This is a genomic window from Xenophilus arseniciresistens (assembly GCF_028023875.1).
GTDB classification, from domain to species: Bacteria; Pseudomonadota; Gammaproteobacteria; order Burkholderiales; family Burkholderiaceae_C; genus Xenophilus; species Xenophilus arseniciresistens.
In genome coordinates this window covers 165,989-615,264 of sequence record NZ_JAQIPB010000002.1, presented here as the reverse complement: position 1 = coordinate 615,264, position 449,276 = coordinate 165,989, and the positions used below count along the sequence as shown (strand labels likewise).

General features: G+C 68.6%; 425 protein-coding genes, 2 tRNA genes, 1 other RNA gene, 1 pseudogene and 2 riboswitches (2 of these 431 running past the window's edge). Of the genes and pseudogenes, 231 read left to right on the top strand and 198 right to left on the bottom strand.

The window, feature by feature from the left end:
* Window positions 1–1,298, top strand: partial view of a phosphate regulon sensor histidine kinase PhoR gene (phoR, locus tag PGB34_RS07475; RefSeq protein WP_271427433.1) — the 3' portion only. 43 nt of this gene lie to the left of the window's left edge; 1,298 of the gene's 1,341 nt are visible here — the last part of the coding sequence; the start codon falls outside the window, past its left edge; its stop codon occupies window positions 1,296–1,298.
* Here phoR and PGB34_RS07470 read toward each other — a convergent pair.
* From PGB34_RS07470 to PGB34_RS07460, 3 genes are all read right to left on the bottom strand, one after another.
* Window positions 1,237–2,649, bottom strand: coding sequence for an MATE family efflux transporter (locus tag PGB34_RS07470; protein ID WP_271427432.1), 1,413 nt, complete (start codon window positions 2,647–2,649; stop codon window positions 1,237–1,239). The two genes, phoR and PGB34_RS07470, sit on opposite strands and share 62 nt — an antisense overlap.
* Before the next feature lie 10 nt (window positions 2,650–2,659).
* A complete protein-coding gene (locus PGB34_RS07465; RefSeq protein WP_271427431.1) occupies window positions 2,660–4,435 on the bottom strand; it encodes a hypothetical protein in 1,776 nt (591 codons plus the stop codon).
* Between the two features lie 99 nt (window positions 4,436–4,534).
* Window positions 4,535–4,795, bottom strand: a complete 261-nt coding sequence (locus PGB34_RS07460; protein ID WP_271427430.1) for a type B 50S ribosomal protein L31 — start codon at window positions 4,793–4,795, stop codon at window positions 4,535–4,537.
* A 122-nt stretch (window positions 4,796–4,917) separates the two neighbouring features.
* Here PGB34_RS07460 and PGB34_RS07455 point away from each other — a divergent pair, with 122 nt between their 5' ends.
* On the top strand, window positions 4,918–5,997 hold the full coding sequence (locus PGB34_RS07455) for an oxidoreductase (protein WP_271427429.1): 1,080 nt from the start codon (window positions 4,918–4,920) through the stop codon (window positions 5,995–5,997).
* Between the two features lie 7 nt (window positions 5,998–6,004).
* On the opposite strand, the gene rho is transcribed toward PGB34_RS07455, so the two are convergent.
* Both rho and trxA read right to left on the bottom strand, forming a co-directional pair.
* Window positions 6,005–7,270: a transcription termination factor Rho gene (rho, locus tag PGB34_RS07450; protein ID WP_271427428.1), complete on the bottom strand. Its 1,266-nt coding sequence runs from the start codon at window positions 7,268–7,270 to the stop codon at window positions 6,005–6,007.
* 202 nt (window positions 7,271–7,472) lie between these two features.
* Window positions 7,473–7,805, bottom strand: coding sequence for a thioredoxin TrxA (gene trxA / locus PGB34_RS07445; RefSeq protein ID WP_271427427.1), 333 nt, complete (start codon window positions 7,803–7,805; stop codon window positions 7,473–7,475).
* A gap of 190 nt (window positions 7,806–7,995) precedes the next feature.
* Between trxA and PGB34_RS07440 the strand changes: the two genes are divergently transcribed.
* Complete coding sequence (locus tag PGB34_RS07440; RefSeq protein WP_271427426.1) at window positions 7,996–9,231, top strand: TIGR03862 family flavoprotein; 1,236 nt, start codon at window positions 7,996–7,998, stop codon at window positions 9,229–9,231.
* Window positions 9,232–9,281: 50 nt separating this feature from the next.
* Here PGB34_RS07440 and ffs read toward each other — a convergent pair.
* An RNA gene (gene ffs, locus PGB34_RS07435) (signal recognition particle sRNA small type) lies at window positions 9,282–9,378 on the bottom strand.
* A 101-nt stretch (window positions 9,379–9,479) separates the two neighbouring features.
* Here ffs and dnaX point away from each other — a divergent pair.
* From dnaX to PGB34_RS07400, 7 genes are all read left to right on the top strand, one after another.
* A complete protein-coding gene (gene dnaX / locus PGB34_RS07430) occupies window positions 9,480–11,384 on the top strand; it encodes a DNA polymerase III subunit gamma/tau (RefSeq protein ID WP_271427425.1) in 1,905 nt (634 codons plus the stop codon).
* An 83-nt stretch (window positions 11,385–11,467) separates the two neighbouring features.
* Window positions 11,468–11,800 (top strand): YbaB/EbfC family nucleoid-associated protein, encoded by a 333-nt coding sequence (locus PGB34_RS07425; protein ID WP_271427424.1) that lies wholly within the window; start codon window positions 11,468–11,470, stop codon window positions 11,798–11,800.
* A gap of 82 nt (window positions 11,801–11,882) precedes the next feature.
* Window positions 11,883–12,464 (top strand): recombination mediator RecR, encoded by a 582-nt coding sequence (gene recR / locus PGB34_RS07420; RefSeq protein ID WP_271427423.1) that lies wholly within the window; start codon window positions 11,883–11,885, stop codon window positions 12,462–12,464.
* A gap of 90 nt (window positions 12,465–12,554) precedes the next feature.
* Entirely contained in the window at window positions 12,555–12,956 is a 402-nt protein-coding gene (locus PGB34_RS07415; RefSeq protein WP_271427422.1) for an MAPEG family protein, read from the top strand.
* Window positions 12,957–13,050: 94 nt separating this feature from the next.
* On the top strand, window positions 13,051–14,097 hold the full coding sequence (locus PGB34_RS07410) for an ABC transporter substrate-binding protein (protein ID WP_271427421.1): 1,047 nt from the start codon (window positions 13,051–13,053) through the stop codon (window positions 14,095–14,097).
* 13 nt (window positions 14,098–14,110) lie between these two features.
* Window positions 14,111–14,959: an ABC transporter ATP-binding protein gene (locus PGB34_RS07405; protein WP_271427420.1), complete on the top strand. Its 849-nt coding sequence runs from the start codon at window positions 14,111–14,113 to the stop codon at window positions 14,957–14,959.
* Window positions 14,956–15,789 (top strand): ABC transporter permease, encoded by an 834-nt coding sequence (locus PGB34_RS07400; protein WP_271427419.1) that lies wholly within the window; start codon window positions 14,956–14,958, stop codon window positions 15,787–15,789. Before PGB34_RS07405 ends, PGB34_RS07400 begins: the two co-directional genes overlap by 4 nt.
* A gap of 12 nt (window positions 15,790–15,801) precedes the next feature.
* Here PGB34_RS07400 and PGB34_RS07395 read toward each other — a convergent pair whose 3' ends face one another.
* From PGB34_RS07395 to gloB, 3 genes are all read right to left on the bottom strand, one after another.
* A complete protein-coding gene (locus PGB34_RS07395) occupies window positions 15,802–17,610 on the bottom strand; it encodes a monovalent cation:proton antiporter-2 (CPA2) family protein (RefSeq protein WP_271427418.1) in 1,809 nt (602 codons plus the stop codon).
* Between the two features lie 66 nt (window positions 17,611–17,676).
* Window positions 17,677–19,263: a transglycosylase SLT domain-containing protein gene (locus PGB34_RS07390; protein WP_271427417.1), complete on the bottom strand. Its 1,587-nt coding sequence runs from the start codon at window positions 19,261–19,263 to the stop codon at window positions 17,677–17,679.
* Window positions 19,260–20,060 carry a hydroxyacylglutathione hydrolase gene (gene gloB / locus PGB34_RS07385; RefSeq protein ID WP_271427416.1) on the bottom strand — a complete coding sequence of 267 codons (801 nt, stop codon included), beginning with the start codon at window positions 20,058–20,060 and terminating at the stop codon, window positions 19,260–19,262. The genes PGB34_RS07390 and gloB overlap by 4 nt, the downstream gene beginning before the upstream one ends.
* Here gloB and PGB34_RS07380 point away from each other — a divergent pair.
* A complete protein-coding gene (locus PGB34_RS07380; RefSeq protein WP_271427415.1) occupies window positions 20,059–20,883 on the top strand; it encodes a class I SAM-dependent methyltransferase in 825 nt (274 codons plus the stop codon). The two genes, gloB and PGB34_RS07380, sit on opposite strands and share 2 nt — an antisense overlap.
* Window positions 20,880–21,329 carry a ribonuclease HI gene (gene rnhA / locus PGB34_RS07375; protein WP_271427414.1) on the top strand — a complete coding sequence of 150 codons (450 nt, stop codon included), beginning with the start codon at window positions 20,880–20,882 and terminating at the stop codon, window positions 21,327–21,329. Before PGB34_RS07380 ends, rnhA begins: the two co-directional genes overlap by 4 nt.
* 118 nt (window positions 21,330–21,447) lie before the next feature.
* Here rnhA and moeA read toward each other — a convergent pair whose 3' ends face one another.
* Together moeA and moaA are read right to left on the bottom strand one after the other, a co-directional pair.
* Window positions 21,448–22,755, bottom strand: coding sequence for a molybdopterin molybdotransferase MoeA (gene moeA / locus PGB34_RS07370; RefSeq protein ID WP_333909021.1), 1,308 nt, complete (start codon window positions 22,753–22,755; stop codon window positions 21,448–21,450).
* Between the two features lie 101 nt (window positions 22,756–22,856).
* Window positions 22,857–23,984 carry a GTP 3',8-cyclase MoaA gene (gene moaA, locus PGB34_RS07365; RefSeq protein ID WP_271427412.1) on the bottom strand — a complete coding sequence of 376 codons (1,128 nt, stop codon included), beginning with the start codon at window positions 23,982–23,984 and terminating at the stop codon, window positions 22,857–22,859.
* 450 nt (window positions 23,985–24,434) lie between these two features.
* Here moaA and PGB34_RS07360 point away from each other — a divergent pair, with 450 nt between their 5' ends.
* From PGB34_RS07360 to PGB34_RS07350, 3 genes are all read left to right on the top strand, one after another.
* On the top strand, window positions 24,435–25,067 hold the full coding sequence (locus PGB34_RS07360; RefSeq protein ID WP_271427411.1) for a superoxide dismutase: 633 nt from the start codon (window positions 24,435–24,437) through the stop codon (window positions 25,065–25,067).
* Window positions 25,068–25,100: 33 nt separating this feature from the next.
* A complete protein-coding gene (locus PGB34_RS07355) occupies window positions 25,101–26,024 on the top strand; it encodes a ZIP family metal transporter (protein ID WP_271427410.1) in 924 nt (307 codons plus the stop codon).
* Between the two features lie 159 nt (window positions 26,025–26,183).
* Window positions 26,184–26,819 (top strand): DUF937 domain-containing protein, encoded by a 636-nt coding sequence (locus PGB34_RS07350; protein WP_271427409.1) that lies wholly within the window; start codon window positions 26,184–26,186, stop codon window positions 26,817–26,819.
* 92 nt (window positions 26,820–26,911) lie between these two features.
* On the opposite strand, the gene PGB34_RS07345 is transcribed toward PGB34_RS07350, so the two are convergent.
* Window positions 26,912–28,345 carry an aldehyde dehydrogenase family protein gene (locus PGB34_RS07345; protein ID WP_271427408.1) on the bottom strand — a complete coding sequence of 478 codons (1,434 nt, stop codon included), beginning with the start codon at window positions 28,343–28,345 and terminating at the stop codon, window positions 26,912–26,914.
* Between the two features lie 199 nt (window positions 28,346–28,544).
* On the opposite strand from PGB34_RS07345, the gene PGB34_RS07340 reads away from it, so the two are divergent.
* Window positions 28,545–28,778, top strand: a complete 234-nt coding sequence (locus PGB34_RS07340; RefSeq protein ID WP_271427407.1) for a hypothetical protein — start codon at window positions 28,545–28,547, stop codon at window positions 28,776–28,778.
* Window positions 28,779–28,932: 154 nt separating this feature from the next.
* A complete protein-coding gene (locus tag PGB34_RS07335) occupies window positions 28,933–29,571 on the top strand; it encodes a hypothetical protein (protein WP_271427406.1) in 639 nt (212 codons plus the stop codon).
* A 50-nt stretch (window positions 29,572–29,621) separates the two neighbouring features.
* Here PGB34_RS07335 and PGB34_RS07330 read toward each other — a convergent pair whose 3' ends face one another.
* Window positions 29,622–31,688, bottom strand: a complete 2,067-nt coding sequence (locus PGB34_RS07330) for a sodium-translocating pyrophosphatase (protein WP_271427405.1) — start codon at window positions 31,686–31,688, stop codon at window positions 29,622–29,624.
* Window positions 31,689–31,954: 266 nt separating this feature from the next.
* On the opposite strand from PGB34_RS07330, the gene ppa reads away from it, so the two are divergent.
* Window positions 31,955–32,482, top strand: a complete 528-nt coding sequence (gene ppa / locus PGB34_RS07325) for an inorganic diphosphatase (RefSeq protein ID WP_271427404.1) — start codon at window positions 31,955–31,957, stop codon at window positions 32,480–32,482.
* 143 nt (window positions 32,483–32,625) lie between these two features.
* Here the strand turns inward: ppa and PGB34_RS07320 are convergent, their stop codons facing one another.
* Window positions 32,626–33,822, bottom strand: coding sequence for an amino acid aminotransferase (locus PGB34_RS07320; protein WP_271427403.1), 1,197 nt, complete (start codon window positions 33,820–33,822; stop codon window positions 32,626–32,628).
* A gap of 164 nt (window positions 33,823–33,986) precedes the next feature.
* On the opposite strand from PGB34_RS07320, the gene uvrB reads away from it, so the two are divergent.
* From uvrB to PGB34_RS07255, 13 genes are all read left to right on the top strand, one after another.
* A complete protein-coding gene (gene uvrB, locus PGB34_RS07315; protein ID WP_408647845.1) occupies window positions 33,987–36,074 on the top strand; it encodes an excinuclease ABC subunit UvrB in 2,088 nt (695 codons plus the stop codon).
* 230 nt (window positions 36,075–36,304) lie between these two features.
* A complete protein-coding gene (iscR, locus tag PGB34_RS07310; protein WP_225783497.1) occupies window positions 36,305–36,841 on the top strand; it encodes a Fe-S cluster assembly transcriptional regulator IscR in 537 nt (178 codons plus the stop codon).
* Between the two features lie 112 nt (window positions 36,842–36,953).
* The gene (locus PGB34_RS07305; RefSeq protein WP_271427401.1) at window positions 36,954–38,174 is read left to right on the top strand and encodes an IscS subfamily cysteine desulfurase; all 1,221 of its coding nucleotides are present in this window, start codon (window positions 36,954–36,956) and stop codon (window positions 38,172–38,174) included.
* Window positions 38,175–38,222: 48 nt separating this feature from the next.
* Window positions 38,223–38,636 carry a Fe-S cluster assembly scaffold IscU gene (iscU, locus tag PGB34_RS07300; RefSeq protein ID WP_271427400.1) on the top strand — a complete coding sequence of 138 codons (414 nt, stop codon included), beginning with the start codon at window positions 38,223–38,225 and terminating at the stop codon, window positions 38,634–38,636.
* 25 nt (window positions 38,637–38,661) lie between these two features.
* Window positions 38,662–38,985: an iron-sulfur cluster assembly protein IscA gene (gene iscA, locus PGB34_RS07295; protein WP_271427399.1), complete on the top strand. Its 324-nt coding sequence runs from the start codon at window positions 38,662–38,664 to the stop codon at window positions 38,983–38,985.
* Window positions 38,986–39,114: 129 nt separating this feature from the next.
* Entirely contained in the window at window positions 39,115–39,633 is a 519-nt protein-coding gene (gene hscB / locus PGB34_RS07290; RefSeq protein ID WP_271427398.1) for a Fe-S protein assembly co-chaperone HscB, read from the top strand.
* Between the two features lie 18 nt (window positions 39,634–39,651).
* Window positions 39,652–41,511 carry a Fe-S protein assembly chaperone HscA gene (gene hscA / locus PGB34_RS07285; protein WP_271427397.1) on the top strand — a complete coding sequence of 620 codons (1,860 nt, stop codon included), beginning with the start codon at window positions 39,652–39,654 and terminating at the stop codon, window positions 41,509–41,511.
* A gap of 16 nt (window positions 41,512–41,527) precedes the next feature.
* Window positions 41,528–41,866 carry an ISC system 2Fe-2S type ferredoxin gene (fdx, locus tag PGB34_RS07280; protein WP_271427396.1) on the top strand — a complete coding sequence of 113 codons (339 nt, stop codon included), beginning with the start codon at window positions 41,528–41,530 and terminating at the stop codon, window positions 41,864–41,866.
* Between the two features lie 45 nt (window positions 41,867–41,911).
* Complete coding sequence (gene dnaQ, locus PGB34_RS07275) at window positions 41,912–42,619, top strand: DNA polymerase III subunit epsilon (RefSeq protein WP_271427395.1); 708 nt, start codon at window positions 41,912–41,914, stop codon at window positions 42,617–42,619.
* Between the two features lie 76 nt (window positions 42,620–42,695).
* Window positions 42,696–42,770: transfer RNA gene (locus PGB34_RS07270), tRNA-Val, on the top strand.
* A gap of 100 nt (window positions 42,771–42,870) precedes the next feature.
* The gene (locus tag PGB34_RS07265) at window positions 42,871–43,977 is read left to right on the top strand and encodes an NAD(P)/FAD-dependent oxidoreductase (RefSeq protein WP_271427394.1); all 1,107 of its coding nucleotides are present in this window, start codon (window positions 42,871–42,873) and stop codon (window positions 43,975–43,977) included.
* 115 nt (window positions 43,978–44,092) lie between these two features.
* Window positions 44,093–44,404: a glycine zipper domain-containing protein gene (locus PGB34_RS07260; protein WP_271427393.1), complete on the top strand. Its 312-nt coding sequence runs from the start codon at window positions 44,093–44,095 to the stop codon at window positions 44,402–44,404.
* 69 nt (window positions 44,405–44,473) lie between these two features.
* Window positions 44,474–45,154, top strand: a complete 681-nt coding sequence (locus PGB34_RS07255; protein WP_271427392.1) for a phage holin family protein — start codon at window positions 44,474–44,476, stop codon at window positions 45,152–45,154.
* Between the two features lie 85 nt (window positions 45,155–45,239).
* Here the strand turns inward: PGB34_RS07255 and PGB34_RS07250 are convergent, their stop codons facing one another.
* Complete coding sequence (locus tag PGB34_RS07250; protein WP_271427391.1) at window positions 45,240–46,319, bottom strand: quinone-dependent dihydroorotate dehydrogenase; 1,080 nt, start codon at window positions 46,317–46,319, stop codon at window positions 45,240–45,242.
* 44 nt (window positions 46,320–46,363) lie between these two features.
* On the opposite strand from PGB34_RS07250, the gene rpiA reads away from it, so the two are divergent.
* Entirely contained in the window at window positions 46,364–47,053 is a 690-nt protein-coding gene (rpiA, locus tag PGB34_RS07245; RefSeq protein ID WP_271427390.1) for a ribose-5-phosphate isomerase RpiA, read from the top strand.
* A 14-nt stretch (window positions 47,054–47,067) separates the two neighbouring features.
* Here rpiA and PGB34_RS07240 read toward each other — a convergent pair whose 3' ends face one another.
* The 5 genes from PGB34_RS07240 to PGB34_RS07220 all read right to left on the bottom strand — a co-directional run bounded on the left by PGB34_RS07240 (window position 47,068) and on the right by PGB34_RS07220 (window position 54,037).
* Complete coding sequence (locus PGB34_RS07240; protein WP_271427389.1) at window positions 47,068–47,736, bottom strand: DUF4124 domain-containing protein; 669 nt, start codon at window positions 47,734–47,736, stop codon at window positions 47,068–47,070.
* 124 nt (window positions 47,737–47,860) lie between these two features.
* Window positions 47,861–49,918, bottom strand: a complete 2,058-nt coding sequence (locus PGB34_RS07235; RefSeq protein WP_271427388.1) for a M3 family metallopeptidase — start codon at window positions 49,916–49,918, stop codon at window positions 47,861–47,863.
* 36 nt (window positions 49,919–49,954) lie between these two features.
* Window positions 49,955–50,806 (bottom strand): bifunctional methylenetetrahydrofolate dehydrogenase/methenyltetrahydrofolate cyclohydrolase, encoded by an 852-nt coding sequence (locus PGB34_RS07230; RefSeq protein WP_271427387.1) that lies wholly within the window; start codon window positions 50,804–50,806, stop codon window positions 49,955–49,957.
* Window positions 50,807–50,897: 91 nt separating this feature from the next.
* Window positions 50,898–51,539: a response regulator transcription factor gene (locus PGB34_RS07225; RefSeq protein WP_271427386.1), complete on the bottom strand. Its 642-nt coding sequence runs from the start codon at window positions 51,537–51,539 to the stop codon at window positions 50,898–50,900.
* On the bottom strand, window positions 51,536–54,037 hold the full coding sequence (locus tag PGB34_RS07220; protein WP_271427385.1) for a PAS domain-containing sensor histidine kinase: 2,502 nt from the start codon (window positions 54,035–54,037) through the stop codon (window positions 51,536–51,538). Before PGB34_RS07220 ends, PGB34_RS07225 begins: the two co-directional genes overlap by 4 nt.
* Window positions 54,038–54,268: 231 nt before the next feature.
* On the opposite strand from PGB34_RS07220, the gene aceE reads away from it, so the two are divergent.
* Genes aceE through lpdA (PGB34_RS07205) form a run of 3 tightly spaced genes read left to right on the top strand, consistent with a single transcriptional unit; the run spans window position 54,269 to window position 60,538 of the window.
* Window positions 54,269–56,986 carry a pyruvate dehydrogenase (acetyl-transferring), homodimeric type gene (gene aceE / locus PGB34_RS07215; RefSeq protein WP_271427384.1) on the top strand — a complete coding sequence of 906 codons (2,718 nt, stop codon included), beginning with the start codon at window positions 54,269–54,271 and terminating at the stop codon, window positions 56,984–56,986.
* 39 nt (window positions 56,987–57,025) lie between these two features.
* The gene (gene aceF, locus PGB34_RS07210) at window positions 57,026–58,684 is read left to right on the top strand and encodes a dihydrolipoyllysine-residue acetyltransferase (RefSeq protein WP_271427383.1); all 1,659 of its coding nucleotides are present in this window, start codon (window positions 57,026–57,028) and stop codon (window positions 58,682–58,684) included.
* A 12-nt stretch (window positions 58,685–58,696) separates the two neighbouring features.
* Complete coding sequence (lpdA, locus tag PGB34_RS07205; protein ID WP_271427382.1) at window positions 58,697–60,538, top strand: dihydrolipoyl dehydrogenase; 1,842 nt, start codon at window positions 58,697–58,699, stop codon at window positions 60,536–60,538.
* Between the two features lie 79 nt (window positions 60,539–60,617).
* Here lpdA (PGB34_RS07205) and PGB34_RS07200 read toward each other — a convergent pair whose 3' ends face one another.
* Window positions 60,618–61,160, bottom strand: coding sequence for a C40 family peptidase (locus tag PGB34_RS07200; RefSeq protein WP_271427381.1), 543 nt, complete (start codon window positions 61,158–61,160; stop codon window positions 60,618–60,620).
* Between the two features lie 262 nt (window positions 61,161–61,422).
* On the opposite strand from PGB34_RS07200, the gene PGB34_RS07195 reads away from it, so the two are divergent.
* The 8 genes from PGB34_RS07195 (at window position 61,423) to PGB34_RS07160 (ending at window position 73,227) form a co-directional block, all read left to right on the top strand.
* Window positions 61,423–62,493, top strand: a complete 1,071-nt coding sequence (locus PGB34_RS07195) for a PQQ-dependent sugar dehydrogenase (RefSeq protein WP_271427681.1) — start codon at window positions 61,423–61,425, stop codon at window positions 62,491–62,493.
* Between the two features lie 99 nt (window positions 62,494–62,592).
* A complete protein-coding gene (locus PGB34_RS07190) occupies window positions 62,593–63,192 on the top strand; it encodes an isochorismatase family protein (RefSeq protein WP_271427380.1) in 600 nt (199 codons plus the stop codon).
* 182 nt (window positions 63,193–63,374) lie between these two features.
* Window positions 63,375–65,288, top strand: a complete 1,914-nt coding sequence (locus tag PGB34_RS07185; protein ID WP_271427379.1) for a propionate--CoA ligase — start codon at window positions 63,375–63,377, stop codon at window positions 65,286–65,288.
* Window positions 65,289–65,577: 289 nt separating this feature from the next.
* The gene (locus PGB34_RS07180) at window positions 65,578–68,451 is read left to right on the top strand and encodes a 2-oxoglutarate dehydrogenase E1 component (RefSeq protein WP_271427378.1); all 2,874 of its coding nucleotides are present in this window, start codon (window positions 65,578–65,580) and stop codon (window positions 68,449–68,451) included.
* Between the two features lie 97 nt (window positions 68,452–68,548).
* Window positions 68,549–69,808: a 2-oxoglutarate dehydrogenase complex dihydrolipoyllysine-residue succinyltransferase gene (gene odhB, locus PGB34_RS07175; protein ID WP_271427377.1), complete on the top strand. Its 1,260-nt coding sequence runs from the start codon at window positions 68,549–68,551 to the stop codon at window positions 69,806–69,808.
* A gap of 144 nt (window positions 69,809–69,952) precedes the next feature.
* Window positions 69,953–71,380 carry a dihydrolipoyl dehydrogenase gene (lpdA, locus tag PGB34_RS07170; RefSeq protein ID WP_271427376.1) on the top strand — a complete coding sequence of 476 codons (1,428 nt, stop codon included), beginning with the start codon at window positions 69,953–69,955 and terminating at the stop codon, window positions 71,378–71,380.
* Between the two features lie 96 nt (window positions 71,381–71,476).
* Window positions 71,477–72,577 (top strand): cell division protein ZapE, encoded by a 1,101-nt coding sequence (gene zapE, locus PGB34_RS07165; RefSeq protein WP_271427375.1) that lies wholly within the window; start codon window positions 71,477–71,479, stop codon window positions 72,575–72,577.
* Complete coding sequence (locus PGB34_RS07160; protein ID WP_271427374.1) at window positions 72,574–73,227, top strand: hypothetical protein; 654 nt, start codon at window positions 72,574–72,576, stop codon at window positions 73,225–73,227. Before zapE ends, PGB34_RS07160 begins: the two co-directional genes overlap by 4 nt.
* 13 nt (window positions 73,228–73,240) lie before the next feature.
* On the opposite strand, the gene PGB34_RS07155 is transcribed toward PGB34_RS07160, so the two are convergent.
* On the bottom strand, window positions 73,241–74,023 hold the full coding sequence (locus PGB34_RS07155; RefSeq protein WP_271427373.1) for a PP2C family protein-serine/threonine phosphatase: 783 nt from the start codon (window positions 74,021–74,023) through the stop codon (window positions 73,241–73,243).
* A gap of 146 nt (window positions 74,024–74,169) precedes the next feature.
* Between PGB34_RS07155 and PGB34_RS07150 the strand changes: the two genes are divergently transcribed.
* A complete protein-coding gene (locus tag PGB34_RS07150; protein ID WP_271427372.1) occupies window positions 74,170–74,373 on the top strand; it encodes a DUF465 domain-containing protein in 204 nt (67 codons plus the stop codon).
* Window positions 74,374–74,444: 71 nt separating this feature from the next.
* On the top strand, window positions 74,445–76,490 hold the full coding sequence (locus PGB34_RS07145; RefSeq protein ID WP_271427371.1) for an ATP-dependent DNA helicase: 2,046 nt from the start codon (window positions 74,445–74,447) through the stop codon (window positions 76,488–76,490).
* A gap of 95 nt (window positions 76,491–76,585) precedes the next feature.
* Here PGB34_RS07145 and PGB34_RS07140 read toward each other — a convergent pair whose 3' ends face one another.
* Complete coding sequence (locus PGB34_RS07140) at window positions 76,586–77,395, bottom strand: outer membrane protein assembly factor BamD (protein WP_271427370.1); 810 nt, start codon at window positions 77,393–77,395, stop codon at window positions 76,586–76,588.
* Window positions 77,396–77,445: 50 nt separating this feature from the next.
* Here PGB34_RS07140 and PGB34_RS07135 point away from each other — a divergent pair, with 50 nt between their 5' ends.
* From PGB34_RS07135 to PGB34_RS07035, 21 genes are all read left to right on the top strand, one after another.
* The gene (locus PGB34_RS07135) at window positions 77,446–78,471 is read left to right on the top strand and encodes an RluA family pseudouridine synthase (RefSeq protein WP_408647844.1); all 1,026 of its coding nucleotides are present in this window, start codon (window positions 77,446–77,448) and stop codon (window positions 78,469–78,471) included.
* Between the two features lie 142 nt (window positions 78,472–78,613).
* The gene (gene scpB / locus PGB34_RS07130; RefSeq protein ID WP_271427369.1) at window positions 78,614–79,408 is read left to right on the top strand and encodes an SMC-Scp complex subunit ScpB; all 795 of its coding nucleotides are present in this window, start codon (window positions 78,614–78,616) and stop codon (window positions 79,406–79,408) included.
* Window positions 79,405–81,123: a pseudouridine synthase gene (locus PGB34_RS07125; protein WP_271427368.1), complete on the top strand. Its 1,719-nt coding sequence runs from the start codon at window positions 79,405–79,407 to the stop codon at window positions 81,121–81,123. Before scpB ends, PGB34_RS07125 begins: the two co-directional genes overlap by 4 nt.
* Before the next feature lie 306 nt (window positions 81,124–81,429).
* A complete protein-coding gene (gene ndk, locus PGB34_RS07120; RefSeq protein ID WP_271427367.1) occupies window positions 81,430–81,855 on the top strand; it encodes a nucleoside-diphosphate kinase in 426 nt (141 codons plus the stop codon).
* A gap of 67 nt (window positions 81,856–81,922) precedes the next feature.
* Window positions 81,923–83,059 (top strand): 23S rRNA (adenine(2503)-C(2))-methyltransferase RlmN, encoded by a 1,137-nt coding sequence (gene rlmN, locus PGB34_RS07115; RefSeq protein WP_271427366.1) that lies wholly within the window; start codon window positions 81,923–81,925, stop codon window positions 83,057–83,059.
* Between the two features lie 18 nt (window positions 83,060–83,077).
* On the top strand, window positions 83,078–83,992 hold the full coding sequence (gene pilW, locus PGB34_RS07110; protein WP_271427365.1) for a type IV pilus biogenesis/stability protein PilW: 915 nt from the start codon (window positions 83,078–83,080) through the stop codon (window positions 83,990–83,992).
* Window positions 83,985–84,941 (top strand): helix-turn-helix domain-containing protein, encoded by a 957-nt coding sequence (locus PGB34_RS07105; RefSeq protein ID WP_271427364.1) that lies wholly within the window; start codon window positions 83,985–83,987, stop codon window positions 84,939–84,941. Before pilW ends, PGB34_RS07105 begins: the two co-directional genes overlap by 8 nt.
* A gap of 28 nt (window positions 84,942–84,969) precedes the next feature.
* Window positions 84,970–86,229, top strand: coding sequence for a flavodoxin-dependent (E)-4-hydroxy-3-methylbut-2-enyl-diphosphate synthase (gene ispG, locus PGB34_RS07100; RefSeq protein WP_271427363.1), 1,260 nt, complete (start codon window positions 84,970–84,972; stop codon window positions 86,227–86,229).
* A gap of 56 nt (window positions 86,230–86,285) precedes the next feature.
* A complete protein-coding gene (hisS, locus tag PGB34_RS07095; protein WP_271427362.1) occupies window positions 86,286–87,608 on the top strand; it encodes a histidine--tRNA ligase in 1,323 nt (440 codons plus the stop codon).
* Between the two features lie 24 nt (window positions 87,609–87,632).
* Window positions 87,633–88,304: a YfgM family protein gene (locus PGB34_RS07090; protein WP_271427361.1), complete on the top strand. Its 672-nt coding sequence runs from the start codon at window positions 87,633–87,635 to the stop codon at window positions 88,302–88,304.
* A 21-nt stretch (window positions 88,305–88,325) separates the two neighbouring features.
* Window positions 88,326–89,468 (top strand): outer membrane protein assembly factor BamB, encoded by a 1,143-nt coding sequence (gene bamB, locus PGB34_RS07085; protein WP_271427360.1) that lies wholly within the window; start codon window positions 88,326–88,328, stop codon window positions 89,466–89,468.
* A gap of 138 nt (window positions 89,469–89,606) precedes the next feature.
* Entirely contained in the window at window positions 89,607–90,965 is a 1,359-nt protein-coding gene (gene der / locus PGB34_RS07080) for a ribosome biogenesis GTPase Der (protein ID WP_271427359.1), read from the top strand.
* Window positions 90,966–91,101: 136 nt separating this feature from the next.
* Window positions 91,102–91,347 (top strand): RNA chaperone Hfq, encoded by a 246-nt coding sequence (gene hfq, locus PGB34_RS07075; RefSeq protein WP_370630168.1) that lies wholly within the window; start codon window positions 91,102–91,104, stop codon window positions 91,345–91,347.
* A 57-nt stretch (window positions 91,348–91,404) separates the two neighbouring features.
* On the top strand, window positions 91,405–92,580 hold the full coding sequence (hflX, locus tag PGB34_RS07070) for a GTPase HflX (protein ID WP_271427358.1): 1,176 nt from the start codon (window positions 91,405–91,407) through the stop codon (window positions 92,578–92,580).
* A gap of 166 nt (window positions 92,581–92,746) precedes the next feature.
* Window positions 92,747–94,093, top strand: a complete 1,347-nt coding sequence (hflK, locus tag PGB34_RS07065; protein ID WP_271427357.1) for an FtsH protease activity modulator HflK — start codon at window positions 92,747–92,749, stop codon at window positions 94,091–94,093.
* A gap of 23 nt (window positions 94,094–94,116) precedes the next feature.
* Window positions 94,117–95,016, top strand: coding sequence for a protease modulator HflC (gene hflC / locus PGB34_RS07060; RefSeq protein WP_271427356.1), 900 nt, complete (start codon window positions 94,117–94,119; stop codon window positions 95,014–95,016).
* A gap of 36 nt (window positions 95,017–95,052) precedes the next feature.
* A complete protein-coding gene (locus tag PGB34_RS07055; RefSeq protein WP_271427355.1) occupies window positions 95,053–95,241 on the top strand; it encodes a DUF2065 domain-containing protein in 189 nt (62 codons plus the stop codon).
* A gap of 121 nt (window positions 95,242–95,362) precedes the next feature.
* Entirely contained in the window at window positions 95,363–96,511 is a 1,149-nt protein-coding gene (locus PGB34_RS07050) for an ATP phosphoribosyltransferase regulatory subunit (RefSeq protein ID WP_271427354.1), read from the top strand.
* 41 nt (window positions 96,512–96,552) lie between these two features.
* Window positions 96,553–97,884: an adenylosuccinate synthase gene (locus PGB34_RS07045; protein WP_271427353.1), complete on the top strand. Its 1,332-nt coding sequence runs from the start codon at window positions 96,553–96,555 to the stop codon at window positions 97,882–97,884.
* 44 nt (window positions 97,885–97,928) lie between these two features.
* The gene (locus PGB34_RS07040) at window positions 97,929–98,453 is read left to right on the top strand and encodes a phosphoribosyltransferase (protein WP_271427352.1); all 525 of its coding nucleotides are present in this window, start codon (window positions 97,929–97,931) and stop codon (window positions 98,451–98,453) included.
* A 106-nt stretch (window positions 98,454–98,559) separates the two neighbouring features.
* Entirely contained in the window at window positions 98,560–99,756 is a 1,197-nt protein-coding gene (locus PGB34_RS07035) for a PLP-dependent transferase (protein ID WP_271427351.1), read from the top strand.
* Window positions 99,757–99,781: 25 nt separating this feature from the next.
* On the opposite strand, the gene PGB34_RS07030 is transcribed toward PGB34_RS07035, so the two are convergent.
* The 9 genes from PGB34_RS07030 to PGB34_RS06990 form a co-directional block, all read right to left on the bottom strand.
* Window positions 99,782–100,651, bottom strand: coding sequence for an EamA family transporter (locus PGB34_RS07030; RefSeq protein WP_271427350.1), 870 nt, complete (start codon window positions 100,649–100,651; stop codon window positions 99,782–99,784).
* Window positions 100,648–101,382, bottom strand: a complete 735-nt coding sequence (locus PGB34_RS07025; protein WP_271427349.1) for a phosphonate utilization associated transcriptional regulator — start codon at window positions 101,380–101,382, stop codon at window positions 100,648–100,650. Before PGB34_RS07025 ends, PGB34_RS07030 begins: the two co-directional genes overlap by 4 nt.
* Window positions 101,383–101,506: 124 nt before the next feature.
* On the bottom strand, window positions 101,507–101,833 hold the full coding sequence (locus PGB34_RS07020) for a hypothetical protein (protein ID WP_271427348.1): 327 nt from the start codon (window positions 101,831–101,833) through the stop codon (window positions 101,507–101,509).
* A gap of 133 nt (window positions 101,834–101,966) precedes the next feature.
* Entirely contained in the window at window positions 101,967–103,784 is a 1,818-nt protein-coding gene (locus tag PGB34_RS07015) for an AMP-dependent synthetase/ligase (protein ID WP_271427347.1), read from the bottom strand.
* A complete protein-coding gene (locus tag PGB34_RS07010; protein WP_271427346.1) occupies window positions 103,781–104,596 on the bottom strand; it encodes an ABC transporter ATP-binding protein in 816 nt (271 codons plus the stop codon). Before PGB34_RS07010 ends, PGB34_RS07015 begins: the two co-directional genes overlap by 4 nt.
* 4 nt (window positions 104,597–104,600) lie before the next feature.
* The gene (locus PGB34_RS07005) at window positions 104,601–105,794 is read right to left on the bottom strand and encodes an ABC transporter substrate-binding protein (protein WP_271427345.1); all 1,194 of its coding nucleotides are present in this window, start codon (window positions 105,792–105,794) and stop codon (window positions 104,601–104,603) included.
* Window positions 105,795–105,804: 10 nt separating this feature from the next.
* The gene (locus PGB34_RS07000) at window positions 105,805–106,842 is read right to left on the bottom strand and encodes a branched-chain amino acid ABC transporter permease (protein WP_271427344.1); all 1,038 of its coding nucleotides are present in this window, start codon (window positions 106,840–106,842) and stop codon (window positions 105,805–105,807) included.
* 112 nt (window positions 106,843–106,954) lie between these two features.
* Window positions 106,955–107,833 carry a branched-chain amino acid ABC transporter permease gene (locus PGB34_RS06995; protein ID WP_271427343.1) on the bottom strand — a complete coding sequence of 293 codons (879 nt, stop codon included), beginning with the start codon at window positions 107,831–107,833 and terminating at the stop codon, window positions 106,955–106,957.
* Window positions 107,834–107,858: 25 nt separating this feature from the next.
* Window positions 107,859–108,770, bottom strand: coding sequence for an ABC transporter ATP-binding protein (locus PGB34_RS06990; RefSeq protein ID WP_271427342.1), 912 nt, complete (start codon window positions 108,768–108,770; stop codon window positions 107,859–107,861).
* Between the two features lie 152 nt (window positions 108,771–108,922).
* Here PGB34_RS06990 and PGB34_RS06985 point away from each other — a divergent pair, with 152 nt between their 5' ends.
* The 4 genes from PGB34_RS06985 (at window position 108,923) to arfB (ending at window position 112,141) form a co-directional block, all read left to right on the top strand.
* The gene (locus tag PGB34_RS06985) at window positions 108,923–109,681 is read left to right on the top strand and encodes a TetR/AcrR family transcriptional regulator (RefSeq protein ID WP_271427341.1); all 759 of its coding nucleotides are present in this window, start codon (window positions 108,923–108,925) and stop codon (window positions 109,679–109,681) included.
* Window positions 109,678–110,475 (top strand): enoyl-CoA hydratase/isomerase family protein, encoded by a 798-nt coding sequence (locus PGB34_RS06980; protein ID WP_271427340.1) that lies wholly within the window; start codon window positions 109,678–109,680, stop codon window positions 110,473–110,475. Before PGB34_RS06985 ends, PGB34_RS06980 begins: the two co-directional genes overlap by 4 nt.
* Before the next feature lie 64 nt (window positions 110,476–110,539).
* Entirely contained in the window at window positions 110,540–111,727 is a 1,188-nt protein-coding gene (locus tag PGB34_RS06975; protein ID WP_271427339.1) for an acetyl-CoA C-acyltransferase family protein, read from the top strand.
* Window positions 111,728–111,733: 6 nt separating this feature from the next.
* A complete protein-coding gene (arfB, locus tag PGB34_RS06970; protein WP_271427338.1) occupies window positions 111,734–112,141 on the top strand; it encodes an alternative ribosome rescue aminoacyl-tRNA hydrolase ArfB in 408 nt (135 codons plus the stop codon).
* Here the strand turns inward: arfB and PGB34_RS06965 are convergent.
* Genes PGB34_RS06965 through PGB34_RS06955 form a run of 3 tightly spaced genes read right to left on the bottom strand, consistent with a single transcriptional unit; the run spans window position 112,138 to window position 114,652 of the window.
* Window positions 112,138–112,941 (bottom strand): IclR family transcriptional regulator, encoded by an 804-nt coding sequence (locus tag PGB34_RS06965; RefSeq protein WP_271427337.1) that lies wholly within the window; start codon window positions 112,939–112,941, stop codon window positions 112,138–112,140. The two genes, arfB and PGB34_RS06965, sit on opposite strands and share 4 nt — an antisense overlap.
* Before the next feature lie 29 nt (window positions 112,942–112,970).
* The gene (locus PGB34_RS06960; RefSeq protein ID WP_271427336.1) at window positions 112,971–113,423 is read right to left on the bottom strand and encodes a MaoC family dehydratase; all 453 of its coding nucleotides are present in this window, start codon (window positions 113,421–113,423) and stop codon (window positions 112,971–112,973) included.
* Complete coding sequence (locus tag PGB34_RS06955; protein ID WP_271427335.1) at window positions 113,420–114,652, bottom strand: CaiB/BaiF CoA transferase family protein; 1,233 nt, start codon at window positions 114,650–114,652, stop codon at window positions 113,420–113,422. Before PGB34_RS06955 ends, PGB34_RS06960 begins: the two co-directional genes overlap by 4 nt.
* 159 nt (window positions 114,653–114,811) lie before the next feature.
* On the opposite strand from PGB34_RS06955, the gene PGB34_RS06950 reads away from it, so the two are divergent.
* Genes PGB34_RS06950 through PGB34_RS06925 form a run of 6 tightly spaced genes read left to right on the top strand, consistent with a single transcriptional unit; the run spans window position 114,812 to window position 120,763 of the window.
* The gene (locus PGB34_RS06950) at window positions 114,812–115,822 is read left to right on the top strand and encodes a C4-dicarboxylate TRAP transporter substrate-binding protein (protein WP_271427334.1); all 1,011 of its coding nucleotides are present in this window, start codon (window positions 114,812–114,814) and stop codon (window positions 115,820–115,822) included.
* Window positions 115,823–115,844: 22 nt separating this feature from the next.
* Complete coding sequence (locus PGB34_RS06945) at window positions 115,845–116,369, top strand: TRAP transporter small permease (protein ID WP_271427333.1); 525 nt, start codon at window positions 115,845–115,847, stop codon at window positions 116,367–116,369.
* Window positions 116,366–117,682, top strand: a complete 1,317-nt coding sequence (locus tag PGB34_RS06940) for a TRAP transporter large permease (protein ID WP_271427332.1) — start codon at window positions 116,366–116,368, stop codon at window positions 117,680–117,682. The genes PGB34_RS06945 and PGB34_RS06940 overlap by 4 nt, the downstream gene beginning before the upstream one ends.
* A 38-nt stretch (window positions 117,683–117,720) precedes the next feature.
* Entirely contained in the window at window positions 117,721–118,842 is a 1,122-nt protein-coding gene (locus PGB34_RS06935) for a type 2 periplasmic-binding domain-containing protein (RefSeq protein ID WP_271427331.1), read from the top strand.
* On the top strand, window positions 118,842–119,984 hold the full coding sequence (locus PGB34_RS06930) for a CaiB/BaiF CoA transferase family protein (protein ID WP_271427330.1): 1,143 nt from the start codon (window positions 118,842–118,844) through the stop codon (window positions 119,982–119,984). The genes PGB34_RS06935 and PGB34_RS06930 overlap by 1 nt, the downstream gene beginning before the upstream one ends.
* A gap of 50 nt (window positions 119,985–120,034) precedes the next feature.
* A complete protein-coding gene (locus PGB34_RS06925; protein ID WP_271427329.1) occupies window positions 120,035–120,763 on the top strand; it encodes an SDR family oxidoreductase in 729 nt (242 codons plus the stop codon).
* Between the two features lie 7 nt (window positions 120,764–120,770).
* On the opposite strand, the gene chrA is transcribed toward PGB34_RS06925, so the two are convergent.
* Both chrA and PGB34_RS06915 read right to left on the bottom strand, forming a co-directional pair.
* Entirely contained in the window at window positions 120,771–122,000 is a 1,230-nt protein-coding gene (gene chrA, locus PGB34_RS06920) for a chromate efflux transporter (protein ID WP_271427328.1), read from the bottom strand.
* A 52-nt stretch (window positions 122,001–122,052) separates the two neighbouring features.
* Window positions 122,053–123,795 carry a SulP family inorganic anion transporter gene (locus PGB34_RS06915; RefSeq protein WP_271427327.1) on the bottom strand — a complete coding sequence of 581 codons (1,743 nt, stop codon included), beginning with the start codon at window positions 123,793–123,795 and terminating at the stop codon, window positions 122,053–122,055.
* Between the two features lie 226 nt (window positions 123,796–124,021).
* Between PGB34_RS06915 and PGB34_RS06910 the strand changes: the two genes are divergently transcribed.
* On the top strand, window positions 124,022–124,510 hold the full coding sequence (locus PGB34_RS06910) for a YciE/YciF ferroxidase family protein (RefSeq protein ID WP_271427326.1): 489 nt from the start codon (window positions 124,022–124,024) through the stop codon (window positions 124,508–124,510).
* Between the two features lie 13 nt (window positions 124,511–124,523).
* Here the strand turns inward: PGB34_RS06910 and PGB34_RS06905 are convergent, their stop codons facing one another.
* From PGB34_RS06905 to PGB34_RS06890, 4 genes are all read right to left on the bottom strand, one after another.
* A complete protein-coding gene (locus tag PGB34_RS06905) occupies window positions 124,524–125,006 on the bottom strand; it encodes a DUF421 domain-containing protein (protein WP_271427325.1) in 483 nt (160 codons plus the stop codon).
* 112 nt (window positions 125,007–125,118) lie between these two features.
* The gene (locus PGB34_RS06900) at window positions 125,119–125,688 is read right to left on the bottom strand and encodes a putative toxin-antitoxin system toxin component, PIN family (protein WP_271427324.1); all 570 of its coding nucleotides are present in this window, start codon (window positions 125,686–125,688) and stop codon (window positions 125,119–125,121) included.
* Window positions 125,681–125,932 (bottom strand): type II toxin-antitoxin system Phd/YefM family antitoxin, encoded by a 252-nt coding sequence (locus tag PGB34_RS06895; RefSeq protein WP_271427323.1) that lies wholly within the window; start codon window positions 125,930–125,932, stop codon window positions 125,681–125,683. The genes PGB34_RS06900 and PGB34_RS06895 overlap by 8 nt, the downstream gene beginning before the upstream one ends.
* A gap of 49 nt (window positions 125,933–125,981) precedes the next feature.
* Window positions 125,982–126,848, bottom strand: coding sequence for an AraC family transcriptional regulator (locus tag PGB34_RS06890; protein WP_271427322.1), 867 nt, complete (start codon window positions 126,846–126,848; stop codon window positions 125,982–125,984).
* 142 nt (window positions 126,849–126,990) lie between these two features.
* Here PGB34_RS06890 and PGB34_RS06885 point away from each other — a divergent pair, with 142 nt between their 5' ends.
* Window positions 126,991–128,256 (top strand): MFS transporter, encoded by a 1,266-nt coding sequence (locus PGB34_RS06885; RefSeq protein WP_271427321.1) that lies wholly within the window; start codon window positions 126,991–126,993, stop codon window positions 128,254–128,256.
* A 68-nt stretch (window positions 128,257–128,324) separates the two neighbouring features.
* Window positions 128,325–128,813, top strand: coding sequence for an EVE domain-containing protein (locus PGB34_RS06880; RefSeq protein ID WP_271427320.1), 489 nt, complete (start codon window positions 128,325–128,327; stop codon window positions 128,811–128,813).
* On the opposite strand, the gene arsC is transcribed toward PGB34_RS06880, so the two are convergent.
* Window positions 128,814–129,188, bottom strand: coding sequence for an arsenate reductase (glutaredoxin) (arsC, locus tag PGB34_RS06875; RefSeq protein WP_271427319.1), 375 nt, complete (start codon window positions 129,186–129,188; stop codon window positions 128,814–128,816).
* A 48-nt stretch (window positions 129,189–129,236) separates the two neighbouring features.
* Between arsC and PGB34_RS06870 the strand changes: the two genes are divergently transcribed.
* Window positions 129,237–130,070, top strand: a complete 834-nt coding sequence (locus PGB34_RS06870) for an SAM-dependent methyltransferase (RefSeq protein ID WP_271427318.1) — start codon at window positions 129,237–129,239, stop codon at window positions 130,068–130,070.
* A gap of 15 nt (window positions 130,071–130,085) precedes the next feature.
* Here the strand turns inward: PGB34_RS06870 and PGB34_RS06865 are convergent, their stop codons facing one another.
* The 13 genes from PGB34_RS06865 to PGB34_RS06805 all read right to left on the bottom strand — a co-directional run bounded on the left by PGB34_RS06865 (window position 130,086) and on the right by PGB34_RS06805 (window position 143,436).
* Window positions 130,086–130,775 carry a glutathione S-transferase family protein gene (locus PGB34_RS06865; protein WP_271427317.1) on the bottom strand — a complete coding sequence of 230 codons (690 nt, stop codon included), beginning with the start codon at window positions 130,773–130,775 and terminating at the stop codon, window positions 130,086–130,088.
* A gap of 72 nt (window positions 130,776–130,847) precedes the next feature.
* A complete protein-coding gene (locus PGB34_RS06860) occupies window positions 130,848–131,351 on the bottom strand; it encodes a 6,7-dimethyl-8-ribityllumazine synthase (protein WP_271427316.1) in 504 nt (167 codons plus the stop codon).
* A 103-nt stretch (window positions 131,352–131,454) separates the two neighbouring features.
* Window positions 131,455–131,614: riboswitch (FMN riboswitch) on the bottom strand.
* 59 nt (window positions 131,615–131,673) lie between these two features.
* Complete coding sequence (locus PGB34_RS06855) at window positions 131,674–132,606, bottom strand: DMT family transporter (protein ID WP_271427315.1); 933 nt, start codon at window positions 132,604–132,606, stop codon at window positions 131,674–131,676.
* An 88-nt stretch (window positions 132,607–132,694) separates the two neighbouring features.
* A complete protein-coding gene (locus tag PGB34_RS06850; protein WP_271427314.1) occupies window positions 132,695–133,582 on the bottom strand; it encodes a sugar phosphate isomerase/epimerase family protein in 888 nt (295 codons plus the stop codon).
* A gap of 14 nt (window positions 133,583–133,596) precedes the next feature.
* Window positions 133,597–134,781: a dihydrodipicolinate synthase family protein gene (locus PGB34_RS06845; protein ID WP_271427313.1), complete on the bottom strand. Its 1,185-nt coding sequence runs from the start codon at window positions 134,779–134,781 to the stop codon at window positions 133,597–133,599.
* Window positions 134,782–134,792: 11 nt separating this feature from the next.
* Window positions 134,793–135,968, bottom strand: coding sequence for a Gfo/Idh/MocA family protein (locus tag PGB34_RS06840; protein WP_271427312.1), 1,176 nt, complete (start codon window positions 135,966–135,968; stop codon window positions 134,793–134,795).
* Between the two features lie 51 nt (window positions 135,969–136,019).
* Window positions 136,020–136,988, bottom strand: a complete 969-nt coding sequence (locus PGB34_RS06835) for a tripartite tricarboxylate transporter substrate binding protein (protein WP_271427311.1) — start codon at window positions 136,986–136,988, stop codon at window positions 136,020–136,022.
* Between the two features lie 236 nt (window positions 136,989–137,224).
* Complete coding sequence (locus PGB34_RS06830; protein ID WP_271427310.1) at window positions 137,225–138,649, bottom strand: enolase C-terminal domain-like protein; 1,425 nt, start codon at window positions 138,647–138,649, stop codon at window positions 137,225–137,227.
* A 19-nt stretch (window positions 138,650–138,668) separates the two neighbouring features.
* The gene (locus tag PGB34_RS06825; RefSeq protein WP_271427309.1) at window positions 138,669–139,502 is read right to left on the bottom strand and encodes a sugar phosphate isomerase/epimerase family protein; all 834 of its coding nucleotides are present in this window, start codon (window positions 139,500–139,502) and stop codon (window positions 138,669–138,671) included.
* Entirely contained in the window at window positions 139,499–141,040 is a 1,542-nt protein-coding gene (locus PGB34_RS06820) for a tripartite tricarboxylate transporter permease (protein ID WP_271427308.1), read from the bottom strand. The genes PGB34_RS06825 and PGB34_RS06820 overlap by 4 nt, the downstream gene beginning before the upstream one ends.
* A gap of 59 nt (window positions 141,041–141,099) precedes the next feature.
* Complete coding sequence (locus PGB34_RS06815; RefSeq protein ID WP_271427307.1) at window positions 141,100–141,663, bottom strand: tripartite tricarboxylate transporter TctB family protein; 564 nt, start codon at window positions 141,661–141,663, stop codon at window positions 141,100–141,102.
* Between the two features lie 28 nt (window positions 141,664–141,691).
* The gene (locus tag PGB34_RS06810; protein WP_271427306.1) at window positions 141,692–142,708 is read right to left on the bottom strand and encodes a Bug family tripartite tricarboxylate transporter substrate binding protein; all 1,017 of its coding nucleotides are present in this window, start codon (window positions 142,706–142,708) and stop codon (window positions 141,692–141,694) included.
* An 80-nt stretch (window positions 142,709–142,788) separates the two neighbouring features.
* Window positions 142,789–143,436: a TetR/AcrR family transcriptional regulator gene (locus PGB34_RS06805; RefSeq protein ID WP_271427305.1), complete on the bottom strand. Its 648-nt coding sequence runs from the start codon at window positions 143,434–143,436 to the stop codon at window positions 142,789–142,791.
* An 89-nt stretch (window positions 143,437–143,525) separates the two neighbouring features.
* On the opposite strand from PGB34_RS06805, the gene PGB34_RS06800 reads away from it, so the two are divergent.
* Complete coding sequence (locus PGB34_RS06800) at window positions 143,526–145,238, top strand: thiamine pyrophosphate-binding protein (RefSeq protein WP_271427304.1); 1,713 nt, start codon at window positions 143,526–143,528, stop codon at window positions 145,236–145,238.
* Between the two features lie 78 nt (window positions 145,239–145,316).
* Here PGB34_RS06800 and PGB34_RS06795 read toward each other — a convergent pair whose 3' ends face one another.
* Window positions 145,317–145,694 (bottom strand): SWIB/MDM2 domain-containing protein, encoded by a 378-nt coding sequence (locus PGB34_RS06795; protein WP_271427303.1) that lies wholly within the window; start codon window positions 145,692–145,694, stop codon window positions 145,317–145,319.
* Window positions 145,695–145,921: 227 nt separating this feature from the next.
* Window positions 145,922–146,881, bottom strand: coding sequence for a DMT family transporter (locus PGB34_RS06790; RefSeq protein WP_271427302.1), 960 nt, complete (start codon window positions 146,879–146,881; stop codon window positions 145,922–145,924).
* 51 nt (window positions 146,882–146,932) lie between these two features.
* On the opposite strand from PGB34_RS06790, the gene PGB34_RS06785 reads away from it, so the two are divergent.
* The 11 genes from PGB34_RS06785 (at window position 146,933) to PGB34_RS06735 (ending at window position 157,342) form a co-directional block, all read left to right on the top strand.
* Entirely contained in the window at window positions 146,933–147,400 is a 468-nt protein-coding gene (locus PGB34_RS06785; RefSeq protein ID WP_271427301.1) for a gamma-glutamylcyclotransferase family protein, read from the top strand.
* Between the two features lie 235 nt (window positions 147,401–147,635).
* Complete coding sequence (gene aceA / locus PGB34_RS06780; RefSeq protein ID WP_271427300.1) at window positions 147,636–148,967, top strand: isocitrate lyase; 1,332 nt, start codon at window positions 147,636–147,638, stop codon at window positions 148,965–148,967.
* A gap of 274 nt (window positions 148,968–149,241) precedes the next feature.
* Complete coding sequence (gene thrS, locus PGB34_RS06775) at window positions 149,242–151,149, top strand: threonine--tRNA ligase (RefSeq protein ID WP_271427299.1); 1,908 nt, start codon at window positions 149,242–149,244, stop codon at window positions 151,147–151,149.
* 105 nt (window positions 151,150–151,254) lie between these two features.
* The gene (gene infC, locus PGB34_RS06770; protein WP_271427679.1) at window positions 151,255–151,851 is read left to right on the top strand and encodes a translation initiation factor IF-3; all 597 of its coding nucleotides are present in this window, start codon (window positions 151,255–151,257) and stop codon (window positions 151,849–151,851) included.
* Between the two features lie 146 nt (window positions 151,852–151,997).
* Complete coding sequence (gene rpmI, locus PGB34_RS06765; protein ID WP_058642377.1) at window positions 151,998–152,201, top strand: 50S ribosomal protein L35; 204 nt, start codon at window positions 151,998–152,000, stop codon at window positions 152,199–152,201.
* Window positions 152,202–152,230: 29 nt separating this feature from the next.
* Window positions 152,231–152,590 (top strand): 50S ribosomal protein L20, encoded by a 360-nt coding sequence (rplT, locus tag PGB34_RS06760; RefSeq protein WP_271427298.1) that lies wholly within the window; start codon window positions 152,231–152,233, stop codon window positions 152,588–152,590.
* 114 nt (window positions 152,591–152,704) lie between these two features.
* Window positions 152,705–153,775 (top strand): phenylalanine--tRNA ligase subunit alpha, encoded by a 1,071-nt coding sequence (pheS, locus tag PGB34_RS06755; RefSeq protein WP_271427297.1) that lies wholly within the window; start codon window positions 152,705–152,707, stop codon window positions 153,773–153,775.
* Window positions 153,776–153,804: 29 nt separating this feature from the next.
* Entirely contained in the window at window positions 153,805–156,228 is a 2,424-nt protein-coding gene (gene pheT, locus PGB34_RS06750; RefSeq protein WP_271427296.1) for a phenylalanine--tRNA ligase subunit beta, read from the top strand.
* Window positions 156,229–156,269: 41 nt separating this feature from the next.
* Window positions 156,270–156,662 (top strand): integration host factor subunit alpha, encoded by a 393-nt coding sequence (locus tag PGB34_RS06745; RefSeq protein WP_271427295.1) that lies wholly within the window; start codon window positions 156,270–156,272, stop codon window positions 156,660–156,662.
* A 34-nt stretch (window positions 156,663–156,696) separates the two neighbouring features.
* Window positions 156,697–157,242 carry a MerR family transcriptional regulator gene (locus PGB34_RS06740; protein WP_271427294.1) on the top strand — a complete coding sequence of 182 codons (546 nt, stop codon included), beginning with the start codon at window positions 156,697–156,699 and terminating at the stop codon, window positions 157,240–157,242.
* A gap of 23 nt (window positions 157,243–157,265) precedes the next feature.
* A tRNA-Pro gene (locus tag PGB34_RS06735) sits at window positions 157,266–157,342 on the top strand.
* 17 nt (window positions 157,343–157,359) lie between these two features.
* On the opposite strand, the gene PGB34_RS06730 is transcribed toward PGB34_RS06735, so the two are convergent.
* Both PGB34_RS06730 and PGB34_RS06725 read right to left on the bottom strand, forming a co-directional pair.
* Entirely contained in the window at window positions 157,360–159,705 is a 2,346-nt protein-coding gene (locus PGB34_RS06730; protein ID WP_271427293.1) for a molybdopterin-dependent oxidoreductase, read from the bottom strand.
* 92 nt (window positions 159,706–159,797) lie between these two features.
* Window positions 159,798–160,562 carry an IclR family transcriptional regulator gene (locus tag PGB34_RS06725; protein ID WP_271427292.1) on the bottom strand — a complete coding sequence of 255 codons (765 nt, stop codon included), beginning with the start codon at window positions 160,560–160,562 and terminating at the stop codon, window positions 159,798–159,800.
* Between the two features lie 94 nt (window positions 160,563–160,656).
* Here PGB34_RS06725 and PGB34_RS06720 point away from each other — a divergent pair, with 94 nt between their 5' ends.
* From PGB34_RS06720 to PGB34_RS06685, 8 genes are all read left to right on the top strand, one after another.
* Entirely contained in the window at window positions 160,657–161,823 is a 1,167-nt protein-coding gene (locus PGB34_RS06720) for a CaiB/BaiF CoA transferase family protein (protein WP_271427291.1), read from the top strand.
* Window positions 161,823–162,419, top strand: coding sequence for a cysteine dioxygenase family protein (locus PGB34_RS06715; protein ID WP_271427678.1), 597 nt, complete (start codon window positions 161,823–161,825; stop codon window positions 162,417–162,419). Before PGB34_RS06720 ends, PGB34_RS06715 begins: the two co-directional genes overlap by 1 nt.
* Window positions 162,416–163,177 (top strand): enoyl-CoA hydratase/isomerase family protein, encoded by a 762-nt coding sequence (locus PGB34_RS06710; protein WP_271427290.1) that lies wholly within the window; start codon window positions 162,416–162,418, stop codon window positions 163,175–163,177. The genes PGB34_RS06715 and PGB34_RS06710 overlap by 4 nt, the downstream gene beginning before the upstream one ends.
* A 60-nt stretch (window positions 163,178–163,237) precedes the next feature.
* Entirely contained in the window at window positions 163,238–165,352 is a 2,115-nt protein-coding gene (locus tag PGB34_RS06705; RefSeq protein WP_271427289.1) for an acetate--CoA ligase family protein, read from the top strand.
* A gap of 43 nt (window positions 165,353–165,395) precedes the next feature.
* A complete protein-coding gene (locus tag PGB34_RS06700) occupies window positions 165,396–166,133 on the top strand; it encodes an enoyl-CoA hydratase/isomerase family protein (protein ID WP_271427288.1) in 738 nt (245 codons plus the stop codon).
* Between the two features lie 73 nt (window positions 166,134–166,206).
* Window positions 166,207–167,190, top strand: coding sequence for a Bug family tripartite tricarboxylate transporter substrate binding protein (locus PGB34_RS06695; protein ID WP_271427287.1), 984 nt, complete (start codon window positions 166,207–166,209; stop codon window positions 167,188–167,190).
* A 52-nt stretch (window positions 167,191–167,242) separates the two neighbouring features.
* Window positions 167,243–168,223, top strand: coding sequence for a Bug family tripartite tricarboxylate transporter substrate binding protein (locus PGB34_RS06690; RefSeq protein ID WP_271427286.1), 981 nt, complete (start codon window positions 167,243–167,245; stop codon window positions 168,221–168,223).
* Between the two features lie 61 nt (window positions 168,224–168,284).
* Entirely contained in the window at window positions 168,285–169,328 is a 1,044-nt protein-coding gene (locus tag PGB34_RS06685) for a YeiH family protein (RefSeq protein ID WP_271427285.1), read from the top strand.
* Between the two features lie 54 nt (window positions 169,329–169,382).
* Here the strand turns inward: PGB34_RS06685 and PGB34_RS06680 are convergent, their stop codons facing one another.
* Complete coding sequence (locus PGB34_RS06680) at window positions 169,383–170,033, bottom strand: GntR family transcriptional regulator (protein ID WP_271427284.1); 651 nt, start codon at window positions 170,031–170,033, stop codon at window positions 169,383–169,385.
* Window positions 170,034–170,164: 131 nt separating this feature from the next.
* On the opposite strand from PGB34_RS06680, the gene PGB34_RS06675 reads away from it, so the two are divergent.
* From PGB34_RS06675 to PGB34_RS06650, 6 genes are read left to right on the top strand one after another with little or no spacing between them, the layout of a single operon-like run.
* Window positions 170,165–170,710 carry a TRAP transporter small permease gene (locus PGB34_RS06675; protein WP_271427283.1) on the top strand — a complete coding sequence of 182 codons (546 nt, stop codon included), beginning with the start codon at window positions 170,165–170,167 and terminating at the stop codon, window positions 170,708–170,710.
* Window positions 170,711–170,726: 16 nt separating this feature from the next.
* The gene (locus PGB34_RS06670) at window positions 170,727–172,016 is read left to right on the top strand and encodes a TRAP transporter large permease (protein WP_271427282.1); all 1,290 of its coding nucleotides are present in this window, start codon (window positions 170,727–170,729) and stop codon (window positions 172,014–172,016) included.
* A gap of 41 nt (window positions 172,017–172,057) precedes the next feature.
* The gene (locus PGB34_RS06665; RefSeq protein ID WP_271427281.1) at window positions 172,058–173,086 is read left to right on the top strand and encodes a TRAP transporter substrate-binding protein; all 1,029 of its coding nucleotides are present in this window, start codon (window positions 172,058–172,060) and stop codon (window positions 173,084–173,086) included.
* Window positions 173,086–174,054 carry a C-terminal binding protein gene (locus tag PGB34_RS06660; protein ID WP_271427677.1) on the top strand — a complete coding sequence of 323 codons (969 nt, stop codon included), beginning with the start codon at window positions 173,086–173,088 and terminating at the stop codon, window positions 174,052–174,054. The genes PGB34_RS06665 and PGB34_RS06660 overlap by 1 nt, the downstream gene beginning before the upstream one ends.
* 39 nt (window positions 174,055–174,093) lie before the next feature.
* Window positions 174,094–174,741, top strand: a complete 648-nt coding sequence (locus tag PGB34_RS06655; protein ID WP_271427280.1) for an RraA family protein — start codon at window positions 174,094–174,096, stop codon at window positions 174,739–174,741.
* 26 nt (window positions 174,742–174,767) lie between these two features.
* A complete protein-coding gene (locus PGB34_RS06650) occupies window positions 174,768–175,688 on the top strand; it encodes a sugar kinase (RefSeq protein WP_271427279.1) in 921 nt (306 codons plus the stop codon).
* A 296-nt stretch (window positions 175,689–175,984) separates the two neighbouring features.
* On the opposite strand, the gene PGB34_RS06640 is transcribed toward PGB34_RS06650, so the two are convergent.
* The 7 genes from PGB34_RS06640 to PGB34_RS06610 all read right to left on the bottom strand — a co-directional run bounded on the left by PGB34_RS06640 (window position 175,985) and on the right by PGB34_RS06610 (window position 182,415).
* Entirely contained in the window at window positions 175,985–176,938 is a 954-nt protein-coding gene (locus tag PGB34_RS06640; RefSeq protein WP_271427278.1) for a 2-hydroxyacid dehydrogenase, read from the bottom strand.
* 4 nt (window positions 176,939–176,942) lie between these two features.
* Window positions 176,943–177,929: a tripartite tricarboxylate transporter substrate binding protein gene (locus PGB34_RS06635; RefSeq protein WP_271427277.1), complete on the bottom strand. Its 987-nt coding sequence runs from the start codon at window positions 177,927–177,929 to the stop codon at window positions 176,943–176,945.
* 63 nt (window positions 177,930–177,992) lie between these two features.
* Window positions 177,993–178,574, bottom strand: a complete 582-nt coding sequence (locus PGB34_RS06630; RefSeq protein WP_271427276.1) for an amino acid synthesis family protein — start codon at window positions 178,572–178,574, stop codon at window positions 177,993–177,995.
* A gap of 59 nt (window positions 178,575–178,633) precedes the next feature.
* Window positions 178,634–179,584 (bottom strand): Bug family tripartite tricarboxylate transporter substrate binding protein, encoded by a 951-nt coding sequence (locus PGB34_RS06625; RefSeq protein WP_271427275.1) that lies wholly within the window; start codon window positions 179,582–179,584, stop codon window positions 178,634–178,636.
* A gap of 55 nt (window positions 179,585–179,639) precedes the next feature.
* Window positions 179,640–180,584, bottom strand: coding sequence for an NAD(P)-dependent oxidoreductase (locus tag PGB34_RS06620; RefSeq protein WP_271427274.1), 945 nt, complete (start codon window positions 180,582–180,584; stop codon window positions 179,640–179,642).
* 91 nt (window positions 180,585–180,675) lie between these two features.
* Window positions 180,676–181,383, bottom strand: coding sequence for an RraA family protein (locus PGB34_RS06615; protein ID WP_271427273.1), 708 nt, complete (start codon window positions 181,381–181,383; stop codon window positions 180,676–180,678).
* Window positions 181,384–181,503: 120 nt separating this feature from the next.
* Window positions 181,504–182,415: a LysR family transcriptional regulator gene (locus tag PGB34_RS06610; protein ID WP_271427272.1), complete on the bottom strand. Its 912-nt coding sequence runs from the start codon at window positions 182,413–182,415 to the stop codon at window positions 181,504–181,506.
* A gap of 109 nt (window positions 182,416–182,524) precedes the next feature.
* Between PGB34_RS06610 and PGB34_RS06605 the strand changes: the two genes are divergently transcribed.
* The gene (locus PGB34_RS06605) at window positions 182,525–182,731 is read left to right on the top strand and encodes a hypothetical protein (protein ID WP_271427271.1); all 207 of its coding nucleotides are present in this window, start codon (window positions 182,525–182,527) and stop codon (window positions 182,729–182,731) included.
* Window positions 182,732–182,744: 13 nt separating this feature from the next.
* Here PGB34_RS06605 and PGB34_RS06600 read toward each other — a convergent pair whose 3' ends face one another.
* The 8 genes from PGB34_RS06600 to PGB34_RS06565 are packed head-to-tail and all read right to left on the bottom strand — an operon-like array spanning window position 182,745 to window position 191,119.
* Complete coding sequence (locus tag PGB34_RS06600; protein WP_271427270.1) at window positions 182,745–183,908, bottom strand: acyl-CoA dehydrogenase family protein; 1,164 nt, start codon at window positions 183,906–183,908, stop codon at window positions 182,745–182,747.
* 10 nt (window positions 183,909–183,918) lie between these two features.
* On the bottom strand, window positions 183,919–185,118 hold the full coding sequence (locus tag PGB34_RS06595; protein ID WP_271427269.1) for an acyl-CoA dehydrogenase family protein: 1,200 nt from the start codon (window positions 185,116–185,118) through the stop codon (window positions 183,919–183,921).
* 12 nt (window positions 185,119–185,130) lie between these two features.
* Window positions 185,131–186,312, bottom strand: coding sequence for an acetyl-CoA C-acyltransferase (locus tag PGB34_RS06590; protein WP_271427268.1), 1,182 nt, complete (start codon window positions 186,310–186,312; stop codon window positions 185,131–185,133).
* The gene (locus PGB34_RS06585) at window positions 186,305–187,312 is read right to left on the bottom strand and encodes an NAD(P)H-dependent flavin oxidoreductase (RefSeq protein WP_271427267.1); all 1,008 of its coding nucleotides are present in this window, start codon (window positions 187,310–187,312) and stop codon (window positions 186,305–186,307) included. The genes PGB34_RS06590 and PGB34_RS06585 overlap by 8 nt, the downstream gene beginning before the upstream one ends.
* A complete protein-coding gene (locus PGB34_RS06580; RefSeq protein ID WP_271427675.1) occupies window positions 187,309–188,052 on the bottom strand; it encodes an enoyl-CoA hydratase/isomerase family protein in 744 nt (247 codons plus the stop codon). Before PGB34_RS06580 ends, PGB34_RS06585 begins: the two co-directional genes overlap by 4 nt.
* A 34-nt stretch (window positions 188,053–188,086) precedes the next feature.
* The gene (locus PGB34_RS06575; protein ID WP_271427266.1) at window positions 188,087–189,328 is read right to left on the bottom strand and encodes a CaiB/BaiF CoA transferase family protein; all 1,242 of its coding nucleotides are present in this window, start codon (window positions 189,326–189,328) and stop codon (window positions 188,087–188,089) included.
* A complete protein-coding gene (locus PGB34_RS06570) occupies window positions 189,325–190,293 on the bottom strand; it encodes a Bug family tripartite tricarboxylate transporter substrate binding protein (RefSeq protein ID WP_271427265.1) in 969 nt (322 codons plus the stop codon). The genes PGB34_RS06575 and PGB34_RS06570 overlap by 4 nt, the downstream gene beginning before the upstream one ends.
* 37 nt (window positions 190,294–190,330) lie before the next feature.
* A complete protein-coding gene (locus tag PGB34_RS06565; RefSeq protein ID WP_271427264.1) occupies window positions 190,331–191,119 on the bottom strand; it encodes a TetR/AcrR family transcriptional regulator in 789 nt (262 codons plus the stop codon).
* A 104-nt stretch (window positions 191,120–191,223) separates the two neighbouring features.
* On the opposite strand from PGB34_RS06565, the gene PGB34_RS06560 reads away from it, so the two are divergent.
* Window positions 191,224–192,915, top strand: coding sequence for an acyl-CoA dehydrogenase family protein (locus PGB34_RS06560; RefSeq protein WP_271427263.1), 1,692 nt, complete (start codon window positions 191,224–191,226; stop codon window positions 192,913–192,915).
* A gap of 259 nt (window positions 192,916–193,174) precedes the next feature.
* On the opposite strand, the gene PGB34_RS06555 is transcribed toward PGB34_RS06560, so the two are convergent.
* Complete coding sequence (locus PGB34_RS06555) at window positions 193,175–193,624, bottom strand: hypothetical protein (protein WP_271427262.1); 450 nt, start codon at window positions 193,622–193,624, stop codon at window positions 193,175–193,177.
* Window positions 193,621–194,001, bottom strand: coding sequence for a hypothetical protein (locus PGB34_RS06550; protein ID WP_271427261.1), 381 nt, complete (start codon window positions 193,999–194,001; stop codon window positions 193,621–193,623). Before PGB34_RS06550 ends, PGB34_RS06555 begins: the two co-directional genes overlap by 4 nt.
* Before the next feature lie 230 nt (window positions 194,002–194,231).
* Between PGB34_RS06550 and PGB34_RS06545 the strand changes: the two genes are divergently transcribed.
* The 12 genes from PGB34_RS06545 to PGB34_RS06490 all read left to right on the top strand — a co-directional run bounded on the left by PGB34_RS06545 (window position 194,232) and on the right by PGB34_RS06490 (window position 207,690).
* The gene (locus tag PGB34_RS06545) at window positions 194,232–195,449 is read left to right on the top strand and encodes an acyl-CoA dehydrogenase family protein (RefSeq protein ID WP_271427260.1); all 1,218 of its coding nucleotides are present in this window, start codon (window positions 194,232–194,234) and stop codon (window positions 195,447–195,449) included.
* A 13-nt stretch (window positions 195,450–195,462) separates the two neighbouring features.
* Entirely contained in the window at window positions 195,463–196,527 is a 1,065-nt protein-coding gene (locus PGB34_RS06540; RefSeq protein ID WP_271427259.1) for a phosphotransferase family protein, read from the top strand.
* A gap of 48 nt (window positions 196,528–196,575) precedes the next feature.
* Window positions 196,576–197,928 (top strand): hypothetical protein, encoded by a 1,353-nt coding sequence (locus PGB34_RS06535; RefSeq protein WP_271427258.1) that lies wholly within the window; start codon window positions 196,576–196,578, stop codon window positions 197,926–197,928.
* Window positions 197,925–198,722: a glucose 1-dehydrogenase gene (locus tag PGB34_RS06530; protein ID WP_271427257.1), complete on the top strand. Its 798-nt coding sequence runs from the start codon at window positions 197,925–197,927 to the stop codon at window positions 198,720–198,722. The genes PGB34_RS06535 and PGB34_RS06530 overlap by 4 nt, the downstream gene beginning before the upstream one ends.
* Before the next feature lie 13 nt (window positions 198,723–198,735).
* A complete protein-coding gene (locus PGB34_RS06525; RefSeq protein ID WP_271427256.1) occupies window positions 198,736–199,749 on the top strand; it encodes an NADPH:quinone oxidoreductase family protein in 1,014 nt (337 codons plus the stop codon).
* Window positions 199,746–200,579 (top strand): SDR family oxidoreductase, encoded by an 834-nt coding sequence (locus PGB34_RS06520; RefSeq protein WP_271427255.1) that lies wholly within the window; start codon window positions 199,746–199,748, stop codon window positions 200,577–200,579. Before PGB34_RS06525 ends, PGB34_RS06520 begins: the two co-directional genes overlap by 4 nt.
* Before the next feature lie 158 nt (window positions 200,580–200,737).
* Window positions 200,738–201,676, top strand: coding sequence for a DMT family transporter (locus PGB34_RS06515; RefSeq protein WP_271427254.1), 939 nt, complete (start codon window positions 200,738–200,740; stop codon window positions 201,674–201,676).
* A gap of 203 nt (window positions 201,677–201,879) precedes the next feature.
* Window positions 201,880–202,419: a TRAP transporter small permease gene (locus tag PGB34_RS06510; protein ID WP_271427253.1), complete on the top strand. Its 540-nt coding sequence runs from the start codon at window positions 201,880–201,882 to the stop codon at window positions 202,417–202,419.
* Window positions 202,420–202,498: 79 nt separating this feature from the next.
* Window positions 202,499–203,806, top strand: a complete 1,308-nt coding sequence (locus PGB34_RS06505; protein WP_271427252.1) for a TRAP transporter large permease — start codon at window positions 202,499–202,501, stop codon at window positions 203,804–203,806.
* A 34-nt stretch (window positions 203,807–203,840) separates the two neighbouring features.
* Window positions 203,841–205,439: an AMP-binding protein gene (locus PGB34_RS06500; protein ID WP_271427251.1), complete on the top strand. Its 1,599-nt coding sequence runs from the start codon at window positions 203,841–203,843 to the stop codon at window positions 205,437–205,439.
* A gap of 40 nt (window positions 205,440–205,479) precedes the next feature.
* Window positions 205,480–206,685 (top strand): acyl-CoA dehydrogenase family protein, encoded by a 1,206-nt coding sequence (locus tag PGB34_RS06495; protein WP_271427250.1) that lies wholly within the window; start codon window positions 205,480–205,482, stop codon window positions 206,683–206,685.
* A 168-nt stretch (window positions 206,686–206,853) separates the two neighbouring features.
* Window positions 206,854–207,690, top strand: coding sequence for a helix-turn-helix transcriptional regulator (locus tag PGB34_RS06490; protein ID WP_271427249.1), 837 nt, complete (start codon window positions 206,854–206,856; stop codon window positions 207,688–207,690).
* Window positions 207,691–207,863: 173 nt separating this feature from the next.
* Here the strand turns inward: PGB34_RS06490 and PGB34_RS06485 are convergent, their stop codons facing one another.
* From PGB34_RS06485 to PGB34_RS06475, 3 genes are all read right to left on the bottom strand, one after another.
* Window positions 207,864–209,138, bottom strand: coding sequence for a branched-chain amino acid ABC transporter substrate-binding protein (locus PGB34_RS06485; RefSeq protein WP_408647842.1), 1,275 nt, complete (start codon window positions 209,136–209,138; stop codon window positions 207,864–207,866).
* A gap of 123 nt (window positions 209,139–209,261) precedes the next feature.
* Window positions 209,262–210,800, bottom strand: coding sequence for a class I adenylate-forming enzyme family protein (locus tag PGB34_RS06480; RefSeq protein ID WP_271427248.1), 1,539 nt, complete (start codon window positions 210,798–210,800; stop codon window positions 209,262–209,264).
* Window positions 210,797–212,590 (bottom strand): acyclic terpene utilization AtuA family protein, encoded by a 1,794-nt coding sequence (locus tag PGB34_RS06475; protein WP_271427247.1) that lies wholly within the window; start codon window positions 212,588–212,590, stop codon window positions 210,797–210,799. The genes PGB34_RS06480 and PGB34_RS06475 overlap by 4 nt, the downstream gene beginning before the upstream one ends.
* A gap of 210 nt (window positions 212,591–212,800) precedes the next feature.
* On the opposite strand from PGB34_RS06475, the gene PGB34_RS06470 reads away from it, so the two are divergent.
* The 11 genes from PGB34_RS06470 (at window position 212,801) to PGB34_RS06420 (ending at window position 226,350) form a co-directional block, all read left to right on the top strand.
* The gene (locus PGB34_RS06470) at window positions 212,801–213,517 is read left to right on the top strand and encodes a hypothetical protein (RefSeq protein ID WP_271427246.1); all 717 of its coding nucleotides are present in this window, start codon (window positions 212,801–212,803) and stop codon (window positions 213,515–213,517) included.
* A gap of 59 nt (window positions 213,518–213,576) precedes the next feature.
* On the top strand, window positions 213,577–214,746 hold the full coding sequence (locus PGB34_RS06465; protein WP_271427245.1) for an acyl-CoA dehydrogenase family protein: 1,170 nt from the start codon (window positions 213,577–213,579) through the stop codon (window positions 214,744–214,746).
* Between the two features lie 134 nt (window positions 214,747–214,880).
* Window positions 214,881–215,693: a TIGR03084 family metal-binding protein gene (locus PGB34_RS06460; protein WP_271427244.1), complete on the top strand. Its 813-nt coding sequence runs from the start codon at window positions 214,881–214,883 to the stop codon at window positions 215,691–215,693.
* A complete protein-coding gene (locus PGB34_RS06455) occupies window positions 215,690–216,607 on the top strand; it encodes a DUF2156 domain-containing protein (protein ID WP_271427243.1) in 918 nt (305 codons plus the stop codon). Before PGB34_RS06460 ends, PGB34_RS06455 begins: the two co-directional genes overlap by 4 nt.
* A 107-nt stretch (window positions 216,608–216,714) precedes the next feature.
* Window positions 216,715–218,334 carry an acyl-CoA carboxylase subunit beta gene (locus tag PGB34_RS06450; RefSeq protein ID WP_271427242.1) on the top strand — a complete coding sequence of 540 codons (1,620 nt, stop codon included), beginning with the start codon at window positions 216,715–216,717 and terminating at the stop codon, window positions 218,332–218,334.
* 38 nt (window positions 218,335–218,372) lie between these two features.
* Window positions 218,373–219,530, top strand: a complete 1,158-nt coding sequence (locus PGB34_RS06445; RefSeq protein WP_271427241.1) for an acyl-CoA dehydrogenase family protein — start codon at window positions 218,373–218,375, stop codon at window positions 219,528–219,530.
* 26 nt (window positions 219,531–219,556) lie between these two features.
* The gene (locus PGB34_RS06440; protein ID WP_271427240.1) at window positions 219,557–221,542 is read left to right on the top strand and encodes an acetyl-CoA carboxylase biotin carboxylase subunit; all 1,986 of its coding nucleotides are present in this window, start codon (window positions 219,557–219,559) and stop codon (window positions 221,540–221,542) included.
* Window positions 221,539–222,324, top strand: coding sequence for an enoyl-CoA hydratase/isomerase family protein (locus PGB34_RS06435; protein ID WP_271427239.1), 786 nt, complete (start codon window positions 221,539–221,541; stop codon window positions 222,322–222,324). The genes PGB34_RS06440 and PGB34_RS06435 overlap by 4 nt, the downstream gene beginning before the upstream one ends.
* A gap of 4 nt (window positions 222,325–222,328) precedes the next feature.
* Window positions 222,329–222,970, top strand: a complete 642-nt coding sequence (locus tag PGB34_RS06430; protein ID WP_271427238.1) for a methyltransferase domain-containing protein — start codon at window positions 222,329–222,331, stop codon at window positions 222,968–222,970.
* Between the two features lie 56 nt (window positions 222,971–223,026).
* The gene (locus tag PGB34_RS06425) at window positions 223,027–224,634 is read left to right on the top strand and encodes an acyl-CoA synthetase (protein WP_271427237.1); all 1,608 of its coding nucleotides are present in this window, start codon (window positions 223,027–223,029) and stop codon (window positions 224,632–224,634) included.
* Between the two features lie 30 nt (window positions 224,635–224,664).
* Window positions 224,665–226,350, top strand: a complete 1,686-nt coding sequence (locus tag PGB34_RS06420; RefSeq protein WP_271427236.1) for a class I adenylate-forming enzyme family protein — start codon at window positions 224,665–224,667, stop codon at window positions 226,348–226,350.
* A gap of 27 nt (window positions 226,351–226,377) precedes the next feature.
* Here the strand turns inward: PGB34_RS06420 and PGB34_RS06415 are convergent, their stop codons facing one another.
* The 5 genes from PGB34_RS06415 to PGB34_RS06395 all read right to left on the bottom strand — a co-directional run bounded on the left by PGB34_RS06415 (window position 226,378) and on the right by PGB34_RS06395 (window position 231,419).
* Window positions 226,378–227,172: an IclR family transcriptional regulator gene (locus PGB34_RS06415; protein ID WP_271427235.1), complete on the bottom strand. Its 795-nt coding sequence runs from the start codon at window positions 227,170–227,172 to the stop codon at window positions 226,378–226,380.
* An 83-nt stretch (window positions 227,173–227,255) separates the two neighbouring features.
* Window positions 227,256–228,233, bottom strand: a complete 978-nt coding sequence (locus PGB34_RS06410; protein WP_271427234.1) for a PDR/VanB family oxidoreductase — start codon at window positions 228,231–228,233, stop codon at window positions 227,256–227,258.
* 18 nt (window positions 228,234–228,251) lie between these two features.
* Window positions 228,252–229,040: an SDR family NAD(P)-dependent oxidoreductase gene (locus tag PGB34_RS06405; RefSeq protein WP_271427233.1), complete on the bottom strand. Its 789-nt coding sequence runs from the start codon at window positions 229,038–229,040 to the stop codon at window positions 228,252–228,254.
* Window positions 229,041–229,054: 14 nt separating this feature from the next.
* Window positions 229,055–230,044 carry a Bug family tripartite tricarboxylate transporter substrate binding protein gene (locus tag PGB34_RS06400; RefSeq protein WP_271427232.1) on the bottom strand — a complete coding sequence of 330 codons (990 nt, stop codon included), beginning with the start codon at window positions 230,042–230,044 and terminating at the stop codon, window positions 229,055–229,057.
* A 100-nt stretch (window positions 230,045–230,144) separates the two neighbouring features.
* Complete coding sequence (locus tag PGB34_RS06395; RefSeq protein WP_271427231.1) at window positions 230,145–231,419, bottom strand: aromatic ring-hydroxylating dioxygenase subunit alpha; 1,275 nt, start codon at window positions 231,417–231,419, stop codon at window positions 230,145–230,147.
* 215 nt (window positions 231,420–231,634) lie between these two features.
* Between PGB34_RS06395 and PGB34_RS06390 the strand changes: the two genes are divergently transcribed.
* Both PGB34_RS06390 and PGB34_RS06385 read left to right on the top strand, forming a co-directional pair.
* Window positions 231,635–233,044 carry a PQQ-dependent sugar dehydrogenase gene (locus PGB34_RS06390; RefSeq protein ID WP_271427230.1) on the top strand — a complete coding sequence of 470 codons (1,410 nt, stop codon included), beginning with the start codon at window positions 231,635–231,637 and terminating at the stop codon, window positions 233,042–233,044.
* Window positions 233,041–233,541, top strand: a complete 501-nt coding sequence (locus tag PGB34_RS06385; RefSeq protein ID WP_333909020.1) for a GFA family protein — start codon at window positions 233,041–233,043, stop codon at window positions 233,539–233,541. Before PGB34_RS06390 ends, PGB34_RS06385 begins: the two co-directional genes overlap by 4 nt.
* A 39-nt stretch (window positions 233,542–233,580) precedes the next feature.
* Here the strand turns inward: PGB34_RS06385 and PGB34_RS06380 are convergent, their stop codons facing one another.
* From PGB34_RS06380 to PGB34_RS06355, 6 genes are all read right to left on the bottom strand, one after another.
* Window positions 233,581–234,588, bottom strand: coding sequence for a transketolase family protein (locus tag PGB34_RS06380; RefSeq protein ID WP_271427229.1), 1,008 nt, complete (start codon window positions 234,586–234,588; stop codon window positions 233,581–233,583).
* Window positions 234,585–235,439: a transketolase gene (locus PGB34_RS06375; RefSeq protein WP_271427228.1), complete on the bottom strand. Its 855-nt coding sequence runs from the start codon at window positions 235,437–235,439 to the stop codon at window positions 234,585–234,587. The genes PGB34_RS06380 and PGB34_RS06375 overlap by 4 nt, the downstream gene beginning before the upstream one ends.
* A gap of 30 nt (window positions 235,440–235,469) precedes the next feature.
* Complete coding sequence (locus PGB34_RS06370; RefSeq protein WP_271427227.1) at window positions 235,470–236,729, bottom strand: TRAP transporter large permease; 1,260 nt, start codon at window positions 236,727–236,729, stop codon at window positions 235,470–235,472.
* Between the two features lie 15 nt (window positions 236,730–236,744).
* Complete coding sequence (locus PGB34_RS06365) at window positions 236,745–237,281, bottom strand: TRAP transporter small permease (RefSeq protein WP_271427226.1); 537 nt, start codon at window positions 237,279–237,281, stop codon at window positions 236,745–236,747.
* Window positions 237,278–238,264, bottom strand: a complete 987-nt coding sequence (locus tag PGB34_RS06360; RefSeq protein WP_271427225.1) for a TRAP transporter substrate-binding protein — start codon at window positions 238,262–238,264, stop codon at window positions 237,278–237,280. Before PGB34_RS06360 ends, PGB34_RS06365 begins: the two co-directional genes overlap by 4 nt.
* 75 nt (window positions 238,265–238,339) lie before the next feature.
* Window positions 238,340–239,089 (bottom strand): SDR family NAD(P)-dependent oxidoreductase, encoded by a 750-nt coding sequence (locus PGB34_RS06355; RefSeq protein ID WP_271427672.1) that lies wholly within the window; start codon window positions 239,087–239,089, stop codon window positions 238,340–238,342.
* A 117-nt stretch (window positions 239,090–239,206) separates the two neighbouring features.
* Here PGB34_RS06355 and PGB34_RS06350 point away from each other — a divergent pair, with 117 nt between their 5' ends.
* On the top strand, window positions 239,207–240,100 hold the full coding sequence (locus PGB34_RS06350) for a LysR substrate-binding domain-containing protein (protein ID WP_271427224.1): 894 nt from the start codon (window positions 239,207–239,209) through the stop codon (window positions 240,098–240,100).
* Here PGB34_RS06350 and PGB34_RS06345 read toward each other — a convergent pair.
* The 4 genes from PGB34_RS06345 to PGB34_RS06330 are packed head-to-tail and all read right to left on the bottom strand — an operon-like array spanning window position 240,057 to window position 245,396.
* Window positions 240,057–241,877: a carboxylesterase/lipase family protein gene (locus PGB34_RS06345; RefSeq protein WP_271427223.1), complete on the bottom strand. Its 1,821-nt coding sequence runs from the start codon at window positions 241,875–241,877 to the stop codon at window positions 240,057–240,059. The genes PGB34_RS06350 and PGB34_RS06345 overlap by 44 nt on opposite strands.
* The gene (locus PGB34_RS06340) at window positions 241,874–242,851 is read right to left on the bottom strand and encodes a Bug family tripartite tricarboxylate transporter substrate binding protein (protein ID WP_271427222.1); all 978 of its coding nucleotides are present in this window, start codon (window positions 242,849–242,851) and stop codon (window positions 241,874–241,876) included. Before PGB34_RS06340 ends, PGB34_RS06345 begins: the two co-directional genes overlap by 4 nt.
* A gap of 32 nt (window positions 242,852–242,883) precedes the next feature.
* Window positions 242,884–244,155: a DUF1254 domain-containing protein gene (locus PGB34_RS06335; RefSeq protein ID WP_271427221.1), complete on the bottom strand. Its 1,272-nt coding sequence runs from the start codon at window positions 244,153–244,155 to the stop codon at window positions 242,884–242,886.
* Between the two features lie 26 nt (window positions 244,156–244,181).
* Window positions 244,182–245,396: a CaiB/BaiF CoA transferase family protein gene (locus PGB34_RS06330; protein ID WP_271427220.1), complete on the bottom strand. Its 1,215-nt coding sequence runs from the start codon at window positions 245,394–245,396 to the stop codon at window positions 244,182–244,184.
* 89 nt (window positions 245,397–245,485) lie between these two features.
* On the opposite strand from PGB34_RS06330, the gene PGB34_RS06325 reads away from it, so the two are divergent.
* Window positions 245,486–246,457 (top strand): LysR substrate-binding domain-containing protein, encoded by a 972-nt coding sequence (locus PGB34_RS06325; RefSeq protein ID WP_271427219.1) that lies wholly within the window; start codon window positions 245,486–245,488, stop codon window positions 246,455–246,457.
* Window positions 246,458–246,503: 46 nt separating this feature from the next.
* Here the strand turns inward: PGB34_RS06325 and dctP are convergent, their stop codons facing one another.
* From dctP to PGB34_RS06285, 8 genes are all read right to left on the bottom strand, one after another.
* Window positions 246,504–247,679: a TRAP transporter substrate-binding protein DctP gene (gene dctP / locus PGB34_RS06320; RefSeq protein ID WP_271427218.1), complete on the bottom strand. Its 1,176-nt coding sequence runs from the start codon at window positions 247,677–247,679 to the stop codon at window positions 246,504–246,506.
* 55 nt (window positions 247,680–247,734) lie between these two features.
* Window positions 247,735–248,559: a crotonase/enoyl-CoA hydratase family protein gene (locus PGB34_RS06315; RefSeq protein WP_271427217.1), complete on the bottom strand. Its 825-nt coding sequence runs from the start codon at window positions 248,557–248,559 to the stop codon at window positions 247,735–247,737.
* Window positions 248,556–249,362: an enoyl-CoA hydratase-related protein gene (locus PGB34_RS06310; RefSeq protein ID WP_271427216.1), complete on the bottom strand. Its 807-nt coding sequence runs from the start codon at window positions 249,360–249,362 to the stop codon at window positions 248,556–248,558. Before PGB34_RS06310 ends, PGB34_RS06315 begins: the two co-directional genes overlap by 4 nt.
* A gap of 111 nt (window positions 249,363–249,473) precedes the next feature.
* A complete protein-coding gene (locus tag PGB34_RS06305; protein WP_271427215.1) occupies window positions 249,474–250,223 on the bottom strand; it encodes an enoyl-CoA hydratase/isomerase family protein in 750 nt (249 codons plus the stop codon).
* A 100-nt stretch (window positions 250,224–250,323) separates the two neighbouring features.
* Window positions 250,324–251,520, bottom strand: a complete 1,197-nt coding sequence (locus PGB34_RS06300; protein WP_271427214.1) for a CaiB/BaiF CoA transferase family protein — start codon at window positions 251,518–251,520, stop codon at window positions 250,324–250,326.
* A 29-nt stretch (window positions 251,521–251,549) separates the two neighbouring features.
* Complete coding sequence (locus PGB34_RS06295; protein ID WP_271427213.1) at window positions 251,550–252,611, bottom strand: ABC transporter ATP-binding protein; 1,062 nt, start codon at window positions 252,609–252,611, stop codon at window positions 251,550–251,552.
* A 37-nt stretch (window positions 252,612–252,648) separates the two neighbouring features.
* A complete protein-coding gene (locus PGB34_RS06290) occupies window positions 252,649–254,361 on the bottom strand; it encodes an ABC transporter permease (RefSeq protein ID WP_271427212.1) in 1,713 nt (570 codons plus the stop codon).
* Window positions 254,362–254,368: 7 nt separating this feature from the next.
* Window positions 254,369–255,412 (bottom strand): ABC transporter substrate-binding protein, encoded by a 1,044-nt coding sequence (locus PGB34_RS06285; RefSeq protein ID WP_271427211.1) that lies wholly within the window; start codon window positions 255,410–255,412, stop codon window positions 254,369–254,371.
* Window positions 255,413–255,573: 161 nt separating this feature from the next.
* On the opposite strand from PGB34_RS06285, the gene PGB34_RS06280 reads away from it, so the two are divergent.
* From PGB34_RS06280 to PGB34_RS06270, 3 genes are all read left to right on the top strand, one after another.
* Window positions 255,574–256,344, top strand: coding sequence for a GntR family transcriptional regulator (locus tag PGB34_RS06280; RefSeq protein WP_271427210.1), 771 nt, complete (start codon window positions 255,574–255,576; stop codon window positions 256,342–256,344).
* 13 nt (window positions 256,345–256,357) lie between these two features.
* Window positions 256,358–257,353, top strand: a complete 996-nt coding sequence (locus tag PGB34_RS06275) for a quinone oxidoreductase family protein (protein ID WP_271427209.1) — start codon at window positions 256,358–256,360, stop codon at window positions 257,351–257,353.
* A gap of 73 nt (window positions 257,354–257,426) precedes the next feature.
* Window positions 257,427–258,233, top strand: coding sequence for a glutathione S-transferase family protein (locus PGB34_RS06270; protein WP_271427208.1), 807 nt, complete (start codon window positions 257,427–257,429; stop codon window positions 258,231–258,233).
* Here the strand turns inward: PGB34_RS06270 and PGB34_RS06265 are convergent.
* The 10 genes from PGB34_RS06265 to PGB34_RS06220 form a co-directional block, all read right to left on the bottom strand.
* Window positions 258,224–258,928: a histidine phosphatase family protein gene (locus PGB34_RS06265; protein ID WP_271427207.1), complete on the bottom strand. Its 705-nt coding sequence runs from the start codon at window positions 258,926–258,928 to the stop codon at window positions 258,224–258,226. The two genes, PGB34_RS06270 and PGB34_RS06265, sit on opposite strands and share 10 nt — an antisense overlap.
* A gap of 24 nt (window positions 258,929–258,952) precedes the next feature.
* Window positions 258,953–259,720, bottom strand: coding sequence for a crotonase/enoyl-CoA hydratase family protein (locus PGB34_RS06260; protein ID WP_271427206.1), 768 nt, complete (start codon window positions 259,718–259,720; stop codon window positions 258,953–258,955).
* A 22-nt stretch (window positions 259,721–259,742) separates the two neighbouring features.
* Window positions 259,743–260,657 carry an FAS1-like dehydratase domain-containing protein gene (locus PGB34_RS06255; RefSeq protein WP_271427205.1) on the bottom strand — a complete coding sequence of 305 codons (915 nt, stop codon included), beginning with the start codon at window positions 260,655–260,657 and terminating at the stop codon, window positions 259,743–259,745.
* 37 nt (window positions 260,658–260,694) lie between these two features.
* A complete protein-coding gene (locus PGB34_RS06250; protein WP_271427204.1) occupies window positions 260,695–261,879 on the bottom strand; it encodes an acetyl-CoA C-acyltransferase in 1,185 nt (394 codons plus the stop codon).
* 54 nt (window positions 261,880–261,933) lie between these two features.
* Window positions 261,934–264,048, bottom strand: coding sequence for a 3-hydroxyacyl-CoA dehydrogenase NAD-binding domain-containing protein (locus PGB34_RS06245; protein ID WP_271427203.1), 2,115 nt, complete (start codon window positions 264,046–264,048; stop codon window positions 261,934–261,936).
* A 180-nt stretch (window positions 264,049–264,228) separates the two neighbouring features.
* Window positions 264,229–265,017 carry a 2-keto-4-pentenoate hydratase gene (locus PGB34_RS06240; protein WP_271427202.1) on the bottom strand — a complete coding sequence of 263 codons (789 nt, stop codon included), beginning with the start codon at window positions 265,015–265,017 and terminating at the stop codon, window positions 264,229–264,231.
* Window positions 265,018–265,070: 53 nt separating this feature from the next.
* Window positions 265,071–266,075 carry a glycine betaine/L-proline ABC transporter substrate-binding protein ProX gene (proX, locus tag PGB34_RS06235; protein ID WP_271427201.1) on the bottom strand — a complete coding sequence of 335 codons (1,005 nt, stop codon included), beginning with the start codon at window positions 266,073–266,075 and terminating at the stop codon, window positions 265,071–265,073.
* Between the two features lie 53 nt (window positions 266,076–266,128).
* A complete protein-coding gene (gene proW / locus PGB34_RS06230; protein WP_271427200.1) occupies window positions 266,129–267,376 on the bottom strand; it encodes a glycine betaine/L-proline ABC transporter permease ProW in 1,248 nt (415 codons plus the stop codon).
* 20 nt (window positions 267,377–267,396) lie between these two features.
* A complete protein-coding gene (proV, locus tag PGB34_RS06225; RefSeq protein WP_271427199.1) occupies window positions 267,397–268,596 on the bottom strand; it encodes a glycine betaine/L-proline ABC transporter ATP-binding protein ProV in 1,200 nt (399 codons plus the stop codon).
* Window positions 268,597–269,032: 436 nt separating this feature from the next.
* Window positions 269,033–269,656, bottom strand: coding sequence for a TIGR00645 family protein (locus PGB34_RS06220; protein ID WP_271427198.1), 624 nt, complete (start codon window positions 269,654–269,656; stop codon window positions 269,033–269,035).
* Between the two features lie 265 nt (window positions 269,657–269,921).
* Between PGB34_RS06220 and acs the strand changes: the two genes are divergently transcribed.
* The 3 genes from acs to PGB34_RS06205 all read left to right on the top strand — a co-directional run bounded on the left by acs (window position 269,922) and on the right by PGB34_RS06205 (window position 272,939).
* Complete coding sequence (gene acs, locus PGB34_RS06215) at window positions 269,922–271,916, top strand: acetate--CoA ligase (RefSeq protein WP_271427197.1); 1,995 nt, start codon at window positions 269,922–269,924, stop codon at window positions 271,914–271,916.
* A gap of 121 nt (window positions 271,917–272,037) precedes the next feature.
* Window positions 272,038–272,577, top strand: coding sequence for a LapA family protein (locus PGB34_RS06210; protein WP_271427196.1), 540 nt, complete (start codon window positions 272,038–272,040; stop codon window positions 272,575–272,577).
* Between the two features lie 104 nt (window positions 272,578–272,681).
* Window positions 272,682–272,939, top strand: coding sequence for a TIGR04438 family Trp-rich protein (locus PGB34_RS06205; RefSeq protein WP_271427195.1), 258 nt, complete (start codon window positions 272,682–272,684; stop codon window positions 272,937–272,939).
* Between the two features lie 88 nt (window positions 272,940–273,027).
* On the opposite strand, the gene PGB34_RS06200 is transcribed toward PGB34_RS06205, so the two are convergent.
* Window positions 273,028–274,017 (bottom strand): Bug family tripartite tricarboxylate transporter substrate binding protein, encoded by a 990-nt coding sequence (locus PGB34_RS06200; RefSeq protein WP_271427194.1) that lies wholly within the window; start codon window positions 274,015–274,017, stop codon window positions 273,028–273,030.
* A 192-nt stretch (window positions 274,018–274,209) separates the two neighbouring features.
* On the opposite strand from PGB34_RS06200, the gene clpB reads away from it, so the two are divergent.
* From clpB to PGB34_RS06185, 3 genes are all read left to right on the top strand, one after another.
* The gene (gene clpB, locus PGB34_RS06195; protein ID WP_271427193.1) at window positions 274,210–276,852 is read left to right on the top strand and encodes an ATP-dependent chaperone ClpB; all 2,643 of its coding nucleotides are present in this window, start codon (window positions 274,210–274,212) and stop codon (window positions 276,850–276,852) included.
* A gap of 5 nt (window positions 276,853–276,857) precedes the next feature.
* A complete protein-coding gene (locus tag PGB34_RS06190) occupies window positions 276,858–277,220 on the top strand; it encodes a hypothetical protein (RefSeq protein ID WP_271427192.1) in 363 nt (120 codons plus the stop codon).
* Between the two features lie 179 nt (window positions 277,221–277,399).
* The gene (locus PGB34_RS06185; RefSeq protein ID WP_271427191.1) at window positions 277,400–277,603 is read left to right on the top strand and encodes a hypothetical protein; all 204 of its coding nucleotides are present in this window, start codon (window positions 277,400–277,402) and stop codon (window positions 277,601–277,603) included.
* Between the two features lie 118 nt (window positions 277,604–277,721).
* Here PGB34_RS06185 and PGB34_RS06180 read toward each other — a convergent pair whose 3' ends face one another.
* Window positions 277,722–278,375 (bottom strand): arylesterase, encoded by a 654-nt coding sequence (locus PGB34_RS06180; RefSeq protein ID WP_408647840.1) that lies wholly within the window; start codon window positions 278,373–278,375, stop codon window positions 277,722–277,724.
* A 40-nt stretch (window positions 278,376–278,415) separates the two neighbouring features.
* Here PGB34_RS06180 and PGB34_RS06175 point away from each other — a divergent pair, with 40 nt between their 5' ends.
* The 3 genes from PGB34_RS06175 (at window position 278,416) to PGB34_RS06165 (ending at window position 280,396) form a co-directional block, all read left to right on the top strand.
* On the top strand, window positions 278,416–279,132 hold the full coding sequence (locus tag PGB34_RS06175; protein WP_271427189.1) for an ABC transporter ATP-binding protein: 717 nt from the start codon (window positions 278,416–278,418) through the stop codon (window positions 279,130–279,132).
* Between the two features lie 140 nt (window positions 279,133–279,272).
* On the top strand, window positions 279,273–280,040 hold the full coding sequence (gene rlmB, locus PGB34_RS06170; protein WP_271427188.1) for a 23S rRNA (guanosine(2251)-2'-O)-methyltransferase RlmB: 768 nt from the start codon (window positions 279,273–279,275) through the stop codon (window positions 280,038–280,040).
* 29 nt (window positions 280,041–280,069) lie between these two features.
* Complete coding sequence (locus PGB34_RS06165; protein ID WP_271427187.1) at window positions 280,070–280,396, top strand: hypothetical protein; 327 nt, start codon at window positions 280,070–280,072, stop codon at window positions 280,394–280,396.
* A 138-nt stretch (window positions 280,397–280,534) separates the two neighbouring features.
* Here PGB34_RS06165 and PGB34_RS06160 read toward each other — a convergent pair whose 3' ends face one another.
* The 4 genes from PGB34_RS06160 to PGB34_RS06145 all read right to left on the bottom strand — a co-directional run bounded on the left by PGB34_RS06160 (window position 280,535) and on the right by PGB34_RS06145 (window position 283,088).
* A complete protein-coding gene (locus tag PGB34_RS06160) occupies window positions 280,535–280,705 on the bottom strand; it encodes a hypothetical protein (protein WP_271427186.1) in 171 nt (56 codons plus the stop codon).
* Window positions 280,706–280,826: 121 nt separating this feature from the next.
* The gene (locus PGB34_RS06155) at window positions 280,827–281,798 is read right to left on the bottom strand and encodes an aldo/keto reductase (protein WP_271427185.1); all 972 of its coding nucleotides are present in this window, start codon (window positions 281,796–281,798) and stop codon (window positions 280,827–280,829) included.
* A 94-nt stretch (window positions 281,799–281,892) separates the two neighbouring features.
* Complete coding sequence (locus tag PGB34_RS06150) at window positions 281,893–282,492, bottom strand: chromate transporter (RefSeq protein ID WP_271427184.1); 600 nt, start codon at window positions 282,490–282,492, stop codon at window positions 281,893–281,895.
* Window positions 282,489–283,088 carry a chromate transporter gene (locus tag PGB34_RS06145; protein ID WP_271427183.1) on the bottom strand — a complete coding sequence of 200 codons (600 nt, stop codon included), beginning with the start codon at window positions 283,086–283,088 and terminating at the stop codon, window positions 282,489–282,491. The genes PGB34_RS06150 and PGB34_RS06145 overlap by 4 nt, the downstream gene beginning before the upstream one ends.
* Window positions 283,089–283,216: 128 nt before the next feature.
* Here PGB34_RS06145 and PGB34_RS06140 point away from each other — a divergent pair, with 128 nt between their 5' ends.
* The 5 genes from PGB34_RS06140 (at window position 283,217) to PGB34_RS06120 (ending at window position 288,641) form a co-directional block, all read left to right on the top strand.
* A complete protein-coding gene (locus PGB34_RS06140) occupies window positions 283,217–283,777 on the top strand; it encodes a CHRD domain-containing protein (RefSeq protein WP_271427182.1) in 561 nt (186 codons plus the stop codon).
* Window positions 283,778–284,995, top strand: coding sequence for a patatin-like phospholipase family protein (locus PGB34_RS06135; RefSeq protein ID WP_271427181.1), 1,218 nt, complete (start codon window positions 283,778–283,780; stop codon window positions 284,993–284,995).
* Window positions 284,996–285,021: 26 nt separating this feature from the next.
* A complete protein-coding gene (locus PGB34_RS06130) occupies window positions 285,022–285,699 on the top strand; it encodes a response regulator (protein WP_271427180.1) in 678 nt (225 codons plus the stop codon).
* A gap of 12 nt (window positions 285,700–285,711) precedes the next feature.
* On the top strand, window positions 285,712–287,037 hold the full coding sequence (locus PGB34_RS06125; RefSeq protein WP_271427179.1) for an ATP-binding protein: 1,326 nt from the start codon (window positions 285,712–285,714) through the stop codon (window positions 287,035–287,037).
* A gap of 89 nt (window positions 287,038–287,126) precedes the next feature.
* Complete coding sequence (locus tag PGB34_RS06120) at window positions 287,127–288,641, top strand: DegQ family serine endoprotease (protein ID WP_271427178.1); 1,515 nt, start codon at window positions 287,127–287,129, stop codon at window positions 288,639–288,641.
* 13 nt (window positions 288,642–288,654) lie between these two features.
* Here the strand turns inward: PGB34_RS06120 and PGB34_RS06115 are convergent, their stop codons facing one another.
* Entirely contained in the window at window positions 288,655–289,605 is a 951-nt protein-coding gene (locus PGB34_RS06115; protein WP_271427177.1) for a bifunctional helix-turn-helix transcriptional regulator/GNAT family N-acetyltransferase, read from the bottom strand.
* Between the two features lie 212 nt (window positions 289,606–289,817).
* Here PGB34_RS06115 and PGB34_RS06110 point away from each other — a divergent pair, with 212 nt between their 5' ends.
* Together PGB34_RS06110 and PGB34_RS06105 are read left to right on the top strand one after the other, a co-directional pair.
* The gene (locus PGB34_RS06110; RefSeq protein WP_271427176.1) at window positions 289,818–292,241 is read left to right on the top strand and encodes a YgiQ family radical SAM protein; all 2,424 of its coding nucleotides are present in this window, start codon (window positions 289,818–289,820) and stop codon (window positions 292,239–292,241) included.
* Window positions 292,242–292,355: 114 nt separating this feature from the next.
* Complete coding sequence (locus PGB34_RS06105; RefSeq protein WP_271427175.1) at window positions 292,356–293,405, top strand: SDR family oxidoreductase; 1,050 nt, start codon at window positions 292,356–292,358, stop codon at window positions 293,403–293,405.
* A gap of 5 nt (window positions 293,406–293,410) precedes the next feature.
* Here the strand turns inward: PGB34_RS06105 and PGB34_RS06100 are convergent, their stop codons facing one another.
* Together PGB34_RS06100 and PGB34_RS06095 are read right to left on the bottom strand one after the other, a co-directional pair.
* The gene (locus tag PGB34_RS06100) at window positions 293,411–293,533 is read right to left on the bottom strand and encodes a hypothetical protein (protein ID WP_271427174.1); all 123 of its coding nucleotides are present in this window, start codon (window positions 293,531–293,533) and stop codon (window positions 293,411–293,413) included.
* Entirely contained in the window at window positions 293,530–294,786 is a 1,257-nt protein-coding gene (locus PGB34_RS06095) for an MFS transporter (RefSeq protein WP_271427173.1), read from the bottom strand. The genes PGB34_RS06100 and PGB34_RS06095 overlap by 4 nt, the downstream gene beginning before the upstream one ends.
* A gap of 137 nt (window positions 294,787–294,923) precedes the next feature.
* Between PGB34_RS06095 and PGB34_RS06090 the strand changes: the two genes are divergently transcribed.
* The gene (locus PGB34_RS06090) at window positions 294,924–295,841 is read left to right on the top strand and encodes a LysR family transcriptional regulator (protein WP_271427172.1); all 918 of its coding nucleotides are present in this window, start codon (window positions 294,924–294,926) and stop codon (window positions 295,839–295,841) included.
* Here the strand turns inward: PGB34_RS06090 and PGB34_RS06085 are convergent.
* From PGB34_RS06085 to PGB34_RS06075, 3 genes are all read right to left on the bottom strand, one after another.
* On the bottom strand, window positions 295,745–296,095 hold the full coding sequence (locus tag PGB34_RS06085) for a DUF2917 domain-containing protein (protein ID WP_271427171.1): 351 nt from the start codon (window positions 296,093–296,095) through the stop codon (window positions 295,745–295,747). The two genes, PGB34_RS06090 and PGB34_RS06085, sit on opposite strands and share 97 nt — an antisense overlap.
* A 146-nt stretch (window positions 296,096–296,241) precedes the next feature.
* Complete coding sequence (locus PGB34_RS06080) at window positions 296,242–296,958, bottom strand: SOS response-associated peptidase (protein WP_271427170.1); 717 nt, start codon at window positions 296,956–296,958, stop codon at window positions 296,242–296,244.
* A gap of 12 nt (window positions 296,959–296,970) precedes the next feature.
* The gene (locus PGB34_RS06075) at window positions 296,971–297,867 is read right to left on the bottom strand and encodes a transglutaminase family protein (RefSeq protein WP_271427169.1); all 897 of its coding nucleotides are present in this window, start codon (window positions 297,865–297,867) and stop codon (window positions 296,971–296,973) included.
* A 237-nt stretch (window positions 297,868–298,104) separates the two neighbouring features.
* Here PGB34_RS06075 and PGB34_RS06070 point away from each other — a divergent pair, with 237 nt between their 5' ends.
* The gene (locus PGB34_RS06070) at window positions 298,105–299,274 is read left to right on the top strand and encodes a GGDEF domain-containing protein (protein ID WP_271427168.1); all 1,170 of its coding nucleotides are present in this window, start codon (window positions 298,105–298,107) and stop codon (window positions 299,272–299,274) included.
* Window positions 299,275–299,303: 29 nt separating this feature from the next.
* Here the strand turns inward: PGB34_RS06070 and mnmC are convergent, their stop codons facing one another.
* From mnmC to PGB34_RS06055, 3 genes are all read right to left on the bottom strand, one after another.
* Entirely contained in the window at window positions 299,304–301,181 is a 1,878-nt protein-coding gene (gene mnmC, locus PGB34_RS06065; protein ID WP_271427167.1) for an FAD-dependent 5-carboxymethylaminomethyl-2-thiouridine(34) oxidoreductase MnmC, read from the bottom strand.
* Window positions 301,182–301,275: 94 nt separating this feature from the next.
* Window positions 301,276–303,141, bottom strand: a complete 1,866-nt coding sequence (locus PGB34_RS06060) for an ATP-binding response regulator (protein WP_271427166.1) — start codon at window positions 303,139–303,141, stop codon at window positions 301,276–301,278.
* A 143-nt stretch (window positions 303,142–303,284) separates the two neighbouring features.
* On the bottom strand, window positions 303,285–303,557 hold the full coding sequence (locus PGB34_RS06055) for an oxidative damage protection protein (RefSeq protein WP_271427165.1): 273 nt from the start codon (window positions 303,555–303,557) through the stop codon (window positions 303,285–303,287).
* A 172-nt stretch (window positions 303,558–303,729) separates the two neighbouring features.
* Here PGB34_RS06055 and PGB34_RS06050 point away from each other — a divergent pair, with 172 nt between their 5' ends.
* From PGB34_RS06050 to PGB34_RS06000, 11 genes are all read left to right on the top strand, one after another.
* The gene (locus tag PGB34_RS06050) at window positions 303,730–304,770 is read left to right on the top strand and encodes a sulfate ABC transporter substrate-binding protein (RefSeq protein ID WP_271427164.1); all 1,041 of its coding nucleotides are present in this window, start codon (window positions 303,730–303,732) and stop codon (window positions 304,768–304,770) included.
* Between the two features lie 55 nt (window positions 304,771–304,825).
* Window positions 304,826–305,410, top strand: coding sequence for an NADPH-dependent FMN reductase (gene ssuE, locus PGB34_RS06045; RefSeq protein WP_271427163.1), 585 nt, complete (start codon window positions 304,826–304,828; stop codon window positions 305,408–305,410).
* A gap of 101 nt (window positions 305,411–305,511) precedes the next feature.
* Window positions 305,512–305,700: a hypothetical protein gene (locus tag PGB34_RS06040; protein WP_271427162.1), complete on the top strand. Its 189-nt coding sequence runs from the start codon at window positions 305,512–305,514 to the stop codon at window positions 305,698–305,700.
* On the top strand, window positions 305,697–306,668 hold the full coding sequence (locus PGB34_RS06035) for a sulfonate ABC transporter substrate-binding protein (protein ID WP_271427161.1): 972 nt from the start codon (window positions 305,697–305,699) through the stop codon (window positions 306,666–306,668). The genes PGB34_RS06040 and PGB34_RS06035 overlap by 4 nt, the downstream gene beginning before the upstream one ends.
* Before the next feature lie 19 nt (window positions 306,669–306,687).
* The gene (locus PGB34_RS06030; protein ID WP_271427160.1) at window positions 306,688–306,819 is read left to right on the top strand and encodes a hypothetical protein; all 132 of its coding nucleotides are present in this window, start codon (window positions 306,688–306,690) and stop codon (window positions 306,817–306,819) included.
* Between the two features lie 9 nt (window positions 306,820–306,828).
* Entirely contained in the window at window positions 306,829–308,004 is a 1,176-nt protein-coding gene (gene ssuD / locus PGB34_RS06025) for an FMNH2-dependent alkanesulfonate monooxygenase (RefSeq protein ID WP_271427159.1), read from the top strand.
* 8 nt (window positions 308,005–308,012) lie between these two features.
* Window positions 308,013–308,846, top strand: coding sequence for an aliphatic sulfonate ABC transporter permease SsuC (gene ssuC / locus PGB34_RS06020; RefSeq protein WP_271427158.1), 834 nt, complete (start codon window positions 308,013–308,015; stop codon window positions 308,844–308,846).
* 13 nt (window positions 308,847–308,859) lie between these two features.
* Window positions 308,860–309,834: an aliphatic sulfonate ABC transporter substrate-binding protein gene (locus PGB34_RS06015; protein WP_271427157.1), complete on the top strand. Its 975-nt coding sequence runs from the start codon at window positions 308,860–308,862 to the stop codon at window positions 309,832–309,834.
* Between the two features lie 5 nt (window positions 309,835–309,839).
* Window positions 309,840–310,673: an ATP-binding cassette domain-containing protein gene (locus PGB34_RS06010; RefSeq protein WP_271427156.1), complete on the top strand. Its 834-nt coding sequence runs from the start codon at window positions 309,840–309,842 to the stop codon at window positions 310,671–310,673.
* Between the two features lie 41 nt (window positions 310,674–310,714).
* Window positions 310,715–312,022, top strand: a complete 1,308-nt coding sequence (locus PGB34_RS06005) for an O-acetylhomoserine aminocarboxypropyltransferase/cysteine synthase family protein (RefSeq protein WP_271427155.1) — start codon at window positions 310,715–310,717, stop codon at window positions 312,020–312,022.
* Between the two features lie 47 nt (window positions 312,023–312,069).
* The gene (locus PGB34_RS06000; RefSeq protein WP_038216298.1) at window positions 312,070–312,285 is read left to right on the top strand and encodes a TOBE domain-containing protein; all 216 of its coding nucleotides are present in this window, start codon (window positions 312,070–312,072) and stop codon (window positions 312,283–312,285) included.
* 72 nt (window positions 312,286–312,357) lie between these two features.
* On the opposite strand, the gene PGB34_RS05995 is transcribed toward PGB34_RS06000, so the two are convergent.
* From PGB34_RS05995 to PGB34_RS05985, 3 genes are read right to left on the bottom strand one after another with little or no spacing between them, the layout of a single operon-like run.
* Window positions 312,358–313,707 (bottom strand): ATP-binding protein, encoded by a 1,350-nt coding sequence (locus PGB34_RS05995; RefSeq protein ID WP_271427154.1) that lies wholly within the window; start codon window positions 313,705–313,707, stop codon window positions 312,358–312,360.
* Window positions 313,704–314,378, bottom strand: a complete 675-nt coding sequence (locus PGB34_RS05990) for a winged helix-turn-helix domain-containing protein (RefSeq protein ID WP_271427153.1) — start codon at window positions 314,376–314,378, stop codon at window positions 313,704–313,706. Before PGB34_RS05990 ends, PGB34_RS05995 begins: the two co-directional genes overlap by 4 nt.
* Before the next feature lie 33 nt (window positions 314,379–314,411).
* Complete coding sequence (locus tag PGB34_RS05985) at window positions 314,412–314,957, bottom strand: hypothetical protein (RefSeq protein ID WP_271427152.1); 546 nt, start codon at window positions 314,955–314,957, stop codon at window positions 314,412–314,414.
* A 197-nt stretch (window positions 314,958–315,154) separates the two neighbouring features.
* Window positions 315,155–315,323, top strand: a riboswitch (yybP-ykoY riboswitch).
* Between the two features lie 18 nt (window positions 315,324–315,341).
* Between PGB34_RS05985 and PGB34_RS05980 the strand changes: the two genes are divergently transcribed.
* Window positions 315,342–315,914, top strand: a complete 573-nt coding sequence (locus PGB34_RS05980; protein WP_271427151.1) for a TMEM165/GDT1 family protein — start codon at window positions 315,342–315,344, stop codon at window positions 315,912–315,914.
* A 9-nt stretch (window positions 315,915–315,923) separates the two neighbouring features.
* Here the strand turns inward: PGB34_RS05980 and PGB34_RS05975 are convergent, their stop codons facing one another.
* The 5 genes from PGB34_RS05975 to PGB34_RS05955 all read right to left on the bottom strand — a co-directional run bounded on the left by PGB34_RS05975 (window position 315,924) and on the right by PGB34_RS05955 (window position 319,911).
* The gene (locus PGB34_RS05975; protein WP_271427150.1) at window positions 315,924–317,621 is read right to left on the bottom strand and encodes a putative bifunctional diguanylate cyclase/phosphodiesterase; all 1,698 of its coding nucleotides are present in this window, start codon (window positions 317,619–317,621) and stop codon (window positions 315,924–315,926) included.
* A 140-nt stretch (window positions 317,622–317,761) separates the two neighbouring features.
* A complete protein-coding gene (map, locus tag PGB34_RS05970) occupies window positions 317,762–318,553 on the bottom strand; it encodes a type I methionyl aminopeptidase (protein ID WP_271427149.1) in 792 nt (263 codons plus the stop codon).
* Between the two features lie 3 nt (window positions 318,554–318,556).
* Window positions 318,557–318,832 (bottom strand): ParD-like family protein, encoded by a 276-nt coding sequence (locus tag PGB34_RS05965; protein WP_271427148.1) that lies wholly within the window; start codon window positions 318,830–318,832, stop codon window positions 318,557–318,559.
* 64 nt (window positions 318,833–318,896) lie between these two features.
* The gene (locus tag PGB34_RS05960) at window positions 318,897–319,250 is read right to left on the bottom strand and encodes an antibiotic biosynthesis monooxygenase family protein (RefSeq protein ID WP_271427147.1); all 354 of its coding nucleotides are present in this window, start codon (window positions 319,248–319,250) and stop codon (window positions 318,897–318,899) included.
* A 28-nt stretch (window positions 319,251–319,278) separates the two neighbouring features.
* Window positions 319,279–319,911, bottom strand: a complete 633-nt coding sequence (locus PGB34_RS05955; protein WP_271427146.1) for an FMN-binding negative transcriptional regulator — start codon at window positions 319,909–319,911, stop codon at window positions 319,279–319,281.
* A gap of 86 nt (window positions 319,912–319,997) precedes the next feature.
* On the opposite strand from PGB34_RS05955, the gene pdxR reads away from it, so the two are divergent.
* From pdxR to PGB34_RS05930, 5 genes are all read left to right on the top strand, one after another.
* Window positions 319,998–321,548: a MocR-like pyridoxine biosynthesis transcription factor PdxR gene (gene pdxR / locus PGB34_RS05950; protein WP_408647838.1), complete on the top strand. Its 1,551-nt coding sequence runs from the start codon at window positions 319,998–320,000 to the stop codon at window positions 321,546–321,548.
* Window positions 321,549–321,737: 189 nt separating this feature from the next.
* The gene (locus tag PGB34_RS05945) at window positions 321,738–322,625 is read left to right on the top strand and encodes a sulfurtransferase (protein WP_271427670.1); all 888 of its coding nucleotides are present in this window, start codon (window positions 321,738–321,740) and stop codon (window positions 322,623–322,625) included.
* A 74-nt stretch (window positions 322,626–322,699) separates the two neighbouring features.
* On the top strand, window positions 322,700–323,890 hold the full coding sequence (locus PGB34_RS05940) for a YeeE/YedE thiosulfate transporter family protein (RefSeq protein ID WP_271427145.1): 1,191 nt from the start codon (window positions 322,700–322,702) through the stop codon (window positions 323,888–323,890).
* Window positions 323,891–323,996: 106 nt separating this feature from the next.
* Window positions 323,997–324,923, top strand: a complete 927-nt coding sequence (gene epsC, locus PGB34_RS05935) for a serine O-acetyltransferase EpsC (protein WP_271427144.1) — start codon at window positions 323,997–323,999, stop codon at window positions 324,921–324,923.
* A 57-nt stretch (window positions 324,924–324,980) separates the two neighbouring features.
* A complete protein-coding gene (locus PGB34_RS05930; RefSeq protein ID WP_271427143.1) occupies window positions 324,981–325,184 on the top strand; it encodes a hypothetical protein in 204 nt (67 codons plus the stop codon).
* 7 nt (window positions 325,185–325,191) lie between these two features.
* Here PGB34_RS05930 and PGB34_RS05925 read toward each other — a convergent pair whose 3' ends face one another.
* Together PGB34_RS05925 and PGB34_RS05920 are read right to left on the bottom strand one after the other, a co-directional pair.
* On the bottom strand, window positions 325,192–325,800 hold the full coding sequence (locus PGB34_RS05925) for a DUF938 domain-containing protein (protein WP_271427142.1): 609 nt from the start codon (window positions 325,798–325,800) through the stop codon (window positions 325,192–325,194).
* Window positions 325,797–326,558, bottom strand: a complete 762-nt coding sequence (locus PGB34_RS05920) for a tRNA-uridine aminocarboxypropyltransferase (protein WP_271427141.1) — start codon at window positions 326,556–326,558, stop codon at window positions 325,797–325,799. The genes PGB34_RS05925 and PGB34_RS05920 overlap by 4 nt, the downstream gene beginning before the upstream one ends.
* Window positions 326,559–326,709: 151 nt before the next feature.
* On the opposite strand from PGB34_RS05920, the gene PGB34_RS05915 reads away from it, so the two are divergent.
* Window positions 326,710–327,270, top strand: coding sequence for an NADPH-dependent FMN reductase (locus PGB34_RS05915; protein WP_271427140.1), 561 nt, complete (start codon window positions 326,710–326,712; stop codon window positions 327,268–327,270).
* 9 nt (window positions 327,271–327,279) lie between these two features.
* On the opposite strand, the gene PGB34_RS05910 is transcribed toward PGB34_RS05915, so the two are convergent.
* Window positions 327,280–329,025, bottom strand: coding sequence for a hypothetical protein (locus PGB34_RS05910; RefSeq protein WP_271427139.1), 1,746 nt, complete (start codon window positions 329,023–329,025; stop codon window positions 327,280–327,282).
* 100 nt (window positions 329,026–329,125) lie between these two features.
* Between PGB34_RS05910 and PGB34_RS05905 the strand changes: the two genes are divergently transcribed.
* Window positions 329,126–330,454 carry an NAD(P)/FAD-dependent oxidoreductase gene (locus PGB34_RS05905; protein ID WP_271427138.1) on the top strand — a complete coding sequence of 443 codons (1,329 nt, stop codon included), beginning with the start codon at window positions 329,126–329,128 and terminating at the stop codon, window positions 330,452–330,454.
* A gap of 165 nt (window positions 330,455–330,619) precedes the next feature.
* Here the strand turns inward: PGB34_RS05905 and PGB34_RS05900 are convergent, their stop codons facing one another.
* A complete protein-coding gene (locus PGB34_RS05900; RefSeq protein ID WP_271427137.1) occupies window positions 330,620–331,267 on the bottom strand; it encodes an FMN-dependent NADH-azoreductase in 648 nt (215 codons plus the stop codon).
* Between the two features lie 154 nt (window positions 331,268–331,421).
* Here PGB34_RS05900 and PGB34_RS05895 point away from each other — a divergent pair, with 154 nt between their 5' ends.
* From PGB34_RS05895 to PGB34_RS05855, 9 genes are all read left to right on the top strand, one after another.
* The gene (locus PGB34_RS05895; protein ID WP_271427136.1) at window positions 331,422–332,342 is read left to right on the top strand and encodes a LysR family transcriptional regulator; all 921 of its coding nucleotides are present in this window, start codon (window positions 331,422–331,424) and stop codon (window positions 332,340–332,342) included.
* Window positions 332,343–332,448: 106 nt separating this feature from the next.
* A complete protein-coding gene (locus PGB34_RS05890; RefSeq protein WP_271427135.1) occupies window positions 332,449–333,090 on the top strand; it encodes a peroxiredoxin in 642 nt (213 codons plus the stop codon).
* A gap of 17 nt (window positions 333,091–333,107) precedes the next feature.
* On the top strand, window positions 333,108–333,695 hold the full coding sequence (locus PGB34_RS05885) for an RBBP9/YdeN family alpha/beta hydrolase (protein WP_271427134.1): 588 nt from the start codon (window positions 333,108–333,110) through the stop codon (window positions 333,693–333,695).
* Window positions 333,692–334,696, top strand: a complete 1,005-nt coding sequence (locus tag PGB34_RS05880) for a sulfate ABC transporter substrate-binding protein (RefSeq protein ID WP_271427133.1) — start codon at window positions 333,692–333,694, stop codon at window positions 334,694–334,696. Before PGB34_RS05885 ends, PGB34_RS05880 begins: the two co-directional genes overlap by 4 nt.
* Window positions 334,697–334,700: 4 nt before the next feature.
* A complete protein-coding gene (gene cysT / locus PGB34_RS05875) occupies window positions 334,701–335,588 on the top strand; it encodes a sulfate ABC transporter permease subunit CysT (RefSeq protein ID WP_271427132.1) in 888 nt (295 codons plus the stop codon).
* Complete coding sequence (gene cysW / locus PGB34_RS05870) at window positions 335,585–336,505, top strand: sulfate ABC transporter permease subunit CysW (RefSeq protein ID WP_271427131.1); 921 nt, start codon at window positions 335,585–335,587, stop codon at window positions 336,503–336,505. Before cysT ends, cysW begins: the two co-directional genes overlap by 4 nt.
* A gap of 16 nt (window positions 336,506–336,521) precedes the next feature.
* Window positions 336,522–337,625 (top strand): sulfate/molybdate ABC transporter ATP-binding protein, encoded by a 1,104-nt coding sequence (locus PGB34_RS05865; protein WP_271427130.1) that lies wholly within the window; start codon window positions 336,522–336,524, stop codon window positions 337,623–337,625.
* The gene (locus PGB34_RS05860; RefSeq protein WP_271427129.1) at window positions 337,622–338,146 is read left to right on the top strand and encodes a disulfide bond formation protein B; all 525 of its coding nucleotides are present in this window, start codon (window positions 337,622–337,624) and stop codon (window positions 338,144–338,146) included. The genes PGB34_RS05865 and PGB34_RS05860 overlap by 4 nt, the downstream gene beginning before the upstream one ends.
* A 119-nt stretch (window positions 338,147–338,265) precedes the next feature.
* Window positions 338,266–339,483 (top strand): MFS transporter, encoded by a 1,218-nt coding sequence (locus PGB34_RS05855; protein WP_271427128.1) that lies wholly within the window; start codon window positions 338,266–338,268, stop codon window positions 339,481–339,483.
* Between the two features lie 18 nt (window positions 339,484–339,501).
* On the opposite strand, the gene bla is transcribed toward PGB34_RS05855, so the two are convergent.
* On the bottom strand, window positions 339,502–340,386 hold the full coding sequence (bla, locus tag PGB34_RS05850; protein ID WP_271427127.1) for a class A beta-lactamase: 885 nt from the start codon (window positions 340,384–340,386) through the stop codon (window positions 339,502–339,504).
* A gap of 120 nt (window positions 340,387–340,506) precedes the next feature.
* Here bla and PGB34_RS05845 point away from each other — a divergent pair, with 120 nt between their 5' ends.
* Window positions 340,507–341,403, top strand: a complete 897-nt coding sequence (locus tag PGB34_RS05845; RefSeq protein WP_271427126.1) for a LysR family transcriptional regulator — start codon at window positions 340,507–340,509, stop codon at window positions 341,401–341,403.
* Here the strand turns inward: PGB34_RS05845 and PGB34_RS05840 are convergent.
* The 4 genes from PGB34_RS05840 to PGB34_RS05825 form a co-directional block, all read right to left on the bottom strand.
* Complete coding sequence (locus PGB34_RS05840) at window positions 341,373–342,065, bottom strand: P-loop NTPase family protein (RefSeq protein WP_271427125.1); 693 nt, start codon at window positions 342,063–342,065, stop codon at window positions 341,373–341,375. The genes PGB34_RS05845 and PGB34_RS05840 overlap by 31 nt on opposite strands.
* A gap of 77 nt (window positions 342,066–342,142) precedes the next feature.
* A complete protein-coding gene (locus PGB34_RS05835; RefSeq protein ID WP_271427124.1) occupies window positions 342,143–343,468 on the bottom strand; it encodes a type II toxin-antitoxin system HipA family toxin in 1,326 nt (441 codons plus the stop codon).
* A gap of 23 nt (window positions 343,469–343,491) precedes the next feature.
* Window positions 343,492–343,818, bottom strand: a complete 327-nt coding sequence (locus tag PGB34_RS05830; protein WP_271427123.1) for a helix-turn-helix domain-containing protein — start codon at window positions 343,816–343,818, stop codon at window positions 343,492–343,494.
* 68 nt (window positions 343,819–343,886) lie between these two features.
* Entirely contained in the window at window positions 343,887–344,648 is a 762-nt protein-coding gene (locus PGB34_RS05825) for a hypothetical protein (protein WP_271427122.1), read from the bottom strand.
* Between the two features lie 97 nt (window positions 344,649–344,745).
* Between PGB34_RS05825 and smc the strand changes: the two genes are divergently transcribed.
* The 5 genes from smc (at window position 344,746) to def (ending at window position 352,767) form a co-directional block, all read left to right on the top strand.
* On the top strand, window positions 344,746–348,261 hold the full coding sequence (gene smc / locus PGB34_RS05820) for a chromosome segregation protein SMC (RefSeq protein WP_271427121.1): 3,516 nt from the start codon (window positions 344,746–344,748) through the stop codon (window positions 348,259–348,261).
* Between the two features lie 35 nt (window positions 348,262–348,296).
* The gene (locus PGB34_RS05815) at window positions 348,297–349,397 is read left to right on the top strand and encodes a cell division protein ZipA C-terminal FtsZ-binding domain-containing protein (protein WP_271427120.1); all 1,101 of its coding nucleotides are present in this window, start codon (window positions 348,297–348,299) and stop codon (window positions 349,395–349,397) included.
* A gap of 23 nt (window positions 349,398–349,420) precedes the next feature.
* Entirely contained in the window at window positions 349,421–351,568 is a 2,148-nt protein-coding gene (gene ligA, locus PGB34_RS05810; protein WP_271427119.1) for an NAD-dependent DNA ligase LigA, read from the top strand.
* Window positions 351,569–351,702: 134 nt separating this feature from the next.
* On the top strand, window positions 351,703–352,167 hold the full coding sequence (locus PGB34_RS05805) for a hypothetical protein (protein ID WP_271427118.1): 465 nt from the start codon (window positions 351,703–351,705) through the stop codon (window positions 352,165–352,167).
* Window positions 352,168–352,227: 60 nt separating this feature from the next.
* Window positions 352,228–352,767, top strand: a complete 540-nt coding sequence (gene def / locus PGB34_RS05800) for a peptide deformylase (RefSeq protein ID WP_271427117.1) — start codon at window positions 352,228–352,230, stop codon at window positions 352,765–352,767.
* A gap of 22 nt (window positions 352,768–352,789) precedes the next feature.
* Here the strand turns inward: def and PGB34_RS05795 are convergent, their stop codons facing one another.
* From PGB34_RS05795 to map (PGB34_RS05785), 3 genes are all read right to left on the bottom strand, one after another.
* Window positions 352,790–353,185 carry a DoxX family protein gene (locus PGB34_RS05795; RefSeq protein WP_271427116.1) on the bottom strand — a complete coding sequence of 132 codons (396 nt, stop codon included), beginning with the start codon at window positions 353,183–353,185 and terminating at the stop codon, window positions 352,790–352,792.
* 100 nt (window positions 353,186–353,285) lie between these two features.
* Window positions 353,286–355,913, bottom strand: a complete 2,628-nt coding sequence (locus PGB34_RS05790) for a [protein-PII] uridylyltransferase (RefSeq protein WP_408647837.1) — start codon at window positions 355,911–355,913, stop codon at window positions 353,286–353,288.
* Between the two features lie 5 nt (window positions 355,914–355,918).
* Window positions 355,919–356,743, bottom strand: coding sequence for a type I methionyl aminopeptidase (map, locus tag PGB34_RS05785; protein WP_271427115.1), 825 nt, complete (start codon window positions 356,741–356,743; stop codon window positions 355,919–355,921).
* A 183-nt stretch (window positions 356,744–356,926) separates the two neighbouring features.
* Between map (PGB34_RS05785) and purL the strand changes: the two genes are divergently transcribed.
* From purL to rnk, 3 genes are all read left to right on the top strand, one after another.
* Window positions 356,927–360,988 (top strand): phosphoribosylformylglycinamidine synthase, encoded by a 4,062-nt coding sequence (gene purL / locus PGB34_RS05780; protein ID WP_271427114.1) that lies wholly within the window; start codon window positions 356,927–356,929, stop codon window positions 360,986–360,988.
* Window positions 360,989–361,138: 150 nt separating this feature from the next.
* Window positions 361,139–361,936 (top strand): 4,5-DOPA-extradiol-dioxygenase, encoded by a 798-nt coding sequence (gene ygiD / locus PGB34_RS05775; protein WP_271427668.1) that lies wholly within the window; start codon window positions 361,139–361,141, stop codon window positions 361,934–361,936.
* A 377-nt stretch (window positions 361,937–362,313) separates the two neighbouring features.
* Complete coding sequence (rnk, locus tag PGB34_RS05770) at window positions 362,314–362,760, top strand: nucleoside diphosphate kinase regulator (protein ID WP_271427113.1); 447 nt, start codon at window positions 362,314–362,316, stop codon at window positions 362,758–362,760.
* A 28-nt stretch (window positions 362,761–362,788) separates the two neighbouring features.
* Here rnk and PGB34_RS23070 read toward each other — a convergent pair whose 3' ends face one another.
* The 5 genes from PGB34_RS23070 to PGB34_RS05745 form a co-directional block, all read right to left on the bottom strand.
* A complete protein-coding gene (locus PGB34_RS23070; RefSeq protein ID WP_333909018.1) occupies window positions 362,789–363,460 on the bottom strand; it encodes a peptidoglycan DD-metalloendopeptidase family protein in 672 nt (223 codons plus the stop codon).
* A 103-nt stretch (window positions 363,461–363,563) separates the two neighbouring features.
* Complete coding sequence (locus PGB34_RS05760) at window positions 363,564–365,354, bottom strand: ABC transporter ATP-binding protein (protein ID WP_271427112.1); 1,791 nt, start codon at window positions 365,352–365,354, stop codon at window positions 363,564–363,566.
* Between the two features lie 30 nt (window positions 365,355–365,384).
* Window positions 365,385–365,861 carry a CreA family protein gene (locus PGB34_RS05755; protein WP_271427111.1) on the bottom strand — a complete coding sequence of 159 codons (477 nt, stop codon included), beginning with the start codon at window positions 365,859–365,861 and terminating at the stop codon, window positions 365,385–365,387.
* Between the two features lie 16 nt (window positions 365,862–365,877).
* On the bottom strand, window positions 365,878–366,426 hold the full coding sequence (locus PGB34_RS05750) for an NUDIX hydrolase (protein ID WP_271427110.1): 549 nt from the start codon (window positions 366,424–366,426) through the stop codon (window positions 365,878–365,880).
* 26 nt (window positions 366,427–366,452) lie between these two features.
* Entirely contained in the window at window positions 366,453–367,154 is a 702-nt protein-coding gene (locus PGB34_RS05745) for a fumarylacetoacetate hydrolase family protein (RefSeq protein ID WP_271427109.1), read from the bottom strand.
* Window positions 367,155–367,296: 142 nt separating this feature from the next.
* Here PGB34_RS05745 and maiA point away from each other — a divergent pair, with 142 nt between their 5' ends.
* Both maiA and pgeF read left to right on the top strand, forming a co-directional pair.
* Window positions 367,297–367,938: a maleylacetoacetate isomerase gene (gene maiA, locus PGB34_RS05740; protein ID WP_271427667.1), complete on the top strand. Its 642-nt coding sequence runs from the start codon at window positions 367,297–367,299 to the stop codon at window positions 367,936–367,938.
* Complete coding sequence (pgeF, locus tag PGB34_RS05735) at window positions 367,925–368,740, top strand: peptidoglycan editing factor PgeF (protein ID WP_271427108.1); 816 nt, start codon at window positions 367,925–367,927, stop codon at window positions 368,738–368,740. Before maiA ends, pgeF begins: the two co-directional genes overlap by 14 nt.
* Here the strand turns inward: pgeF and PGB34_RS05730 are convergent.
* Window positions 368,669–368,980, bottom strand: a complete 312-nt coding sequence (locus tag PGB34_RS05730; RefSeq protein ID WP_408647836.1) for a hypothetical protein — start codon at window positions 368,978–368,980, stop codon at window positions 368,669–368,671. The genes pgeF and PGB34_RS05730 overlap by 72 nt on opposite strands.
* A gap of 113 nt (window positions 368,981–369,093) precedes the next feature.
* Here PGB34_RS05730 and phaC point away from each other — a divergent pair, with 113 nt between their 5' ends.
* Window positions 369,094–370,824: a class I poly(R)-hydroxyalkanoic acid synthase gene (gene phaC, locus PGB34_RS05725; protein ID WP_271427107.1), complete on the top strand. Its 1,731-nt coding sequence runs from the start codon at window positions 369,094–369,096 to the stop codon at window positions 370,822–370,824.
* A gap of 69 nt (window positions 370,825–370,893) precedes the next feature.
* The gene (locus PGB34_RS05720) at window positions 370,894–372,072 is read left to right on the top strand and encodes an acetyl-CoA C-acetyltransferase (protein WP_271427106.1); all 1,179 of its coding nucleotides are present in this window, start codon (window positions 370,894–370,896) and stop codon (window positions 372,070–372,072) included.
* Between the two features lie 83 nt (window positions 372,073–372,155).
* Here the strand turns inward: PGB34_RS05720 and PGB34_RS05715 are convergent, their stop codons facing one another.
* The gene (locus PGB34_RS05715) at window positions 372,156–372,716 is read right to left on the bottom strand and encodes a nucleoside 2-deoxyribosyltransferase (RefSeq protein WP_271427105.1); all 561 of its coding nucleotides are present in this window, start codon (window positions 372,714–372,716) and stop codon (window positions 372,156–372,158) included.
* A 278-nt stretch (window positions 372,717–372,994) separates the two neighbouring features.
* On the opposite strand from PGB34_RS05715, the gene phbB reads away from it, so the two are divergent.
* Complete coding sequence (phbB, locus tag PGB34_RS05710; RefSeq protein WP_271427104.1) at window positions 372,995–373,732, top strand: acetoacetyl-CoA reductase; 738 nt, start codon at window positions 372,995–372,997, stop codon at window positions 373,730–373,732.
* 158 nt (window positions 373,733–373,890) lie between these two features.
* Window positions 373,891–375,615: a YbaL family putative K(+) efflux transporter gene (gene ybaL / locus PGB34_RS05705; protein WP_271427103.1), complete on the top strand. Its 1,725-nt coding sequence runs from the start codon at window positions 373,891–373,893 to the stop codon at window positions 375,613–375,615.
* Window positions 375,616–375,651: 36 nt separating this feature from the next.
* Here the strand turns inward: ybaL and PGB34_RS05700 are convergent, their stop codons facing one another.
* Entirely contained in the window at window positions 375,652–376,062 is a 411-nt protein-coding gene (locus tag PGB34_RS05700; RefSeq protein WP_271427102.1) for a hypothetical protein, read from the bottom strand.
* Window positions 376,063–376,362: 300 nt separating this feature from the next.
* Between PGB34_RS05700 and PGB34_RS05695 the strand changes: the two genes are divergently transcribed.
* From PGB34_RS05695 to dusA, 3 genes are read left to right on the top strand one after another with little or no spacing between them, the layout of a single operon-like run.
* Window positions 376,363–376,602, top strand: coding sequence for a hypothetical protein (locus PGB34_RS05695; protein WP_271427101.1), 240 nt, complete (start codon window positions 376,363–376,365; stop codon window positions 376,600–376,602).
* Window positions 376,603–376,651: 49 nt separating this feature from the next.
* Complete coding sequence (locus tag PGB34_RS05690) at window positions 376,652–377,230, top strand: hypothetical protein (RefSeq protein ID WP_271427100.1); 579 nt, start codon at window positions 376,652–376,654, stop codon at window positions 377,228–377,230.
* Window positions 377,231–377,275: 45 nt separating this feature from the next.
* On the top strand, window positions 377,276–378,310 hold the full coding sequence (dusA, locus tag PGB34_RS05685; RefSeq protein ID WP_271427099.1) for a tRNA dihydrouridine(20/20a) synthase DusA: 1,035 nt from the start codon (window positions 377,276–377,278) through the stop codon (window positions 378,308–378,310).
* A gap of 2 nt (window positions 378,311–378,312) precedes the next feature.
* Here the strand turns inward: dusA and PGB34_RS05680 are convergent, their stop codons facing one another.
* Window positions 378,313–380,178 carry a DUF1963 domain-containing protein gene (locus tag PGB34_RS05680; RefSeq protein WP_271427098.1) on the bottom strand — a complete coding sequence of 622 codons (1,866 nt, stop codon included), beginning with the start codon at window positions 380,176–380,178 and terminating at the stop codon, window positions 378,313–378,315.
* A gap of 148 nt (window positions 380,179–380,326) precedes the next feature.
* Here PGB34_RS05680 and bioB point away from each other — a divergent pair, with 148 nt between their 5' ends.
* Window positions 380,327–381,379 carry a biotin synthase BioB gene (gene bioB / locus PGB34_RS05675; RefSeq protein ID WP_271427097.1) on the top strand — a complete coding sequence of 351 codons (1,053 nt, stop codon included), beginning with the start codon at window positions 380,327–380,329 and terminating at the stop codon, window positions 381,377–381,379.
* Window positions 381,376–381,876, top strand: coding sequence for a VOC family protein (locus PGB34_RS05670; protein WP_271427096.1), 501 nt, complete (start codon window positions 381,376–381,378; stop codon window positions 381,874–381,876). Before bioB ends, PGB34_RS05670 begins: the two co-directional genes overlap by 4 nt.
* A gap of 6 nt (window positions 381,877–381,882) precedes the next feature.
* Here PGB34_RS05670 and PGB34_RS05665 read toward each other — a convergent pair whose 3' ends face one another.
* The 5 genes from PGB34_RS05665 to PGB34_RS05645 all read right to left on the bottom strand — a co-directional run bounded on the left by PGB34_RS05665 (window position 381,883) and on the right by PGB34_RS05645 (window position 387,317).
* Window positions 381,883–382,518 carry a LysE family translocator gene (locus PGB34_RS05665; RefSeq protein WP_271427095.1) on the bottom strand — a complete coding sequence of 212 codons (636 nt, stop codon included), beginning with the start codon at window positions 382,516–382,518 and terminating at the stop codon, window positions 381,883–381,885.
* A gap of 31 nt (window positions 382,519–382,549) precedes the next feature.
* Complete coding sequence (locus PGB34_RS05660) at window positions 382,550–383,194, bottom strand: RnfABCDGE type electron transport complex subunit B (protein ID WP_408647834.1); 645 nt, start codon at window positions 383,192–383,194, stop codon at window positions 382,550–382,552.
* Window positions 383,195–383,240: 46 nt separating this feature from the next.
* Window positions 383,241–384,653 (bottom strand): polyhydroxyalkanoate depolymerase, encoded by a 1,413-nt coding sequence (locus PGB34_RS05655; protein ID WP_271427094.1) that lies wholly within the window; start codon window positions 384,651–384,653, stop codon window positions 383,241–383,243.
* 182 nt (window positions 384,654–384,835) lie between these two features.
* Window positions 384,836–385,822, bottom strand: a complete 987-nt coding sequence (locus PGB34_RS05650) for a Bug family tripartite tricarboxylate transporter substrate binding protein (RefSeq protein WP_271427093.1) — start codon at window positions 385,820–385,822, stop codon at window positions 384,836–384,838.
* Between the two features lie 70 nt (window positions 385,823–385,892).
* On the bottom strand, window positions 385,893–387,317 hold the full coding sequence (locus PGB34_RS05645; RefSeq protein WP_271427092.1) for a M20 family metallopeptidase: 1,425 nt from the start codon (window positions 387,315–387,317) through the stop codon (window positions 385,893–385,895).
* 114 nt (window positions 387,318–387,431) lie between these two features.
* Here PGB34_RS05645 and PGB34_RS05640 point away from each other — a divergent pair, with 114 nt between their 5' ends.
* Window positions 387,432–388,385 (top strand): LysR family transcriptional regulator, encoded by a 954-nt coding sequence (locus tag PGB34_RS05640; protein WP_271427091.1) that lies wholly within the window; start codon window positions 387,432–387,434, stop codon window positions 388,383–388,385.
* On the opposite strand, the gene PGB34_RS05635 is transcribed toward PGB34_RS05640, so the two are convergent.
* Both PGB34_RS05635 and PGB34_RS05630 read right to left on the bottom strand, forming a co-directional pair.
* Window positions 388,374–389,651, bottom strand: a complete 1,278-nt coding sequence (locus PGB34_RS05635; RefSeq protein WP_271427090.1) for a GNAT family N-acetyltransferase — start codon at window positions 389,649–389,651, stop codon at window positions 388,374–388,376. The genes PGB34_RS05640 and PGB34_RS05635 overlap by 12 nt on opposite strands.
* Window positions 389,648–390,592 carry a DMT family transporter gene (locus PGB34_RS05630; RefSeq protein ID WP_271427089.1) on the bottom strand — a complete coding sequence of 315 codons (945 nt, stop codon included), beginning with the start codon at window positions 390,590–390,592 and terminating at the stop codon, window positions 389,648–389,650. The genes PGB34_RS05635 and PGB34_RS05630 overlap by 4 nt, the downstream gene beginning before the upstream one ends.
* A gap of 101 nt (window positions 390,593–390,693) precedes the next feature.
* Between PGB34_RS05630 and PGB34_RS05625 the strand changes: the two genes are divergently transcribed.
* From PGB34_RS05625 to PGB34_RS05600, 6 genes are all read left to right on the top strand, one after another.
* Window positions 390,694–392,391, top strand: a complete 1,698-nt coding sequence (locus tag PGB34_RS05625; RefSeq protein WP_271427088.1) for an NAD+ synthase — start codon at window positions 390,694–390,696, stop codon at window positions 392,389–392,391.
* Entirely contained in the window at window positions 392,388–392,726 is a 339-nt protein-coding gene (locus PGB34_RS05620; protein WP_271427087.1) for a P-II family nitrogen regulator, read from the top strand. Before PGB34_RS05625 ends, PGB34_RS05620 begins: the two co-directional genes overlap by 4 nt.
* Before the next feature lie 229 nt (window positions 392,727–392,955).
* Entirely contained in the window at window positions 392,956–393,780 is an 825-nt protein-coding gene (pssA, locus tag PGB34_RS05615; protein ID WP_271427086.1) for a CDP-diacylglycerol--serine O-phosphatidyltransferase, read from the top strand.
* A gap of 194 nt (window positions 393,781–393,974) precedes the next feature.
* A complete protein-coding gene (gene leuA / locus PGB34_RS05610; protein ID WP_271427085.1) occupies window positions 393,975–395,696 on the top strand; it encodes a 2-isopropylmalate synthase in 1,722 nt (573 codons plus the stop codon).
* Between the two features lie 76 nt (window positions 395,697–395,772).
* Window positions 395,773–397,311 carry a 2-isopropylmalate synthase gene (locus PGB34_RS05605; RefSeq protein ID WP_271427084.1) on the top strand — a complete coding sequence of 513 codons (1,539 nt, stop codon included), beginning with the start codon at window positions 395,773–395,775 and terminating at the stop codon, window positions 397,309–397,311.
* A gap of 115 nt (window positions 397,312–397,426) precedes the next feature.
* Window positions 397,427–398,617, top strand: a complete 1,191-nt coding sequence (locus tag PGB34_RS05600; protein ID WP_271427083.1) for a serine hydrolase — start codon at window positions 397,427–397,429, stop codon at window positions 398,615–398,617.
* 85 nt (window positions 398,618–398,702) lie between these two features.
* On the opposite strand, the gene PGB34_RS05595 is transcribed toward PGB34_RS05600, so the two are convergent.
* The 3 genes from PGB34_RS05595 to aat are packed head-to-tail and all read right to left on the bottom strand — an operon-like array spanning window position 398,703 to window position 401,162.
* Complete coding sequence (locus PGB34_RS05595) at window positions 398,703–399,515, bottom strand: IclR family transcriptional regulator (protein ID WP_271427082.1); 813 nt, start codon at window positions 399,513–399,515, stop codon at window positions 398,703–398,705.
* Between the two features lie 56 nt (window positions 399,516–399,571).
* Entirely contained in the window at window positions 399,572–400,306 is a 735-nt protein-coding gene (locus PGB34_RS05590; RefSeq protein WP_271427081.1) for an arginyltransferase, read from the bottom strand.
* 55 nt (window positions 400,307–400,361) lie between these two features.
* Complete coding sequence (gene aat, locus PGB34_RS05585; RefSeq protein ID WP_271427080.1) at window positions 400,362–401,162, bottom strand: leucyl/phenylalanyl-tRNA--protein transferase; 801 nt, start codon at window positions 401,160–401,162, stop codon at window positions 400,362–400,364.
* Between the two features lie 205 nt (window positions 401,163–401,367).
* Between aat and PGB34_RS05580 the strand changes: the two genes are divergently transcribed.
* On the top strand, window positions 401,368–401,595 hold the full coding sequence (locus PGB34_RS05580; RefSeq protein ID WP_271427079.1) for a hypothetical protein: 228 nt from the start codon (window positions 401,368–401,370) through the stop codon (window positions 401,593–401,595).
* Between the two features lie 56 nt (window positions 401,596–401,651).
* Window positions 401,652–402,734: a PA0069 family radical SAM protein gene (locus tag PGB34_RS05575; RefSeq protein ID WP_271427078.1), complete on the top strand. Its 1,083-nt coding sequence runs from the start codon at window positions 401,652–401,654 to the stop codon at window positions 402,732–402,734.
* A gap of 368 nt (window positions 402,735–403,102) precedes the next feature.
* On the opposite strand, the gene PGB34_RS05570 is transcribed toward PGB34_RS05575, so the two are convergent.
* The 18 genes and pseudogenes from PGB34_RS05570 to PGB34_RS05485 form a co-directional block, all read right to left on the bottom strand.
* Window positions 403,103–403,336 carry a DUF2274 domain-containing protein gene (locus tag PGB34_RS05570; protein ID WP_017407699.1) on the bottom strand — a complete coding sequence of 78 codons (234 nt, stop codon included), beginning with the start codon at window positions 403,334–403,336 and terminating at the stop codon, window positions 403,103–403,105.
* Window positions 403,333–404,595 (bottom strand): TrbI/VirB10 family protein, encoded by a 1,263-nt coding sequence (locus PGB34_RS05565; RefSeq protein ID WP_271427077.1) that lies wholly within the window; start codon window positions 404,593–404,595, stop codon window positions 403,333–403,335. Before PGB34_RS05565 ends, PGB34_RS05570 begins: the two co-directional genes overlap by 4 nt.
* Before the next feature lie 2 nt (window positions 404,596–404,597).
* A complete protein-coding gene (trbG, locus tag PGB34_RS05560) occupies window positions 404,598–405,590 on the bottom strand; it encodes a P-type conjugative transfer protein TrbG (RefSeq protein WP_271427076.1) in 993 nt (330 codons plus the stop codon).
* Window positions 405,587–406,291 carry a conjugal transfer protein TrbF gene (trbF, locus tag PGB34_RS05555; protein ID WP_035884621.1) on the bottom strand — a complete coding sequence of 235 codons (705 nt, stop codon included), beginning with the start codon at window positions 406,289–406,291 and terminating at the stop codon, window positions 405,587–405,589. The genes trbG and trbF overlap by 4 nt, the downstream gene beginning before the upstream one ends.
* Before the next feature lie 18 nt (window positions 406,292–406,309).
* Window positions 406,310–407,653 (bottom strand): P-type conjugative transfer protein TrbL, encoded by a 1,344-nt coding sequence (gene trbL / locus PGB34_RS05550; RefSeq protein ID WP_271427075.1) that lies wholly within the window; start codon window positions 407,651–407,653, stop codon window positions 406,310–406,312.
* 12 nt (window positions 407,654–407,665) lie between these two features.
* Window positions 407,666–408,394: a P-type conjugative transfer protein TrbJ gene (gene trbJ / locus PGB34_RS05545; protein ID WP_271427074.1), complete on the bottom strand. Its 729-nt coding sequence runs from the start codon at window positions 408,392–408,394 to the stop codon at window positions 407,666–407,668.
* Window positions 408,391–410,829: a conjugal transfer protein TrbE gene (gene trbE, locus PGB34_RS05540; protein WP_271427073.1), complete on the bottom strand. Its 2,439-nt coding sequence runs from the start codon at window positions 410,827–410,829 to the stop codon at window positions 408,391–408,393. Before trbE ends, trbJ begins: the two co-directional genes overlap by 4 nt.
* Window positions 410,830–410,838: 9 nt before the next feature.
* Entirely contained in the window at window positions 410,839–411,111 is a 273-nt protein-coding gene (locus PGB34_RS05535) for a VirB3 family type IV secretion system protein (protein ID WP_271427072.1), read from the bottom strand.
* Entirely contained in the window at window positions 411,108–411,491 is a 384-nt protein-coding gene (locus tag PGB34_RS05530; RefSeq protein WP_035884625.1) for a TrbC/VirB2 family protein, read from the bottom strand. The genes PGB34_RS05535 and PGB34_RS05530 overlap by 4 nt, the downstream gene beginning before the upstream one ends.
* A pseudogene (gene trbB, locus PGB34_RS05525) lies at window positions 411,488–412,526 on the bottom strand (P-type conjugative transfer ATPase TrbB). Before trbB ends, PGB34_RS05530 begins: the two are co-directional and overlap by 4 nt.
* Window positions 412,523–412,969: a CopG family transcriptional regulator gene (locus PGB34_RS05520; protein ID WP_017407929.1), complete on the bottom strand. Its 447-nt coding sequence runs from the start codon at window positions 412,967–412,969 to the stop codon at window positions 412,523–412,525. Before PGB34_RS05520 ends, trbB begins: the two are co-directional and overlap by 4 nt.
* Window positions 412,966–414,972, bottom strand: coding sequence for a conjugal transfer protein TraG (locus tag PGB34_RS05515; protein ID WP_271427071.1), 2,007 nt, complete (start codon window positions 414,970–414,972; stop codon window positions 412,966–412,968). Before PGB34_RS05515 ends, PGB34_RS05520 begins: the two co-directional genes overlap by 4 nt.
* 217 nt (window positions 414,973–415,189) lie before the next feature.
* A complete protein-coding gene (locus PGB34_RS05510) occupies window positions 415,190–415,417 on the bottom strand; it encodes an EexN family lipoprotein (protein ID WP_271427070.1) in 228 nt (75 codons plus the stop codon).
* Window positions 415,418–415,442: 25 nt separating this feature from the next.
* On the bottom strand, window positions 415,443–416,357 hold the full coding sequence (locus tag PGB34_RS05505) for a LysR family transcriptional regulator (protein ID WP_271427069.1): 915 nt from the start codon (window positions 416,355–416,357) through the stop codon (window positions 415,443–415,445).
* Window positions 416,358–416,374: 17 nt separating this feature from the next.
* The gene (locus PGB34_RS05500; RefSeq protein ID WP_271427068.1) at window positions 416,375–417,319 is read right to left on the bottom strand and encodes an electron transfer flavoprotein subunit alpha/FixB family protein; all 945 of its coding nucleotides are present in this window, start codon (window positions 417,317–417,319) and stop codon (window positions 416,375–416,377) included.
* Window position 417,320: 1 nt separating this feature from the next.
* The gene (locus PGB34_RS05495; RefSeq protein WP_035884627.1) at window positions 417,321–418,070 is read right to left on the bottom strand and encodes an electron transfer flavoprotein subunit beta/FixA family protein; all 750 of its coding nucleotides are present in this window, start codon (window positions 418,068–418,070) and stop codon (window positions 417,321–417,323) included.
* 24 nt (window positions 418,071–418,094) lie between these two features.
* Complete coding sequence (locus tag PGB34_RS05490) at window positions 418,095–419,876, bottom strand: acyl-CoA dehydrogenase (protein ID WP_016452523.1); 1,782 nt, start codon at window positions 419,874–419,876, stop codon at window positions 418,095–418,097.
* A gap of 157 nt (window positions 419,877–420,033) precedes the next feature.
* The gene (locus PGB34_RS05485; RefSeq protein WP_016452524.1) at window positions 420,034–420,735 is read right to left on the bottom strand and encodes a nitroreductase; all 702 of its coding nucleotides are present in this window, start codon (window positions 420,733–420,735) and stop codon (window positions 420,034–420,036) included.
* Between the two features lie 294 nt (window positions 420,736–421,029).
* Here PGB34_RS05485 and PGB34_RS05480 point away from each other — a divergent pair, with 294 nt between their 5' ends.
* Entirely contained in the window at window positions 421,030–422,058 is a 1,029-nt protein-coding gene (locus PGB34_RS05480) for an AraC family transcriptional regulator (RefSeq protein ID WP_016452525.1), read from the top strand.
* Window positions 422,059–422,080: 22 nt separating this feature from the next.
* Here PGB34_RS05480 and PGB34_RS05475 read toward each other — a convergent pair whose 3' ends face one another.
* Entirely contained in the window at window positions 422,081–422,851 is a 771-nt protein-coding gene (locus tag PGB34_RS05475) for an SDR family NAD(P)-dependent oxidoreductase (protein WP_271427067.1), read from the bottom strand.
* Between the two features lie 286 nt (window positions 422,852–423,137).
* Here PGB34_RS05475 and PGB34_RS05470 point away from each other — a divergent pair, with 286 nt between their 5' ends.
* The 15 genes from PGB34_RS05470 to PGB34_RS05400 all read left to right on the top strand — a co-directional run bounded on the left by PGB34_RS05470 (window position 423,138) and on the right by PGB34_RS05400 (window position 437,477).
* Complete coding sequence (locus PGB34_RS05470; RefSeq protein ID WP_271427066.1) at window positions 423,138–424,169, top strand: helix-turn-helix domain-containing protein; 1,032 nt, start codon at window positions 423,138–423,140, stop codon at window positions 424,167–424,169.
* A gap of 147 nt (window positions 424,170–424,316) precedes the next feature.
* Entirely contained in the window at window positions 424,317–425,462 is a 1,146-nt protein-coding gene (locus PGB34_RS05465; RefSeq protein ID WP_016452528.1) for an acyl-CoA dehydrogenase family protein, read from the top strand.
* Window positions 425,459–426,526, top strand: coding sequence for a CaiB/BaiF CoA transferase family protein (locus PGB34_RS05460; RefSeq protein ID WP_271427065.1), 1,068 nt, complete (start codon window positions 425,459–425,461; stop codon window positions 426,524–426,526). Before PGB34_RS05465 ends, PGB34_RS05460 begins: the two co-directional genes overlap by 4 nt.
* An 11-nt stretch (window positions 426,527–426,537) precedes the next feature.
* Window positions 426,538–428,205 (top strand): long-chain-fatty-acid--CoA ligase, encoded by a 1,668-nt coding sequence (locus PGB34_RS05455; RefSeq protein WP_271427064.1) that lies wholly within the window; start codon window positions 426,538–426,540, stop codon window positions 428,203–428,205.
* A gap of 27 nt (window positions 428,206–428,232) precedes the next feature.
* The gene (locus PGB34_RS05450; RefSeq protein ID WP_271427063.1) at window positions 428,233–429,414 is read left to right on the top strand and encodes a thiolase family protein; all 1,182 of its coding nucleotides are present in this window, start codon (window positions 428,233–428,235) and stop codon (window positions 429,412–429,414) included.
* Window positions 429,415–429,425: 11 nt separating this feature from the next.
* A complete protein-coding gene (locus PGB34_RS05445) occupies window positions 429,426–430,211 on the top strand; it encodes an enoyl-CoA hydratase-related protein (RefSeq protein ID WP_271427062.1) in 786 nt (261 codons plus the stop codon).
* A 29-nt stretch (window positions 430,212–430,240) separates the two neighbouring features.
* Complete coding sequence (locus PGB34_RS05440; protein WP_271427061.1) at window positions 430,241–431,023, top strand: SDR family NAD(P)-dependent oxidoreductase; 783 nt, start codon at window positions 430,241–430,243, stop codon at window positions 431,021–431,023.
* 147 nt (window positions 431,024–431,170) lie between these two features.
* Window positions 431,171–431,893: a glutathione binding-like protein gene (locus PGB34_RS05435; RefSeq protein ID WP_271427060.1), complete on the top strand. Its 723-nt coding sequence runs from the start codon at window positions 431,171–431,173 to the stop codon at window positions 431,891–431,893.
* Window positions 431,894–431,938: 45 nt separating this feature from the next.
* The gene (locus PGB34_RS05430) at window positions 431,939–432,547 is read left to right on the top strand and encodes a 2-hydroxychromene-2-carboxylate isomerase (RefSeq protein ID WP_271427059.1); all 609 of its coding nucleotides are present in this window, start codon (window positions 431,939–431,941) and stop codon (window positions 432,545–432,547) included.
* A 60-nt stretch (window positions 432,548–432,607) separates the two neighbouring features.
* On the top strand, window positions 432,608–433,798 hold the full coding sequence (locus PGB34_RS05425; RefSeq protein WP_271427058.1) for an ABC transporter substrate-binding protein: 1,191 nt from the start codon (window positions 432,608–432,610) through the stop codon (window positions 433,796–433,798).
* Window positions 433,799–433,814: 16 nt separating this feature from the next.
* Window positions 433,815–434,582 carry an ABC transporter ATP-binding protein gene (locus PGB34_RS05420; protein ID WP_271427057.1) on the top strand — a complete coding sequence of 256 codons (768 nt, stop codon included), beginning with the start codon at window positions 433,815–433,817 and terminating at the stop codon, window positions 434,580–434,582.
* Window positions 434,579–435,295 (top strand): ABC transporter ATP-binding protein, encoded by a 717-nt coding sequence (locus PGB34_RS05415; RefSeq protein ID WP_026062538.1) that lies wholly within the window; start codon window positions 434,579–434,581, stop codon window positions 435,293–435,295. Before PGB34_RS05420 ends, PGB34_RS05415 begins: the two co-directional genes overlap by 4 nt.
* Before the next feature lie 20 nt (window positions 435,296–435,315).
* Window positions 435,316–436,188, top strand: a complete 873-nt coding sequence (locus PGB34_RS05410) for a branched-chain amino acid ABC transporter permease (RefSeq protein ID WP_016452539.1) — start codon at window positions 435,316–435,318, stop codon at window positions 436,186–436,188.
* 11 nt (window positions 436,189–436,199) lie between these two features.
* A complete protein-coding gene (locus tag PGB34_RS05405; protein ID WP_271427056.1) occupies window positions 436,200–437,195 on the top strand; it encodes a branched-chain amino acid ABC transporter permease in 996 nt (331 codons plus the stop codon).
* 9 nt (window positions 437,196–437,204) lie between these two features.
* Window positions 437,205–437,477, top strand: coding sequence for a thiolase family protein (locus PGB34_RS05400; protein ID WP_271427055.1), 273 nt, complete (start codon window positions 437,205–437,207; stop codon window positions 437,475–437,477).
* Window positions 437,478–437,503: 26 nt separating this feature from the next.
* On the opposite strand, the gene PGB34_RS05395 is transcribed toward PGB34_RS05400, so the two are convergent.
* The 9 genes from PGB34_RS05395 to PGB34_RS05355 form a co-directional block, all read right to left on the bottom strand.
* On the bottom strand, window positions 437,504–439,486 hold the full coding sequence (locus PGB34_RS05395; protein WP_271427054.1) for a relaxase/mobilization nuclease domain-containing protein: 1,983 nt from the start codon (window positions 439,484–439,486) through the stop codon (window positions 437,504–437,506).
* Window positions 439,487–439,988: 502 nt separating this feature from the next.
* On the bottom strand, window positions 439,989–440,588 hold the full coding sequence (locus PGB34_RS05390; RefSeq protein WP_035884629.1) for a S26 family signal peptidase: 600 nt from the start codon (window positions 440,586–440,588) through the stop codon (window positions 439,989–439,991).
* Window positions 440,585–441,109, bottom strand: a complete 525-nt coding sequence (locus PGB34_RS05385) for a DUF2840 domain-containing protein (RefSeq protein ID WP_026063021.1) — start codon at window positions 441,107–441,109, stop codon at window positions 440,585–440,587. The genes PGB34_RS05390 and PGB34_RS05385 overlap by 4 nt, the downstream gene beginning before the upstream one ends.
* Window positions 441,106–441,369 (bottom strand): chromosome partitioning protein ParB, encoded by a 264-nt coding sequence (locus tag PGB34_RS05380; RefSeq protein WP_271427053.1) that lies wholly within the window; start codon window positions 441,367–441,369, stop codon window positions 441,106–441,108. The genes PGB34_RS05385 and PGB34_RS05380 overlap by 4 nt, the downstream gene beginning before the upstream one ends.
* Window positions 441,366–442,004 carry a ParA family partition ATPase gene (gene parA / locus PGB34_RS05375; protein ID WP_035884630.1) on the bottom strand — a complete coding sequence of 213 codons (639 nt, stop codon included), beginning with the start codon at window positions 442,002–442,004 and terminating at the stop codon, window positions 441,366–441,368. Before parA ends, PGB34_RS05380 begins: the two co-directional genes overlap by 4 nt.
* Before the next feature lie 265 nt (window positions 442,005–442,269).
* The gene (locus tag PGB34_RS05370) at window positions 442,270–443,130 is read right to left on the bottom strand and encodes a replication initiator protein A (RefSeq protein WP_271427052.1); all 861 of its coding nucleotides are present in this window, start codon (window positions 443,128–443,130) and stop codon (window positions 442,270–442,272) included.
* 26 nt (window positions 443,131–443,156) lie between these two features.
* A complete protein-coding gene (locus tag PGB34_RS05365) occupies window positions 443,157–443,447 on the bottom strand; it encodes a helix-turn-helix transcriptional regulator (protein ID WP_026063033.1) in 291 nt (96 codons plus the stop codon).
* 83 nt (window positions 443,448–443,530) lie between these two features.
* On the bottom strand, window positions 443,531–444,280 hold the full coding sequence (locus tag PGB34_RS05360) for a DUF2285 domain-containing protein (RefSeq protein WP_271427051.1): 750 nt from the start codon (window positions 444,278–444,280) through the stop codon (window positions 443,531–443,533).
* 341 nt (window positions 444,281–444,621) lie between these two features.
* Complete coding sequence (locus PGB34_RS05355; protein WP_271427050.1) at window positions 444,622–444,969, bottom strand: DUF2958 domain-containing protein; 348 nt, start codon at window positions 444,967–444,969, stop codon at window positions 444,622–444,624.
* A gap of 223 nt (window positions 444,970–445,192) precedes the next feature.
* On the opposite strand from PGB34_RS05355, the gene PGB34_RS05350 reads away from it, so the two are divergent.
* Window positions 445,193–445,486, top strand: a complete 294-nt coding sequence (locus PGB34_RS05350; protein ID WP_016452551.1) for a helix-turn-helix domain-containing protein — start codon at window positions 445,193–445,195, stop codon at window positions 445,484–445,486.
* Between the two features lie 373 nt (window positions 445,487–445,859).
* Here PGB34_RS05350 and PGB34_RS05345 read toward each other — a convergent pair whose 3' ends face one another.
* A complete protein-coding gene (locus PGB34_RS05345; protein WP_271427049.1) occupies window positions 445,860–446,174 on the bottom strand; it encodes a DUF736 domain-containing protein in 315 nt (104 codons plus the stop codon).
* 811 nt (window positions 446,175–446,985) lie between these two features.
* On the opposite strand from PGB34_RS05345, the gene PGB34_RS05340 reads away from it, so the two are divergent.
* Window positions 446,986–447,504 carry a GNAT family N-acetyltransferase gene (locus tag PGB34_RS05340; protein WP_271427048.1) on the top strand — a complete coding sequence of 173 codons (519 nt, stop codon included), beginning with the start codon at window positions 446,986–446,988 and terminating at the stop codon, window positions 447,502–447,504.
* A gap of 129 nt (window positions 447,505–447,633) precedes the next feature.
* Here PGB34_RS05340 and PGB34_RS05335 read toward each other — a convergent pair whose 3' ends face one another.
* Together PGB34_RS05335 and PGB34_RS05330 are read right to left on the bottom strand one after the other, a co-directional pair.
* The gene (locus PGB34_RS05335) at window positions 447,634–447,843 is read right to left on the bottom strand and encodes a hypothetical protein (protein WP_017407760.1); all 210 of its coding nucleotides are present in this window, start codon (window positions 447,841–447,843) and stop codon (window positions 447,634–447,636) included.
* A 62-nt stretch (window positions 447,844–447,905) separates the two neighbouring features.
* On the bottom strand, window positions 447,906–449,276 hold the 3' portion of the coding sequence (locus PGB34_RS05330; protein WP_035884633.1) for a ParB/RepB/Spo0J family partition protein. 681 nt of this gene lie beyond the right edge of the window; 1,371 of the gene's 2,052 nt are visible here — the last part of the coding sequence; its start codon lies beyond the right edge, outside the window; it ends in the stop codon at window positions 447,906–447,908.

Sequence of the window (449,276 nt, the reverse complement as noted above, 5' to 3'; positions counted from 1 at the left end):
GGGCCGTGGTGGCCGGCCTTCTGAGCCAGTGGCGGCAGCTGTGGCTGGGCGCATGGGTGGGTGCCCTGCTGTGGCTGCTGGGCGATGCCTGGCGGGCGCAGCAACTGGTGAACGCCCTGCGCGATGACGTGGCGGGACTGGGCGTGCGCCGCATGGGCGTGTGGGGCGAGATTGCCGAGCGCGTGCGCAAGCTGCTGCGCGTGCGCGAGCAGCAGACCCAGCAGGCCGAAGACCGGCTCAAGGAATTCCTTGCGGCGATCCAGGCCTCGCCCAACGGCGTGATCCTCATCGACGACCAGGGCCGCATCGAATGGTGCAACCAGACGGCGGCCGGCCATCTGAACATCGATGCCGAGCGCGATCTGCTGGCGCATCTGTCCAACCTGGTTCGCGACCCCGCCTTCGTGGCCTACCTGGCTTCGTGGAACTACAGCCGCGACGTGGTGATCGACGGCCCCGTGGTGCAGGTGGGCGGGCAGGGGCGTCCGCAGCGGCTGTCGGTGCAGGTCCACCCCTATGCGGGCAACCGGCGCATGCTGCTCACGCGCGACGTGACGGCGCTGGAGCAGGCCGATGCCATGCGGCGCGATTTCGTGGCCAACGTTTCGCACGAGATCCGCACGCCGCTGACCGTGCTCACGGGCTTTGTGGAAACGCTGCAGAGCCTGCCGCTGGAGGCCGACGAGCGTGCGCGCTACCTGGGGCTGATGGGCCAGCAGGCACAGCGCATGGGCACGCTGGTGCAGGATCTGCTGACGCTGTCGCGCCTGGAAGGCAGCGCACCGCCGCCGGGCCACCAGTGGACGCGCGTGAGGGCGCTGCTGGCCCATTGCGAGGACGAGGCCCGTGGCCTGTCGAGCCGCCTGAGCACGCAGGGTCATCGCCTGTCCTTCTCGCTGGAGGCCGACAGCGAACTGTCCGGCGCGGCCACCGAGCTGCAAAGCGCCATGTCCAACCTGGTGAGCAATGCCGTGCGCTACACGCCGCCCGGCGGCGAAGTGACGGTGACCTGGCGCCTGCTGTCCGACGGGCGCGGCGAGTTCGCGGTGCGCGACACCGGCCCCGGCATCGCGGCCGACCACATTCCGCGACTGACGGAGCGCTTCTACCGGGTCGACCGCAGCCGCTCGCGCGAGACTGGCGGCACGGGGCTGGGCCTGGCCATCGTCAAGCACATCGCGCAGCGCCACGGCGCGCAACTGCGCATCGAAAGCACGCTGGGGCAGGGCTCTCGCTTCATGCTGGTGTTTCCGGTGGCCCGACTGCGGCCGGCGCGGCCGCAGCTGGTGGCCGCCTGACGGTCTTCCACAGCAGGGCCAGAAAGAGCAGGGCCGTGAGGCCCAGGGCCACGCTGCTCATGAGCCAGAAGGCCAGCGGCGATTGCATGGCGCCCCAGGGCCCGAGGCCGCGATAGGCCAGCCAGTAGCTGCCCGTCAGCCCCAGGCCCCACAGCAGGCTGCAGTAGATGATCAGCGGCAGCACCGTCACGCGCCAGCAGCGCAGCACGAAGACGCACAGGGTCTGCACGGCATCGGCCAGGTGATAGGCCGCAGTCGCGAGCAGCAGGGGCGCGGCCAGCTGCGCCACCGAAGCCTGCGAGGAGTACAAGGACGCCAGCACATGGCGCCCCAGGGCCATCGCCACCGCCACGGCCAGCGCGCACAGCACGGTCATTTCCAGGCCCAGCCGGCAGGCGTGGCGCGCCCGCGCGTGCTGGCCCCCACCCAGCCAGAAGCTCACGCGCGCGCTCGTTGCCAGGCCCAGGGCCAGGGGGGCCATGTAGGCCACTGCCGTGAGGTTTGATGCGATCTGGTGCGCCGCCGAGGCCGTGGTGCCCAGGCGGGCGATGAAAAGCGCCATCAGCGTGAACGAGCTGACTTCCACCAGCACCGCCAGCCCGCCCGGAATGCCCAGCCGCGCGAACTGCCGCAACTGGCGGCCGTCGGGCGCCTCCAGGCGCTGCCACAGCGCGTAGGGCGCGTACAGCGATTGCGTGCGCAGCATCACCAGCGCCACGGCCAGCATGGTCCAGTTGACGATCAGGGTGGCGATGCCGCAGCCCACCACGCCCAGAGCCGGCAGGCCGGCGCCGCCGAAGGTCAGCCAGATCGACAGCGGCAGCTTCAGCGCCAGCGAAGCGGTCTGCAGCCAGGTCACCAGGCGCGGGTGGCCCAGGCTCTGGTTGAGCGTGCTGTAGAGCCGGAACAGCAGGGCCGGCGGCAGCGCCCAGGCCAGCACGGCGAGGTAGCGCGTCACCTCGGCCTGCATGGCCTGCGGCACGTCGGTCCAACGCAGCAAAGGTCCGGGAAAGAGCAGCACGGCCATGCCGATGCACACTGCGCCCGCGCACAGGTAGAGCGACTGACGCACCGAGCGCCCGACCTCGGCGCTGCGGCCGGCGCCATGAAGCTCGGCCCACACGGGCAGCAGCGCCTGCAGCCCGCCCATGAGTGCCACGTAGACGCTGATGAAGATGGCCGCGCCGACCGACAGCGCCGCGAGCGCCTCTTCGGCATAGCGGCCGGCCACCAGCGTGTCGGTCACGCCGAAAGCCATGACGGCCATCTGGCCCACGAACACGGTGCCGGCGTGGCGGGCGATCAGGCTGCGTTCGCCGGGGTGCGCCCCGCCATGGGTGCTGCTGCTCATCGGCGCCGCTTCACGGGCCGATCACGGGTTCGATCACGGGCACTTCCGGCAGCGGCGCTTCGGGGCGGCGCTGGTAGAGCAGCAGGTCGTCGCTGGCGTTGGAGGTGCGCCGGAACGTGCCGATCAGGCGCCAGTCGTGCAGGTCCACGATCAATTGCAGCAGATGCACCGCTTCGGGCTTGACCACCAGCCAGGGGCATTCGGTGTGCGAATTGATGGGCTGCAGCGTGTAGTTGCCGTGGTAGCTCAGCGCGGCCAGCTGCGGCCGGTCCACGCCAAGCTCGGCCACGCAACGGGGCGCGGGGCCCGTGTGCTGCTGGATGGCCCGCACCTGCGGCGCGTAGCTCAGCGCGTGGTCCAGCGCGGGCAGCCACAGCGTCATCAGCAGCAGCCAGCACAGCGTGACGCCGCCTGCGGGCAGCACCAGCGTCTTCCAGAGCGCGGCGCGGTGGCGGCCCGTGCGCCAGCGCACCAGCCAGCACCAGGCCAGCGTCGCGGCCACGGCGATCAGGAAGATGGGCAGCGAGAACTGCGCCACATAGCCGGGCGTCAGCCGCGCCACGCTGGAGGCCATCTTGACCGGCACGCCGGTCTGCATGGCGATCCAGTACAGCCAGATCAGCAGGGCCGAGCCGCTGAAGAACAGCAGCGTGAACCAGTCCACCAGCGCAGACACGCTGCGCCTGAAGGTGGGCAGCGCAAAGGCCGCCAGCGTGGCCAGCGCCGGCAGGGCCAGCAGCAGCACGCGGTCGGAGGCTGCGCCCAGCATGGCCGCGATGCCGATCACGCCGGCGAAGAGCAGCGGCAGGGCCACATGTCGGGCCAGCCATTGCTGGCGCCAGCGCCACAGGGTCCACAGCGCCAGCGGCCAGGTGGGCCAGGTGAACCAGATGAACAGGCGCAGCAGGCTGCCGGCCTGCGCGCCGGCACTGGCCGGGCCTTCGCCGGGCCACACGATGCGCCAGTGGAACTGCTGCAGGCCGAAGGCGAGGCCGGCGCCCAGGATCAGCGGTGCCGCCATCGCGGCCAGGGCGGCTGCGTCGTAGCCATGGCCGGCGTCCTCGCCGGGGCTGGCCCGGCCAGGCTGAATGCGTTCGCGCAGGCTCAGCAGCAGGCTGCCCAGGCCCAGCACCAGCGCCAGCCAGGGCGCACCGCCAAGCGACATTCCCAGGCCGCCCAGCAGCAGGGCCAGCGTCGGCCCCAGGCGCCGGTACGGCGCCGCCGCCACGCCATAGAACATCAGCGCGCCGAAGAACAGCTGGGCCAGCGCGGGCGTGGTTTCATGGCCCAGCTGGGCCAGGCCCAGGCTGGCCAGAAGGGCCAGCAGGCCGCCGTCGGCGATGGCGCGGGCGTAGTCCTTGGGCTGGGCCTCGCCACCGAAGGCGAAGGCCACGGGCTGTGCGCCCGGGGTGCGCGCGAGGTAGTAGACCGCATACCAGGTGGCACTGAAGGTGCCCCACAGCATCAGCGCATACACCACGCGCACCGCCAGGTCCGGCCGCCACCAGGGCGCCAGCTGGATCGCCCACGCGCCGATCCAGTAGGGCAGCAGCGCCGGAATCTCCGGCTTGTGGCCCAGCAGCATCGGCTCCAGCCAGCGCGTCAGGTCCCACGGATGGCCGACCAGCGCCAGCATGTAGCCGAAGGAGGAGACATCGGCGCTCTTCCACGGGCCACGTCCCAGCAGACCGGGCATCAGATAGGCGACGCACAGCAGCAGCAGCGCCAGCCTCGGCAGGCGGCGCACGGCGCTTTGGGCGACGATGGCTGGCGTAGGGTTGTTCAAGCAATAAGCCGCAGTGGCGGACCGGATGATGCCGGCTGCAGATGAATGAAAAAGGGCAGCGCGGTTGCCCGGGCTGCCCTGACTCGGCGGTGCGCCGGCTTACTTCGCCAGTGCGGACTTGCCGAACTTGTTGCGGAAACGCTCCACGCGGCCGCCCATGTTGTCCACCGACTTCTGCGTGCCGGTGTAGAAGGGGTGCGATTCGCTCGAGGTGTCCAGCTTGTACAGCGGGTATTCCTTGCCTTCGAAGGTCTCGGTTTCCTTCGTGTTCACGCACGAACGGGTCACGAACTTGAAGCCGTTGGACAGGTCCACGAACAGAACTTCGCGGTAGTTGGGGTGAATGCCTTCTTTGGCCATGGTGCGGTTTCCTTGTGGTCGTTGCGAGAGCCACACCCCGCACTTTTGCCGGGCGCACTTTTCGCGAAGCCAGCGATTATCGCATACTGCCCCTTCATCAAGTCAATCCGCCGAGTCCGCCCATGCCCGAGCAAGCCTTCCCCACGATCCGCGCAGGCCTGGTGGGCTATGGCCTGGCGGGGCAGAACTTTCATGCGCCGGTGCTGTCGGCCGTGCCCGGCCTGCAACTGGCCGCCGTGGCCAGTTCGCAGCCGCACAAGGTGCTGGCCGACTGGCCCCAGGCCCAGGTCGTCCCCAGTCTGGAGGACTTGCTGGCACCCGCTTTGGCACTGGACCTGATCGTGATCGCCACGCCCAACGCGCAGCATCATCCGATGGCGCGTGCGGCGCTGCTGGCCGACCGGCATGTGGTGGTGGACAAGCCCTTCACCCTCGATGCCAACCAGGCCCGCGAGCTGGCGCAACTGGCAGCGGCCCGCGGCCGGGTGCTGAGCGTCTACCAGAACCGGCGCTGGGACGCCGACTTTCTGACACTGCGCGACCTGCTGGCCCAAGGCGCCGTCGGGCGGCCCGTGTACCTCGAGTCGCATTTCGACCGCTTCAGGCCCCAGGTGCGCGAGCGCTGGCGCGAACAGGCCGTGCCGGGCGCCGGGCTGTGGGTGGACCTGGGTGCGCATCTGCTCGATCAGGCGCTGCAGCTCTTCGGCGCGCCCGACAGCCTGCAGCTCGACTGCGCGACCCTGCGCGAAGGTGCGCAGGTCGAGGATCATTTCCACGCGCTGCTGCGCTACGAACACGGGCCTCATGCGCCCTTGCGCGTGGTGCTGCATGCCTCCACCCTGGCTGCGCATGCCGCGCCGCGCTTCCTGCTGCACGGCACTCGCGGCAGCTATGTGAAGCACGGCGTCGATCCGCAGGAGGATGCCTTGCGCGCGGGTCTGCGCCCGGGCGGCGCGGATTGGGGCGTGGACGGCACGCCGGGTGAATGGGTGCAGGCCGATGCGCAGGGTGCGCTGCACACGCAGCCCGTGCCCAACCAGCGCGGCGACTACACGCGCTACTACGCTGCCGTGCGCGACGCCATCCGGGGCCAGCGCGAAGCGCCGGTCACGCCCGCCGAGGCTGTGGCGTTGATGGAACTGCTGGATCTGGGGCGGCGAAGCGCCGAGGAGGGCAGGGCCCTGGAGGTTGGCTCAATCTGACGCTTGTTCAGCCGCCGCGACGCATCATGTCGAAGAACTCGACGTTCGTCTTGGTGGCCTTCATGCTCTTGAGCACCATCTCCATGGACTCGATCTCGTCCATGTTGTACATGAACTGACGCAGGATGCGGGTCTTCTGCAACACCTCGGGGGCCAGCAGCAGTTCCTCGCGGCGCGTGCCACTGCGGTTGAGCTGGATCGAGGGGAACACGCGCTTTTCGTACAGGCGGCGGTCCAGATGGATTTCGCTGTTGCCCGTGCCCTTGAACTCTTCGAAGATCACTTCGTCCATGCGGCTGCCGGTGTCGATCAGCGCCGTGCCGATGATGGTCAGCGAGCCGCCTTCCTCCACGTTGCGCGCCGCACCCAGGAAGCGCTTGGGGCGTTGCAGCGCGTTGGCGTCCACACCGCCCGTGAGCACCTTGCCCGACGAGGGCACGACGTTGTTGTAGGCGCGGGCCAGGCGCGTGATGGAGTCCAGCAGGATCACCACGTCCTTCTTCAGCTCGACCAGGCGCTTGGCGCGCTCGATCACCATCTCGGCCACATGCACGTGGCGCGCTGCGGGTTCGTCGAAGGTGGAGGCGATCACTTCGGCCTTCACCGAGCGCTGCATTTCGGTCACTTCTTCGGGGCGCTCGTCCACCAGCAGCACCATCATGTGCGTGTCCGGGTAGTTGGCGCTGATGGCGTGGGCGATGTGCTGCATCATCACCGTCTTGCCGCTCTTGGGCGGCGCGACCAGCAGCGCGCGCTGGCCCTTGCCGATGGGCGCGATGATGTCGATCACGCGACCGGTGATGTTCTCGTCGCCTTTGAAGTTGTCGCGCTCGAGCTTCATCTGCTCTTTCGGGAACAGCGGCGTGAGGTTCTCGAACATCACCTTGTGCTTGTTCGCCTCGGGCGCGCCGTCATTGACCTTGTCGAGCTTGGTCAGCGCGAAGTAGCGCTCGCCGTCCTTGGGGATGCGCACCTCGCCCTCGATCATGTCGCCGGTGTGCAGGTTGAAGCGGCGCACCTGGCTGGGGCTGATGTAGATGTCGTCCGTGCTGGCGGTGAAGCTGGTGTCGGGACTGCGCAGAAAGCCGAAGCCGTCGGGCAGGATTTCCAGCACGCCGTCTGCAAACACCTGCTCGCCTGCCTTCGCCCGCTTCTTGATGATGGCGAACATCAACTCCTGCTTGCGCATGCGGCTGGCGTTGTCGATTTCGAGGGCTTCGGCCTGCTTGAGCAGTTCCGACACGTGCAGTGCCTTGAGTTCGTTCAGGTGCATGGAATGATCCCAGGGTGGGATTCGTCGAGGGCGGCAGGGAGGGGGAGGTCTGAGGCGCTGCGAGAGACGTGCAGCGCAAACCGGGACATTCGAACCGGCCTCTGTGTTGGAGCCCGGTGAATTTGCGCCCGATTATGACAGGAAAAGAAAACGGCCGACGCATTGCGCGCCGGCCGTGTACGGGCTGTGCAGGGGCTGGCGATCAGGCCAGTTGCTGCTCCAGGAATGCCGTCAGCTGGGCCTTGCTCATCGCGCCCACCTTGGTGGCGGCGAGTTGGCCGTTCTTGAACAGCATCAGCGTGGGGATGCCGCGAATGCCGAACTTGGCGGGGATGTCGCGGTTCTCGTCCACGTTCATCTTGGCGATCTGCAGCTTGCCTTCGTAGGTGCTGGAGACGTCATCAAGAATGGGGGCAATCATCTTGCAGGGACCACACCATTCAGCCCAGTAGTCCACCAGCACCGGCTTGTCGGACTGCAGGACGTCGGCTTCGAAGGAGGCATCGGTGATGTGTTTGATCAGTTCGCTGGCCATGGTGTTTCTTCCTTAGCGTGTAGAGGCTTGCAGAGGGTGCCGCTACAGTGCGGGGCATTGTGACAGAAACCAAGAGTTTGCATGGTCGCCAAGGGGGCTATGGCCGCGATAGCCAAAGTCCCTGGACCTCGGGAAAAGACCGGCCTCGCGCCGACGCATGGATGGCACGGACGAGCGCAGGAGTGTGGGCATGAAGCGGGTGGCCGTCATCGGCGGCGGCCCGGCAGGCCTGATGGCCGCGCAGCAAATGGCTGAGGCAGGCCTCGCGGTCGACTTGTTCGACGCGATGCCTTCGGTCGGGCGCAAGTTCCTGCTCGCGGGCCGCGGCGGACTGAACCTCACGCATTCGGAGCCCTTCGAGGCCTTCGCGGGGCGCTTCGGCGCACGCCAGCCTCAGATCGAGCCCCTGCTGCGCAGCTTCGACGCCCAGGCCCTTCGCGACTGGGCCCATGCGCTCGGCGTGCAGACCTTCATAGGCAGTTCGGGCCGCGTCTTCCCCACCGACATGAAGGCGGCGCCGCTGCTGCGGGCCTGGCTGCAGAGGCTGCGCGCGGCCAGCGTGCAATTCCACATGCGGCATCGATGGGCGGCATGGCGCGGCGCTGCGGCCGGCACCGCATTGCAGTTCGATACGCCCGATGGCCCGCTGGCGCATGCAGCCGACGCCGTGGTGCTGGCCCTGGGCGGCGCGAGCTGGCCGCGGCTGGGATCCGACGGGCTCTGGGCGGCGGACCTGCAGGCGCGGGGCATCGACCTTGCGCCGCTGCAGCCGGCCAATTGCGGCTTCGACGTGGCCGCCTGGACGCCCTTTTTTGCCGAGCGCTTCGCAGGCCAGCCCTTCAAATCGGTGGCCGTGCAGGTGCTCGATGAAGCGGGCGGGCGCATCACGCGCAAGGGCGAATTCGTGGCCACGGCCACGGGCGTGGAAGGCAGCGTGGTGTATGCGGTGTCGGCCCTGCTGCGCGAGCGGATCCGCACGCATGGGCGCGCCACGCTCTGGGTGGATCTGCTGCCCGATCGCAGCGCGCAGCAGGTGCTGGCGGCCGTGCAGCATCCGCGCGGCTCGCGTTCGCTGGGCAGCCATCTCAAAGGCCGGCTGGGTCTGGACGGCATCAAGTCCGCGCTGCTGCACGAGCTGCTGCCGCGCGAGCACTGGCAGGATGCGCCCCGCGTGGCACAGGCCATCAAGGCCGCGCCCATCGAACTGGTGGCGCCGCGGCCGGTGGCCGAAGCGATCAGCACCGCAGGCGGCGTGCGTTTCGAGGCACTCGATGCCGCGCTCATGTTGAGGGCGGTGCCGGGCGTCTTCGTGGCCGGTGAAATGCTGGACTGGGAGGCGCCCACCGGGGGCTACCTGCTCACGGCGTGCATGGCCAGCGGCGTGGTGGCGGCACAGGGCGTGCGTCGCTGGCTCGCGGGCCATTGACGCGCGGCCAACGAAAAAGCGCCCGAAGGCGCTTGGACGCAAGAGAAGAGGTTGACGAGCCTTACCCCCGGCACTGGCTACGCAGTTAGGGCTGCTTGGTTCCCCACCTGACCCGGTTGGCCACTTCACCATGCGGGGAGGCCCGTCAGCCGCGATTGTAGTCGCGCCGCACAAGCCCCTGCACCGCGGGCGGTCTGTGCCCGGGCGGGCCGCAGGGCGCGCATCCGGCGCCTCTTAGAATCCGGGCGATGTCCTACCTTGTCCTGGCCCGCAAATACCGTCCGCGCAGCTTCAGCGAGATGGTCGGCCAGGAGCATGTCGTGCAGGCTTTGTCGAACGCGCTCACGCAGCAGCGCCTGCACCACGCCTACCTGTTCACGGGCACGCGCGGCGTGGGCAAGACCACGGTCTCGCGCATCCTGGCCAAGTCATTGAACTGCCAGGGCACCGATGGGCAGGGCGGCATCACGGCCACGCCCTGCGGCGTGTGCCAGGCCTGCGCCGACATCGATGCCGGCCGCTTCGTCGACTACACCGAGCTGGACGCCGCCTCCAACCGCGGCGTGGACGAGGTGCAGGGACTGCTGGAGCAGGCCGTCTACAAGCCGGTGCAGGGGCGCTTCAAGGTCTTCATGATCGACGAAGTGCACATGCTCACGAACACGGCTTTCAACGCCATGCTCAAGACGCTGGAGGAGCCGCCCGAGTACCTCAAGTTCGTGCTGGCGACCACCGACCCGCAGAAGGTGCCGGTGACGGTGCTCTCGCGCTGCCTGCAGTTCAACCTGCGGCCTATGGCGCCCGAGACCGTGCTGGAGCACCTGACCCGCGTGCTGGGCGCGGAGCAGGTGCCCGCCGAGCCCGGCGCGCTGCGCCTGCTGGCGCGGGCCGCCCGCGGCTCCATGCGTGATGCGCTTTCACTGACCGACCAGGCCATCGCCTATGGCAACGGTTCGCTGGCCGAAGGCGGCGTGCGCCAGATGCTGGGCAGTGCCGATCGGGGCCACGTGCATGCGCTGATCGATGCGCTGGCGCGTGGCGACGGGCAGACCGTGGTCGAGACCAGCGAGGCGCTGCGGCGCGACGGCCTGTCGGCCGCTTCCACGCTCGAAGAGATGACCGCGGTGCTGCAGGGCATGGCCGTGCTGCAGGCCGTGCCGGCGCGCGCGCAGGCCGCCCGCCAGGACGAGGCCAACCCCGATGCGGCCGAGCTGGCGCGCCTGGCTGCGGCCATGGCGCCTGACGAAACGCAGCTTCTGTACAGCCTGTGCCTGCATGGGCGCGCCGAGCTGGGCCTGGCCCCGGACGAATACGCGGCCTTGACGATGGTGTTGCTGCGCTTGCTGGCCTTCAAGCCCAGCGATGCGGTTGCGCCCGCCGGGGAAAAAAAAAGCCCGCTGACAGCGCAGGCGCCCACGCAACCGCCGGCGCCTGAGCCCGCCCCGCGCGCTGCGCCGCCCAGGGCAGAAGCAGCGCAGTCCGTTCAACAAGCGCCTGCGCCGGCACCGGAGGCGCCGGTGCCTTTGGCCGAAGCCGCTGCCGCCGTTCGGCCTGAAGAGCCGGCGCCGCCCGCTTCGGCGATGCCGCCGCGCGGCCAGCACCTGCCCGTGGTCGATGCGCCGCGCCGCGCCCTTGCGCCGGCGCCGATGCGCGCACCGCGTGAAGAAGCCGATCCGCCGCTCGCCTCGCTGCCGCTGCGTGTGCAGCCACCGGCCGGCGCGCGTGGCCAGCCCAGCAGTGAAAGCCGGCTCGAGCCCATCGCGCCCAGCGAGGAGGGCGACTTCTGGTTCAGCACCGTGACGGCCCTGGTGGCGGCCGAAGCCGTTTCGGCGCTCACGCGCGAGCTGGCCCTGCAGTCGCAACTGGTGGGCCGCGATGTGGACCAGTGGGTGCTGCGCGTGGAGCGCGAATCGCTCAACCAGGGTGCCAGCCGAGAAAAGCTGCAGAATGCCCTGGCCGGCGCCGGGCATGGCTCGGTGCGGCTGGTCATCGAGATCGGCGCGGTCACCGACAGCCCCGCGCGTCGCAACCGGCTGGCTGCGCAGGCGCGCCAGCTGGCGGCCGAGGAGAGCATCCGCAACGACCCCGACGTGCAGCTGCTGATGCAGCAATGGGGCGCGCGCATCGTGCCCGGCAGCCTCAAGCCTGCCTGATCCGTCCCGATCGAGGCGGGCCGGCGCGGCATCCATTCAAACGACATTCTTCGACCCATTTCTTTCTCCAAAGGACAAGCACCATGTTCAACAAAGGACAACTCGCCGGCCTCATGAAGCAGGCCCAGGCCATGCAGGACAACCTCAAGAAGGCGCAGGAAGAACTGGCCAACATCGAGGTCGAAGGCGAGTCCGGCGCGGGCCTGGTCAAGGTCGTGATGACCTGCAAGCACGACGTCAGGCGCGTGACCATCGACCCCAGCCTGCTGGCCGACGACAAGGACATGCTGGAAGACCTGGTGGCTGCTGCCTTCAACGCCGCCGTGCGCAAGGCCGAGGAAACCAGCGAGCAGAAGATGGGCAAGATCACGGCGGGCATGCCCGGCATGCCCGCGGGCATGAAGCTGCCCTTCTGAAGCAGACGTTTGGCGTTGAGCGTCGGGCGTTTGGCGAGAACGCCGGACGCCAAACGCTCAACGCCCAATCCTGACCCCCTAGATGTCATCGCTCGACACCCTCGTGGAAAGCCTGCGCCGCCTGCCTGGCGTGGGCGCCAAGTCGGCTTCGCGCATGGCCTTTCACCTGCTGCAGCACGACCGCGAGGGCGCGCAACTGCTGGCGCGGGCCCTGCAGGCGGCGGCGCAGCAGATCCGCCATTGCGAACGCTGCAACACCTTCACCGAGTCGCCGCTGTGCAGCCTGTGCGCAGACCCGCGGCGCGATGCCGGCAAGCTGTGCGTGGTCGAGACGCCGGCCGACCAGGCGGCGCTGGAACGCACGGGTGCCTTCAGAGGCTACTACTTCGTGCTGATGGGCAAGCTCAGCCCGCTGGACGGCATCGGCCCGCGCGAGATCGGCATGCACCAGCTCATGGCGCGGGCGCTGGATGGGCAGGTCAGCGAAGTGATCCTGGCCACCAACTTCACGGCCGAGGGGGAGGCCACGGCCCATGTGATCGGCGAGGTGCTGCGCGCGCGCGGCCTCACGGTCACAAGGCTGGCGCGTGGCGTGCCCGCGGGCAGCGAACTCGAATATGTGGACCTGGGCACCATCGCCCATGCGCTGGTGGACCGGCGCTGACTCGCCCTGGCGGGCCGGCTTTCCGCGCCACCGCCGCCTCCACCACTTCTTCCTCCTCCTCCTCCTCGAAGCACCAAGGACACCCGCATCATGAGCTTTACGCATCTGAGCCTGGCCCACTGGTGCCTCATCGCGGCCGCCGTGCTGCCCTTCGTGGCCGCCTGGATCGCCAAGGCCGGCGCCTTCCGGCCCAGGGACAACCTGGCGCCGCGCGAATGGGCCGTGCGCCAGGGCGGCTGGCGTGCGCGCGGCCTGGCTGCGCAGGCCAACAGCTTCGAAGGGCTGCCACTGTTCTTCGCGGCCGTGCTGGCGGCGCAGCAGCTGGGGGCCGACATGGCGCGCGTCGATGCGCTGGCGCTGGCCTATGTGCTGCTGCGCGTGGTCTACATCGCGCTGTACCTGCGCGGCCTGGGCACTGCGCGCAGCCTGGTCTGGGTGCTGGCGCTTGCCGTCAATCTCGCGATCTTCTTCGTTGCGCCCGTGGCGCGTTGAGCGGGCGGTGAAAACCCGCGTGGGGATGTTCCTGATTCAGGCGCTTCGGGGCGGCCCCTAAGCTCAGTCGCAGTTCTGCTTCTTGCACGCTGCCATGCCCGCTTCGCTCACCCGCCGCTCCTTCCACGTTCTGGCCGCAGCCTCCGGCGTGGCCCTGGTGGCGGTGCCGGCCCTGCGGGCCCAGCCCAAGCTCGAAAAGCCCAGGCTCAGCATCGCCGTGGGCGGCAAAGCGGCCTTCTACTACCTTCCACTGACCATCGCGGAACAGCTGGGCTACTTCCGCGACGAAGGCCTGAGCGTGGAGATCGCCGATTTCGCGGGCGGCGCGCGGGCGCTCCAGGCGGTGGTGGGCGGCTCGGCCGATGTGTGCTCGGGCGCCTTTGAACACACCATCAACCTGCAGGCCAAGAGCCAGCTCTTCCAGTCCTTCGTGCTGCAGGGGCGCGCGCCGCAGATCGCCATGGGGGTGTCGACGCGCAACCTGCCCCAGTACCAGGGCGTGGCCGATCTGCGCGGAAAGAGGATCGGGGTGTCGGCTCCGGGCTCGTCCACCAACATGGTGGCCAACCTCGTGCTTTCGCGCGCCGGGCTCAAGGCTGCCGACGTGAGCTACGTGGGCGTGGGCGTGGCCGCCGGCGCGCTCACGGCGCTGCGCTCGGGCCAGATCGATGCGATCAGCAACACCGACCCCGTGATGACCATGCTCGAGCAAAAGGGCGACGTGAAGATCATCAGCGACACGCGCACGCTCAAGGGCACGCAGGAGGTGTTTGGCGGCCCGATGCCTGCGGCCTGCCTCTATGCGCCGGCCGAGTTCGTGCAGAAGAACCCCAACACCTGCCAGGCGCTGGCCCATGCCATCGTGCATGCGCTCAAATGGCTGCAGACGGCCGGACCGGGCGACATCATCAAGGCCGTGCCCGAAGCCTATCTGCTGGGCGATAGGGCGCTGTACCTGGCGTCCTTCGACAAGGTGCGCGAGTCGATCTCGCCCGATGGCCTGGTGCCGGCCGAAGGCCCGAAGACCGCCTTGAACGCCATCGCCAGCTTCGACACGCAGGTCAAGCCCGAGCGCATCGACCTCGACAAGCTCTACACCAACGACTTCGCCCGCAGGGCCAAGGACCGCTTCAAAGCCTGAGGCAGGCTCTGAGATGTCTCCGCCAGCTCTGGAACTGCGCAACATCCGCTGCACCTTCCGTGCGCGCGTGGGCGGCGAGCCCTACACGGCGGTGGACCGCACGAGCCTGCGGGTTGCGGCCGGCGAGTTCGTGTCGGTGGTGGGCCCCACCGGCTGTGGCAAGTCCACGCTGTTGAATGTGGCGGCAGGCCTGCTGGCGCCCTCCGAAGGGCAGGTCGAGGTTTTCGGGCAGGTGCTGTCAAGTATCAACACGCGCGCGGGCTACATGTTCCAGGCCGACGCGCTGCTGCCCTGGCGCACGGCCGAGCAGAACGTGATGCTGGGGCTGCAGTACCGCGCTCTGCCACAGGCGCAGGCACGCGAACAGGCGCGGCACTGGCTGGCCCGCGTGGGCCTGGCAGGCTTCGGCGACCGCTACCCGCACCAGCTTTCGGGCGGCATGCGCAAGCGCACGGCGCTGGCCCAGACGCTGGTGATGGACCCCGACATCATCCTGATGGACGAGCCCTTCAGCGCGCTGGACGTGCAGACCCGCCAGCTGATGGAGAACGAAGTGCTGGCGCTGTGGGCCGGGCCGAGGCAGGAGGGCCTGCCCGCCGGACGCGGCGGACGCAAGGCGGTGCTCTTCATCACGCATGACCTGGACGAAGCCATCGCGATGAGCGACCGCGTGGTGGTGCTGTCGGCCGGGCCGGGCACGCGCCCGATGGGCGAATTCGTGATCGACCTGCCGCGCCCGCGCGACGTGGCACAGGTGCGCGCGCAGCCGCGCTTCATGGCGCTGCATGCGCAGATCTGGGCCGTGCTGCGCGACGAGGTGCTCAAGGGCTATGCCCAGCAGCTGCAGCGGGGCGCGGCATGAAGCTGCGGCCCCATCCAGGCAATGCGCGCATCTGGCAGGTGCTGCTGTTGCTGGCGCTGCTGGTGCTCTGGCACGTGGCCGCGCGCGACACCAAGGTGGCCTTCTTCCTTGGAGAACCGATCAAGGTCGCGGGCCGCGTCTGGAGCTGGTTCCTGCCCTGGAGCCTGCCGCCCGGCGCGCTGTTCCCCGAAGGGCTGCCCGGCAACGCCGACATCTACCGCCACCTGGGCACCACGCTGCTGGAAACCGGGCTCGCCTTTGCCATCGGCACCGTGCTGGGCCTGGCCTGCGGCCTCTGGCTGGCGCTGGCGCCCACGGCAAGCCTGATCCTCGACCCCTACATCAAGGCGGCCAACGCCATGCCGCGCGTGATCCTCGCGCCCATCTTCGCGCTCTGGTTCGGCCTGGGTATCTGGAGCAAGGTGGCGCTGGCCGTCACGCTGGTGTTCTTCATCGTCTTCTTCAACGTCTACCAGGGCGTGCGCGAAGTCAGCCCCGTGCTGCTGGCCAATGCGCGCATGCTCGGCGCCACGCAACGGCAGCTGCTGCGCACGGTGTACCTGCCCAGTGCCACGAGCTGGGTCTTCTCCAGCCTGCACACCTCGGTGGGGCTGGCCTTCGTGGGGGCCGTGGTGGGCGAGTACCTGGGCTCCGCCCGCGGCGTGGGCTACCTGATCCTGCAGGCCGAGGGCACCTTCGACGTCAACACCGTCTTCGCGGGCATTGCCGTGCTCACGGCCTTCGCGCTGACGCTGGACGCGCTGGTGGGCGCCGCGGAACGACGGTTGATGAAGTGGCAGCCGCGAAGCGCCCAGGCCGAGCGGCTGTAGCGCGCGTGCTTTTCAGTTGGGCTGGCTTTGGGCCTGGGCGGCCTGCCCGGGCTGCGCGAACTCCGGATCCTGCTCGGCGTTGCGGTTGCTCAGGATCAGCGAGCGGCCGGCGAACAGGCCGCCCGTGCTCTCCAGGTCGAAGCGCTCGGCATCGCGGCGGCGCACGGCCTCGATCACCTCGTCGGCTTCGGTCTCGGTCGCGCCCACGGCCATCACGGCCTGATGGCTCATCTGCATGGCCGATTCGAAAGTCTCGCGGGTCTGGAAGTCCACGCCGGCCTTGAGCAGCTCATGCGCGTGCTCGCGGTCCCATGCGCGCACGAGCAGTTGGGCCTGCGGGAACTCGGCCTTCACCACTTCGGCGATGCGCGTCGCGGCGGCCTTGTCGTCGATGCACACCAGGATCGCGCGCGCCGACGCCGCACCGGCCGCGTGCAGCACGTCGGCCCGCGTGCCGTCGCCGTAGTAGACGGTGAAGCCGAAGGAGTCGGCGTCGCGGATCATCTGCGTGCTGTTGTCGATGATCGAGATGCTGGCGCCACGCGCCAGCACGCCCTGGCTGGCCACCTGGCCGAAGCGGCCGAAGCCGATCACCAGCACCTTGCCGCACAGGCCATGGGCCTCCTGCACGCCTTCCAGGGAAATGGGCTCGGGCGGGGACATGCGCTTGTGGGCGATCACGACCAGCGGCGTCAGGGCCATCGAGAGCACCACGATGGCCGTCATGTTGGCATTGACCGTGGGGTCGATCACGCCTTCGGCCAGCGCAGCCGCAAAGAGCACGAACGCGAATTCGCCGCCCTGGGCCATGAGCACCGCGCGGTCCAGTGCGTCGGCATGGCTGCTGCGGGCCAGCCGCGCCACGCCGTAGATGCACAGCGCCTTGACGAGCATCATGGCCAGCACGCCGGCCACGATCAGCGGCCAGTTGCGGCCCACCACGGCCAGGTCCAGCGACATGCCCACGCCCAAAAAGAACAGGCCCAGCAGCAGCCCGCGGAAGGGCTCGATGTCGGCTTCGAGCTGGTGCCTGAAGGTGGATTCGGACAGCAGTACGCCGGCCAGGAAGGCGCCCATGGCCATCGACAGCCCGCCCAGCTGCATCAGCAGGGCCGCGCCCAGCACCACCAGCAGCGCCGCGGCGGTCATCACTTCACGCGCCTTGGCATTGGCCAGAATGCGGAACAGCGGGTTCAGCAGCCAGCGGCCCGCCGCCACCAGGGCCAGCAGCGCCCCCAGGGCAACGGCGACGCTGGTCCAGCGCGAGGCCGCCGTCGCGGCGTCGCCTGCGCTGGTCGGCGCCATGAAGGCCACGATGGCCAGCAGCGGCACGATGAGCAGGTCTTCGAACAGCAGCACGGCCACGATCTTCTGGCCGCGCGGCGCCGCGATGTCGCCGCGCTCGCCCAGCAGCTGCATGACGATGGCGGTGGAGGTGAGCACGAAGCCCATGGCGCTGACGAAGGAAACGGGCGCCGGGAAGCCGAAGGCCATGCCCACGCCCGTGAGCAGCAGTCCGCAGACCACCACCTGCAGGCTGCCCAGGCCGAAGATGTCGCGCCGCAGGCTCCACAGGTGGGAAGGGCGCATCTCCAGGCCGATGATGAACAGGAACATCACCACCCCGAGCTCGGCGGTGTGCAGGATGGTCTGCGGGTCGCTGAACAGCCCCAGGCCGAAGGGGCCGATGGCCAGGCCCGCGGCCAGATAGCCCAGCACCGAGCCCAGCCCGATGCGCTTGAACAGGGGCACGGCCACCACGGCGGCCCCCAGCAGGGTGACGACCTTGATCAGTTCACCTGCGCTGCCTTCTGCGGCCATCTGAAAACTCCCTTCGGGTCTGGATCGTTGTGGTGTTGCCGCAGTGGCCGTGGCTGCAAGCGGTGCTCAGCGTTTTTTCTTGCTGGAGGCGCCGCCGCGTTTGACGGGGGTCGCCGCCGCAGGCCGCTTGCTCGTGGCGGCCGCGCGTGCCGAGCTCAGGTTGGCGCCGCCGCCGCGCTTGGCCGTGACCACCGGCCGCTTGGCGCTGCCGCGCGCGCCCGACCCCACGCTGGCGCCGGACGATGCGCGCACGGGGCGGTAGAGCACCACCTGCAGGCCGCGCTTGAACACGTGCGAGGTGCTCACGTCGTTCCACTGCGCCACGTTGGCGGGGCTCACGCCATAGCGGCGCGCGATGGCGCTCACGCTGTCGTTGCGGCCGGCGCGCACCACGGTGCGGCGCGTCACCACCTCGGGCACGAAGCTCAGGTGGCCGGTGTCGGCCACCACGGCGGCCACGTCTTCCTGCACGCGCGCGCTGCGCGGCACGATGAGCGTGGAGCCGGCCTTGATCATCATGCGTGGCGGGATGTTGTTGAGCGCACGCAAGTCGCTTTCGCTCATGCCCGAGCGCTGGGCCGCGTCGGCCACCGTCATGGTGCTGGGCACCGTCCAGGCGGTCCAGCTGGCGTACTGGCCCTGGGTGTAGGCCTCGAAGTTGCGCTGGAAGACGGCCGCGTTGTCCCAGGGCAGAAGGATCTCGGTGCCGCCCGCGGCCAGCAGCACGGGCTTGTGCGCCGCGGGGTTCAGGGCCCGGAAGTCCTCCACGCGCACGTCGGCCAGCTTGGCGGCCAGTTCCACGTCGATGTCGCGCGTCAGCGGCACGGTCTGGAAGTAGGGGTGGTTGGCGATCAGCGGCAGGTCCACGCCGAAGCGGGCCGGATCGGCCACGATGTTCTTCACGGCCTGCAGCTTGGGCACGTAGTAGCGCGTCTCGTCGGGCATGCGCAGGTCGGTGTAGCCCGTGGGCAGCCCGGCCGCCTTGTTGCGCGCGATGGCGCGGACCACGCTGCCTTCGCCCCAGTTGTAGGAGGCCAGCGCCAGGTGCCAGTCGCCGAACATGCCGTACAGCCGCTGCAGGTAGTCCAGCGCGGCGCGCGTGGACGCGATCACGTCGCGGCGGTCGTCGCGGAAGATGTTCTGCTTGAGGTCGTAGTCGGTTCCCGTCGCGGGCATGAACTGCCACATGCCCGCGGCGCGCGCACTGGAGACGGCCTGCGGGTTGAACGCGCTTTCGATGTAGGGCAGCAGCGCCAGCTCGGTGGGCATGTTGCGGCGCTCGAGTTCTTCGACGATGTGGAAGATGTAGCGGTTCGACCGCGAGACCATGCGCTCGATGTAGTCGGGCCGCGTCGAATACCACTGCTCGCGGTCGCGCACGAGGTCGCTGTCCAGGTCGGGCATGCGGAAGCCGCGGCGGATGCGGTCCCACATGTCGACCGGCGGGGCCGTCATCACCACGCTGCGGCCACTGGCGCCGGTGCGGCCGGCGGTGATGGGAGAGAGCGTGCCGTTGGGGTAGACCGGGGCTGCCGCGGTGGCGCTGGCGCTGCCACCGCTCGTGGCACTGGCGCCGCCTTCGGCGCCTGGGCCGGTCGCGCAACCGGCCAGCAGGAGTGAGCCGGCCATCAAGGCCGCAAGCAAAAGCTTCATCGAAAGTCGTTCTTCCATTGGCGCAGCGCGGCAAACACGGCCACCTCGTCCGCATCGGCGGGCAGGCTGGCGTGCGCCTGCACGGCGCGGGTGACGGAGGCTTCGCGACTGCGAAGGAAGGGGTTGACCTGGCGTTCGGTCAGCAACTGTGCCGGCAGCGTGGGCTGGCCGGCGGCGCGCTGCTGTTCGCACCAGGTGGTGTACTCGGCGAGCCTGGCGTTGGCTGGCTCGACGGCGAGGGCGAAACGCAGATTGGACAGCGTGTATTCGTGGGCACAGCATACGCGCGTGGCGTCTGGCAGCGCCGCCAGTGCGTCCAGCGAGGCCAGCATCTGCGCCGGCGTGCCTTCGAAAAGGCGGCCACAGCCCGCAGAGAAAAGCGTGTCGCCGCAAAAGAGCAGCGGCACCGCCTCGCCGCCGGCCTGCTGCGCCTGATCGGCCGGCAGGCAGTAGGCGATGTGGCCGGCGGTGTGGCCGGGCACATCGAGCACGTCGAATGCCAGGCCGGCCACGCGCACGCGCTGGCCGCCGCTGCAGGGCACGAAGGGCTCGGGGATGGCTTCGGTGGCCGGGCCGTACACGGTGGCGCCCGTGGCGTCGCGCAGCTGCGCCACCCCGCCGGTGTGATCGCCGTGATGGTGCGTGACTAGAATCGCCGACAGTGTCAGGTCGGGCCGAAGCGCGAGCCAATCGAACACCGGCCGGGCATCGCCCGGATCGACCACGACCACGTGCGTTCCGACCTGCAGCGTCCAGATGTAGTTGTCGGCAAAAGCGGGCAACGGAACGAGGGTCATGAGCCGCGAAATTATAGGTTTGGGTCCCTGGCTGGACACTCCGCCGGGCCGTTATCTGCTGGCATGGGAGCGGGCCCAGTACGACGAGGCGGTGGCAGATGTGTTTGGCTACCACGCCTTGCAACTGGGCCTGGCCGAGCTTTCCACGCTGGCCGCCAACCGCATGCCCCACCGCTGGCTGGCGCTGGCGCAGCCCCAGCCTCGCTTCTCCACGGCCTCGCAGGCCCAGCTGATCACCGACTTCGAGGCCTTGCCCTTTTCCGAAGGCAGCCTGGATTTGGTGACCTTGCCGCACACGCTGGAGCTCAGCGCCGACCCGCACGGCGCGCTGCGCGAGGTGGAGCGGGTGCTGGTGCCCGAAGGCCGGGTGGTGCTCAGCGGTTTCAACCCGGTCAGCCTCTGGGGGCTGCGCCAGCGCCGCGCGCGCATCTATGCGCGCATGGGCGTGGGCGACAGTTACCTGCCCGCGGCCTGCGAAGCCATCCATTACTGGCGCATGCGCGACTGGCTGCGGCTGCTGGGCTTCGAGGTGGAGTCCAGCCGCTTCGGCCTGTACCGTCCCGGCGTGCGCAGCGAAGCCTGGCTGGAGCGCTTTCGCTGGCTGGACGGGCTGGGCGAGCGCTCCTGGCCCATCTTCGGGGCGGCCTACTTCATCGTGGCCGTCAAGCGGGTGCGCGGCATGCATCTGCTGACGGCAGACTGGAAACGCAGCCGCGCGCGTGCCGGCGCGCCCGTGGCCGTGACCAGCAAGGTTCACCGGCGCGGCGCGCGGGCTGCGCCGGCCCCTCATTCATTGACCAAGAAGAAAGAACAGCGGTTTTGAACGAAGTTGTGATCTACACCGACGGCGCCTGCAAGGGCAACCCCGGCCCGGGCGGCTGGGGGGTCTGGCTCAAGTCGGGCAGCCATGAGAAGGAACTGTTCGGCGGCGAGGCCGACACCACCAACAACCGCATGGAACTGACGGCCGTCATCGAGGGCCTGGCGGCGCTCAAGCGCCCCTGCAAGGTGCTGCTGTACCTGGACAGCCAGTACGTGCGCCAGGGCATCACCGAATGGATCCGCGGCTGGAAGGCCAAGGGCTGGGTCACTGCATCCAAGCAGCCGGTGAAGAACGCCGACCTCTGGCGCCGGCTGGATGCGCTGGTCAGCCAGGGCGGGCATCAGATCGAGTGGCGCTGGGTCAAGGGCCATTCAGGCGACGTGGGCAACGAGAAGGCCGACGCGCTGGCCAACCAGGGTGTGCTCAAGGCGCTGGGCCGGCTCTGATACGGTTCTGCCTTCAAACGCATAGCTTCGTTGGGGTGCCTTGCCGTGCGTCAGCACTGTCGGCGGCACCCCGCCTCGCTCTGCGCTTGAATGCAAAACCGTATGAACGACCGGCTGCTCAGATCAGCGAATCGAGCAGCAGCACATCCACTTCATCGCCGGCTTCCACGGGGCCTGCGTCATGCGGCAGCAGCACCAGGGCATTGGCCGCCTGCATGCCGCTGAGCAGGCCCGAGCCCTGTTCAGCCGCCACCTGCACCTCGGGCAGGCGGCCCGGGTGGGCATGCAGCCAGGCGCGCGGGTATTCGGTGCGGCCGGGGCGCTTGCGGATGGGGTTGAGGCTGCGCGCCCGCAGCACGGGCGGCTGCAGCTCGGCTGGCGCGCTGCAGCCCATGAGCTGCAGCAGGGTGGGGCGCACGAAGACCAGAAAGCTCACCATTGCCGCCACCGGGTTGCCGGGCAGGCCGAACAGCAGGGCCTGCCGCGCGGCAGCCTCCGGGGCGGGTGCGGGCAGCAGGCCCACGGCCAGCGGCCGGCCGGGGCGCATGGCCACGCGCCAGAAGTCGATCTGGCCCATGCGCTGCAGCACGCTGCGCAGGTGATCGGCATCGCCCTGGCTCACGCCGCCGCTGGTGATGATCACGTCGGCCTGGCCTGCGGCCTGACGCAGCGAGGCTTCGAGCACATTGGGCTGGTCGGCCAACTGGCCCAGGTCCAGCACTTCGCAGCCCAGGCGCGCCAGCAGCGCGCGCAGCGTGTAGCGGTTGCTGTCGTAGATGGCGCCCGGGCGCGGCGGCTGGCCGGGCTCCAGCAGCTCGTCGCCGGTTGAAAAGAGCACCACGCGCAGCGCGGGCAGGACTTCGACGCTGGCCAGGCCGAGGCTGGCCAGCAGCCCGACGGCGGCCGGGCCCAGGCGCGTGCCCGCGGGCAGGGCACATTGGCCGACGGCCAGGTCTTCACCGGCAAGGCGGCGGTGCGCGCCAGGGCGCAGGCCCGCATCGGCGGGCAGGCGCAGCGTGTCGCCTTCGCGGCTGCACAGCTCCTGCGGCGCCACGGTGTCGGCGCCGGCGGGCATCACGGCGCCGGTCATGATGCGCAGGGCCTGGCCGGCCTGCAGCGTGCCCGTCCAGGGCCGGCCGGCCAGCGCAGTGCCCACCACCTGCCATTGCCAGCCGCGGCCATCCGTGGGCGTGTCTTGCAGCACCTGTCCATCGAAGGCATAGCCGTCCATGGCGGCGTTGTCGTGCGGTGGCACGTCCAGGGGCGAGATCAGGTCTTGCGCCAGCACGCGGCCCAGGGCCTCGTGCAGCGCCAGGGTCTGGGGCCGCGCACGGCCAGTCAGTGCCAGTGGAGCGGCCAGCGCCTGCAGCCGCGCCTGGACCTGCGCCACGGCGAGGTCGGCGGCCGCAGCTGCAGGGGGGGTCAAGGGTGGGCGATCAGGGGAAGTCATCGTCAGCAATCACAAAGGCGGGCGGCTGCGCCGGCCTCATCGCAAAAAAGCCGCAGCCAAATGGTCATCAGCGGCGCTCAGCCGCCGATGTAGCTCATCTCCACGCGCCGCGGCGCGCCCGCAGAGGCGCGATCCGGCTCCAGCCGGGCCCGCATTTCGGAATAGTGGTCGTCGCGCCCCTGCCAGATGGCGGCGATGGCGGCGCCAAGGCGCGCATCGTCCGCGCCGCCGCGCAGCAGGCCCTTGAGGTCGTGGCCCTGGTGCGCGAACAGGCACAGGTAAAGCTGGCCTTCGGTGGACAGCCGGGCGCGGCTGCAGTCGTGGCAGAAGGCGCGCGTGACGCTGCTGATGACGCCGACCTCGCCGCGGCCGTCGGCGTAGCCCCAGCGCTGCGCGGTCTCGCTGGCGGTGTGGGCTTCCAGCGGGCGCAGCGCGAAGGCCTGGTCGATGCGCGCCACGACCTCTGCGGAAGGCATCACTTCGTCCATGCGCCAGCCGTTGGTGGCGCCCACGTCCATGTACTCGATGAAGCGCAGCACGACCTGGCCGCCATGGTGCTCGCGGAAGTGCCGGGCCATGGGCAGGATCTGGTCCTCGTTGGTGCCGCGCTTGACCACCATGTTGACCTTGACCGGCCCCAGCCCGGCGGCCAGCGCGGCGTCGATGCCGGCCAGCACCTGCGCCACGGGAAAGTCCACGTCGTTCATGCGCCGGAAGACGGCGTCGTCCAGCCCGTCCAGGCTCACGGTCACGCGCTGCAGGCCCGCGGCCTTGAGCGCTGCGGCCTTGCGCGCGAGCAGCGAGCCGTTGGTGGTCAGCGCCAGCTCCAGCGGGGCGCCCTCGGGCGTGCGCAGCGCAGCCAGTTGCTCGATCAGCGCTTCGATGTTCTTGCGCAGCAGCGGCTCGCCGCCGGTGAGCCGGATCTTGCGCACACCCAACTGCGCGAACACGCCGGCCAGCCGCGTGATCTCCTCGAAGCTCAGCAGTGCGCTGTGCGGCAGGTAGGGGTAGTCCTTGTCGAACACCTCCTTGGGCATGCAGTAGCTGCAACGGAAGTTGCAGCGGTCCGTCACGCTGATGCGCAGATCGGTCAGCGGACGCTGGCGCTGGTCCAGCGCTTGCGCCCCGGCCCAGGCGCCGTCGGCCACCGGCACCGGCAAGGCGGCGGCGCGGTGGTCGATCAGCGGAATCACGCGGGTGGCCATGGTGGGCGGCGGTGCAGGTGCCCCGGCGGGGCGGGTGCGCGTCGTGCGAAGAGGAGGGGGCGCCAGTTTACGGAGATGGACTTGTCCGCGGGGCACCAGGGCCTTGGAAAAACAAAAGCCGGACTCGACAGATTTTGTTGAGAATGAATATCATTAGCCATCGCCTGATTACGCAGCCGTGCACGCAAAGGGCCCAGCTTTCCATCGATGGAGATGCATGTGCCTGCATTGACTGCCTCCGGTGCGCCCCTTGCGCGCCTTCCTGATCCCGATCCCGGCCCTGGCCAGACCCGCTGCGTCCTGCCGGACTGGCAGCGCCAGCATGAGCCGCATCCGCGCACCGACGAGCGTGTGTGCCAGGGGCCTCAGCCTGCGGTGGACATCTCCTGCGGCCTGCGCCACTGAGCGCGCGTGCCTTCTTCCGCTTCACCACCCACCGAGAAATCGACCATGCCACACACCTTGCCCCCATTGCCGTACGCCGTCGACGCCCTGGAGCCGCACATCGACACGCAGACGATGGAGATCCATCACAGCAAGCACCATCAGACCTATGTCAACAACCTCAACGCAGCGCTGCAGGGCACGCCCCATGCGGAAATGCCCGTCGAAGCGTTGATCGTTGGCGTGCAGGAGCTGCCCGAGGCGCTGTGCGCCGCGGTGCGCAACAACGGCGGCGGCCACGCCAACCACTCGCTGTTCTGGACCGTGATGGCACCGCCCGCAGACGGCGGTGGCGGTGCGCCCGAGGGCGCGCTGCGTGAGGCGATCGACCGCGAACTCGGCGGCTTCGAGGCCTTCAAGGAAGCCTTCACCAAGGCGGCGCTGAGCCGCTTCGGCAGCGGCTGGGCCTGGCTGGTGGTGGGCGCAGACGGTCGCCTGGCCGTGGAAAGCAGCGCCAACCAGGACAGCCCGCTGATGCGCGGCGTGGGCTCGGGCGGCACGCCGATCCTCGGACTGGATGTGTGGGAGCACGCCTACTACCTGCGCTACCAGAATCGCCGCCCCGAGTACATCGCGGCCTTCTATAACGTGATTCGCTGGGCCGAGGTGGCCCGGCGCTACGCCGCCGCACGCGGCTGATCAGGCACGCGCCGCCATCTCGCAGGAGTTCGCATGAGTGGTCACCCCGTCTCCCCCGCCATCAGCCGCCGCAGTGGCTGGCACTGGCGCCGCGTGCTGGGAATGGCGCTGGTGGCCTTTGGCGCGTTGCTGCTGCTGAGCCAGGCCTGGCAGTTCGTGCGCAGCAGCCCGGTGGTCTGGCAGGCCTTGCTGGGGGGCTCGGCGGCGGCGCTGGCCACGGCGCTGGGTGCGCTGCCTGTGCTGTTCTCGCAGCGCTTGTCGGAGCGCGTGCAGGACACGCTGTTCGGCTTCGGCGCGGGCGTGATGCTCGCGGCCTGCGCCTTCTCGCTGATCATGCCCGGGCTGGAGGCCGCGAAATCGCAGATGCTGTGGGGCGGTGGCGCCTGGGCTGCGGGCGGGGTGGTGGGCTGTGCCATCCTGCTGGGCGCGGCCGTGCTGATGCTGATGGACAAGGCGCTGCCGCACGAGCACTTCATCAAGGGCCGCGAGGGCCAGGACGCGCTGGCCGGGCGCAAGCTGCGCCGCACCTGGCTCTTCGTCTTTGCGATTGCGCTGCACAACCTGCCTGAAGGCCTGGCCATCGGCGTGGGCTATGCGGGCACCGACAGCGTTGGCGCCAATGCGTTGGCCACGGGCATCGCCATCCAGGACGTGCCCGAGGGGCTGGTGGTGGCCGTGGCATTGCTGGCCGCCGGCTACAGGCGCGGCGTCGCTGTGGCGCTGGGCATGGCCTCGGGCCTGGTCGAGCCGCTGGGCGCGGTGATCGGTGCGGGCATCGTGGAGCAATCCGCGGCCATGCTGCCCTGGGGGCTGGGCTTTGCGGCCGGCGCCATGCTGTTCGTGATCAGCCACGAGATCATCCCGGAGTCGCATCGCAAGGGCCACGAAGCCTTCGCCACGGGCGGCCTGATGGTGGGCTTCGTGCTCATGATGCTGCTGGACACGGCGCTCGGCTGACGCGGCCACGGCGCCGCAGCCCCGGCGCAAAACCGGGTGGGCTGCGCCAAAAGTCATCGCTGCCAGCCCGGCTTGCCGGCGCCGCGCAGCCGTGCAACACGGGCTCGATAAGATCAGGTGCCGGGCCATCGGCCCTTCTTCTGACGCCAAGGACCGACCATGAACGCCTCCACCTCCCTCGTCGACGACCTCTTCTCGCAGTTGCAGGGCGCGCCCCTGCAGCAGATCGCAGGCCAGCTCGGCACCGACACCCAGCAGGCCAGCGCGGCCGTCGGGGCTGCGCTGCCCATGCTGCTGGGCGCGTTGGGGCGCAATGCCCAGCAGCCGCAAGGCGCGGCGGACCTGTTCGGCGCACTGCAGCGCGACCATGCGGGCGGCGGCATGGACCTGGGCGGGCTGCTGGGCTCATTGCTCGGCGGTGGCGCGGGTGCGGGCGGCGCCGCTTCGCAGCCGGATGCCGGCGGCATCTTGGGGCACATCTTCGGTGGCGCGCAATCGCGTGCCGAGAGCGGACTGGGCCAGGCCACCGGCCTGGGCGGTGCGCAGGTGAGCCAGTTGCTGCGGATCCTGGCGCCCATCGTCATGTCCTTCCTGGCCCAGCGCACGCAGCAGGGCGGCGGCATGGACGCAGGCGGCCTGGGCAGTATGCTGGGCCAGGAATCCAGCCGCATTCAGGACCAGGGCGGCGCCGCGGGCGGGCTGCTGGGCGCAGTGCTGGACCAGAACGGTGATGGCAAGCTCGACCTGGGTGATCTGCTCAAGGCAGGCGGCAGCCTGCTGGGCGGCCGACGCTGACTGCGCGCGGCTGGCCTCGCCGCCGCCGTCTTGAAGACAAACGGCGCCCGCATGGGGCGCCGTTTTCATTGGGGGCGCAGGCCCTCGCTGGCTCAGCCGTGCCGGATGGCCACGGTCTTGAGCGTGGTGAAGCCGTACAGCGCCTCGAAGCCCTTTTCGCGGCCGTAGCCCGAAGACTTCACGCCGCCGAAGGGCAGCTCCACGCCGCCGCCCGCGCCGTAGTTGTTGATGAAGACCTGGCCGCTGTGCACGCGCTTGGCCATGCGGAACTGGCGCGCGCCGTCGCGCGTCCAGACGCCGGCCACCAAGCCGAACTGGGTGGCGTTGGCCAAGGCCACCGCTTCGTCCTCGTCCGAGAAAGCCATGGCGGCGAGCACCGGGCCGAACACTTCTTCCTGGGCCAGCCGGTGGTCCACCGGCACGTCGCGCAGCAGCGTGGGCGCCTGGTAGAAGCCGGTATCGGGCGCTTCCTCCACGACCTGGCCCTGGGCCACCATCGGAATATTCGCCGCATGCGCGTCTGAGAGGAAATCCCACACCCGTTGTTGCTGGCTCTGCCGGATCAGCGGGCCGACGTCCAGGTCCATCGCAGCGGGGCCCACGCGCAGCACCTCGAAGGCCTTGCCCAGGCGCTCCAGCAAGGGTTCGTAGATCTCGCGCTGGATCAGCACGCGCGAGCCGGCCGAGCAGGTCTGGCCGGCGTTCTGCACGATGGCATTGATCACCACGGGCACCGCCGCGTCCAGGTCGGCGTCGGCAAAGATGATCTGCGGGCTCTTGCCGCCCAGCTCCAGCGTGACGGGGCAGTGCCGCTCGGCCGCCACCTGCTGGATGATCGTGCCCACCTTGGGGCTGCCCGTGAAGCTGATGTGGTCGATGCCGGGATGGCGGGCCAGCGCATCGCCGACCTCGTGGCCATAGCCCGTCACGATGTTCAGGGCGCCCGCCGGGAAGCCGACTTCGGCTGCCAGCTGCGCGACCCGCAGCAGCGACAGGCAGGCATCTTCAGCCGGCTTGACCACGCACACGTTGCCGGCCGCCAGGGCGCCGCCGACGCTGCGGCCGAAGATCTGCATCGGGTAGTTCCACGGGATCACGTGGCCCGTGACACCGTGGGGCTCGCGCCAGGTGAAGACGCTGTAGCCGTCCTGGTAGGGAATGGTTTCGCCGTGGAGCTTGTCGCAGGCGCCGGCGTAGAACTCGAAATAGCGCACCAGGGCCAGTGCATCCGCCCGGGCCTGCTTGGTGGGCTTGCCGCAGTCGCGCTGTTCCAGCGCCGTCAGTTCGTCGGCATGCTCGGCGATCTTCTGTGCCAGCTTGTAGAGCAGGCGGCTGCGCTCGGCGGCGCTGGTCTTGTGCCAGACACCTTCGAAGCAATCCCGCGCGGCGCGCACGGCGGCATCGATGTCGCTGGCCTGGCTGCGCTGGATTTCGGTGAAAGCCTGTCCGTCGGACGGGTCAAGAACGGGAAGCACCCGGCCGGAAGCCGAAGGCACTTGCGCATTGGCAATGAAGTTGAGCTGCATGGCGCGGATTGTGCGTGAGGCGCAAAAGGCATGCAGGAGCTGCCTGTCGCCAAGTTTTTGTGACCAAAGATGGCCGATCAAAAGCCTGCATGACCGCAATGCCGCAAAAAAGTCCGAAAATCGCCCCCTATGCTCTGCATGAAAGCTATTTCTTCCCGTTTGTATCCCATCTGTGGCGCTTGTGCGCAAGGAGATCACCATGGCCAGCGCTGATGTCAAAACCACGGTGAGCGAAGGCGGACTGCGCTACAAGTCCAAGACGCCCGGCTCGCCCTTCAAGGCTTCGTCTTCCTTCAGCGGCGCGACCATGTCCTGCTTCCTGTGCGGCAAGCACCGGCCCCGCTCCTTGATGCAGACCAAGCGTGTGCTGGGGAAGGCGCAACCTGTGTGTGCCCCCTCGTGCAAGGAGCTTGAGGCGTCGCTGAAGGGCTGAGGGCAGGCCCCTCCGGTCCGTCTGCGCAGGCATCAAGCGCCTGCAGCTGATGGGAAAGTGCTGTAATGTCGCGTGTGTGACATCGCTGCGCGGCCCCATGGCGCGTATGAGAACCTAGGACCGCCTACCGCACTTGGGGGAGGCTGGTATACAGTTGGAAAAGATCGCCCGCACAAAGGGCGATTCTGTTGCAAGGTATATCGTGAACCTAACGCGTCTGGTCGTCATGCAGGTCATCTCCCGCTCGGGAGACGCGGCCCATCACGTCGAGTTCACCCTCGACGATGCCTTCGCGGAACGACTGAACCAGCTGCGCTCGCTGGTTCCGCCGCTGAACAACCTCAACCGCCACCGGGATCTGGTCATCGACAAGGTGCGGGTGCGCCTGCCTTCCGCGGTGTGGCGGTGTGACGGCGTGGGCGAGACCTCGACGGTGGTGGACGGCTCATCGATCGTCATCGCGACCGAAGGCTTCTTCAATTGCGGCGCCAAGAAGCGGGCCACGCGCGAGAAGCTGGTGACGTACACCTTCCCGATCCAGCGGCTCATCGAGTTGCACCAGACCCGGCCGAGCGGCGAGACCTTCTTCCTGCGCAACGGCATCTTCACCAACGACGAGCCGCCAGAATCCAACGCGCGCCGGTGGTCGGCGATGCTGCACACGGCAGACCCGGGGCGCGGCTTCGAGACGTCAACCGACTTCGACACGATGCCGGGCGCGCCGCTGATGCCCGGCGAGGCGGCCCGCACGACCCCGGACCGCCAGCGTCCGGCGTTGCCCACCTTCAACTGAAGGCGGGCCAGGTCGGCCCGCCAGCCGCGCCGCCCAGGCGCGGCTGCTGCTCAGCGGTGGAACTGCACCACCAGCGGCACGATCAGCAGCGCCACGATGTTGATGATCTTGATCAGCGGATTGACCGCGGGGCCGGCCGTGTCCTTGTAGGGGTCGCCCACCGTGTCGCCCGTCACGGCGGCCTTGTGCGTCTCGCTGCCCTTGCCGCCGAAGTGGCCGTCCTCGATGTACTTCTTGGCGTTGTCCCACGCGCCGCCGCCGGTGCACATGGAAATGGCCACGAACAGCCCGGTGACGATGGTGCCCATGAGCAGGCCGCCCAGTGCACGCGGCCCCAGCACGAAGCCCACCACGATGGGGACCAGCACCGGCAGCAGCGAGGGAATCATCATTTCCTTGATGGCGGCGCCGGTGAGCATGCTCACGGCCTTGCCGTACTCGGGCTTCCCGCTGCCGTCCATGATGCCCTTGATCTCGCGGAACTGGCGCCGCACTTCCTCCACCACCGCGCCGGCCGCGCGGCCCACGGCCTCCATGGCCATGGCACCGAAGAGGTAGGGGATCAGCCCGCCGATGAACAGGCCGACGATCACCATCGGATCGCTGAGGTCGAAACGCACGGGGCTGCCGTAGCTTTCGAGCTTGTGGGTGTAGTCGGCAAACAGCACCAGTGCCGCCAGGCCGGCAGAGCCGATCGCGTAGCCCTTGGTCACGGCCTTGGTGGTGTTGCCCACGGCGTCGAGCGGGTCCGTGATGTCGCGCACGGCGGCCGGCAGTTCGCTCATCTCGGCGATCCCGCCGGCGTTGTCGGTGATGGGGCCGTAGGCGTCCAGCGCGACCACGATGCCGGCCATCGACAGCATCGAGGTGGCCGCGATGGCCACGCCGTAGAGGCCGGCCAGCGAGTACGAGGCCACGATGGCGATGCACACGAAGATCACCGGCCAGGCCGTGGAGCGCATCGAGACGCCCAGGCCGGCAATGATGTTGGTGCCGTGACCCGTGGTGGAAGCCTTGGCCACATGCTGCACGGGCTTGTACTGGGTGCCGGTGTAGTACTCGGTGATCCACACGAGGGCCGCGGTGAGGGCCAGGCCCACGAAGCAGGCGCCGAAGAGGCGCAACTGAGCGCCGCCCGACGCCAGGGCGTCGTTGGGGATCAGCCAGGCCGTGACGAACCAGAAGGCGATGAGAGACAGCACGCCCGCGACGGCCAGTCCCTTGTAGAGCGCGGGCATCACGTTGGTCATGCCTGGCGAGGCCTTGACGAAGAAGCAGCCGATGATGGACGCCACGATGGACACGGCCCCGAGCACCAGCGGATAGAGCACCGCATTGACCGGTGCGGCCGTGACCATCAGCGCGCCCAGCACCATGGTGGCGATGAGCGTCACGGCATAGGTCTCGAACAGGTCTGCGGCCATGCCCGCGCAGTCGCCCACGTTGTCGCCCACGTTGTCGGCAATCACGGCGGGGTTGCGCGGGTCGTCTTCGGGAATGCCGGCCTCCACCTTGCCCACCAGGTCTGCACCCACGTCGGCGCCCTTGGTGAAGATGCCGCCGCCCAGGCGCGCAAAGATCGAGATCAGTGAAGAGCCGAAGGCGAAGCCGATCAGCGGATTGAGCTGCGCGGCCAGCGCGGCCGGCTGGCCCGCGGGCGTGCTGCCGACCAGGAAGGCGTAGAAGCCCGCCACGCCCAGCAGGCCCAGGCCCACCACCAGCATGCCCGTGATGGCGCCACCCCTGAAGGCCACCTGCAGCGCCGGGCCGATGCCCTGGGTGGCGGCCTGTGCAGTGCGCACGTTGGCTCGCACCGAGACATTCATGCCGATGAAGCCGCAGGCGCCCGAGAGCACCGCGCCCACCACGAAGCCGACGGCCGTGCGCAGATCCAGGAACAGGCCGATGAGCACGGCCAGCACCAGGCCCACGATGCCGATGGTGCGGTACTGCTTGGACAGATAGGCTGAGGCGCCAGCCTGAATGGCCGCAGCGATCTCCTGCATGCGCGCATTGCCGGCGTCCTTCGAAAGGATCCAGCTGCGCGCCCAGATGCCATACGCCACGGCCAGCAGGCCGCATGCGAAGGCCAGGAGTAGGGGGATGTTTCCTGTCATGCCGAGTGTCTCCAGGTGTTGTGATGGAGACGCCAGCATCGGCCAGGTGATTGCGCGCTGCGCCGCAAACCCCGCAACGCGAAAGGCCAGATGCTGCCGTCGCGTTGCTTCCTCGGCGGCCCTGAAGCACAGGACTGTCGATTGGCCAACGCGACCAATTTACAGGCAAGTCATGCGTGCTGTCAGCCAGCTGCGGGCCGTCGCTCGCTAAACTCCGGGTTTATCCCCATCCGGGGCCACCCGCCCATTCCAACCAAAGACAACACATGTCCTTCGACAAAGTCCCTCCCGGAAAGAAAGCCCCCGAAGAATTCAACGTGGTCATCGAGATCCCGATGAACGCCGACCCGATCAAGTACGAGGTGGACAAGGAGACCGGCGCGATCTTCGTGGATCGTTTCATGACCACGGCGATGTATTACCCGACCAACTACGGCTACGTGCCGCAGACCCTGTCGGGCGACGGCGATCCGGTCGATGTGCTGGTGATCACCCCCTATCCGCTGCTGCCGGGCGTGGTTGTCACCTGCCGCGCACTGGGCATCCTGAAGATGGAAGACGAAGCCGGCGTGGACGGCAAGGTGCTGGCCGTGCCCACCGACAAGATCCTGCCCATCTACAGCCACTGGAAGAGCGTGGACGACATGAACCAGATGCGCCTGAAGGCCATCAGCCACTTCTTCGAGCACTACAAGGATCTCGAGAAGGGCAAGTGGGTCAAGGTGCTGGGCTGGGAAGGCATCGAAGCCGCGCACAAGGAAGTGGCCGACGGCATCGCGGCGTACAAGAAGTAAGCACAGGAGGCGGGCGCCCCCCGCTTCAATGAAGCCCGCCCGGCACACACGCGCCCGGCGGGTTTTTTGTTGGCGCTGCCTGTCAAAGAGAAAGCCCGGCACACTGGGGTGGCCGGGCTTGTCGCTGCATCAGCGCCTGGGCGTCAGATCACCTTGGCGATGCTCTGGCAGACGTGCTCGATGTTCTTGCTGTTGAGCGCAGCCACGCACATGCGGCCGGTGTCGGTGCCGTAGACGCCGAACTCGTTGCGCAGGCGCACCATCTGCTCCTTGGACAGGCCCGAGTAGCTGAACATGCCGATTTGCGTGGTGATGAAGCTCATGTCCTGCGTCACGCCTGCGGCCTTGAGCCCGTCCACCAGCTTCTGGCGCATGGCCTTGATGCGCACGCGCATCTCGGCCAGCTCCTTCTCCCACAGCGCGCGCAGCTCGGGGTTGTTCAGCACCGCCGCCACCACCGCGCCGCCGTGGATCGGCGGGTTGCTGTAGTTGGTGCGGATCATGATCTTGAGTTGCGACAGCACGCGCGCGGCCTCGTCCTTGTTCTCGCACAGCACCGAGAGCGCACCCACGCGCTCGCCGTACAGGCTGAAGCTCTTGGAGAAGGAGGTCGAGACGAAGAAGGTCAGGCCGGCGGCCACGAACTTCCCGATCACGGCGCCGTCTTCCTGGATGCCGTTGCCAAAGCCCTGGTAGGCCATGTCCAGGAAGGGCGTGAGCCGGGCTTCCTTGACGGCGGCGATCACCTGGTCCCACTGCGCGGGCGTGATGTCGTAGCCGGTGGGGTTGTGGCAGCAGGCATGCAGCACGACGATGGTGCCCGCCGGCGCGGCCTTGAGCGCAGCCAGCATGCCCTCGAAGTTCACGCCGCGCTTGGCTGCGTCGTAGTAAGGGTGGGTTTCGACGGTGAAGCCGGCCTGGGTGAACAGGGCGCGGTGGTTTTCCCAGCTCGGGTCGCTGATCAGCACCTTGGCGCCGGGCGACAGCTTCTTCAGGAAGTCGGCGCCGATCTTCAGCCCGCCGGTGCCACCCAGGCCCTGGACGGTGGCCACGCGGCCGGACTGCACCGGTTCGCTGTCGGCGCCGAAGACCAGCGACTTGACGGCCGCGTCATAGGCGGCGATGCCGTCGATGGGCAGGTAGCCCCGCGCGCTGGGCGCGGCCATCATGGCGCCTTCGGCCTTCTTCACGCACTCCAGCAGCGGCAGCTTGCCGTTGTCGTCGTAGTACACGCCCACCCCCAGGTTGACCTTGTTGGGGTTGGTGTCGGCGGCAAATTGTTCGTTGAGACCCAGGATCGGGTCGCGCGGCGCCATTTCGACGGCGGTGAACAGAGACATTTGGAAAGCGTCCTTCGGTGGTGATCGCCCGGTCAATGCACGCCGGGGCTTGGGGCTACCGCGTGGCTGCGTTAGGCTGGCGGATTGGCTTGAATTTTAAGGCGATGCATCGCACCTGCCCGGTGCACATTGCCCGCCACGCACCGCTTCAGGACCCTTCCGCCGTGAACGAACCCGCCGTTTCCCCCGTCGACGCCCCGCGCGAAGGCACATTTGTGAGTTTTCCGGACTCGCCTTTCCAGCTCTTCCAGCCTTACCCGCCAGCCGGTGACCAGCCTGCAGCCATCGCGAAGCTGGTGGAGGGCGTGAACGACGGTGAAGTGTTCCAGACGCTTCTGGGCGTGACCGGTTCGGGCAAAACCTACACGATGGCCAACGTGATCGCGCGGCTGGGCAAGCCGGCGATCGTTTTCGCGCCCAACAAGACCCTGGCAGCGCAGCTGTACAGCGAGTTCCGGGAGTTCTTCCCGAAGAACGCGGTCGAGTATTTCGTCAGCTACTACGACTACTACCAGCCCGAGGCCTACGTGCCGCAGCGCGATCTGTTCATCGAGAAGGACAGCTCGATCAACGAGCACATCGAGCAGATGCGCCTGTCGGCCACCAAGAGCGTGCTGGAGCGGCGTGATGTGGTGATCGTGGCCACGGTGAGCGCCATCTACGGCATCGGCACGCCGGAGGACTACATGCAGATGCGGCTGATCATGCGCGTGGGCGACGAGATCGGCCAGCGCGACCTGATCGGGCGGCTGATCCGCATGCAGTACACGCGCAACGAGCAGGATTTCGCGCGCGGCACCTTCCGCGTGCGCGGCGACACCATCGACGTGTTCCCGGCCGAGCACAGCGAGCTGGCCATCCGCATCGAGCTTTTCGACGACGAGATCGAGACGCTCTCGCTCTTCGATCCGCTCACGGGCCGCATCCGCCAGAAGGTGCCGCGCTTCACCGTCTACCCCTCCAGCCACTACGTGACGCCGCGCGAGAAGACCCTGCGCGCGGTCGACACCATCAAGGAGGAACTGGCGGGCCGGCTCAAGGAGTTGGTGGGCGGCGGCAAGCTGGTGGAGGCGCAGCGGCTGGAGCAGCGCACGCGCTTCGACCTGGAGATGCTGGCCGAAATCGGCCACTGCAAGGGCATTGAGAACTACACGCGGCACCTGTCGGGCGCCGCGCCGGGCGAGCCCCCGCCCACGCTGACCGACTACCTGCCCAAGGACGCGATCATGTTCCTGGACGAAAGCCACCAGATGATCGGCCAGCTGGGCGCCATGTACAACGGCGACCGCGCGCGCAAGACCACGCTGGTGGAGTACGGTTTCCGGCTGCCTTCGGCCATGGACAACCGGCCGCTCAAGTTCGAGGAATTCGAGCAGCGCATGCGCCAGTGCATCTTCGTTTCTGCCACGCCCGCAGCCTACGAGCAGGAGCATGCCGGGCAGGTGGTGGAGCAACTGGTGCGCCCCACCGGCCTGATCGACCCCGAGGTGGAGGTGCGGCCCGCCACGCATCAGGTGGACGACGTGCTGCAGGAGATCCGCATCCGGGTCGAGAAGAACGAGCGCGTGCTCATCACCACGCTGACCAAGCGCATGGCCGAGCAACTGACCGAGTACCTGGGCGACAACGGCGTCAAGGTGCGCTACCTGCACAGCGACGTGGACACGGTGGAGCGCGTGGAGATCCTGCGCGACCTGCGTCTGGGCACCTTCGACGTGCTGGTGGGCATCAACCTGCTGCGCGAAGGCCTGGACATTCCCGAGGTGTCGCTGGTGGCGATCCTGGATGCCGACAAGGAAGGCTTCCTGCGCGCCGAGCGCAGCCTGATCCAGACCATCGGCCGCGCGGCGCGAAACCTCCATGGCAAGGCCATCCTCTATGCCGACAACATCACGGCCTCGATGCGCAAGGCCATGGACGAGACCGAGCGGCGGCGCGCCAAGCAGATTGCGTTCAACGAGGCCAACGGCATCACGCCGCGCAGCATCGTCAAGCAGGTGCGCGAGCTCATCGACGGCGTTTACAGCGAAAAAAGCGGCAAGGAAGGGGCCGAGCGCGAGATGGCGCGCGCCAAGGTCGAGGACATGTCCGAAAAGGACATCTCCAGGGAAATCAAGCGGCTCGAAAAGCAGATGCTGGAGCACGCCCGCAACCTCGAGTTCGAGAAGGCGGCGCGCGTGCGCGACCAGTTGGCCCTGCTGCGCGAACAGGCCTTCGGCGCTGGTGGCGGCGACAACATCGCGGCTCTTTAGGCGCTGGAGCTTGGAGCGCAGCGCTTCTAGCGCGAAAACAGGGCTGACTCGGGTTAACCCGAGCGAACTGCGTGGCTTCTGCTATACTTGAGCGAAATACTCGACAAATAGAAGCGCCCGCGATGAAGGGCGGCATGCGGACCGGATTCGGCGCGTGTCGTAGGCGCTCATCGTGGCATCCGCGATGCGGATGCCGTCCTCACGATCAGCCCGAGCCAAAGGAGCAAGCGATGCGTCTCACCACCAAAGGCCGTTTTGCAGTGACCGCCATGATCGACCTGGCACTGCGCCAGAACACGGGTCCGGTCACGCTGGCAGCCATCAGCCAGCGCCAGCAGATCTCGCTGTCCTACTTGGAACAGCTCTTCGGCAAGCTGCGCCGCCACGAGCTGGTGGAATCCACGCGCGGCCCCGGCGGCGGCTACTCGCTGGGCCGCAAGGCGGCCGACATCACCGTGGCCGACATCATCGTGTCGGTGGACGAGCCCATCGACGCCACGCAGTGCGGCGGCAAGGAAAACTGTCTAGGCGAGCAGGGTCGTTGCATGACCCATGAGCTGTGGGCTTCGCTGAATCAGAAAATGGTGGAGTTCCTGGACTCCGTCACGCTGCAGAAGCTGGTGGACGACCAGATCGCCAAGGGTGTGCAGGTCGAGAACAAGCCCGCCGTCAAGCGTGCCATCTCGAGCCAACCCGTGGTCAAACCCATCCGTGTGAATGCGCCGAACTCGGTGTTCGCGCTTGGCAATGCCTTTGCCAAGTCCTGACGCTGCACTCGCGCACTCCTCGCCACATTTCTGAGCAAGCCGGCGCTGCGGCGCCAGCCTGATTGAACGACCCCACGTCAGCTAGAACGCCAGCCAAGAAGAAGTCACAGCCATGGACGCGACGCCTCATTTCCCCATCTATCTCGACTACGGCGCCACCACGCCGGTGGACCCGCGCGTGGTCGATGCCATGATCCCCTGGCTGCGCGAGCATTTCGGCAACCCGGCATCGCGCAGCCATGCGTGGGGTTGGGAGGCGGAAGAGGCCGTGGAGAAGGCCCGCACGCAGGTGGCTGACCTGGTGGGTGCGGACCCGCGCGAGATCGTGTGGACTTCTGGCGCCACCGAATCGAACAACCTCGCCATCAAGGGCGCGGCCCATTTCTACAAGGGCAAGGGCAAGCACCTGATCACCGTGAAGACCGAGCACAAGGCCGTGCTCGACACCACGCGTGAACTGGAGCGCCAGGGCTTCGAGGTGACCTACCTCGATGTGAAGGAAGACGGCCTGCTGGACCTCGAGGCCTTCAAGGCCGCGATCCGTCCCGACACCATCCTGGCCAGCGTGATGTTCGTGAACAACGAGATCGGCGTGATCCAGGACGTGGCGGCGCTGGGCGCGATCTGCCGCGAAAAGGGCGTGATCTTCCATGTGGACGCAGCGCAGGCAACCGGCAAGGTGGAGATCGACCTGGCTCAGTTGCCCATCGACCTGATGAGCCTGGCCTCGCACAAGACCTATGGCCCCAAGGGCATCGGCGCGCTGTATGTGCGCCGCAAGCCGCGCGTGCGCCTGGAAGCGCAGATGCACGGCGGTGGCCATGAGCGCGGCATGCGCTCGGGCACACTGCCCACGCACCAGATCGTGGGCATGGGCGAGGCCTTCCGCATTGCCAAGGATGAGATGGCGCAAGACCTGGCCAAGGCTCGCGCCCTGCAGAAGCGCCTGCTTGACGGCCTGAAGGACATCGAACAGGTGTTCATCAACGGCGACCTGGAGCGCCGCGTGCCGCACAACCTGAACATCAGCTTCAACTTCGTCGAAGGCGAATCGCTGATCATGGGCATCAAGGGCCTGGCCGTGTCTTCGGGTTCGGCCTGCACCTCGGCCAGCCTGGAGCCCAGCTATGTGCTGCGCGCGCTGGGCCGCAGCGATGAGCTGGCCCACAGCAGCCTGCGCATGACCATCGGCCGTTTCACGACCGAGGAAGAGATCGACTACGCCGTGGCCTCCATCAAGCACAACGTGGTGAAGCTGCGCGAGCTCAGCCCGCTCTGGGAGATGTACCAGGACGGTGTGGACCTGAGCACCATCCAGTGGGCCGCGCACTGACGCGCGCCTTTTGTTGAATCTTTTTGGCAAATAAGAGAGAGGTTCCCCATGGCTTACTCCTCCAAGGTCATCGACCACTACGAAAACCCGCGCAACGTTGGCTCCTTCGACAAGGGCGACGAGACGGTGGGCACCGGCATGGTCGGCGCACCGGCCTGCGGTGACGTCATGAAGCTGCAGATCAAGGTCAACCCTGAAACCGGCGTGATCGAAGACGCGCGCTTCAAGACCTACGGCTGCGGCTCGGCCATCGCGTCGTCTTCCCTGGTGACCGAATGGGTCAAGGGCAAGACGCTGGACGAGGCGGCTGCGTTGAAGAACGCGCAGATCGCCGAAGAGCTGGCGCTGCCGCCGGTCAAGATCCACTGCTCCATCCTGGCCGAAGACGCCATCAAGGCTGCGGTCAGCGACTACAAGGCCAAGCACGGCGCCAAGGCCGACGCCGAGGCTTCCGTCCACTGATCTTCATCTGCTGCTGTCCACTGCCATGTCCGTCACCCTGACCGAAGCCGCTGCCCGCCACGTGAACCGCTACCTCGCCAAGCGGGGAAAGGGCGTGGGCGTGCGGCTGGGCGTGAAGACGACGGGCTGCTCGGGCCTGGCCTACAAGCTCGAGTACGTGGACGAGCTGGCGCCCGAGGACGTGGTGTTCGAGGATCATGGCGTGAAGGTCATGATCGACCCCAAGAGCCTGGCCTACCTGGACGGCACGCAACTGGACTTCGTGCGTGAAGGCTTGAACGAGGGCTTTCGCTTTAACAACCCGAACGAGCGCGACCGGTGCGGCTGCGGCGAAAGCTTCCGCATCTGATGCTGGCAGCGCGCCGCTGAGCCCGACTGTCCGCCGCGAAGCCGCCGCCACGGGCGGCTTTTTTCCGTGCGCAGCCGGCCATGCTGGCCCGCGATCTTTGCGCCCCGTGTTTGTTCGCCTTGAGCCGCCATGAACCTGCAGGACACCGACTTCGAACTCTTCGCGCTGCCAGCGACCTTTGCGCAGGACCGCGCGCAGATCGACGCGCGCTGGAAGCAGTTGCAGCGCGAAGTGCATCCGGATCGCTTTGCCTCGCAGGGCGCGGCGGCGCAGCGCGTGGCCATGCAGTGGTCGGTGCGGATCAATGAGGCCTATCAGCGGCTGAAGGACCCGCTCAAGCGCGCGGCCTACCTGTGCGAAATCAATGGTTCGCCCGTCCAGGCCGAGAACAACACGGCGATGCCGCCCGAGTTCCTGATGCAGCAGATGGAGTGGCGCGAGACGCTGGATGATGCCGGGGACCTGGCTGCACTCGACGCGCTGCAGGCCCAGGTGGATGCGACTCGCACCCGCGCGTTGTCTTCGCTGGACTGGCTGATCGACGAGAAGGGCGACTACCCCGCCGCCGTTGCGCAGGTCAGAGCCCTGATGTTCATCGAGCGCTTTGTGCAGGAGCTCGGCCAGCGTGCCGACCGCTTGGGACAATAGACGCCGGACTCTTTTCTCATGGCACTTCTTCAGATTTCCGAACCGGGCCTTGCGCCCGATCCGCACCAGCGCCGCATTGCCGTTGGAATCGATCTTGGCACCACGCACTCACTGGTGGCCGCCGTGCGCAACGGCGTGGCAGAGTGTCTGCCCGACGAGGACGGACAGGTGCTGCTGCCTTCGGTGGTGCGCTACCTGGATGCGCAGCGGCGCCAGATCGGTGCCGCTGCCAAGGCCGCGCGCGTGCAGGACCCGGTCAACACCATCACCTCCGTCAAGCGCCTGATGGGCCGCGGCCTGGCCGACATCGGCCATGCGGCTTCGCTGCCTTATGCGTTGGTGGACGAGGGTGGGATGGTGCGCGTGCAGACCGCCGCAGGCCCCAAATCACCCGTGGAGGTGAGCGCAGAGATCCTGGCCACCTTGCGCTACCGGGCCGAGGACACCTTCGACACCGACGAGCTGCATGGCGCCGTCATCACCGTGCCGGCCTACTTCGACGAGGGGCAGCGTCAGGCCACCAAGGACGCGGCACAACTGGCGGGCCTGAACGTGCTGCGCCTGATCAGCGAACCGACTGCGGCCGCCATCGCCTACGGACTGGACCGCGCGGCCGAAGGCGTCTACGCCGTCTACGACCTGGGTGGCGGAACCTTCGATGTGTCGATCCTGCGGCTGACCCAAGGCGTGTTCGAGGTGATCGCCACGGGAGGTGACTCTGCGCTGGGCGGCGACGACTACGACCACGCGCTGCTCGACCATGTGCTGGCGCAGACGGGCCTGAAGGCGGCCGATGCGGCTGACCGTGCCGCACTGCTGACGGCGGCGCGCACGGCCAAGGAGGCGCTGACCGATGCGCCGCAGACCCGCTTCGCTGCCGAGCTGTCGGCGGGCCCGTGCGAACTGGAACTCACGCGTGAGGACTTCGAAGCGGCCACGCGGGCCCTGACGGAACGCACGCTGGTCAGCGTGCGCAAGGTGCTGCGCGATGCGGCGCTCAAGGCCGAAGACCTGCAGGGCATCGTGCTGGTGGGCGGTGCCACGCGCATGCCTCAGATCCGCGCCGCGGTGCAGGCCTGCTTCGGTCGGCCGCCTCTTGTCGACCTGAACCCCGATGAAGTGGTGGCGCTGGGCGCCGCCATCCAGGCCAACCAGCTCGCCGGCAACGACAGCCATGGCGATCTGCTGCTGCTCGACGTGATCCCGCTGTCGCTGGGCATCGAAACGATGGGCGGGCTGGTGGAGCGCATCGTGCCGCGCAACACCACGCTGCCCACCGCCATGGCGCAGGACTTCACCACCTACCAGGATGGGCAGACCGCGCTGGCCCTGCATGTGGTGCAGGGCGAGCGCGACCTCGTGGCCGACTGCCGCAGCCTCGCGCGTTTCACCTTGCGCGGCATTCCGCCCATGGCGGCGGGTGCAGCTCGCATCCGCGTGAGCTTCACGGTCGATGCCGACGGGCTGCTGTCGGTCAGCGCCAGGGAGCAGACCAGCGGCGTGGAAGCCAGCGTGGCCGTGAAGCCTTCATACGGCCTGTCGGACGACCAGATCGCCACCATGCTGAAAGACAGTTTTGCCACCGCGCAGCAGGACATGGCCTCGCGCGCGCTCATCGAGGCGCGCGTGGATGCCGAGCGCATGCTGCTGGCCACACGCAGCGCGCTCGCGGCTGACGGCGACCTGCTCGACGCGCAGCAGCGCGCACAGATCGACGACCTGCTGGCCGCGCTGGAAGCGGCGCGCGGTGCTGAGGACGCCGCCGTCGTGGAGGCCGCCACCAAGGCATTGGCCGACGGCACCGAAGCCTTCGCGGCGCAGCGCATGAACGCCGGCATCGCCAGGGCGCTGGCAGGGCGAAAGCTCGAATCCATCTAAGCAGAACAACGACACGATGCCCATCATCAAGATCCTTCCCCACGCGGAATACTGCCCGCAAGGCGCCGAGATCAGCGCGCCCGCCGGCACGTCCATCTGCGAGGCCTTGCTCGACAACAAGATCAACATCGAGCACGCCTGTGACATGAGCTGCGCCTGCACCACCTGCCATGTGATCGTGCGCGAGGGCTACCAGTCCCTGAACGACGCCGAAGAGGAAGAAGAGGATCTGCTGGACCGCGCCTGGGGCCTGGAGCCGCAGTCGCGCCTGTCCTGCCAGGCCATCCTGGCGCAGAAGGACGTGACGGTGGAGATCCCCAAGTACTCGCTCAACCACGCCAAGGAAAATCACTGAGGCGGGCACACCCATGCCCACCCCATTGAAGTTCAAGGAGCATTGATGTCGCGCCAGATCGTTCTCGACACTGAAACCACAGGCCTGTCCGCCGACAACGGCGACCGCATCATCGAGCTGGGCTGCGTGGAGCTGCTCAACCGCAAGCTCACCGGCAATGACCTGCACCTGTACTTCAACCCCGACCGCGAAAGCCATGAAGACGCGCTGAAGGTGCACGGCCTGACCACCGAGTTCCTCAGCGACAAGCCGCGCTTCGAGGTGTTGGCGCAAGACATCGTGGCCTACCTGAGCGGGGCCGAGCTGATCATCCACAACGCGCCATTCGACGTGGGCTTCCTCAACAAGGAGTTCGAGCGCGTGGGCCTGCCTCCGCTGCGCACCCATGTGGCGGATGTGATCGACACGCTGGTGATGGCCAAGCAGATCTATCCGGGCAAGCGCAATTCGCTCGACGGGCTGTGCGACCGCTTCGGTGTGGACCGTTCCAATCGAACCTTCCACGGCGCCAAGCTCGACGCCCAGCTGCTGGCCGATGTCTACATCAACCTCACGCGCGGCCAGGACGCGCTGCTGATCGAGGTGACCAGCGACGAGCCTGCGCAGGGCGTGGTGCTGGATGAGGTGGACCTGCGCAGCTTCACGCTGCCGGTGCTCCGTGCCTCAGAGGACGAACTGGCTGCGCACGACAAGGTGCTGGCCGAGCTCGACAAGTCCAGCGGCGGCAAAACGATCTTTCGCGCGCAGGCCTGAAAAGCTGTGGCATAATCTAAGTCTTCGCTGAGCACTGCCAGCGAAACAGGAAGACGTAGCACCCAGCGGCTTCTTCGGGCGATTAGCTCAGGGGTAGAGCACTGCATTCACACTGCAGGGGTCAGTGGTTCGATCCCACTATCGCCCACCACTCATTCCAGACAAACGGCACCTTCGGGTGCCGTTTGTGTTTGTGCGCCGCCATTTCTGTTTGTGCGCGAGGCGGCCGATGGTGCGGCTAAGCTCGCGGCATGGAAACAATCGACAGTGTGGTCATTGGTGCAGGTGTCGTTGGCCTGGCAGTGGGGCGCGCGCTGGCCTTGCAGGGGCGCGAGGTGCTGGTGCTCGAAAGTGAAGGTGCAATTGGCACGGGCACGAGTTCGCGCAACAGCGAAGTCATCCACGCCGGCATCTATTACCCGCAAGGCTCGCTCAAGGCCAGGCTGTGCGTGCAGGGGCGCGAGCAGCTCTATGCCTACGCACAGGCGCGCGGCGTGCCGCACCGGCGCTGCGGAAAGCTGATCGTCGCGACCAGCGAGGCACAGGTCGCGGCGCTGCACGACATCCAGGCCAAGGCGGCAGCCAATGGCGTGCACGATCTGGCCCTGATCGATGCGGCGCAGGCCGCGGCCATGGAGCCGGCCCTGCACTGCGTGGCTGCGCAGCATTCGCCCAGCACCGGCATCATCGACAGCCATGCGCTGATGCTGAGCCTGCAGGGCGACCTGGAGGATGCAGGTGGCCTGGTGGCGCTGCGCTCCGGCGTCGAGTCCGCGCAGGTGCATGCGCAGGGCATCGTGCTGCGAACGACGGACGGGGGCCGGTGGTTGTGCCGCACGGTGGTCAATGCTGCGGGCTTGCGGGCGCCTGCGCTGGCGCGGCGTTTCGACGGGTTGGCTGCGGCGCATGTGCCGCCGAACCACTGGGCCAAGGGCAACTACTTCGTGCTCGCAGGGCGCGCGCCTTTCAGCCGCCTGATCTATCCCGTGCCGGAAGCCGCCGGCCTGGGCGTGCATCTGACTCTGGACCTGGGCGGACAGGCCAAGTTCGGTCCTGATGTGCAGTGGGTCGAATCGCCCGACGACCTGCAGGTGGACCCGGCACGCGGCGAAGCGTTCTATGCTGAGGTGCGCCGCTACTGGCCTGCGCTGGCCGATGGTGCGCTGATGCCGGGCTACGCCGGCATGCGGCCCAAGGTGAGCGGGCCCGGCGAGGCTGCGCGGGACTTCCTGATCCAGGGCCCCGGGACGCACGGCGTCGCCGGTCTGGTCAATCTCTTCGGCATCGAATCGCCGGGCCTGACCAGCAGCCTGGCCATCGCGGATCATGTGGCGGACTTACTCCATCGTGAAAGCTAGGGCTTCGGCCTGGAAGAGAGCGCAGGGGGTAACATGGTTCGGCACGCCGTCTGCTGGCGTGGTCATCGTCGGCATGTGGCCGATGTCTGGAATTCATTGAGGGGAAGGATCTTCCATGTCCGCATCCAACAATCTCGAAGCGCGCGCCAACGCAGTGGTCGAAGATCTGGCGCAAGACGTCAAGAATGTGCTGTCCGACGCCGAACTGTCGTCCAAGGAAGAGGTTCGGAAGCTCAAGCAGCGTGTGGACTCCAAGTTGACCGTTGTGCGCGCGCTGGCAGCCGAAAAGAGCCGGGTGGCAGCCAAGAAGGCGAAAGACGCCGCACACACCGCCAATGTCTACGCGCATGACGAACCCTGGCAGATCGCCGGTGCCGCGCTGGCCGTGGGCGTTCTGGTGGGCTTGGTGCTGGGCAGCCGTCGCTGAGCACCGGATGATCAAGCGTTTGCAGGCGGGGCCGCTCAAGGCCGGCCGGGTCGCGCCGGAGTTGATGGCATGAGGCAGCTTCTGGCATTGCTGGGGATCGACCGCCGCATCGCGCATCTGCGCGCCGTGATCGGCGAAGGCGCGATGGCCGCCGAGGACCGCGCGCAGCTGCTGCGCATGGCCTGGGACGAAGAGAAGCTGCGCCTGCGTCGATTGCTGCTGCTGCTGCTGGCGGTGCTGGGCCTGACCTTCATGATGACCGCGCTGCTGTCGGTTGCGATCATCGTCCACTTTTGGGACAGCCCTTCGCGCTCGACGGCCGCCTGGCTGGTGGCGCTGGCCTGGCTGCTGTTCTGGGGGGCTGCGCTGTGGGCGCTGCTCGCCACGATCCGGGAAACGCCGCCCACGGTTGCCGTGGCGCGCGATGAGCTGGCGCGCGACATCGACTGGTTGGGCCAGCGTTTCGGCGACGACGAAGACGCGCCGCCGAAGGTGCGTCCGGCCACGCGTCAGGAGCTGCTGGACCGCATCGAGGGCCAGCGTCGCCGGCTTGCGCTGCAGGAGCGCATGGAAGCCATGGCAGAAGAAGTGCCGCCGCCTGAAAGCCCGTCGAACAAGGCGGTGCGCCTGGCGCGTGAGCACCCCGTCGTGGCAGGTGCCGCTGCCGCGGTGGTGATCGCGGCCGTGGGGCCGCGGCGCGTGCTGCGTGTCGCTGGCTGGGTGCTGCCCATCCTCTGGAAGCTGCGCTGAACGCCGGGTGCGCGGCGGCGCATCCCCGAAGAAAAAACGGCCCTGAGCGTCACCGCCAGGGCCGTTGTGTTTGGGGCAGGCGCTTTCAGTGCGCGCCCGCCAGCGCCCTGGCCGCCTGCTGCACCAGCGCCGGCCCGCGGTAGATCAGGCCGGTGTAGATCTGCACCACGTCCGCGCCCGCCTGCCGCTTGGCCTGCGCGTCGGCGGCGCTCAGGATGCCGCCCACGCCGATGATGGGGAACTGTGGGCCCAGGGCCGCGCGCAGTTGCGCGATCACCCGGTTGCTGGCCTCGCGCGCAGGCGCGCCGGAAAGGCCGCCCGCCTCCTGGGCATGCGGCAGGCCGGCGACCGCCTCGCGCGACAGCGTGGTGTTGGTCGCGATCACGCCGTCCATGCCCTGGCGCAGCAAGGTGGCGGCGATCAGCGCCACCTGGGTTTCGTCCAGGTCCGGCGCAATCTTCAGGAACATGGGCACCTGCCGGCCATGGGTCTGGGCCAGCTGGGTCTGCTCCTGCTTGAGTGCCGACAGCAGCGCATCCAGCGCCTCGTCGCTTTGCAGGCTGCGCAGGTTGGCCGTGTTGGGGCTGGAGATGTTCACGGCCACGTAGTCGGCATGCGCGTACACGCCGCGCAGGCCCAGCACATAGTCGTCCACCGCGCGTTCGATGGGCGTGCTGGCGTTCTTGCCGATGTTCAGGCCCAGCAGCATGGGCGCCTGCTGGCGCGCGGCAGCCTGCTGCCTGAAGCGCGCGCCCTGTACGTTGGCCAGGAACGCATCCAGCCCTTCGTTGTTGAAGCCCAGCCGGTTGATCAGCGCCTCGGCACTGGGCAGGCGGAAGATGCGCGGCTTGGGGTTGCCCGGCTGTGCCTTGGGCGTCACGGTGCCCACTTCCACGAAGCCGAAGCCCATGGCGGCGAAGGCGTCGATGCAGCGCGCGTTCTTGTCGAGCCCGGCCGCCAGGCCCACGCGGTTGGGAAAGTGCAGGCCGGCCAGCGTCACGGGATCATGGACGCGCGCAGAGGTGTAGAAGCAGGCCAGCGGCGTGTTCTGCGTGCGTGCGAGCTGATCCAGCGTCAGTTCGTGCGCAGCCTCGGCGTCCATGCTGAACAGCAGGGGGCGGGCCAGACCGTAAAGGCCGGAGAGTCCGGAGGAGAGGAGGGGCATCGGATAATTCGCGGCTTCTTCAGTCGAACCCAGGATTCTCCCCGATGAGCAGCGCCCCCATGACCCAGGATGAACTCAAGACCCTTGTGGGGCGCGCTGCGCTCGCGCATGTGGTTCGCGGCGAAATTGTGGGCGTGGGCACGGGCTCCACGGTCAACAAGTTCATCGACGCACTGGCCACCATCAAGGACCAGATCCGTGGCGCGGTCTCCAGCTCCGTGGCCTCCACCGAGCGGCTGCAGGCGCTGGGCATCGAGGTCTTCGACAGCAATGCCGTGGGCGAGCTGTCGGTCTACATCGACGGCGCGGACGAGATCGATGGGCGCGGCCACATGATCAAGGGCGGCGGCGCGGCCCTCACGCGCGAAAAGATCGTGGCAGCCCAGTCGCGGCGCTTCGTGTGCATTGCCGACGCCTCCAAGCAGGTGCAGGCCCTGGGCGCCTTCCCTGTGCCGGTGGAGGTGATCCCGATGGCGGCCCAGCGCATCACGCGCCAGTTTGCGGCCCAGGGCGGCCAGGCGGTGCTTCGGTTGAAGGACGGTGCGCCTCTGGTCACCGACAACGGCCAGCACATCCTCGACGTGCGCGGCCTGAAGATCACCGATCCGCTGGCTTTCGAGTCCGAAGTGAACCAGTGGCCGGGCGTGGTGACGGTGGGCGTGTTTGCACACCAGAAGGCACAGGTCTGCCTGCTGGCCACGCCACAGGGCGTGCAAACGCTCCAGTACGACTGAAGCTTTCTGCCGCCCTAGAAACGGATGCCCGCCGGGTTCTGCGGCGTGGGCGTGCCGGCGGGGGGCGGCAGTGCGGGGGCGGCGGGCGCCGGTCTGGCGGCCGACGCGGGTGGCGATGATGCGGCCGGCGCCGCGGGGCTGGCGGCCACCATCGGCTGTGCGGGCGGCGGGCGGTAACCGGGCGGCAGCTGGTTGCTGCTCGGGTAGCCTGCTGCATCCAGGTAGCGCGACCACTCTGTTTCGGAGAATCCCTTGAGCTGCTGGCTGCCCAGCGTCAGCAGCGGCAGAGAGCTCTGCCCGCTGAGCTGCTCCAGCGCGGCAGCATCCTGTGCGCTGCCGATGGTGCGCTCATTGAACGGAATGCCGCGGGTCTGCAAAAGCGTGCGCCCGTTGGCGCAGGGTTCGCAATTCGCCTGGGTGTACAGCGTCACCGGGTAGCGCTGGGCCGTCTGGCGCAGCGCGTAGGGCAGGCCGGCACTGGTGGCGCCTTCATTGCCGGCCGTTGCGGGCCCCTGGGCACCTGCAGGGCTTGGGCCCGCATTGGCATTGGCACTGGCCGGTGGTCGGTCTGAATAAGTGACCCGGCCGTTCGCATCCACCGAGCGATAGAGGGGCTGGGCGCTCGCGCTGCCGGCAAGCAGCAGCCCCAGCAAGGCCAGTCGGGAAATGGAGTGAGTGCGCATGGGCCGGGCGTTGAAAGGCGTGAGCCGCGAGCGTAACGCAGTTGCGTCAGGACGCGTCCAGGGGGCAGGCCACACGGGCGCGCACGGCCCGGCCAACCGTGCATTCCTGCGCTCCCGCGCGCGTTCAGGCCGCCAGCGGCTCGGCCATGCCCTGGTGCCGCAAGAGCGCGTCCAGCTGGGGCTCCCGGCCACGGAAAGCCTTGAAGCTCTCCATGGCCGTGCGGCTGCCACCAGCCTCCAGGATGGCCTGCCTGTAGCGGCGGCCCGTCTCCACGCTGGGCGTACCGTCCGCGCCCATGCTTTCCTCGAAGGCCGCATAGGCATCGGCGCTCAGCACTTCCGCCCACTTGTAGCTGTAGTAGCCGGCCGCATAGCCGCCCGAGAAGATGTGGGTGAAGGTGTTGGGCGTGCGGCTGAAGGGCGGCGAAGGCAGCACCGCCACTTCGTCGCGCACCTGGTTCAGCAGTGCCATCACGGCACCGGGGGCCGCCGCGGCGGCGTCGAATTGCGTGTGCAGGAGCATGTCGAACAGCGCGAACTCGATCTGGCGCAGCGTCTGCATGCCGCTCTGGAAATTCTTGGCCGCGATCATCTTGTCGTAGAGCGGGCGCGGCAGCGGCTCGCCCGTTTCCACATGCGCCGTCATGTGCCGCAGCACGTTCCATTCCCAGCAGAAGTTCTCCATGAACTGGCTGGGCAGTTCCACGGCGTCCCATTCCACGCCGCTGATGCCCGAGACGTCGCGCTCGTTCACCTGCGTGAGCATGTGATGCAGCCCATGGCCGAATTCGTGGAAGAGCGTGATCACGTCGTCATGCGTGAGCAGCGGCGGTGCACCGTCCACGCCTTCGGCGAAGTTGCACACCAGTTGCGCCACGGGGGTTTGCAGGCCGTGCGTGTCGGGGCGCATCCAGCGTGCGCGCACGTCGTCCATCCAGGCGCCGCCGCGCTTGCCCACGCGCGCCGATGGATCCAGGTAGAACTGGCCCACCTTCTGACCCTGGCGTTCGATGCGGTAGAACTCCACCGTCGGGTGCCACACGGGCGCGCTGTCGCGGCGGATGCTGACTTCGAACAGGGTTTCGACGATCTTGAACAGGCCGGCCAGCACCTTGGGCGCCGGAAAGTACTGCTTGAGCTCCTGCTCGCTGAAGGCATAGCGCGCCTCCTTGAGCTTCTCGCCGATGTAGCTCCAGTCCCAGGGTTGCGGATCGGTCAGGCCCAATTCCTTGGCGGCGAACTCGCGCAGCTCGCTCACATCGCGCTGGCCGTAGGGGCGGGCACGCGCGGCCAGATCACGCAGGAAGCCCACCACCTGTTCAGGCGATTCGGCCATCTTGGGCACCACCGACAGGGCGCCGAAGCTGGGGTAGCCCAGCAGCTTTGCTTCTTCCTCGCGCAGGGCGAGGATTTCGGTGATCAGCGCCGTGTTGTCGAAGGCCGCGTCGCCCAACTCGCTGGCGCGCGTGACGTAGGCGCGATACAGGCGTTCGCGCAATGCGCTGCTCTTGGCGAACTGCATCACCGGCAGGTAGCAGGGCATCTTGAGCGTGAGCCTGTAGCCCGGCTTGCCCTCGGCCTGCGCCCCTGCGCGAGCGGCGGCAATCACGTCTTCGGGCAGGCCGTCCAGTTCTTCCCGTTCGGCATACCAGGCGAAGGCGTCGGTGGCATCCAGCGCGTGTTCGCTGAACTTCTGGCTCAGCTCGGCCTGGCGCTCTTGAATCTCGGCATAGCGCTTCTTCGCGTCGCCCTGCAACTCGGCGCCGCCCAGCACGAAGTTGCGCACGGCATTCTTGTGGGCCTGTGCCTGCTCGGGATTCAGGGTGGCTGGGTCGATCGCCTTGTACTTGGCGTAGAGCCGCTGGTCGGAGCCCACGCGCGTCCAGAACTCTGTCACGCGTGGCATGCAGGCGTTATACGCAGCGCGCAACGCTGGTGTATCCGCGACCGCATTGAGATGGGCGACGGCTCCCCAAGCGCGCGTGAAGCGCTCGCCGCCGACGTCTAAAACGCGGGAAATTTCGAGCCAATCCGCCGGAAATTCGGGCGCAACCACCGTTTCGAGGTTCGCCTCGCCTTCCGCAACGAGTTGATCGACTGCTGGCGCGATGTGCTCCGGGCGGATCCGATCAAACAGGGGCAGATCGGAGAAGTCGAGGAGGGGATTGGAGGTGGTAGTCATAGCAATTTGAGCGGTGCGAACTGCGGCGAATTCAACTCACTTGGCGCTTCGTTCCGCCGCTTCAAGGGTGTTGACCAGCAGCATGGCACGGGTCATGGGGCCCACGCCGCCGGGCACGGGCGTGATCCAGCTGGCGACCTCGCGCACGCCTTCGAAGTCCACGTCGCCGCACAGCTTGCCTTCGGCATTGCGGTTCATGCCCACGTCCAGCACCACGGCGCCGGGCTTGACCATGTCGGCCGTCAGCAGGTTCTGCTTGCCGACCGCGGCCACGATCACGTCGGCCTGGCGCGTGATGGCGCCCAGGTCGGCCGTGGCGCTGTGGCAGATGCTGACGGTGGCGCTGCGGCCCAGCAGCATCATCGCCATGGGCTTGCCCACGATGTTGCTGCGCCCGATGACCACGGCATGCTTGCCGCGCAGCTCGTAGCCGATCGAATCGAGCATGCGCAGGCAGCCATGCGGCGTGCAGGGCCAGAAGCCCGGGCGGCCGACCATCAGCGCGCCGGCGCTGGCGACGTGAAAACCGTCCACGTCCTTGGCCGGCGAAATGGCCTCGATCACCTTCTGGCTGTCCATGTGCCTGGGCAGTGGCAGCTGAACCAGGATGCCATGCACGGACGGGTCTTCATTGAGCGCGTGGATGCGCGCGAGCAGTTCGGCTTCGCCCAGGCTGGCCGGATGGCGTTCGAGATTGGCGACCAGGCCGGTCTCGCTGCTGTCGTTGACCTTGTGCTTCACATACACCTGGCTGGCCGGATCGTCGCCCACCAGCACGATGGCCAGCGTGGGCTGGATGCCGCGCGCCTTGAGTGCTGCGGTGCGGCCGGAAACATCGGCGCGGATCTGGCGTGCGAGGGCGTTGCCGTCGATCAGTTGTGCGGTCATGACAAGGGGCTTTCTGCGTTGGGGCGGAGTCAAAATGAAGACGCCCGCTCACGTCAGGTGGAGCGGGCGTCCGGAAGGGGAAGGGGCGCGATCAGGGCGCGGCGGGCGCGGCCTTGGCCGGGGTCTGCCCCAGGGCGATCTTGAGCAGATCGGCCACCGTGTTGGCGTTGAGCTTTTCCATGATGTTGGCGCGGTGCGCCTCCACCGTCTTGATGCTGATGCCCAGGTCGTCGGCGATCTGCTTGTTCAGGCGCCCGGCGACGATGCGCTCGAGCACCTGGCTTTCGCGGCCCGTGAGCTTGGACAGCAGCGCGTCGCGGCTGGCCGACTGCTGGTGCTGGGCGAAGGCCGAGCGCGCATGTTCGAGCATGCGCTCGACCAGGGACACCAGCTCGTCTTCATTGAAGGGCTTCTGGATGAAATCCATCGCGCCTTTCTTCATCGAGTCGACGGCCATCGGCACGTCGCCGTGGCCGGTGATGACCACGATGGGCAGCGGCGATTTGCGCTCGATGAGCTTGTCCTGCAGCTCGAGGCCCGTCATGCCGCCCATGCGGATGTCCACGATCAGGCAGGCGACCTCGCGAGGGTCGTAGCGGGAAAGAAAGGATTCAGCGGAGTCGAAGCAGCGAACCCGGTAGTCCTTGCCTTCAAGCAGCCACTGGAGGGAATCGCGAACCGCCTCGTCGTCATCGACGACATAAACCGTACCCTTTTTCGGGATCAAACTCATGCAGATACCTTTGCCTCGCCAGTCACTACGGGGTTCATAGCGTCGGGTACCGGGATCCAGAAGCTGAAACGGCATCCAACCACGTCGTTTCCATTGTAGAGGTTCTCCGCGTGCATCCGGCCGCGGTGAGACTCGACGATGGAGCGGCACAGATTGAGCCCGATGCCCATGCCTTCGCGCTTGGTCGAGAAGAAGGCTTCGAACAGGCGCTCCAGCACTTCGGGGGCCAGTCCGGCGCCGGTGTCCTGCACCGAGAACTCCACAGCGGGCTGGCCTTCCATGATCTTGGGCAGCACGCGCAGTTCAACGCTGCGCTGCGAGGCCGGCCGTTCCGCCGCGTCGATCGATTCGGCCGCGTTCTTCATCAGGTTGACCATCACCTGCTCGATCAGGATCGGGTCCACCATCAGCGTGGGCAGCCGTGCCGCCACGTAGTGGTTCAGCCGCACGTTGCGCCGCCGCAGTTCGATGCCGGCCAGCTCCACCGCTTCGCTGACCATGGTGGACACGTCTGAAGGCGTGCGGTTGGGCTCGCTGCGTTTCACAAAACTCTTGATGCGCTGGATGATCTGGCCGGCGCGCTGTGCCTGCCTGGCCGTCTTCTCGAGCGCGCCCAGCAACTGCTCCTCGTCGATCTGCTGGTTGCGGATGCGCGAGGCCATCCCGTTGCAGTAGTTGCTGATGGCCGTCAGCGGCTGGTTCAGCTCATGGGCCACGCTGGAGGCCATTTCGCCCATGGTGATCAGCCGGCTGGCGGACTGGGCCTTGTCGGCCTGGGCGGCGGCCTGTTCCTCGGCATCGCGGCGCGGCGTGATGTCGGTGGCGATCACCAGCTGCGCCAGCCGGCCGTCCACCCAGGTCAGGTAGCGCGAGCGCACTTCCAGCCACTTGCCCAGATCGTTCACGAAGATCTCGTTGTTGGCCGGCTGGGCGGCGGTGAGCGTGTCCACCGGCAGGCCGGCCAGCGGGTCCACGTCGTCGAAGTCCGCCTCGGGCGAGGGCGCGGCGGGCACGCCGGCTTGCGCCACCATGTGCAGATGGCCCACCGTGTCGGAGCCGAACCACGAGCGGTACATCTTGTTGGCGAACAGCAGTTCCTCGCTGCCCAGCGGCGCGACCGACACTGACGCATCGAGCGCTTCCAGCACCGTGGTGAAACGCTCGTAGGACGCCGACAGCTGCTCACGGATGCGCGTGGGCTCGGTGATGTCGGTCATCGAAGTCATCCAGCCCGTCTGCTGGCCGCGCGCGTCGATCAGTGGCGAGACATACAGCCGCGCATTGAACACGCTGCCGCTCTTGCGCTTGACGCGCACCTGGAAGCCGCCGGGCAGGGAGCGGCCATGGATCTCTTCTTCCAGCCGCTCGTTCATCAGTTCTTGGTCGCTTTCCAGCCAGTAGGGGAAGGGCGGCTTCTGGCCCACCAGTTCCTCCTCGCTCCAGCCGGTCATGGCGCAGAAGGCCGCGTTGACGTAGGTGATGCGTCCATCCAGGTCCAGCACCCGCATGCCCGTGAGCATGGAGTTCTCCATCGCGCGGCGGAAGTTGGTCTCGGCCACCAGCGCCTGCTGGGCCTGCAGCCGGCGGCGCGTGTGGCGCCAGGTGCCAATCAGCATCCAGCTGGTGAGCACCGACAGCGCCACCACCAGCCAGAACAGGCCGTTGCCGACCAAACCCTGCGAGGTGCGATACGCCTGCGCGCGCAGCACCAGCCCGTTGCCCACGGGCGAGACGGGCACCTCGAACTCGCGCGTGTGGCCCGTCCATGCGCGCAGGCCGCCTTCGGCCTCGCGGCCGGTCAGCGCGCTGCCGGCGATCACGCCGCGCTTGTCGTCCAGCAGCGAGACGGCATAGCGGAAGTTGACCTCGGGCGGCACGCCGTAGCGCATGAGCCCGTCGACCGAAAACTCGCCCAGCACCACGCCTGCGAACAACCCCTGGTCATAGAGCGGGATGTGCAGCTGCAGCATGTTCGGCGGCTCTGCGCCGGCAGCGGGCTGGGAGAACACGGGCTGGCGCAGTTCGCGCGCCAGGGCGTAGTGGGTTTCGATGTCGCCGGGGCGCAGCACTTCGCCGACCGCATGCTGCTGGGCCGGATGCACGCTGGGTGCGGCGTAGCTGGCGCGGATGGCGCGACGATCGTCGATCCAGCTGATGACCTGCAGCTCGGGGTTCTGGCTGACCATCGACTCGGCGCGGCTGGTGAATTCGGCGGCGTCGATCTCGCGGTTGCCCGCATCGCGCGCCAGGCGCATCAGTTGCTCCTGGCGCTCGAGCAGCCGCAGGCGCAGGCGCTGCTGGGCGTATTCCACGTCGCGCCGCACCGATTCCAGCTCGCGCTCCTGTTCCTCCAGCCGCAGATAGCCGAATGCGGCCACGATGGCGGCCAGAAACAGCAGCACCGCAGCCAGCGGAACCATCATGGCCACCCGGTCCTGGCGGCCCGGCGTCTGCCGGCGCCACCAGCGGCGCCACCACTTCAGCGGCGAGCTTTCCATGACCCGGGCGTCAATACAGCATTCATGCGCAGCAGTGTAGGCGGCGCGCTCTAGGTGGCGAGGGGTGCTGGCCTTGATCTGCCTGCAATCAGCTCACGTCAGTTCATCAATGTTTCATATTAAGAAACATGAAGGCATAATTTGGAATAACCAACTTTATGTGAGACACTTTCGCGACGGCTGACCTGGCCGCACTAAATTACGCCCACAAGCCATTCAGGAGACCACAGGATGTCGGCAAATCCCGAGAGCCACTTCAACGCGACTGCCCAGGATGCGGACGCTCAAGAAACCAAGGAGTGGAGGGATGCGCTCTCCGCCGTCATCCAGAGTGCGGGCCCTGAGCGCGCGCACTTCCTGCTCGAAGAGATGCTTGAGCATGCGCGCCAGAACAGCGTGGACATGCCTTTCTCGGCCAACACGGGTTACGTGAACACGATCGAGCCCGAGCTGGAAGCCCGCAGCCCCGGCAACCTCGAGATCGAACAGCGCCTGCGCGCCTACATGCGCTGGAATGCGATGGCCATGGTGGTCAAGGCCAATCGTCATCACCCGCCCGAAGGCGGCGATCTGGGCGGCCACATCGGCTCCTTCGCCTCGCTGGCTTCCATGTTCGGCGCCGGCTTCAACCATTTCTGGCATGCAGAGACCGAGCAGCGCGGCGGCGACCTGCTGTACATCCAGGGCCACGTCTCGCCCGGCATCTATGCCCGCGCCTACCTGGAAGGCCGCCTGACCGAAGAGCAGTTGCTGAACTTCCGCCAGGAAGTGGACGGCAAGGGACTCTCCAGCTATCCGCACCCCAAGCTGATGCCCGAGTTCTGGCAGTTCCCCACGGTGTCCATGGGCCTGGGCCCGCTGATGGCGATCTACCAGGCGCGCTTCCTGAAGTACCTGCACGCCCGCGGCATCGCCGACACCAGCAACCGCAAGGTCTGGGTGTTCTGCGGCGACGGTGAAATGGACGAGGTGGAATCGCTGGGTGCCATCGGTCTGGCCGCGCGCGAGAACCTCGACAACCTGATCTTCGTCATCAACTGCAACCTGCAGCGCCTGGACGGCCCGGTGCGCGGCAACGGCAAGATCATCCAGGAGCTGGAAGGCGAGTTCCGCGGCTCGGGCTGGAACGTCATCAAGCTGATCTGGGGCAAGGGCTGGGACGCGCTGCTGGCCAAGGACCACGACGGCGCGCTGCGCGACCTGATGATGAAGACCAACGACGGCGACTATCAGGCCATGAAGGCCAACGATGGTGCCTACGTGCGCAAGAACTTCTTCGGCCGCGACCCGCGCACGGCCAAGATGGTCGAGCACATGAGCGACGACGAGATCTGGGCGCTGCAGCGTGGCGGCCATGACTCGCAGAAGGTCTATGCCGCCTTCCATGCCGCCCAGAACCACCAGGGCCAGCCCACCGTGCTGCTGGTCAAGACCGTCAAGGGCTTCGGCATGGGCAAGATCGGTGAAGGCAAGAACACCGTTCACCAGACCAAGAAGCTCAGCGACGAGGACATCAAGGCCTTCCGCGACCGCTTCAACATCCCGGTGCCCGACAGCCAGATCGCCGATCTGCCTTTCTACAAGCCGGCCGACGACACGCCGGAGATGAAGTACCTGCACGAGCGCCGCAAGGCACTGGGCGGCTACCTGCCGCACCGCCGCACCAAGGCCGACGAAAGCTTCACGGTGCCGGCCCTGGAAACCTTCAAGGCCGTGCTGGAGCCCACGGCCGAAGGCCGCGAGATCTCGACCACGCAAGCCTACGTGCGCTTCCTCACGCAACTGCTGCGTGACCAGGCGCTGGGCCCGCGCGTTGTGCCCATCCTGGTCGACGAAGCCCGCACCTTCGGCATGGAAGGCCTGTTCCGCCAGGTCGGCATCTACAACCCCCATGGTCAGCAGTACACCCCGGTCGACAAGGACCAGGTCATGTACTACAAGGAGGACAAGGCCGGCCAGATCCTGCAGGAAGGCATCAACGAGGCCGGCGGCATGTCCAGCTGGATCGCGGCTGCCACCTCGTACTCGACGAACAACCGCATCATGGTGCCGTTCTACGTGTACTACTCGATGTTCGGCTTCCAGCGCATCGGCGACCTGGCCTGGGCCGCGGGCGACATGCAGGCGCGCGGCTTCCTGCTGGGCGGCACCTCTGGCCGCACCACGCTCAATGGCGAAGGCCTGCAGCACGAAGACGGCCACAGCCACATCCTGGCCAACACCATCCCCAACTGCGTGAGCTACGACCCGACCTTCGCGCACGAAGTGGCGGTGATCATGCACGAGGGCCTCAAGCGCATGGTGGAGCGCCAGGAAAACGTCTTCTACTACCTGACGCTGCTCAACGAGAACTACGCCATGCCCGGCCTGCAGCCCGGCACCGAAGAGCAGATCATCAAGGGCATGTACCTGTGCAAGCAGGCGCCCACGCTGCAGCAGGCCAACGTGCCCACCGTGCAGCTGCTGGGCAGCGGCACCATCCTGCGTGAATCCTTCTTCGCCCAGGAACTGCTGGAAAAGGACTGGGGCGTGGCCGCGGCCGTGTGGAGCTGCCCGAGCTTCAACGAGCTCACCCGCGACGGCCAGGACGCCGAGCGCTGGAACCTGCTGCACCCGACGGAGGCGCCGCGCGTGCCCTTCGTGGCCCAGCAACTGGCCGCCAGCACCGGCCCGGTGGTGGCATCGACCGACTACATGAAGGCCTACACGGAACAGATCCGTCCCTTCATTCCCAAGGGCCGTACCTACAAGACCCTGGGCACCGACGGCTTCGGCCGCAGCGACTTCCGCAGCAAGCTGCGTGCGCACTTCGAGGTCAACCGCCACTACATCGTGGTCTCGGCTCTCAAGGCGCTGGCCGAGGACGGCGTGCTGCCGGTCCAGAAGGTGAGCGAAGCCATCAAGAAGTACGGCATCGACGCCGACAAGATCAACCCGCTGTACGCGTAAGCACAAGCACACAACGCCTGCGGGCGGGAGACACAGAACATGGCAGCAGTGGAAGTCAAGGTTCCTGACATCGGCGATTTCGATTCGGTCGCGGTGATCGAGGTGCTGGTGAAGGTGGGCGACACGGTCAAGGCCGAGCAGTCGCTGATCACGGTGGAGTCGGACAAGGCCTCGATGGAAATTCCGTCGTCGGCCGCCGGCGTGGTCAAGGAAATCAAGGTCGCGGTGGGCGACAAGGTCAGCGAAGGTTCGCTGGTGCTGATGCTGGAAGCCGAGGGCGCAGGCGCCCCCGCGCCGGCACCCGCCGCTGCAGCGCCTGCGCCGGCCGCCGCAGCGCCCGCGCCCGGCCCCGCCGCAGCACCTGCTCCGGCCGCCGCGCCCGCGGGCCCGGTCGAAGTCAAGGTGCCGGATATCGGCGACTTCAAGGACGTGGCCGTGATCGAGGTGCTGGTCAAACCCGGCGACGCGATCAAGGTGGAACAGTCCCTGATCACGGTCGAGTCGGACAAGGCCTCGATGGAAATCCCGTCCTCGGCGGCCGGCACGCTCAAGGAGCTGAAGGTCAAGGTGGGCGACACCGTGAACATCGGCGACCTGATCGCCGTGCTGGAAGGCGCCGCTGGCGCCGCGGCGCCCGCACATGCGGCCGCAGCCCCGGCGCCCGCAGCCGCGCCTGCTTCGGCGCCGGCCAGCGCGAGCGCGCCCGCAGCTTCGGCAGCCCCTGCGCCCGCAGTGGCCCACGAGCCGACCAAGGCCCCCAGCGGACAGCTGCCGCATGCCTCGCCTTCGGTGCGCAAGTTCGCGCGCGAACTGGGCGTGCCGCTGGAGGAAGTGAAGGGCTCCGGTCCCAAGGGCCGGATCACCCAGGACGACGTGCAGGCCTTCACCAAGTCGGTGATGAGCGGCGCCGTGCAGACCAAGGCGCAGGCGGCCAAGGCGCCCGCCGGTGGTGGCGGTGGCGCAGGCCTGGACCTGCTGCCCTGGCCCAAGGTCGACTTCAGCAAGTTCGGCGCCGTCGAGCGCAAGGACCTGTCGCGCATCAAGAAGATCTCGGGGGCGAACCTGCATCGCAACTGGGTCATGATCCCGCACGTCACGAACAACGACGAAGCGGACATCACCGAACTGGAAGCCTTCCGCGTCGCCACCAACAAGGAGAACGAGAAGTCCGGTGTGAAGGTCACGATGCTGGCCTTCGTGATCAAGGCGGTGGTGGCGGCGCTCAGGAAGTTCCCCGAGTTCAACACCAGCCTGGACGGCGACACGCTGGTCTACAAGCAGTACTTCAACATCGGCTTCGCGGCAGACACGCCCAACGGTCTGGTCGTGCCCGTGCTCAAGGATGCCGACAAGAAGGGCATCATCCAGATCAGCCAGGAAATGGGCGATCTGGCCAAGAAGGCGCGCGACGGCAAGCTGGGTGCGGCCGACATGCAGGGCGGCTGCTTCTCGATCAGCTCGCTGGGCGGCATCGGTGGTACCCACTTCACGCCCATCATCAACGCGCCTGAAGTCGCCATCCTGGGCCTGTCCAAGGGCCAGATGAAGCCGGTGTGGGACGGCAAGCAGTTCGTGCCGCGCCTGGTGCTGCCGCTGTCGCTGTCTTATGACCACCGCGTGATCGACGGCGCGGCCGCGGCCCGCTTCAACGCCTACCTGGGCCAACTGCTGACGGATTACCGTCGCATCGTGCTGTAAGGAGAGAGCAGCATGAGCGAACAACAGATCAAGGTTCCGGACATTGGCGACTTCGACGAAGTCGCGGTGATCGAGGTGCTGGTCAAGGTGGGTGACACCATCAAGGTCGAGCAGTCGCTGATCACGGTCGAATCGGACAAGGCCTCGATGGAGATCCCCTCCAGCCATGCCGGCGTCGTCAAGTCGGTGGCCGTGAAGGTGGGCGACAAGGTCAGCGAAGGCTCCGTGGTGGTGGTGGTCGAGGCCAGCGGCGAAGCGGCTGCACCCGCACCCGCACCTGCTCCGGCAGCACCGGCGCCCGCGTCCTCGCCGGCCCCTGCGCCCGCTGCGGCCGCGCCGGCACCCGTTGCCGCTGCGCGCGCACCGGCTCCCGCAGGCACCTACAGCGGCAAGGTCGATATTGAATGCGACACGCTGGTGCTGGGCGCCGGCCCCGGCGGCTATTCGGCTGCCTTCCGATCGGCCGACCTGGGCATGAAGACCGTGCTGGTGGAGCGCTACGCCACCTTGGGCGGCGTGTGCCTGAACGTGGGCTGCATTCCTTCGAAGGCGCTGCTGCACGTTGCGGCCGTGATGGACGAGGTCAAGCACTTCGCCGATCTGGGCGTGGACTACGGCGCTCCGAAGGTGGATCGCGCCAAGCTGCTTGCGCACAAGAACAAGGTGGTGGGCAAGCTGACGGGCGGCCTCACGGCCATGGCCAAGATGCGCAAGGTGACCACCGTGCGCGGCCTGGGCACCTTCCTGGACGCCTACCACCTCGAGGTGGATGAAACCACCGGCAGCGGCTCCGAAGTCACGGGCAGCAAGAAGGTCATCAAGTTCCGCAACGCCATCATCGCGGCCGGCTCGCAGGCCGTGCACCTGCCCTTCATGCCCAAGGGCGACCCGCGCGTGGTCGATTCCACGGGCGCGCTCGAGCTGGGCTCGGACCCCAAGCGCATGCTCATCCTGGGCGGCGGCATCATCGGCCTGGAAATGGGCACGGTGTACTCCACGCTGGGCGCGCGCCTGGATGTGGTGGAGATGCTCGATGGCCTGATGCAGGGCGCTGACCGCGACCTCGTGAAGGTCTGGCAGAAGATGAACGCGCCGCGCTTCGACAACATCATGACCTCAACCAAGACCGTGGGCGCGGAAGCGACCAAGGACGGCATCAAGGTCATGTTCGAAGGCGCCAACGCGCCCAAGGAAGCGCAGGTTTACGACCTGGTGCTGCAGGCCGTGGGCCGCAGCCCCAATGGCAAGAAGATCGGCGCCGAGAAGGCAGGCGTCACGGTCAGCGACCGCGGCTTCATCCCGGTCGACATCCAGATGCGCACCAACGTGCCCAACATCTTTGCCATCGGCGACATCGTCGGCCAGCCCATGCTCGCCCACAAGGCGGTGCACGAGGCCCATGTGGCGGCAGAAGTCATTGCCGGCGAGCAGCAGGGCAACAAGGAGCTGGCCGCAGCCGCCTTCAACGCGCGCGTGATCCCGAGCGTGGCCTACACCGACCCCGAAGTGGCCTGGGTGGGCCTGACGGAGGACCAAGCCAAGGCCGAGGGCATCAAGGTCAAGAAGGGCCATTTCCCCTGGACTGCCTCGGGCCGCGCCATCGCCAACACACGCGACGAAGGCTTCACCAAGCTGCTGTTCGACGCGCAAACGCATCGCATCCTGGGTGGCGGCATTGTCGGCGCGCATGCGGGCGACATGATTGGCGAGATCGCACTGGCCATTGAAATGGGTGCCGACGAGATCGACATCGGCAAGACCATCCACCCGCACCCCACGCTGGGCGAAAGCATCGGCATGGCGGCTGAAGTGGCCCACGGCACCTGCACCGACCTGCCGCCGCAGCGCAAGTAGAAAACAAGAAACCCGCCAACGGCGGGTTTCTTTTTTGCAGTGCCCAGCAGGGGGCGATTCAGACGAGACGGCGTGCCGGTTACTCGCCGGCCGGCGCCTCGGCCACGCGGCGGGCGCCGTTGAAGCGCTTTTGCCAGTAGCTGACGTTCATGTTTTCCACCCGCACTTCGGCGCCGGAGCGCGGCGAATGGATGAACTTGCCATCGCCCACGTAGATGCCCACATGGCTGAAGGCGCGGCGCATGGTGTTGAAGAACACCAGATCGCCGGGCTTGAGTTCGCTGCGATCGATCTTCTGCGTGGCCGCAGCCTGCTCTTCGGCGCGGCGCGGCAGCAGCAGGCCCATGGATTTGTCATACATGGCCCGCACGAAGCCGCTGCAGTCAAAACCGGTTTCGACGCTGTTGCCGCCACGCTTGTAGGGCACACCCAGGAAGCCCATGGTGCTGATGACGAGGTCGGAAGTGCGGTCCACCACGGCATGGCTGGCGTGCTCGATGCGGTCCATCAGCCCGCCGCGTTCGGCAGACGCGGAATCTGCCGGGCCCCGCTCCTGATGGGGTGCCGCATACGCGGCGCTAGCAAACATGAGGACCAGGACGGCGAGGGCAGTTTGACGCATGGGGGCGTAGGATATTCAGCACAACCAAATGTGTCAATCGAAAAGCCAGTCTCAAGACCGGTGCTAAGCGATTGAAATTATTCACTTTTGTTTCACATCGTCTGCAAACAGAGGTTCTAAGACAGGCCCGTGTCATTGCCCGAAGTCATAGAGGGACATGCTTGCATGCCAGGTGGCGAGTCGATGACAGTGCCGCATGGCATTGCAAACCAAGCAAAAGTCGCGCCCAGGGCGTGCCGGTCTGGCCTGGATGGTGGGTTTCATGCTGGGCTCGGCCGCAGGCGGCGCGCAGGCCCAGGCTGTCGCGCAGGTGGTGGCCTCCGGTCTGGAGAATCCCTGGGCGGTGGCTTTTCTGCCCGACGGCCGCTTTCTGGTAACCGAGAAAGCCGGCCGCATGCGCGTGGTGGCCGCCACTGGCGAGTTGGGCCAGCCGCTGCAGGGCGTGCCGCCGGTGGCTGCGGGCGGGCAGGGCGGGCTGCTGGATGTGATCACCGACTCCCAGTTCGCGCGCAACCGCACCCTCTATTTCTGCTTTGCCGAGCCGGGTGAGGGTGGCACCAACAGCACCGCGCTGGCACGGGCCATCTTGTCCGCGGACCGCAGCCGCCTGGAAGGGCTGAAGGTCATCTTCAGCCAGAAGCCCAAGGTCGACAGCCGGCATCACTTCGGCTGCCGCATCGTGGAGGCCGGCGACGGCACCTTGTTCATGACGCTGGGCGACCGCAACAGCCGCCGCGAAGAGGCGCAGAAGCTGGACAGCCACATCGGCAAGGTGGTGCGCGTGGCCAAGGACGGCAGCGTGCCTGCCGACAACCCCTTCGTGAATCGTGCCGGCGCGCTGCCGGAGATCTGGAGCTACGGCCATCGCAACGGCCAGGGGGCCACGCTGGGCCCGGACGGCCGGCTCTGGATGCACGAGCATGGCGCGCAGGGCGGCGACGAGATCAACGTGCCCGAGGCCGGGCGCAACCACGGCTGGCCCGTGATCTCCTACGGCCGCAACTACAGCGGCACCCGGATCGGCGAAGGCACGGCCAAGGCCGGCATGGAGCAGCCGCTGAAGTACTGGGACCCGTCAATCGCCCCCTCGGGCATGGCCTTCCTGACCAGCGACCGCTATGGCGCGGGCTGGAAGGGCAACCTTTTTGTCGGTTCGCTCAAGTTCGGCTATCTCAATCGCATGGAGCTGCAGGGCGGCAAGGTGGTGGCCGAGCACCGCTTGCTGGAAGAAGGGCGCGCGCGAATCCGCGACGTGCGCCAGGGCCCCGACGGGCTGCTCTACGTGCTGACGGATGCGCAGAACGGGCAACTGATCCGGCTCCAGCCCCGCTGAGCGCGAGGGTCGGCTTCTGAGATCATCGGGTGTTCGGAGCGTGAACACGTTCCGAGGCGCCGCGCCTTCGCGTGGACGTTCTGACCCGGATGACCCTTCATGCTTCTAGACGCTTCCCAATCCCAGCTGGTGCTGGTTGACTACCAGGCCCGCCTCATGCCGGCCATCTTCGAGGGCGAGCAGGTGCTGCAGAACGCCGTGCGGCTGGCCAAGATGGCTGCGCTGGTAGGCGTACCCACCTTCGGCACGGAGCAGAACCCTTCCAAGCTGGGCGAGAACGCGCCCGCACTGCGCGCGCTGTGCCAACGCACCTTGCCCAAGATGCATTTCAGCGCCGTGGAAGAGGGCCTGGGTGAATGGCTGCGTCCGCCTGCGCCGCCGGTGCGCGGCAATGCCCGCAGCCTGCCCAAGCACCTGCAGAAGCCGCAGGCGCAAGAGGAGCGCGCCAGCATCGTCATTGCAGGCTGCGAGGCCCATGTGTGCCTGCTGCAGACGGCGCTGGACCTGCTGGAGGACGAGTTCGAGGTCTGGGTGGTGACCGATGCCTGCAGTTCTCGCACCGAGCGCAGCCGTGATGCCGCTTTCGACCGGCTGGCCGGCGCGGGCGCCGAACTGGTGACCACCGAGATGGTCGGCTTCGAGTGGCTGCGCAGCGCAGAGCATGAGGCATTCCGGGACTGGCAGGCGCTGATCCGCTGAATGCGCCTGCCCGCGCCATCGCTGCGTGCGCACGGTGCATGGCGTCCGCGCACGGCTGCTGGCGAGGCTGTCAGACTCCCGCAAGCGCGACTTCCATAATGAGGTGCCACACAAGAACGAAGGCGCGGTGGCACGGACGCTGAGGACTGGCGGCCCGTGACAGCGCCCATGGAGACACACACATGGCCAGCTACGCGGATTTCCATCGCCGTTCCATTGACGCGCCCGAGGCCTTCTGGGCCGAGCAGGCCGATCTGATTGACTGGCACAAGCCGCCCGAGCAGATCCTGGATGCCTGCCAGCCGCCCTTTGCGCGCTGGTTCGTGGGCGGGCAGACCAACCTGTGCCACAACGCTGTGGACCGCCACCTGGCGGCGCGGGCAGACCAGGCGGCGCTGATCGCCGTTTCGACCGAGACGGGCAGCGAGCGGGTGTGGAGCTTTGCGCAGCTGCATGCCCAGGTGCAGGCCGCGGCGGCCAGCCTCATGGCCCTGGGTGTGGGCCGCGGCGACCGTGTGCTGATCTACATGCCGATGATCGGCGAGGCCATCATCGCGATGCTGGCCTGCGCGCGCATTGGCGCGATCCACTGCGTGGTCTTCGGCGGCTTCGCCAGCGGTGCGCTGGCATCGCGCATCGAAGACGCGCAGCCCAAGGTGGTGGTCAGTGCCGATGCGGGTTCGCGCGGCGGCAAGGTGATCGCCTATCAGCCCCTGCTCGATGAGGCCATCCGGCTGTCTGCGCACAAGCCCTCGGCCGTGCTGTGGGTGGAGCGCGGCCTGGCGCCGCTGGTCTGCCAGGCCAGGCGAGACCACCGCTGGGCCGAGCTGATGGTCCGGCATGCCGATGCCCGGGTGCCCTGCGTCTGGCTGGAGGCCACCGACACCAGCTACATCATCTACACCAGCGGCACCACGGGCAGGCCCAAGGGTGTGCAGCGCGACGTGGGCGGCTACGCGGTGGCGCTGGCCGCCAGCATGAAGCACATCTTTGATGGTCGTGCCGGCGAGACCTACTTTTCGACCAGCGACATCGGCTGGGTGGTGGGGCACAGCTACATCGTCTACGGCCCGCTGATCGCAGGCATGGCCACCATCGCCTACGAAGGTCTGCCCACGCAGGGGATGGACGGCCAGCCCGACGGCGCCATCTGGTGGCAGCTGGTGCACAAGTACCGCGTGACGGTGATGTTCAGCGCACCGACGGCCGTGCGCGTGCTCAAGAAGCAGGATGCAGCGCTGCTCAGGAAGCACGACCTGTCCAGCCTGCGGGCGCTGTTCCTGGCCGGCGAGCCGCTGGACGAGCCCACCGCGCGCTGGATCGGCGAGGGCCTGGGCGTGCCCGTGATCGACAACTACTGGCAGACCGAGTCGGGCTGGCCCATCCTCACGCTGGCGCGCGGCGTGGATGCTGCGCAGGCCCCGCGGCTGGGCAGCCCCGGCGTGCCCATGTACGGCTACCAGGTCAAGATCGTCCACGAGAGCACGGGCGAGGAACTCGCTGCGCCGAACGAGAAAGGCGTGGTGGTGATCGAGGGGCCTACACCGCCGGGCTTCATGCAGACCGTGTGGGGCGACGACGAACGCTTCGTCAACACCTACTGGAAGAGCATTCCCGGAAAGCTCGTGTATTCGACCTTCGACTGGGGCATTCGCGACGCCGACGGCTACTACTACATCCTGGGGCGTACCGACGACGTAATCAACGTGGCGGGCCATCGGCTGGGCACGCGCGAGATCGAGGAATGCGTGGCTGGCCATGCGAACGTGGCCGAGGTGGCGGTGGTGGGCGTGGCCGACGCGCTCAAGGGCCAGGTGGCGGTGGCCTTCGTGGTGCCGCGCAGCGGCCTGGCTGCCAGCGACGAGCAGGCGGCCCGCCTGCTGGAGGGCGAGATCATGGCCGCCGTGGCCGGGCAACTCGGTGCGCTGGCGCGTCCGGCGCGCGTGCACGTGGTGACGGCTCTGCCCAAGACGCGCAGCGGCAAGCTGCTGCGCCGTGCGATCCAGGCCGTGTGCGAGCAGCGCGACCCCGGCGATCTGAGCACGCTGGACGATCCCGCCTCGCTGCAGCAGATCCGAGCGCGGGTGGGCCGCTGAGCCGACGAGAACGCCGCTGCGCTGAAACAGCTCGAGACCTCTGAGGGCATGACCGGGATTGCAGCGCCGCGGTGCATGCGAATAATGGCCTCTCCTCGCCACCTCCTGCAGGCCAGTCCTTCGGGCCGGCCACTGGATGCGTCAACCGTCATCGAATTGACGTGGCACAATGCGAAGGTACTCAGGCCCTTCCCAGCCACAGTCGCATCCGCCAACCGGTTCAGCCGTGTCGCGGAAGGTTATCCAAACCAGCTAATGCTTTCCAAAGGAAAGCGGAGGTCAGCGGAATATGAGCGATTCGTCGCCGTCCATCTACAGCGCCTATCTCGGCAACACCTACCTCTTCGGCGGCAACGCCCCCTACGTCGAGGAGATGTACGAGAACTACCTTGCCAACCCCGGCAGCGTGCCTGACAACTGGCGCGCCTACTTCGATGCCCTGCAGCACGTGCCGGCCACCGATGGCAGCAACACCAAGGACGTTCCGCACCTTCCCGTCGTCAACGCTTTCGCCGAGCGCGCCAAGCAGGGCCAGACCCGCGTCGTGGTCGCCAGCGGCGCCGATTCGGAACTGGGCCGCAAGCGCACCGCCGTTCAGCAGCTGATCGCCGCCTACCGCAACGTCGGCGCACGCTGGGCCGATCTGGACCCGCTCAAGCGCACCGAGCGTCCGGCCATCCCCGAACTCGAGCCTTCGTTCTACGGCTTTGCCGACGCAGACCTGGAGACGGTGTTCAACACGAGCAACACCTTCTTCGGCAAGGACACCATGTCCCTGCGCGACCTGCTCAACGCGCTGCGCGAAACCTACTGCGGCACCATCGGCGCCGAGTACATGTACATCACCGACCAGACGCAAAAGCGCTGGTGGCAACAGAAGCTGGAGAGCGCGCGCACCAACCCGCAGCTCAACGGCGAGCAGAAAAAGCATGTGCTGGGTCGCCTGACGGCGGCTGAAGGCCTGGAGCGCTTCCTCCACACCAAGTACGTCGGCCAGAAGCGCTTCTCGCTCGAAGGCGGCGAAAGCTTCATCGTGGCCATGGACGAACTGATCCAGCGCGCCGGCGAGAAGGGCGTGCAGGAAATCGTGATCGGCATGGCCCACCGCGGCCGCCTGAACGTGCTGGTCAACACCCTGGGCAAGATGCCCAAGGACCTGTTCGCCGAGTTCGACCACACCGCACCGGAAGACCTGCCCAGCGGTGACGTGAAGTACCACCAGGGCTTCAGCTCCGACGTGTCCACGCGCGGTGGTCCGGTCCACCTGACGCTGGCTTTCAACCCCTCGCACCTGGAAATCGTGAACCCGGTGGTCGAAGGCTCCGTGCGTGCCCGCATGGACCGCCGCGGCGACAAGCAGGGCGACCAGGTGCTGCCCGTGCTGGTGCACGGCGACGCCGCCTTCGCCGGCCAGGGCGTGGTGATGGAAACGCTGGCACTGGCCGAAACCCGTGGCTACTACACGGGTGGCACGGTGCACATCGTCATCAACAACCAGATCGGCTTCACCACCAGCGATCCGCGCGACAGCCGCTCCACGCTGTATTGCACCGACGTGGTCAAGATGATCGACGCGCCCGTGCTGCACGTGAACGGCGACGATCCCGAGGCTGTGGTGCTGTGCATGCAGCTGGCCCTGGAATACCGCCAGGAGTTCAACAAGGACGTGGTGGTGGACATCGTCTGCTTCCGCAAGCTGGGCCACAACGAGCAGGACACGCCGGCCCTGACCCAGCCGCTGATGTACAAGAAGATCTCCAAGCACCCCGGCACGCGCAAGCTGTACGCCGACAAGCTGGCCGCCCAGGGCTTGGGCGAGACGCTGGGTGACGACATGGTCAAGGCGCAGCGCGCCGCTTTCGACGAAGGTCGCAACACCATCGATCCGGTGCTGACCAACTTCAAGAGCAAGTACGCGGTCGACTGGAGCCCCTTCCTGAACAAGAAGTGGACCGACGCTGCCGACACCGCCATCCCGCTGACCGAGTGGAAGCGCCTGGCCGAGAAGATCACCACCGTGCCCGAGGGCTTCACGGTGCATCCGCTGGTCAAGAAGGTGCTGGACGACCGCGCCGCCATGGGCCGCGGCGAGGTCAACGTCGATTGGGGCATGGGTGAACACATGGCCTTCGCATCGCTGGTGGCGTCGGGCTACCCGGTGCGCCTGTCGGGCGAAGACTGCGGCCGTGGCACCTTCACCCACCGCCATGCCGTGCTGCATGACCAGAACCGCGAGAAGTTCGACGAAGGCACCTACGTGCCGCTGCAGAACATCGCCGACACGCAGGCCCCCTTCGTCGTGATCGACTCGATCCTGTCCGAAGAAGCCGTGCTGGCCTACGAATACGGCTACGCGTCCAACGACCCGAACACGCTGGTGATCTGGGAAGCCCAGTTCGGCGACTTCGTGAACGGCGCACAGGTCGTGATCGACCAGTTCATCGCTTCGGGCGAAGTGAAGTGGGGCCGCGTCAACGGCATCACGATGATGCTGCCGCACGGCTACGAAGGCCAGGGTCCGGAGCACAGCTCGGCGCGCCTGGAGCGCTTCATGCAGCTGGCGGCCGACGCCAACATGCAGATCGTGCAGCCCACCACGGCCAGCCAGATCTTCCACGTGCTGCGTCGCCAGCAGGTGCGCAACCTGCGCAAGCCGCTGATCATCATGACGCCCAAGTCGCTGCTGCGGAACAAGGACGCGACTTCGCCGCTCGCCGAGTTCACGAAGGGTGGCTTCCAGACCGTCATCCCGGACGCAAAGGAACTCAAGGCAGACAAGGTCAAGCGCCTGATCGCCTGCTCGGGCAAGGTCTACTACGACCTGGCCAAGAAGCGCGAGGAGAAGGGCGCCGACGACGTGGCGATCATCCGCGTCGAGCAGCTCTACCCCTTCCCGCACAAGGCCTTCTCCGCCGAGCTCAAGAAGTACCCGAACCTGGTGGACGTGGTGTGGTGCCAGGACGAGCCGCAGAACCAGGGCGCCTGGTTCTTCGTGCAGCACCAAATCCACGAGAACATGCAGGAAGGCCAGAAGCTGGGTTACTCCGGCCGCGCCGCTTCGGCCTCGCCGGCCGTGGGGTACTCCCACCTGCACCAGGAGCAGCAGAAGGCGCTGGTCGACGCGGCCTTTGCCAAGCTCAAGGGCTTCGTGCTGACCAAGTAACGCGGCTTCGTGCCGGGCGCCGGGCCTTGGATGGCCCCGCGCCCGGTCGCCGCTTCCAACGAATAACGCTCAACGCAAAACGTTCACCGAGAACAACATGTCCATCGTAGAAGTCAAGGTTCCCCAGTTGTCTGAATCCGTGGCCGAAGCCACGATGCTTCAGTGGAAGAAGAAGGCCGGCGAAGCCGTCGCCGCCGACGAGATCCTGATCGAGATCGAGACCGACAAGGTCGTGCTGGAAGTGCCCGCGCCCGCCGCTGGCGTGCTGGCCGAGATCGTGCAGGGCGACGGCGCCACCGTGGTGGCCGACCAGCTGATCGCCAAGATCGACACCGAAGGCAAGGCTGGCGCCGCCGCACCCGCTGCCGCCCCCGCCGCGGCGCCTGCTGCCGCTGCAGCAGCACCTGCCGCCACCGCCACCAGCAAGGGCGACGTGGCCATGCCCGCCGCCGCCAAGCTGCTGGCCGACAACAACCTGACCGTGAACGACGTGGCCGGCACGGGCAAGGACGGGCGCGTGACCAAGGGCGACGTGCTGTCGGCCGTGGCCCGTGGTGCTGGAGCACCCGCGGCCACCCCCGCCGTGCAGATCCCCACCGGCGTGCCCAAGACGGCCCTGCCGCAAGTGGCAGCCCCTGCCAAGCAGGACCTGGGCGAGCGCCCCGAAGAGCGCGTGCCCATGAGCCGCCTGCGCGCCCGCATCGCCGAGCGCCTGCTGCAGTCGCAGTCCACCAACGCCATCCTGACCACCTTCAACGAGGTGAACATGGCACCGGTGATGGACCTGCGCAAGAAGTTCCAGGACGCCTTCACCAAGGAGCACGGCACCAAGCTGGGCTTCATGAGCTTCTTCGTCAAGGCTGCGGTGCACGCCCTGAAGAAGTACCCGGTGCTCAACGCCTCGGTCGACGGCAACGACATCGTCTACCACGGCTACTTCGACATCGGCATCGCCGTCGGTTCGCCGCGCGGCCTGGTGGTGCCGATCCTGCGCAATGCCGACCAGATGAGCTTCGCCGACATCGAGAAGAAGATCGCCGAGTTCGGCAAGAAGGCGCAGGAAGGCAAGCTCGGCATCGAAGAGATGACCGGCGGCACCTTCTCCATCTCCAACGGCGGCACCTTCGGATCGATGCTGTCCACGCCCATCATCAACCCGCCGCAGTCGGCCATCCTGGGCGTGCATGCCACCAAGGACCGCGCCGTGGTCGAGAACGGCCAGATCGTGGTGCGCCCGATGAACTACCTGGCCATGAGCTACGACCACCGCATCATCGACGGCCGCGAAGCCGTGCTGGGCCTGGTGGCGATGAAGGAAGCGCTGGAAGATCCCTCGCGCCTGCTCTTTGACATCTGAAGCGGCGCACCAGCCTACTGCGCGCCCTGATCTTGCGCCTGCGCTCCTCGCCGTACGTCAGTACGGCTGCGGTGCTCGACACAACCTCAGGACGCTCGCTACGGCTGCTGCACCACTTCACCCCCCCATTCGTGAAGGCCATCCATGAGTAAAAATTTTGACGTCGTCGTCATCGGCGGCGGCCCCGGCGGCTACATCGCCGCCATCCGCGCGGCCCAGCTGGGCTTCAATACCGCTTGCATCGACGAGTGGAAGAACGACAAGGGCGGCCCGGCGCCCGGCGGCACCTGCACCAACGTGGGTTGCATCCCCTCCAAGGCGCTGCTGCAGTCGTCCGAGCATTTCGAGCATGCGAACAAGCACTTCGCCGAGCACGGCATCAGCGCCAGCGACGTGAAGATCGACGTGGCCAAGATGATCGGCCGCAAGGACACCGTCGTGAAGCAGAACAACGACGGCATCCTGTACCTGTTCAAGAAGAACAAGGTCAGCTTCTTCCACGGCCGCGGCTCCTTCGCCAAGGCGGCCGACGGCGCCTACGAGATCAAGGTCGCCGGCAAGGAAGAAGAAACCATCACCGGCAAGCACATCATCGTCGCCACGGGCTCCAACGCCCGCGCGCTGCCCGGCGTGGCCTTCGACGAAGAGACCGTGCTGAGCAACGACGGCGCGCTGCGCGTGGGCGCCGTGCCCAAGAAGCTCGCGCTCATCGGCTCGGGCGTGATCGGCCTGGAAATGGGTTCGGTCTGGCGTCGTCTGGGCTCGGACGTCACCATCCTCGAAGGTCTGCCGACCTTCCTGGGTGCCGTGGACGAGCAGATCGCCAAGGAAGCCAAGAAGGCTTTCGACAAGCAGGGCCTGAAGGTCGAGCTGGGCGTGAAGGTCGGCGAGGTCAAGACCTCGAAGAAGGGCGTGTCGATTGCCTACACCAACGCCAAGGGCGAAGCCCAGACGCTGGATGCCGACAAGCTGATCGTGTCCATCGGCCGCGTGCCCAACACCATCGGCCTGAACGCCGAAGCCGTGGGCCTGAAGCTGGACGAGCGCGGCGCCATCGTGGTCGACGACGAGTGCCGCACCAGCCTGCCCAACGTGTGGGCCGTGGGCGACGTGGTGCGCGGCCCCATGCTCGCGCACAAGGCCGAGGAAGAGGGCGTGGCCGTGGCCGAGCGCATTGCCGGCCAGCACGGACACGTGAACTTCAACACCATCCCGTGGGTGATCTACACCAGCCCCGAGATCGCGTGGGTGGGCCGCACCGAGCAGCAGCTCAAGGCCGACGGCGTCGCCTACAAGGCCGGCACCTTCCCCTTCCTGGCCAACGGCCGCGCGCGTGCGCTGGGCGACACGACGGGCATGGTGAAGTTCCTGGCCGACGCCAAGACCGACGAGATCCTGGGCGTTCACATCGTGGGCCCCATGGCCAGCGAGCTGATCTCCGAAGCCGTGGTGGCGATGGAGTTCAAGGCCAGCGCCGAAGACATCGCGCGCATCTGCCATGCGCACCCCTCGCTGTCTGAAGCGACCAAGGAAGCCGCACTGGCCGTGGACAAGCGCACGCTGAACTTCTGATGCGTGGTTGATCGCTGATACTGCGGGCCGCCCCTGCTCCTTGCGGAGCGCGGGCGGCCTTCCCATTTCTGCCCGACCTTCCTGAGCAGCACCCCCTTGCAGACCGTCAAACAAGCCTACGAGGCCGAACTGAAGACCCGCGGTTTTCAGGCCGATCCGGCCCAACTGCGTGCCGTCGAGGCGCTGGACCGATGCGCGCGCGACTGGGCGCACTACAAGTCCCAGCGTTCCAACGCCTTCAAGAAACTGATCAACCGGCCCGAGATCCCGCGCGGCGTCTACATGTACGGCGGGGTGGGGCGCGGCAAGAGTTTCATCATGGACTGCTTCTACAACGCGGTCCCGGTCAACCGCAAGACGCGCCTGCACTTCCACGAGTTCATGCGCGAGGTGCACCGCGAGCTGCATGAGCTGCAGGGCACGGTGAACCCGCTGGACGAGCTGGGCAAGCGCATCGCCAAGCGCTTCAGGCTGATCTGCTTCGACGAGTTCCATGTGGCGGACATCACCGACGCGATGATCCTGCACCGCTTGTTGGTGGCGCTGTTCGAGAACGGCGTGGGCTTCGTCACCACCTCGAATTTCAAGCCCGACGATCTCTATCCGGGCGGGCTGCACCGGGACCGGATCAAGCCCGCCATCGAGTTGCTCAACGCCAAGATGGACGTGATGAGCGTGGACAACGGCACCGACTACCGGCGCCGCACGCTCGAGCAGGTGCCGCTGTACCTCACGCCCAACGATTCGGCGGCCGAGAAGCAGTTGCGCAAGACCTTCGAACAGCTGGCCGAGAAGGGCGACGACAACCCGGTGCTGCACATCGAGAAGCGCGAGATCCGTGCGCGCCGGCGCGCGGGCGGCGTGGTGTGGTTCGACTTCAAGACGCTGTGCGGCGGCCCGCGCTCGATGAACGACTACCTGGAGATCGCGAGCCAGTTCCACACCGTGCTGGTGTCGGACGTGCCGCACATGCCCGTGAACATGGCTTCCGAGGCGCGCCGATTCACCTGGCTGGTGGACGTGTTCTATGACCGGCGCGTGAAGCTGATCCTGTCGGCGGCCGTGCCGCCCGAGGCGTTGTACACCGAAGGCCCGCTGTCGCACGAGTTCCCGCGCACCGTTTCGCGCCTGACGGAGATGCAGTCGGCCGAGTTCCTGGCGCTGGAGCGCCGTGTTGTGGACACCCGACTCACATGAAGCTCAATAGGCCCCTTTCCCGCGTTCTCACTTCCTGGCTGTTGCTGGCCACGGGCACGGCCGCGCTCGCCCAGGGCCTGAGCGATGCGCAGATCGATGCCGAGCGCGAGCGCATCGGCGCGCAGCGCCGCGTGATCGACGCGCGCCACGCGCAGGAGCGCGCGGCCTGCTACCAGCGCTTCGCCGTCGAGGATTGCCTGCGCGAGAGCCGCCGCCGCCTGCGCGACGATACCGACGATCTGCGGCGCCAGGAGACCATGCTCAACGACATGCAGCGCAAGCGCCGCGGTGCCGAGCAACTGGAGCGGCTGGAGGCCAAGCAGGCCGCACCCGCTGCGCCCGACGCCCAGCAGCGCCAGAGTGCCGCCGAGGGCCAGCGCGCACGCGAGGAGCGTGCCGCCGAAAACGCCCGCAGTCGCGCCGGCAAGGCGGCCGAGGCCGCGCAGAACCGCGCCGACTTCGAGTCCCGTCAGCAAGAGCGTGCCGACCATGCGGCGTCGGTCGAGCAGCGCCGCGCGCAGGAGCCCGAAGCCAGGGAGCGCTTCAAGCGCAAGCAGGCCGATGCGCTCAAGCGCCGCGAGGAGCGTGCGCGCCTGAATGCCGAGAAAGAGAAGGCGCCGGCAGCGCCCTTGCCGGCACCCGTGCGCTGAAGCGCGGCCTCGGTCAGGCCGCGTCTTCGGCTTCGAGCGGCAGCGGCTCGAGCTTCAGGATCACCAGCGACAGGTTGTCGCCCGCGCCACGCGCGCGCTGGCGGGCTTCGTCGATCAGCAGTTGCGCGGCCGCGCGCGGCGACTGTTCGGCGATCACGGCGCCCAGCTCCTCGGGCGTGAAGTAGTGCCAGAGACCGTCGCTGCAGGCCAGCAGCGCATCGCCGGGGCGCATGGGCTCGAAGCGGTGTGAGTCGAGGGGCGGCGGCGTGGAGCGCATGCCCAGGCAGCCCACCAGGATGTTGGCCTGCGGATGGGCCAGCGCCTCCTGTTCGCTGATCTCCCCGCGCGCCACCAGGGCCTCCACGTAGGAGTGGTCGCGCGTGCGCCGCACCAGGCGGCCCTTGCGGAAGTGGTAGATGCGCGAATCGCCCGCGTGCGCCCAGGCGCCGGCGCCCTGGGGCTCCAGCAGGAAGGCGGCCACGGTGCTGTGCGGCTCCTGTTCGGCAGACACCGCCGTCAGCTTGATGACGGTGTGCGCGTCCTCGATCAGGCGCTCCAGCAGCGCGGCGGGTTCCTCGTGGCCGGGCGCATAGCGTGCAAACAGCTGCTGCGCGGTCATCAGCACCTGGTCGGAGGCCTTGCGCCCGCCGCTGCGCCCGCCCATGCCATCGGCCACGATGCCCAGCACGCAGCCTTGAATGCGCGGATGGGGCAGCAGCAGGACCTGGTCCTGCTGATAGGGGCGGTCACCCTGGTGGAGCGCGGTGGCGCCGGTGAGTCGAAAGCCTTTGGGCATAGGGTGAGGGGCGAAGCCCGGGGAGCGAGGCTGGAGGATGGACGCCGGCACGACAGTTTCTCAAAGAGAGTCTGGCGCAAGCGCGGCGCTATTATGTGGCGCCGGCTCATGCCGCCTGATGTCACGGCATCGGGCTTTTTTCTGTCTTGGACACCCATCTTCACTCCCTGTCGCGCCGGCTCATCGAGTTGCGCATCGAGCACGCCGACCTGGATGCCAGTGTCGATCGCGTGGCCGAGTCCGCCATGCCCGACGAGTTGCTGCTGCGCCGCCTGAAGAAGCGGCGACTGGCCCTGCGCGACGAGATTGCGCGGCTGGAGCGGCTGCTCGAACCCTCCGAGCCGGCCTGAATGGGCGCTGCGCATCCATCCATGAGAGCACCTGCCGTGCACGGCACTGGCCTTCAAAGAGCCCCGCGCTGATGTCCCTGCAAGCCGAAGTCGAGGCCGCTTTCGGCGCCGAGGGTCTGCTCTCGCGCGCGGCGCCGCAGTTCCGCGAGCGCGAGGGCCAGACCCGCATGGCGCTGGCCGTGGCGCAGACCATCGAGCAGGGCGGCGCCCTGGTCGTGGAGGCCGGCACGGGCGTAGGCAAGACCTTTTCCTACCTGGTGCCGGCGCTGCTCAGCGGCGAACGCGTGCTTGTTTCCACCGCCACCAAGGCCCTGCAGGACCAGCTCTTCGGCCGCGACCTGCCGCGCCTGGTGGAGGCCCTGGGCCTGCCCCTGCGCACCGCGCTGCTCAAGGGTCGCGGCAGCTACCTGTGCCTGCACCGGCTGGGTTTGGCCCGCCACGACGCCGGCCACGAGCCCATGGCCGCGCGTGCCCTGGCCAAGGTCGAGCGCTGGTCGCACAGCACGCGCTCTGGCGACCTGGCCGAGCTGCCGGGGCTGGACGAGCGCTCGCCGCTCATCCCGCTGATCACCTCCACGCGCGAGAACTGCCTGGGCGCGCAGTGCCCGCAGTTCAAAGCCTGCCATGTGAACCTGGCGCGGCGCGAGGCGCTGGCCGCCGACGTGGTGGTGATCAACCACCACCTCTTCTTCGCCGATCTGGCCGTGCGCGAGACCGGCATGGCCGAGCTGCTGCCCACAGTGCGCGTGGTGATCTTCGACGAGGCGCATCAGCTCAACGAAACCGGCGTGCAGTTCCTGGGCCTGCAACTGGGCACGGGCCAGGTGCTGGACCTGGCCCACGACCTGCTGGCCGCGGGCCTGCAGCAGGCGCGCGGGCTGGCCGACTGGCAGCAGGCGGCGGCCGACCTGGATCGCGCCGCGCGCGAGCTGCGGCTTTGCGTGGGCAAGCAATGGCCCGGCACCAAGTTGCGCTGGGCCGGTTCGGCGCCCGAGGGCGTGGCCCCAGCCCAATGGCAAAGTGGCCTGGACGCGCTGCAGCAGGCGGCTGAAACCGCCATGGCGGCGCTGGCCATGTGCAGCGAAATCGCACCCGACTTCGTGCGCCTGCACGAGCGGGCCCAGCGGCTGGCCGAGCGTGCGCAGCGCATGGCTGCGGCCTGCGCCCACGATGCCGTGCGCTGGGTCGACGTGGGCACGCAGCTGCGGCTGGTCGAATCGCCGCTGGACATCGCCGAGGCGATGCGCACGCGGGTCTTGCGCACGCGACAACAGGTGGATGCGCAGGACGATGAACCGGGCAGTGCGCCTGCCACGCACGACCCCGAGCGCCCGCGCGCGTGGGTCTTCACCTCGGCCACGCTGGGCGCCGAGCCGGCCTTGCGGTGGTTCACCGAACCCTGTGGCCTGCAGGACGCCACCGTGTTGCGCGTGGCCAGCCCTTTCGACTACGCGCAGCAGGCCGCGCTGTATGTGCCGCAACCCTTTGCGCGGCCCAATGAAGCCAGTCATGGCGCTGAAGTCGCTGCGCTGGCCGCGAAGGGCGCCTTGCGGCTGGGCGGGCGCACGCTGGTGCTGACCACCACGCTGCGCGCGCTGCGCACCATTGCCGATGCGGTGCGCCAGCGGCTGCAGGCGGCGCAGGGGCCCATTGACGTCCTGGTCCAGGGCGAACTGCCCAAGCGCATGCTCATGGAACGCTTTCGCGCCGCGGTCGAACCCGGCCAGCGCGGCTGCGTGCTGGTCGCGTCGGCGTCGTTCTGGGAAGGCTTCGACGCGCCCGGCGAGGCCCTGCAACTGGTGGTGATCGACAAGCTGCCCTTTCCCCCGCCTGGCGACCCGCTGGTCGAAGCGCGCACCCAGCGTCTGGAGGCCCAGGGCCGCAGCGGCTTCGCCGACTTCTCCATTCCCGAGGCCGCCGTGGCGCTCAAGCAGGGCGCGGGCCGCCTGATCCGCCGCGAAAGCGACCGCGGCCTGCTGGTGGTGTGTGATACGCGGCTGGTGCAGATGGGCTATGGCCGGCGTCTTCTTGCGGCCCTGCCGCCGATGCGAAGGCTGGAGACGGCGGACGATTTCGACGAGGCGCTCGCTTCGCTGGCCAGCGACGGCGCGGCCTGAGGCGCCTTCAGTCGCAGAAAGCACAACGGCCACCCGAAGGTGGCCGCTGCGTGCCTGGTGGCTGGCGTTGGGCAAAGGCCGCGCTCAGCGCCCCATCACCACAGCTTCCACCACGGCTCATCCTTGGCGCGGAAGCCTTCGCTGAGGTAGGTGCTCTGCGGATAGTTGGTGGTCAGCACGCGGCGGGTGTCGTCACGCAGGTCGGTCATGCCCAGCGCGTCGTAGGAGCGCACCATGATGTAAAGCGCTTCCTCGAGTGCAGGCACTTCGCGGTACTCGGCCAGCGCGATCTGCGCGCGGTTGATGGCGGCCAGGTAGGCGCCGCGCGTGTAGTAATAGCGCGCCACATGAACTTCGTACTGGGCCAGCGAGTTCACGATGTAGTTCATGCGCTGGCGCGCATCGTTGGCATAGCGCGAATCGGGAAAGCGCGTGACCAGTTCCTTGAAGGACTCGAAGGATTCCTTGGCCGCCTTCTGGTCGCGCTCGGAGAGGTCCTGGCGCGTGAGCCAGGCGAACATGCCCAGGTCGTCGTTGAAGTTGATCACGCCCTTGAGGTAGATCGCGTAGTCCATCGCCGGGCTGGCCGGATGCAGCTTCATGAAGCGATCCAGCGTGGCGATGGCCTGGGGCTTGTCGCCCGCGCGGTACTGCGCGTAGGCCTTGTCGATCTGGGCCTGCTGGGCCAGCGGCGTGCCGGCGGCACGGCCTTCGAGCTTCTCGAACAGCGGCACGGCCTTGTCGTAGGCACCGCCATCGGCCTCTTCCTTGGCCTCCGAATAGAGGCGGTTGGGGCTCCAGTTCGCGGTGCGGTCCTCTTCGGTGCTGGAGCAGCCCACCAGCAGTGCACCGGCCAAGGCCAGGGCGACCCAGGCGGGAGCGTTCGATAATCCGGCACGATACATCTGAGGCAGCTTTCTTGAAACAGGACCGTGGAATTATAGGGAGGCCGTCTGTGGCGGCCGGCCCCGCCAGCGAAGGGGATTTGGCCGAATCGCTGCCAGCGCAGAGCCCGGCCGATGAGCCCGAAGCCGAGCCTGAAGAAGGCGCCTGCGAGAGCCGCCCATTCCGCATCGACACCGCACTGCACGGCCTGCGCCTGGACCGCGCGCTGGCGCTGCTGGTGCCCGAGTTCTCGCGCAGCTACCTGCAGCAACTGGTGGATGAAGGCGCAGTGCAGTTGCAGGGCCGCGCCGTGCGCAAGCCCTCCACGCCGGTGCGCGTGGGCGAGCAGGGCGTGGTGCAGCTGCGTCCCACGCCGCAGAGCCAGGCCTTCAAGCCCGAGCCCATGGCGCTGGACGTGGTGCATGAGGATGCGGACCTGTGCGTGATCCACAAGCCCGCAGGGCTGGTCGTGCATCCGGCCCCGGGCAACTGGCAGGGCACCCTGCTCAATGGCCTGCTGGCGCGCGACGCGCAGGCCGCGCAACTGCCGCGCGCGGGCATCGTGCACCGGCTGGACCGCGACACCAGCGGCCTGATGGTGGTGGCACGCAGCCGCCGCGCCATGGAGGCACTGGTGCGCATGATCGCCGCGCGCGAGGTCACTCGGCAGTACGTGGCCCTCGCGCACCGGGCCTGGCAGGGCAGTGGCCGCCAGGTGGATGCGGCCATCGGCCGCGACCCGCGCAACCGCCTGCGCATGGCGGTGGTCGATCTGGCCCACCAGTCGGGCAAGCCGGCGCGCACCTTCATCGAGCCGCTGGGCAGCCATGGCGAGGCCTGCCTGGTGCGCTGCACGCTGGAGACGGGGCGCACGCACCAGATCCGCGTGCACATGGCGCACATCGGCCATCCGCTGGTGGGCGATGCCACCTACGGCGGCGCGCCTGCGCAGGGCCTGGCGCGGCAGGGCCTGCATGCCTTCAGGCTGGCCTTCGTCCATCCGTTCACGCAGCAGCCGCTGGACCTGCGTGCCGCCGTGCCCGCCGACCTTGCGAGCGCCTGCGCGGCCTGGGGGTTGGACTACAATCGCGCCTGACGGTTTTCCCTCTCCATGGCCGGTGCATCCACCCCCGGCCCGCTGCAACGCCAGGCCGTGTGCGGCCCACCGTCCAGACCCTTCCCCTTTCGTTCTTCTTGAACGTGCGCCCGAGGGCGCCACTTCCCGGACACCGCGAACCATGAATACGGCGGATGCCAAGCGCATTCTCGAAACCGCCTTGATCTGTTCGGCGCAGCCGCTGCCCGTGCGCGACATGCGCACGCTGTTCGACGACGCGCTGGGTGCAGACACGATCAAGGAACTGCTCATGCAGATGCAGCACGAGTGGGCGCAGCGCGGGCTGGAGCTGGTGCAGGTGGCCACGGGCTGGCGCTTCCAGAGCCGGCCCGAGATGCGCGAGCACCTGGACCGGCTGCATCCCGAGAAGCCGCCGCGCTACACCCGGGCGACGCTGGAGACGCTGGCCATCATTGCCTACCGCCAGCCGGTCACCCGCGGCGACATGGAAGACATCCGCGGCGTGACCATCAATTCCATGATCCTCAAGCAACTGGAGGATCGCAACTGGGTGGAGGTCATCGGTCACCGCGAAACCGTGGGCCGGCCCGCGCTGTACGCCACCACAAAGCAGTTCCTCGACGACCTGGGCCTGGCCTCGCTGGACCAGTTGCCCATGATCGAGGCGCCCCAGCAGGCCCAGGCCATGGCCGATGTGCTGGCGGGCGCGCAGCAGGGCCTGCTCATCGACGAGCAGCCGGCCCCCGAGGTCGTGGCTGCCGACGCGGACGCGCCGCCGGCCGAGACGGTCGCTGCCGCCGGCCCCGACGAGCCCGCCACGCAGGCCGCTGCTGACGAAGGCACGGCCGGGCCGCTGCCTGACGCAGGTGCCGATGACCTGCCATCTTCTTCCCTTGATTCCGACGCGCCGCCGCAGGCTGCGTCCTCACCGAACGCTTCCGGACAGACACCATGAGTTCCGTCAACCCAGAATCCCAGGGCCCCGAGTCCGACAGCGCCGAGGCATCGCAGGCGCCCGCCGCGCCCAAGCGCAAGCCCCGGGCGCCGCGCGCCAAGGCGGCCGACGCGGTGCAGGTGCCAGATCCGGCATCGGCCCCGGCTGCCGCGGCCGGCGACGACGCGCCTGCACCCCCCAAGCGCAAGCCGCGTCAGGCCCGAAAGCCGGTTGCGGTTGAGCAGGCCGAATCTTCGGCCCCTGTCGAGCCCGCCACTGTCGAGCCCGCCTCCATCGAGGCCGAGGCGCCTGAGGCGGTCGTCGCGCCCGAGCCCGCTTCGGCGCCCACTGCCGTGCAGGCCGACGAAGACATGCGCAGTCAGGCGCATGCCGGCGATGACGAGGAGGGCGACGACGAGGAGGATGACGAGGACGACGACGAGTTCGACCGTGAACGCCGTGCCGCCGAACGTGCGGCCCGCAATGCGCCGCCGCCTGCGCCAATCCAGTTCTCGGACGTGGTCTCGGGCCAGTTCGATGCCGACGAGGGCGATGCGGAGGTGGCGCCGCCGAAGCGCGTGCTGCTGCCGCAGGCCGATGCGCCCAAGCTGCACAAGGTGCTGGCCCAGGCCGGCCTGGGTTCGCGCCTGGAGATGGAACGCCTGATCCTGGAGGGCCGCATCTCCGTCAACAACGAGCCGGCCCACATCGGCCAGCGCATCCAGTACGGCGACCAGATCAAGTTCAACGGCAAGCCCATCCGCTACCGCATCGCGCCGCCGCCGCCGCGCGTGATCGCCTACCACAAGCCCGTGGGCGAAGTGGTCACCCACGACGACCCGCAGAACCGGCCCACCGTGTTCCGCAAGCTGCCGCGCCTGTACCAGGGCAAGTGGCAGTCCGTGGGGCGGCTCGATCTGAACACCGAAGGGCTGCTGCTGTTCTCCAGCTCCGGTGAACTGGCCAACCGACTCATGCACCCCCGCTTCGGCCTGGAGCGCGAATACGCGGTGCGGGTGCTGGGCGCGCTGAACAACGAGGAAAAGCAGCGCCTGCTCGACGGCGTGCAACTGGCCGACGGCCGGGCCCAGTTCGGCACCATCGAGGATGGCGGCGGCGAGGGCTCGAACCAGTGGTACCGCGTGACCATCTCCGAAGGCCGCAACCGCGAGGTGCGCCGCCTGTTCGAATCGGTGGGCCATGCGGTCAGTCGCCTGATCCGCATCCGCTATGGCGCCATGCTGCTGCCGCGCGGCCTCAAGCGCGGCGCCTGGATGGAACTGGACGAGCGCGACATCCGCGCCCTGACCCAGGCCGCCGGCGCCGACATGCCGGCCAGCCCGCGCCAGAACGAAGTCGGCGGGCGCGGCAAGAAGCCGCGCCGCGGCGACGGCCGCAGCCAGCGCGGCGGTGCACGCCCGCCCGAGCCCGGCTTCGCGCGCGGCCCCAAGGGCCGTGGCGGCGACGCCGGCGCGGCACGCAACGGCAACAAGAAGGGCCGCAACGGACCCGGCGGCAACCCCGGTGCCCGTGATGGCGGCGGTGGTGGCGGTGGCAACAACCAGCCCGATCCGATGAAGACCTCGCTGGGCTACATCGGCGCCGACAGCTTCACGCGCCAGCGCAAGGAATCGCGCCGCGGCGGCGGGGGCGGCTTTGCCGGCCCGTCGGGCGGCGGTGGTGGCTCGGGCGGCGGCGCAGGCCGCGGCGGCAACCGGCGCGGTCGCTCGCGCTGATTCGCGCCACACGCCGGGCGCCGGCCTCGCCGGCGGCGTCCTGCCCTCAGGGGCCGGCCCTCGGCCACCTGACGCGCAAAGCGAGCGCCAAGTGGCCGATTTCCTTGCGGTTTTTGGGTCCGCGCGCCCGAGGGGCGTGAAAGGCCCGGGTTAAAATTCACGGCTTTCTCCGCGCGCCCCAGCTCGCCTGAGTGCGCGTGGCGCCCACCCTTTGGGCGCCGCCCGCGCATCGTGCGGACGAATGTCGCTTCCCAACGTTTTTCATCACGCTTCCCAGCGAAGCAACCTGCCCAGAAAGCAAACATCATGGCCATCGAACGTACCCTGTCCATCATCAAGCCCGACGCCGTCGCCAAGAACGTCATCGGCAAGATCGTTTCCCGCTTCGAAGCCGCCGGCCTGAAGATCGCCGCTGCCAAGCTGGTGCACCTGTCGCGTGCCGAAGCCGAGCAGTTCTACGCCGTCCACAAGGAGCGTCCCTTCTTCAAGGACCTGGTGGACTTCATGATCTCGGGCCCCGTGTTCGTGCAAGTGCTCGAAGGCGAGAACGCCATCGCCAAGAACCGTGACCTGATGGGCGCCACCGACCCCAAGAAGGCGGCCGCCGGCACCATCCGCGCCGACTTCGCCGACAGCATCGATGCCAACGCCGTGCACGGCTCCGACGCCCCTGAGACGGCAGCCGTCGAAGTGGCCTTCTTCTTCCCCGCCGCGAACGTCTATTCGCGCTGAGCACCTGCCGGCGCCACGGCCCCGCGGCCGTGACGCTGGCGGCTCAGAAAACCTCCAGCTGCTCGCCATGACCGCCATCAATCTCCTCGATTTCGACCTCGAAGGGCTGGCCGCGTTCTGCGAGCAGCTTGGCGAGAAGCGCTTTCGCGCCACGCAGCTGTTCCGCTGGATCCACCAGCGCGGCGCGAGCGACTTCGAACAGATGACGGACCTGGCCAAGTCGCTGCGCGGCAAGCTGGCCGGCGTGGCGCAGGTCCAGGGCCTGCCCGTCATCGCCCAACACATGTCCGCCGACGGCACCATCAAGTGGCTGTTCGGCGTCGGCGACGGCAATGCCGTCGAGGCCGTGTTCATTCCCGAGGATGACAGAGGCACCCTGTGCGTGTCGTCCCAGGCGGGCTGCGCCGTGGGCTGCCGCTTCTGCTCCACGGGCCACCAGGGCTTCAGCCGCAACCTCAGCACCGGCGAGATCGTGGCCCAGCTCTGGTTCGCCGAGCACTTCCTGCGCAAGCATCTGGGGCGCGAGGACCGTGTCATCTCCAACGTGGTGATGATGGGCATGGGCGAGCCGCTGCAGAACTACTCGGCCCTGGTGCCGGCGCTGCGGACCATGCTGGACGACAACGCCTACGGCCTCTCGCGCCGCCGGGTCACGGTCTCCACCTCGGGCGTGGTGCCCATGATGGACCGCCTGGCGCAGGACTGCCCCGTGGCGCTGGCCGTGTCGCTGCATGCGCCCAACGATGCGCTGCGCGACGACCTGGTCCCGCTCAACCGCAAGTACCCCATTGAGGAATTGCTGGCCGCCTGCAAGCGCTACCTCGCCCATGCGCCACGCGACTTCATCACCTTCGAGTACTGCATGCTCGACGGCGTCAACGACAGCGACGCGCACGCGCAGCAGCTGATCGAGCAGGTGCGCCGTCAGGACGTGTCCTGCAAGTTCAACCTCATCCCCTTCAACCCGTTTCCGGCCTCGGGCCTGCTGCGCTCGCCCGCTGCGCGCGTGCAGGCCTTTGCGCGTGTGCTGGCCGATTCGGGCATCGTCACCACGGTGCGCAAGACCCGTGGCGACGACATCGATGCCGCCTGTGGCCAACTGGCCGGCGACGTGAAGGACCGCACCCGTGCGGCCGACCGCATGGCGCAACGCCGCACGGTGATGATGCAGCGGGCCGACGCGTCGGCCAATCAGCCCGCCTGAACTTCTGGACGCAAGCCGATGAACCTCCACGCCTTCGTTGCCGCACCGCCCCAGGACCTGACCTGCGCCCCTGCCCACGCAGACACCCGTGCAGGCGCCCGCGCCGCACGCGGCCAAGGGCGGCGGCGATGGGGCCTGCTCCTCGTCGCGGCCAGCGCCCTGCTGGGGGCCTGCACGACAACCAAGACGGTCACCACCTCGCTGCCCGACGTGAACAACGCAGGGCTGCCCGCGGCCACCTCGGCGAACGACCCCGAGCAGGCCCGGCACCGTGCCCGCATCCGGCTGCAGCTGGCCGCTGGCTACTTCGAGCAGGGGCAGACGCAGATCGCGCTGGAAGAGGCCAACCAGGCCATTGCCGCCGATCCGAACATGGTGGACGCATACAGCCTGCGCGGGCTGATCTACATGCGCCTGGACGATGCGGGCCGCGCCGAAGACAGCTTCCGCCGCGCCATCGTGATCAACCCGCGCGACGGCAACGTGCGCCACAACTACGCCTGGCTGATGTGCCAGCAGCAGCGCTATGCCGATGCGCAGCAGCAGTTCGCGGCGGCGCTGGCCGCGCCGGGCTACACCGAGTCGGCCAAGACGCTGATGACCAAGGGCATCTGCCAGCTGCAGGCCGGCCAGCGGGCCGAGGCCGAGCGCACCTTGCTGCAGGCCTACGAGATCGACGCCGGCAATCCCGTCATCGGCTACAACCTGGCGGCGCTGCTGTTCCAGCGCGGCGACTATGCGCGCGCGCAGTTCTACATCCGGCGCGTGAACAACGGCCCGGTGTCCAACGCCGAGTCGCTGTGGCTGGGCCTGCGCACCGAGCGGCGCCTGGGCAACAGTGAAGCGACGAACGATCTGGCCGGCCAGTTGCGGCGCCGCTACCCGCAGTCCCGCGAGGCGCGCGCCTTTGAAAGAGGTCAGTTTGATGATTGAGCGTGCGAGCGAGTTCGGCGCCTCGGCGGCGATGCCGCTGGTCTCCCCTGAAACCCCCGAGCAGGCCACCGCGGGCCAGATGCTGCGCCAGGCGCGCGAGGCCCATGGGCTGCACATCGACGTGGTGGCCGCGGCCCTGAAGGTGCCCACGCAGAAGCTGGCCGCGCTGGAGGCCGATGACATCGATGCCCTGCCGGACCCGGTCTTCGCGCGGGCACTCGCAGCCAGCGTCTGCCGGGCCCTGCGGGTGGACCCGGCGCCCGTGCTCGAAAAGCTGCCGGGCGCGCCCCGTGCGGTGCTGGCTGAATCCGACCGCCGCATGAGCGGCCACATCCGCAGCCAGGCGGTGCGCAGCAGCAGTGCGCGGGCCAGCGTCACGGGCCGCCCTTCGCGGCCGCTGCTGGCGGTGGTGGGGCTGCTGCTGGTGGGGGCGCTGGTGCTGTTCCTGCTGCCCCAGTCGGCCACGCAGCAGATCTCCGAGGCCTGGAGCCGCATGACTGGCGCCACTTCGGAGCCCGCAGCCGGAGCCGCGCGCGACGGTGATGGCATGGTGGTCGAGGCGCCGCAGACCGCCGCGCCTGCCATGCCGCTGACGGCTTCCACCGCCTTGACGCAGCCTGCACCCGCAGCCACAGCAACCCCCGCGACGCCTGCGCCCGCCACGGCGCCAGCGTCTGCCACCCCACCCGCCGCCGCAGCCGGTGCCGACGTGCTGGCCTTCGTGGCCCGTGGCGAATCCTGGATTCGTGTGGCCGGCGCCGGCAATCGCACGGTGCTGGAGCGCACGCTCAAGAGCGGCGAGAGCGCCACCGTGCCGCAGGCCGATCTGCCGCTGTCGGTGACGGTGGGCCGCGCCTCGGTGGTGGACGTGCAGGTGCAGGGCAAGCCCTTCGACCTCGCGCCGATCACGCGTTCCGGCGGCGTCGCGCGTTTCGAGGTCAAGCCTTGAGCCTCGGCACCCAGGAGGGCCCTTCCCGATGAGCGAACTCCATCCCATCGCCCCGGCGGCGCCGCTGCCGCGCCGCTCGCGCCAGGCCCGCGTGGTCTGGGGGCCGCGCGTGGTCACCGTGGGCGGCGACGCGCCGGTGCGCGTGCAGTCGATGACCAACACCGACACGGTGGACGCCATCGGCACCGCGATCCAGGTCAAAGAGCTGGCCAATGCCGGCTCGGAGATGGTGCGCATCACCGTCAACACGCCCGAGGCCGCCGCGCAGGTGCCCTACATCCGCGAGCAGCTGGACCGCATGGGCGTGGACGTGCCGCTGGTGGGCGACTTCCACTACAACGGCCACCGCCTGCTGACCGAGTACCCGGACTGCGCCCAGGCGCTGTCCAAGTACCGCATCAACCCCGGCAACGTGGGCAAGGGCGACAAGAAGGACAGGCAGTTCGGCCAGATGATCGAGGCCGCCATGCGCTGGAACAAGGTGGTGCGCATCGGCGTGAACTGGGGCAGCCTGGACCAGGAACTGCTGGCCAGCCTGATGGACGTCAACAGCCGCCGCGCGCAGCCCTGGAACGCCAAGAGCGTGATGTACGAGGCGCTGGTGAGCTCGGCCATCGACTCGGCGAAGCTGGCCGAATCGATGGGCATGGACGGCGACCAGATCATCCTGAGCTGCAAGGTCAGCGGCGTGCAGGACCTGATCTCGGTCTACCGCGAACTGGCGCGCCGCTGCGACTACGCGCTGCACCTGGGCCTGACCGAGGCCGGCATGGGCACCAAGGGCACGGTGGCCTCGGCCACGGCGCTGTCCATCCTCTTGCAGGAAGGCATTGGCGACACCATCCGCGTGTCGCTCACGCCGCAACCCGGCGAGGCGCGCACGCAGGAGGTGGTGATCGCCTCCGAGATCCTGCAGGCGCTGGGCCTGCGCGTGTTCGTGCCCAGCGTCACGGCCTGCCCGGGCTGCGGACGCACGACCAGCACCACCTTCCAGGAACTGGCCAAGCAGATCGACGACTACCTGCGCATGCAGATGCCCGTGTGGCGCCACAAGTACCCTGGCGTGGAGGCGATGAAGGTGGCCGTGATGGGCTGCATCGTCAACGGCCCTGGCGAGAGCAAGCATGCCGACATCGGCATCAGCCTGCCCGGCACCGGGGAAGCGCCAGCCGCGCCGGTCTTCATCGACGGCGAGAAGGCCCTGACCCTGCGCGGCGAGAACATCGCCACCGAGTTTCATCAGATCGTCGAAAACTACATTGAGAAGAGGTTTGGCGCTCAGGTCTGAGTGTTTTGGGCGCGGGCTTCCGCGACAGGGCACAAGGCTGAACGCTCAACGAAGAAATGGCTGAAAAGATCAGTGCCGTCAAAGGCATGAACGACATCCTGCCGCCGGAGGCGGCGCGCTGGGAATGGCTCGAGGGCATCGTGCGCGAGCAGATGGCCCGCTTCGCCTACCGCAACATCCGCACCCCGATCCTGGAGCACACGGCGCTCTTCGTGCGCGGCATCGGCGAGGTGACCGACATCGTCGAGAAGGAGATGTACTCCTTCGAAGACCGCTCGGACAAGCACGGCCAGGCCGAGCACCTGACCATGCGCCCCGAAGGCACGGCCGCCGCGGTGCGCGCCGTGGTCGAGCACAACCTGCTGTACGACGGCGGCAAGCGCCTGTTCTACATGGGCCCCATGTTCAGGCGCGAGAAGCCCCAGCGCGGACGCTACCGCCAGTTCCACCAGCTGGGCATCGAGGCGCTGGGCTTTGCCGGCCCCGACGTGGACGCCGAAGTCATCCTGCTGGCCGCCTCGCTGTGGAAGCGCATCGGCCTGACCGACGTGCGGCTGGAGCTCAACAGCCTGGGCCAGCCGGCCGAGCGGGCCGCGCACCGGGCGCAGCTGATCGCGCACTTCGAGCAGCATGCCGACAAGCTCGACGAAGACGGCAAGCGCCGCCTGCACAGCAACCCGCTGCGCATCCTGGACACCAAGAACCCGGCCATGAAGGACGTGGTCGATTCAGCGCCGAAGCTGATCGACTTCCTGGGCGAAGCCTCGCTGGCCCACCTCAACGGCCTGCGCGCCATCCTCGACGCCAACGGTGTGGCCTACACGATCAACCCGCGCCTGGTGCGCGGCCTGGACTACTACAACCTGACGGTCTTCGAGTTCGTGACCGACCGCCTGGGCGCGCAGGGCACGGTGTGCGCAGGCGGCCGCTATGACGACCTGATCGTGCAGATCGGCGGCAAGAGCGCGCCGGCCGTGGGTTGGGCCATGGGCATCGAGCGCGTGCTGGCGCTGCTGGAAGAGCAGGGCGGGCAGGGCTTCGTGGCCCCGGTGCCCGACGTCTATGCCGTGGTGCCCGATGCGTCGGCGATGCCGGTGGTGCTGCAAACGCTGGTCGCACTGCGCGAGGCCGGAGTGCGCGTGCAGATGCATGCGGCCGGCCCCGACGGGCAGGGCAGCTTCAAGTCGCAGTTCAAGAAGGCCGACGCCAGCGGTGCGCGCTTTGCGCTGATCTTCGGCGCCGACGAACTGGCGCGCGGCGAAGTGACGCTCAAGGCCCTGCGCGACGGCAGCGGCGCCCAGCGCAGTTGCCCCTTGGCCGACGTGGCCCAATGGGCCGCCACCCTACAATTCCCGGCTGCTCAGGGCGCAACGCCCTGACGTCCTCACCTACAACGACAGCGCATGGCGACCCATCTCGACCTCGAAGAGCAGGAACAGCTCGACCGGCTCAAGCACTTCTGGAACACCTACGGCACCCTGATCACCTGGGTGCTGCTCATCGCGGCGGCGGCCGTGGTGGCCTGGAACGGCTGGCAGTACTGGCAGCGTTCGCAGGCCGCGCAGGCCGCCACGCTCTATGAAGAGCTGGACCGTGCCGCCAAGGCCTCGGACGCCGAGCGCGTGCAGCGCGCGCTCGGCGATCTGCAGCAGCGCTTTGCGCGCACGGCCTATGCGCAGCAGGCCGGCCTGCTGGCCGCCAGCAGCCTGAACACGCTGGGCAAGGCCGAAGAGGCCCGCACCGCGCTGACCTGGGTGGCGGAGAAGGCCGCGGATCCTGGCTACCAGGCCGTCGCCCGCCTGCGCCTGGCTTCGCTGCACATGGACGCACAGGCCTGGGAGCCCGCCCTGCAGCAGCTGGGCGGCAGCTTCCCGGCCGAGTTCCAGGCCCTGGTGGCCGACCGCAAGGGCGATGTGCTGCTGGCCCAAGGCAAGCGCGAGGAAGCGCGTGCCGAGTACCAGAAGGCATGGACTGCCTTCGGTGCCGAATCCGAATACCGCCGTCTGGTCGAGATCAAGCTCAACGCCGCGGGCGTCGACGTGAAGACCCTGGGTGCCGACGCACCCAAATCCTGATCGCTTTCTTTCGAATCGCCCATGAATCTCAAGTCCATCGTCGCCCCGGCTCCCGCGCTTCGTCTGGCCAGCCTGGCCCTGGCCGCTTTGCTGGTCGCCTGTTCGGGCACGCCCAAGCCCAAGCCGGCCGAGCTGCCCCCCAATGTGGCCGTGCTGGGCGTGAACCAGGCCTGGAGCGTGCGCGTGCCGGGCGTGACCCTGTCGCTGCAGCCCGCCGTCAATGGCGACACGGTGACTGTGGCCAGCACCGATGGCACGGTGGTGGCCGTGGACGCGCGCAGTGGCCGCGAGCTGTGGCGTGCCAACGCGGGCGCGCCGCTGACGGCTGGCGTGGGCAGCGACGGCGACCTGAGCGCCGTGGTCACGCGCAACAACGAAGTGGTGGTGCTGCAAGGCGCGAAGGTGCTCTGGAAGGAGCGTCTGGTGGCCGAGACCTTCACGGCGCCGCTGGTGGCGGGCCGCCGCGTGTTCGTCCAGCTGGCCGACCGCAGCACCGTGGCCTTCGACGGCCAGAGCGGCCGCCGCCTGTGGCAGCAGGAACGCAGCGCCGGCGAGGCGCTGGTGCTGCGCCGCCCCGGCGTGCTGCAGCCCGTGGGCGACACGCTGCTGGCCGGTGCCGGCGCGCGCCTGATCGGCATGAACCCGGGCAACGGCGCCTCGCGCTGGGAAGTGCCGGTCGCCTCGCCGCGCGGCACCAATGATGTGGAGCGCCTGGTCGACCTGACCGGCCCCGTGAGCCGTGTGGGCGACAACGTCTGCGCGCGCGCCTATTACGCGGCCGTGGGCTGCGTGGACACCTCGCGCGGCGCGCTGCTGTGGACGCAGCCGGCCGTGGGCGCCACGGGCGTGACTGGCGACGCAGACCGCGTCTACGGCACCGAAGCCAATGGCACGCTTGTGGCCTGGAACCGTGCCAACGGCTCGCGCGCCTGGTCCAGCGACCGCCTGCGCCTGCGTGCGTTGACGGCGCCGCTGGTGGTGGGCAACACGCTGATCGTGGGCGAAGACACGGGCACCTTGCACTTCTTCGCCAAGGCCGACGGCGCGCCCGTGAACCGCCTGCAGCCCGATGGCTCGGCCATTGCCGCGACCCCGGTGATGGCCGGCAACACGGTGGTGGTGGTGACCCGCAATGGCGGCGTCTTCGGCTATCGACCTGAATAAGATGTTCAACCCCCAAGCCGCTTCGCGGCTTCCCCTTCTGCTGCGCGAAGGGGGCGCGCCCAACGTTCCGGCGAAGCCGGCCCCGTGGGCGCCCTGGGAAATGCGCTTGCAACCTGAAGACAAGAAAGAGGTGGGCCCATGAAGCCTGTATTGGCGCTGGTCGGCCGACCCAACGTGGGCAAGTCCACGCTGTTCAACCGCCTGACGGGCACGCGCGACGCCATCGTGGCGGACTACGCGGGGCTCACGCGCGACCGCCACTATGGCAGCGGCAAGCAAAGCGGTCGCGAGTTCATCGTGATCGACACGGGCGGCTTCGAGCCCGATGCCGCCGCACACGACATCTACCGCGAGATGGCCAAGCAGACGCGCCAGGCCATTGCGGAGGCCGACGTGGTGATCTTCGTGCTGGACGCGCGCGAAGGCCTGTCGGTGCAGGATCACGACATCGCCAACGAGCTGCGCCGGCTGGGCAAGCCCTGCCTGCTGGCGGCCAACAAGGCCGAAGGCATGAAGGACAGCAGCCGGCTGGCCGAGTTCTATGAACTGGGATTCGGCGACGTGCACGCCGTGTCGTCGGCCCATGGCCAGGGCGTGCGTGCCCTGCTGGAGCTGGCGCTGGACATGCTGCCGCCGGCCGAGCCCGAGGATGAAGCGCTCAGCGAGGAAGATCTCGCGCAGCGTCCCATCCGCCTGGCGGTGGCTGGCCGGCCCAATGCCGGAAAGTCCACGCTGATCAATGCCTGGCTGGGCGAGGAACGGCTGGTGGCATTCGACATGCCGGGCACCACGCGCGACGCGATCACCGTGCCGCTGGAGCGCAACGGCCAGAAGTTCGAGCTGATCGACACGGCTGGCCTGCGCCGCAAGGGCAAGGTCTTCGAGGCCATCGAGAAGTTCTCCGTGGTCAAGACCCTGCAGGCCATCGAGTCGGCCAATGTGGTGCTGCTGCTGATCGATGCGACCCAGGGCGTGACCGACCAGGACGCGCACATCGCGGGCTTCATCCTGGAAGCCGGCCGCGCCGTGGTGATCGCCGTCAACAAGTGGGACGCGCTGGACGCCTACCAGCGCGAGCAGCTGCAGGGGCAGATCGAGAACCGGCTGCCCTTCATGAAGTTCGCGGCGCTGCACTTCATCTCGGCCAAGAAGCGGCTGGGGCTGGCGCCGCTTTGGCAGTCGATCACGCAGGCCCACAAGGCGGCGATGCGCAAGATGCCCACGCCCTTGCTCACGCGCCTTCTGCTCGAATCGGTGCAGTTCCAGGCGCCCAAGAAGAGCGGCATGTTCAGGCCCAAGCTGCGCTATGCGCACCAGGGCGGCATGAACCCGCCGCTGATCGTGATCCACGGCAATTCGCTCGAACATGTGAGCGACAGTTACCGGCGTTTCCTCGAGGCGCGCTTTCGCAAGGAATTCGACCTGGTGGGCACGCCGCTGCGCATCGAGTTCAAGACTTCCGAAAATCCCTACGCGGACAAGAAGAGCAGCTCTTGAAATGCGGCGCCGGGGCGCCAGTTGAAATCGGGCAGAGTCAGATTTTTCCCCGGGACTTTGCCTGTCTTTGCTGCAGCGCGGAAGCGCTGTGTTAAGGTGCCCGGTCCAACAACAACTCTTGAACACGGAGAATATCGTGAGCAATAAAGGGCAGCTTTTGCAAGACCCGTTCCTCAACACCCTGCGTCGCGAGCACGTGCCGGTTTCGATCTATCTGGTCAACGGCATCAAGCTGCAGGGCCAGATCGAGTCTTTCGACCAGTACGTCGTGTTGCTGCGTAACACGGTGACGCAAATGGTCTACAAGCACGCAATTTCCACCATCGTGCCGGGCCGCGCGGTCAACTTCTCGGTCAACGAGAACGAAGACGCGGGCGGCTGATCGGCGCGGGGGCCGGGTCCCTGGTTCGGGCCCGGCTTCTTGAACCTCGCCATCCGATTGTCTGAATCCATTCCACGCCAAGAAGGCGCCGTCGTTCTCGTCGGCGTCGACTTTGGCCTGCCTCATTTCGATGCCGAGCTCGAAGAGCTTGGCCTTCTTTCGCAGACCGCAGGCCTGTCCCCCGTCGCCCGCCTCACCTGCAAGCGCAAGGCGCCCGATGCGGCGCTCTTCGTGGGCAGCGGCAAGGCCGACGAGATCCGCGAGCTTGCCGAACTGCACCGCGCCAGCGAAGTCATCTTCGACCAGGCCCTGTCGCCGGCCCAGCAGCGCAACCTCGAGCGCGCGCTGGGTTGCGCCGTCTACGACCGCACCTTCCTGATCCTGGAGATCTTTGCTCAGCGTGCGCGCAGCCACGAGGGCAAGCTGCAGGTCGAGCTGGCAAGGTTGCAGTACCTGAGCACCCGCCTGGTGCGGCGCTGGTCCCATCTGGAGCGCCAGACCGGCGGCGCCGGCCTGCGCGGCGGCCCGGGCGAAAAGCAGATCGAGCTGGACCGCCGCATGATCGACGCGTCCATCAAGCGCACGCGCGAGCGCCTGACCAAGGTGCAGAAACAGCGCGGCACGCAGCGCCGCCAGCGCGAGCGCCGCGACACCTTCAACATCTCGCTGGTGGGCTATACCAACGCAGGCAAGTCCTCGCTGTTCAATGCGCTGGTCAAGGCCCGCGCCTATGCGGCGGACCAGCTCTTCGCCACGCTGGACACCACCACCCGGCACCTCTACCTGGGCGAGGGTGGGCGCCGCGTGTCCATCTCCGACACGGTGGGCTTCATCCGCGACCTGCCCCACGGCCTGGTCGACGCCTTCAAGGCCACGCTGCAGGAGGCCGTCGATGCCGACCTGCTGCTGCACGTGGTCGACGCCTCGAACCCGCACCATCCCGAGCAGATCGCCCAGGTGCAGCAGGTGCTGGCTGACATCGGCGCCCAGGATGTGCCGCAGTTGCTGGTGTTCAACAAGCTCGACGCGCTCGAGGCGGACCGCCGGCCGCTGCGGCTGGAAGACCATATGGCGCTGGACGACCGGCCGGTGCCGCGGGTGTTCCTGAGCGCCCATTCGGGCGAGGGCCTGCCGCTGCTGCGCCAGGCGCTGGCGTCGCGGGCCCAGGCGGTCGGCGCGGGCGAGCACATGACCCCTGCGCACGAGGCCGAATTCGACGACGCCGCCCATTGAGCGCGGCACAATAGTCGCCGTCAATCAAAGATCACTACGAATGAAGACAATGCCTGAGAGCGCCCCAGGGTCCGGTCTGTATCCGGCCCGCCCCCACGGAGGGACAAGCAAGTCAGGGGCCGCGCGGCGCTTTCTTGCCCGCCGTCTTGCGGGCCTGTTTCCGGGCATGTTCAACCTCAACGATGGCCGCTGGGGCCGGGGCGACGAGCCTTCGTCCTCCGACGGCGACCGTCCGGCCCCCCGGCCCGATGCCGATCCGCCCGGCTCGCCGCCTCCGGCGCCGCAGCGGCCGCGCGGCTCGCAGGGGCCCAACCAGGGCCCGCCTGACCTGGACGAGCTGTGGCGCGATTTCAACCGCAAGCTCGGCGGCATCTTCGGTGGCGGCGGTGGCAACCGCGGCAACGGCCCGCGTTCGCCGATGGGCGGCAACGGCGGCGGCAACAACTACAAGCCCGACATGAAGAACGCCGGCATGGGCATTGGCGTGATCGCCGTGGTGGCCCTGCTGATCTGGCTGGGCACGGGCTTCTTCATCGTCAACGAAGGCTATCAGGCCGTCATCACGCAGTTCGGCCGCTACAAGGAAACCGTGGGTGCCGGCTTCAACTGGCGCCTGCCGTACCCGATCCAGCGCCATGAAACGGTGATGGTCACGCAGATCCGCTCCACCGACGTGGGGCGTGACGCCATCGTGCGCAGCACCGGCCTGCGCGAATCGGCCATGCTGACCGAGGACGAGAACATCGTCGAGATCAAGTTCGCCGTGCAGTACCGCCTGAGCGATGCGCGCGCCTGGCTGTTCGAAAGCCGCAGCCCGTCCGAGACCGTGGTGCAGGTGGCCGAAACCGCCGTGCGCGAAGTGGTGGGCAAGATGCGCATGGACGCTGCGCTGGCCGAGGAACGGGACCAGATCGCACCGCGCGTGCGCACGCTGATGCAGCAGATCCTGGACCGCTACCAGGTGGGCGTGGACGTGGTCGGCATCAACCTGCAGCAAGGCGGCGTGCGTCCGCCCGAGCAGGTGCAGGCGGCCTTCGACGACGTGCTCAAGGCCGGCCAGGAGCGCGAACGCGCCAAGAACGAGGCCCAGGCCTACGCCAACGACGTGGTGCCACGCGCCGTGGGTACGGCCTCGCGCCTGATCGAGGAATCCGAGGCCTACAAGGCCCGGGTGGTGGCGCAGGCGCAGGGTGATGCGCAGCGCTTCGGCCAGGTGCTGACCGAGTACCAGAAGGCGCCGCAGGTCACGCGTGACCGCATGTACACCGATGCCATGCAGCAGATTTACGCCAACACCACCAAGGTGCTGGTGGACAGCAAGCAGGGCAGCAACCTGCTGTACCTTCCGCTGGACAAGCTGATGCAGATGAGCGGCCAGAACGCCCCCGCCCCCGTGGACGGTGCGCCGCCCAACGTGGCCGGCACTGCGCCGCCGCAATCGACCTCCATCCCCGTGGCGCCGCCGTCGTCCAGCGCGCGCGATGGCCGCTCGCGCGAGCGCGACGTTCGCTGAAGAAGCTCGAGGGGATCACAAACATGAACAGAATCGGATTCATTGCCGCCTCGGTCATCGTGCTGCTGATGGCGCTCAGTTCCATGGCCTTCGTGGTCGATCAGCGCCAGTTCGGCGTGGTCTACCAACTGGGCCAGATCAAGGAAGTCATCAAGGAACCAGGCCTGAAGTTCAAGCTGCCGCCGCCGGTGCAGAACGTGTCGTACATCGACAAGCGCCTGCTCACGCTGTCCAGCCTGGACACCGAGCCCATGCTCACGGCCGAGAAGCAGCGCGTGGTCATCGACTGGTATGTGCGCTGGCGCATCGTCGACCCCGAGCAGTACATCCGCAACGTCGGCCTGGACGAGAACGCGGGCGCAGTGCAGCTCAACCGCGTGGTGCGCAACGCCTTCCAGGAAAACATCAACAAGCGCACGGTGCGCGACCTGATCTCGGCCCGCCGCGAAGACGTGATGAACGACGTGCGGCGCGAGGTGCTGGCCGTGGTGCGCGGCGGCAATGGCTGGGGCATGGACGTCGTGGACGTGCGCGTGACGCGCATCGACTACGTGGAAGCCATCACCGAATCGGTCTATCGCCGCATGGAGGCCGAGCGCAAGCGCGTGGCCAACGAGCTGCGCTCGACCGGTTTTGCCGAGGGCGAGAAGATCCGCGCCGACGCAGACCGCCAGCGCGAGGTGACGGTGGCCAACGCTTACCGCGACGCGCAGAAGATCAAGGGCGAGGGCGACGCCCAGGCCGCGGCGGCCTATGCCGACGCCTTCGGCCGGGATGCCCAGTTCGCGCAGTTCTACCGCAGCCTGGAAGCCTACAAGCAGAGCTTCAACAAGAAGGGCGACGTGCTGGTGCTCGACCCCTCCGGCACCGACTTCTTCCGCGCCATGCGCAGTGCCACCCCGGGCGCTGCGCCCCGTCCCTGATGCCTTGGCTGCTGGGTAGGCAGCCGTGAGCCGCGTGTGAGCACCGAGGTGTTCTGGTCGGCACTGGCGCTGGTGCTGGTGCTCGAAGGGCTGCTGCCCTTCCTTTCCCCGGGCGGCTGGCGGCGCGGCTTCGGGCAGCTGATGCAACTGCGCGACGGCCAACTGCGCTTCTTCGGCCTGTGCTGCATCCTCGCGGGCCTGGCCTTGCTGTGGCTGCTGGGCTGAGCCCAAACAAAGCCACGCCACGCATCTTCCCCCATCCCGACCGGCGAGCGCAGCGAAGCGGCCTGGGGGTCGCGTCGCAGACCCCCGCTAGAATCCCTTTTTAACCACGGCCCGTTCCGCCATGTCCGCCTGGGTCCTCCCGGATCACCTCGCCGATGTGCTGCCCTCCGAGGCGCGCCACATCGAAGAACTCCGACGCCAACTCCTCGACACCGCCCGTAGCTACGGCTATGAGCTGGTCATGCCGCCGCTTCTGGAGCATCTGGAATCCCTGCTGTCCGGCACGGGAGAAGCCCTGGACCTGCAGACCTTCAAGCTGGTGGACCAGCTCTCGGGCCGCAGCATGGGCCTGCGCGCCGACACCACGCCGCAGGTGGCCCGCATCGATGCCCACCTGCTCAACCGCCAGGGTGTGGCCCGCCTGTGCTACTGCGGCCCGGTGCTGCACGCGCGTCCCGACCGCCCCCATGCCACGCGCGAGCCGCTGCAGTTCGGCGCCGAGATCTACGGCCATGCCGGCCGCGAGGCCGACCTCGAATCGCTGCTGCTGGCACTGGACTGCCTGTCGGCCGCCGGCATCTCCAAGCCCATCGTGGACCTGGCCGATGTGCGCATCGTGCGCGCGCTTTTTGCAGGCGTGATGGTGCCACCCGAGACCATCGCGCAAGTGCATGCCGCGCTTGCGACCAAGGACGCCAGTACGCTGCGCGAGCTGACGCGCGACTTCCCCGCCAGCGCGCGCGAGGGCCTGCTGGCGCTGCTGCAGCTGTACGGCGACGCGCGCGTGCTCGACGAAGCCGCACGTGCGCTCAAGGCCACGCCCGGCGTGCAGGCCGCGCTGGACAACCTGCGCTGGCTGGCCGAATCGCTGGAGGGCGCCGAGGTGAGCTTCGACCTGGCCGACCTGCGTGGCTACGCCTACTACAGCGGCGCGCGCTTCGCCATCTATGCCGAAGGCGCTTCCGACTCGCTGGCGCGCGGCGGCCGCTATGACGAGGTGGGGGCGGTCTTCGGCCGCAACCGCCCCGCCGTGGGCTTCAGCCTGGACCTGCGCGAACTGGTGCGCGTGCTGCCCACGCGAGCGCTGCGCGCCGCCGTGCGCGCGCCCTGGTCCGAGGACGCCGGCCTGCGCGCGGCCATCGCCGCGCTGCGCGCCCAGGGCGAGACCGTGGTCTGCATGCTGCCGGGCCACGAGAGCGAAATCGACGAATTCCATTGCGACCGCGCGCTGGTGCAGCGTGCCGGCCAATGGACGGTCGAGGCCGCCTGAACACTTTCATCTTTCCACCAGCGATACACAGACATCACATCATGAGCGTGACTACCGGACGTAACGTGGTCGTCGTCGGCACCCAATGGGGCGACGAAGGCAAAGGCAAGCTGGTCGACTGGCTGACCGAAAGCGCCCAGGGCGTGGTGCGCTTCCAGGGCGGCCACAACGCGGGCCACACGCTGGTCATCAACGGCGTGAAGACGGCGCTGCACCTGATCCCCAGCGGCATCATGCGCCCCGGCGTGACCTGCTACATCGGCAACGGCGTGGTGCTGTCGGCAGCCAAGCTGTTCGAGGAGATCGAGGGCCTGGAAAAGGCGGGCGTGGAAGTGCGTTCGCGCCTTCGCGTGTCGGAAGCCTGCCCGCTGATCCTGCCCTTCCACGCCGCGCTGGACGTGGCGCGCGAGGCCTACCGCGAAAAGGGCGGCATCGAGAAGATCGGCACCACCGGCCGCGGCATCGGCCCGGCCTACGAAGACAAGATCGCGCGCCGCGCGCTGCGCGTACAGGACCTGAAGAACCCGGCGCGCTTTGCCGAAAAGCTCAAGGTGCTGCTGGAACTGCACAACCATGTGCTGGTCGAGGTGCTGGGCGCGCCTGCCATCGATTTCGACACGGTCTACAACGAGGCCATGAAGCACGCCGAGCTGCTCAAGCCCATGATCGCCGACGTCTCGCGCGAGCTCAACGAGCTGCACCGCAACGGCGGCAACCTGCTGTTCGAAGGCGCGCAGGGCACGCTGCTGGACGTGGACCACGGCACCTACCCCTACGTCACCTCGAGCAACTGCGTGGCCGGCAATGCCGCCGCCGGTGCGGGCGTGGGCCCGGGCATGCTGCACTACATCCTGGGCATCACCAAGGCCTACTGCACCCGCGTGGGCGGCGGTCCCTTCCCGACCGAACTGGACTGGGAAGTGCCCGGCACGCCCGGCTACCACATGAGCACCGTGGGCGCCGAAAAGGGCGTCACCACCGGCCGCTCGCGCCGCTGCGGCTGGTTCGACGCCGCGCTGCTCAAGCGCTCGGCCCAGGTCAACGGCCTGTCGGGGCTGTGCATCACCAAGCTCGACGTGCTGGACGGCCTGGAAGAACTGAAGCTGTGCACCGGCTACGAGCTGGACGGCGAGCACATCGACATCCTGCCCATGGGCGCAGACGAGATCTCGCGCTGCGTGCCGGTGTACGAAACCATCGAAGGCTGGACCGAAAGCACCGTGGGCGTCACGCAATACGACAAGCTGCCCGTCAATGCGCGCCTGTACCTGCAGCGCATCGAGCAGGTGACCGGCGTGCCGATCGCGCTGATTTCCACCAGCCCGGACCGTGACCACACGATCATGATGCGGCACCCGTACCTGGCGGATTGAGCCCGTTCCGCCATCCACGAAGAAACGACGGAGAAGAAAAGCCCATGCTGACCGAAGACGGCAAACATCTGTACGTGAGCTACGACGAGTACCACAACCTGATCGAAAAGCTCGCGATCAAGGTGCACCAGTCGGGCTGGGAGTTCGACAACATCCTGTGCCTGGCGCGGGGCGGCATGCGCCCTGGCGATGTGCTTTCGCGCATCTTCGACAAGCCCCTGGCCATCATGTCCACCAGCTCCTACCGCGCCGACGCCGGCACGGTGCAGGGCCATCTGGACATCGCCCACTACATCACCACCCCCAAGGGCGAGATCGCGGGCAAGGTGCTGCTGGTGGACGACCTGGCCGACTCCGGCCACACGCTCAACGCCGTGGTCGATCTGCTGCGCACCAAGTACAAGCCCATCACCGAGCTGCGCAGCGCCGTGCTCTGGACCAAGGGCCTGTCGACCTTCACGCCCGACTACTCGGTGGAATTCCTGCCCACCAACCCCTGGATCCACCAGCCCTTCGAAGGCTATGACTCGCTGCGGCCCGAGAAGCTGATCGAGAAGTGGTCGGTCTGAAGGCTTTGCGCCGGATCTGAATGAAAAGCCGCTCGCCCGAGCGGCTTTTTCATGGGCGCTGACCAGGGCCTTGGGCATGAGCAGGTGGCTGTACTAGCATCGCCGCATGAGCCTGTCCTCCACCGACCTGATCCACCATCCCTACACCCCGCCCGAAGGCTTCGACGCGCCGCAGCCGGCCGTTCACAAGGCCTCGACGGTCTACTTCAAGGACGTGGCAGCGATGCGCGCGCGCGACTGGCGCAGCAAGGCTGGCTACACCTACGGCCTGCATGGCACGCCCACCACCTTCCTGCTGGAAGAGCGGCTGGCCGCGCTGGAAGGCGGCACCGAATGCCTGCTGGTGCCCAGCGGGCTGGCGGCCATCTCGTTGGTGAGCTTTGCGCTGCTCAAGCGCGGCGACGAGGTGCTGATCCCCGACAACGCCTACGGCCCCAACAAGGCACTGGCCACGGGCGAGCTGGCCAACTTCGGCATCACGCACCGCCTGTACGACGCGATGAATCCGCAGGACCTGCACGACAAGCTGTCGGAGCGCACGCGACTGGTGTGGCTGGAAGCGCCGGGCTCGGTGACCATGGAGTTCCCGGACCTGATCGCGCTGGTGGCCGCCTGCCGGGCGCGCGGCGTGACCACGGCCCTGGACAACACCTGGGGCGCGGGCCTGGCCTTCGACCCGTTCGCGGCCGCGGGCGTGGACATCTCGGTGCACGCGCTCACCAAGTACCCCAGCGGCGGCGGCGACGTGCTGATGGGCAGCGTGGTCACGCGCGACGAAGCCCTGCACCTGAAGCTCAAGCTCTGCCACATGCGCATGGGCTGGGGCGTGGGCGCCAACGATGCGGAGAGCGTGCTGCGCAGCCTGCCCAGCCTGCCGCTGCGCTACGTGGCGCACGACCGTAGCGCGCGCGAGCTGGCCCGCTGGTTCGAGGGGCGCGAGGAGATCGTGCAGGTGCTGCACCCCGCGCTCGAGGACTCGCCCGGCCATGCGCACTGGCGGGCGCTGTGCGGCCCGCAGGACCTGGCCGCGGGGCTGTTCTCGGTGGTCTTCGATGCGCGCTTCGGCATCGAGGCCGTGGACCGCTTCTGCGACGGCCTGGGCCTGTTCAAGCTGGGCTATTCCTGGGGCGGACCGGTGAGCCTGGTGGTGCCCTACGACATCGGCCTGATGCGCGATGCCAGCGTGAGCCGCTGGCCGCACAAGGGCACGCTGGTGCGCTTTTCCATCGGCCTGGAGGCGGTGCAGGATCTGCGGGCCGACCTGGCCCAGGCCCTGGAAGGCATGCACGCCGAGCCGGCCTGACGGGCCTGTTGTTTCCTGCTGAGCTTCAGCCCGCGCGCAGCGCCATGACGCCCACCACCATGGCCAGCACGCCCACGGCCCGGTGCGCGCCAAAGGGCTCACGCAGCCACAGCGTGCCGATCAGCACCGCGAAGAGCACCGAGGTTTCGCGCAGCGCGGCCACCACCGCCACTGGCGCGCGCGTCATGGCCCACAGCGCAATCGCATAGCTGCCCAGCGAGGCCAGCGTGCCCAGCCAGGCCACGCGGGCGCGCCGGCGCAGGTAGGCGAAGGCGGCCGCGCGCCCGGCGGGCCCGCGCCGCCACAGCACCAGCAGCAGATAGGGCAGGCCATCGAGCACGAACAGCGCCGCCACATAGGCACCCGCATCGCCTGCGGCGCGCACGCCCAGGCCGTCGACCACGGTATAGACGGCGATGATCGCCGCGTTGCACAGGGCAAAGCGCAGCGCCTTGCCGTGCTGCCCGCCCACCGCATGCAACTGTGCGGGCGACAGGCCCAGCACCAGCACGCCCACGCAGATGGCCAGCACGCCGGCCCAGGCAATGGGCGAGAGCTGCTCCCCGATCAGGCCCTGGCTGCCCAGGGCCACCAGCAGCGGTGCGCAGCCGCGCATGAGCGGGTAGGTCAGACCCAGATCGCCGTGCTGGTAGGCGCCCGCCAGCGCGATGTAGTAGCCGATGTGGATCAGCGTGGAGGCGGCCAGGAACGGCCAGGCCGCGGCCGCGGGCAGGCCCGTGACGGCCAGCAGGGGCAGCGCGAAGAGCACGCCCAGGCTGTGCACCAGCCCGGTGTCCAGGGCCTTGTCGGGCGCCGACTTGATCAGCGCGTTCCAGCTCGCGTGCAGCAGCGCGCCGACCAGCACCGCGAGGATGACGGGTGTGCTCAGCGTCATGCGCCGCGCCTGCCCTGGGGCCTGGCCTCGGTGCTGGCGCTGACGGCGGGGGAGGCGGCCGCGAACTTCGAGCGCGTGAGCTCGCGGCTGTTCATCACATGCGTGTACATGGCCTGCCCGGCGGCATCGGCGTCGCCCGAGGCAATGGCCTTGACGATCTGGCGGTGCTCGCGCGCGAAGGCCAGCATCGACGCGGCGCTGAGGTTCTGGCGCCGCAACAGCGAAAGCTCCTTGACCAGCTTGCGGTAGGTGGCCGTGAGCTTGGCATTGCCCGCCAGCAGCAGCAGGCGGTCGTGGAACTGCAGGTTCAGCCGGTGGTAGGCCTGGGGGTCCACTTCCCTGGCTGCCTGGTCCATCGCATCCACGCACTGCCGCAGTTCGCGCACATCGGCGCTGCCGGCGGTCTGGGCCACCTTGCGTCCCACGTAAAGGTCCATCACGGCGCGGACCTCGAAGATTTCCAGCGCTTCGTCAATGGGCAGGTCGCGCACGAACACACCGCGGTTCTTTTCGGTGCGCACCAGGCCGGCTTCTTCGAGCAGCCTGAAGCACTCGCGCACCGGGCCGCGCGAGACGCCCAACTGCTCGGCCAGCGTGGATTCGGTCAGCTTGGCGCCGGGCTGCAGGCGGCCGTCCAGGATCATCTGCTCGATCTCGTGGTGGACCAGCCTGGCCAGCGAATGACCCTGGAGCTGGGCGATGGTGGGCGAGGGTGGGGCGGGGTCGCGCATGGCAGTGAAGCCGGTCATCAAGGAATCGCAGATTGTCTACGATCTTCAATGTGCAGGTGGCTTGAGCTAATGGCCTCCGTGATTCGCCTGCGCGGCGCTGCATGCGAGCGCCGCGCGGCTGGGTTCAGCCTTGTTGCTGCTGCTGCACGCGGTGCTTGAGCGACGAGGCCTTGTCGTGGGCGCCCATCACGGCCTGCCGGACGGAGGCATCGACGGAGCCCGCCTGTTCGCAGGCGGCCTTGAGCTGGTCGGCCGACTTCTCGATGTCCATCACGGCCTGCTTGAGCGCGGAGGGGTCGTCCAGTTCACGCTTGGTGCGGGCGAGCTGGTGGAACTGCTGTGCCTGCTGCTGCAACTGCCCTTCGACCGGCGCCTTCTTCAGGGCCGCGATGACTTCGTCTGCAGCCTGCTCGAGCGCGTCGACTTCCTGTTTCAGTGCCTGGGTGTTCATGGGGTTCTCCGGTTGGATAGGGGAACCCCAGCTTGCGACGGGCGCGGCGGCGTGCGGGCGCGCCGCAGGCCGCATCTTCTTGTGGGAATAGACCTGCTGCCGGGGCGCCGTGCAGGTAGCGGGCGGGCGCGCGTCAGCCGCCTGCGTAAAGCCCCTCGATCTCTGCCGCGTAGGTCTTGTAGATGCTGGAGCGCCGCACCTTCATGGTGGCCGTGACCTCGCCGTCGTCATGGTCCAGCTCCTTGGTCAGCAGGTGGAAGCGCCGGATCTGCGCCACCTGGGCCAGGCGGCTGTTGCCGCGCGTGATCTCGGCCTGCACCAGATCGCGCACCTGCGCCAGTTCCACCAGCGAGCGGAAATGCGTGAAGGCCAGGCGCTGGGCCTCGGCCCACTTGCCCACGGTCTCGTAGTCGATCTGCACCAGCGCGGCCACGAACTTGCGGCCCTCGGCCACCACGATGCATTCCTTGATGAAGGGGCTGCCCTTCATCTGGTTCTCGATCTCCGAGGGCGTGAGGTTCTTGCCGCCGGCCGTGATCATGATGTCCTTGAGCCGGTCGACGATGCGGATCTGCCCGTCTTCCTCCAGCCGCACCACGTCGCCCGTGTGCAGCCAGCCGTCCTGGATGGCCGCCGCGGTGGCTTCGGGGTTCTTGTAGTAGCCCGCGAACACCATCTCGCCGCGCAGCTGCAGCTCGTCCTGCGCGCCCAGGCGCACTTGCACGCCCAGCGTGGCCGGCCCCACGGTGCCCACGCGCACCGCATCGCGCCGGTGGCCCGTGACCATGCCGGTGGATTCGGTCAGGCCGTACACCTCCACCAGCGGCACGCCCAGCGTGCGAAAGAAGCGCACCACGTCGGGCGGGATGGGCGCGGCGCCGGTCAGCGCCACCGCCGCGCGGCGCAGGCCGATGAAGTTCTGCAGCGCGCGCAGCACGCTCCAGTAGGCCAGGGTGTGGCGCAGGCGCTCGCCCGGCGTCCAGGCGCTGCGCGGCTTTTCGGCCAGCGGCGCGCAGGCGGCCAGCGCACGGGTGTAGAGCGCGCGCCGCAGCCGGCCGGTTTCCTGCATCTTGATGGTGATGCCGGCATGCAGCTTTTCCCAGATGCGCGGCACCCCCAGGAACATCGTGGGCGCCACTTCGCGCAGGTCTTCCTGCACCGTGCGTATCGATTCGCCGAAGTTCACCTGCGTGCCCAGGTACAGCGGCACGAAGCTGGTGAACATCTGCTCGGCCACATGGCACAGCGGCAGGTACGACAGGTGCGTGGTGCGCGCGTCCAGGCCCAGCCGGTCCACGATGCCGGGCACCACGCCCCGGATGTTGCGCCACGACACCATCGCGCCCTTGGGCGCGCCCGTGGAGCCCGAGGTGTAGATCATCAGGCCGATGTCATCCAGGCGCTGCGCGGCCAGCGCGGCGCGGATGCGCGCATCGCCTGCGGCCGCGTCGATGGCCGCACCCGCGGCTTCCAGCTCAGCAAAGCTCAGGATGCGTGCGCGCGCATCGGGCCCGTAGCTGGCCAGGCCCTTGGTCTCGACCACGACGATGCGGCGCAGTTTGGGCAGCTGTTCGATGGCCTCCAGCACCTTGTCGGCCTGCTCCTGGTCTTCGCAGACCACCACCTCCACGTCGGCATGGCCCAGCACATAGGCCACTTCGTGCGTGGGGCTGGTGGGGTACACGCCCACGGTCACGGCGCCGATCAGGCCGGTGCCCATCTGGGCCAGTACCCATTCGACGCGGTTCTCCGACAGCACGCCCACGTGGCTGCCCGCGCCCAGGCCCAGGCTGGCCAGGCCAAGCCCCACATGACTGGCGCGGCGCAGGTAGCCGGCCCAGCTCAGCGGCTGCCAGATGCCGAAGTCCTTCTGCCGGATGGCGATGGCATGGGGCTGGCGCTGCGCCTGTTCGTGCAGCATTTGCGGCAGTGTTTTTTCGGGAAGGCTCATGAAAGCCACCTCTTGCGCCGCTTGTAGTGCTTCAGGTCCCTGAAGCTGCGCGCCTCGCCGCTGCCGCCCACGCCCAGGTAGAACTCGCGCACGTCGGGGTCGGCGGCCAGGCGCTGCGCGCTGCCGTCGATCACGATGCGCCCGCTTTCCATGATGTAGCCGAAGTCGGCCACGGCCAGCGCCACGCTGGCGTTCTGCTCCACCAGCAGCATCGACACGCCGCGTTCGGCGTTGATGCGCGCGATGATGGTGAAGATCTCCTCCACCAGCATGGGCGACAGGCCCAGCGAGGGCTCATCGAGCAGGATCAGCTGCGGCTGCGCGATGAGCGCGCGGCCGATGGCCAGCATCTGCTGCTCGCCGCCCGAAAGGTAGCCCGCCAAGCCCTTGCGCCGCTCGTGCAGGCGCGGAAAGTAGCTGTAGACCGCGTCGAAGTCCGCGGCCCCGGCCTTGCGCCCCGTCAGCGCGTAGGTCGCGGCCACGAGGTTGTCTTCCACGCTCAGGTCCTCGAACACGCGCCGCCCTTCCATCACATGGGCCAGGCCGCGGCGCACCAGAAGGTGCGCGGGCACCTGCTCGGTGGGCTCGCCGCCAAAGCGGATCTGGCCGGCCTGCAGCTCGCCGTCTTCCAGCGGCAGCAGGCCGCAGATGGCCTTGAGCGTGGTGGACTTGCCGGCCCCGTTGCTGCCCAGCAGCGCCACGATCTGCCCGCGCGGCACGGCCAGCGACAGCCCGCGCAGCACCTGCACCACCTTGTTGTAGACCACCTCGATGTTGTTGACCTCGAGGATGGGGGCGACCTCAACGCTCATGGGTTCAGAGCTTGATCCAGTCGCTGGCCGCAACCATCTTCTGCGCCTTCATGTCGGCCCGGTACACGCGCCCCACCGGCAGCGAGTTGCCGCTGATGGTGATCGGCGTGCCGATGATCCCGCCGGTGTCGAAGTCCTTCAGCGTGTTCAGCGATGCCTTGAGGTTCTTGCCGTCCAGCGGCTTGCCGGCCTCCAGCGTGCGCTTGGCGGCCTCGGTGAACAGCATGGCCGTCAGGAAGCCCTGGATGTAGGCCGTGCTCTGGTACTCGGGGCGCAGCGCGCGGATCTTCTCGAGCATCGGCGCCTTCTCGGTGTCGTAGTAGTAGCGGAAGGGCATCACGCCCATGAAGCCGTCGCCGGCCTCGCCCATCTTCATGACGGTGGAGCTGTCCATGGTCCAGAAGGTGCCCATCCACTTGCTGCTCATGCCCTGCTGCTTGCCCTGCTGGATGAACTCGGGGATGGGCGCGAGGATGTAGCCATGGAAGATGGTGTAGTCGGGCGCGGCGCGACGCAGCTTGATGACCTCGGTGGACACGTCCACGCTGCCGGCCGGCGTCATGATCTTGATCGGCACCGCGAGGCCCAGCTTCTTGGCCGCGGCTTCGCTGGCCTCGATGGGGTCGCGCCCGAACTCCGAATCGCTGTAGACGAAGGCCACCTTGGCGCCGGGCTTTTCCTTGGCGATGTGCTTGAGCAGGATGCCGATCTGCTCGGTGTAGTCGGGCCCCACGAGGAACTGGTTGGGGTACTTCTTGGGGTCGTTGAGTTCCGAGGCGAAGGAGGCGCCGGCCATCAGGATCTGGCCGTTGCGGTCCAGCTCGGGGTTGATGGTCTTGGCAAAACCCGTGGAGTCGCCGTAGTAGAGGTTGACCTTGTTCTGGCTGGTGATCTTCTTGAAGGCCGCCACCGAGACGTCGACCTTGTAGCCCGTGTCCTCGGGCACGTAGCGCAGCTTGCGGCCCTTGATGCCGCCCGCGTCGTTGACGATCTTCACGTAGTCGGCGATGCCGGCGTTGATGCCGATGCCCGCGAAGGCGAACACGCCGGTCATGGGGATGGAGCCGCCGATCACGATGTCTTCGGCCTGGGCGCGCACTGACAGCGGCAGCGCGCCTGCGGCCAGTGCGGCGCCGGTGCCCAGCACCAGGTGGCGGCGGTTCAGCGAGGAAGTGCTCTTGGCAGTTGCGTGCAGCATGTCTGTCTCCTTAGTTTCTGAAAGGCCACAAGTGGAAGAAGCGGCGGATGCGCCGCCACATTTCGGCGAGCCCGTGCGGCTCGAACACCAGAAAGCCCACGATCAGCAGGCCGAAGACCACGGTGCGCACCGGCGAGAGGAACACCGTCATCTCGGTGCCACCGGGCAGCAGGTCGAACACCAGCTTGAGCAGCTCGGGCACCAGGGTCATGAACACCGCGCCCAGGATGCCGCCCAGGATCGACCCCATGCCGCCCACGATGATGGCGGCCAGGAAGAAGATGGACATGAGCAGCGGAAAGCTCTCGGGCGTGACCACGCGGAAGAAGTAGGCCCACAGCCCGCCCGCCACGCCCGCGTAGAAGGACGACAGCGCAAAAGACAGCAGCTTGGTGCGCAGCAGCGGGATGCCCAGCACCGCGGCCGAGATGTCGCGGTCGCGCACGGCGATGAAGGCGCGGCCCACGCGCGTGCGAAAGAGGTTGGCCGCGCCCAGCACCATCAGCAGCATCACGGGCACGATCAGCCAGTACAGGCGAAAGGAAGTGTCCAGCGGCAGACCGAAAACCGTGGCCGGCTGCATCGACAGGCCCGTGGTGCCGCCCGTGAGCTTGAGGTTGGCGAACAGGAAGTGCGCGATGAACGAAGCCGCGATGGTGGCGATGGCCAGGTACAGCCCCTTGACGCGCAGCGAGGGGATGCCCACCACCACGCCGCCCGCCATGGCCACCACACCGCCGGCCAGCAGGTTCAGCGCGAAGGGCGTGCCGTAGCGCGTTTGCAAAATGGCGACCGTGTAGGCCCCCAGGCCCATGAAGGCGGCCTGGCCCAGGCTCACCAGGCCGGTGTAGCCCGTGAGGATGTTCAGGCCCGTGGCACTGGCCACGTTGATGGCCACCAGGCAGGCCAGGTACAGCCAGTAGTCGCTGGCCATAAAGGGGAAGAGCACGAGCAGCGCGGCGCCGATGGCCAGCCAGACTTTCTGCGTGCGCGAGTCGAACAGCGCCGCGTCGGCGATGTAGCTCTGCTTGAGGGTGCCGATGCGCATGTCAGTGGCGCCCGGCCGCCCGAAGGCACTGACGCGCCCCCTCGGGGGGCAGCGGACCGCGCGAAGCGGGGAAGCGTGGGGGCTGTTTCATTTCAGTCCATCCGGTGGCGGCTCACAGCCGCTCGATCTCGTGCGTGCCGAACAGGCCGTAGGGCCGGATCATCAGCACCACCACCAGCACCACGAAGGTGGCCAGCAGCTTGTATTCGCCGCCCAGGAAGGCGCCGGCCAGGGCCTCGATCAGGCCGATCAGCAGCCCGCCCAGCAGTGCGCCCAGCACGCTGTCGAGCCCGCCCACGATCACCACCACCAGCACCGACAGCCCGAACACGCCCATCGACGAAGAGATGCCGCCGATGGCGCCGACCACGATGCCTGCGACGGCCGCGATCATGGCCGAGGCCACCCAGGCCAGCGAGAACACGCGCGGCACGTTGATGCCCATCATGGTGGCCGCGCCCTGGTCCGAGGCCGTGGCGCGCAGGGCCACGCCGCCGCGCCAGAAGCGGAACAGCAGCAGCACCAGCACGATCAGCACCAGCGCCGCGAGCGAGCCATAGGCCACCTTGGGCGCGAGGAAGGCGTCGCCCACCATCACCGGTGCCGTGGGAAAGAACTCGGGCAGGCGGCGCTGGTCGGCGGTCCAGATGATCTCGACCAGCCCCACGAGGATGGAGGCCAGCCCCACCGTCACCATGAACACCGAGATCGGTGGTTCGCCCAAAAGCGGGCGGATCATGGTGCGCTCGATCACCGCGCCCAGCAGGCCCGTGCCCAGCACCGCGCCCAGCACGGCCAGCCAGATGGGCAGGGCCATGCTCGCGGCGAAGGCGAAGAAGAGGTAGGCGCCGACCATCAGCATCTCGCCGATCGCGATGTTGACCACGCGCGTGGCCTTGTAGACCAGCACGAAGGCCAGCGCCGCCAGCGCATACAGCCCGCCACCGGCCACGCCGGTCAGCGCGATCTCGAAGAGGTAGGCCCAATCCATGGTGCTGCGCGCCTCTGTGTCGCTTTCAGGCCGCCAGGGCCGCGCCGCGCAGGCGCTTGCGCAGCTCGCCCACGTCGCCCGCGCCCAGGTAGGCGCGCACCACCTCGGGGTCGGCCTGCACCTGCTGCGGCGTGCCCTGCGCGATGACCTGGCCGAAGTTCAGCACCACCACATGGTCCGACAGGTCCATCACCATGGCCATGTCGTGCTCCACCATCAGCACCGTGATGCCCCATTCACGCCGCACGTCGAGGATGAAGCGCGCCATGTCCTCGGTCTCTTCGCGGTTCATGCCGGCCACGGGCTCGTCGAGCATCAGCACGCGCGGGCCTGGGGTGGCGGGTGCCGCCTCGCCGGGCTCGTCCAGCAGCATGGCCAGCGCGCGGGCCATCTCCACGCGCTTTTGCAGGCCGTAGGGCAGGGCGGCCACGCTGGCATGGCGGATGTGGTCGATCTCGAGGAAATCGATGATGCGTTCTTCCACCGCGCGCCGCAGCCGTGCCTCTTCGCGGCGCGCGCGGCCCACGTACAGCAGGGCCTCGAAGACGTTGGTCTTCAGGTGCGCGTGGCGGCCCAGCTTGATGTTGTCCAGCACCGTCATGCCGCGAAACAGCGCGATGTTCTGGAAGCTGCGCGCCAGCCCCAGCGCGGCGCGGCGCGGTGCCGGCACGCGCGTGATGTCCGCGCCGTCGAAGTGAACGCTGCCCGCCGTGGGCCTGTAGAAGCCCGAGATGGTGTTGAACAGCGAGGTCTTGCCCGCGCCGTTGGGGCCGATCACGGCCGTGATGGAGCCGGCATGCACGTCGAAGCTCACGCCGTTGAGCGCCTTGACGCCGCCGAAAGCCAGCGTCAGGCCCTGCACGCTAAGCACCGGTGCGTGGGCTGCGGCAGGGGCCAGGGCTGGGGCGTGAGGCCTCGGTTCAGGGCGCGTGGGCATGGGCGGCGAGCTTGCTTCAGGGTAAGCCGTGAGACGGCCGGCGAGACGTGAGGGGCTACTCGCCCGTAGAATTTCTACTCCCCGGTAACGTCGGCGATCTTCGGAAACGGCACTACCGGTTACATCGGGACTTTCCCGTGCGCGCAAACCCCATGAGCCCTCGCAAGCCTTCTGCCGTCGCTGCCGCATCCGCCGTCGCCTCGCCCTGGCTGCCGGCGGCCGGCCGGGGGCAGCAGCGCGAGAAAAAGCGCCAGGCCGTGCTGCAGACGGCCGCGCGGCTGTTCAACGAGCGCGGCTTTCATGCCACCTCGCTCGACGACATCGCCGAGCGCCTGCATGTGAGCAAGCCCACGCTGTACTACTACATCAAGAGCAAGGACGACATCCTGCTCGAATGCGTGCGTGCCGCGCTGGAGCTGATGCGCGCGGGCATCGCCGAGGTGCGCGAAGGCGGCGGCCGTGCGCTGGACCAGCTGATGGCCTGCATGGGCATCTACGTGGGCATCGTGATGCAGGACTTCGGCAAATGCGTGATCCGCATCGGCGAAGACCCGCTGCCCGCGCCGCTCAAGAAGGAGCTGCGCCGGCTCAAGGCCGGCATCGACCTCGAGTTCCGCCAGCTGATCGAGGAGGGCATCCGCGAAGGTTCGCTGCTGCCTTGCGATCCGAAGATGGCCGCCTTCATGCTGGCCGGCGCGCTGAGCTGGGTGGGCCGCTGGCACCGCGAAGACGGCACGCTCACGCATGCCCAGATCACCGAACAGGCGCTGGGCCTGCTGCTGGGGGGCGTGCTGGCCGTGCCTGCCAGCGCAGCGCCCAAGGCCACGCCGCGCGCCCGCGCCATCGCCGCACCCGCCAAACGCGCTCGCGCACGCACCCCGAACAAAAGCAGCATGGAGACACGCTCATGAACGCTTCAGATCAAGACCCGAACGCCCCGCTGCTAGTCGCCCGCGAGGGCGCCGTCGCCACCTTGCAGTTCAACCGCCCTGCGGCGCTGAACGCCATCGACGTGCCGATGGCGCAGGCCTTCCTGGCGGCCGTGAAGGCCATCGCCGCCGACCGCAGCGTGCGCGCGGTGCTGCTGCGCGGCAGCGGCAAGGGCTTCATGGCCGGTGGCGACCTGGCCGTGCTGCAGGCCGACCCGCTGCAGGGCGCGGCCGACCTGATCGGCCCGCTGCATGAGGCGGTGGCGCTGCTGGCCACGCTGGACACACCCGTGGTGGCGCAGGTGCACGGCGTGGCCGCCGGCGCGGGCCTGTCGCTGATGCTGCATGCCGACTTCGTGCTTGCCGCCGAAGGCACGCGCTTCAACCTGGCTTATGTGAACATCGGTGCCAGCTGCGACGTGGGGGCCTCGTGGGCGCTGCCGCGCTGGGTGGGCTTGCGCCGCGCGCTGGAGATCGCGATGCTGGGCGACATGCTCGACGCCGCTGCGGCCGAGCGCATGGGCCTGGTCAACCGCGTCGTGCCTGCCGCAGCGCTGGCCGACGAGGCGCTGGCCCTGGCGCAGCGCCTGGCAGCAGGGCCCACGGCCGCGCTGGGGCAGTTGCGCCGCTTGATGCGCGGCAGCTTCGAGCGCGAGCTGCCGGCCCAGTTGGCGGCCGAGTCGGCAGCCTTTGCGCACTGCGCAGCCGGCGACGATTTCCGCGAAGGCGTGAACGCCTTCTTCGACAAGCGCAAGCCGGCCTTCAAGGGCCGCTGACACGACACTTCTTCGTTCTTTCCTTCGGCTTCTTCACCATCCACTTCTTCAGGAGACTGAACCCATGTCCCAGCGCGACATCTTCGTGGTCGGCACCGCCCGCACCGCCATCGGCACCTTCGGCGGCTCGCTCAAGGACGTGCCCAACACCCAGCTGGCCACCACGGCCGTGAAGGCCGCGCTCACGCGCAGCGGCGTGGCGCCCGACGCGGTGGGCCATGTGGTGATGGGCAACGTGATCCCCACCGACACCAAGGACGCCTACCTCAGCCGCGTGGCGGCCGTGGATGCGGGCATCCCCATCGAAACGCCGGCCTTCAACGTCAACCGCCTGTGCGGCTCGGGCCTGCAGGCCATCGTCTCGGCCGCGCAGGCCATCGCTTTGGGCGACTGCGACATCGCCATCGGCGGCGGCTCCGAATCCATGAGCCGCGGCCCCTACTTCGACACCGCCGCGCGGCACGGCGCGCGCATGGGCGATGCGAAGCTCATCGACTACATGCTGGGCATCCTGCACGACCCGTGGGAGAAGATCCACATGGGCATCACGGCCGAGAACGTGGCCGAGCGCTACAGGATCTCGCGCGAGATGCAGGACGCGCTGGCCGCGCAAAGCCAGCAGCGCGCCGCCGCGGCCATCGCGGCCGGCCGCTTCAAGGAGCAGATCGTTCCCGTGGAGATCAAGACCCGCAAGGGCGTTGTCGCTTTCGACACCGACGAGCATGTGCGCGCCGACACCACGGCGGCTTCGCTCGCGGGCATGAAGCCCGCGTTCAAGAAGGAAGGCGGCACCGTCACGGCCGGCAATGCCTCGGGCATCAACGATGGCGCGGGCGCCGTGGTGCTGGCCGAAGGCGCGCGCGTGAAGGCGCTGGGCCTCAGGCCGCTGGCGCGCCTGGTGGGCTATGCGCATGCGGGCGTGGAGCCGGCCTACATGGGCATCGGCCCGGTGCCGGCCACGCGCAAGGTGCTCGAGCGCACGGGCCTGAAGGTGAGCGACCTGGACGTGATCGAGTCCAACGAAGCCTTCGCGGCCCAGGCCTGCGCCGTGATCCAGGAACTGGGCTTCGACCCCGACAAGGTCAATCCGAACGGCTCGGGTATCTCGCTGGGCCACCCGGTGGGCGCGACGGGGGCCATCATCACCGTCAAGGCGTTGGCCGAACTGCAGCGCGTGCAGGGCCGCTATGCGCTGGTGACCATGTGCATCGGCGGCGGCCAGGGCATCGCGGCCATCTTCGAGCGCGTCTGAGTCCCCATGACCTTGCGTGCGCCGCGCGTGGACGAACGCGAGGTCCAGTGGTCGGCCATCCGCGCCCAGGGCGCGGGCGGCCAGAACGTCAACAAGGTCTCCAGCGCGGTCCATCTGCGCTACGACATTCCCGCGAGTTCGCTGCCCGATGATGTGAAGCAGCGCCTGCTGGCTTCGTCCGATTCGCGCATCACCAGTGCCGGCGTGCTGGTGCTCAAGGCCCAGCAGCACCGCACGCAGGAAATGAATCGCGCCGATGCACTGGCGCGGCTGCAGGCCATCGTCGATGCCGTGGCCGCGCCGCCGCGCGTGCGCCGCGCCACCAAGCCCACCTACGGCAGCCAGCAGCGGCGCCTGCAGGGCAAGAGCCAGCGCAGCGAGGTCAAGCGGCTGCGCGGGGCCGTGAGGGATTAGGCGATTCCTGCGATGCGCCCGATGTCCTCGGCGCATTTGCGCAGGCGCGGCAGCAGCTCGAACAGGTCTTCGTGCGCCGTGTGCGTGCCCTGCAGCGAGGCGATGGTGAGCACGGCGCGGGTGCGTCCCTGCGCGCTGCCGATGGGCACGCTCAGGTCGCGGCCGCCTACGAAGCGCGCGTTCTCGGCGTAGCCCCAGCCGTCTTCCTTCATCTTCTGGAGCATGGCCAGGTAGGCGGTGCGCTCCTGCGCCGTCTTGCGCTGGAACTCGGCGCGGCGCGAAAGCAATTCGTCGCGCTCCGCCTCGGGCGAGTTGGCCAGCAGCACCTGGCCCGAAAGCGTGTCGACCGCGGAGTGCAGCGAGCCCGCTTCCACCGACAGGCGGATGGGCGTGGGCGCGTCCACCTGCGTCAGCACCAGCAACTGGTCGCGGTGCAGCACGCTCAGGTGGCAGGACTCGCGGATGGTGTCGACCAGCTCGCGCATGGGCGCGGTGGCGGCACGCAGCAGCTGGTCGTGCGGCGAATGGGTGCGGCTGAGCTCGAAGAGCTTGAGCGTGAGCGTGTAGCCGCCGTTGTCTTCGCGCCGGAGGTAGCCGCGGCCTTCCAGCGCGCTCAGCATCCGGAACAGCTCGCCCGGTTCGCGCCCCAGCGCCCGTGCCAGTTGCGCCTGCGTCATCGGGACTGCCTGTGCCGAGAGCAGCTCCAGGATGTCCAGCGCCTTCTCGACCGCCGGAACCGCGTACTTGGGGCGGGTGCCGGTGTCGGTGGCTTCGGGCGGGTTGTCGGTTCGGCGCGTCATGGGGCAGGAGTCTAGGACCTGATCGCGCGTCAGCCCCGGGCCGTGCGCCGCTCCACGATGTGCAGGTGCTCGCACACCAGCACGGTTTCCTGGCGCTGGTTGGTGATGGTCACCGTCTCCACCACGATGCCGTGGCCGCTGCGCTTGGGGTGGTCGCGCCTGTCGGTGATCTCCACCTTCGAATAGATCGTGTCGCCGATGAACACGGGCTTGACGAAGCGCATGCGGTCGTAGCCGTAGGACATGGCGCGCGGGTTGATGACGGTGGCCGTCAGGCCGATGCCCACGCTGAAGACCAGCGTGCCGTGCGCGATGCGCTGGCCGAAGTCCTGGGTGGCGCACCAGGCGGCGTCCATGTGGTGGGGGAAGAAGTCGCCGGTCTGGCCGGCGTGCATCACGATGTCGGCCTCGGTGATGGTGCGGCCGGTGGTGCTGCGCGTGGCGCCGAGCACATAGTCTTCGAAGAACTGTTCGTGGGTCATGGGGCGCGAGAGGGCAGTGAAGAAGAAGGGGCGCAGGGCAGGGGCGCGTCGAGTTGCCACTCGCGCGCGATGGCCTCGGTGTCGGCGCCCAGGCGCGGCGCGCCGCGGTCGCTGTACAGCCGCTGGCCGTCGATGCGGATCGGGCAGCGCGTGGTGCGCAGGCTCGCGCCGCTGGCGCTGCGGATGGTCTGCACCATCTCCAGCGCGGCGAAGGCGGGGTGGTCCACCAGTTGCGGCCAGCGCAGCACGTCGGCACACCACACGCCGGCCGGCTCAAGGATGGCCAGCCAGTGCGCGCTGTCCTGCGCCAGCAAGTCCTGCTGCAACTGCTGCTTGAGTGCGTCGCGCTGGCGGAACCAGCCGCTGCGGTCGGCCGCGAGCGCGGCCAGGGCGTCGCTGCCGATCAGTTGTGCCAGCCGATCCATGGGGGTCATCGCCACGGCCATGAAGCCGTCGCGCGTGCGGTAGATGCCGTAGGGCGCCGCGCCGTGCACGCTGGCATGGTTTTCGGCGGTGCGCTGCGGCTGGCTGCCGTCGCCATTGAGGAAGGCGGTGAAGGGTTCGAACTGCAGGTCCAGCGCCGATTCGAGCAGGCTCACGTCCACGCGCGCGCCGCGCCCCGTCACGCCGCGGCGCAGCAGCGCCGCCAGGATGCCCTGCACCAGGTGCGCGCCGGTGATGACGTCGATCATCGAGACGCCGGCCGGCACGGGCGGGCCGCTGCCGTCGGCATGCGCGTCGCCGGTGAGCCAGGCCAGCCCCGAGAGCGACTGCACCAGCAGGTCCTGCCCCGGCTTGCCGCGCCAGGGCCCGCTCTCGCCATAGCCGCTGACGGCCGCATAGACGATGCGCGGGTTCAGCGCGAGCACGCTGGCCGCGTCCAGGCCGATGCGCTCCATCACGCCGGGGCGGAAGTTGTGAATCATCACGTCGGCCCGGGCGATCAGCGCTTTCACGCGCGCCAGGTCCTGCGGCGCTTTCAGGTCGGCCGCAAAGCTGCGCTTGCGCCGGTTGATGGTGTGGAACAGCGCACTGTCGCCCTCGAAGTGCTGGTCGGCCAGCACCAGGCTGCGGCACAGGTCGCCGCCATCGGGCCGCTCGACCTTGATGACGTCGGCGCCCAGGTCGGCCAGCCGCAGCGCGCATGAGGGGCCGGCCAGGAACTGGCTGAAATCCAGCACGCGCAAGCCGGCCAGCGGCAGGGCTTCTGGGTCTAGGGAATCAATCATGAGTGAAATTGATGTTTTTCAGTGGATGAATGTCAGCTCGAATTTCTAGAAAACCCTAATCGACAGGATTCATTGTCGAACAGATCATTCATTCATGAACGAAGCGTTCATATAGGAATTACACCAATGCGCCACCGAGCGCCCTCCATGGAGACACGCATGACCTCCCGACGCACCGCAGCAGCCAAGACCCTGTCCCTTCTCGCCGCCGGCCTGGCGCTGACCTTCGGCATGGCTGCGCCGGCGGCGGCGCAGAACTACACGCTGCGCTTTTCCACTTCGCAGGTGAACCCGAACGAGCCAGTGGTGAAGGTCATGCACAGCTTTGCCGACCGGGTGAAGCAGCGCTCCGGCGGGCGCCTGACGCTGAACATCTTCACGGGCGACCAGCTCGGCCCGCAGAAGAAGGTCAACGAGATGATCAAGGGCGGCGCCCGCGTGCTGAGCGTGACCGACTACGGCCAGCTCAGCCAGTTCGTGCCCGACCTGGGCATCCTGGCCGGCCCCTACCTCTACGCCAACCACGACGAGGCGAAGAAGCTCTTCGCCTCCGAGGTGTTCAAGGAGCTGTCGGGCCGCCTGGAGCAGCAGGGCATGAAGCTGATCATGGCCGACGGCCTGTTCGGCGTGCGCCACCTGCTGGGCAGCAAGCCGGTGCGCACGCCGGCCGACATTGCCGGCATGACGCTGCGCGTGCCGCCGTCGCCCATCATGCTGGAGACCTTCACTGCGCTGGGCGCCCGCCCCACCGCGCTGCCCTGGGGCGAGGTCTACAACGCGCTGCAGACCAACGTGGTCGATGCCGCCGAGGCCAACTACGGCTCGCTGGTCGGCTCCAAGCTGTATGAGGTGCGCAAGGTGCTCTCGACCACGGCGCACCAGACCATGTACGCGACCATGGTCACCAGCGCCGATTTCTTCAAGAGCCTGCCGCCCGATCTGCAGACCGTGCTGCTGGAAGAGGGCCGCAAGGCCGGCGCCGAACTGACCCAGCTCACGCAGGCTTCCGACGCGGCCTACGCCGACGAGATGAAGAAGGCTGGCGTGCAGTTCGTGACCGACGTGGACAACAAGGCCTTCGCCGAGAAGGCCAAGGTGGCCTACACGAAGGTGCCCGGCCTCACGCCCGGCATGTACGACAAGGTGCGCGCCGCGATGACGGCGCACTGAGCCTTAGCGCCGCACGCCATTCATGACTGAACCGGTCCCATCCGCCGCCGGCACGCCGGCCGGCCCGCTGCTGAGCCTGCGCCGCGCCGACGAGGCCATCGGCGTGGTCTGCGCCTGCGTCATCGTGCTGTCCATCACCTGGGGCGTGGTGACGCGCTACCTGTTCCCGCAGCCGGCGGCCTGGACCTTCGAGGTCGCCGTCATCGCCTTCGGCTGGCTGGTGTTCTTCGGCGCGGCCGCCTGCATCCGCTGGCGCATGCATGCCGACGTGGACGCGCTGGTGGCCCTGTTCCCGCCGCGGGTGCGGCGCGCCATCTTCATCTTCAACTGGTGGCTGCTGGCCGCGCTCTTCGCCACGCTGACGGCCATGTTCGTCTGGCAGTCCGTCATCGCGCACTCGATCCGCGTGGTGGTCATCGACATCCCGCGCTCGGTGGTCTACGGCCCCATGGCCTTCGCCTCCTTCCTCATGCTGGTGCAGCATGTGCTGCTCAAGCCCTGGGCCACCGGCTGGCAGTGGCAGCCGTCCTCGGAGATCGCGCTGTGAGTTCCTCCCTCCATCTCTGGCTGCCCGCCGTCCTGATGCTGGTGCTGCTGGCGCTGCAGACGCCCATCACCTGGTCGATGTCCATCGCGGCGCTGGTTTTCTTCGTGCTCAACCTGGGCGAGATGCCGCTGGCCAACTTCGCGCAGCAGATGGCCGAGGGCACGGAGTCGGTCTCGCTGCTGGCGCTGCCGCTGTTCGTGCTGGCCGGCTGCATCATGAATGCCTCGGGCATCACGCGCCGCCTGCTCAACCTGGCCGAGGTGCTGGTGGGCCACATGACCGGCGCGCTGGCGCAGATGTGCACCGTGCTGGCCACGCTGCTGGGCGGCCTGACCGCCTCGGCCAACGCCGACGCCGCGATGCTGGCCAAGACCATCGGCACGCAGATGGTGGCGCGCGGCTACGGCGCCCCTTTCGCGGCGGTGATCACCTCGTCGGCGGCCATCATCACGGCGCTGATCCCGCCTTCCATCGGCCTGATCATCTACGGCTTCCTGGCCGAAGCCTCCATCGGCCGGCTGTTCGCGGCGGGCATCGTTCCGGGGCTGCTGCTGGCGGTGGCGCTGATGTTCACCACGCACGTGCTGGCCATCAAGCGCAAGTACAGGCCGCAACGCGCCACGCGCGCCAACGCCCGCGAGCTGGGCCAGGCGCTGGTCGATGGCCTGTGGGCGCTGTCGATCCCGGTGGTCATCATCATGGGCACGCGCTACGGCATCTTCACCACCACCGAATCGGGCGCCGTGGTGGTGCTGTACGTGCTGCTGGTGGCGATCTTCGGCTACCGCGAGATAAAGCTGCGCCAGCTGCCCGAGGTGCTGGCCGAATCGGTACGCGATTCCGCCAGCGTGATGATGATGATCTGCGCCGCCTCGGCTTTCGGCTTCTACCTCTCGTGGGAGCAGGTGCCGCAGGCGATGTCGGGCTGGCTGGCCGGCACCACCCAGGACCCGGTCACGCTGCTGCTGCTGATCAACCTCATGCTGATCGTGCTGGGCACGGCCATCGAGGGCTCGGCCGCGCTGATCATCCTGACGCCCATGCTGCTGCCGCTGATCGCGGGTGCGCACATCGACAAGGTGCATTTCGGCATCGTGCTCATCACCAACCTCACCATCGCCGGCATCACGCCCCCGGTGGGCGGGCTGATGTACATCTCCTCGCAGACGCTGCGCGTGAAGATGGGCGACTACTCGCGCGAGGTGATGCCCTACCTGGCCGTGATGCTGCTGCTGCTGGTCGTGCTGTCGGTGTTCCCGCAGATCTCGCTGTGGCTGCCGAACCTGCTGTACGGCACCGGCGCGGTCCAGTGACCGCTTCCACGATTGCATCCTCCAACACCTTTCGACGCATGAGCAACATCACCCTCCGGGGCATGACCTGGGACCACCCGCGCGGCTACGAGCCGCTGGCCGCCTGCGCGGCGCTCTGGCAATCGCGCACCGGCGTGCGGATCCACTGGGACCGCCGCTCGCTGCAGGACTTCGAGTCCTTCCCGGTCGAGGAACTGGCCCGCCAGTACGACCTGATCGTGATCGACCATCCGCACGTCGGCCAGGTCACGCGCGAGGACTGCCTGCTGCCTTTCGACCCGGCACGGCTGGCCTCCATCGCGCGCGGCACGGTGGGCCGCTCCTTCGACAGCTACCTCTGGCAGGGCAGGCAATGGGCGCTGCCCATCGATGCCGCCACCCAGGTGCAGGCCTGGCGCCCCGGCCGGCTCGAAAGCGCAGCGGCCGACTGGGCGCAGGTGCTGGAACTGGCCCGGGCCGGCCGCGTGGCGCTGCCGATGCGCGCGCCGCATTCGCTGATGTGCCTGTACACGCTGTGCGCGCAGCGCGGCGCGCCGGCGCGCGAGGCGGGGCCGGAGCTGTTCGACCCGGAGACCGCGACTGCCGTGTGCGAGCAGCTCGGCGAGCTGCTGCGGCTGGTCGACCCGCGCTGCCTGGAGATGGACCCGATCGCGGTCTTCGAAGCCATGGCGCAGCCCGATTCGTCCATCGATTGCGTGCCGCTGATCTACGGCTACGTGAACTACGCCTGGGCCGGCTTCCGGCCGGTGCGGCTGGGCTTTGCGGACATCCCGTCCTTCGAGGGACGCGGGCCCGTGGGTTCGGCCCTGGGCGGCACCGGCATCGCGGTCTCGGCGCGCACCGCACATGCGAAGGAAGCCTTCGACTTCGCCATCTGGGTGGCCGATGCCGAGGCGCAGCGCGGCCCCTTCGCGGCGGCCGGCGGCCAGAGTGGCCACGCGGCAGCCTGGGAGGACGACGCCGTCAACGCCACCGCCGGCAACTTCTACCGCGCCACCCGCGCCACGCTGGAGGGCGCCTGGGTGCGCCCGCGCCACGACGGCTACATGCTCTTCCAGCATGCGGCCTCGCTGCGGCTGAATGCCGGCCTGCAGGCCGGCGAGCCGGCGCGCGCCATCGTGCAGGCGCTCAATGCGATGTACCGGGAGAGCCTCGCCTGATGACCGCACCGCTGGCGGGCCTGCTGGTCCTCGACCTTGCACAGTTCCTCTCGGGGCCCTCGGCCGCGCTGCGGCTGGGCGACCTGGGCGCGCGCGTGATCAAGGTCGAGCGGCCGGGCAGCGGCGACATCTGCCGCACCCTCTACCTGACCGACACCGACGTGGGCGGCGATTCCACGCTGTTCCACGCGATCAACCGAAACAAGGAAAGCCTTGCGCTGGACCTGAAGGCGCCCGAGGACATGGCCGCGCTCAAGCGCCTGATTGCGCGCGCCGACGTGCTGATCCAGAACTTCCGCCCCGGCGTCATCGAGCGCCTGGGCCTGGGCTACGAGGACGCGCGGGCGATCAACCCGCAGCTGGTCTATGCCGGCGTCTCGGGTTACGGCGAGACCGGCCCCTGGGCCGGCATGCCCGGGCAGGACCTGCTGGCGCAGTCGCTCTCGGGCGTCACCTGGCTCAACGGTCATGAGGGGGAGGGGCCGGTGCCGCTGGGCCTGTCCATCGCCGACATGCTGGCTGGGCACGCGCTCACCGAAGGCATCCTGGCCGCCCTGGTGCGGCGCGGCATCAGCGGCACGGGCGCACATGTGCAGACCAGCCTGCTCGAAGCCCTGGTGGACCTCCAGTTCGAGTTGCTGACCACACACCTGAACGACGGCCAGCGGCTGCCCGCGCGCGCAGGCTTTCGCAATGCCAATGCCTATCTGGCCGCGCCCTACGGCATCTATCCCACGCGCGACGGCTACCTCGCGCTGGCCATGATGCCGCTGGAGAAGCTGGCCCGGACCCTGCCGCTGCCGGCCCTGGCGGCCTACAGCGCCCAGGACGCCTTCGGGCGGCGCGACGAGATCAAGCGCCTGATCGCCGCCGCGCTGTCGCAGCAGGACACCGCGCACTGGCTGGCGCGGCTGCAGCCCGCCGACGTGTGGTGCGCCGAAGTGCTGGACTGGCCGCGCCTGCTGCAAAGCCAGGCCTTCGGTTTGCTCGACATGCTGCAGACGGTGCAGCGCGGCGACGGCACGCCCGTGCACACCACGCGCGGCCCGCTGCGCATCGACGGCCTGCGCTCCAGCAGCGTGCGCGGCGCGCCCCAGGTGGGCGAACACAGCGCCGCCTTGAGGCATGAATTCGGGCTCTGAGCGCCTGCCTTCCTCCTTCTTTCCTTCCCTTTCACTTCAGGCCAGACACCATGACTCTCGCAGGCAAGACCGTCCTCATCACCGCCGCTGCCCAGGGCATTGGCCGCGCCAGCGTCGAGGCCTTCTCGCGCGCCGGTGCCACCGTGTGGGCCACCGACATCAACGAGGCCGCGCTGGCCGAGCTGGCTGCGCTGCCCGGCGTGAAGACCCGCCGGCTCGACGTGCTGCAGGACGGCGAGGTGCGTGCGCTGGTGGCCGACATCGGCGCGGTCGACGTGCTCTTCAACTGCGCAGGCGTGGTGCACGCCGGCAGCGTGCTGGAGGCCAGCGACAAGGACCTGGACTTCGCCTTCGACCTCAACGTGAAGGCCATGGTGCGCACCGTGCGCGCGGTGCTGCCGGGCATGCTGGAGCGCAAGGACGGCGCCATCATCAACATGGCCTCGGTCGCCAGCAGCGTCAAGGGCGTGCCCAACCGCTTCGCCTACGGCGTGACCAAGGCCGCCGTGATCGGCATGACCAAATCCATCGCCGCCGACTACGTGGCGCAGGGCGTGCGCTGCAACGCCATCTGCCCGGGCACGGTGGACTCGCCCTCGCTGCACGAGCGCCTGCGTGCGCAGGGCGACTACGAGGCCGCGCGCCGGGCCTTCGTCGCGCGCCAGCCCATCGGCCGCATCGGCCAGCCGCAGGAGATTGCCGACCTGGTGCTCTACCTGGCGCAGGCCACCTACACCACGGGCCAGGTCCACATCATCGACGGCGGCTGGGCGATCTGAGCGGGCTTCAGGCCGCCGACAGCGCCCAGCCCGCTGCTGCGGCCAGCAGTACCACCAGCAGCGGCGAAGCCCGGCCCCACAGCAGCAGCGCGAGCGCCGCAGCGGCCAGCGCGACGTCGGCGGGGCCGTGGATGGCCGAGGTCCACAGCGGCCGGTACAGCGCCGCGGCCAGCAGGCCGGTGACGGCCGCGTTCACACCGGCCAGCGCCGCGCGGGCGCCGGGGCGGCTGCGCAGGCGCGCCCAGAAAGGCAGCGCGGCCACGAGCAGCAGCAGCCCCGGCACGAAAAGCAACCCCAGCAGCAGCAGGCCGCCTGCCACGCCCGACAGCGGCGCCTGCATGGCCGCACCCAGGTAGGCGGCGACGCTGAACAGCGGCCCGGGCACGGCCTGCGCGGCGCCGTAGCCGGCCAGGAACTGGTCCGCGCCCAGATGGCCTGCATCGACGGTCGCGCTCTGCAGCATCGGCAGCACCACATGGCCGCCGCCGAAGACCAGGGCGCCGGCGCGGTACACGCCGTCGAGCAGGCTCCACAGGCCCGGCCCCTGCCAGGCGGCCAGCAGCGGCAGGCCCAGAAGGAGCAGCAGGAACAGGCCCAGCGCCACGCCCCCGGTGCGCGCGCGGATCTGCAGCGGCAGGGCGCGTGACGGCCCTGGCTGGGGCAACTGGCGCAGCAGGCGGGCGCCGAGCAGCGCGGCCAGCGCGATCGCCAGCAACTGGCCGCCCAGCCCCGGCAGTGCCAGCGCCAGCACGGCCGCGCCCAGCGCCATCAAACGGCGCGGCGCATCGGGGCACAGGCCGCGCCCCATCTGCCAGACCGCCTGGGCCACCACGGCCACGGCCGCCACCTTGAGCCCATGCACGGCCCCCGATTGCAGCCAGTGCGCATGCTGCGCGAGCCCCAGCGCCAGAGCGATCAGCAGCGCGGCCGAGGGCAGCGTGAAGCCAGTCCAGGCCGCCAGCGCGCCGCCCCAGCCCGCGCGCGCCAGGCCCAGCGCAAAGCCGACCTGGCTGCTCGTGGGGCCGGGCAGGAACTGGCACAGCGCCACCAGCTCGGCATAGGCGGCTTCGTCGAGCCAGCGCCGCCGCTCGACGAAGGCGGTGCGGAAGTAGCCCAGGTGCGCGATCGGGCCGCCGAAGCTGGTCAGGCCCAGCGCGAGGAAGGCGACAAAGACCTCGGCGATGCGCGCCAGCATCTTGCGCGGCGCGGCTGCCGTGGCTGTTTCAGGGAGATTCATGAAGGCGCGATTGGACAGGACGAAGGTGACAGCAGCCCGCCTCAGGCGGTGTTCACTGCGGCCGGTGCTCAGGCATCGGCGTCGGGCCTGAAGCCCCGGCGCCCGCCTGCAGCGCGGCCAGGGCTTCCGCGTCGGTGCGGTAGGTGAACAGCAGCGGCCCGGGCTTGAGCAGGCCCGCGCGCTCGAGCACCTGCAGCGCCGGCAGCTTGAGCCCGCTCACGTGCAGCCGCACGCCGCGTGCCTCGAGCTGGCGCCGGATGTTGCCGAAGGCCTCGGCGCCCGTCAGGTCCACGCGGTTGATGGGCTGCGCGAACAGGCACACGTCGCTCAGCTGCGGCTGCGCGGTGAGCGCACCCGTCACGGCGCGCTCGAGCTCGCTGGCCGAGGCGAAGTCCAGGTCGGCGTCCAGCCGCAGCGCATACAGCTGCGGTGCCAGCGGCGGCAGCTTCAGCAGGTGGCGGTCGCGCAGGCTGCCGTCCGCATGCAGGCCCACTTCGATGATGCGCGGATGCAGGTGCCGGTACATGTAGTGCGCCAGCGCCGCCAGCAGGCCGCCCAGCACGCCCCAGTAGATGGCCGGCGCGGTGGCGATGGTGAGCACGAAGGTGCCGAAGGCGATGCCTGCCTCGATGCGCGAGATGCGCCACAGCGCCACGAAGGACGAGGGCTTGAGCAGCCCCAGGGTGGCCGTGACCACGATGGCGCCCAGCACCGCCTGCGGCACGTGGTAGAGCAGGGGCATCACCCACAGCAGCGCGCCGGCCACCACGGCCACGCTGAACAGCGTGGACCACTGGGTCTTGGCGCCCGCATACAGCGTGATGGCCGAACGCGAGAAGGAGGAACTGGTGGGGAAGGCGCCCGACAGCCCCGAGGCGATCTTGCCCAGGCCCTGGCCGATCAGGTCCTGGTTCTCGTTCCACAGCGTGCCCGAGCGCGCGTTGTCCACCTTGGCGCTGGAGGCGGTTTCCAGAAAGCTCACCAGCGTGATCAGGAAGGCCGGCAGCAGCAGCGCGCCCAGTTCCCGCCAGTCCGGCAGGGTGGGCAGGTACAGCGAGGGCAGGCCCGAAGGCAGCGCGCCGATCACCGCGCCGCCGCGCAGCGCATAGCCCAGCACGCCGCTGATCAGGGCCGTGGCCGCCACCAGCAGCATGGTGGTGGGCAGGCGCGGCGAGAAGCGCTTGCCCAGCCACAGCACCGCCATGCTGCCCAGGCCGAAGGCGATGGCCACGAAGTCTGGCGGCGGGCCCTCCAGCAACTGGCCGAAGCTGCGCCCCGTGAAGCCCAGCAGCGCGGGCAGCTGCGACAGCGTGATCAGCACCGCCGCGCCCTGCGTGAAGCCCATGAGCACTGGCGAATTGACCAGCCGCAGCAGCCAGCCGAAGCGCGCCGCGCCCAGCAGCACCTGCATGGCGCCCGAGAGCAGGGTCAGCCACACGGCCAGCGACACCCATTCGCGGCTGCCCGGCACTGCCAGCGGCGCGAGCGACGCGCCCACCAGCACGCTGGTCAGCGCCGTCGGCCCCACCGACAGCCGGGCCGAGGCGCTGAACATGACGGCGATGAGCGCCGGGAACAGTGCTGCGTAGATGCCCGTGATCAGCGGCATGCCCGCCAGCGCCGCGTAGGCCACGCCCTGCGGAATCACCATCAGCGCCACGGTGATGCCGGCGATGGCCTCGTTGATCAGCAGTGCCTTGTCGGGGCGCGGCCAGGCCAGGAAGGGCAGCCAGCGCGTGAGCTGGGCGCGTGAGGAGGTGGAGGAGGAAGCGGGGGCGGAGCCGGACGTGCGCATGGCGAAAGCGGGGGGAGCGACGCGCCGCAGCGCGAATGCCGACGATTGTGTCGCATGCAGCGATCGGTGCTGAAGCGGGGCTGCCACGCGTACTTTCGTGCGCCAGCCGCCGCCTGACGTGGGGCCCTTCGGGCGCGGACGACGTGCTGCGCCGCGCGCCTACACATGCGGCTGGCACGCGCACCAAGCATCCAGGGCTTCTCCATCACTTTCAAAGGAGCTTTTCATGCCGATCAAAGCCGTCCACGAACTCTTCATCCATGAGCTGTCCGACACCTACAGCGCCGAGAAGCAGATGACCCGCTCGCTGCCCAAGATGGCCAAGCACGCCACCGACCCCGAGCTGGCAGCGGCCTTCGAGGCCCATCTGGAGGAAACGCGCGGCCAGGTGGCGCGCATCGAGGAATTGGCCGAAGCGGCCGGCCTCAAGCTCAAGCGCATCAAGTGCGAGGGCATGGCCGGGCTGATCGAGGAGGCCACGTCGATGATGGACCAGGTGGAGGAGGGGCCGGTGCTGGATGCTGCGCTCATCGGCGCCGCCCAGAAGGCCGAGCACTACGAGATCGCGAGCTACACCTCGCTGATCCTGATGGCCAAGAAGCTGGGCCTGGCCCAAGCCGTGCCGCTGCTGCAGGCCACGCTCAAGGAAGAGCAGGCCACCGACCAGAAGCTCAGCGTGCTGGCCGAGGCACAGCAGATCGAGCAGGCGGCCTGAGGCGGGAAGCACCTCATTTCGAATGCTGCGGCGGCTCGCGGCGGCGCTGGACGCTCACGCTGCCGTTGGCTTCGAGGAAGACATAGCGCATGTCCTGCAGCTCGCAGTCGGCTTCGCGCAGCGCCTGTTCGATGTCGTTGCGCGAGACGCGGTGCTTCTTGCGCACGGTGTCGAAGATCGCGCCGTCGCGGCCCAGCAGCACGGCTTCGCCTTCCAGCAGCCTTTCGGCCGTGCGGCTGCGCGCGGTGAGCATGCCCACCAGCGCGTTCAGCGCAATCAGCACCAGGCACACCAGCAGGCCGCCAGGCAGGGAATGGTCGTCGCCGGTCATCGACGGGCCGGCGGCTTCGCTGATCAGCATCACCACCAGCAGATCGAAGGGCGTGAACTGGCCGACCGTGCGCTTGCCGGTCAGCCGCATCATCAGCAGCAGAACCGCATAGGCGACTGCAGCGCGCACCAGCAGTTCCCAGGCATCGAGTTCCAGATCCAGCATCTTTTTTCTGACTCCGCAGGCGCCGGCTCCAACGGCGGCCTGCAGAGTGTGCAAACGCTTGCGCGGATCGGGGGTAGGCGGCAGCCTCTTTGCTTGGCGGTGAACCCGCGCGTCAGGGCGAGGGTGCGTCCAGGCCGTGGCGCGCGCGCAGAAAAGCGGCCAGGCGCGCGGGCAGGGGCGCGAAGCCGGAACCGCGATAGCGGGGCGGGGGGCCTTCCTGCACGCGGTGGCCCGGCGCCTCGGAAGGGTCCTCGCCCAGGTATTGAAGGAAGTCGGTCGGCGACAGGATGGGCAGGCCGTGGAAGGGATGCAGGGCCAGCAGGTCGGCATCGCCGGTGATCAGCGCGTCGGCCTGGCCGTGCACCGCGACGTCCAGGAACTTGTCGTCCTTCGGGTCGCGGCAGGCGCGGATGGGGGTGGCGGGGTGGATGAGTTCGAGCAGCGGCGCCAGATATTCCAGGAACTCGCGGCGGGTCTGCGCAGAGGCAAAGCGGTCGAAGCGCGGGCGATGCAGCACGTCATGCAATTCGCCCAACGTGGCGGCGCTCATGAGCAACTTGCCGCCCAGCTGTGTGGCTTGGCTGACCGCCCGGCCTGCGGTGCCAGCAGGCCAGAAGGCGCGACCGATCAACACATTGGTGTCGACGACCCAGCGTCCGCTGCCCGCCAGGCGTTCAGTCATCGCGGGCCAGCAACTGTTCCAGGATCTCTTCAGTCATCCCATTGGCCTTGGCTTCGGCGGCCATCTGGTCGCAGTGGGCCAGAAAGCGTTCCACATTCAGCGCATGCAGCCGCTGGTATTCCTCGGGCGAGATGACCATCGCCACGTCCCGGTCGTGCCGGCGAATGACCACGGGCTGCCGCGCCGCCGCATCGAGCATGGCGGCGAAGTTCTGTTTGGCCTCGCTGGCGGAGTAACTGATCATGGCAATCCTCTGCAAAAGAAGAGATGGCCAAATTGTACAATTTGTACGGTCACTGCCGGGGCGCGGCACGCTGGCGCCGCGGCTGGAAGGCCGTCGGTGACTTGCCCGTGGCCTGCTTGAACATGGCGCAGAAGGCGCTGTCGGTGGTGTAGCCGCTGGCGGCGGCCACCTGGCTCACGGCCATGCCGCGGGCCAGCAGCGGCAGCGCATGGGCCAGCACGGCCTGCTGGCGCCACTGCTGCCAGCTCATGCCCATGTGGTTGCGAAACAGCCGCGCCACGGTGCGCTCGCTGGCGCCGATGGTGGCCGCACGTTCGGCCAGCGTGGCTCGGTCGGCGGGGTTGCGCAGCATGGCCTCGCACAGCATGCGAAGCCGCTTGTCCTGCGGCAGCGGCACGTCGATGCGGATCTGCGTCGCGCGCTCCAGCTCGTTCACCAGCAGCGGGGCGATCCAGCGCTCGCGCTGCGCGGCCTGCGCGTCGGCTGGCGGCCGGCCGTCGGGCGTGGTGTCCAGCGCCAGCAGCAGCGCGCGCAGCAGCGGGCTGATCTCCAGCACCTCGCAGCGCGTCCATTCGGGGCCCAGCCACCGGTGCAGGTAGACCGTGCGCAGCTCGGCGTCCTCGATCAGGTTGATGCTGTGCGGCACATCGGCCGGCACCCACAGCGCGCGCGAGGGTGGCACGATCCAGGTGCCGTCGGCGGTGCTCAGCCGGATCACGCCGCGGGTCGAGAAGGTCAGCTGCGGCCAGGGATGCGCGTGCAGCTCCACCTGCGTGTCGCCCGAGAGGAAATGCTCCTTGGCCCGCAGCGGGCGCACGGCATCGGGCATGTACAGGTGCGGCGTGAGCGGCCCTACGCTGTGGCTGGCTGCCGGCGGCGACGGGGCATGGCGGGCGGGCTCGGAACGGCTTGGCATGGTTTCGACAATGATTGTCTCTGTATCGCCATTCTGCCGCGATGTGCTGGCCTAGCATCGATGCAGTCACCCGAAGGCGCCCGGCGCCCACCGGGTTGGCTCACGACAACACCAAGATCTTTTTTCATCCGCAGCGACCGCCATGACTTCCTCCTCCGCTTCCGACGCGCCCCCATCCAGCCTCGGCTCCGACGCCCGGCTGATCGGCCTGGTGGGCATCGCGCATGCCATCAGCCATTTCAGCCAGTTGCTGCTGGCGCCGCTGTTTCCCTGGCTCAAGGACGATTTCGGCGTCAGCTACACGCAGCTGGGCGCGGTGCTCACGGTGTTCTTCGTGGTCTCGTGCATCGTGCAGGCGGCCTCGGGCTTCGTGGTCGACCGCATGGGGCCGCGGCCGGTGCTGTTCGTCGGCCTCGCGCTGCTGGGCCTGGGCGCCTTCGGCTATGCGCTGGCGCCCAACTACTGGGTGCTGATGCTCAGTGCCGTGGTCGGCGGCATTGGCAATGGCGTGTTCCACCCGGCCGACTACACGCTGTTCAACCGCAAGGTGGCGTCCACTCGTCTGGGCCATGCCTACAGCGTGCACGGCATCACCGGCAGCCTGGGCTGGGCGCTGGCGCCGGCCTTCGTGGTGCCGCTGGCGCTGGCCTTCTCGTGGCGCGTGGCGCTGGCGGCGGCCGGTGTGCTGGCCTTCGTGGTGCTGGCGCTGCTGTGGTTCAACCGCGCTGCGCTGGCACTGGAGGTCAAGCCCGTGCATCGGTCCGCAGGGCCTGCCGCAGCAGGTGCGGAAGCGGGCGGCGAGTTCGGCTTCCTGCGCATTCCCGCCGTGTGGATGTGCTTCGGCTTCTTCTTTTTCTACGCGATGGTCATCAGCGTGGTGCAGACCTTCGCGCCCGTGGCGGCCGGCAAGCTGCACGCCGTGCCGGTGGCGCTGGTGGCCATCTGCCTGACGGTGTACATGGTGGCCAACTCGGCAGGCATGGTGCTGGGCGGATTCCTGGCCTCCGACCCCGCGCGCTGCGAGCGCATCGTGGGTGCAGGCTTTGGCGCAGCGGCCCTCATCACGCTGGTGATGGCGCTGGCGGACTTCGCGCCCGTGGTGGTGCCGGTGCTCTTTGGCGCGATGGGCTTTGCCTCGGGTATCGCGGGCCCCTCGCGCGACCTGATCGTCAAGCGCTCGACGCCGGCCAATGCCAGCGGCCGCGTGTACGGCGTGGTCTATGCAGGGCTGGACATCGGCCAGGCGCTGGCGCCGCTGATCTTCGGCCGGCTCATGGACCACGGCCAACACCGCGCCGTGATCCTGGGCCTGGCGCTGGTGCAGGCGGTGCTGATCGCCAGCGCCTTCAACGTGCGGCGCGCCCGGCGCGAACTGCTGCCGGTGCCGGCCGCTTCCGCCTCCGCCTGAGGCCGGCGGCTTCTCGCCCGCATTCGGCGCATTCCCTCGCGATGCTTGAACCGTCAGAATCTGCGGCCATGAGCAGCGCCCCCACCGCCCCCCAGTACTGGCTGATGAAGTCGGAGCCCGATGAGTGCTCCATCGACGATGCGCTGGCCGCGCCGCGGCAGACCGTGCCCTGGACCGGCGTGCGCAACTACCAGGCGCGCAACTTCATGCGCGACCAGATGCGAGTCGGTGACGGCGTGCTCTTCTACCACTCGAGCTGCCCCGAGCCCGGCATCGCAGGCCTGGCGCGCGTGGCCTCGGGCGTGCGGCCGGATCCCACGCAGTTCGACGCCCGCTCGCCGTACTACGACCCCAAGTCGCCCGCCGATGCGCCGCGCTGGCTGCTGCTGGACGTGCAGGCCCTGCGCAAGACGCGGCTGCTGGGCCTGCCCGAGTTGCGCGGCGTGCCCGCGCTGGCCGACATGCGCCTGCTGCAGCGGGGCAACCGGCTGTCGATCACGCCCGTGACGGCGCAGGAGTGGGAGGCGATAGAGGGCCTGCTGGCTTGGCGTGGCTGATCAAGCTGCGGGCAGCAGATCCAGCACCAGCTCCTGCGGCCGGCACAGCTTTGTGCCCAGCGGCGTGCGCACCACGGGGCGGTTCATGAGGATGGGGTGCCTGGCCATCGCGGCCAGCAGCTCGTCGTCGCTGCGCGCGGCATCGCGCAGGCCCAGTTCCTCGGCCAGCGCTTCCTTCTCGCGCAGCAGGGCGCGCGCGCCGGTGCCCATTTCGGCAATCACGGCGCGCAGGCCGGCTTCGTCAAGCGGGGTCTTCAGATACTCCACCACCGTGGGCTCGAAGCCGCGTTCCTGCAGCAGGGCCAGCGTCTTGCGCGAGGTGCCGCAGGCGGGGTTGTGGAAGAGGGTGATGGGAAAGTCGGTGGCGGAAGGCATGGGGGGATTGTGGCGATAAGCGAAGGGCCGCACGCCATACTCGGCGCCATGTCCCTGTTCCTCCGGATTCCCCGCACGGCCACGCTTGCGCTGCTGGCCGCTGGCGCGGCCTGTGCCCATGCGCAGCTCTCTGAAGAAGTGCCCTTCATCACCACGCCCGACCATGTGACGCTGGAGATGCTGCGCATCGCCGAGGTGGGCGCGGCGGACCATGTGATCGACCTGGGTTCGGGCGACGGCCGCATCGTCATCACGGCCGCGCGCCAGTTCGGCGCCAGCGGCCTGGGCGTGGAGCTGGTGCCTGATCTGGTGGAAAAGAGCCGCGCCAACGCGCGCCGCGCCGGCGTGGCAGGCAAGGTCGAGTTCCGCACGCAGGACATCTTCGACACCGACCTCTCGTCGGCCAGCGTGATCACCATGTACCTGCTGCCCGAGGTGAACCTGCAGCTGCGGCCGCGCCTGCTGCGCATGGCGCCGGGCACGCGCATCGTCTCGCATGACTGGGACATGGGCGACTGGAAGCCCGACCGCAGCGTGAAGGTGGACGTGCCCGACAAGAAGGTGGGGCTGGAGAAGTCCAGCCGCATCCACATGTGGCGCGTGCCGGCCCCGGTCGAAGGGCTGTGGTGCGCGGGTGCCGGGGCGCTGCGATTCGCGCAGCGGCACCAGCAATACAGCGCGCAGCTGCAGCTGCCCGGCGCGTCGGCGCAGCGCTGGAAGGGCCGCATCGTGGGTGCCGAACTGCCGGCCCCCGTGGGCGGCCCGCTGCGGCCGGCCCTGCACTGGCGCGAAGGCGCGCTGGAAGTCAAAGCCGGTGTGGCGGGGCTGGCTGCTGGCACGCGCTTCGAGCGCGCGGGCGACAAGGCAGCTTGCGGCGCCTGATGACCCGCGCGCCGCTCAGTCGCCGGCCACGGCGTCGTCGGCCGTGAACGGAAACCGCTCGGCCCAGAAGGCCTGCAGGCGCGGCTCGGCGTCCACGCGCCGCACGGCGGCCATCAGGTGCGGCGCCTCCTTGGCAAAGCGCGCGCGGCGCGGCGTCCAGCGCGAGACCACGGCCACGTACAGGTCCAGCATGCCGATCCGCTCGCCCAGCAGGTAGGGTGCACCGGTCGGGGTGATGTCGCGCATCTGCCGGTCCATCAGCTGCCAGCAATGGGCGATGCGTTGCGCGCTGAGTTCCAGCAGCGCGGGCTGTGCGGCTGCGTCGGGCACCAGCCGCGAGGGCTCGTCACGCACCCAGAACAGCGCATAGATCTGCGTGGCCACGTAGCTCATCCAGCGCAGGTACTGGCCGCGCAGCGGATGGTCGATGGCCGGCGCCAGGCCGGCCTGCGGATGGCGGTCGCCCAGCCAGATCAAGAGGGCCGCGCTTTCGGTGAGCAGCTCGCCTTCGGGCGTGCGCAGGGCCGGCACCTGGCGCGCGGGGTTCACCTGCGCCGCGCGCTCGCGCTCGGCCTCGCTTTCCCAGGGCGCCATGTCCACCGTCTGCACGGGGGCGCCGATGAGCGTGAGCGCGGCATGGACAGGCACCGCGCCGGAGCCCGGCGCGCCGTACAGCGTGTAGTGGGGTGCAGCGGCGTCGGTCATGCGCGCAGTGTGGCGGGCTGCACCCGGGGGCGCAAGCGCGCGGGCGCAGCAATGCGCCCTTCGCCTACGCGCTCAGCCGGCCAGCAGCGCGTCCACCTGCTGCAGGCCCGCGATGGTCTTCACGCAGGCTTGCGCCGCCTCGGTGCCCTTGATCGCGAAGTGGCGGTGGAAGTACTTGCGGTGCTCGATGTGCTCATGGAAATGGTGCGGCGTGAGCACGGCGGAGATCATGGGCACGCCCGTGTCCAGCTGCAGCGTCATCAGCGCATTGACAACCGTGGTGGCCACGAACTCGTGGCGGTAGATGCCGCCGTCGACCACCAGCGCGCAGCACACCACGGCCGCATAGCGGCCCGAGCGGGCCAGGCGCTGCGCGTGCAGCGGGATCTCGAAGGCGCCGGGCACGTCGAAGATGTCGATGCGATCGCGCGCAAAGCCCTGGCGCGCCATCTCTTCGAGGAAGGCGTCGCGCGCCTGGTGCACGATGTCCGAATGCCACTGTGCTTCGACGAGCGCGATGCGCTGGTCGCCCGAAGCGACGGTGGAGCTGAGGGGAAGGTCGTTGAGCTGACTCATGGTGCCTTTTGTCTTGAAAAGGGGTTTCCTGAATCAGGGCGCTTGAACGCACGAGCGCATGGCGGCCGCCTTGCCGCCAAGGCAAGGCCGACCGCCAGGGCGATCGCGCTCTCTTTCATCCGGACTGTGACCGTCGGCCCCGGAGTCACACCGGGTCTGCTGACATCCGCATGACTGGCACACGGACCGCTCGCGGGCTTGTGCGACGGTTGCCCGTCGCCATCACCGCCGGTGGGGAATTCCACCCCGCCCTGAGAACGCTTGCGGCGCGCCAGAGGCGCGCTGCGGCCGCGATTCTAGGGAGCGGCCAAAGACCGCGCTGTCACCCCGGTTGCGCACCCGCCGCGGCGCGGCGGGCCCGGCCGCGCTCGCCGCGCATCACCAGCAGGCCCGAGACGACGAGCAGGGCGATGCCCAGCAGGCCCCACATGTCGGGCACATGGCCCCAGACCAGGTAGCCCAGCAGCACCGCAAACAGCAGGCCGCTGTAGCGGAAGGGGGCCAGCAGCGAGATCTCGCCCAGCCGCAGTCCGCCGATCAGGAGCAGGAAGGCGCCGCACAGGAAGCCGGCGCCCAGCGTGATCAGGCCCAGCGTGGGCAGCGTGACCGGCTTGACGCCCTGCATCGGCAGCAGCAGCGCCGCCAGCAGGCCCAGGGCCAGCGCACTGGACAGCGTGGCCACGGTGGAGGGCAGGGTGGGATCGAGCCGGCGCGTGAGCAGGTCGCGCAGCGCATGCAGCAAGGTGCCGGCCAGGCACAGCAGTGCCCAGGCGTTGAAGCCCTCGCCGGTGGGGCGCACCACCAGCAGCACGCCCGCAAAGCCCACGCCCACCGCGGCCCAGCGCATCGGCGAAGCTTTTTCGTGCAGGAAGAGCACGGCGAACAGGGTCATGAACAGCGGCGCGCCCTGGTTGATGGCCGTGGCATTGGCCAGCGGCAGCTGGAACAGCGAGAACAGGTACATGGCCGTGCCCAGCGCATCGGTGGCGCTGCGCGCCAGCACGCGCGGGTGGGCCAGCTGCGGCACGCGGCGCAGCACGCCCTGGTGCCAGGCCAGCAGCAGCATCAGCAGCACCACGATGGCACTGCGCATCACGATGAGCTGGGCCGAGGGCAGGATCTGGCTGACGTACTTGGCCACTGCGTCATTGGCCACGAAGAAGCCCGAGGCCCCGATCATCATGAGCACGGCGCGCAGCGCGTGCGGGTGGCGGTGGGGCGCGGCGGCCAGGGGCTTGGAGGTGGAAACGGTCATGCGGGCGCGAGCATAGGGGCGATGCGCGCGTCGTGCTGGCGCTGGGTCAAAACCAGGCGCCGCCACGGTGCGTTGCTGCAGCAGCGCCTCAGACCACGCTGCGATGGCGCTCGATGCAGGTGGCCAGCGTTTCTTCGCCGCTGCGCTGCCACCAGTCCAGGCTCGAGAAGATCTCGACTTCGCTGAAGCCCGCAAAGCCCGCGGCCTCCACCCAGCCGCGGATCTTCTTCAGCTCGATCACGCCGTCGCCCATCATGCCGCGGTCGTTGAGCAGGTCGCGCGTGGGCGTGAGCCAGTCGCAGACGTGGTAGGCCAGCAGGCGCGTGTTCTTCGCGTCGCCGGCACGCGCGATCTGCTGCGCGAGCTTCGGGTCCCACCAGGTGTGATAGACGTCCAGCGCCACGCCCAGCATGCCGCTTTGCTGCGCATCCAGTTCGTCGCACAGGTCCAGCGACTGCTCCAGCGTGTTGATGCAGGCGCGGTCGGCGGCCTGCATGGGATGCAGCGGCTCGATGGCCAGCGGCATGCCCACTTCGCGCGCGTACTCGAGGGATGCCGCGATGCCGTCGCGCACCTCGGTGCGTGCGCGCGCGAGGTCGGTGTAGGCCGCCTTGCCGTTCAGCGCGCCGGGCAGGGCGCCCACCACCAGCACCAGGCAGGCGGCGTTCAGCGTCTTGGCTTCGTCGATGGCGCGGCGGTTGTCCTCCAGCGCGGCCTTGAGGCCCGCGGCGTCGGGCGCCGGAAAGAAGCCGCCGCGGCAGTAGCCCGACAGGCCGATGCCCAGCGCCTTGAGCTGGGCCGCGACCTTGTCCAGGCCCACGGCCGCCACCTGGTCGCGCCAGGGGCTGATGGCGCGCACGCCGGCGGCGGCGCACTGGTCGATGAGCCGGTCCAGCGGCACTTCGGCGCCGGCCTGCTTGCGGATGGTGGCCGTGTTGATCGACAGCCAGTCGTGGTTGGCGGAGAAGTCGCGCATCGCAGGCTGCTCGTTCAGGCGTCGATGCCGTACACGGCCAGCAGCGACTTCATGCGCTGCACCGCCAGCTCGGGCTTCTCGAGCACGTTGGCCGCATCGGCCAGGCGGAACAGCTCGGCCAGGTGCTGCAGCGAGCGCGTGCTCTGCTGGCCGCCGACCATGCTGAAGTGCTGCTGGTGGCCGTTGAGCCAGGCCATGAAGACCACGCCGGTCTTGTAGAAGCGCGTGGGCGCCGCAAAGATGTGGCGCGACAGCGGCACCGTGGGGCCGAGGATCGCGTGGAACTTTTCTTCGTTGCCCTGCGCCAGCTCGCCCAGCGCCGCGCTGGCCGCCGGCGCGATGGCGTCGAAGATGCCCAGCAGCGCGTCGCTCTGGCCGTGCATCACTTCGCTGCCCCAGCCGTCGCCGGCGATCAGCTCGGCATAGTTGAAATCGTCGCCCGTGTACATGCGCACGCCCGCGGGCAGCCGGCGGCGCATCGCGATTTCCTTGTCCTTGTCGAGGAGGGAAATCTTGATGCCGTCGACCTTGCTCGGGTGGGCGGCGATCACGGCCAGGGCCGTGTCCATCGCGGCATCGACGTTGTCGCTGCCCCAATAGCCGGCCAGCGCCGGGTCGAACATCGGGCCCAGCCAGTGCAGCACGACAGGCTGTTTCGCCTGCGACAGGATGCGGCCGTAGACGCGCTCGTAGTCGGCCGGGCTCCTGGCCACGCGGGCCAGCGCGCGGCTGGCCATGATGATCAGCTTGCCGCCCAGCTTCTCGATCGCGGCCATCTGCTCTTCGTAGCCGCGGATCACGTCGTCCACGGTTTTCACCGCGTCGATGTCCAGGTGGTCGGTGCCGCAGCCCGAGGCCACGAAGGCACCCGGGTGGTCCTTGGCCGCATCGAGCGAGCGGCGGATCAGCTCCAGCGAAGTGGGCCAGTCCAGGCCCATGCCGCGCTGGGCCGTGTCCATGGCTTCGGCCACGCCCAGGCCCAGCGACCACAGGTGCTGGCGGTAGGCGATGGTCGCGTCCCAGTCCACGGCGGCCGTGAGCCAGGGGTCGACCGCGGCCAGCGGATCGGCCACCACATGCGCGGCCGAGTAGGCGATGCGGTTGAACTTCAGGCCCGCGGGCGGGCGCGCCAGCGGCGTGCCTTGCAGCGCGTAGTCGGCCAGACTGGCAGGCGTGGGCAGCTTGATCGAAAGAGCCATGGCGTGTGTCCTCAGACGTTCAGGGCCGGCACGTCGATCCAGCGGCGTTCCTTCCACGAGGCCAGCGCGGCCTCGACCAGCTGCACGCCCTTGGCGCCTTCGGGCAGGGTCCACTTGTAGGGCGCGTCTTCCACCACGTGGCGGATGAAGTGCTCCCACTGGATCTTGAAGCCGTTGTCGTAGACCTGCGAGTCCGGGATCTCCTGCCACTGGTCGAAGAAGTTCATGTTCTGCTTGATGTCCGGGTTCCACACCGGGCGCGGCGTGGCCACGCGCGACTGGGCGCGGCAGCTTTGCAGGCCGGCGACGGCCGAGCCGTCGGTGCCGTCCACATGGAAGGTGACCAGGTCGTCGCGGCGCACGCGCGTCGCCCAGCTCATGTTCAGCTGCGCGATCACGTTTTCGCCGTTGTGGCCCTTCAATTCGGCCGTGGCGTAGGCAGCGTCGTCGGCCGTGGCCACGTACTCCTTGCCGTTCTCGTCCCAGCGCTTGGGGATGTGCGTGGCGCCCAGGCAGGAGATGGACTGCACTTCACCGAACAGGTTGTCCAGCACATAGCGCCAGTGGCACATCATGTCCAGGATCATGCCGCCGCCGTCTTCTTCGCGGTAGTTCCAGCTCGGGCGCTGGATGGGCTGCAGATCGCCTTCAAACACCCAGTAGCCAAACTCCAGGCGCACGCTGAGCATGCGGCCGAAGAAGCCGGCGCGGCGCAGCATGTCGAGCTTGCGCAGGCCCGGCAAAAAGAGCTTGTCCTGCACGGCGCCGTGCTTGAGGCCCGTGGCCTTGCCGGCCTCATCGGCCAGGCGCGCGATCTCCACCGCCTCGTTGAGGTTGGTGGCGATGGGCTTTTCGCAATACACATGCTTGCCCGCGCGGATGGCCTTGGCCAGCAGCGTGGGGCGCATCTGCGTGGTGCCGGCGTCGAAGAAGACGGTGTCGTCCTTGTTGGCCAGCGCGGCGTCCAGGTCGGTGCCCCAGCGGGCGATGCCATGGGCCTTGGCCAGTGCCTCGATCTTCTCGGCGTTGCGGCCGATCAGGATCGGGTCGGGCATCACCTTGTCGCCGTTGGACAGCGTCACGCCGCCTTGCGCGCGGATCGCGACGATGGAGCGGATCAGGTGCTGGTTCATCCCCATGCGTCCGGTGACGCCGTGCATGATGAGTCCGAGTCTTTGGGTAGCCATGTGTGTGCCTGCTGAGGGGAAAAGGGAGAAAGGGGATGAAAAAAACGGCGCTTACTGCGCGGGCGAGAGGCCGGCAGCCTTCACCAGCGCCGCGTTGCTCTTGATCTCGTCGCGGATATAGGCGTCGAACTGCTCGGGCTTGAGCGTCCAGGCGTCGGCGCCCAGCTTGAGGAAGCGTTCCTTGACTTCGGGCGTGGCCAGCGCCTTCACGACTTCGTCGTGCAGGCGGTTGACGATGGCCTTGGGCGTCTTGGCCGGGGCCATCATGCCGATCCAGAAGTTGAACTCCGAGCCCGGCACGCCAGCTTCGGCGGTGGTGGGCACGTCGGGCAGCGCGGTGGCGCGCTTGGGCGAGCCCACGGCCAGAGCCAGCAGCTGGCCGTCCTTGATCTGGCCGATGACCGGCGAGATGGGCGAGAAGTAGTAGTCCACGCGGCCAGAGAGCACTTCGCTCACGGCTTCGCCGGATCCCTTGAAGGGGATGTTCGTCGCGTCGATCTTGGCGGCCATCTTGAACTTCTCGGCGTTCAGGTGCGTGGCGCTGCCCTGGCCGGCGGAAGCGAAGTTCAGCTTGCCGGGCTCGGCCTTGGCGCGGGCCACGAGGTCCTGCACCGACTTGATGTTCTTGCTCGGCGAGATCACCAGCACGTTGGGCGTGCTGCTGATGGGCGTGACGGGCGCGAAGTCGGCCAGCGTGTCGAAGGGCAGCTTGGCGAAGGTGGAGGGGCTGACCGTGTGCGAGGACGAGTGGATCATGATCGTGTAGCCGTCCGGCGCCGCCGTGGCCACGACCTGCTGGCCGATGGTGCCGCTGGCGCCGCCGCGGTTGTCCACCACCAGCGTCTGGCCCATGCTCTGGCCCATCTTGTCGGCGATGGCGCGGGCAATGATGTCGGTGGTGCTGCCGGCGGCGAAGGGCACCACCACGCGGATCGGCTTGTTGGGGTAGCCGTCCTGGGCGAAGGCGGCGGTGCTCAGGCTCAGTGCGGCCAACGCGGGAAGAAGGGTTGCGAACTTCATGATGTCTCCGTGTCTGTGCAGGCCCTGCAGGAGCCTGGGGCTTGTTTAATTCACTGTTTGGTGAATTGAATGTGAATTTTAGGATGAGCCGTGATAGGCGCCAAGCGCTGCTAGCGGTGGGTATGTGATGGTTTTCCCTAGTATTTAGGACGTGATGTGACCGGGAACCTGTGGGCGCGAGCCCACGCCGGTGCACACGCCGCATGCGCGGCGGCTCGAATTAACCGATTGGTGATTTATGCCGATGCCATGGGCTGCAGCGTGCCCCAGTGCGGATGGGTGGCCGTGGCAAAGCCCACCGCCGCATTGAGGCTGTCCAGCGCCAGTTGCCCGGCCCGGATGTGCAGGCGCGGGTGGCTGGCGCTCTGGTACAGGTCGGCATGGGCGCTGGCGAAGGCCTGCGCTTCGGCGGCTGGCGCGGTGCCGAAGCCGTCGACGTAGTGATGGCCATTGCGCTCCACGTGGCCCAGTCCGATCAGGCCGACCAGGGCCAGGTCCTGCTGCACGGCCAGTCCGGCCTGCGTGGTCAGGTCTTCCGCCGACATGAAGTACGCGGCTTCGCGGCCGTCGCGCCGGGCCTGTTCGTTGCGCTGGCGGCAGCGCGCCGCGTTGAGGAGCGAGCGGTAAAGGCCCTTGCAGGCCTTGCTCGACACACCCGTGTAGCCGCAGGCCAGCGCACGCGGGAAGGCGTCCAGCGTGGCGTCGGACTCGTCGATCAGCACCGGCCGCATCGCGGCCAGCGGACGCACGTCGCTGCTCAGTGCCAGGGCGCGCGGCAGCGGCTGCTCGATATAGAGCGTGGCCTGCGCCAGCCGGTGCAGGGCGGGTGTGGCCTGCACGCGCTGCCAGAAGGCCGCAGCGGCCGTGGCGTCGGTGAACTGCTCGTTGCCGTCGAGCGTGATCCGGTAGCTGGGCAGCGTGTCCAGCACCTGCGCGATGCGTGTCAGGCGTGCAATGTCCGGCCCGGCATCGCCCGCCACCTTGAGCTTGAAGTGGCGGCAGCCGGTTGCGGCCACCACTTCCTGCAGGCTTTCAGGCAGGCCGTCGTCCAGCCGCTGCGCGATGTCGGCGTTCGTGATCGGGTCCAGCATGCCCACCGTGTGCCGCAGGGCGATGGTGGGCGCAGGCGCCAGGCTGGCCAGAAAGGCGCCGAGGTCGAAGCCGGCCAGGTCGGGCGTGAGGCGCGCATCGATGCCCGGCAGGTTGCGCTGCAGCGCCGTGTGAAAGGGCAGCCCCTCGGCCCGGCACAGCGCGTCCAGCAGGGCCTTGTCGATCAGGGCCGGGCCGAAGCAGGCGATCAGCGGGTTCAGGCCCTCGCGCGCGGCGGCGTCGATCTGCCGCTGGTAGTGCGCGCTGAAGTGGCCGAAGGCGTCGCGCGCCCCCGCATCGGCCAGGTAGGCCTGGCGCGCAAGCCGCAGCGCGCGGCGCAGTTGCTCGAAGTTGTCTTCGTTGCTCAGCGCCAGGTTCTTGTCGAACCACTTGGGCGCCAGCAGTTCCGCCGCGGCGCCTTCGGCGTTGCGGCCGTCGGCCGTTTCGATGCGCACGCGCACGAAGGCCTGGGGGCAGGCGGTGAGCGTGACCACGCCGAAGCGAAAGGGCAGGCGCATGTGAACGCCGCGCTCGTAGAACTGGATGTCGGTGATGCGAAAGGGAATGGACATGGGCGCCTTGTGCCGTGCTTCAGCAGCCGAGGGCTTCGCGCAGGCCGCGCAGGTAGCCGGCCGCGAAGGCTGCGCAGCCGGGGCCGTCGGGCAGGTAGTCGAAGGGTTCGACGCCGATGGCGCCGGCGTAGCCGTGGCGATGCAGCGCCGACAGGATGGGCGCGAAGCGCATCGCGCCCTGGCCGGGGCCGCGCCGGTTGGGGTCGTTGAGCTGCACATGGCCGATGAGGTCGGTGGGCAGCCACTGGTCGATGAGGGCGGGCACGTCCTGCGCTTCGCTCAGGCCGGCGGCGCTGCAGTCGAGCATGGTCTTGAGCGCCGGCTCATTCACCGCCCGCACGATCTGCGCGCCCTCGGCGAGGGTGTTGATCACCGGCGTTTCGCGCGGCGACAGCGGTTCGATGCAGTAGATGACGCCCTCGCGCGCGGCCGCGCGCGCGGCGCGCGCCAGGCCTTCCTGCAGGCGTGCGAGCGCGGTGGCGTGGCTGTCGCCCTCGGCGATGGCGCGCTGGCGCGGCGAACCGTGCACCAGCACCGCGCCGCCCAGTTCGGCGCACAGCCCCACCAGCCGCTCCATCACCTGCACCGTGCGCTCCCGCAGGGCGGGGTCGGGGCTGGTGAGCGACAGGCCCTCGGGCTTGACCAGCAGCCAGTGCAGGCCGGTCACGACCAGGCCGAAGGATTCGACGGTGGCGCGGATGCGCGCCGCCTGCGCACTGCCGATCCGCTCGGGCGCATCCGACAGCGTGAAGGGCGCGATCTCCAGGCCGTCGTAGCCCAGCGCGGCTGCCGTTTCGCACTGGCGCTCCAGCGGCAGGCTGGCCAGCACCTCGTTGCACAGGCCGATCTTCATGCGCCGGCCTTGCGTCCGAGCAGCGTGGCCAGCCGGTTACCGACGGCAGCGACGGCAGCCTTCACGGCCGCCTTGAAGGCCGGCACGTACATCAGGATGGTGAAGACCGTGACCACCGCGAACACGATGCAGATGGGCCGCGTGATGAAGGGCAGCAGGCTGCCGTCCGAGAGCACCAGGCCGCGGCGCAGGCTCTTGTCCAGCAGGTGGCCCAGCACCAGGCCCAGGACCAGGGGCGCCATCTCGTAGCCGCGCCGCCGCAGGAAGAAGGCGCCGATGCCGATCGCGAGCATCACGTACACATCGAACAGGCGCGAAGCCGTGGCGAAGGCGCCCACCGTGCACAGCACGAAGACGATCGGCATCAGGATGCCGCGGCGGATCTTCAGCACCTGCAGCAGCGGCCGCACGCCGAACAGGCCGAACAGCAGGATGGTGACGGAGGCCAGCGTGGTCATGGCCACCACGTGGTAGATGAACTGCGGGTTGTCGATCATGAGCATCGGGCCCGGCTGCACGCCGTGGATGATCATGGCGGCCATCAGCACGGCCGAGGGGGCCGAGCCCGGAATGCCCAGCGCCAGCGAAGGAATGATGTGGCCAGGAATGGAGGACATGTCGCCTGTCTCGGCGGCCATCAGTCCGTCGATGGAGCCCTTGCCGAACTCTTCCTTGTTCTTGCTCAGCGCCTTGGCCGATGCATAGGACATCCAGGCGCCGGCATCTTCGCCCACGCCGGGCAGCAGGCCCGTGGCGACACCGATGATCCCCGAGCGCAGCACGGTCCAGCGGTACTGGATCACTTCGCGCCAGCGCGGCAGCACGGAGTCCTTGAGGTCGGCGATCTTGCGTTCGATGGGGTCGGCCAGCGTGGTCAGCACTTCCGCCAGCCCGAAGGCGCCGACCAGTGCCGGGATGAGGCCGATGCCACCGGAGAGTTCGTCCCAGCCGAAGGTGAAGCGGTCGTAGGCATACAGGCTTTCCTGGCCCACCTGCGCAAGCAGCAGGCCCAGCAGCCCCATCAGCCAGCCCTTGATCGGATCGCTGCCCACGATGCTGCCCGACATGGTCACGCCGAACAGGGCCAGCCAGAAGAACTCGAATGCGCCGAACTTCAGCGCCACCTCGGCCAGCATGGGCGTGAAAAGTGCCAGGCAGACCACGCCGATCAGCGTGCTGACGAAGGCGCCGCTGGTGGCGATGCCGATGGCGCGACCGGCCTGGCCTTTCAGGGCCAGTGCGTGGCCGTCAGCGCACGAGGCTGCGTTGGCGGCGGTGCCCGGGATGTTCAGCAGGATGGCCGTGCGCGAGCCGCCATACAGCGCGCCCACGTAGGAGCAGATCAGCACCAGGATGGCGTCGTTGGGGCTGAGCTTGATGGTCAGCGTGGTCAGCAGGGCAATGGCCAGCGTGGCCGAAAGGCCCGGAAGAATGCCCATCACGATGCCCACGAACGCGCCGCCGAGGCCGTACAGCAAGGTCATGGGATTGAGGAAGCTCAGATAGGCTTGGCCGAGGTCGGACAGTCCTTGCAACATGGATCAACCTTGAGAGAGAAGGCCCGCTCGGGCGCAAGAGGACGGGATGCGGGGCTCTGTCAGGGCAGCCGGACCAGGAAGACCTGTTCGAAGACCAGCCAGACGATCACGGACATGCCAACGCCGATCACCAGCGCCTTGAGTCCGCTGCGCAGGTCCAGTCGGCGCTCGGCCGGTTCCTGGCTCATGCGCTGGAAGATCAGGATGGAGGCGCTGATGTAGACGGCAGAGGCCAGCCAGAAGGGCAGGCCATGCCCCACCAGGACCACCGAGTAGCCCACGCACATGGCGATGGCCACGGCCACGCGCCGGCGCTGTTGTGCCAGCAACGGCGAGGCGGCCGGCAGGGCCGCAGTCAGCGCGCCCCTGCGAAGGCTGCGAACGGCCATCAGCGCGCCCAGCAGCATCAACCCGATGCCCAGCAGGCCCGGCAGCAGGCCGGGCACGGTGTAGGGGTTGATGTCCTGGCTTTCGAGCCGGTCCATGCGCAGCGCGCCCACCAGCGTCACCACGCCCAGCAGCATCCAGCCGATGGCGTCCTTGAAGTCGGAACGGGGGTGTGCGGCTTCATCGGCACCGCCTTGCTCGGCGGACTGCGCTTGCGCGCCGATTGGCGAACTCATGTCGGCGTCCCTGGCAGGCGAACCCATCTCAGGGCTTGGGAATGCCGACCGTGTCCGGCGACACCTTCGCCTTGCCAGCCGCGAACAGGTTCCAGGCATTGGCCTGCACGGCTGGCTTGACGGCCTGTTGCGCGGCCTCGCCCGACAGCGGGCTGAACAACGCGCCGCGCTGGCGCGCGTACTTCATCAGCGCCTCGCTCTTGGTGATCTGCTCGTCCCAGATCTTCGTGACGGTCTTGACCACGTCGTCCGGCACACCCTTGGGGATGAAGATGCCGAAATAGTTGGGCGGTGCGCTGAAGCCCGGCACCTGGGCCGAGAGCGCAGGAATGGTGCCGTAGCCTTCGAGCTCCAGCGGCTTGTCGCTCACCGTGGCCAATGCGCGCAGGCGCTTGCCGCGGATCATGTCGGCCTGCTCGACGGCCAGCTGTGTGGTGACTTCGGTTTCGCCAGACACAGTGGCCACCACGGCGGGGTTGCCGCCGTCATAGGACACCTCGCGGTACTTCACCCCCGTGGCCTTGGAGATGAAGTCCATCGCGTTGTGGCCCGCCGATGTCACGCCGGCGGTGGCGACTGTGATCTTGCCCGGCTTGGCCTTCATCGCTTCGATCAGATCCTTCGCGTCCTTGTAGGGCGAGGAGGGGTTCACGCCGATGACCTGGATGTTGGCGACCGAGAGGAACAGATGCCAGTCCTGCATGCGGGTCTTCAGGCTGCCCAGGGTCTCGTAGGCCCCCAGATCCTGCGCGGCACCGGCCGTCCAGGTATAGCCGTCCTTGGCCGCATCAAGCGCGCTCTTGGTGCCGATGGCGCCCGAGGCGCCGGGCTGATTGACGATCACGATGGTCTGGCCCAGCGCCTTTTCCATCTCCAGTGCCGCCACGCGCGTGACCTGATCGGTGGAGCCGCCGGCGGCCCAGGGCACGATCAGGTTGATGGGGCGGGTCGGCTTCCATTGCGCGAACACGCAGGTGGTGGCCAGGGTCAGCGCCGTCAGAACGGCGGCGCGGCGGGCGAGGCCCGCGGGGGAAGGCTTGCTCATACAGTGTCTCTGGCTGTTGTAATTAACTGTTGAGTTAATTTTGGCGCCCTCCGCCCGGCGTCGTCAACGCATGGAGACGCTCAGCCTTTCAGGACATACCCCAGGATCACGTCGCACATGTGCGAGATGCGCTCGTGCTGCGCCTTGGGGGTCATGAGGCTGCGGCCGAAGATGGCCGACAGCGTGTGGTTGTTGGACAGGTAGAAGTAGGCCATGCCGGCGATCGACACGTACAGCTGCACCGGGTCGATGCCGCCGCGAAAGAGCCCTTCGGCGCGCCCGCGCTCGAGGATCTGCGCCAGCGTGGCGATCAGCGGCGAATTCATCTCGCGCGCACGCGAGGACTGGGCCAGATGCCGCCCCTGGTGCAGGTTCTCGCTGTTGAGCAGGGTCAGGAACTCGGGGTGCGCGAGGTAGTACTCCCAGGTGAACTCGGTCAGGCGCCGGATGGCCTGGGCCGGCGGCATGTCGGTCAGGTGGAGTTCGCGCTCGGCCGCGCGGATGTCGGCATAGGCCTGCTCGAGCACCGCCAGGAACAGGTCGTCCTTGCTGTTGAAGTAGTAGTAGATCAGCCGCTTGTTGACCTGTGCGCGCTCGGCGATCCGGTCCACGCGCGCGCCCGCCAGCCCGTGGCCGGCGAACTCGTCGCGGGCTGCGAGCAGGATGGCTGCCTGCGAGCGCTCGGCATCGCGCAGGCGGGTTTCCGGGCTGGAGGGGTTCGCGCTCATCTTGTTTTAATTCACTATATGGTTAATTATCGGGGGTCGCAACCGGGCTGCACATAATCGTCCCACGCTTGTTCAGCCTCCGACTCATCATGACGCCTTTGCTTGCCGGTCACCTTCTCGTCGATTGTCTTGTGGCGCAGGGCGTCAGCCATGTGTTCGGGGTGCCGGGCGAAAGCTATCTCGCCGCGCTCGATGGCTTTCATCAGCACGAGGGGCGCATCCGCTTCGTGATCTGCCGGCAGGAGGGCGGGGCCGCCTTCATGGCCGAGGCCCAGGGCAAGCTCACGGGCCGACCGGGCGTGTGCTTCGTCACCCGCGGTCCGGGTGCCACCAATGCCTCCATCGGCGTGCACACGGCCTTCCAGGATTCCACGCCGATGGTGCTGCTGGTGGGGGACGTGGGCGGCGACTACCGTGACCGCGAGGCCTTCCAGGAGGTGGACTACGCCAGCTTCTTCGGCCCCAGCACCAAGGGCTTCGCCAAGCGCGTGGAGCGGGTGGACGATCCGCAGCGCCTGCCCGAGTACGTGGCACGCGCCTTCGCCACCGCGATGAACGGACGGCCCGGCCCCGTGGTGCTGGTGCTGCCCGAGGACATGCTGCGCACGCCCGTGCAGGCCGCGCCGCTGCCGCGTGTGGAGCCGGCGCTGGCCTGGGCCGACCCGGGTGGGCTGCGCGAGCTGCGCCAGATGCTGCTGGCTTCCCAGCGTCCTCTGGTCATTGCGGGTGGTGGAGGCTGGACCCCGCAGGCGGCCCAGGCCCTGCAGCGCTTTGCCGAGAACTGGCAACTGCCCGTGGGCAACGCCTTCCGCTTTCAAGATACCTTCGACAACCACCACCCGCTGTACGCCGGCGACGTGGGCATCGGCATCAACCCCCGTCTGGCCGCGCGCGTGAAGGAGGCCGACCTGATCCTAGCCATCGGCCCGCGCCTGGGCGAGATGACCACCGGCGGCTATGAGCTTCTGCGCGCGCCTCGACCTGCACAAAAGCTGGTGCATTTCCATGCCAGCGCGGAAGAGCTCAACCGCGTCTACCAGGCCGACCTGGTCTTCAACACCACCATGAATGCCGCGGCGCGTGCGCTGGAGGTGCTCAGCGCGCCGCCCGAGCTGCCCTGGTCCGGCTGGGCGGCGGCCGTGCATGCCGACTACGAGGCCAACCTGCAGCCGCAGGCGCTGCCCGGGCCCATCGACATGCCGGCCATCGTGGCCTGCCTGCAGCGGCACCTGCCCGCAGATGCCGTGCTGACCAACGGAGCGGGCAACTTCGCAAGCTGGGTGCATCGCTTCTTCAGGCACCACGGCCTGGCCAAGGGCCACAAGACGCAACTGGCGCCCACCGCGGGCGCCATGGGCTATGGCGTGCCGGCGGGCATCGCCGCCAACCTGCTCACGGGCCGCGTGGCGCTGACGATGGCCGGCGACGGCGACTTCCTCATGAACGGCCAGGAGCTGGCCACCGCCGTTCAGCACGGCGGCAAGAGCATCATCGTGCTGCTCAACAACGGCATGTACGGCACCATCCGCATGCACCAGGAGCGCGAGCATCCGGCGCGCGTGAGCGGCACGGCCTTGCGCAACCCGGACTTCTGCGCGCTGGCACGCGCCTATGGCTATGCGGCCGCACAGGTGCTCGAGACCTCGCAGTTCGAGGCCGCATTGCTGCGCGCGCTGGCGGCCGACACGGGCACGCTGATCGAAATCCCGCTCGATGCCGAAGTGATCAGCACGCGCGGCACGCTCTCGGCCATCCGCATGGCGGCGCAGGCCAGGCAGGCTTCCGAAGGCGTGCAGGCCTGATCGCTCGGGAAAACAGGCAAGAAAGAAAAAGGCCGGTGCAGGGCACCGGCCTTCTGTTCGCAAGCGCCAGGGAATGGCTTACTTGACGTGCTTGCCGATCAGGGCGGCGAGTTCGAACATCGAGACCTGCGGCTTGCCGAAGATTTCCTTCAGCTTGGCGTCGGCGTTGATGTTGCGCTTGTTGGCCTTGTCCTGCAGGTCGTGCTTCTTGATGTAGTCCCACAGCTTGCTCACGATGGCCGTGCGGGGCAGCGGCGTGGTGCCGACCACGGCAGCCAGTGCGGGGCTGGGGGTCAGGGCCTTCATGAACGCGGGGTTGGGCGTGCGCTTCTTGGCGGGGGCGGCCTTCTTGGCCGGCGCTGCCGCCTTCTTTGCCGGAGCGGCTGCCTTCTTGGCAGGTGCCGCCGCCTTCTTGGCCGGCGCCTTCTTCGCCGGAGCTTTCTTTGCAGTTGCCATGGTTGATTCCTTGTGATTTGGATAGAACGTTCTACCAATGAAAACGCAGGAAAAACGCCGTCTCCATTGGCAAGGCGGATGCTAAAGGAGAACCGCAGCGCTTACCAAGGGCGCGAACGCATTTTTCATTGGGAGTTGTTGCTTTTTTTCAGAGGTGATGCGCACGGGCGTGACCTGTTGATGACCGGTTCGCGCGCAGACCGCGGCGCAGCCAGCCGCGCAGTTGCTCAATGCGGGTGGCCCGGTGCCGCCTGGGGTACCGGTTTGCGGCCCGGCCAGGTGGCCAGCAGCACGCCCGAAAGGGCCAGCGCAAAGGCCAGCAACTGCAGCGGGTTGAGGCTTTCGCCCAGCACCAGCACCCCCACCAGCGCCGCGCTGACCGGCAGCATCACCGTGAACACGCCCGCCTGTGCGGCCGGTACGCTGCGCAGCCCGGTCATCCAGAGCCAGACCGTCCAGATGCTGGCTGCCATCGCATAGGCCACGAGCAGGGCCCAGTGGCCGATGTGGACGCTGCCGAAATCGAAGCGCCAGGCCAGCCACAGGCCGAAGGGCGTGGACAGCGCGAAGCCCCACAGGTTGATGAGCGCGCAGATGCGGCGCGGCCCGAGCTTGCCGGTGAGCGACTTGCCGATGACGGCGTAGGCGGCTTCGCAAAGCACGGCGCCAAAGACCAGCAGGTTGCCCAGCCAGGCCAGGGAAGCGTTGTCGCCGCCTTGCGCTGCTGCGCCATGGGTGCTTGCGCCGGGCGCCAGTGCGAGCAGGCCGATGCCGCCAGCCGCGCACGCGATGGCCGCCCCCACGCGCGGCGTGATGCGCTCGCGCAGGAACAGCCAGCTCGCCACCGCCACCACGGCCGGGATGGCCGCCATGATCACGCCCGCCGACACCGCGCTGGTCAGGCTGACGCCGAAGATCATGCAGATCGAGAACAGGAAATTGCCCAGAAAGGATTCGAGGAACACCAGCCCGCGCGTGCGCCGGCTCATCGGCGGCTCGTCCGCGGGGCGCCGCAGCCAGTGCGGCATGGCCAGCGCGGCGATGCCAAAGCGCAGCCAGGCCAGCAGCAGCACCGGAAAGGCAGCCGCCAGCGGTTTGGACAGGGCCACATAGCTGCCGACCAGCGACATGCTCAGGGCCAGGCATGCATAGGCGCCCAGGCGCGATGGGGGTGGGGCGGTGCTCAAGGCGCGCTCAATAGACTGAGGTCTGTGTGTCTGGAAAAAGGAGTGCGGATCATGCCCGAAGGCCTGCCGCCGTCTCGCCTTGTATTCGTCTATGGCACGCTGCGACGCGGCGAGTGCAACGACATCCATCGCTTCAATCCCACGCCGGAGCCGGTGGGCGAGGGCTGGGCGGCAGGCCTGCTCTATGACCTGGGGCCTTATCCGGGCGCGCGCTTTGCCGACCCTTGCGGGCATCTGGAGGCCGAGGCGGGGTCTTGCGACCGCATCCGAGGCGAGATCTACCGCGTGACCGCGGATGTGGAGGCGCTGCTGGATCAGCTGGAAGACGTGCGTGCGGACGGCCAGGGCGAGTACCTGCGGCGCGAGGTGCTGGTCTTTGGCGCAGCCGGTGGCCAGCCACTGAACTGCCTGGCCTATGAGATCCAGGCCGAGCGCGTGCGCCACGCGCCCCGCATATCGGGTGGCGACTGGTGCCATCGAGAGGCGCTGAGCGGCGCGCCAGCGCCATCCTCTTCATGATTTCAGGATGGGAAAAGGAGTTTTCGTGATTTGAAATTCGTCGCTGCTGCGATGCCGCATATTTTCTCAATGCAAGATATTGAATCTCGTATCGAGAAAAATGAAACTCAAGCTATTGATTTTGTTAATAAAAATTTAAGTCTTCTATAAGACATAAGAGTGGTCGATGCCGCTACAGTCATGTCCAAGGGCCCCGGCCCGCAGATCTCCCCACTTTCACAACCTTGGAGTGACCATGCCGCAAACCATCACCGAACAACTCAGCCGCGAACAGCAGATCGCCGCCCTCGAGAAGGACTGGGCCACCAACCCGCGCTGGAAGGGCGTCAAGCGCGGCTACAGCGCAGCCGACGTGGTGCGCCTGCGCGGCTCGCTGCCCATTGAGCACACGCTGGCCAAGCGTGGCGCCGAGAAGCTGTGGGAAAAGATCAATGGCGGTGCCAAGAAGGGCTATGTGAACGCCTTCGGCGCCATCTCTGCCGGCCAGGCCATGCAGCAGGCCAAGGCCGGCCTGGAAGCCGTGTACCTGTCGGGCTGGCAGGTGGCGGCCGACGGCAACACCAGCGAAACCATGTACCCCGACCAGTCGCTGTATGCGTATGACTCGGTGCCGACCATGGTCCGCCGCATCAACAACACCTTCAAGCGCGCCGACGAGATCCAGTGGGGCCGTGGCATCAACCCCGGTGACAAGGAGTTCATCGACTACTTCCTGCCCATCGTGGCCGACGCCGAAGCCGGCTTCGGCGGTGTGCTCAACGCCTTCGAACTGATGAAGAACATGATCGCCGCCGGTGCTGCGGGCGTGCACTTCGAAGACCAGCTGGCCGCGGTGAAGAAGTGCGGCCACATGGGCGGCAAGGTGCTGGTGCCCACGCAGGAAGCCTGCGAGAAGCTGATCGCCGCGCGCTTTGCGGCCGACGTGATGGGCGTGAACACCATCGTGCTGGCCCGCACCGATGCGGAAGCGGCCAACCTGATCACCTCCGATCACGATGCCAACGACAAGCCCTTCCTGACGGGCGAGCGCACGCAGGAAGGCTTCTACCGCGTCAAGAACGGCCTGGAGCAGGCCATCAGCCGTGGCGTGGCCTATGCGCCCTATGCGGATCTGGTGTGGTGCGAAACCGGCACGCCCGACCTGGGCTTTGCGCGCGAATTCGCGCAGGCCGTGCACGCGGCACATCCGGGCAAGCTGCTGAGCTACAACTGCTCGCCTTCCTTCAACTGGAAGAAGAACCTGGACGACGCCACCATCGCCCGCTTCCAGGACGAGCTCTCGGCCCTGGGCTACAAGTACCAGTTCATCACGCTGGCCGGCATCCACAGCAACTGGTACAACACCTTCAAGTTCGCCCACGCGTACGCCCGTGGCGAAGGCATGAAGCACTATGTGGAGATGGTGCAGGAGCCCGAATTCGCCGCCCGCGAACTGGGCTACACCTTCGTGTCGCACCAGCAGGAAGTGGGCGCAGGTTACTTCGACGACGTGACCACCGTGATCCAGGGCGGCTCTTCCAGCGTGAAGGCGCTGACGGGCTCGACCGAGGAAGAGCAGTTCCACTGAGCGTCGGCGTGCGGGGTGCTGCAGTCCCGCTTCGCTTGCGATGGAGAACCCGGCCTGGCCGGGTTTTTTCATGGGGCGGCTTAGAATGCCGGTCCACCTCAGTCAACAAGGGCAAGAAAGGCATCCTGGTTATGACACCGCGAACTACCGGCACCGCTTCGAGCGGCCCTCATGCATGAAGGGCCGGTAGCCCGCGCGCCGGTGTGATTCCGGACTCTTCAGAAAAGCGCGGCTTCGGTCCGCGCTTTTTAGTTTCTGCCCCAAGGTTCTTTCCATGATTCAGATCACGCTTCCCGACAACTCCCGCCGCGAATTTCCGGGCCCCGTGTCCGTGGCCGAAGTGGCTCAGTCCATTGGCCCGGGCCTGGCCAAGATGACGGTGGCCGGCAAGGTCAACGGCAAGCTGGTCGATGCCAGCGACGTCATCGACCACGACGCGAAGCTGCAGATCATCACGCCCAAGGACGAGGAAGGGCTGGAGATCATCCGCCACTCCACGGCCCACCTAGTGGGGCACGCGGTCAAGCAGCTCTATCCCACGGCCAAGATGGTGATCGGCCCGGTGATCGACGAAGGCTTCTACTACGACATCGCCTACGAGCGCCCCTTCACGCCGGAGGACATGACGGCGATCGAGCAGCGCATGAAGGAGCTGATCGCGCAGGACTACGACGTCATCAAGAAGATGACGCCGCGTGCGGAGGTGATCGAGGTCTTCAAGTCCCGCGGCGAAGACTACAAGCTGCGCCTGGTCGAGGACATGCCCGACGAGAAGGCCATGGGCCTGTACTACCACCAGGAATACGTGGACATGTGCCGCGGACCGCACGTGCCCAACACGCGCTTCCTGAAGGTGTTCAAGCTCACGAAGCTGGCCGGTGCCTACTGGCGTGGCGATGCCAAGAACGAGCAGCTGCAGCGCATCTATGGCACGGCCTGGGCCGACAAGAAGCAGCTTGACCAGTACATCCAGCGCATCGAAGAAGCCGAGAAGCGCGACCACCGCCGGCTGGGCAAGGAACTGGACCTGTTCCACATCGACGAGGTTGCGCCCGGCGTGGTGTTCTGGCATCCCAAGGGCTGGGCGCTGTGGCAGGCCGTGGAGCAGTACATGCGCCAGGTCTATCGCGATACGGGCTACAGCGAAGTCAAGGGCCCGCAGATCCTGGACAAGAGCCTGTGGGAGAAGACGGGCCACTGGCAGAACTACCGCGAGAACATGTTCGTCACGGAATCGGAGAAGCGCGACTACGCGCTCAAGCCGATGAACTGCCCCGGCCATGTGCTGATCTTCAAGAGCGACCTGCGCAGCTACCGAGACCTGCCGATCCGCTATGGCGAGTTCGGCCAATGCCACCGCAATGAGCCTTCGGGCGGCCTGCACGGGATCATGCGCGTGCGCGGCTTCACACAGGACGACGGGCACATCTTCTGCACGGAAGACCAGATCCTGCAGGAATGCGTGGACTACACGACGCAACTGCTCAGGGTCTATCAGGACTTCGGCTTCACGGACATCCTGTACAAGGTGGCAACGCGGCCCGAGAGCCGCATCGGCTCCGATGAGCTGTGGGACAAGGCCGAGCAGGCGCTGATGGAGGCATTGCGCCGTTCGGGCGTGGAGTTCGTCATCGCGCCGGGTGACGGCGCCTTCTACGGGCCGAAGATCGAATACACGCTGCGCGATGCGCTGGGCCGCCAGTGGCAGTGCGGCACGATGCAGGTGGACTTCAACATGGCCGAGCGCCTGGGCGCCGACTATGTGACGGAAACCAGTGGCCGCGCGCATCCCGTGATGCTGCACCGGGCCATCGTCGGCAGCCTCGAGCGCTTCATCGGCATGCTGATCGAGCACCATGCGGGCGCGATGCCTGCCTGGCTCGCACCGGTGCACGTGTCGGTGCTCAATATCAGCGAGGGTCAGGCCGACTACGCCAGGGAAGTTGCGAAAACGCTGCAGAATCAAGGTCTTAGGGTGCAGCTCGATCTGCACAACGAGAAGATCACGTATAAAATACGGAAGCATTCGTTGCAAAAGCTCCCCTACATCCTGGTCGTCGGAGACAAGGAAAAGGAAGCTGGCGCCGTCGCAGTGCGCGCCCGAGGCAATATCGACCTCGGTGTCATGTCGGTGGAAGCGTTCTCGCAAAAGATCGCTGACGACATCTCTCTCAAGCGTTGAATCCCAGCGGCCCGGCATGTCCGGGCGCTTGCGTCATCGCTTGCGGGGCGCGTGCCGTGGAGGCTTGTGCTGCTGCCCGCAGCGTTTTTTTGAAGGACAGTCACCATCGCTACTGGATTCCGCGACCGTCGCCAACGCGAGGAACGCCAACATCGCCTGAACCGGGAAATCATGGCCCCGGAAGTTCGCCTGTTCGGGCCCGACAACGAGGCTCTGGGTGTCGTCAGTCTGTCCGAGGCGCTGCGCCTGGCGGGTGAGCATGACGTCGATCTGGTGGAAGTGGTCGCGGCGGCCAATCCGCCGGTCTGCCGGCTGATCGAATACGGCAAGTTCAAGTTCCTCGAGCAGAAGAAGGCGGCAGAGGCCAAGTCGAAGCAGAAGGTCATCGAGGTCAAGGAAATCAAGTTCCGGCCCGGTACCGATGATGGTGACTACAACATCAAGATGCGCAACATCCGGCGCTTTCTTGAGGACGGCGACAAGTGCAAGATCACGCTGCGTTTTCGCGGTCGCGAGATCACGCACCAGGAACTGGGCCTTGCCTTGCTCAACCGCATTCGCGACGAGCTGGGTGACACGATCCTGGTCGAGCAGTTCCCCAAGCTGGAAGGCCGGCAGATGATCATGATGATCGCGCCGGGCCGCAAGAAGCCTGGGGCTGCTGCCAAGCCGGCCAGCGAGCAGCCTGCCGCGGCAACCTGAGGCAGGTCCGGCAAGAACGATTCAAAGGGATTCGGGGCGCGTGCGTGCTTGCGCGCACGCCCCTGGATGAAGAAGTGCCTCGAAGGCCAGCAAAGTCCGTGAAAGCCTCACGGCGCCTTGCGAGCACAAATTAAAGGAGCATTCACATGCCCAAGATGAAGACCAAGAGCAGCGCGAAGAAGCGTTTTCGCGTTCGTCCCGGTGGCACCGTCAAGCGCGGTCAAGCCTTCAAGCGTCACATCCTGACCAAGAAGACCACCAAGAACAAGCGCCACCTGCGCGGTGCGGTGTCGGTTCATGAAACCAACATGGTTTCGATGGCCGCGATGCTGCCCGGCCAAGGCATTTGATCAACTGACGAACGAGAAGGAGTACTCACATGCCTCGCGTCAAACGTGGTGTAACGGCTCGCGCCCGCCATAAGAAGGTTCTCGCCCTTGCCAAGGGCTTCCGCGGTCGTCGCGGCAATGTCTTCCGCGTCGCCAAGCAGGCGGTGATGAAGGCAGGCCAATACGCCTACCGTGACCGCCGCGCCAAGAAGCGCGTATTCCGTCGTCTGTGGATCGCGCGTATCAACGCCGCTTCGCGTGAACTGGGCCTGACCTACAGCCAGTTCGCCAACGGCATCCGCAAGGCTGGTATCGAGATCGACCGCAAGGTCCTGGCCGATATCGCTGTGCACGACAAGGCCGCTTTTGCCGGCATCGTGGAGCAGGTCAAGGCCAAGCTGGCCGCTTGATCCGCGGCGAACCACCGCCTTCGGGGCGGCGGTTCGCGTCCACGCTCGAAGGGCTGGCGCTCGCAAGGCACCAGCCCTTTTTTGTTTTCCGTTTTCCTTCCGCATCTGCCGCCCATGAACGAGTTGGACACCCTGGTCGACCACGCCCGCACGGCCTTTGCGCAGGCCGCCACGCCTGCGGATCTTGAGAATGCCAAGGCCTTGTTCCTTGGCAAGTCCGGCCGGGTGACCGAGCTCATGAAGGGCATGGCGCAGTTGCCCGTGGACGAGAAGAAGGCCCGCGGCGCCGCGATCAACGTGGCCAAGCAGGCCATTGAGGCCGCGCTCAACGCGCGCCGGCAGGCGCTGGCCGATGCCGAACTCGAGGCTCAGCTGCGCGCCGAGGCGCTGGACGTGAGCCTGCCGGGGCGGCGCCGCGTGGGCGGTGGCCTGCACCCCGTGAGCCGCACGCTGGAGCGCATCGAGTCCATCTTCGCCAGCATGGGCTTCGACGTGGCCGACGGCCCCGAAGTCGAAAGCGACTGGCACAGCTTCACCTCGCTGAACAATCCGCCGAACCATCCTGCGCGCTCGATGCAGGACACTTTCTATGTGGACCTGAACGGCGAGGACGGCACCCCCTACAACCTGCGCCCGCACACCAGCCCGATGCAGGTGCGCTATGCCCATCAACAGGTCAAGAAGCACGCAGCCCTGTTCGAGGCCGCCGCCAAAGACCCGGGCGTGAGCGCGCCCGAGATCCGCGTGATCGCGCCGGGCCGAACCTATCGCGTGGACAGCGACGCCACCCATTCGCCCATGTTCCACCAGTGCGAAGGCCTGTGGCTGGGCCAGAACGTGAGCTTCAAGGATCTGAAGGTCGTCTTCACCGATTTCTGCCGCACCTTCTTCGAAAGCGATGACCTGGTGCTGCGTTTCCGGCCGAGCTTCTTTCCCTTCACCGAGCCCAGCGCCGAGATCGACATCCAGTTCCAGAGCGGCCCGTTGGCTGGCCGCTGGCTGGAGGTGGCCGGATCGGGCCAGGTGCATCCCAATGTCGTGCGCAACATGGGGCTGGACCCGGAGCGCTACATCGGCTTTGCCTTCGGCATGGGCCCCGACCGACTGACCATGCTGCGCTATGGCGTCAATGACCTGCGCCTGTTCTTCGATGGCGACCTGCGCTTCCTGAGCCAATTCCAGTAATCCTGCAAGAAGAGACGAGAACCAACGCCATGCAATTTCCCGAGTCCTGGTTGCGCAGCTTCTGCAATCCGTCGCTCAGCAGTGAGGAACTGGCCGAGACCCTGACCATGGGCGGCTTCGAGGTCGAGGAGCGCCGCCCCGCCGCGCCGCCGTTCACGAAGATCGTCGTGGGCGAGATCAAGGAAGCCGTGCAGCATCCCAACGCTGATCGCCTGCGCGTGTGCCAGGTCGACGTGGGGCAGGGCGAGCTGCTCAACATCGTGTGTGGCGCGCCCAACGCGCGCGTGGGCATCAAGGTGCCCACCGCATTGGTTGGCGCTGAGCTACCACCCGGCGACGACGGCAAGCCCTTTGCAATCAAGCTGGGCAAGCTGCGCGGTGTGGAAAGCCAGGGCATGCTGTGCTCGGCACGCGAGCTCAAGCTCAGTGAAGACCATGGTGGCCTGCTCGAGCTGGAGGCCGATGCGCCGCTGGGCACCGACATCCGCGAATGGCTGCAGCTGGACGACATGCTGCTCACGCTCAAGCTCACGCCCAACCTCGCGCATGGCCTGTCGGTGTACGGCATCGCGCGCGAGCTGTCGGCGCTGACGGGCGCACCGCTGCAGTCGCCGGCCATCGAGCCCGCACCCGTCGCGCATGAGGCCAAGCTGGCCGTGAAGGTCGAAGCGCCCGACTTGTGTGGCCGCTTCTCGGGCCGCGTGGTGCGCGGCGTGAACACGAAGGCTGCCACGCCGGCCTGGATGGTCGACCGGCTGGCCCGCTGCGGCCAGCGCAGCGTGACGGCGTTGGTGGACATCTCGAACTATGTGATGTTCGAGTATGGCCAGCCCAGCCACATCTTCGATCTCGACAAGATCCACGGCGGTCTCACGGTGCGCTGGGGCCGCGAAGGCGAGCAGCTCAAGCTGCTCAACGGCAACACCGTGAACGTGGATGCGAAGGTCGGCGTGATCGCCGACGAGCGCGAAGTGGAGTCGCTGGCCGGCATCATGGGCGGCGACGCCACGGCCGTGTCCGACGACACCACCAACATCTACATCGAGGCCGCCTTCTGGTGGCCTGAAGCGATCCAGGGCCGTTCGCGCCGCTACAACTTCTCGACCGACGCCGGCCACCGCTTCGAGCGTGGCGTGGACCCTAGCCGCACCGTGCAGATCATCGAGCGCATCACGCAGCTGGTGCAGCAGATTTGTGGCGGCAGCGCCGGCCCGATGGACGACCGGACGCTCAAGCTGCCTGACGCCCGGCCCGTGACCCTGCGCGTGGCCCGCGCCGCGCGCGTGATCGGCATGCCACTGACGCAGGCGCAATGTGCGCAGGCTTTGAGCCGACTGGGCTTTGCGCTTCAGGAAGGCGAGGGCACCATCACGGTCATGCCGCCGCCGCACCGCTTCGACCTGGCCATCGAGGAAGACCTGATCGAGGAAGTGGCGCGTCTGGTGGGCTACAACAACCTGCCCACCACGCCGCCGCTGGCGCCCATCCGTGCGCGCGTGCGGCCCGAGGCCGAGCGCAGCCGCTTCGCGGTGCGCCATCGCCTGGCCGCGCTGGGCTATCAGGAAACCATCAACTTCAGTTTTGTCGAAGCCGCGTGGGAGCGCGACCTGGCCGGCAATGCCGATCCGGTGAAGCTGCTGAACCCCATCGCCAGCCAGATGAGCGTGATGCGCTCGTCGCTGATGGGTTCGCTGTTGCAGGTGCTTAAGTTCAACCTCGACCGCAAGGCCGCGCGCGTGCGCGTGTTCGAAGTGGGCCGCGTGTTCATGCGCGATGCCTCGGTGGCCACCACCGACAGCACCGTCAAGGGCGTGCATCAGCCCATGCGCGTGGCCGGCCTGGCCTGGGGCGATGCGCAAGCCGCGCGCTGGGACGCCAAGCCCGCGCGCGTGGATTTCTTCGACCTCAAGGGCGACGTTGAAGCCCTGCTGGCGCCGCTGCGTGCCAGCTTCGAGCGCGTGGACCATCCCGCCCTGCATCCGGGCCGCGCAGCTTCGGTCATCGTCGATGGCCGCGCCGTTGGCGTGATCGGCGAGCTGCATCCGCGCTGGCGCCAGCAGTGGGACCTGGCCCAGGCACCCGTGCTGTTCGAACTCGAACTCGACGCCGTGACTGCGCGCCCCGTGCCGGTGGCGCAGCCCGTGCCGCGGCATCAGGCGGTGGAGCGCGACCTGGCGCTGGTGGTGGCTGAATCGGTGAGCTTCGCCGCGGTGGTCGACGCCGTGCGCGCCGCCGCCACGCAGGGCCTTCTGCGCGACGTGCAGCTGTTCGACATCTACCGGCCTGCGCCCGGCGCAAGCGCGGGCGGCCTGGCCGCAGGTGAAAAAAGCATGGCGGTGCGGCTGCTGCTGCAAAGCGATGCGGCCACCCTCACCGACGAGCAGGTCGATGGCGTCGTGCAGGCCGTGGTGGCGCAATGCACCGCCCGGCTTGGCGCACGTCTGCGTGCCTGAGCCCGCCGCTTGCCAGCGTTCTTCTGCGAGACACATCCATCATGGAATTCACCATCGAGGCGATTGAAACGCCTGCTCTCACCAAGGCCCAGCTGGCGGACCTGCTGTTCGAGCAGATCGGCCTGAACAAGCGTGAAGCCAAGGACATGGTCGAAGCCTTCTTCGACCTGATCGCGGCGCGCCTGATCGAGGGCGAGGACGTGAAGATCTCGGGCTTTGGCAACTTCCAGATCCGCGTGAAGGCGCCGCGTCCCGGTCGCAACCCGCGCACCGGCGAGCTCATTCCCATCGGCGAGCGCCGCGTGGCCACCTTCCATGCGAGCGCCAAGCTCAAGGAACAAATTCACGGCTCTGCTGAAGCACCCGTGCAGGAGCCGCTCGCATGGCCCATCGGTGGTGCGCGAACACTGGCGTCGGGAACGAGTGTGGAGTAACCTCTGACGTTTGCCGCGCACGCTCTTGATTTCAATGGAGAAAACGCCCGAGGCGGGCCTGCCCCCCATCCCTGTCAAACGCTACTTCACCATCGGTGAGGTGGCGCAGCTGTGTGGCGTCAAGCCGCACGTGCTGCGTTACTGGGAGCAGGAATTCACCCAGCTGCGGCCCATGAAGCGCCGCGGCAACCGGCGCTACTACCAGCACCACGAAGTGCTGATGATCCGCCGCATCCGCGACCTGCTGTACGACCAGGGCTTCACCATCAGCGGTGCGCGCAACAAGCTGCAGGAGCTGGCACAGCAGGAGCGCGAGCGTCGCAAGGCTGCGGGTCTTCATGCGGGGCTGTCCGTGGATGGCGATGACGCCGCATCCGAGCTGGATTCAGACGCATTGGATGCCGATGAGCAGGGCATGCCGGACGCAGATGCAGACGCCTTCGATCCCACCGACGTGTTGCCGCCGCACGGCGGGGCCATGCCCTCATCGGGCATCGCTGCGAGCATGGATCACCAGGCCTTGATGAAGCTGCGGCGCGAGCTCCATGAAATTCGCGCGCTGCTCTCAGAAAGCTACTGATTTCACGCTATACTTTCTGTCTTCGGTGTGTGGCGCAGCCTGGTAGCGCACTTGCATGGGGTGCAAGGGGTCGAAGGTTCGAATCCTTTCACACCGACCAAAAACAAAGTAAGTAGATCAACGGGTTAGGTCCGCAAGGCCTGACCCGTTTTTCGTTTCGAACTCCGGCAGCGCAAAGGCCCGAAGCTCGGGCAGCTCGCCGGTCCAGCGCTCCACCTGCACCAGGCATGACTGCGCGCTGCAGCCTTGCGAAAGGCCTGAGGCGCCCACGTCCTGCGTGAGCACGTTCGGGTTTCCATGCCGGTCCATCGATCCGGGCTCGCCCACGCAGGTGGGGTCCCACCAGGCGCCTGTGGCAATGCGGACCACGCCAGGCATAGTGCTGTCATCGACGCGGGCTCCCGCCAGGCAGGCGCCGCGCTCATTGAACACCCGCACCATGTCTGCGTCCCGAATGCCTCGCGCCCGTGCGTCCTGCGAATGCATCACCACGGGCTCGCGCAGGGCGACCTTGTTGGCCCGGCTGTAGGTAGAGAAGTCCAGCTGGCTGTGCAGCTTGGTGTGCGGTTGATCCGAGATCAGATGCAGGGGATGCCCAGCGGCCTTGGCCGCGCCCAGCCACTCCCTTGGCGCGCGCCAGACCGGATGACCCGGGCAGTCCGCCAGGCCGAAGGATGCGATGCGCCCGGAATGGATTTCGATGCGCCCGCTGGGCGTCCTGAGCGGATGCGCCAGGGGGTCGGCCCGGAAATCCTCGAGCATGACGACGGGGCGGCTCGCAGGCGGCAGGCGGAACTCGCCCTGCTGCCAGAAGTCGTCGAAGTCGGGCAGGTCCACGCCCGCGCCTTTCGCCCGTTCGCGGGACTCGGCATAGAGGTGGCGCAGCCAGGCCCCGGCATCGCGTCCTTCGGTGAAGCGCTCCGTTGCACCCAGGCGCTTGGCCAGCGCCGCGAAGATGTCGTAGTCGTTCATGGCCTCACCGGGCGCGGCGGCGATGGCCTTCATGGCCACCATCAAGGGCTCGCGCGTGGCAAAGCCGATGTCGTCCCGCTCCAGCGTGGAGGTGGCAGGCAGCACGATGTCTGCCATCTTGGCGTGTGCGTTCCAGACCTGCTCGTGCGCAATGATGGTCTCCGGCTTGCGCCATGCCCGCGCCAGGCGGTTCAGGTCCTGGTGATGATGGAAGGGGTTGCCGCCTGCCCAGTAGATCAGCCTGATGTCGGGGTAGCGATGCTGCGCGCCGTTGTAGGCAAAGCTGCCTCCCGGGTCGAGCAGCATGTCCGCGATCCGCGCCACCGGGATGAACGATTTCACCGGGTTGCTGCCCTGCGGCAAGGTCGGGCCGCTGAACCGGGTGTGCGGGCTGCCGAGGATGTTGGCCGCGCCGTAGCCCACGCCGAAGCCGCCGCCGGGAAGGCCGACCTGGCCGATGACGCAGGCCAGCGCCACGGCGGCCCAGAAGGGCTGCTCCCCATGCTCGGCGCGCTGCAGTGACCAGGACACGTTCACCAGCGATCGCACGCTGCAGAGGTCGTGCGCCAGCGCGCGGATGGTCTGGGCCGGCACGCCGCTGATGGCTTCGGCCCAGTCGGCGTCCTTCCTCGTTCCGTCGTGGCGCCCCTCCAGTTCGGTCGCCCACCGCTCGAAGCCGACGCAGTGGCTTGCCAGGAAGGCTGAGTCGTGGCGCCCGGCGCGAACGATCTCGCAGGCCAGGGCCATCATCACCGCGGTGTCCGTGTTGGGCCGTATCGGAATCCACTGCACCGTGCCTTCGGGCGCGTCGAAGTTGTCCCGGACCGGGCTGAAGTTGACCAGCCTGCACCCTGCCGCAGCCAGCGCGGCAAGGCCCGATCGCACGCGGTGCTCGGCCGCGCCGCCTGCCGTCACCTGGCTGTTCTTGGCCGGTATGCCGCCGAAGGCCACGAGCAGGCGGGTGTTCGCCTGCATCACGTCCCAGCCATGGTGGCTCGCCATCAGCTCTTCCATGGGCGCCACGATGTGCGGCATCAGCACGCGCGCGGCCCCGAGGCTGTAGCTGTCCACGCTGCGCACATAGCCGCCCAGCGCGTTCAGGAACCTGTGGACCTGGCTCTGCGCATGGTGAAAGCGCCCGGCGCTCGACCAGCCGTAGGAGCCGCCGAAGATCGCTTCGTTGCCATGGGTGCTGCGCACGCGTTCCAGCTCGTGCGCGACCAGTTCCAGCGCCCGCGTCCATGGCACCCTGACGAAGGCCTCCCGGCCGCGCAGTTCGGGCCGCGCGCCCGGTCCCTCGTGCAGCCAGCTGCGCCGAACGGCGGGCCATTGCACGCGCAAGGCGTCCTGGTAGGCGGCCCACATCGACAGGCCGATGGGCGACGGATCGGGATCCTCCGGCAGGCTGCGCAGGCCGCGGGCCCGTCCCTGCGCATCTCGATCCACTTCGTACACGCCCCAGTGGGCTGCGGTCAGTTCCCGTTGTCTCATGGCCGTCGGTTCCAGCGCGAGTTCGCGCAGCGAGAAAGCGGCAGATGCTATGGCTTTCCGCCAATGGATACCAATGTTCCGATATGCGGAACTCAACGCCAGACGGGCAGGGCCTCCCGCGCACCCAGGCGCCTGGAGATGCGGGCCGCAGCCTCCACCACCAGCGGCGCGAACGCCTTGACCTGGGCGGGCTTGAATCGGTCCTTGGGGCCGGACAGGCCCAGCGCGGCAACCACATGGCCGCTGGCGTCGACCACGGGGGAGGCCACGCCGCAGACGCTTTCGTTCCATTCCCCCCTGTTGTGGGCGAAGCCCTGCACGCGGATGCGTGCCATCTCCTGGAGGAAGCGCGCCGGATCGACGATGCTCCTGGGCGTGTGCGCCTGCAGGTTCTGCGACAGGCGCTCGAGCATCGCCGGCGAATGGAAGGCCAGCATGGCCTTTCCCGTGGCCACGCAGTGCGCCTTGGCGCGGCCGCCGATCTGCGTGTACGCCCTCACCGGATTCGGGCTGTCCAGCTTGTGCACGTAGACGACCTCGTCGCCGTCGAGCACGGACAGGTGCACCGTCTCGCGCGTGCCCAGCAGCAGTTCGTCCATCACCTGCTCGGCGTGAACCCGCAGGTCGAGCTTCGACAGCACGGCAGAGCCCAGCTCCCACAGTTTGATGGATGCCACATAGCGCCCGCTGCGCTCGTCCCGAACGATGTAGCGCGCCTCCGTCAGCGCCTGCAGCAGCCGGTGCACATTGCTCTTGGCCAGTGCCAGCTCGGCCGCGATCTCCGTCAGCCCGAGCGCCCGTTCGCTGTGTGCCAGCAGTTCAACGATGGCGAGGCCCTTGACCAGCGTGTTGTTCATGTTCGTGCCCTTTGGATGGCGGGGTCAGTGGTGGATGCGGTTCCATTTTATGGAAATGTTGTTGTTCATATTGGACCGAACTTAGGATTCATTCATGACCGCGCCTCACACTGCCATGCTGCCCCTGTCCGGAGTCCGCGTCGTCGAGTTCTGCACGACGGCCTCCGGCCCGTTCTCCACGCTTCTGCTCGCCGACATGGGGGCGGAGGTGGTGAAGATCGAACCCCCCGCGGGCGACGGCCTGCGCCAGTGGCCGCCGCTCAACCAGGGCTACAGCGAGAACTTCGCCTCGCTCAACCGCAACAAGCGATCGGCGGTGCTCAACCTCAAGGCGCCGGAGGACCTGGCGCTGGCCCGCCGCCTGATCCTCGAGGCCGACGTGGTGGTGGAGAACAACCGCCCCGGCGTGATGGAAAGACTGGGGCTGGGCTATGCGGCGCTGTCGGCCGACAAGCCCTCCCTGCTGTTCTGCTCCATCTCTGCCTATGGCCAGACCGGGCCCCGCTCGGGCGAGGGCGGCTTCGACCTCACGATCCAGGCCGCGGCCGGCGTGATGAGCGTCACGGGGGAGCCGGACAGCGCGCCTGTGAAGTGCGGCGTGCCCGTGTCGGACTTTGCGTCCGGGCTGTACGCCGCCTTCTCCATCGCCGCCATGCTGGTGCAGGTCAGGGCGGGAGGCAGGGGCGCGCACATCGACATTCCCATGTTCGGCTGCACGCTCGGCATTGCCGCGCTGCAGACCAGCGAGTACTTCGGCAATGGCCGCAGCCCGGTGAAGCTGGGTTCGGCCCATCCGCGCAATGCGCCCTACCAGGCCTTCCAGGCCCAGGATGGCTATTTCGCCATCGCGGCCGGCAACCACAAGCTCTGGCTGGACGTGCTGCGCGTGGTGGACCGTCCCGGCCTGGCCGACGACGCGCGCTTTCTCAGCACCACAGACCGGGCCCGCAACCAGGGCGTCCTCAAGCAGATCCTGGAGGAAGTCTTCACGCGGCAACCGGTCGCGCACTGGATCCGCGCCTTCAACGATGCCGGCGTGCCGCATGCGCGCATCAACGACTATGAAGCGGCCCTGGCCGATCCCCAGACGCAGCACATGGGCTGGGTGCAGCCGCTGGAGCTGCCCAACGGGCAGACGACCCGCACCTTCACGTCGCCCGTGCGCCTGAACGGGCAGGGCTTCCCCATCCGCCGGCCCGCGCCCGCACTGGGCCAGCACACCGAAGAGATCCGCCTGCAGCACGCGGCGAAGGATGCATGATGGACAGCGCAGAGAACCGGCTGCTGGGCTTCGTGAGCGCGATGACGCGCCTGGTGGAATCGGGCCCGGCCGACGAGGCCCGGCTGCTCGCCGGGGCCACGCCGCTGATGCAGGCGCTGGTGGCCCAGGACGACTGGCTGCCCGAGGCGATGGCGGTCGCGCACCCGCAGTACTACCAGCAGCACCTGCTCTACGGTGATCCGCTGGACCGCTTCTCGCTCGTGAGCTTCGTCTGGGGGCCGGGCCAGCAGACGCCGGTTCACGACCACACGGTGTGGGGCATCATCGGCATGCTGCGCGGCGGGGAGTGCGGCCAGGCCTACACGCGCAACGCGCAAGGGCATGTGGTGCCGCAGGGGAGCGAGCGGCGCCTGGTGCCGGGCGAGCTGGAGGTGGTCTCGCCCACGCTGGGCGACATCCATCGCGTGCGCAATGCCTTCGACGACCGGATCTCGGTCAGCGTGCACCTGTACGGCGGGAACATCGGGCGCATCCGGCGCCACGTGTTCATCCCCGAGACCGGCGAGACCAAAGACTTCGTGTCGGGCTACTCGAACAGCCTGTCGCCCAACCTCTGGTCGCGGGCGCAGGCATGAGCACGGGCGACGAACTCCTGTGTTCGCGCGAGCCTGGGCTCGTGCATCTGCAGCTGAACCGGCCCGAGAAGGGCAATGCCCTGTCCGCATCGCTGGTGCAGGCGCTGACGGACGCCGTGGAAAGCGCCTGCGGCGATCCCGACGTGCGCCTGCTGGTGTTCTCGGGGGCCGGGCGCCATTTCTGCACCGGCTTCGATCTCTCAGACCTCGCGCATGAGACCGACGACAGCCTGCTGGCGCGCTTCACCCGCGTGGAGCTGCTGTTGCAGGCGGTGGACGCCGCGCCCTTTGCCACGCTGGCGCTGGCACATGGCCGGACGATGGGGGCGGGCGCCGACCTCTTCGCTGCCTGCGCCGAACGCTGGATCGTCGATGAGGCGAGCTTCAGCTTTCCGGGCGCCGGCTTTGGCCTCGTGCTGGGCACCGCCCGGCTGGCGGCGCTGGTCGGCGCTGCGCGCGCGGCCCAGTGGATCGAGGGCGGCGGGGTGATCGATGCCGAGCAGGCACTCGCTGGCGGTCTGGCCACGCGGCGGGTCGCTGCCACCGCGCTCGACGCCGAACGCGCGCAGCTGCAGGCCCGCGTCAACCGGCTGGAGGCACACACGCAACGCGCCATCCGTGCCGCCATTTCCGCCGGTCGCCGCCCGCGTGGTCCGGCTGGCGATGCCGAAGACCTGGCCCGGCTGGTGCGCTCGGCGGCGCGGCCGGGCCTGCGCGACCGGGTCGCGGCCTACCGCGCCGCTCAGCGCAAGGCCTGAGCGGCGCAGCCATCGAAGGCCGGCCCCCTCTCTTCAACGGACTCTCCAAGGATGCTCCCCGTGACTGCTGTCGCTCTCAAGACTTTGCTGAACCCGCGTTCCGTCGCCGTCATTGGCGCCTCGGAGGACCAGACCAAGTTTGGCGGTCGCCTGTACAAGACCCTGCTGCAGCACCAATACGCGGGCGAGGTCTACCCCATCAACCCGTCGCGTGACAGCCTGTTCGGGCTCAAGACCTTCGCCAGCATCCAGGCCACTCCCCAGGCTCCGGACATGGTCATCATGGCGCTGCCGCGCGACAAGGTGAAGGCCGAGATCGCCGCCTGCGCAGAGCGGGGGGCCAGGGCCGGGATCATCATCACCTCGAAGTTCTCCGACGCCGGACCCGAAGGGCAGGCCCTGGAGCGCGAGGTGGTGGAAGCGGCCGCGCGGCATGGCATGCGCCTGATCGGGCCCAACTGCCTGGGCCTGATCAGCCCCGCCAACAAGCTGGTGCTGTGCTCGTCGCCGGCCCTGAACGTTCCCAGCCTGATTGAAGCGCCCATCGGTTTCGTCAGCCAGAGCGGCGCGCTCATGGGCACGCTGTTCGACCGCTCCTATGGCCTGGGCATCGGCTTCTCGCATTGCGTGTCGGTGGGCAACCAGGCCGACCTCGAGCTGTGCGACTTCGTCGAGTTCCTCATCGAAGACGACCGCACCCAGGTCATCTGCAGCTATGTGGAGGGCATCAAGTCGCCCCAGCGCTTCATGGCGCTGGCGCGGCGCGCACGCCTGGCCGGCAAGCCGTGGCTCATGGTCAAGGCCGGCGCCACCGCCGACGGCAGCCGCGCGGCCTATTCGCACACGGCCAGCCTCGCGGGGGACTTCGCCGCGCTCAAGGCCATCTGCGATCGCGAGAACATCGTGATGATGGACGACCCGCTGGACATGCTGAGTCTGGCGCGCGCGATGGTGCGCTATCCGGCACGGCGCGTGAGCAGCGTCGCGGTCATCACCACCTCGGGCGGCGGTGGCGCCATCTCGGCCGACCAGCTCTCGCATGCAGGCATCGGACTGGCGCAGCTGGGCGCGGCCACGCGGGCCGGCCTGGCCGAACACTATTCCGAAGGCCAGGCCAACAACCCCATCGACATCGGAGGGCGTCGGCACGAGGGCAGCACCGACGAGCTGGGGCAGGTGACGGCCGAACTGGTCCTGGCCGACCCGGCGACGGACCTGGGGCTGATGGTGCTGACCACCGCCCCGGACGTTCCGGGCCTGACGCGCCAACTGGCGGAAGGCGCGCAGCGCCCCGCGGCAGCCGGCAAGCCCACGCTCTACGTCATGCTGCCCGGCCGCGTGGCCGCGCCCGCGCGGGAGATGCTGGTGGCCGGTGGCCTGCCCTACGTCGACACCCTGGCCGAGGCGATGGCCATCCTGCGGGGCTGGAAAGCCTGGTCGACCTATCAGGCGCCGGAGGCGCCGAGCCGCCCCGCTGGCATGGCGGCCGTGCCAGCCCCTGCAGGCGGCACGCTGGGCGAAGCCGCCGCCAAGGCCCTGCTGGCCGGCGTGGGCATTCCCGTGAACCAGGAGCGCATCGTGCGCACCGCCGACCAGGCCGTGGATGCCGCGGGTGCGCTGGGCTTCCCGCTGGTGCTCAAGGTGGTCTCGCCCGACATCGCGCACAAGTCCGACGTGGGCGGCGTGGCGCTGAACATCGACAGCGCGCAGGCGCTGCGGCATCAGCTGGCGTTGATGCAGTCCCGCGTCGCGCAGGCCGCGCCGGACGCGCGCATCGAAGGCTACTCGCTTCAGAAGCAGGAACACGGCGAACTGGAGCTGATCGTGGGCGCCCGCCGCGATCCGCAGTTCGGCGCGCAGGTGGTGGTGGGCGCGGGCGGCGTGCTGGTGGAACTGCTGAAGGACGTGGCCATCCTGGGCGCGCCGGTGGACCCTGCGAGCGCCCGGCGCGCCGTCGAGGGCCTGAAGGTGGCGCCCCTGCTCAAGCCCTACCGCGGGCGTGGCGCGCTCGACATCGAGGCGGTGGTCGACGCCATCGTTCGCCTGAGCTGGCTGGCGCACGACCTGGAATCCCAGGGCCTCGACTTCGAGGTCGAAGTCAATCCACTCAAGCTCCGCCTGCAGGGCCAGGGCGCCGTGGCCGTCGATGCCCGCGCCCGCATCGGCGCGCGCTGAAGCCTTCGAACCCCTCTCTTTCCCAGAACGTCATAGGAGACATATGTCGCAGATCACGATTGAGCACCACGGCAAGGTCACGCTGTTCACGATCAACCGCCCCGCGCGCAAGAACGCCATTTGCAAGGAGACCGCGCTGGAGCTGCAGGCAGGTTTCGCCGCGTTCGATGCGTCCGCGCAGCGTGTGGCGGTCATCACCGGCGCGGGAGACGACGCTTTCTCTTCGGGCGCCGACGTGAGCAACCTGCCCGAACTCTGGCGCTGCATTCCCGGCTCGGGCTTCACCACCGACAAGCCCATCGTCGCGGCCACTGCCGGCTGGGTGGTCGGCGGCGCGATGGTGCTGACGATGATGTGCGACCTCATCGTGGCGGCCGAGAACACCAAGTTCTCGTACCCGGAGGCCCGGCTGGGCTTCACCGGCGGAATGATCGCCGGGCTCGCGGCCCGCATCCCGCACAAGGCCGCCATGGACCTCATGCTGCTGGGCCGGCCCATGGCCGCGCAGCGGGCCTATGACATCGGCCTGGTGAGCGATCTGGTGCCCACCGGCCAGCAGCTCGAGGTGGCGATGCAGCAAGCCCAGGCCCTCGCCGATTCGGCGCCGCTGGTGCTCACCACCATCAAGCGCTTCGTCAACCAGCATGTGCTGCCCAAGAGCCCGGCCGAAGCCATGTCGGAAACCCTGCGCCAGCTCAACGAAGTGCGCGAGAGCGAGGACATCAAGGAGGGCATGGCCGCCTTCCGGGAGAAGCGCGCGCCGAACTACACGGGGCGCTGATCGCGTCGCGGCCCGCGCCCCAATGCCCAAGAGCAGGGCAGGGCGAAGCAGCATTCCTGAAGGAGACATGTCGATGACTGAAGTGGTGCAACGTTCGAGGTTGCTGGCGCCGCTTGCGGTGCTGCTGCCCGCATGGGCGGTCTCGCCCGGCGCATGGGGCCAGGAGGCATGGCCGACCCGGCCCGTGCGCATGGTGGTGCCGTTCCCGCCAGGCGGCTCGTCCGACATTCTGGGGCGGCTGGTGGCAGACCGGCTGGGCCGTGCGCTCGAGGCCAGCTTCGTGGTCGAGAACAAGGCGGGCGCCACCACGCAGATCGGCACCGAGCATGTGGCCGCGGCGCCGCCCGACGGCTACACGCTGCTGCTGGGCGCCGCATCGAGCTTCACCGTCCTGCCCAACCTGCGCAAGCTGGGCTACAGCCTGGACAGCTTCGAAGCCATCGGCGGTGTGGCCGACTACGTGGCCGTCATGGCGGTTCGCAAGTCGCTGCCCGTGACCAGCGTGCGCGAGTTCATCGACCACGCGAAGAAGAACCCGGGCAAGCTCTCGTTCGGATCGGCGGGGGAGGCGTCGGCAGGCCATGTCTATGGCGCGACGCTGGCGCGCGATGCCGGCATCGAGCTGCTGCACGTGCCGTTCCGCGGCTCGGCCGATGCGGCCAATGCGCTGGTGGCCGGGGAGGTCGATTTCGTCATCGATGGCGCGATCACGCCCATGGTGAAGGCCGAGCGGGTCCGCCCCCTGGCCACCTTCTACCAGGCGCGGCACCCCGAGCTGCCGCAGGTGCCCACGCTGGCCGAAGAAGGCTTGCGCATCGAGAGCTCCAGGGGGTCGGGCTGGGGCGTGCTGGCGCCCAAGGGAACGCCTGCCCCCGTCGTCGCCAAGCTCTCCGGCGCGCTGCGCAGCGTGCTCACGCAAAAGGAAGTGCAGGACGCGCTCGTGCGGGCCAATTCCATTGCTGCCTGGCAGCCGCCCCAGGCCTTTCGCACCGCGCTGGCGGCCGACGAAAGGATGTACGCCCAGCTTCTGCCCGCCATCGGGGTGCGCAGGAACTGAACGGTGCCCTCACGCCCGCCCCATCCCCCAAGACCCTCTCAAGGAGTACGCCGTGAAACCCAATCGCCGCAGCTTCTGTGGCAGTGCCGCCGCAGCCATGGCGCTGCCCTTCGTCGTGGGCCAGTCATGGGCCCAGTCCGCCAGCCCATGGCCGAACAAGGCACTTCGCTTCATCAGTCCGTATCCGCCGGGTGGCTTGTCGGACCAGATCGCGCGCTTCATCGCCGACGGCGTTTCGAGGGAGCTGGGGCAGCCCGTGATCGTGGACAACAAGCCGGGCGCCGGCGCCACCCTGGGCACCGAGCTGGCCGCGCGCGCCACGCCCGATGGCTACACCTTCCTCGTGGCGCCCACGGCCGCCGTGGCCGTCGCGCCGTGGATCCGCAAACTGAAATTCACGGCCGACGACTTCGTGCCCGTCGCCAAGCTCGCCTCCAGCTACGGGCTGATCACCACCTTCAAGGACGCGCCCTGGGCGCACTACGGCGATTTCATCAAGGCGGCCAAGGCCGCCCCCGGCAAGTACACCTTCGCCTCCAACGGCGTGGGATCCATCGTGCACCTGACCGGCGTGCTGCTGCACAAGCAGGCCGGCATCGACGTGGTCCATGTGCCCTACAAAGGCTCCATGGAGTCCATGAACGACCTGGTGGGCGGCCGGGTGGACGTGATGTACGACCCGGTCACCATGCCACGCGTGAAGGACGGCGTGCTCAAGGGCCTGGCCTCCACCACGCGCGCGCGCAACCCGGAGCTTGCGGACGTGCCGACGCTCAAGGAGCTGGGCTTCGACCTCGACACGCGCAGCTGGTTCGCCCTGTTCGCGCCCAAGGGCACCCCGGCCGAGATCGTCGCGCGGATGAGCGATGCAGCGCACAGGACCATGACCGCGCCTGCAGCCAGACAGCAACTGCTGCTGTCTGCGCTGTATCCCGACTTCGAGGCCCACGAGGCTTTCGGCCGGCGGGTGCGCGATGACAGCATGTTCTTCAAGGAGCTGATCCAGAAAGAGAAGATCCAGGTGGACGGGTGAGCCGCTTTGAAGAACGCAGGGCGCGCAGCGGGCCCGCTGCGCGCTTGAGGCCCGCTTGACCATGGAACGACTCCGGGCCCAGATGCCCCTGCTGGCGGTGGCTGCGGCCCGCGTGTCGCAGCTGTGGCCGGGCTTTGGCCTGTCGGCGCTGCTTGCCATGGCGGCCACCTTCGTCGCCACGCTGCACGGCGGTCCCCAACTGCTCTATGCCCTGTTCTTCGGCATGGCCCTGCATCACCTGCATGCCGATGCGCGCAGCCGGCCGGGGATCGAGTTCTGCGCCCGCACCGTGCTGCGCCTGGGGGTGGGCCTGCTGGGCGCGCGCATCACGGCTGCGCAGATCGCCGCCCTGGGCTGGAGCACGGCGATGGTGGTGGTGGCCGGCGTGGTCACGACCTTGCTGCTGGCGCAGTGGCTCGGGCGGCGGCTGGGCCTCACGCGGGCAGAGGCCACGCTGTCGGGCGGCGCCGTCGCCATCTGCGGGGCCTCGGCCGCGCTGGCGCTGTCGGCCGTGCTGCCGCGCGACCGCAACAGCGACCGCTTCACCCTGATGGTGGTGGTGACGGTCACGCTGCTGTCGACGGCGGCCATGGTGCTGTACCCGGTGGTGGCGCGCCTGCTGCACCTGCCGCCGGCGCTGGCGGGCCTGTTCCTGGGCGGCACCATCCATGACGTGGCCCAGGTGGTCGGCGCCGGCTACATGCTGGACCACGCGACCGGCGACATTGCCACCCTGGTCAAGCTGCTGCGTGTGGCGCTGCTGACGGTGGTGGTCGTGGTGGTGTCGGCGGCGTTCCGGCAGGCTCGCGCGCGCAGCATGCCGGGCGATGCGGCCAACCACACTCCGGGCCTCGGCCTGGTGCCCTGGTTCCTCTGGATGTTCGTCGTGCTGGTGGCGACCAACTCCGCAGGCCTGATCACCGCCGCGATCCAGGAGGCCGCCAACCAGCTCTCGCGCGGCTGCCTGGTCGTGGCCATTGCGGCACTGGGCCTGAAGACCTCCTTCGCACAGCTGGCGCAGGCCGGCTGGCGGCCCATGCTGCTGATCCTGGCCGAGACGCTCTGGCTGGCCGGGCTGGTGCTTGGGTGCGTGCTGCTGCTGTGAGCCGGGGCGTTGCCGGCTGCCGCCCGTGCGGGTCGGGCCGCCCCATGTCCAGAGCTATGCGCCCGAGCACGCCGCGCTGTACCGCGCCTCGTTCTCGAGCACGTGCTCGTGCAACTGGCGTGCAGCCGCCTCGATGTCGCCCTTTTCGAGCAGGTCAATCAGGATCTGGTGGCTGTCGACCATGTTGCTGATCGGCGAGCGGTGTCGCAATGCGATGAGCTGGTAGCGGATGAGCTCGTACGCTGCACGCAAGTAAGGGTTGGTGCAGCAGGCCAGGAACTCGTAGTGGAAGTTCATGTCGATGCGCGACAGCTTGCTGGTGTCGCCGGCCTTCTCCTGAACCACCATCTCGGCCACATGCGCCGACAGGCGCGAGATCAGCTCGCGCGGCTGCACGGCAGCGGCTTCGCGCAGGGCCTGCGTTTCGATCATGGCCCGGTAGCGGCAGAGCTGCCCGACCTGCTCGGGCGTCAGCTTGAACACGAAGGTGCCCTTCTGGGGAACGATCTCCACCAGGCCCTCCATCTTCAGTCGCACCAGCGCCTCTCGAACGGGCGTCTTGCTGATGCCCATGCGCTGCGCAAGCTGCGCCTCGGACACCTGTTCGCCCAGCTTCAGATCGCCGGCCACGATCCCCTCGCGCAGGCGGTCGTAGGCGATGTCGGTCAGCAGTTGAGGGCGCTCGACGAGCAGTGGCGCGTTCATGGGTGTCTCTTTCGAAGATGGTTCGAGCTCGCGCAGTTTAAGGGTTTCCTAGCATGCTCTATCTGAGATATTAGATACGATACATCGAAGATAAGCAGCCCCAAGGGCTGGCAAGAAGGAGACAAAGACAGATGACTACGGCGAATCCGGCGACCGAGGCCGCAACGCGACCGGCCACCTCCTGGGAGAACTGGCTGATGACCGCCAATCGCTGGGTGCTGATCGGCCTGGTGGGCGTGATGGCGGCGCTGGTCATCGTCAATGTGATTTCCCGCTACGCCTTCGGCTACTCCTTCACGTGGGTGGAAGAAGTGACCCGCTACATGATGATCTGGACAGCCTTCCTGGGCGCCGGACTCGCGCTGCGCGTGGGCGGGCACATTGCCATCGACACCCTGTCGCAGAGCCTGCGGCCTGCGGGCGCGCGCATGGTGCGCGGGCTGGTCGTCGCCGTCCTTGCCGTCACCCTGCTGATCGTGATCTGGCTGGGCATCGAATACGCGCAGTTCGGCTGGGAGCAGGAAACGCCCGTGCTCGGCTGGTCTTTCGGCAAGGTTTACCTGGCCATCCCGATCGGTGCGGCGCTGATGCTCTTGCACCTGACGCTCATCGCGCGGCGCTGGATCGCCACGGGTGAATGGGAAAAGGTCGAGGGCTTCGACCCTCAGGCCCTGTGAAGCGGAGCAGGCAGACATGAGCGCCGTACTCTCGATCAGCTTCATCGGCCTGATGGCCCTGGGTGTCCCCATTGCCTTCGCCATGCTCATAGCGGGTCTCGCCGCGCTGGCGATGAAGCCGGGCCTGTCGGGCCTGATCGTCACGCAGAACCTGTTCAGCGGGCTCGACAGCTTTCCGCTGCTGGCCATTCCCTTCTTCATCCTGGCGGCCGAGCTGATGTCTGGCGGCGCGCTCACCGACGTGCTGCTGCAGTTCGCGGCGCGCCTCGTGGGCCGGCGGCGCGGGGGCCTGGGCCACGCAAACATCCTCACGCTGACCTTCTTCTCGGGCATCAGCGGCTCGGCGCTGGCCGACGCGGCAGGGCCGGGCGCGATGCTGATCAAGATGATGAAGAAAGCGGGCTACAGCGACGCATATGCAGCGGCGCTCACCGCCTCCACCGCCATCGTCGGGCCGATCATTCCGCCGTCGATCATCATGATCGTGTACGCGCTGACGGACAACAGCGTGACCATGACCGGCCTTTTCCTTGCCGGTGTGATGCCGGGCGTGCTCATCGCGCTCTCGCTGGCCATCGTCAACCACCTCGTGAGCGTCAGGCGCGACTACCGCAGTTCCGCAGCGCTGCTGGATCCGACGCCCATCTTCAGGCTCTTCGTGCGCGCAGTGCCCGCGCTGGTGCTGCCCTTCATCATCCTGGGCGGCATCCATTTCGGCGTCTTCACGCCGACCGAGGCGTCCGCCGCCGCGGTGCTGTATGCGCTGCTGGTCGGGCGCTTCGTATACGGCACGCTGCGCATGAACATGCTGCCGGCCATTCTGTTCCGCACGGCGCTGATGACGGCGTCCATCCTCTTCATCGTGGCCACCTCGGCGGTGTTCGCCTGGGTGCTCACGGTCGGCCAGATACCGCAGACCGTGGCCGCATGGATCGCAGGCCTGCATCTGTCTCAGGTGGCGCTGCTGGTGGCCATCAACGTTCTGCTTCTGCTCGTGGGCATCTTCATCGAGCCGCTGCCCGGCGTGATGATCATGGTGCCCATCCTGGCGCCGCTGGCCGATGCCGCCGGGCTGAACCCCCTGCATTTCGCGATCGTCGTCATCGTCAATCTGACGCTGGGAATGATCACGCCGCCGGTCGGGGGGCTGCTGTTCGTGACATCCATCGTTTCGGGCGTGCCCATGGGACCGATGGTTCGCGAGGCCAGGCCCATGCTGATCGCGCTGCTCATCGTCCTGGCGCTGCTCACCTTCGTTCCAGCACTGTCGACCTGGCTGCCAGGCCTGCTGGGCTACGCGCACTGAGCCTGTCTTTCTTCCCACAACCCCAACTGGAGACACAACGCATGAATGCGAACAAGCGCCGCACCCTGGCCGCCACAGCCGCGGCTCTGGCCACCACCCTGGCCATGGGCGTGCTGCCGGCGCACGCCCAGCAGCAAGCCAAGGTGCTGAAGTACGCGCACTTTCAACCTGCCAAGAACGACCAGCCCAAGCACGTGGCGGCCGTGGCGTTCAAGGAGCACGTGGAGAAGGCCACCAACGGTTCCATCAAGGTGGAACTCTATCCGGCCGGCCAGCTGGGTACCGCGCAGCAGATGATGGAAGGGCTGCGCCTGGGCAGCGTTGAGCTGGCGGTGGTCCATGACGGCGGCATCCCGGGGGTCTACAAGACCTTCAACATCTTCGGCCTGCCCTACATCTTCAACGACCACGCGCATGCCTACGCCGTGCTCGACGGCCAGTTCGGCAAGGACCTGGCCGAAGACATGCGCAAGAAGACCGGCATCCGCCTGATGGGCTACGCGGACAACGGCATCCGCCACTTCACCAACAACAAGCGTCCCATCAAGACGCCCGAGGACATGAAGGGCCTGAAGATGCGCGTGCAGCCCAGCCCGGTGTTCATCGAGCTGGTCAAGGCGCTGGGCGGCAGCCCCACCGCGATCGATTGGGGCGAGCTGCCGGCAGCCCTTGCGCAGGGCACGGCCGACGGTCAGGAAAACGGCGTGACCAACATCCTGGCCGCCAGCCTCTACCAGAGCCAGAAGCACGTGACGCTGGACGGTCATGTCTACAGCCTGCATGCCTACCTGGTGAGCGACCGCTTCTACAACGGTCTTTCGCCCGCCGAGAAAAAAGCCGTGGATGAAGGCGTGCAGATCGCCAAGAAGATCCACCGCGACATGACGCGTGAGCAGGACCTGTCGGCCAAGAAGGTGCTGTCTGAAAAGGGCATGCAGGTGACCGAACTGACCGCTGCCGAGATCGACGTGTTCCGCAAGGCTGCGCAGCCTGCGGTGCGCAAGTACCTGGAAGCTGACGTCAGCAAGGAATGGACGGAGCGCCTGCTCAAGGCTGCGGCCGGCAAGTGATGGCGCAGCTTCTGTCGCCCGTGCGCGTGGTGGCCCTGGATGATGGCTATGCCGAGTACGACCAGGAGACATCGCTCCTGGCGGCCGCCGGGGCCTCGTTCGAAGTGCGGCCCGTTCGCGCCGATGTGGATTGCGCCGTGGAGCACGTGCGCGGCGCCCATGTGGTGCTGGTGCGTGAGTCGCCGCTGCCGCGCCGCGTGATCGAGGCGATGGACTGCTGCAGGGGCATCGTCCGCTACGGCATCGGCGTGGACAACATCGACATGGAAGCCGCGCGCGAGAGGCGCATCGCAGTGGCCAACGTGCCTGACTACGGCACCGACGAGGTCAGCACGCAGGCGCTTGCGCTGGCCCTGTCGGTGGTGCGCCGCCTGCGGCTGCACGATGCGCAGGTACGGGCAGGCCGCTGGTCCACGGGCGTGCTGCAGCCGATGTACCGCTTGCGCGGACGCACTCTGGGGCTCATCGGCTTCGGGCGCATTGCGCGCATGACGCTGGAGAAGTTCAACGGCTTCGGTTTCGGTCGCGTGCTGGTGAGCGATCCGCACGCGAAGGCTTCGGCAGGCATCGAGCTGGCCACCGTGGACGAGATCTGCGCGCAGGCCGACATGATCTCGCTGCACGCGCCCCTGAACGCCCACACGCGCCATCTGATCGACGAGCGCCGCATCAGCCTGATGCGGCCCACCGCCATCGTGGTGAACACAGCGCGTGGCGGGCTGGTCGACCTGGATGCGCTCCACCGCGCATTGGCGGCGCGCCGCATCCTGGGCGCAGGCCTCGATGTGTTCGAGAAAGAACCGCCCGATCCGCAGCACCCCATCTTCACGCTCGACAACGTCGCCGTCAGCAACCACATCGGCTGGTACAGCGAGGAGGCGATGCGCGACCTTCAGCGGATGGCCGCAGAGGAAGCCGTGCGGATCCTGCGCGGCGACAAGCCGCTGCACTGGCTCAACCCCTGGTGATCAACAGGCAACCCCAACGCTCTTAGGAGGAGCACTCAAATGCAAGAACTGATCGACGGCTTTGAAGCCGTTGCCGTGGCTTCCGTGGCTGACGCGGTCGACAAGATCTGTGGCCGCCGCGGCTACATGGATGCCAGCATCAAGCCGCGCATCAACGACAAGCGCGTGATCGGCCCCGCCGCCACGGTGCTCGAAGCCGCCACCGACGAGTTCGTGCCGCCGCAGCATGCGCTGGATCTGATCGACGAAGCGCCACGCGGCAGCGTGATCGTCATTTCCATCGCCGGCGGCGAGCCCGACGTTGCCGTGTGGGGCGGTCTGATGACCGCCGGCGCGGTGGCCAACGAGCATGCCGGCGCGATTCTGGATGGCGGTGTGCGCGACCTGGGCGAGATCCGGCGCGACTACGGCTTCCAGGTGTATGCGCGCGACGTGAGCCCCGGCACCACGCTGGGCCGCTTCAAGACCGTCGCCTCGCAGGTGCCGGTGGAGGTGGGCGGCGTGGTGGTGCACCCGGGCGACATCATCGTGGCCGACATCGACGGCGTGGTGGTCGTGCCGCACGAGAAGGCCGCCGAAGTGCTCGCCATGGCGCAGGAAATCGACGAGCGCGAACTGGAGCAGGCCAGGCTCATCATTGCCGAGCGCTCGCTGCGCAAGGGGCTGGCCAAGTACGGCCGCATCTGAAGCCCGGTGAACAAGGAACGAGCGGCATGAGCGTCGACATCCTCGCCCTTGGCGAGCCGATGGTGGAGTTCAACCAGACCAGCGAAGGCGGCGGCAGCCTGTACCTGCAGGGCTTTGGCGGCGACACCAGCAACGCAGCGATTGCGGCGGCGCGCCAGGGTGCGCGTGTGGGCTATCTGTCTGCGGTCGGCGACGACGTGTACGGACGCATGCTGCGCGAGCTGTGGTCCCGGGAAGGTGTGGCGCATGACGGCGTGCGTACCGACGCCCAGGCCTTCACGGCGGTCTACTTCGTCAGCCACGATGACAAGGGCCACCACTTCAGCTTCTTCCGAAAGGGCTCGGCGGCGAGCCGGATGCTGCCGCAGGACTTGCCGGCGCAGTCGATAGCCAGCGCCAAGGTGCTGCACCTCTCGGGCATTTCAGCCGCCATTTCCGAGAATGCCTGCGACACCTGCTTCGCCGCCGTCGCCATGGCGAAAAAGCAGGGTGTCAAGGTCGCCTTCGACACCAACCTGCGGCTCAAGCTGTGGCCGCTGGCCCGGGCCCGCGCTGTCATGTGCGAGCTGATCCGGCAGAGCGACATCTGTCTGCCCAGCTACGAGGACATCAGCGCGATCAGCGGGCTGACCGACGCTGACGCGCTGGCCGACTTCTGCCTGGAACTCGGCGCCGGGACCGTGGCGCTGAAACTGGGCGACAAGGGCGCGCTGGTCGTCGACGGCAAGGATCGATTTCGCGTGGCGCCGCATCCGTGCACGCCGGTGGACGCGACCGGCGCGGGCGATACCTTTGCCGGATCGCTGTTGGCACGCATCGTGGCAGGGGACAGCCTGCGCGAAGCGGCGCGCTATGCCTCGGTGGCGGCGGCGCTTTCCACCGAAGGCTATGGCGCCGTGGCACCCATCCCGCGGGCCGAACGGGTGCGTGCTGCGCTGCACACCTGAAGCAGCCTGGCCATGCCCCATCCGCGGCCTGATCAGCGCGCGCGCTCGGCTGCGAAGTCGGCGCGCTCCACCAGCCACGAGACCGCCACGCCCGCCACGAGGCCCCAGAACGCGGCGCCGATGTTCCAGAGGCCTGCGTCGGACACGGTGACGAGAAAGGCGACCAGTGCGCCCAGCGCGAAGCAAGTTCCTCAGCAGCGCCGACGGCGCCCAGGCGCTGGCGCGCAGCCCGCTGTTCCGCAGCATCTGAGGGACGGCGCAGCCACCCACAGCCTCGCAGGCTTCGGCCGCGGCGTTCAGCCCACCGGCGTCGCCAGCGGCCTGCCTTCGAAATGCAGCTGCGCGTTCTGCAGAAAGCGCAGCACCGAGGCATGGATGGCCTGCCCGGAGATGCCGCCGATGTGCGGCGTGAGCACCGCGTTCTCCAGCGCCAGCAGCGGCGCGGGCGGCGTGGGCTCGCCTTCATACACGTCCAGCGCCGCCGCCCAGATGCGGCGCTCGCGCAGCGCATCGGCCACCGCCTGCGTGTCCACCAGGGTGCCGCGCGCGATGTTGACCAGCACGCCTTCGGGGCCCAGCGCCTCCAGCACCCGGCCATCGACGACGTGGTAGGTCTGGCTGCCACCCGGTGCGGCAATGACCAGGAAGTCGCACCAGCGGGCCAGGCTCAGGATGTCGTCGAACCACTGGAAGCCGCTTTCGTCGCGCCGCGTGCGGCTGTGGTAGCCGATCTCCATGTCGAAGCCCTGCGCGCGCCGGGCAATCTGTTTGCCGATGGCGCCCAGCCCGAAGATGCCCATGCGCCGGCCCGACACATGCGGCGGGCGCGGAATGTCGTCGCGCCACAGGCCCGTGCGCACACCGGCGTTGAGGAAGGGCACGCGCCGGATGGCCGCCAGCAGGATCGCCATCGCATGGTCGGCCACGGCCGCGTCGTTGGTGCCTGCGGCGTTGCACACGGGAATGCCGCGCGCGCGGGCCGCGGCCAGGTCCACGTTCTCATAGCCCACGCCCACGGTGCAGATCAGCTCCAGGCCGGGCAGGGCCGCGATCTCCTCGGCCAGCAGGCCGTTGGTGCCGTTGGTCAGCACCACGCGGATGCGCGGGCCGTGCGCCGCGATCTGCGCCGCGCCGTTGGAGCGGTCCTTGCCCAGGCCTTCGTTGGGCGCATAGATCATCTCGAAGCGCTCGGCCACCAGCGCGCGATGCTCTTCAGACAGGAAGACCAGAACGAGAAGAACAGGTTTCATGGATTCAATCGACACGCGCGCCCGACAACCTGACCAGCTTGCCCCATTTCTCGATTTCCGTGCCCAGCACGGCCTTGAATTCTTCGGGTGAATTGCCGATGGGCGTGCTGCCCTGGTCGGCCAGGGTCTTGCGGAAGGCTGCGTCCTGCGTCACGCGCTGGATCGCGGCTGCGAGCTTGTCCACCACCGGCTTGGGCGTGGCCGCGGGCGCGAGCACGCCATTCCACAGCACGACCTCGAAACCGGGCAGCACCTCGGCGACAGCCGGCAGGTCGGGCAGGCGCGACGAACGCGCGGGCGTGGTCACGCCCAGCGCGCGCAGCCGGCCGCTGTCCACATAGGAAAGCACTTCGACCAGCGGCGAGAACACGGCCTGGATCTGGCCGGCGATCAGGTCGGCGTTGGCAGGGGCGCCGCCCTTGTAGGGCACATGCACCATGTGGCCCTGCACGCGGCTGTTGAACAGCGCGCCCGACAGGTGCTGCGAGGTGCCGTTGCCGGCCGAGCCGAAGTTGATCACCGTCTTCTTCTGGCCCACGTAGTCCACGAACTCCTTGAGCGTCTTGGCCGGCACGTCGTTGTTGACCATCAGCACGTTCGGGATCTGCGCCACCTGCGAGACGGGCACCAGGTCCTTCTGCAGGTCAAAACCCATGCTCTTGTAGAGCGTGACGTTGGTGGCCGCCGTGCTGGTGGTGAACAGCAGCGTGTAGCCGTCGGGCTGCGACTTGGCCACATAGGCGCCGCCGATGTTGCCGCCCGCGCCGGCGCGGTTGTCCACCACCACGGGCTGGCCCAGTTCCTTGCCCAGCTTCTCGGCCAGCAGCCGGGCCGTGGTGTCGGTGCTGCCGCCCGGGGCCAGCGGCACGACCAGCGTGACGGGGCGTTCGGGCCAGTTCGATGCGTGCGCGGCCAGGCCGGCCAGCAGCAGGCCGGCGGCCACCAGGCTGCGGGACAGGCGGCGCGTGAGGCCGGGGATGCGGTGGGTCATGAGGTGTCTCCGTCTTTGTTCTGTGCGGGGAATCGCGCGGCCGCTTTTTCTTGTTCCTCTTCTTCAGCGCTGGCCGTCGCCCACGCTGATCTTGTCGGCGCGCAGGCCGCCCAGCCGCTCATGCACGCGGCTGCCGGTGGACATCACCAGCGCATAGAGCAGCTCGTTGGGCCGCGGGCTGTCGATCGCGCCCACGTCCATGGTGCTGAAGTGGCTGCGCACGTAGCAGGCCTCGATGTGGTGCAGCGGAATCTGCAGGCGGGTGCCGGCCGTGGCCACGACCTTGGCCGCGGGCACGATGGACTTGGCCTGCGGCAGGTTGCCGCGCATGGGCCAGCCGCCGGCTTCGTGCCAGATCGCGCCATGCTCCAGCTCGCCATTGAGGCCGACGATGGCGCCCTTGCCGTAGGCCTGGATCTTGTCGGCCCCGCCCAGGGCCGCCAGCAGCTCGGGCACCAGTTCCTTGGCCATCTCGGTGGCGTCCTTGACCAGGCCCGAGAGGTCTTCCACGTAGCGGCCGGCATAGGGGTTGTCGATGACCACTGCGATGCTGCCCATCCTGATGGGCTGGTCGGGCGGCGGGCCGCCTTCGTGGTAGATCGTTTCGACGTTCAGCAGCTTCTTGCGGATCTTGATCAGGGACATGGAGTCGGGTCCTTGGATGGAGAGGAGGGGTGGAAAGAAAACGGTGGGCGGCGGGGCTGCTACTGCGGCTCCAGCCCCGCGGCCTTGAACACGGCGCCCCACTTGCCGATGTCGGTGTCGATCAGCTTGCCGAAGGCTTCGGCCGAGCCCGGCAGCGGCGTCAGGCCCGCGGTCTCGAAGCGCTTGCGGAGCGTGGCGTCGGCCAGCACTTCGCGCAGCACCGCGTTGACCCGCTGCACCACGGGCGCGGGCAGGCGCGCGGGCCCGGCCATGCCGAACCACACCGTCAGGTCGTAGTCGGGCAGTCCGCCTTCGGCCAGCGAAGGAATGTCGGGCGCCAGCGGCGAGCGCTGCTGGCTGGTCACGCCGATGGCCGTCACGCGGCCGGCCTTGGCCTGCTGCTGGCCGTTGACCAGGTCGGCGATGGTGAAGTCGATGGTGCCGCCGGCCAGGTCGGTCATGGCCTGCGGCACGCCGCGGTAGGCCACGGCCGTGGCGCTGAAGCCGCCCATGCTGACCAGCTGGGCCGCGCACATCTGCGCGCTGCCCGAGCCGTAGCCGTAGGAAAGCCGGTTGGGCTGGGCCCTGGCGTAGGCCAGGAACTCCTGGAGGTTGCGCACCGGAAGGTGCTTGCCCACCACCAGCATGAAGGGCGCTTCGGCCAGGGTGCCGACGGGGGTGAAGTCCTTGCGCGGGTCGTAGGGCAGGGCCTTGAAGGCGCTGACGTTGCTGGCGCCCGTGCTCACGCCGACCATGAACAGGGTGTAGCCATCGGGTGCGGCCTTGACGGCCGACACCGTGCCCACGATGCCGTTGGCGCCGGCCTGGTTGTCGATCACCACCGGCTGGCCCAGCCGCGCCGACATGCCGTCGGACAACGCGCGCGCCACCACATCGGTGATGCTGCCGGGCGGGAAGGGCACCACCAGACGGATGGGCTTGTTGGGATAGGCCGATGCCAGCGAAGGCAGCGCAGGCAGTGCGCAGACCATCGCTGCGCCAGCCAGCATGGAACGTCTTCTGATCATTGTTCTTTCTGTCTCTGGTCTTGTGGTGCTTGAAGGCTCAGGCCGCGGGCTTGGCGCCGAACTGCACGCCCGCCCACTGCTCGATGTGGCGGATCGGGAAGACGTTGTCTTTCGCGCCGTCGCCCTGCGAAATCGCAAAGGCCAGGAACTGCCGCGCGGCCGGGTTCACCTGCATGGGCACGCCCAGCTTCTCGGCTTCGTCCAGGCACATCTTGATGTCCTTGTGCAGCAGCTCGGTGGTGAAGCGCAGCGGGAAGCTGCGGTCCAGCACGCACTGCGGGATGCGCTCCAGCGTCGCGAAGGAACGGCCGCTGGAGACGTTCAGCACGTCGAGCATGGTCTTGGCGTCCAGCCCGGCCTTCACGCCGTAGACCAGGGCCTCGCAGCTGGCGACCATGCTGGTGGCGTACAGCGTGTTGTTGATGATCTTCATGGTCTGGCCCAGCGTCGGGTCTTCGCCCAGGTAGAAGATGTTCTTGCCGATCACGCGCAGCAGCGGCTCCACTTGCGCAAAGGCCGCCTGCGGGCCGGCCGGCATCACGGCCAGCGTGCCCTTCTCGGCCGCCACGGTGCCGCCGCTGACGGGCGCGCCCACCAGTGCGATGCCGTGCGGCGCCAGCAGCTGCTCCACTTCGCGGGTCACGGAAGGGCCGGTGGTCGACAGGTCCACCACGATGCGCGGCTTGCCGCCGCGGGCCACCTGCGCGGCCACCTCCAGCACGATGCGCGGCAGCGGCAGGCACAGCAGCACCACCTCCGCGCGGGCCGCCAGGTCCTCGTTGCTGGTGGCGGCGGTGGCGCCTCTGGCCACCACGCGCGCCAGCGCCTCGGGGTTGGGGTCGTAGGCCAGCAGTTCGTGGTCGGCGGCCAGCAGCCGGTTGGCGAAGTGAACGCCGATATTGCCAAGGCCAATGAGTCCAATCTTCATGAGAGCTGTCTTTTCGTCTGTGCAGGAAAGAAGGCCTGCGCTGCAAGCGGCCACGCAAGGCGCGGGCGATGCAGGGCAGGGGCAATGCTAGAAATTCAAGGCCGCAGCGGCGAATGCCGGATGTGCGGCGGGGTATAGCCTCGTGTTAAGGCTTTGCCAGGGTCTGCCCGGATGGCTGTGCGTATTCGGACTGCGCGCCCAGGCGCTGCAGCAGCGCATCGACCCAGCCTGTGTCCAGCCGGCCGGCTTCGATCTCGGCCAGGGTCACGATTTCCTGCGCATGCTTTTCGCGCGCGGCCTCGCACAGCGCGGGCGCGTCATCGAAGGGCACGCACAGCACGCCGTCGGCGTCGCCCACGATCAGGTCGCCCGCTTCGATGACCATGCCGTCGATGGCGACGGCCACGTTGATCTGGCCCGGGCCGTCCTTGTAGGGGCCGCGATGGGTGATGCCCGCCGCATAGACCGGGAAGGGCGAGGCGCGCAGCGTGTCCGCGTCGCGGATCGCGCCGTTGATCACCACACCCGCAATGCCGCGACTGGCCGCGTAGCCCGTCATCAGCTCGCCCATGATGGCGTTGGTGAGGTCGCCGCCGGCATCGACCACCAGCACGTCGCCGGGCTCGGCCAGGTCCAGCGCCTTGTGCACCAGCAGGTTGTCGCCCGGGCGGGTCTTGACCGTGAAGGCCGGGCCGCACAGCGCGCCTCCGGCATGCATGGGCCGCAGCCGCGGCCCCGCAGCCACGATGCGGGCCATGCAGTCGCTGATGTTGGCCACGGGCAGGCCGCGGAAGCGCTCCACCACATCAGCGGGCACCTGGCGCCTGCGGCGCAGGATCTGGATCGGGGTCATGGCTTGCTGTCTCTTTTCCTGGTCTGGCGGGCGCAGGGGAGCGCGCCGGCATGCGGAAAATCTAAGCCAGGCCGCCCGAATCGGCCCTATACCGGTTATGCGGTGCGGTATAGCCTGAGGTTAAGGGGCGCGCCCCGCGGGCGGCGCGGCGGCGCACATGCCGTGCAGCACCTCGGCGAACTTGTCGGCATGGCTGCGGCCGGTGTCGAAGGCCGAGCGCACGATACTCGGCGTCAGCCGGATCTCGTCGGCCAGCGGCAGCACGCACAGGTCCGACCAGTTCAGCCCCTCGACGGTGAAGGGGTCGACCACCGCGATCCCGGCACCGGCCCGCACCAGCGCGCAGGCCACGTCCGTTTCATGGATGTCCACGCGGGACGACAGGGTCACGCCCGCCTTGCGGAAGGCCGACGCGACCATCTGCCCGAAGGCGATGGACGCGTCGTGCGCGATGAGCGTGTGCTGGGCCAGGTCCGAAATGGCCACCTGCTGCAGCTTCGACAAGGGATGGCCCGCGGGCACCACGCACACCATGCGTCCTTCGGTGAAAGGCGTGACCGTGAGGTTGGGGTGTTCCAGCGGCAGCACTGAGATGGCCAGGTCCACCGCCTTGCTCAGCACTTCCTGCGCCATGTCGTTGAGCAGGGTGGTGTGCACGTTCACGCGGATCTTGCCGTAGCGCTGCTGGAACAGCGTGATGGCGCGCGGCAGGATGCTGCGGCTGAGCGCCGGGCTGCAGGCCAGCTTGAGCGTGCCCGAGGGCCCCTGGGCCAGGCCGCGCGCGAACTCGTCCACGCGCACCGCCTCGCGGTAGAAGGCGTCCACTTCTCGGAACAGCGCCTCGCCTTCGGGCGTGGGCACCAGCTTGCCCTTGACGCGGTTGAAAAGCGCCAGGCCCAGGGTCTTTTCCGTGTGAGAGACGATGCGGCTGACCGCGGGCTGCGAGGTGAAGAGGAGCTTGGCGGCGCCGTTGATCGAACCCGTCAACATCACCGCGCGAAACACCTCCATCTGACGGAGTCTGAACTTCATGGGCAGCAAGTGTGCCAATTTACAACGGGGCGCCGGCACAAAAGCACCGTTGCCGCACCCTGCGCGCGCATTCACGCCGTTGACTTGAGGGCTGGCTACCGTTCGCGCCATGCCCGCAGTCATGGCCGTCACCGCCAGCAAAGTCTCCCCGTCAGGCCGCTATGCCTGGCATATCTTCGAGCGCGAGGAAGACGCGGGCTCGGAAGGCGGCGTGGTGGTCATCTGCGAGTCGCTGGAGACCTTCAGCTCCATGTACAGCGCGCTGCTGTCGGGGCAGAGGGTGCTGCAGTCGATCTGCGAGCAATCACTGGACTGAGCGGGGCGGCGCGCTAGATGCCCGCCTCGCTCGCAGCGGCAACGCCGTCGGTTGCATAGGCGCTTGCGTAGCGGGCCAGGTGGAAGTCCTCGTCGCCCAGCTGGAAGCTGAGCAGGCCCAGCCGTTTCGCGTAGTGGGCCAGCGGCAGCTCCCAGGTCATGCCGATGCCGCCGTGCAACTGGATGCATTCCTGCGCCATTTTCAGCGCCGCGGTGCTGATGGTGAACTTGGCTGCGGCCACGCAGCGGTCGCGCGTTGATGCGTCGGCTTGCATGTGCCGGGCGCAATTGAGGGTGGCCGAGCGGGCCTGTTCGACCTGAAGCATGAGATCGACCATGCGATGCTGCACGGCCTGGAAGCTTCCGATCGGCGCACCGAACTGCTTGCGCGTCTGCAGATACTCGAGCGTGTCGGCCATCATCACGTCCATCAGGCCGAGCGCCTCCGCACAGACAGCCTGGATGCCGCAGGCGATCCCGGCCTTGAGCGCGCCAGCGGCCCGGCCGACGGCGCCGACGAGCGCCTGCGGCGGCAGCGTCAGGCCGCGCAGCGACATGTCCGCCGAACGGCCGCCGTCGAAGTCGGGATGGCCCCACCGCGTCAATCCGGGGCTGGTGGCGGGCACTGCGAACAGAGACAGCCCGTCCTCGTCGTCGAAGTTGCCGCTGGTGCGTGCCGAGATCAGCAGGATGTCGGCCTCGGCTCCCCACGGGACGCCCACCTTGTCGCCTTCGAGCACCCAGTGATCGCCCTGCCGGTGCGCCGTGCAGCCTGCGTGCGCAGGGTGCCATTGCCCGCCGCTCTCGCAGTGCGCCAGGCTCGCCAGCGTCGTGCCTTCGACGATGCCTGCCAGCAGCGTCGCATGCCCCGGGTCGGCCACGTGCGCGAGGGTTCGCCCGGCCATCAGACTGGCCAGGAACGGCTCGGTGATGAGCCCGCGTCCGATCGCTTCGAAGACGACCATGAGGTCGAAGGCGTCACCTCCGAATCCTCCCTGTTCGGGCGTGAACAAGGCTCCGAGCGCACCGAGCTCGGCCAGCGCGCTCCAATGCCGGGGGTCGAAATGCTGTCGGGGCTGCGGCACCAGTCGGCGCGTGAGCTCGCCATAGCGATCGGCGGCGTAGCGCGAGATGCTGTCGGCGAGAAGTCGCCGCTCGTGGGTGTGTTCGAAGTTCATGGCGGGTGGCTCACAGTCCCAGCACGGTCTTGGCGATGATGTTCTTCTGGATCTCGTTGGAGCCACCGAAGATGGAGAGCTTGCGGTTGTTGAACCAGGTGAGGGCGGCACGCGGTGCATTTGCCGGGCCAATGCACGCGAGGTCCAGGTCGGCCGCATCGGTCATGTCGTTGGCGAACAGCGGCGCGTGTGGCCCCATCGCGCGCAGCATCAGCGCGTGGATCTCCTGTCGGATCTCCGTGCCCTGAATCTTGAGCATTGAACTCTCGACGCCCGGTGCGGCACCGCTGGCGGCACCCGCGAGCACTTTCAGGTTGGTCGTCTTCATGTTGTGCAGCGCGATCTCAACGCGAGCGAGGCGGGCCGCGAAGTCCCGGTCCTGCAGCAGGGGGCGGCCGTTGCGCACCAGATGCGCCGCTGCCTGCTTGAGCCGCTGCAGCGCGGCGCACGAGTAGCCCACGCCTGCGATGCCGGTGCGCTCGTGCGTCAACAGGAACTTCGCGCAGCTCCAGCCCTCGTTCTCGTGGCCCACCAGGTTCTCCAGCGGCACGCGCACGTCCGTGAAGAAGACCTCGTTGACCTCGTGCTCTCCGTCCAGGGTGATGATGGGCCGCAGCTCGACGCCGGGCGAGTGCATGTCGATCAGCAGGAAGCTGATGCCCTGTTGCTTGCGCGCTGCGGGGTCGGTGCGGACCAGGCAGAAGATCATGTTGGCATGCTGGCCGAGCGTGGTCCAGGTCTTCTGCCCGTTCACGACATAGCCGTCGGCGGTACGCACTGCGGTGGTCCGGAGCGACGCCAGGTCCGATCCGGCGCCCGGCTCCGAATAGCCCTGGCACCACCAGTCGCGTCCGTCGAGGATGCGTGGCAGCCATCGGCGCTTCTGTTCGGGCGTGCCGAACTTCATGAGCACCGGCGCCAGCATGTTGATGCCGAACTGGATGATGCGTGGCGCATTCGCCATGGCGCCTTCGAACTCGAACAGATAGCGCTGCATGGCCGTCCAGCCCGGGCCGCCATGCTCTTTCGGCCAGCCCGTCGCCAGCCAGCCCTGCGCGTTGAGGATCGCGTGCCAGCGTTCGTAGTCGGCCTTTCCAAGGCGCTCGTCGCGCTCGACCTTCTGCGCGATGTCCGCGGGAAGCCTGTCGCGGAAGAAGGTGCGCACCTGCTCGCGGAAGGCGAGCTCTTCATCGGTGAAATCAAGGTCCAAGGCGCTGCTCCTTCAATAGATCTCGAACAGTGCCGCTGCGCCCATGCCCCCGGCAATGCACATGGTGACGACGGCATACCTGGCCTTGCGCCGGCGGCCTTCGAGCAGCGCGTGCCCGACCAGGCGCGCGCCGGTCATGCCAAACGGATGCCCCACCGAAATGGAGCCACCGTTGACGTTGAGCCGCTCGCCGGGAATGCCGAGCCGGTCGCGGCAGTGGATGGCCTGGGAAGCGAAGGCTTCGTTGAGCTCCCACAGGTCGATGTCGTCGATCTTGAGGCCGTGACGCGCCAGAAGCCGGGGGACGGCGAACACCGGGCCGATGCCCATCTCGTCGGGCTCGCAGCCGGCCACCGCGAGGCCGCGGAAGGCGCCCAGCGGCTGCAGGCCGGCACGGCTGGCGGCACCGGCTTCCATCAGCACGCAGGCGCTCGCGCCATCGGAAAGCTGGGAGGAATTGCCGGCGGTGACGAACTGCCCCTCGCCGCGCACCGGAGCAAGCCTGGCGAGCGCTTCGTAGTGGGTGCCGGGGCGGTTGCAGTTGTCGGCGCGCACCGTCACCTCCTGCATCGTCACCGCGCCGCTTTCCTTGCTCGCAAGGGCCATGGTGGTCGTGCACGGCACGATCTCGCCGTCGAACAGGCCCTCCTTCTGAGCGCGCTCCGTCTTGTGCTGGCTCTCGACCGAGAACCGGTCCTGGGCTTCGCGGCTGATGCCGTAGCGCTGCGCGACGATGTCCGCCGTCTCGATCATCGAGAGGTACATCTGCGGCTTGTGCTGCTGGATCCAGGGGTCGATGCCCGTGTTCGGATCGCCGCGTGTGGACGTGAGCGAGATGCTTTCCACGCCCCCGGCGATCATGGCGGGCGCACCATCGACGACGATGCGGCCTGCCGCCATCGCAATGGCTTGCAGACCCGAGGCACAGAAGCGGTTGACGGTGGCGCCCGCAATGCCGATCGGCAGCCCGGCACGCACCACCGCCTGGCGGGCGATGTTGCGCCCGGTGGTGCCTTCGGGGTAGCCGCAGCCGAGGATGGCGTCCTCGATCAGCGCCGGCTCGATGCCGGCGCGTTCGACGGCCGCGCGCACCGCGAACGCGGCCAGCGTTGCACCCGGTGTCTGGTTGAACTCGCCGCGATGCGCCTTGGTCAGCGGCGTGCGGGCGGTGGAAACGATGACGGCTTCACGCATGAGTCTGGCTTTCAGGGGAGAGAGGGCTTGGGTGGCAGAGATCGGTGGCGCGGCGCAGCGCCTGGCGGCACTCGGCCACCATGCGCTGGATGAGGGTCGCGCAATCGGGCACGTCATCGATCAGGCCCAGGCATTGACCGGCCCAGATCAGCCCCTCGTCGCTCGCGCCCTGCTCAAGCGCCCGGCGCCCGCGCACGCCGGCGACCCAGGGTCGCAACTCGTCGAAGGTGGCGCCCTGGGGTCTGCGCTCGAGTTCGTTGACGGCCGCGGAGACCGGGTTGCGCCAGACGCGGGCGGTGTTGCGAAGGCCGCGGAAGATCAGTGTCGTGTCGCGTTCGCTGGCCTGCACGAGCGCCGCCTTGACGCTGTCATGCACGGGGGCCTCTCGCGTGAGCATGAAGCGTGTGCCCATGTTCACCCCGTCGGCGCCCAGCGCCAGGGCCGCAGCCATGGTGCGGCCGTTGGCGATGCCGCCCGAGGCCACGACCGGGATCGACAGCTTCGCGCAGGCGGCCGGGATCAGGATCAGGCCGGGAACGTCATCCTCGCCGGGGTGGCCCGCGCATTCGAAGCCATCGATGCTGATGGCGTCCGCCCCGCGCCGCTGCGCTGAAAGCGCGTGGCGCACCGCGGTGCATTTGTGCACGATCACCAGCCCCTTTGACTTGAACAGCTCGGTGATGGCTTCGGGATGCTGCCCGGCGGTTTCGACCACACGCACGCCGCTGTCGATGATGGCCTGCGCATAGGCTTCATAGGGCGGCGGCGCAGCCGATGGCAGGATGGTGAGGTTGACCGCGAAGGGCGCGTCCGTCATCGCGCGGCAGCGATGCACTTCGCGCACCAGCGCCTCGGGGTCGGGCTGCGTCAGCGCAGTCAGCGTCCCGAGACCGCCTGCATTGGAGACGGCTGCAGCGAGCTCCGCGCGGCCCACCCACATCATGCCGCCCTGGATGATGGGATAGCGGATGCCAAGCAGTTCGGTGATGCGTGTCTTCATGGCTTGTGGGTCCCGACCTGCTGGATGGCCCCGCCCTGGCTGAAGGCATCGCTTTTTGCGCACGCTTCCATCCACCGCCCGGTGGGCATCTGCATGGTGGCGGCGCGCATGCCCGACTTGACGGCCTGGACCGAGTGCGCCGGGAAGGCGGCAATGGCCTGCGCCATTGCCTGCGCGCGGGCAAGGACTGTCTCGTCGTCCACCACCTCGGTCGCGATGCCCAGGCGCAACAGTTCTGCCGCGCCGACGCGATCGCCCATCAGGCACACGCGCGCGGCCACGGCCTCCGAATGGCGCAGGGCCAGCCAGGCTGCGTTGCGGGGCGCGGCCATGCCGATGCCGATCTCGCCCACCTGAAGGAAGGCGCTCCGGCCGCACACCATCAGGTCGCCGGCCAGCGCGAGCGCGGCGCCACCGTTGATCGCATAGCGCTCCAGCGCGGTGATCAGCACCTTGCGGCTGGCGAGCAGCTGGTTGTGCACGGCATCCCAGAGCACTGCGAAGCCGGCCTTCCACGGCGCCGGGGGGTCGGCGTTGAAGGCCTTCACGTCCAGGCCGGAACAGAAGGCACCGCCGGCACCGCGCAGCACGACGGCGCGGACGGAATCCTCCGGCGCCAGACGATCCAGCGCCTCGTGCATGGCCTGGGCGAGCTGGCCTTCGATGGCGTTCTTGCGCTCGGGCCGGTTGAGGATCAGTTCCGCCCATCCATCATGGATGTCGAGAAGCACGGCTGTCATGCGGGTGCCTTGTTCAATGAAGAAGGGAAAGGAATCAAGGGAGCGCCGAGGCGAACTGCTCGCCTTGCACCACCCCCTGCGCATGCAGGCGTGCGATGTCCGTCGTGTCGAAGCCCGCCTGCGCCAGCACCTCCGCGGTGTGCTGCCCCAGCCGCGGCACGGCCTGGGCAGTGGCGCCGGGTGGCGCGTCGGTGAAGGTGAAAGGCTGGCCGGGCAGTTGGAGTTGCCCGCCCACGCCATCGTCGATGGTCTGGAACAGGCCGCTGGCGCGCACATCCTCGCTGGCGAGTACCTGCGCGTAGTTGCGCACCACGCCCACCACCACGCCATGCCGTTCGAGCAGCGCCCGGGCCTGCTCGCCTTCGAGGGCTCCCAGCGCATCTGCCAGCAACCCGATCAGCGCGGCGCGGTTGCGCACCCGGTCGTTGTTGGTGGCGAACCGTGCATCGGTTGCCAGCGCCGGCATGCCGATGGCCCGGCAAAGGCGGCGCCAGTGTTCGTCCAGGTAGGCGGAAATCACGATGTGGCCGTCCCGCACCTCGATCAGGTCTGCAGCAGGTGCCACCAGCGGCTGCGCGTTGCCCGAACGCGCGGGCTGCCGGCCCGTGCATTGGTATTCGGCCCAGATCTGCGCCTGCATTGAGACGGCCACCGCCAGGAGCGAAGTCTCTATCGTCTCGCCGCGGCCGGTGCGGGCCTGCCGGTACAGCGCGGCCAGGATGGCATTGGCCGTTGCGCTGGCTGTGGACGCATCGGCCACCGGAAAGCCGGCCTTCAAAGGCGTGCCGCCGCGCTCGCCGGTGATCGACATCATGCCGCTCTCGGCCTGCGCGGCGATGTCCAGCCCCGGCCGCTCGCGCGAGGGCCCGAGCGTGCCGAAGCCCGAGACCGAGACGTAGACGAGGCCGGGCTTGGCCTCGCGCAGCGACTGCGCGTCCAGGCCCAGCGACCGCATGACGCCGGCCCGTGCGTTCTGGACCACCACGTCAGCCTGCAGGGCCAGCGTGCGGGCCACCGTCAGGCCTTCGGGTCGGCGCATGTCGACCACAACGGAGCGCTTGCCGCGGTTGTAGGCCATGAAAAGGCCGCTGCGGCCGCCGGTGGCATCGCTGACGCCGAAGCGGCGGCCGTTGTCGCCGTTGGGGCTTTCGATCTTGATCACATCCGCGCCCAGGTCGGCAAGGATCTGTGTGGCGCCCGGGCCGGCGATGAACTGGCCGAACTCCACCACCTGCACGCCTGCCAGCGGCGCCTGTTCCTGCACGGCCGCGCTCATGGCGCGGCCTTGATGCCGGCATCGCGGGCCACCGCCGTCCATCGGGCAGTCTCTGCCGCGAGCATCCTGCCAAAGTCCTCGGCGCTGCCGCCGGCGGGGCTCATGCCCAGGCCGTTGACGGCGTCGACGTACTCCTTGCTCCGCAGCACCTTGTTGGCGGCGGCGTTGAGCCTGGCGAGCACGGCCGGGGGCGTGCGGGCTGGCGCCACCAGGCCCAGGAAGCTCGCGGCATCCAGGTCCTTGACGCCGCTTTCGCGTGCGGTCGACACCTCAGGCAGGCCTGGAGGACGCTCGGTGCCGGGCGTGGCGATTCCGTTGAGCTTGCCTTCGCGGATCATCGTGGTCGTGATGCCCGCCACATCGAACATCAGCGGCACGTCGCCCGCCATCACCGCCTGCGCCGCACCCGCCGAGCCCTTGTACGGCACATGCACCAGCTGCAACTGCAGGCGCTGGGCCAGCAGCTCACCCCACAGCTGGGTGAGCGAGCCGGCGCCGGGGCTCGAATACATCACCGGGTTGCTCTGGCTGCGGATCCATCTGATGAGCGAAGGAAGGTCCTTGGCCGGGACCTTGGGATTGGCCGCCACCAGGATCGGCATCCATGCCACGTTGATCACCGGAGCCAGATCGCGCAGCGAGTCGTAGGGCTCCTTGATGCCCACGGCCCGGTTGGTCACGAACTGTGCAGCCACCAGGCCCAGCGTGTAGCCGTCGGGCGCCTGGTTCGCCACGTAGCCGGTGCCGATCGTCGCCGATGCGCCAGGCTTGTTGTCGACGATGACGGGCTGGCCCAGCTCGGCTGACAGACCCTTGCCCACCAGCCGCGCCACTGCATCGCTGGCGCCGCCCGGCGTGTAGGGAACCACGATGCGGATGGGCCTGTCGGGGTAGCCGACGCCCTGCGCGTGCACCGCCGGCAGCAGCGTGATCGAGGCAAGCACGGTGGCAAGGAATCTCTTCATGTCTGTCTCCTGGTTTTGTGAGAAGGCGCCGGCCTGGTCAGCCCGGCGCACGCTTTGCGGTTGCCGGCTTTCTGGCGGGGGGCGGTGATGGCGGCGCAGGCTCGTCGTGCGCGGCCAGTCGTGCCTGCACCTGTGCCGAGATCGGGGCGGCGATCGCACCGCTGACCATGTCGATCAGGTTCTCGATCGCCCGCTGCAGGTCGAAGGCGCGCTGGTGCTTGCTGCGGCGCGTGCTGATGCGCTCGTAGTCCGCAAGGCTGAACATGACGAAGCTGACGGCGGCGAGGTAGCGCTGGCGCAGCAGCAGCTCGGACATATCGGGCAGCGCGCGCTGCAGCAGCTCGTGGATGCGTCGAAAGCCTCTGTCCTCTTCCTCGCGGGTCAAGCCGGCCAGGTCGATCTCGGGATGGACCTGTGCCGCGGCCAGGAAACGGTTGTACGTGTTGCCGCGGCTGGTCATGAGCTTGGACGCCAGCGGCCAGACGATGGCCTCGACCAACCCGCGCAGCTCCCCGTGCCGGCCATCGTTGTAGAGCTGGTCGATGTAGTCGTTGCGCAGTTCGTTGATCTCACGCATGCCACCTTGCAGGATGGCCTGGATCAGCGCCTCCTTGGAGCCGAAGTGGTAGTGCAGTGCCGAGTTGTTGCGCTGGCCCGCCTCGCGGGCGACTTCGCGCATGGACACGGCATCGATGCCTTTCTCGGCGAACAGGCGCTGCGCGGTGAGCAGCAGCACGTCAGCGCTGTCGGCGCCCGCGCGCGGTGCGGCGGCTGCGGACAGCTTTCGCCTTTCCTTGCCCGGTTGAGTGGGTTGGGTGTTCTTCATGTGCCGGATTCTGGTTCTTCGATTTTTCTAAGTCAAGTGCTTTACCTTGTTTGAAGCAGATGATTTAATCGCATCCATTCCGACAAACTGCCGCAGGCCACCACATGATCGAATCCGCATCCTCCGGTGCCACCCGCACCGCTGCTCCTCACGGCACCCATGAGGTCTTCAACCAGCCCGCACCCTATGGTGGCTACAACCTGCTGCGACGCGACCACGCGCTGCGCGAAGGGCTGGAGCGCGAGGGCGCTTCATGGGCCGTGCCGCGCCTGGATGCACTGGCAGCGGACCTCGCGGACCCCGAGGTGATCCGGCACGGCTACATGGCCAACCGCTACGTGCCGGAGCTGCACACGCACGACAACTACGGGCACCGCATCAACGAAGTCCAGTTGCACCATTCATGGCACGAACTGATGCGCCTGGCGCGCCGCCATGAAGTGCATTCACTGCCGTGGACCCGGCCCCAATCGGGCAGCCACGTGGCGCGCGCGGCCTCCAGCGTGCTGATGGCGCAGGTGGAAAGCGGGACCCTGTGCCCGCTGCACATGACGTATGCCGGCGTGCCGGTGTTGCGGAACAACCCAGCCCTCGCCGCGCAATGGGAGCCCCGCCTGACCTCCACCGGCTACGACCCGCGCTACCGTCCCGTCGAGCAGAAACAGGGGGCGCTGATCGGCATGGCCATGACCGAGAAGCAGGGCGGATCCGACCTGCGCGCGAACACGACGGTGGCCCGCCCCACGCTGGAAGAGGGCGTCTACGAGCTCAGCGGCCACAAGTGGTTCTTCTCGGCACCGATGGTGGACTGCTTCCTGACCGTGGCGCATGTGGAAGGCTCGCCGGGGCAGATCTCCTGTTTCTTCGTGCCCTTCTGGCTGCCGGACGGCACGCGCAACCGCTTCTCGATCATGCGGCTCAAGGACAAGCTCGGGAACCGATCCAATCCGTCGAGCGAGATTGAATACAACGGCACGCTCGCATGGCGCGTCGGCGACGAAGGCAAGGGCATCCGAACCATCATCGAAATGGTGAGCCTCACGCGGCTGGGCTGCGCGTCGATCTCGGCGGGCATCATGCGCCAGACCTTGCTGCGCGCGCTGCACCACACGCAGCAGCGCTCGGCCTTCGGTGCCAAGCTGGTCGACAAGCCCCTGATGAGCAACGTGCTGGCCGACCTTTCGCTCGAGTCTGAGGCCGCCACTGCGCTGGTCATGCGCCTGGCTGGCAGCATCGACCGTGCCGCCACCGATGCGCACGAGGCGCGGTTTTCGCGCGTGGTCACCGCCATCACCAAATACTGGTTGGCCAAGCGAGCCAGCCCCAGCACCTTCGAGGCGCTGGAATGCCATGGCGGCTTCGGCTACATCGAGGACTCGATGATGCCCCGCTTCTACCGCGAAGCTCCGGTGCAGAGCGTGTGGGAGGGCAGCGGAAACGTGATCTGCCTGGACGTGTTGCGCGCCATCGACCGGGACCATGAGGCGCTGGAGCCGGTGCTGCGCGAAATTGAGCTGGCCCGGGGCCTGGACCCGCATCTCGACGCCGTCATCGCATGGCTGCGTGCAGCCACTGGCCGTCGGGAGCAGATGGAAGGAATCGCCCGCCGCCTGGTCGAGATGATGGCACTGGGCCTACAGGCGTCCTTGCTGCTGCGCTTCAGTCCTTCCTATGTGTCGCAGGCGTTCTGCGCGTCGCGCCTGGGTCATGACTGGGGCTTCGCCTTCGGTACGCTGGGGACCGGCGTGGCCTTCAAGAAAATCATTGAAAGGGCCTGGGCCGCCGAAGCCGGTTGAATGCAGGCATGCGCGCGCGCAAAAAAGAAGAAGGCCCGCAGCAAAACGATGCGGGCCTTCGGGTGTGTGGCCGTGAGCTCTTACGCGGCCCACGCTACGTGCATGCAACTGCAATGTCGGCGTTTGTTTTCTAGTCGGTGCCTACAGTGCGACTGACCGCCGTGAGATACGGCGACCGGTTCGGTCGTGAACCGGTGGCGGGATTTTAGCCGGCTCGCCATATCCCCGCGCCGGGCCGGCCCATCCTGCGGGGTTCGCCTCAGTCCAGTTCGCGCCGCGCGGCGGCCTTCACGAGGCTGCGCGTGCCGGCCTTGAGGGTGAGCGAGAGCACCGCGGCGGTCGACAGCAGCCGCCAGGGCTTGGCCAGCCAGAGCGCCGCGCCCGCGCCCGCGGCGTAGGCCACCAGCTTGCCCGGGTGCTTTTGGGCATAGCGGTCGAGGTAGGGCCGCCCCAGTTCCACCACGTCGCGCGCCGGGTGGTGCTGCCACCAGCGCTGCATCCATCGGGCGGCCGCCGATTCGCGCACGCGCCCGGGCAGTGCGCCCAGGGAAAGCGGCGGGCGCGGGGCTTCGGGTGCGGCCTTGCGGCCCAGCACGGGCTCGCCCGTGATGTTGGACACCATCGGCACATAGCCCATCGCATCCAGCAGGCGCTGGCGGGACTCGGCCAGGCGCGTCTGCGAAGCCAGGCTGCGGGCACTCTTGCTCATGAACGGGCCTCCTTGATCAGGGCCAGCATCTGCGCGTCGGCCTGGAATTCGTCCTTCACTTCGCGCACCTCGTCGCGCAGGCTGGCGCGCCAGGCCATGAGGCCGCCGGCCAGTGCCACGGCCCAGGCGATGCCTGGCACCCACCACAGCGCCGCGGGCACACCCGCCTGCGTGGCCGCCAGCATCACGGCGATGCCGGTGAGGTTCAGCGCGATCAGCAGCGCCACCACCGCCACGGCCGCGCCCGCCACTTTCAGTCCCATGGACCGTACCGCATCGGCCGCCTGCGCCTTCGCGTGTTCGACATGGTTGGCCAGGTGGTCGGCGATCAGGTCCGGGTGGTGAAGCGCGACGCGGAACAGGGGATGGAGTGACATCGTCGTGTCCGGTTGGGGTGGGAGGGAGGGCGTGAGCCAAGTGTGGGCCAGCTTCGCCCGCGGCCGTGTCGGAGCAGGACCACGCAGCCGGTCAGTGCAGGCAATCCGCTGGAGCTGCGCGGCCTGCAGCCAAAAAGCGCAAGCCATGCGGCGGTGTGGCTCCTAGAGTGGCTGCAGCGCCACCACCGGCCTTGCCGTGCTGGCACCGCCGAACCCAGGAGTCCACGACCATGCATTTCCAGCCCAGCGCGCGCGCCCAGGCGCTCCAGGCCCAGCTTCAGGCCTTCATGGCCGCCCATGTCCACCCGGCCGAGGCGGTGTATGAGGCCCAGCTTCGCGAAGCGCCCAAGGGCCAGGCCCCGGCCGTGCTGCAGACGCTCAAGGCACGGGCGCGGGCCGAAGGGCTGTGGAACCTGTTCCTGCCCGGCAGCCACGGCGCCGGTCTGAGCAACCTGGAATATGCGCCGCTGGCCGAATGCATGGGCCGCGTGATGTGGGCCAGCGAGGTCTTCAACTGCTCGGCGCCCGACACCGGAAACATGGAAGTGCTCTCGCTCTACGGCAACCCCGAGCAGCAGCGCCAGTGGCTGCAGCCGCTGCTGGCCGGAGAGATCCGCTCGGCTTTTTCGATGACCGAGCCGGCCGTGGCCTCCAGCGATGCCACCAACATCCAGTGCCAGATCCGGCGCGAGGGCGACAGCTACGTCATCAACGGGCGCAAGTGGTACACCTCGGGCGCGATGAACGCGGCCTGCAGGCTGCTGATCGTGATGGGCAAGACCGACCCCGACCATGCCGACAAGCACCGGCAGCAGTCGATGATCCTCGTCCCCATCGACACCCCCGGCGTGCGCATCGTGCGCGACATGAAGGCCTTCGGCTATGACGACGGCCCCGGCGGCCACCCCGAGATCGTGTACGAGAACGTGCGCGTGCCGGCGGCCAACATGCTGCTGGGCGAAGGGCGGGGCTTCGAAATCGCGCAGGGCCGCCTGGGCCCGGGGCGCATCCACCACTGCATGCGCCTGATCGGCTGTGCGCAGCGCGCGCTGGAGCTGGCCTGCCAGCGTGCCAGCACGCGCGTGGCCTTCGGCCGCGCGCTGGGCGAGCAGGGCTCGGTGCGCGAGGACCTGGCCCATTCCTATTGCGAGATCGAGCAGGCGCGCCTGCTCACCCTGCGCGCGGCCGACAAGATGGACCGCGAAGGCAACAAGGCGGCCAAGGACCTGATCGCCGCGGCCAAGATCGTGGTGCCGGCCATGGCCGCGCGCGTGATCGACCGCGCCATCCAGATCCACGGCGCCGCGGGCGTGTCGCAAGACACCTTCCTGCCCGAAGCCTATGTCTATGCGCGCTTCATCCGCATCGGCGACGGGCCCGACCAGGTGCACCTGGCCGCGCTGGGCAAGCAGCTGCTGCGCCAGCACGGCCAGGCGCCGGCACACTGAGCGGGTGGCACCGATGAGCCAGGTCGTCAGCACTCCGCCGCTGCAGCTCGATCGCCTGCAGCACTGGCTGCAGCAGCACGCACCGGCATTGCCAGGGCTGGAGGGGCCGCTGTCGGCACGCCGCCTGGTGGGCGGCAACTCCAACCCGATCTGGCTGCTGCAGGCCGGCGACACGCGCTACATCCTGCGCACGCAGCCGGCGGGGCAGCTGCTGCGCTCGGCCCATGCGCTGGACCGCGAGGTGCGCGTGATGCGCGCGCTGCACGGCAGCGCCGTGCCCGTGCCGCAGCTGCATGTGCTGTGCAACGACACGGACGTGATCGGGGTGCAGTTCTACCTGATGGCCTTCCTGGAAGGAGAGGTGCACCGCGAAGTGGGCCTGCCCGGGCTGGCGCCTGCGCGCCGCGCCGGCATCTACCAGGGCGCGATCCAGGCCCTGGCCGCCATCCACCGCAGCGACATCGATGCGCTGGGCCTGCGCGACTTCGGCCGCAGCGGCAACTACTTCGAGCGCCAGCTGCATCGCTGGACGCAGCAGTACCGCGCCGCCATGCCCGAGGGCCTGGCCGAGATGGAGCAGCTCATCGAGGCCCTGGCGCGCGCGCTGCCGCCCGAGGCTGGTGACACGGTGCTGCTGCACGGCGACAGCCGGCTCGACAACCTGATGTTCGCGCCGGGCCAGGCGCGGGTGATCGGCGTGCTGGACTGGGAACTTTCCACCCTGGGCCACCCGATGGCGGACCTGGGCCAGTTCCTGGGCGTACAGGAGCTGCCGGCCGATTACCTGATGCCGGGCCTGGCCGGCGTGGACCGCGCCGCGCTGCAGCTGCCCACGCAGCGCGAGCTGCTGTGCTGGTACTTCCAGGCCATGGGCCGCCCGCAGGCCGAGGCGCTGGCGCTCGACATGCGCTTCTTCAAGGCCTTCGCCATGTTCCGCCAGGCCGCCATGTCGGCCGGCCTGCTGCGGCGCGCGCTGGCCGGCACGGCCGTGAACGAAACGGCATTGGCCTTCGGCCGCAGCACCGACGTGATGGCGCGCGTGGCGCTGCGCATCCTGGATTCGGCCGACGTCGCCTGACGCAATCCACAAAAGAAAGAAGGCCCGCGCGGGCCGCAGGAGATGCCCATGACCCGCCTGTTCGACGACGAGCAGCTGAAGCGGCTGGCCGAGCCTGCCGAGGCGCGCGCCCTGGCCGCGCTGGCGGCCGGCGACCTGGCCACCGTGCGCGAGCAGCTGCAGGACATGGCCCAGGGCCATGCGGGCCTGGACGCGCTGTCGTGCCACGCGCTGGCGCGCAAGGTGGGCAAGCTGCGCGCCGACTTCGGCGAGCCGCGTGCGCGTGAGGCGCTGCAGCGCATCGGCACGCAGCTCATGGCCACCTGGATCGCGCAGTGGCCCCATGACCCGCGCGGCGCCATCGCCGACCTGGTGGCCGTGTTCCGCTACCAGGGCGGCGCGGCGCTTGCGCCGCTGGAGGAAGACGCCGACGCGGTCACCCTGCGCCTGGCGCCCTGCGGCAGCGGCGGCCGGCTGGAACGCCAGGGCCTGCCCGCGCGCCACCCGCAGGCCTATGGCGGCTGGTCCGATGGCGTGAGCAGCCTGTGCCAGGGCTGCAAGGCCAACCAGGCCGCGCTCAACACGGCGCTGGGCGCGCCGGCCTGGACCACCGAGAAGGGCGCCGACGGCCAGTGCACGCTGCGCTTTGCCAAGCTGGGCCATGCGGGGCAGACGCTGTTCGGCGAGGCCGAGCGCCACAGCCTCACGCGCACGCGGGTGCAGCAGGCGCAGGCGCGGCTGGACGCAGGCGATGAGGACATCGCCGCGCTGCTGGACGGCCAGCGCCAGGAATGGAAACCCTGGCACGACTTCGGCGTGGTGTGGCTCGCGCATTTCTATGCCGTGGCGCTGGAGTTGGGCGGGCCCGACTACCTGGCGCAAATGCTGGCGCAGACCTACGCGCCGGCCTTCGTCGCGGGCTTCCCGCGCTACGCCGCGATGGACGACGAGGCGCTGGTGGGCGAGATCGCGCGCACCTGGAACTACCACTGCGCCGACTTCCGCCTGCACGAAGAGGAAGATCGCTTCGTCTTCACGCTCGACCCGTGCGGCAGCGGCGGCCGGCTGTTCCGCGGCCAGATGTGGCGCGACATGTTCCATTACGGCGCGCCGCTGTCGCCGCTGATGCCCAGGGCGCATCCCATCAACTTCCAGCGCGAGCAGGCGCCCAGCTACTGCACGCATTGCGCGGCTTCCAACCGGGCGCAGCTGGTGCGCGCGCAGGACCCGGGCACGCCGCTGTTCTTCGTGCTCGACGGCCAGGCCCAGCAGCGCCCGGGCATGCCGTGCCGCACCTATGTCTACAAGACCCGCGCCGACCGCCGGCGCGTGGACCCGGCGCTGTTCCACCAGGTGGGCCTGCCAGCGCCGGGCGACGCGCCACCGCCTTCCCCTCCACCTTCAGACCGGAGCAGCCCATGACCGCACCCGCCGAATTTGCGCCGCCGCGCAACCCCTTTGACCTGCGAGGCAAGGTCGCCCTCGTCACCGGCTCCACGCAGGGCATCGGCGAAGCCACCGCGCGCGTGCTGGCCGAGGCCGGCGCGCATGTGGTCGTCAGCAGCCGCAAGGCCGAGGACTGCGAGCGCGTGGCCGCCGCGCTGCGCGACGCCGGCCTGCGCGCCGAAGGCCGGGCCTGCCACATCGGCCGCATGGAAGACATCGAAGCCATGGGCGCGCACCTGGCCGCCACGCACGGCGGGCTGGACATCCTGGTCAACAACGCCGTGCTCAGCCCCTGGCGCAGCATCGACGAGACCGACGTGGGCCTGTTCACCAAGGCCGTGGAAGTGAACCTGCGCGGCTACTGGTATTTGTCGGTGCAGGCCGCGCGGCTGATGAAGGGGCGCAACCCCGGCGGCACCAGCAGCATCGTCAACATCGCCTCGGTGGCGGCGCTGCATCCGGACCGCATGCTGGGCCTTTACTCCACGCTCAAGACGGCGCTGATCGGCATGAGCCGCAGCTTCGCGCTGGAATACGGCGCGCAGGGCGTGCGCGCGAACACCGTGATGCCGGGGCTGATCCGCACCAAGCTGGCCGACGCCTACGACCCGCAGGCGCAGGCGCGCCACATCGCCAAGACGCCGGCAGGCCGGCTCGGCGAGGGCCACGACATCGGCCATGCGGTGCTCTACCTGTGCAGCGACGCGGCCAGCTTCGTGACCGGCACGCATCTGGTGGTCGATGGTGGCTTCACCATCGCCGCGATGTGAGGAGGGCGCGCGCATGAAAGCCGTGCTCTGCAGGCAGTACGGGCCGCCGGCATCGCTGGTGTGCGAAGAGGTGGCGCCGCTGCAGCCCGGGCCGGGCCAGGTGGTGGTGACGGTGCATGCGGCCGCCGCCAACTTCCCCGACACGCTCATCATCGAGAACCGCTACCAGTTCAAGCCCACGCTGCCCTTTTCGCCCGGCGGCGAGGTGGCGGGCGTGGTCAAGGCGGTGGGCGAGGGCGTGCAGGGCTTCGCGCCCGGCGAGCGCGTCATCGCCGTGTGCGGCTGGGGCGGCTTTGCCGACGAGGTGGCCTGCGAGGCCGGCAAGCTGATCCGCCTGCCCGAGGGCATCGCCATGGAAGCGGCCGCCGCGCTGGTCATCACCTACGGCACCACGCACTATGCGCTGCGCCGCCGCGCGCAGCTCCAGCCGGGCCAGACGCTGCTGGTGCTGGGCGCGGCCGGCGGCACCGGGCTGTCGGCGGTGGAGCTGGGCAAGCTGATGGGCGCGCAGGTCATCGCCGCGGCGTCCAGCGATGAGAAGTTGGCTCTGTGCCGAAGCTACGGCGCCGACCACGTCATCAACTATGCGCAGGAAGACCTGCGCGCGGGCATCGCGCGCATCACGAACGGGCGCGGCGTGGACATCGTCTACGACCCGGTGGGCGGCGCCTTCACCGAAGCCGCCGTGCGCAGCCTGGCCTGGGAAGGGCGGCTCCTGGTCATCGGCTTCACGGCCGGCGAGATCCCGCGCCTGCCGCTGAACCTGCCGCTGCTCAAGGGCGCCAGCGTGGTGGGCGTGTTCTACGGCGGCTTCACGCAGCGTTCGCCGCAGGAGGCCGACGTGCTGATGCAGGAACTGCTGGGCTGGCTGCGCGAAGGCCGCATCCGGCCGCACGTCACGCAGCGCCTTGCGCTGGAGCAGGCCGCGCAGGCGCTGCAGGCCCTGGCCGAGCGGCGCGCGCTGGGGAAGATCGTGTTGAGCACCGCGGCGGGCCGCGCTGCCGCGCAGCAGGGGGCCGCCGCATGAGCGACAGCCAGATTCCCGAAGACGTCCGGGCCTCCACGCCCTTCCACGCGCAGGGCAGGGTGATCGTGGTCACGGGCGGCGGCAGCGGCATCGGCCGCGCGCTGGTGCAGCGCTTCGTGGCCGAGGGCGCACGCTGCGTGGTGGCGGCCGACCGCGACGAGGCCGCCGCGCGCGACGCGGCGCGGCAGGCCGGCCCCGCCGCGGTGGCCGTGTTCTGCGACGTGGCCAGCGAGCCCGGCACGCGCGGCCTGATCGAGACCACCGAGGCGCGCTTCGGCCCCATCGACCTGTTCTGCGCCAACGCGGGCGTGTCGGTGCAGGGCGGCGCCGGGCTGCCCGACGGCCAGTGGCAGCGGCTGTGGGAGATCAACGTGATGGCCCATGTGCATGCCGCGCGCCAGCTGGTGCCGCGCATGCTGGCGCGCGGCGGCGGGCACCTGCTGTTCACGGCCTCGGCGGCGGGGTTGCTGTCGCAGTTCGATGCGCCCTATGCCGTGACCAAGCATGCGGCGCTGGCCTTTGCCGAATGGCTGTCCATCGCCCACGGCGGGCAGGGCCTGGGCGTGAGCTGCCTGTGCCCGCAGGGCGTGGACACGCCGCTGTTCCGGGCCGAATCGGCTGCGCGGCAGCAGGGCATGTCGGCGCAGGTGCGCACGCCGCAGGAGGTGGCGGCGTTGGTGGTGCAGGCGCTCGCCGAAGGGCGCTTTCTGATCCTCACGCACCCCGAAACGCAGGAATACGTGGCGCGGCGCGCGCTCACGCGCGAGCGCTGGCTGCGCGGCATGCGCAAGCTGCAGGGCGTCGCGCAGGCGTCCCTGCCCGGGCCCTGAACGGCGCAAGAATGGCGCACCCGCCCCCATGACCGCCAGCCCAACCCCCTTCGACCCTTTCGCAAGCTGCCGCGTGCCCCGCGGCAGGGGCGCTGCGGGCCGCATGGGGCACGCGGCTGCCGTTGCGCAGCGGAGCCCGGCATGAGGCCGCCGGGCCGATGACGACCGGTGAGCGCCCGCAGGGCGCGCCCGCGTCGCCGCCGGCCCTGGTCCCCGTGCAGGTGCTGCTGCTGGGCACCACCGCGATGTGGGGCCTGAACGTGGCGATGATGAAGTGGCTCACCGGCCACTTCGACCCCATCGCGATGGCGGTGCTGCGCATGGTGGCCGCCACGCTGGCGCTGAGCTGGCTCATGCACCGCGCGGGCCGCGGCTGGCAGCTGCAGGGCTGGCGCACGCACTGGAAGACCCTTCTGGTGTGCAGCGCGCTGATGATCTACCTGAACCAGTGGCTGTTCGCGGCCGGCCTGCAGCGCAGCAGCGCCACCAATGGCGCCCTGATCACCGGGCTCAGCCCGCTGGTGGCGTCGGTGCTGGCCTGGGCGCTGCTGCGCGAGCGCTTGCCGCTGCTGCGCCTGATCGGCGTGATGCTGGGGTTGTCGGGCGTGGCCGTGGTGGTGCTGCAGCGCTCGGGCGGCTCGGTGTCGGCCGGCAGCGTGGGCGATCTGCTGATCCTGTGCGCCATCGTGCTCTTCGGCCTGGGCTCGGTGCTGCTGCAGCGGCTGCTGCAGCACAGTGATGCGCTGGCCATCAGCCTGGGCATCCATGCGCTGGGCAGCGTGCTGCTGCTGGCGCACAGCGGCGTGGCGGCCCTGGTGCGCGGCGGCTGGCCGCAGACCAGCAGCGCGCCGCTTTACTGGGCCATGGCCCTGCTGTCGGGGGCGCTGGCCACGGGGCTGGGCAACCTCATGTGGACGCGCGCCATCTCGCGCATCGGCATGGCGCGCGCAGCGCTGTGGACCAACTTCGTGCCGCTGTTCGCGGTGGCCGCCGCCGCCTTGCTGCTGGGCGAGCGCATCACGCGCTGGGACCTGCTGGGCCTGCTGCTGGTGCTGGCCGGCACGCGGCTGGGCATGAAGAAGCCCGCGCATCGCTGAAGCGCACGCAGGCGGCCTGGCGGCTGCCGCCGGGCGCGCCCCGGGTTTGTGAGAGCAGCGCGCAGCCAGAACACACAAGACCCTGCCAGAGCCTCACGGGTACGGTACGCCCATCGCCGCACAGGCCCGTGCAAGGGCCGCGGCGAGACCGGCATCCATCGCAAGAAAAGGCGTCCGCACGCACGGGCGCAGGAGACAACCCCATGTTCAGGCTCGGCAGGCTGCTGTCCCGCTTCATCGACGTGCTCACCGTGATCGCGGGGCTGTCCATCGCATTCATGATGCTGCACATCACGGCCGACGTGGTGGCGCGCGTGGTCTTCCAATCGCCGCTGCCGGGCACGATGAGCCTGGTGTCGTACTACTACATGGCGGTCGCGGCCTTCATGCCGCTGGCCTTCGCAGAGCAGAAGTCGGCCCACATCTCGGTGGAGGTGCTGACCGAGCGCCTGCCGGCCACGGTGCAGAAGCACCTGGCGGGCTGGCTGCTACTGATCTCGGCTGCGTCCTTCCTCGCGCTGACCGTGCGCACCTGGGGCGAGGCCATGACCAAGTGGGAGATCAAGGCCTCGGTGGTGCAGGGGCTGGACAGCATTCCCGTGTGGCCCACGTACTTCGTACTGCCCGTGGGCTGCGCGCTGATGTTCCTCGTGGTGGTCTACAAGTTTCTGGTCTATGTGAGCGGCGCCGAGTCGGGCCTGGACGACGAGCGCGCGCGGGCCGACGACCTCGACGGCGTGTGAAGCGGCCCGGTGCCATGCGCACCCGCCATCCCCCGCACCTCCTTTTCTTCTTCAAGCACACCCACCCCCTCACACCATCATGAGCGACGTACAAATCGGCCTGACCGGCATGGGCATCCTGCTGCTGCTGATCGCCCTTCGGCTGCCCATCGGCATCGCGCTGATCGCCGTCTCCTTTGGCGGCATCTGGTACCTGATGGACTGGAGCGTCGCCTGGGGCGCGCTGGGCGTGATCCCCTACCAGTTCGCCACCAACTGGGTGCTCAGTTCGGTGCCCATGTTCCTGCTGCTGGGCTTCGTGTGCTACCACGCACAGCTCACGCAGGGCCTGTTCCGGGCCGCGCAGGTGTGGCTTGCGGGCGTGCCGGGCGGCCTGGCCATCTCGGGCATCCTGGGCTGCGCGGGCTTTGCCTCGGTCTGCGGCTCCTCGGTGGCCTGCTCGGCCGCCATGGGCAAGATCGCCGTGCCCGAGATGATGCGCCAGCGCTATGACGCGGGCCTGGCCACGGGCACGGTGGCCGTGGGCGGCACGGTGGGCGCGCTGATCCCGCCGTCCATCATCATGATCCTCTACGGCATCATCGCGCAGACCTCGGTCACGCAGCTGTTCCTGGGCGGGGTGACGGTGGGCCTGCTCACGGTGCTGGGCTACATCCTCGTGATCGTGATCCGCGTCAAGCTCAATCCGTCGCTGGCGCCGCGGTCGGACGAGAAGATCCCCATGGACGAGAAGCTGCGCGCGCTCAAGCCCGTGTGGCCCATCCTGCTGGTGATGGTGGGCATCTTCGCGGGCCTGTTCAGCGGGCTGTTCACGCCCACCGAGGCCGGCGCCGTCGGTGCCTTCCTGGCCTGCGGCGTGGCCCTGCTCAACCGCTCGCTGACCTGGGAGCGCTTTCGCAACGCCATCCTGGAGACCCTGCTGACCACGGCGGGCCTGATGGTGATCGCCGTGGGCGCGAGCCTGCTCACGCGCTTTCTGGCGCTCTCGGGCGCGGGCAACTATGTGTCCTCGCTGATCATCGACACCGATGCCAGCTTCGTCTGGATCATGTTCGGCGTGGTGGTGCTGTACCTGGTCCTGGGCCTGTTCCTCGAGCCCATCGGCTGCATGCTGCTCACCTTGCCCATCGTGCTGCCCATCATCGACGCCACGGGCATGAGCCTGGTGTGGTTCGGCGTGCTGCTGACCAAGCTGCTGGAGATCGGAATGATCACGCCGCCCATCGGCATGAACGTGTTCGTGATCAAGGGGGTGGTGGGCAACCTCATCTCCACCACCGGCATCTTCAAGGGGATCCTGTGGTTCCTGATGGCGGACCTGCTGATGCTGCCGCTGCTGATCGCCTTCCCCGACATCATTCTGGTGCTGCCGCGCATCGCTGGCTGAGGGCCGCACCGCCAACGCACCGAGGAGACACGCGATGCCCCAAGCCACCCCCGAGAGCGCCCAGGCGCTGAACCAGAACCTGATCGAGCGCGTGAACCTGGGCGACATGCTCACGCGCAGCGCCGAGCTGCACCCGCAGCGCATCGCCATCGTCGACGGCGAGCGCCGCACCAGCTATGCCGAGCTGGACGCCCAGGTGACGCGGCTGGGCCATGCGCTGCTGGGCCTGGGCCTGCAGCGCGGCGACGTGGTGGGCGTGATGGCGCGCAACTGCCACGAGCTGCTGCTGGTGTACTTCGCCTGCGCGCGCGCCGGGCTGGTCTGCGCCCCGGCCAACCTGGGCCTGCGGGCGCAGGAGATTGCCTGGTGCCTGCGCGACGCCGGTGCGCGGGTGCTGGTCGCCGAAACGGCGCTGCGCAGCCACGCCGACGTGGTGGCGCAGGAACAGCTGCCCGCGCTGCAACACCAGTTCTGGATCCGCTCCGCGCCCGAAGACGAGCTGCCCGGCCCGACGCTGGAGGCGCTGATGGCGCGCGGCAGCGACGCGCCGCTGGAGGTCTTCGTGGCCGACCGCGACCCGGTGCAGCTGCTCTACACCAGCGGCACCACGGCCCAGCCCAAGGGCGTGCTCACCAGCCACCTGGCGGCCACCATGGCGGCCTTGTCGGGCGCGCTGGCCCTGCATGCGGATGCGGGCTACACCACGCTGGTGGCGCTGCCGCTGTTCCATTGCGCGATGCTCAACTCGATCAGCATGCCGGTGCTGCTGGTGGGCGGCAAGCTGGTGCTGGCCAAGGGCTTCGAGCCGCACCAGGCGGCCGGGCTGTTCGAGCGCGAGCAGGTGCACCTGGTGGTGCTGCTGCCCATGATGTACGGCCTGCTTCTGGGCGACGCGGCGCTGAAGGACCGCACCTTCGGCCACATGCGCCGCGCCATGTATGCGATGGCGCCCATGCCCGAAGAGCGGCTGCACCAGATCCACGCCATGTTCCCCAATGCCGACGTGGTGCTGGGCTCGGGCCAGACCGAGTTCACGCCTGCCACCTGCATGCAGCGGCCCGAGCACCAGTGGAGCAAGTCGCGCACCTGGGGCACCGCATCGGCCATGACGCGCGTGGGCGTGATGGACGACGAAGGCCGGCTGCTGCCGCGCGGCGAGACCGGCGAGCTGGTCTACCGCGGCCCGCAGGTGATGAACGGCTACCTGAACCAGCCCGAGGCCACGGCCGCGAGCATGCGCCACGGCTGGTTCCACAGCGGCGACGTGGCCCACATCGACGAGGACGGCGCGATCTGGTTCAAGGACCGCTACAAGGACGTGATCAAGACCGGCGGCGAGAACGTGGCCTCCATCGAGGTGGAGCGCTGCCTGATGGAGCATTCCGGCGTGGCCGAGGCCGCGGTGGTCGGCCTGCCGCACGCGCGCTGGGGCGAGGCCATCACGGGCGTGGTCATCCCCAAGCCCGGCGCCCAGGTGGACGAAGCCGCGCTGCTGGCCCATTGCCGCGCGCTGCTCGCGCCCTTCAAGGTGCCCAAGGCGGTGGTGCTGGTGCAGGAGTTTCCGCGCACGGGCACCGGCAAGATCCAGAAGCATGTGATCCGCAGCGCGCATGCCTCGCTGTACGAAGCCTGAACGCACGCCCCACAACCCTGCCACCACTCCAAGGAGCCCGATGGCCTTCGAACCCAGTCCCCAGGTGATGGACCTGCAGCAGCGGCTGCACGCCTTCATGCAGGCCCACATCTACCCCAACGAGGGCCGCTACGTGCAGGAGGCCGAATCGCTGGGGCCGTGGAAGGTGCTGCCCGTGATCGAGGAGCTCAAGCCCCTGGCGCGCGAGGCCGGTTTGTGGAACCTGTTCCTGCCCGCGTCGGGCCATGGCGCGGGCCTGAGCAACCTGGACTACGCGCCGCTGTGCGAGATCATGGGCCGCTCGCTGATGGCGCCGGAGGTCTTCAACTGCAGCGCGCCCGACACCGGCAACATGGAAGTGCTGGCGCGCTACGGAACGCCCGAGCAGCAGGAGCGCTGGCTCAAGCCGCTGCTGGCCGGCGAGATCCGCTCCTGCTTCGCGATGACCGAGCCCGGCGTGGCGTCGAGCGACGCCACCAATATCGAAAGCGCGATCGTGCGCGACGGCGACCACTACCTCATCAATGGCCACAAGTGGTACACCACCGGCGCCACCGACCCGCGCTGCCGCATCGCCATCTTCATGGGCAAGTCCGACCCCGACCATGCAGACCGCCACAAGCAGCAGTCGATGATCCTCGTGCCCATGGACACGCCCGGCGTGGAGGTCCGACGCTCGCTGCCGGTCTTCGGCTTCTACGGTGCGCCAGACCGGGCTTCCGAAGTGGTGTTCAAGGACGTGCGCGTGCCCGCGGCCAACATGCTGCTGGGCGAGGGGCGGGGCTTCGAGATCGCGCAGGGCCGGCTGGGCCCGGGCCGCATCCACCATTGCATGCGCCTGATCGGCCTGGCCGAGCGCAGCCTCGAGAAGATGTGCCGCCGCGCCAGCGAGCGCGTCGCTTTCGGCAAGCGCGTGTCGGAGCAGGGCGTGACGGTGGAGCGCATCGCGCAGGCGCGCATCCTCATCGAACAGGCGCGGCTGCTCACGCTCAACGCCGCCGACAAGATGGACAAGGTGGGCAACAAGGCCGCGCTGCTGGACATCGCGATGATCAAGGTGGCTGCGCCGCAGATGGCCTGCCAGGTCATCGACTGGGCCATCCAGGCCCATGGGGGCGGCGGCACCAGCAATGACTTCGGCCTGACCATGGCCTACGCCATGGCGCGCATCCTGCGCCTGGCCGACGGGCCCGACGAAGTGCACCGGGCGCAGATCGGGCGGCTGGAGCTGCGCAAGTACGCCTGAGCCTGTCTCCGATGTGTCAAGGGTAAACACCGGCCGCGCGTGGTGGTGCGATAGCCAGCTGTCACAAGAACTTTTGCCGGCCGGCCCTATGCTTGTCCAGGCACCAGAACACCGCGTCGCCCGCCCGCCCTCAACGGCCTGCCGGCGGCGCCGAAGGAGACAAGCTGCATGACCCTGATGACCGCTTCCGCCGCCTTGCACCCGCTGCGCCGCTGTACCAGCGCCGACCGCGTGATGTGGATCACCCCCGACCGCGTGTTCTATGCGGGCCTTCTGGGCAATCCCACCGAGCATGTGCGCGGCGCCATCGTGCTGTACTTTGCGCTCGAAGCGCCCGTGCGCCTGAGCGTGGAGGGCGGCCCCTGGCTGAGCGCCGACGTGATGCTGGTGCAGCCCTATGTGCCGCACAGCGTGGCTTGCGACGCGCGCCATGTGGGCGCGGTCTACATCGAGCCCGAAACCGTGGACCTGGACCAACTGCCCGCCTTGCTGCGCGGCGGCAGCGGCCCGCTCGAACTGCCGGGCCTGGCCGCCCACCTGCGCGCCTGCCATGCGCGCGTGCTGGCCACAGGGCAGGGAGAGGAACTGATGCCCTCCGACTTCGACCCGCTGTTCTTTGGCCAGGCCTTCGCCGGCCGCAGGATGGACGCACGCATCGCCGAGGTGCTGGACACCATCAAGGCCAACCCCTCGGCCCCGGCCACGGCCGAGGAATGCGCGAACCAGGTGAGCCTGTCCTTCTCGCGCTTTCTGCACCTGTTCAAGGCCGAGGTGGGCGTGCCCTTTCGCAGCTTCCGCACCTGGCGCCGCGCGCGCAGCCTGCTGCACTACGTGGACCGCAGCTACAACCTGGCCCAGGTGGCGCTGGACATCGGCTACCCCGACTCCACCCACTTCAGCCACTCCATCCGCCAGACCTACGGCCTCAAGCCCCGCGACATCTTCGCCGGCTCGCGCAAGCTGCGCATGCTGGGGGAGCCGTTGGCGGGGATGATGAGGATGTGAGAGGCAAGCCCCAGGCCGCTCGCAGCTACCCCCTTCTGCTGCGCGAAGCGGACGCACCCAGAGAGCTGGCTGAGCCAGCTCCTTGGGTGCCCTGAGTGCTTCGTTGCGCTTGCCGGTAGAGCTGCCGTGATGCGGCAGTGCCCGATCTCCCGGACCCAGGCTGCCGCTCAGGCTCAGCTCGCGCTGGGCCGCTTCATGCTGCAGGTGGTGGGCAGGGTGACCTTTTCGGCCGGCAGGCGCTCGTCGGTGCGCCAGCCGTGGCCGGTCTTGCCCAGGTCGTAGCGCATGCCGGTGCCGCCGGCCTTGGCCCAGGTCACGGCGAACAGGGGCTGCAGCACCTGGTGGTCGGCCTTGCGCAGCGTGACCTTGCCGTTGAGGCTGTCCACCTGCATGTCTTCCATGGCGAAGGCCACCTGGGTCGGGTCGGTGGAGCGGGCCTTGACGATGCCCTGGGCCAGCAGGCGCATGCCGGTGTAGGTGGTGGAGACGAAGTAGTCGTCGTTGAACTTGGCCCTGAAGGCTTCGACCACCGCGTCGCTGGCGGCGTTGCCGTCGTTGGCGTGCCAGTAGGGCATGGCGCGAACCTTCCCGGCGGCGCCCGCGCCCATCGACACGGCCATGCCCGGCGCGACGGCGTAGTAGGTGTAGATGGGCGGTGCGAGGTTGTAGTCGCGGCTGGACTTGAGCAGCAGCGCCAGGTCGGCGCCGGCGCTGGCCGTGATCACGATGTCGGGTTTGGCGGCCGCCACCTTGGCGACGTAGGGCGCGAAGTCCTTGACCTGGCCGAAGGGGTGCAGGTCGTCACCCACGATTTCGATGTCGGCGCGCTTGGCCGGCAACTGCTCCTTGGCCGCACGCGAGACCTGCTGGCCCAGTGCGTAGTTGGGGTTGAGCAGGTACACGCGCTTGATGGCCTTGTTGCTGGCGATCAGCTCGGCCATGGCGTTCATCTTCACGTCGGCGTTGGAGTCCAGGCTGAAGTGCCAGAAGCTGCATTTGGCACCCGTCAGGTCGGGGTCGCCGGCCGAGGTGTTGAAGTACACGATCTCCTTGCCCGGGTTGCGCTGGTTGTGCTTGTTCAGCGCGTCCACCAGCGCCAGCGCGGAGCCCGAGCCGAAGCCCTGCGCGATGTAGCGAAAGCCGTTGTCGCTGGCCGACTTGAGCATGGCCAGCGATTCCTGCGGATTGGCCTTGTTGTCGAAGCCCACCACCTCGAAGCTGTGGCCCGGCGCCCAGTTCTCGCGGTTGGCGATCTCGGCCACCAACTGCCAGCTGCGCAGCACGTTGATGCCGGTTTCGGCGAAGGGGCCCGAGAGCGGGTCGATGTAGGCGATGCGCACCTTCTCGGCCATTGCCGCGCCGGCCGCGGTGCCGATGAGCAGGGCGGCCAGCACGCTGCGCTGCAGCCGAAAGCGGGGTTTTCTGGAAAGGGATGGCTTGTGCTTCATGGCGATGTCTCCGGTTCTTTTTTGGGTGAAACAAAAATGCGAGTGGACGACGGATGGCGCTCAGCGCTCAGCGCTCAGCGCTCAGGGCTCAGCGCTCAGCGCTCAGCGCTCAGGGCTCAGGGCTCAGGGCCCACCCGCGCGCCGCCGCGCATGCGCGGCCTCCAGCAGGTTGCGCTGCACCTTGCCGGTGGCGTTGCGCGGCAGTTCGTCGGCCCGCACGAAGACCACCTCCCTGGGCAGCTTGTAGCCGGCGATCTGGCCGCGGCAGCGCGCGATCAGGGTGGCCGCGTCCAGCGCGGGATCGGCCGCCACCACGTAGGCCACGGGCACCTCGCCCCATTGCGCATCCGGCTGGCGGATCACCACCGCATCGGCCACGCCGGGCAGGGTGCCGAGCACGCGTTCGATCTCGGCCGGGTAGATGTTTTCGCCGCCGGACTTGATCAGGTACTTCTTGCGGTCCACGTAGTGCAGCAGGCCGTCGGCGCTGCGCGTGAACATGTCGCCCATGGCGAACCAGTCGCCCTGGCGCAGGCGTGCGCCGCCGTCGGCATGGGCCTGGTAGTCGCAGTAGCCGCTGAACAGGCCCGGCCCGCTGACCTGCATTTCGCCGGGCTGGTCGGGGCCGACCTCGCTGCCCTCGTCGTCCACCAGCCGGATCAGGCACAGCGAGCTTTGCCGCTTGGACAGGTCATGCACCGGCTGCCCCGGCGCCAGCAGGCCCGCGCTGGCCGGCGCCGAGCCGGTCTCGGTGGCGCCGAAGGAGTTGAGAAAGGGTGCCTGCACCAGGCGCGTGATGGCCTCGATCTGCGCTGGCGGCACCAGGTCGGCCATGCAGCCTACGCCGCGCACGCCCTTCACCGAAAAACCGGGTGCGCTGAAAGCCTCGATGGCCTTGTCCACCATGCCCGGGATGACCACGAGGTGGCCGATGCGCTCGGTCTGCACGAGGTGCCGGAGGGCCGGCAGATCCAGCCCGTCGAGGATGAAGACCGTGCCGCCGCCCAGCAGGGTGGTGAGCGTCGAATCGGTGGCCAGCATGTGGAACATGGGCGTCCACGCGATGAAGGCATCGCCCGGCACCAGAAGCTGGTCCAGCGCAGCGATGCAGGCGCGTGCCATGCTGGCGCGGTGGCTGATCAGCGCGCCCTTGGGCAGGCCCGTGGTGCCGCTGGTGTAGAGGATGAACAGGCCGGCTTCGGCATCGGCCTGGCCCAGCGGCACATCGCCCGCGCGCTGGCCCTGCTGCAGCCAGGCTTCGTGCCCCTGGTCCAGGTTCAGCACCGGTACCTCGCCATTCACCAGTGCGTCCACGCGCGCATCGGCCAGCAGCGGCGCAAAGCGCGCCGAGCAGATCACCAGTTGCGGCCTGACCAGCGTGATGCAGTGGCGCAGCTCGGTGGGCGACTGGCGCCAGTTCTGGCAGGCCACGATCACGCCCAGCGCCGCAGCGCCCAGCAGCAGCTGCACGTATTCGGCGCGGTTTTCCGACAGCAGCGCCACGCGGTCGCCGGGTCGCAGGCCCTGCGCGGCCAGCGCGCGGGCCGTGCGCCCGGCGCTGCGCGCCAGCTCGTCATAGCGCATGGGCCGGCCCTCATGCACCAGCGCCACGCGCGCCGGCCAGGCCCGCGCGCGGTTGAGGAACAGCGTGTAGACGTTCATGACATCCATGCGGCCGGCACGCGCACCGGCATGTCCAGCAGGATCTGCCCCATGCCCTTGCCCAGCGGGTCCATGCGCGTGGACGCCGGGCCGCCGCCGTCCAGCGCGTCGTGCATCACGAAGTTCATGGCGTGGATGCCGGGCAGGTGGAAGCGCTCCACGCGCCCGTGCACCAGGTGTGCGAACCAGGCCTGCACAGCCTCGGGCGTGAGCCGCGCCCACAGCAGCGGCAGCCATTCGGGCCGGCGCGCGATCACGCCGATGTTCGAGAGGTTGCCCTTGTCCCCGCTGCGCGCCCAGGCCAGGCGCACCAGCGGCACCTCGACCTGCGGCCCGCCATCGTCCTGCCAGGGCGCGGGCGCGGGCGCGGGCAGGGCGGGTGCCGCGCTCACGGCGCCGCCCGCGGGAATCTCCACGGCCCAGTGCTGCTCGCCCATGCTCACGCGCACCGGCACGCGCCCTTTGTCCAGCAGGAAGGCGAAGGGCTTGATGTGCGGGGAGGCGCTGGGCCGCGCCAGGCCCGGCCCCGTGGTGCCCGGCGACCAGGAGGTGCCGGCCGGCGCGATCTCGCGCGCGAAGATGGCCAGCGCCTGCTTGTCGGGGTGGTTCACGGTCACGCGCACCATCACTTCGCGCGCGGCCTGCGCACGGCTGTGCGGGCCGTAGAGCGTTTCGGCACCCAGCAGCGCCACTTGGGCCTGCGTGAAATCGGCCAGGCCCTGCTGCCGGAGCATCTGGCGGCAGCGCGCCAGGATGGATTCGCCCGTGCGCTGCGCCTTGCGCGCGGCGTCGATGCCCACGATCACCATCGCACCCGCGGCGCGCCAGCCGTCCATGGCCGTGGCCGAGACCTTGTACTGGCCGCTCGGTGCGCGCCCGCGCGCGCCGCTCACGCGCACGCGGTGCGCATCGATCTGCTCGATGACCACCTCGCGGAAGTCGCAGCTCACGTCGGGCAGCAGGTAAGACCCGGGGTCGCCGATCTCATACAGCATCTGCTCGGCGATGGCCGCGCGCAGGATGGCGCCGCCCGTGCCTTCGGCCTTGCGCACGTCGAAGCTGCCGTCGGCGCGGCAGTCGATGATGGGGTAGCCGATGTTGGGCCAGTCGGGCACGGCCTCCCAGTCGGTGTGCAGCCCGCCCGTGGCCTGGCAGCCGCATTCGATGATGTGGCCCGCCAGGCTGCCGCCGGCCAGCGCGTCGTGCTGCCCGGGTGTCCAGCCGAACTCGTGGATCAGCGGGCCCAGCGTCACGGCGCTGTCCACGCCGCGGCCGGTGATCACGATGTCGGCTCCCTCGGCCAGGGCCTTGGCCACGGGCAGGGCGCCCAGGTAGGCGTTGGCGCTGAGCACCTTGGCCGGCAGGGGCTCGCCGCTGAACATGTCGGTGGCGCCGCCCTCGCGCAGCGCGGGCATCAGCGCGCTCACGTCGTCGCCCTCGACGATCGCGATGCGCGGGTTCAGCTGCATCGATTCAGCCAGCGCCTTCAGCGCCGCCGCACAGCCCTGCGGGTTGATGCCGCCCGCATTGGCCAGCACCTTGATGCCGCGCTTCATCACTTCAGGCAGCACCGCCTTCATCGCCACGTCGACGAAGTCGGTGGCGTAGCCCATCTCGGGCTTCTTCAGCCGCGCGGCGGCCATGATGGCCATGGTGGTCTCGGCCAGGTAATCGAACACCAGGTAGTCGATCTGGCCCGAGTTCACGAGCTGCGGCGCCCCCAGGGCGCTGTCGCCCCAGAAACCTGATGCGCCGCCGATGCGAACCACCTTGTCTGAGTTTGCTGTCATGCGTTGTGTCTCCGAATGCGCGAGCAGGCGGCGCGATGTGGCCGCCCGAACAGAAGAAAAAGAAGGAATGCCTGCGGGCCAGACTAGCAGCGGCCCGCGGGCGCGGCTTGCGCGTTGTGGCTGCGCGCGCGCCGCGCTGCACCCTGCCGCGCGCGGCGGCACAGCCGGTTCGCGCAAGACGCCTGAGGGACAGTCGCCCAGCATGGCCGCATGCGTCTTTTTTCTGCGGGTGCCATCGGCGCACCAGCGACCCAACCGGTGCGTGCGCGCGGCCCCCAGGCGCCGCTGGCCTGCGTGGTCAGCGGCGTGGCCCATGGCGCACATGAGGAGGAAGCCGCGCTGGCCGTGGCCCGCGCGCTGCGCGCCCAGGGCCTGAGCGTGGCGCTGGGCACGCCCGCGATCCGCGGCGACCCGCAGCCCACGGGCCGCTGGGCCAGCGCGCCGCTGGGGCGTTTGGCGGCAGCCGGCAGCTTCCGGCTGCCCGAGGCCGCGCTGTGCCCTTATCGCCTGCCGCCTGCGGCCGACCTGGGCGCGGCTGCCGCGTGCATGCACACGGCCATCGACGTGGAGGTGATCCGCGATGCCCAGGCCGTGCTGTGCACCTGGGTCGATGCGCTGGTGCTGATGGGGCTGGGCGGCCTGCAGGCGCGCCTGGGGCCCGAACTGCGCGCCGGGCAACTGCTGGCGCAGCTGGCGTTGCCGTTGCTGCTGGTGCGCGCGGCGCACGAGCCGCCCTGCGATGCAGCCCTGCCGCAGGGCCTGCCCGTGGCGGGCTGGCTCGGCGCGGGCGCGCCGCCGCAGGCTGCTGACTGGCCAGGCGTGCCCTGCGTGGGCAGCCTGCAAGGCGGCGTGGACGCGGCCCGGCTGCTGCAGGCGCTGCGCCACAGCAGCCAGATGCCGCAAGACAGCGCGCGCCCCTCCCCCTAGGCTGGGCACTGCCCGTATTTCATTCTTTGCGCGCGCTGCTGGCGCGCCTGGCATTCACCATGATCGACATCACGCCGCTTCCCCACTACTTCACGCCCGAACACGAGGAGTTCCGCGCCTCGCTGCGCGCCTTTGCCGCGCGCGAGATCACGCCCCATGTCATTGCCTGGGACGAGGCAGAAACCTTCCCGCGCGAGCTGTACGGCAAGCTGGCCCAGCTTGGCGTGCTGGGCCTGGGCTACGACGAGGCCTATGGCGGCACGCCGGCCGACCTGTTCTTCCACATCGTCGTGGCCGAGGAGCTGGCGCGCACGGGCGGCGGCGGCGTTTCGGCCTCGGCGATGTCGCACAGCATCGGCCTGCCGCCGGTGGCGCGTTTTGGCAGCGCGGCGCTGCGCGAGCGCGTGATCCCGCCCGTGCTGGCGGGCGAGAAGATCTCGGCCCTGGCCGTGACCGAGCCGGGTGGCGGCTCGGACGTGGCCGCGCTCAAGACCACGGCCGTGCGCGATGGCGACCACTACGTGCTCGACGGCGAGAAGGTTTTCATCACCTCGGGCATGCGCGCCGACTACATCACGGTGGCCGTGCGCACCGACCCCGCCAGCAAGGGCGCCAACGGCATCTCGGCGCTGCTGGTCGAAGGCGACGCGCCCGGCCTCACGCGCACGCCGCTGCAGAAGATGGGCTGGTGGGCTTCAGACACGGCCCACCTGCGCTTCGACAAGGTGCGCGTGCCCGTGGCCAACCTGCTGGGCGAGGAGAACGCGGGCTTCAAGGTCTTCATGACCAACTTCAACGCCGAGCGGCTGAGCATGTCGGCCTCGGCCTGCAGCTATGCCGAGGTCTGCCTCAACGAGGCCGTGGACTGGGCGCGCGAGCGCCAGACCTTCGGCCAGCCGCTGATCGAGCGCCAGGTGATCCGCCACAAGCTGGTGGACATGGCCATGCGCATCAACGCCGCGCGCGGCCAGGTCTACGAGCTGGCCTACCGCGTAGAGCACCAACTGGGCGACCCCGCGCAACTGGTGGCGCGCACCTGCATGGCCAAGGTGCTGGCCACGCAGGCCATGCAGTTCTGCGCCGACCAGGCCGTGCAGATCCTGGGCGGCATGGGCTTCATGCGCGGCACCAGGAGCGAGCGCATCTACCGGGAAGTGAAGGTGATGATGATCGGCGGCGGCTCGGAAGAGATCATGAAGGACCTGACGGCGCGGCAGCTCGGGCTGTAGCACCGCCTGGAGCACGAAGAAAGAAAACCACGGAGACCCTGAAATGAAACTACCCCCACGCTCCCCCGCTTCGCGAGGTCCGCTGCCCCCCGAGGGGGTGCCTCAGTGCCTTCGGGCGGCCGGGCGCCACTGAGATGGACAAGACCTGCAACGACCTGCTCGGCGAATACCGTGCGCTGGCCGATCTGTGCGCCACGCTCACGCCAGAGCAATGGCAGCTGCGCACCGACTTCTATGGCTGGACGCCCTGGGACGAGATTGCGCATCTGTGCTACTTCGACCAGACGGCGCTGCTTTCGGCCACCGACCCCGAGGGCTTCACGGCCGGCGCCCAGGCCCTGGCGGCCGAGATGGCCCGCGGCCGCGAGATCAGCGCCGTGGCGCGCGACACCTTCGCCGGGCTCGACGGCCCCGCGCTGCTGGCCCTGTGGCGCCAGCGCTTCGAGGCGCTGGTGGCCGCGCTGCGACCGCTGGACCCGAAGGCACGCCTGCTCTGGTACGGCCCCAGCATGAGCGCGCGCTCCTTCGCCACCGCGCGCTTGATGGAAACCTGGGCCCACGGCCAGGACATCTGGGACCGGCTGGGCCGCACGCGCGGCGCCAGCCCGGGTCTGCGCCACATCACGCACCTGGGCGTGAGCACCTATGGCTGGACATTCGTGAACCGCAAGCGGCAGCCGCCGCAGCCTGCGCCCTACGTGGAACTGCAATCGCCCGAAGGCGAGCTGTGGACCTGGGGCGAGCCCTCGGCCACCGACCATGTGCGCGGCCCGGCCATCGACTTCGCGCTGCTGGTCACGCAGCGGCGCCACCGCGACGACACCGCGCTGCAATGGGCCGGCGAGGGCGCACAGCAGTGGACCGCCATCGCCCAGTGCTTCGCGGGCGAGCCGGCCGACGGGCCGGCGCCGGGCGTGCGCACGCGCCACCTGCAGCCAGGCGCGTGACGCTGCGCGTGGATGTGAATGTGAGCGGGGGCGTGAGCGCGGGCGAGCCGCTGGCGCTGGCCCATGCGGCGCGCGTGGCGCCGCTGCTGGCCGAGCGCCAGGCCGGGCAGGGCGAACGTGCAATCGCGGACCTCTCCTTCGCCAACCTGTGGCTGTTCCGCCGCGCGCATGACTACCGTTTTTGCGATGGCCCCTGGCCGCTGATCCGCGGGCGGGCCTACGACGGCCAGCGCCATGCGATCCCGCTGTTCCCGCTCGGCGAGGCGCCCCCTTCAGTGCTGCGCGCGCTGCTCGCGCCCGGCGAATGCTTCTTCCCGCTGGCCGAGGCCCAGGCCCTGGCGCTGCCGCCCGCGCGTTTTGCGTTCAGTGCCTCGCGCGACGACGCCGACTACCTCTACCGCGCGCAGGCCTTCGTCGACTATGCGGGCGCGGGCCTGCACAACAAGCGCAACCTGCTCAAGCAGTGCCTGGCCGCGCACCGTCTGCACCACGCGCCCTACACGCCGCAGCACCAGCCGCTGGCGCTGCAGATCCTGCGCGACTGGCTGCAGGAGAAAGGCAAGCAAGCCGGCGAAGCCGACGACCTGCCCTGCCAGGAAGCCCTGCAGCACGCGCCGGCCCTGGGCCTGGAAGGCTTCATCAGTTGGGCCGATGGCGAGCCCGCCGGCTTCGTGCTGGCCGAGCCGCTGCAAAGCGGCGTGTGCGTGCTGCGCTTTGCCAAGGCCCTGGCGCGCTTCAAGGGCCTTTCGCAGGCGCTGTTCTCGCACTTCGCGCAGAACTACCCGCTGCAGTTCGGCCGGCCGCTGGACTGGCTCAACTTCGAGCAGGACATGGGCCTGCCCAACTTCCGCCGCACCAAGCTCAGCTACCAGCCGCAGGCGCTGCTGCACAAGCTGCGCGCCGTGCCGCGTTGAAGCCCTCCCAGCCAATTGCCGCAAGACGTCAAGGCGGGCTGCGCCTACGCTGACAGTCATCGAGCCAATCCGGCTCAGGCGTCGTCGAAGAGAAGAGCAGTTTCACCATGGCCCTGATCGAGTCCCAGATTTCCACCGGCAGCGCAAGCTTCCAGAGCAACCGTGCGCACATGCTGCAGCTCATCGAGCGCGTGCGCACCTACGAGGCGCGATCGCGCCAGAAATCCACTGCCTCGCGCGAGCGCTTTGAAAAGCGCGGCCAGTTGCTGCCGCGCGAACGGCTGTCGCTGCTGCTGGACCCGGGCACGCCCTTCCTTGAAATCTCATCGCTGGCTGGCCTGGGCATGGACACCACCGACCTCGACAAGAGCGTGCCCGGCGGCGGCATCATCTCGGGCATCGGCTATGTCAGCGGCATCCGCTGCATGATCAACGCCTCCGATTCGGGCATCGACGCCGGCGCGCTGCAGCCCATGGGCCTGGACAAGGTGCTGCGCGTGCAGGAACTGGCGCTGGAAAACAAGCTGCCCTATGTGCAGCTGGTGGAAAGCGCGGGCGCCAACCTGCTGGCCTACCGCGTGGAAGACTTCGTGCGCGGCGGCAGCTCCTTCCGCAACCTGGCGCGGCTGTCGGCCGCCGGCCTGCCGGTGGTGACGGTGACGCACGGCTCGTCCACCGCGGGCGGCGCCTACCAGACGGGCCTGTCGGACTACATCATCCTGGTGCGCGGCCGCTCGCGCGCCTTCCTGGCCGGGCCGCCGCTGCTCAAGGCCGCCACGGGCGAGATCGCGACCGAGGAGGAACTGGGTGGCGCCGTGATGCACACCCACATCTCGGGCCTGGGCGACTACCTGGCCGAGGACGACCGCGACGGCATCCGCATTGCGCGCGAGATCATGGCCCAGATCGACTGGGACCGCGGCCAGGCGCTCAAGCCCGCGCGCCAGTGGCTGCCGCCGCGCTATGCGGCCGAGGAGCTGCTGGGCGTGATGCCCACCGACCACAAGCGGCCCGTGGACATGCGCGAGATCATCGCGCGCATCGCCGACGACTCGGAGTTCCTGGAGTTCGGCGAGAACTACGGCAGCGCCACCGTCTGCGGCCACTTCAAGATCGAAGGCTGGCCCGTGGGCGTGATCACCAACAACGGCCCCATCGACCCGGCCGGCGCCACCAAGGCCACGCACTTCATCCAGGCCTGCTGCCAGTCCAAGACGCCCATCATCTACCTCAACAACACCACCGGCTTCATGGTGGGCCGCATCTACGAAGAGGGCGGCATCATCAAGCACGGCTCCAAGATGATCCAGGCCGTGACCAGTGCCACGGTGCCGCAGATCACGCTGTACTGCGGCGCCTCTTTTGGCGCGGGCAACTACGGCATGTGCGGGCGGGGCTTTCATCCGCGCTTTTGCTTCAGCTGGCCCAACGCCAAGACCGCCGTGATGGGCGGCGAGCAGGCCGCCGGCACCATGGTCAACGTGACCGAGGCCGCCATGGCGCGCAAGGGCCAGGTGGACCACGCCAAGCTTGAAGCCATGCGCAGCCAGATCATCGAGCGCTTCGACAGCCAGATGAGCGTGTTCACCACCAGCGCGCGGTTGCTGGACGACGGCGTGATCGACCCGCGCGACACCCGCGCCGTGCTGTCCACGGTGCTGGCCGTCTGCCGCGAAGCCGAGGCGCGCGAGCCGCAGAAGATGCAGTTCTCCGTGGCCCGTCCGTGACCCTGGCCTGACCTCCGAACCCACAAGAGACACACACCATGCAACTCACGCACGAACACGAACAGGTGCGCAGCACCATCCAGCGCTGGATCGCCGAGCAGGTCAACCCGCATGTGGACGAATGGGAGAAGGCCGAGATCTTCCCGGCCCACCAGCTCTTCAAGCAGATGGGCGAGCTGGGCCTGTTGGGCCTGGACAAGCCCATCGAAGACGGCGGCGCGGGGCTGGACTACAGCTACGGCGCGCTGCTGGCCGAGACGCTGTCGGAGATCAACTGCGGCGGCATCCCGATGGCCATCGGCGTGCAGACCGACATGTGCACGCCGGCCCTGGCCAGGCACGGCAGCCCCGAGCTGCGCGCCGAGTTCCTCGCGCCGGCCATCGCGGGTGAGATGGTGGGCTGCATCGGCGTGTCCGAGGTGGGCAGCGGCTCCGACGTGGCCTCGATCAAGACCACCGCGCGCAAGGACGGCGACGACTACATCATCAACGGCGGCAAGATGTGGATCACCAACAGCACGCAGGCCGACTGGTGCTGCCTGCTGGCCAACACCTCCGACGGGCCCGCGCACCGCAACAAGAGCCTGATCATGGTGCCGATGAAGACCAAGGGCGTCTCCATCGCGCGCAAGCTGCAGAAGATCGGCATGGACTCGTCCGACACCGGGCAGCTGTACTTCGACGACGTGCGCGTGCCGCAGCGCAACCGCATCGGCGAGGAAGGGCAGGGCTTCGTCTACCAGATGGAGCAGTTCCAGATCGAGCGCCTGTGGGGCGCGCTCAACTCCACCGGCTTCGCGCAGCGCGCCATCGACATCACCATCGAGTACACGCGCGAGCGCAAGGCCTTCGGCCGTTCCATCCTCGACAACCAGTGGGTCAACTTCAAGCTGGCCGAGATGCAGGCCGAGGTGGACTGCGTGCGCGCCCTGGCCTGGAAGGGCGTGGAAGACGTGGTGGCGGGCCGCGATGCCACGCGCCTGGCCACGGTGGCCAAGCTCAAGGCCGGCCGGCTCACGCGCGACGTGTCCACCGGCTGCCTGCAGTTCTGGGGCGGCATGGGCTACATGAACGACAGCCTGATCTCGCGGCTGTTCCGCGACATGCGGCTGTCCTCCATCGGCGGCGGCGCCGACGAGGTGATGCTGCAGATCCTCACCAAGTACATGGGCACCTACCCCAAGTCGATGAAGTGAGCCCGTCCCCAGCGCTGCGATCCAACATGACCGACCCCAAGACATCCACCCCCTTCACCAGGATCCTCGTGGCCAACCGCGGCGAGATCGCGCTGCGCGTGATGCGCAGCGCCAAGGCGCTGGGCTACCGCACGGTGGCGGTGTACTCCAGCGCCGACGCCGACGCGCGCCATGTGCAGGAGGCCGACCAGGCCGTGTGCATCGGCGATCCGCTGCCCGCGCAGAGCTACCTGCGGATCGAAGCCATCATCGAGGCCGCGCGCGCCACCGGCGCCGACGCCGTGCATCCGGGCTACGGCTTCCTGGCCGAGAACGAGGACTTCGCGCGCGCCTGCCGCGACGCGGGGCTGGTCTTCATCGGCCCCTCGCCCGAGGCCATCATCGCCATGGGCCACAAGGCCGGCGCCAAGAAGATCATGATGGACGCCGACGTGCCCTGCATCCCGGGCTACCAGGGCGAAGACCAGGGCAGCGAGCGGCTGGCGCAGGAGGCCGCGCGCGTGGGCTTTCCGGTCATGATCAAGGCCACGGCCGGCGGCGGCGGGCGCGGCATGCGGCTGGTCAGGCACGCGGGCGAATTCGCCGAGCTGCTGGCCAGCGCGCAGAGCGAGGCCCGCAACGCCTTCGGCGACCCCGAGGTGATCCTGGAGCGCGCCATCCTGGAGCCGCGCCACATCGAGATCCAGATCTTCGCCGACCGCCACGGCAACGCCATCCACCTGGGTGAGCGCGACTGCTCGGTGCAGCGGCGCCACCAGAAGGTGATCGAGGAGGCTCCCTCGCCGGTCGTGAGCGCCGAGCTGCGCGAGCGCATGGGCGCGGTGGCCGTCAAGGCCGTCAAGGCCATCGGCTACGAAGGTGCGGGCACGCTCGAATTCCTGCTCGACCGCGAGGGCAACTTCTTCTTCATGGAGATGAACACGCGGCTGCAGGTGGAACACCCCGTGACCGAGGCCATCACGGGCCTGGACCTGGTGGCGCTGCAGCTGCGCGTGGCCGCGGGCGAGCCGCTGCCGCTGCGCCAGGAGGATGTGCGCTTCGACGGCCATGCCATCGAGGTTCGGCTGTGCGCGGAAGACCCGGACCAGGGCTTCATGCCCCAGAGCGGCACCATGGCGCTGTGGGCGCCGTCGCAGGCGCTGCGCGTGGAAGACTCGCTGCGCTCAGGCGCCGAGGTGCCGCCGTACTACGACTCCATGGTGGCCAAGCTGATCGCGCACGGCAAGAGCCGCGACGAGGCCCGCCGCCGCCTGCTGCGCGGGCTCGAGGACAGCATCGCGCTGGGCTTCAAGACCAACCAGGTCTTTCTTGCGCGCTGTCTCGCGCATCCGGTGTTCGCGGCCGGCGGCGCCACCACGGCCTTCATCGGCCAGCACCAGGACGAACTGCTCCAGGCCGACGCCGCGCTCGGCCGCCAGGCCACCGTGGTGGCGGCGCTGCTGCTGGCCGAGACCGGCGCGAACGCACAGCTTCGCCACAGCGAAAGGCGGCTGGCCCACACGCTGCCGCTGGGCCAGCGCTTCGAGCTCAACGGCCAGGCCGTGACGGCTGCGCTCACGCAGGAGGGGCCGCATCGCTTTGCGGTGGTGCTCGAAGGCGAGGGCCACGCGGTCTCGCTGCTGGGCATCGAAGGGCAGCAGGCCCAGGTGCTGCTGGACGGCGTGCGCGAGCGCGTGGTGTTCCTGCGCCAGGGCCACACGCTGTACCTGCACTGGCGCGGCCACCCCTTCGTGGTGCAGGACCGCACCCACGCGGCGGCGGCCCGGCAGGGCGCCGATGGCGGCGACGGCAAGGTGCGGGCCTCGATGAACGGCCGCGTGGTGGCCGTGCTGGTGGCCGAGGGCGACGAGGTGCAGGCCGGCCAGCCCATCGTGACGCTGGAGGCCATGAAGATGGAACACGTGCATTCCGCGCCCGTGGCCGGCCGCGTGAGCCTGCTGGCCGCCAGCGTGAACGACCAGGTGGCCGCGCACCGCGTATTGGCAGAGATTGAGCCAGGCACGAATCCATGAACGACAACGCCCAACCCGAAGTCCTGACCGAAGTCCGCGGCCAGTCGCTGTGGATCAGCATCAACCGCCCCGACAAGCGCAACGCGCTGCATGCGGGCGTGATCGAGGGCATACGCGCCGGCATCCGCCAGGCCCATGCCAACCCCGAGGTGCGCGCCATCGTGCTCACGGCCGTGGGCGAGAAGGCCTTCTGCGCCGGCGGCGACCTGCAGCCCGGCAAGGGTTTTGTCTTCGACTTCAGCAAGCCCAATGTGGACTATGCCGACCTGCTGCGCGAGGCGCAGGCCGCCACCTTGCCCATCGTGGTGCGCGTCAACGGCACCTGCATGGCCGGCGGCATGGGCCTGCTGTGCATGGCCGACCTGGCGGTGGCGGCCGACCATGCGCTCTTCGGCCTGCCCGAGGTGAAGGTGGGCGTGTTCCCCATGCAGGTGCTGAGCCTGCTGCAGAACCTGGTGCCGCGCCGCGTGGTGCGCGAATGGGCGCTGACGGGCGAGCCCTTCGATGCCGCCGCCGCGCTGGCGCAGGGCCTGGTCAACCATGTGGTGCCGGCCGCCGAGCTGGACGCCAAGGTGGACTGGCTGATCGCGCGGCTGACCGACAAGTCGCCCACGGCCATCCGGCGCGGCAAGTACGCCATGCGCGCCATCGAGGCCATGTCCTTCGAGCAGGCCATTGCCTACACCGAGAGCCAGATCGGCCTGCTTGCGCTGACCGAGGACGCGAAGGAGGGCCTGGCCGCCTTCAACGAGAAGCGCCGTCCGGCCTGGACGGGGCGCTGACGCCATGGCCGGACCCACCGCCGAGTTCTGGCAGCAGCATTTCGAGCAGGGCCGCCTGCCCTGGGACCGCGGCGCCGCCAGCCCGCAGCTCAAGGCCTGGATCGAGGAGGGCGTGCTGCGGCCCGGCCAGCGCGTGCTGGTGCCCGGCTGCGGCCGCGGCTGGGAGGTGGTGGCGCTGGCGGCCATGGGCGCGCAGGTCACGGCGGTGGACATCGCGCCCGGTGCCCTGGCCGCCTGCGCCGGCCTGCTCAAGGACGCGGGCCTGAGCGCCACGCTGATCGAGGCCGACCTGCTGCAGTGGCAGCCCGGCGAACGCTTCGACCGCGTCTACGAACAGACCTGCCTGTGCGCGCTGCACCCCGACCTGTGGGTGCGCTACGCGCAGCGCCTGCATGAATGGCTGGCGCCCGACGGCCAGCTCGCGCTGCTGGCCGTGCAGGCGCTGCGCCCCGGCGCGCAGGAAGGCCGGGTGGAAGGGCCGCCCTACCACCTCGACATCAATGCCGTGCGCGCGCTGTTCCCGGCCGGGCGCTGGCAGTGGCCGCGCCCACCCTATGCGCGCGTGCAGGCGCCGCAATTGCCGCAGTTGCCGGGCCACGCCGGCAGCGCCGAGCTGGCCCTCGTGCTGACGCGCGGGACGGATTGAGCCCGCCCGAACGCTTCCACCCCAAGACACAGAGACAGACCCAGGAGACCTGATCGATGCGCAATGCCCACCCCGGCGGCCCCCTGCCGCATCCCGAGTTCGGCGGCCTGGCCGCGCCGCTGCCCGCCATCGGCCTGGGCCAGTGGCTGGCCGAACGCGCGAGCCGCGACGCCCACCGCCCGGCGCTGAGCTTCGAGGGCCACACCCGCAGCTACGGCCAGCTGCAGGACGAGGTGGAGCGCATGGCCGCCGTGCTGCGTGCCAGCGGCGTGGGCGAGGGCGCGCGCGTGGCCTACCTGGGCTTCAACCATCCGATGTTCTTCATCGGCCTGTTCGCGACGGCGCGGCTGGGCGCCATCTTCGTGCCGCTGAACTTCAGGCTCACGGGGCCGGAGCTGGCGTACATCATCAACGACGCCGGCGCGCACACGCTGATCGTCGATGCGAACCATGTGGCCGTCATCGAGCCGGTGCGCGCCAGCCTGGCCTGCCAAAGCTTCTGGCTGGCGCATGGCGACCGGCCTGCGCAGGCGCAGGCGCCCTGGCCCGAGCTGGGTGCCGCGCTGCGCGAGGCCGAGCCGCTGCGCGAGCCGGCCGTGTCCGTGCAGGCCGACGACGTGGCGCTGATCATGTACACCTCTGGCACCACGGGCCAGCCCAAGGGCGCCATGCTCACGCACGGCAACTTCTGGTGGAACCACGTCAACGAGCTGCTGACCATCGACTGCAACGCCAGCGACGTGCTGCTGGTGTTCGCGCCGGTCTATCACATCGGCGGCCTGAACGTGATGACCCTGACGATGTTCCTCAAGGGCGGGCATGTGGTGCTGCAGCGCCAGTTCGATCCCGGCGCCGTGCTGCGCGACATCGCGGCCTACAAGGTCAACAAGATCTTCCTGGTGCCGGCCATGCTGCTGTTCATCAGCCAGCACCCCGACTTCGCGCAGGCCGACCTGTCCACGCTCAAGCTCATCTCCTGCGGCGGCGCGCCTTGCCCCGAACCGCTTCTGCACCTGTTCAACGCGCGCGGCATTGCCGTGCAGCAGGGCTACGGCCTCACGGAAACGGCGGCCATGGCCACCACGCTGACGGCCGAATGGGCCGCGCGCAAGATCGGCTCGGTGGGCATGGCGCCGCTGCTCACGCAGGTGCGCGCCCTCGACGCCGACGAGCAGGTGATCACCGAGCCCGGCCAGCGCGGCGAGATCTGCGTGCGCGGCCAGAACGTGACGCGCGGCTACTGGAACAAGCCCGAGGCCACGGCCGCGGCGCTGAGCGCGGACGGCTGGTTTCGCACCGGCGACGTGGGCTACTTCGACGCCGAGGGCTTCTGGTACATCTGCGACCGCGTCAAGGACATGATCATCAGCGGCGGCGAGAACGTGTACCCGGCCGAGGTCGAAAGCGTGCTGCACGGCCACCCGGCCGTGGCCGAGGTGGCGGTGATCGGCGCGCCCGACGAGAAGTGGGGCGAGACGGTGCTGGCCGTGGTGGCGCTCAAGCCCGGCCAGGCGCTCACGCTCGAGGAGCTGCAGGCCCATGCCAGCCAGAGCCTGGCGCGCTACAAGATCCCGCGCCGCCTGGCGCTGCTGCCCGCGCTGCCGCGCAACCCCACGGGCAAGATCCTCAAGTACCAGCTGCGCGCGCAGTTCAACCCGCGCTGAGTGGCGCTGCACTCACAGGAAGCCGCAGCCATGCTCGCCGAACGCATCGCCGCCCAGGCCTGGTACCACCGCAGCATTCCCGATCTCTTCGACGAAACCTGCCGCCTGCGCGGCGCGCGCACCGCGCTGATCTTCGAGGGCCGCGAGATCTCTTTTTCAGACCTGCATGCGCAGGTGCAGCAGATGGCCCACGCGCTGCTGCGCCTGGGCATCGGCAAGGGCGATGTGGTGTGCACCCTGCCCAGCCCCACGCCCGAGTTCGCGGTGCTGTACTTCGCGACCCTGCAGGTGGGCGCGGTGGTGAATCCGCTGAACCTGCTGTGGGGCCGGCTGGAATTCGAAGGCGTGCTGCCGCGCAACCGGCCCGCGATGATCGTCACGGTGGACCACTACGGCGGGCGCGACTACATCGCGCTGCTCAAGGAGGCGATCCCCGACCTGCATTGGGATGGCGAGGGCCGGCCGAGCGCGGCCAGCCTGCCCACCTTGCGCCACCTGGTGTGCCTCAGCCGCGGCGGCCAGCGGCATGCGGGTTTCATGGATTTCGAGGCGCTGCGCGAGGCCGGTGCCGGTGCGCACGAGCCTGCCAGCGCCGCCGTGATGGAGGCCCTGCTGGCGGCGCGCGAGCCCACCGAGATTCAGTTCATCTGCCAGACCTCGGGCACCACGGGCCTGTCGAAGAGCGCGCTGTGGGACCACCGGCCGCCGCTGGCCACCGTGAACTTCGGCGCCCAGGCCATGGGCTTCGACGAGACCGAGTGCTACATCAACCTCGCGCCCTTCTATCACAACAGCGGGCTGTATGCGCTGAACATGAACCTGGTGCTGTGCGGCACGCCGCTGGTGCTGATGGAGAGCTTTCACCCGAAGCTGGCGCTGGAGCTGATCGACCGCCACGGCTGCACCAGCACCTTCGGCTTCGATGCGCATTGGCAGGCGATGCGGCGCGTGCCGGATTTCGAGCGCTACCGCTTCACCATCCGCAAGGCCATCCTGGCCGGCGAGCCCAAGACCTACGACCTGGTGCGCGCCATGTGCCCGCCGGGCGCCACCATCAACAACCTCTACGCCCAGACCGAGAACGGGCCGCTGGTCTCGCTGGCGCAGCACGACTGCGTGGACTACCAGATCAACAAGTACACGCATGGGCGCCCGCTGCCGGGCGTGCGCGTGGTGATCAAGGACATCGAGACCGGCGAGCGCGTGCCGCAGGGCAGCAGCGGCGAGATCTGCTACAGCAGCCCCTACATGTTCCGCGGCTACCTGGCGCAGGAAGAGGCCACCCGCGCTTCCTACGACGCCGAAGGCTACTTCCACAGCGGCGACTACGGCCATTTCGACGGCGGCTACATCACTTTCCTGGGCCGGCTGGGCGGCGTGGTCAAGTCGGGCGGCGAGAACGTCTCGACCACGCGCGTGAGCACGCTGCTGCTCGAGCACTTCGCCGACGAATTCGACGACGTGAAGACCATCGGCGTGGAAGACGACTACTGGGGCGCGCGGGTCGTGAGCTTCGTGCGCGCTCGCGAGGGCTGCGCCGTGCGCAGCACGGCCGAACTGCGCGAGGCCTGCAAGGGCCACCTGGCGGCCTACGAGATTCCGCGCGACTTCCTGGCCTGGGAAGGTGAGTGGCCCGTGACGGCCGAGGGCAAGATCAACTTCAAGCGGCTCACCGAACGCGCCAGGCAGCTGTTGGCCGAGGGCGCCGCGCAGTGAGGGAGGCGCGCGCCCTGTCGCGCTTCCTCAGCCCGAGTGGCCCGTGAAGCCCAGTGCCGCCGACAGGGCCTGGGCCTCCTCCTGCACCAGCGCGGCATAGTCCTTGACCAGCGCTTCGCTGAGCCGCGCGCTGGGCCCGAACAGGCCCAGCGAGCCCACCACGCGGCCGCCGCTTTCGAAGAAGGGCGCGGCGATGGCCACGGCGCCCTGGATCAGTTCGTCGCGGCTGGTGGCATGGCCGGCCGCACGCACCTGCTCGAGCTGCGCCATGATCCGCTTCGCGTCTGCGCTGCCTTCGGCGCCGTAGGCCGAGAGCTCGCCCACCTTCACGGGCAGCCAGGCCAGGATGGAGCGGCCGCTGGCGCCACGCGTGAGCTGCTCGCGGTAGCCCACGCCGCGCCTGAAGCTCAGCGGCTGCGTGCTGGGCATCTCGGCCACGCATACACGGTACGCGCCTTCCTGCACATGCAGCGACACCGTCTCGCGCGTGCGCTCCCACAGCCGCCGCATCATCGGCAAAGCCACGGTCTCGTAGCTCATGCCCGCAGACCAGGCATGCGCGAGCCGGCCCACGGCCGGCCCCAGCTTGAAGCGCTGCGGCTCGCCCTGCGCGCTCAGGAAGCCCTTGGCGCTGAGCGTGTCGAGCAGGCGGTACAGGGTGGGGCGGCTCAGGTCCACGCGCTTGAGCAGCTCGGCCACCGGCACCCCGTCGTCGCCGGGCTTGAAGGCCAGCAGGATGTCCAGCGCGCGCTGCACGGCACGCACGCCTCCCTCGGACTTGTCTTCGGCTGCGTCCGCGGCAGCGTTCTTCGGGGATGTCATGGCCGCAATGTACCGCCAGATTTGAAATTTTGTTCGTCTGCCGGACACGCGCCAGGGCCGAGCATGAGGTCTTGAAAGGCCGCTCAGAGATCCAGCACCAGCGTGCCCGAGCGGCAGCCCGAAACGCACACCATCATCGAGCGGTTGGCCGCATGTTCCTGCTTGCTCAGGATCTGGTCGAGGTGGTCCACGTCGCCGCTGATCACCTTGACCTCGCAGGCGCCGCACACGCCTTCGCGGCAGCTGTAGTCGGCGTTGACGCCGGCATCGAGCAGTGCGTCCAGCAGCGACATACCGGCCGCCACCTGAAGCTGCCTGCCGCACTTGCGCAGTTCCACCGTGTAGCCCTCTTGCGGTGTTCGGGCCTGCGGCAAGGGCGCGGCGGCAAAGCGCTCCTGATGGACATTTGTCAGGCCCAGTGCTTCGCAAGCGTGTTCATAGCCTTCGACCAGGGCCAGCGGGCCGCAGCAATAGAAGTGCGTGCCCTCGGGTTGGTCTGCCAGCAACTGCTGCAGCTCCGCGCGGGCAGGGCGCTCGTCCCTGAACTGCCAGTCCACCGTCAGCCGGCCTGCCGAAGCCGCCGCCAGCGCCTCGATCTGCGCCACGAAGGCCGCGCCATCGCGCCGGCTGGCGCAGTAGATCAGGTGCGCACGCCGCTGCAAGGCGGCCAGGCGCCGCAGCATGGCGTACAGCGGCGTGATGCCGATGCCGCCGGCCAGCAGCACGCTGTGCGTTGCGTCTTCATGCAGCGCGAAATGGTTGCGCGGGGCGCTGAGGCTCAGGGCCTGGCCCACGCGCAGCGATGCATGCACGAAGCGCGAGCCGCCGCGGCTTTTCGGGTCCAGTGCCACGGCCACCACGTAGCGGTGGCGGTCGCCGGGATTGGTGAGCGAGTAGCTGCGCGTGAGCCCCTCGGCCAGATGCAGATCAATGTGCGCGCCGGGCTCGACCGCCTGCGCGAACGCCGTGCCCGGCACCAGCGGGCGCAGCTCCACACTCAGGATGCCCGGCGCCTCGTGGCGCATCTGGTGCACCCGCGCCTGAAGGGACGATGAAGACATTCAGCGGCGCATCCTTCTTCACATGATGTGCAGGCCGCCGTCCACCATCAGCGTGGTGCCGGTGATGAAGGAGGCCTCGCTGCTGGCCAGCCACACGATGGGCCAGGCGATTTCTTCGGGCGAAGCCCAGCGGCCGATGAGCGAGCTGTCCTTGCGCTCGGTGCGCAGTTGCTCCACGCTCTTGCCCGCGGTCCGCGCGCGGCCAACGTGGAAGTCCGTCAAGGTGGAGCCGGGGCACACCACGTTGGCGCGCACGCCGTGCGCGGCTTCTTCAAATGCCAGCGTGCGGGTGTAAGCCAGTTGCGCGGCCTTGGTCGCGTCGTACAGCGCCATGCCCTTGCGGCCGGTGACGGCGTAGCAGGACGAGACGTTGACGATGGCGCCGGTGCCCGATGCGCGCAGCGCGGGCAGGGCGACGCGGCAGTAGTTGGACATGCCCACCAGGTTCACGCCCACCATGGCCTGCCATTCGGCGGCTGTCGCATCAGCCGCGGCGCTGTAGTTGCGCATGGCGGCGTTGTTGACCAGGATGTCCAGCGCGCCCCATTGCGCCTGGCATTGCTGCACGGCGGCCTGGGCGGCCTGTTCGTCGCTCACGTCGGCCTTCACGCAGGCCAGGCGCGCGTCGGGCAGTGTTTCCAGGATGGCCTGCTGCGTGCGATCCAGCGCATCGCCGCTGGCATCGACCAGCAGCACGGCCGCGCCTTCGCTGCAGAACAGCCGCGCTGCCGCGGCGCCGATGCCGGCGCCCGCGCCGGTGATGAGGGCGGTGCGGCCTGCCAGCCGCCCGCCGGTGTTCGTCGTCATGCTCATACGGTCGCTCACTCCGCCTTGGCGCCGGTGGACTTGATCACGGCGCCCCAGCGCTTGATCTCGGTGCCGATCCAGTCGCTGAATTCCCTGGGCGTGCTGGCGACCACCTCGAACTCCATGTCGTGCAGCTGCTTCTGGATGTCGGGCTGGTTGAGCACGCGCACCATGGTCTGGTGGTAGCTGTTGATGATGGCCGGCGGCGTGTTGGCCGGCGCGAGCAGACCGATCCACGAGGTGGCCTCGAAGTCCTTCAGGCCCGATTCGGCCAGCGTGGGGATGCTGGGCGTGCTCGGGAAGCGGCGCGTGCCCGTGGTGGCCAGCAGCTTCAGGCGGCCTTCCTTCACGAAACCCTGCACGTTGCCCGGCACGAAGAAGCCGGCCTGGATGTTGCCCGCGATCAGGTCGGTCACGGCCGGGCCCGCGCCGCGGTAGGGCACATGGGTCATCTGGAAGCCTGCGGCCGACTTCATCATCTCCATGGTCAGGTGCGAGGCGCTGCCCATGGCCACCGAGCCGTAGGCGTACTTCTTCGGGTCGGCCTTGGCCTTGGCGATGAAGTCCTTCACGTCGGTGATGCCGGTGTCGGGGTTGACCACCAGGTACTGAGGCGACTTGACGGCCAGTGTGATGGGTGCGAGGTCCTTCACCGGGTCGTAGGGCATCTTGTCGAACAGCGTGACGTTGATGGCCAGCGGCCCGTTGTAGCCGATCAGCAGCGTGTGGCCGTCGGGCGCCGCGCGGGCCACTTCACCGGCACCGATGTTGCCGCCCGCGCCGGGCTTGTTCTCGACGAAGAAGGGCTGGCCCAGCGCTTCCTGCAGCTTGGGCGCAATCATGCGCGCCAGCACGTCGTTGGTGCTGCCGGTGATGGGCACGATGATGCGCACCGGCTTGCTCGGGCGCCAGTCGGCCGCGGCCTGCGCCGAGGCGGAAGAGGCGCAGAAGGCGGCGGCGCACAGGGCGAGCAGCGAGCCGGCCAGCTTGAGGGGAGTGTTCATCGGGGAGTCTCCGTTGTTGTCGTGAAGGGAAAAGCGGCTGCGCCGCCGGGCCGATGCCGGCGGCGCGAAGGCGATGCGCGAGTTCAGCGCATCCGCACCGTCAGAGGCTGAAGACGGGCTTCTTCGTGGCGTCGGCCAGTTCCTCGCGGGCCCAGGCCACCGGGTCCTGATCGCGCGGCAGCAGCACGCCGGCCGGGCGCACATGCTGTTCGGCCGGGTCCAGCGCGGGCGGCGTCTGGCCCTCTTCCAGGCCCAGGGCTGCGGCATGGAGCATGCGCCGCGCCATCACGATGGCCTTATCGGTGGGCAGCAGCATTTCGGCGGCATGGTTCTGGATGGGGCCCATGCTCTCCTGCAGCGAATAGTCCTGCGCCGAGAAGCCGAAGATGCCGCTGTACGAACGCTCTTCCTTCTGGGCCACGCGGTCCATGCCGTAGTCGTTGTCGCGGTTGGCCTTGGGAATGAAACTGCCGGGCGCTTCGTACTCCACATGGATGCCCTTGCCTTCCTCCATCGCCTGGCGCTCTTCGGCCGTGAGCGGCTGGCCGGGCTGCCAGTTGATGCTCCAGGCCCAGCAGTTGTGGTCGTCGATGGGCACCCACACGTGGCCGCCGAGTGCGTGCTCGCCGAAGGGCGCGATCAGCGTGAACCACGGGAACAGCCACTGCGTGATGCGCCAGTAGTACGAATCGGGCTCGCCATTGCGCCGGCCGAACAGGCTCAGGCCGAAGGGCGTCTGCTCGATCTCGAACTTCACGTTGCCGTCGGCCTTGATGTAGTCCAGCGCCTTGACGCCCTGGTGCATGGGGTCGGTGTCCACCTCGTAGCGGTGCACGTAGGAGACATGGGCCGTGTCGATGCCGCCTTCCATGGCCTGCAGCCAGTTGCTGTACTGCAGCCGCTTGGACACGAACACATGCTCGGGCGGCAAGGTGCACCACTCCAGCTCGGGCGGCGCGGGCTGCTGGTCGGCCGGGCCCATGTAGGTCCACACGATGCCGCCGCGTTCCACGCAGGGGTAGCCCTTGATGTGCATGCGCGCGCAGGCCTGCGGCGAGGAGGGCACGTCCACGCACTGGCCCATGCCGTCGAACTTGACGCCGTGATAGGCGCAGCGGATCCCGTTCTCTTCATTGCGGCCGAAGTACAGCGACACGCCGCGGTGCGAGCAGAACTCGCCGATCAGGCAGGCCTTGCCGTCGGAGTTGCGAAAGGCCAGCAGCTTTTCGCCCAGCAGCTGCACGCGCACCTGCGGGCCGTCGGGCTGCGCGATCTCGCTGGACATCAACGCGGGCACCCAGTAGCGGCGCATGAGATTGCCCATGCGCGTGCCGGGGCCAACGCGCGTGAGCGTTTCGGACATTTCTTGGTTCAAGGTCGTCTCCGTGGGGGCGGGAATGAAAGCTGGTTTGTTCGTCTGTTGAGACTGATGTCCATTTTTTATGAGATCAAGCGCTGTGTCAAATATCTGATTTGTTGTCCGTCTGGTGGACTTCTGGATGTGACGAGCCCGGCGGCCGCGCATCGCGCCTGCCGCGCTTGGGCTGTTGACTGACACCGGCCGGCGGCGAAGGCGCGGAAGCTCGCGCCATGAACACCCCCGCCGGCCTCCGCACTTCGCCTTCCATTGATCGTCATCCCCGCCGATGGCGGCATCGCGCGGGCGCCTGCGCAAGCGCCGGTGTGCTGGTGGCGCTGCTGGCCGCCTGCGGCGACACGGCCCAGCTGCCCGAAGCGGCCGGTATCGGCCCTTCGCCCACCCTGCCGGCGCCCAACAAGACGCTCTTTCCCACGGTGCACGTGGCCACCGCCACCGGCTGGCCGCAAGACCAGATGCCCACCCCGGCCGCCGGCACGCGCGTGACGGCCTTTGCCAAGGATCTTGCGCACCCGCGCTGGGTGTACGTGCTGCCCAACGGCGACGTGCTGGTGGCCGAAAGCGACAAGCCCGCCGTGCCCAAGGAAGACCAGGGCCTGATGAAGAAGGTGCGCGGCTGGGTCATGGGCAAGGTGATGGCGCGTGCGGGCTCGGGCAGGCAGCCTTCGGCCGATCGCATCACGCTGCTGCGCGACGCGGACGGCGACGGCCAGGCCGAGGTGCGGCACGTGTTCCTGCAGGGGCTGCATTCGCCCTTCGGCATGGCGCTGGTGGGGCAGGACTTCTACGTGGCCAATGCCGACGCGGTGATGCGCTTCCCGTACCAAAGCGGCCAGACGCAGATCACCGCCGCGGGCACGCGCGTGACCGATCTGCCCGGGCTGCCGCTGAACCACCACTGGACCAAGAACCTCATCGCCAGCCCCGACGGCGCCAAGCTGTATGTGACCGTGGGCTCCAACAGCAACGTGGGCGAGAACGGCATGGCGGCGGAAGAGGGCCGCGCCGCCATCTGGGAGCTGGACCGTGTCAGCGGCAACAAGCGTTTGTTCGCCACCGGCCTGCGCAACCCCAACGGCATGGGCTGGGCGCCGGGCACGGGCGCGCTCTGGACGGTGGTCAACGAGCGCGACGAAATCGGCAGCGACCTGGTGCCCGACTACCTGACCTCGGTCAAGGACGGCGCCTTCTACGGCTGGCCTTACAGCTACTTCGGCACCCATGTGGACGCGCGCGTGCAGCCGCCGCGCCCCGAGCTGGTGGCCAAGGCCGTGGCGCCCGACTACGCGCTGGGCAGCCATGTGGCGCCGCTGGGCCTGGCCTTCGCCGACCCGCAGCGCCCGCAGGCCGCCGCGCTGCCGCAGGCCTGGCGCGAAGGCGCTTTCATCGGCCTGCATGGTTCATGGAACCGCAAGCCCCGCAGCGGCTACAAGGTGATCTTCGTGCCCTTCGAGAACGGCCAGCCCAAGGGCATGCCGCAGGACGTGCTGACCGGCTTCCTGAACGCCGACGGCGAGGCGCGCGGCCGACCCGTGGGCGTGGCGCTGGACGCCCGGGGCGGACTGCTGGTGGCCGATGACGTGGGCAATGCGCTGTGGCGCGTGGCGGCCACCACGCCATGATGCACCTCGAAGGCTCCTGCCACTGCGGCTGCGTGCGCTTCTCGGTCGAGGCGGGCGAGTATCTGCCCTTCATGCGCTGCTACTGCTCCATCTGCCGCAAGACCGCGGGCACGGGCGGCTACGCCATCAACATCGGCGCCGACCACCGCACGCTCAAGGTGATGAAAGGCAAGCGGCATCTGCGCATCTACCAGGCGCAGATCGCAGACAAGAAGACCGGCGAGACGCGCACCAGCAGCGGCCAGCGGCACTTCTGCGGCAAGTGCGGCACGGCCCTGTGGATCTGGGACCCGCAATGGCCCGACCAGGTCTACCCCCACGCCAGCGCCATCGACACCCCGCTGCCCAAGCCGCCAGCCAACTGCCATGTGAGCCTGGACTCGATGGCCTCATGGGTGCGGGTGGAAGGGATGGCGGGGGATGAGAGGTATGAGACCTTTCCGGCCTTCTCTTTGAAGGAGTGGCATGAGAGGCGCGTCGGCAACCATCCCGGCTGACGCGCCGGGTCCAGGGCAGAGGAGGTGGTGGCCCCGGGTTCAGCGGAGCCAGTCCTTCAGACGCGTGCCCAACACCGCACGGCTGATGCCATAACGGTCGTGCAGCGTAGGCAGTGCGCCTGCGTCGAGGAAGGCGTCCGGCAGACCTGCAAGCCGGAAGCCGGCAGGCGTCGTACCGTGCTGCAGCAGCGCGCTGGCCACGGCTTCCCCCAGCCCGCCGATCACGGAGTGGTTCTCCGCGACCACGACCAAGCGGGGTTTGGCCCGTACGGCCTCAACGATCGCGGCCTCGTCCAGGGGCTTGATCGTGGGGCAATGCAGCACCGCCACCCCGATGTTGTCGGCCGCCAGATCCTGGGCTACCTCCAGGGCACGCATGGTCAGGATGCCGCTGGAGATGACCAGGATCTCATTGCCCTCGCGCAGCATCTTGGCCTTGCCGAGTTCGAACTGGTAGTCGTACTCGTCCAGAACCAGCGGCACGTTGCCACGCAGAAGGCGCATGTAGACCGGCCCCGAATGCGCAGCGATCTGCGGGACGGCCTGCTCGATGTCCAGCGCATCGCAGGGGTCGACGATGGTCAGGCCGGGCACTCCCCGCATCATGGCCAGATCTTCCGTGGCCTGGTGGCTTGGGCCGTACCCGGTGGTCAGGCCGGGCAGGGCGCAGCAGATCTTCACGTTCAGGTTCTCTTCGGCGATCACCTGATGAATGAAGTCGTAGGCGCGGCGCGTGCCAAAGACGGCGTAGGTCGTGGCAAAGGGCACCAGGCCCTCCTTGGCCATGCCCCCTGCCGCGCCCATCAACAGTTGCTCTGCCATGCCCATCTGGTGGAAGCGCTCTGGGTAGGCCTGCGCGAACAGGTGCAGGTCGGTGTATTTGGCCAGGTCGGCGGTCAGCCCCACGATCTCCGGTCGGGTCGCGGCGTACGCCACGAGGGCCTTGCCAAAAGGTGCGGCCTTCACGCGCTGTCCTTCGCTGGCAATGGAGGCAATCATTGCCGACGTGGTGAGCTTGGGTTTCTTTTCGGCGGTGGCGGTGTTCATGCGAGGGCTCCCGTGGGCTTCGACTGATCAAGGATGGCGAGTGCTTGTTGCCACTCGGGTGGGTCCACGCGGATGAAGTGGTTCTTTTCGCGTTGTTCGAGGAAGGGAACACCCTTGCCCATCAAGGTGTCGAACAGAATGACGCGGGGCCTGGACTCGGTGAGCGCGCGCGCGGCATCAAAGGCCGAAAGGACCGCAGGCAGGTCATTGCCTCTGACGCGCTGGACATGCCAGCCGAACGCCGCCCACTTGTCGGCGAGTGGCTCGAAGCCCAGCACCTTGCCGGAGGGGCCGTCGGCCTGCTGGTTGTTGATGTCGACCAGGCAGATCAGGTTGCCGAGCCCGTGGTGTGCCGCGGACATGGCGGCCTCCCAGGTCGAGCCTTCGTCAAGCTCGCCGTCGCTCATCGAGTTGTAGACGAAGGCCGGGTTCTTCTTCTGTTTCAATCCCAGCGCCATTCCTACCCCGATGACCAGCCCCTGTCCGAGGGAGCCACCGGAGATCTCCATGCCCGGCGTGTAAGTGGCCATGCCCGACATGGGAAGGCGGCTGTCGTCGCTGCCATAGCTGTCGAGTTCGCTCTCGGGGATGACGCCGGCCTCGATGAGGGCGGCGTAGTGCGCAATGGCGTAGTGGCCATGCGAGAGCAGGAAGCGGTCGCGTTGCTCCCAATGAGGGTCCTCGGGCTTGAGGCGCAGAGCGTGGCAATAGGCCACGGCCAGCACGTCGGCCCAGCCCAGGGCCTGGCCGATGTAGCCCTGGCCCTGGACCTCGCCCATGCGCAGCGCGTAGCGGCGGATTCGATAGGCCGCCTGCGCCAGGCGTTCGACGGCTTCGGAAGATGTGTTCACTTGGCAATCCTTGAAAGACGGAATGGGTGTTCAGCGCAAGATGCTTGCTGGCACATAGGACACGAGCGCGAGCACGCCGAAGGCGACGAGGTAGAACGGGCCGAGCTCGCGCACGGTCTGGCCCACCTTCACCTTGGCCAACGCGCTGGTGATGAACAGCGTCGTTCCCACAGGGGGCGTGTACAACCCCACGGCCAGGTTCACGACCATCATGACCCCGAGCTGGGTCATGTCCATGCCGATGCTGTTGGCCAGCGGGACGAAGACCGGCGTCAGCAGCAGGACGGCGGCGGGCAGGTCGATGAACATGCCGATGAACAGCATCAACAGATTCATGAGCATGATGACCATCCACTTGGCTTCGACGTTTCCCTTGACCCAGTCGACGATGCCGGTTGGCATCTGATCGAAGGTCAACAGCCAGCCAATCGCGGCCGATGCCATGATGACCAGCAGAACGACGCCCGTGGCCAGCCCCGAGTGAACGATGGCTTCATGCAGACGCTTCCAGCCCAGGTCGCGGTAGACCAGTGCCGAGACGGCGCCGGCGTACAAGGTGGAAAGAACTGCGACTTCCGTGGGCGTGGCGATGCCGAAGCGCAGGAAAACAATGATCAGCACGGGCAGCAGCAGCGCAGGCGAGGCGTAGAAAAGATGGCGGCGAAACGCCGGACCGTCGAAGCGCCCGGTCTCGCGGGGAAAGTTGCGCCGCTTTCCCACCCACCAGCACATGAACATGAAGCCGCCGCACATCAGAAGACCCGGCAGAACCCCCGCCACGAAAAGCGATGCGATGGAAGCGTTGGCGCTGAGCGCGAACAGGATCATCGGAATCGACGGCGGGATCAGGATGTCGATCGTGGCCGCCGATGCGAGGGTCGCCGCCGAGAACGCGGGCGGGTAGCCCAGGCGCTTGTGCCAGGGGATCATCAGGGAACCGATGGCGGAAGCGTCAGCCACCGCCGAGCCCGAAACCCCGCCAAAGAGCGTGGACGACAGCACGCCGACCTGGGCCGGGCCGCCATGGAAGCGGCCGATGAGAGCGGACAGAACGCCCACCAGCGCCTCACCCAGCTTGCCGCCCATCATGAGCGAACCCGTCAGCATGAAGAAGGGAATGGCAATGAGCGGGAAGCTCTGGACCTGGGCCACCATCTGTTGCACGAGCAGGTCCAGCGGAACGCGGTCGGAGGTGGCCGCGGCGGTCAACGCACCTACGAGGAGGGCGTGAGCGATGGGCATGGCGATGACGGCGCCAAACAGAAAGGTCAGAAGAATCAAGGCAGACATTCAGGACTCCCGCGCTTACCAATGAACCGATGGCACGCGCTGCTCGGCGGCGTCCGTGCCGGCCTGCGTCGCCGGTGGTTCCTGCCCGGGCACTTGCCGCAGGGCATGCCAGGCCGACTGCAGGGCCAGCGCGGCGAGCATCGCCATGCCGCACATCACGCATGCGTAGGTGATGGAGCCGGGGATCTGGAGGATCTGGCTGCGCTCGTCATGCACGATCTCCAGCATCTTTGCGGTGGACCATGCGAGGGTGCCGTAGAGCGCGGCCACCACCGTCCAACTGCCGACGGCCAGCCATCGTTGCCAGGCGGGAGGCAGCGCCTCCACCATGAAGGTGGTGGTGATGTGCGCCCCACGGGACGCTGCGAGCACGATGCCGGACATGACCAGCCAGGGAAACAGAAGCTCGGGGACTTCGTTGGCCCATTGAAGACTCATGCCGCTGCCATAGCGCAGCACGGTGTTGCCGACGAGGATCAGGAAGATGACCGTGGTGCTGATCCAGAGGATCAGCTTGCAGATCCCCACCACGGCGCGCTCGATGATGCTCATCGCGCTGCATCCACGACTTTCTTCACGTAGGGGCCAATCGGGCCGGAGGTCCATTTCTCCTGGACCTTCGCCGTGGCCTTCGAGAACTCGACCTTGTCCACCGTGCTGACCTGGACGCCCTTGGCCTTCAGGTCTTCGAGCAGGCGCGCGTCGGCTTCGCTCGAAAGCTTGCGCTGTAGGGCGGTCGCCTCGGCCGCGGCCTCGGTCAGAATCCTGCGGTCGGCCTCGTTCAGGCGATCCCAGCTGCGCTTGCTGATGAGCAGGGGCGTCATCTGGAACATGTGACTGGTCAGCGCCAGATGCTTCTGGACTTCGTAGAGCTTGCTCGCATGGAAGTTGACCAGGGGGTTTTCCTGGCCGTCCACCACGCCTTGTTGCAGCGCGACGTAGAGTTCGGCGAACTTGATCTGCTGCGCCTGCGCACCCAGCGACTGCATGATGTCCACCAGCACAGCGTCGGGCGGCGTTCGCATCTTCAGGCCCTGCATGTCCGCGACCTTGGTGATCGGGTGCTTGCCGTTGGTCATGTGGCGGATGCCGTTGTCCCAGTAGCCCAGCACCACCATCCCCTTGGCGGCCGACTTGTCGGCAAGCTCCTTGCCAAGCGGACCGTCCAGGAGCTGGAACGCCTGTGCAGGGGTGGAGAAGAGAAACGGCATGCCATACGCTGCGTATTCAGGGACTGCCGCCGACACTGCGCCCTGTGAGTTGGCCGACATATCCAGCGCGCCCGTGCGCAGCGCCGTGACCATGGCCGCGTCGTCGCCCAACTGCGCTGACGGCGCGACCTGCACTTCGATCCTTCCGTTGCTCTTCGCCTTGGCGATTTCGGCGAGTTTCAGCGAGGCCAGATGGCGGGGGTTGTCGGGTGCAGAGCCATGGCCGAGCGTGAGCTTGACCGGCTGCGCGTGTGCAAGCACGGGCGTCATGAGCGCCGCGCCGATCAGCGCGACGGCAGTGAGGTTGAAGATCTTGCGTTGCATGTGTGGTTGTCTCCTGATGAAAAGCTCGGGTCCGCCCCCGGGAGGGTCGCGGCGGGCGTTTGGGGACGGGCGTCTTCAGTGGATCAGCATGCCGCCGTTGACGTCCAGGGTGATGCCGGTGCAATAGCCCGAAAGCTCGCTCGCGAGGAATACGCAGGCGCCAGCGACGTCCTTGGCGCTGCCCAGGCGCGCCAGAGGGATCGTGTCCGCGATCTCCTGCTTGCGATCGGGTGTGAGCTTGCCCTTGGTGATGTCCGTTTCGATCAGGCCTGGCGTGATGCAGTTGACGCGGATGTTCTGGCCGCCGAACTCGCGTGCCATGGCTCGGGCCAGCCCCAGGACACCGGCCTTGGCTGCGGAGTAGTGAGGGCCGCCGAAGATGCCGCCGCCCCGCTGCGCGGAAACGGATGAGATGCAGACGATGGAGCCGGATTGCCGGGCCTGCATGGCGGGCAGAACGGCCTGCGACATATACAGCGTGCCGCGCAGGCTGACGTCGAGGATGCGGTCGTAGTCCGCTCCCGTGATCTCCAGCGTCTTGACGGGCTGGGTGATGCCTGCGTTGTTCACCAGGGCGTCGATGCGTCCGTATTGCCGCAGCACCTGCTGCGCGGCGGCTTCGCAGGAGGCCTTGTCAGTCACATCGGCCACAAGGCCCATGTGGCCGGCGCCAAGCTGGGCAGCGGCCTTCGCAGGCTCGGCCCGCTCCAGATCGAGCAGCGCCACGCGGGCGCCAAGGCTCGCCATCAGGCGCGCGGTTGCAAATCCCAATCCGTTCTCACCAGCACCACCGGTAATGACGGCGACCTTGTCTTCGAGCAGCAGCATTTGAGCGACCTCAGTTGATAACGGTCGCAATGGTCAGGGCTGCGCAGCGTGACAACAAGCGATTTATCGTCAGGCTATGATGACGAACCTTCATGAAATGCAAGGGTTCGCCCCATGTCGCTTCCCCCCACTGCACAGCTGCTGGCCTTCGATGCGGTGGCGCGACGCAGCAGCTTTGCGTTGGCCGCGACCGAGCTGCATCTGACCCCCTCAGCCGTCAGCCATCAGGTGGCCAAACTGGAGGCTCAGCTTGGAATCCGGCTCTTCGAACGCAATGCACACGGGGTGTGGCTGAGTAGCGCCGGAGAGAGCTACCTGGCGCGTATATCGGGTGCCGTCGCCGCGATCGTCACGGCCACAGAGGACTTGAAGCATGGCGTTGGCAACAGCCTCTATGTGCATTCGGCGCCCAGCATTGCCAGCCTTTGGCTGATGCCGCGGCTGCGCGGCTTCGCCAAGGCGCACCCGCACATCGCGCTCAATCTATCGGCTGCGCACACACCGAGTGATTTCGAACTGGGGCAGGCCGACGTCGATATCCGCTACGGTGTGCCCCAGTGGCCTGCCAATCTGGAGGTCGAGCCTCTGTTCGAAGAGCTGATCGTGCCCTTGGCGAGTCCGGAGTTCATCCGTGAACATCGCTTGAAGACCATCGAGCAGTTGCTCGATGTGCCGCTGATCCAGAGCAATGTCAGCCTCATTCAATGGGCGGACTGGTTCCGGAAGTTTTCGGCAGCCAAGGCGCCGGAACGGTTTGCAGTGCGCTTTGACCGCGCACAGATGTCCCTTGATGCAGCCACGCAGGGACTGGGTGTTGCGCTGGAGAGCGTTGTCAATGCCGGCGGGCACCTTGCTGATCGCAAGCTTGTTGCGCCATTCGGCATGAGCAAGGCGGTCAAGGTCAAGGCGCATTTCGTCGTCTATCCGTCCAGGAATGCCGGGCGCGCGCCTCTTCAGGCCTTTCTCACCTGGGTGCACCAGGAGGCGGCGAAGACAAGACAGCGTTGATGCCGCGCCAGCGCGCGTGGCCGAGCCTGATGGCCGTGCGTTGAAGGTCGGCGTCGAAGACGACTCGCCCGGGCCAGGTTGGCCAGGCAGTGCCCAGGGCGGCATCGTTGGGGTCGCCGCGGCGCGCGAAGGCGCCCAGGCTGCCCATCATGGCGTCGGACAGTGCCAGGCGCCCCGCCGCGTTGTCGCGCGTGAACATGAAGCGCGAGTAGAGCGACGGTCCGAAGTTGCCGAAGACGAAGGGCAGGTCGAAGGTGTGCGCAGCGCCGAAGATGCGATCCAGCGGAGGCGGCAGCCGATCCCATTCGAACTCGTAGGCCCAGACCGCGTCCTGCCGCATGCGCAGGGCGTTGAGCATGTCGTCGCGGATGGCAGAGAACCACAGCGCATCGAGCTGGCGTGCCCGCGCGTCGAAGCCTGTGCGGGGCGCGTCGACCGGCAGGTAGGCCGGCGGGATCCATTGCGCGAGCGTGGTCTGCGGCGGCGCCTCGGGGTCGTAGCGCGCGGCGAGCGAGAACACGGCCGCGTCGTCCAGAAGCCGTCCGCTGGTGCCGCCGAGCGTCGGGCTGAGCGCAAAGAGCTGCGGGAAGAGCTTGGTTTCGTCGCGCGTGTGGCCGGCCAGCACCGGCATGCGCAGGTAGCGGCCTGCCTTCACCGCCGCGATCGGGTCCTGCGCGAGCACCCAGCCATCGGGGATCGGGTTGCTGGCCGCCATGCCGCGGGCCGCGAGCCGGGTGCGCACCACCTGCAGCAGCGCATCGGCCGGCTGGCTGCGCAGCCACGCGGCGGTGCGCTGGGCGCCGGCACCGGCTTCCCACTGGCGCGCCTGCGTGGCGTCGGCAGCCTGCTGACCGGCGACCAGCGATTCATGCACCAGCGCCTCGCCGCGTGTGGCCCACACCGGCGCGGGCAGCACGGCCGGAATGCCGCCGGGCGGCAGCGAAGCCGCGGTTGAGAGCCCGCCGCTGAGCGCGGCCAGGCGGTGGAAGAGCGGACGGCCGCGCGCCGCCAGCATCGGCGAGGTGAGCAGCGCATACACGTTGACTGCACCGGCCGACTGGCCCATCAGCGTCACACGCTGCGGGTCGCCGCCGAATGCGTGCGCATTGGCGGCGACGAACTCCAGCGCCTTGACGATGTCCAGCAGCGCGAAATTGCCCGAGTCCTCCTCGCGCTGACCTGTTTTGAGCGCCTTCGCGTCGAGGAAGCCGAAGATGCCGAGCCGGTAGTTGATCGTGACCACCACCGCATCCTCGTGCCGGGCCAGTGCCGCGCCGTCGTACACGGGGTCGGCGGTGTAGCCGGTGATGTTGCTGCCGCCGTGCACGAACACGATCACCGGCCGCGGCGCCGCTGGGCGCGAGGCGGGGGTCCAGATGTTGAGGTAGAGGCAGTCCTCGTCGCCCACGGTGCGGCCGAGCGAGCTGCCGACCGTGTCGTCGTATCGGTTGTTCAGGCCGGGGCCGTAGAGGCGCTGGGTCTGCACGCAGGCGGGCGCGAAGCTGCGCGCGGCGCGCGGCGTGGCCCAGGGCTGCGGATCGCGCGGCGCGCGCCAGCGCAGGTCGCCGACCGGCGCCTGGGCATAGGGCACGCCCTTCCAGCTCCAGGTGCCGGTGGCGGCCGAGTCGTCGCTGCCCAGCACGGGGCCCCAGGTGGTCTGGCGCTGCGTCGGGCTCTCTTCGGCGTCGGGCGCCGCGCAGCCGGCCAGCGACAGCGCGAGCAGCGCGGCCGCGAGGACAGGCCAGGCGCGGTCGTTGCGAGCGGGCGCGATCATCATTCCGCCGTGATCTGAGCGGCCTGGATGATCTGCGCCCACTTGCGCGTCTCGCTGCTGATGAAGGCGCTGAACTCGGCCGGCGTGCCGCCGCGCAGCTGCAGGCCGGCGGCTTCGGCCTTGCGCCGCACCTCGGCGTCGGCCAGGGCGGCTTTGAGTTCGGTGTGGAGGCGCGTCACCACTTCGGATGGCGTTGCGGCCGGCGCCAGCATGCCGTACCAGCCGTAGCCGACCACCGTGGGCAGGCCCTGTTCGCGCAGCGTCGGGGCGTCGGGGTACAGCGGTGTGCGTTCCTCGTTCGCCACGCCCAGCACGCGCAGCTTGCCGGCCTGGATGTGCGGCACGGCGGTGGAGATGGCCGTCAGCGTGGCATCGATGCGGCCGGCCAGCAGCTCCGTGTAGGCCGGCGCGTCGCCGCGGTACTGCACCACGATGCCCTTGGCACCGGCGGCGCGCAGCAGCAGTTCGGCCGTGAGGTGGGGCGCCGACCCGGCTCCGGGCGAGCCGAAGGTAGCGCCCTTGGGGCTGGCCTTGGCATGCTGGATGAACTCGGCCAGCGTCTTGTACGGTGCCTGCGCATTCACCACGAGGAACAGCGGTGCGATGGCCGTGCTGCCGATCGCCGCGAAGCTCTTGTGCACGTCGTAGGGCAGGTCCTTGTACAGCGCCTCGCCAATGGCGATGGGCGCCGCCGCGTGCAGCAGGGTATAGCCGTCGGGCGCGGACTTGGCGACATGGTCGTTGGCGATGCGCGTGCCGGCGCCGGCCTTGTTTTCCACCACCACGCTCTGGCCCAGGCGGCGTGAGAGGACGTCGCCGAGCACGCGCGTGAGGATGTCGTTCGACCCGCCGGCCCCATAGGGCGACACCAGGCGGATCGGCCGCGCGGGCCAGGTGTGCGCAGCGGCGGGCAGGCTCCAGGGCAGGGCGAGACCGGCGGTGGCCGAGGCAAGGAGGTGGCGTCGGTTCATGGGCATGGCTCTTGTCTCCGTCTTGTTGAATTCGTGCATCAGACCGGCTGAATCGGCGGGTAGTCGAACTGCAGCGCCAGGTGCTCGGCGCGCGGCTGGTACAGCCGCAGCACCACGTAGAACAGCTCGCCCGGCGGCGCCGGCAGCCAGTTCACGCCGGGGCCGGGGTCCTGGGCCTGCAGTCGGATCACGAGGCTGCCGTCGGGCTCGGTGTGCAGGCCCGGCGTGCGGTCGCCGATCGAGTAGCGGTCGATGGGGTTGGCGACGAACAGGCAGTCGCTGCGCCGGTACATGGTGAGGGACCAGAAGGCGTCGACGCGCGGGCCGCGGCCTGGCGCGAAGCGCAGTTCATAGCGCTTCGAGCCGTCCAGGGGCTGGCCCTCGACATCGACCTCCGCGGTCGGGTACATCGCTTCATCCACGCCCAGCGCGCCGATGAAGTTGCGCGCGATGCGGGCACGCGTGAGCAGGTCCTCGCCCCAGTGCGTGCGCACCATGACCGGGATGGCCCAGCCGCCACCCAGCGCATGCGGCTGGCCGGCATTGCGCAGGCGTTCATACACGGCCGGCAAGGCTGATGCCAGCGCGTCGTCGTCCAGCGGCCAGGTGAGCGACTCGCCCTCGGGCGGCGGATTGCCGCGCAGGGCCGCGTCGACCGTGGCGCGGTACAGGCGGGAGGAGGGAATGCGCGTGTCGCGACCATCCAGGGCGGTGTCCACGCGCATCGCCGCGTCGCTGCCATCGAGCCGCCGCAGGCGCAGGGCCTGCTGCAGCGAACGCACGCGCTCGGCGTCGGGCCCGTCGTCGTCGACCAGGAAGCGGCCGATCAGCCACACGTCGTGGCCGGGCGCCGCGATGGTGTGCGTGACCTCGGCAGGCACCTTGCCACGCCAGCCCGGGCCGTGGACGAGCGTGCGCTGCGGGCGGCTGCCCGTGGTGCGCCGGCCGACGTAGGCAAAGGGGTTGGTCCATGCGTCGAGCAGGCCCAGCGTCCAGTAGCGGTCGCCGACGTCCGGCGACTCGATCAGCACGGGGCCTTCGGACAGGTCGATCCAGGCGTTGCTGTAGACCGTGTCGTTGTTCGGGCTCACCACCTCGCGGTCGGCCGGGCCGAGGCGTCGGTGGGTGTGGGTGAACTGGTTGACCCAGCGCCAGGAAGAGCCGGGCTCGTCGGAGGCAAACCCGAGCGTGGGATGCCGGCGCGCCGTGGTGGCGGCCCGCATGCGCATCATCTCGAACAGGGGCAGGGTCTGGATCACGGCGGCTTCGGCGGCCGCCGTGTCGTGGGCGGAGGGGGTGTGGAGGGTCATGGACATGCAAGCTATGGAAGAGTGCCTCAGGCCACCGCACGCTGATCGCGCAGCCGGGCGATCTCTTCGGCGGCGAAGCCCAGGGTGGCGAGCACGGCGTCGGTGTCGGCACCGCACGACGGTGCCGCCGGTGGCATGGCCCGTGGCGCATCGCCAAGCGTGTAGGGCAGCGCCAGCGCCGCGTGGCGGGTGCCGTCGGCGGCCACGGCGTCGACGAGCATGCCGCTGGCCTGCACGTCGGGGCTGCGCAGCACCTGCGCATAGCTTCGCACGGCACCGACGACGATCTGGTTGCGGCTGAGCAAGGCCACGCACTCCTCGCTGCTCATGGCCGACAGGCACTCGCGCAGCACGGCCCGCAGCTCGGCGCGGTGTTGCACGCGCAGCGCGTTGCTGCAAAAGCGCGGGTCGCCAGCCAGTTCTTCGCGGCCCATTACGCGGCACAGGCGCGCCCAGTGCTCCTGGGCGTAGGCCGAGAGCACGATGTGGCCGTCGCGCGTGGGCAGCACCTCGGCGGCGGGCGCGTTGTTGGGCTGGCCGTCGCCAATGCGCCGGGGCTCGGGCGCGCCGCCCAGATAGTCACACCAGGTCGTGGCCTGCAGGTGCATGGCCACCTCGAGCAGCGAGGTGCGCAGCGTCTCGCCACGGCCGGTGCGGGCGCGGCCATACAGCGCCGCCAGCACCGCCTGCGCGCCCAGGTGCGCGGCAGCCGCGTCGATGATGGGTGCGCCCACCTTCTGCGGCAGGCGGTCGGGCTCGCCGGTGATGGACATGAGGCCGCTCTCGGCCTGCGCCGCGATGTCGTAGCCGGGCCGCTCGCTCGACGGCCCCTGGTGGCCGAAGCCCGAGATCGAGAGATAGACGAGCGCAGGAAAGCGCTCGCGCACCGCCTCCGGGCCGAAGCCCAGCGCCTCGACGGCCCCCGGGCGCAGGTTCTGGATCAGCACGTCGCTCTCGCCGATCAGCCGCCAGGCGATGTCGCGGCCGGCCTCGCTTTTGAGGTCGAGCGCGATCGACTGCTTGCCGCGGCTGTAGGCGCGGATCATCGATTCGCCGTAGCTGCCGATGTGCCGGGCCTGGTCGCCGGCGAGCGGCTCGACCTTGATGACCTGGGCGCCTAGCTCGGCCAACACCATCGCCGCGCCAGGGCCCGCGATGTACTGCCCCAGGTCCAGCACGCGCACGCCCTCGAGCGGCGCGGCGGGTTTCTCATGTGTCTCGTCGTTCTCAATAAAGTGCATGCACCGGACCATAGCCAGTCCGGCGATTCTTGAAAATTCGATAATCGTGAGGGAGTGATCACGATTCGATATCGACCCAGGAGAGCCCGATGGACGCGACGACCGGCCGCCTCGTGCGCAAGCTGCGGCTTCGCCACCTCGAACTGTTGGCTGTGCTCGCCGAGGCCGACACCATGCGCAGCGCTTCCGCGCAACTGCACCTGAGCCAGCCGGCGATCAGCAAGATGCTCGGCGAGATCGAGACCTGCTTCGGTGCGCGCCTGTTCGAGCGCAGCCACCAGGGCATCCAGCCGAACGCGCTGGGTGCGGGCGCGGTGTTCCATGCCCGTGCGGTGCTGAATCAGCTGACGCGCGCCACCGAGGATGTCGGTGCGATGCAGCAGGGTGCCCAGGCCGTGCTGAGGGTGGGCGCGCCCTCCGTCACCGCCACGGTGCCCTCGGCCATTGCGCGGCTGCGCGCGCGCATGCCCGGCGCGGTGGTGCAGATCCGCGAGGGGCGGGTGCAGGAACTGATCCAGCGGCTGCTGACCGGCGAACTCGACTGCGTCTACGGCGCGGTGACGCCGGAGCTGCTCACCGCCGACATCACGCCGCTGCTGGAGCCCGTGGCGATGCTGCAGGACGAGCTGTGCGTGCTGGCCTCGACGCCGCCCAGAGGCACCAGCCGTGCAAGGAGCCGGCTGCGCTGGCGCGACCTGGGCAATGCGCCGTGGCTGCTGCCGCCCAAGGACACGCTGGTGCGCCAGGCCTTCATGACGGCCTTCCTGAACGACGGCGCCACGCCGCCAGTGCCGGTCATCGAAGCGATCTCGTCGGTCACCATCGGCGCGCTGATGCGGCAGGACGCGTCGCTGCTATGCGCAGTGCGGCAGGAACACGCCAGGGACGAGATCGCGCGCGGCGGCGTGCACCGGCTTGACATCGTGCCCAAGGTGCCCCTGCCGTCCTTCGGCCTTTTCTTCAGGCGTGACGGCATGGAGCGCCCGGCGGTGCTGCTCGCGTTCGCGGAGGCCGTCAGGGCCGCCGCAGCGCCACGGCGTGCGCGGGGCCGCAAAGCCTGAGGCGTTTCGGTGCTTCAGGTCGATCACGCGCCTGCCCCGATGCGTGCTACTTGCGGGCAGGGCCGCCGTAGGTCTTCACGTCCACCTTGGAATAGACCTCGCGCCAGTACAGGTCGGCCAACTGCTCGGCGTTCTCCACGTTCTGCACCAGGGGCATCCAGCGGTCCACCAGCCGGCGCATGGTGGCCACGATCTCGTCGGCGCGCTTGACGTTGTGCTGCTTGGTGTAGCTGGCCGCGATGGTCTGGATGTCGGCCTCGATGGCCTTGCGCGAAGCCTGCACCAGCGCCGGGTCGGCCTGCGTGATCTGCGTGCCCTTGGCCTTGGCGCGCTCCAGGTCGCGCTGGCCGTACTTGAGGTAGCGCATGCTGACCTCGGCCCCCAGCACCGTGCCGGCACGCAGCAGGGCCGAGCGCTGCACCTCGTTGAGCTTGCGCCAGGCGTCGAGGTTGACGTTGCTGGTGGCGCCGGAGAACGCGCCGCCGGGCACGTCGGTGGTGATGTGGGTCACTGCATCCTTCAGGTTCAGGCCGCTGAGCTCGGGCGCCGAGATGATGGCGCAATCCACCACCTTCTGGTGCAGGGCCTCGAAGACCTCGTTGCCCGACATGGAGGCCGGCGTGGCGCCCATCTCGCGCGCCCAGCGGGCCCAGGCCGCGCCGCCGGCGCGCAGGCGCGCGCCCTTCAGGTCGGCCTGCGTGCGCATGGGCTTGTTGCACAGGAGCATGTAGTTGCTGCTGCCGCCGGTGCTGGTGTAGAGCTGGTTCTGCTTGGCGAAGTCGGCCTCGCATTCCTTGCAGTGCTGGAACATGAACTCGGCCATGGCACCGCCATAGGCCAGCCCGCCCTTGCCGCTGGGGTCGTCGCGCAGGGCCAGCAGCATCGACAGCTCGGTCGCCATGTTCAGGTGCGGGAACTCGGCCGGGAAGTAGGGCGTCAGCACGTAGCCGATGTCGGCCACGCCCTGCTTGAGGCCGCCGCTCATCTCGGCCAGGTTCAGCAGCGAAAGATCGAACACGCGCACGTTGAGCGTGTTGTTGCTGTACTTCTTCACCGCGTCGGCATACAGCCGTGCGGATTCGGGCGCGGCGCCCGTCGGGAAGCCCACCGCATAGCGCAGCGAGGTGCTCTGCGCCTGGGCTGCGCCCCCGCCCAGCAGGGCGGCGGCAGACAGCAGCGCGGCCGCGGCCACGGAAGTCTTGAAGGGTTGGAACCAGCGCATGTTCGGTGTCTCCGGGTAGGTGTTGTGCGGGCAGGGGATTCGGTCGCGGCGTGTCTCAATCCGCAAAGCGCGGCGCGCGGCGCTCGCGGCGGGCCTGGGCCGCTTCGGCCAGGTCGGTTGAAAAGAGCATGGCCGCGTTCCACAGCGCCACCTGCTGCAGGCCGTCGGCGATGCTGTGTTCGCGCGCATGCGTGATGGCCTGCTTGGTGCCGCGCAGCGCCAGCGGCGACTTGGCGGCCAGGCAGCGCGCCATGGCTTCCACGCCCTCGCGCAGGGCCTGCGCGTCTTCATGGCAGCGGTTGACCAGGCGCATCGCCTGGGCTTCGGCGCCTTCCACGCGCCGGCCCGAATAGCACAGCTCGCGCGCCATGCCCTCGCCGATCAGCAGCGGCAGGCGCTGCAGCGTGCCCACGTCGGCCACGATCCCCACGTCGATTTCCTTCACGCTGAACCAGGCCTGCGCACTGCAGTAGCGCAAATCGCAGGCCGTGATGATGTCGATGCCGCCGCCCACGCAGGCCGCATGCACTTCGGCGATCACGGGCTTGGTGCAGCGTTCGATGGCCGTGACCGTGTCCTGGATGTCGAGGATCGCGGCCAGCAGCTTCTCGCGCGAGCGGCCGTCGCAGCCGTCGCGCGTGGCCGCCTGCAGTTCGTCAAAACTCGCCAGGTCCAGCCCCGCGCAGAAGTGGGCGCCGGCCGCACGCAGGATGGCCACGCGCGCGGCCGGCGTGCGCTGCAGCCACTGCATGGCGCTGCGCAGCTCCTGCCACATGGTCATGTTGATGGCATTGGCCTTCTCTGGCCGGTTCAGCACGATGCGCGCAATGCCTTCGTCCAGGCTCAGCTGCAGTGTCTCGAAGGCCGGAAGCGCGTTCATGCGGCGTGCCCCTTGAACTGCGGCGCGCGCTTGGCCAGGAAGGCGCGCACGCCTTCGGCCGCGTCGGCGCTGGCGCCGCAGCGCACCATGCCCTGGTGTTCCAGCGCCAGGTGCTCTTCGAGCGAGCGCCCGGCCACGCCATCGACCAGGCTCTTGATCTGCGCGAAGGAGCCCGTCGCACCCTGCGCCAGTTCGGTGGCCAGGGCCAGCGCGGCGGGCATCAGTTCATCGGGCGGCAGCACCTGTGCATAGAGCCCGAAGGCCAGGCATTCCTGGGCGCTGAAGGCGCGCGCACTGAACAGGATCTGCTTGGCCCGCATGGGCCCGGCCAGCCGCGTGAGCGCCCAGGAGGCGCCCACGTCGGGTGAGAGGCCGATGGACGCATAGCCGCCGCGCAGCTTGGCCGTGTCGGCTGCCAGCACGATGTCGGCCAGCAGGGCCAGGCCGATGCCGCCGCCGCCCAGCGGGCCGTTGAGCGCGCTGACCACGGGCACGGGCAAGCTGGCCAGCGCCTGGATCAGCGCATGCAGCGGGGGAATGCCGCGGTCCAGCGCGCCGGCCAGGTCGCTGCCCGCGCGCACGAAGCCCTGGATGTCGCCGCCCGCGCAGAACACCGGCCCCGCGGCCGTGAGCAGAACGGCGCGCAGGCGGCCGCTGCGCGCGCCTTCGAGCAGCGTGTGCGTGACCTCGGCCAGCGCCTGCGCGCAGGCGTCATCGAGCACATTGGCGCGCTCGGGCCGGTTGAGCGTGACGATGGCCAGGCCGTCCTGCCAGGCCAGAAGGATGGGGGGCGACGAAGACATGCGCGCAGTGTGCGAGCCGCCCCGGCGCCGGTCTTGTGTGCATTGGCTGCGCGCGCTGCGGGTTTGCCTGGGGCCGGCTCGCCAGATTCGGGTAGTCCGGCACGCCCGCGATCAGCGCCCTGTGAAGCGGGGCTTGCGCTTCTCGGCCCAGGCGGCCTGTCCTTCGCGCAGGTCGTCGGAGTCCACCGCCTGGACGATGTCGCGGCGCAGCTCGTCGGCATCCAGCATGTGGCGTGCAATGCGGTTGAGGTGTTTCTTCATGCTCACCAGCGGCAGGGGCGCCATGGCGCAGATCGTCTGTGTCAATGCGTCGGCGGTGGCATTCAGTTGCTGCGCGTCGTCCAGCAGGTGCGTGAGGAAGCCCATCTCCTTGAGGGTCTGCGCATCCACGCGCTCGGCCGTCAGGAACAGGCGCTTGGCGTTGTTCAGGCCCAGCCGGCTCACATAGCGCTCCAGGCCGCTGCGGTAGAAGTGCAGGCCCAGCCGCGCAGCGGGCATGAACATGTCGATGCCGCGCACGCCCAGGCGGAAGTCGCAGGCCAGCGAAAGGTCGGTGGCGCCGCCGTACACGCCGCCCTGGATCACCGCCACCGTCACGGGCCGCGCGTTCTCCAGGCTGTTGACCACCTCCTCGAAAGGCACGCCGCGCGGCTGCCCGATGCGGGTCAGGTCGTAGCCGCTGCAAAAGTACTTGCCCTGCGCCTCGATGCGCAGCGCAAGCACTTCCGGGCGCGCGTTCACAGTGTCGATGTGCGCCTGCAGCGCGGCCAGGTCGGCGGGCTCGAGCCGGTTGGCCTGCTCGGGCCGGCGCAGCATGATGCGCGCAAGCGCGCCGTCGATGACAAGTTCGGGAATGTCCATGGAGTCCTCGGGAGGGAGCCGGCTCAGGCGCCGGACGGGTTGAAGCTCAGCCAGCCCACCGCAGTGCGGATCCGGGGCGGCATCCTGTGGGGCGCGCCGCTCATTCCGCAACGCCCGCTTCGCGCAGCGCCGCCACCTCGGCCGGGCCATAGCCCAGCTCGTGCAGCAGCTCATCGGTCTGCTCGCCCGGGTCCGGTCCGGCATGGTGGAAGTGCTCGGGATGCGGGCAGCTCGACAGGTTGATCGGCGAGCGGATGAGTTGCAGCTCGCCCAGCAGCGGGTGCCGGGCAGGGCGCGTCATGCGCAGGTGCTGCACCTGCGGGTCTTCAAAAGCCTGCCCGATGTCGAAGATCGGGCCGCAGGGCACGCCGGCCCGGTTCAGGCGCGCCACCAGTTCGGCCGAATCGAACTGCGCGGTCACGGCGTTGATGTCGGCGTCGATCTGCTCGCGGTGCGACTGGCGCGAGGCCGGCTCCAGATAGCGCGGATCGTCCTTGAGCGCGTGCGCACCCAGCGCCTCGCAGAAGTTGCCCCACATGCGCGAGGTGGCTGGCGCGATGTTGACGTGGCCGTCGCGCGAGCGGTAGGTGCCCATGGGCACGATGGTCGGATGCCCGTTGCCCTGTTGCTGCGAGACCTCGTGGTCCACGGTGTAGCGCGCGGCCTGGAAGTCCAGCTTGTTGAGCATGCCTTCGATCAGCGAGGTGTGGACCCATTGGCCTTCGCCGGTGTGCTCGCGGTGCAGCAGTGCCAGCAGGATGCCCTGGCCCAGGAACATGCCGGCGGTGGTGTCCGAGATCGCGATGCCCGTGCGCAGCGGCCCGCGGCCGGGCTCGCCCGTGACCGAGCTGAGCCCGGACATGCCCTGCACGATCTGGTCGACGCCGGGGCGCTCGCTGTAGGGGCCGTCCTGGCCGAAGCCCGAAATGCTCGCCAGGATGATGCGCGGGTTGAGCTGGCGCAGTTGCTCGTAGCCCAGGCCCAGGCGCTCTTTGACCTCGGCACGGAAGTTCTCGACCACCACATCGCTGCGCGCGATCAGGCGCCGCAGCACTTGCGCGCCCTGCGGCGATTTGAGGTCCAGGCACAGGCTGCGCTTGTTGCGGTGCAGGTTCTGCTCGTCGGAGCCGCGCCGCCGGCCCGTGACCGAGCCGCGGTCCTGCGGTGCAGGCGGGTCGATGCGGACCACGTCGGCGCCCCAGTCGGCCAGCAGGCGCACGGCCGTCGGGCCGGCGCGGGCGATGGTCAGGTCCAGCACCTTGTAGCGGGACAGCGGCAATTCAGAGGGTGAGGTCATGCGCATGAACGAGTGGGTTGCATCGGGATTCACGCCACCACCGCCACGCCGGTGGGGTCGATGGACAGCACGGATTCGTGCCCGACCTCCAGCACATGCTTGGGCGAGGCATGCACCTTCAGCGGCTCGCCGCCGCCCACCGGGCGCACCAGGTAGTCCCAGTACTCGCCCAGGTAGGTGCGCGAGATGACGGCGACTGGCCCCATCGCAAGCGCGCCATTGCCGCAGGCGCCCAGGAACAGCGATTGCGGGCGGATGGATACCTGGGCCTTTGCTGCGTCGCTGGCCTCACTCGCTGCCAGCGGCACCGCGCCCGGCAAACCCGGCAGCCGCAGGCTGCCTGAGCGCAATTCGCCATGGACCAGGTTGGTCTGGCCGATGAAGCCGGCCACGAAGGGCGTGCGCGGGCGGTTGTAGAGGTTCCACGGCGTGTCGATCTGTTCGAGCCGCCCCAGGTTCAGCACCGCGATGCGGTCGGAGATGGTCATGGCCTCCGACTGGTCGTGGGTGACGTAGACGGTGGTGAAGCGGAACTCGTCGTGCAGGCGGCGGATCTCGCTGGCCATTTCCTCGCGCAGGTTCGCGTCCAGGTTCGACAGCGGCTCGTCCAGCAGCAGCACTTCGGGCCGCACCACCATCGCGCGCGCCAGGGCCACGCGCTGCTGCTGCCCGCCCGAGAGTTCCGCCGGGTAGCGCTGCGCCAGGTGGCCCAGTTGCACCACCTCCAGCATCTCGCCCACCCGGCGCCTGAGCTCATCGGCCGGCGTGCGCCGCACGTTCAGTCCGAAGGCCACGTTCTCGGCCACCGTCATGTTGGGCCAGATGGCGTAGCTCTGGAAGATCATCGACATGCCGCGGTGTTCGGGCGGCACCGTGCGTTTGGCGCCGGAGATCTCGGTGCCATCGATGGCGATGCTGCCGGCCGACAGCTCGATGAAGCCAGCGATCATGCGCAGCGTGGTGGTCTTGCCGCAGCCCGAGGGGCCCAGCAGCGTGACCAGTTCGCCCTTGGCCAGGGACAGGCTCAGGTCATCGACGACCCGTGTCGCGCCATAGGACTTGCCGACCTGATGGAGTTGCAGTTTGGACATGGGAGCTTTCTCTTGTCTCTCGTTATGGGAAGCGGGCTCAGCCGCGGCGCAGCATGAAGTCGCGCCCGGCGATGCGCATGCCCGCGGCCACCACCAGCGTGGTGATCACGACCAGCACCACACCCATGGCGGCCAGCGTTTCGTAGTTGCCCTGTTCGCTCAGGTCCAGGGTCAGCACCGACACCACGCGTGACTGCGGCCCGGTGAGGAACACGGCCGTCGACAGCTCCTTGGTGCAGATCACGAACACCAGGATGAATACGCCGGCCAGCGTCTTGCGCAGCAGTGGGAACACCACCTTGGCCAGCACCGTGAGTCGGCCACCGCCCAGCACGCGCACCGCTTCTTCCAGCTCAGGGTTGAGCGAGCGCACCGAGGCGCCGCAGGCGGTCACGGCAATGGGCAGGAAGCGCGTGGTAAAGGCGATCACGATCAGCGCGCCCGTGCCATAGAGCGAGAAGGGCGGCCCCGCATAGGCTGCGTACAGGCCGATGGCCAGGATCAGCCCCGGCACTGCGATGGGCGCCAGCGCCAGGAACTGCACCACACCGGGCAAGGGCGTGATGCGCCGCTGCGTCGCGTAGGCGATGCACAGGCCCATCAGCACGCACACGAGGGCCGTGGCGCCGGAGAAGAGCACGGTGTTGATCAGTGCCGAGCGCACCGTGAGCTGCTGGAAGAAGATGTCGTGGTAGTTCGCGAAGCTCAGGTTGCCTGCTGCCACACCGCGGCCCCAGGCCTTGGACAGCGAGGCCAGGATCAGGATCACCAGCGGCATCACCACCGTCAGCAGGCCGATCAGACCCGCATGGGCCATCAGCAGCCACTTCCACGCCCCGACGTCGAAGGCACGCCGCTCGCCGCCCTTGCCGGACACCGAAACGAAGCCCTTGCGCGAGAGGATCTTGCGCTGCATGAACAGCATCACCACCGTCAGCAGCAGGATCGGCATGGCGAAGGCCGCGGCCTGGTGGATGCGCAGCGGGTATTCGAAGAAGGTGGCGATCTGCGTGGTGGCCAGGTTGATGCCGGCCGGGATCGCGATCAGTGCGGGCGTGCCGTAAAGCGCCACCGATTCGAGAAAGATCAGGATCGACGCACCCACGATGGAGGGCATCACCAGTGGCAGCGTGACCCGCGTGAGCGTGCGCAGCTTGCCGGCGCCGTGGATCGAGGCGGCGTCTTCCAGCTCGGTCGACACCAGGTCCAGCGCCGATTTGGTGAACACGTACACCAGCGGGAAGGTGTAGAGCGCGATGACGAAGGCCAGGCCCCAGAAGCTGAAGATGTTGAAGGGCCCCTTGTCGCCGCCGAACAGTGCCAGCCACAGGCGGTTGAGCCAGCCGGCGTTGGGGCCGGCCAGCAGGATCCACGCAATGGCGCCCAGGAAGTTCGGCATCACGAAGGCGGCCAGCACGCTCAGGTGCGCCAGGCCGCGCCCGGGCATGTTGGTGCGCGAGACGGCCAGGGCCAGCGGCACGCCCAGCAGCAGCGCGATCAGCGTCACGGCGCCGCCCAGGTACAGCGAGTTGAGCATCGCCTGCACATGGCGGCTGCGGCCGAAGGCCGCGATGTAGTGGTCCAGCGTGACGCCCGCGCCATCGACCACGCCGATGCTGTCCCAGACCAGGCGCAGGATCGGGTTGGCGACCAGGAAGATCAGCGCCGCGATCAGGCTGCCGAACAGCCACAGCGCCGGGTCGGCCCAGCGGCTGGGCACCGAGGACGCGCGCAGCGCGGGAGCGGCCATCGCCGCCTCAGACGCCGAAGGCATCGCGCCAGAGGTCGATGACCTCGGGAAGACCGTTGACCACTTCCTGCGCCGTGGCGTGCAGCAGCTTGGGTGAATCGTCCAGGCCCAGCACGCCGGGGCGCGGCTTGGCGCCGGCGCGCTTGGGAATGCCGTAGCGATCGAAGGCCAGCTTGTCGACCTCTTCGCTGCCGATCAGGAACTCCATGAACAGCTTGGCCGCGTTCGGGTGCGGCGCGTTGGCCATGATGGCCGAGGGCGAGGTCATCAGCATCAGCCCCTCCCTGGGCGCCACCACGGCCAGCGGATTGCCCTTGGCCGCGCCCATGGCGGCCAGGTTGATGGGGCCGGCCGAAATGGAGCGCTCGCCCGAGGTCACGGTGGTGACGGTGTCGATGATCGAGCGGCCGACCTGCGGCTTGTTCTCGGCCAGCTTCTTGAACCAGCCTTCGCCGTAGAGGTTCTTCATCTCGATGGCCCAGGCGCCGACGAAACCGCTGAAGCCCGGGTGGCCCACCGAAGCCAGGTTGCGCCACTTCGGATCGACCAGATCGGCCCAACTGGTGGGCGCGTCTGCGGCCTTGACCTTGGCCGTGTTGTAGATCAGCCCGACCATCGCGACGCTGGCCACGTGGAAGTAGCCCTCGGGGTCAAGGTTCTGCAGCCGCTTGTCCATCTGCGCCGACGAGGCCGGCGTGTGCTGCAGCAGCAGCTTGCGGCGCTTGAGGTCCAGGTAGTGCGCCAGGTCGGTCGACGAGAACACGTCGCAGTTGGCAGTGCGCGCCTGCAGGTCCTGGTTCAGCCGCTGAAAGGCCACCTGCGCCGTGGTGCGCACCACGTTGACCTTCACGCCCGGAAAACGCTCGCTGAAGGTGCGGCCCAGATGCTCGGCATCTTCCGACGGGAGGTAGACGATGTACCAGGTGAGTTCGCCTTCCTTGCGGGCCGCGGCGTGCAGGGTGTCGAGCGAGGCCTGGGCTTGTGCGCCGGCCCAGGGTGCCAACGCGGCGGCCCCGGCCAGCGCCGTGAACTGGCGTCTGTCGATTCGCATGCTTGTCTCCAATCTGTGTGTGGTTCACCGAGCGCTGCCGGCGTCTTTTCAGTGTATGTATCGGTTCTATAAAAATACGTTAGGTGTTTTCATGTATTTTTATGAGATTCATATGAATTCAATGGCTGCGTAGAATGAGCTCGCAACAGGAGACTTGACTGATGGCCCCTTCCTCACGCGCTCGTGTCAATCTGAGCGACAAGATCCGCGCCGCACTGGAGGCGGAGATCACTTCGGGTGAACTGGTGGCCGGTGCCCGCATCGACGAGCAGGCCCTGATGGAGCGTTTCGAGGTCTCGCGCACCCCGGCGCGCGAAGCGCTGCTGCAACTGATCTCTGCCGGACTTGTGACCACCCTGCCCAGACAGGGCGCGGTGGTGGCCACGCTTTCGGTGGCCGAGTACGTGGCGATGCTGGAAGTGCTGACCGAACTCGAAGGGCTGGCAGCGCGCCTGGCCGCGCGGCGCATGCCGGCGGTGCAGCGGCGCCAGTTGCAGGAAGCCGACCAAGCCTGCCGCGAAGCCGCGCAGCGCGATGACCCGGTGGCCTACGGTCAGGCCAACACGCGCTTTCACGAAATCATCTACGACGGCAGCCTCAACGACGTGCTGGCCAAGCAGTTGCGCGCCATGCGCCTGCGCATGCGTCATCCGCGCAGCACGCTGTTCGACCGGCCCGGCCGCATTCGCAGTTCGCTGGCCGAACACGAGGTCGTGCTGCAGGCCATCCTGTCCGGTGACGAGGACGCGGCCTACCGCGGGATGAGCGGCCACATCTCCAGCGGCGGCAATGTCTATGCCGATGCGATCGCAAGCATGCCCTTCACCCGGCCGCAAGCCGCGCCGGTGGCCACGGCCGAGGTGGCGGCGGATGCGCTGGCGGTCACGCGCAAGGCCGCGGCCAGGCGCGTGTCGACCTCGAAGGCGGATTGACGGGGTGCCTGCGATGAAACCCCCAATCACCACCACCACCGCCATTCAGATCCAGCGCACCGGAGGCCCCGAGGTGCTCGAGGCGATCACCGTCGAGGTGGCCGCTCCGGCGCCTGGCGAAGTGCGCATCCGACAATCGGCCATCGGGCTGAACTTCGCCGACGTCTACCAGCGGCGCGGCAGCCACGGCCCGCATGCGGCCACGCAGTTTCCGCTGGTGCTGGGGGCGCAGGGCGCCGGCGTGATCGAGGCCGTGGGTGAGGGCGTGCATGACTTGCAGGTCGGGCAGTCGGTGGCGTACTTCCATCCCGGGGCCTATCAGGTGCTGCGCAATGTGCCGGCGTCGCGCGTGCTGGCGCTGCCCGCGGGCATCAGCGAGGAGGTGGCCGGCGCCACGCTGCTGCGCGGCCTCACGGCCGAATACCTGTTGCATCGTCTGTACCGAGTTCAGCCCGGCGACCGGGTGCTGGTGCATGCGGCTGCTGGTGGCATGGGCGTGATCCTGTGCCAATGGGCCCGCGCGCTGGGCGCCACCGTGATCGGCACTGTAGGCTCAGCGGCCAAGCAGACGGTCGCGCTCGCGCATGGCTGCCATCATGTCATCGACTACCGCCGCGAGGACTTCGCGGCGCGCACGATGGAAGTCACTGAAGGGCAGGGCGTGGCGGTGGTCTACGACGCGGTGGGCAAGGATGTGTTCCTGCCTTCCCTGGACTGCCTGCAGCCCATGGGCATGGCCATCAACTACGGCACGGCCTCGGGCGATGTGGAAGCCTTCGATCTGCAACGCCTGCATGCGAAGTCATTGATCGTGTCGCGCCCGACGCTGCGCACCTTCATCAGCCGCCCCGAAGACCTGCGCCGCGGCGCTGCGACGCTGTGGCAGGCCGTGCAGGAGGGGCTGGTGCGTCTGGAGGTCAATCACCGCTACGCGCTGGCCGACGTGCGCCAGGCGCATGCCGACATCGAAGGCCGCGCCACGATGGGCGCGGTGGTGCTTGTGCCCTGAGGGGCGCCCTTGGCAGCGCGGGCCACGGGGCGGTGTGCCGCTGCACACCCCAAAAAATGACGGAGACAACACCATGAAGCTGTACCACGGCTGGCTGTCCAGCGCTTCGCGCCGCGTGCGCCTGTGCCTGGCCGAGAAAGGGCTGCCCTACGAAAGCGTGCCCATCGACATGGGCCGCCAGGAGCATCATTCGCCCGCCTACCTGGCCATGAACCCCAATGGCCAGGTGCCCGCACTGCGGCTGGACGACGGCCGATCACTCTACGAGAGCTCGACGATCTGCGAGTACCTGGACGACATCTGCCCGCAGCCGCCGCTGCGCCCGGCCGATGCCTATGCGCGCGCCACGATGCGCAACTTCATCCGCTGGACCGATGAGAAGGCGCTGCCCAATCTGCTGATCCTGAACTGGAGCATCGCCCTGCAGCCCGGTGCCAGTCGCTGGAGTGACGAGGAACTGGCCGCCAAGCTCGCTCGCGTGCCCACCGCAGAGCGCCGCGAGGCCTGGTCGCGCATCGCGCGCCATCCGTACACCGAGGAGGAGAAGCGGCAGGCGCTGGCCAAGCTGCTGGCCCTGATGACCGAGATGGAGCAGCTGTTCGCATCCGGCGGTGGGCCGTGGCTGATGGGCCCCGACTACTCGCTGGCTGACATTGCGGCGGTGCCCTTTGTTGCACGCATCACTGAACTGGCGCCCGATGCGGTGCAACGCCATGCCCGCATCGCGCAGTGGTGGAAGCGAGCGACGGAGCGCCCTGCATTCCAGCAGGCCCGGATCGAGCGATTCGATGTGGCCCTGAGTCGAGTGCAGAACCAGGAGCGCTCAGAAAAGCAGGGGGTTGATGCAGCGGTGCCGGCGGCACAGGCGCCTCAGCGGTAGGTGATCAGCGACTCGGGCACGCCGGGCGCTTCCAGGTGCGGCAGCGCATTGAAGCTGCTGAGCGTGACGGCGCCGGGGCGGCTGAGCAGCCGGCTGATGGAGGTGTTGTGCACCGCGTAGTGCAGGGCCGGCACATGTTCGTCGGGCAGGCCCATGATGGCCTGGCACATGGCGGCGATGGCGCCGCCGGAGCTGTAGATCACGGCGCTTTGGCCGCTGCCGCATTGCTCGGCCACCTGCATCAGGGCGTCCATGCAGCGCGCGCGAAAGCCGGCCCAGGTCAGCGAGCCCGCCACCACGCCTTCGCCGCGCACCCAGCTTTCCAGCGCCTGCGAGAAAAGCTGCTGGAACAGCCTGCGCGGGTTCTCGGCGGTGCGCAGCAGCGCGGCCAGCTTTTCGCCGTCCACCAGCTCGGGGTTGGCGCCGGCGGCAAACACGTCATGGTGGCCGTATTCGTTGAAGCGCGCGTCGATCTGCAGCGCGGGCGCGGGCTGCGGCAACTGCGCCAGGCTCAGCTCGGCCGTGCGGCTCTGGCGCCGCAGCTCGCCCGAGAAGGCGTGCTGGAAGTGCTCGCCGCGCGCGGCCCACCAGCGGCCCAGCACGATCGACTGCTCTTCGCCCAGGGGCGAGAGCTGGTCGTAGTCGGCCGACAGCAGCGAGGCCTGCGCATGGCGCACGAGGACGATCTTGCCCATGGGTGTTCGTGGGGTGCCGTTCGCTCACTCGCCGCGCCACTGCGGCGCGCGCTTTTCCACGAAGGCCCGCGCGCCTTCGAGCGCGTCGGCCGAGCGGCCGATGGCCTGCGCGATGGGCTCCTGGCGCGCGAACATCTGGTCGCTGGGCCAGTCGGCCGATTCGCGGATCACGCGCTTGCTGGCCGCCACGGCCAGCGGTGCCTGCGCCGCAACCTGACTGGCCAGCACCAGGGCCGCGTCGAGTGCGCCGCCCTTGGGCGTGAGCCGGTTGACCAGGCCGTGCTGGTGCGCCAGCGGTGCATCGAGCATCTCGCCGGTCAGCGCCAGTTCCATGGCCAGGTGGTAGGGCAGGCGCTGCGGCAGGCGCATCAGCCCGCCGGCCGAGGCGATCAGGCCGCGCTTGACTTCGGGCAGCCCGAAGCGCGCGTCTTCGGCGGCCACGATCAGGTCGCAGGCCAGCGCCATTTCGCAGCCGCCCGCCACGGCAAAGCCCTCGACGGCCGCGATCAGCGGCTTGGCCGGCGGCGCCTCGGTCAGGCCGCCGAAGCCCTTGCCCGGGATCATGGGCGTTTCGCCGCGCGTGAAGGCGGCCAGGTCCATGCCTGCGCTGAAGAAGCCGCCCGCGCCCGTGAGCACGGCCACGCGCCAGGCACTGTTCTGCTCGAACTCGGCCAGCGCCTGCGAGAGGGCCTGCGCCAGGCCCTGGTTGACGGCGTTGCGGCGTTCGGGGCGGTTCAGCGTCAGCACCAGCACATTGCCGTGTGTGCTGCGAAGCAGCAGTTCTTCGCTCATTCGGGGTCTCCTTGTTGGGTTGTCAGTCGGGGGTGGCGCTGCCGTGCAGCGTGGCTTCCATGCAGGGCTGGCCGTCGCTGCCGCAGGTCCACAGCCGCGTGCCTTCGGGGCCCGGGGCCTGGGCGCGCGCATGCACACCCTGCGCGTCGAAGCGGCCCAGGAACAGCGGCGCGCGTGCGCGCAGCGTGAGGCGCGACAGCGGCCGCCCGGGCTGCCACCGGCGCCAGGCTTCGGCGATCAGCAGCGCCTGCAGCGGGCCGTGCACCACCAGCGCGGGGTAGCCGGCCACGCCGCGGGCATAGGGCAGGTCGTAGTGGATGCGGTGGCTGTTGAAAGTCAGGGCCGAGAAGCGGAACAGCCGCGCCTCGTCCACGGGCGTGCGCCATTCCTGCGCCCATTCGGGCGGCGTTGGGGGTGGCGCAGCCGCGCTGGATGTCGCTGCCGAATCAGGCCCCAGGAACACCGCGCGGTCGATCTCGGTGAAGGCCAGCCGGCCGTGCTGCGACCACTGGTGCTCCCAGCTCACGAAGACCATGGGGCCGCGGCGGCCGGCCTTGAGCTGCATGTCGGCGATGCGCGAGCGGCGCTGCGCCACTTCGCCCAGGTACAGCGGGCGCTGCCAGTGGAAGTCCGCGCCGGCCCACATCACCTGCGGCAGCGCAATCGGGGGCATCAGGCTGTCGCCGCTGTCCTCGTCGCCGCCGTCGCTGCCCCGCAGCGGCGCGCCGTCTTCGCCCAGTTGCGCGCTGGGCGTGAGCGCATGCAGGTAGAGCTGGTGCCACAGCGGCGGCAGCGCCTGCCCTTCGGACCAGGCCGCGGGCGCGGGCAGGTCCAGCGTGGCGGCCAGGGCGCGGGCGGGCTGCACGGCCAGGCGTTGCGAAGCCTGGCTGCGCCGCGCCAGCCAGGGCGCCAGGGCCTGAAGATCGTCTTCGGTCATGCAGCAGTGCCCCGGCTTGGCTGTCGGAGCGCGGGGCTCAGGCCACTTCGAACAGGCCCGCGGCACCCATGCCGCCGCCCACGCACATGGTGACCACCACGTACTTCACGCCGCGGCGCTTGCCTTCGATCAGCGCATGGCCCACCAGGCGCGCGCCCGTCATGCCGTAGGGGTGGCCGATGGAGATGCCGCCGCCGTCCACGTTGTAGATCGCGGGGTCGATGCCCAGGTGGTCGCGGCAGTACAGGGCCTGCACGGCAAAGGCTTCGTTGAGTTCCCACAGGCCGATGTCGCTGACCTTCAGCCCGTGCTGCTTGAGCAGCTTGGGGATGGCGTAGATCGGGCCGATGCCCATTTCCTCGGGCGCGCAGCCGGCCACGGCCATGCCGCGGTAGATGCCCAGCGGCTGCAGGCCGCGCTTTTCGGCCAGGGCGCGGTCCATCAGCACGCTGGCCGAGGCGCCGTCCGAAAGCTGGCTCGCGTTGCCGGCCGTGATGACGCCGCCTTCGATGACGGGCTTGAGGCTCTTGAGGCCTTCGAGCGTGGTGTCGGGGCGGTTGCCCTCGTCGCGCGAGAGGGTCACTTCCTTGTGGCTGATGGCGCCGGTCTGCTTGTCGGCGATGGCCATCGTGGCGGTGATGGGGACGATCTCGGCGTCCAGGCGGCCGGCTTCCTGCGCGGCGGCCGTGCGCTGCTGCGACTGCAGCGAGTACTCGTCCTGCGCGTCGCGCGAGATCTTGTACTTCTTCGCCACGAACTCGGCCGTCTGCAGCATGGGCATGTAGGCATGCTCGGCGCGCGCCAGCACGTTCGGGTCCACCTCCTGGCCCACCCACTTCATGTACGGGCCCTGCACGGCCGAGATGTTCTCCTGGCCGCCGGCCACCACCACGTCCATGCCATCCACGATCACCTGCTTGGCGGCCGTGGCGATGGCCATCAGGCCGCTGGCGCACTGGCGGTCCAGGGTCTGGCCCGACACCACGTCGGGCAGGCCCGCCGCCAGCAGCGCGGTGCGCGCCAGGTTGCCACCCGCGGTGCCGGCCGTCAGCACGGCGCCGGCCACCACGTCCTGGATTTCCTTCGGGTCCACGCCCGAGCGCTGCACGGCATGGGCGATGGCGTGGCCCAGCATCGTGGGCGACTTGATGTTGTTGAGCGCACCCTTGAAGGCACGGCCGATGGGCGTGCGGGCGGTGGAGACGATGACGGCTTCTCTCATGGCGAGTCCTTGGTGACGATGCAAAAAAGGAAAGGAACGGGGAGGGGGAAAAACTCAGCGCGCGCCCAGCGAAAGCGTTCGGCCTTCGGCCGCGCGCTGGCGCAGCAGCGGGCTCACGCGCCAGTAGCCATGCGCGTTGCCGCGCACCTGGGCATAGTGCTCCAGGCGCTGCACCACATGGGCCAGGCCGCGCAGGTCGGCCAGGCACATGGGGCCGCCTGCATGGTCGGGAAAGCCGTAGCCGGCGGTCCACACCACGTCGATGTCGCTGCCGCGGTAGGCAATGCCTTCCTCGAGGATGCGCGCGCCTTCGTTGACCATGCTGTAGATCAGGCGCTCGACGATCTCGTTGTCGCTGATGTCCTCGCGCCGCGCGATGCCGTGCTCGCGCGCCAGCGCCTCGGCCAGGGCCAGCGTGTCGGGGTTGGGCAGCGGGGTGCGGCCCTCGTAGCGGTAGTAGCCGGCGCCGGTCTTCTGGCCGTACTGGCCCCTGGCATACAGCGCCTGCACCAGCGCGCGGTAGCTCGGGTCGGCCGGCAGGCCGCCGGTCTTGCCCAGCTCGATCACGGTCTTGGCGCCCACATCGATGCCGGCCATGTCGAGCATTCGGCACGGGCCCATGGCCAGACCCAGGGCCTGCACCGCGCCGTCCACCTGCGCGGGCGTGGCGCCTTCCATCAGCAGGAACTCGGCCTCGCGCATGTAGACCTCGGCCATGCGGTTGCCGATGAAGCCGTAGCACACGCCCGAGACCACCGCCACCTTGCCGATGCGCGGGGCCAGCTTCATCACCGTGGCGAGCACGGCGGGGTCGGTCCTGGCGCCACGCACCACTTCCAGCAGGCGCATCACGTTCGCGGGGCTGAAGAAGTGCATGCCCAGCATGTCGGCCGGGCGGCCGCTGGCTTGCGCGATCTGGTCCACGTCGAGCGTGGAGGTGTTGGTGGCGATGATGGCGCCGGGCTTGACCACGGCGCCCAGCTTCGCGGCGATCTCCTTCTTCAGCGCCATGTCCTCGAACACCGCCTCGATCACCAGGTCCACCTGCGCCAGATCGTCATAGGACAGGCTGGGCGTGATGAGCGCGATGCGCTTTTCGGCCACGTCGGCCGCGAGCTTGCCCTTGGCCACGGTGGCTTCGTAGTTCTTGCGGATCAGGCCCATGCCGCGTTCCAGCGCCACCGACGTGGCCTCGACCAGCACCACGGGCAGGCCCGCGTTGGCCAGCGCCATGGCGATGCCGCCGCCCATGGTGCCGGCACCGACCACGCCCACGCGTTCGATGCTGCGCAGCGGCAGATCTTTGGGCAGTCCGGGAATCTTGCCGGTCTGCCGCTCAGCAAAGAACAGGTGGCGCATGGCTTGGGACTGCGGCGTGCGCAGCACGCCCATGAACTCGCGTGCTTCGGCCGCCTCGCCTTCGGCGAAGCTGGGCGCGGTGGCCGCGGCGCGCACGGCGCGCGCGATGGCGCCCAGCGCGGGGTAGTGGAACTGGGCTTCGGCCAGCGCCACGGCCTGGTCGAAGAAGTCGGGCGCCAGGCCCGCGGTGGGAACCTGCAGCGCGCTGGCGCGGCGCGGCTGCCAGTCTTGCGCCACCAGCGCGCGTGCGCGGGCCAGGGCCGCGGCGCGCAGGTCGCCGTCGCACAGCTCGTCGAGGATGCCCGCGGCCAGCGCTTCCTGGTCGCCGACCATGCGGCCGGTGCTCATCATCTGCAGCGCCTTTTCTGCGCCGGCCAGGCGCGGCAGGCGCTGCGTGCCCAGCGAGCCCGGGATCAGGCCCAGCTTGACTTCGGGCAGGCCCACGCGCGTGCCGCGCAGCGCCAGGCGCCAGTGGCAGGCCATGGCCAGTTCGAGCCCGCCGCCCAGCGCCGTGCCGTGGATGGCGGCCACCACGGGCCGCGTCAGCGCCTCCAGCCGGCCCAGAAAGGCGTTGTAGGGCACGGCGCTGAAGTCGGGGTCTTCAAAGGCCGCGATGTCGCCGCCGGCCACGAAGGTGCGGCCCTCGCAGGCCAGCACCAGCGCGCGCAGTTCAGGCGCGGCCTCGAAGGCGGCCAGCGCGTCGATCAGGCCCTGCACGGTGTCCGGGCTCAGCGCATTGACCGGCGGGTTGTCGATCAAGAGCAGGCCGATGTCGCCTTCGCGCTGCAGGCTGACCGGTGAACGGTTCATGGGTGTGTCTCCTGTGAGGCAGCGGCCCATGACGGGTTGGACGTGAGCGGCCGCGCGCCGAGGTCCCTAGCGTAAACAGCAAAGCCTGCACTGGCTTGTGTGCAGTGGTCGCGCAGGTGTCAGCCCGAGGGGGCTTGGGCGTCGCGCAGGTGTCAGGGCGCGGCGCGACTTGGGTGCAGCTCAGGCCAGCGTGAGTTCAACGGGCGGTAGGCCCTCGAACTCGCCGCGCACCACGCCGGGCTCATGGAGGAGTTGCATGCCCGTGTACGAACCCGCCGTCACGATCTGGCCTTCGTGCAGGGTCAGGCCCATCGTGCCCGCATGCGCCACCACCCAGCGCAGCAGCCGCTGCAGATCGCCCGCGGGGTTGAGCACCTGCGCAGGCAGGATGCTGCGGCCGTTGAAGCTCAGCGATGCGGTGGGCGCGAGAAAGGGATAGCCGGCGTCGAAGGGCACGCCGTGCGAAACCACCAGTGCGCCGTGGCATTGCAGGTCGGCCAGCTGGGCCAGCTTGTCGGCATCGGGCCAGCCGGCCAGGCGCGAATCCACCACCTCGAGCGTGACCACCATGCGGTCGAAGGCCGCGGCAAGGGCCGCATCGTCATGGCCTCGCGCCTGGGGTGCGAGCGTGCGGCCCAGCCTGAAGCCAATCTCCAGCTCGATGCCGGTGACGATGAAGTTGCTGCGCGCGAGCGTGGCCCCGCTCGCATGCACGCACGAGGCCGGCAGCGGCGCGCCGAGGATCGGGCCGTCTGCCGACTTCGCGCCCACCTTCCAGCCGCCGATGGCCTCGCCGGCCAGCGCGAGCTGGGCCTGCTGCACGCGGTGCGCGCTTGCTGCGTCGCGCGGTGTCAGCTGCGCCTGCTCGCGCAGCACATCGGTGGGACTGGCGCTGCGCCGTGCCTGCAGCAGCGCCTGGGCCAGGGCCTGTTCGTGGGCGGCTTGTGGGGTGTCTTGCGTGGGGTTCATCGGTGTCGGTGGCTCAGGCCTGGGGAAGAAGCCGCCATCATCACCGATGCGCCTCAGCCGCCGGCCTTCATCGCCGCGGCGATCCAGCCATCGAAGGTCTTCTGGTGCGCCTTGATCCAGCCGTCGGTGTGGCGCTCGATGTCGGCGGCCTTGTTCTCGCCGTTGCGCATGCGCAGGTTCTGCGCGTTGATGTCGCCCACGGGCAGCTGCATCACTTCAAAGAGCTTGGCCGCGGCCGGGTTGGCGTCGGCGAAAGCCTTGTTGGCCACGATGTGCTGCGTGTTGGGCATGAAGCCGTAGTTCTGGCCGTTGGGCAGCTTGGTGTCCACGCCCTTCTGTTCGCCGGGCAGCGAAGAGAAGGGCACCTGCAGCCACACCACGTCGGTGCCGGGCTTGAGCACGCCGCTGACCCAGTAGGGCGTCCAGGTGTAGTACAGCGTGGGCTTGCCTTCCTTGTGGCGCGTGATGGTGTCGGCCATCAGCGCGGCATAGCTGCCCTGCACATGCTGCACGGTGCCCGTCAGGCCGTAGGCCTGCAGATGGTGGTTGATCACGGCCTCGCAGCCCCAGCCCGGGTTGCAGCCCGTGAGGTTGGCCTTGCCGTCACCGTCGGTGTCGAAGAGCTTGGCGATCTTCGGGTCCTTGAGCTGCTCGATGCTGCGGATCTTGTGCGCGTCGGCCGTCTTCTTGTCGATCAGGTAGCCTTGCAGCGCATTGGTGGAGAAGGTGCCCTTGCGGTAGAGCTTCGCGTCGCCGCCCGAGTTCTTGTAGAAGTCCGCGTGCAGCGGGTTCCAGCTGGCGGCCAGCATCGTTGCGTCGCCGTTGGCGATGGCCAGGTAGGCGGTGGCGTATTCCACCTCGCGGATGGGCTGCACGTCGTAGCCCAGCTTCTCGAGCGCGCGGCTGACCAGCAGGGTCTGGAAGGTCTCTTCGGCGATGGAACTCTTGAGCGGCTGGACCTTGATGCCCTTGCCGGGCAGCGCCTGCGCCATGGCGCCAGTGGCGGCCATGCTGAGCAGGCCGGCGGCAAGCAGGGCGCGAACGGATTGGAATGTCATGCGATAGCTCCTTCTTTCTGGGTGATTCATTGGCGGCTCAGCCGCGGCTTCATTCAGTGCGCGCGGGCGGCCAGGACCGGCGCGGCCTTGCTGGCGTCGTCGTCCGAGGGGGTGGCAGCGGGCGCGGCCTGGGCCGGCTGCGGGCCTTCCTTGTGCAGTGCGCGCACCACCAGGCCCACGGGGCCGGTCTGCCACCAGTGGCGCACGCCGCGGCGCGGCTGGCCCATGGCCTGGGTGATGCGGTCCAGCATGATGGCCAGCAGCACGATGCCCAGGCCGCCCACGGTGGCCAGGCCCATGTCCAGTCGGCCGATGCCGCGCAGCACCATCTGGCCCAGGCCGCCCACGGCGATCATGGAAGCGATCACCACCATCGACAGCGAGAGCATCAGCGCCTGGTTGATGCCCGCCATGATGGAGGGCATGGCCAGCGGCAGCTGCACCTTGGTCAGCATCTGCAGCGGCGAGGCGCCATAGGCCTTGGCGGCTTCGATCAGGTCGGGCCGCACCTGGCGGATGCCCAGGGTTGTGAGGCGCACCAGCGGCGGCAGCGCGAACACGATGGTCACGATCACGCCCGGCACGTTGCCGATGCCAAAGAGCATCACCACCGGCACCAGGTAGACGAAGGCCGGCGTGGTCTGCATGGCGTCCAGCACGGGGCGCGCGATGCGGTTGGCTCGGTCGCTCGAGGCCAGCAGGATGCCCAGCGGCAGGCCCAGCACCAGGCAGAAGGCCAGCGAGGTCAGCACCAGCGACAGCGTGACCATGGCTTCGGGCCAGATGCCCAGCATGCCCACCAGCAGCAGCGAAACCACGGCGCCGATGGCCACGGCGCGGCCTGCGAACTGCCAGGCCAGCAGGCCCAGCAGCGCGACCATCGCGGGCATGGGCACGGCCTGCAGCAGGCCTTCCACGCCCGAGAGCGTGCCGTCGATGGGGCCGCGCACGGCCTGGAAGAAGGGACGGAAGTGGGCGACGAACCAGTTCAGGCCGTCGTTGATCCAGGACTGCACGGGCAGGCTGCCGTCCCACAGCTGCGCGAGCGTGAAGCCGTCGCCGCTGCCGCCCGCGGCGGCATCGGGCGCGGGCGTGCCCAGCCAGTCGCTGCCGGCCGCGCTGTCGGGGGTGCCGGTGGACCAGGCGTCGCCGCCGGCCGCGGGCGCGCTTTCAGCAGGGGTGGCGGGCGTGGCGCCGGACCACGGGTCGGTGGCTGCGGGCGCGGCCGGCGGCGCGTCGGGCGCGGCGGTGCTCCACGGGTCGGTTTCTGCCGGGGTCTGGGTGTTCGTGTTGTCGTTCATCCGGATGGGCTCCTCGGTGTTCAGTCGCTGCTCTTGTCCATGAAGCGCAGCAGCGTGGTCTTGCTGATCGCGCCCACGTAGCGGTTGTTCTCGTCGACCACGGGCAGCGGCCAGGGCGATTGCGCCACCTGGCCGAACAGCTCGTTGAGCGGGTGCACGGCGGCCACGGTCTGCACGTCGGGCAAAAAGGCGTGCTGCAGGCCCAGCGTGCCTTCGTGGTTCTTGAGCGCGGTGCGCAGCGAATCGGCCGAGACCATGCCCAGAAAGCGCTGCTGCGTATCGACCACGTAGGCGAACTCGCGGTCCTGGTCTTCGAGCAGCTTCAGGGCCGGGCGCGCGCCGCGGTTGGGGTTCTCGGACACCACGATCTGGCTGCGCCGTGCGATGTCGGCGGCCTTGAAGACCTTGGCCGCGTCCACGCCGCGCACGAAGTTGCGCACGTACTCGTCGGCCGGCTGGCGCAGGATTTCCTCGGGCGTGCCCACCTGCACCACCTGGCCGTCCTTCATGATGGCGATGCGGTCGCCGATGCGCATGGCCTCGTCCAGGTCATGCGAGATGAAGACGATGGTGCGGCGCTTGACCTGCTGCAGCCGCAGCAGCTCGCTTTGCATGTCGGTGCGGATGATCGGGTCCAGCGCCGAGAAGGCTTCGTCCATCAGCAGGATGGACGGGTCCGAGGCCAGCGCACGGGCCAGGCCCACGCGCTGCTGCATGCCGCCTGAAAGCTCGTCGGGGTAGCTGTCGCCCCAGCCGGCCAGGCCCACCTGGGCCAGGGCGTCGTCGGCCGCGACCAGGCGCCGGGCCTTGGCCACGCCGGCCAGCTCCAGGCCGAAGGCGGTGTTCTCGCGCACCGTCATGTGCGGCATCAGCGCGAAGGACTGGAACACCATGCTGATGTCCTTGCGGCGCAGCGCCCGCAGCGCGCCGCTGCCGTGTTCGAAGATGTCCTGGCCGTCGATCACGACGCGCCCGGCACTGGGCTCGATCAGCCGGTTGAGCAGGCGCACCAGCGTGGACTTGCCCGAGCCCGACAGGCCCATGATCACGAAGATCTCGCCGGCCTGGATGTGGAAGTTGGCGTCGAACACGCCGATGGATTGGCCGGTTTCGGCCAGGATCTCCTGCTTGCTCCTGCCCTGGCGCACGAGCGCGAGGGCGGCCTTCGGCTCGTCGCCGAAGACCTTGAAGACGTGGTCGATCTGGATGTCTTTTGCCATTGCGGCGGGCCTCCTCGGGAAAAGGCTTGATGCAATGGCCGTCTGGAGGAAAGTCGTTCTTGTTGTGCGCAGACGGCCGCGGACCGGCAGCCGCAAGGCAGGCACTGAAGACGACGAAGCCGCAACCAGCGCCTGTCACACACCGTGGGGGTCCATGCAGCGGCCTGGTCGAGGGGGCTGCCTGGGGCGGTGTGACGCGGCGTCGGGTGGCTGGCGGAGCCAGCCGGGAGGGCCGGGCAGGGCCCGGCAGGGATTCCGGCGCCGCGACGGGAGTCAGGATGCTCCGCGAGTAGCGCTCGGATCGCCGGCTCACGCGGAGCCGACTGGTCAAGAAGCGCGATTATAAGTTGGTTTCAAAGTTGATGCAAATTGCACTCAGATGGCAGCGAAATGTTGCTTAAAAAATGCCGATGCAACAAAGCTGCCTGCCCAGGCCTCAGCGGTGTTCTGCGGGCACGCCGACCGAGTGCATCAGCTTGTCGGTGTAGGCGATGGCAATGGCCGAGAGCAGGAAGGCCAGGTGGATCACCGTCTGGGCGATCAGCACCTTGTCGGTGTAGTTGCCGGCGTTGATGAAGGTCTTGAGCAGGTGGATGGAGCTGATGCCGATGATCGACAGGCCCAGCTTGACCTTCAGCACCGAGGCGTTCACGTGGCTCAGCCACTCGGGCTGGTCCTCATGGCCTTCGAGGTCCATGCGGCTGACGAAGGTCTCGTAGCCGCCCACGATCACCATGATCAGCAGGTTCGAGATCATCACCACGTCGATCAGCGCCAGCACCACCAGCATGATCACGGTCTCGTTCAGCGCCGTGGGCATCACGTCGGGCTTGTAGCCGATGCTGGTGATCAGGGCCTGGAGGGCATGCTGGTTACCGAAGGCCGCCTCCACCAGGTGCCACAGCTCGACCATGAAGTGCATCACGTACACCGCCTGCGCCACGATCAGGCCCAGATACAGCGGCAACTGCAGCCATCGGCTGGCGAAGATCAGGCGGGGCAGGGGGCGCATGCGCGTGGCGCGCGCCGCAGGCGAATCCATGGGGGAAGGGGCGGACATCGAGGGGAGCGGGAGCGAAGAAGGCGCGGATTCTAGAGGCGGCCCTGTGACGCGAATCCCGCTGGCGGGCGGCAATTCCGGCGCGCGGCCGGGTCTTTGCCGGGTTGCGAAAGCGGCCCGGGGCGCAGGCGGCCCTGCGTCAGTGCGCAGTAAGTGGCACAGACCAAAGTTGTGGTCCCGGCATGCGCATGCGGGCCGGGCCGGGTGCGTCGCATGGGAGGAGAATGCGCCGGCCAAACCACAACGACATCAGGAGCAAGACAACATGAGTTCCTCTTCGACCATCGAATCCGTGCTGGTGGAGAACCGGGTGTTTCCCCCGGATGCACGGGCCACCGAAGGTGCGCGCATTGCCGGAATGGCCGCCTACGAGGCCCTGTGCCAGCGGGCTGCCAGCGATTTCGAAGGCTTCTGGGCCGACCAGGCCCGCGCCAACGTGGTGTGGAGCAAGCCCTTCACGCGCACCCTGGACGAGTCGAGGGCACCTTTTTACAAGTGGTTCGACGACGGCGAACTCAATGCCAGCGCCAACTGCCTGGACAAGCACATCGGCACGCCGGTGGAGAACAAGACGGCCATCGTCTTCGAGGCCGACGACGGCACGGTCACCAGCGTCACGTACAAGGAACTGCTCGCACGCGTGAGCCAGTTCGCCAATGCGCTGAAGACGCAGGGCATCGCCAAGGGCGACCGCGTCATCATCTACATGCCCATGACCATCGAGGGCGTGGTGGCCATGCAGGCCTGCGCGCGCATCGGCGCCACGCACAGCGTAGTCTTCGGCGGCTTCTCGGCCAAGGCGCTGCAGGAGCGCATCATCGACGCGGGCGCCAAGGCCGTCGTCACGGCCAACTTCCAGATGCGCGGCGGCAAGGAACTGCCGCTCAAGGCCATCGTGGACGATGCCATCGCGCTGGGCGGCTGTGACACGCTGCAGACCGTGCTGGTCTACGAACGCACGGCCTCGGCCTGGAACCGCGTCGAAGGCCGCGACAAGACCTTTACCGAAGTGCTGCAGGGCCAGAGCAGCGAATGCGCGCCGCAGCCCGTGGGCGCCGAGCATCCGCTGTTCATCCTCTACACCTCGGGCTCCACGGGCAAGCCCAAGGGCGTGCAGCACGCCACTGGCGGCTACCTGCTGTGGGCCAAGCTCACGATGGACTGGACTTTCGACATCCGACCCGAGGACGTGTTCTGGTGCACCGCCGACATCGGCTGGATCACCGGCCACACCTACGTGGCCTACGGCCCGCTGGCCGCGGGCGCCACGCAGGTGGTGTTCGAGGGCATCCCCACCTTCCCGCACGCGGGCCGCTTCTGGCAGATGATCGAGAAGCACAAGGTCTCGATCTTCTACACCGCGCCCACGGCCATCCGCTCGCTGATCAAGGCGGCCGATTCCGACGAGAAGGTGCATCCGAAGAACTGGGACCTGGGCAGCCTGCGCATCCTCGGCTCGGTGGGCGAGCCCATCAACCCCGAGGCCTGGATGTGGTACCACGTCAACGTGGGCCGCGAAAAGTGCCCCATCGTCGACACCTTCTGGCAGACCGAGACCGGCGGCCACGTGATCACGCCGCTGCCGGGCGCCACGCCGCTGGTGCCGGGCTCGTGCACCCTGCCGCTGCCGGGCATCATGGCCGCCATCGTCGACGAAACCGGCAAGGACATCCCCAACGGCTCGGGCGGCATGCTGGTCATCAAGCGGCCCTGGCCTTCGATGATCCGCACCATCTGGAACGACCCTGAGCGTTTCAAGAAGAGCTACTTCCCCGAAGAGATGGGCGGCACCATCTACCTGGCCGGCGACGGCGCCGTGCGCAGCGCAGACCGCGGCTACTTCCGCATCACAGGCCGCATCGACGACGTGCTCAATGTCTCGGGCCACCGCCTGGGCACGATGGAGATCGAATCGGCGCTGGTGGCCAAGACCGACCTCGTGGCCGAGGCCGCGGTGGTCGGCCGGCCCGACGACGTGACCGGCGAGGCCGTGTGCGCTTTTGTCGTGCTCAAGCGCTCGCGGCCGACGGGCGAGGAGGCCAAGGCCATCGCCGCCGAACTGCGCAACTGGGTGGCCAAGGAAATCGGCCCCATCGCCAAGCCCAAGGACATCCGCTTCGGCGACAACCTGCCCAAGACGCGCAGCGGCAAGATCATGCGCCGCCTGCTGCGCAGCATTGCCAAGGGCGAGGCGATCACGCAGGACACCAGCACGCTCGAGAATCCCGCCATCCTGGAGCAGTTGGCGCAGTCCAACTGACGCCGGCCCGTCGCCGCCCTGGCGACCTCGCCTGACACCCGGCCCGGGCCCGTGGCTGACATGGTCCCGGGCCGCCTTGCGTTACAACACAGCCTTTTGAGTGAAGACAAGGAGAGGACACATGGGTGTACGAACGGGCATCTTGCTGGTGGTGGTGCTGTTGATTGCGGGCCTGGCGGCCTTGAACTGGGCCACGCTGGCCACGCCCGCGGCCGTGTCGCTGGGCTTCATGCAGGTCAGCGCGCCGCTGGGGCTGCTGATGCTGGGCCTGACGACCCTGCTGGGTCTGATGTTCCTGGTGTATGTGATCTACATGCAGGGCACGGTGCTGGTGGACGCGCGCCGCCACACCAAGGAAATGCAGGCCCAGCGCGAACTGGCCGACAAGGCCGAAGCCTCGCGCTTCACCGAGCTGCGCAACTTCCTGGCCGAGCAGGAGCGCCAGCACATGGCCCAGAACGGCGAACGCCATGCCGCGATGCTGGCGCGCATCGAACGCCTGGAAGAGGCGCTGCGCCTGCAGGCCGAGCAGGCCGACCGCACGCTGGCCGCCCACATGGGCCAACTGGAAGACCGGCTGGACCGCGGGGCGCCGGCGGCAGCGCCGGCCGTGGTCGTGCCCCCGGCCGAGCCGCGCGACGAGCTGTTCGTGCGCGGCTGATCCGGCGGACCGGCCTTGTTGCGCTGAGTTACATTCAGGCGGGCCGGCGCGAGGCGTGACCATCCGGGGGCACGCACGCAGCCCAAGGTGACGGAGGTGCGGGTATGGGGTTTCTGGCCATTGGCGTGCTGGGCTTGCTGCTCAAGTACCTGGAGGTGGGCTTCGTGGCGGGCCTGAGCTGGTGGCTGGTGCTCAGCCCCTTTGCGATGGCGCTGGCCTGGTGGGCCTGGGCCGACGCCACGGGCTACACGGCGCGCAAGGCCATGGAGCAGGACGAGCGCCGCAAGCAGGCGCGCATCGACCGCCAGCGCAGCCAGCTGGGCATGCTCAACAGCCGCTCGGGCCGCGGCAAGAAGCGCTGAGGCACACGCACATCACCCAACGAAGAAGGGGCGCCTCGCAGCGCCCCTTTCTTTTTTGCGTCGCGGGCCGCGGCCCGCGCGATGTGTCTCACTGCGGCTGGAAGCCGCTGGCCTTGATGATGCCGGCCCAGGTCTGGGTGTAGCTGCGCACGCGGCCCGAGAACTGGCCCTGCGGCTCGTAGCCCACGGTCAGGCCCAGGTCGGTGAGCTTGGTCTTCACGTCGGGCATGGCCAGCACCTTCTGCAGCGCGTTGCCGAACTTGTCGACGATGGGCTGGGGCGTGCCGGTGGGCGCGAACACGCCATACCAGGGGTAGTCGTTCAGGTTGCTGAAGCCCAGCTCGGTGAAGGTGGGCACCGAGGGCAGCAGCGGGTCGCGCTTGGCGCCGATGGTGGCGACGATGCGCATCTTGCCGGCGCGGTGGTGCTCGATCATGTCGGGCACCGAAGAGATGCCGGCGGCGATCTGGTTGCCCAGCATGTCGGCCATCATCGGCGCACCGCCGCGGTAGGGCGCGGCCTGCAGGTCCAGCTTGCTCTTTTCGGCGATCAGCTTGACCAGGAACTCGGGAATGGAGCCGGGTGCGGGCACGCCGATGGTGTCCTTGCCGCCGCGCTGGGTCTTGACCCAGTTCAGGTACTCGGGATAGGTCTTGGCCGGCGTGCCGCCCGAGACGGCCAGCACGTTGGCGAAGGTGGCGAAGCCGGCCACGGGCACGAAATCGGTGGCCGGGTTGAAGCCCGGGTTCTTGATCACCTGCGGCAGGATCGAGATGCTGTGGTCATGCGTGACGAAGAAGGTGTGGCCATCGGGCGGCGCGGTCTTCAAGGCATTGGCCGCGATCTGGCCGCCCGCGCCGGCGCGGTTTTCCACCACCACCGGCGCACCCAGTTCGTCCTTGAGCTTTTCGGCCAGCAGGCGGGCGATGGCGTCGGTGCCCGCACCCGCCGGAAAACCCACCAGCAGCTTCACGGGCGCGCCGGGCTGGGCCTGCGCCAGGCCAGCGGCCAGCAGGGCGCTGGCCAGAAACGTGCGGCGCAGCAGCTTGCCAAAGTGGGGAATGTTGTCGAAACCCATGGTGACTCCTGAAAAGATGAATGATGCCTAAATGTTTCAGCAAGAAATACGCCTGTTTTCCCTGAACGGCTCATTGATCCGCATATGAAACGAGATTGAGCACCTGTGCGACAGGGCTGCCTGTGCAGGGCGGCGCTTGAAGAGCATCCAACGGGCCCCTATCTCCTGAACAGTTCCAAGCTTTTCACCACCATGCGTCAAGACAAACTCACCACCAAGTTCCAGGAGGCGCTGGGCGACGCGCAGTCGATCGCCCTGGGCCATGACAACGCCTACATCGAGCCCGCGCACCTGCTGCTGGCCATGCTGCGCCAGGACGACGGCCCGCGCGCGCTGCTCGAGCGCGCCGGGGTCAACGTGCAGGGTCTGCAGATCGCGGCCGAAGGCGCCGTCAAGCGGCTGCCGCAGGTGCAGGGCCATGAGGTGGTCCAGGTCGGCCAGGAACTGGCCAAGCTGCTGCAGGCCACCGAGAAGGAAGCCATCAAGCGCAACGACCAGTTCATCGCGGGCGAGTTGTTCCTGCTGGCCGTGGCCGACAGCAAGGCCGACGTGGGTCAGCTGGCGAAGCAGCACGGCCTCACGCGCAAGAGCCTGGAAAGCGCCATCGATGCCGTGCGCGGCGGCCAGGGCGTGAACAGCGCCGACGCCGAAGGCCAGCGCGAGGCGCTCAAGAAGTACACGCTGGACCTGACCGAGCGCGCCCGCCTGGGCAAGCTGGACCCGGTGATCGGCCGCGACGAGGAGATCCGCCGCGCGATCCAGGTGCTGCAGCGCCGCTCCAAGAACAACCCCGTGCTGATCGGCGAACCCGGCGTGGGCAAGACCGCCATCGTCGAAGGCCTGGCCCAGCGCATCGTGGCCGGCGAAGTGCCTGATTCGCTCAAGGGCAAGCGCGTGCTGAGCCTGGACATGGCGGCGCTGCTGGCCGGCGCCAAGTTCCGCGGCGAGTTCGAGGAGCGACTGAAGAACGTCCTGAACGAACTGGCCAAGGAAGAGGGCCAGACCATCGTCTTCATCGACGAGCTGCACACGATGGTGGGCGCGGGCAAGGCCGAAGGCGCGATGGACGCGGGCAACATGCTCAAGCCTGCGCTGGCGCGCGGCGAGCTGCACTGCGTGGGCGCGACCACGCTGGACGAATACCGCAAGTACATCGAGAAGGACGCCGCGCTGGAGCGCCGCTTCCAGAAGATCCTGGTGGGCGAGCCCAGCGTGGAGGCCACCATCGCCATCCTGCGCGGCCTGCAGGAAAAGTACGAAGTCCACCATGGCGTCGACATCACCGACCCGGCCATCGTGGCCGCGGCCGAGCTGAGCGACCGCTACATCACAGACCGCTTCCTGCCCGACAAGGCCATCGACCTGATCGACGAGGCCGCGGCCAAGATCAAGATCGAGATGGACTCCAAGCCCGAGGTCATGGACCGGCTGGACCGCCGTCTGATCCAGCTTCAGATCGAGCGCGAGGCCGTGCGTCGCGAAAAGGACGAAGCCTCGCAGAAGCGCTTTGCGCTGCTGGAGGACGAGATCGCGGCGCTGCAGAAGGAGATCGCCGACTACGACGAGATCTGGCAGGCCGAGAAGGCGCAGGCCCAGGGCAGTGCGCAGATCCGTGAGGAGATCGACAAGCTGCGCTTCCAGCTCGAGGAATACAAGCGCAAGGGCGAGTTCGACAAGGTGGCCGAGCTGCAGTATGGCCAGCTGCCTGCGCTGGAAAAGCGCCTGAAGGAAGCCCAGGACGCCGAGGACGACAAGGGCAAGTCCAGCAAGCCCACGCTGCTGCGCACGCAGGTGGGTGCGGAAGAGATCGCCGAGGTGGTCAGCCGCGCCACGGGCATCCCCGTGGCCAAGATGATGCAGGGCGAGAAGGAAAAGCTGCTGCAGATGGAAGACCGCCTGCATGAGCGCGTGGTGGGGCAGGACGAGGCCATCGCGGCCGTGTCCAACGCCATCCGCCGTTCGCGCTCGGGCCTGTCCGACCCCAACCGCCCCACGGGCTCCTTCCTGTTCCTGGGCCCCACGGGCGTGGGCAAGACCGAGCTGTGCAAGGCGCTGGCCGGCTTCCTGTTCGACAGCGAGGACCACCTGATCCGCATCGACATGAGCGAGTTCATGGAGAAGCATTCGGTAGCCCGCTTGATCGGCGCGCCGCCGGGCTACGTGGGCTACGAAGAGGGCGGCTACCTCACCGAGGCCGTGCGCCGCAAGCCCTACAGCGTGGTGCTGCTCGACGAGGTGGAGAAGGCGCATCCCGACGTCTTCAACATCCTGCTGCAGGTGCTGGACGACGGCCGCCTGACCGATGGCCAGGGCCGCACCGTGGACTTCAAGAACACGGTGATCGTGATGACCAGCAACATCGGCTCGCCCATCATCCAGGCGATGGCCGGGCGCGACCAGCAGGAGATCAAGGACGCGGTGTGGGACGAGTTGAAGAACCACTTCCGCCCCGAGTTCCTCAACCGCATCGACGAGACGGTGGTGTTCCATGGCCTGGATGCCGAGAACATCGCGGCGATCGCGCGCATCCAGCTGCAGGTGCTGCGCAAGCGGCTGGCCAAGATGGACATGGGCTTCGAGGTCGCGCCCGGCGCGCTGGCCGAGATCGCCAAGGTCGGCTTCGACCCGGTCTTCGGCGCGCGGCCGCTCAAGCGCGCCATCCAGCAGCGCATCGAGAACCCGCTGTCCAAGCTGCTGCTCGAAGGCGCCTTCGGCCCCAAGGACGTGGTGCACGTGACCAGCGACCCGATCCGCTCACCCGGCGTGTTCAGCTTCGACAAGAAGCACCTGGACGATGCAGGGCTTGGGGAACCTGTGGCCAATGAGGTAGCCTAAGCCTGATGTTCAATTTTCTGCTTCGCGTCGTTCTCTTCCTCTTCGGCCTGCTGTTCGCGGCCAGCATCGCCGTGGCGGCTTTGCTGCTGCTGGCGGTGTGGGGCGCGCGCATGGCCTGGGCCAAGCTGACCGGCAAGCCGGTCACGCCCTGGACCGTGATGTTCGGCCAGCGCTTCGACCCGCGCCAGGGTTTTGAGCGCTTTCGCGCCGCGGCGGGCGGTGCCGCGCCGCGCGGTCCTTCGGCCGCTGATGTGACGGCCGCCCGCGCGCGTGGCGAATCGGTGCAGAGCCCGGTGGTCAAGCTGGGCCGGGACGGCCAGGGCGACGTGACCGACGTGCGCGCCCGTCCCGTCGACAGCGCCGGCTGATCCTGCCCCCTGCGCGCCCGCGGTTGCGCGGCGGCGCAGGGTGCCCGCCACATCCTGCACGCCATGCGGGCCTGACTGACATGCGCAACCGTCATGCGGGTGGTGTAGGCCCCCATGGATGACGTACAGTGCAGCGCAGGCGGCCTCGTTTTCAGGGGCTGCACACAGAAGGAGCGCACGTGGCCACACCGAATTACGGGTACGAGAAACGGCAGAAGGAACTTGCCAAGAAGCAGAAGAAGGAAGAAAAGGCACGCGCCAAGGCCGAGCGCAAGCTCAACCCCAGCACCCCGGGCCTGATGCCCGGCGACCCGGAGACGGACATGGCCTCGCTCGAGCGCGATCCGCCCTCGGTGCCCGACGAGCCCACGAAGAACGCCTGATCCCGCACCCGCGGCGATCTGTGGCGCGGGCCGCGCACCGCCCTCGCCACGCCGCCAAGGTCAAAGGCCGCTGATCTGCGCATGCAGACCCAGCGGCCTTCGTTGTTTCAGGGGAGCTTCAGCGCAGCAGCTTGCGCAGCTCGGGCCAGACGTTGTCGAGGATCGTCGGGTGCGCGGCGGCCAGCGGATGGATGCGGTCGGCCTGGAAGAGGCTGGCCGCATCGGGCCCATCGGCCACGCCCTTGAGCAGGAAGGGCACCAGGCCCGCGTTCGTGGCCTGGGCCACGCGCGGGAAGATCTCGCCGAAGCGGCGCGTGTAGTCGCTGCCGTAGTTGGGCGGCACCTGGATGCCCACCACCAGCACCTTCGCGCCGATGGCCTGCGAGGCCTGGGTCATCTGGCGCAGGTTGTCTTCGGTGCCCTTCAGCGGCAGGCCGCGCAATGCGTCGTTGGCGCCCAGCTCCAGCACCACCACGTCGGGCTTGTGCTGCGTGAGCAGCCCCGGCAGGCGCGCGCGCCCGCCCGAGGTGGTGTCGCCGCTGATGCTGGCATTGACCACGCGGGCCGGCAGCTTCTGTTCGGCCAGGCGCTTTTCAAGCAGCGCCACCCAGCCCGTGCCGCGCGCGATGCCGTATTCGGCCGACAGCGAATCGCCCACTACCAGCACCACGGGCGCCGCACCCGCGGCCTTGCCCGGGGCCGGCCTGGCCTGTGCCTGCGCCAGCGAAAGACCCGCCGTCGCGAAGGGGAGCGCGAGCGCTGCGCTCAGCATAATGTGACGTCGTTTCAGCCGCATCGAGAACCTTTCATTCATGTCCATGCCCGTCCAGCCATCCATCGTCGCTGTCGAACATGTGTTCAAGTCCGTCAGCGATTCGACCGGGACGCTGGACATTCTGCAGGACATCGATTTCACCCTCGGCGCGCGGGAAACAGCGGCCATCGTGGGTGCGTCGGGCTCGGGCAAGAGCACGCTGCTGTCCATCATCGCGGGCCTGGACGTGCCCACGCGCGGCACCGTGCGCCTGGCCGGGCAGGACCTGTTCGCCATGGATGAAGACGAGCGCGCCGCGCTGCGCGCGCGGCAGGTGGGCTTCGTGTTCCAGAGCTTCCAGCTGCTGGGCAACCTGACGGCGCTGGAGAACGTGATGCTGCCGCTGGAGCTGGCCGACCGGCGCGATGCGCGCACCGCCGCCACCGAGATGCTGGGCCGCGTGGGCCTGGGCCAGCGCCTGTCGCACTACCCCAAGGTGCTGTCGGGCGGCGAGCAGCAGCGCGTGGCGCTGGCGCGGGCCTTCGTGGTGCAGCCGCAGCTGCTGCTGGCCGACGAGCCCACGGGCAGCCTGGACTTCGCCACTGGCGAGCAGGTGATGCAGCTGATGTTCGAGCTCAACCGCGAGCTCGGGACCACGCTGGTGCTGGTCACGCACGACCGCGGCATCGCCGCGCGCTGCGAGCGCCGCATCACCATCGAAGCGGGCCGCGTGGCGCACAACGAGCACGGCGTTCAACTCGCCTCGGCCGCCTGAGCCTGCAGGTCGCAGCGGGCGCCGGCGTGGCGCGCGCGCATCGCTTTCGTGCATCGCGATGCCTTCCCGTGCCCACGCACGACTTGTGCGCGCCGTCCTGCACTGCGGCCTGCCTGGCGGCCTCGATAATCGCGCGCCATATGGCTTCTTCTTCCAAAGTGATCTTCGGGTTCCACGCCGTCAGTGTGCGCATCAAGATGGCGCCGGCGTCCGTGATCGAAGTGCTGTTCGACGCCAGCCGGCGCGACGCACGCATGAAACAGTTCCTCAGCCGCGCACAAGAGGCCGGCGTCCGCCTGATCGAGGCCGATGGCATCCGCCTGGCCAAGCTGGCCGGCAGCCACGGCCACCAGGGCGTGGCCGCCCGCGTGGACGCCGTCACCCGCACCCAATCGCTGGACGATCTGCTCGACGAGCTGGATGCGGCCGGCACCGTGCCGCTGCTGCTGGTGCTCGACGGCATCACCGATCCGCACAACCTGGGCGCCTGCCTGCGCGTGGCCGATGGCGCGGGCGCCCATGCCGTCATCGCCCCCAAGGACCACGCCGCCGGCATCAACGCGACCGTGGCCAAGGTGGCCAGCGGGGCGGCCGAAAGCATGCCCTATTTCATGGTCACCAACCTGGCGCGCACGCTGGGCGAACTGAAGGAGCGCAACATCTGGTGCGTGGGCACCAGCGACGATGCGCCCGGAACGCTCTACCAGTGCGACATGAAGCGCCCCCTGGCGCTGGTGCTCGGCGCAGAAGGGGCGGGCATGCGCCAGCTCACGCGCAAGACCTGCGACGAGCTGGTCAGCATCCCGATGGCCGGCGCCGTCGAAAGCCTCAACGTGTCGGTGGCCAGCGGCGTATGCCTCTACGAGGCGCTGCGCCAGCGGCAGCCGGCGGCCCTTTCCCATCATTGAACGCATCGCAGACAGACAAGGAGATCCCTGTGGCAGACAGCAGCGCGAATCGCGAAGGTTTCGAACTCAACGACAAGCTGGTCTTCGACCTGCAGCTGGCGCTCTACCTGGACCTGGTCGCCGTGCTCGAGCGCACGGGCGTGGTGAGCTACCGGCAGATGGCTGCGCGCGTGCTGAACATCAGCCTGAATGCACGCGAGGACGGCGACAACCGCCTGGCCGATGTGCTGGAGGGCATCGCCAGCGGCTTCTCGCGCCAGGAGGGTGGGGTGTCGGTGGAGCTGCTGAAGGTGGCCGGCGACCTGCGCGACGACGAAGCGCTGGGCGACATCCCGTCACGCCCCGAGGGTCTCTGAACCGGCCTTTCCCAACCCCGCGGCGAGCGCAGCGAAGCCCTCAGGGCACCCACGGGACCGGCTTTGCCGGACCGTTGGGTGCGCCCCCCTCGCGAAGCAGAGGAGGGAGCCGCGAAGCGGCCTGGGGGGTGCTTCACTTCAAGACGGGTCCTTGCTCCGTGTGCGCCCCACGGCACTGAAGATGCCGATGCCCAGCAGGATCAGGGCACCGATGCCGATGTAGAGCGTGGGCACACCCGCCACCGAGGCGCCCCAGACCAGGCCGGCCAGGAAGATCAAAAAGCCGATCATGTACAAGGCAAAGGACATGGGTTCTCTCCGAGGTTTCTGATGCCGCAGAGACTGCCTCGCCACACAAACAAAGGGCCGCAGCAGCGGCCCTTTTTGCATGTCGGCGCCGGCCTACCGGGCGTCGGCGCGCCGTCGACATTCACGCAGGCCTGCTGCCATCCTCGCGGCTGGCTTCCTCCAGCATCGCCACGCTGGCGGGGCTCAGCTGCAACCGGGCGCTGCGCACCAGCTCGGCCAGTTGTTCCAGCGACGTGGCGCTGGCAATCGGCGATGTGATGGATGGCCGCGCGATCTGCCAGGCCAGCGCCACCTGGGCTGGCGTCGCCTGGTGGGCTGCGGCCACTTCGTCCAGCGCCGCCAGGATGCGCAGGCCCCGATCGTTGAGGTACTTGCCGGTGGTGCTGGCGCCGCGCGCGCTCTTGGCGGCGTCGGCGCTGCTGCGGTACTTGCCGGTCAGAAAGCCGGCGGCCAGCGCATAGAAGTTGATCACGCCCACGCCGCGCGCCTTGCACAGCGGCTCCAGCTCGGCCTCATACACCGCGCGGTCGTACAGGTTGTACAGCGGCTGCAGCGATTCATAGCGCGGCAGGTTCAGGCGCTCGCTGGTGTCCAGCGCCTGTGCCAGGCGGGCGGCGCTGTAGTTGGAGGCGCCGATGGCGCGCACCTTGCCGGCCTTGATCAGCTCGGCGAAGGTGCCCAGCGTGTCTTCCAGCGGCGTATCGGCATCGTCGTCGTGGGACTGGTACAGGTCGATGTAGTCGGTCTGCAGACGCTGGAGCGAGGCATCGACGGCCTCGCGGATGTAGCGCGGCGACAGGCCCTTGCGGTCGTCGGCCATGGGCTTGCCGACCTTGGTGGCCAGCACGATGCGGTCGCGCTTGCCGCTGGCCTTGAGCCACTGGCCCAGGATGGTTTCGGATTCACCGCCCTGGTGGCCCGGCACCCAGCGCGAATACACGTCCGCGGTGTCGATGAAGTTGAAGCCGGCATCGAGCCAGGCGTCGAGCAGGCGGAAGGACTGGGCCGCATCCACGGTCCAGCCGAACACATTGCCGCCGAAGGCGAGCGGGGAGACTTGCAGGCCGGAACGACCCAGGGCGCGTGACTGCATCGATGCACTCCAAGAAACGGAGCCGCCAGTGTGCAGGCCAGCGCAAGCCGCAGTGGCGCGCGCGGTTATCGAGAGAAGAGAGGCAAAGAGGAATTCAGACCCAGCCCAGCGCCCCCAGCAGTGCGCCCGCGCCCAGCAGCCACAGCAGGTGCAGTCGCGTGCGCCAGACGATGAGGGCGGCGACCGCGCTCAGCAGCCAGCCATGCCAGGCCGGCAGGGCGGGTGCCTCGTAGTTGCCCGCCAGCACCCAGCCGGTGGCGATCAAGAGGCCCACCACCACGGGCGCCATGCCCTGCTTGAAGGCCCGCACGTCGCGGCGGGTGCGGTTGCGGTGCGCCCAGCGCGTGGCCAGGTAGGTGAGGGTGGAGCTGGGCAGCAGGATGCCCACCATGGTGGTCACCAGCCCCAGCAGGCCCAGCGCCCAGGCCTGCGGCCCGGCGCCGATGCCGCCGCCCGCGTTGAGCCCCACGTTCCAGCCCATCAGCCCCACGAACAGCACATTGGGCCCCGGCGCGGCCTGGGCGATGGCCACCGAGGAATTGAGCTGCGCGGCGCTGAGCCATTGCTTCTCGTCGACCAGGAAGCGGTGCATCTCGGGCACCGTGGTGATGGCGCCGCTGACCGAGATCAGCGAGAGCAGCATGAACTGGCCCAGCAGCGCCAGCCAGTCGGTCCAGTGCATGGCGATGCTCATGCGCCGAGCCTGCGCCAGGTCAGCACACAGGCCGGCAGGCCCACGCCCAGCAGCACCCACAGCAGCGGCAGCCGCCAGATGCCGATCAGCAGCACCATCAGCGCCACGATGCCCAGGCACAGCGGCAGGCCCAGCGGGTGGGTGCGCAGGGCGGTGATGAGCTTGATGCCCGTGGCCGCCACCAGCCCGCCGGCCACCGCGCCCATGCCGCGCAGCGCGCCGGCCACCTGCGGATGCGCCGCGTAATGCGCGTAGAGCACCGCCAGTGCCAGCACCACCAGCAGCGGCACGCTGAGCATGCCGGCCAGCGCCACCAGTGCGCCGCGCAGGCCGAAATGCCGGTCGCCGATCATCAGCGAGAGGTTCACCACGTTGGGCCCCGGCATGACCTGGGCCACGGCCCAGTCCTCGAGGAACTCCTCGGTCGTGAGCCATTTCTTCTTCTCGACGATCTCGCGCTGCACGATGGCCAGCACGCCGCCGAAGCCCTGCAGGGCCAGCAGCGTGAAGGAAACATACAGGTCCGTCAGCGAACGGGGACCGGGGCGGGCGCCGGTAGCGGCGGCGGCGTTGGAAAGGGGCGACACAGGGTTCATGGCAGCCGCCCGATTGTGGCTGCTGCGCAGCGCCCGCGTAGGGGCCGGGCGCATCTGCTTGAACGACACCGGCTCGCGTCGCCTGTGGGGTTTGTCGCCTGCCTTGCGGCGGTGATATGGTTCGCGCCATGCGAGCGAACCTGAACCCCTCTTCTGTCGTGGCGGCACGCCGCGTTTTTCCGCTGGCGGCCCTGGCCGCACTGGTGCTGGCGGGCTGTGGCACCTCGGTGCCGCTGCCGCCCATGCCCCCCATCTCGCAGCCGCAACCCGTGCCGCCGCCCGCGCCGGTCGATGTGCCTCCGCCTGCGCCGCCCGTGCGCGAGCCGCAACTGGCCGCCTTCAGCACGCGCCTGGACGGCCGCAACCAGGTGCCGCCCGTGCACAGCATGGGCACGGGCACCATCGACGCCGTGCTCAACCGCGACACGGGCCTGTTCCGCTGGCAGATCAGCTATTCCAACCTCAGCGGCCCGGTCACGGGCATGAGCATCCACGGCCCGGCCGAAGTGGGGCGCAACGCGCCCGCGCTGATCGGCTTCAACCCGCCCTTCGAAAGCCCCTGGCGCGGCGAGCTGACGCTCACGCCGGCGCAGAGCGCCGAGCTGCTGGCCGGCCGCTGGTACCTGAGCATCTATTCGGCCCGTTATCCCAATGGCGAGCTGCGCGGCCAACTGATCGAGCGCCGCTGAATGCGCGCGCAGGGGGCGGGAAAAAAAGCAGGCGCCACCGCAACAGCACCCCGCCTGCCCGAGGCGCCCGAGCCGCCGGCCGTGGGCCTGCCCGATGCGCACCGGGCGCTGGTGCTGCAGGGCGGCGGCGCGCTGGGCTCCTACCAGGCCGGCGTGTATGAAGCCCTGCTGGCGCGCCAGCCCGCGCTGGACTGGGTGGCCGGCGTGTCCATCGGCGCCATCAACGCGGCGCTGATCGCCGGCAACCCGCCCGAAAAACGCGTGGCGCGGCTGCGCGAGTTCTGGCAACTGGTGTCTTCGGGCGCTGGCCAGCAGTGGCCGCACTGGGCGGGCGAGCGGCGCTGGCTGAACCAGTGGAGCGCGGGCTCGGCCATCGTGGCGGGCATTCCGGGCTTTTTCGAGCCGCGCATGAGCCCCGCATGGGCGCTGGGCCATGCGGCCCCCGTGCTGAGCTACTACGACACCACACCGCTGCGCGCCACGCTCGAAAAGCTGGTGGACTTTGACCGCATCAACGCGGGCGATATGCGCTTTTCGGTGGGCGCGGTCAACGTGCGCACCGGCAACTCGGTCTACTTCGACAACCGGCGCCAGGCCATCGGCCCCGAGCACATCATGGCCAGCGGCGCGCTGCCGCCGGGCTTTGCGCCCGTGCACATCGATGGCGAAGACTACTGGGATGGCGGCATCGTCTCGAACACGCCGCTGCAGTACGTGCTGGACGAGCACGACCGCGACCAGCGCCTGCTGGTGCTGCAGGTGGACCTGTTCAGCGCCCGCGGGCCCATGCCGCGCACCATGGGCGAGGTGCTGGCGCGGCAGAAGGACATCCAGTATTCCAGCCGCACGCGCATGAACACCGACACGCTGGCCAGCAACCTGAACCTGCAGGAACAACTGGCCGAGCTGCTGCGAAGCCTGCCGCCCGCGCAGCGGCGCAACCCGGTGGTGGCGCACCTGTGCGCGCAACTGCAGCATGCGCCCATCGACATCATGCAGCTCATCTACCGCCACAAGCCCTACGAGCTGGAATCCAAGGATTACGAGTTCTCGCGCATCACGGTGAACGAGCACTGGGAGGCCGGCATGCGCGACCTGGAACGCAGCTTCACGCACCGCGAGTGGATGCGCCACGTTTCGCACGGCGCGGGCGTGACCACCTGGGACCTGGGCGAGGTGGACCAGCCCCGCGTGCGGCAGCCGCGCCGCAAGGTCTGAACGGAAACACCCCCGCCGCGCCTGCCATGCGCCTGCTCGTGCTCGAAGACGACCTGATGATCGGCGAGGCGCTGGTCGACCTGCTGCGTGCCGAGCACTACGCGGTGGACTGGGTGAAGGATGGCGAGATGGCCGACACCGCGCTGCACACCGCCGCCTACGACCTGGTGCTGCTGGACCTGGGCGTGCCGCGGCGCGACGGCCTGGAGGTGCTGCGCGCCCTGCGCGCACGGCGCCAGCGCATGCCGGTGCTGATCGCCACCGCGCGCGATTCGGTGCAGCAGCGCATAGCGGGACTGGACGCCGGCGCCGACGACTATGTGCTCAAGCCCTACGACCTGGACGAACTGCTGGCGCGCATCCGTGCGCTGATCCGCCGCGCCGCGGGGCGGGCCGAGCCGGTCTACGAGCACCAGGGCGTGAGCATCAACCCCGCCACGCGCGAAGCCAGCGTCCAGGGCCGGCCCGTGCTGCTGTCGGCGCGCGAATGGGCGGTGCTGGAGCCGCTGATCGCGCGGCCCGGCATCACCCTGTCGCGCGCGCAGCTCGAGGAAAAGCTCTACGGCTGGAAGGACGAAATCAGCAGCAACGCGGTGGAGGTCTACGTGCACGGCCTGCGCCGCAAGCTGGGCGCATCGCTGATCCGCACCGTGCGCGGCCTGGGCTACCGCGTGCCGCGCGAGGACGAGGCCGATGCGGCCTGAGAACCCATCGACATGCTGAAGTCCCTGCGCGCGCGGCTGCTGGCTTTTCTGCTGCTGGCCATCCTGCTGGCCGGCGGGGTGCAGGCCGTGGTCACCTACCGCACCGCGCTCAAGGAAGCCGACACCATCTTCGACTACCACATGCAGCAGATGGCGCTGTCGCTGCGCGCGGGCCTGCCGCCCAGCGCCACGGTGCAGGGCCTGGGCGGCGGCGAACAGAACTTCGAATTCATCGTGCAGGTGTGGTCGCTGGACGGGCGGCGCATCTTCGAATCGGCCGAAGACGCGCTGCTGCCGCAACTGGCCGTGCTGGGCTTCACCGAAGTGCGCGCGCGCGGCACCGAGTACCGCGTGTTCTCCATGCAGACGCGCGGCCAGGTGATCCAGGTGGCGCAGGACCTGGAGCCGCGCCGCCGCATGGCCGGCGCGCTGGCCTGGCGCACGGTGGCGCCCGTGGCGCTGATGGCGCCGCTGTTGATGCTGGTGGTGGGCTGGGTGGTGGGCAGTTCGCTGCAGCCCGTGGCCCGCGTGCGCGCCCAGGTGGCGGCGCGCCAGCCCGATGACCTCTCGCCCGTCAGCGCCGACGGCCTGCCTGAAGAGGTGGCGCCGCTGGTCGACGAACTGAACCTGCTGTTCGAGCGCGTGCGCCGCGCCTTCGAGGCGCAGCAGCACTTCGTGGCCGACGCCGCGCACGAGCTGCGCTCGCCGCTGGCCGCGCTCAAGCTGCAGGTGCAGGGCCTGCGCCGCGCGGGCGGCGTGGAAGACGGCGCCGCGCGCGAGCAGGCCGTGCAGCGCCTGAACGCCGGCATCGACCGCGCCACGCGCCTCGTGGAACAGCTCCTGGTGCTGGCACGCCAGGAAGCCCGCGCCACGGGCGGCACGCCGGCCGCCGCCGTGGACCTGCTGGCGCTGGTGCGCGAGGCCGTGGAAGACGCGCTGCCCGCGGCCGCTGCGCGCCGCATCGACCTCGGGCTCACCCAGGCCGATGTGGCAGTGCTGAGCGGCCATGCCGACGCGCTGCGCATGCTGCTGCGCAACCTCATCGACAACGCGCTCAAGTACACGCCCGAGGGCGGGCAGGTCGATGTGTCGCTGCAGGCCCTGCCGCAGGGCGGCGCGCAAGTGACGGTGCAGGACTCGGGCCCCGGCCTGCCCGCAGCCGAGCGCGAGCGCGTGCTCGACCGCTTCTACCGCGCCCCCGGCAGCGAAGCCGGCGGCAGCGGCCTGGGCCTGGCCATCGTGCGCACCGTGGCGCAGTTGCATGGCGCGAAGCTGACGCTGGACGAAGCACCGCAACTGGGCGGGCTGCGCGTGCGGGTCGAACTGCCCAAGACCTGAGTCGATTAAGCCAGCCCTAAGCCAGCGCTGAGACATTCCTTTGCAACAAAGGCGGATGGTCCGCCTGCAGTGAAGAAAGGAAGCCTCTCATGAATACGCAAGCAATCACCACGCCCCGCCGCCTGGTTCTGGCCCTGGCGGCCGCGGGCGTGCTGGGGGCCGCTGCCACCGGCGCCTACACCAGTGCCAATGCCATCAACAGCCCTGCGGCGGCGCCCGCGCCCGCCGCGGCACTGGCGCCGATGACCGGCGCGCCCGACTTCTCCGCCATCACCGCGCGCAGCGGCCCCGCGGTGGTCAACATCAGCGTCTCGGGCATCACGCGCACGGCCCTGGCCGATGACGAGGGCGAAGACGCGGCCCAGGCCGGCCCCGGCCTGCAGCCCGGTGACCCGCTGTACGAGTTCTTCCGCCAGTTCGGTGCGCCGGGCCTGCGCGGGCCGCAGCATGGCGCGCCGGGCCAGGGCCAGCCCGCGCGCTCGCAGGGTTCGGGCTTCATCGTCAGCGCCGACGGCACCATCCTGACCAATGCCCACGTGGTGCAGGGCGCCAAGGAAGTGACCGTGAAGCTCACGGACCGGCGCGAGTTCCGCGCCAAGGTGCTGGGCGCCGACAGCCGCACCGACGTGGCGGTGCTCAAGATCGAGGCCAGGGACCTGCCCACGGTGCCGCTGGCCAACCCCAGGGACCTGAAGGTGGGCGAATGGGTGCTGGCCATCGGCTCGCCCTTCGGTTTTGAAAACACGGTGACGGCCGGCGTGGTCAGTGCCAAGGGCCGTTCGCTGCCCGACGACAGCTTCACGCCCTTCATCCAGACCGACGTGGCCATCAACCCCGGCAATTCGGGCGGGCCGCTGTTCAACAGCCGCGGCGAGGTGGTGGGCATCAACTCGCAGATCTACAGCCGAAGCGGCGGCTACCAGGGCGTGTCTTTCGCCATTCCCATCGACCTGGCGGTGCGCGTGAAGGACCAGATCGTGGCCACGGGCCATGCCAGCCATGCCAAGCTGGGCGTGGCGGTGCAGGAGGTGAACCAGGCCTTTGCCGATTCCTTCAAGCTGCCCAGGCCCGAAGGCGCGCTGGTCTCGCAGGTGGAAGAGGGCGGTGCGGCCCACAAGGCCGGCCTGCAGCCGGGCGACGTGATCCTCAAGGTGGACGGGCAGCCCATCGTGGCCTCGGGCGATCTGCCGGCGCTGATCGGCCAGGCGCTGCCGGGCCAGAAGGTGGGCATCGAGGTCTGGCGCGATGGCCGCGCGAAGGCGCTGACGGCCACTTTGGGCAATGCCTCGGACAAGACCCAGGTGGCCAGCGCGCAGGAGAGCGTGGCCAAGGGGCAACTGGGCCTGGCATTGCGCCCGCTGCAGCCGCGCGAGCGCGAGGAGGCGGGCGTGGCCGCCGCGCAGGGCGGCATGGTGATCGAGAACTCGCGCGGCCCGGCCGCAGCGGCCGGCGTGCAGGCCGGCGATGTGCTGCTGGCCATCAACGGCGTGCCGGCCAGCAACGTGGCGCAGGTGCGCGAGGCCGTGGCCAAGGCCGACAAGTCGGTGGCGCTGCTGATCCAGCGCGGCAGCGAGCGCATCTTCGTGCCGGTGCGGCTGGGTTGAGCATCAGCTTTTCTTAAAGCTTCAAGGACCAGGTCTCGCCGAGCAGCTTCTGACCGAAGTCCTCGTAGGGCTCGGATTTGTCGAGCACGAAGCCGCGCCTGGCATAGATGGCGCGCGCGGCCGTGAGGCAGCTGTTGGTCCACAGCACCATCCTGCGATAGCCCCTGGCGCGTGCGAAAGCGATGGCTTCGTCCGTCAGGCGCGCGCCCAGGCCCAGGCCGCGCGCCTGGGGCGCCAGGATCAGCATGCGTAACTGCGCCACGGTGGCCGACTTGCGCACCACGAAGATGGCGCCCACGCGCTGGCCGTCGAGTTCGGCGATCCAGCACTTTTCCGCGGCCGGATCGAAGTGCTGCACGAAGCGGGCCGCGATCTCGGCCACCATGGCTTCGAAGCGCATGTCCCAACCGTACTCGCGCGCGTAAAGCTCACCATGCTGTTGCACCACCCAGCCCAGGTCACCGGGCACGGGGTCGCGCAGCAGCGCGGTGCGCAGGGCTTGACTGGCTGGCGCGCCCGCAGGGTCAAGCAAGGACTCGATGCGCGCCATGGCCGCCACCGCCTCGGCGCGCTGCGCGGGCGGCAGCGGCGCCAGCAGCGCGGCGGCTTCCTCGCGCGACTTCTGTTGCATGGGCGAGAAGGCCGCGTGGCCGGCCTCGGTGAGCTGCAGCAGGCTCTGGCGCGCGTCCTTCGGGTGGGGCGCGCGCAGCAGCCAGCCGTCTTTTTCATAGCGCTTGAGGATGCGGCTGAGGTAGCCCGCGTCCAGCCCCAGCTCGCGCTGCAACTGCGTGGCGCTCAGGCCGTCGCGGTGCGCAAGTTCGTACAGCACGCGCACGTCGGTCAGTGAAAGCCGGCCGCCCAGGTAGGCGTCCAGCACGCCGATGCGGCGCGTGAAAAAGCGGTTGAAACGACGCAGGGCCTTGACCTGATCGACCGGGACTGAGGAGGCACTTGGGCTGTTCATGTTGCCATTGTCAATTTGAATTGTTGACCAAAGCAAGTAAATGCTGTGGCAAATGAACGACCCTGCGCCGGCACGGGCATGCCCCCGGGGTGCAGGGATGCCATCCCTTCGCTAAAATCCCGGCCTTCTTTCGCGTTGCAGACAACCGGGCCACCCGCCGTCCGGACCGCGCCTGCCTAATCCGGTGCTTCGGCCCCGCCGCTCCCTCCACGATGAACGCCCCCGTCGACGTCTCCTTTTTCGCGCGCGCCGCCAAGCCGATCACCAGCTACCGCAAGTTCTGGGCGCATCGCTTCGGCCCCGCGAAGTTCCTGCCGACCACGCGTGAGGAAATGGCGCAGCTGGGCTGGGACAGCTGCGACGTGATCGTGGTGACGGGCGACGCCTACGTGGACCACCCGAGCTTCGGCATGTCGGTGATCGGCCGGGTGCTGGAGGCGCAGGGCTTTCGCGTGGGCATCATCGCCCAGCCCGACTGGCAAAGCGCCGAGCCCTTCAAGGCGCTGGGCAAGCCCAACCTGTTCTGGGGCGTGACGGCGGGCAACATGGATTCGATGATCAACCGGTACACGGCCGACCGGAAGATCCGCAGCGACGATGCCTACACGCCCGGCGACGTGGGCGGCGCGCGGCCCGACCGCGCGGCCATCGTCTACAGCCAGCGCTGCCGCGAGGCCTTCAACGACGTGCCCATCGTGCTGGGCGGCATCGAAGGCAGCCTGCGCCGCATCGCCCACTACGACTACTGGAGCGACAAGGTGCGCCGCTCGATCGTGGTCGACGCCAAGTGCGACCTGCTGCTGTACGGCAACGCCGAGCGCGCCATCGTCGAGATCGCGCACCGCCTGGCCGCCAAGGAGCCCGTGCAGCAGATCACCGACGTGCGGGGCACGGCCTTCGTGCGGCGCCAGGGCGACGAATCCGCGCAGGGCTGGTTCGAGATCGATTCCACGAGCGTGGACACGCCCGGCCGCGTGGAAGCGCACCCCAACCCCTACCTGATGGTGTCGGAGCAGGCCAAGGCCAATGGCGCCACCTGCGCCAAGGACGACGAGGCCCAGGCGGTGGCCGCGAAGGCCGAGGCTGCCGGCTCGCCCTTGGCAGCCAGGGCGGCCGTGCAGCCCATCAACTTCGTCGCCAATCCCACGGTGCGACTGAAGCCGCCGCCGCGCGACAAGACCGTGATCCGCCTGCCCAGCTACGAGCAGGTCAAGGCCGACCCCATCCTCTACGCGCATGCCAACCGCGTGCTGCACCTGGAAACCAACCCCGGCAACGCCCGTGCGCTGGTGCAGGCGCATGGCGAAGGCACCACGGCGCGCGACGTCTGGATCAACCCGCCCCCCATCCCGCTGACCACGGCCGAGATGGATCATGTGTTCGACCTGCCCTATGCGCGCAGCCCGCACCCGCGCTACGCCGACGAGCAGGGCAGCCACGAGGGCGCGACCAAGATCCCCGCCTGGGAGATGATCCGCTTCTCGGTCAACATCATGCGCGGCTGCTTCGGCGGCTGCACCTTCTGCTCGATCACCGAGCACGAAGGCCGCATCATCCAGAGCCGTTCGGAAGAATCGATCATCAAGGAGGTCGAGGACATCCGCGACAAGGTCAAGGGCTTCACCGGCACCATCTCCGACCTCGGCGGCCCCACGGCCAACATGTACCGGCTGGGTTGCAAGACGCCGGAGGTCGAGGCCGCGTGCCGCAAGCCCAGCTGCGTGTATCCGGGCATCTGCCCGAACCTGCACACCGACCACGGCCCGCTGGTCAAGATCTACCGCCGCGCGCGCGGCCTCAAGGGCATCAAGAAGATCCTGATCGGATCGGGCCTGCGCTACGACCTGGCCGTCAAGAGCCCCGAGTACGTCAAGGAGCTGGTGCAGCACCATGTGGGCGGCTACCTCAAGATCGCGCCCGAGCACACCGAGCAGGGGCCGCTGTCGAAGATGATGAAGCCCGGCATCGGCAGCTACGACCGCTTCAAGAGCATGTTCGAGAAGTTCAGTGCCGAGGCGGGCAAGAAGCAGTACCTGATCCCGTACTTCATCGCGGCCCACCCGGGCACGCGCGACGAGGACATGATGAACCTCGCGGTGTGGCTCAAGAAGAACGGCTTCCGCGCCGACCAGGTGCAGACCTTCTACCCCAGCCCCATGGCCACGGCCACGGCCATGTACCACTCTGGCCGCAACCCGCTCACGCGCGTGCGGCGCGAGATGCGCGACGCGCAGGAAGAGTCGGTGGACATCGTGCGCGGCGAAAAGCGTCGCCGCCTGCACAAGGCCTTCCTGCGCTACCACGACCCCAACAACTGGCCGCTGCTGCGCGAGGCGCTCAAGGCCATGGGCCGTGCCGACCTGATCGGCAACGGCAAGCAGCACCTGATCCCCACCTTCCAGCCCGTGACCGACGGCAGCTACCAGAGCGCGCGCCGCAAGAATTCCACGCCGCTGGCCAAGGCTGCGCCCGCGGGCTTGAACAAGGGCAGTGCGGCAGCAGCAAGTTCGCGCGCCCCGCAAGGCTCATCCAAACCACCCAAGGGCCGGCTGCTCACGCAGCACACCGGCCTGCCGCCGCGCGAGACGGGCAGCGGCGGCGCCAACAAGCCCTCGCAGCGCCGCAAGCCGCGCTGAGCCCTGCGAGGCTGACTACAGCCTCGGCGAGCCGGGTCCTACGCGCAGGGCCGGCTGCATTGCGCATGGTGCTCACTTCACGGCCGGGGAAAGCCCCGGCATCAGGAGTGACCCATGTCCAGCCATCTATCTTCCAGCCCTTCCCAGGCTTCCAGTTCCGCATCCTTCGAGGCCCACGCGCAGCGCGCGCGGCAGACCGCCCAGCAGCAGCGCCAGCTGCAGCAGGCCCAGGATGCGGCCGATTCGCGCGAGCCGTCGAAGTCACACGATGCCTCGGGCGGCGCCGGCGCGGTACAGGCCGGCCACCACGCGCAGCCCGAGAACCCGCTGCCGGCCCAGCATCTGAAAAAGCCCGGCACCGAGGCCGACCTGCAGCTGGCACCGCGCTTTGCCGCGCAGGACTACCGCGGCAGCGGCAAGCTCGAAGGCCGCGTCGCGCTCATCACGGGCGGTGATTCGGGCATCGGGCGCTCGGTGGCGGTGCTGTTCGCGCGCGAAGGCGCGGACGTCGCAATCACCTACCTGGACGAAGACGAGGACGCGCAGGAAACCCGGCGCTGCGTGGAGGCCGAGGGCCGCCGCTGCATCACGTTCGCCGGTGACGTGGGCGAGCCGCAGTTCTGCCGCGATGCCGTGCAGCGCACCGTGGACGAACTCGGCGGCCTGCACATCCTGGTGAACAACGCGGCCTTCCAGCTGCACGCGAAGTCCATCACCGACCTGGACGACGCGCGCTGGGACATGACGCTGCGCACGAACATCAGCGGCTATTTCCACATGGCGCGTGCCGCCGTGCCGCAGCTGGGCCAAGGCTGCGCCATCATCAACACCGGCTCGGTGGTGGGCCTGCAGGGCAGCGCCGAGCTGCTGGACTACGCCTCCACCAAGGGCGCGATCCACGCCTTCACCAAGTCGCTGGCCAGCCAGTTGCTGGACAAGGGCATCCGCGTGAACGCCGTGGCCCCCGGCCCGGTGTGGACGCCGCTGAACCCCGCCGACCGGCCCGCCGACAAGGTGGCCGAGTTCGGCAGCCAGACCGACCTCAAGCGCGCCGCGCAGCCCGAGGAGATCGCGCCGGCCTATGTGTTCCTGGCCTCGCCCTGCTGCTCGAGCTACATCACGGGGATCGTGCTGCCCATCACGGGCTCCGTTGGCGCGATCTGAGGCGCTCAGCCGCACAGGCTGAGCAGGGCCAGCGCCGCAGCGGCCAGGCCCGGGTCCAGCCACAGCGGCAGCGCCGCCGCGCAGGCTGTGCTCAGGCCCAGGGCGCCGAGCCAGTCGGCGCGCCTCATGCCAGGGCCTCGCGGCGCAGGCGCGGCAGCGGGCGCTCGTCGATCGGCCAGTGCAGCGCCGCGGCCAGCAGGCCCAGCGCGATGGCGCCGGCCCACACGGGGCCATAGCTGCCCGTGGCCTCGAACACCACGCCGCCGAGCCACACGCCCAGGAAGCTGCCCAGCTGGTGGCCGAAGAACACGAAGCCGAAGAGCGTCGCCAGATAGCGCACGCCGAAGACCTGCGCCAGGATGCCGCTGGTCAGCGGCACCGTGCCCAGCCACAGCGCGCCCATGGCCAGCGCGAACAGGTACAGGCTGGCCGTGGACAGCGGCAGCAGCACAAACAGGGCCATGGCCGCGCTGCGCGCCAGGTACACGCCGGCCAGCAGCTTCTTCTTGGCATAGCGCGCACCGAGCAGGCCGCAGGCATAGGTGCCGCCCACGTTGGCCAGCGCGATCAGGGCCAGCGCGGCCATGCCGTCGGCGGCGCGCCAGCCCTGGTCCAGCAGCCAGGCCGGCAGGTGGCTGGCCACGAAGGCGAGCTGGAAGCCGCAGGCCAGAAAGCCCAGGTTCAGCAGCCAGAAGCCGCGTTGCGCAAAGGCCTCCTGCACCGCGGCGCGCAGGGCCTGAGGCGGCTGCGCCGCGCTTGCGCCGCGCGCGGTGGTCGCCGCGCGGTCATTGAGCGGCACGGCCAGCGGCAGCGCCAGCGCAATGACCAGCGCCAGCGTGCCCAGCGCCGCCACCCAGCCCCAATGGCCGATCAGCGTCTGCGTGGTGGGCACGAGCAGGAACTGCCCCAGGCCGCCCACGGCGCCGGCCAGGCCCAGCGCCCAGCCGCGGCGTTCGGGTGCCACCAGCCGGCCCAGCGCCGCATACACCACGCCGAAGGTGGTGCCCGACAGCGCGATGCCGATGCACACGCCGCCCGCGATCACGAAGGCCAGCGGACTGCCTGCCTGGCTCATCCCCAGCAGGCCCAGCGCATACAGCGCCAGGCCGGTGCCCACCACGGGCCGCGCGCCCCAGCGGTCGGCCGCCATGCCGGCAAGGGGCTGCGCCAGGCCCCAGACCAGGTTCTGCAGCGCCAGCGCGAAGGCGAAGCTCTCGCGCGACCAGCCGCGCTCCAGCGTCACGGGCAGCAGGAACAGGCCCTGCACATGGCGCACGCCCAAGGCCAGTCCCATGACCAGGCCGCCGGCCAGGACCAGGGCCCAGGCCTGGGTCCACCAGCGTGGCGGCGGGGCAGAGCGTGCGAGGGTGGAAAAAGGCATGGTGGGCAACTCCAGGGCGGGGCCAGGCGATGCCTGGATTGGAGAGCCGGCCGCGGCCGCGCTCAAGCGATCTTTGCGCGTGCCTGCCATGCGTGCAGCTCATGGCAAGGCGGGCCGCGGCGGCGCACAATGGCGCCATGTCTCTGCCGCTGGTGCGCCTGTCTTCGCTCGATCCGCTGCGCGGCTTCGTCGCCGTGGGGCGGCGCATGAGCATCACGCAGGCGGCCGATGAGCTGTGCCTGACCCAGTCTGCGGTGAGCCGCCAGATCCACGCGCTGGAGCAGCAGCTGGGCTGCAGGCTCTTCGTGCGCCAGCACCGCGGTGTTGCCTTCACGCCCGAAGGCGAGCGGCTGTTCCGCAGCGCCGACAGCGCGCTGCAGCAACTGCAGGACGTGATGGGCGAGCTGCGCCGCAGCGAGGAGCGCCGCCCCGTCACCTTGACGGCCAGCGTGGGCGTGGTGGGGCTGTGGCTGCTGCCGCGGCTGCCGGCACTGCAGCGGCTGCATCCGAAGATCGACCTGCGCCTGTCGGCCGCGAACAGCCTGGCCGACCTGCGCGCCGACGGCATCGACCTGGCGCTGCGCTACTGCCGCGCCGCCGATGCGCCGGCCGATGCGGCGCATCTGTTCGGCGAGACGCTGGCCCCGGTGCTGCACCCGCGCCTGGCCCAGGCGCTGGCCGACGAGCCCGGTGCGCTGGCGCGCATGACCCTGCTGGAGCTGGACGATCCGCGGCCCTGGCTGCAATGGCAGAGCTGGCGCGCGGCGCTGCCGGCCCGCAGCCGGCCGGCGATGCTGCGCCTGAACCAGTACGACCAGGTGATCCACGCGGCACTGGCCGGGCAGGGCGTGGCGCTGGGCCGGCTGGAGCTTCTGCAGCCCCTTCTGGCCAGCGGCCAGCTGGCCTGCCTGCCCGAGGGCGTGCTCAAGGACGGCCGGCCGCGCGCCAGCCCTTTTGGCTACTGGCTGCTGCAGGCCGAGCCTGCGCCGCGCGAGGACGTGCGCCGCGTGGCGGCCTGGATCCAGGCCGAGGCGCGCGCCATCCAGCCGGCCTGAGCACGCGGCCCGCGCCCGAGCAGCGCATAGCGCGCCGTGCCCGGTCCCAGCGCATGCACAAAAGCCAGCCCCCGCGCCGGCATGCGGTGCTGCTGGCCCGGCATCAGCACGATGTCGGGGCTGGCGCCGGGCAGGGCGCGGCATTCGAGCGTGAGCCACAGCCGGCCCGCCACGCAGCGCACCACCGTGCCGGCCGCCAGCGTCAGCGTGAGGCTGTGGTCCGGGGAAAGAAAGCGGCTGTCCTGCGGCGTCATGACGGGCTCCATGGCAGAAATGCGATGCAGCCAGTGTGGGCGGCGCCTGCGCGCAGCGGCATGCGAAATCGGCCCGGCAGACATGAGAAGCGCGCATGGCAGGCCGCGCCAGGCCGCCGCGCCCGAGCGGGCCGGGCCCCGCGGCTTCAGCGCAGCTGCGGCGGCAGCCTGCTGTGGTGCGGGCCGCCGCTGCCGCCCTTGTCCTGCACCGGGTTGGCCGTGAGGCTCTGGGCCGGGTAGGGGCGCATGAACTCCTTGGCCTTTTCCACGCGCGCGTCCAGCCAGGCGTCATAGGCGCCTTCGTTGAGCAGCACCGGCATGTGCGCGTCGTTGCCGGGCGGGCGGTAGCGGTGCATGAGGCCGTGGCCGTTGGCGTTGACGGTCAGCAGCGCAAAGCTCAGCAGCGCCTGGCCCTCGGGGCCGAGCCAGCGCGCCCACAGGCCCGCCACGCCCATGGGGCGGCCGTCGGTGCGCCAGATGCGCGTGGGCACGGCCTTGCCGCTGCGCCAGTCGTCGGCATAGAAGGCCATGACCGGCACGATGCAGCGCTGGCCCTGCAGCCAGGCGTCGCGGAAGGCCCGGGAGGTGGTCACGGTTTCTGAACGCGCCTCCACCAGCTTGGGCGCGCGCAGCTTGCCATCGCTTTCAGACTTGACCCAGTGCGGCACCAGGCCCCATTGCGCGGCCGCGAGCAGCCGGGCGGGCGCGGGCTGCGCCGGGTTGTCTGCCGGCAGGCCGCGCCAGAGCATGAAGGCCGGCTGCCGGGGGCGCATGCGCTTGTCGCCCAGCACGTCGGGCGGCGCAACGCCGAAGGCTTCGGGGTAGAGGGACGGGGTCTGGAGCGAATCGCAGCGGCTGGTCATGATCGGAAAAGCTTATTCGCGCCGACGCGTGACTTTCACCACCACGTCCATGCCTGCATAGGCGTCGGCTTCGCCGAACCAGCTGCCGGCGATCGGCGGGGCCAGGGCCGGGTCGCGCGCCACGCCCACGCGGATCAGGCGTGCGCTGCCCATGAGGTTGTTGGTGGGGTCGAAGGCCACCCAGCCCGCGCCCGGAAGGTAGGCCTGCAGCCAGGCATGCGTGGCACCGGCGCCCACGATGCTGTCGCCCGGTTCCTGGGCGTTCTCGTCGAGGGCGGCGTCGTACAGGTAGCCCGAGACGAAGCGCGTGGCAATGCCCAGGCGGCGCGCCGCTTCCATCATCAGCAGCGCGTAGTCGCGGCAGCTGCCGCCGCCCACGGCCAGGGTTTCCAGCGGGGTCTGCGTGCCTTCCTCGTCGCGGGCCTGGTACTTCAGGCTCTGCGCGATGTGCGCGTTCATGCGCGTGAGGGTCTCGCGCGTGCTGTTGGGCTGGTCGCTGCGCAGGAACTGGTGGGCCCAGCGGATCAGCGTGCCGTCGGGGTCTTCGTGGTGCGGGCGCAGGTAGTGCTCCAGGTCCAGCCGCTCCTGCACCGAATAGGCAAAGGGCAGGAATTCGGCGGCCGGCTCCAGCGGCAGGTCGTCTTCCAGGCCCGGCACGTATTCGATGGTGAAGGCGCACACGATGGTCAGTTCCGTCGCCGGCCCCTGCGGCTGCACCAGCGCCACCGAGTTCGAGTGCGGGTCCTGGATCAGCCGCACATGGGCCTGCGGGCTCACCTGCAGATCGGTGGCCAGCACGCGCAGGTCGTGGCTGTCGCGGGGGCGGAACATCACGCGGTGCAGGCCGAAGTTGACCGGCTCGGTGTAGCGATAGGTGGTGGTGTGGAGGATGTCGTAGCGCGTGGTCATGGCAGGCCCGCTGGAACAGCCCTGCATTCTCCGATGGCGCGGTGACGCGCCCACGCCGGGCCGGCTGGCGTCGTCCCGCGGGCACCGTGGAAGGCTGCGGGGCGGATGTTTTTTCACCCTTTTTGCAGTGTGGATGAAATAATCGGTGACAAATCGTACACGCGTCGGCGGGGCTCCCGCCCGCAGGGCCGCCGGCCCGAATCCCGAACCTTCCTCATGCGCCTGGACCCCGTTTCGATGAGCACGATGGCTGGGCTGATGTCCCTGGTCATCGGCGCGCTCCTGCTGGGCCTGCCGGGCCGCTATGCAGCGCGGATCCCGGGCCTGCGCGCCTGGGGCTGCGCGCTGCTGATGTACGCGCTGGGCACGGCCTCGTACCTGCTCAACCACGTGCTGCCCACGGGCCTGGCCACCATGCCGGGCAATGCGCTGGTGATGTTCGGCTTCGCGCTGCTGATGGCGGGCAGCCGGCGCTTCCTCGGCTGCCCGAAGGCGCCCGGGCCCATGCTGTGGCTGTGCTGCATCAGCCTGGGCGTGATCGCCTTCTTCCAGTTCGTGGTGCCCGACTACCGGGTGCGCATCAGCGTGTTCACCGGCACGCTGGCCTTCATCGCGCTGGCGCACCTGCGGCTTTTGCTGCGCCACGGCCAGGGCTGGGCCTCGCGCTTCATGGCCGGCGTGCTGGGCTGCCTGAGTCTGGTGATGGGGGTGCGGGGCGTGCTGACCTGGTGGGTGGACCGCCCCGACATGCACATCTACATGCCCTCGTCGGTGCAGGGCGCCTACGTGGCCTCCTATGCCTTTGCCGTGCTGCTGCTGGGCGTGGGCGTGCTGTTCATGGCCACCGAGCGCGTGCGCGTCGAGTTCGAGCACATGGCCACGCACGACGGGCTGACCCATGCCCTGACGCGCCGCAGCTGGATGAGCCGTGCCGAGGCTGCGCTGGCCGACCCGGGCCGGCCGCTGGTGGCCGTGCTGATGCTGGACCTGGACCATTTCAAGCGCATCAATGACGCCCAGGGCCACCAGGCCGGTGACCGCGTGCTGGCCACCCTGGCGCGCGTGATGGCCGACGCGCTGCCGCCGGGCGCGGCGCTGGGCCGCTACGGCGGCGAGGAGTTCGTCATCCTGCTCGAAGGCCATGCTGCCGCGCAGGCCCTGGAAGTGGCGGAGCGTCTGCGGCAGGCCGTGCAGGCGCGCGCGCTGGGCTGCACGGTGAGCATCGGCCTGGCGCTGGCGGGCCCCACGCAGAGCCCGCAGACCCCGCTGGACGCGCTGATCCAGCGTGCCGACCGCGCGCTCTACCGGGCCAAGGGGCAGGGCCGCAACCAGGTGCAGCAGGCCGGGCCGGCCGAGCGCGATGCTGCACCGTCGCCGTTGCAGGCGGCCCCGCAATCGCGCCCCTGAGGCGCGGCCTGGCGCGGCCTGGCGCGGGATCAGCCCGCGTCGCGCAGCCGCGCCGTGTCCACGCCGCGGGCCCAGGCCGCGGGCACCGGCAGCGGTTCGCCATGCCAGCGCGCGGCCAGCAGCTCGGCGCACAGCGTGGCAAAGCTCAACCCGCGCGAGCCCAGCGCGGTGCAGACCCACAGGCCCGGCCGGGCCGCATCGAGCGGACCCACCAGCGGGCGCCGGTCGGCCGAGGCGCAGCGCACGCCGGCCCAGTCCTGCACCCGGCCCTGCGCAAAGGCCGGTGCCAGCGCTGCGGCCAGCGGCGGATGCAGGCGCGCGAGCCGCGCGAGGTTGTGGGCCCGGCCTTCGGGCCGCAGCGCGCTGCTGTCGTCGCCGGGCTCGAAGGTCGAACCCGTGAGCCAGCAGGGCCGGCCCGCGTCGTCGGCCAGCCAGGGCACCAGGTGCCCGTCGCCGTTGAGCGGCATGGCAGGCAGCACGCCGGCGGCCAGGCCTTCCTCGGGGTGAGGCCCCCAGGCCAGTTGGCCGCGCACGGGCTGCAGCGGCAGGCCCTGCGCCAGGGCCCGGCCGCTGGCGCCACCGGCCAGCACCACGCGCTCGGCCCGGGCCCGCACGCGGCCTGCGGCGTCGCTCAGCGTGAACAGGCCGTCCGCCCAGTCGATGCGCGCGATGGGCGCCTCGCCCTCGAAGCGGATGCCCGGCTGCGCGAGCCAGGCCTGCACCAGCCGCGCGGGCCGCACCCAGCCGCCCTCGTCGTGCCGCAGCGCGGGCGTGTCGGTCGGCAGCGCGGCGGCCTGCAGCGTGGCTGCGTCGGCGACCCACGAGCGGTTGGGTCCATCGGGCTGCCACAGCGGCGGCAGGCGCAGGCCCTGGGGCGTGCGCCGCTCCAGCACGCCCGGGGCCTGCCAGTCCTGCCCCTGCACCAGCAGGCGCCGCACCTCCTGCCAGGTGGCGCGGGCGCCGGCGCGGGTCAGGCGGGAAAGCAGGGCGTCGTCGGGCGACACATGGGGCGCGAGCACGGCCGCGGGCGTGCCCGAGGCCGCGGCCGCCGGCCGGGCGGCGGCATCGAGCACCGTCACCTGCCAGCCGCGCCGGGCCAGGCTGGCCGCCACGGCCGCGCCGGCCAGGCCGGCACCCACCACGGCGCAGCGTGCGATCGGGCCGGCCTCTTCATCCAGCACCTGCTGCACGGCCGGCGAGGGGCGGCGCGTCCAGTTGGGCGCAAACACCCCCTGCAGCGCGTCGCGCTTGGGCGGCAGGCCGGGCGCGCGCGTGAGCACGAAGCCCAGCGGCGTCAGCGCATCGCGCACGGCGCGCGCATAGGTCCAGGTGCCCAGCCGCGTGCCGGGCCGCGCGAAGCGCGCGACGGCCTTGAGCGTCTCGGGTGTCCACATCTGCGGGTTCAGGCGCGGGCTGAAGCCGTCCAGGAACAGGCTGTCTGCCTGGAAGGGCCGGTGCGCGCGCAGCATGGGCTGCACCTCGCCCACGCACAGCGTCAGCAGCACGCGCCCCTGGTCGAAGGCCAGCCGGTGAAAGCCGGGCAGCAGGCCCTGCCACTGCGCGGCCAGCGCCTCAGCCAGCGGCAGGAGCTCGGGGTGGGCGCGCGCGGCGCGCAGCAGGTCTTCCTGCGTCACCGGAAAGGCTTCGACCGAGACGAAATGCAGCAGGCCGGGGCGCTGCGGGTCGGCACGCCAGGCCTGCCAGGTGGCCAGGAAGTTCAGGCCCAGGCCGAAGCCGGTTTCCAGGATGCGCCATTGCGCCTGGCCGCGCCAGGCCTGCGGCAGGCCGCAGCCGCCGATGAACACGTGGCGCGTCTGCGCCAGTGCGCCGCTTTCGGAGTGGTAGATGTCGCCGAAGCGGGGGCTGAAGGGCAGGCCGTCGGGCCGCCATTCGACAGGGGCGATCATGCGCAGGGCTGCAAGGGTGGGGCAAGGGCGGTGGCGCCGGGCGAGGCGCCAGGGGGCGCCGATTTGACCACGCGGCGCGGTGCGGGCCGGGTGCTCAGCGCCGCGCGGGGCCGGCGGCGGCGATGATCTGGTGCAGGGTCTGCAGCAGCAGCTCGGGCTGCACGGGCTTGAACATCACGACCAGGCCGCTGGCATAGGCGGCGCGCACGCGCGCGGGGTCGGTGTCGCCGGTCACGAGGATGGTGGGCACCGCGCGCCCGGCCAGCCGGCGCAGCTCGGCCGTGGCGGCGATGCCGTCCTGCGGATCGGCCAGCCGGAAGTCGATGATGAAGGCGTCGAAGCCATCGGGCGCAGCCTGCACGAGGGCGCGCGCGGCCTCCAGGCGCTGCGTGACCTCGATGCGCGCGCAATGCGGCGACAGCCACATGCGCACCGCCTCGCCCACGGGCAGCTCGTCGTCCAGCAGCAGCAGGCGCGGCGCGGGCGGCCGGGGCATGGGCTGCGAATGGGCGGCCGCGGGCGGCGCCGTGCCCTGCTGCGCCGGCGGCGGCGCCAGTTCCTGCGGCCGGTGCCACTGGCGCGGCACGTCGATCCAGAACACGCTGCCGCGGCTCCTGCGCGAGCGCGCGCCCACCTCGGCGCCCAGCAGTTCGGCCAGGCGCTTGACGATGGCCAGGCCGATGCCCAGGCCGCGCGCCACGTCGCGCTGCGGGTTGTCGACCTGGTAGAACTCGTCGAACACATGGGGCATGTGCTCGGGCGCGATGCCCAGTCCGGTGTCCCACACGGCGATGCGCAGCCGCTCGCCGCGCGGGCGCGCGCTGACCAGCAGGCCACCGCGGCGCGTGTACTTGAGCGCGTTGTCCACGAAGTTGGTGACGATGCGCAGCAGCAGCTCGGGGTCAGTCTGCAGCCATTCGGGCACTAGGTGAAAGCGCAGGCTCAGCCCGGCCTCCTGCGCGCGCGACTCGAACAACTGCGCCAGGCGCAGGAAGAGCTGGTCGGCCGCGATCGCGCGCGGCTGCGGCACCACGGTGCCGGCGTCGATCTTGGAGATGTCCAGCATCGCGTTGAGCAGGCCGCTGACGGCGTCGGTGGCCTGCACCACGCGCGCGGCCACGGGGGCCAGCGCGTGGCCGGCCAGGTCGCGCTCCAGCGAGCGCGAGAACAGGGCCAGCGCGTGCACCGGCTGGCGCAGGTCATGGCTGGCCGAGGCGAAGAAGCGGCTGCGCTCGCGGTTCAGGCGCTGCAGCTCCTGCGACTGGTCCAGCAACTGCTCGCTCAGCAGTTCCTTGTCGATCTGGTCGGACAGGCTGCGCCGGATCAACTGGTGCTGCGACAGCGAGAAGCGGGCCATGGCCGCGCCGAAGATCAGCGCGACCGCGCAGGCAAAACCGCCGTCGCTGCCGCCCATCCAGCCAAAGCGGCTCACCACGCCCAGCGTGAAGGGCAGCACGAAGGCCGGCACCATGGCGGGCCAGTTGGCGAGGATGGGCACGGCGCCGATCAGCGTGCTGAACAGGCCCAGCAGCAGGATCAGGATGCGCTCGGGCGTTTCGGTGCCGGGCGGCATCAGCGCCCAGGGGGCGGCGGTCCAGCCGAAGGCATAGACCGTGAGCGGCAACAGGTAGCGCCAGGCGCCGGCCGGCTGGCGCAGGGCGAACTCGGGTTCGGGATACAGGCGCGCATTCCAGCGCATGAAGCCCCAGCGCAGGGCCAGCAGCACGCCCAGCAGAAGGCCCCAGAGCAGCGGCCACACGCTGCGCGACAGCCAGAAGAAGACGGCCGACAGGGCCAGGACCGCCACGCCGGCCGAGAGCAGGGTGGGCGGCCCCATCGCGAACATGCGGCGCAGCAGGCGTTCGCGGATCAGCCGGGCGCGGGCCTCGGGTCTGTCCTGCACCGCAGCGGGCCCGAAGGCGGGGGCATCGAGCTGGACCGGAGCCGTCGAGTGGCGCATGCGCCGCAGTGTAGGAGCGGCATGGGCGCCGTCGATGACGGTGCGCCCGGCGCTTGCGCCCCGCGCGCGTCATCGACCGGCAAATCGCCAAAAAAAACCGGCCCTGAGGGCCGGCATCGTGTCTGGCGCCTGGGCCGGTTCGCTCAGTTGCTGGGCGGCACGTAGCCCTGGGCGGCGTCGGCACCATCGCCGAAGAAATGCTTTTCCATCTGGCGCTTGAGGTACTCGCGGGCGCGCTGGTCGGCCAGGTTCAGGCGGTTCTCGTTGACCAGCATGGTCTGGTGCTTGAGCCAGTCGGCCCAGGCCTGCTTGCTCACGCTCTGCCAGATTTTTTTGCCCAGCTCGCCGGGGTAGGGGGGAAAGTCAAGACCTTCGGCCTCGGTGCCGAGCTTGATGCACTGGACCATGCGTGCCATGTGGAACCTCTGATGATGAATCTGCGGGTGATCGGGGGAGGGGGGAGCCGGCGCCTGCAGCGGCGCGGCCTTAGCTCATTTCGCTATTTAGAACTGAAAACTCGGTTGTTTCAGATTCGATATGCGCTATCCAGAATGCAGGGCATCGACCTTATGCATTTATGAGTAGAACATGAACTTGCGACGCGACTTTATCAAGCTTTCCCTGGGCACCGGCGCTGCGCTGGCCATGGCCCTGCCGCTGACCCCGGCCTTCGCCCAGGCCAAGCCGCCGGTGACCCTGCTCAATGTCTCCTACGACCCCACTCGCGAGCTGTACGTGGAATTCAACAAGGCTTTTGCCGCGCACTGGAAGGCCAAGGCCAACCAGGACGTGAGCATCAAGCAGTCGCATGGCGGCTCGGGCAAGCAGGCCCGCTCCATCATCGACGGCCTGGAAGCCGACGTGGCCACGCTGGCCCTGGCCGGCGACACCGACGCGCTGGTCAAGAACGGCGGCCTGCTCAAGGCCGACTGGCAGAAGCGGCTGCCGCACAACAGCGCGCCCTACACCTCGACCATCGTGTTCCTGGTCAAGAAAGGCAACCCCAAGGGCCTGAAGGACTGGGACGACCTGGTCAAGCCCGGCGTGCAGGTGATCACGCCCAACCCCAAGACCTCGGGCGGCGCACGCTGGAACTACCTGGCGGCCTGGGAATTCGCCAAGCGCAAGTACGGTGGCGATGCCAAGGCCAGGGACTTCGTGGGCAACCTGTACAAGAACGTGCCCGTGCTGGACACCGGCGCGCGCGGCTCGACCATCACCTTCGTGCAGCGCGGCGTGGGCGATGTGCTGCTGGCCTGGGAGAACGAGGCCTTCCTGGCGCTCAAGGAATTCGGCCCCGAGAAGTTCGAGATCGTGGTGCCTTCGATCTCCATCCTGGCCGAGCCCGCGGTGGCCGTGGTCGACAAGGTGGTGGACAAGCGCGGCACCCGCGCCGTGGCCGAGGAATACCTCAAGTACTGGTACACCGAAGAGGGCCAGGACATCGCGGGCAAGCACTTCTACCGCCCGGCCGTCTCCGAAAAGGCCAAGGCCAAGTACGACAAGGTCTTCCCCAAGCTCACGCTGTTCACCATCGACCAGGGCTTCGGCGGCTGGGCCAAGGCCGACAAGGAGCACTTCGCCGACGGCGGCTCCTTCGACCAGATCTATACCCAGAAGCAGAAGTAAGGCAGGCGCCCGCAGCGCCTTTCTTCCTTTCTTCCTTCTTTCTCGTCAGCCTTCGATGACCGTCCTCCTGATTGCCGGCAGCCCCACGGCCCCCTCGCGCTCCGCCGCCTTGCTCGATGCCGCGGCGCTGCGCCTGCGCCGGCGCGGGCTGGAGGTGCAGCGCCTGACGGTGCGCGAGCTGCCGGCCCAGGCGCTGGTGCATGCGCAGTTCGACGACGCGCAACTGCAGCGCGCGACCGACCAGGTGGCGGCGGCGCGCGCGGTGGTGGTGGCCACGCCGGTCTACAAGGCGGCCTACAGCGGCCTGCTCAAGACCTTCTTGGACCTGCTGCCGCAGAGCGCGCTCAAGGGCAAGACGGTGCTGCCGCTGGCCACCGGCGGCAGTGCCCACCACATGCTGGCGCTGGACTATGCGCTGCGCCCCGTGCTGGGTGCGCTCGGTGCGCGTCACATCCTGCCGGGCGTCTATGCCAGCGATGCGCAGGTCACGCTGACGCCTGAAGGCGGCTGGCAGCTCCAGGTCGACATTGCCGACCGGCTGGCCGAAGCCGTGGACACGCTGCAGGCGGAAGCCTTCCCATCGACCGCCCGCAGCGGCTTCGACCCCATCCATTTCTCGCGGGTGCGATGTAGCGTCTGACGCCGCCGCCTTCTCGCCACCCCTTCTTCCCATGCCCGTTGCCTGAACCCGCCTTGCGGCGGGATGGGCCGCGCTTTGCCTCGAACCCGAGAGAGAAATCCATGCCTCCCAGTTTTGCCGACCCCCTTCCCGCCGCGCCGCGCCCGGCCTGGCTGCGCCTGGCCGATCTGCTGATCGCCGTGCTGCTGGTGCTGGCCATCGCGCTGGTCACTTCCTTCCTGGGCGTGAATTCGGCCCAGGCCGCATCCACGCAGTCCGCCCCTTCTGCACAGCCCCTGGAGGCCGCATGACGACATCCGCCAAACACACGCTCACGCGCCGCCGCCTGCTGCAGGGCGTGGCCCTTGGCGGCACGGCCAGCGTCACGGGCTTTGCGGCCATCGCCCAGGGCGCGCGGCGCGAGCTGCGCGTGGGCCACCAGAAGGGCTACCTGAGCCTGCTCAAGGGCCGCGGCACTTTGGAGCAGCGCCTTGCGCCCCTGGGCGTGAGCGTGAAATGGACCGAGTTCACGGCCGGGCCGGTGCAGCTCGAGGCCCTGAACGTGGGCTCCATCGACTTCGGCGACGTGGGCGAGGCGCCGCCCATCTTCGCCCAGGCCGCGGGCGCGCCGCTGGCCTATGTGGGCGCGACCGTGCCGCGCCCGGCCTCCGAAGCGGTGCTGGTGCCCGGGAACTCCGCCATCAAGTCGGTGGCCGATCTCAAGGGCAGGCGCGTGGCGCTGAACAAGGGCAGCAACGTCCATTACTTCATCGCCCGGCTGGCCGAAAAGCACGGCCTGGCCTACGCCGACCTGAACCTGGTCTATCTGGCTCCCGCCGATGCGCGCGCGGCTTTCGAAAAAGGCTCCATCGACGCCTGGGTGATCTGGGACCCCTTCCTGGCCGCGGCCGAGGTGGGCCTGGGCGGCCGCGTGCTGGCCGACGCCACGGGTGTGGTGGGCAACCGCGCCTACTACTTCTCCTCGCTGGACTACGCGAGCAGGAACGTCGACGTGACGCGGATCCTGGTCGAGGAGATCGACAAGATCGACCGTTGGGGCGCTGCCAACCGCGAGGCGCTGGCGACCGAGCTTTCGGGCCTGTGGGGCATTCCGAAACCGGTGGTCGATGTGTCGACCCGGCGCACGCAGTTCGGCACCGGCCCGATCACCAAGGCCATCCTGGCCGAGCAGCAGCAGATCGCGGACACCTTCTTCGCGCTCAAGCTGATCCCCAGAAAGATCAATGTGCTCGAGGCCGCGGCCCCGGGCCTGGCCTGAACGGGCAGGGGAGAACGACATGACTGCCCATGCCCTTCAAACCGTGCGCCGGAGCCTGTCGCCACAGGCGCTGCGCGTGATCGGCGTGACGGCCCTGGCCTGGGACGTGCGCCCGATCAACCCCGCGCCCGTGCTGGCGCATTCCTGGTGAGATGAAGCTATGAGTGTTTCTGTGTTCTGGTTCCTGCCCACCCACGGCGACAGCCGCTACCTGGGCAGCACCGAGGGTGCGCGCACCGTCGATCTGGCCTACCTGCAGCAGGTGGCCGGTGCGGCCGACCGGCTGGGCTACGAGGGCGTGCTCATTCCCACGGGGCGTTCCTGCGAAGACCCCTGGGTCATTGCCTCGAGCCTGATGGGCGCCACGCAGCGGCTGAAATTCCTGGTCGCCGTGCGCCCGGGCCTGCACCAGCCGGCGCTGGCCGCGCGCATGGCCGCCACCTTCGACCGGCTGTCGGGCGGTCGCCTGCTGGTGAACCTGGTCACGGGCGGCGACCGTGCGGAACTCGAGGGCGACGGCGTCTTCCTCGACCACGCGGCGCGCTACGAACAGTCGGCCGAGTTCATCCGCATCTGGCGCGAAGTCATCGCGCGCAGTCACGAAGGCCAGAGCTTCGACTACGAGGGCAGGCATCTGCAGGTCAAGGGCGCCAAGCTGCTGTTCCCGAGCGTGCAGCAGCCGCATCCGCCCGTGTGGTTCGGCGGCTCTTCCGAAGCGGCGCATGACCTGGCGGCCGAGCAGGTGGAGCGCTACCTGACCTGGGGCGAGACGCCGGCCGAAGTGGCCAAGAAGATCGCCGACGTGCGCCTGCGCGCTCAGGCCAGGGGGCGGCGCGTGAGCTTCGGCATCCGGCTGCATGTGATCGTGCGCGAGACCGAAGAACAGGCGTGGCAAGCGGCCGAAGCGCTGATCAGCCGCGTGGACGATTCCACCGTGATCCGCGCGCAGGAGGCCTTTGCGCGCATGGATTCGGAAGGGCAGCGCCGCATGGCCGCCTTGCATTCCAAAGGGGCCAACCGCAGTCGCGAAGCGCTGGAAATCAGCCCCAATCTCTGGGCTGGTGTGGGCCTGGTGCGCGGCGGTGCGGGCACGGCCCTGGTGGGCAACCCGCAGCAGGTGGCCGCGCGCATCCAGGAGTACGCGGCCCTGGGCATCGACGCCTTCATCCTCTCGGGCTACCCGCACCTCGAGGAAGCCTACCGCTTTGCCGAACTGGTGTTCCCGCTGCTGCCGCGCGCCGTGCGCGAACAGTTGGGCGCGAGCCGCGTCACCGGGCCTTTTGGCGAGGTGGTCGCCAATCTGGACGCGCCTTCGCGCCTGCAATCCCAAAGCTGATGGCCCCCATGACCGAACAAGTGCAATCCCTTCAAGCCTTGCCCGCCGCGGCGCCGGCTGGCGCAGGCGTCCTGCTGCGGCAGGTGCTGACCCGCCTGGTGCCCTGGCTGGTGCCCGTGGGCCTGGTGGTGCTGTGGCAGATCGCCTCGTCGCTGGGCTGGCTGTCCACGCGCGTGCTGCCCGCGCCCCTGGACGTGGTCAAGGCCGCCTGGTCGCTCACCGTCTCGGGTGAGCTGTGGACGCATGTGAAGGTCAGCGCGGGCCGCGCGCTGGCCGGCCTGGCCATCGGCGGCGGGCTCGGCCTGGTGCTGGGCCTGCTCACGGGCTCGGTGCGCTTTTTCGAAACGCTGCTCGATTCCACCATCCAGATGGTGCGCAACATCCCGGCGCTGGCGCTCATCCCGCTGGTGATCCTGTGGTTCGGCATCGACGAATCGGCCAAGCTGTTCCTGATCGCGGTTTCGGTCTTCTTCCCGATCTACCTCAACACCTTCCACGGCATCCGCAACGTGGACCCGCAGCTCATCGAGATGGGCCGCACCTACGGCCTTTCGCGCTGGCAGCTCTACCGCGAAGTGATCCTGCCCGGCGCGCTGTCGTCGATCCTGGTGGGCCTGCGCTTCTCGCTGGGCCTGATGTGGGTGATCCTGATCGTGGCCGAGACCATCTCGGCGCAATCGGGCATCGGCTACCTGACCATGAACGCCCGCGAGTTCCTGCAGACCGATGTGGTGCTGGTGGGCATCCTGCTCTACGCCCTGCTGGGCAAGCTGGCCGATGTGTTCGCGCGCGCGCTCGAACACGGCTGGCTGCGCTGGCACCCAGGCTATCAACGCGCATGAGGAGGCCGCGCACATGAACCGCAACTTCACTACCTGGTCCCGCCGCAGCGCCATCGGCGCGCTGGCTGCCACCACGCTCGCACCCTGGGCCGCACGGGCCCAGGGCAACACGCTCAAGAGCGTTCGCATCGGCTACCAGAAATCGTCCACGCTCACGGCCGTGCTGCGGCTGCAGGGCACGCTGGACGCGCAGCTGGCGCCGCTGGGCTTCAAGCCAAGCTGGCACGAGTTCACCAGCGGCCTGCCGCTGCTCGAAGCCCTGAACCTGGGCAATGTGGACTTCAGTGCCGACGTGGCCGACACGGTGCCCGTCTTCGCCCAGGCCGCAGGTGCGCGACTGACCTTCGTTGCGCAGGAGGCGCCATCGCCCACGGCCCAGGCCATCCTGGTCAAGGCCGATTCGCCGCTGCGCCGCGTGGCCGAACTCAAGGGCAGGAAGATCGGCTTTGCCAAGGCGGCTGGCGCGCACTACCTGCTGATCGCCGCGCTGGAGAAGGCCGGCCTGTCCTTGAACGACATTGAACCCGCCTACCTCACGCCGGCCGATGGCCGCGCGGCTTTCGAGCGCGGCGCCATCGACGCCTGGGTGGTGTGGGACCCCTTCCTCTCGGCCGCGCAGCGCCAGTCCGGCGCACGCGTGCTGGCCGACGGCCAGGGCCTGGCCTCGTACCAGCGCTACTACCTGGCCGGCACGCCCTTCGCGCAGGCCAACCCCCGGGTGCTGGGCGTGCTCTACGCGGCGCTGGAGAAGACCGGCCGCTGGGTCAAGCTGCAGCCGCGCGAGGCCGCGGCCCTGCTGGCGCCGTTCTGGGGCCTGGACGCGGCCATCGTCGAACAGGCCAACGCACGCCGCAGCTATGCCGTGCGGGCGGTCACGCGCGAGCGGCTGGCCGAGCAGCAGCGCATTGCCGATGCCTTCCTGGCCGCGAAGCTGCTGCCCCGGCGGGTCGATGCGCAGCAGGTCGAACTCTTCCAACCCGAGGTCTGAAGACGATGAATGCAGCAGTGAACCCGACAGGCGCCACGCTGGCCGGTGGCGTCAGGCTGGAGGCGCGCAACCTGTCCAAGCGCTATGGCGAACGCGAAGTGCTGCGCCACACGCAGCTGGCGGTGGCGCCGGGCGAGTTCATCGCCATCGTGGGCCGCAGCGGCTGCGGCAAGAGCACCTTGCTGCGCCTGGTGGCCGGGCTGGAAGAGGCCAGCGAAGGCGGCCTGTTCACCGATGGCCAGCGCGTTGCCGGCCTGCACGAAGACACGCGCATCATGTTCCAGGAAGCACGCCTGCTGCCCTGGCGCCGCGTGCTCGACAACGTGACCCTGGGCCTGCCCGACACGGCGCGCTCGCGCGGGCGCGAAGTGCTGGGCCAGGTGGGCCTGGCCGAGCGCGAGAACGAATGGCCGGCCCGCCTGTCGGGCGGCCAGCGGCAGCGCGTGGCCCTGGCGCGCGCGCTGGTGCACCACCCGCGCCTGCTGCTGCTGGACGAACCGCTGGGTGCGCTGGACGCGCTCACGCGCATCGAGATGCACCGTCTGATCGAAGGGCTGTGGCAGCGGCATCGCTTCACGGCGCTCCTGGTCACGCACGACGTGCAGGAGGCCGTGGCCCTGGCCGACCGCGTGATCCTGATCGAGGACGGGCGCATCGCGCTGGACGAACGCATCGCGCTGGCCCGGCCGCGCCAGCAGGGCGACGCGGCCTTTGCGGCCATCGAGAAGCGCATCCTCGACCGCGTGCTGCAGAAGCCCGCGAGCGAGGAGGCAGGCGGCGCCCCCGCCGCCAACGAAAGCGAATGGCAAAGCGCGCACACCTTGCGCTGGGCCGTCTGAGTCCGTCCATCCACGTCCATCCACGCAAGGAAGCTCAGGCCATGACCCAGGAAGCGCAACCCGGCAAGAACTGGAAGTTCGAAACCCTTTCGGTGCACGCCGGCTACTCGCCCGAGCCCACGACGCGCGCGGTCGCGCCGCCGATCTACCAGACCGTCGCCTATGCCTTCGACAGCGCGCAGCATGGCGCCGACCTGTTCGACCTCAAGGTGCCGGGCAACATCTACAGCCGCATCAACAACCCGACGCAGGACGTGCTGGAGCAGCGCGTGGCGGCGCTTGAGGGCGGCATCGCGGCGCTGGCCCTGGCTTCGGGCCAGGCCGCCGTGACCTATGCGATCCAGACCATCGCCGAGGCCGGCGACAACATCGTCAGCAGCACGGCGCTGTATGGCGGCACCTACAACCTGTTCGCGCACACGCTGCCGCAGTTCGGCATCAGCACGCGCTTTGCCGACCACCGCGACCCCGCCAGCTTTGAAAAACTGATCGACGAGAAGACAAAGGCGGTGTTCGTCGAGTCGTTGGGCAATCCGGCTGGCAACGTGACCGACATCGCGGCCATCGCGGCCGTGGCGCACAGGCACGGCGTGCCGCTGATCGTGGACAACACCGTGCCCTCGCCCTACCTGCTGCGCCCCATCGAGCATGGGGCCGACATCGTGGTGCATTCGCTGACCAAGTACCTGGGCGGCCATGGCACCAGCATCGGCGGTGCCATCGTCGATTCGGGCAAGTTCCCGTGGGCGCAGCACAGGCAGCGCTTCAAGCGCCTGAACGAGCCCGACGTGAGCTACCACGGCGTAGTCTACACCGAGGCGCTTGGCCCGGCCGCCTACATCGGCCGTGCGCGCGTGGTGCCGCTGCGCAACACGGGCGCAGCCATCTCGCCCTTCAACGCCTTCCTGATCCTGCAGGGCATCGAGACCCTGGCGCTGCGGCTGGAGCGCATCAGCGAGAACACGCTGGCCGTTGCCAGGCACCTGCAGGCCAACCCGGCCGTGAAGTGGGTGAACTACGCGGGCCTGGAAGACCACCCGGACCATGCGCTGGCGCAGAAGTACCTGGGCGGGCGCGCCAGCGGCGTGCTGACCTTCGGCATCAACAGCGGCCGCGCCGGCGGCGAGAAGTTCCTCGACGCGCTGCGGCTGTTCACGCGCCTGGTCAACATCGGTGACGTGCGCTCGCTGGCCACGCATCCGGCCTCGACCACGCACCGGCAGCTCTCGCCCGAGGAGCTGGCGCGTGCCGGCGTGAGCGAGGAAACCGTGCGCCTGTCCATCGGCATCGAACACATCGACGACCTCAAGGCCGATCTCGACCAGGCGCTGGCGATTGCCGCGGGCTGAGTCCGGCTTCTTTCATTCACCTCAACAAACTCAAGGAGTTCTTCATCATGTCCATTCAAGCCATCAACGTGCGCAACCAGTTCAAGGGCAAGGTGCGCGAGATCATCCGCGGCGACGTCGTCTCCGAAGTCGACGTCGAAACGCCCTGGGGCATCGTCACCTCGGTCATCACCACGCGCTCGGTCGACGAACTGCAGCTGAAGATCGGCTCGGACGTGGTAGCGCTGGTCAAGTCCACCGAGGTGTCCATCGCCAAGCTCTGAGCGGGCGAATGGGGCTCAAGGGCACGGCCCTGCGCAGCGCGGCGTGCGCCAGCCGAAGGGAGGTCGCCGCGTTCAACGGTCCTCCAGCCGCGCGCACAAACCTCCCAGCCGCGCCGAACTCCGTGCGCTGAGCCCCAGGCCGTGGGCCTGCGCGATGCGGCTGGCAATGGACCAGCCCAGGCCGCTTCCGCTGGCGCGCGTGCCGGCGGGACGGAAGAAGCGCTCGCCCAGGCGCGCCAGATCGGCGGCTGCCAGGCCCGGGCCGCTGTCTTCGACGCTCAGCACCATCGCGCCGTCTTCTTGCCGCTGCAGGCAGATCTGGATCTGCGCGCCCGTGCCGGCGTGCTGCAGCGCGTTGTCGACCAGGTTGCGCAGCAGCACGGCCAGCAGGGCCTCGTCGCCTTGAAGCGGCCAGGGTCGTACGGCTTCCATTGAGAGCTGCTGCCCCTGCGTCAGCGCCCGCGGCGCCAGCTCGGCCAGTACCTGGCGCGCGATGACGGCAAGGTCCACCGGGCGCGGGGCCGGCGCAGCCTCGGCTTCCAGCCGGGACAGGGTCAGCAGCTGCGTGACCAGGTGCGTGGCGCGGTCGCAGCCCGCGAGCGTGCGTTCAAGGGCCTGCTGGCGCTGCACGTCGGTGCTGGCGCGCAGCGCCACTTCGGCATGGGCGCGGATCGCGGCAATGGGCGTGCGCAGTTCATGCGCGGCATCGGCCGTGAAGCGGCGTTCGCTGGCCAGAAGACCTTCGATGCGCAGGAACAGCTGGTTCAGGGCCTGCACCATCGGGCGCATCTCGCGTGGCAGCCTGTCTTCGGGAATGTGCTGCTGCAGGGCATCGGGCCGGCGCGCATGCAGGGCCTGGCCCAGCGCATTCAACGGGCGCAGCGCGTGGCGCACCACGGCCCACAGGCCCAGGCCCAGCAGCGGCAGGGCCAGCAGCAGGGGCCACAGGGTGCTGCGCCACATGGCCCACAGCACGTCGTCGCGCGCGGCCACCGCCTGGCCCACCTGCACCTGCTGGCCCGGCAGGCCACCAGGCGTGACGAACACGCGCCACTGCTGTCCGCCCAGCGGCACGGTCTGGAAGCCCGGTACGGCCTGCGGCGCCAGCGCCTGTTCGGGCGCGGTGGCCGAGCGCAGCAGCAGCCGCTCACCGCTCCAGACCTGCAGCGCGGTCTTGGCTGCGTAGCGGTGCAGCACGGGGGTGTGGCTGCGCTTCGGCACGCCTCCCGGGGCCTGCGCGTGCGGTGGTTGCGCGACCAGCAGTGCCGCCGCCTGCGCGAGATGGCTGTCGAGAATTTCTTCCACCTCGTGTCGCGCGTCGAACCAGGCCAGCACCGTGGTCGCCAGCCAGACCACGGCGAACAGGCCCAGCAGAAGCCGCGTGAGCCTGGCTTGCAGCGAGCCGCCCGCGCTGCTGCTCAACGCGGTGCCCCTGCCCTGAGCAGCACATAGCCCACGCCGCGCACAGTCTGGATCAGCGCAGGGCTGCCCAGCTTGCGCCGCAGGTGGTGCACATGCACTTCCACGGCATTGCTGTCGACCTCGCGGCCCCAGCTGTAGAGCTGCTGCTCGATCTGCTCGCGCGAGAGCACGCGGTCGGCATTGCGCATGAGCAAGTGAAGCAGGTCGAACTCGCGCGCCGAGAGCGCCACGGCCTGGCCCGCGTGGTGCACCGTGCGCGCGGCCGCATCCAGAAGAAGCTGCTGCGCCTGGAGCTGCTCCTGCGGCTGGCCGTGGGCGCGGCGCACCAGCGCCCGCAGTCGCGCCGCCAGCTCCAGCAGGTCGACGGGTTTGAGCACGTAGTCGTCAGCGCCGCTGTCGAGTCCGCGCACGCGCTCGGCCAGCGCATCGCGCGCCGTCAGCAGCAGCACGGGCAGGCGTTGCCCGGCTTCGCGCCAGCCCCGCAGCACGGCCAGGCCGTCGCGCCCCGGCAGGCCCACGTCCAGCACGGCGGCCGCATAGGGTTGCAGCGGCCAGGCGCGCGCGGCCTCGTCGCCATGCTGCAGCCAATCCACCTGAAAGCCCTGCTGCCCCAGACCTGCCGCCAGCCCTTCGCCCAGCAGGATGTCGTCTTCGACCAGAAGGATTCGCATGCGCGGATTGTGCGGGCCGCCCGTGCGTGAGCTTCAGCGCGCGCTGCCGTGACGCAGGGCTTCGTCCAGCCTGCCGGTGCCCAGGCCCTTCAGCAGCGCGGGCAGCAGCGCATCGCCCGAGCGGCGGTGCTGCCACAGCGCGCCGGCCAGTTGGGCCAGCAGCAGGCCCAGCGCGGCCAGGGCCAGGTCCAGGTGCAGCCTGGGCATGGCCGCCAGGCTGCCCGTGAGCGCTGCGCCCAGCAGGCACAGAAGCACCAGCGCGCGCGCCAGCATGGCCAGGCGGCCCGGCCCCAGGGCGCGCGGCGCCCAAGCTGCAAATGATGCGTGCCAGCCCGGCGATTGCAGGCGCCGGCGCACTTGCAAACGGCGCGGGCCGCACAAGGGCCACAACAGGTGGAACAGGGCCAGCCAGGGCAGGGCGATGTCGAGCGCACGATGCGGGCCAAGCCAACCCGCGATGCCCGTGCCCCATGCGGCCAGCAGCCCGGCCAGCAGCAGTGGCGGCGTCAGGCGCGAGGGCAGGTCCCAGAGCCTGACGACATGGAAAGGCCAGTGCTCAGCCGCAACGCCTGCGGGCATGCGATGCGCGTCGGCGGCTGCACCGGCGCGCGCGTGCGTTGGCGAGATGGCGCTTGATGAGGAGGACGGCACGCGGGCAATGATGCGCAGCGCTTCTTATCGTTTGCTTAAGAAAGGAAAGCCGGCGTGCCTGGAATGCGAACGGATCGCAGGCCCCGGGAATTTCCGGGGAGGGCCGCCGCACCTGCTTAGAATCCCCTCCCGTCATTGGGGAGTAGCTGACCTGCGCAACGCAGGGGCACACGTCAACAGACTTGGCCTTCGGGCCATGGCGTGCGCAGCTTCCAAGAAGCCTGGCAAGACCTTTGACCACATGCCTCCGGTGAGGGCCGGGGGGCGTGTGGTCATTGCTGTGTCCGGCCCCGCATTCGTGTTCCCCACCCCATGGAAGCCTTTCTCGTATCCACCGGCGTCGTCGCACTCGGTGAAATGGGCGACAAGACCCAGTTGCTGGCCATCGTTCTGGCCGCTGCCTTTCGCCGGCCCTGGCCCATCGTGGCCGGCATCTTCGTCGCCACCATCGTCAACCATGCGGCCGCCGGTGCCGTGGGCGGCTGGGCGGCGCAGGTGATGGGCCCGGACCTGCTGCGCTGGGTCATCGGCATTTCCTTCCTGGCCATGGCCGGATGGATGCTGATCCCCGACAAGATCGACGACGAGGACCTGGCCCAGCGCTCGCGCTTCGGCGTGTTCGGCACCACGGTGATCGCCTTCTTCCTGGCCGAGATGGGTGACAAGACCCAGATCGCCACCGTGGCGCTGGCTGCGCGCTATGCGCAGGTGGTGCAGGTGGTGATCGGCACGACGCTGGGCATGATGCTGGCCAACGTGCCGGCCGTGTTCCTGGGCGGCAAGATCGCGCAGAAGGTGTCGATGCGCGTGGTGCATGCCGTGGCCGCCATCATCTTCGGCGTGCTGGGCCTGCTCACGCTGTTCAACGTGGGGCGCTTGTTCTGATCAGCGGCTTCAGGCCACGGAACGCTCGGCCGCCGCGAAGGCGGGCCGGGCCAGCAGCAGCTTTTCGAGCGCCACCGGGCGCAGGGGCCGCGAGAAGCCGTAGCCCTGGATGTCGTCGCAGTGCAGGGCCTGCAGCGCATGGGCCTGGGCCGGCGTTTCCATGCCCTCGGCCGTCACGCGCATGCCCAGCGCATGGGCCAGCGCGATGATGGCCGAGACGATGGCATGGCCCTTGCCCGGCTGGTCGATGTTCATGATCAGCGAGCGGTCGATCTTGAGCCGGTCGAAGGGAAACTGGGTGAGGTACGAAAAGCTCGAGTAGCCGGTGCCGAAGTCGTCGATGGCCAGCTCGATGCCCAGCGCGCGCAGCTCCTCCAGCGTGGCCAGTGCGCGTTCCGCATCGTTCAGGAAGATGCTTTCGGTGATCTCGATCTCGAGCGACTCGGGGCCGAGCCCGGCTTCGGCCAGTGCGCTTTGCACCATGGGCACGAGCTTGGCGTCCAGCAACTGGTGCGCCGACACATTGACCGCCACCCGCGGCACGGGCTGGCCGCGCGCGGCCAGCAGCCGCTTGAGCCGGCCCACCTCGCGGCAGGCCTCGCGCATCACCCATTCGCCGATGCGCCCGATCAGCCCCAGGTCTTCGGCCACCGGAATGAATATCTGCGGGCCGATGAAGCCCACGCCCGGGCATTCCCAGCGCAGCAGGGCCTCCATGTGCTGAACCTTGCCGCTGGCCAGGTGGAGCTGGGGCTGGAAGACCAGGCTGAACTGGTTCTGCTCCAGCGCCTCGCGCAGCCTGCCTTCGAGCTGCAGCCGGTCCTGCGCCTGGGCCTGCATGGCCTGCGTGAACCAGCGCGCCTGGGCGCCCCCGGCCGTGCGTGCGACGTTGAGCGCCACGCGGGCGCGATGCACCAGCTCGGCGGCTTCGGGCATGGGTGCCTCGGGCAGCGCCACCACGGCGCCCAGGCTGGCCGTCAGCCGCAGCGGCCGTTCGCTGCCTTCCACCGGCATCGAGATCGCACGCTGCACGGCCGCCACGATGGCATCGGCCTGGGCCGTGTCGCCTTCGAGCAGGCAGGCGAACACGCCGCCACCCAGCGTGGCCAGCGGCGCGTCGGGCCCGATGACGGCGCGCAGGCGATGGCCGCACAACTGCAGCACTTCGCCCACCCGCTCGTCGCCCAGCGAGTCGCGCAGCCGCACCATCTGGTCGATTTCCAGCGCCAGCAGCGTGCAGGCGCCCCCGCGTGGCCGCGCGGCCTGCAGCTTCAGCGCGATGCGCTCGCGCAGCCAGGTGGCATTGGGCAGCTGCGTCCAGGCGTCGTGAAAGCCCTGGTGCCACGGCGGGCCCTGCTGGCCGCTGTCGTGCGAGGCCTCCGGCATCGCCGTGCCCAGGTACAGGTGCCGATCGTCCGCGCCCGCGGGCAGCCGCGTGACCGAGAGCTGGACGGGCAGGGCCCGTCCGTCGCGATGGCGGCACAGCGCCCGGCTCCACAGGGTGGCTTCGCCCACCGCCGGCAGGACGGCGCCATGGTGCAGGCGCGCGAGCATGGCCTGGCCCAGGAGTTCGGATTGCGCGAAGCCCGTGAGCCGCTCGTAGGCGGGGTTGGCCTGCAGGTAGACGCCGCTGTCGTCACAGACAAAGACGGCCTGGGGCAGGCAGTCGACAAGGCGGGCAGGCGAAAGGGCAGGGGCGTCGGGCATCAAGGGCCAGGATTTGCTGGGAGGCGAGCAAGTACTGACCATTCTAGGGAGCGGGTTTGGCGCCGGTTTGTAGGCCGCCGCAGCATCAGGGCGGTGGCCTGCATGCTGGCCGCGGACCGCCGCAGCCCGTGGGGGAGTCCTCAAATCGGCGCGTACTCGCCCGTGCCCTCGGGCCAGGCTGTGAGCACTTCGAAGCCCTGGTCGGTGACCGCCACCATGTGCTCCCACTGGGCCGAGAGCGAGCGGTCCCGGGTCACCACGGTCCAGCCGTCGGCCAGCTCGCGCGTTTCGCGCCTGCCGGCGTTGAGCATGGGCTCGATGGTGAAGACCATGCCCGGCTCCAGCTTCAGGCCTTCGCCGCGGCGGCCGAAGTGCAGCACCTGGGGCTCGTCGTGGTAGATCTGGCCGATGCCATGGCCGCAGTAGTCGCGCACCACGCTGAAACCCTCGCGCTGCGCCACGGCCTGGATCGCATGGCCCACGTCGCCCAAAGTGGCGTCGGGGCGCACCTGGCGGATGCCCGCGGCCATCGCGTCGTAGGTGGCGCGCACCAGCCGTCGTGCAAGCACGCCGGGCTTGCCGACGAAGAACATGCGGCTGGTGTCGCCGAACCAGCCTTCATGCTGCACGGCCACGTCGATGTTGACGATGTCGCCGTCCTTGAGGATCTTCTCGGGCGAAGGGATGCCGTGGCAGACCACCTGGTTGACCGAGGTGAGCACGGTCTTGGGGAAGCCCTGATAGCCCAGGTTGGCCGGAATGGCGCGCTGCACGTTCACGATGTGGTCGTGGCAGATGGCATCCAGCGCGTCGGTGCTCACGCCGGGTCGCACATGCGGCGCCACGATGTGCAGCACCTCGGCTGCGAGTTGGGCGGCCCGGCGCGCCTGCGCAAGCTCGGCCGGGCCCCGGAGGGGAACCGCGTGCGCCATGGCTCAGTGCCTGCCAGCGGCAGGCGTGCGCCGGCCCCTGGCGGCCGATGCTGCTGCTGGCGCGGGTGCGGCCACGGTGGCTGCGATGTCCAGCCCGCCGGCCAGCTCGGCGCGCACCAGCATCTGCGCAATCTCGCGATGGTCCAGCTCGGGATGCAGCTCGGCCAGCATGCCCACGCGCATCCAGTGTTCGGCCTGCGCATTGATCGACCGGCTCATCGCGTTGCCCGCCACGCGAAGGTTCTCGTGCATCAGGTCCGAGATCTTGACGATGCCCATGGCCGTTCAGGAAATATATGAAACATAAACGAATCATATATCGACGAGGCCGCCGTGTCGAAGCTCATGGCGCCGGGCCGGCGGCACCCGCGCCCACGCCAGGCGCCGTCAGCGGATGCGCGATGCCACCATCGCCATAAGAGCCCGTCACCTGCGCGATCACCACGTGGTAGCCCTTGAGCCAGCGGGCCTGCTGCTGCTTGGCAGCGCGATGCACGGGATGCTGCATCAGCGCTTCGAGCGCCTCGCGCGTGCGCCAGTAGTACACGTTGCAGATCAGGCCCTGGGCCGGGTTCTCCCAGCTTTCTTCGCCGAGGTAGCCTGGGATGGATTGGGCGACCTGCGCGATGGTCTGGTCCAGCGCATGGAAGGCGTCGTCGAACTCGCGCTTGGCGAAGGTGAAGGTGCTGCTGTACATCGTGCGGTGACAGGAAAGGGGAAGCTGCTCAGGCACCGGGGCCGGCCTCACGCATGGCCTGGGCCAGTTCGGGGTGCTCGCGCGCGGCCAGGGTGTCGGCGGCGGCAAGGCGGTCCTGCGGTTCGCGGTTCTGGCTCAGCTTGCGCTTGCCCTCCAGCGAGGTGACGGCAATCTCGATGCCGACGATGTGCCTGAGCAACTCGTCGATGAACTCGGGCGCCGAATCGCCCATCTTCCAGGGGCGCGCTTCGCCGGCCTCGTGCCGGCGCGTCAGTCGCGCGACGATGCGGCGCACGAAGCGCTCGTCGTCGTGCACGCTCAGCAGGCCGTGCGCATGCACCACCTCGTAGTTCCAGGTGGGCACCAGCCGGTGGGTCTGCTGCTTGCTCGGGTACCAGCTGGGCGAGACATAGGCCTGCGCGCCGCGGAACACGGCCATCACTGGCGTGCCCGTGGGGCAGCGCTGCCACAGCGCGTTGGCGCGCGCCACATGGGCGCGCAGCCTGCCGTGCGGGCCTTCGTCGGGGTCAAACTCGAAGGGGATGTGGTCGGCGTCGAAGCGGCCATCGTGCGCGTGCACCAGCATGCCCAGCGGGTGCTCATGAATGATCCGGGCCAGGGCCTCGGGTCGGGTTTCGGCGAAGTGCGCGGGGGTGTACATCGTGAAAGGGGCAGGTCAGGGCAGCACAAGTCGCCACTGTCGTCTTGAACCGGCACAATGAGAAGGTCCAGTTCTGGAGAATTCGAGTGGGCCAGTTTCAGCCGCCTGCAGCGGCTTCCCGCACCCGCGCAAACCCTGCAGAGGGTGCCGGTGGCGTGGGCCGGCGCATCTATGACCTGCTGCGCAGCCAGATCGAGGAGGGCCGGCTGGCGAGCGGCGCGCGCGCACCTTCCACGCGTGCGCTGGCGGCCGAGCTGGGCGTGTCGCGCACCACCGTGACGGCCGCCTACGAGCAACTGGCGGCCGAGGGCTTTTTGCTCACTTCGCCGGGGCGAGCCGCGCGCATCGCCGGCCCGCCACGCCCGGCAGGCGTGCTGCGCGGCCGGCCCGCGCGCATGCAGGCCAGCTCCGTGGCGCCACGGCTGTCGGCCTTCGGCGAGCGCTTGCTGGCCGGCAGCCAGCCGGCACCGGCACCTGCCGAGCCCGTGCGCTTCGATTTCCTCTATGGCGCGGTGGCCGCGCGTGACTTTCCGGTGCTGCCCTGGCGGCGCGCCTACCAGGCGGCGCTGCTGCAGGGCCATGCCAGCCTTGGCTACGCGCCCGCCGAAGGCGAGCTGGCGCTGCGCCGCGCGCTGCAGGGCTATTTGGGGCGTGCGCGCGGGCTGGCGTGCGATGCGGATCAGGTGGTGGTCGTGCATGGCTCGCAGCAGGCCATCGACCTGTGCGCACGCCTGCTGCTGCAGGCCGGCGACAGCTTCGTCTTCGAAGACCCCGGCTACCTGATGGCGCGCCGCTGCTTCGAAGCCACGGGCGCGCAGTGCCTGGCCGTTCCGGTGGACGCGCAGGGCCTGCAGACCGATGCGCTGCCGCGCGGCGCGGGCGCGCGGCTGGCGTATGTCACGCCCTCGCACCAGTTCCCTTGGGGCGGCGTGCTGCCCATCCATCGGCGCGTGGCGCTGCTGCAATGGGCGCAGCGCGAGCAGGCCTGGATCGTGGAGGACGACTACGACGGCGAGTTCCGCTACGGGCAGCGCCCCATCGAGCCGTTGCAGGCCATCGACACGCAGGGGCGCGTGATCTACGTGGGCACTTTTTCCAAGGCGCTGTCGCCGCAGCTGCGCCTGGGCTATCTGGTGCTTCCGCAGTGCCTGGTGGCCGCCTTCAGGCAGGCCAAGCGGCTGACGGACCGCCACGCACCCGTGCTGGAGCAGCGCGCACTGGCCACGCTGATCGACAGCGGCGCCTATGAGCGCCATGTGCGGCGCGTGCGGCGCGAGAACGAGCGCCGCCGCGCTGCATTGCTCGAGGCCGTTGCGCGGCACCTGCCCCCGGGCGCCACGGTGAGCGGCAGCTCCGCGGGCCTGCACGTGGTGCTGTGGCTGCCCGACGTGCCGCAGGCCGCGGAGGCGGCACTGGTGGCTGCAGCGCGGCAGGCCGGCGTGGGGGTGTATCCGCTGTCGCCGCTGTATGCGCCGCCACCAGCGACGGCGAAGGCCACGGCCCGGCCGGCCGGCCTGGTGGTGGGCTATGCCAGCCTCTCGCCGGCCCAGATCGACGAAGGCATGCGCCTGCTGGGCGCCGTGATGGCCGGGCGCGGCCGGTGGCGCGGCGGCCGGCGTCGGACAACTTGGCGATAAGCAAACCAGTTCTTATTGGTTGGTCCTTCGCGCTCGGTTGCGTAGATTTCATCCCGGCCCGCGCACTGGCGTGCGGGCAAAAAACCAGCACTCGAAAGGAAGAGGACGAGGATGAACACTGAAGCCGCAAACCCCGCCGCGCCGCGCATCCGCTGGCGCCAGAGCCTCGCTGTGCTGGGCCTGGGCGTGATGCTGTGCGGGGCGGCGTCTGGCGCGACCGACATTCCTGCGGGCCCGCTGGTCACCACCGACTGGCTCGCACAGAACCTGGACAACCGCCAGGTGCGGGTGATCGAGGTCAGTGTCAATCCGGGCCTGTATGAGCGCGCCCACGTGCCCGGCGCCGTGAACTTCTCTTGGCACACCGAGCTGAACGACAGGGTGCGCCGCGACATCGTGGGCAGGGAAGACTTCGAGAAGCTGCTCTCGAAGGCAGGCGTGGGGGCCGACACCACGGTGGTGCTCTATGGCGACACCAACAACTGGTTCGCGGCCTGGGGCGCATGGGTGTTCGACATCTATGGCGTGAAGAACGTCAAGCTGCTGGACGGCGGGCGCAGGAAGTGGGAGGCGGAAGGCCGCCCGCTGAACAACCGCGCGCCCGAGTACGCGGCCACCACCTATCGCGTGGGCACCGTGAACACGGCACTGCGTGCGCGCCTGCCCGACGCGCTGGCCGCGGCCGAGGGCAAGAGCAATCACAAGCTGCTGGACATCCGCTCGGCCGACGAGTTCTCGGGCAAGGTCTTTGCGCCCTCGGGCGTGCCCGAGCTGGCGATCCGCGCCGGTCACATCCCGGGCGCGGCCAACGTGGCCTGGGGCCAGGCGGTCAAGGAGGACGGGACCTTCAAGTCGGCCGACGAACTCAGGAAGCTCTATGCGGCGGCGGGCGTGGACGGCAGTAGGCCGGTCATCACCTATTGCCGCATCGGCGAGCGCTCCAGCCACACCTGGTTCGCGCTGAGCAAGATCCTGGGCTATGAGGTGAAGAACTACGACGGCTCCTGGACCGAATACGGCAATGCGGTGGGCGTGCCCATCAGCAACCCGGCCGGGACGGTCTGGGCGGCCAGGTAGGAAGCGCAGGCCACTGAAATATTTGGGTGAGGGTGTCTCTGTTCGGCCCGCCGCGTGCGGGTCTTTTTTTGTCTATGCCATCTATCTCCACATTCATTGCATTGGCCTGGCTGGCGGTGCTGCCGGTGGCCGGCCATGCCCTCGCGCCGCTGCCCGGCGGCCGCACGCTGGCCTTTGCGCTGGCGGCAGGCACGGTGCTGGGCCTGCTGTTGCAGCGCACGCGCTTCTGCTTCTATTGCCACGCGCGCGACTGGTTCGAAGGCGGCAACCCGCGCGGGCTGCTGGCCGTTGTGCTGGCGCTGGCTGTGGGGCTGGTGGGCCACACCGTGATCGTGGGCAGCTGGGTGGCCGTGCCGCAGCCCGGCCAGTTGCCGCCCGATCTGCACATCGGGCCCGTGAGCTGGGTGCTGGTGCTGGCAGGCCTGGCCTTTGGTGCGGGCATGGTCGTTTCCGGCTCGTGCATCAGCGCGCACTGGTATCGGCTGGCCGAAGGCTCGCCGGCTTCGCCCTTTGCGCTGGCGGGTGTGGCAGGCGGCTTCGTGCTGGGCTTCATCAGCTGGAACCCGCTGTACAGCCTGGCCGTGGCCGACGCGCCCGTGGTCTGGCTGCCCGCGCACCTGGGCCATGGCGGCGCGCTGGCATTGCAGCTGGGCGTGCTGGCGGCCATTGCGGCCTGGCTGTGGCGCGGCTTTGCCAGCGAGTCCTCTCCGGCCGGGCCTGCCAAACCCCGCCATGTGCCATCGCTCGCGCAGGTCTGGCGCGGGCTGTGGCAGGGTCGCTGGCCCTGCTGGGTGGGCGGCCTGGGCGTGGGCCTGGTCGTGGCGCTGGCCATCGTGCGCATGCGGCCGCTGGGGGTGACCACCACCCTGGGCAGCGCGGCGCGCGCGGGTGCGCAAAGCCAGGGCTGGGTGCCCGAGCGGCTCAACGGTCTGGACGGCTTTGCCGGCTGCGCCACATTGCCGGGCAGCCACTGGCTCACGCCGCATGCGCTGCTGCTGGCGGGCATCGTCTCGGGCGCGTTCATCGGTGCGCTGGCCAGCCGGCAATGGCGCTGGGTACGGCCCACCGTGCGTGATGCGGCGCGCGGGCTGGGCGGCGGCCTGCTGCTGGGCTGGGGCGCCATGACCGGACTGGGCTGCACCGTGGGCACGCTGCTGTCGGGCATCTCGGCCGGCGCGCTGTCGGGCTGGGTCTTCGCGGCGGCGATGTTCCTGGCCGTGTGGGCCGGGCTGCGGATCAAGAGGAGCTTGCACCTGACGGACTGAGCCCACTGTCATTGCGGCCATCGCCCTCAAGCCCCGGCGGCGCCTGCGCCGAGGCGGTACGATCCTGCGCCTTGAGCGACCAGAAAGAAGCACGCAGGACTGCCCCATGAGCCAATTCCCCATCGATGACATCGTGCGCGGCCTGCAGGCGGCGCGACACGAATGGCGCGACGCCCAGCAGCGCACGCAGACCGGTGGCGAGCGCGAGCTGCCTTCGCGGCAGATCATGTCCGAGGTGGTGGAGGCGCTGACCGGCGCGCTGTTCCCGCTGCGCCTGGGCCCCGAAGACCTGCTGCAGGACAGCGAGGACCTGTACGTGGCCCACACGCTGGACACGGCGCTGCGCCAGCTGCACGGCCAGGCCACGCTGGAGCTGCGCCACGCGCAACGCCAGCTGGGCGAAGATGAAAGCCTGGCCGAGCTGTCGGCCCGGGCCGCTGCCAAGGTCCGCGATTTCGCCACGCAGTTGCCAGCCATCCGCCGCATCCTGGACAGCGACGTGATGGCCGCCTTCCAGGGCGATCCGGCCGCGCGCAGCGTCGACGAGGTGCTGCTGTGCTACCCGGGCGTGAGTGCCATGATCCACCACCGCATCGCGCACCCGCTGTACCAGCTGGGCCTGACCTTGCTGGCGCGCATGGTGACCGAGCGCGCGCACAGCCAGACCGGCATCGACATCCACCCCGGCGCCACCATCGGCCCGGGCTTCTTCATGGACCACGGCACCGGCATCGTGATCGGCGAGACCGCCGTGATCGGCCAGCGCGTGCGCCTGTACCAGCAGGTGACGCTGGGCGCCAAGCGCTTCCCCACCGACCCTGAAGGCAACCTGCAGAAGGGGCTGGCGCGCCACCCCGTGGTGGAGGACGACGTGGTGATCTATGCCGGCGCCACCATCCTGGGGCGCGTGACCCTGGGGCAGGGCGCCACCATCGGCGGCAACGTGTGGATCACCGACGACGTGCCGCCCGGCGCTGCCGTCACTCAAGCCAGCCTGCAGAAGGCCAAGGGCCAGCGGCCCGGTGATTGCTGATCGCGGCCCGCCGCTGCCATGACGATGAATGACTGGATGGGCGCAGGCGCCAGACACATGAAGACCATCGACGAGATGCTGCACCTGGACCTGCTCACCGCCGACCAGCACCGCCAGATCGGTGCCTGGATCGCGCAGTCGGGCTCGCCCGAAGAGATCCTGAAGATGCCCGCGTCCCTGTGGCAGGCCGTTGAACGTGCGAGCGAGGTCATGGGCATCGACAAAGACCTCACGCGGCCCCCGCTGCTGGGATCGAGCTAGCTTTTCTTCAAGGCTCGGCCGAGCCAAAGACCAGCAGCAGGTTGTTGGCCGGCATGCCTTGCCTGCCCAGCAGCGCCAGGCCTGCGCGCGCAGCTTCCCGCGCCACCGCATCGAGCCGGCGAATGCCCCAGGCCGGGTTGCGGGCCTTCAGGTCTGCATCGAAAGCCAGGTTGCTGGGCGCCGTCGGCATCTCGTCATCGAAGTAGGGCCCGTAGGTGATCAGCCGCCCGCCGGGTCGCAGATGGCGCGCGGCACCGTCCATCAGCGCCGCGCAGCTGGCCCAGGGCGAGATGTGCAGCATGTTGGCGCAGAAGATCGCGTCGAAGCCGTGCGCGGCCAGCGGCCAGGGGGTGGCCGTCACGTCCAGCAGCACGGGCGCCTGCACATTGCCCAGACCGTTGTGGCGAATGCGCGCGTCGATCACGGGCAGCAGCCTCTCATCGCCCTCCGTCGGCTGCCACTGCCAGCCGGGCATGGCGCCCGCGAACCACACCACATGCTCGCCCGTTCCCGAGGCGATCTCCAGCGCCGTACCTTGCGGCCCCAGCACGCCGAGCAGCGCTTCGAGGATGGGTTGCTTGTTGCGTTCGGCGGCGGGGCTGGTGGGCAGGTTCATGGCGCGACGGTAGCAGGGCTGGTCATCGCTGCACGCATCTCCCGCAACCGCCGGTGCGCATCCCCTTCCCACTGCACCGGCTGCTGGTTCTTCGCGCGCAAGTAGTGGTGCGTGAACACCGCCAGATAGGCCTCCAGCGTCTGCGCGGCAAGGGTGTCGCCAGCCAGTTCCAGGCACAGGCTTGTGACTTCGCTGGTGCACAGCTGCCCTTCGCGGACGGAGCGGCGCAGCTGGTAGCGAGAGAGCTGCTGCGGCTGCAGGCTCAGCACCGGGAATGCGTCGAGGTAGGGGCTGCGCCTGAACATCTTGCGCGCTTCGGTCCAGGTCGCGTCGAGCAGGACGAACAGCGGGCGCCTGGCGCTGCCACTGTCTGTGGCCGGCTGAACTTCGTGCACCACCGTGTGCCCGGCTTCCACATATTGCTCCGGGAACACCACGTAGGGCTGCCACTGCGGGTCGGCCAGCAGCGCCAGCAGGGCGGGGTCGACTTCGGTGCGCGCCCAGCCGAAGGCGAAGGTGTCCGGCACCACATCGGCAACCAGCCAGCCGGTGTTGGTGGGCTTCAGGGGCTCGATGTCGGCCATCAGCAGGCACACGCCGGCGCGCGTGTTCAGCACGGGGCGCAGCGCGCACAGGCAGTGGCTGGGCAGCAGCCGGCAGCCCTCGCAGCGCTCGCGCTTGAAGCCGCCGCGGGCCAGAAAGGGTTTGGCGCTGCGCGCAAGACGCGCGGCGCGCAGACGGGAGACGGCGTGGGGCATCGGCGCATTGTCGGCCCGGCCGGCCGGGCTTTGCGTGGCCCGGAAAGCGCCTGCGAAACCTGCCTGTGCCATAGTGGTCCCTCGTCCTGCACGCCATGCGCCCTGCCGGCGCGGGCACCGTGGGGTCCATCCGAACCGAGGAGTCATCCGCATGAGCAACCAGTACCAGATCGCCGTCGTCGTGGGCAGCATCCGCGCCGATTCGTTCAACCGCAAGCTTGCGCTGGCCCTGGCGCACCTGGCGCCGCCCGAGTTCACTTTCGAGCATGTGCGCATCGACACGCTGCCGCTGTACAACCAGGATCTGGACGGCAAGCAGCCGGCGGAGGTGCAGACTTTCAAGAGCCGCATCGCGGCTGCACAGGGCCTGCTTTTCGTCACGCCCGAATACAACCGGTCCATCCCCGGCGTGCTCAAGAACGCGCTGGACCAGGGCTCCAGGCCCTATGGCCAGAGTGCGTGGGGCGGCAAGCCCGCGGGCGTGATCGGCGTGTCGGTGGGCGCCATCGGCACCGCACTGGCGCAGCAGCATCTTCGCAATGTGCTGGCCTATCTGGACGTGCCCACGCTGGGCCAGCCCGAGGCCTTCATCCAGGCCAAGGACGACCTGTTCGACGACAAGGGCCACATCGGCAACGAAGGCAGCAGGAAATTCCTGCAGAGCTGGGTGGACCGCTACGTGGCCTGGGTCAAGACGCACGCCGCGTTCTGAGCAGCGCCCTCACGGGTGCCCATCCACGCGCATCTGGAACAGAAAATAGGGCGGCATGCAGGCGCCATGCCCTTCGCTCGCGTCTTCATCGCTGCGCGCGCAGATGTAGTCGTCGCGGCAGGCACGGCTGGCCGAGCAGCTGCGCAGCAGGCCGGGGCGCGTGTGCTTCAGGCATTGCGCAAAGGGGCGGCGCTCGGCCAGGCATTGGTTGAAATCGTCGAGCACTGCGATCTGGCCGCAGGTGGCGCCTTCGGGCGTATCGCCCGCGCCCGGCGTGCAACTGGCCGAACACATGCCGCCCGGAAAGCCCACGGCCGTGCGCTCGCACTGCGGCGCCGATGGGCCGCAGGCCAGCCGGGGCAGGCGTTGCGCGCGGTCCTGCGTGGGGTCGGCATGGGCTGTCAGTCGCGTGGGTTGGCACAGGCTGCCGGCGCTGCCTTCCTGGTCCTGCGCGCCGCCACCTTCGGCCAGGGGCCGGAACCAGTCCGGCGTGCGGCCTTCGAGCCAGGCGGCCGCCACGCGCGCGCGCCGCGGCAGCTCCTCCAGGGCATGGGGCGATGACGCCAGCGCCACGGCATTGCCGGCCGTGAAGGTGCGGGTGCGCGGCGTGTCTTCGCCCAGCCAGTGGAAGCCGGCCACGGCGCGGCTCTGGTGGCAGCCCGCGCAGCTCAGGTCGTCCAGCCGGCGCAGCACCGCCGCATGCGAGGCCAGGGTGCGCGAGCCCGGCACGGGCTGCCATTCGGCTTGCCTGTCATCCAAGAGCTGCGCGAAGGGGCGATTGGCCAGCCGCTCCAGCCCGCGCGGCGTGACCGAGCGCGCTTCCTGCGCCAGAAAGCGCTCGGGCAGCTTCAGCGTGCCTTTATCGAGCGCCTGCAACTGCGCGGGCTGCTGCAGCCAGCGCTGCAGATCGGCGCGCAGCGCGGCATCGCGGCGCAGGCGGGCCACATCGGGCGTGTTCTCCAGCGGGCCGGCTTCATAGCGGCCCGCCGCGGCGTTCCAGCGCCAGGCGCGCAGGATGTATTCGGCATGGCCGCCCAGGTCGGGCCGCACGCCCGAGGGCCAGCGCACGCTCTGCAGGTTGATGGCGATCTGCGCCAGCTCTTCGCGGCCCAGCCGCGCCGGGGCGAGGGCGCCCGCGTCGGACATCAGCCAGCGCGCCAGCGCCGGCCCCGCGCCGGCCTCATGCGGCGGCAGCCAGCGCTGCGCTGCGGCGGCGCAGCGGCCCTGGGCGTCGGGCGGCTCGGCGCGCAGTTCCACGCTCACGGTCATGGGCAGGCGCGAGCGCATGGCCTCGGTGCGATAGGCCAGCCTGTAGATCAGCCGCGTCTCGCCGCAGTGGCCCGCATGAAAGGGCGCGCGGTCCAGCCGGTTGACCACGCCCACCAGTTCGAAGAAGGCATGCGGGCTGTCCAGCCAGCGCAGATCGAAGAGCCGATGGCTGTAGCGTGCGATGCCCACGCCGGCTTGCGGGTCCGCGCGGGCGATGGCGCCGATGCTGCGTGCCAGCGGCGTGCGCAGCGCGGCCCACTGCGGCTGGCGCGCAAGCTCGGCGGTGCTGTTGAGCCCGCCCTGGCCGGCCGGTGCATCGAACCAGCGGCCCAGGCCCAGGCCGGCGGCTTCCAGGGCCTGCAAGGTGGCGGGGTCACTGACGGTTTGAAGCGCGGTGTGCGCAGCGGCCACGGGCGCCAGCAGGGCCAGCAGCAGGCCGGCCAGCCATGGCCGGAGCCCCGGAAACGGACGCGCACAACGGAACATGGCGGGCATTGTGCCCAGCGCCGGTGGCGGCCCCGCCCGCAGCGCCGCGCTTGGGCAGAATGCGGGCTCTGTCAGCTTTTGATTTCAGGAGTGCGTGCCCATGGAAGAAGTGCAGCAGCCATGCGATGTGCTGGTGATCGGCGGCGGCCCGGCGGGCTCCACCATTTCCACGCTGCTGGCCCGGCAGGGGCGTCAGGTGGTGATGCTGGAGAAGGAGCATCACCCGCGCTTTCACATCGGTGAATCGCTGCTGCCCGGCAACGTGGAGCTGTTCGAAAAGCTGGGCGTGCGCGAGGAGGTGGACCGCATCGGCATGCCCAAGTACGGCATCGAGTTCGTGCCGCCCGATCTGCCCTACCGCACCTATGTGGACTTTGCCGAGGGCTGGGACCCGAGCAAGGGTTCGGCCTGGCAGGTGCGCCGCTCGGAGCTGGACGAACTGCTGTTCCGCAACGCGGCCAGGCAGGGGGCCGTGACGCTCGAGGGCGCGCAGGTGCGCCAGGTGGACTTCGACGACGGCGGCGCCACGGTGCAGGCGCGGCTGGAAGATGGCAGCACGCGCCAGTGGCGCGCGCGCTTCGTGGTCGATGCGAGCGGGCGCGACACGGTGCTGGCCAATAAGTTCAAGGCCAAGAAGAAGAACCCCGACCACAACAGCACGGCACTTTTCGGCCACTTCAGGAATGCGCGCCGGCTCGAGGGCAAGCGCGAAGGCAACATCAGCATCTGCTGGTTCGAGCACGGTTGGTTCTGGTTCATCCCGCTGGCCGACGGCACCACCAGCGTGGGCGCGGTGTGCTGGGCCTACTACCTGAAGGCGCGCGACAAGCCGCTCAAGGAGTACTTCTTCGACACCATCGCGCTGTGCCCCGAACTGCACGACCGGCTCAAGGACGCCGAGCTGGTGGACGACGCCGTGCATGCCACGGGCAACTTCTCCTACAGCAGCACGCACGCGACGGGCGAGCGCTACCTGATGGTGGGCGACGCCTTCACCTTCATCGACCCGATGTTCTCCTCGGGCGTGTTCCTGGCCATGCAAAGCGGCTTCGACGGCGCCGAACTGGTGGCCACGGCGCTGGACAAGCCGGCCGCGCTGCCGGCCGCGCGCCGCGCGCTCGAAAAGCGCATGCGCGTGGGCCCGCGCGACTACTCGTGGTTCATCTACCGCGTGACCAACCCGACCATCCGCGACATGTTCATGCACCCGCGCAACGTGTTCAAGGTCAAGCAGGGGCTGATGTCGCTGCTGGCGGCCGACATCCACCATGGCGGCGCGTACCGGCGCTCGCTGTGGATGTTCAAGGCCATCTACTACTTCGTCTCGGTGATGTACCCGCGTCGCACCTACGAAGGCTGGAAGCGCCACCGCGACAACATCCGCGACTACGGGCCGCTGCGCGGCGAGACGATCCAGAAAGGCACGTGACCGGGCTTTCGACCGGCGCCGCTGAAAAAACAAAACGCCGGGCATGCCCGGCGTTTTTTCATCGCCGGGCCGCCCCAAGATGAAAAGCCCCCCTCGGGGGGCAGCGGACCACGCGAAGCGGGGGAGCGTGGGGGCCCTTTTTCATGGCGAAGGCGCAACTGCCGATCAGGCGGCCTGCTGGGCCTGCGCCTGGTTGGCGGCTTCGGCCGTCACGGCGCGGATGTCGGCGCGGGCCGATTCCAGCGCCGCGGCCCGGGCGGCTTCGCCCATGGCCAGGCCTTCGGCGCGCACGAAGCGCACGTCGGTGATGCCGAAGAAGCCGAACACCACCTGGAGGTAGCTCTCCTGGTGCTCGGCGGCCTGGCCGCCTTCGCTGGTGGAATAGATGCCGCCGCGGCTGGAGGCCACGATCACGGTCTTGCCGCCGGCCAGGCCCACCGCGCCCTTGTCGGTGTACTTGAAGGTGCGGCCGGCCTGGGCCAGGCGGTCGATCCAGGCCTTGAGCTGGCTGGGCACGCTGAAGTTGTACAGCGGTGCGCCGACCACGATCACGTCTGCGGCCAGGAACTGGCTGACCAGGCGCTCCGACACGGCGTTCTCGCGCTTCTGCGCTTCGGTGGGCCGTTCCGGCTGGCCGGTCTTGATGCCCAGTGCATTGGCGTCGAAATGGTTGGGCGCGTCCACGGCCAGGTCCAGGTGCTCCACCGTCGTGCCGGGGTGGTTGGCCTGCCACTGGGCCACGGTTTCGGCCGTGAGCAGGCGGGAGACGGACTGGGTGCCCAGGACGCTGGAGTCGACGTGAAGGAGTTTCATGGGATGTTCCTTGTGGGTGCGCAAGAAAAAAGGGGGGGTGGATGCAGGGGCCGCCAAGCGCGTCGGCCGATGAGAGCAAGTCTATGGATCGCACCAATGCGCGAGAAGTCTGCAAAATAAGGACGCCGTGTTCCGGAAACAGGACAATCCACCCATGATCGACCTCAACGACATGCTCTTTTTTGCCGAAGTGGCCGAACGCGGCGGCTTCACGGCGGCCAGCCGCTCGCTGGGCATCCCCAAATCCAGGCTGTCGCGGCGCGTGGCGGAGCTGGAATCGCAACTGGGCGTGCAGCTGCTCCAGCGCAGCACCCGCCGCCTGTCGCTGACCCAGGCCGGCGAGATCTACCTGCGCCACTGCATCGGCGTGCGCGACACGGCCGAGGCCGGCGCGGAGGCCGTGGCCCAGGTGCAGAAGGAGCCGCATGGCGTGGTGCGCATCAGCTGCCCCGTCACCCTGGCGCAAAGCAGCCTGGGGCCGCTGCTGCCGCAGTTCCTGTGCCGGCACCCGGGCGTGCAGATCGAGATGCGGGTGCTCAACCGGCCCGTGGACCCGGTGGAAGAGGGCATGGACCTGGCCCTGCGCGTGCGCTCGGTGATCGAGGACAGCGCCACCCTCGCGGCCCGCACCTTCGGCATCAGCCGCGGCCTGCTGGTGGCCACGCCCGCGGTGCTGGCGCGCCGCCAGGCCCTGCGCGGGCCCGAAGACCTGGGCAAGCTGGATGCCGTGAGCATGTCGTCCGGCGATGCCCGGGCCGGGATGACGCTGCATGGCCCCGAAGGACGCACCTTCCAGTACGTGCCGGCGCCGCCGCGCTACCTGGCCGACGACCTGGCGACCCTGCGCTTCGCCATCCTGGGCGGCGTGGGCGCGGGCATGCTGCCCGACTACCTGTGCCGTGAGGACCTGCGCAGCGGCCGGCTCGTGGAGGTGCTGCCGGGCTGGCAGCCGCCCACCGGCATCGTGCATGCGATGTATCCGCCCCGCCGTGCGCTGGTGCCGGCCGTGCGGCGCCTGCTGGACTTCCTGGCCGAACATCTGCAGGCCGACGAGCCGCATGTGCTGGCGGGCTGACGCCTCTTATATGCCATCAAGGGCATATTCAAACAAAGAGATATTCGTTTGCGATTGATAGAGCCACTTGGACAATGCGTTCCTGTTACAAATAAGGAGTGCTGTGGTGGCCACTTTGCGTCTGGGCGACATCGCCCCCGATTTCACGCAGGAGTCTTCCCAAGGTCCGATCCGCTTTCATGAGTGGGCCGGCGATTCCTGGGTGATCCTGTTCTCGCACCCCGCCGACTTCACCCCCGTGTGCACCACCGAGCTGGGCCGCACGGCCGCCCTGGGCGGCGAATTCGCCAGGCGTGGCGTCAAGCCCATCGCCATCAGCGTCGACCCGGTCGACAAGCACCAGCAGTGGATAGCCGACATCAACGAGACGCAGAACACCACGGTGAACTTCCCCATCCTGGCCGATGCCGACCGCAAAGTCTCCGAGCTGTACGACCTGATCCACCCCAACGCCTCGGCCACGGCCACCGTGCGCAGCGTGTTCTTCATCGACCCGAAGAAGACCGTCCGCGCCACCCTGACCTACCCGGCCAGCACGGGCCGCAACTTCGACGAGCTGCTGCGCGTGGTCGATTCGCTGCAGCTGACCGACAGCCACAAGGTGGCCACGCCCGCTGACTGGAAGGACGGCGACGACGTGGTGATCGTGCCCAGCCTGCAGGACCCCGCGGAGCTCAAGGAGCGCTTCCCCAAGGGGTGGAACGCCGTGCGGCCCTATCTGCGCGTCACGCCGCAGCCCAACAAGTAAGCCCGGGCCTTCTTGCCGTGAGCACCCCCATCGTCATCGTCCCGGGCTGGCGCGACTCCGGCCCCGGCCACTGGCAGAGCCTGTGGGCCGAGCGCATGCAGTCGGCCGTGCGCGTGGTGCAGGACGACTGGGTCACGCCGCGGCGCGAGCCCTGGGTCCAGGCGCTGGAGGCGCTGATCCTGAGCCAGCCCGAGCCAGTGGTCGTCGCCGCCCACAGCCTGGGCTGCATCGCCACGGCGCACCTGGGCGCCGAGGCGGCCTCGCGCATCGCCGGTGCGCTGCTGGTGGCGCCGGCCGACCCGGAGCGCCGAGCGGCTCTGGCAGACTTCGCCCCGGTGCCCCATCAGCCTCTGCCTTACCGCAGCATCGTGGTGGCCAGCACCGATGACCCTTATTGCCCCGTGCGCCTGGCCGGCGCCTATGCCCGCGCCTGGGGCAGTGAATTCGTCCGCGTGCCCAAGGCCGGCCATATCAACGTAGAGTCCGGGCATGGCGACTGGCCACTGGGCCTGGCGCTGCTGGATTCGCTGACCCTCACGCCCAGCCGCCTGCTGGGCGCTCCAAACCATAACAATCACCCATCCTCTTCCCTGGCGACGCCATGAACTTCAAGATCAAGAACATCCTCCTGGGCGCGGCCCTGTCCCTGTCGGCCGTGGGCGCCATGGCCCAGACCACGCTGCTCAACGCCTCCTATGACGTGGCGCGCGAGTTCTACAAGGACATCAACCCGGCCTTCATCGCCCACTACAAGAAGACCACCGGCAAGGACCTGAAGATCGACCAGGCCCACGGCGGCTCCAGCGCCCAGGCGCGCGCTGTCAACGACGGGCTGGACGCCGACGTGGTGACCTTCAACACCACCACCGACATCGACTTCCTGGCCGGCACCGGCGTGGTGGCCAAGGACTGGGCCAAGCGCTTCCCCGACAACGCGGCCCCCACCATTTCCACCTCCATCTTCCTGGTGCGCAAGGGCAATCCCAAGAACATCAAGGACTGGGACGACCTGGTCCGCCCCGACGTGAAGGTCGTGGTGGTCAACCCCAAGACCGGCGGCAACGGCCGCTACACCTACCTGGCCGCCTGGGGCTACATCAAGAAGAAGGGCGGCACCGACGCGCAGGCCGCCGAGTTCGTGGGCAAGCTGTTCAAGAACGTGCCCGTGCTGGGTAAGGGCGGCCGCGACGCGACCACCATCTTCCTGCAGCGCAACATCGGCGACGTGCTCGTGACCTTCGAATCCGAATCGCTGTCGGTGGACCGCGAATTCGGCGCCGGCAAGGTCGATGCGGTCTACCCCTCGATCAGCATCATTGCCGAGAACCCCGTGGCCGTGGTGGAGCGCACCGTGGCCAAGAAGGGCACGGCCGAGGTGGCCAAGGCCTACCTGGACTTCCTCTACACCGACGAGGCGCAGGAGATCGCCGCCAAGCATGCGCTGCGTCCGCGTTCGCCGGCCGTGCTCAAGAAGCATGCGGCGCAGTTCAAGCCGCTGCAACTGTTCGCGGTGCAGGAGCTGTTCGGCAGCCTGGCTGAAGCGCAGAAGGTGCACTTCAACGACGGTGGCCAGTTCGACAAGATCTACACGCCCGGCGCAAGGTAATTTCATGAGCGGTGCCGTTTCGCCGGCGCTGCCCTCCGGGGCGGCGCCGCTTTCGCTTGGACGCGCGCGCGGTGCCAAGCGCGTGCTGCCGGGCTTTCACCTCACGCTGGGCTACACGCTGCTGTACCTGTGCCTGATCGTGCTGATCCCGCTCACGACGCTGGTGCTCAAGACCTTCACCCTGAGCTGGGAGCAGTTCTGGGCCGCGGTGAGCGCGCCGCGCGTGCTGGCCTCGTACCGGCTGACCTTCGGCGCCTCCTTTCTGGCTGCGCTGGTGAACCTGTTCGCCGGCCTGCTGGTGGCCTGGGTGCTGGTGCGCTACAAGTTCCCGGGCAAGCGCATCGTCGATGCGCTGGTCGACCTGCCTTTCGCGCTGCCCACGGCCGTGGCCGGCATCTCGCTCACCGCGCTGCTGGCTGGCAACGGCTGGATCGGCCAGTACCTGGAGCCGCTGGGCATCCAGCTGGCCTTCAACCCCAACGGCGTGGTGATCGCGCTGATCTTCATCGGCCTGCCTTTCGTGGTGCGCACGGTGCAGCCTGTGCTCGAGGACATGGAAAAGGAGCTGGAAGAAGCGGCCACCTCGCTGGGCGCCACGCGCTGGCAGACCTTCCGCCTGGTGCTGCTGCCGGCGCTGATGCCGGCGCTGCTGACCGGCTTTGCGATGGCCTTTGCGCGCGCCATCGGTGAATACGGCTCGGTGATCTTCATCGCCGGCAACATGCCCATGATTTCCGAAATCACGCCGCTGATCATCATCGGCAAGCTCGAGCAGTACGACTACGCAGGCGCCACGGCCGTGGCCCTGGTCATGCTGGTGTTCTCCTTCATCATGCTGCTGGTCATCAACGGCCTGCAGGCCTGGCAGCGCAAGCGCGGGGTGTCGGCATGAGCGGTGCGGCCACTACCTTGCGCGCGGGCGCGCGCCGTGCCCAGGCGGGCACCACCGAATCGCCCTGGGTGCGCCGGCTGCTGATCGGCCTGGCGCTGGCCTTCATCTTCCTGTTCCTGGTGCTGCCGCTCGCGGCCGTGGCCACCGAGGCGCTGCGCAAGGGCTGGGCGGCCTACTGGGAGGCGCTCAAGGAGCCCGATGCCTGGGCCTCGATCCGGCTGACGCTGATCACCGCCGCCATCACGGTGCCGCTGAACCTGGTGTTCGGCATCGCGGCCGCGTGGGCCATCGCCAAGTACGAATTCAAGGGCAAGGCCTTCCTCACCACCCTGATCGACCTGCCGTTCGCGGTGTCGCCGGTGGTGGCGGGCCTGATCTACATGCTGGTCTTCGGGGCGCAGGGCTGGTTCGGTCCGTGGCTGGCCGCGCATGACATCAAGATCATGTTCGCCGTGCCGGGCATCGTGCTGGCCACCATCTTCGTGACCTTCCCCTTCATCGCGCGCGAACTGATCCCGCTGATGCAGGCGCAGGGCACCGAAGAAGAGCAGGCCGCGATCGTGCTGGGCGCCAGCGGCTGGCAGACCTTCTGGAAGGTCACGCTGCCCAACATCAAGTGGGGCCTGCTGTACGGCGTGATCCTGTGCAATGCGCGGGCCATGGGCGAGTTCGGCGCGGTGTCGGTGGTCTCGGGCCACATCCGCGGCCAGACCAACACCATGCCGCTGCACGTCGAAGTGCTCTACAACGAATACCAGTCGGTGGCCGCCTTCGCGGTGGCCTCGCTGCTGGCCATCCTGGCGCTGGTCACGCTGGTCATCAAGACCGTGATCGAGTGGCGCCACGAGCGCGAAATGAAGGCCCTGGCCGAGCTGCCGCCCGAGCGTCCCACTGCGTCCGGCGACGCGGCGGCCTGAGAAACGAGAGATCCCTATGAGTATCGAAATCCGCAACGTCAGCAAGCATTTCGGCAACTTCCACGCCCTCAAGGACGTGAGCCTGAACGTGGATTCGGGTGAACTGTTTGCGCTGCTGGGCCCTTCGGGCTGCGGCAAGACCACGCTGCTGCGCATCATCGCGGGCCTGGAAACGGCCGACAGCGGCAGCATCCTGTTCAGCGGCGAAGACACCACCGACGTGCATGTGCGCGAGCGCCAGGTCGGCTTCGTGTTCCAGCACTACGCGCTATTTCGCCACATGAGCGTATTCGAGAACGTGGCCTTCGGCCTGCGCGTGCGCCCGCGCGCCACGCGGCCCAGCGAGGCCCAGATCAAGGCCAAGGTCACGGACCTGCTCAAGCTGGTGCAGCTGGACTGGCTGGCCGACCGCTACCCGGCCCAGCTCTCGGGCGGCCAGCGTCAGCGCATTGCGTTGGCCCGCGCGCTGGCGGTGGAGCCCAAGGTGCTGCTGCTCGACGAGCCCTTCGGCGCGCTGGATGCCAAGGTGCGCAAGGAGCTGCGCCGCTGGCTGCGCCGCCTGCACGACGAGCTGCATGTCACCTCCATCTTCGTCACGCACGACCAGGAAGAGGCGCTCGAAGTGGCCGACCGCGTGGTGCTGATGAACAGCGGAAAGATCGAGCAGGTGGGCTCGCCGCAGGAGGTGTGGGACCACCCGGCCAGCCCCTTCGTCTACGGTTTCCTGGGTGACGTGAACCTGTTCCATGGCCGCGCCCACCAGGGCGAGGTCGAGGTGCAGGGCGTGCGCATCGCCTCGGCCGAGGCCGGCGGCGCCGAAGACGCCAAGGCCCTGGCCTACGTGCGCCCGCACGATTTCGAGATCAGCCGCTACGTGGCCGGTGCCGGGCATCCCGCGGGCATCGCGGCCACCATCGGCCGCGCCATCGTGGTGGGCCCGATCGCGCGCATGGAACTTGAACCCCTGGAAACGAATCCAGACAACCCTGGATTCGGCGCCATCATCGAGGCGCAGATCCCCGCGCAGCAATACCGGGAACTCGGCCTGCGCGAGGGCGACACCGTGGTCGCCAGCCCGCGGCGTGCGCGGGTCTTCGTCGATCAAGGACAAGGCATTTGAACTGGCTCACTGGCGCCCCGCGCCGCACGTACGCACTCATCGCAGCCATCTGCGCCGCAATGCTCGCCTTCGGCATGTACCTGCAGCATGTGCAGGGGCTGGAGCCCTGTCCCATGTGCATCGTGCAGCGCTATGCGCTGGTGCTGGTGGGGGTGTTCGCGGCGCTGGCGGCCTTCACGCGCCGCAGCGGCCTGCAGAAAAGCTGGGCCGTGCTCGGCCTGCTGGCCGCGGGCGGCGGCGCCTTCACGGCGGCGCGCCAGAGCTGGCTGCAGTGGTACCCGCCCGAGCTGGGCAGCTGCGGCCGCGACATCTACGGGATGATCGAATCCTTCCCGCTGCGCCGCGCCATTCCGATGATCTTCCAGGGCAGCGGGGACTGCTCCGCGGTGGACTGGACCTTCCTGGGCCTGACCATCGCGAACTGGGGCTTCGTCTGGTTCGCGGCCTTCGCGGTGGTGTTCGCGCTGCTGCTGGCGCAACGCGCGCCCCGGCCGGTGCCGGGCCGGCAAGTGCCCGCCTGAGCGCTGGGCGGTTGCCGGGCCGGGCCAGCGCCCCGACCGGCGTGCTGGCATGATGCAAACCGGCTTTCATGCGTGGGTCGATGGGACCGCGGCGTGAACGTCGCCGCGCCTCGCCCGCCATGTCTTCTTCTCCTCTTTCAGACGCCCAACGCAATGTCTGGCTGCTGGTGGCCGCCCAATCGCTGGGCGCTGCCGCGCCGCCGATCCTGATCTCGCTGGGCGGCCTGGTGGGCCAGATGCTTTCGGGCAGTGCCGCGCTGGCCACCTTGCCCGTGAGCCTCTATCACCTGGGGCTCGCGCTTTCCACCCTTCCTGCCGCGCTGCTGATGCGCCGCCTGGGCCGGCGCGCGGCCTACTGCCTGGGCGCTGTGCTGGGCATGGCCTCGGGCCTGCTTGCGGCTGTGGGTGTGCTGGAGGGCAGCTTTGCGACCTTCTGCATTGGCACGGCGCTGGCGGGCTTTTATGGCGCCTGCGTTCAGAACTACCGCTTCGCGGCCTCTGATGCGGTGAGCGCCGAGCAGCGGCCCCAGGCCATCTCGCGCATCATGGTCGGCGGCCTGGTCGCTGCCGTGATCGGGCCGCAGCTCGTGATCTGGACCCGCGACGCCTGGCCGGCGGCGCCCTTCGCGGGCAGCTTCGTGGGCCAGGCCGCGCTGGCGCTGCTGGCCTTGCCTCTGCTGTGGCGGCTGCGCATGCCGGCGCCGCAGGCCGAGCAGCAGGCCGATGGACCGGCGCGCCCGCTGGCCGTCATCGCGCGCACGCCGCGCTTCATCGTCGCGGCGATGGCGGGCGTGGTTTCCTATGGCCTGATGTCCTTCCTCATGACGGCCGCACCCATGGCCATGGTGGGTTGCGGCTTCACCGTGGGCGAGGCCGCGCTGGGCATCCAGTGGCATGTGCTGGCCATGTTCGTGCCCAGCTTCTTCACGGGCCGGCTGATTGCGCGCTGGGGCAAGGTCACGATCACCGCGCTGGGCCTGGCGCTGATCGGCGCCTCGGGCCTGATGGCGCTGATGGGCCTTCAGTTGCAGCATTTCTGGGGCTCGCTGGTGCTGCTGGGCCTGGGCTGGAACTTCGGCTTCATCGGCGCCACCGCGATGGTGACCGAGACCTACACCGCCGCCGAACGCGCGAAGGTGCAGGCCCTGAACGACTTCCTGATCTTCGGCACCGTGGCCGTGGCCTCCTTCGGCTCGGGCCACCTGCTCGGCGCGTCGGGTTGGGACGCCATCAACCTGCTCATGCTGCCGCTGGTGGGCGCGGCGCTGCTGATGCTGGGCGCCCATGCCTGGCGCGAGCGCTCGCGCGCCGGCACGAGCGCGCTGGCCGGGCGCTGAGGCCTCCTCGGTACTGCGTCAGGCGGTGGCCAGTTGGGCCGCGAGCCGGGCCACGTCGGCCAGCACGGCGTCGCTGCGCGCCTTCGTGAGCCGGGTCTGCGTGAGGTAGGCCGCCACCAGCCAGGGCGCGCGGCCCGGTGGCCAGAAGATGGCCACGTCGTTGTTCGTGCCCAGGGCGCCTGCGCCTGTCTTGTCTCCCACGCGCCAGCCGGCCGGCAGGCCCGCGCGCAGCCGCGTGTCCCCCGTGGTGTTGGCCACCATCCATTGCGTCAGCCGCTCGCGCGAGGCCGCGGACAGCGCATCGCCCAGCAGCAGACGCTGAAGGCTGTCGACCATCGCCGCGGGCGTGGTGGTGTCGCGCGGGTCGCCCGGGGTGGCTTCGTTCAGGCCCGGTTCCGTGCGGTCCAGCCGCGTGTGCGCATCGCCCAGCGTGCGCAGGTAGGCCGTCAGCGCCGCCGGCCCGCCGTAGCTCTGCAGGATCAGGTTGGCTGCCGCGTTGTCGCTGGTGGTGATCGTCGCTTCGCACAGCTGCGCCAGCGTCAGGCCCGCGCCCACATGCTGCTCGGTGACGGGCGAATGCGCGACCAGCACGTCGCGGCCGTAGGGAATGCGGCGCTCCAGCTGTTCCTGGCCGGCGTCCACGCGCTGCAGCACCTGCGCCGCGGCCAGCACCTTGAAGGTGCTGCACATGGGAAAGCGCTCGTCGGCGCGGTGGCTCACCGAGGCACCGGTGCCCGTGTCGAGGATGTGAACGCCCAGCCGGCCGCCGCTGCCGGCCTCGATGCTGCGCAGGCGCTGCATGGCATCTGCCGAGCCTGGGCTCAAGTTTTTCTGGCTCTTCTGGGCCAGGGCCAGGGTGGGGAGCGCGGCGGCGAGCAGCGCGCCGAAATGTCGTCTTTGCATGGGGTCAGCGAATCAGGATTGAAGGAGATGGGAGGCGTGACGATAGAGAAGGCCGGCCTTTCGTTCCAATGGGAAGATTGCAGGTCTGACCCCAGAAAAACTGAGTCTTCGAGCCCGACCATGTCCTTGCCACTGAACGCCCTGCGCGCCTTCGAGGTTTCGGCGCGCCACCTGAGCTTCACGCGTGCCGCGCAGGAGCTGAACGTGACGCAGACCGCCGTGAGCCAGCACGTGAAGAACCTGGAGGATCGTCTGGGCGCGCCACTGTTCCGGCGCCTGCCGCGCGGGCTGGCGCTGACGGACGAGGGCCATGCGCTGCTGCCGGTGCTGGCCCAGTCCTTCGCGCGCATGGCCGCGGTGCTGGCGCAGTTTGGCGATGGGCGCATGCGCGAACTGCTGGCCGTGGGGGTGGTCGGCACTTTCGCCGTGGGCTGGCTGCTGCCACGGCTGCCCGAGTTCCAGGCGCAGCATCCTTTCGTCGACCTGCGGCTGTTCACGCACAACAACCGCGTCGACATCGCGGCCGAGGGGCTGGACTGCGCGATCCGTTTCGGCGACGGTGCCTGGCATGGCCTGGCCGCCGTGCCACTGGTGCAGGCGCCCCTGACGCTGCTGTGCGCGCCCGCGCTGGCCGCGCGCCTGCGTCGGCCGGCCGACCTGCTGCACGAGCCGCTGCTGCGCTCCTACCGCAGCGATGAATGGGGCCGCTGGTTTGCGGCGGCCGGCCTGCCGCCGCCGGTGCTGCGCGGGCCGGTCTTCGATTCCTCGCTGGCGCTGGCCGAGGCGGCCGCGCAGGGCGCCGGCGCGGCGCTGCTGCCGGCAGCGATGTTCGCAAAGGCCCTGCAGCAGGAGCGGCTGGTGCGGCCCTTCGACATCGAGATCGGGGAGGGAGGCTACTGGCTCACCCGGCCCAAGTCACGCCCGCCTTCGGCCGCGCTGCTGGCCTTCGAGGCCTGGCTCACGCAGCAAACAGCTGCTGAGGCCCCTCAGAGCGGCAGCGTGTCGAAGGCCGCGTAAGCCGTGCCCAGCCAGCTCTTGACGCGCTGGCGCTCCAGCAGGCCCAGCGCGTCGGGTCCGTCCTTGTCGTGCACGGCCTTCCAGAAGCTGGTGTTGCGGTTGTCGATCTTGCGCATGCTGGCTTCCTGCAGGCGCGGCAGCGAGATCACGCGCGCGCCTGCGGCCGTGGCCCGCGCCAGCGACTGCGAACCGAGCATCAGCGCGAAATCGCTGCCCCGGCCGTAGTTCTGCACCACGATGTAGTTGGCGCGCTCGCCAAAGGTGTCGACCAGCTTGCCCAGCAGGTCGCTGGAGTCGCGGCCGTCGTCCATCACATGCCAGAAGTTGACCGGGATGTTCAGCTCGGCGAAGACGTCGAAGAGCTGGGATTCGTCGATCCAGCGCGCCAGCGGCGCCAGGGTCTGGGCCGCCATGTCCACGATCACGCTCTGCTCGGGCTTCTGCTCGAAGCCATTGACCACCTGGTCCAGGCCCTCGAAGCTGTCGACCACGATGGGCGAGGCGAAGCCTTCGTAGAAGCGCGTGAAGGAGTGGTGCGAGCGGTCGGTGTCGTAGCCGACGAAGGGGCGGTCGTGGTCGATGAAGTACTGCGCCAGCAGCCGCGAAGTGACCGATTTGCCGACGCCGCCTTTTTCGCCGCCGATGAAGTTGAGAGAGCTCATGGGAAAGGCCGACCGGGAAGGGGTTGCAGGGAACACCGACGAAGCACGAGCCATGCCGGTGCGAGGACGTGGGGATTCTAGGAGTCGGATTTGTCCGTTCGCTGGCGCCGCCTTGGCTGCCACAGCGCATGGGCCTGCCAGCGCGCCAGCAGCCGCGCCTTCCAGGCATCGGGCAGGGCCACGGCGTCGAGCATGGCGGGCCAGTGCTGGCGCGCCAGGGCGGCGGTGTCGGCCACGGCCTTGCGGGCCGGTGCCTCCTGCAGGCCGGTGGCCCAGCAGAAGGCGCGCAACTGGGCCGGGGTGAAGTAGCTCTGGCGCGGGTCGCGTGCGGGCGAGGCCCGGCCGGGCTCCGGCGACAGCCAGGGCAGGGCATGGCCGTCGGCGCCCTGCATGGCCGCATAGGCCACGATGTCGTAGGCCGGCGCGAACTGCGGCGTGCGGCCGTCGGGAAAGAGCACGCCGAAGTTCTTCAGGTGCGCGTCGGGGTTGCCCAGCAGCTCGTTGACCACCAGCCTGCGCAGCAGCTCCAGCTGCGCGGGCTCGCCCAGCGAATCGAAGGCGCGCATGGCCTGCGCCATGGCCGCGTAGCTGCCGCCGTACTTGTGCTGCGGATCGCGCGAGAGGATCTGCGCGAAGTCCTCGAAATGCAGCCGCCGGGCACCTACGCGGTCGAAGCGCGTGACGGCCAGGAACTGGGGCTCGTCGGGCAGCGCGTAGCTGTGCTGGGCCTGGATGGCTTCCAGCGGCGCCAGCTCGGCCCGGCACACTGTCACGCCGGCCGCGGCCGCGAGCTGGAGCGAGAACATCTCCAGTTGCGGCATGTGCGGCCGGCCCGTCACGGGCAGCTTGGCGATCACGCGCTGGCTGGAGGCGCCCAGGCGGGTGCGCGCCGTGTAGCGCTTGCCCTGGCGCGCCAGCACCAGCTTGGGCTGCACGCCTGAGACTGAAATGCCTTGGGGCAGCGGGTCGGCCACCACGGACATTTCCAGCGCGTCCTGGTCCTGCGTGACCAGGCGCTGCAAGGTGGCGCGCTCCACCTCCACCGGTCGCGCGCTCACGGCGCCGGGCAGGTCACCCCCGCAGGCGGCCAGCAGCTCGAAGTGGTCGTCTTCGCCGCAGCCGCGCAGCTGGGCGATGTGGCTGCGCAGCACGCCTTCGGGCAGCAGGTTCTGGAACCAGGCGGGCAGGCGCCCGCCCTGGGCATTGAACAGCGGGTTGCGCACGTCGGCCCACAGGGCCGCCTGGGCGCCGGCGTCCTGCGCCACCATGGACAGCGACAGCACGTCGGCCGGCGGCTGGGCCACCAGCGCCGGCTCGGGCACGAAGCGGCACAGCTCGCCATACTGGAAGAGCTTGCCCCACAGCCGGCCAGCCAGCGCGATGTCGAGGATCTTGACCTGCATGATGGCGGTGCGGCCGCAGCGGCTCAGCCCTTGCCCGGCGTGGGGGGGGCAAGGGGTGCAAGGGGGGCGGAGGGGGCTTGCGTGGCCTCGCCCACGCGGGTGGCCACGGGCCGGTAAGCGCCCTCGGGCGCGGCAGCCACGGCGCCAAAGCCCTTGGGCACGAGTTGCAGCTCCAGCCCCAGCGCATCCACCAGCGCCAGCAGCGAGCTCAGTTGCGGATTGCCGCGCGGCCCCAGCGCGTTGCGGATGGTGCGCTCGGTCAGGCCGGTCTGCTCGGCCAGCTGCAGGCCGTTGAGGCCCACCCGCTCGCGACGCTGCGCCAGTTGCTCGATGAGGGTGCGTCGGTCCATGGAAAGATATTACCGTATTTGGATTTTTCGGAAAAATATTTCCGATCAATGCCAAGCGCTCAAAGCGCCTATCGCTGCACCATGGACAGGAACGGCCCCAGGCTGCCCATCAGCCAGTTCTGGCTGAAATCCAGGGCCGCGCGGCGGTATTTCTCGTCGGCCTGGGCGGCCAGCAGGTCCAGGCGGCCGACGACCTTGGACAGTTCGCGGTCCGCCACGAGATTGCGGCCGCGCTCGCTGATCTCGGTGGACAGCAGCAGCGGCTTGCCGTCCGTGCCCTGGCGGGCGCTCAGCAGCCACAGCGAGATCTCGAAATTGCGCGCGGCGCGGTAGGCGTTCTCGGCACTCACGCCGTCCAGCATGCTCTGCTGCCAGGTGTCGCCGTTGGCCTGCCTGAGCATCGCCGCCCAGCCCACCGTCAGCGCTGCCACGCGGTCGCCCGGGTAGGCGGGCTCGAAGGCCTGGCGCACGGCCTCGATGCTGGTGGCGCCGCGCAATTCGGCCAGCGGCCGGTCGTTCATCAAGGCGTCCCAGGTGCGTTCGATGGCCTCGTCGACGCTGGGTGCCCACTTGCGCCACTCGCGCGGGTTGCGGCGGTACAGCGACAGCTGCACGCGCCGTATCGACTGCAGGTTGTCGCGCAGCGCCAGGTTGGCGATGCGGTTGGTGCTCGACTGCAGCCATTCGCGCGATTCGTAGGGCTGCGCGCGCTGGGTGTGCGTGAAGGCGCCGCAGCCGGCCAGCGGCAGGGCCAGGGCGCCCTTCAGCAGCAGGCGGCGCCCTGCGGGCGGCGGCAGTGGGCGGGCAGCAGAAGCGGGTCGGGCTGGCATGAGGGCGCACGTTATCATCAGCGGGCCGGGCGAAACGCGCGTCGGCGCGTGATTTTTCTTTGAATATCAACACCTTGGCCTGCAAAGCCAAACCGCCGTGCGTCTTAATTCCATCAAGCTCTCGGGCTTCAAGTCCTTCGCGGAGCCCACCAACTTCATGCTGCCGGGCCAATTGGTGGGCGTGGTGGGCCCCAACGGTTGCGGCAAGTCCAACATCATGGACGCCGTGCGCTGGGTGCTCGGCGAGAGCAAGGCCAGCGAGCTGCGCGGCGAGTCCATGCAGGACGTGATCTTCAACGGCACCACCAGCCGCAAGCCGGCCAGCCGCTCCAGCGTCGAGCTGACTTTCGACAACGCCGACCACCGCGCGGGCGGCCAGTGGAGCCAGTTCACCGAGATCGCCGTCAAGCGCGTGCTCACGCGCGACGGCACCAGCAGCTACTACATCAACAACCAGCCCGTGCGCCGGCGCGACGTGCAGGACGTGTTCCTGGGCACGGGCCTGGGGCCGCGCGCCTACGCCATCATCGGCCAGGGCACGATCAGCCGGATCATCGAATCCAAGCCCGAGGAACTGCGCCTGTTCCTGGAGGAGGCGGCCGGCGTCTCCAAGTACAAGGAGCGCCGCCGCGAAACCGAGAACCGCCTGTCGGACACGCGCGAGAACCTCACGCGCGTGGAAGACATCCTGCGCGAGCTGGGCGCCAACCTTGAGAAGCTGGAGCGCCAGGCCGAGGTGGCGGCACGCTACAAGACGCTGCAGGCCGATGCCACGCGCAAGCAGCACCAGCTGTGGTTCCTCAAGCGCAGCGAGGCCGAGGCCGACCAGGCTCGCATCAAGGCCGATGCCGACCGCGCGGTGAACGAACTCGAATCGCGCATGGCCGACCTGCGCCATGTGGAGGCCGAGCTGGAAACCATCCGCCAGGCGCACTACGGCGCGGGCGACGAGGTCAACCAGGCGCAGGGCAAGCTCTACGAGGCCAGCGCCGAAGTGGGCCGGCTCGAAGGCGAGATCCGCTTCGTGGTCGAAGGCCGCCAGCGCGTGGAGCAGCGGCTGGTGCAACTGGCCGAGCAGTTGGCGCAGTGGGACAACCGCCGCGTCGAAGCCGAAGCCGAGATCGAGACCCTGGCCGGCCAGGGCGTGGACGCCGAGGAGCAGGGCCTGGTGCTGGCCGCCCAGCTGGAAGACCAGGAAGCGCGCCTGCCCGAGCTGGAAGAAGCGCAGCAGAAGGCGCAGGACGCGGCCAACGGCCAGCGCGGCACCGTCACCCAGGTGCAGCAGCAGATCCAGGTGCTGGCGGCCGACCAGCGCAACATCGAGGAGCAGACCCGCCAGTTGAGCCAGCGCAGCGAACGCCTGCGCGCCGACCGCAACGCCCTGGCCGCGCCCGACGAGGCGCGCGTGGCCGACCTGCAGGAGCAGGCCGCCGCCGCGCAGGAAGCCGCGGCAGAAGCCGATGCGCGCCTGCAGGAGCTGCAGGACCAGGTGCCGCAACTGGACGAAGACCGGCGCGCCAAGCAGCAGGCCGTCAACACCGAAGGCGCGAAGCAGGCCGAATACTCCGCGCGGCTGGAAGCGCTCAAGGCGCTGCAGGAAAAGCTCAAGACCGATGGCAAGCTGGCCCCGTGGCTGGCCAAGCATGGGCTCGATGGTCTGCAGGGGCTGTGGAGCCGCCTGCATGTGGAGCCGGGCTGGGAAAACGCGCTCGAAGCCGCCCTGCGCGAACGCATGGGCGCGCTCGAAATCTCGCGCCTGGAAATGGCCCGCGCCTTCGCCAGCGACGCGCCGCCGGCCAAGCTGGCCTTCTACAGCCCGCCGGCCGATGGTGGCGCGGGCAGCGCGGGCCATGGCACGCTGGCACGGCTGTCAGACCTGCTGCGCCTGCACGACGCGGGCCTGCAGGCGCTGATGCGCGACTGGCTGCAGGGCTGCTACACCGCGCCCACGCTCGAAGAAGCGCTGGCCCAGCGCGCCCAGTTGCCGCCCGGCGCCACCTTCTACGTGCCCAGCGGCCATGCCGTGACGGCGCACAGCGTGAGCTTTCATGCGCAGGATTCGGAGCAGTCCGGCCTGCTCGCACGCCAGCAGGAAATGGAGAACCTGGAGCGCCAACTGCGCGCCCAGACCCTGATCCATGACGAAGCCCGCACGGCCCTGGTGCGGGCCGAAGCCGCCTATGCCGACGCAGCGGCGCGCCAGGTCACGGCCCGGCGCGAGGCCAGCGAAACGCAGTCGCGTGCCCACGAGCTGCAGGTCGAGTCGCTGCGCCTGTCGCAACTGGCCGAGCAGACCCGCGCGCGCAGCCAGCAACTGGAAAACGACCTGGGCGAAGTCGATGCGCAGCTCGAAGAGCTGCAGGAGCGCCGCATCGCCGCCGAAGCGCGCTTCGAGGAGCTGGACATGCAACTGGCCGACAGCCAGCAGCAGCATGCCGACCTGGAAGAGCGCGTGATCGAGTCGGGTCGCAAGCTCAATGCCGCGCGCGAGCAGCTGCGCGCGCTGGAGCGTCAGGTGCAGGAATCGACCTTCTCGCAACGCAGCCTGGAGGCGCGGCGCGGCGAGTTGAACCGCTCGATCCAGACCGCCTCGCAACAGGCGGTGGCGCTGGCCGACGAGCGCGAACGCGCGCAGGCCGAGCTGGGCCGCCTGTCGGCCGCCGCCGCGCAGGCCGGCCTGCAGGACGCGCTGAACCTCAAGATGGAGCGCGAGGCCACATTGGGCGCCACGCGCAGCCGCTACGACGAGCTGACGCAGCAGCTGCGCGCCAGCGACGAACGGCGCCTGAAGCTGGAGCGCGAGCTCGATCCGCTGCGCCAGCGCATCACCGAAATGCAGCTCAAGGAGCAGGCCGCGCGCCTGGGGCTGGAGCAATACACGCAACTGCTGGCCGATGCGCAGGCCGACCTGGCCGTGCTCGCGCAGTCGATCCAGGAGGGCAATGTGCGGCTGTCGGGCCTGCAGGGCGAGATCGACCGCCTGCACCGCGAGGCCGCGGCGCTGGGGCCGGTGAACCTGGCCGCGCTGGAAGAGCTGAGCAGCGCGCGCGAACGCAAGACCTTCCTGGACTCGCAGTCGGCCGACCTCAACGAGGCCATCAACACGCTGGAAGACGCGATCCGCAAGATCGACGGCGAAACGCGCGAACTGCTGGGCGGCACCTTCAACACCGTCAACGAGCACTTCAGCCGCATGTTCCCGGAGCTTTTTGGCGGCGGCAACGCCAAGCTGATCATGACCGGCGACGAGATCCTGGATGCCGGCGTGCAGGTGCTGGCCCAGCCGCCGGGCAAGAAGAACCAGACCATCCACCTGCTCTCGGGCGGCGAAAAGGCGCTGACGGCCATCGCGCTGGTCTTCGCCATCTTCCAGCTCAACCCCGCGCCCTTCTGCCTGCTGGACGAAGTGGACGCGCCGCTGGACGACGCCAACACCGAGCGCTATGCGCGGCTGGTCTCGGCCATGAGCAAGAGCACCCAGTTCCTGTTCATCAGCCACAACAAGATCGCCATGGAAATGGCCGAGCAGCTGATCGGCGTGACCATGCAGGAGCAGGGCGTCTCGCGCATCGTGGCGGTCGATATGGAATCCGCCGTCTCGATGACGAACTGACGCCGCCGCTGCACTTGCCGAGCTTTGGAATTTGAATGAGCAGTCTTACCGTTGCACTCGCAATCCTCGGCGGCCTCGTGCTGGCCGCCATCATTGGCTACAACACCTGGGTGTCGCACCGGCAGGCGCCGCGGCAGCCCGAGGCGCTGGCGCCCGAGCAGGGCGCGCCCGGCCATGGCGGCGTGGAGCTGACGGCCGGGGATGTGGAGCCGGTGCTGCACACCGATCCGAACGACGTGGGCGCCGTGGACCGCCACGAGCCCCTGTTCGACCCTGACCTGCCGCCGCCCGCCCAGGCCGGCCTGACCGAGCGCCGCGGCATGCTGGACCCGCTGATCGACGTCATCGCCCCCATCGCGCTGGAAGGCCGCCTGCATGGCGCGGCCGCCATCGCAGCGCTGCCGGCCACGCGCCGCGCGGGCAGCAAGCCCATCGCCGTGGAAGGCCTGAACGACGCCACCGGCCAGTGGGAGGCGCCCGTGGCCGGCCAGCGCTACCGCGCGCTGCAGATCGGCGTGCAACTGGCCAACCGCACCGGCGCGCTCAACGAGATCGAGTACTCGGAATTCGTCATGAAGTCCCAGGCCTTTGCCGATGCGGTCAACGGCATGCCCGAGTTCCCCGAGATGCTGGACGAGGTGGCGCGTGCGCGCGAGCTGGACCAGTTCGCCAGCGCCCACGACGCGCAACTGGCCTTTGTGCTGCGTGCGCGCCACGCGGCCTGGAGCCCGGCCTATGTGCAGCAGTGCGCCTCGCGCCTGGGCTTCGTGGCCGGCATGATCCCGGGCCGCATGGTGCTGCCCAACGCAGAGAACGGCGCGCCGCCCGTGCTGGGCCTGGCCTTCGACACCCAGGCTGCGCTGGCCGACGACCCCGCGCAGTCGGCCATCCGCGAACTGGCGCTGAGCCTGGACGTGCCGCAGGTGGACCGTCAGCTCGAGCCCTTTGCCCGCATGCGCGAGGTGGCGGCCACGCTGGCCAGCGAGATGGACGGCGCCGTGACCGACGGCGGCGGCCAGCTGCTGCGCGAGGAAACGCTGGACGCCATCGGCGCCGACCTGGCCGAGCTCTACGACACGCTGGAAACGCGCGAGCTGGCAGCGGGCTCGGTGCTGGCACGCCGGCTCTTCAGCTGAAGCAGCGGCAGCAGCAGCCCACCATGAGCCAGAACGATCTCTTTCTTGCTGCCGACGCCGCAGCGCAGGAAGCCGCCACCCTGCGCGCGCAGCTGCACCGGCATGCGCACCTGTACTACGTGCTGGACGCGCCCGAAGTGCCGGACGCCGAATACGACCGGCTGTTCCAGCGCCTGCAGGCCCTGGAGCAGGCGCACCCCGAGTTGCTCACGCCCGATTCGCCGACGCAGCGCGTGGGCGGCCGGGTGCTGGACAGCCTCAAGGCCGTGCGCCACGTGGTGCCCATGCTCTCGATCCAGACCGAGACCGACACCACCGAGGCCGGTGCGCGTGCTTTCGATGCGCGCGTGCGCCGCGAACTGGGGCTGGCGCCCGATGCGCCGGCCGTCGAGTACGCGGCCGAACTCAAGTTCGATGGCCTGGCCATCAATCTGCGCTACGAAGACGGCCTGCTGGTGCTGGGCTGCACGCGCGGCGACGGCGAGACCGGCGAGGATGTGACGCAGAACCTGCGCACCATCGGCCAGATCCCGCTCAGGCTGCAAGGCCAGGCGCCGGCCGTGCTCGAAGTGCGGGGCGAGGTCTACATGCGTCGCGACGATTTCGAGCGCCTGAACGAGCGCCAGCGCGAGCAGGGCGACAAGACCTTCATCAACCCGCGCAACACGGCTGCGGGCGCCATCCGCCAGCTTGATCCGGCGCTGGTGGCCGCGCGCAAGCTGAGCTTCTTTGCCTACGGCCTGGGCGAGGTGCAGGGCTGGGAGATGCCGTCCACACACGGCGGCATGCTCGATGCGCTGCAGGCTTTCGGCCTGCCTGTCTCGGACGAGCGCATCGTGGGTGCAGGCGCCGACGCGCTGGTGGCCTTCCATCAGCATGTGGCGGCCCAGCGCGATGCGCTGCCCTTCGACATCGACGGCGTGGTCTACAAGGTCAACAGCCTCGCGCTGCAGCGCCAGTTGGGCTTCAAGACGCGCGAGCCGCGCTGGGCCGTGGCCCACAAGTACCCGGCGCAGGAGCAGGTGACGCGGCTGAACGGCATCGACGTCCAGGTGGGCCGCACCGGCAAGCTCACGCCCGTGGCCCGGCTGGAGCCGGTGTTCGTGGGCGGCACCACGGTGTCCAACGCCACGGTGCACAACCTGTTCGAGCTGCGGCGCAAGCGCGCGCGTGTGGGCGATCAGGTGATCGTGCGCCGCGCCGGCGATGTGATTCCCGAAGTGGTGGGCGTGGTGCCGCCCGCGCTGGCGCCGCTGGTCGCGGCGACTTCGGACGAAGAAGCCGTGGTCGACGCCGCGGCCCAGGCCGGCCCGGCCGCGCTGGCCCCGCGCGTGCCCTATGTGCCCAACTTCCGCATGCCGCGCCAATGCCCGATCTGCGGCAGCGCCGTGGTGCGGGAAAAGGGCGAGGTCAATCACCGCTGCAGCGGCGGCATCGTCTGCCCCGCGCAGCGCAAGCAGGCCATCCTGCATTACGCGCAGCGCCGTGCGCTCGATATCGAGGGCCTGGGCGACAAGCTGGTGGACCAGCTGGTGGACGGCAACATCGTGCGTTCGCTGCCCGACCTGTACAGGCTGGGCCTGAGCGCCCTGGCCGCGCTCGATCGCATGGCCGAGAAGTCGGCCGCCAACCTGCTGCAGGCGCTGGAGGCATCGAAATCCACGACCTTGCCGCGCTTCCTGTTCGGCCTGGGCATCCGCCATGTGGGCGAAAGCACGGCCAAGGACCTGGCGCGCCATTTCGGCTCGCTGGACCGCATCATGGACGCCACCGAAGGCCAGTTGCTCGAAGTGCCCGACGTGGGGCCGGTGGTGGCGCAGAGCCTGCACACCTTCTTCCAGCAGCACAGCAACCGCGAAGCCGTGGAGCAGCTGCGCGCGGCGGGTGTCACGTGGGAAGAGGGCGCGCCCGCCGAGCGCGCCAGCCTGCCGCTGGCCGGACAGACCTTCGTGCTCACGGGCACCTTGCCTACGCTCAGTCGGGAAGATGCCAAGGAGCGGCTGGAGGCCGCCGGTGCCAAGGTGTCGGGGTCGGTGAGCAAGAAGACGCACTTCGTGGTTGCGGGCGAAGAAGCCGGCAGCAAGCTCGACAAGGCCCGCACTCTGGGCGTGCCGGTCATCGACGAAGCCGCGCTGCTGGCGATGCTGGCGCAGGGCGCAAGGGCCGGCTGAGGGCTGCGGCGGCCCTTGTACCGGGCGGCCTGCAGTTTTACCCCAGCTTTACGCGTGTTTACCTGCGGCCGGGATCGCAGGGTCAACGATGGGGCTCCAAGCCCGTTGATGGCTTTGAACATGAAGGAGTCGCCATGATGAAGCTCACACCGCATCGTCGCCTGATCGGCATCGCCGGGGCGCTGGGCGCGCTCGCCCTGCTGGGCGGCTGCGTGGCGACCGGCCCCGTCGCCTACGACGACTACGGCAATCCCTATGGCTACGGTGCGCCGGCGCATGTGGACGTGGACGTCTACTCCGCCCCGGTCTACCGCGGCTACCCGGGCTACGCCTACCCCTCGTACCCCTACTATCACGGCCGCTCGGGCTATGACCGGCGCTGGGACGACCGCTACCGCCGTCCGCCGCCGCCGCGCGCCGTGGTTCCGGTGCCCGTTCCCGTGCCGGTGCCCGTTCCCTCGGCGCGCCCGAGCTGGCAGTCGCCGACCACGGGCCCCGGCGTGCGCCCCGAGCCGGTCATCCGCGGCCGTTATGTGCCGGGCCTGCCGCGCGGCACCGCGCGCGGTGGCCAGCCGGTGGCGCCGGGCGACGCGCCCTGAGCGCCGGTTGAGCCTTCAGCACGCCCCGGTGCCGGCTGCACGGCCGCGCACAATGGCGGCATGACGATCCGCGAAATCCTGAAGATGGGCGATGTGCGCCTGCTGCGCGTGGCCCAGCCGGTCACGGCCTTTGACACCGATGCGCTGCACCTGTTGGTGCTGGACATGTTCGACACCATGCACGCGGTCAATGGCGCAGGCCTGGCCGCGCCGCAGATCGGCGTGGACCAGCAGGTGGTGATCTTCGGCACCGGCACACCCAACCCGCGCTACCCCGACGCGCCCGTGGTCCCGCGCACGGTGCTGGTCAACCCCGTGGTCACGCCTTTGGGCGACGAAGAGGAAGAAGGCTGGGAAGGCTGCCTGTCGGTGCCCGGGCTGCGCGGCGTGGTGCCGCGCTGGGCCCGCGTGCGCTACAGCGGCTTCGACCCTTACGGTGACCCGATCGAGCGCGAGGTGAGTGGCTTTCACGCCCGCGTGGTGCAGCACGAGGTCGACCACCTGCTGGGCAAGCTCTACCCCATGCGGGTGCGCGATTTCACGCGCTTCGGCTACACCGAGGTGCTGTTCCCGGGCCTGGACGCGAGCGAGGACGATTGAGGCGAAGCGCTGCCGCCCGTTCTCAGTTGAAGCGGCCGCCCACGCCGATGCGCCCGCCGCCGATCAGCGCCACCGCGATGGCGCTGAACAGGAACATGCCCTGCAGTTCCAGCGCCCAGCCACCGTTGCTGCTCAGGCTGGTGAGCTGCTTTGCATGGGCCAGCCAGATGGCCACCACCATGTTGATGGCGATCACGCAGGCTGCCGGCCGCGTGAACATGCCGATGATGACCAGCGCGGGCGCCACCAGCTCGCCCAGGTACACGCCATAGGCCAGCACCGCAGGCAGGCCGTGCGCGGCCAGCATGCCGCCGATGCCGTCCACGCCCTTGCCCAGCTTGGCAATGCCGTGCAGCAGGATCAGAACGCCCAGCGCCACGCGCAGGACCAGCTTGCCAAGATCTTCGGAACGGGTCATGGAGGGAAGGGGCCTGCCCGGCCCGGGATGGAAATGCGCGGCATCTTAGCCAATCGGCATCGCATGCGCGGGGCCGAGGCCCGCACGCGGCGCGAGGGCTTCAGTCCTGCGCGCGGACGGCTTCGCGCAGCTCGGTTTCGATCAGCATCTGCGCGCGCGGGCCGCGCAGCTCGGCGCCGCTGATCAGGAAGCTGTCTTCCACGCGCTCGCCCAGCGTGGACACCTTGGCCAGTTGCAGGTTCAGGTGGTGTCGCGCCAGCACCCGGGCCACGCTGTAGAGCAGGCCCACGCGGTCGCTGGCCGAGATGCTGAGCAGCCAGCGCTGGGCCTTCTCGTCAGGCGTGAGGTTCACGCGCGGCTCGATCGGGAAGCTGCGCACGCGGCGCGAGACGCGCCCGCGCCCCGGCGCGGGCAGCTCGCCCTGGCGGCTCAAGGTCAGGGCCAGGTCGCTTTCCACCATCGCGATCAGCTCGCGGTAGTGCTCGGCCAGGAAGGTGGTCACGACCTGGAAGGTGTCCAGCGCATAGCCGTTGCTGGCCGTGTGCACGCGCGCGTCCAGAATGCTGAAGGAGGCCTGGTCGAAATAGCCGCAGATGCGCGCGAAGAGGTCGGGCTGGTCGGGCGTGTAGACCACCACCTGCAGCCCTTCGCCCACGGGCGAGAGCCGGGCCTGCACGATGGGCGCGGCCAGCGGATCGACCGGCACGCCGGCCGGCGGCACGAAGCGCGAGAGCTTCTTGGCATGCCAGGCGATCTCGCCCGCGTCATGGCGCATGAAGTAGCTGACGTCCAGCGTGTTCCACAGCGCCTTGTGGGCCTCGAAGGGCAGGGCGTTGAGCTTGAGCTCGATCAGCGCCTCGCGCTTGCGCGCTTCCACCACGGCATCGGGGTCGGGCATGCGGCCGCCCAGCGCGCGGGCGGTGGCGCGGTACAGGTCTTCGAGCAGCTTGCCCTTCCAGGCGTTCCACACGCGCGGCGAGGTGCCGCGGATGTCGGCCACCGTCAGCAGGTACAACGCCGTGAGGTAGCGCTCGTTGCCCACGCGTTCGGCGAAGGCCGCGATCACTTCCGGGTCCGACAGGTCCTGCTTCTGCGCCACGGTGCTCATGACGAGGTGCTCGGCGACCAGGAACTCGATGAGCTTGCTGTCCTCGCGCTCGATGCCGTGCTGGCGGCAGAAGCGCCGCACTTCGCGCGCGCCCAGCTCCGAATGGTCGCCGCCGCGGCCCTTGGCGATGTCGTGGAACAGCGCGGCCACGTACAGCACCCACGGCTTGTCCCAGCCCGCGGCCAGTTGCGAGCAGAAGGGGTATTCGTGCGCATGCTCGGCGATGAAGAAGCGGCGCACGTTGCGCAGCACCATCAGGATGTGCTGGTCCACCGTGTAGACGTGGAACAGGTCATGCTGCATCTGGCCCACGATGCGCCGGAACACGCGCAGGTAGCGGCCCAGCACCGAGGTTCGGTTGAGCAGCCGCATGGCGTGCGTGATGCCGCGCGGCTCCTTGAGCATGCGCATGAAGGTGGCGTGGTTGGCCGGGTCCTTCGAGAAGCGCACGTCCATCACGTGGCGCGCGTTGTACAGCGCGCGCAGCGTACGCACCGACAGCCCGTTGACGCCCACGGTCTTCTGGTAGAGCAGGAAGGTCTCGAGGATCGCGTGCGGCTCGCGCTCGTACAGGTCGTCGCTGGCGATCTCGATGGTGCCGGCCTTTTCGAAGAAGCGCTCGTTGATGGGCGTGCATTCGGCCGCCTGCGGGTGCAGGCGCTCCGAGATGTTCAGCAGCAGGATCTCGGTCAGCTGCGACACGGCCTTGGCCGCCCAGTAGTAGCGGCGCATCAGCGCTTCGCTGGCCTTGCGCTGGGACATGCCGCCCGAGCTGCTGGCCAGGCCGAAGCTCTGGGCCACGGCCGTCTGCAGGTCGAACACCAGCCGGTCCTCGCGCCGGTTGGCCAGGACATGCAGACGCGCACGGATCAGCGAGAGCACGGCCTCGTTGCGCTTGAGCTGCTGCACCTCGAAGGGCGTGGCCAGGCCGTTGCGCGCATAGTCTTCCCAGCTGCAGCCCAGGCCCGCGGCCTGCGCCACCCAGCGCACGGTGTGCAGGTCGCGCAGCCCGCCGGGCGATTCCTTGCAGTTGGGCTCCAGCGCGTAGGGCGTGTCGTCATGCTTCTGGTGCCGGTGCCGCATCTCCTGCGACTTGGCGGCAAAGAAGGCCCGCGCGTCAAGCGAGGCGGAAAAGCGTTCGCGGAATTGCGTGAACAGCTTCCTGTCGCCGCACAGCCAGCGCGCTTCCAGCATGGCGGTCTGCACGGTCACGTCCTTGGCGGCCTCGGCCAGGCATTCGTCGATGCTGCGCACGCTGGAGCCGATCTCCAGGCCCGCGTCCCAGCACTGGCCGATGAAGGCTTCCAGCCGCGCGGGCGCCACCGCTTCCTGCCCCGCGGGCAGGGCTGGCAGCAGCAGCAGCACGTCCACGTCCGAGCAGGGAAAGAGTTCGCCGCGGCCGTAGCCGCCCACGGCCACCAGGGTCAGTTCGCTGCCGAAGTCGGCGGCCTGCCACAGCCGGCGCAGCGCGTCGTCGGCCAGAGCGGACAGTTCGCGCAGCACGGTGCGCACGTTGCGCACGGCGCCGGGGGTGCGCAGGCGCTCGAAGATGGCGCTCTTGCGCGCGCGCAGTTCCTCGCGCAGGGTCGCGGGCAGGTCGATCACGACGGAGAAGGCCACCGCCGTCAGGTCTTGGTGGCCGTCACGAAGGACGGCAGCGGCGGGCTGCCTGCGGACAGGGTGAGCACCTCGTAGCCGGTCTCGGTGACCAGCACGGCATGCTCCCACTGGGCCGACAGCGAGCGGTCGCGCGTGACGATGGTCCAGCCGTCGTACTTGCCGCCGCGGTGGTCTTCCTTGATGTCGCGCTTGCCCATGTTGATCATGGGCTCGATGGTGAAGATCATGCCGGGCTTGAGTTCTTCCAGCGTGCCCGGGCGGCCGTAGTGCAGGACCTGCGGCTCCTCATGGAATCTGCGCCCCACGCCATGGCCGCAGAACTCGCGCACCACCGAGTAGCCGTTGCCTTCGGCGAACTTCTGGATCGCATGGCCCACGTCGCCCAGGTGGGCGCCGGGCCTGACCTGCAGGATGCCGTGCCACATGGCCTCGAAGGTGATCTGGCACAGGCGCTTGGCCGCGATGGAGGCGTCGCCGACGATGAACATGCGGCTGTTGTCGCCGAACCAGCCCTTGTAGACCACGGTGACATCGATGTTCATGATGTCGCCCTTCTTCAGGGGCTTGTCGTCGGGGATGCCGTGGCACACGACATGGTTGACCGAGGTGCACAGCGACTTGGGGAAGGGCACGCTGCCCGAACCCTGGTAGCCCACCGTGGCGGAGGTGGTGCCCTGCTGGACCATGTATTCGGCCGCAAGGCGGTCGATTTCGTTCGTGGTGATGCCGGGCTGGATGAAGGGCGTCAGGTAGTCCAGGACCTCGGAGGCGAGCCGGCAGGCCTGGCGCATGTCGCCCAGGCTTGCGGGATCGTGGTAGGTGATGCTCATGGGGCGGGATTATCCCATCGGGGCTCCTGGGCGAGCGGGGCGCGGGGCGCTTCCCCACAGGGGCCGCACTAGAATCCGGGGTTTCTCCGAGGGGCCCCAGTCAGCGGCCCCCCGGCGTGGCGTCTTCCCGCCCCGCTTCACTCGGTTCAGCCCATTCTTCTGCCGGCCTCAGGCCCCATCATCGTGACGCAGTCCGCCCCCTCTGCCGCCCCCGTCGTGACGTCATTAGCGGGTGCTTCGGCGCTCAGCGATTTCCGTGCCCGCCAGTTGCTGCCGCGCCTGCAGGCCATCGATGCGCGCATCGAGGCCCTGAGCGCGCGCTACGTGCATCTGGTGCTGACCGACGCCGAACCGGACGCCGCCGCGCGCGAACAACTGGCTGCGCTGCTGAGCTACGGCGAGCCCTTCGAGGTCCCCGGGTCCGCCGCCGCCACGCTGGTGGTCACGCCTCGCCTGGGCACGGTCTCGCCCTGGGCGTCCAAGGCCACCGACATCGCGCGCAACTGCGGCCTGGCGCTGCGCCGCATCGAGCGCGTGACGCAGTTCTTCATCCAGACCAAGGCCCCGCTGCTGGACAAGGTGCTGGGCAAGCCGGCCGGCCTGGACGCCGGGCAGCTCAGCGCCGTGGCCGCGCTGCTGCACGACCGCATGACCGAATCGGTGCTGCCGGGCCTGGACGGCGCCGCGGCGCTGTTCTCCGAACTCGCGCCGCAGCCCATGGCCCATGTGGACGTGCTCAGCGGCGGCCCCGAGATGGGCACGAAGGCCCTGCAGGAGGCCAACACCGCCCTGGGCCTGGCGCTGGCCGAGGACGAGATCGAGTACCTGGTCGCGGCCTTCACCAAGCTGGGGCGCAACCCCACCGACGTGGAGCTGATGATGTTCGCGCAGGCCAACAGCGAGCACTGCCGCCACAAGATCTTCAACGCCGACTTCACCATCGATGGCGTGCGCCAGGACAAGAGCCTGTTCGGCATGATCCGCCACACGCACCAGACGCATCCGCAGCACACGGTGATCGCCTATGCAGACAACGCCTCGGTGATGGAAGGCTCGCGCATCGAGCGTTTCATGGCGCGCGCGGCCGATGCCGGCGCCTCGCCGGCCTACGCCAAGGACGAGGCCCTGCACCATGTGCTGATGAAGGTGGAGACGCACAACCACCCCACGGCCATCTCGCCCTTCCCGGGCGCATCCACGGGCGCGGGCGGCGAGATCCGCGACGAAGGCGCTACGGGCCGCGGCTCCAAGCCCAAGGCCGGCCTCACGGGCTTCACGGTGTCCAGACTCTGGCCCGAGGCCGATACCTCCTACGGCAAGCCCGAGCACATTGCCAGCCCGTTGCAGATCATGACCGAGGGCCCGCTGGGCGGCGCGGCCTTCAACAACGAATTCGGCCGGCCCAACCTGCTGGGCTACTTCCGCGAGTACGAGCAGACCGTGACCAGCGACGTGGACACGTTGCAGCGCGGCTACCACAAGCCCATCATGATCGCGGGCGGCCTGGGGCAGATCGACGACATCCAGACCCGGAAGATCCAGTTCCCGGCCGGCACGCTGCTGATCCAGCTCGGCGGCCCGGGCATGCGCATCGGCATGGGCGGCGGCGCCGCCAGCTCGATGGCCACCGGCGCCAACGCGGCCGAACTCGACTTCGACTCCGTGCAGCGCGGCAACCCCGAGATCGAACGCCGTGCGCAGGAGGTCATCAACCACTGCTGGCAGCAGGGCGCGGCCAACCCCATCCTGGCCATCCACGACGTGGGTGCCGGTGGCTTGAGCAATGCCTTCCCCGAACTGACCAACGACGCGGGTCGCGGCGCGCGCTTTGACCTGCGCGCCGTGCCGCTCGAAGAGTCGGGCCTGGCGCCCAAGGAAATCTGGAGCAACGAAAGCCAGGAGCGCTACGTGCTGGCGATTGCGCCCGAGTCGCTGGACCAGTTCCGCGCCTTCTGCGAGCGCGAGCGCTGCCCCTTCGCGGTGGTGGGCGTGGCGACCGACGAACGCCAACTGCTGGTGGCCGACGAAACGGCCGATGCGGCCAATCAACCGGTGGACATGCCCATGGACGTGCTGCTGGGCAAGCCGCCCAAGATGCACCGCGACGTGAAGGCCATCCGCCGCCAGTTCCAGCCGCTGAATCTGACGGACGTGCAACTGCAGCAGGCCGCCATCGACGTGCTCTCGCACCCCACGGTGGCCTCCAAGCGCTTCCTGGTCACCATCGGCGACCGCACGGTGGGCGGCCTGAGCCACCGCGACCAGATGGTCGGCCCCTGGCAGGTGCCCGTGGCCGACTGCGCCGTGACGCTGGCCGACTTCAAGGGCTTCGCCGGTGAGGCCATGAGCATGGGCGAACGCACGCCGCTGGCCGCCATGGACGCGCCGGCTTCCGGCCGCATGGCCGTGGCCGAAGCCATCACCAACCTGCTGGCCGCGCCCATCGACCTGCCACGCGTGAAGCTGTCGGCCAACTGGATGGCTGCCTGCGGCGAGCCGGGCGAAGACGCGGCGCTGTACGAAACCGTGAAGGCCGTCGGCATGGAACTGTGCCCGGCGCTGGGCGTGTCCATCCCTGTGGGCAAGGATTCGCTGTCCATGCGCACGCAGTGGAAGGAGGGCGATGAGGCGAAGAAGGTCAGCTCGCCCGTGAGCCTGATCGTGAGCGCCTTCGCCACCCTGGAAGACGTTCGGGGCACGCTCACGCCGCAGCTCGATGCGCGTGAAGAAGACACGACCCTGGTGCTGATCGACCTGGGGCGCGGCCAGCACCGCATGGGCGGCAGCATCCTGGCGCAGATCCTGGGCCAGAGCGGCGACACGGTGCCGGACCTGGACGATCCGCAACTGCTGGTCAAGCTGGTGGCGGCCGTGAACCAGCTGCGTGCCGAAGGCAAGATCCTCGCGCTGCATGACCGCAGCGACGGCGGCCTGTTCGTCACCGCCGCCGAAATGGCCTTCGCGGGCCAGGTGGGCGTCTCGCTCAATGTCGATCTGCTGGTCACCGAAGGCGACGGCATCTCCGACAGCCGCATGGAAACCGGCGACGCCAAGAACTGGGCGCAGCAGGTCAGCGGCCGGCGCGAGGAGCTCACGCTCAAGGCCTTGTTCAGCGAAGAGCTGGGCATGGTGCTGCAGGTGCGCACGGCCGAGCGCAACGAGGTCATGCAGACGCTGCGTGCGCATGGCCTGTCGGCCTTCAGCCACTTCGTCGGCAAGACCCGCCCGCAGAGCTCGAGCATCGAAGTCGGCAAGGGCAAGCTCGAGGTCTGGCGCGACACCAAGGCCGTGTTCAGCGCCAGCCTGTCGGATCTGCAGCAGGTGTGGGACAGCGTGAGCTGGAAGATCTGCCGCGAGCGCGACAACCCCGAATGCGCCGACAGCGAACACGCGGCCGCCGGCGACGCGAGCGACCCCGGCCTGCACGTGGTGCTGGCCGAGGGCGTGGAAGACAACGTGGCCGCGCCCTTCCTGCAGCTGGCCAGGCCCAGGGTGGCCATCCTGCGCGAGCAGGGTGTCAATTCGCACGTGGAGATGGCCTACGCCTTCACCGAGGCCGGCTTCGAAGCCTTCGACGTGCACATGACGGACCTGCAATCGGGCCGTGCCGACTTGGCGCAGTTCAAGGGCGTGGTGGCCTGCGGCGGCTTCAGCTACGGCGATACGCTGGGCGCAGGCATCGGCTGGGCCCGCAGCATCACCTTCAACCCGGTGCTGTCGGCGCAGTTCCAGGCCTTCTTCGCGCGCACCGACACCTTCGGCCTGGGCGTGTGCAACGGCTGCCAGATGTTCGCCGAGCTGGCCGACATCATCCCCGGTGCGCAGGACTGGCCGCGCTTCACCACCAACCAGAGCGAGCGCTTCGAGGCGCGGCTGTCCATGGTCGAGGTGCTGGAGTCGCCCAGCCTGTTCTTCCAGGGCATGGCCGGCAGCCGCCTGCCGATCGCGGTGGCCCACGGCGAGGGCTATGCCAACTTCCGCCATCGCGGCAACGCGGCGCAGGCCATCGCGGCCATGCGCTTCGTGGACAACGCCGGCCAGGCCACCGAGCGCTACCCCTTCAACCCGAACGGCAGCGCGGGCGGCCTGACGGCCGTGACCACCGCCGACGGCCGCTTCACGGCCATGATGCCGCACCCCGAGCGCGTGTTCCGCAACGTGCAGATGAGCTGGACCTCGGGCGACAAGTCGCAGCTCAGCCCCTGGATGCGCATCTGGCGCAACGCGCGCCGCTGGGTGGGCTGATCGCAGGGCGCCTGTTCGACGATGTGTGAAATGGCGCATCGCCTGCCGCGCCGTCGCCTGCTGGGCGCCTCGCTGCTGGCGCCCGCGCTGGGCCTGGGCGCGGATGTGCTGGCGGCCGAAGCCTTCGGCGGCCTGCGCAAATCGCCGCGCATGCCGGTGCTCTTCCTGGGCCATGGCAGCCCGATGAACGCGATTGGCGACAACGCCTACAGGCGCAGCTGGCAGGCGCTGGGCGCAGAGTTCGGCCAGCGCTATCCGCGGCCGCAGCTGATCCTGTGCATCTCGGCGCACTGGCTCACGCGCGGCGGCTGGTTCCTCACGGGTCAGGCCAGGCCGCCCACCATCCATGACTTCGGCGGCTTTCCTCAGGAGCTGTTCGACCAGCAGTACCCGGCGCCGGGCGCGCCCGCCGTGGCGAACGGCCTGGCCACCACGCTGCGCGAGCCCTTGAGCGGCAACAAGCTGGGCGTGGATGCCAGCGAATGGGGCTATGACCACGGCACCTGGTCGGTGCTCAAGCCCATGTTTCCGCAGGCCGATATTCCGCTGATCCAGCTCAGCATGGACTACAGCCGAGCGCCTGCTGATCACTGGTTGCTGGCACGCCAACTGGCACCGCTGCGCGAGCGCGGCGTGCTGATCGTGGGCAGCGGCAACCTCGTGCACAACCTGCGCGTGACGCGGCGCGGCTCGGCGCCGCACGAGGCCTATGACTGGGCCATCGAGTTCGACCGCCTGGTCGCCGACCAGCTGGCGCAGGGCCGGCTGGACGCACTGCGCGACTTCCAGCGCCTGGGCAACCTGGCGCGCGCGGCCCATCCCACGCACGAGCACTACCTGCCGCTGCTCTATGCCGCCGCGGCCGTGCAACCCGGCGAAGCGCCGCGCTTCTTCAACGCCGACTTCCAGTCGGCTTCCATCTCCATGCGTTCGGTGGCCTGGGGCTAACTCAGACAAGAGGCTTGCCGCATCGGCGCGCGGCCAATCTGGCAGAGAACGTGGGGCCATGCGACAGCCTCGCGCGCATGGGCCTATAGACTGGTCCGCATGTCCGCGGCCTTGATCCGTCCCGTTGCCCTTGCCCTGCGCAGCCCGCGCATGGCCGCAGGCGCGCGGATGCTCGGCCTCTTGCCCGCACTCGCCGGCCAAGCTGCGAACACCCCCGGTCTGATCGGACACGCCGGCCTTCATCGCAGCTCCTGAGCCCGGCGGTCCTTCTCCTTCCTTTCTTTTCGCAGCGCACTCCCTGATCGCCGGGCCTCCACAGGGCCACGCGGGCGTGCGCGCAGCTTTTTTCTTTTTTCGCTTTTTCAGGAGACCGTTCGATGAACTTTTCTTCTTCTTCTTCTTCTTCAACCCTCGCCGCGGCACCCCAGCCCGTGCGCGAACGCACGCTGACCCAGCTGGACCATGCGCGCCTGAGCCGCCTGCTGGACAGCCAGGACGACCCCGGCGAAGTGCTGAGCGAGATGCTGGACATGAGCGAAGTGGTGGACCCGCGCGAGATCGCGGCCGACATCGTGACCATGAACTCGCGCGTGCTGCTGGCCGATGCCGGCGGTGCCCGGCCGCAGGAGCTGACCTTGTGCTACCCCGAGCAGGCGCAGGCCTCGCAAGGCAAGGTGTCGGTGCTGTCGCCCGTGGGCGCGAGCCTGCTGGGTGCCCAGGTGGGCCGCACGGTGCAGTGGACGCCGCCCGGCGGCGCCGCGCGCCAGGCGCTGGTGCAGGCGCTGCTCTACCAGCCCGAGGCAGCGGGCGACTTCCTGCGATAGGGCGCTCGGGCGCCTGGCGCTGAGCGCGTCAGCGCGCCCGGCCTTCCAGGTAGGGTTGCGGATCGACGGCTTCGCCCTGGCGGCGGATCTCGAAATGCAGCTTCACGCGATCGGTGCCGCTGTCGCCCATCTCGGCGATCTTCTGGCCCTTGCGCACCTCGTCCTTTTCCTTGACCAGGATGCGGCTGACATGGGCATAGGCCGAGATGAAGGTCTCGTCGTGCTTGAGGATGAGCAACTGGCCGTAGCCGCGCAGCTCGCTGCCCACGAAGACCACCACGCCGTCGGCGCTGGCCAGGATCGAATCGCCCATGCGCCCACCGATGTCGACGCCCTTGTTCTGGTTGCCGTCGAAATCGTCCAGCACCGGGCCCAGCACGGGCCAGGCAAAACGCGAGTCGGCGGGCGAGGGGGCGGGAATGCTGGGCCGCGCCGGCCGCTTGGAAGAGGGCGCGGCCGGCGCCGGTGGTGTTGCGGGCCGGCTGCGCGGCGAAGGGCGTTCGGGTGCAGGCGAGGGCGCCGGTGCGGGCGCGCTGCCCGGCGTGCCGCAGGCGGCCAGCAGCACGGCCCCGGCCAGGCCGGCGCCGCGGGCCAGCCAGTGCCGGCGCGGCGCGTCGTCGAGGGTGCTGCCAGCGGCTGCGGGGCGCGTCTTCAGAGCGCGGGAAGAAGAAGGCGGGAGGGAAGAGGGCGAAGGAGGCATGGAGGCGTTGGAGCGCGGGCGGAGGCAAAGGTTCGGTGCCCGGGGACAGCCGCTTGTAGCCTATTGTTGCGATGCCGCCGGCAGGACGAAATCGCTTGTTGCTTCAATGGGGAGACTGTTGCGCTTGTTGCTGCTGCGCTTCGCCCGCCCCGCCGAGCATGTGCGCCTGGCGCGCCAGCACCGCATCGCGCGGGCCGGCATCGACGATGCGCCCGGCCTCCAGGATCACCACCGTGTCGAAGCGCGCGAGCAGGCTCAGCCGGTGGATGGAGGCCACGATGCAGGCCTGCCCGAAGGCCGCGTCCATGCGGGCGAGCACGCGGGCCTCGGTGGCCGGATCCAGCGCGCTGGTGGGCTCGTCCAAAAGCAGCAGCGAGCTGCCCTGCGCGGCAAGCACCCCGCGCGCCAGCGCCAGGCGCTGCCGCTGGCCGCCCGAGAGGTTCAGGCCGCGCTCGGTCAGGGGCGTGTCCAGGCCCTGCGGCAGGCGCGCCAGCACTTCGTCAAAAGCGCTGACCGCAGATGCGGCCTGCAGCGCGCCGTCTTCATGCGGCTCGCCAAAGCCCAGGTTCTCGCGCACGCTGGCCTCGAAGACCTCGGCCTCCTGCGGGATCAAGGTGGCCAGGCGGCGCAGGGCCGACCAGTCCTGTGGCTGGCCGTCGAGCATCAACTGGCCCTGCTGCGGCGTGTACAGGCCCGCCAGCGCGCGCAGCAAGGTGCTCTTGCCGCCGCCGCTTGGTCCGACCAGGGCCACGCGCGAGCCGCGCTGCAAGGTGAGCGAAAGCGCATGCAGCCCGCCGCGCCCGCCATCGCCGTGGCCCCATTGCAGGTCCTGCAGCGCCAGCGTCTGCCAGGGTGCAGAACGGTCCACGGCGGGCACCAGCGCGGCCGGGTCGCCGGGCGCGGCCCACAGCGGCGCGGCGCTGCCGTAGTCGGTGTGCATGCGCGCGAAGCTCTGGAAGTTGGCCGCCATCGAGCCCACCACCGAGGCCGCCTGCTGCGCGTACTGGTAGATCATGAACACCGTGCCCAGCAGCACGGCCTGGGCATTGCCCCCGGCGCCGCGCAACTGCTGCCACACGTAGAGCACCACCAGCACCCAGCTCAGGCCCAGGCCCAGCAGATCGACCGCGAACCACTTGCCTTCATTGACCACCACGGCCCGCTTGAGCGGCGCCGAGATCGCCTGCATGCGCCGCCCCAGCAGCACGCGCGAGGCCGACTGCAGCCGCAGGCCGATGACGGTGGAGGCATTGCCCACGAAGTCGAGCAGGGCGGCCACGTAGCGCCGGTCGGCGTCGTTTTCCTGGCGCGCCAGGCGCATCAGGGCCTGGTCGAAGCGCAGGATCAGGATCGCGATCAGCACGTAGCCCACCATCGCGATCACGCCGCTGCTCCAGGACAGCAGCGACAGCGCCACCAGCGGGCCGACGAAGCTCAGCGCGCTTTGCACATAGACGAACTGGTTCTGCGCGAAGTCCGACAGCGCGCGGCTGGACTGGTGCACGCGGTGCTGCAGCTCGCCCGAATGGTGGGCGTTGTGCCAGGCCAGCGGCGCGGCGGCGATGCGCGCATACAGCAGGTCGCCCAGGCGTTCGCGCACATGCACGCCCACGTTGCGCTCGAGCACGCGGCCGGGGCCATGCAGCAGCCACGAGACCAGGTACACGCCCATCAGGCCGCCGATCCAGCGGCCCGAGCCGCCGATGTCGCCCTTCTGCAGCGCGTTGATGGCCTGGCCTGCGAACCAGGGCATGGCCAGGCGAAGCAGCTGCGAGCCGCCCAGCAGGCCCAGGGCCGCCACCAGCGTGCCGCGCATGCCCTGGGCATGCCGCCACAGCGCGGCGTACAGCTCGCGCACGGGGCCGCCGGGGGAGTTCTCCTTGTTGTTGCTCATGCGGGAGAGCGTTCTGGCGCGCTCAGCCGCTCATGGCTTGCGCGGAATGGGCGTGCCGCGGTCCACCGGCACGGCCGTGACGGCGTTCTGCGGCGAGCCTTCGATGAGCTTGTCGGAATAGGTGAGGTAGATCAGCGTGTTGCGCTTGCTGTCGACCATGCGCACCACGCGCAGGCGCTTGAAGAGGATGGACTGGCGCTCGGCATAGACCTCCTCGCGCGCGGGCAGCGGCTGCGCGAAGCTGATCGGCCCCACCTGCCTGCAGGCGATGGAGGCTTCGGCCTTGTCCTCGGCCAGCCCCACCGCACCTGACAGGCCGCCCGTGCGGGCGCGCGAGACATAGCAGGTCACGCCGTTGACCTGCGGGTCGTCATAGGCCTCGACCACGATCTTGTGGTTGGGGCCGATGAACTTGAAGGCCGTGTCCACCTCGCCCACGGGTTCGGCCGAGCCGCTGCTGCAGGCCGCCGCGGCCAGGGCGGCCAGCATCGCCAGTCGTCGTTTCATGGGCGCCGCGCTCCTGTCAAAGAATGTTCACGGCGTGCACGCCGAAATGGCCGCGCCGCCGGTCGGCAAAGTAGTGCTCCAGGGTCTCGCGCACGGTGCGGAAGGCGATCTCGTCCCAGGGGATCTCGTCCTCGCCGAACAGCCGCGCCTCGATGGTCTCGTGGCCGGGCGCGAACACGTCGCTGAGCAGGCGCGCGTGGTAGAACAGGTGCACCTGCCCCACGCGCGGCACGTTCATCACGGTGAACAGCCCGCCGATCTCATACTGCGCGCCGGCTTCCTCGTCGGTTTCGCGGGCTGCGCCCTCGGCCGTGGTCTCTCCCAGTTCCATGAAGCCGGCCGGCAGCGTCCACTTGCCCCAGCGCGGCTCGATGTTGCGCTTGCACAGCAGCACCTTGTCGCCGAGCACCGGCACCGTGCCCACCACGTTCAGCGGGTTCTCGTAATGGATCGTGCTGCAGGCCGGGCACACGGCGCGCTCGCGCGTGTCGCCGTCATCGGGGACGCGGTAGACAACGGCCGTGCCGCAGTTCTTGCAATGCTTGATGGGTATGCGCGTGAGCATCGTGGGCTGGCCCGGGTGAGGGCGCGTCAGACGATCTTGAGTTGCAGGGCGGGCAGGCCTTCGACCTGGCCGACCAGCGTGTCGCCCGCCACCACCGCGCCCACGCCCTCGGGCGTGCCGGTGTAGATCAGGTCGCCGGGCTGCAGCTCCCAGGCGGCCGAGAGGTGCTCGATGGTCTCGGCCACGTTCCAGATCAGCTGGGCCACGGTGCTGCGCTGGCGGTCGGCACCATTGACCTGCAGCCAGATCGGGGCCTGCTCGGCCTGCGGGGCTTCTTCCCTGGGCACGATGGGGCCGATGGGGGCGCTCTGCTCGAAGGCCTTGCCGATGTCCCAGGGGCGGCCCTGCTTCTTCATCTCGCCCTGCAGGTCGCGGCGCGTCATGTCCAGGCCCACGGCATAGCCGAAGACGTGCTGATGCGCGTCGGCCGCGGCGATGTTCTTGCCGCCCTTGCCGATGGCGACCACGAGTTCGATCTCGTGATGCAGGTTCTTGGTCAGCGTGGGGTAGGCCATGGTGCCGGTCTGGCCCGCGTCCACCACCACCAGCGCATCGGCCGGCTTCATGAAGAAGAAGGGCGGCTCGCGGCCGGTGAAGCCCATCTCCTTGGCGTGTTCCTCGTAGTTGCGGCCCACGCAGTAGATGCGGTGCACCGCAAAACGGGCGCTGCGGCCGGCGACCGGCACGGACACGACGGGGGGCGGGGCAAAGACGAATTCCGAGGCCATGGGATGCTCTGTAAAAGGGGGTGGCGGACGAAGCCGGCAGTGTGCCAGAGCGCGCGGCCGGGCGTGGCACGGCACGGCGCAGGGTTGTGGCGCGGCCGGCGGGCCGGAGCGCGCCGCGGGACGTATGCTCGCGGTCATGACGATGAAGCTGCACAACTACTTCCGCTCCTCGGCCTCCTTCCGCGTGCGCATCGCGCTGCATCTGAAGGGCCTGGCCTTCGACTACATCCCGGTGCACATTGCGCGCGGTGACCACCACACGGGCCCGTTCGCCCAGCTCTCGGCCGACCGGCTGGTGCCGCTGCTGGAAGACGAGGGCGAGCGCTTGTCGCAGTCCATGGCCATCATCGAGTACCTCGACGAGGTCCAGCCCGAGCCCGCGCTGCTGCCGCACGATCCGGTCGGCCGCGCCCATGTGCGTGCGCTGGCCCAGTCCATCGCCTGCGAAATCCACCCCATCAACAACCTGCGCGTGCTCAAGTACCTGGTCAAGGAACTCAAGCTCGACGAAGAGGCCAAGAACCGCTGGTACCGCCACTGGGTGCGCGAGGGCCTCGAGGCCTTCGAGCGCCAGCTGGCGCAGTCGCCGGCCGGCAGCACCTACTGCTGGGGCAACACGCCCACGCTGGCCGACTGCTGCCTGGTGCCGCAGATCTTCAACGGCCAGCGTTTCGACTGCGACTTCAGCGGCCTGCCGCGCACCATGGCCGCTTTCGAAGCGTGCATGAAGCTCGATGCCTTCCAGCGTGCGCAGCCCTCGCAATGCCCGGATGCGCAGGCCTGAGGACCCGCTGGCCCCGCAGCCGACAGCGGCTGCCGCTGGCTGGATCGTGCCCGACTGGCCCGCGCCGCCCAGCGTGCGCGCGCTGTGCACCACGCGCCCGGGGGGCGTGTCCGAAGGCTCCTATGCCAGCCTGAACCTGGGCGACCATGTGGGTGACCTGGCCGAGCACGTCGCGGCCAACCGGGCGCGGCTGGCCGAGGCGGCGGGCGCCCGGCCGGTCTTCCTGCGCCAGGTGCATGGCACCGACCTGCACCTGCTGGACGCGGACAGCGCCGACGGCATCACGGCCGATGCCTGCGTCAGCGAGGCGCCGGGCATCGCCTGCGCCGTGATGGTGGCCGACTGCCTGCCGGTGCTGGTCTGCGATGCCGACGGCACGCGCGTGGGCGCGGCCCATTGCGGCTGGCGCAGCCTGGCCGGCGGTGTGCTGGAGCGCCTGTGCGAATCCTTCAGCGAGCCGCTGCCAGTCACCCGCGCGCAGGGGCCGGTCGAACTGATGGCCTGGCTGGGCCCGTGCATCGGCCCGCAGGCCTTTGAAGTGGGCGATGAAGTGAAGGCGGCCTTCGAGGCCCATGCGGCCGAGGCGGCCCAGTGCTTCAGGCCCGGCGCCGTGCCGGGCAAGTGGCTGGCCGATCTCCCGGCCCTGGCCCGCCAGCGCCTGCGCGCGCTGGGCCTGAGCCAGATCCATGGCAACGATGGCAGCGAGGGCTGGTGCACCGTCGCCAACCCCTCACGTTTCTTTTCCTTCCGGCGCGACGGCATCAGCAGCGGGCGCTTCGCGGCGCTGGTCTGGCGCGTCTGAGCCTGCAGCGGCGGCCCGTGCCGCCGCGCGGGCTGCATCCTCCTCGGCTTCCCGCGCGCGGCGCGCGCGCTTGCGGGCCGGCGTCGCCATCACATAGACCACCAGGCCCAGCGGCAGCGCGCCGTACAGCAGCAGGGTGAAGACTGCGCCCAGCACCGTGCCCTGCGGGCTCAGGGCTTCGGCCGCCGCCATCATCACGACGACGTAGAGCCAGGCGATCACGACGGTCGAAATGAACACGCTTTGCTTGGGGTGTGGGGCAATGGGAGGGCGTCGCGCTCAGGCTTGGTTCGGGACGGACACCGAATTGCAGCATACTGGCATCCCCAGGGCGAGGAACAGGAGACCGGAACATGACACAGAAGGATTCGATGGCGTCCAACCCGATGTTCGATGCCTTCCAGCAGGCGCTGGGCCAGAGTTGGCAAAAGGCGCTGGCTTCTCTGGGTGAGCTGGGCCAGGGCGGTGCCTGGGGCGGGGGCCAGCTCTCGCCGCTGCCGCAGTTCTCCTTCCAGGCCGACCGGCTGCAGCAACTGCAGCGCGAGTACACCGAGCAGGCCATGGCGCTGTGGCAGCAGGGCTTTGCGGCCACACCCAGCGGCGACAAGCGCTTTGCCGGCGAAGCATGGTCGCGCAACCCGGTGGCCGCCTTCTCCGCGGCCGTCTATCTGCTCAATGCCCGCACGCTGCTGCAGATGGCAGAGGCCGTGGAGGCGGACGAGAAGACCAAGGCCCGGCTGCGCTTTGCGGTGGAGCAATGGATGGCCGCCTCGGCCCCCAGCAATTACCTGGCCTTCAACGCCGAGGCCCAGCAGAAGGCCATCGAGAGCAAGGGCGAGAGCATTGCGCGCGGCGTGCAGAACCTGGTGCACGACATGCGCCAGGGCCATGTGAGCATGACCGACGAAAGCGCCTTCGAGGTGGGCCGCAACGTGGCCACCAGCGAAGGCGCGGTGGTGTTCGAGAACGAACTGTTCCAGCTCATCGAATACAAGCCGCTGACGGCCAAGGTCTACGAGCGGCCTTTGCTGCTGGTGCCGCCCTGCATCAACAAGTTCTACATCCTTGACCTGCAGCCCGAGAACTCGCTGATCCGCCATGCGGTGGCGCAGGGCCATCGCACCTTCGTCGTGAGCTGGCGCAACCCCGACGAGTCCCTGGCGCAGACCACCTGGGACGACTACATCGAGAAGGCGGCCATCGAAGCCATTCGCGTGGTGCGCGAGATCAGCGGCCAGGACAAGAAGGGCGGCCAGATCAACACCTTGGGCTTCTGCGTGGGCGGCACCATCTTGTCGACCGCGCTGGCCGTGCTGGCTGCACGCGGCGAGCAGCCGGCGGCCTCGGTCACGCTGCTGACCACGCTGCTGCGCTTCGAGGACACGGGCGTGCTGGACATCTTCATCGACGAGAACTTCGTGCGCTTTCGCGAGATGCAGATGGGCCAGGGCGGCCTGATGCCCGGCGCCGATCTGGCCTCCACCTTCAGCTTCCTGCGCCCCAACGACCTGGTGTGGAACTACGTGGTGGGCAATTACCTCAAGGGCGAGACCCCGCCGCCCTTCGACCTGCTGTACTGGAACAGCGACGCCACCAACCTGCCGGGTCCGATGTACTGCTGGTACCTGCGCAACACCTACCTGGAAGACAAGCTGGCCGATCCGCAGGGCGTGACGGTCTGCGGCCGCAAGATCGACCTGCGCGAGATCGAGGCGCCCGTCTACATCTACGGCTCGCGCGAAGACCACATCGTGCCCATCGGCGGCGCCTATGCCTCGACCCAGGTCCTGACGGGCAAGAAGCGCTTCGTGATGGGCGCCTCGGGGCACATCGCGGGCGTGATCAATCCACCCGCCAAGAAAAAGCGCAGCCACTGGCTGCGCGAGGACGGCAAGTTCCCGGCCACGCACGCGCAGTGGCTGCAGGGCGCGACGGAGGTGCCGGGCAGCTGGTGGACCGACTGGGACGCCTGGCTGCAGTCGCATGCGGGCAAGCAGATCGCCGCGCCCAAGGCATACGGCAAGGGCACGGCCTACAAGCTCATCGAGCCGGCGCCGGGCCGCTACGTGAAGGCCAAGGCCTGAAGCGCCGGGCCTGCAGCGAGCCATCTTTTTTCAACACCCGCTCAAGCAATCATCCAGAAGAGAGGACCTATGGAAGACATCGTCATCGTTTCGGCCGCCCGCACCGCCGTGGGCAAGTTCGGCGGCTCGCTGGCCAAGGTGCCGGCCACCGAGCTGGGCAGCATCGCCATCCAGGCTGCGCTGGAGCGCGCCAAGCTGGGCGCCGACCAGGTCGGCGAAGTCATCATGGGCCAGGTGCTGGCGGCGGGCGCGGGCCAGAACCCCGCGCGCCAGGCGCTGCTCAAGGCCGGTGTGCCCAAGGGCGTGCCGGGCCTGACCATCAACGCCGTGTGCGGCTCGGGCCTGAAGGCCGTGATGCTGGCGCACCAGGCCGTGCTCTCGGGCGACAGCGAAGTCGTGGTGGCCGGCGGCCAGGAGAACATGAGCGCCAGCCCGCACGTGCTGCTGGGCAGCCGCGACGGCCAGCGCATGGGCGACTGGAAGATGATCGATTCGATGATCGTGGACGGCCTGTGGGACGTGTACAACCAGTACCACATGGGCATCACGGCCGAGAACGTGGCCAAGCAGGAAGGCATCACGCGCGACCAGCAGGACGCGCTGGCCCTGGCCAGCCAGCAGAAGGCCGCCGCGGCGCAGGAAGCCGGCAAGTTCAAGGAAGAGATCACGCCCGTGAGCATTCCGCAGCGCAAGGGCGATCCGGTGGTGTTCGAGAACGACGAGTTCATCAACAAGAAGACCAGCGCCGAAGCCCTGGCGGGCCTGCGCCCGGCCTTCGACAAGGCCGGCTCGGTCACGGCCGGCAATGCCTCGGGCATCAACGACGGCGCCGCCGCCGTGGTGGTGATGACGGCCAAGAAGGCCGCGGCCCTGGGCCTGACGCCGCTGGCGCGCATCGCGAGCTACGCCACCACCGGGCTGGACCCGGCCACCATGGGCCTGGGGCCGGTCTCGGCGTCGCAGAAGGCCCTGCAGCGCGCGGGCTGGAAGGTGGGCGACGTGGACCTGTTCGAACTCAACGAAGCCTTCGCGGCCCAGGCCTGCGCGGTCAACAAGCTGCTGGGCGTGGACCCGGCCAAGGTCAACGTCAACGGCGGCGCCATTGCCATCGGCCATCCCATCGGCGCCTCGGGCTGCCGCATCCTGGTGACCCTGCTGCACGAGATGAAGCGCAGCGGCGCCAGGAAGGGCCTGGCCGGCCTGTGCATCGGCGGCGGCATGGGCGTGGCGCTGGCCATCGAGCGCTGATCCGGTCGCGGGGCCTGCAGCAGGCCCCCTGAAAAAAAGCAAAAGCCGCGCATCGCGCGGCTTTTGCCTTTTCAAGGGTTCAGTCAGGGCGCGCGCTGTTCTTCGCGCCCGTGCCCCAGCAGCCGCGCGAGCTGCGCCAGCGCCTCGTCGAAGGTCGCGGCCAGATGGGTGGAGCGCGTGAGCATGAGGTTCAGGCGCTGGCCCAGTCCTTCGACCATGAGGCCGCTGGCCGTCTCGCGCAGCACGCCCTGCGCGTCGGGGGTGCAGGGGCGCACGGCCGCCACGCGGTCGGCATAGCTGCCCGCCGTCACGCCATAGGTCGCCACGGGCTTGCCCAGCGCCACGGCGTAGCCGATCTCGAAGACGGTGCCTGAATCGGGTTCCAGCCCACGAAAGTCGCAGACATGGGCCAGCACGGCATCGCAGCGCGCAATGCGGCGGATGTTGCCTTCGTAGATGCGCTGCGCGCGTTCGTCGTCGGTGCCGTCGAAGTCTTCGGGCAGCTCGCCGTCGGAAGGCTCCAGCCCCTGCAGGCCGTGCCGGGCACAGGCCGCCTTGAGCGCCTCGAAGGCCCGGGCACTGTCGGGCAGGAAAACGTCGGGGCCGGCCAGATAGACCAGCGGGTGGGCATGGGATTGAGGCATTGCCGGCATTGTCTGCGCAGGGCTCGGGGCCAAAGGGCGGCGTCGTCAAAACTGCATGCGCGCGTGCGATGCTGCGAGGGCCTTTGCGCCACGCGCACATGGACTCAGGGTGCGGCTGTCGGTGCGGGCAAGGGCCTTGCTTGCGACCTTCCTGGCTGCGTTGCGCCCTGTGACAAGCCCTGGTGTTTTCCTGAGCCAGGCACAAGGGCAAACGTGGCTAAAGTGAACTTGCTCCGGCACATTAACCGGGGCGTGCAATTCCAAACCAAGGAAATCAGATGAGCAAAAAAGTCGCATACGTTACCGGAGGCATGGGAGGCATTGGTACCGCCATCTGCCAACGCCTGTTCAAGGACGGCTTCACAGTGGTGGCGGGCTGCGGCCCGACGCGGGACTATTCCAAATGGCTCGCTGAACAGAAGGAACTGGGCTTTGTGTTCCATGCGTCCGTGGGCAACGTGGGCAACTGGGAATCCACCGTCGAGGCCTTCGGCAAGGCCAAGTCCGAACACGGCAGCATCGACGTGCTGGTCAACAACGCCGGCATCACGCGCGACCGCATGTTCGTCAAGATGACGCCCGACGACTGGAACGCGGTGATCGAGACCAACCTCAACAGCATGTTCAACGTCACCAAGCAGGTGGTGGGCGACATGGTGGACAAGGGCTGGGGCCGCATCATCAACATCAGCTCGGTCAACGGCGCCAAGGGCCAGGCCGGCCAGACCAACTACTCGGCGGCCAAGGCGGGCATGCACGGCTTCACGATGGCGCTGGCGCAGGAGCTGGCCGCCAAGGGCGTGACGGTCAACACCGTGAGCCCGGGCTACATCGGCACCGACATGGTCAAGGCGATCCGCCAGGAAGTGCTGGACAAGATCGTGGGCACCATTCCCGTCAAGCGCCTGGGCGAGCCCGAGGAAATCGCCTCCATCATCGCGTGGCTGGCTTCGGACGAAGGCGGCTACTCCACCGGCGCAGACTTCCCGGTCAACGGCGGCCTGCACATGCACTGATCGACGCTGGCGCGCCGCACCCTTGGGGGTGCGCGCCGCGACCACGCCCACGGCCCGCCTCGGCGGGCCGTTCTTTTTTTGGGGCGCGCAGTGATGCGCCCGATGCCGCAGATGACCCGGCCCCGCCCGCGCCCGCATGCTTCTTGCAAAATGCCCGCATGCACCACGGCGCTTCATTGATCTACACCATTGCGGCGGCCCTGGGCATGGCCCTGATCCTGGGCTTCCTTGCAGCCCGCCTGCGTCTGCCGGCGCTGGTGGGCTACCTCCTCGCCGGCGTGATCATCGGCCCGTCCACGCCGGGCTTTGTGGCCGACCCCGACATTGCCGCGCAACTGGCCGAGATCGGCGTGATGCTGCTGATGTTCGGCGTGGGCCTGCATTTCTCGCTCGACGACCTGCTGGCCGTGCGCAAGATCGCACTGCCCGGCGCCATCGTGCAGATCGCCGCCGCCACGCTCATGGGCGTGGGACTGTCGATGTGGTGGGGCTGGTCGCTGGGCGCGGCCCTGGTCTTCGGTCTGGCGTTGTCGGTGGCCAGCACGGTGGTGCTGCTTCGCGCGCTCGAAAGCCTGGGCATGCTCGACACCCATACGGGCCGCATTGCCGTGGGCTGGCTGGTGGTGGAAGACCTGGCCATGGTGCTGGTGCTGGTGCTGCTGCCGCCATTGGCCGGGCTGCTCGGCGGGCAGGCCGATCCAGCCGACCCCGTGGGTGCGGCCGATGTCTGGCGCACCCTGGGCATCACGCTGCTGCAGGTGGGCGGCTTCGTGCTGCTGATGCTGGTGGTGGGGCGGCGCCTGTTCCCATGGCTGCTGTGGCAGGTCACGCGGACCGGCTCGCGCGAGCTGTTCACGCTGTGCGTGATCGCGACGGCCGTGAGCATCGCCTATGCATCCTCGGCGATGTTCGGCGTCTCCTTTGCGCTCGGGGCCTTCTTTGCCGGCATGGTGATGCGCGAGTCGGAGTTCAGCCATCGCGCAGCGGAGGAATCGCTGCCGCTGCGCGATGCTTTTGCCGTGCTGTTCTTCGTCTCGGTGGGCATGCTGTTCGACCCCAGCGTGCTGATCGAGCGGCCCCTGCAGGTGCTGGCGGTGGTGCTGGTGATCGTGGTGGGCAAGTCCTTCGCCGCCTGCGCGCTGGTGCTGGCCTTTCGCTACCCGCTGGCCACGGCACTCATGGTGAGCGCCAGCCTGGCGCAGATCGGCGAGTTCTCCTTCATCCTGATCGCACTGGGCCTGAAGTACCAATTGCTGCCGGCCGAGGCACAGAGCCTGGTGCTGGCCGGCGCGCTGATCTCGATCGCGATCAACCCGCTGTGTTTTCGCGGCATCCAGCCCATCCAGGGCTGGCTGCAGAAGCATTCGGCCTTCGCGCGCCGCATGGAGGCGCGGGAAGACCCCCTGGCCGAGCTGCCCATGAGCACCGAGGCCCGTTACCTTTCACGTCAGGTGGTGCTGGTGGGCTACGGCCGGGTGGGGCGGCGCATTGCCCGTGCGCTGCGCGCCAGCGACATTCCCTATGTGGTGGCCGACCAGAACCGCGAGCTGGTGGAGCGGCTGCGCGAGAAGGGGGCGGCTGCGGTGTGGGGCGATGCGGCCGAGCCGGCCGTGTTGATCCAGGCCCACATCGCGCGCGCCCATGTGCTGGTGGTGGCCATCGCCGACGCCATGAACGTGCGCCAGATGATCGAGACCGCGCGCACCCTGAACCCGCAGATCGAGATCGTGCTGCGCAGCCACAACGAAGCCGAAGCCGAACTGCTGGCCAAGGAAGCCCAGGCCACCGTGTTCCTGGGCGAGCAGGAACTGGCCCAGGCCATGGCGCGCGACGTGCTGCAGCGGGCCACCCCGCGCGGGTCGGCGCCCATGCCGGCGGGCTGAGAACGTCAGCAGGCGCCAGGCCCGCCGCGCCGAAGCTCAGAGGTCTTCGATCACCAGCATGCGATAGCGCTGGGCCATGCTGGGCTTGTGGGCCTCAAGCACCGCCATCACGGCATCGCGGGTGGCGTCGTCGGGCATGGCCACCAGCAGGGCCGCATGGCCCTTGCGTGCGAGCGCCGTGAAGGCGCGCACCGTGGCCGCATCCGTGCCGGCCGAAGGCAACGGCTCGTCGGCGTCGCTCACCGTAGGCGAGATCTGGGCCAGCAGCGCGGCTGGCGAGATGTACTGCACCGCATCGGCCGTCACCGCGTGGGACTTTTCCAGGGCCTGCGCAGCCTCCCGCGCCTTGGCCTCGGTCTCGAACATGAGCATGGCATGCCCCTTGGGGTAGAAGGCCGACCCCACGGGCGCAAGCATGTTGGGCGTCAGGGCAAAGTTTTTCATCATGGCGTCTCCTGCAGGCGAGCAGCGGTGGTCCAAGCGGCGCAAGACCACCCGCGCGCCTGCCCAGCTTGAGGCCCGGAGGAGGCGGCGTTCGTAGGAAGGGCGATGCAGATCCTGCCCGTCAAGGCAGCGTGCGGGGCCTGCCGGGTGAAAAACGCGTGGCCCCGGGGTACGCAAAAGTGTTTCAATGTGACATCATTGAGCAAAAAATGTTTCTGAACGTGAATTTTTTGGACCCGGCGATGGCCAGGCTCAGCCTAGGATGGCCGCCTGACCTTGCTGGCGTGCGGAGCGCGTCTATTCATGTCCCTGCTGCGCAACATCGCTATCACCGTCCAGGAACTGGAGCCGGGCGAATTTCACTGGGTGCTGCTTGAAGCCGTGGATGGGCTGGACGACGAAATGCTGCCTTATCAATTGCTTGAAACCTCCTGCGAGGCCTACGCCAGTTATGGCGACGCGCTCGTCCTTGGCCTTTCAGCCATGCGCCGCATGTTCGGCCCGAAGGGGCCCCTGAAGGAAACGCCGGCGCGGCGCAGTTGATGCGCTGGCCCCGCTTTTTCATGAACCGCCACACTCGATCGGAAGCAGCATGAACCACCCGGTGATCGTGGCCCTCGCTGCCCTGGTGGGGCTGGGCATGGTGCTGTGGGTGGCCCCGCCCTTCAGCGCCTTCGAGTGGGCCGCCTGGGTGCAGGCCACCGGCGTGCTCATGGCCCTGATGTGGGGCGCGCAGCTGCAGCGCGAGGCGGCCCTGCGCAGCGGCCGGCAGGCCGGCCACATCGCCGCGCTCTTCGCCTCCAACATGCACTGGGTGTTCCGCGAACTGGCCGATGCCTGCGCCCACCGCAATCCGGCCGACTTCACGGTCCATCGGCGCATCCTCGAGGAAATCCTGGCGCAGGGCCGCGAGGCCAGCCTGCAGCAGCTCGACGGCCGGGGGCTGGCCATGGTGACCAGCCTGCGCACGCTGGCCGTGGAGGCGCTCGAGGTGATGGTGGCCAGCCCGCATGAAGAAGACAGGGATTGGGCCGCGCTGCAGGAGCATTTCGCGCGCCGCCTGCCCAGCATCGCGGCCTGGCTCTCGGCCGCCGGGCACCCGCCCGAACACAGCGGCCCCACCGACTACCACGGTCTGCGGACCTCGATGGACCAGCTGGAGCGGCGCTGACCGACAATCGCCGGCCGGCCGTGCAGCGGCCCGCCGCGATTGACCATGGTTCCGAATCCTTCCCCTTCTTCCTCTTCTGCGCCCACCCTGTCCCATGCCGGCTTTGCGGCCGACCGCCTGTCCGTGGCGCCGATGCTGGACTGGACCGATCGCCATTGCCGCTTCCTGCACCGGCTCCTGAGCCGCCGCGCGCTGCTCTACACCGAGATGGTGACCACCGGCGCGCTGCTGCATGGCGACGTGGCGCGCCATCTGCGCATGAATGCCGAGGAACACCCGGTGGCGCTGCAGCTGGGCGGCAGCGAACCGGCCGACCTGGCGCACTGCGCCCGGCTGGGCCAGCAGTGGGGCTATGACGAGATCAACCTCAATTGCGGCTGCCCCAGCGAGCGCGTGCAGCGCGGCGCCTTCGGGGCCTGCCTGATGGCCGAGCCCGCGCTGGTCGCGGACTGCGTCAAGGCGATGGTGGACGTGGTGGACGTGCCGGTCACCGTCAAGCACCGCATCGGCATCGACAAGGTGGAGAGCTACGAGTTCGTGCGCGACTTCGTGGGCACCGTGAGCCAGGCCGGCTGCCGCACCTTCATCGTCCATGCGCGCAACGCCTGGCTCAAGGGTCTTTCGCCCAAGGAAAACCGCGAGATCCCGCCGCTGCGCCATGCGCTCGTGCACCGGCTCAAGCACGACTTCCCCGAGCTGCGCTTTTCGATCAACGGCGGCATCCAGCATGACGAACAGGTGCACGAACACCTGCGCCTGCTCGACGGCGTGATGGTGGGCCGCGAGGCCTATCACAACCCCTGGTGGCTGGCGCGCTGGGACAGCGAGTTCTTCGGCGATGCGCCCTCAGCCCTGACGCGCGAGGACGTGGAAGCGCGCATGTGCGCCTACATGGCGCGCGAGGCGGCCGAGCACGGCACGCCGTGGTGGAACATCGCGCGCCACATGCTGGGCCTGCGCCACGGCCTGCCGGGTGCGCGGCGCTGGCGCCAGGTGTGGAGCGACCATCGCCTGAAGACGCGGCCCGCGCATGAGGTGATGGCCCTGGCGCACGAGCGCGCGCCCGCGCAGGCGGCCTGAGTTCAGCTGCTTTCCAGGCTCCAGTGCACGCGCGAGAAGTCGCCCAGCGCGAGGTCCTTTTCGTGGATGGAAAAGGTCAGCGTCCCGGCGTCCCAGAAGCAGAAGCCTGGGTTGCTGTCTGAATCGAGCATCAGCAGGTTGATCCATTCCTCGGGCAGGCCGCCGCGCTCGCGTGAGGCCTGCTCCTGCGGGTTTTCGTGCTGCGTGAAGACTTCGGCGTTCATCGTGTGTGCGCCGCGCTGCCGGTCGGCGTTGCCCGTCAACTCCTCCTCCAGCGCCCAGTAGGCCTTCTGCAGCTTCTCATCGTCTTCGATCCTGAGCAGCACCGCGTCCTTGCCGCCCAGGCGTTCGCGGGCGCTGTAGAGGCTGGGCACCGAGACCGTCGCATCGACGCGCACCTCAAAGCCCGTGTAGGCATCGGCCACATCGCTGCCATCGACGAATTCGGCGCCTTCGGGCCACGCATAAGGCCGCAGCGCATCGGCCGGCGCATCCAGATGCAGCACGCGCACGCCGTCGCCATGCTCCTGGCCTTCGCCGAAGAAGTACAGATGGCCGCTGCGCGGCAGCCAGCCCTGCAGCGGCGCCAGTGCCTGCAGGTCCAGCTGGGCGTAGAAGTGCCACAGCCTGCCGTCGGTGGCCGGGTATTCGATGCCCGGCGGCAGATCGGGCGCGCCGCCCACGCGCGTGCGCCCGCGCGCCGTGCCGTCGTCGGGCTCGGTGCTGACCAGGCGCAGCGCCTGCCGCGCATGGCGCAGCAGGGCCTTCTCATAGCGCTTGAGCTTGTGACGCGCGAGCGCCGCCGACAGCAGCTCGGCATGGGCGGGGCTGCTGCGGGCCATGAAGATGTCGCGGTCGATGGCCACTTCGATCTCGGGCCGGTAGCGGATGTCGCGGAACAGCGCTTCGCTCTTCTTCTCCACATTGACCTTGCGGATCTTTTTGAGCGAGGCCGGCAGCGACTCGAAGGGATTGCCCTCGATGTTCAGGTGCGTGAGGGCCAGCAGATCGCCGATGCGCTCGGGCAGCGTGCGCAGGCGGTTGCCGCTCAGGGTCAGTTGCCGCAGCTGGCTCAGTTGGCCGATGCTTTCGGGCAGGGCCTGCAACTGGCCATAGGTGACCGACAGTTCTTCCAGCGCCTGCAGCTGCCCGAGCGTGTCCGGCAGCGCCTGGATGTTCGGGCTGCGCAGGTACAGCCGGCGCAGCGCGCGCAAGTCGCCCAGCCAGTCCGGCACCGCCGCCACGGGCTCGCCAGGCTTGGCCCAGTGCTGCTGCAGCGACAGGAACTCCAGCCGCTCGAAGGCGCGCAGGGTCTCGGGCCACTGGCCGTCCCATTCCGACAGCAGCAGCTCGCGCACATGCTGCGGCGGCACGTGCGAAGCAGCCTTGAGGCTGCGATACAGGTGCGGCTTGAGTGCGAACTCGCCGGGCGCGCAAGGCCACAGCACATGCACCGGCAACCCCTGTTCATCGCTTTCGTGCGCGGCGCGCAGCACGCCTTGCAGCTCGATGCGATCGGGCCGCAGATCGACCTGGCCGAAGAAGCACACGCCAAAGCGCATGCCTTTCTCCCACAGGTAGAAGCCGCAATCGTGGCCCGCCGGCCCGGGGTGTTCAAAGCGTTGACGGGGCGCGCCGTGCAGGTCGTCGAAGAAGAAGGTGCTGCTCCACAGGCCGGGCGCGATCCAGCCGGCCTCGGCGGTGTCGGAGCCCTCGGCCGGGAAGATGCGCTCATGCCCCGCGGCTGCATCGAAGCGCACCGGTTGCGCGCGCAGCTCGAAGCTCATGCCACCGTCCTTGAAGCTGGCGCTGCTTTCCGGCGCGAATGCGAAGTCGGTGCTGCCGATGCGAAACAGGGGCGTGGACATGCGTGCGGATTCCCGGCGTTGAGGATGCGGGCAAGGCTAACAGTGCAGGGCAGCGCGGCTGCGAATCACCCCACGGCGAGTCGCTAAGATGCCTTGGCCCTGGGGCGAGCCTGCCGTGGGCCCCGATGATTTTCAGGAGCGTGTGCGAATGAATGTGAATGACCTGGCCGTGGTGAAACTGCACCGGAGCGCAGCCTCTGCAACTTCTGCCAATGGCGCGGCGCAAGCGCGCTGGTCGGTGGAAGCGGTGCAGGCACTGCTGGCGCTGCCTTTCGACGAACTGATGTTCCGGGCGCAGACCGTGCATCGCGAACACTGGCCCGCGCGCGACATCGAGCTGGCCACGCTGCTGTCGGTCAAGACCGGCGGCTGCCCCGAGAACTGCGGCTACTGCCCGCAGTCGGCCGAGTTCGACACCGGCGTGAAGGCCCAGAAGCTCATGAGCGTGGAAGAGGTGACGCAAGCCGCGCAGGCCGCCAGGGATGCGGGCGCCACGCGCTTTTGCATGGGTGCGGCCTGGCGCGCCCCCAAGGACCGCGACATCGAGAAAGTCGCCGAGCTGATCCAGGCCGTGAAGGGCCTGGGCCTGCAGTCCTGCGCCACGCTGGGCATGCTCGAGGCGCACCAGGCGCGGGCCCTGCGCGATGCGGGCCTGGACTACTACAACCACAACCTCGACACCGCGCCCGAGTACTACGGCGACGTGGTGGACACGCGCAGCTACCAGGACCGGCTGGACACCTTGGCCCACGTGCGCGCGGCCGGCATCAGCGTGTGCTGCGGCGGCATCGTGGGCATGGGCGAGGCGCCCGTTCACCGCGCCGGGCTGCTGGCCCAACTGGCCAACCTCGATCCCTACCCGGAATCGGTGCCGATCAACAGCCTGGTGCGCGTGCCCGGCACGCCGCTGGCCGACAGCGAGCCCATCGACCCGCTGGAGTTCGTGCGCGTGATCGCGGTGGCGCGCATCCTCATGCCCAGGGCGCGCGTGCGCCTGTCGGCCGGGCGCCAGCAGCTGGGCGAGGCGGTGCAGGCCCTGTGCTTCCTGGCCGGCGCCAATTCCATCTTCTATGGCGACAAGCTGCTGGTCACGGGCAACCCCGATGCCGACGCCGACCGGCGGCTGCTCGACAAGCTGGGCTACGCCAGCCGCGCCGTGGGCGTTGTGGCCGAAGACGCCGCCGAGGGCGCGCACGCGTGACGACGGCGGACGCCGTGCGGCCCTTCCGGGTTCTGGGCCTGCAGCAGATCGCCATCGGCGCGGCCGACAGGCAGCGCCTGCGCGGGCTGTGGGTGGAACTGCTGGGGCTGCCGGTGAAAGGCCACTTTCGCAGCGAGCGTGAAAACGTGGATGAGGAGATCTGCCAGCTCGGCGCAGGGCCGCTGGCGGTCGAGGTGGACCTGATGCAGCCGCTGGACCCCGAAGCCAGGCCCGCCGTGCACAACCCACCGCTCAACCACGTGGGCCTGTGGGTCGATGACCTGCCGCAGGCCGTGCAATGGCTGGGCGCGAAGGGGGTGCGCTTTGCGCCGGGCGGCATCCGGCGCGGCGCGGCGGGCTTTGACATCTGCTTCGTGCACCCCAAGGGCAACGCGCAATTTCCGATGAGCGGCGAGGGCGTGCTGATCGAGCTGGTGCAGGCGCCGCCCGAGGTGTGCAGGGCCTTCGCGGCGCTGGCCACCGCGCCGGGCGGCTGAGCGCGTTCAGCCGCCCGGCCGGCGCCAGAAGGCCAGCGTGGCGGCCAGGGCCCACATGCCCACGGCGCAGCCGCGGTTCATGGCCTGCAGGCTGCGGCGCGAGAGCCAGCGCACGGCCTGGGTGCCGGCGCCCGCATAGGCCAGCATCACGCAGGTGTCGATGGCCACGAAGACCGCGCCCAGCACCAGGTACTGCGGCCCCTGCGCCTGCCGCGTGTCGATGAACTGCGGCAGGAAGGCCGCGAAGAAGAGCACGGCCTTGGGGTTGGACAGCGCAACGCCCAGGCTGCGCAGCAGCGCGATGCGGCCCTGGGTGGCCTGCGCAGGCGCGTCCTGCAGGGCGGCGCGCACATCGGGCGGCGCGGCGCGCCACAGTTTCAGCCCCAGCCACACGAGGTACAGCACGCCGCCGATGCGCAGCGCCTGGAACAGCCATTCGGAAGCCGCCAGCAGCGAGCCCAGGCCGAGCGCCACCACCGCGATCAGCACGCTGCTGCCCAGCGAGGCGCCGGCAATGCCCCAGGCCGCGCGCCGCATGCCGCCGGCAATGCCGTTGGACAGCGCCAGCAGCATGGTGGGGCCGGGCGTGAGCGCCAGGGCCGTGGAGGCCAGGGCGTACAGCAGCAGGGTGTCGAGGCTCATGGGGCAGGCACGGCCGGGCGTGGAGGTCCGGTCAGGCGCGTTCGCGGGCCTGCGCGGCGGCACGGGCCCGCGCGAGCGCGGCTTCCACCACGCTGCGCTTGCGCGCGGCCTGCTGGGCGGCCGCGGCTGCGGCTTCATCGCCCGTGCCGGCGTCATCAGCGTCCTGCGCGCGATGCTCGCGGCTGCCCAGGCGCGCGCGGTGCAGGGCGTAGCGCGCGCGTGCGGCGCCCGCCTGTTCGGCCGACCAGGCCTGCCAGCCCGTGCGGCCCGGCGTGGCCTCTTCCATGGCGATGCAGTCCACGGGGCACACGGGCAGGCACAGTTCGCAGCCCGTGCAATGGGCCTCGATCACGGTGTGCATGCGCTTGTTGATGCCCAGGATCGCATCGGTGGGGCAGGCGTCCAGGCACTGGGTGCAGCCGATGCACCAGGCCTCGTCGATCACGGCCAGGCGGCGCGGCGCTTCCCCGCCGAAGGCCGGGTTCAGCGGGCGCACGGCGTGGCCGGTGAGGGCGGCAAGGCGCGCAACGCCTTCGCGGCCGCCGGGCGGGCACTGGTCGATCTCGGCCTCGCCCTGCGCCAGAGCCTGCGCGTAGCCCGCGCAGTCAGGGTAGCCGCAGCGTGTGCACTGCGTCTGCGGCAGTGCGTCCAGCAGGAGGTCGGCGAGTCGGGTCATGGGGCGCGTAGTATGCCGCGCGGCAGCGCCCGGCCGCAGGGGCGGCTCAGCTGCTCTTGCGGCTCGCGCGCGCGGAACGCGGCGCAGCCGTGGCGGCTGATGTCTTGCGCGGTGCCGCACTGGCACGCTTGCGGGCGGCCGGCGCGGTGACGTGCTCCACCTCGTCCTCGGCCGCCAGTTCGCTGGTGTCGGGCCGCACCTGCGGCAGGTCCTGGCTCCGGATGAAGTCGCGCACGCGCGGGTACACCTGCTCGCGCCAGCGGCGGCCGCTGAAGATGCCGTAGTGGCCGGCCCCCTGGACTTCGAAGTGCTCGCCATGCTTGACCTGCGTGCACAGGTCGTGCGCCGCCTGGGTCTGGCCCGAGCCCGAGATGTCGTCGAGTTCGCCCTCGATGGTCAGCAGGGCCGCATCGCGGATGTCCTGCGGCCGCACGCGCTCCACATCGCCCTGGGGGTTCTTCACGTCCCAGGTGCCGTGGACCAGGTTGAAGTCCTGGAACACGGTGCGGATGGTCTCGAGGTAGTAGTCCGCGTCCATGTCGAGCACGGCGTTGTACTCGTCGTAGAACTTGCGGTGGGCTTCGGCGCTGGCGTCGTCGCCCTTGATCAGGTCCTTGAAGTAATCCCAGTGGCTGTTGGCGTGGCGGTCCGGGTTCATGGCCACGAAACCCGTGTGCTGCAGAAAGCCCGGGTAGACGCGCCGGCCTTCACCCGGGAAGCCCTGCGGCACCCGATAGATCACGTTGTTCTCGAACCACTCGAAACTCTTGTTGGTGGCCAGGTTGTTCACCGCCGTGGGCGAGCGCCGCGCGTCGATGGGGCCGCCCATCATCGTCATGGACAGCGGCACGGGCTCGCCCCGGCTGGCCATCAGCGACACGGCGGCCAGCACCGGCACGGTGGGCTGGCACACGCTCATCACATGGCAATGGCCATATTCGGCCTGCAGGTGGCGGATGAACTCCTGCACGTAGTTGATGTAGTCGTCCAGGTGGAACTCGCCGTCTGCCAGCGGCACCAGCCGCGCGTTTTTCCAGTCGGTGATGTAGACCTTGTGGTCCTGCAGCATCGTCTTGACGGTGTCGCGCAGCAGCGTGGCGTAGTGGCCCGACAAGGGCGCCACGATCAGCACCACGGGCTGGCTCTTGAGCTTGGACAGGGTGTCCACCTCGTCGGTGAAGCGCTTGAAGCGGCGCAGCTGGCAGAAGGGCTTCTCGAGCGCGATCACCTCGTGGATCACCACGTCGGTGCCGTCCACCTGCACGGTCTTGATCTCGAATTCGGGCTTCTCGTAGTCCTTGCCCAGCCGATACAGCAGGTCGTAGCCGGCGGCCACGCGCTGGGCCATGGGCAACTGGCTGTAGACGGCACCGCTCGTGAATAGCTTGGAAGCCGCCTGAGCGAAGTCCGCGAAGGGCTCCATCAGGGAGCGCTGAGCTTCATAGATCTGGTAGAGCATCGCAGGCAGCCATTTTGTTGCACTGCAGCGAAATATAGCAGCGTGCGGGGTTGATGGCGTGTCAAGCGCGGCTCAGCCCCATATAAGAAGTTCGTTTGATTTCGGTCAAAAGCCCAATCGCGGCCCGGGCTGTGGCTGATGACCAACACCGCCCGGGCCTGCTGGCTGCGGCAGCGGCCCCCTTATTGCGGCGCGATGCCCGCGCGGTGCGCCAGCGCCAGGTAGCGCGCGATTTCCGCTTCCATCTGGCTGCGGAAGGTGCCCGCGTCGATAACCACCGGTTCCATGCCCTGGGTGCGCAATTGCTTCTGCAGGGCGGCGTCGGCCATCACGGCCCGGACTTCCTGGCTCAGCCGCTGCAGCACAGGGGCCGGCGTGCCAGCCGGCGCGGCAAAGCCGTACCAGGCGTCGAAGGTGGCGTCGGGCAGCTTCAATTCAGCCAGCGTCTTCACGTCTGGCAGCAGGCTGGAGCGGCTGGCGCCCACGATGCCCAGCGCGCGCAGCTTGCCGGACTGGATGTGCGGCGCCACGGCGGCCACGGTGTCGATGCCCATCTCGATCTCGCCCGAGATCACGGCCAGCGTGGCCTGGGCGCTGCCGCGGTAGGGCACCTCCTGCAGCTTTGCGCCCGCGGCCAGCGCGAACAGCTCGCCGGCCAGGTGCGGGCCCGAGCCGCTGCCGAAGCTTGCATAGCGGATCGACTGCGGCTTGGCTTTGGCGGCGGCCACCAGCGCATCGACGCTCTGGTACGGTGCGTCGGCCTTCACCACAAGCACCAGCGGGGTGCGCGCCACGATGGCGATGGGTGCCAGGTCCTTGACCGGGTCATAGGGCAGTTTGGCGCGCAGCGCGGCGTTGACCGAGAAGCTGGTCGAGCCCGAGAGCAGCAGCGTGTAGCCGTCGGCCGGGGCCTTGGCGACGGCGTCCGTGCCGATGATGGTGGCGGCGCCGGGCTTGTTGTCGATCACCACGGGTTGCCTGAGCCGCTCGGCCAGCTTCTGGCCCATGGCGCGGGCCACCAGGTCGGTGCCGCCGCCGGGCGGGAAGGGCACGACCAGCTTGAGCGGCTTGGCGGGCCAGGGCTCCTGCGCATGCAGGGTGGCAACGGGGGCCAGGCTGGCGGCGGCCAGCGCGAGGCCCAGGCAGAGGGTGCGGCGGGTGAAGGTCATGGGTCGGGTCTTGTGCTGAAGGTCGAATGAGAGAGCGTGTGTGTTGGGGGCGGGTGGGCCGGGCTCCTTCTCAGGCCGCGTCGGCCTGGGCCGCGAGCGCACCGGCCTGCCATGGCGCCTGGTCCGGCTCGCCCAGGTCCCAGTACAGGCCGGCCATGATCTGCAGCCCTTCGCGGGCCACCGGGGCCAGCAGGTGTTCATTGGGTGCGTGCTGCGCGCAGGCCGGGTACGAGTGCGGCACCCACAGCGTGGGCAGGCCCAGCAGGCCGGCAAAGATTTCGTTAGGCAGCGAGCCGGCCAGGTTGGGCAGCAGGTCGGCGCGCTGGCCGCTGCTGCGCTCGATGGACTGCAGCGCCCACGCCACCCAGGGGTTGTCCAGCGGCAGCCGGGTGGCCGCGCCCGAGAGCGAGACCGCCACCTCGATGTCGTCGAAGCCGTGCGCGTCCAGGTGCGCGCGCACGATCGGCTGCAGCTGCTGCCACGGCGTGCCCACCACGAAGCGCAACTGGCAATGGGCCACGGCCTGCGGCGGAATGGCATTGACCGGGCGCTGCGGGTTGCCGGCGCCCAAAGCCAGCACTTCGAGCGTGTTCCAGCCCACCAGGCGCTCGGCGGGCGTGAGCCCGGGCTCGCCCCAGCCGGCGTCGATGGCCGGGTCGTCCGGGCCGCCGCCGATCTGCAGCGTGCGCAGCGCCGCGCGCAGCGGCTCGCTCAGCGCGGGCGGGCGCAGGCCTTCCACGAGGATGCGGCCGCGTGCATCGGCCAGCGCGGCCAGCGCATGGGCGATGCGCGTGGCCGGGTTGACCAGCACGCCGCCCCAGTTGCCCGAGTGGTAGCCGCGCGCCCGGCTGGCCAGCCGGAGGCTGAAATTCACCGCGCCGCGCGAGCCCAGGAACAGGGTGGGCCGGCCGGCCTGCACGCGCGGGCCGTCGCTGGCGATGAACAGGTCGGCGCGCAGGGTCTCGCGCTCCTGGGCACAGACGGCCTCGAGCCCGGGGGAGGCCGCCTCTTCGCCGGTTTCGATCAGCCAGCAGATGTTGTAGCCCAGCCGTCCGCCGCGCGCGGCCAGCACGGCCTCGAGTGCGCCGAGCGCGATCGTGTGCTGGCCCTTGTTGTCGGCCGTGCCGCGGCCATACAGGCGTTCGCCCTCGGCCTTGAGCTGCCAGGGGTCCAGGCCTTCGCGCCACTGGCCTTCCTGGCCGCTGACCACATCGCCGTGGCCGTAGCTCAGCACGGTGGGCAGGGCCGGGTCTTCCTCGCGCCGCGCGATCAGGAAGGGGCCGCCGCGCGCATCGGGGTTGGGCACGATGCGGCAGCCGAAGCCCTGGGCCGTCAGGCGCGGCACCAGTTCGTCCTGCAGGTACGCGTGCAGTGCGGGCGGCACGCTGCCGGTGTCGCTTTCGGTGCGCAGCGCCACGCGGCGCTGCAGGTCGTTGAAGAAGCGGCCGTCGTCGAAGTAGGTGGCGGCGGCCTGGAGGGCGTGGGATCGGGTCATGGAGCCTGCAATGTCTCGTCGTGTGCGAAGCACGCAAGTAAAAGGCCAGATGAGCATTGCTTCTAGTATCGAATTGGCAAGCTACCATTGCCTCAAAAGCAAAGGTCTTGTCGCATGTCGCTGCCGCTTCTGAGCATTCCCCTGCGTCATTTCCTGGAAGTGGCGCGCAGCGGTTCCGTGAGCCAGGCGGCGGCGCGCCTGTTCGTGGCGCCTTCGGCCATCAGCCGGCAGATCGCGCGGCTGGAAGAGCTGCTGGGCACGCCGCTGTTCGAGCGCCAGGCGCGCGGCATGGCCCTGACGGCCGCCGGCCAGCGCCTGGCCGCGCACCTGGGCATGGCCGTGCTCGACGCCGAACAGGTGATCGAGCAGGTGCGGGCGCTGGGCACGCAGCAGGCGGGCCGCGTGCGCATGGCCTGCACCGAAGGCTTTGCCACCCACTTCATGCCGGCGCTGATGCGCGGGTTCCAGGACGCGCATGCCGGCAGCCGCATCGAGCTGCAGGTCGATTCGCCCGAGCAGGTGAGCCAGTTGCTGATGCGCGGCGATGCCGACCTGGCCCTGAAGTACACGGTGGCGCCCGAGCCCGGCCTGCGCGTGCTGCACGATGCGCAGGCGCCGGTCTATGCCGTGATGCAGCCCGACCACCCGCTGGCGCGCCAGCGCGTGGTACAGGCCACCGAAGTGGCCCGCTACCCGCTGGCGCTGGGCGGGCGCGGCGTGACCACGCGCCAGCTCTTCGACCTGGCCTGCAGCGCACAGGGCGTGCAGTACCAGTCGCAGTTCGTCAGCAACTTCTCGGGCGTGCTGCTGCCGCTGCTGCGCACGCCGGGCCTTCTGCTGTCGGGCCACCTGACGGTGCTGCATCTGATTGAAAGCGGCGAAGTGGTGGCGCGGCCTTTTGCCGATGCCGTGCTGCAGCAGCGCCGGCTGCAGGTGCTGGCGCTGGAGGGGCGCACCCTGCCGCCGCTGGGGCAGGCTTTCGTCGCCCATCTGGTGCGGGCGATCGCGGGCGCCGCGCGGCGCAGGCTGGGCCGCGCCCGGCGTGCGCCGCAGGCCTCAGCCGTCTGAGCTTGCCGCTGGCGCCCCGCGCCGGAAGGGGTTGCGCGTGGCCAGCTCGTCCAGGTAATGGGCAATGCCTGCGTCCTCGCGTGCGAGGAAGCGGTCCACCGCGTCGGCAAAGCCCGGGTGCGCGAGCCAATGGGCGCTGTGCGTGGCCACCGGCATCAGCGCGCGCGCCATCTTGTGCTCGCCCTGGGCGCCGCCCTCGAAGCGGCCATAGCCTTGCGCGATGCACCACTGCAGCGGCTGGTAGTAGCAGGCCTCGAAGTGCAGGCAGTCCACGCGCTCCAGCGCACCCCAGTAGCGGCCATAGGCCACGGGCGTGCCGTCGGCATCCGCGCCCAGTGCAATCAGGCTGCAGGCCATGGGCTGGCCGCCGCGCTCGGCCACGAAGAGCAGCCAGGATTCGGGCTGCGAGCGAGCCTGCAGGCGGAAGAACTCGCGCGTGAGGTAGGGCGGGTTGCCGTGCTCGCGGTAGGTGCGCGCGTAGCAGCGGTAGAAGAAATCCCAGTCCTCGTCGGCTATGTCCGCCCCGCGCGCCCAGCGGAAGCTGACGCCGGCATCGGCCACCTTGCGGCGTTCCTGGCGGATCTTCTTGCGCTTTTCCTGCGAGAGGCTGGCGAGAAAGGCGTCGAAGTCGGGCCATGGAACCGAGCCGCCGCCGGGCCGCCCCAAGGCGGCGAGCGCCCCCTCGGGGGGCAGCGAACCACGCGAAGCAGGGAGCGTGGGGGCCACATTCGACCAATGGAACTGCACGGTCTGGCGCCGCATCAGGCCGGCCTGCTCGCAGGCGGCCATGTCCTCGTCGCTGCCAAACAGCAGGTGCAGCGAGGACAGCTCCATCTGGCCGCACCATTGCAGCAGCCCCTGCACCAGCCGGGCGCGGCTGGCGGCGTCCTGCGCGAGCAGGCGCGAGCCCGGCACGGGCGTGAAGGGCACGGCCACCACGGCCTTGGGGTAGTAGGCCAGGCCGTGTTCCTCGTACGCGTTGGCCCAGGCCCAGTCGAAGACATATTCGCCGTAGGAGTGGTTCTTGACGTAGAGCGGGCAGGCCGCGCTGAGCACGCCGTCCTCGTGCAGCGTGGCAAAGGCCGCGGCCCAGCCCGTGCCCGCCGTCGCACTGCCGCTGGCGTGCAGCGCGCTCAGGTAGGCGTGGCGCATGAAGGGCGTGGGCAGCGATTGCCGCTCGAGCAGCGCGTCCCATGCGGTGGCGTCCAGCTCGGCCGGGTCGGTATGCAGGCGCAGCACGGCGCCCTCGCTCGTTGCGTCGCTCATGCGCGCCGCTGCCCCAGGTGTTCGGCGATCCAGATGCCACCCAGCACCAGCGCCAGTGCCACGCCGTGGTAGAGCGACAGCGGCTCGCCCAGCACCAGTACCGCCAGCAGCGGGCCGAAGATGGGCGTGAGGTTCATGTACACGCCTGCGCGCGCCGGGCCGATGAGCGCCACGGCCTGGATGAAGGTTATCTGCGAGACGAAGGAGGGCAGCAGGCCCACGAAGAGCATCAGCGCCCAGCCCGTGGCCGTGGGCATGAAGAACTCGCCGCGCGCCACTTCCAATGCCAGCAGCGGCAGCGAGGCCAGCGCCGCCACGGCCGCCAGCGCGGCGAAGAAGACCACCGGCGGCACGGCCGGGCGCCTGCGCAGGCCCAGCATGTAGCCGGCATACAGCAGCGAGGCGAGCAGGATCCACACGTCGCCCACGTTGAAGCCCAGGCCCGTGAGCACGGCCAGCTCGCCGCGCGACGCCACCACCACGATGCCGGCGAGCGTGATGCCCACGCCCAGCAGTTGGATCGGCGTGCTGCGAAGGCCCGCCACCAGAAAGCCGCCCATCAGCACCAGCACCGGAATGGTGCCCTGGATGATGGCGATGTTGATGGCCGTGGTGTGATGGGCCGCCGTGTAGAAGAGGGCGTTGAAGGCCGTGAAGCCGGCCGTGCCCATCACCGCGATGTAGCGCCAGTGCGGTCGCAGTGCGCGCCAATGGGCGCTGATCTCGCGGCGCGCGCTGAACCACAGCGCCACGCAGCAGATGCCCCAGCGCGCGGTGGTCAGCATCATGGGTGAGATCTCGCCCACCGCCAGCCGCGCCGCCACCGCGTTGCAGCCCCAGATCAGGGTCGTGAAGATCAGCAGCAGGGGTGCCTGGCGCTGGCTCCAGTGCCACAGCCGGGCCAGGGGCGTGGCTTGCGCGGAAGTCGAGTGGGAAGGCATGGAAGGCCGAGCGTACCAGCGGGCCGGCAGCCCTGCTGGGGCAGGGGAAGGCGGCTAACATCCTGCGCTGCTTTTCATCCGGCTTCGCACCCCTGACTTTCATGACGCTACAGATCGCCATCGCGCAGCTCAATTACGTGGTGGGCGACATCGCCGGCAATGCCGGCCGCATCGTCGCCGCGGCCCGCCAGGCCCATGCGCAGGGTGCGCGCCTGCTGCTCACGCCCGAGCTGTCCATCGCCGGCTACGCGGCCGAAGACCTGTTCCTGCGCCCGGCCTTCACCGCGGCCTGCGATGAGGCCGTGCTGCGCATTGCCACCGAACTGGCCGACCTGCCCGACATGACGGTGGTGGTGGGCCACCCCACGGGCGGTAGCCTGCGCAGCCGCTCGGTGGCGGTGCAGCAGCGCTTCAATGCAGCCAGCGTGCTGCGCGGTGGCCAGGTGCTGGCCACCTATGCCAAGCGCGAGCTGCCCAACTACCAGGTCTTCGACGAGCGGCGCTACTTCACGCCCGGCCAGGGCGTGTGCGTGTTCGAGGTGCAGGGCGTGCGCGTGGGCCTTCTGATCTGCGAGGACGCGTGGTTCGAGGAGCCGGCCGCGCTGGCACAGGCCGCGGGTGCGCAGGTGCTGGCCGTCATCAACGCCTCGCCCTACCACGTGGGCAAGGAGAACGAGCGCGTGGCGCGCATGGCCGAGCGCGCGCGCGCCGCGGGCCTGCCGCTGATCTACGCGCACCTGGTGGGCGGCCAGGACGAAGTGGTCTTCGACGGTGCCTCCTTCGCACTGCAGGCCGACGGCCAACTGGCGCTGCAGGCGCCGGCCTTCAAGGAGGCTCTGGTGCGCGTGCCGCTGAGCGTGGCGCCTGCGGGCGTGCGCGTGGCCGCCGATGCCGCCAGCCTGCCGCCGCCGCGCGAGGCCGAGGCCCAGCTCTGGGATGCCCTGGTGCTGGGCGTGCGCGACTACGTCGGCAAGAACGGCTTCCCGGGTGCGATCCTGGGCCTGTCGGGCGGCATCGATTCGGCGCTGGTGCTGGCCATCGCGGTGGACGCGCTGGGCAAGGACAAGGTGCGCGCGGTGATGATGCCTTCGCCCTACACGGCCGACATCAGCTGGATCGACGCGCGCGAGATGGCCAATCGCCTGGGCGTGCGCTACGACGAGATCTCCATCAAGCCCACCTTCGAATCCTTCAAGGCCGCGCTGGCCGACGAGTTCGCAGGCCGGGCCGAGGACACGACCGAAGAGAACATCCAGGCCCGCATCCGCGGCACGCTGCTGATGGCGCTGTCGAACAAGTTCGGCGCCATCGTGCTGACCACCGGCAACAAGAGCGAGATGGCCACGGGCTACTGCACGCTCTACGGCGACATGGCCGGCGGCTTCGCCGTCATCAAGGACCTGCTCAAGACCACCGTCTTCGCGCTCGCACGCTGGCGCAACACGCACGACCCCTACGGCACGGGCCGCGAGCCCATTCCCGAGCGGATCATCACGCGCCCGCCCAGCGCCGAACTGCGCCCGGACCAGACCGACCAGGACAGCCTGCCGCCCTATGACGTGCTGGACGGCATCCTCGCGCGCTACATGCAGGACGACGAGAGCGTCGAGGCCATCGTGGCAGCCGGCTACGAACGCGCGGTGGTCGAGCGCGTGACGCGGCTGATCAAGATCAACGAGTACAAGAGGCGCCAGGCGCCGGTCGGGATTCGGGTGACCCACCGCAGCTTCGGCAAGGATTGGCGTTACCCTATCACCAGCAAGTTCAACGAAACCGCCCACGGAAGGGAGCATCCATGAAGCAGATCACCGCCATCGTCAAACCCTTCAAGCTCGATGACGTGCGCGAGGCCTTGGCGCAGGTCGGCGTGTCGGGCCTCACGGTCACCGAGATCAAGGGCTTCGGCCGCCAGAAGGGCCACACCGAGCTCTACCGTGGCGCCGAGTACGTGGTGGACTTCCTGCCCAAGATGAAGATCGAGGTGGTGGTCGACGACAAGGACGTGGAGCGCTGCGTGGATGCCATCGTGGCCGCGGCGCGCACCGGCAAGATCGGTGACGGCAAGATCTTCGTGACCAACGTGGAGCGCATCGTGCGCATCCGCACCGGCGAGGAAAACGAAAGCGCCATCTGAAAGCCAAAGGCTGGCGCGCAGGCGCCGCTTGTGCTGCAACGCCGGGCCAGTGCCCGGCGTTTTGCTTTGCGCGGCGCGCAACTGGATAGTGCCTGCTGACGCTGGGGGCGTGGGGCCGGCGCGCAAGGCCGAGTTGACTACACTGGCCGGCTTGCCGCCGCCACGCGCGGCGCGCCCTCATCCAGACCGCCGCCCGCAGGCCACCCGCCGGGCAAAGGAGCCTTCATTCATGCATGACGACACGCCTTCCGGCGACACGCTGCCGCGCAAGCGTCGCAAGGGCATCTACGTCCTGCCGAACCTGTTCACCCTGGCTGCGCTCTTCGGTGGCTTCTATGCCATCGTGATGGCCATGAACGCGCGCTTCGACCTGGCCGCGCTCGGGGTGTTCGCGGCCATGGTGCTCGACAGCCTGGACGGGCGCGTGGCGCGCATGACCAACACGCAGAGCGCCTTCGGCGAGCAGATGGATTCGCTGTCCGACATGGTGTCCTTCGGTGCCGCTCCGGCGCTGATCGCCTACGAATGGTCGCTCAAGGGCCTGGGCCGCTGGGGCTGGATCGCCGCCTTCGTGTACTGCGCCTGCGCCGCGCTGCGCCTGGCGCGCTTCAACGTCAACACGGGCGTGGTGGACAAGCGCTGGTTCCAGGGCCTGCCGTCGCCGGCCGCTGCGGCGCTGGTCACGGGCTTCATCTGGCTCATGACCGAATGGGGCCGTCGCGGCAGCGACGTGCTGTACCTGAGCTGGAACCAGATCACCTGGATCACCTTCGTCTTCACGCTCTATGCCGGCCTGACGATGGTGACCAACGCACCCTTCTACAGCTTCAAGGACATCCAGGTGAAGCGCAGCGTGCCCTTTGCCGTGATCGTGCTCATCGCATTGGGCATCGCCGTGATCAACATCCATCCGCCCACCGTGCTCTTTGGCCTGTTCGTGGCCTATGGCCTGAGCGGCTTCGTGATCTACGCCTGGCGCAAGGCCAAGGGCCAGCCGGCCAGCGTGATCAGCATCTCCACCGACGAGCCCGATGAAAGAGGCTTGCACAGCTGAGCAGATGCTGTGCTAAAGTCCGCCCACTCATGAACAAGTTCGCACTGGCCCTACTAGCCATCCCCTTCGGGCGGAGACGGTAGGGCGCGCGCGCACTTCCCACCATCACGGCCCGTTCGCACCAGCAACGGGCCGTTTTGTTTTTGGGGTTGCTGGTCGATTCAAACCCTCGCCAACCAAGCAGAGAGATCGACATGTTGAAGCAACCGCAGACCAAGTACCGCGCCTTCGCGCCCATCGCCCTCACGGATCGCACCTGGCCCGACGCCCAGCTGACCCGTGCACCGATCTGGCTGTCGACCGATCTGCGTGATGGCAACCAGGCCCTGGTCGAGCCCATGGACCTCGCGCGCAAGATGCGCATGTTCGAAATGCTCGTGAAGATCGGCTTCAAGGAGATCGAGGTGGGCTTCCCCTCGGCTTCGCAGGTGGAGTTCGAATTCGTGCGCAAGCTCATCGAGGAAAAGCGCATTCCCGATGACGTGACCATCCAGGTGCTGACGCAGGCGCGCGAGCACCTGATCGAACGCACCTTCGAAGCGCTGCAGGGCGCGCCCCGCGCCATCGTCCACCTCTACAACGCCGTGGCTCCCGTGATGCGCCGCGTGGTGCTGGGCATGGACGAGGACGGCATCGTCGAACTCGCCACTTCGCAGGCGCGGCTGTTCCAGCAGATCGCGGCCCGGCATCCGGGCACGCAGTGGACCTTCCAGTACTCGCCTGAAATGTTCTCGGGCACCGAGATCGCGTTCTCCAAGCGCGTGGTCGACGCCGTCACGGCCGTGTGGCAGCCCACACCCGAGCGCAAGTGCATCATCAACCTGCCCTCCACGGTGGAGCACTCCACGCCGAACATCTTTGCCGACATGATCGAGTGGATGCATCGCAACCTGGAGCGCCGCGATTCGATCGTGCTCTCGGTGCATCCGCACAACGACCGCGGCACGGGCACGGCCGCCGCCGAGCTCGCCCTGATGGCGGGCGCCGACCGCATTGAAGGCTGCCTCTTCGGCAATGGTGAGCGCACCGGCAACCTCGACCTCGTCAACGTGGCGCTGAACCTCTACACGCAGGGCGTCTCGCCCGAGCTGGACTTCTCGAACATCGACGAGATCCGCGCCACGGTGGAGCATTGCAACCAGATCCCCGTGCACCCGCGCCACCCCTATGTGGGCGACCTGGTTTACACCTCCTTTTCGGGCTCGCACCAGGATGCGATCAAGAAGGTGTTCGCGGCGCGCCGCGAGGGCGATCTCTGGGACGTGCCCTACCTGCCCATCGACCCCAAGGACGTGGGCCGCAGCTACGAAGCCGTGATCCGCGTCAACAGCCAGTCGGGCAAGGGCGGCATGGCCTACCTGCTCGAAAGCGAATACGGCATCGAGATGCCGCGCCGCCTGCAGATCGAGTTCAGCCAGGTCGTGCAGCGCGTGATGGACGTCGAGGGCAAGGAGCTCACGGCCGCCGACCTCTGGCAGATCTTCAACAACGAATACCGCATCGAAGGCGCGCGCGGTCTGCAGCAGCGCAGCCTGCAGGAGCGCCCGGGCGCCGACGGCGCCGAAGGGCGCGTGACGCTGCGCGGCGAAGTGGCCTGGGACGGCGCCAAGCGCCAGATCGAAGGCGAGGGCAACGGCCCCATCGACGCCTTCACGCAGGCATTGAGCGCAGCCACCGGCCATGACATCCGCGTGATCGACTACCACCAGCATGCGATCGGCGCGGGGGCCGACGCGCGCTCGGTGGCCTACCTGGAGCTGCGCGTGGACGACAGCCAGACGCTGTTCGGCGTGGGCTTTGACAGCGACACCATCGCGGCGGCCCACAAGGCCATCATCTCGGGCGTGCAGCGCGCCCGTGCCAGCGGTGCCGGGCGCCCTGCGCAGGGCGCACAATCGCAGGTTGCCACGGCCTGAGGCGTGCCCCACGGCAGCCCGCGTGAAGGCGGGCTGCCGGCCGGCGGCCGCGGCCGCACCCCCACGGAGAGACACGATGACCGACAAGCTGATCATTTTTGACACCACCTTGCGCGACGGCGAACAGTCGCCCGGCGCCTCGATGACGCGCGACGAGAAGATGCGCATCGCCAAGCAGCTCGAGCGCCTGAAGGTCGATGTGATCGAAGCGGGGTTCCCCGCCAGCAGCAACGGCGACTTCGAGGCCGTGCAGGCCATTGCCAATGCGATCAAGGAGTCCACCGTCTGCGGCCTGTCGCGCGCCAACGACCGCGACATCGCCCGCGCGGCCGAGGCCCTCAAGGGCGCGGCGCGCGCGCGCATCCATACCTTCATCGCCACCAGCCCGCTGCACATGGAAAAGAAGCTGCGCATGACGCCCGAGGAGGTGCATGAGCAGGCCAAGCTGGCCGTGCGCTTCGCGCGCAGCAAGGTGGGTGACGTGGAGTTCAGCCCCGAGGACGGCTACCGCAGCGATCCGGACTTCCTGTGCCGCGTGCTCGAAACCGTGATCGCCGAGGGCGCCACCACCATCAACGTGCCCGACACCGTGGGCTACGCCGTGCCCGAGCTGTACGGCAACTTCATCAGGACGCTGCGCGAGCGCATCCCCAACAGTGACAAGGCGATCTGGTCGGTGCACTGCCACAACGACCTGGGCATGGCCGTGGCCAACTCGCTGGCGGGCGTGAAGATCGGCGGCGCGCGCCAGGTGGAATGCACCATCAACGGCCTGGGCGAGCGCGCGGGCAACTGCTCGCTCGAAGAGATCGTGATGGCCGTGAAGACCCGCAAGGACTACTTCGGGCTCGATCTGAACATCGACACCCAGCACATCGTGGCCGCCAGCCGCATGGTCAGCCAGACCACGGGCTTCGTGGTGCAGCCGAACAAGGCGGTGGTCGGCGCGAACGCCTTCGCGCACGCCTCGGGCATCCACCAGGACGGCGTGCTCAAGGCCCGCGACACCTACGAGATCATGCGCGCCGAGGACGTGGGCTGGACGGCCAACAAGATCGTGCTGGGCAAGCTCTCGGGCCGCAACGCCTTCAAGCAGCGTCTGCAGGAGCTGGGCGTGGAGATGGACAGCGAGGCCGACGTCAACGCTGCCTTCCTGCGTTTCAAGGAGCTGGCCGACCGCAAGGCCGAAATTTTCGACGAGGACATCCTCGCGCTGGTCAGCGGCGACGGCGGATCGAACGTTGGGGAAAAGTTTGGCTTCGTGTCCCTGGCCCAGCACAGCGAGACCGGCGAGCGGCCCCACGCGCGCGTGGTGTTTTCCGTTGCCGGGCAGGAGGTGGTGGGTGAATCCGAAGGCAATGGCCCGGTGGATGCATCCCTCAAGGCCATCGAGTCCCACGTCAGGAGCGGGGCCGAGATGGTGCTCTATTCGGTCAACGCCATCAGCGGCTCCACGGAGAGCCAGGGTGAAGTCACGGTGCGGCTGCAGAATGCGGGCCGCGTCGTCAACGGTGTGGGTGCCGACCCCGATATCGTGGTCGCTTCCGCCAAGGCCTATCTCAGTGCGCTCAACAAGTTGCAAAGCCAATCGGAGAGAGTGGCTGCACAGGGATAGCTTGGCGAGCACTCTTTTTTGATGTTTGAAGAAGCATTTGCAAGTCGCTGATATTGCATGTGTTTTTTCATTTCGATAGACTCCGGCGCGTACCGCCCGCCGCTGGAGAAATTGCATGCCTGAAGCCCACCAGCAACTGATGTTGCCTCGCCGCCCCTTCCAGCGTTTTCAGGCCGCCTGTCGGCTGCTCGCCGTCACGCTTTGCGCGACGGCGTTTTTGATGCCGGCTGCGCAGGCCAGCAGCGCCTCGTCCAAGAAGCCCGCGGCCACCAAGAAGGTGGCCAGCAGCGCTGCCAAGAGCCCGCGTGCCAAGGCGCCTGCGGCCAAGCGCAGCAGCGGCTCTGCCAAGGTGGCGCAGAGCCGCACCACGCGGGCCGGCCGCAACGTCACGGCCACGGTGGAAAAGCGCGGGGGCAAGACGGTGGTGGCGGTGCAGCGGCGCTCCGTGGTGCGGGTCGACCCGCCGGCGCCGCGCCTGTCCTACGGCCAGTTGGCTGGGCTGCACCAGACCACGGACGTGCTGGACCTGAACTCCAGCGTCGCCCTGGTGGTGGACCAGGACACGCATGAAGTGCTGTTCAGCAAGAACGACCATGCCGTGCTGCCCATCGCCTCGCTCACCAAGCTCATGACCGGGCTGCTGATCAGCGAGGCCCATCTGCCGATGGACGAGATGATCAGCATCACCCAGGCCGACGTGGACACCGAAAAGGGCAGCCGCTCGCGCCTGGCCGTGGGCACCACGCTGTCGCGCGGCGAGCTGTTGCATCTGGCACTGATGTCCAGCGAGAACCGCGCCGCGCATGCGCTGGGCCGCACCTATCCGGGCGGCATGCCCACCTTCGTGAGCGTGATGAATGCCAAGGCGCGCATGCTGGGCATGAAGGACACGCACTACGTGGAGCCCACCGGCCTGTCGCCGCGCAACCAGTCCACGGCACAGGATCTGGCGCTGCTGGTCGCCGCCGCCTCGCAGGACTCGCTGGTGCGCCAGCTGTCCGTGTCGCCGGAGCACCAGGTCGAAGTCGGTGCCCGCACGCTGCAGTACAGCACCACCAACCGTCTGGTGCGCAGCGCCGACTGGGAGATCGGCCTGCAGAAGACGGGCTACATCTCCGAGGCCGGCCAGTGCCTGGTGATGCAGGCCAAGGTGGCGGGTCGCAAGCTGATCATGGTCTTCCTGGACTCGGCCGGCCGCTTCAGCCGCATCGCCGACGCCGAGCGCGTGCGCCGCTGGGTCGAGGCCACGCACCTGCCCACGCGCAGCATGCCAACCTTCAGTGCGGCCGCGGCAGCAGGGGACTGAGGGGCGCTGCCGGCTGGCAGCCTTCACACGAGATTCAGGGGCCCGCCATGTCGCGGGCCTTTTTCATCGTCAATCCGTCAATCCGTCAGTCCGCCGCGCTTTCGGCCCGCAGGCCTGTCGAGGCGCGCGGGCAGCCCAGCGCGGCAGAGATCTGGTCGGCCGTGGCCTGCAGCTTGGGCAGCCAGCCTTCGTCCAGCCGGTCCGCCGGGGCCGAGATGGACAGCCCGGCGACCAGCTTGGCCTGGTCGTCGTAGATGCCGGCGGCCATGCAGCGCACGCCCAGTTCCAGCTCCTCGTTGTCGCGCGCGATGCCGTATTGCCGCGCCCTGGCCAGCTCGCGTTCCAGCACCGGCAGCTGGGTGATGCTGTTGCGCGTGTGCCCTGCCAGGCCCGTGCGCGTGGCATAGCTGCGCACGCGCTGGGGGTCGTCGGCGGCCAAAAAGAGCTTGCCGGTGGAAGTCAGATGCAAGGGGGCGCGCCCGCCGATGGCGCGCACCACCTGCATGCCCGAGCGCTCGCTGAAGGCGCGCTCCACATAGACGATCTCGTCGCCCTGGCGCAGGCTCAGGTTGACGGGCTGCTGGGTCAGCCGGTGCAGCTCGCGCATGGGGCTCAGCGCGGCATCGCGCACGTTCAGCCGGGCCTTGACCATGTTGCCCAGCTCCAGCAGGCGCATGCCCAGCCGGTAGCTGCCGGCTTCGGGCCGGTCCACGAATCGGCCCACGGCCAGGTCGTTGAGGATGCGGTGCGTGGTGGAAGGGTGCAGCCCGGTCTTTTCGCTGATTTCCTTGAGCGAGATGGCTTCTTCGCGCGAGGCCAGAACATCGATGAGCGCAAACATGCGCTCGATGACCTGGATGACCGGTGTGGCCGGGATGTCGGCTTGGGCTTTTCTCATGGATGCGCGCAGTGAAGAATGCGCGTCATCTTATCTCGTGAAATTTCGAACCGCAGTCACGCAGGCTCCCAACGCCCGTCGCGCAGCAGTTCGTGCGGCCCGAAGCGGGCCTTGTAGTCCATCTTGCCGCTGCCTTCGATCCAGTAGCCCAGGTACACATAGGGCAGGCCCAACCGGCGCGCCTGCTCGATCTGCCACAGCACGCCATAGGTGCCGTAGGCGGCTGCCGGGTCGGGTTCGTAGAAGGTGTAGACCGCCGACAGGCCGTCGTTCAGCACATCCAGGATGCTGATCATGCGCAGCGCGCCCACCTGGCCTTCGGGCGCCGGCTCGCGGAATTCGACCAGCCGCGAGTTCACGCGGCTTTGCAGCAGGAACTGCGTGTACTGGTCGATGCTGTCCTGGTCCATGCCGCCGCCCGCATGGCGGCCGTTCTGGTAGCGCAGGTAGAGCTGGTAGTGCTCGGGCACGAAGCCCAGCCGCAGCACGCGCGTGTGCAGATCGCCATGGCGCCGGGCCGCGCGGCGCTGGCTGCGCGTGGGCTCGAAGGTCTGCGCCTGGACGCGCAGCGGCACGCAGGCGCGGCAGCCGTCACAGTAGGGCCGGTACGTGAACATGCCGCTGCGCCTGAAGCCGCGCAACACCAGGTCGGAGTAGGCGTCGTTGTGGATCAGGTGGCTGGGCGTGGCCACCTGCGAACGGGCCTGGCGGTCCGGCAGATAGCTGCAGGGATAGGGCGCTGTAGCGTAGAACTGCAGGGTCTGCAGCGGCAGTTCCTGGGGTTTGGTCATGGCAGAAGAACGGGGGGCTCAACACGCCCGCATGGCCTGCGATATTGGCGGCGAATCAGGCCTCGTGCAAGTGTGGCGGGCGCGCCGCTGGCGCGCTCTGCGCCCGCGCTGGCGCCAGCAGCAGCTCCCAGTCGGCCGGGTCGAAGCGCCAGGCCTCTGGCGCGGCTTGGGTCCGCTCGGCGGCCACATGCCGGGCGAAGCGCGCGCGCGGCCACTCGCGCGCGCCCAGGCTGGCCAGGTGCGCCGTGTTCTGCTGGCAATCGACCAGGCCGATGCCGTGGCGGCGGCAGAAGGCCACCAGCGCTGCAAGCGCGATCTTGGACGCGTCGGTGCGGCGCGCGAACATCGATTCGCCGAACAGCGCCCGTCCCACGCTGACCACGTACAGCCCGCCCACGCACTGCCCGTCGATCCAGGTCTCGAAGCTGTGCGCGTGCCCCGCGGCATGAAGCGCCAGATAGGCCTCGATCATGTCCGGCCCGATCCAGGTGCCGTCCTGTCCTTCGCGCGGCGCCGCGGCGCAGGCCCGCAGCACGTGCTCGAAATTGTGGTCCACGCGCAGCTCGCACCCCTGCTGGCGCTGGAAGCTGCGCAAGGTCTTCTTCAGCGAGCGGTGCAGGCGGAACTCGGCCGTGGGCAGCACCATGCGCGGGTCGGGGCTCCACCACAGGATGGGCTGGTTGCCGCTGTACCAGGGAAACACGCCCTGCGAATAGGCCTTGACCAGCGTCGCCACGTCCAGCGCGCCGCCGCCCGCCAGCAGCCCGGGTGCGGGGTCGTGCGCGCCCCAGGCGCTTTCCAGCGGGGGGAAGTCGTCGCCCGGCAGCAGCCAGGGCAGGGAAGCGGGGCGGTGCATCGGGCGCGGCACGTGGCAACGGGGTTGAAGGCGCGGATTGTCGCGGCGCGCCGGGTGTGGCGATGACGGACGAGGCCGAGTCCGCAGGACGGCCCGGGCCAAAACGATCCCCACCGGGGCCGCGCAAAAAATCACGGCATCTGCGATCTTGCGTTACCACTTAGGTGTTAGCGATTGTGACCGGCGCATACTGGCTCGCATGCCCATGGAACTTCTGCATCGCCTGTCTCATGAGCGCCTGCCTGTCGCGGTCGTCGATGGCGCAGACGTGGACGCCGTCCGTGTGCTGGCGCTGGCCGGCCATGTGCGCGCCGAGGTCCCGCGGCCGGTGCGAACGATGCAGGGCCATCACCAGCCCCCGGCCACGGTGCTGGCCATCACCTCCCTGGGCCGACAGATGCTCAGGCGCTTTCCTGCCGCGCACAGCCATTGAGTCGCAACCGCCCCGTGGGGCTTGGCAGGATAACTGTATGAATATACAGTTATCGGGTGCAGCACCGATCCATTCCCATTCAGCCCATCAAGGGCCGCGGCGCGGCCTCCCGGCTGGCGCACCGTTTCGAGAAGGAAGAGCGGCAGGCCTTCGATGACGGCTGGTCGGTGCCTGAAGAGGACGCACTGCCAATGCGCCCGGCCACCGAACTGCGTTTCGAGGACGCGCGCTCGGCGCTCAGCCGCAACGACTCGCCCGACATTCCCTTCGAGCGATCGCTCAACCCTTATCGTGGCTGCGAACACGGCTGCATCTACTGCTTCGCGCGTCCCACCCACAGCTACCTCAACCTCTCGCCGGGCCTGGATTTCGAAACCAAGCTGATCGCCAAGCGCAACATCGCCGAAGTGCTGCGCAAGGAAATCTCGCGGCGTGGCTACCAGCCGGCCGAAATCGCCATCGGCACGGCCACCGACTGCTACCAGCCCGTGGAGCGCGAGCTCGGGCTCACGCGGGCCGTGCTCGAAGTGCTGCGAGATGCGCGCCACCCCTTCGCACTGGTCAGCAAGTCCAGCCTGGTCGAACGCGACCTGGACCTGATCGCGCCCATGGCCGCGCAGGGCCTGGCGGCGGTCTACATCACGATCACCACGCTCGACGGCGAGCTGGCCCGCACGCTGGAGCCCCGGGCAGCTGCGCCGCACCGTCGGCTGCGCACCATCCGGGCCCTGGCGCAGGCGGGCGTGCCCGTGGGCGTGAGCGTGGCGCCGCAGATCCCGTTCATCAACGAAGACATGGAGCAGGTGCTGGAAGCCGCCTGGGAAGCGGGCGCGCGTTCGGCCTTCTACACCGTGCTGCGCCTGCCCTGGGAAGTGGCACCGCTGTTTCGCGAATGGCTGCAGCTGCACTACCCGCAGCGGGCGCAGCGCGTGATGGCACGCGTGCAGGACATGCGCGGCGGGCAGGACTACAACGCCGACTTCGCCACGCGCATGAAGGGCGACGGGCTCTGGGCGGAGCTGATCCGCCAGCGCTTCCAGAAGGCCACGCACCGCCTGGGATTTAACCAGCAGCGCGTCGAGCTGGTCAGCACGGCCTTCCGGCGCGACAGCGCTTCAGGCCAGGGCGAGCTGTTCTGAAAATGGCCCCCACGCTCCCCCCGCTGCGCGAGGTCCGCTGCCCCCCGAGGGGGCGCTTTTCATCTTGGGGCGGCCCGGCGATGAAAAATGTCCGCTGTCAAGTCCTTCATTCAGACATGCAGTGGGGAAAAAGCTCTTACAGGGCAATAGGTTAGGCTAGATTTCAGCCGCTGAGTGCTCTTGCTGCTTTTCGAGCTAGGTGCTGCATAGGCGCTTCGCGGCGGTAAGCGTGGGGGCGCCGCGGCGGGCAAGATCGCACCATCATAGTCTCGCCCTGCCGCAAGCCCCGTCAAAAGCGAAAGCGCAGTCAGTGGACTGCGCTTTCATCGTGAAGGGGTAGCGGATGCGTCCACATCGTCAACCCTACTTCAGGGTATGGCCTTGCTCCCGCCACCCTTCCTGAATCCCCGGTCGCCGGCCATGAACGCCTCCAGCATAAGAGGAATCAACGTAGTGGCATCGACTGCCTCGCCATACGCCTGCGAGTGCGCTACGGCATAGCGGTCGAGATCAGCTTTTAGGCTGACCGGGCACAAAAACGTGAGCTTCGTGCTCTCGGTCTTGGGTAGCGGCCCAAGCCGCAATTTCTTGGAGGTGTTCATTTCGCCGCTCCTCTCTGGACGAAAAGCGGCTGGTACGGTCGCAGCATCAGGTCACGGTTGACGATGATCCGCACCGGCAGGCCCGGCCGCCCCGTCAAGGTCGGCTGAATGTTCATGTTGCGCCGGGTCATCTCCTGGCCGACCTGATTGATGCTGTCCTGCGCGCTGTCGCGCCCGGCAATCACGATGCGGTTGCCGTTCTGCCGGTTCTCCGGCGCGGCCAGCTCCGCGCCCACGCCCAGCAGTGTCGTCAGCGCCGCACCGGCAAAGACGCGATCCCAGTGCCAATCGACGCCATCCTCCAGGCCGGAGTAGCCGGCCGGGTCGGTGCCCGCGAGGTTGTCGAGCTTCAGCGAAGACGTGTCCGGCAAGATGATGCGGTTCCACACCAACTGCACGCGGCTCTGCCCATAGCTCACCTGGCTGTTGTACTTGCCCATGAGGCGCGAGCCCTGAGGGATCAACAGAAACTTGCCGGTGGCCGAGTCGTAGACCGACTCCGTCACCGTGCCAATCACGTCGCCCGGCAGGTCAGACTTGATGCCTGTCACCAGCGCCCCGGCGATCACCGTCCCGGCCATCACCTGGTACGGCGAGGCCGGCATTTGCAGATTGCCGGAATTGCGGGTTTCCGTAGAACCGCCTTTCAGGAAAGCCTCTTTCTGGTCTTGCCGGTTCTGCACGGCGGTCGGGTCGGCAGGCTGGGCAGCCGTCGAGGCCGGCCCAGCGGCCAGCGGGTCGAAGCCCGCCAAGGTCGATGCCGGGCCAGCCGCTTGCGCATTCGCTGGCGCTGCGGTCTTGCCGGGCGTACCAGAACGGAAGAACACCGAGGAAGCCGCTGCCGCTTCGGCTTCCTTGCGCCGAGCGTCCTCCGGGTCGTGGCCCGGTGGCGCATACGTGGGTGTCACCGGCTGCTGCGCCTTCACGATGGCAGGGCCGAGATCGCCCGGCAGCGGCGGCCCCAGCTCCAGCACCTTCGGCAGCTTGGAGTAATCCGAAGGCAGGCCATCCAGCCCCTCGGACTTCGAGACTCGATCCACGTTGTAAAGCTCGGTCTGCTCGCCTGCGCCGCGCCGATGTGGCTGCAATGACCAGATCGTGGCCCCTAGCACGGCGACCGACAGGCCGCCCGTGAGCATGGCCAAGGTGCGCCGATTCAGACGTGTGACCGCGCGCGGCTGGGCGCGCAGCGCCACCGCCTCGGGCGCGACCTTGCCCGCCTGTGGCGTGCCAAGATCGCGAGTGTCGTCCTGGCTCATGGTCAGTTCCTCCGCGTGCCACCGGAAACGCCATCGGTGCGCTCGATCCGCACCACATCGCCCTTGTCTCCGCCCAGGCGCAGTTCGGCCGCACCGAACAGGCGATCCACGATGTAGTACGGCGCACGGAATCGGTAGTTCACCAGTTGCCCATCGCCCTGCGCGCCGATCACGAACAGCGGCGGCAGCTCGCCCTGCGCGATGCCCGGCGGGAACTGGATGTAGACCTTCTCGCCGTCATCGAAGGCGCGCAGCGGCTTCCACGGCGGATTGCTGCCGCTGACCGCGTAGCGGAAGCGGATCTTCTCCAGCGATAGCCCGCTATCGACCGGCGCGGCGGCGCTGGCCGCCTGCGCCTGGCGCTGCAAGGCCAGCATCTTGTCCTTCGGATACTCCCAGGACACCGACGCCATCCACGTCTTCTCAGTCGAAGTCAGTTCAATCAGGTACGTGCGCCGGCTGGTCGTGATGACCAGATTGGTCTTGAGGCCCGAGCGGATCGGCTTGACCATCACATTGACGCGCAGCGCATCGCCGCTGCCGCTCGATGTATCGCCCACGATCCAGCGCACGGTATCGCCGGCGGCCACCGTTACCAGTTCCTCACCGGGCTGGAGCGCGATCACCGTCACGCGACCCACGGCCGCATAGACCTGATACAGCGCGCCATCGGTGAAAGGCCACACCTGAATCGCGTTGACGTACCCCTCGCGCGTGGGCGCGATACGCGCCTCGGCGTTGGCGCGGGACACACGCACGGTTTCATCGGCAGGTTCTGCTGCGGGCTTGGCATCCGGCACAGGCTTCATCTGAGCCGGCATCGGCAGCACTTGCGGCATGGCCACCACCTCCACCGGCGCAGGCGGCTCCGGTAGCGGCTGCGCCTGCACCGGCTCGTCGAGCGAAATGGACGGCGGCGGCTTGCCCTGCGTGGCGCAGCCCGCGAGGGCAAGCAGCATGATCGGCAAGACGGATTTACGGAAAAGATCATTCATGGTTTTGCTCCTTCGTTCGCTTCCAGTTCGCGGCTCCACGACAGCCCGTTGACGTAGATGCCCAGGGGGTTCTTGCGCACACGCTGCTCGGTGCGCGGCGTCTGCTGCACGATGGACACGACAGCGTTCCAGCGTTCGGTGCGGTCCAGCGCACCGTTGACGAAACGGGTCTCCGTCCAGCGCACGTTGAACGACGTATCGCTCGCGCGAGTCACGCTGCTGACCTGCACCGTCACCGACTCCTTGCCAATGCGCGCGAACGGATCGTTCACGCGGGCGTACTCGTTGAGCACCACGGCGCCCTTGTCGGTCGTGTAGTCATAGGCATCGAGCCAGTTCTGCCGCACCACGATGGGGTCGATGGACAGCGAGCGCACCAGACCGATGAAGCGGCCGAGGTGGTAAGCAATCTGCGCATCGCTGGGCCGGTACGGCGTGGCCGCTTCGCCGACAGCGCGCACCTGACCCGAGTTGTCCACCTCGATGACGTAGGGGGTGACGATGGACTGCGCGGAACGCCAGACCAGGCCACCGGCCATCAGTACGGCCAAAGTGAGGCAGCCGAAGGCCATGAGCCGCCAGTTCTTCGCCTGTGCGCGGGCCGAGCCGATGCGCTCGTCCCAGGCCTGGGCAGCGGATTGGTACGGGGTGGCAGGCTGCGGTGTGTTGGCATAGCGCACCTGCGGTCTTTTGAATCGCATGGAAGTTCTCCTTCAAGATCAGGAATCGGAATCACGCAGGCTTGGCCCCTGGCTGGAGCTGCCGCCGTCGCCGCCGCGCAGCGTGTGGGCGGCGGTCGTCGCGGCATGGGTGAGTTGCTGCCTGCGGTGCAGGCGCTTGGCCCAGGCGGGTTGCTCGGTGGATGGGGCTGTGGCGGGAGCCTCGCTTGCGGCCTGTGCGGCGCCGCCCCCCGACGCCGATCCGGCGTCATCGGGCCGAAAGGCCGCCGCCATGCGCTCCTTCATCGACCGCGCCCCATCGGCGACTTTCTGCCCGGCCGCCTGCGCGCCGGTCTTGGCAACATTGCCCACGCCGGCGGCGGCACCCTTCAGGCCGCCACCGGCCGAAGTGGAGCCCGCCTGGTACGCCGACTTGGCGCTGCTGGCGGTCGATGCCATCGAGCGGGCGGCGGCGGGTGCCATGCGTGCCCCGGCCGCCACTGCGCTTCCGACGCCGGTAGCCGCGGCACCGACCGCCACGGCGGTTCCGGCTGCGCCGATGGCAGCACCGGCCATCGCGCCCGCGCCGAGCTGTGGCCCACCGGACACCAAGCCTGTCGCAATGCCCGGCCCAAAGATGCCCAGGGCCAGCAGGGACAACGAGGCCAGCATGATGACCAGCGCCTGGTCGATGGACGGCTCGGAACCGGGCGGTATCCTGAATTCGGCGAATAGCCCCGAGCCGATACCCACGATGACGGCGAGCACCAGCACCTTGATGCCCGAGGACACCACGTTGCCCAGCACCTTCTCGGCCATAAACGCTGTCTTGTTCCAGAGGGCAAACGGCACCAGCACGAAGCCCGCCAGCGTGGTCAGTTTGAACTCGATCAGGGTGACGAAGAGCTGCACCGCCAGCACGAAGAAGCTAACGATAACCACCAGCCACGCGAGGAACAGCACGACGATGGGCGCGATGTGGATGAACACCTCGGGGAAGCCCGCCATCTCCCTGATCTGGTCGAGGATCGGCGCCGCTGTGTCGATGCCGGCCTTGGCCAATCGACCTGGTTGCAAGAAGTTGCCCATGCTCAAGGTCGAGCCGCTGGCTCTCAGGCCAAGACCCGCGAAGGAGCGGAACAGGACACCGGCCAGCATGTTGAAGTTGCCGATGATGTAGGCGAAGGCACCGACGTACAGCACCTTGCGGATCAGCTTGGCAATCACGTCCTCGCCCTGGCCGGTGGCATGGCCCATCGCCCAGAACAGCCCGGCGAGCGTCATGTCAATGACGATCAGCGTGGCCGTGAGGAATGCCACCTCGCCGTGCAGCAGGCCGAAGCCCGAGTCGATGTAGCGTGAGAAAACGTCGAGGAAACGGTCGATGACCGATACGTCGTTCATGGCCAAGCCCCGTCAACGACTGTAGAAATCGACGGACTGCGGCGTGTACGGCGTGCCTTCACCCAAGAAGCGCCGGTTCACCTCGCGGCCACGCTCCACGGCAGCGGCTTGCCGCGCCAGTTCCAGCGACGCGGCGCGATCCTGGGTGATGCTCAGGCGCTGCGTTTGGATGGACTGCTTGGCTTGCAGGGCCAGCAACTGGTTCATGGCCTGCATCGCCTGCAAGCCCCCAACTGCCGATTGGCTCTTGCCCACGAGGTCGGCCAGCACGCCTTCGTCGTCGCTCAGGTTCTGCGAGGCCTGGGCCTGCATCTGCATCGTGGTCTGCAGGCCATTGAGCGTGTTCTTCCAGCGCTCTTGCGCGTCGCGGTACATCTGGTCGCCGCTGACGGTGGCGGCGTATTGCTCCGGGTACAGGCGCTGGAATTCCCGATCCAGATTCGTCACGTCATAGGTCAGGCCCCTGGCCTGCGCGATTAGCCGCTGGGTGGTCGCCAGGTTGGCGCGCAACTGGCCCACCACGCTGGACGGCAGGCTGGCCAGGTTGCGCGCTTGGTTGATAAGCATTTGCGCCTCGTTCTGGAGCTGCTTGATCTGGTTGTTGATCTGCTCCAGCGTGCGGATCGCGGTCAGCGTGTTCTGCACGAGGTTCGTGGGGTCGATCACGACCCATTGCGCCTGCACGGCGGTAGCGGTGCAAAGCATGGCCGCGACGGCGGCGGCGAGAAGACGCTTTTTCATGATGGGTTCTCCTGGAGATGGGTGAACGGGAACGAGGACAGCAGTTCGGCGGCCCAATGCAGGCCGCGATGGCGCAGCCAGGTGGCCGCGAACGGGGTGGAAGCGGATGCAGCGACGGCGAGCACCGCGTCGATGTCGCGCTGGTCTTGCGGCGTAGAGGCACCCGCGAAGGCCAAGGTCGCGGCGCCCAGGTCGAGGTCGAACAGGCGGTTGCCGAGGCGCGATTGGTAGTAGTAGTCGCGCTTGGGCTGCGCGGTGGCGACGATCTCGATCTGCCGGCTGTTGAGGCCGAAGCCCTCGTAGATCGTGCGAATCTGCGGCTCGGTCGCCTGCGGATTCGGCAGAAAGATGCGGCTGGCGCAGCTCTCGATGATGGCCGGCGCGATGCTGGAGTCCTTGATGTCGGCTAGGCTCTGCGTGGCGAAGATGACGCTGACGTTCTTCTTGCGCAGCGTCTTGAGCCATTGCCGGATGCGGGCCGCGAACACCGGGTCATCGAGAAACAGCCACGCTTCATCGAGGATCAGCAGCGTCGGTGCGCCATCGAAGCGCTCGTCGAATCGGGCAAAGAGGTAATGCAGCACGGCCATGACGGCGGCCTTGCTGTGCATCAGTTCCTCCATCTCGAAGCACTGCACGCCGGCCATGCCCAGTCGGTCATGGTCGGCGTCCAGCAGCTTGCCGTGCGCGCCACCGAGCACATAGGGCGCAAGGGCCTGCCGCAGTGCGTTCGATTGCAGGAGGACGGAAATCCCCGTCATCGTGCGCTGTTCCACAGGGGCGCCCGCAAGGCTTCCCAGCGCCGACCAGATCGCCGCCTTCTCCTCCGGGCTGACCGCCACGCCTTCATGCCGCAAGCGCCCTTCGATCCATTCGGCCGCCCAGGCGCGGTAGCCCTCACGGTCGATGCGAGCCAAGGGCTGGAAGGCGATCTCGCCATCCAGCCCGAGGTCGTAGTGCTCACCGCCCAGGCCCAGGATGGTGGCGCGCATCGAGCGCCCCATGTCGAAGGCGAAGACGCGCGATCCGCGATAACGACGGAACTGCATCGCCAAGGTGGCGAGCAGCACCGATTTGCCCATGCCCGTGGGGCCGGCCACCAGCGTGTGGCCCACATCGCCGATGTGCGTGACCAGCCGGAACGGCGTCGCGCCCTCGGTGCGGGTCACGATCAGCGGCGGGCCGTCGAGATGCGCGTTCTTCTCCGGCCCGGCCCATACGGCGGACACCGGCACCAGATGCGCCAGGTTCAGCGTCGAGACGATGGGCTGGCGGACATTGGCGTAGGCATGACCCGGAATCGATGACAACCACGCATCCACCGCATTAAGCGTTTCGGGAATGGTGACGAAGCCGCGCCCCTGGATGACACGCTCCACCATGCGCAGCTTCTCGTCGGCCACGGCGGCATCCGCGTCCATGACGATGACGGTTGCCGTCAGGTAGCCAAAGGCCACCTGGTCGCTGCCCAGCTCCTGCAAGGCCGCATCGGCATCGGCCGATTTGTTGCTAGCGTCGGTATCGACCAGCGGGGATTCCTGCTGGAAGATGGTTTCGCGCAATAGCGCGATGACGTTCTTGCGCTTGGCGAACCATTGGCGGCGCAGGCGAGAAAGCTCTCTTTCCGCATCGGCTTTGTCCATGCAAAGGAACCGGGTTGACCAGCGATAGCCAAAGCTGAGGCGGTTGAGGTCGTCCAGAATCCCCGGCCAGGTCGAGGTGGGGAAGCCCCGCACCGTCGCCACGCGCAGGTGCTGGTCGCCCAGCATCGGCGCCAGACCACCGATCAGCGGCGCGTCGGCCAGCAGCGCGTCGAGGTGGAATGGCACTTCCGGCACGCCCACGCGGTATCGCCGTGGGGAAATGGTCGAGTGCAGGTAGGTCAGCGTCTGGCTGTCATCGAGCCACGCAATCTCCGGCATCACGCCATCGAGCAGGTCGAAAATCCGATCCGTCTCCGCGACGAAGGCGGTCAGGCGCTCACGCCAGTCCACTCCCTCGGTCGGACGGTTCTCGTACAGCATTCCGGCCGCACGAGCGCGGGCTTCCTCCGGCGGCAGGTACACCAATGTCAGGTGGTAGCCGCTCTCGAAGTGGTTGCCCGAGTCCTCAAATGCGGCGCGGCGTTCTTCATCGACCAGCCAGGACAAGGGCTCCGGGAAGTCCGAGTGTGGGTAGCCGGCAGCAGCTCGCCGTTCGGCCTCGATGAACAGCGCCCAGCCCGAACCGAGCCGGCGCAGCGCGTTGTTCAGCCTCGCCGACGTGGAAATCAGTTCGCCCTGTGTCGCGCTGTCGAGGTCTGGCCCCCGAAAGCGCGCAGTGCGCTGGAAGGAGCCATCCTTGTTCAGCACGACTCCGGGCGCGATCAGCCCGGCCCAGGGTAGCCAGTCGGCCAGCAGCGCGGGCCGCTGGCGGTATTCGGCAAGGTTCAGCATGGCATCACCTCACACGTCCAGCAGCGGCCGGTGCTTGATGTGGCGGGCGAAGACCTGCATGAACTGCGGATCGACACGAGCGCCCCAGACCGCCAGCGCATGGCCGACGATCCAGAGCACCACGCCCGGAATCCACATCTGCAAGCCCAGGCCCACGGCAGCGGCCAAGGTGCCGTTGGTGATGGCCACGGTGCGCGGGGCACCGCCCATCAGAATCGGCTCGGTCAAAGACCGATGCAGCGGCACCTCGAAGCCAAGCATCCCATCGTGCGGGCCGTTCATACGACGGCCCCACCGGAGAAGCTGAAGAACGACAGGAAGAAGCTCGAAGCCGCGAACGCGATCGATAGGCCAAAGACGATCTGGATCAGCTTGCGGAAGCCGCCCGAGGTATCGCCGAAGGCCAGCGCCAGGCCCGTGGCAATGATGATGATGACCGCGATGATCCGGGCCACAGGTCCCTGGATCGACTCCAGGATGGATTGCAGCGGGCCTTCCCACGGCATCGACGAACCGGCGGCCTGAGCCGCGCCCGCAAGCAGCAGCATCAGCGCCGCGAGCATCAAGCCCTGCATGGCCGGGCGAGCCAGGCTATCCAGCCGCGGTGGCCGAGGAAGCGGATATGCGGAAAAACGGAAAGCAGGAACGATCATCTGCGTCATGGCAGTTCTCCAGAGTTGTCAGGGGACAGGGGGGGAAAAGTCGGACTGCGGCAGCAACTCCGGGAATGGAGCCTCCAGCGCGTCCGCCAGGTGATACCCAACGCCATCGAAGCCGACGACGCGAGCGATGCTCTCGATGCGGCGCTTGCGTCCGCGCCCGGCGATGTGGATGACCACGTTGACCGCTTCCGCGATCAGCGCACGGGGCGGGTTCACCGCCACTTCGAGAATCAGTTGCTCTAGGCGCAGCAACGCGCCCAGTGCAGAGCCGGCGTGGATGGTGGCAATGCCGCCCGGATGTCCGGTGCCCCACACCTTGATGAGATCTAGCGCCTCAGCGCCGCGCACCTCGCCGACGACGACACGATCCGGGCGCAGGCGCATGGACGAGCGCACCAGCTCGGTCATGGACACGACGCCCTGGCGCGTGCGCAGCGGCACGTGGTCACGCACTGCGCATTGCAGCTCCACCGTGTCTTCGAGCACCAGCACGCGGTCGCCGGTGGCGGCGATCTCGGAAAGCAAGGCATTGGCGAGCGTGGTCTTGCCGGTGCTAGTGCCACCTGCGATCAGAATGTTCTTGCGCTCGCGCACTGCACGCACCAGCAAGCCCGCCTGCGCGGCGGTCATCATTCCATCCTCGATGTAGCGCGACAGCGGGATCACGCCAAAGGCGCGCTTGCGCAGTGCGAAGGCAGGCCCCGGCGCGGCCGGCGGCAAGATGCCCTCGAAGCGTTCGCCCGTCTCGGGCAGCTCCGCCGTCAACAGCGGCTGGCCCCGATGCACCTCGGCACCGACATGGGCCGCCACGAGCCGAATAATGCGTTCACCGTCCGCTTCGGACAGCTCCACGCCCATCGGCGCGCGGCCCGTGGAAAGCCGATCCACCCAGAGCGTTCGGTCGGGGTTGAGCATGATTTCCACCACGTCCGGGTCTTCGAGCGCAGCGGCAATCAGCGGCCCCATCGCCGTGCGCAACATCTGGATGCGGCGATCTAGCGAAACGGCGGTGAAGGAAGAAGGCGTGGTACTCATGACGTACGCTCCTGCACTTCACCCATGCGCGAAGGGTCGGGATGCAGTTCCTCCACCACGTCGCGCACCAGACTGCGCCCACGCAGCAGGTGGCGGCCCAACTGCTCCACGAACTGCTCGAAGCGGGCCTTGCCCTGGGCGCGAGCGGCGTCCTGATGTGCTTCGGGCACGGGTGTGCTGACCGTGAGGAAGTAGCGGATGAACAGCGCCAGCGTCTCGATCTGAATGTTCTGGTCGCGCTCCATGCGCTCGGCGTGGCGCGACAGCCGATCCAACCGTTTGGCAATGGCCGCCTCCCGCTGGTCGGCGGCATCGGGCGACAGCCACGATGCGAGTGCCGCCGCGACGATGCTGGACTTCGATACGCCTTTGGTGGCGGCCAGTTCGTCGAGCCGTTTGCTGTGCTCCGGCTGAATGAACACATTGAGGCGGTGCTGGGTCATAGGTCGATTCCGTCGTCAGGGTCGAGGGAAGCCAGCCGGGCCGTGCGTTGCAGGGCCGGGTCGAACTGGCGCGGGAGGGGAAGCGGCATGTCGTCGTCATCGAGCAGGCCAAGGTCGGCCACGGGTGCGGCCTGCTCGGGGTCGTAGGCGACGGTTTCGGAAAGCTCGGGCTGACGGCGCGGACCACCGTCGTCGGTCGGACCCAAGTTCTCCAGGCCATCAGCGGACGCCGCGGCCGGTGCGGCGGGCACGGCGGGAATCGCCAGTCCGCTCCAGTCGTCGGGACGCGATGGCGGCGCGTCGGCGTATCGCTCGCTCGCCAGCGCGGGCGGCGGCAACACGCGCCGCTTGAAATTGCTGTCCGCGTAGTAGCGCAGCTTCTTGGCCTTGATCGGCGCCACGCTGGACACCATCACCACTGCTTCGTCGGGCGGAAGCTGCATGACTTCGCCCGGCGTCAACAGCGGGCGCGCGGTTTCCTGGCGCGACACCATCAAGTGCCCGAGCCACGGCGCGAGCCGGTGGCCCGCGTAGTTGCGCTGCGCGCGCAGCTCGGTCGCAGTGCCGAGCGTCTCGGAGATCCGTTTGGCGGTGCGCTCATCGTTGGTAGCGAACGTCACGCGCACATGGCAGTTGTCGAGGATCGAGTGGTTCTGGCCGTAAGCCTTGTCGATCTGGTTCAGGCTCTGCGCGATGAGGAAGCTGCGGATGCCATAGCCCGCCATGAAGGCTAGCGCCGTCTCGAAGAAATCCAGCCGCCCGAGCGCGGGGAATTCATCGAGCATCAGCAGCAGCTTGTGACGACGCTCGATGCCGTCGCTGCCATCGAGTGATTCGGTGAGGCGCCGGCCGATCTGGTTGAGGATCAGGCGGATCAGCGGCTTCGTCCGCGAAATGTCCGAAGGCGGCACCACCAGGTACAGCGACCCCGGATGCTCGGCCGCGATCAGGTCGGCAATGCGCCAGTCGCAGCGCGAGGTGACTTCGGCCACCGTCGGGTCGCGGTAGAGGCCGAGGAACGACATGGCCGTGGACAACACGCCCGAGCGTTCGTTGTCCGATTTGTTGAGCACTTCGCGCGCCGCCGAGGAAACGACCGGATGCGGGCCATCGCCGAGATGCGATGTGGTCATCATCCGATGCAGCGTCAGCTCAAAGGGACAAGCCGGGTCGCTGAGGAAGTTGGCGACACCGCGAAGCGTCTTGTCTTCGCCCGCGTAGAGCACATGCAAAATGGCCCCGACCAGCAATGCGTGCGAAGTCTTCTCCCAGTGGTTGCGCTTCTCCAGCGCGCCATCGGGATCGACCAGGATGTCCGCGATGTTCTGCACGTCGCGCACCTCATGCGCGCCGCGCCGGACTTCCAGCAGCGGGTTGTAGGCCGCCGACTTGCTGTCCGTCGGATTGAACAGCAGGCAATGCGAGAAGCGCGAACGCCAACCTGCGGTGATGCTCCAGTTCTCGCCCTTGATGTCGTGGATGACGGCAGACGCTGGCCAAGAAAGAAGCGTTGGCACCACCAGGCCCACGCCCTTGCCTGAGCGCGTGGGCGCGAAGGTCAGGACGTGTTCCGGGCCCTCGTGCCGCAGGTACTGCTGCCGATGCAGGCCGAGGAACACGCCTGCAGGCTGGTCAAGGCCCGCCTTGTGAATGTCCTCCGCGTTGGCCCAGCGCGCCGTGCCGTAGGTCGTGACCAGCTTGGACTGGCGCGAGCGCCAGATCGACATGCCGATGGCAACCACCACCGCGATCAGGCCGCTGCCTGCGGCAATGGCACCGCCCACGTCGAATACATGCGGCGCGTAGGCGTCGAAGAAGAACCACCACTCGAACAGGCGCCAGGGGTGATAGACCGGCGTGCCGAGGAAATCGAACCAGGGCGAACCCAGGCGTAGCTGGTAGCCCAGCGCCGCTGCTGTCCATTGCGTGGCGCTCCATACGCCAGCGATCACGATGCCGAAGACAACGGCAATCTGACCGAACAGCACGTTCGTTCCTTGCATTGGCCAACCTCCCGCTACGGCACAGGGACATGCCGTAGTGCCGAGGATCAAGGCGAGCGTGCAGGTCGGTCAAAGACCGTTATAGCGGGGATTCAGGCCAAAATGGCCAGACTTCTTGCTGTGGCGAAGGCAATAAAAATGCCGCATGCGCGAGCGCGCTGCGGCGTGATGAGGTAACAGCAAGAACTCTGTCGCGGCCAGGCGACGGCGCGGGGCGCTATTTGGATTGCTGTTCCGGCCGATCGCCGAAGAAACGCCGGTTGGCGGCTTCGGCCGCACGGCGGCAGAGTTCTTCTCCTGCCTTCGCGCGGTCTTCCTTGCACAGGCGCTGGACTTCCTTGAGGCGCTCGGGATGGGCAACGAGGAAGTCCACGGTTTCCGTCGGTTGGGATGGTCCACAGCCCGACAGTGCGGCAACCATCAGCAGCGGCAGGAATCGGGTCATGGCTTGGGTCCTTTCAGCAGGTGGATCAGGAGTCCTCGGCGGCGCTGGAGCCATCCGCCGAATCAATGGAGGCCACTCGTTCGATGAACCGGGCCAGCATTTCGGAGGGCTCCACGTCACGGTGCCGCAGATACGTGGCCAGCATCTGCGGCTTGCCCGCCAAGCGCCGGGCCACAACACCTGGCCCACGGCCGGATGCAATGTGCGCGGCGCCCGCCAAACCGAGCGCCAATCCGGCTGAGACCAAGGTCATCATCACCTCATAGGACGCCACGCGCTGGGCGATCAGTGGCTGTTGCTCGTAGCGCTGCAAAACGCGATCAACTTGGCGTGCATGGCCTTCGCATATCGCCGGATCGCATAGCGCCAGCGGATAGCGCAACACTTCTTCCAACGGCACGTGCTTGTGGGCCAGAACAGGATGGCGAGCTGGGACCGCCACCATCAGCTCGTCTTCCCATGCAGGCCTGACCACAATGCCGTCGCCCACCTCTTCGGCCATCGAAAAGCCGACGTCATACAGGTCATCGTGCAGACCCTTGATCTGTTGATCCAACGGCACCTCAAATAGCCGAACATCAATCTCTGGATCTTCCGCTCGGCACTGTGCCAGCAGCGTCGGCATTCGCGAGGGCGTGATGCCATCGGACAAAGCGATGCGCAACTGTCGCTGAGACCCACTGGCGGCGGACTTGACGCCGTCACACGCCTGTTTCAGAGCTTCGAAGATTCGCGGCACCCGCTCCAGGAATGCCATTCCGGCAAAGGTCAGGCGGGTGCTTCGCGTGGTTCGCGTGAACAGTTGCGCCCCGAGCTCTTCCTCTATCTCCTTGATGGTGCGCGACAAAGGGGACTGATCGATGTGCAGCTTTTCCGCTGCGCGGCCGAAGTGAAGTTCTTCGGCCACCGCTATAAAGCAACGTAAATGCCGAAGCTCCATGGTGTATCTCATCCAGTTTAAAAGGCCTTGACGAATTCCGGCACAACTGCGAAAAGGTCCGCCTCCAGCCCGTAGTCGGCCACGCTGAAGATCGGGGCCTCGGGGTCCTTGTTGATCGCCACGATCACCTTGGAGTCCTTCATGCCGGCCAGGTGCTGGATGGCGCCCGAGATGCCGGCGGCAATGTACAACTGCGGCGCGACGATCTTGCCCGTCTGGCCCACTTGCAGGTCGTTGGGGGCGTAGCCCGCATCCACGGCAGCACGGCTGGCGCCGATGGCAGCGCCCAGCTTGTCGGCCAGGGGGGTGATGACTTCGTCGAACTTTTCCTTGCTGCCCAGCGCACGGCCACCAGACACGATGATCTTGGCGGCGGTGAGTTCGGGGCGGTCGCTCTTGGCGATCTCGCTGCCCACGTAGCTGCTCTTGCCAGCGTCGGCGGCCGCAGCAGCGGTTTCGACAGCGGCGCTGCCACCCGTGGCGGCGGCGGCGTCAAAGCCGGTGGTGCGCACGGTGATGACCTTCACGGCATCAGCAGACTGCACGGTGGCGATGGCGTTGCCGGCGTAGACGGGGCGCTCGAAGGTATCGGCGGAGATGACCTTGGTGATGTCGCTGATCTGGGCGACGTCGAGCTTGGCAGCCACGCGCGGGGCCACGTTCTTGCCGCTGGCGGTGGCGGGGAACAGGATGTGGCTGTAGTTGCCGGCACCACTGCCATGGAGTGCCAGCACCTGGGCGGCCACGTTCTCGGCGAGGCCGTGGGCCAGGCTGGCGCCGTCGGCGTGGATGACCTTGGCAACGCCGGCGATCTGGCTGGCTTGCTGTGCGGCAGCGCCGGCGTTGTGGCCGGCCACCAGCACGTGCACGTCGCCGCCGCAGGCTGCGGCGGCCGTCACGGTGTTGAGCGTCGCGCCCTTGATGGTCGCGTTGTCGTGTTCAGCGATTACGAGTACGGTCATGTCAGATCACCTTCGCTTCGTTCTTGAGTTTCTCGACCAGGGCGGCCACGTCGGCCACCTTCACGCCGGCGCCGCGCTTGGCGGGTTCGCTGACCTTCAAGGTCTTCAGGCGCGGGGCCACGTCCACGCCGAGGTCTTCGGGCTTGACGGTGTCCAGCGGCTTTTTCTTGGCCTTCATGATGTTGGGCAGCGTGACGTAGCGCGGCTCGTTCAGGCGCAGGTCGGCGGTGATGACGGCGGGCAGCGTAAGGCTGAGGGTTTCCAGGCCGCCGTCCACTTCGCGGGTCACGGCTGCCTTGTCGCCGGCGATCTCGACCTTGGAGGCGAAGGTGGCTTGCGGCAGGTCGGCCAGCGCCGCCAGCATCTGGCCGGTCTGGTTGCAGTCGTCGTCGATGGCCTGCTTGCCCAGGATCACGAGGCCGGGCTGTTCATTGTCGATCAGGGCCTTGAGCAGCTTAGCCACGGCCAGCGGCTGCAGTTCTTCATTGGTCTCGACCAGGATGCCGCGGTCGGCACCGATGGCCATGGCGGTGCGCAGCGTCTCCTGGCATTGGGACACGCCGCACGAGACGGCGACGATCTCCGTTGCCGCGCCTTTCTCCTTGAGCCGCACAGCCTCTTCGACGGCAATCTCGTCGAAGGGGTTCATGCTCATTTTGACATTGGCGATGTCCACGCCGCTGCCATCGCTCTGGACGCGGACCTTGACGTTGTAGTCAACCACCCGCTTGACGGGAACCAGGATTTTCATGGGAGGGTTTCCTTTCAGGATCATTCAGAGTTGATCATCCGCCAGGGCCAGCGTGCTGGCGGCGCCGCCCGTGACGATGTCGCGCAACATCGGCGCCTGCACTAGGACATGCGCTGCGTAGTGGCTGGCCGTGGCACGCTTGGCGCCGAGAAAGCCCGCATCGCCAGATCTCGCCGCGAGTTGCGCAGTGGCGGCTTCGGCCATGCGCGCCGACAGCCAGCCGCCGATCACCGTGCCCGCCAGCCGCAAGAAGGGCACGGCGCCCGCCGCGCACTGCGCGGGTTGGTCGTCGTGGGCCAGCAGCCAGTCGGCCGCGTCCCCCAGCGCACGCGCCGAAGCCGCTAACACGCCGCCGATCTGCGCCAGCGCGGCATCGGGCATCTCGGCCAACCGGCGCGCATCGCCGTCGATGCGGCCCAGCAGTGCCTTCAGCGTGCGCCCGCCCTCGCGCGCCAGCTTGCGGCCAATCAGGTCGTTGGCCTGGATGCCCGTCGTGCCTTCGTAGATGGTCGTGATGCGCGCGTCGCGCAAGTGCTGTGAGGCGCCGGTTTCCTCGACGTAACCCATGCCGCCATGCACCTGCACACCATCGGACGTGATGCCCTGTGCGCTGTCGGTGCACCAGCCCTTGACCACCGGGATCAGCAGGCCGACCAGGGCCAGCGCCTGCTCGCGCTCTTGCGCGTCGGCGTGGCCTGCGGCGCGGTCCATCTGGCCGGCGCAGAAATAGGCCAATGCGCGCATGGCCTCGGTGCGGGCCTTCATGTCCATCAGCATGCGCCGCACGTCCGGGTGGCCGGCGATGGTGGTGCTGCCGCTGAGCAGTGGCTTGCCCTGCACCCGCTCCAGCGCGTAGGCGCGTGCGCGCTGGTAGGCGCGCTCGGCGATGCCCACGCCTTCAAGGCCGACGTTCAGCCGCGCATGGTTCATCATCGTGAACATGCAGGCCAGCCCCTGGTTCGGCTCGCCGACCAGGTAGCCGATCGCGCCCCCGCAGTCGCCAAAGCTCATCGACGCCGTGGGGCTGCCGTGGATGCCCATCTTGTGCTCGATGGAGGTGCAGGCCAGGTCGTTGCGTTCGCCCAGGGAGCCGTCGTCGTTGACCAGGTACTTCGGGCACAGGAACAGCGAGATGCCTTTCACGCCGGGCGGTGCATCGGGCAGGCGCGCCAGCACGAGGTGGACGATGTTCTCGGCCATGTCGTGCTCGCCCCAGGTGATGAAGATCTTGTTTCCGCTGACGCGGTAATGGTCGCCTTCGGGCACGGCGCGACTGCGCAGCGCGGCCAAGTCGGAGCCTGCTTGGGGCTCGGTGAGGTTCATGGTGCCGGTCCAGCGGCCCGCGACCATGGGCTCCAGGAAGCGGCGCTTGAGTGCGTCGCTGCCATGGTGCGCAATGGCTTCCACCGCGCCCAGCGTGAGCATCTGGCACAGGCTGAACGCGAGGTTGGACGACTTCCACATCTCCAGCACGGCTGTGGACACCAGCGTGGGCAGGCCCTGGCCGCCCCATTCGGTGGCAGCGGGCATGCCGTTCCAGCCGTTCTCGCAGAAGCTGGCCCAGGCTTCGCGAAAGCCATCGGCTGGCGTGACCTGGCCGTCGTGCCAGCGCGCGCCCTGCACGTCGCCGGTGCGGTTCAGCGGATCAAGCACGCCGGTGGCGTAGTGGGCAGCCTCCTGCAGGATGGCCTCGACCAGGTCGGGCGTGGTTTCTTCATGGCCCGGCTGGGCACAGATCGCATCCAGGCCTCCGACTTCCTTCATCGTGAACAGCATGTCGCGCAAGGGCGCGGCGTAGGTAGACATTGCTTACTCCTCTTTGTGGGTTCAACCCGTCTGCCCCATAGGGCATACATCCATGCATGACCCTACCCACCAGGACAAGGCCCGGTCGATCAACCGCTTCAGGGCGGCTGAATTTCTCAGGCGGCTTACGACGCGATTAGTTGGTATGACAAGATTTCTAGAAGCCGCTGAAGCGTGTGAAGTTCTCGACCGGCTCACGCTCGGTGCGCACGCGGTTCACCACGGCCGCCGGGTCGGCATAGCCCAGTGCCATGCCGCACAGGACCATCTGCCCGTCCGGGATTTGCAGGGCTTCAGCCAGAAGGCGCGGGTAAAGGGTCCACGCCATCTGCGAACAGGTATCCAGGCCTCGTGCGCGGGCCGCCAGCATGATGTTCTGTAAGAACATCCCGTAGTCCACCCAACTGCTCTGCACCATACGCCGGTCCAAGGTGAAGATCAAACCGACCGGCGCATCGAAGAAGGCAAAGTTGCGTGCATGTTGAGCGCGCATGGCATCCGTATCTCCCTTGGAGATTCCGACTGCGGCATAAAGAGCGAAACCGCACCGACGCCGCCTGGTCAGGTAGGGCTCGAAGAACTCGGCCGGGTAGATGTCGTATTCGGACTGGTGCTCTCCCTCTTCATGGTGAAAGGCGTGCAATACACGGTCGCATAGGCGCTTCCTCGCCTCGCCCGCCACGGCAATGACATGCCACGGCTGGGTGTTGGTGCCACTGGGCGCGCTGGCTGCCACCGACAGAATCTGGGCCACCGCTTCTTGCGACACCGGGGTCGGCAGAAAGGCGCGCACGGAACGACGTTCGCGCATCACCGCATCAATCAGCATGTTGCGCAAAGGCACGGCGCAGACAGACATTCACTCTCTCCTGGTTGCTGGGCTATTCGGGTGAGCACACCGACATGCCGTTGCCGAAGAAGCATTCATGCGAATGCATCGATGCCGAACGTCCACGGGTCGTCCCTGGGTGTGCTACCAAGCGGTATTCTGGGCACTCGGCACATACGCGTCTTGCCCGCCAGTGCATGGCGAGTTGACTTTGTATGCACAAGGCAAAATCCGGTTGACCGCAGCCGGACGCTACATCGTTAGCGGGCCGTTTTCTTGGTGTAATTTCGGATTCAGCGCCAGCTATCGTTGCTCCCTTTGACCATGTTGAAACCCGTCGTCACTGTTCCTGTTTTTGCCGTGCATGGCCTGCTCGACGGCGCGCGCAGCAAAGGACTGGCCACCGAGTCCTGGCTGGATGGCGTTCTGGCGCAGGCCCGCATCGCCGAGTCGCTGCTGCATCTGGAGCAGTCGCGTGTGACCATAGAGCAATACATCGCACTCTTCAGTGCCGTGAAGAACAGCTTGGACGACGAATGCCTAGGCCATCTACACGGTCGGCCGTTGCGCTGCGGCAGCTTTGCGCTGATGGCTCGCTCTACGCTCGGGGCCAAGACGCTGGCAGCCGCCTTGCAGCGCGTGAGTGCATCCTTCGCCCTGCTGCAGGACGACGTGGCGCTTGTGCCCGTCTCTGATGGCTTGCTCAAGGGTGCTGCTCTGGACGTGCGCCACGCTCTGGGCAAACATTCAGACTTCCTGCACGGGCTGCTGTTGCGCGTTTTCTGGCGTCTGCTGGTATGGCTGCACGGCGGCCGACTGGTGCCCAGAGGGCTCGATTTTGCCTTCGAGCCACCGCCGCGTGCCGCAGACTATGCCCAAATCTTCTCGGGCACGTTGCGGTTCGGGCAGGCGCGGTCGGCGGTCTGGTTCGAGGCATCCGCATTCACGCAGCCGATGCGCCGTGACACCGCCGCGCTCCAGACCTTTTTGCGTGCCACACCGGGCAACCTGATCGGCCCGCGTCTAATCGAGCGGACAGCCAGCGCGCGGGTGCGCGCGCTATTGCAGCAAGCGTGCCCGGAGTGGCCCGATCTGACTGTCGCCGCGCAGCGCTTGCACATGTCGGTCAGCGCACTGCAGCGGCATCTGGCCGTGGAGGGCAAGTCCTTTCAGGTGCTGAAGGACGAGTTACGGCGCGACATGGCGATCGTTCGGTTGACCAGCACCGATGCCGCGCTGAGCGCCATCGCCGCCGAGTTGGGGTTCGCCGACGGCACCGCCTTCCAGCGGGCCTTCAAGTCATGGACCGGCAGCACGCCAGGCGTCTATCGTTCGCGCACCCAAAAAACGTAGCGCTGCTTCGACGCGGTCGCACTCAAAGCGACGAGCACAGATGCCCGCCATCCACTGGCACGCAGGCGCCGGTCATCCACGACCCGGCCTCGGTCGCGAACAGCAGGAACAGACCGTTGAGCTCCTCCGGCTTACCCAGGCGGCGCATCGGGATGCGCTTGATAAGCGCCTTGCCATGGTCGGTATCCCACATGGCATCGGTCATCTCGGTGTCGATGTAGCCCGGCTCGATGGCATTGACGCGAATGCCGTGGCGCGCCCATTCGAGCGCCAGGCTCTTGGTCATGTGCACGACTGCAGCCTTGGACGTGGCATACAGCATGGCGCCCGGCATCACGCGTTCGCCCAGGATCGATGCGATGTTGATGACTGAGCCTCCCCGCCCCGCATCCACCCAGCGCTGCGCGGCACGCGCGGCCACCAGCCACACGCCGCGCACGTTGGTCTCCATCAGCGAGTCGAAGTCGGACGCAGGCAGCGTGAGCGACAAGGCGTCGTTGGAAGCCCCGGCGTTGTTAACCACCACGTCGAGGATGGTGCCCGAGGCGTCTATCTCGGCGAAGGCGTCGTCGATGGACTGCTCGGAAGCCACATCCATTTCCAGCACCGTGACCTGAGGCGAACCGAGCTTTTCGAGTTCCTGGGCGAGTTTGTCGAGCCGCGCCTTGCGCCGCGCCCCAATCACTACCTTGGCCTTGCAATCAGCAGCCAGCCGAGCGAAGTTCTCGCCCAGGCCCGACGAGGCCCCCGTGACCAGCACCCGCTTGCCTGCCAGCATTGCACCCAGATCCATCATCGTCTCCTTGCATCTTCAGTTCGCCGTCGATGCCGGGAGGTTAGCGCAGGGCCGCTCGGCTGCGGGGTTGCCTCGCTCCCCCATCCGTCGAAAGAGGTGCCTTGTCAGTTGATCGAGACCATCCGTCATTGCCGCGCCAAGCACCGCTGCCTACGATTGCCTGTATGCCTTGGGTACCCTGAGCGCCGCACGAAAGCACGCCACGGTGTCGACGCTCCGGTCCCGATGGGCTGCGGCGTCTGGGGGCAGATTCAGGAGACGACAAGTGCTGCAACAGTCACCCATGGGTTGGTCCATCGACCATGCGCCCATCGAGGGCAGGATAGATGCGACGGAAGCGATCCTCAAGGACTCCTTCCAGCGCTGGAGTCTTTCCTCCCCGGCGAAGCCTGCTGCATTCCAGGCGAAGTTGCGGCGACACGAACTCGCCGGAGCCTCCTTGGTATGCACCGTGACCGGTGCTTGCGTCGAGCAGTCTCCTCCTGGACATTCGTCATTCGACGATGAGTTCTGCCTGGGGCTGCAGCTGAACCTGAGCGGCCGAGTACAGTTGCAGCAGTGGGACACGCCAATCTGCGAGGGCGACATGTTCCTCTGGCGTACCGATCAGCGGCAAGACTATGAGGTGCTGGAACGAACCCACAGCGTGTCGTTGATGATTCCCTGGCAGCTCATGCGCGAGCATCTACCGGGCCGCAAGCAGCCGCCCGCAGCCTGCCGCATTGACAGTCACACAGGCGTGGGCTCACTGCTCAGCCAACACCTGATGGGGTTGGCAAAGGAGATCGGCGCCGTGCCGCCCTCCGCCCACGTCGCCCTTTGCCGCACGGTGATCGGGCTTCTGGACATTGCGCTGCCAGAGCCGGAGAGCGCCACTCGATTCACGGCCATGGCCGCGTTGCGCGAACGAGTACTTGCCTACATCGCCCAGCATTTTCAAGAGGATGACCTGAGTCCGGCACGCATCGCCGCGGCGCACGGTATTTCACTGCGTTACCTTCATGCGCTGTTTGCGCAGGGCGATACCACGGTGGTCGGCCACATCCTGGAAAGCCGATTGCAAGCGTGCTGGCGGACACTCGTTGACCCGGTCTGCCGGCATCTGCAGGTCTCGGCGATCGCCTTTCACTGGGGCTTCAACTCCACCAGCCATTTCTGCCGCGCATTCAAACAACGCTTTGGAGTGTCGCCCAGCGATGCACGCGGCATGACTGCTCACGGCTCCGCCATCGGCCCGGTCGAGTCAGCCGGGCTTTCCCTTGCACACGCAAAGTCAACTTGCCATGCACTGGCGGGCAAGACGCGCACGGGCTGAATGCCGACCATATGCCCTGGACAGACTGAGAACGCAGAGATTCGACGCTTCGCCCGCCCCGTTGTGGGTATGCGGGCATGACCCGGGGCCGCATCGCTGGCCAAGTTTTCAAACCTTCATCGTACAAACCTTCTGAGGAGCGCTCCCATGCTGCCGCAATTGCACCGTCAACCCTGGATGGACAGCGACATCGAGACCTTTCGCGACCAGGTGCGCCGCTACATCGCCGCCGAGATGGCTCCGCACCTGCCCGCTTGGCGCGAACAGGGCTACGTCCCGCGCGAGACCTGGCGGCCCTTCGGCGAGATGGGGTTCATGCTGCCCGAAATGCCCGAAGCCTACGGCGGCACCGGGGCCAGCATTGCCTACCAGCTGGTGGTACAGGATGAGTTGACCAGAGCGGAAATGCCCAACAACGTCCAGGTGAACAGCATCGCTGCGCACTACATCATGGACTACGGCACCGAGGAGCAGAAGCAGCGCTGGCTGCCCAAGCTGAGCAGCGGCGAGATGCTGCTCGGCATTGCGATGACCGAACCCGGCTGCGGGACGGACCTCAAGGCCATCGCCACCCGCGCGCGCCGTGATGGCGACCACTACGTGATCGACGGTGCCAAGACCTTCATCACCAACGGCTACACCTGCAATCTGCTGATTGTGGTCGCACGCACCGGCGAGGCGGGCAGCCGAGGCCTTTCGCTGATCGTGGTGGAGACCGAGAACCTGCCAGGGTTCCGCGTGGGCCGCCTGCTCGACAAGATCGGCCTGCATGCGTCGGACACCGCCGAACTCTTCTTCGACGGGGTGCGCGTGCCGGTCGATCAAGTCCTGGGGGGCGTCGAAGGGCTTGGTTTCAAGCAGTTGATGGGCCAGTTGCCCTACGAACGCATGACCATCGCCGTGCCTGCGGCGGCCATCATCGACCGGGCCCTGGAACTCACCGTCGAATACACGAAGGAGCGCAAGATTTTCGGCGCACCGCTGTTCGAGATGCAGACCACGCGCCACAAGCTGGCCGAGATCGCCACCACCGCTCACGTGGTGCGCACCTTCGTCAACGACTGCATCCAGCGGCTGCTGGACGGAAAGCTCGACGCCGAAGCCGCGTACATGGCCAAGTGGTGGTGCAGCGAGCAGCAGTGCCGCGTGGTGGACGAGTGCCTGCAGATGTTCGGCGGCTACGGCTACATGTACGAATACCCGATCGCGCGCATGTACACCACCTCGCGCGTGCAGAAGATCTACGGCGGCGCGAACGAGGTCATGAAAGAACTGATTGCGAGGAAGCTGTGAACGCCTCGCACACGCTGCAAAAGCCACTGCACGGCGTCCGTGTGGTGGAGTTCGAAGGGATCGGGCCGGGCCCGCTCGCCGCCATGATGCTGGCCGACATGGGTGCCGAGGTGATTGCGCTGACACGGGCCGAGCAGGCCGCCGGGGCGCAGCCGCTGGGCGGGGCGGCGGCCAACCCGCTGCACCGGGGCAAGACGGTCGAGATCACCGACCTGAAGTCGCCCGGCGGCAAGGCGCGCGCCCTGGATCTGATCGGCCAGTCCGACGTTCTGATCGAAGGCTTTCGCCCCGGCGTGATGGAACGGCTGGGGTTCGGCCCCGCCGAATGCGCGGCGCGCAACCCCAAGCTGGTCTATGGCCGGATGACGGGCTGGGGCCAGGACGGCCCGCTCTCCCGGGCCGCTGGCCACGACCTGAACTACGTGGCGCTGACGGGCCTGCTGTCGCTGTCGGCGCGCAAGGGGCAGATGCCCATCGTGCCGCCCTCGGTGCTCGGGGACGCGGCCGGGGCGCTGGGCATGGCCTTCGGTGTCGCCTGCGCGCTGGTCGATGCGCGCGGTAACGGTAGGGGCAGTGGCCGCGGCCGGGTCGTGGATGCCGCCATCATCGACATCGTGGCCATGATGGGCACGCTGGTGCATTGGATTCGCGCCAATGGACAGATCGACGGCACGAAGCCGAGCCCGTTTCACGATTCGCCGTTCTATGACGTGTACGCCTGTGCCGACGGCGGCTTCATCAGCCTCGCGGTGGTGGAGCCCGCGTTCCACGCACTGCTGCTGTCGAAGCTGGGCCTGACGGACGTGAACCCTGCCGACCAGTACGACACGACGACGTGGCCAGCGCTGAAGGAGCGCATTGCGGCCCTCATCCGCAGCCAACCCAGGGCGCATTGGTGCGCGTTGCTCGAAGGCAGCGACGCCTGCTTCGCGCCCGTGCTCAGCCTGGCCGAGGCGGCGCGGCATCCGCACAACGCGGCACGGGGCATCTACCAGACCACCCCCTCCGGCGCCATCGAGGCGGCCCCGGCCCCACGGTTCCAGGCACTCAACGCAATTACTTAGGAGACCAGAAAATGACCAGCACCACCCAGCCCATCCGCGGCTGCCCGTCCACCACGGGCAACGAACGCCAGCTCAACACCACGACGCTGATCCGGCACGCCGCGCGCACCCACGGGGACCAGGAGATCGTCTACCGCACACCCGATGGCGGCTGGGATCGCTACACCTATGCCGACTGCTACGCGCGCGTCTGCCGCAGCGCCAATGCGCTGCGCGCGCTCGGTGTCGAGCCGGGCGACCGCGTCGGTGTGCTGGACTGGAACAGCCGGCGCCACTTCGAGCTGTACTGGTCCATCCCCGGCCTGGGCGCGGTCATGCTGCAGATGAACCTGCGCCTGGGCGCCGAGGACCTGGGCTACGTGGTCGGCCACAGCAAGGTGTCCTACGTTTGCGTGGACGAGTCCTTGCTGCCGATCGCCGAATCCGTCGCAGCGAACTCGCCCCAGATCAAGGGCTGGATCGTGATGACCGACAAGCCGCTGGACCAGATCAAGACTACGCTGAAACCGCTGCTGCACTACGAAGACCTGCTGGCCGCTGCTGACGCCAAGATCGACTGGCCCGAGATCGACGAAACCTCGGCTTACAGCGCCTGCTACACCACCGGCACCACGGGCAAACCCAAGGGCGTGTACTACTCGCACCGCGGCATCTACCTGCACTCCACGGGCATGGCCACCAACATGGGCATGACGCTGGATGACTGCGTCATGCTCATCACGCCCATGTTCCACGGGCAGTGCTGGGGCTTACCACAGGCCGCCACGCTGCTGGCCGACAAGATCGTGCTGCCGGGACGCTACGCTGCCGAGGACACCAAGCCGCTGGTCGACACCATGATTGCCGAGGGCGTGACCATCACCAACGGCGCACCGGCCATCTTCCAACCGATGCTGCAGTACATCGAGACGCTGCCGGTCAAGCCGGACTTCAGCCGCATGCGCATGCTGTCCGGCGCGAGCGAGCCGCCGCTGTCGATGATGATCGGCTTCCACGAACTCACAGGTGCCGAGGTGGTGCACGGCTACGGCGCCACCGAAGCCACGACGCTGGTGACCGTCAACCGCCTCAAGCCCACGTTGAGGAAGCGCTTGACTCAGGACGAGCGGTGGAATCTCAAGCGCAAGCAGGGCCTGGTCCTGACCGGCGTGGACATCCGCATCCTCGATGCCAACGACCGGGATCTGCCGCACGACGGCCAGTCGGCCGGCGAGATTTGCCTGCGCGGCCCCTGGATCACGACCAGTTACCACGACATGCCCGATTCCGGCGATCGCTTCCTGGAGGGCGGCTGGTGGCGATCGGGCGATGTCGGCACGGTGGACGAGAACGGCTACCTCAAGGTCACCGACCGCATCAAGGACGTGATCAAGAGCGGTGGTGAATGGATCTCTTCCATCGACATGGAAAACCTGCTCATGGGCCACCCGGCCGTGCGCGACGCCGCGGTTGTCGGCATTCCTCATGCGAAGTGGCAGGAACGGCCGCTCGCCCTGGTTGTGCTGAAGCCCGGCCAGCAGGCGACCCAGGAACAACTGCAGCAACACCTGACCAGCGCTTTCGCCAAGTGGCAGTTGCCCGACCAGGTCCTGTTCGTCGAAACCATCCCCAAGACCAGCGTCGGCAAGCTTGACAAGAAGCGCATACGCGTCGAGCACGCGGGCCGCTACACCGAGTGAGCCAACCCTTTGCTACAGGAGAACAACATGAATGGTCATGAACCCGTTATCGTCGGTGCGCTGCGCACCCCCGTGGGTAAGCGCGGCGGACGCTTGCACAAATGGCATCCCGTCGACCTGATGGCCGAGACGTTGCGCCAGTTGGTCGAGCGCTCCGGCATCAACCCGGCGGATCTAGACGACGTGATCGTCGGCTGCGTGCTGCAGTGGGACCAGCAGCACGGCAACCTGGGGCGACATGCCGTGTTGGCGGCGGGGCTGCCAGAGTCCGTGCCGGCGGTGACGGTCGATCGGCAATGCGGCTCAGGCCAGCAGGCGGTGAGTTTTGCCGTGCATGGCATTCAGGCGGGCGCCTACCAGTTGGCCATCGGCGGGGGGGTGGAGTCGATGTCGCAGGCGCCGCTGCCGCCGTCGTTCAAGCCCGGCGCGCCGCTCGGTTCGCAATACAGCCCGCGCGAACTGGCGCGCTACCAGGACAACCCGCTGATACCGCAAGGCGTTTCGTCGGAGTTGCTGAACACGCGCTTCGGCATTACGCGCGAGACCCTGGATGCCTCTGCCGTGCGCAGCCATCGGCGCGCCACCGAGGCGATGCAGGCCGGCCGCATCAAAGATCAGCTGGTGTATCTGACCGAGGACCCGGCCGACCCGAACAGCCCGGTCGTCGCGGCCGACGAGGGCGTGCGCGCCAACCCCGACCCCGAGAAGATGGCCACGCTGAAAGCCGTGTTTGCCGCCAACGGCACCACCACCGCCGGCAACTCGTCGCAGGTCAGCGATGGTGCCGCCGCGCTGTTGATCGCCAGCCGCGCCTATGCCAAGCAGCACGGCCTGAAGCCGCGTGCGCGCTTCGTCAGCACCGCCGTGGCCGCCGCCGACCCGGTGATCCAGTTCACCGCCGTGCTCGACTCCACTCGCAAGGCACTGAAGGAATCGGGCCTGACCATCAACGACATCGACCTGTTCGAAGTCAACGAGGCTTTCGGCGGCGTGCCGCTGATGTTCCAGCAGGAATTCGGCGTCCCGGACGACCGCCTAAACGTCAACGGCGGCTCGATGGCCATCGGCCATCCGCTGGGCTCCACTGGCGCGCGCATGCTCACCGACCTACTGTACGAGCTGGAGCGCCGGGGCGGCCGCTATGGCCTGCAGACCATCTGCGAGGCTTCGGGCACGGCCAACACCACCATCATCGAGCGGCTGGCATGAGCGGGGCCAACATGAGCGAATCCAGCGAAGTGCTCGTCGGCCGCGAAGGCGCCATCGTCACCTTGACCATCAACCGCCCGCGCGCGAAGAACAGCCTGAACCGCGCGGTATTCGATGGCCTGTGCGCGCAGTTGGCGCAACTGCGCGACGACGATGCCGTGCGAGCCGTCGTCATCACCGGCGCCGAGGGCGTGTTTTGCGCGGGCGCCGACATCACGGCCTTTGAAGTGCTGCGCGCTGCGCCGCTGCTGGGCGACCGCTCGGCAACGGGCTGGGACTTTTTTGCGGCGCTGGGGCGCTTCCCCAAGCCCGTCATCGCGGCGGTGGAAAAGGTCGCGCTGGGCGGCGGCACGGAACTGGCGTTGGCCTGCGACATCGTGGTTGCTGGCGAGTCCGCCAAGTTCGGTGTGCCGGAAGTCAAGCTGGGCGCCATTCCCGGTGCCGGCGGCACCCAGCGCCTGGTTCACGCCATCGGCAAGTCCAAGGCGATGGCTCTGCTGCTGACCGGCGATTTCATCGACGCCCGCAAGGCCTGCGACGTCGGCATCGTCGCCGAAGTGACTGCTGACGGTCAGGCCCTGCCGACGGCGTTGGCGATGGCCAGCCGGATTGCGGCCAATTCGCCGCTGGCCGTGGCGCTCGCGAAAGATGCGGCCTTGGCCAGCTTTGAAACTCCGCTCGCGCAGGGCCTGGAGCATGAGAAGCGCAATTTCGTTGTCGCTTTGCGTTCGGCCGACAACCTGGAAGGGCAAGCGGCATTCCTGGGCAAGCGCACCCCCAAATTCACCGGCCAATAACGCCTGTCTGTCATCTTCAAGGAAAAACCATGCAACTCAATTCCGGCATTTCTGCCGTCATCACCGGGGGGGCTTCCGGCCTGGGGGCCGCCACGGCCCGGCGTTTGGCCAGCCATGGCGTCAAGGTCGCCATCTTCGACATGAACGAAGCCGTCGGCCAGGCGTTGGCCAGCGAGCTTGGCGGTGTTTACTGCAACGTGGACGTGACGTCCGAGGAGCAGGTGGACGCGGCCTTCGCCAAAGCCCGTGCCGCGATCGGGCAGGAACGCATTCTGGTCAACTGCGCCGGCACGGCCGACGCCGTCAAGACCGTCAGTCGCGACCGGAAAACGGGCGAGATCCGCCCGAGTGCGGTGGATCGCTTCAACCGCATCGTGCAGATCAACCTGGTGGGCACGTTCCGCTGCATTGCCAAATCGACGGCGGGCATGCTGGCGCTGGAACCGCTGGCCGACGGCGACCGCGGCGTCGTGGTCAACACCGCTTCGGCCGCTGCGGTGGACGGCCAGGTCGGCCAGGCCAGCTATGCCGCCAGCAAGGCCGCCGTCATGGGCATGACCTTGCCGATCGCACGCGACCTGATGGACGAAGGCGTTCGCGTCAACACCATCCTGCCGGGGATCTTCGGCACCCCCTTGCTGCTGGCCCTGCCGGACAACGTCAAGCAGGCGCTGGCGGCCAGCGTGCCCTTTCCCAAGCGTTTGGGCGACCCCGATGAATTCGCGCAGGCCGTCGAGTTTCTGGTCACTTGCGGCTACATGAACGCTGAGTCCATCCGCGTGGATGGGGCCCTCCGCATGGCGCCGCGCTGACGCCTTGAACCCTCGAAGAGCTGCGCATGATGTCGTCAACCCGAGAAAGCCACGCGACGGGAGCCTGGAATGTCAGGGGGTCGGCCACGGGTGCCTGCAAGTCATGGCGTGATGTCGATCCGCAGCTCGGCAGGAGCGTCATTCGCCATGATTGACCTGCATTACGCACCGACACCCAACGGCTGGAAGATCTCCATCCTGCTGGAGGAACTCGGACTTCCCTATACGGTGACTCCGGTCAACATCCGCGCTGGCGAGCAATTCAAGCCGGAATTTCTGGCGATCAGCCCGAACAACCGCATTCCGGCCATAGTGGACCATGCGCCGCTCGACGGCGGCGGCCCGCTTTCGGTGTTCGAGACCGGCGCCATCCTGGTCTATCTGGCCCAGAAAACCAACCGCTTCCTGCCCACGGATCTGCGCGGCTTCACCCAAACCATGCAATGGGTGATGTGGCAGGTGAGCGGACTGGGGCCGATGCTCGGCCAGCATGGTCACTTTGCGCTGTATGCGCAGGAAAAGATCGCCTACGCGATCGAGCGTTACCGCGACGAAGCGGCACGGCTGTATCGCGTGCTCGATACCCAGCTCGGCAAGACCGGCGCCTATGTCGCTGGCACCGAGTACGGCATCGCCGACATCGCCTGCTTTCCCTGGACCATGACCCACAAGGCCCAAGGCTTCACGCTCGACGACTTTCCCCACCTCAAGCGCTGGTACGCCAGCGTGCGCGGCCGGCCCCAGGTGCAAGCGGGGCTGGCGGTCGGCAAATTCGAGCAAGAGCCGCTGGACGACGAAGCGAGAAAGAACATGTTCGGCCACAAGGCCAGGGAGCTGGCGGAACGGAGCGCCATTCCGGGGCGCGAGTAGCGCGATTCCGGAATCCAGTGACGCCCCAAAAACACAGGAAACACCATGATCGAATTCTTCTTCGACTGCTCCAGCCCCTGGACTTATCTCGCCTTTCATAACATCCAGCCGCTCGCCAAGGAGCTTGACGTTGAGATCACATGGCGGCCGATCCTGGTCGGCGGCATCTTCAACACCATCAATCCCACCGTCTATGCCTCGCGCGAGACGCCGGTGCCGCAGAAGGCCCGCTACCTGAAAAAGGACCTAGCGGATTGGGCCCGCTCGACGGGGCTTGCGATCAAGATGCCGCCGACGGTGTTTCCCGTCAACAGCGTGAAGGCGATGCGCGGCTGCATCTGGCTCGGCAACGACATGGCGCCGTTTGCCCGCGCCATATTTGAAGCCTATTGGGGCGACGACCAGGACATCTCGCAGGACGCGGTGCTGGCGCAGGTGTGCCAGCGCGTTGGCATCGAGCCCGCCCAATTCTTTGCAGGCATCGGCGAGCAGGCGATCAAAGACCAGCTCAGGGCCAACACCGATGAGGTGGTCGCGCGCGGCGGCTTTGGCTCACCGACCATCTTCGTGGACAAGACTGACATGTATTTCGGCAACGACCGCATGCCGCTGATGCGCGAAGCCGTGCTGCGCTTGCAAGGGAAGGCGGCCTGATGCCGCAGGCCAGGGTTCACCCATCCATCCATTCATCTCACCACCACCACAGGAGACACCATGCAAAAAAGACAATTCATCACCATGCTTTCCGGCGCCATGCTGACCGGCGTTTCTGGCCTGGTCCGCGCGCAGGGCGCGGGCACCCCGGGCGTGACGGATCGCGAGATCAAGATCGGCTCGACCGGACCGCTCAGCGGCCCGGCCGCAGGCTATGGCGTCGTCGGCAAGACCATGTCTGCATGGTTTGACCTGGTCAACGCCGAGGGCGGCGTGAATGGGCGCCAGCTCAAGCTGGTGCTGGCCGACGATGGCTACAGCCCGCCGAAAACCCTGGAGCAATCGCGCCGCCTGGTGGAGCGCGATCAGGTGGCTTTTCTCGCGGCGCAGATAGGCTCGTCCACTGGGCTGGCGTCGCGCAGCTATCTCAACAACGCCAAAGTACCGCAACTCTTCGTTTCGTCCGGCTCCGCCACGTGGCTGGATGATGCGGCTAAGTTCCCCTGGAGCATGGGCTGGCTGCCCCTGTACACCGACGAAGGGCGCACCCTGGCCAGGCACATCCTGCAGACGCGGCCCAACGCGAAGATCGCCATGTTCTACCAGAACGACGACGCCGGCAAGGATGTGCTGCGTGGCGTGAAGGAGGTTCTGGCTGCCGCCGGGAAGAAGCTCATCAGCGAAGAGTCGCATGAGGTGTCGGATCCGACGGTGGACTCGCAGATCGTCTCCATGCATGCCTCGGGCGCGGACGTGCTGGTGGCGTGGGGTTCGCCCAAAGCCACCCTCCAGTCGCTGCGCAAGACCCACGACATCGGCTGGCGCCCGGCCATCTACATCAACCCGAGCGCATCTTCGGTGCCCGCGGTGCTGACTCCGGTGGGGCTGGACAAGGTCAAGGGCATCATGAGCGCCGCGTTCCTCAAGGATCCGAGCGATCCGACCTGGAAGGACGACCCTGGTGTCCTGGCCTGGCATGCCTTCATGGACAAATACAACAAAGGCGCGGCCAAGGAGTACCTCACCGTGCTCGGTGCCTGCCTTGGGCAAGTGACAGTGCAGTTGCTCAAGCAGTGCGGCAACGACCTCTCGCGCGAGAACATCATGCGGCAGTCGCGCCGCCTGGACATGGATTTGCCCATGATGCTGCCGGGCCTGCGTGTCAAGACCAGCGACGCCCGCCCTCACCCGATACCGGACATGCGCATCCAGCAGTTCGACGGCACGAGCTGGAAGGTGATGCCGTCCTGACGGGGCGAGCGCAGCGATGGAACCCATTCTTTCCGTACGCGACCTGACGATCCGCTTCGGCGGTGTCGTCGCGCTGGACGCCTTCTCGATGGACGTGCCCGAGGGCTGCATCTTCGGCCTGATCGGGCCGAACGGCGCTGGCAAGACGACCTGCTTCAACTGCATCAGCGGCCTGTACCAGCCCACCCACGGCAGCGTGCGCTTCGGCCAGGCCGAGTTGACGCGCCTGCCGCGCCACGGCGTGGCACGGCTGGGTCTGAGCCGCACCTTCCAGAACGTGGCGCTCTACCCCTCGCTCACGGTGCGCGAAAACGTGATGGTGGGTGCGCACGCGCGGCTGCCGGTGTCGATGCTGGGTGCCGCGCTGCGCTCGCGCGCCGTCCGTGCCGCCGAGGAAGAAATCGCGCACTCGGCTGACGCGGCCCTGGCCACGCTGCGGCTGTCTGACTATGCCGACCGGGGCGTGGCGGAACTGCCAGTGGGCATCCAGCACCGCGTGGAAATCGCGCGGGCGCTGGTGACGCGGCCCAAGCTGCTGCTGCTCGACGAGCCCGCCGCTGGCCTCACCGCTGGCGAGGTCGATGAACTGCGCGACGTGCTGCTGCGCCTGCACGAGGAGTTGAAGCTGACCATGGTGGTCGTGGAGCACAACATGCGCTTCGTGATGAAGACCTGCTCCGACCTCGCGGTACTGAGCTTTGGCCGCAAGCTCGCCCAGGGCTCGCCCGAGGAAGTGGCCAACAACGACGCCGTGCTCGATGCCTATCTGGGAGGTGTGCTGTGACCCAACGGCTTGAAATCCGCAACCTCGCGGTGGCCTACGGCCGAACGGCGGTGGTGCATGGCATCGACCTGCACGTGCAGGCCGGCGAGATGGTGGCGCTGCTCGGCGCCAACGGCGCGGGCAAGACCTCCATCCTGCGCGCCATCAGCCACCAGCAGGTGACTGCCAAAGGCACGCTGCGCTTCGAGGGCCAGGACATCATCGACATGGCCGCGCCCGCCATCGCCTCGCTGGGCATCGCCCACGTGCCCGAAGGGCGCGGCACCTTTGGCGACCTGACGGTGCTGGAGAACCTGCGCGTGGGCGCCATCCACCGCCGCGACAAGGACGGCATCGAGCAGGACATCGCCCGGATGCAGACGCTGTTTCCCAAGCTGTCCAGCCGCGCGAAGCAAGCGGCGGGCACGCTCAGCGGCGGCGAGCAGCAGATGCTGGCCATCGCGCGCGCGCTGATGATGCGCCCCAAGATGCTGCTGCTGGACGAGCCTTCGTTCGGCATCGCGCCGCGCGTGACGCAGGAGATCTACGAACTCCTGCACCAGTTGCGCGAAACCGAGCACCTCACGGCGCTCATCGTGGAGCAGAACGCCCAGGTCGCGCTGAACCTAGTCAACCGGGCCTATGTGCTCGAAAGCGGGCGCGTCACTGCCCAGGGCACCGCAGCCGAGCTGCGCGAAGACGACGCCGTGCGCCGCAGCTACCTCGGCCACTGATCAAAAAGAGGTTCATCACCATGCAAGCATTCCTTCACCAGATAGCTTCGGGCCTGGCGGCGGGCGGCATCTATGCCAGCCTCGCCATCGCGCTCGTGCTCATCTATCGCTGCACTTCGTCCGTCAACTTCGCGCAGGGCGAACTGGCGATGTTCTCCACCTATATGAGCTGGGCGTTGGTTCAGGCGGGCGCATCATGGTGGGTGGCCTTCGCCGTTGTGGTCGTGGGTTCCTTCCTGCTCGGGCTGGCGCTGGAGCGGGTCATCTTCCAGCCCCTGCGGCACAAGCCGGTGCTCTCGGTCGTGGCGGCCAGCATCGCGCTGCTCATCATCTTGAACAGCCTGGTCGGCTGGCTGTTCGGGCATGAGATGCTGGAGTTCGCCACGCCGTTCGGTGGCGTCCTCAGCCGTGCCGAACCCTATCTGTCGGCCCACGAGGTCGGCGTTCTGCTCGTCACCCTGGCCGAACTGGCGGCGGTATTCGCGTTCTTCCGCTTCACCCGGTTCGGCCTGGCGATGCGTGCGGTGGCGGTGAACGCGCCGTCGGCGGAACTGTCGGGCATCAGCACCAACAAGGTGCTGGCCGTGGGCTGGGGTCTTGCAGCGGTGGCCGGTGCCGTGGCGGGGCTGATGGCCGCGCCCATCGTGTTCCTGGAGCCGTCGATGATGATGGGGCCGCTGATCTACGCACTGGCGGGCGCGCTGCTGGGCGGCATCGCCAGCCCTGTGGGCGCCGTGGCCGGGGGCTTCGCCGTCGGGGTACTGGAGAACCTGCTGGGCGCCTACGTGGTCGGCAACGACCTGAAACTGACTTGCATCATGCTGTTGATCATCGCGATGCTGGTCTTGCGGCCCGCCGGGATCTTCGGCAAGACGGCCCAGGTGAGGGTGTGAGCATGAGTACCATGAACGCCCCACTCAACATCCGCCCGGCGGCATCGCCCACCTGGTTGCGCTGGACGGCCTCGGTGGTCGGGCTCGCGCTGCTGGCCTGGTCCTTTAGTTGGCAAAGTTATCCGCTGTACGTGATGACGCAGGTGCTGATCTACGGCATCGCCATCATGGGCCTGAACCTGCTCACCGGCTACACGGGCCAGATCTCGCTCGGCCACAGCGCCTTCTTCGCCATCGGCGCCTACGCCACGGCGGTGCTCTCGCACCACCTGGGCTGGCCGTTCTACGTGGGCGTGCCGGTGGCGGCGCTGCTGTGCTTCGCGGTCGGCTTTCTTTTCGGGTTCCCGGCACTGCGGCTGCCGATGCTCTACCTGGCGCTGTCCACCTTCGCGGTGGCGGTGGTGACGCCGCAGGCGCTCAAGTGGAAGAAGATCGAGTGGCTGACCGGCGGCGTGGCGGGGATCGTCCTGGAAAAGCCCGTGTTCCCAGGCATGCTGGCCGACCGGACGGACTGGGCCATCATGGCTTGCGTCGCGGTCTGTGCGCTGTGCGCCTTCCTGCTGGCGCGGCGGATCCTCGGCGCGCAGTTCGGCCGCCTGGTGGACGCCTCGCGCGACCAGCCGCTCGCGGCGGCGGCGGGCGGGCTCGACATCACCGCCCTGCGCACGCAAATGTTCGGCCTCAGCGCGGCGTTCACCGGTCTGGCCGGCGCTCTGAGCGCGGTGGCTACCCAGTTCGTCGCACCCGAGAACTTCCCCTTCCTGCTCTCGGTGTCCTTGCTGGTGGGCAGCTTCGTGGGCGGGGTGCGCAGCCTGTGGGGCGCCTTCCTGGGGGCGGCCTTCATCGTGCTCACGCCCAACCTGGCCGAGAGCGTGTCGCAATCCGCCCCGTGGATGATCTTCGGCTTCGCACTGCTCGCGATGGTCTTCCTGGCACCCAATGGCTTGAGCGGCTGGATCACCGGCCTCTGGCGCAGCCGCGCCAATTCCTCATCCACCCGACCGTAGGCGCTTTCCATGCAGCCCGTCTTCGTCGCTGGCACGGGCATGACCCGTTTCGGCAAGCACATTGACTGCGGTCTCAAATCGCTCGCCGCCGAGGCGATTGGCGAAGCCATCGCCGATGCGAGTATCACTTCGTCCCAACTGCAGGCGGCCGACATGGGCAACGCCGCTGCCGGTGTCATGGCCGACCAGGTGCTGATCCCCGGACAGGTGGCGCTGCGCGGCATGGGCATCGGGCGCATTCCGGTCGTCAAGATCGAGAACGCTTGTAGACGCATCACTTGAAGTGAGTGCTCGATATGCTGCTGGCTTCAGATAACAGATAAGCCCTGTTGCCGTCGGATTTGCCAGGATACACGGCCGTCATGTACCTGCGCAGAAATCGGCATACCGAGTCGTTGTTCGATGACAGGCCTCCATGGCACCAGGCTGAACCCCATGCCGTCATCGAGCATGGCGTAGCGCCCGCTGGCCAGCATGACGCTGCGGCGGTAGATGCCGGCCACGCGCTGCCCGTCGGCCGCCGTGCGATGTTCCAGTCCGGTGTCGGCGGCAATGTCCTTCGCGGCCTGTGCCACCTCCCGGTTGCGCAACGTGCCCAGCAGATTGCGCACCAGGATCACGCGCTGCCCGCGCCGCTCGGCCAGCCCCTGTTCGGCCAGGAAGTCGGCGCGCTGCTGCATTGCCCGCTTGGCCTCGCCGCCAAAGCCCAGGTCGCCCAGGACCGAGCCGCCGCCGATCAACTGCTGGTCAAGCCAGGTGGCCCCGACCACGCGGGCCTGCCGCTCGATGGGCAGGTGCGATTTCAGCTCCACGGCCACGCCGCCCAGGCGCTGCGCGTCGTAGCGACGGCCCTGATCGGGCAGGTCGCCCGGCACCTTCCATAGCCCTTCGGCCACGCGCTCCACGATGCCTGCCCGGCGCAGGGCTTCCAAGCGCCGGACGTGGGCCGCGACGACTTCCTGCGGATCGCGGCCCGGTACGGCCTGGCCCTGCGCGATAGCAAGGTGGTGGTCGGTGCGGTACAGGCCATCGCTCGCCAGCACGGCGATGTTCTTGTCAGCCGCGCGCACGTCGGCCGATCCCTTCACCTCCACCACGGCGCCGGTGGGATAGTTCGCCAGCTCGTCGCGGGTGTTGAGCGCGACGTAGTGGGCCTTGCCGTCCACCCCGTCGATGACCAGATAGCCGCGGTCGCGCAGCTCGTCGGCCAGCCCCTTCGCGGCCACGCGGCCGAGAATGGTTCGGCTATCGTCGCCCGGCTCGAACACCGCCAGTTCGCGCGGCTCGCCGCGCATGGCACGCTGCATGGTGCGGATGATGTCGCCACGCTCGCCCAGGGCGCGCAAGGTCTTCTCGGCATCGGCATGGACGGCCCAGGTGCCCGGCTGCGCCTCGTCGGCCAGTCCCAGGCGCTGCAAGCGTTGCAGGCGGCCGATCAGCAGCAGGCGTTGGCGTTGCAGCTTCGGTTCGTTGAAGCGTTCGATCTGCACCCGGCCGTCTTCGCCGGCCTCGCGTTGCAGCGTGCGATCCAGGCTCGTCCACCGCTCCTGCTCCACCTCGCGTTGCAAGGTCTGCTGGATCTCCAGTTCGGTGCGCGGCCCCAGCCATTCGGTCGCCAGTTCAGCGGCACGATGGCGGAATCCATCAGCGATGTAGTCGCCGGCGATGATGAGGTCTTTGCCGGTGTCGTCGCGCCCGCGCACGATCAAATGCGTGTGGGGGTTGTCGGTGTTCCAGTGATCCACCGCCACCCAATCCAGCCGCGTGCCCAAGTCAGCTTCCATGCGGTTCATCAGATGCCGCGTGTAGGTGCGCAGGTCGTCCAGTTCGGCCCCGTCCTCGGGCGAGACGATGAAGCGGAAATGGTGCCGGTCGTCGGCGCAGCGTTCCTTGAAAGCATCCAGATCGGCTTCGTCGGTCTGCGGCCCATAGGCCCGGCCTGGCTCGCCATCACGGCCCACACCATCGCGCTCGATGTAGCGCAGGTGCTTGGCGAGCGATTGCGGGCTGGCCCGCTGCTGGTTGACCAGCAAGGTTTTGATAGTCACACGCCGCGACATGGGCGTGAGCTTCGCGCCCGCAAACCGCGCCGCCGTATGGCCGCGCCCCAGGCGTGAGCCGGGCCGCTGGCCGGTGGCCTTGCCGCCGATGGCCGATGCCGGACGGCGCACCGAGGACTTGCCGCCACTGGCCTTGCCGGCCTGCTGGAGCACCTTGGAAACGAAGCCCTGGCCGCGGTTTTTTGGAGCGCTGGGGCGGATGCGGAAATCGTCGTCGCGGCGGTTGATCATGACTTCTCTCCCTGAAAGCTGGGGCGTAGTCCGTCGTGCGAAGCACGCGGACAAGCCCATATCGACGCGGGCCACGCGCCACAAGCAGCACGGCGGCGAAGCCGCTGCGTGCCGCGCCGCCCCCACGTGCAGACAGGCTTTCGACGCGGCCCGGTGCCGCGTCCTTTTGTCTTGCCTTCCGCATTTGCCGCCCCTGGCACCCCAGGCTCTCGCTTCCGGCACGTGCGGCCCGGCGGCGCTGCTGCACCCGCAGCCAGCGCCCCGGCGAACACGGCGGTGGCCGCAGGCCAGCCGTGTTTGAGGCAAGACGCCTGCACGTGGGACGGCTGCGCCGGAGGCAGCGCGAAGTGCGGTGCCGGATACGCAGAATCGGCACCTGCACTGCACTGCACTGCACTTCACTGCACTGCACTGCACGCGCGACGACACGGCGACAAACAGCAGAACGACACGCCCGATGGCACGATGAGATGCACGGCGACGTGCAGCGAATCGGCGGCCATCATGGGCGCGACTCCAGCCAGACCGGGCGCGCAACGCCGATCACGGCGGATGCGCTGACCGGCCCGAAATACCGGCTGTCGAACGACGCCGGATTGGTGACGCTGAGCAGGAACAGCTCGCCGGACTCAAGGCGGCGGCACTGCGGCCAGGATAGCAGCGGCCGGCCCCAGCGATCAGCTGGCAGCACGGCGGCCGAAGGCACGCCGTCGATGCGGACAAAGCCCCTAGTGATGCACACCTCTTGTGGCGCCATCGCGCCCACACGCTTGAGCAGCGGGATGCGCGTCGGCAGGTAGCCGCGCTGCGCAGCGAGCGCGGCAGCTTCGGCGGGCAGCGGCACCAGCACGATGCTGCCCACGTGCAATGGAGGTTGCAGCGGACGTAGCGGCGAGCTGGTGCGACGGTCGAGTGGATCGACGCGATACCAGCCGACCGCTACGCTGTCCGACGGGTTGTAAGTCAGGCGCGGCAGCGGGTGCTTGAAGGACGCCCAGGCCAGCGCAGCGAGGCCGAAGGCGGACAGGCCCGCCAGCACGAGGCGAGCGCGCAAACGTGAGTGCGCTGGCGAGCGAGAAAGGGATGCTGTTGTGACCGTCATGACAGCGCCCTCCCGGCTAGCCAGGCGGCGTGCCGCTCGGCGGTGTACTCGGGCAGCGGCAAGCGCGCCGCGAGCCGGTTGCCCAGCGTGCGCCAGTACGCGGGCGAGGCGCCTGCAGGCGCGATGCCCAGCGTCTCGATGCCGTCGATGCGCTCCAGCACGGCGCGCACCGACTGTTCACCTTCGATGTGCAGCAACAAGCGCGCGCCCGGCTGCACACCGGGGATGCGCTGCGCGCCATCCATCGGCATGCACGCTTGCATCACCATGAGCTGCCAGCGGATCGTGCCGTAGTCATTGGCCTGCCAGCGAATGCGGCAGAGAACCGCGTTCGGCGTGAACACCGCGCAGCGACGCCAGCGGTCGAACCGGATGATGCGCGCAGGATCGCCGAAGCGCAGATAGAGGTCGAAGCGTTGGTCGATGTAGGCGAGTGCAACGCGCGTCAGCGGCACGCCGTCGGCTTGGCCGATCGGCGGGGCAGATGAAGGCGGCAATGCTGTCGAAACTGGTGTGGTCATGGAGACTTCTCCGGAAATTCCCGCTCCAGCAGCGCGCGCAACAGATCGGCCACCGTCACGCCTTGCGTGAAGGCCGATACCTTGATGCGCGCCCGCATGGCGGGCGTAATGTCGAGGGTCAGGCGGGCCGTGTAGAGGTCGCCTTTCTGGAGGTCATCGGCGCTGCCCTGGCGAATCCACGCCTCGGCGTGCGGATTCGCGGGCGGACGCGCACCGATGCCGATGCGCTTGCCCGAGCGTTTGCTGGCGGTACTGCTCATGACGGCCACCGCAGCAGTTCATCGACCAACGCGGTGATTTCGCGGGCGGCGACGCTGCCAGGCGCCGTTTCGCGTGCGAGCCGGCCAGCGGCCACGCTGTCGGCGAACACGATGCGCTGATGCACTTCCGCGCGCAGCGCAGGAAGCGGCTGCTCGGCCAGCGCGCCGCGTGCCTCCCGTCCGATCACGGTGGTGCTGACGCGCCGGTTGATGACAAAGGCCGCGCCGAGCAGCGGCCGGAACACCTGCGCCTCGCGGATCAGCGCCACCATCTCGGCACTGGCCCACAGGTCGTAGGGACTGGGCTGCACGGGAATCAGCACGCGCTCGGCCGCCAGCAGCGCGGAGCGCGCCAGCGCCGCGATGCGTGGTGGCCCGTCGATGACGACGTGATCGGCCCGCCTGGCGAGTTCTGGCGCTTCCTGGTGCAGGGTTTCGCGTGCAAGGCCCACAGCGCTGAACAGCCTTGGCAAGCCTTGCTGGCTGCGGCGCTGTGTCCAGTCCAGCGCGGAGCCCTGCGGATCGGCATCCAGCAGGATGACCGACTGCCCGCGCATCGCCAGCTCGCCGGCGATGTGGGTGGCGAGCGTGGTCTTGCCCACACCGCCTTTTTGGTTGAGCAGCGCGACGATCATGGCCTGGACCTCCCTGCTGGAGAACCTGGCTGTCGCTGCTGGTTTTCGTGGCTCTCGTTCGCCAGTTGGGTGGTTGTCCACCGAAACGCGGCGCTGCTACTACCAGTTAGAGAATTTAAGTTAGGGAAGTTAAGGGAGGCCGAAACCCGCGCCAGCATTGGCTTTGCGGCCGATGGACACGCCTGATAGCACGATAGTCCCACGCCTGATAGCACGATACCGGGCACGCCTGATAGCACGAGCCCGTCCACAGGACGCGCACCGTTTATCCCCGTGCCGTGGGCGGCACGGGACGCATGGGACGGAAGGTCAGCAGCTCGGCGCCATCCAGCCGCTCGATCCCCAAGACGTAGCCCGGCAGCGACTGCCGCGCTACCAGCGCGCGCAGGTCGCAGGCAAAGTCGTAGGGCTTGGCCGTGCTGCCCGACTTGCGGTGCAGGTGCCGGAAGTCGAACTGCCAGCCGCCAGGCTGGTGGCCGCCGTGCTTGCGCACCAGGCGGTACAGCCAGCGCTCGATCCCGCCCGTGAGGCGGAAGTACGCCGGGTCGATGGTCAGCACCAGAGCGGCATCGAGCACGCCCGCATAGAACCAGTCCGGCAGGATCAGCTCCAGCCCCAAGGGCGTGCCTTTGGCATCGGCCAGCTCCTTCCACTCGTTGATCCACGAGAAGCGGTGCAGGCGCCGCCCAGTCGTCTCGCGGATCGACGTGGCCACCGTGGTGGATTGCAAGCGATCTAGGGCTGCCTTGAGGCGCTGGTAGTCGCGCAGCGACGTGCCGCGCCCGATGAAGCGCAGGATCTCGTAGGGCGTGGCCTGCATTAGCCGCGACGGGCGCAAGCCCGCGTCGCGCGCTTCCACGATCTGGCTGGCCGCCCAGATCAGCACGTCGGCATCCCAGATCGTGGCGATGCCGTGCTCCTGCGTGCCCTCTACGCGGATCGTGATGCCGCTGGCGCGAAAGTCGATCGGCGCGACGCGCCGCGACTTCGCCAGCGAGAAGAACGGAAAGGCCATCAAGTCCTGGCTGTCGCGCGGCGCCATGTCGCCCGGCAAGGCGCGGAACAGGTCGAGCTGTTCGCGCTCCTGCATCGGTCGCTGCCGCATTGGCAGCGCAGGGCTGGACATGGCGAAGGCCACCCGCGCGCCAGTGATCAGCGCGCACGGCTGTCCGCCGAGTGCTGCTCGGCGTATTCGGGATCGGACGTGCTCTCGAAGCTGCGCTCGGCGGCCCAGGCATCGAGGTCGGCCACTGCGTACATGACGCGGCGGCCGAACTTGCGGAACTTGGGGCCGCCACCCAGCACGCGCTGCTTTTCCAGCGTGCGCGGCGACAGCCGCAGGTACTCGGCAGCCTCGTCGTTGGTGAGATAACGTTGCGGCTGTGCAGCAGTGGCCGGGGTAGCTGCGGGTGCGGCGGTAGGCCGCAAGGGAGCAGGACGCATGGTGAGAACCTCCATCGGTTGCAGGGCTCCGGCCACACAGCGCAACCGGATGGAGGCAGTCTCAGAAAACGAAGCGATCCTGCTCAGGGTCGTTTTGCGTCCTCTTCAAAACGACCCTTCTCAAGCGGCGGGAGCTGTGCTAGGCGGCGATAGCCGCCGCGCATCAGCGCATCGCCGCGCCGCACCAGGCGGCGCACCTTGGAGCGCAGGCCGCCGTCGCTGTACCAGCCGGCCGCGGCGTCCGCACCGAACAAGCCCTCGGCCACGTCGCGCAAGGACGCGCCCGCCAGGGTGGCGTCGAGCGCCTGCAGGGTGTGCAGCTCCAGCAGCGCCGCAGGCGGTGGCCGGGGCCGCGCCATGGGCGTAGGTGTGTCGGGTGCGTGCGTGGTGCTGCGATCGCGGTGGGCGTAAGCCACCGCCATGCCGTCCTCGAGGCCAGGCGCCAGCGCATAGCGCTGGCAAAGGCCGGGGCTGCGCGCGATCAGCGCCAGACCCTTGCCGTCGTGCAGCAGCTGCTTGTGGCCGGGGATGCGCCAGAACGCGAAGGCGGTGGCCTCCGGAGGCGGGTCGGCATCCGGGTGAAGCTGCACCACGGCCTCATGGCCGGGGAGCCAGGCAGGATGCGCGTCACGCGCATCCAGGGTCGGGTCTTCCAACAAACGCAAGCCCCAATGATGCGCAGCGTCGGGGCGGCGCGCACGGCGCAGCCAGTCGATCCGATAGTCGGGATGGCGGCGCAGGTACTCCCAGGCCAGTGCGAGCGTGTCCAGACATAGGACGTAGAGGTAGGCGGCGGTCGGATACCAGTGCGCGAGGTGGTGCGGCTCGGCCATGACGCAAGCTCCCGTAGAGCAGGACGGCCGTCACCGGTTTCACACGCAAACGTCACCGCATCAAATTAGCATCCAATCGTGAATAAGCTGGTAAATTGGTAACTTGCGTATCAAGACGAAATGCATCCGATGGGTTGCATGAGTCGTCTGAATGCGACGGTGGCGCGCGAGGAAATGCGGCCTCCTGCGATATCCACGGTGCCCGATGCCACGGCCGGCATCATGACCGTTTGCGTCACGATGGCACCGGTTTGGTGCAACAGTGCGGACTAAGACCTGATGGGTCTGGAGCAAGACCGAAATAGTCTCAATGCGCCCGGCTTGGCCTGGGCGCGAACGGCTCAATCAAGGATGGAGCCGTTCTCCTGGGCCAGCCGCAGGTACTTCGACAACGGGCGCACCGCCCGGAAATACCGGTCCCGCATCACGGGCTGTTTGCTTGGCCCGACGATGGATGCGAGATCGGACAGCTTAATTTTGCCCAGCTCGGGCATGCCGATCCCCAAGTCGATCAGGCCATGGGCCGTATCGCCGTCGACGGGGTCGAGCGACACCAGCAGCCAGGTGGCGTGTGCATCCGGCGTGAACAGCCGCACCACGGGCAGCGGGTCGATGACCCGGCCAGCGGCGCGGGCCTGTCCGTGTTCCAGCAACAGCCTGCGCTCGTCCTCGGTGATGAGCTGGTTCATGGGCGTCCCCTCATCCGCACAAAACCGCCGAAGCGTGAAAGCGCAAAACCGCATTGGCGGGTTTGTGGAAAGGCACGGACGCGGCTTTGCGCTTCTGTGAGAAGCCGCAGATACGGATTTCCGTAAAAGCACGTAAGCGGCAGGCGAGCATAGTTGAACACTATAGATTGTAGTCCTATAGGGCGCAATCGGCTGTCATCTTGGATTTTGGGGAGATCCAGGGTTGGCAGCGAAACATACATTGTCGGAGGCACTAAAGACCATCAGGAAAGCGCGTGGATTGAGCCAGGAGGCGTTCTCCGACGTGTCCAGCCGCACCTACATGAGCACGCTGGAGCGCGACCTCAAAAGCCCCACCTTGAACAAGCTGGCCGAGCTGTGCGAGGTCATGGAGGTGCACCCGCTCACGCTGCTGACGCTGGCCTATGCCGGCGACGACCTGCAGCAGGTCGATCAGCTTCTGGTGCAGGTGCGCCAGGAGTTGGAGACTGTGGCGAAGAAGAGTGACACGCCATAGCCCGCGTCGGCGCTGGCATGGCCGATCCGGCGCTGCCGGTTCGGGGACTGCAGGGGCGCCAAGCCCTGCGCGGCGGGGATAGGCCGCAGGGCTTTCCCCTGGAGGCAAGCGAAGCGCGCAGCGCCGCAGGCGCGAAGGCGTGAGGGATTGGAGCCGGATGGCCGTGACGGCGAAGTCGGCACGGGGCGCAGCCCGTAAAGCCCGGCGGTGCAACGCACCGACACGCCCGGCCAGCGCTTGCAGCGGGCAACTCAACACATGCGAAAGCGGCTCGACACGGCGCAGCCTTGGCGATGGTGTTGCTGATGTTGCCTCCTTGAGTGCCGCGAAGGCAGCACTGCGCCCCGCCACGTGGGCGGGACGCTGGCGGCTGTCAGGCCGCCTGGGGCTTGCTGCGCGACCAGATCAGGTCGTGCGTGCCGTCCTCGCCTTCGATCAGGCGGGCGTAGACCGTGGCCGGAAACGAAGGATCGTCGATGGTCACGGAGATGTACTCCCGCCCGGCCTCGCTGGTCTTCTTCCACGCCGCTCCGATGTCGTGGCTGGCGGCCTGCAGGCGGAAGTCCGGGGCCTTCTCGTTGTCGCCCTTGTCGTTGGGAACCAGCTTGACCTTGACGTTGAGCGTCAGAGTGCGAAGCGTGCCGGTGAAGCCGTCTTTGTCTGCGGTGAAGGTGCCGATGTTGGCCATGATGGATCTCCTTTTGGTGGAACAAGGTTCGCGCCCATCGCGTCCTTGTTGTGATCCGGCCGGCGAGGGACGGGCGGGCGGCACCGCTTGCGGTCGCAACGCAGTGGAGAACCGGGAGGCGAAAAGAATTTGTCCCGCGAGGAATGCGCGCAGCGCAGGGGAAATTGTTTTCGCTGGACGGTTGCAGCCATGAAGCCCGAGGCGCAGCCGCGCCACCGCCAGGATTCACAACAACACAAGGACGCCTTGGGCCGAAGCGCACCGAAAGGAGACAGGGCCGACTCGGCATCCCCGCACAAAGGCTGCACCGGCTCGCCCACTGACGCGTGCCAGGTCAACCACCCGACGACAAGCGAGAACGCCCCGGCCGCACCTTGCGGCGCCGGTCTTGGGGCGTGGCGCGGAAGCTCCATAGCGATGCCGGGCGGGATGTCCGTGAACCGTCCTTCGTGACGTGATGGGCGAGAACCGCCAGCGTTGAGCACGGCAGGCATTCGCACAACCTGCCACAGCAAGCCACGGCGCACCCACCGAGCACTGCACATGCGGCGGGGCGCCGGCCGGGCCGATTCGGCTCAGCCGGTTCGGCGGCGTCGAGGGGCGCCAAGCATCGCGCGGCGGGGATAGCCCGCAGGGCTTTCCCCCGGAGGCAAGCACAGCGCGCAGCGCCGCAGGCGCGAAGGCGTGAGTGGATTGAAGCCGAATGGCCGTGACGACGAAGGCGGCACGGGGCACAGCCCGAAAGCCCGGTGGCGCTGCGCGCCGACACGCCCAGACCGTTCTATATTTTCAGTAGGGAACGCAGAACACCATGACCATCCAGATCCGACACGAAACCCCGGACGACATTGCCGCCATCGAAGCCGTGACCATTGCCGCCTTCGCCAATGCGCCGCACACCAGCCACACGGAGCAACTCATCGTGCGCGCGCTGCGCGACGCAAGCGAGCTGACGCTTTCCATCGTAGCCGAAGAACACAGCCAGGTCGTCGGCCATGTGGCCCTGTCCCCCGTGACCATCACCGAAAGTCACGGCCATAAGGCCAAAGGCTGGCACGGCCTGGGGCCAATCTCCGTCCTGCCGCAACGGCAGGGACAAGGCGTCGGCTCGCGCCTGATGCAGCAGGCGCTGGCCGAACTGCGAGACATGCAGGCCGCAGGCTGCGTGCTGCTGGGCGATCCCGCGTACTACGCGCGCTTTGGTTTCCAGGCCCATGCTGGCCTGCAACTGCCGGGCGTGCCGCCCGGCTATTTCATGGCAGTGGCCTTCTATGGGCCAATGCCCGAAGGCATCGCGCAGTACAGCGATGCCTTCAACGCCGCCGCCTGAGTGCCAACGAAGGCGGCGGCGTGGTGTTCTTGATGGGCTGTTCGGATTCAACACCGGGCGCGGCCACTGCCGTGCCCGGATTTTTGAATCCACCGGCCCCAGCGCGAAACGCTGGGGCCGGTGCTGGCGTCATTCCTTGGTTTCGATGATCCACCACACGGCGCGCTGCAAGGCGCGGCCCGTGATGGGGTGAATGTCGGTGAGGTCGGCATGGGCCGTCCAACCCGAGGGCGGGCGGTAGCCGCGCACGTCGCCATCGCCGTGCCAGCGGCGGGCGCGCACCGTGCCGGGAGCGTAGATCGCCGCCATGCGCGGGTGGCTGGTGGTGGTGCGGGTCATGGGAATTTCTCCTTGCAGCGAAGCGCCCCGGTTTAGGCCGGGGCGCTTGCCTTCGGCACGGGTCAAGCGGCCAACGCTTCGGCGGGTTCACCCGCCACGGTGGTGACTGCCTCCGCACCGTCCTGCGAGCCTTGCTCGGGCACGCCATCCATCTTGAAAATGACGGGCATCCAGCCCTTGCCGTTCACCAGCCGCTCGGCCTCGCGGGCAATGTCGGCCTTCTTGAGCTTCGCCAGCCGGTTGACGCTCTCGGGCGCGAATTCGCCCACGGCTTGCAGAACGGCCGCCTTCGGGACATGCTTGAAATAGCCTTCCGCAGTCGGTTGCCACCACGCGGCCATGTCGAGGCCCACGGCCTGCGCCAGTTCTTCGCCCGGCTGCTGCGCCGTGGCGCGCAGCGTCACCACATCCACCGTGGATGCCACGCACACGGCCAGTAGCTTGACCAACTCGCCTTGCCCCATCGCCAGCAGCGCGGCGAACAGTGCGGCGCTGTCCTCGGGCAACTTGCCGCCCCACGTCTGCTGCGATTCGCGGAGCGCTACGGCGGCGGGAGACTCGGGCCAGTCCGGTGCCATGCCTTCCAGCCGGTCTTGAATTTTCAGGCTCACGCCCAGCGGCATATCGTGGCCGTAGTAGCGGCCCTGAAAGACGGTCTGCACCATGCCATGCACCAGCACGGCCAGCGCCACCTGTGGATGCTGGGCCACCTCGATTTGCAGCGCCGCCGTGCGGTGCGCGCTCAGGCGTTGGGCCAGCCGGTCGGAAATCGCTGCGGCCTTGGGCTGCACGTCTTCCTCGCCTTCGTCATCGTTCGCGGCGTCCGGGTCGCTAAAGCCTTGGCGCAACTTCTCCAGCGTGCGAAGGGCTTTCGCCTCGGCCTCGCGCAGCAGCCCTCGATGAATCACGGCCTCGCCGTTGCGGTCGATGGTGACGATGGCACCGGCTGCGGCCTTCACATTCGCGCCGTATCCCTGCAAGCCTTCTTCCAGTGCCTGCAACTGCTCGCTCAGGGCTTCGCCTTCCTCCTGCAAGGCATCGGCCTTGTCCTCGTCGTCGGCGTCCATCGCGGCATCCACCGCTTCGGCCACCTCCTGCATCTTGGCTTGCAGCTTCTCGATGCGCTGCGCTTCGCGCTTGTTGGGTTCGCGCCGCTCCCTCGGGGCGCGCTGGAAGGCGTGCAGGTCGGCATGGGTCATGCCCGGCGTGGCATCGGCCCAAGCCCAGCCCTCGGCCTTCACCTCGGCGGCGATGCCGGTCAGCTTGTCTTGCGCCAGCCGTTCCAGCAGTGCGGCGTCGGTCAGATACACGCCCGCATCTCCTTCCGCGAACAGGTCACGCCGGATACCACCGCCCGCCTGCTCGTAGGCGTCCAACCCAACGAAGCGCACCAGCGGATGCCGGTAGGCGTCAATCTCGCGCTCGGTCAGACG

Coding starts and splice junctions, on each gene's coding strand:
- PGB34_RS05815 (WP_271427120.1), top strand. CDS start 348,297: ATGAGCAGTCTTACCGTTGCACTCGCAATCCTCGGCGGCCTCGTGCTG.
- PGB34_RS06830 (WP_271427310.1), bottom strand. CDS start 138,649: ATGTCCATTCCCTTTCGCATCACCGACATCCAGTTCTACGAGCGCGGC.
- PGB34_RS06820 (WP_271427308.1), bottom strand. CDS start 141,040: ATGTTGCAAGGACTGTCCGACCTCGGCCAAGCCTATCTGAGCTTCCTC.
- PGB34_RS05470 (WP_271427066.1), top strand. CDS start 423,138: ATGGGTTGGTCCATCGACCATGCGCCCATCGAGGGCAGGATAGATGCG.
- PGB34_RS06505 (WP_271427252.1), top strand. CDS start 202,499: ATGAGCGACGTACAAATCGGCCTGACCGGCATGGGCATCCTGCTGCTG.
- PGB34_RS06575 (WP_271427266.1), bottom strand. CDS start 189,328: ATGAGCGCGGCCGTGCAGGAACAGGCGCCGCTGGCAGGCGTGCAGGTG.
- PGB34_RS05425 (WP_271427058.1), top strand. CDS start 432,608: ATGCAAAAAAGACAATTCATCACCATGCTTTCCGGCGCCATGCTGACC.
- PGB34_RS06080 (WP_271427170.1), bottom strand. CDS start 296,958: ATGACCAGCCGCTGCGATTCGCTCCAGACCCCGTCCCTCTACCCCGAA.
- PGB34_RS06630 (WP_271427276.1), bottom strand. CDS start 178,574: ATGTCCCTGATCAAGATCCGCAAGAAGCTGCTGAACGTCGAAACGATC.
- PGB34_RS06305 (WP_271427215.1), bottom strand. CDS start 250,223: ATGGACATTCCCGAACTTGTCATCGACGGCGCGCTTGCGCGCATCATG.
- PGB34_RS05490 (WP_016452523.1), bottom strand. CDS start 419,876: ATGTCTACCTACGCCGCGCCCTTGCGCGACATGCTGTTCACGATGAAG.
- PGB34_RS06730 (WP_271427293.1), bottom strand. CDS start 159,705: ATGAGACAACGGGAACTGACCGCAGCCCACTGGGGCGTGTACGAAGTG.
- PGB34_RS07455 (WP_271427429.1), top strand. CDS start 4,918: ATGCCCGAGCAAGCCTTCCCCACGATCCGCGCAGGCCTGGTGGGCTAT.
- PGB34_RS06835 (WP_271427311.1), bottom strand. CDS start 136,988: ATGAAGTTCGCAACCCTTCTTCCCGCGTTGGCCGCACTGAGCCTGAGC.
- PGB34_RS05345 (WP_271427049.1), bottom strand. CDS start 446,174: ATGGCCAACATCGGCACCTTCACCGCAGACAAAGACGGCTTCACCGGC.
- PGB34_RS06385 (WP_333909020.1), top strand. CDS start 233,041: ATGATGCACCTCGAAGGCTCCTGCCACTGCGGCTGCGTGCGCTTCTCG.
- PGB34_RS06840 (WP_271427312.1), bottom strand. CDS start 135,968: ATGGCTACCCAAAGACTCGGACTCATCATGCACGGCGTCACCGGACGC.
- PGB34_RS07410 (WP_271427421.1), top strand. CDS start 13,051: ATGCCCGCTTCGCTCACCCGCCGCTCCTTCCACGTTCTGGCCGCAGCC.
- PGB34_RS05955 (WP_271427146.1), bottom strand. CDS start 319,911: ATGTACACCCCCGCGCACTTCGCCGAAACCCGACCCGAGGCCCTGGCC.
- PGB34_RS06175 (WP_271427189.1), top strand. CDS start 278,416: ATGTCCATGCCCGTCCAGCCATCCATCGTCGCTGTCGAACATGTGTTC.
- PGB34_RS06005 (WP_271427155.1), top strand. CDS start 310,715: ATGACCCAGGAAGCGCAACCCGGCAAGAACTGGAAGTTCGAAACCCTT.
- PGB34_RS06945 (WP_271427333.1), top strand. CDS start 115,845: ATGACTGAACCGGTCCCATCCGCCGCCGGCACGCCGGCCGGCCCGCTG.
- PGB34_RS07400 (WP_271427419.1), top strand. CDS start 14,956: ATGAAGCTGCGGCCCCATCCAGGCAATGCGCGCATCTGGCAGGTGCTG.
- PGB34_RS06980 (WP_271427340.1), top strand. CDS start 109,678: ATGAACGCTTCAGATCAAGACCCGAACGCCCCGCTGCTAGTCGCCCGC.
- ispG (WP_271427363.1), top strand. CDS start 84,970: ATGAGCGAACTCCATCCCATCGCCCCGGCGGCGCCGCTGCCGCGCCGC.
- PGB34_RS06600 (WP_271427270.1), bottom strand. CDS start 183,908: ATGAACTTCGAACACACCCACGAGCGGCGACTTCTCGCCGACAGCATC.
- PGB34_RS05975 (WP_271427150.1), bottom strand. CDS start 317,621: ATGCCCGACGCCCCTGCCCTTTCGCCTGCCCGCCTTGTCGACTGCCTG.
- PGB34_RS06085 (WP_271427171.1), bottom strand. CDS start 296,095: ATGACGCCGCAGGACAGCCGCTTTCTTTCCCCGGACCACAGCCTCACG.
- PGB34_RS07265 (WP_271427394.1), top strand. CDS start 42,871: ATGGAAACAATCGACAGTGTGGTCATTGGTGCAGGTGTCGTTGGCCTG.
- PGB34_RS06300 (WP_271427214.1), bottom strand. CDS start 251,520: ATGACCTCACCCTCTGAATTGCCGCTGTCCCGCTACAAGGTGCTGGAC.
- PGB34_RS06855 (WP_271427315.1), bottom strand. CDS start 132,606: ATGACCGTTTCCACCTCCAAGCCCCTGGCCGCCGCGCCCCACCGCCAC.
- trbJ (WP_271427074.1), bottom strand. CDS start 408,394: ATGAAAAAGCGTCTTCTCGCCGCCGCCGTCGCGGCCATGCTTTGCACC.
- PGB34_RS05595 (WP_271427082.1), bottom strand. CDS start 399,515: ATGAGAAAAGCCCAAGCCGACATCCCGGCCACACCGGTCATCCAGGTC.
- PGB34_RS06510 (WP_271427253.1), top strand. CDS start 201,880: ATGTTCAGGCTCGGCAGGCTGCTGTCCCGCTTCATCGACGTGCTCACC.
- PGB34_RS06860 (WP_271427316.1), bottom strand. CDS start 131,351: ATGAGTCAGCTCAACGACCTTCCCCTCAGCTCCACCGTCGCTTCGGGC.
- moaA (WP_271427412.1), bottom strand. CDS start 23,984: ATGGCCACCCGCGTGATTCCGCTGATCGACCACCGCGCCGCCGCCTTG.
- PGB34_RS06425 (WP_271427237.1), top strand. CDS start 223,027: ATGCGCAATGCCCACCCCGGCGGCCCCCTGCCGCATCCCGAGTTCGGC.
- PGB34_RS06570 (WP_271427265.1), bottom strand. CDS start 190,293: ATGAAGAGATTCCTTGCCACCGTGCTTGCCTCGATCACGCTGCTGCCG.
- PGB34_RS06800 (WP_271427304.1), top strand. CDS start 143,526: ATGACGCCTTTGCTTGCCGGTCACCTTCTCGTCGATTGTCTTGTGGCG.
- PGB34_RS05700 (WP_271427102.1), bottom strand. CDS start 376,062: ATGATGAAAAACTTTGCCCTGACGCCCAACATGCTTGCGCCCGTGGGG.
- ssuC (WP_271427158.1), top strand. CDS start 308,013: ATGACCGAACAAGTGCAATCCCTTCAAGCCTTGCCCGCCGCGGCGCCG.
- PGB34_RS05745 (WP_271427109.1), bottom strand. CDS start 367,154: ATGGCCTCGGAATTCGTCTTTGCCCCGCCCCCCGTCGTGTCCGTGCCG.
- PGB34_RS07250 (WP_271427391.1), bottom strand. CDS start 46,319: ATGCCCCTCCTCTCCTCCGGACTCTCCGGCCTTTACGGTCTGGCCCGC.
- pheS (WP_271427297.1), top strand. CDS start 152,705: ATGAACGAGTTGGACACCCTGGTCGACCACGCCCGCACGGCCTTTGCG.
- PGB34_RS06810 (WP_271427306.1), bottom strand. CDS start 142,708: ATGAGCAAGCCTTCCCCCGCGGGCCTCGCCCGCCGCGCCGCCGTTCTG.
- PGB34_RS06615 (WP_271427273.1), bottom strand. CDS start 181,383: ATGACCCCGATCCAGATCCTGCGCCGCAGGCGCCAGGTGCCCGCTGAT.
- PGB34_RS05430 (WP_271427059.1), top strand. CDS start 431,939: ATGATCGAATTCTTCTTCGACTGCTCCAGCCCCTGGACTTATCTCGCC.
- PGB34_RS06000 (WP_038216298.1), top strand. CDS start 312,070: ATGTCCATTCAAGCCATCAACGTGCGCAACCAGTTCAAGGGCAAGGTG.
- PGB34_RS06220 (WP_271427198.1), bottom strand. CDS start 269,656: ATGTCCGCCCCTTCCCCCATGGATTCGCCTGCGGCGCGCGCCACGCGC.
- PGB34_RS06010 (WP_271427156.1), top strand. CDS start 309,840: ATGAATGCAGCAGTGAACCCGACAGGCGCCACGCTGGCCGGTGGCGTC.
- PGB34_RS06700 (WP_271427288.1), top strand. CDS start 165,396: ATGTCGCAGATCACGATTGAGCACCACGGCAAGGTCACGCTGTTCACG.
- PGB34_RS06445 (WP_271427241.1), top strand. CDS start 218,373: ATGCAACTCACGCACGAACACGAACAGGTGCGCAGCACCATCCAGCGC.
- PGB34_RS06250 (WP_271427204.1), bottom strand. CDS start 261,879: ATGAGAGAAGCCGTCATCGTCTCCACCGCCCGCACGCCCATCGGCCGT.
- trbL (WP_271427075.1), bottom strand. CDS start 407,653: ATGAACGACGTATCGGTCATCGACCGTTTCCTCGACGTTTTCTCACGC.
- ppa (WP_271427404.1), top strand. CDS start 31,955: ATGTCCTTCGACAAAGTCCCTCCCGGAAAGAAAGCCCCCGAAGAATTC.
- PGB34_RS06715 (WP_271427678.1), top strand. CDS start 161,823: ATGGACAGCGCAGAGAACCGGCTGCTGGGCTTCGTGAGCGCGATGACG.
- PGB34_RS05520 (WP_017407929.1), bottom strand. CDS start 412,969: ATGACCCAGCACCGCCTCAATGTGTTCATTCAGCCGGAGCACAGCAAA.
- dnaQ (WP_271427395.1), top strand. CDS start 41,912: ATGTCGCGCCAGATCGTTCTCGACACTGAAACCACAGGCCTGTCCGCC.
- PGB34_RS05605 (WP_271427084.1), top strand. CDS start 395,773: ATGACCGACAAGCTGATCATTTTTGACACCACCTTGCGCGACGGCGAA.
- PGB34_RS06060 (WP_271427166.1), bottom strand. CDS start 303,141: ATGCGCCACTCGACGGCTCCGGTCCAGCTCGATGCCCCCGCCTTCGGG.
- PGB34_RS07155 (WP_271427373.1), bottom strand. CDS start 74,023: ATGCCCAAAGGCTTTCGACTCACCGGCGCCACCGCGCTCCACCAGGGT.
- PGB34_RS06905 (WP_271427325.1), bottom strand. CDS start 125,006: ATGCTGGATCTGGAACTCGATGCCTGGGAACTGCTGGTGCGCGCTGCA.
- PGB34_RS06605 (WP_271427271.1), top strand. CDS start 182,525: ATGCCCGCAGTCATGGCCGTCACCGCCAGCAAAGTCTCCCCGTCAGGC.
- PGB34_RS06245 (WP_271427203.1), bottom strand. CDS start 264,048: ATGAACCGTTCACCGGTCAGCCTGCAGCGCGAAGGCGACATCGGCCTG.
- PGB34_RS07355 (WP_271427410.1), top strand. CDS start 25,101: ATGAGTGGTCACCCCGTCTCCCCCGCCATCAGCCGCCGCAGTGGCTGG.
- PGB34_RS06405 (WP_271427233.1), bottom strand. CDS start 229,040: ATGACGACGAACACCGGCGGGCGGCTGGCAGGCCGCACCGCCCTCATC.
- PGB34_RS05515 (WP_271427071.1), bottom strand. CDS start 414,972: ATGCAAGGAACGAACGTGCTGTTCGGTCAGATTGCCGTTGTCTTCGGC.
- clpB (WP_271427193.1), top strand. CDS start 274,210: ATGCGTCAAGACAAACTCACCACCAAGTTCCAGGAGGCGCTGGGCGAC.
- PGB34_RS06475 (WP_271427247.1), bottom strand. CDS start 212,590: ATGACAGCAAACTCAGACAAGGTGGTTCGCATCGGCGGCGCATCAGGT.
- PGB34_RS06050 (WP_271427164.1), top strand. CDS start 303,730: ATGAACTTGCGACGCGACTTTATCAAGCTTTCCCTGGGCACCGGCGCT.
- PGB34_RS05465 (WP_016452528.1), top strand. CDS start 424,317: ATGCTGCCGCAATTGCACCGTCAACCCTGGATGGACAGCGACATCGAG.
- lpdA (WP_271427376.1), top strand. CDS start 69,953: ATGAGTAAAAATTTTGACGTCGTCGTCATCGGCGGCGGCCCCGGCGGC.
- PGB34_RS05825 (WP_271427122.1), bottom strand. CDS start 344,648: ATGCCAGCCCGACCCGCTTCTGCTGCCCGCCCACTGCCGCCGCCCGCA.
- PGB34_RS05760 (WP_271427112.1), bottom strand. CDS start 365,354: ATGAGCAACAACAAGGAGAACTCCCCCGGCGGCCCCGTGCGCGAGCTG.
- PGB34_RS05530 (WP_035884625.1), bottom strand. CDS start 411,491: ATGACGCAGATGATCGTTCCTGCTTTCCGTTTTTCCGCATATCCGCTT.
- lpdA (WP_271427382.1), top strand. CDS start 58,697: ATGAGCGAACAACAGATCAAGGTTCCGGACATTGGCGACTTCGACGAA.
- der (WP_271427359.1), top strand. CDS start 89,607: ATGAAGCCTGTATTGGCGCTGGTCGGCCGACCCAACGTGGGCAAGTCC.
- odhB (WP_271427377.1), top strand. CDS start 68,549: ATGTCCATCGTAGAAGTCAAGGTTCCCCAGTTGTCTGAATCCGTGGCC.
- PGB34_RS05650 (WP_271427093.1), bottom strand. CDS start 385,822: ATGACCTTCACCCGCCGCACCCTCTGCCTGGGCCTCGCGCTGGCCGCC.
- PGB34_RS06695 (WP_271427287.1), top strand. CDS start 166,207: ATGACTGAAGTGGTGCAACGTTCGAGGTTGCTGGCGCCGCTTGCGGTG.
- PGB34_RS05380 (WP_271427053.1), bottom strand. CDS start 441,369: ATGAGCAGTACCGCCAGCAAACGCTCGGGCAAGCGCATCGGCATCGGT.
- PGB34_RS07320 (WP_271427403.1), bottom strand. CDS start 33,822: ATGTCTCTGTTCACCGCCGTCGAAATGGCGCCGCGCGACCCGATCCTG.
- PGB34_RS06495 (WP_271427250.1), top strand. CDS start 205,480: ATGGCCTTCGAACCCAGTCCCCAGGTGATGGACCTGCAGCAGCGGCTG.
- PGB34_RS05340 (WP_271427048.1), top strand. CDS start 446,986: ATGACCATCCAGATCCGACACGAAACCCCGGACGACATTGCCGCCATC.
- PGB34_RS07035 (WP_271427351.1), top strand. CDS start 98,560: ATGAGCCTGTCCTCCACCGACCTGATCCACCATCCCTACACCCCGCCC.
- bla (WP_271427127.1), bottom strand. CDS start 340,386: ATGCAAAGACGACATTTCGGCGCGCTGCTCGCCGCCGCGCTCCCCACC.
- aat (WP_271427080.1), bottom strand. CDS start 401,162: ATGCACCGCCCCGCTTCCCTGCCCTGGCTGCTGCCGGGCGACGACTTC.
- PGB34_RS07160 (WP_271427374.1), top strand. CDS start 72,574: ATGAAGCTCAATAGGCCCCTTTCCCGCGTTCTCACTTCCTGGCTGTTG.
- PGB34_RS06725 (WP_271427292.1), bottom strand. CDS start 160,562: ATGAACAACACGCTGGTCAAGGGCCTCGCCATCGTTGAACTGCTGGCA.
- parA (WP_035884630.1), bottom strand. CDS start 442,004: ATGATCGTCGCGCTGCTCAACCAAAAAGGCGGTGTGGGCAAGACCACG.
- PGB34_RS07000 (WP_271427344.1), bottom strand. CDS start 106,842: ATGCGCATCGGCACCCTCAAGCAGAGCTACATCGCCGACGCGGCGCTG.
- hscA (WP_271427397.1), top strand. CDS start 39,652: ATGGCACTTCTTCAGATTTCCGAACCGGGCCTTGCGCCCGATCCGCAC.
- PGB34_RS07305 (WP_271427401.1), top strand. CDS start 36,954: ATGGACGCGACGCCTCATTTCCCCATCTATCTCGACTACGGCGCCACC.
- PGB34_RS06350 (WP_271427224.1), top strand. CDS start 239,207: ATGTCGCTTCCCCCCACTGCACAGCTGCTGGCCTTCGATGCGGTGGCG.
- PGB34_RS06270 (WP_271427208.1), top strand. CDS start 257,427: ATGAAGCTGTACCACGGCTGGCTGTCCAGCGCTTCGCGCCGCGTGCGC.
- PGB34_RS05445 (WP_271427062.1), top strand. CDS start 429,426: ATGAGCGAATCCAGCGAAGTGCTCGTCGGCCGCGAAGGCGCCATCGTC.
- PGB34_RS07260 (WP_271427393.1), top strand. CDS start 44,093: ATGTCCGCATCCAACAATCTCGAAGCGCGCGCCAACGCAGTGGTCGAA.
- PGB34_RS06740 (WP_271427294.1), top strand. CDS start 156,697: ATGGAGAAAACGCCCGAGGCGGGCCTGCCCCCCATCCCTGTCAAACGC.
- PGB34_RS05910 (WP_271427139.1), bottom strand. CDS start 329,025: ATGTTCCGTTGTGCGCGTCCGTTTCCGGGGCTCCGGCCATGGCTGGCC.
- PGB34_RS06985 (WP_271427341.1), top strand. CDS start 108,923: ATGAGCCCTCGCAAGCCTTCTGCCGTCGCTGCCGCATCCGCCGTCGCC.
- PGB34_RS05720 (WP_271427106.1), top strand. CDS start 370,894: ATGGAAGACATCGTCATCGTTTCGGCCGCCCGCACCGCCGTGGGCAAG.
- PGB34_RS06240 (WP_271427202.1), bottom strand. CDS start 265,017: ATGAACCCCACGCAAGACACCCCACAAGCCGCCCACGAACAGGCCCTG.
- PGB34_RS07020 (WP_271427348.1), bottom strand. CDS start 101,833: ATGAACACCCAGGCACTGAAACAGGAAGTCGACGCGCTCGAGCAGGCT.
- PGB34_RS06200 (WP_271427194.1), bottom strand. CDS start 274,017: ATGGGTTTCGACAACATTCCCCACTTTGGCAAGCTGCTGCGCCGCACG.
- PGB34_RS05830 (WP_271427123.1), bottom strand. CDS start 343,818: ATGGACCGACGCACCCTCATCGAGCAACTGGCGCAGCGTCGCGAGCGG.
- PGB34_RS05865 (WP_271427130.1), top strand. CDS start 336,522: ATGAGTATCGAAATCCGCAACGTCAGCAAGCATTTCGGCAACTTCCAC.
- PGB34_RS06105 (WP_271427175.1), top strand. CDS start 292,356: ATGTCCAGCCATCTATCTTCCAGCCCTTCCCAGGCTTCCAGTTCCGCA.
- PGB34_RS06845 (WP_271427313.1), bottom strand. CDS start 134,781: ATGGCTCTTTCGATCAAGCTGCCCACGCCTGCCAGTCTGGCCGACTAC.
- PGB34_RS07050 (WP_271427354.1), top strand. CDS start 95,363: ATGTCCGCCTGGGTCCTCCCGGATCACCTCGCCGATGTGCTGCCCTCC.
- PGB34_RS05925 (WP_271427142.1), bottom strand. CDS start 325,800: ATGAACCTGCCCACCAGCCCCGCCGCCGAACGCAACAAGCAACCCATC.
- PGB34_RS05435 (WP_271427060.1), top strand. CDS start 431,171: ATGATTGACCTGCATTACGCACCGACACCCAACGGCTGGAAGATCTCC.
- PGB34_RS06675 (WP_271427283.1), top strand. CDS start 170,165: ATGACTACGGCGAATCCGGCGACCGAGGCCGCAACGCGACCGGCCACC.
- map (WP_271427115.1), bottom strand. CDS start 356,743: ATGAGCATCACCTACCACGATCCCGCAAGCCTGGGCGACATGCGCCAG.
- PGB34_RS05940 (WP_271427145.1), top strand. CDS start 322,700: ATGCCATCTATCTCCACATTCATTGCATTGGCCTGGCTGGCGGTGCTG.
- PGB34_RS05915 (WP_271427140.1), top strand. CDS start 326,710: ATGAGCAACCAGTACCAGATCGCCGTCGTCGTGGGCAGCATCCGCGCC.
- hscB (WP_271427398.1), top strand. CDS start 39,115: ATGAACCTGCAGGACACCGACTTCGAACTCTTCGCGCTGCCAGCGACC.
- PGB34_RS05715 (WP_271427105.1), bottom strand. CDS start 372,716: ATGCCTCAATCCCATGCCCACCCGCTGGTCTATCTGGCCGGCCCCGAC.
- PGB34_RS07220 (WP_271427385.1), bottom strand. CDS start 54,037: ATGGAAAGCTCGCCGCTGAAGTGGTGGCGCCGCTGGTGGCGCCGGCAG.
- PGB34_RS05690 (WP_271427100.1), top strand. CDS start 376,652: ATGAACCACCCGGTGATCGTGGCCCTCGCTGCCCTGGTGGGGCTGGGC.
- PGB34_RS06925 (WP_271427329.1), top strand. CDS start 120,035: ATGACTCTCGCAGGCAAGACCGTCCTCATCACCGCCGCTGCCCAGGGC.
- PGB34_RS06075 (WP_271427169.1), bottom strand. CDS start 297,867: ATGACCACGCGCTACGACATCCTCCACACCACCACCTATCGCTACACC.
- PGB34_RS06310 (WP_271427216.1), bottom strand. CDS start 249,362: ATGTCTTCGTCGCCCCCCATCCTTCTGGCCTGGCAGGACGGCCTGGCC.
- PGB34_RS06955 (WP_271427335.1), bottom strand. CDS start 114,652: ATGATTGATTCCCTAGACCCAGAAGCCCTGCCGCTGGCCGGCTTGCGC.
- PGB34_RS06960 (WP_271427336.1), bottom strand. CDS start 113,423: ATGACCCACGAACAGTTCTTCGAAGACTATGTGCTCGGCGCCACGCGC.
- PGB34_RS06720 (WP_271427291.1), top strand. CDS start 160,657: ATGACCGCGCCTCACACTGCCATGCTGCCCCTGTCCGGAGTCCGCGTC.
- PGB34_RS06120 (WP_271427178.1), top strand. CDS start 287,127: ATGAATACGCAAGCAATCACCACGCCCCGCCGCCTGGTTCTGGCCCTG.
- PGB34_RS05755 (WP_271427111.1), bottom strand. CDS start 365,861: ATGAAACGACGACTGGCGATGCTGGCCGCCCTGGCCGCGGCGGCCTGC.
- iscR (WP_225783497.1), top strand. CDS start 36,305: ATGCGTCTCACCACCAAAGGCCGTTTTGCAGTGACCGCCATGATCGAC.
- PGB34_RS06525 (WP_271427256.1), top strand. CDS start 198,736: ATGAAAGCCGTGCTCTGCAGGCAGTACGGGCCGCCGGCATCGCTGGTG.
- pheT (WP_271427296.1), top strand. CDS start 153,805: ATGCAATTTCCCGAGTCCTGGTTGCGCAGCTTCTGCAATCCGTCGCTC.
- PGB34_RS06975 (WP_271427339.1), top strand. CDS start 110,540: ATGTCCCAGCGCGACATCTTCGTGGTCGGCACCGCCCGCACCGCCATC.
- PGB34_RS06180 (WP_408647840.1), bottom strand. CDS start 278,375: ATGCTGAGCGCAGCGCTCGCGCTCCCCTTCGCGACGGCGGGTCTTTCG.
- phaC (WP_271427107.1), top strand. CDS start 369,094: ATGACACAGAAGGATTCGATGGCGTCCAACCCGATGTTCGATGCCTTC.
- PGB34_RS06260 (WP_271427206.1), bottom strand. CDS start 259,720: ATGAGCGAAGAACTGCTGCTTCGCAGCACACACGGCAATGTGCTGGTG.
- map (WP_271427149.1), bottom strand. CDS start 318,553: ATGGCGCACGCGGTTCCCCTCCGGGGCCCGGCCGAGCTTGCGCAGGCG.
- PGB34_RS05370 (WP_271427052.1), bottom strand. CDS start 443,130: ATGTCCAGCCCTGCGCTGCCAATGCGGCAGCGACCGATGCAGGAGCGC.
- PGB34_RS06650 (WP_271427279.1), top strand. CDS start 174,768: ATGAGCGTCGACATCCTCGCCCTTGGCGAGCCGATGGTGGAGTTCAAC.
- PGB34_RS06380 (WP_271427229.1), bottom strand. CDS start 234,588: ATGAACACCGCCACCGCCGAAAAGAAACCCAAGCTCACCACGTCGGCA.
- PGB34_RS06880 (WP_271427320.1), top strand. CDS start 128,325: ATGAGCAGCGCCCCCACCGCCCCCCAGTACTGGCTGATGAAGTCGGAG.
- mnmC (WP_271427167.1), bottom strand. CDS start 301,181: ATGATCGCCCCTGTCGAATGGCGGCCCGACGGCCTGCCCTTCAGCCCC.
- PGB34_RS06340 (WP_271427222.1), bottom strand. CDS start 242,851: ATGCCCATGAACCGACGCCACCTCCTTGCCTCGGCCACCGCCGGTCTC.
- PGB34_RS06660 (WP_271427677.1), top strand. CDS start 173,086: ATGGCGCAGCTTCTGTCGCCCGTGCGCGTGGTGGCCCTGGATGATGGC.
- PGB34_RS06465 (WP_271427245.1), top strand. CDS start 213,577: ATGATCGACATCACGCCGCTTCCCCACTACTTCACGCCCGAACACGAG.
- PGB34_RS06330 (WP_271427220.1), bottom strand. CDS start 245,396: ATGCACTTTATTGAGAACGACGAGACACATGAGAAACCCGCCGCGCCG.
- PGB34_RS07200 (WP_271427381.1), bottom strand. CDS start 61,160: ATGCGTCAAACTGCCCTCGCCGTCCTGGTCCTCATGTTTGCTAGCGCC.
- ndk (WP_271427367.1), top strand. CDS start 81,430: ATGGCCATCGAACGTACCCTGTCCATCATCAAGCCCGACGCCGTCGCC.
- PGB34_RS05805 (WP_271427118.1), top strand. CDS start 351,703: ATGATGAAGCTCACACCGCATCGTCGCCTGATCGGCATCGCCGGGGCG.
- PGB34_RS07045 (WP_271427353.1), top strand. CDS start 96,553: ATGAGCGTGACTACCGGACGTAACGTGGTCGTCGTCGGCACCCAATGG.
- scpB (WP_271427369.1), top strand. CDS start 78,614: ATGAATACGGCGGATGCCAAGCGCATTCTCGAAACCGCCTTGATCTGT.
- rpiA (WP_271427390.1), top strand. CDS start 46,364: ATGAGCAGCGCCCCCATGACCCAGGATGAACTCAAGACCCTTGTGGGG.
- PGB34_RS06490 (WP_271427249.1), top strand. CDS start 206,854: ATGACCCTGATGACCGCTTCCGCCGCCTTGCACCCGCTGCGCCGCTGT.
- PGB34_RS06035 (WP_271427161.1), top strand. CDS start 305,697: ATGACGACATCCGCCAAACACACGCTCACGCGCCGCCGCCTGCTGCAG.
- PGB34_RS06265 (WP_271427207.1), bottom strand. CDS start 258,928: ATGGGCAAGATCGTCCTCGTGCGCCATGCGCAGGCCTCGCTGCTGTCG.
- epsC (WP_271427144.1), top strand. CDS start 323,997: ATGAGCCAATTCCCCATCGATGACATCGTGCGCGGCCTGCAGGCGGCG.
- PGB34_RS06100 (WP_271427174.1), bottom strand. CDS start 293,533: ATGAGGCGCGCCGACTGGCTCGGCGCCCTGGGCCTGAGCACAGCCTGC.
- PGB34_RS05570 (WP_017407699.1), bottom strand. CDS start 403,336: ATGAACACCTCCAAGAAATTGCGGCTTGGGCCGCTACCCAAGACCGAG.
- PGB34_RS07010 (WP_271427346.1), bottom strand. CDS start 104,596: ATGAGCGTTGAGGTCGCCCCCATCCTCGAGGTCAACAACATCGAGGTG.
- PGB34_RS07145 (WP_271427371.1), top strand. CDS start 74,445: ATGTCCCTGCAAGCCGAAGTCGAGGCCGCTTTCGGCGCCGAGGGTCTG.
- PGB34_RS07015 (WP_271427347.1), bottom strand. CDS start 103,784: ATGAGCCTTCCCGAAAAAACACTGCCGCAAATGCTGCACGAACAGGCG.
- PGB34_RS05645 (WP_271427092.1), bottom strand. CDS start 387,317: ATGACCCGATCCCACGCCCTCCAGGCCGCCGCCACCTACTTCGACGAC.
- PGB34_RS06420 (WP_271427236.1), top strand. CDS start 224,665: ATGCTCGCCGAACGCATCGCCGCCCAGGCCTGGTACCACCGCAGCATT.
- PGB34_RS06135 (WP_271427181.1), top strand. CDS start 283,778: ATGCGCGCGCAGGGGGCGGGAAAAAAAGCAGGCGCCACCGCAACAGCA.
- PGB34_RS06580 (WP_271427675.1), bottom strand. CDS start 188,052: ATGACAGCCGTGCTTCTCGACATCCATGATGGATGGGCGGAACTGATC.
- PGB34_RS06885 (WP_271427321.1), top strand. CDS start 126,991: ATGACTTCCTCCTCCGCTTCCGACGCGCCCCCATCCAGCCTCGGCTCC.
- PGB34_RS07005 (WP_271427345.1), bottom strand. CDS start 105,794: ATGCTGCACGCAACTGCCAAGAGCACTTCCTCGCTGAACCGCCGCCAC.
- PGB34_RS05945 (WP_271427670.1), top strand. CDS start 321,738: ATGCTGTGCGGGGCGGCGTCTGGCGCGACCGACATTCCTGCGGGCCCG.
- PGB34_RS05475 (WP_271427067.1), bottom strand. CDS start 422,851: ATGGATCTGGGTGCAATGCTGGCAGGCAAGCGGGTGCTGGTCACGGGG.
- PGB34_RS05750 (WP_271427110.1), bottom strand. CDS start 366,426: ATGCTCACGCGCATACCCATCAAGCATTGCAAGAACTGCGGCACGGCC.
- PGB34_RS07225 (WP_271427386.1), bottom strand. CDS start 51,539: ATGAGTTTGATCCCGAAAAAGGGTACGGTTTATGTCGTCGATGACGAC.
- pilW (WP_271427365.1), top strand. CDS start 83,078: ATGAACCTCCACGCCTTCGTTGCCGCACCGCCCCAGGACCTGACCTGC.
- aceF (WP_271427383.1), top strand. CDS start 57,026: ATGGCAGCAGTGGAAGTCAAGGTTCCTGACATCGGCGATTTCGATTCG.
- PGB34_RS06030 (WP_271427160.1), top strand. CDS start 306,688: ATGACTGCCCATGCCCTTCAAACCGTGCGCCGGAGCCTGTCGCCACAG.
- PGB34_RS05835 (WP_271427124.1), bottom strand. CDS start 343,468: ATGCAGGTCAAGATCCTCGACATCGCGCTGGCTGGCCGGCTGTGGGGC.
- PGB34_RS05385 (WP_026063021.1), bottom strand. CDS start 441,109: ATGACCACACCAGTTTCGACAGCATTGCCGCCTTCATCTGCCCCGCCG.
- hflC (WP_271427356.1), top strand. CDS start 94,117: ATGAACAGAATCGGATTCATTGCCGCCTCGGTCATCGTGCTGCTGATG.
- PGB34_RS06680 (WP_271427284.1), bottom strand. CDS start 170,033: ATGAACGCGCCACTGCTCGTCGAGCGCCCTCAACTGCTGACCGACATC.
- PGB34_RS06625 (WP_271427275.1), bottom strand. CDS start 179,584: ATGCTGGCTGGCGCAGCGATGGTCTGCGCACTGCCTGCGCTGCCTTCG.
- PGB34_RS05665 (WP_271427095.1), bottom strand. CDS start 382,518: ATGAGCCTCGACACCCTGCTGCTGTACGCCCTGGCCTCCACGGCCCTG.
- PGB34_RS05795 (WP_271427116.1), bottom strand. CDS start 353,185: ATGACCCGTTCCGAAGATCTTGGCAAGCTGGTCCTGCGCGTGGCGCTG.
- PGB34_RS05960 (WP_271427147.1), bottom strand. CDS start 319,250: ATGTACAGCAGCACCTTCACCTTCGCCAAGCGCGAGTTCGACGACGCC.
- PGB34_RS05580 (WP_271427079.1), top strand. CDS start 401,368: ATGGAACTTCTGCATCGCCTGTCTCATGAGCGCCTGCCTGTCGCGGTC.
- PGB34_RS06360 (WP_271427225.1), bottom strand. CDS start 238,264: ATGCAACGCAAGATCTTCAACCTCACTGCCGTCGCGCTGATCGGCGCG.
- PGB34_RS05980 (WP_271427151.1), top strand. CDS start 315,342: ATGGAAGCCTTTCTCGTATCCACCGGCGTCGTCGCACTCGGTGAAATG.
- PGB34_RS06815 (WP_271427307.1), bottom strand. CDS start 141,663: ATGAGTTCGCCAATCGGCGCGCAAGCGCAGTCCGCCGAGCAAGGCGGT.
- PGB34_RS06440 (WP_271427240.1), top strand. CDS start 219,557: ATGACCGACCCCAAGACATCCACCCCCTTCACCAGGATCCTCGTGGCC.
- PGB34_RS06110 (WP_271427176.1), top strand. CDS start 289,818: ATGAACGCCCCCGTCGACGTCTCCTTTTTCGCGCGCGCCGCCAAGCCG.
- PGB34_RS07195 (WP_271427681.1), top strand. CDS start 61,423: ATGCTGGGCTCGGCCGCAGGCGGCGCGCAGGCCCAGGCTGTCGCGCAG.
- PGB34_RS06415 (WP_271427235.1), bottom strand. CDS start 227,172: ATGACATCCCCGAAGAACGCTGCCGCGGACGCAGCCGAAGACAAGTCC.
- PGB34_RS07345 (WP_271427408.1), bottom strand. CDS start 28,345: ATGCAGCTCAACTTCATTGCCAATGCGCAAGTGCCTTCGGCTTCCGGC.
- ssuD (WP_271427159.1), top strand. CDS start 306,829: ATGAGTGTTTCTGTGTTCTGGTTCCTGCCCACCCACGGCGACAGCCGC.
- PGB34_RS06545 (WP_271427260.1), top strand. CDS start 194,232: ATGCATTTCCAGCCCAGCGCGCGCGCCCAGGCGCTCCAGGCCCAGCTT.
- chrA (WP_271427328.1), bottom strand. CDS start 122,000: ATGAATCTCCCTGAAACAGCCACGGCAGCCGCGCCGCGCAAGATGCTG.
- PGB34_RS05840 (WP_271427125.1), bottom strand. CDS start 342,065: ATGAGCTCTCTCAACTTCATCGGCGGCGAAAAAGGCGGCGTCGGCAAA.
- PGB34_RS05480 (WP_016452525.1), top strand. CDS start 421,030: ATGTTGAAACCCGTCGTCACTGTTCCTGTTTTTGCCGTGCATGGCCTG.
- proX (WP_271427201.1), bottom strand. CDS start 266,075: ATGACATTCCAATCCGTTCGCGCCCTGCTTGCCGCCGGCCTGCTCAGC.
- PGB34_RS07470 (WP_271427432.1), bottom strand. CDS start 2,649: ATGAGCAGCAGCACCCATGGCGGGGCGCACCCCGGCGAACGCAGCCTG.
- PGB34_RS05680 (WP_271427098.1), bottom strand. CDS start 380,178: ATGTCCACGCCCCTGTTTCGCATCGGCAGCACCGACTTCGCATTCGCG.
- proV (WP_271427199.1), bottom strand. CDS start 268,596: ATGGCAAAAGACATCCAGATCGACCACGTCTTCAAGGTCTTCGGCGAC.
- PGB34_RS06590 (WP_271427268.1), bottom strand. CDS start 186,312: ATGCGTGAAGCCGTCATCGTTTCCACCGCCCGCACGCCGCTGACCAAG.
- PGB34_RS05440 (WP_271427061.1), top strand. CDS start 430,241: ATGCAACTCAATTCCGGCATTTCTGCCGTCATCACCGGGGGGGCTTCC.
- aceE (WP_271427384.1), top strand. CDS start 54,269: ATGTCGGCAAATCCCGAGAGCCACTTCAACGCGACTGCCCAGGATGCG.
- ssuE (WP_271427163.1), top strand. CDS start 304,826: ATGACCGTCCTCCTGATTGCCGGCAGCCCCACGGCCCCCTCGCGCTCC.
- PGB34_RS05510 (WP_271427070.1), bottom strand. CDS start 415,417: ATGACCCGATTCCTGCCGCTGCTGATGGTTGCCGCACTGTCGGGCTGT.
- PGB34_RS06290 (WP_271427212.1), bottom strand. CDS start 254,361: ATGGCCGCTCCCGCGCTGCGCGCGTCCTCGGTGCCCAGCCGCTGGGCC.
- PGB34_RS07340 (WP_271427407.1), top strand. CDS start 28,545: ATGGCCAGCGCTGATGTCAAAACCACGGTGAGCGAAGGCGGACTGCGC.
- PGB34_RS07255 (WP_271427392.1), top strand. CDS start 44,474: ATGAGGCAGCTTCTGGCATTGCTGGGGATCGACCGCCGCATCGCGCAT.
- PGB34_RS07405 (WP_271427420.1), top strand. CDS start 14,111: ATGTCTCCGCCAGCTCTGGAACTGCGCAACATCCGCTGCACCTTCCGT.
- rpmI (WP_058642377.1), top strand. CDS start 151,998: ATGCCCAAGATGAAGACCAAGAGCAGCGCGAAGAAGCGTTTTCGCGTT.
- PGB34_RS06550 (WP_271427261.1), bottom strand. CDS start 194,001: ATGTCACTCCATCCCCTGTTCCGCGTCGCGCTTCACCACCCGGACCTG.
- PGB34_RS06870 (WP_271427318.1), top strand. CDS start 129,237: ATGTCCCTGTTCCTCCGGATTCCCCGCACGGCCACGCTTGCGCTGCTG.
- PGB34_RS07390 (WP_271427417.1), bottom strand. CDS start 19,263: ATGAAGCTTTTGCTTGCGGCCTTGATGGCCGGCTCACTCCTGCTGGCC.
- PGB34_RS05395 (WP_271427054.1), bottom strand. CDS start 439,486: ATGATCAACCGCCGCGACGACGATTTCCGCATCCGCCCCAGCGCTCCA.
- PGB34_RS06150 (WP_271427184.1), bottom strand. CDS start 282,492: ATGAGCATCGCCATGCACTGGACCGACTGGCTGGCGCTGCTGGGCCAG.
- PGB34_RS06610 (WP_271427272.1), bottom strand. CDS start 182,415: ATGAAGTTCAGACTCCGTCAGATGGAGGTGTTTCGCGCGGTGATGTTG.
- PGB34_RS07235 (WP_271427388.1), bottom strand. CDS start 49,918: ATGACTACCACCTCCAATCCCCTCCTCGACTTCTCCGATCTGCCCCTG.
- PGB34_RS06090 (WP_271427172.1), top strand. CDS start 294,924: ATGTCTCTGCCGCTGGTGCGCCTGTCTTCGCTCGATCCGCTGCGCGGC.
- arfB (WP_271427338.1), top strand. CDS start 111,734: ATGACCTTGCGTGCGCCGCGCGTGGACGAACGCGAGGTCCAGTGGTCG.
- PGB34_RS06040 (WP_271427162.1), top strand. CDS start 305,512: ATGCCTCCCAGTTTTGCCGACCCCCTTCCCGCCGCGCCGCGCCCGGCC.
- ygiD (WP_271427668.1), top strand. CDS start 361,139: ATGCCGGTGCTCTTCCTGGGCCATGGCAGCCCGATGAACGCGATTGGC.
- PGB34_RS06935 (WP_271427331.1), top strand. CDS start 117,721: ATGAGCAACATCACCCTCCGGGGCATGACCTGGGACCACCCGCGCGGC.
- PGB34_RS05620 (WP_271427087.1), top strand. CDS start 392,388: ATGAAGCAGATCACCGCCATCGTCAAACCCTTCAAGCTCGATGACGTG.
- PGB34_RS07030 (WP_271427350.1), bottom strand. CDS start 100,651: ATGACGCTGAGCACACCCGTCATCCTCGCGGTGCTGGTCGGCGCGCTG.
- PGB34_RS06500 (WP_271427251.1), top strand. CDS start 203,841: ATGCCCCAAGCCACCCCCGAGAGCGCCCAGGCGCTGAACCAGAACCTG.
- PGB34_RS06070 (WP_271427168.1), top strand. CDS start 298,105: ATGAGCACGATGGCTGGGCTGATGTCCCTGGTCATCGGCGCGCTCCTG.
- rlmN (WP_271427366.1), top strand. CDS start 81,923: ATGACCGCCATCAATCTCCTCGATTTCGACCTCGAAGGGCTGGCCGCG.
- PGB34_RS07440 (WP_271427426.1), top strand. CDS start 7,996: ATGAAGCGGGTGGCCGTCATCGGCGGCGGCCCGGCAGGCCTGATGGCC.
- PGB34_RS07090 (WP_271427361.1), top strand. CDS start 87,633: ATGGCGACCCATCTCGACCTCGAAGAGCAGGAACAGCTCGACCGGCTC.
- PGB34_RS06410 (WP_271427234.1), bottom strand. CDS start 228,233: ATGTCTTCATCGTCCCTTCAGGCGCGGGTGCACCAGATGCGCCACGAG.
- PGB34_RS05390 (WP_035884629.1), bottom strand. CDS start 440,588: ATGACGGTCACAACAGCATCCCTTTCTCGCTCGCCAGCGCACTCACGT.
- PGB34_RS05420 (WP_271427057.1), top strand. CDS start 433,815: ATGGAACCCATTCTTTCCGTACGCGACCTGACGATCCGCTTCGGCGGT.
- PGB34_RS06685 (WP_271427285.1), top strand. CDS start 168,285: ATGGAACGACTCCGGGCCCAGATGCCCCTGCTGGCGGTGGCTGCGGCC.
- PGB34_RS05365 (WP_026063033.1), bottom strand. CDS start 443,447: ATGCGTCCTGCTCCCTTGCGGCCTACCGCCGCACCCGCAGCTACCCCG.
- PGB34_RS06565 (WP_271427264.1), bottom strand. CDS start 191,119: ATGAAGAACACCCAACCCACTCAACCGGGCAAGGAAAGGCGAAAGCTG.
- PGB34_RS06315 (WP_271427217.1), bottom strand. CDS start 248,559: ATGAACGCGCTTCCGGCCTTCGAGACACTGCAGCTGAGCCTGGACGAA.
- PGB34_RS06160 (WP_271427186.1), bottom strand. CDS start 280,705: ATGTCCTTTGCCTTGTACATGATCGGCTTTTTGATCTTCCTGGCCGGC.
- PGB34_RS06485 (WP_408647842.1), bottom strand. CDS start 209,138: ATGAAGCACAAGCCATCCCTTTCCAGAAAACCCCGCTTTCGGCTGCAG.
- rplT (WP_271427298.1), top strand. CDS start 152,231: ATGCCTCGCGTCAAACGTGGTGTAACGGCTCGCGCCCGCCATAAGAAG.
- PGB34_RS06460 (WP_271427244.1), top strand. CDS start 214,881: ATGGACAAGACCTGCAACGACCTGCTCGGCGAATACCGTGCGCTGGCC.
- PGB34_RS07415 (WP_271427422.1), top strand. CDS start 12,555: ATGAGCTTTACGCATCTGAGCCTGGCCCACTGGTGCCTCATCGCGGCC.
- PGB34_RS05655 (WP_271427094.1), bottom strand. CDS start 384,653: ATGCTCTACCAGATCTATGAAGCTCAGCGCTCCCTGATGGAGCCCTTC.
- PGB34_RS06990 (WP_271427342.1), bottom strand. CDS start 108,770: ATGCCCACGCGCCCTGAACCGAGGCCTCACGCCCCAGCCCTGGCCCCT.
- pssA (WP_271427086.1), top strand. CDS start 392,956: ATGCATGACGACACGCCTTCCGGCGACACGCTGCCGCGCAAGCGTCGC.
- PGB34_RS05535 (WP_271427072.1), bottom strand. CDS start 411,111: ATGAACGGCCCGCACGATGGGATGCTTGGCTTCGAGGTGCCGCTGCAT.
- PGB34_RS06890 (WP_271427322.1), bottom strand. CDS start 126,848: ATGCCAAGCCGTTCCGAGCCCGCCCGCCATGCCCCGTCGCCGCCGGCA.
- PGB34_RS06560 (WP_271427263.1), top strand. CDS start 191,224: ATGATCGAATCCGCATCCTCCGGTGCCACCCGCACCGCTGCTCCTCAC.
- PGB34_RS06670 (WP_271427282.1), top strand. CDS start 170,727: ATGAGCGCCGTACTCTCGATCAGCTTCATCGGCCTGATGGCCCTGGGT.
- PGB34_RS06480 (WP_271427248.1), bottom strand. CDS start 210,800: ATGAACGTCTACACGCTGTTCCTCAACCGCGCGCGGGCCTGGCCGGCG.
- PGB34_RS06365 (WP_271427226.1), bottom strand. CDS start 237,281: ATGAGCATCATCGAGCGCGCCGTGGTGGGGATCTGCAAGCTGATCCTC.
- bamB (WP_271427360.1), top strand. CDS start 88,326: ATGAATCTCAAGTCCATCGTCGCCCCGGCTCCCGCGCTTCGTCTGGCC.
- PGB34_RS06900 (WP_271427324.1), bottom strand. CDS start 125,688: ATGACTGAACGCCTGGCGGGCAGCGGACGCTGGGTCGTCGACACCAAT.
- PGB34_RS05965 (WP_271427148.1), bottom strand. CDS start 318,832: ATGGGCATCGTCAAGATCTCGGACCTGATGCACGAGAACCTTCGCGTG.
- PGB34_RS05990 (WP_271427153.1), bottom strand. CDS start 314,378: ATGCGAATCCTTCTGGTCGAAGACGACATCCTGCTGGGCGAAGGGCTG.
- PGB34_RS05695 (WP_271427101.1), top strand. CDS start 376,363: ATGTCCCTGCTGCGCAACATCGCTATCACCGTCCAGGAACTGGAGCCG.
- hisS (WP_271427362.1), top strand. CDS start 86,286: ATGGCTGAAAAGATCAGTGCCGTCAAAGGCATGAACGACATCCTGCCG.
- PGB34_RS06785 (WP_271427301.1), top strand. CDS start 146,933: ATGCCCGAAGGCCTGCCGCCGTCTCGCCTTGTATTCGTCTATGGCACG.
- PGB34_RS06825 (WP_271427309.1), bottom strand. CDS start 139,502: ATGAAGATCGGCCTGTGCAACGAGGTGCTGGCCAGCCTGCCGCTGGAG.
- PGB34_RS06125 (WP_271427179.1), top strand. CDS start 285,712: ATGCTGAAGTCCCTGCGCGCGCGGCTGCTGGCTTTTCTGCTGCTGGCC.
- PGB34_RS05640 (WP_271427091.1), top strand. CDS start 387,432: ATGTCGCTGCCGCTTCTGAGCATTCCCCTGCGTCATTTCCTGGAAGTG.
- PGB34_RS05635 (WP_271427090.1), bottom strand. CDS start 389,651: ATGAGCGACGCAACGAGCGAGGGCGCCGTGCTGCGCCTGCATACCGAC.
- bioB (WP_271427097.1), top strand. CDS start 380,327: ATGAATGTGAATGACCTGGCCGTGGTGAAACTGCACCGGAGCGCAGCC.
- rnk (WP_271427113.1), top strand. CDS start 362,314: ATGAACTTTTCTTCTTCTTCTTCTTCTTCAACCCTCGCCGCGGCACCC.
- PGB34_RS07360 (WP_271427411.1), top strand. CDS start 24,435: ATGCCACACACCTTGCCCCCATTGCCGTACGCCGTCGACGCCCTGGAG.
- PGB34_RS07140 (WP_271427370.1), bottom strand. CDS start 77,395: ATGTATCGTGCCGGATTATCGAACGCTCCCGCCTGGGTCGCCCTGGCC.
- PGB34_RS06295 (WP_271427213.1), bottom strand. CDS start 252,611: ATGTCCAAACTGCAACTCCATCAGGTCGGCAAGTCCTATGGCGCGACA.
- PGB34_RS06430 (WP_271427238.1), top strand. CDS start 222,329: ATGGCCGGACCCACCGCCGAGTTCTGGCAGCAGCATTTCGAGCAGGGC.
- dctP (WP_271427218.1), bottom strand. CDS start 247,679: ATGCGCTGGTTCCAACCCTTCAAGACTTCCGTGGCCGCGGCCGCGCTG.
- iscA (WP_271427399.1), top strand. CDS start 38,662: ATGTCCGTCACCCTGACCGAAGCCGCTGCCCGCCACGTGAACCGCTAC.
- PGB34_RS06095 (WP_271427173.1), bottom strand. CDS start 294,786: ATGCCTTTTTCCACCCTCGCACGCTCTGCCCCGCCGCCACGCTGGTGG.
- PGB34_RS07040 (WP_271427352.1), top strand. CDS start 97,929: ATGCTGACCGAAGACGGCAAACATCTGTACGTGAGCTACGACGAGTAC.
- PGB34_RS05855 (WP_271427128.1), top strand. CDS start 338,266: ATGTCTTCTTCTCCTCTTTCAGACGCCCAACGCAATGTCTGGCTGCTG.
- PGB34_RS06895 (WP_271427323.1), bottom strand. CDS start 125,932: ATGATCAGTTACTCCGCCAGCGAGGCCAAACAGAACTTCGCCGCCATG.
- PGB34_RS05880 (WP_271427133.1), top strand. CDS start 333,692: ATGAACTTCAAGATCAAGAACATCCTCCTGGGCGCGGCCCTGTCCCTG.
- PGB34_RS05405 (WP_271427056.1), top strand. CDS start 436,200: ATGAACGCCCCACTCAACATCCGCCCGGCGGCATCGCCCACCTGGTTG.
- def (WP_271427117.1), top strand. CDS start 352,228: ATGACGATCCGCGAAATCCTGAAGATGGGCGATGTGCGCCTGCTGCGC.
- trbG (WP_271427076.1), bottom strand. CDS start 405,590: ATGAATGATCTTTTCCGTAAATCCGTCTTGCCGATCATGCTGCTTGCC.
- PGB34_RS07380 (WP_271427415.1), top strand. CDS start 20,059: ATGAGCCGCGAAATTATAGGTTTGGGTCCCTGGCTGGACACTCCGCCG.
- PGB34_RS06555 (WP_271427262.1), bottom strand. CDS start 193,624: ATGAGCAAGAGTGCCCGCAGCCTGGCTTCGCAGACGCGCCTGGCCGAG.
- PGB34_RS07350 (WP_271427409.1), top strand. CDS start 26,184: ATGAACGCCTCCACCTCCCTCGTCGACGACCTCTTCTCGCAGTTGCAG.
- PGB34_RS07230 (WP_271427387.1), bottom strand. CDS start 50,806: ATGACCGCACAACTGATCGACGGCAACGCCCTCGCACGCCAGATCCGC.
- PGB34_RS06345 (WP_271427223.1), bottom strand. CDS start 241,877: ATGATGATCGCGCCCGCTCGCAACGACCGCGCCTGGCCTGTCCTCGCG.
- PGB34_RS06130 (WP_271427180.1), top strand. CDS start 285,022: ATGCGCCTGCTCGTGCTCGAAGACGACCTGATGATCGGCGAGGCGCTG.
- trxA (WP_271427427.1), bottom strand. CDS start 7,805: ATGGCCAGCGAACTGATCAAACACATCACCGATGCCTCCTTCGAAGCC.
- PGB34_RS06745 (WP_271427295.1), top strand. CDS start 156,270: ATGGAATTCACCATCGAGGCGATTGAAACGCCTGCTCTCACCAAGGCC.
- PGB34_RS05400 (WP_271427055.1), top strand. CDS start 437,205: ATGCAGCCCGTCTTCGTCGCTGGCACGGGCATGACCCGTTTCGGCAAG.
- PGB34_RS23070 (WP_333909018.1), bottom strand. CDS start 363,460: ATGCCTCCTTCGCCCTCTTCCCTCCCGCCTTCTTCTTCCCGCGCTCTG.
- PGB34_RS06155 (WP_271427185.1), bottom strand. CDS start 281,798: ATGCAGTCACGCGCCCTGGGTCGTTCCGGCCTGCAAGTCTCCCCGCTC.
- PGB34_RS06965 (WP_271427337.1), bottom strand. CDS start 112,941: ATGACGCGCCGAACCGACAACCCGCCCGAAGCCACCGACACCGGCACC.
- PGB34_RS06390 (WP_271427230.1), top strand. CDS start 231,635: ATGAACACCCCCGCCGGCCTCCGCACTTCGCCTTCCATTGATCGTCAT.
- PGB34_RS05335 (WP_017407760.1), bottom strand. CDS start 447,843: ATGACCCGCACCACCACCAGCCACCCGCGCATGGCGGCGATCTACGCT.
- PGB34_RS06115 (WP_271427177.1), bottom strand. CDS start 289,605: ATGAACAGCCCAAGTGCCTCCTCAGTCCCGGTCGATCAGGTCAAGGCC.
- PGB34_RS06015 (WP_271427157.1), top strand. CDS start 308,860: ATGAACCGCAACTTCACTACCTGGTCCCGCCGCAGCGCCATCGGCGCG.
- PGB34_RS06640 (WP_271427278.1), bottom strand. CDS start 176,938: ATGAAACCTGTTCTTCTCGTTCTGGTCTTCCTGTCTGAAGAGCATCGC.
- PGB34_RS05505 (WP_271427069.1), bottom strand. CDS start 416,357: ATGGAGCTTCGGCATTTACGTTGCTTTATAGCGGTGGCCGAAGAACTT.
- PGB34_RS07180 (WP_271427378.1), top strand. CDS start 65,578: ATGAGCGATTCGTCGCCGTCCATCTACAGCGCCTATCTCGGCAACACC.
- fdx (WP_271427396.1), top strand. CDS start 41,528: ATGCCCATCATCAAGATCCTTCCCCACGCGGAATACTGCCCGCAAGGC.
- PGB34_RS06190 (WP_271427192.1), top strand. CDS start 276,858: ATGTTCAATTTTCTGCTTCGCGTCGTTCTCTTCCTCTTCGGCCTGCTG.
- rlmB (WP_271427188.1), top strand. CDS start 279,273: ATGGCTTCTTCTTCCAAAGTGATCTTCGGGTTCCACGCCGTCAGTGTG.
- acs (WP_271427197.1), top strand. CDS start 269,922: ATGAGTTCCTCTTCGACCATCGAATCCGTGCTGGTGGAGAACCGGGTG.
- PGB34_RS06635 (WP_271427277.1), bottom strand. CDS start 177,929: ATGACCCACCGCATCCCCGGCCTCACGCGCCGCCTGTCCCGCAGCCTG.
- PGB34_RS05930 (WP_271427143.1), top strand. CDS start 324,981: ATGAAGACCATCGACGAGATGCTGCACCTGGACCTGCTCACCGCCGAC.
- PGB34_RS05895 (WP_271427136.1), top strand. CDS start 331,422: ATGATCGACCTCAACGACATGCTCTTTTTTGCCGAAGTGGCCGAACGC.
- PGB34_RS05900 (WP_271427137.1), bottom strand. CDS start 331,267: ATGAAACTCCTTCACGTCGACTCCAGCGTCCTGGGCACCCAGTCCGTC.
- thrS (WP_271427299.1), top strand. CDS start 149,242: ATGATTCAGATCACGCTTCCCGACAACTCCCGCCGCGAATTTCCGGGC.
- PGB34_RS05455 (WP_271427064.1), top strand. CDS start 426,538: ATGACCAGCACCACCCAGCCCATCCGCGGCTGCCCGTCCACCACGGGC.
- PGB34_RS05565 (WP_271427077.1), bottom strand. CDS start 404,595: ATGAGCCAGGACGACACTCGCGATCTTGGCACGCCACAGGCGGGCAAG.
- PGB34_RS06865 (WP_271427317.1), bottom strand. CDS start 130,775: ATGACCGACGCCGCTGCACCCCACTACACGCTGTACGGCGCGCCGGGC.
- iscU (WP_271427400.1), top strand. CDS start 38,223: ATGGCTTACTCCTCCAAGGTCATCGACCACTACGAAAACCCGCGCAAC.
- PGB34_RS05985 (WP_271427152.1), bottom strand. CDS start 314,957: ATGCCCGCAGGCGTTGCGGCTGAGCACTGGCCTTTCCATGTCGTCAGG.
- trbF (WP_035884621.1), bottom strand. CDS start 406,291: ATGCGATTCAAAAGACCGCAGGTGCGCTATGCCAACACACCGCAGCCT.
- maiA (WP_271427667.1), top strand. CDS start 367,297: ATGAAGCTGCACAACTACTTCCGCTCCTCGGCCTCCTTCCGCGTGCGC.
- proW (WP_271427200.1), bottom strand. CDS start 267,376: ATGAACGACAACACGAACACCCAGACCCCGGCAGAAACCGACCCGTGG.
- arsC (WP_271427319.1), bottom strand. CDS start 129,188: ATGCCTTCCGCCACCGACTTTCCCATCACCCTCTTCCACAACCCCGCC.
- PGB34_RS07125 (WP_271427368.1), top strand. CDS start 79,405: ATGAGTTCCGTCAACCCAGAATCCCAGGGCCCCGAGTCCGACAGCGCC.
- PGB34_RS06950 (WP_271427334.1), top strand. CDS start 114,812: ATGACCTCCCGACGCACCGCAGCAGCCAAGACCCTGTCCCTTCTCGCC.
- PGB34_RS06910 (WP_271427326.1), top strand. CDS start 124,022: ATGCCGATCAAAGCCGTCCACGAACTCTTCATCCATGAGCTGTCCGAC.
- PGB34_RS07105 (WP_271427364.1), top strand. CDS start 83,985: ATGATTGAGCGTGCGAGCGAGTTCGGCGCCTCGGCGGCGATGCCGCTG.
- PGB34_RS05905 (WP_271427138.1), top strand. CDS start 329,126: ATGGAAGAAGTGCAGCAGCCATGCGATGTGCTGGTGATCGGCGGCGGC.
- recR (WP_271427423.1), top strand. CDS start 11,883: ATGTCATCGCTCGACACCCTCGTGGAAAGCCTGCGCCGCCTGCCTGGC.
- PGB34_RS06665 (WP_271427281.1), top strand. CDS start 172,058: ATGAATGCGAACAAGCGCCGCACCCTGGCCGCCACAGCCGCGGCTCTG.
- phbB (WP_271427104.1), top strand. CDS start 372,995: ATGAGCAAAAAAGTCGCATACGTTACCGGAGGCATGGGAGGCATTGGT.
- PGB34_RS06710 (WP_271427290.1), top strand. CDS start 162,416: ATGAGCACGGGCGACGAACTCCTGTGTTCGCGCGAGCCTGGGCTCGTG.
- PGB34_RS05410 (WP_016452539.1), top strand. CDS start 435,316: ATGCAAGCATTCCTTCACCAGATAGCTTCGGGCCTGGCGGCGGGCGGC.
- PGB34_RS07240 (WP_271427389.1), bottom strand. CDS start 47,736: ATGCGCACTCACTCCATTTCCCGACTGGCCTTGCTGGGGCTGCTGCTT.
- PGB34_RS06145 (WP_271427183.1), bottom strand. CDS start 283,088: ATGAACCCTGTGTCGCCCCTTTCCAACGCCGCCGCCGCTACCGGCGCC.
- PGB34_RS06140 (WP_271427182.1), top strand. CDS start 283,217: ATGCGAGCGAACCTGAACCCCTCTTCTGTCGTGGCGGCACGCCGCGTT.
- PGB34_RS07460 (WP_271427430.1), bottom strand. CDS start 4,795: ATGGCCAAAGAAGGCATTCACCCCAACTACCGCGAAGTTCTGTTCGTG.
- PGB34_RS06275 (WP_271427209.1), top strand. CDS start 256,358: ATGAAACCCCCAATCACCACCACCACCGCCATTCAGATCCAGCGCACC.
- PGB34_RS05600 (WP_271427083.1), top strand. CDS start 397,427: ATGCCTGAAGCCCACCAGCAACTGATGTTGCCTCGCCGCCCCTTCCAG.
- PGB34_RS07185 (WP_271427379.1), top strand. CDS start 63,375: ATGGCCAGCTACGCGGATTTCCATCGCCGTTCCATTGACGCGCCCGAG.
- PGB34_RS05500 (WP_271427068.1), bottom strand. CDS start 417,319: ATGACCGTACTCGTAATCGCTGAACACGACAACGCGACCATCAAGGGC.
- pgeF (WP_271427108.1), top strand. CDS start 367,925: ATGCGCAGGCCTGAGGACCCGCTGGCCCCGCAGCCGACAGCGGCTGCC.
- trbE (WP_271427073.1), bottom strand. CDS start 410,829: ATGCTGAACCTTGCCGAATACCGCCAGCGGCCCGCGCTGCTGGCCGAC.
- PGB34_RS07190 (WP_271427380.1), top strand. CDS start 62,593: ATGCTTCTAGACGCTTCCCAATCCCAGCTGGTGCTGGTTGACTACCAG.
- cysW (WP_271427131.1), top strand. CDS start 335,585: ATGAGCGGTGCGGCCACTACCTTGCGCGCGGGCGCGCGCCGTGCCCAG.
- cysT (WP_271427132.1), top strand. CDS start 334,701: ATGAGCGGTGCCGTTTCGCCGGCGCTGCCCTCCGGGGCGGCGCCGCTT.
- PGB34_RS06520 (WP_271427255.1), top strand. CDS start 199,746: ATGAGCGACAGCCAGATTCCCGAAGACGTCCGGGCCTCCACGCCCTTC.
- PGB34_RS06655 (WP_271427280.1), top strand. CDS start 174,094: ATGCAAGAACTGATCGACGGCTTTGAAGCCGTTGCCGTGGCTTCCGTG.
- PGB34_RS06850 (WP_271427314.1), bottom strand. CDS start 133,582: ATGCGCGACTTCTCCGCCAACCACGACTGGCTGTCGATCAACACGGCC.
- hflK (WP_271427357.1), top strand. CDS start 92,747: ATGTTCAACCTCAACGATGGCCGCTGGGGCCGGGGCGACGAGCCTTCG.
- PGB34_RS06470 (WP_271427246.1), top strand. CDS start 212,801: ATGCGTCTTTTTTCTGCGGGTGCCATCGGCGCACCAGCGACCCAACCG.
- PGB34_RS07330 (WP_271427405.1), bottom strand. CDS start 31,688: ATGACAGGAAACATCCCCCTACTCCTGGCCTTCGCATGCGGCCTGCTG.
- PGB34_RS06335 (WP_271427221.1), bottom strand. CDS start 244,155: ATGACCCTCCACACCCCCTCCGCCCACGACACGGCGGCCGCCGAAGCC.
- PGB34_RS06435 (WP_271427239.1), top strand. CDS start 221,539: ATGAACGACAACGCCCAACCCGAAGTCCTGACCGAAGTCCGCGGCCAG.
- PGB34_RS06530 (WP_271427257.1), top strand. CDS start 197,925: ATGACCGCACCCGCCGAATTTGCGCCGCCGCGCAACCCCTTTGACCTG.
- PGB34_RS05660 (WP_408647834.1), bottom strand. CDS start 383,194: ATGACCCGACTCGCCGACCTCCTGCTGGACGCACTGCCGCAGACGCAG.
- PGB34_RS06915 (WP_271427327.1), bottom strand. CDS start 123,795: ATGCGCACGTCCGGCTCCGCCCCCGCTTCCTCCTCCACCTCCTCACGC.
- ybaL (WP_271427103.1), top strand. CDS start 373,891: ATGCACCACGGCGCTTCATTGATCTACACCATTGCGGCGGCCCTGGGC.
- rho (WP_271427428.1), bottom strand. CDS start 7,270: ATGCACCTGAACGAACTCAAGGCACTGCACGTGTCGGAACTGCTCAAG.
- gloB (WP_271427416.1), bottom strand. CDS start 20,060: ATGACCCTCGTTCCGTTGCCCGCTTTTGCCGACAACTACATCTGGACG.
- PGB34_RS05355 (WP_271427050.1), bottom strand. CDS start 444,969: ATGAACCAGCTCATCACCGAGGACGAGCGCAGGCTGTTGCTGGAACAC.
- PGB34_RS06585 (WP_271427267.1), bottom strand. CDS start 187,312: ATGAAGACACGCATCACCGAACTGCTTGGCATCCGCTATCCCATCATC.
- PGB34_RS06210 (WP_271427196.1), top strand. CDS start 272,038: ATGGGTGTACGAACGGGCATCTTGCTGGTGGTGGTGCTGTTGATTGCG.
- PGB34_RS06205 (WP_271427195.1), top strand. CDS start 272,682: ATGGGGTTTCTGGCCATTGGCGTGCTGGGCTTGCTGCTCAAGTACCTG.
- PGB34_RS06795 (WP_271427303.1), bottom strand. CDS start 145,694: ATGGCAACTGCAAAGAAAGCTCCGGCGAAGAAGGCGCCGGCCAAGAAG.
- dusA (WP_271427099.1), top strand. CDS start 377,276: ATGGTTCCGAATCCTTCCCCTTCTTCCTCTTCTGCGCCCACCCTGTCC.
- PGB34_RS06255 (WP_271427205.1), bottom strand. CDS start 260,657: ATGACCGAAGACGATCTTCAGGCCCTGGCGCCCTGGCTGGCGCGGCGC.
- PGB34_RS06285 (WP_271427211.1), bottom strand. CDS start 255,412: ATGCGAATCGACAGACGCCAGTTCACGGCGCTGGCCGGGGCCGCCGCG.
- PGB34_RS06055 (WP_271427165.1), bottom strand. CDS start 303,557: ATGGCACGCATGGTCCAGTGCATCAAGCTCGGCACCGAGGCCGAAGGT.
- ligA (WP_271427119.1), top strand. CDS start 349,421: ATGAGCCAGAACGATCTCTTTCTTGCTGCCGACGCCGCAGCGCAGGAA.
- PGB34_RS06450 (WP_271427242.1), top strand. CDS start 216,715: ATGGCCCTGATCGAGTCCCAGATTTCCACCGGCAGCGCAAGCTTCCAG.
- PGB34_RS05450 (WP_271427063.1), top strand. CDS start 428,233: ATGAATGGTCATGAACCCGTTATCGTCGGTGCGCTGCGCACCCCCGTG.
- PGB34_RS05485 (WP_016452524.1), bottom strand. CDS start 420,735: ATGTCTGTCTGCGCCGTGCCTTTGCGCAACATGCTGATTGATGCGGTG.
- PGB34_RS05360 (WP_271427051.1), bottom strand. CDS start 444,280: ATGGCCGAGCCGCACCACCTCGCGCACTGGTATCCGACCGCCGCCTAC.
- PGB34_RS06805 (WP_271427305.1), bottom strand. CDS start 143,436: ATGAGCGCGAACCCCTCCAGCCCGGAAACCCGCCTGCGCGATGCCGAG.
- PGB34_RS06535 (WP_271427258.1), top strand. CDS start 196,576: ATGACCCGCCTGTTCGACGACGAGCAGCTGAAGCGGCTGGCCGAGCCT.
- PGB34_RS05845 (WP_271427126.1), top strand. CDS start 340,507: ATGTCCTTGCCACTGAACGCCCTGCGCGCCTTCGAGGTTTCGGCGCGC.
- PGB34_RS05625 (WP_271427088.1), top strand. CDS start 390,694: ATGACGCTACAGATCGCCATCGCGCAGCTCAATTACGTGGTGGGCGAC.
- PGB34_RS07395 (WP_271427418.1), bottom strand. CDS start 17,610: ATGGCCGCAGAAGGCAGCGCAGGTGAACTGATCAAGGTCGTCACCCTG.
- PGB34_RS07025 (WP_271427349.1), bottom strand. CDS start 101,382: ATGCGCGACCCCGCCCCACCCTCGCCCACCATCGCCCAGCTCCAGGGT.
- aceA (WP_271427300.1), top strand. CDS start 147,636: ATGCCGCAAACCATCACCGAACAACTCAGCCGCGAACAGCAGATCGCC.
- PGB34_RS06995 (WP_271427343.1), bottom strand. CDS start 107,833: ATGGATTGGGCCTACCTCTTCGAGATCGCGCTGACCGGCGTGGCCGGT.
- PGB34_RS06370 (WP_271427227.1), bottom strand. CDS start 236,729: ATGTCTGCCTTGATTCTTCTGACCTTTCTGTTTGGCGCCGTCATCGCC.
- PGB34_RS06325 (WP_271427219.1), top strand. CDS start 245,486: ATGGACGCGACGACCGGCCGCCTCGTGCGCAAGCTGCGGCTTCGCCAC.
- PGB34_RS07425 (WP_271427424.1), top strand. CDS start 11,468: ATGTTCAACAAAGGACAACTCGCCGGCCTCATGAAGCAGGCCCAGGCC.
- PGB34_RS05630 (WP_271427089.1), bottom strand. CDS start 390,592: ATGCCTTCCCACTCGACTTCCGCGCAAGCCACGCCCCTGGCCCGGCTG.
- dnaX (WP_271427425.1), top strand. CDS start 9,480: ATGTCCTACCTTGTCCTGGCCCGCAAATACCGTCCGCGCAGCTTCAGC.
- PGB34_RS06280 (WP_271427210.1), top strand. CDS start 255,574: ATGGCCCCTTCCTCACGCGCTCGTGTCAATCTGAGCGACAAGATCCGC.
- PGB34_RS06400 (WP_271427232.1), bottom strand. CDS start 230,044: ATGAACACTCCCCTCAAGCTGGCCGGCTCGCTGCTCGCCCTGTGCGCC.
- PGB34_RS06540 (WP_271427259.1), top strand. CDS start 195,463: ATGAGCCAGGTCGTCAGCACTCCGCCGCTGCAGCTCGATCGCCTGCAG.
- PGB34_RS06515 (WP_271427254.1), top strand. CDS start 200,738: ATGACGACCGGTGAGCGCCCGCAGGGCGCGCCCGCGTCGCCGCCGGCC.
- PGB34_RS06930 (WP_271427330.1), top strand. CDS start 118,842: ATGACCGCACCGCTGGCGGGCCTGCTGGTCCTCGACCTTGCACAGTTC.
- PGB34_RS05495 (WP_035884627.1), bottom strand. CDS start 418,070: ATGAAAATCCTGGTTCCCGTCAAGCGGGTGGTTGACTACAACGTCAAG.
- PGB34_RS05590 (WP_271427081.1), bottom strand. CDS start 400,306: ATGACCAAACCCCAGGAACTGCCGCTGCAGACCCTGCAGTTCTACGCT.
- leuA (WP_271427085.1), top strand. CDS start 393,975: ATGTTGAAGCAACCGCAGACCAAGTACCGCGCCTTCGCGCCCATCGCC.
- PGB34_RS05920 (WP_271427141.1), bottom strand. CDS start 326,558: ATGCCCCACGCCGTCTCCCGTCTGCGCGCCGCGCGTCTTGCGCGCAGC.